Here is a 459,446-nt window from a genome sequence, read left to right as displayed (position 1 = left end):
AGGTGATCGGCGCCGGCTCCGGACGGTCGTTCGACATCGACGCGGCCCGCTACGGCAAGGTCATCCTCATGAGCGACGCCGACGTCGACGGCGCCCACATCCGCACGCTGCTGCTGACCCTGTTCTTCCGGTACATGCGCCCGCTGATCGAAGAGGGACGCGTGTTCGCGGCCGTGCCGCCGCTGCATCGCGTCGTGGTGATCAACCCCGGCTCCAAGCCGAACGAGACGATCTACACGTACAGCGAGAAGGAGCTGCACGCCCTGCTGGCCAAGCTCACGAAGGCCGGCAAGCGCTGGCAGGAGCCCATCCAGCGCTACAAGGGCCTCGGCGAGATGGACGCCGAGCAGCTCGCGGGCACGACCATGGACCGCGCCGGCCGTCTGCTGCGCCGCGTGCGCGTGTCGGATGCCGAGGCCGCGTCCGGCGTCTTCGAACTCCTCATGGGCAACGAGGTGGCGCCCCGACGCGAATTCATCATCGACGCGTCCGATCGCCTCGCTCGCGAGCGCATCGACGCCTGACGCGGGCGCCGAGCGGATCGACGCCGCGCGCGGGGCGCTCCGACGTCAGCGGACGACGGTGCCGACCGATCCGATGACCGCGTCGACCGGCTGACCGGACGCATCCCGCTTGGCGCCGCCTTCGGGCAGCTTGCGGGTCGCGCCGTCGGCTCCCACAGCACGGGGGTCGGTGCCCACCCACGCTAGCGTGAGGGCGTCCTCACCCTTCAGGAAGCGCTGTGCCCGCACGCCGCCGGTCGCGCGTCCCTTGACGGGGTACTCCGCGAAGTCCGAGACCTTCGCCGAGCCGGCATCGGCGCCCGAGAGCGCTTCGGACGCGCCGGCGACGGTGATGACGACGGCATCCTCGGCACCCCCCGCGACGACGCCGAAGAAGATCGCGCTCTGGCCCGTCGTCACCCGGATGCCGGCCATGCCGCCGGCGGCGCGGCCCTGCGGCCGGACGGCGTCCGCGCCGAAGCGGAGCAGCTGCGCGTCGGTCGTGACGAACACCAGCTCGCTGTCGTCGGGAGCCGGTGCCGCACCGACGACGCGGTCGCCGGGCTTGAGCGCGATGATCTCGACGTCGTGCTTGGCCGCGAGCTCGGTGGCCGAGACGCGCTTGACGACGCCCTGCGCCGTGCCGAGCGCGATCGGAGGAGACTGCTCGAGGGGCACGAGCGCGACGACGTGCTCGCCCTTGTCGAGGGCGAGGTACTGGTCGACGCGGGTTCCCGCAGCCGGCTGCACCGAGTTGCCGGGCACGGAGGGCAGGTCGACGGGAGAGAACCGCACCAGGCGGCCGGCGCTCGTGACCGCCGCGAGCTCGCCGCGCGTGGTCGTGTCGACCGAGGACCGGATGGCGTCGTGCTTCGCGCGGCGCGTCGGCGTGACGATCCCGCCGGTCGGGTCGTCCGCCGACAGCTCGGCGCGCACCATGCGTCCCGTCGACGACAGGAACACGCGACACGGCGCATCCGCGATCTGCAGGTCGGGCGCCTGCTTCGAGCGCGACGAGCGCGCCTGCACCGGGCCGCCGTTGAGCAGCAGGGTGCGACGAGGGGTCCCGAACGCCTCGGCGGCCGCGTCGAGCTCGGTGGCGACCTGCGCGCGCAGCAGCGCGTCGCTGGCGAGGAGCTCGCGCAGCGCCGCGATCTCGGCCTGCAGGGTATCGCGCTCCTTCTCCAGCTCGATGCGGGAGAACTTCGTCAGGCGTCGCAGGCGCAGTTCGAGGATGTACTCCGACTGGGCCTGGGAGAGGTCGAAGACGTCCATGAGCCGCGTGCGGGCCTGGTCGCTGTCGTCCGAGGTGCGGATGACCTGTATCACCTCGTCGATGTCGAGGATCGCGATGAGCAGCCCCTCCACGAGGTGGAGCCGCTCGGTGCGGCGGGCCAGCCGGAACTCGCTGCGGCGCGTGACGACGCGCAGGCGGTGGCCGAGGTAGACCTGCAGCATCTCCTTGAGCCCGAGGGTCTGCGGCTGACCGTCGACGAGGGCGACGTTGTTGATGCCGAACGAGTCCTCGAGCGGGGTCACCCGGTACAGCTGCTGGAGCACGGCCTGCGGGTCGAACCCGGTCTTGATGCCGATCACCAGGCGCAGACCCTGGCGGCGGTCGGTCAGATCGGTGACATCGGCGATGCCCTGCAGCTTCTTCGCGCCGACGGCGTCCTTGATCTTCTCGATGATGCGCTCGGGCCCCACCAGATAGGGGAGCTCGGTGACGATCAGGCCGGTGCGGCGGGGCCCGATGGGCTCGATCGAGACCTTGGCGCGCGTCCGGAAGACGCCGCGGCCGCGGGCATAGGCGTCCTTGATGCCGTCGAGGCCCACGATGATGCCGCCCGAGGGCAGATCGGGCCCCGGCACGAACTCCATGAGCTCCTCGAGCGTCGCCTCGGGGTTCTCGAGGAGGTGCGTCGCGGCCGCGACCACCTCGTTGAGGTTGTGCGGCGCCATGTTCGTGGCCATGCCGACCGCGATGCCCGAGGCGCCGTTGACCAGGAGGTTGGGGAAGGCCGCCGGCAGCACTTCGGGCTGCTGGAACTGGCCGTCGTAGTTCGGGATGAAGTCGACGACGTCCTCGTCGAGGTTCTCGGTCAGCGCGAGCGCGGGCGGAGCCAGGCGCGCCTCGGTGTACCGCGCGGCGGCGGGACCGTCGTCGAGCGAGCCGAAGTTGCCGTGGCCGTCCACGAGCGGCACCCGCAGTGAGAACGGCTGCGCCAGGCGCACGAGGGCGTCGTAGATCGCCGCGTCGCCGTGCGGATGGAGCTTTCCCATCACCTCGCCGACGACGCGCGCGCTCTTGACGTGTCCGCGATCGGGGCGCAGCCCCATCTCGGCCATCTGGAACAGGATGCGGCGCTGCACGGGCTTGAGCCCGTCGCGCGCGTCGGGCAGAGCGCGCGAGTAGATGACCGAGTAGGCGTACTCGAGGAACGACCCCTGCATCTCTGTCGAGACGTCGACGTCTTCGATGCGGCCGTGGTCTGCGGCGGAGGAGTCTGTGCGGGATGCGGGCATGACGATGTGGTGGCCTCGTGATACGGCGGGCGGGAGGGGGCCGGAGTGCGATGTGCGAGACTGGCCCGGATGTCCCTCAGCCTACCTGCGGACCCGGCGCGAGCCCGGAGCCTCACCGACGTGGCGTCGCAGATGATCGCCGCGCTCGACGGACGCTCGGAGTGGTTCTCGCCGGCGCGGAGCGTCATCGCCTTCGTGATCGACGGCCTCGGAGCGCGCAACCTGAGCGCGCGTGCGGGGCACGCGCGCTTCCTCGCGCGCGCCGGCTCCAAGCGGGACGTCGCGTGCACCGTCTTCCCGTCGACCACGGCGAGCGCGCTGACGAGCCTGCTGACGACCTCGCCGGTGGGACGGCACGGCATCGTCGGCTACCGGGCGCTCGTCCCCGGCTCCGGCGACGTCGTCAACCAGCTCCGCGGGTGGGACGCCGGCGAGCTCGCGGACGAGTGGCAGCGCGCCGCGCCGATCACGGCGGGCGAGCGCCGGTGCTTCGCCGTGAGCAAGGAGGAGTACGCGGGGACGGGGTTCACGCGGGTGACGCTCGTCGGCGCCGAGTTCCACGGAGCCGACGACCTCGGTGAACGCGTGCGCCTGGCGGCGGATCTCGCATCGCGGCATCCGGGCTCGTTCACGTATCTGTACGCACCGGAGCTCGACGCGATCGGGCACCGGCGCGGCTGGGAGTCGGACGACTGGGTGGGCATGCTCGAGCGTGTGGACGCGGCCGTGCAGGACCTGGCCGGGTCCGCCGCCGCGGGCACCGGAATCGTCGTCACCGCCGACCACGGCATGGTCGACGTCCCGCGGCGCCGGCACGTGCTGCTGGCGGAGGGCGATGCGCTCACCGAAGGCGTGCGACACATCGGGGGAGAGCCGCGCATGCTCCACCTGTATGCGGAAGCGGATGCGGCGGGCCACGTGCTGGCGTCGTGGCGTGCCGCCGAGGGCCACCGCTCGTGGGTCCTCTCGCGCGACGAGGCGATCGGAGCCGGGCTGTTCGGCCCGCTCGTCGACGACGAGGTGTCGCACCGGATCGGCGACGTCCTCGTCGCGGCCCGCGCCGGGATCGCCTACTACGACGATCGCGTGGCGGACAAGGGACCTCAGCGCATGATCGGCCAGCACGGGTCGCTCACCGACGAGGAGCGCGTCGTCCCGCTGCTGCGCCTGGGCGCGTTCGCGACGGAGTGAGTCACTCCTCGGTGCGGGCGCCGAAGACGATCTCGTCCCACGAGGGCATCGATGTGCGCCCCTTGCGCCGTCCCGCCTCGGCCACCGCCGGCGCGGGAGGAGCCTCCTCCTCTTCGACCGGGATCTCATCGGCGGGCTCGTAGTCGGGCTCGAGGGCGTCGAACAGGGCGACCGGCGCGGGATGCCGTTCGGTCTGCTCATCCATGCCCGGGAGTGGTTCGCGCTGCCCGCGGCGCCGGCGAAGCGCTTCGAGCAGGTCGGCGGTCTCCGCAGAGGTGGACACCGGCTCCTCGCGCCGCTTGATTGCGGCCTCCTGGGCCGGTGACGGGGCCGGAACGAGCTCCGGCGCCTCGACGGCGGCCTCGGGCTCGGCGTCCCGCCGCGGGCCGAACGATCCGGTGTCGAAGCGCGAGTCGTCCTTCTGGGCGCCGTTGTCCAGCGCGCGCAGCCGCGGGATGAGCCCCTCGGGGAGCGACCCCTGACGTGAGAGCTGCACGGCGTCGGCGTTCTGAGGGGTGAGCGTGCTGCGCCGCGGCTCGAAGCCCCACCGGGCGTCGTGGTCGACGTCCGCCGAGGTGAACTCCACCTTCACGACCCAGCCGGACTGCTCCTTCCAGCTCGTCCATCGCTCGCCGATCGCGCCCGCCTCGCTCAGCTTGGTGCGGACGGCGGCGCCGAACGTCGGCTGCGAATCGGACTCGAAGTCGCCGGCTACGAGCACGGGCACCGCCAGCGCCTGTCCGACGATGTGCTCCCGCTCGGCGAGCACCGGCCCTTCGAAGCGGCGGATGTCCTCGACGCGGGCGCCCAGGAGATCGGCCACCTCCTCCGTCGACAGTCCCGCTCGGATGTGGGACTGGATGTCGCGGGGGCTCGGCCGGGGCCGGTCGGGCTCCGCGGTCTGGTCGCGGCGTGCGCGGCGAAGTTCGGCGCGGAGCACCTCGTCCAGCGACAGCGCGAACCTGTCGCCTGCCTCGTTCGCCATGACGAGACGGTCGTTCTCCGTTCCAATGAGCCTGAGCTGTTCCATGCGAACGCCTCTTTCGATCCAGCCGTCTGCGCAACATGCTGACACAGCGACACGTCCGGACCGGGAATATCCCGCGCGTGGCGCGGGTTTGGGCGGGGTGCACGCATCGACGGCGGAAATCGCATTTGCGAAAACAGGCCCGTTCGTGCAAACTATGGCCGCCCGATTCGCCGGGCACCCTGTGAGACTCCCGGAAGTAGAGACATCCACCTATGGCAACCGACTACGACGCCCCCCGCAAGTCCGAAGACGACAGCGAGTCGATCGAGGCTCTCAAGGAGCGCGTTCCCGACAAGCGCTCGGGCTCGGTGGACGTCGAGGACTCGGACAACCCCTCGGGCTTCGAGCTGCCCGGCGCGGACCTGTCCGACCTGGAACTGGATGTGGTCGTCCTGCCACCGCAGGAGGACGAGTTCACCTGCATGAACTGCTTCCTCGTGAAGCACCGCTCGCAGCTCGACCACGAGGGCTCCGACGGGCCTATCTGCTCGGAGTGCTCCGCCTGACCTGAGCGCGGCGCACCGCCGCGGCCAGCCGGTCCGGCGTGCGGGACGACAGAACCCACGCCGGAGCCGGATCCACCGGGTCGAGCACCGGGATCGAGACGATCCCGTCGATGCCGCCCCGGATCACGTGCCAGCACCGCGGGTCCAGATCCTGGCCGCGAGCGAGCCTCGCCGGCTCGCCGGCGAGCACCTGCGGGGCACCCAGCAGCGAGACCTCGATGTGCGCCCGCCCGGCCCTCAGCTCTCCCTCGGCGACCTCGAGCACCGGCGATGCCAGGACGAGCAGCGCGATGACCGCGACGCCCACGAGCGCTCCGGCGACCAGGGCCAGCGTCGTGTCGACCGGCGCGAACACCAGCGCCACCATCGGCGCGGCGCCGCCGGCGGCGGCGAGCACCCACAGCGATGGGCTCAGGCGTTCGCGGTACGTCTCTGCGTGGTCGACATGGCTCACGGTGATCTGCATTACCCTCGTGGAGTGACTGAATCGATGGACGTCCCCATTATCGCGTCCGAGGTTCCCGTGTACGCCCATCCGGGTGACGCCGGCGCGGATCTCGTCTCGGCAGAGGACGTGAGGCTCGAGCCCGGCCAGCGTGCACTGGTCGGAACCGGTGTCCGCATCGCCCTGCCCGACGGCTACGCGGCCTTCGTGGTGCCGCGCAGCGGCCTCGCCGCCAAGCACGGCATCACCATCGTCAACTCGCCGGGCACGGTCGACGCCGGATATCGCGGCGAGATCAAGGTCGCGCTGCTGAACACCGACGCCGCGCACGCCTTCGACATCGCGGTGGGCGACCGCATCGCGCAGCTGATCCTCATGCCCGTCCCGCGGGCCCGCTTCATCCCGGTCGACGAACTGCCCGACAGCACCCGAGGCGAGGGCGGCTTCGGATCGACCGGCTACCAGAAGGAAGAAGTCCAGGCATGACCGACACCACACCCGCCGGCGCGGCCGACAAGTCGGCTCCCGACGACCGCCCGACCGGGGGACCGTTCGACGAGTCCGAGGCGAACCCGGTGCGTCCCTACATCGACCTGGGCGGGATCAAGGTGCTTCCGCGCGACGGGCTGAACCTGCGGCTCGAGGTCGAGGAGCAGACCAAGCGCATCGTCGCGGTGGGTCTGGACTACGCCGGGTCCACGCTGCAGGTGCAGCCCTTCGCCGCTCCGCGCTCGAGCGGTCTGTGGCACGAGACGCGCGAGCAGATCCGCGGTCAGATCCGGCAGCAGGGCGGGCGCGTCGAGGAGCGCGAGGGGCCTCTCGGCCCCGAACTGCTCGCCGAGGTCCCGGTGGCCGCGGCCGGCGGCGGCGCCGGCACCCGCCTGGCCCGCTTCGTGGGCGTCGACGGGCCGCGCTGGTTCCTGCGCGGCGTGATCGGCGGCGCCGCGACCTCCGACGTGGAGTCGGCGGCGAAGGTCGAGGAGCTGTTCCGCTCGCTCGTGGTCGTCCGGGGCGGCTCTCCGATGCCCCCGCGCGATCTCATCCCGCTGCGGATGCCGGCGACGCCGGGATCGGCATGACCGACCCCCGGGAACCCGATCCGGAGCCCAGCGCCTCCGAGATGCTGGGTCAGGCTCTCGGCGGCGCGGCGCGGCGCGCCGGTCTGGACCCGTCGGAGGGCGCTTCGACCGGGCACGTCGTCTGGAAGGCGATGGGCGGCTGGCGCGGGGTGCTCGAGTCCGTCCTGCCCGGCCTGGTCTTCATCGTGGTGTACACGGTCACCATCGACCCGGCGACCGGCGACGGCGCGCTGTGGCTCGCGCTCGGGCTGTCGGTCGGGATCGCCGCCGTCTTCACGATCCTGCGGCTCATCGCCCGACAGCCGGCCTCGGCGGCGATCGGCGGGCTGATCGCGGTCGCGGTCGCGGCGCTGTTCGCCCTCCTCACCGGCGAGGCCAGCAACAACTTCGTCCCCGGCTTCATCACCAACGCGGTGTACGGCACGGCGTTCCTGGTGTCTGCGCTGGTCGGATGGTCGCTGATCGGCCTGGCCGGCGGGTTCCTGATGGGAGAGGGGACGGCGTGGCGGCAGGACCGGCGAAAGCGCCGTGTCTACTTCTGGCTCGCCATCGCATGGGCCGGACTGTTCGCCGCCCGTCTCGCGGTCCAGCTGCCGTTCTACTTCGCCGATGACGTGACCGCGCTGGGGACGCTGAAGCTCGTCATGGGCCTGCCGCTGTTCGCCCCGATGGTCGCGGTGACGTGGCTCGCCGCGCGCGCTCTCTACCCGCGCCGCGACACCTGATACATTTATCTCGACATCGAGATAAATTCCCGCCCCGCGGTTAGGTCCGCCTCACTAGCAGTCCGATGCGCGCGCGGGGGATGATGGGCGGAGACGGGGCCATGTCCTGTCCCGCCGCCGACGAAGGAGACACACGTGTCCAGTGTTGACAGCTTCGGTGCCAAGAGCACCCTGACGGTCGGCAGCACCGACTATGAGATCTTCCGCATCGACACGGTGCCCGGCTACGACAAGCTGCCGTTCAGCCTGAAGGTCCTGCTCGAGAACCTGCTCCGCACCGAGGACGGCGCGAACGTCACGAAGGAGCAGATCGAGGCGCTGGGATCGTGGGATCCGACGGCCGAGCCCGACACCGAGATCCAGTTCACGCCCGCACGCGTGGTCATGCAGGACTTCACGGGCGTCCCCTGCATCGTCGACCTCGCGACGATGCGCGAGGCCGTCACGGCCCTCGGCGGCGACCCGAACAAGATCAACCCGCTGTCGCCGGCCGAGATGGTCATCGACCACTCCGTCATCGCCGACCTCTTCGGCAGCGAGAACGCCCTCGAGCGCAACGTCGAGATCGAGTACCAGCGCAACGGCGAGCGGTACCAGTTCCTGCGCTGGGGTCAGACCGCGTTCGACGACTTCAAGGTCGTGCCCCCGGGGACGGGCATCGTCCACCAGGTGAACATCGAGCACCTCGCGAAGGTCATCTACGACCGCGAGGTCGGCGGAGCGCTGCGCGCGTACCCCGACACGTGCGTCGGCACCGACTCGCACACGACGATGGTCAACGGCCTGGGCGTCCTCGGCTGGGGCGTCGGCGGCATCGAGGCCGAGGCCGCGATGCTCGGCCAGCCGGTGTCGATGCTCATCCCGCGCGTGGTCGGCTTCAAGCTGACCGGCGAGATCCCGGCGGGCGTCACCGCGACCGACGTCGTCCTCACGATCACCGACATGCTGCGCAAGCACGGCGTGGTCGGCAAGTTCGTGGAGTTCTACGGCGCCGGCGTCGGGTCGGTCCCGCTCGCGAACCGCGCGACGATCGGCAACATGAGCCCCGAGTTCGGCTCGACCGCTGCGATGTTCCCCATCGACGACGTCACGCTGGAGTACCTGCGCCTCACCGGCCGCGACGAGCAGGCCGTGGCCCTCGTCGAGGAGTACGCCAAGCTGCAGTCGCTCTGGCACGACCCGTCCACCGAGCCCGTCTACAGCGAGTACATGGAGCTCGACCTCTCGACCGTCGTCCCGTCGATCGCCGGACCCAAGCGTCCCCAGGACCGCATCCTCCTCGCAGACGCGAAGACCCAGTTCAACGCGGACCTCACCAACTACGCCGACGAGGACCACGACCTGGTCGACCTGACGATCTCGGAGTCGTTCCCGGCCTCCGACCCGCCCGGACTCACGCCCGAGGACGAGCACAGCCACCACGAGCACCACCACCACTCGCACGCACCGACGACCGTGTCCAAGCCCACGCCGGTGAAGACCGCCGACGGGGCGTCGTACACGCTGAACCACGGTTCGGTGGCCCTCGCCGCGATCACCTCGTGCACCAACACCTCCAACCCCTCCGTCATGATCGCCGCCGGCCTGCTGGCCAAGAAGGCGCTCGACAAGGGCCTGAAGACGAAGCCCTGGGTCAAGACCACGCTCGGCCCCGGCTCCAAGGTCGTCACCGACTACTACGAGAAGTCGGGCCTGGACAAGGCGCTCGAGGGCCTCGGCTTCTTCACCGTCGGCTACGGCTGCACGATCTGCATCGGCAACTCCGGTCCGCTCATCGAAGAGGTCTCCACGGCGGTCAACGCCAACGACCTCGCCGTCACGGCGGTGCTCTCGGGCAACCGGAACTTCGAGGGCCGCATCAGCCCCGACGTGAAGATGAACTACCTCGCGTCGCCGCCGCTCGTGGTGGCCTACGCGCTGGCCGGCTCGATGAACTTCGACTTCGAGACCGACCCGCTCGGCACGGACGCGGACGGCAACGACGTGTTCCTCAAGGACGTGTGGCCGGGCCCCGACGAGGTGCAGGAGATCATCGACTCGTCGATCTCCCGCGAGCAGTTCATCAAGCAGTACGCGACCGTGTTCGAGGGCGACGAGCGCTGGAAGACCCTGCCCACGCCCACCGGGCCGGTCTTCGAGTGGGATGTCGACTCGACGTACGTGCGCAAGGCGCCCTACTTCGACGGCATGTCGATGGAGCTGACGCCCGTGAGCGACATCTCGGGGGCGCGCGTGATGGCGACGCTCGGCGATTCGGTCACCACCGACCACATCAGCCCGGCGGGCAACATCAAGCCCGGAACCCCCGCCGCGCAGTACCTCACCGAGCACGGCGTCGAGCGCAAGGACTTCAACTCGTACGGCTCGCGTCGCGGCAACCACGAGGTGATGATCCGCGGCACGTTCGCGAACATCCGCCTGAAGAACCTGATGGTCAGCGCGGTCAACGACGGTCAGGTCGTCGAGGGCGGCTACACGCGCGACTTCACGCAGCCGGGCGGTCCGCAGTCGTACATCTACGACGCCTGCATGAACTACGCCGCCGAGGGCACCTCTCTCGTGGTGTTCGGCGGCAAGGAGTACGGTTCGGGCTCGTCGCGCGACTGGGCCGCCAAGGGTACGAGCCTGCTGGGCGTCAAGGCCGTCATCACCGAGAGCTTCGAGCGCATCCACCGCTCGAACCTCATCGGCATGGGCGTCGTCCCGCTGCAGTTCCCCGCCGGCGAGAGCTGGGAGTCGCTGGGCCTGGACGGCACCGAGATCGTCTCGATCGCGGGTCTCGAGCAGCTGAACGAGGGCGTGACCCCGAAGACGGTCCGCGTGACCGCCGCGCCGAGCGAGTTCTCGCGCGAGGGCAAGCCGACGGTCGAGTTCGACGCGGTCGTCCGCATCGACACCCCCGGTGAGGCCGACTACTACCGCAACGGCGGCATTCTGCAGTACGTGCTGCGTTCGCTCGTCTGAATCGTCGCGAGGGCCCGGGACAGCCGTGTCCCGGGCCCTCGCGCGTTCGGCGTCGATCAGGCTCGTCGCGAAGGCCGCAGGTAGAATCGACGGACCGAGACCGCGCTCCCACTCCGACGGGGGCAGAAGGAGACTGATGGCGCTGCTGGACTCGATCGCCGGCCCTCGCGATCTGGACTCGCTGACCCTCGAGCAGCTCGACGAGCTCGCCGCCGAGATCCGCGGGTTCCTCATCGAGAACGTCGCGCGCACCGGCGGCCACCTCGGGCCGAACCTGGGCGTCGTCGAGCTCACGATCGCGCTCCACCGCGTCTTCGACTCTCCGGCCGACCCGATCATCTTCGACACGGGTCACCAGTCGTACGTGCACAAGCTGCTCACCGGACGCCAGGACTTCTCGCGCCTGCGCGCCCGCGGCGGGCTGGCCGGCTACCCGCAGCGGTCCGAGAGCGAGCACGACGTCGTCGAGTCCTCGCACGCGTCCAGCTCGCTCAGCTGGGCCGATGGCGTCTCGCGTGCCCTGACCCAGACCGGCCGCAACGACCGCCACGTCGTCGCCGTCGTCGGCGACGGCTCGCTGACGGGCGGCATGACCTGGGAGGCGCTCAACAACATCTCCGACGACAACGATCGCAACCTCGTGATCGTCGTCAACGACAACGGCCGGTCCTATGCGCCCACGATCGGGGGCATGGCGCGCTACCTCAACCGCGTCCGCACGGCCGACACGTACCGCAACCTGCGTCGCGGGTCCGCGAGCCTGTTCGCCAAGCTCGGGCCGGTCGGCCGTGCGATCTACCGGGGCGTGCGCGGCGGCACGCGCGGGTTCCTGTCGCGCTTCACCAACAACGCCGATCTGTACTCGAACCTCGACATCAAATACCTCGGCCCGATCGACGGTCACGACCTCGGCACGCTCCTGGAGACCCTCGAGCTCGCGAAGGAGTTCGGCTCGCCGGTCATCGTCCACGCCATCACCGAGAAGGGCCGCGGCTTCCAGCCGGCTCGAGACGACGAGGCCGACCAGTTCCACGCCGTCGGCAAGATCGACCCCGTCACGGGCGCGTCGCTCGGCGGCGGTGGCGGCGCGCAGGCGTGGACGGATGTGTTCGCCGACGAGCTCGTGCACGTCGGCGAGGACCGCGACGACGTCATCGCGATGACGGCGGCCATGCTTCGCCCCGTCGGTCTGCAGCCGTTCTCGGAGCGGTTCCCCGGCCGCGTCTACGACGTCGGCATCGCCGAGCAGCACGCCGCGGCTTCGGCCGCGGGCCTGGCGTTCGGCGGACTGCATCCGGTCGTGGCGATCTACGCGACGTTCATGAACCGCGCCTTCGACCAGGTGCTCATGGACGTGGCGCTGCATCGCGCGGGAGTGACGTTCGTGCTCGACCGCGCCGGCGTCACCGGGCCCGACGGCCCGAGCCACCACGGGATCTGGGATCTGGCCCTCCTGCAGCTGGTGCCGCACATCCGCATCGCAGCTCCGCGCGACGCCGCACGGCTCCGCGAGGAGCTCCGCGAAGCCGTGGCCGTCGAGGACGGACCCACGGTGGTGCGGTTCCCGAAGGGGTCCGTCGCCGCCGAGCTCCCGGCGATCGAGCGCCTCGACGACGGCACCGACGTGCTGTACCGGGCCGGAGCCGAAGACGTCCTGATCGTGGGCATCGGCTCGATGGCGCACCTTGCCGTCGACGTCGCCGAGCGCCTTCGCGCGCAGGGGATCGGCGCGACGGTCGTGGACCCGCGCTGGGCGATCCCCGTGCAGCCGGCCATCGTCTCGCTCGCAGCCGCGCATCGCCTCGTCATCACGATCGAGGACGGCATCCGCGTGGGCGGCATCGGCACGCGCGTGCGCCAGGTGCTGCGCGAGGCCGGGATCGACACCGCGGTGGACGAGCTGGGCGTGCCGGATGAGTTCATCGACCACGCCTCCCGCGACGAGATCCTCGTGGACGCCGGACTGACCGCGGCCAAGATCGCACAGGACGTCGTCGCGCAGGTGCTGGGCACGCGCATCCCGATCGCGCGTCCGACGACCGACACCGGCACGATCAGCCTCCCCGCCGCTGCAGAGGCCCGCGACACTCGACGCTGACCGCCCGCGCCCGGAGGCGGGCACGTCGCGGAAACGACAGCGGCCCCGAGCCGAAGCCCGGAGCCGCTGTCACTCGGTTGTGGGGCTCAGCCCGCCGCGATGCCGCGGATGGGCGGCTGGTGGAACGTGGCTCCGAAGACCCGCTCCGACGCGCCCTCGCGGTCGAGGTACGCCGAGGCCCCGCCGTCGATCATGGGCCATCTGCCGCCGAAGATGAGGCACAGGTCGATGTCCTCGACCTCGGGCACCACGCCCTCGTCGAGCATGATCTTCATCTCGTTCGCGAGGCCGTCCTGCACGCGGCGAAGGATCTCCTCCTCCGAGACCGGGGTCTGGCCGACGGCGCCCTTGAGCACCTTCTCGGCCGCCTTGGTCCAGCCCGTGACGCGACCCGCCTTGTCCTTCTCGACGACCTGCTCGAGCTCGGCGAGCTCGTGGAAGTTGTCCGACGAGAAGAAGCGGTCGGGGTACGCCTGAACCATGGTGTCCTGCACGTGGGCCGCGACCTTCCAGCCGACCAGGTCGATCAGCTGGAATGGCGCCATCGGCAGGCCGAGGGGCGCGTATGCCTTCTCGATCGTCAGCAGCGGCGTGCCCTCGTATAGCGCGCGAGCGGCCTCGCCGAACACCTTGGCGATGAGGCGGTTGAAGACGAAGCCCGGTGCGTCCGCGGTCAGCACTGCGCTCTTGCCGAGCGCCTTGGCGGTCACGAACGCCGTGGACAGCGCCTCGTCGGTGGTGTTCGGCGTCTTCACGATCTCGACGAGCGGCATCACCGACACCGGGTTGAAGAAGTGGAAGCCCAGGAGTCGCTCGGGGTGTGCCAGCTTCGCGCCGATCTCCTCGACGGAAAGCGACGAGGTGTTCGTGGCCAGGATCGCATCGTCGGCGATGTACTGTTCGACCTCGCCGAAGACCTGCTGCTTGACCGAGACCTCCTCGAACACCGCCTCGATGACGAAATCGCAGTCGGCGTACTCGCTCTTGTCGGTCGTGCCGCGGACGAGGGCGCGGAGCCTGTTCGCCGCGTCGCCGTCGAGGCGCCCCTTGGCCTCGAGCTTGCCGATCTCGTCGTGGATGTACGCGATGCCCTTGTCGACGCGCGTCTGATCGAGGTCGGTGATGAGGACGGGCACCTGGAGCTTGCGGACGAACAGCAGCGCGAACTGGCTCGCCATCAGGCCGGCGCCGATGATGCCGACCTTCTGCACCTTCTTGGCGAGCGCCTTGTCGGGCGCGCCGACGGGGCGCTTCGCACGCTTCTGCACCAGGTCGAAGGCGTACATCGACGCCGCGAACTGGTCCCCGGTGACGAGGTCTGCCAGCGCCTCGTCCTCGCGCGCGAAGCCCTCGGCCTTGGTGCCGCTCTTGGCCTTGTCGAGCAGGTCGAGCGCGACGTACGGCGAGAGAGGCACCGTGCCGATCTGCGACTCGAGCATGCCGCGGGCCATCTTGATCGCGATCGGCCACTTCGTCAGACGCTCGACCTTGCCCGGCGCGTTCTTGCGCTCGACCTTGACCGTGCCGCTCAGCACGCCGTCGGCCCACCGCAGCGAATCCTCGAGGTAGTTGCCCGCCGGGAAGATCGCGTCCATGATCCCGTAGTCGAACGCCTGTTGAGGCTTGAGCATCCGGTTGAACTTGAGCGGGTTGGAGATGACGACCTCGAGGGCCTTCTCGATCCCGATGAGGTTCGGCAGCAGGTAGGCGCCGCCCCAGCCGGGGATGATGCCGAGGAAGACCTCGGGGAGCCCGATCGCGGCGGCGGAGGCGTCCACCGTGCGGTAGCTGGAGTTCAGCGCGATCTCGAGGCCGCCGCCGAGCGCGAGGCCGTTGACGAACGCGAACGAGGGCACGCCGAGTTCGCCGAGGGTCCCGAGCACCTTGTGGCCGAGCTGAGCGACCAGGCGCGCGTTGTCCTTCGAGCCGACCTTCGTGATGTCGCTCAGGTCGGCGCCGGCGGCCAGGATGTACTGCTTGCCCGTGATGCCGACGGCGTCGATCTCACCGGCGGCGGCGCGGGCCTTGAGCGCGTCGAGCGTCTCGCCGAGCTCGGCCATGGTGGCGGGGCCCAGGGTGTTCGGGCGCGTGTGGTCGCGTCCGTTGTCGAGCGTGATGAGCGCGAGGGTCTTGCCCGACGGCAGACGGACGTCCCGCACGGGGGAGTGCGTGACCACTTCGTCGTCGGTGAGGGCGAGGATGGGCGAGAAGTCGATCTCGTCGTAGTTGGTCATCGTGCCGTGGCTCACTTCTTCTTCTTGCCGTTGTAGTGCGGGTTCTCCCAGATGACAGAGCCGCCCTGTCCGAGGCCGACGCACATCGCCGTCAGGCCGTAGCGGACGTCGGGGCGCTCGGCGAACTGGGCTGCGAGCTGGATCATGAGGCGCACACCGGATGCCGCGAGCGGGTGGCCGACGGCGATCGCGCCGCCCCACTGGTTGACGCGCGGATCGTCGTCGGCGATGCCGAAGTGGTCCAGGAGCGAGATGACCTGGACGGCGAAGGCCTCGTTGAGCTCGAACAGGCCGATGTCGTCGATCGTCAGGCCGGCCTTCTTCAGCGCCTTCTCGGTCGAGGGGATCGGGCCGATGCCCATGATCTCGGGCTGGACACCCGCGAACGCGTACGAGACGAGCTTCATCTTGGGCTTGAGGCCCAGTTCCTTCACGGCTCCGCCTCCGGCCAGCAGCGACATCGTCGCACCGTCGGTGAGGGGCGACGAGGTGCCGGCGGTGACGCGGCCGTGCGGACGGAACGGCGTCTTCAGACCCGCCAGATCCTCCATCGTCGTCTGCGGGCGACGACCCTCGTCCTCGGTGGCCAGGCCCCAGGCGCCGTCGGCGCCCTTGACGGCCACCGACACGAGATCGGGCTGGATCCTGCCGGCGTCGTAGGCGGCCTGCGCCTTGTGCTGGCTCAGCATGCCGAACCGGTCGGAGCGCTCCTTGGTCAGGTGCGGGAAGCGGTCGAAGAGACGCTCGGCGGTGACGCCCATGTTCAGGGCGCCGGGGTCGACCATCTTCTCGGCGACGAAGCGCGGGTTGGGGTCGGCGTTGGAGCCGATGGGGTGGCGGCCCATGTGCTCGACGCCGCCGGCGATGGCGAGGTCGTACATGCCCATGGCGATGGAGCCCGCCATCGTCGTGACGCTCGTCATGGCACCGGCGCACATGCGGTCGATCGCGAAGCCCGGCACGGTCAGCGGCAGCCCTGCGAGGATGCCGACGGTGCGGCCCAGGGTGAGGCCCTGGTCACCCGTCTGGCTGGTCGCGGCGATCGCGACGTCGTCGATGCGCTCCTTGGGAACCTCGGGATTGCGCTCCATCAGACCGATCGTCGCCTTCACGGCGAGATCATCCGATCGGGTGTTCCAGTACATGCCCTTTTCGCCGGCGCGCCCGAACGGGGTGCGCATTCCGTCGACGAAGTAGACGTCCGAAAGCTCGGCCACTCTGCCTCCAATTGTTGGGATGCCGTCAGATTAGGAAGCCGCCGACGGACGGCCGGAATCGGTTGGTCCGAACCTACGAACCTGCCTCCGACGCTTCGGAGCCGGATTGCACGGACTCCACAAAGGCGTCGGCGATCAACTGTGCAGTCTCTGAAATCTGCCACGGTCGCGCCCCGAGTTCGCCCAGCGCGGATCCGACCGATTCGGCGGTGACCGACGCCGGCGGCGCCCACGCCACACGCCTCAGCATGTCCGGCGTCAGCAGGTTCTCGGTCGGCATGGACAGCTCCGTCGCCCGCTGCTCGACGGCGGGCCGCGCGGCCTTCAGTCGGGCGTCGGCCTCGGGATTGCGGTCGGACCAGGCACGCGGCGGGGGGAGGGAGTCGCCCCCGCGCAGTCGCTCCGGTGGCAGATCGCCGCTCTCGCGTCCTTCGACGATGGCGCTCCACCAGCGCTCCAGCTCGGTGCGGCTCGCGCGGCCCGTGAATTCCTTGACGCCGGCGAGCGCCTGCTTCGACGCCGGCTCGGCCAGTACGGCGGCGACGAGCGAACGGTCCGGGACCAGGCGTCCCGGCGCGACGTCCACCTGCTGGGCCAGTTCCTCGCGCGCGGTCCACAGCGAGCGGGCGACGGCGAGGGCGCGACGGCCGCGAACGGTGTGCAGGCCGCTCAGTCGGCGCCACGGGTCCTCGCGCGGCGGCTTCGGCGGCCTCATCAGCACGTCCTGGAACTCCTGGTGCGCGAAGGAGGTCTTGCCCTGCGTCTCGAGCTCGGAGACCAGGGCGTCGCGGACGTCGACCAGATGGAGCACATCGAGTGCGGCGTACTCCAGCCAGTCCTGCGGGAGAGGCCGTGTCGACCAATCGGATGCCGAATGGGCCTTCGCCAGCGAGATGCCGAGGGTGTCCTCGACGACGGCGCCGAGACCGACGCGCTCGTGCCCCAGCAGGCGCGCGGCCAGCTCGGTGTCGAACATCTCCGTCGGCTCGAGCCCGAGCTCGCGCAGGCTCGGCAGATCCTGGCTCGCGGCGTGCAGCACCCACTCGTGCGCGCCGATGGCCTCCTGCAGCGCGCCGAACTCGCCGATCGGCGGCGGGTCGAACAGGTAGACGCCGGCATCGCGGCGGAAGACCTGGATCAGATACGCGCGCTGCGAATAGCGGAAGCCCGACGCGCGTTCGACGTCGACCGCGACGGGGCCGGTGCCCGCGGCCAGCTCCGTCGCGGCGGCCGCCAGACCGGCGGCATCCGCGATCACGGTGTACTCAGCCACGTCGCGTCCTGCGCGTACCGAGCATCTCGATTCCTTCCGAGCCGGGTGGCAGCCCGGCGAGCATGCACACGAGCTCTGCCCATGCTTTCACATGCGGGCCGATCGCACCCTCGGGCGACCAGGACGCGCGCAGCTCGAGCTGAGCCCCCTCGCCCTCCTCGGCAAGAGACCCGAACCCCTTCGACAGCGTCTTGGTCGCCGTGCCGGACGCGGAGTGGAACCCCGCCGACCGCGAGTCGAGTGCGTCCGTGAGCCACGACCAGGCGACGTCCGCGACGAGCGGGTCCACCCCGAGATCGGGCTCGAGGGGCGCCTGCGCGAAGCACACGATCCGCCATGGGCCGTTCCACGCGGTCGGCTCGTCGGGGTCGTGCAGCAGCACGAACCGTCCGGTGCCGTAGACCGACTCCTCGCCGTCCTCGGGGCGCACGTCGCCGGCGAGTGCGAGCGCGTCGGGCGCGAGGCCCGTCGGCGAGGCGATCTCGTGGACCGTGAGGTCGTCGCGGAAGACGGTGCCGCGCACCTGCTCGGCCGCAGCCGCGAACGACATCGGAGCCTGCGCGAGAGGGTGGTCGGCCACGGCGACAGACTAGAGTGGTCCGTCGATGGTCGACTCCAGGCGCGCCGGGCGGACCGGTGCCTCTCCTTCTCTCATTGCCGGGATCCGGGCTGCTCTGACGATGATCGCCGCAGCCCTCGCCGGAGCGCTCGCGGCGCTCGGCTTCGCGTCGCTGCACATGGCCCGCAAGGTGGTGACCCCCGCGACCCGTCCGGCGGACACCGAGATCCTCCGCCTCGACACCGACGCGCAGACGATCACGCTGGCGCGCACCCCCGACACGCAGCTGCCGGGACGCTACGGGCTGTTCACGACCGGGACGGCCGACTACGTCAAGCTCGGCTCGGTGGTCTCGGAGGACGCCGACTCCGTCACCCGCAAGCTCCTCACCCACGTGCCCGACACCGCGAAGCTCTCCTCGGCCGCGGCCTTCAGCGGCTGGTACTTCGACCGGCCCGAGCAGCTCCACCTCCCGTTCACTCCCGAGCTCATCGGCTCGGCGCTCGGTCCGTGCCCCGCGTGGCTGTTCCCGGCCGGGGACGGCGACGTCTGGGTCATCCAGGTCCACGGCCGCGGCGCGACGCGCGCCGAGTGCCTTCGGGCGGTGCCGGTCTTCCACGCCATGGGCATCACCTCGCTCGTGGTGTCGTACCGCAACGACGGCGAGGCGCCGCGCAGCCGCGCGGGCACGTACACGCTCGGGGCCACCGAGTGGCGCGACGTCGACGCGGCGGTGGGCTTCGCCCGTCGTCACGGGGCGAAGCGGGTCATCCTCATGGGCTGGTCCATGGGCGGTGCCGTGGCGCTGCAGCTCTCGCTCCACTCGGCGCACCGCGACACGATCGCCGGCCTCATCCTCGAGTCGCCGGTGGTCGACTGGCGCGTGGTGCTCGGCTATCAGGCGAGCATGCTGCGCGTCCCGCCGACGGTCACGTCCCTCGCGATCCGCGCGCTGAGGTCGGAGTGGGCGAGCCCCCTCGCCGGCGCCGGCGCTCCGATCCCGTTCGAGCGGCTCGACATCGTGGCGCGTGCCGGCGAGCTGCGGCATCCGATCCTCATCCTCCACAGCGACGACGACGGCTTCGTCCCCTCGGACGCCTCGCACGACCTGGTCGTCGCCCGCCCCGATCTGGTGCAGATGAAGGTGTTCGACGTCGCGCGGCACACCAAGCTGTGGAACTACGACCAGGATCGGTGGAGCGACAGCATCCGCTCGTGGGTCCAGGAGCGGGGACTGGCCGGCACGGTGGACGCGCAGCAGGCGTGAGCGTTCGCCCTCACGCGGCGCCCTTCTCGCGCGCCTGACGCTTCACACGCCGGAGCATGCCCGCCATGCCGGCCAGCCGCAGCGGCGACACGACGCGCTCGAGCCCGAGCTCCCGGGCGAACTCGTCCGGCACGGCGTCGAGCTCGGCGGGGGTCAGTCCCGCGACGCCCTCGACGAGCACGCCGGCGAACCCGCGGGTGGTCGGCGCCTGCTCGGGCGCGGTCGCGTGCAGTGCAACGCGGCCGTCGAGCCCGACGTCCACGACGATGAACACCGGCGACTGGCACTCGGCCACACGTTCGAGCAGCTCGGGGCTCTCCGCGTAGACGGCGGGCAGCGGCGGGAGACCGGCCGCGAACTCCGCGAGCAGCTGAAGGCGCTCCGGCAGCTCGAGCTCGCCGAACGCCTCGCTGATCCCGGCGAGGGATTCGGGCAGAGCGGATGCGGTCATGACGAGATCCTCGCAGAGGCGGCGGGGTCGAGCGGACGCCGGGGGCTCGCGGAGCGAATAGGCTGGACGCGGCCCCAGCCCCCGCGACATCGGGCGAGGTGCGCCCCCTCAGCGCCGGCACAGACACAGGACCACGATGACCGCGACCTCAGCACTGACCGGAATCGTCCACCTCACGGAGCGCTCGCCCGACCTCTCCGGTGCCGAGATGGTCGCAGCCCTCACGCCGCCGCCGCAGTTCGCGACCGCGTCCTTCGAGTCTTATCGGGCGGATGCCGACTTCCCCTCCCAGCAGGAGGCTAAGGATCTGCTGGTGCGGTTCGCCGGGGGAGGAGCCCCCGCGCCGCGCGGCGGACTGTTCCGCCGGCCCAAGCGAGAGCCGGCGCTCAAGCCCGGTGTCTACCTCGACGGCGGGTTCGGCGTCGGCAAGACCCACCTGCTCGCCGCCGTCTACCACGCGATGCCGGCCAGGAGGAAGTACTTCGGCTCGTTCATCGAGTACACGGCTCTCGTCGGCGCCCTCGGCTACAAGAACACCGTCGACCTCTTCCGCGGCTCCGACCTGCTGTGCATCGACGAGTTCGAGCTGGACGACCCCGGCGACACGATGGTGATGACGCGCCTGCTCGGAGAGCTCGTCGCGACGGGGACGCGCCTGGCCGCGACCAGCAACACGCCGCCGAACGCCCTCGGCGAAGGACGGTTCGCCGCACAGGACTTCCTGCGCGAGATCCACGCGATGGCCGAGAGCTTCCAGACGATCCGCATCGACGGCACGGACTACCGCCACCGCGCCGTCGACGGCCACGCCGTCGTGCTGTCGGGGGAGGCGTACGCCGAGGCGGTGGACGAGGCCAAGTCGGCGACGCTCGTGTCGGACGACGACTTCGGCATGCTGGTGTCGCACCTCGCCCGCGTGCATCCCTCGCGCTACATCCGGCTCCTGGACGGCGTGGGCGTCATCGGCCTGCGCGATGTCGCGCCCTTCGAGGACCAGTCGGCGGCGCTGCGATTCGTGGCGTTCATCGACCGCGTCTACGACGCGCAGATCCCGATCCGCGCCACCGGCGACGCGCTGGACCTCGTCTTCCCCGACGAGATGCTCTCGGGCGGCTACCGCAAGAAGTACCTGCGGGCGATCTCACGCCTCGTCGCCTCTACTCTCGCCTGAACGGCCGCGCGCAACCGGGTGCCTGGTTCACGGTTCGTTCGCGTCTGCGTGAAACCTGATGTTTACACGACGGGCGCTGACGTAACACTCCCGAAACACGACACGCACGCCGCTCGAAACTCCCGCTAGCGAAACTGGCTTGGCCCGGACAGCCGCGACCCGACTCTGCGGCGGCTTCGGCACCTCGAGTAACACGACACATGGATGAGGAATCTCATGGATAGCGGAAATCTTGCGTGGCTTATCACCGCGTCTGCGCTCGTGCTGTTGATGACGCCCGGAGTGGCGTTCTTCTACGGCGGCCTGGTGAAGGCCAAGAGCGTCGTCAGCATGATGATGATGAGCTTCGGCGCCCTGGGGCTGATCAGCGTTCTCTGGATCCTCTACGGATTCAACATGAGCGCCGTCGAGAGCACCTGGGCCTTCAGCGGCAACCCCTTCTCGGACTTCGGCATCGGCGGACTGTCCAGCGATGACTACGTGGGTGCGCTCTTCGGCGCCACCTTCGCGATCATCACCGTCGCCCTGATCTCGGGCGCGATCGCCGATCGCGCCAAGTTCGGCGCCTGGATGCTCTTCTCCGGCATCTGGGCCTCGCTGGTCTACTTCCCCGTCGCCGCCTGGGTCTGGGGCGGTGGCTGGATCTACAACCTCGGCACCGAGATGGGCTTCTCGACCGAGGTCATCGACTACGCCGGTGGTACCGCGGTGCACATCAACGCCGGTGCTGCGGCCCTCGCCCTCGCGCTCGTCCTCGGCAAGCGCATCGGCTTCCAGAAGGGCATCCAGAAGCCCCACAACGTGCCGCTCGTCCTCCTGGGCGCGTCGCTGCTGTGGTTCGGCTGGTTCGGCTTCAACGGCGGCGCCGAGGGCCTGGGCGCCCTGGGCACCGAGGACTCGGTCGTCGGCCTGATCGTCATCAACACGCTCGGCGCGACGGCTGCGGCCATCATCGGCTGGCTGGTCGTCGAGAAGCTCAAGGACGGCAAGGCCACGTCGGTCGGCGCCGCCTCGGGCGCCGTCGCCGGTCTCGTCGCCATCACCCCGGCATGTGCCAACCTGACCCCCGGCTGGGCCCTGCTGCTCGGTGTCGTGGTCGGCGCGGTCTGCGCCCTGGCGATCGAGCTCAAGTGGAAGCTCGGCTACGACGACTCGCTCGACGTCGTCGGCATCCACCTCGTCGGCGGTCTCATCGGTACCCTCTACCTCGGCTTCTTCGCCACCGAGACCGGCCTGTTCGTGGGCGGCAACTACGAACAGCTCGTGCTTCAGCTGATCGCCGCCGTCGGCGTCCTGGTCTACTCGTTCGTCGTCGCGTTCATCGTCGGCTTCGCGATCGAGAAGACCATCGGCTTCCGCATCAAGAACGAGGACGAGCTCGCCGGTGTCGACACCGTCGTGCACGGCGAGGAGGGCTACTCCCTCGCCGAGCAGAGCTGATCCTCTCTCGCAGCACGGAAGGGCGTCGTGGCTTCGGCCGCGGCGCCCTTCCGCGTGCGTGCGCGGCGATGGAGGGCGCGGCTAGTCTGTGACCGTGAAGGGACCCTGGCTGCTGCTCGGCGGACTCGTCATCGTGGCCGTGGTCTCGTGGGGCTTCACCGGTGCGGACGCCCAGCCGTTCATCCTCTACGGGGCATACATCCTCACCGCCGCCGGCCTCATCGTCACGACGCAGGAGCTCATCGCGCGCTACCGGGAGCGGCGCGACCGCGGCGGCCGCTGAGTCCCGTCGCGATCGGACGACGAAACGACGAGACCCCCGGCGAACCGGGGGTCTTGCGGTGGGCGATACCAGACTCGAACTGATGACCTCTTCCGTGTGAAGGAAGCGCGCTACCAACTGCGCCAATCGCCCGTGGCCCGCGAGGGGGCCGAGTAACGATGTTAGCGGATGCCGGGCCCTGCGACGAATCGAGATGCAGGACACGCGCGGGGCGCTGTCGGTTTTGCGGTTGCGCCGAGATCGGCTAAAGTCGATGAAGTCGCTGGGGAGACCCGGAGGCGAAAATGCGGATGTAGCGCAGTTGGTAGCGCATCACCTTGCCAAGGTGAGGGTCGCGAGTTCGAGTCTCGTCATCCGCTCGAGTGCGGGGATCGCCACACGGAGGAATCCGAAAGCCGATCACGACACGTGGTTCGAACCACACACGGTGGCGTGGCCGAGCGGCTAGGCACCGGCCTGCAAAGCCGTTTACACGGGTTCGAATCCCGTCGCCACCTCACTGACACAACTGAACAGCCCATTTTGGGCGCGATTGGCGCAGCGGTAGCGCGCTTCCCTGACACGGAAGAGGTCACTGGTTCGATCCCAGTATCGCGCACGGAACAGCCCCCGGAACCGGGGGCTTTCTCGTCGCTCGGAGCGATCCGGGCGGCACGCGGATGTAGCGCAGTTGGTAGCGCATCACCTTGCCAAGGTGAGGGTCGCGAGTTCGAGTCTCGTCATCCGCTCCATATTCCCGGGGGCTCGGACGGTCGCCTCCGCGCGCCCCTCACAGCCCCGAAGCGGCATGTCTCCGCCCCCGCGCGCGCTCACCCGCGGGATAATGGACGCGCAGTATCGGCACACGCCGACGGTCGAGGAGGACTGACATGTACACTGCACCGAATCCGTGGGAGACCACCACGCACCGCCCCGTGTCCAGTGTCGGGAACGGCTGGGGAGCCGCGATCGTGGCGACCGGCCCCGTCCACCGACCGACCCAGCCGACCTCGCGCCGCAGCATCGGCCTCCTGGGACTGCTCCGGCGCTGGGTGGACCGCTCCGCCGCGCGCCAGCTCGCCTGAGAGCCTGATCGGCCAGCGGGATCGCAGTAGCGGACCGCGCTCGCGCCGGGCACGATGGAAGCCACCGTCCGCACCGTCGCGGGGAGGGGCATGCCTGCGAAAGACAAGACCATCCGGACGATCGCGCTGCTCGGCGCGGCCGGCTCGGGGAAGACGACGCTCGTCGAAGCGATCCTCCATCGTGCAGGCAGCATCTCACGGCCGGGGAGCGTCGAGCAGGGTTCCACCGTCTCGGACCACGAGCCCGAGGAGGTCGCGCGCGGTCACTCGCTGAACCTCGCGCTCGCACCCCTCGACTGGACGGCGGAGGACGGAACCACCCACGCGCTCACCCTCGTGGACACTCCCGGTCATCCGGATTTCGTGGGCGCGGTCGACGCCGCGCTCGCGGTCGCCGACGTCGGGCTGCTCGTCCTCAGCTCGTTCGACGGCGTCGTGGCGGGGACGCACGCCGCCGCCGACGCCGCGCGCAGCGCGGGGGTGCCCCTCATCGCCGTGGTGTCCCAGGAGGATCGGGCGCGCGCCGACTTCCGGAAGGTGGTCGCCGATCTCCGCGAGCTCCTCGGAGACGTCGTGTGGCCGATCGAGTTCCCGCTCGGCGAGGAGCATGCCTTCCACGGCGTCGCGGACGTCCTCACCGAGCAGGCCCTCGAGGACGACGGTGCGGGCGGGCGCACCGTGGGGGCTCTGCCGGCGGACATGCAGCCGGAGGAGCACGACGCGCATGTCGCCGTCGTGGAGGAGATCGTGTCGCACGACGACGCGCAGCTCGAGGAGTACCTCGAGGGCCGGGAGCCCTCCGTCGGCGCCCTCCAGCGCACGTTCGCCGACGAGATCGCCGCGGGCGACGCGGTGCCCGTCGTCGTCTGCTCGGGCACCGCGGGCACGGGTGTCGATCGGCTGCTCGACCTCGTGTGCGCGCTCGCGCCGTCCGCGGCGGCACGCGATGCGCGCATCCTCGTGGGCGCGGACGGGCGCGGGGCCGAGGTGGACGTCGCCTGCGATCCCGGCGGCGACACCCTGGTTCAGGTGTTCCGGACGATCGCCGACCCGTTCGTGGGGCAGGTGTCGATGCTGAAGGTGCTGTCGGGCGTGGTGCGACCCAACGACCGGCTGCGCAACGCGACGACGGGCGTCGAGGAGCGGCTCGCCGGCCTCTTCCGGCTGCGCGGCTCGGAGCACGTGCCGGCAGCCTCCTTGCGCGCCGGCGAGGTCGGCGCGGTCGCGAAGCTCACCGGCACGCCCTCCGGATCGCTGCTGTGGTCACGATCGACGGGCGCGGCGCGTCCGCTCCCGCCGCCCGAGCGGCAGCCCCTGTTCGCCGTCAGCATCGAGCCCGAGTCGCAGTCCGACGACGCGAAGCTGTCGACGGCTCTCGCGCGCCTCGTGACGGAGGATCCGACCCTCGTCGTGGACAGGACCGGCACCGCCACGGTTCTGAGGGGCATGGGGGAGACCCACGTGGAGGTCGCGGTGGAGCGCATGGCGCGCGTGCTCGGCGTGCACGTCACGACGGGGCCGGCGCCGATCGCGTACCGTGAGCGCATCACGCGCGCGGCGACCGCCGAGGGCAAGGTGAAGAAGCAGTCCGGCGGCCACGGCCAGTTCGCGCTCGTGCAGCTGCAGGTCTCGCCGCTTCCGGCGAACGCCGGATACGAGTTCGCGAGCTCGGTGGTCGGCGGCGCGGTGCCGAAGGCCTATGTGTCCGCCGTGGAGAAGGGCGCGCTCGAAGCGCTCGAAGCCGGGGGCCCGCACGGCCACCCGGTCGTCGACGCGAGGATCGAGCTGCTCGACGGCAAGGCGCACTCCGTCGACTCGTCCGACATGGCCTTTCGCATCGCGGCCTCCCTCGCCGTCAAGTCGGCAGTGGCGGACGCGGGCACGGTCGTGCTGGAGCCGGTCTCGAGCGTCGTCGTGACGGTGCCCACCGAGCTGCAGGGCGCGGTCCTCACCGACCTCTCCGGCCGCCGCGGGCGGGTCAGCGCCACCGAGACCGTCGACGACCGCCGGGTGCGCGTGACCGCGACCGTCCCCGAGTCCGAGCTCGCACGGTACGTGCTCGATCTGCGCTCGCTCACCGCCGGGCTGGGTGAGGTCTCGATCACGCCCGACCGCTACGAGCCGATGCCGCACGCCGGCCACGATCGCGACTGAGGCCGCGCGAGCCCGCGGCGCGTGCGCGGCTCAGCGTCCCAGCGCGTAGCGGATGTACGGGAACGCGTCGACGTGCGCCCGGCGGCCGACGAAGACGTCCGCGTGGCCGTATCCCGGGATCTGGGTGAGGGAGTGCCTGCCGGGCTGCGCGTCGTCGAGGTACGCGAACGTGCGGTGCTGACTCGACGGCAGGAATGCCCGGTTCTCATCGCCGGTCAGCAGCGTGAACCGGGCATCCGTCTGCGGCGGCGCGTCGGCGATGCGGTGGGGGAGCGCCTCGTACCCGCGCACCATCACGTACCGTCCGGCACGGTGCGAGAGGGACATCTGCGCGTACCAGCTGAGCGGGATCTTCCCGAACTCGTGCTCGAGCCAGTCGTGCGTGGCGCTGTCGAGGTTCTCGTGGCGCCAGAGCGCCGGGTGGCCGGAGCCCAGAGCGAAGCTGGCCATGCTGCACCCGGGGTTCTTGCACTCCGGATGCGCCAGCCTCACCGTGTTCCTGGTGATGCGCGCGACGCCCTTCTCGGGCCCGTCGCCCCACGCGATGTCGACGTAGGGCTCGCCGGTGCGGAACATGGGCAGGAGCACATCGAGCTTCACCCGGGCGAAGAACGGCAGCACCGGATGCAGCGACACCGAATTCGCCACGACGACGTCGACCTCGGGCACGAGGCCCGCCGCGGCGGCGACGCTGAGGGCCGCCGCACCCTGGCAGTGGCCGATGACCTTCACGGTGTCGGAGCCGGTGACACCCGTGACGTGCCGAACCGCCGCGGGCACGTCGTACAGCGCGACGTCGTCGATCGTCCACGGGACCGGGGGAAGGTCGATGGAGCCGCGCCAGTTGAGCATCCAGACGTCCCAGCCGTCATCGATGAGGACGTCCACGACGGACCGGATGGCCGGCGGGCGGAACGACTCCGCCCGCATCCCCGCCCCGTGCGCGAGCAGCACCGGACCGCGAGTCGGGGCGGATGCGCCGCGCACCCGGATCAGCGTGATGATGGTGCCGTCGTCGGTCAGGACGAAGTCCACCTCGTCCCGGTGCTCGCCTCGCGACGTCGGCGACGCGGGAGCGCTCATCGGCCCGCTCCGTCCGTGTCCGTGCCGGCCCCCGCTCGCTGCGGTGCGGGCTTGAGGTACGCGTCCTTGACGGACTTGGTGAAGAAGGCGCCGAACCGGGCGATGGAGCCGAGCCCGCCCTGGCCGGCCCCCTTGAACGTCGTGAGCTGACGCGCGAAGTCCAGCGGCAGGATGCGGAGCATCCCGGCTCCCACGACCTCCCCGGACCCGTCGTCCGCGCCGGCGACCCCCGGGGCCACATGGCCCTTCATGAGGGTGATGTACAGCGTGGAGGTGTCCGTCCACACATCGAAGCCCGGATCGTCGCGCACGACCTTGAAGCCGTACATCGTCAGGGGCGTGCCCGAGGCGTCGTGGAACCACAGGCGGTAGCGCATCTCGCGCGTGTCCTCGCCGGCGTCCACGAACAGGTTCGCCCACCCGCGCACGACGGGCAGCTCACCGCCGAGCAGATCGCAGTCGACGTAGCCCTCGGCGGTCGCGGTGTGGTCTTCGCCGGAGACGAAGCGCTCGACGTCGGGGGCCGTGATGGTCAGCTTGAACATGAAGCGCTGCGCGAGCTGCCGTCCGTGCTCCCATCCCGACATCGGATCGCTGTGACCGAGCGCCAGGAAGCCCCGCATCTTCTCGGTGAACTCCATGCCGCGCCCCGAGACGGGGTCGGCGACCTCCGGTGCGGGCGGCGGCGGCGCCACCGGCGTGCCGGCGCGCCGACGCCGGGGCTTGGGCTTCTCGAGCGCGTGCTCGACGGCGCGATCGGCCATGGCCGCGATCGTCAGCGACGGGTTCGGCCCGACGGGGCCCGGCATGCCCGCGCCGTCGACGACGTACAGCCCCGGGTGCCCGAACGACTCGTTCCACGAGTCGACGACGCCCTCTCCGACATGGCGCCCCATCGGCGCCCCGCCGAGCGGGTGCACCGTGACGACGCGCTTGGTCCACCACAGCGGATTGTCGCGGAACCGGCCGCCGAGGTTCTCGGTGAGCTGGAGCATCGTCGCGCGCATGGCGTCGAAGTAGGCCGCGCTCGTCGCGGTGGTCCACTCGACGTCGAGCTCGCCGTCGGCGAGCGTGATGCGGCCGTCGGGGGTGTCGCGGCCCATGCCCAGCAGCGGCAGCGAGCTCGAGGTCAGCTGTCCCTGGCCGATGAGCCCCGCCACCTCGGCGGAGATGGTCGATTCGTTGCGCTCCGACATGCGGTACGCCATGATCTGGCGCACCACCGCCGCGGCGCGCTTGATCGACGATGTCACCTGCGCGGTCTCGATGAGCCAGTTGGTGAACTCCGGGAAGCCTGCTTCCTGAACGTAGTAGCCCCGGCCGGCTCCGGCCTCGTCCATGCCGTCGGGCTTGCGGATCGCGGTCGTGATCACGGGGCCGTGGGCGGCGTCGATCACGCGCACATGCCCGCGCTCGGTGACGGTCTTCGCATCGAAGCAGAACGTCAGCAGGTCGCCGTTGCCGCTGAACCGGCTTCCGAGAGCGCGGCCGAGCGCCGGGAGCCCGACCCGGTTGCGCAGCAGAAGGGAGGTCGTCCCGAACGTCCCGGCTCCCAGATACAGCTCTTTGCACCTGATGGTCACGGGCTCGCGCGTGCGCTTGCCGTCCGCCTCGGCCTCGGTGCCGTACTGCTGGTACCGGACCTCGTAGCCGCCGCCGTCGAGCGGCGTGATGCCGTACACATCGGCGAGCGTGCGGATGTCGGCTCCCTTGGCCGCCGCAGCAGACAGGTAGTTGTGGTCGAGGGTGTTCTTGGAGCCTTCGTTGCAGCCGATGTCGCACTCGCCGCACAGCCGGCAGGTGAGTCGCGGGACGCCGTGGATGTTGCCGTACGGGGGCTCGTCGATGATCTGCTTCTGCTCCGCGGGTGCTCCCGGGCGCGGTGAGAACGACACCGCCAGCGGTGGTGAGAACGCCTCGAGGCCGGCCGCGGCCGCGGCGTCGCGCAGGGCGCGCGACTTCGGCAGGTCGGGGTACGGGTTCGGGATGGGGTTCATCATCGCCTCGACCGCGTCGTAGTGCGGGTCGAGGTCGCCGCGCCCGATCGGCCAGTTCTCGTATCCGCCGCCGGGCAGCGGCGAATCGTGGACGAACCAGCGCTCGTCCTTGCGCAGCAGGACGTTGGCGTAGATGAGGGACCCGCCGCCCAGACCCGACGACACGATCGCCTCGATCTTGCGGAAGGAGCGGATGTCGAAGAGCCCGAACAGTTCGTCCTTGGGCTCCCAGAAGGCCCGGCTCATCTCGTACGGGTTGCGGGCGAAGCTGCCGGGCGGATAGGCCCGGCCGCGTTCGAGCACGATGACCGATCGGCCGGCGTCGGCGAGACGGTATGCGGACACGGAAGCTCCGAATCCAGAACCCACGACGACGGCGTCGACGTGCTCGGGTGTGGCTGCGTTCACGGGTGCGGCCCTCCTTCGGCGTACGGTGGTACCCGGCGAAGCACGTGGCACGAATCCCCAGCGGACGGCCCCCTGGCCCCGCGTCCGTCGATCAGTGCCTGACCTCACGCTATCCACGCACGGGGCCCCGCCGCAATGGACGTATTCGCGCGGAACCGGACACGGATGCCCGTGGCGGAATGCCGTCGCGCATCCGACGCGGGTGATGGCCCCGGCACGTGCGGCTTCACTATGATGCGGGCAGGACACTGGGGCATTCCTCAACCGAACGGAGCGGGAAGTGAGCAATCCATCGGGTTTCGGGCGGGCGCTGATCCGCTATTACAGCCGCGTCAACCGGAAGACGCCCTGGTTCCGACTGCCCTTCGTGATGAGCGTCGTCAACCTCATCGCGCTGCGGGATCAGCTGCGCGATGAGAATCTCGTCGACACGCGGACGCCGGGCGACGCGGGACGGACCCCGGGGACGACGCTGGAGGGCGCGCGGGAATCCGATCGCCGATTCCGCAACGCGGACGGCGCCTACAACGACCTGGGCGATCCCGACATGGGCCGCGCCGGAACGCGGTTCGCGCGCAACGTGTCGCTCGAGCGCGCCTGGCCCGACACCGAGCACATGCTGACGCCCAACCCGCGCGAGATCAGCCAGAAGCTCATGCGGCGCGACAGCTTCACCCCGGCGACGTCGCTGAACCTGCTCGCGGCGGCGTGGATCCAGTTCCAGACGCACGACTGGTTCGCGCACGGGCGCGAGGACGACGAGCCGCTCGAGGTGCCCCTGCCGCCCCACGACGGCTGGTTCGAGGATCCCATGCGCATCCCGCGCACCAAGCAGGACACGACCCGCACGGCCGCCGACGCCCACCTTCCGCCCACGTACATCAACAGCCAGTCGCACTGGTGGGATGCCTCGTCGATCTACGGCAGCTCCGAGACGCGTCGGAGTCAGGTGCGCAGCCACATCGGCGGCAAGCTCAAGCTTCAGGACGGCCATCTGCCGCTGGATCCGGCGTCCGGCGTGGCGATGACGGGGTTCAACGAGAACTGGTGGGTGGGGCTGGGCATGCTCCACACGCTGTTCACCCTCGAGCACAACGCGATCTGCGACGCCCTGCACCGGGAGCACCCCGACATGACCGAGGACGAGCTGTTCGGCACCGCTCAGCTCATCGTCTCGGCGCTGCTCGCGAAGATCCACACGGTGGAGTGGACGCCGGGGATCATCGCAACACCGGTGATGAACACCGCCATGCGCGCGAACTGGTGGGGTCTGGCCGGCGAGCGCGTCAGCCGCCGCTTCGGACGCCTCAGCAAGAGCGATGTGATCAGCGGCATCCCGGGGTCCGAGCACGACCACCACGGCGCGCCCTACCAGCTCACCGAGGAGTTCGCCGCGGTCTACCGTCTGCACCCGCTGCTTCCCGAGCGCCTCGACGTGCGCTCGCGCACGGACGACCGGCTCCTCGACGCCATGGACTTCGAGGAGATCGTCCTCCTCAACGCCCAGCGCGTGCTCGAGGGCGAACAGGACGTCGCCGATCTCTGGTACTCCTTCGGCACGCAGCACCCGGGGGCGGTCCAGCTGCACAACTTCCCGCGCTGGATGCAGGACATCACGCTGCCCGACGGGACGCGGCTGGATCTCGCGGCGCTCGACATCCTGCGCGACCGAGAGCGCGGCGTGCCGCGGTACAACGAGTTCCGCCGCCAGCTCCACCTGAGACCCGCCGCGACCTTCGAGGAGCTCACCGACGACCCGGTCTGGGCGCTGCAGCTGAAGGAGATGTACGGCGACGTCGAGCTGGTGGACCTCCAGGTCGGGATGCACGCCGAGACGCCGCCGCCCGGGTTCGGCTTCAGCGACACCGCCTTCCGCGTGTTCATCCTGATGGCCAGCCGGCGCCTCAAGAGCGACCGGTTCCTCACCGAGTGCTTCACCGCCGAGTACTACACGCAGACCGGTCTGGACTGGATCGCCGACAACACCATGATCACGGTGATCCTGAGGCACTTCCCGCAGCTGGCCCCCGCGTTCGACGGCGTCACGAACGCGTTCGCGCCGTGGAAGCGCGCGGCCGCGGGTCGCACGGACTAGCGCGGCGCGCGCACGATCGGGGCGCGGTCCGGACGCGGCTCGCGCCGATCGCGGCTCAGGCCAGGTCGCCGAGCCACCGCAGCGCCGACATCGACGGCTGGAAGAGGTACGCCCCGCCTCGGGTCGTGACGAAGCGGGGGAGCGGCTTGAGGAAGAACGGCGGGTGCCCCGGGATGGTCATCTTGCCCCCGTCGTCGTCGCCGCTGGCGAGGAAGTCCTTGTCGGCGCCGACACCGAGCGGGTCGCCGTCGTTCATCCACAGCGCCTGCACCGTCTCGAACTGCCGCCAGATGTCGGTCTGGAACGACACGAACATCAGTCCGCGCTCGGTGCCGTCGTCATCCAGCCGGTCCTCATCCAGCGGCGTGCCGTACGAGCGACCGCGGCGCACCATCCGGTGCCGGTTGGTGAGCCGTCCGTGGAAGAACCCCTTCGAGTCGCGCGGGTTGCTGCGACGCACGTGCGCGCCGACGGGACAGCGCAGGCCCTCGGGATCGTCGTCGTAGGCGAAGTCGTTGATGCGCTCGGGATCGGCCGAGATCGCGGCGTCGGGGGCCTCGGGTGAGATCGCCAGGGGCGTCCCGTCGGGCCAGCGGCCCACCATCTTGGCCGCGAGCTTGTCGGGACCTCCGGGATAGCCCGCGTCGCGGACGAAGCGACGGAAGCCTGCCACGTCCATGGCGAGCTTGCGCACGACGACGAACGTTCCGTTGCGCTCGAACGGCGCCGCCGGCGCCTCCGGGAGCCTGCCGTCCTCGTCCGGGTACCCCAGCAGCACCTCGCCGGTCGCGACCTCCCGCCACCCGCCATTGCCGTCGGGCTGACCGTCGCCACGCCGCGAGCGCACGCCGGCGCCCGCGATCGCCGGCTGGCTCACGCCGTCGAAGAAGCCGAAATGGTCGTGCCCGGTCGTGCGATCGAGCGTGTGCATGATGTGGACGAACTCCACGGCGCCCTCGGCCTCGAATGCGCGCAGCTCCGCGAGAACGGACTCCAGCGACTCGGTGTCGACCGCGCACACGGTCAGGAGAGCATGCGGGTCCGAGAACTCCCACTCGGACGGTGCGCTGGTGCCGGTGTCGCCCAGGCGCTCCGCGCGAGGGGCGATCCCCTCGGAGAACACCTCGGGGAACGACGCGAGCACGTCCTCGGTCACTCCCATCGCTCGCAGCCCCTCGTGCGAGAAGGCGACGTTCACGGCGTGCTCGGGCGTGGCGTCCCACAGCTCCGCGGTCTGCACCAGCGGCAGGACGCGTCGCAGCAGCGCCCGCGCGCGGGGCGCGTCGACGATCGTGAGGAAGACATAGGCCGCCGCGGGCATCGTGTACCCGCGCAGCACGTTCCCCTGGATGTCACCGAGGTCGATCGTCGCGGGCTCGACGGAGCGAGCGGGGAGGTTCTCGGGTCGCCCCAGCATCAGAAGTCCTCTCGGAAGCGGCGCAGCAGAGCATCGTCGTCCAGCCCCTGGGTCGACACGGCGAAGTCGAGCACGCGCTCTCGCATCGCCACCGACTCCCGTATCCGCCCGACCGTCGCCGTCGGGAACGGGGACTGGAACAGCGTCGTGGTCCGCTGGAGGCTGCGCACCCACGCGGCGAAGGCGGCCGCGTCGGACCGGCCGGGGTACCCGACGCAGTCGCCCCACCAGCGGTCGCATTCGGGAACCTTCACGCGAAGCTGATCGAGGTAGGCGTCACGGTCCCCGTCGAACACGCTGGTGAAGACCAGGTGCGGATGCCGAAGGCGGTCGTCGTGGGTCTGCTTGGGCCCCTGGTGGACGAGCGTGCGGAACAGCTGCACGCGCGTGAGATGCACGCCCGTCAGGCGGTGGAACGGACTGTCCGCCCCCCGGGGCAGCTCCTGCAGATACCGCTCGAGCTCATCGGCGTCCGCCGAATCCTCGAGCCGGGCGAAGGTCGTCAGGGCGTAGGCGGTTCCGGTGCGATTCGGCATCTGCGCTCCTAGAGGTGGCTCTGCTGATCGGTCAGGAAGGACCGCCACGCCTGGCCGAACTCCGCCGGGCTCATCCCGCGCGCGTCTCGCTGCAGCTTCTCGAAGGCGTCCGTGACGCTGAGGGCGTGCTGGATCTGGCGCGTCGACAGGTCCTCGTGCGCGCAGTAGTACGTGCCGCCCTCCATGCTGTTGTGTGCGATCCACGCCTTGAGCGGCTCTGCGGGAGGCGGCCCGGGGAAGCCCGGGCCCCGCCCCCAGACGAATCGGATGTCGGCCGGGATGACGTAGGCGAACGCGTCGATGTAGTGCTGCCAGGGGCCGTCGAAGTTGCTCTCGAAGAACAGGTACGGGTAGTGCAGCTTCTCGCCGTCCAGGTCGTCGACGATGACCCAGCGCACGAACTTGATGAAGTTGAACTGGATGATGTGCCGACGCACCGGAAGGTAGGGGACGATCGCGAACCCGAGCCTCAGCGCCCAGGTCCACTGCCGGCGGATCGGGGTGAAGAGGGTCAGCGCGGTCATGCGCCCGGCGACGTTGCCGCCGCGGGCCTCGGGCGCGGGCTTGGGCGCTGCGGGGGTGGTCGTCATGGACGTCCCTTCTCGAGTCCTCCCGGGTCGCTGATCGCGGCGGTGAAGAGCTCGGCGGCGCCGGGATCGTGCGCGGCCGCGACGACGAGCCCGGGCAGCCGGGCGCGGAGGGCGCGCACGCGCTTCGTGGAGGCCCGCAGCTGTCGACGGCTGCCGATCCCGGGGATGTGCTCTTCGTCGAAGTGATGCGCGTCGAACGTGAGGTCGCCCGCGAGCAGGATCGGCGCCCACCCCGGTCGACGGACCAGGAGAGAGATCGATCCCGACGTGTGCCCGGCGGTGGGAAGCACCACGAGGCTCCCGTCGCCGAACAGGTCGAGGGCTCCGCCGAAGTCCGCCAGCAGGGGATCGGCCGTCGGCTCGAAGTCGACGATGCGCCAGCTCACGCCCGGGAGGTCGATGTGGTCGCGCATGTACCCCTGCACCTCGGCACCGGCCTTGCGGTGCGCGTCCCACTCGTCGCGCGAGACGATGACCTCGGCCTCGGGGAAGTCGGCGATGCCGCCGATGTGATCCTGGTGCAGATGCGAGATGACGACGTGCGTCACCGCGGCCGGATCGAAGCCCTCGGCCTGCATCAGGACCGGCAGCGTCTCGTCCTCGGCGATCTCGAATCGCGCGAGGCGGTCGAACACGACCCCGGCCAGTCCCGTGGGGAAGTAGTCCGGATCGGTCACGGACGCGCGATCCTGCCCGGTGTCGAAGACGACCACGCCGCGTTCATGCTCGATGACGTACACGTTGATCGGCTTCGGGCCGGTCCACCGCTGCGAGGTGAGCAGCCAGAGGAATGTCGGCTTCCAGGTGGCCCGCGCGTGGTCGGGGCGGATGCGGACGGCGCCCGTGCTCACGACGGTCGCTCTGTGGATGGAACTCGCGGATGGGTCGTCCATTAGGCGCTATTATGTGGGACGCGATCCGCCCCTGACAAGAAGGTCATCCGCCGGACCAGGGGCGCGTGGAGGACGACCGTGGCGAACGAATCCGCTGTGCCCCCCGGGCGTCTCGGCCTGCCCTGGCTCGGCGAGTCCGCGGCGATCCTCAAGGACAACCATCAGTTCTTCCGCGATCGGTTCGACCGGTACGGGCCCGTCTTCAAGACCCGGCTGTTCGGCATCGACTTCGCCGTGTTCTCGGGTCCCGAGGCGTTCCACCGGTTCGCCACGGATCCCCGCATCGAGCGCATCGGGGCGCACCCCCTGCCGGTCGCGCAGATGTTCGACAGCTCCGTCGCGGTCACCGACGGCCCGCACTTCCGCGAGCGCAAGCTGTCGATCCTGGACGGGGTGTGGCGGCGCGAGGCGATCGCGCACTACCTGCCCGGGATGCAGGCGGGGCTCGAGCGCATGCTCGACCGATGGAGGGCCCAGCCCGATGTGTCGGTGCGCGAGAGTCTGAGCCGCTTCACCGCCGAGAACACCGCTGCGATGTACCTGGTCGACCCGCAGCCCGCGGACGTCGAGCGACTGCTCCGCTTCCTGCCGGCGTTCTCGGGGGCGTTCACGACCCTGCCGATCCCGCTGCCCTGGACGCAGTACGGACGAGCGGTGCGAGCACGGCGCGACCTCATGGCGCTCATCGACGACACCCTCGACCGCCACCTCGCCGAACCCCGGGACGACGCGCTCTCGCGCATGATCGACTCCGCCCGCTCACGCGGCGTCGACCCGCGTGAGCTGCGCCACGACATGGTGTTCCTGCTGTTCGCCGGCCAGTCGGGGCTGACCGTGCCGCTGACGTTCGCGACGATGGCCCTCGGCCGGAATCCCGAGATCATGGAGCGGGCGCGCGCCGAGGCGCTCGCGGTCGCACCCGACGGCGACCTCACCCTCGACGACCTCGACAGGCTCGAGTACCTGGGCGCGATCTCGAAGGAGGTGCGCCGGTACTACCCGATGAACGCCTCGACGAACTTCGGGCGCGTCACCGCCCCGATGGAGGTAGGCGGATACCGCATCCCCGCGGGCTGGGGCGCGATCGGCGCGATCCACATCACGATGCGCAACCCCGACGTCTTCGCCGAGCCGGACGTCTTCGACCCCGAACGGTTCACCCCCGAACGAGAGGCGAAGCTCGCCCCCGGAAGCTACGTGCCCCAGGGCGACGGCGACCGGGCGGGACACCGCTGCCCGGGTGAGGACATGGTGACCGTCGCCACGAAGCTGTACCTCGCCCTCGCACTGCGGCGGGGTGTGTGGTCGGTTCCCGAGCAGGACCTCACGCTGTCGCGCGAGATCTTCCCCATGCCCCGCAGCGGTCTGCGGATCCGGTTCGAACCGCAGCCGCCCGGGTAGCCGGCCACCGCGTCAGGGGTGCCACAGCGCGTCGTGCGCCGCCTGACGCGCGTACTGCTTGGGGTCGAAGAACCGGTCGTAGTACTCGATCTCGAGGTGCGCGAACTGCAGGAACATCCCGGGACTGTAGAACGCGTCGACGTGCGCCGGGAAGCGCCCGTACGTGTCCCAGATGTAGTTGCAGGCCTCCTTGACGTACTGGATCTGCTTCGGACCGAACTTCGTGCCCTCGTCCGTGTACGCCTTCGCGTCCGAGCGGTTCCGGTAGGAGCGCGCCCAGATCTCCTCGTTGCCGTACCCGGGGCCGTCCTTTCCGTACTTCATCTCCACGACCCGGTCCACGGCCTCGTCCATCGAGCCCACGTAGGGCGGGGTCAGGCTCTCGAGGATCCCGTCGATGCCGACCGGATTCGGCTGCGAGGCGGGGACGGGCGGCCACGAGCGATGCTTCTTGGGCTCCTCCATGCGGAAGCCGAGGCCGTGCCACCCCTTCGACGGATCCCGCTGCCAGATGTACGGCGGGAACACCGATCCGTGGATCCATCCGCCGAGCCCCATGGCCTGCCCCGTGAGCATGAGGTTCTGGAAGTAGAAGAACGCCTCGTAGTCCGTGCGCAGAGCACCGCCGAATCCCAGCGGCGCACTGTTCTCGCGGCTGACGAAGCCGCTGCGGGCCCACTTCAACCCGCCGATCGGCTGGTACGGGATCTTCTCGGTCAGACCGAGCTCTCCGCCGATCTTCGCCAGCCACTCCACCACGCCCTTCGGCTTGAACGGGCGCCAGTCGTCGAGGAAGATCGGGCGCTTCCCCTCCGGCTCGCACGCGAGGATGATGAGCGCGTTGATGTACTGCCACGTGCAGTCGACCACCGGGAAGAACACCGTCGTGCCGGGCGCATTCGACGCCTGCGCGTTCCAGCCCAGGTAGTAGGGCCACTCCCGCGGGAAGTCCAGACGCTTGTCCGAGACCCGCACGAGCGCTTCATCGGCGGCGGCGAGCCAGTCCGCTTCGGTCCAGTCGCCCCACGACGGCGGCAGCTCGGCGGCGAGCTCGAGGGCGCGCTGCGGCGTCGGCGTCTTGATCAGGAAGATCCCGTCGTCGTTGATCATGAAGAACGACGTCGCCTGCGCGTTGTCGGCGCTGCTGGCGGTGCGCGCGAGGATGTTGAGGAACGGCGTGCCGAGTTCGGGCGTGCCGTCGGGCTTGGTCAGCGGCCCGTCGTGCGTGGTCGAGCCGGTGATGCCGGCGATGACCGTCACGAGGATGGCCTCCTCCAGCTTCGACAGCGGGGCCGGCTCGTTCGGGCTGACGTGGCTGAGCGGACCGGCGTCCACCGAGAAGCCGCGCGGGATGCGGCGCGTGCGGCGCTCGGTGAGGGAGGACATCAGCGGGTAGCTGAACAGGTCCGCGAGGGCCCCGTCCTGTGCCGTCGCCGCGGGCGTCGGGTCGTCGACGGTGGTCATGTGCACACTCCTGATCAGTTGAAGCGGTCCAGTTCGGCGGTGATGAGCGGGTAGACGTCGCGCGCGGCGTCCTTGCCGATGAAGCAGTCCATATGCGCGTAGCCGGGGATCACGTGACGCGTGTAGAGGTCCGGGCCGTTCCGCTCGCGCAGGAACTCGTACGTCAGTCGGCTGCCCTCGGGCACGAAGAGCCGGTTGTGCTCGCCGTGGATGAACGCGATCGGCAGTCGCAGCCCCTCGACGTCCTCGAGGTAGTCGTGCTCGCCGTCGAGGCTGACGGCGTGGTCCTCGCGCAGGATCTTCGTGATCTGCAGGAACGTCGTCATGTTCGCCACGCCGAACGCCTCCTCGAGGTGCTCGTGCGTCGCCTCGTTGAGGTGGTCGTGGTCGTACACCTCGCCGTACATGAACATCACCCGTCGGCAGAACGGTCTCTCGCACTCCTCCTCTCCGGCCGGATAGAGCGCGAGCGCCTTCTCGTACAGCTTGTCGAGCCACGAGGGGTCGTCGTCCTCCTCGGTGGTGAGGGTGTCGATCCCGAGCGCCTTCATGACGCTTGCGGCATAGATCCCGGAGCGGAACTCGTTCAGGGCCCCGCCGCGCGGATGCAGCGTCACCTGCGACGCGACGGCGGAGCGGACGCCCGTCAGTCCGAGACCCATCGACATCAGCATCGTGAGCGAGCCGATGCAGTGCGCGACGATCTGCACGGACTCGGCCCCGGTGATCTCACGCACCTTCGCCACCGCGGCCGGATAGTCGTACTGGGCGATGGCGTCGAGCGAGAACTGCGTGCTCGCCGACGCGAGGTGCGGGCTCGCGCGGTACTCGAAGATCCACACGTCGTAGCCGTGCTCGTACAGATACTCGGGGAAGTTGGTGTCCGTCGTGTCGAGGGTGTACGCGACCGCCGACGTCCCGAAGCCGGGAGTGAGGATGACGGGCCCCTTCGACCCGCCCTCGAAGCGCGTCAGGCGGACGGTGACGCCGTCCTCCGTGACGAGGTCGTACACGGTCGGCTCGCCGCATCGCAGCGGCCGTCGCACCCGCTCGGTCGTCGCCTGCGGGACGTCGGTCCCGGCTGCTCCATCGCCCATGTCGACCCCCAGAGGATGTCGTGCTCGCGTGTCGTCGCACCCGGGGAGCTCTCCCCGCCCCCGGATGGGGCTCAGCATATTGCAGGCACCGCCGCCGCGTCACGGGTGAGAGCACGCCTGCGGGGCGACCCGACTAGACTGGGCGCATGGAACCGGGCCGGATGACCCTCGCGACCGTCGTCGTCGCGGTCGTCGGCACGCGAACGCTCTGCGCCTGAGCGGGCAGGGCGCGCGAGCGTCCGAAGCTGAGCACAACCCCGCCCTCGCGCGCCGAGTGCCGTGCGGGCGGGCGGGTAGCCTTGATCCGAGCCATCCCCAGGAGAGTTCCCTTGACTGACGTCGCCATCCCGTCGGACGTGTCGTACCCCGCCGACGGCTTCGCCCTCTTCCCCGACCGCTCCGTCGTCGCGATGCGCGTGAACGGGGAGCTGAAAGACCTCGCCGCCGTGGTCGACGAGACGGATGCCGTCGAGCCGGTCACCGTCGACAGCGCGGACGGCCTCGACATCCTGCGCCACTCGACCGCGCACGTCCTCGCGCAGGCGGTCCAGCGCATCAAGCCCCAGGCGAACCTGGGCATCGGCCCACCCATCCAGGACGGCTTCTACTACGACTTCGGCGTCGACGAGCCGTTCACGCCCGAGGACCTCAAGGCGGTCAAGAAGGAGATGGAGCGCATCGTCCGCGAGGGCCAGCGCTTCGTCCGACGCGTCGTGAGCGACGACGAGGCCCGCGCCGAGCTGGTCGACGAGCCGTTCAAGCTCGAGCTGATCGGGCTGAAGGGCGGCTCCGCCGACGCGGCGGAGGGTGCGTCGGTCGAGGTCGGCGCCGGCGAGCTCACCATCTACGACAACGTCAGCCGCGACGGTGAGACCGTCTGGAAGGACCTGTGCCGCGGACCCCACGTCCCCGGCACCCGCATGATCGGCAACGGCTGGGACATCACGCGCGTGGCGGGTGCCTACTGGCGGGGCAGCGAGAAGAACCCGCAGCTGCAGCGCATCTACGGCACCGCGTGGCCCACGAAGGACGAGCTGCGCGCGTACAAGACCCGCCTCGAGGAGGCCGCCAAGCGCGACCACCGCAAGCTCGGACTGGAGCTGGACCTCTTCTCGTTCCCGGACGAGATCGGCCCGGGCCTGAGCGTGTTCCACCCCAAGGGCGGGATCATCCGCTACGAGATCGAGCGGTACATGCGCGAGCGCCTGCTCGCCAACGGCTACGAGGTCGTGAACACCCCGCACATCACCAAGGGCGACCTGTTCATGACGAGCGGGCACCTGCAGTGGTACGCCGACGGCATGTACCCGCCGATGCACCTCGACGCGCTGCACGACGAGGACGGCAACGTCACGCGGCAGGGCCAGGACTACTACCTCAAGCCCATGAACTGCCCGTTCCACAACCTGATCTTCCGCGCCCGCGGACGTAGCTACCGCGAGCTGCCGCTGCGGCTGAGCGAGTTCGGCTCGGTGTACCGCTACGAGAAGAGCGGCACCCTGTCGGGGCTCACGCGCGTGCGCGGCATGACCCAGGACGACACCCACATCTACGTCACGCCCGACCAGGTCAAGGACGAGCTCACCCACAGCCTGGACTTCGTGCTGCAGACGCTGCGCGACTACGGCCTGAACGACTTCTATCTCGAGCTGTCGAGCAAGGAGGAGGGCAACCCGAAGTTCATCGGCGACGACGCCCTGTGGGCCGAGGCGACGGAGACGCTGCGCGAGGTCGCCGAGGGCTCCGGCCTGGAGCTCGTCCCGGATCCCGGCGGCGCCGCGTTCTACGGTCCCAAGATCTCCGTGCAGGCGCGGGACGCCATCGGCCGCACGTGGCAGATGTCGACCATCCAGCTCGATTTCAACCAGCCGGAGCGCTTCGAGCTCGAGTACACCGGCCCCGACGGCGCCAAGCACCGCCCGGTGATGATCCACCGCGCGCTCTTCGGCTCGATCGAGCGCTTCTTCGCGATCCTCGTCGAGCACTACGCCGGCGCGTTCCCGGTGTGGCTGGCGCCCGTCCAGGTCGTCGGCATCCCGGTCGCCGAGGAGTACGCCGGCTATCTCGAGGACATCGTCCGGCGTCTGCGCACGAGCGGCGTGCGGGCCGAGGTGGACCACTCCGACGACCGCATGCAGAAGAAGATCCGCACCCACACGACGCAGAAGGTGCCGATCCAGCTGATCGCGGGGGAGCAGGACCGCTCCGGCGGCACCGTGTCGTTCCGCTTCCGCGACGGCACGCAGACCAACGGCGTGCCCGTGGACGACGCCGTCTCGCTCATCCTGGGTGCGATCGAGGGCAAGACCCTCGTCGACACCGCCGAGGACCTCGCGTGACCAGCCCGCAGGACGCATCCGGCGCCGCAGCCGACGCGACGCCGGAAGCATCCGCCCTGGCCGACGCCGCGTCGTTCGCGGGGGTCCCCGACGAGTTCCAGCGTCTGTGGACGCCGCACCGGATGGCCTACATCCGCGCCGGCGCCGACGCGATGCGGGCCGACTGCCCGTTCTGCGCGGCGCCGGGCAAGGACGACGCCGACGGGCTGATCGTCCATCGCGGCCGCACCGCGTACGTGCTGCTGAACCTGTTCCCGTACAACTCCGGTCATCTGCTGGTGTGCCCGTACCGCCACATCGCGACCTACGACCAGGCGACCGACGAAGAGGTCGCCGAGATCGGGGAGCTCACGCAGACGGCGATGCGGGTGCTGCGCCACGTCTCGCGCTGCGAGGGCTTCAACATCGGCATGAACCAGGGGAGCGTGGCCGGAGCGGGCGTCGACGAGCACCTGCACCAGCACGTGGTGCCGCGGTGGGGGTCGGATGCGAACTTCTTCCCGATCATCGCCAAGACCAAGGCGCTGCCGCAGCTGCTCGGCGAGGTGCGCGAGGCCGTCGCGCACGCCTGGCCGGCGGACTGACTCAGCGCACCTGTGTGACGGCGAACTGCATGCGCGGGTGCGCGTAGGCCTCCTGCGACTCCACGAGCTGCAGCTCGCGCTGCCCCGATTCGTGCGTGCGGGCGAGCAGATCGAAGACGCTCGAGGTGGTGCGCGCGAGCGCGTCGGCCGCATCGCCGGTTCGGCCGAGGTGCGCCGTGAACAGCGCCGCGGTGACGTCGCCCGAGCCGTTGGCCTTCATCGGGATGTGCGGGGTCTGCACGAGCCACGCGCCGTCGTCCGTGACGGCGAGCATCTCGATCGTGCCCTCGGGGCGGTCGGGGCGCTCCACGCTCGTGACGAGGACCGTCCGCGGGCCCATCTCGCGGGCGCGATCGGCCGACGCGAGCGTGGACGCCAGGTCGTGAGGCTCGGTGCCGGTGAGGAACCCCAGCTCGAACTGGTTCGGCGTGATGATGTCGGCGGCGGGCACCACGCGCTCGCGCAGCAGCACGGGGATGGCGGGGGCCACGAAGCATCCGCTCTTGGCATTGCCCATGACGGGATCGCACGCGTAGACGGCGCCGGGGTTGGCCTCCTTGACGCGCGCGACCGCGTCGAGGATCACATCGGCGATGCCCTCGCCGCCCTGGTAGCCGCTGAGGACAACGTCGATCTGCGGCAGCACGCCGCGGTCCTCGATGCCCTGGATGACATCCCGCACGTCGTCGGGTGCGATCAGCGGGCCGCGCCACGCCCCGTACCCGGTGTGGTTGGAGAAGTTCACCGTGTACACCGGCATCACCTCCACCCCGATGCGCTGCAGCGGGAAGACGGCGGCGGAGTTCCCGACGTGTCCGTAGGCGACGGCGGACTGGATGGAGAGGATCTTCACCGGTCGATCATCGCATCCCGGCGGCGTCGGCCCGTGCCGGGACCGAGCGGGCGGCCTCGCCGGCCGCCGCGAGGTCGTCGGCGAGGCGCGCGAGGTCATCGTCGTCGAGGTCGTGCACGGTGAGCCGCAGACGGCGGGCGGCGTCGCCGGCGTCCAGCTGGAACTCGCCGCCGCCGCGCGCGAGCCATCCGCGCCGCATCAGCTGGGCGGACACGGCGTCCGCGCCCGCCGGCAGCCCGACCCACACGTTCAGTCCGTCGCCGGCGGCGGCCTCGATGCCGCGCTCGCCGAGCATGCGCGCGAACACGGCGTTGCGCTCGGCGTAGTGGGCGCCGGCCGCCTCGATGCGGGCGAGGACCTCGGGGTCCGTCATGAGCGCGTGAGTGAGCCTCTGGAGCAGGTGACTGACCCACGTGGTGCCGGGCGTCAGGCGCATCGCGAGCCGGTCGGCCGTCTCGGCGTCGGATGCGGTCACCGCCAGGCACATGTCGGGCCCGAGGAACTTCGAGACCGACCGCACGAGCGCCCACCGCCGGTGCTCGGGTCCGATGATCGAATGGAACGGGCGCTGCGAGAGCGCGGAGAAGTGGTCGTCCTCGATCACCAGGACGTAGGGATGCTCGCGCAGCACGTCGCGCAGCTCGCCCGCCCGCCGCGCGGACAGGCTCGCGCCGGTGGGGTTCTGCGCACGGGGAGTGCACACGACGGCGCGCACCCCCTGCTCGAGCGCGGCGCGGAGCCCGGCGGCGGTCATGCCCTCGTCGTCGACGGGAACCGCGACAGGGCGGTACCCGGCCAGGCGCACCGTGTGGATGCTCGCCAGGAAGCACGGGTCCTCGAGGGCGACGGCGTCGTCGCGCGTGAGCGACTGCGCGAGGAGGCGCTCCACGGCGTCGGCCGCGCCGCTGGTGATGGTCAGGCGCACCGCGTCGCCGGCCGGTCCCAGCCCTGCGGCCATCCAGTCGCGCGCCCAGGTCTCCAGTCCCGGATCGATGACGGGCTCGCCGTACAGCACCGGCCGTCCGGCGAGTCCGGCGAGCGCCTTCGAGGGGTCGGGGATCAGCGCCGGATCGGGGTTGCCGGTGCCGATGTCGCGCAGCACGCTGTCGGGGGCGTAGCCCTCCTGCGCGACGGGGGAGCGGTCCGCGACGCGGGTCCCGCCGCGTCCGCGGGTGATGAGCACCCCCGCCTGCGTCAGATGCCGGTACGCGGCGACGGCCGTGTTGCGGTTGACGCCCAGGCTCTCCGCGAGCGACCGCACGGGCGGGAGCGGGTCGCCCGGGCGCAGGTCGCCGCGCTCGACCAGCTCACGCAGGCTCTCGGCGATCTCGGAGGCCGATCGCCCGCGGATGTGAAGCTCCATGACTCGCGTCCCTCTCCGCATGCGGAGGGCATGCCCGACCATGCTATCTTTTGGCCTAGGTCAAAACAGCGATTGTTCGCGCCAGATCGGCGCGACTCCCCACCACCCCCGGAGGGACCCACCGTGAGCACAGCCGAGACGGGATCGAGCCGCGTCAAGCGCGGCCTCGCCGAGATGCTGAAGGGCGGCGTCATCATGGACGTCGTCACCGCCGAGCAGGCGAAGATCGCCGAGGACGCCGGCGCCGTCGCGGTCATGGCGCTCGAGCGCGTGCCCGCCGACATCCGGGCGCAGGGCGGCGTGGCGCGCATGAGCGACCCCGACCTGATCGACGACATCATCGCGTCGGTGTCGATCCCCGTCATGGCCAAGGCCCGCATCGGCCACTTCGTCGAGGCCCAGGTGCTGCAGGAGCTCGGCGTGGACTACATCGACGAGTCCGAGGTGCTCTCCCCGGCGGACTACGTCAACCACATCGACAAGTGGAACTACACCGTGCCGTTCGTGTGCGGCGCCACCAACCTCGGCGAGGCGCTGCGCCGCATCAACGAGGGCGCCGCCATGATCCGCTCCAAGGGCGAGGCCGGCACCGGCGACGTGTCCGAGGCCACCAAGCACATCCGCAAGATCACGAGCGAGATCAACGTGCTGCGGTCGATGACCAAGGACGAGCTGTACGTCGCGGCCAAGGAGCTGCAGGCCCCGTACGAGCTCGTCGCCGAGATCGCCGAGACGGGCACGCTGCCGGTCGTGCTGTTCGTCGCCGGCGGCGTGGCCACCCCCGCCGACGCTGCGATGATGATGCAGCTGGGCGCCGACGGCGTGTTCGTCGGCTCGGGCATCTTCAAGTCCGGCAACCCCGCCGAGCGCGCCGCGGCCATCGTCAAGGCGACCACGTTCTACGACGACGCCAAGGTCGTCGCGGACGTCTCGCGCGGGCTGGGCGACGCGATGGTCGGCATCAACGTCGCCGACCTGCCCGCTCCGCACCGGCTCGCCGAGCGCGGCTGGTAGCGGCGCCGATGGCGGCCCGCCCCCGCGTCGGCGTCCTCGCCCTGCAAGGCGACGTCCGTGAGCACGCGCGCGTGCTCACGGACCTGGGCGCCGACGTCACCCCGGTGCGCCGGCCGGCCGAGCTCTCCGACGTGGACGGGCTCGTGCTGCCCGGCGGCGAGTCCAGCGTGATCGACAAGCTGTCGCGATCCTTCGGGATGCAGCAGCCCATCCGCGACGCGATCGCCGCGGGGCTGCCGGTGTACGGAACGTGCGCCGGACTGATCCTGCTCGCCGACCGCATCGTGGACGGCATCGCCGGACAGCAGACCTTCGGCGGCATCGACGCGACGGTGCGGCGCAACGCCTTCGGCAGCCAGGTGGACTCCTTCGAGACCGACCTCGACGTGCCGGTGCTGGGCGAGCCTCCCGTGCACGCGGTGTTCATCCGCGCCCCCCTCGTCGAATCGGCGGGGGAGCGCGCCGAGATCCTCGCCGCGCTCGACGACGGCCGGATCGTCGCGGTCCGCCAGGGGAACCTGATCGGCACCTCGTTCCATCCCGAGGTGACCGGGGAGCACCGATTCCATGCGCTGTTCCTCGACACGGTGCGCTCGGCCTGAGGGCTGCGCCCGCTCCGGGTAGATTCGGTGCATGACGATCAACGACTGGTGGCGCGATCGGCCCGAAGAGCGCTATTGGATGATCGCCCCCTCTCGCGGCATCGTCGGCGACGCGCTGATGGCGCCGGTCGCATCCGATGACCGCCGCTTCGAGTGGTCGCACGAGCTGGTCGGCTTCACCGAGCCCGGCGACACGCTCTTCGTCTGGGACCGCACGCTTCCCGTCCCCGGGATCGGCGCGTGGGGGCGCATCCTCGGCCCGCTTTCGCAGACGGAGGCTCCCCGGCGCGGCGAGCACATGCTGCAGTGGCGGATGCCGATCAGCGACACGCTCCGGCTGGCATCGCCGATCACGCTTCCCGCCCTGCGCCGCATCGGCGACGAGATCGTCGCGATCCGCGACGACGTCGAAGCCCTCACCGACGGGCCGGTGTACTTCCCCTTCATCGGATCGGCCGACACCCTGGCGCCCGCGCCGGCCTACATCGCGAAGATCCCGCGCGACCTCGTGGCGCTGCTCTCGTCGCGGTTCGGCTTCGAGTTCGCCCTCTGACGGCGAATAGACTGGAACGCATGTCCGGACACTCCAAGTGGGCCACGACGAAGCACAAGAAGGCCGTCATCGACGCGCGCCGTGCCAAGTCGTGGGCCAAGCTCATCAAGAACATCGAAGTGGCTGCGAAGCTCGGCGGCCCCGATCTCGCGGGCAACCCGACCCTGTACGACGCGGTCCTCAAGGCGAAGAAGACGTCGGTCCCGAAGGACAACATCGACCGCGCGATCAAGCGCGGCGCGGGCATCGGCGGCGAGGCCGTCGAGTACTCGTCGATCATGTACGAGGGCTACGGCCCCAACGGCGTGGCGCTCATGATCGAGTGTCTGACCGACAACAAGAACCGCGCCGCCGCCGAGGTGCGCACCGCCCTCACGCGAAACGGCGGCACGCTCGCCGACCCGGGAAGCGTCGCCTACAACTTCACACGCAAGGGCGTCATCGTCGTCTCGGGTGAGGACACCACCGAGGACGACGTCATGATGGCGGTCCTGGACGCCGGCGCCGAAGAGGTCGAGCCGCACGCGCAGGGGTTCGAGGTCCTCACCGAGGCGACCGATCTGGTCACGGTCCGCAGCGCCCTGCAGGACGCCGGCATCGAATACGAGTCGGCCGACGTCGAGTTCGTCCCCAATCTGAAGGTCGAGATCGACGCCGACACCGCGCGCAAGATCTTCCGTCTCATCGACGCCCTCGAGGACAGCGACGACGTGCAGAACGTCTTCAGCAACTTCGACCTGTCCGCCGAGGTGCAGTCCGAGCTCGAGGACGACGACGACGAGTGACGCGGGGCGGGCGCGCCTTCCGGGGCGCGCCCGCGCGTCCGCCTAGCGTGGAGAGGTGACCAGCTCCTCCCGCAGCGGAATCCAGCGCGTCCTCGGCATCGACCCGGGACTGACGCGCTGCGGCGTCGGCGTCGTCGACGTGCGGCCCGATCGCTCCGCGACGCTCGTCCACGTCGGCGTCGTGCGCTCGGCGCCGGATGCCGCGATCGAGGACCGCCTCGCGGCGATCGCCGGCGGCATCCGCTCCGTCGTCGACCTCCACGCCCCCGATGTCGTCGCCGTCGAGCGCGTCTTCGCCCAGCACAACCGCCGCAGCGTCATGGGGACCGCGCAGGCGAGCGGAGTGGCGCTGCTGGTGGCCGGCGAGCGGGGCATCCCGGCTGCGACGCACACGCCCAGCGAGGTGAAGGCGGCCATCACCGGCTACGGCTCCGCCGACAAGCGGCAGGTGCAGGCGATGGTCGCGCGCATCCTGCGCCTGGACGCGCCGCCGTCGCCCGCCGATGCGGCGGATGCGCTGGCGCTCGCACTGTGCCACGCGTGGCGCGGACGCAGCGCCGCAGCGCCCGCGGGCGGGGCCCTCACGCCCGCCCAGCTCGCGTGGGCCCGCGCCGAACGCGGCGTGGCGCGCTGAGCGTGTCGCTCGAACAAACGTCCGAAGCGGGCCGTAGGCTCGCAGCATGATCTCGTCAGTGAGCGGAGCCGTCCTCCACCGAGAAGCCGACGCGGTCGTCGTCGACGTCGGGGGAGTGGGCCTGTCCGTCGCCGTTCCGCCCCAGATCGCCGGGAGCTGTCACGTGGGCGACCGGATCATGCTGCACACGAGCCTGATCGTGCGCGAGGATGCGCTGTCGCTCTACGGCTTCGCCGAGCGCGAAGAGCTCTCGGTCTTCGCGCTGCTGCTGGGGGTCACCGGCGTCGGTCCGAAGTCGGCTCTCGGCGTGCTCTCGTCGCTGACGGTGGACCAGATCGCGGATGCCGTCGCGGCGGACGACGACGCGCCCTTCCGGCGCGTGTCGGGGATCGGCCCGAAGACCGCCAAGCTGATCGTCGTGCAGCTGGCCGGCAAGCTGCCGTCGCACCGTCCGGCCGCGGCCGCGGCCGGCGGCGGCGGGGGCGACGTCTCGGCGCAGGTCGTCGTCGCGCTCACGGGACTCGGCTGGACCGAGCGCGTCGCTGCGGAGGCCGTTGCGGGCGTCGCCGAGAGCGCGGCCCCGGGCGACCGCGCCTCGGTGCAGGCCCTGCTGCGCCTGACGCTCGCGGTGCTGGGACCGGCGCGCAAGGAGCCGGTCGGTGGCTGAGGTGCGCGATGCCGGCGAACCCGCCGACGACACCGAGCTCGCGATCGAGGGGGCCCTGCGTCCGACCTCGCTGACGGACTTCGTCGGCCAGCAGAAGGTGCGCGGCCAGCTTCAGCTGCTGCTCGACGCCGCACGGATCCAGCAGCGCCCCGCCGATCACATCCTGCTGTCGGGGCCGCCGGGGCTGGGCAAGACGACGCTGGCGATGATCGTGGCGCACGAGAGCGGTCGGCCGCTGCGGCTGTCGAGCGGACCGGCGATCCAGCATGCCGGCGACCTCGCCGCGCTGCTGTCGAGCCTCACGCCGGGTGAGGTGCTCTTCATCGACGAGGTGCACCGCATGGCGCGCTCGGCCGAGGAGATGCTCTACCTCGCGATGGAGGACTTCCGCATCGACATCATGGTCGGCAAGGGCGCCGGGGCGACGAGCATCCCCCTGGACCTCGCTCCGTTCACCCTCGTCGGCGCGACGACGCGATCGGGGCTGCTCCCGAACCCGCTGCGCGACCGGTTCGGCTTCACGGCGCATCTGGAGTACTACGACCCCGCCGAGCTCGAGCAGGTGATCGAGCGCTCCGCGGTGATGCTGGGGGTGAAGGTCCCCGCGGCCGCCCGCGCCGAGATCGCGCGGCGGTCCCGAGGGACGCCGCGCATCGCGAACCGGCTGCTGCGTCGCGTGCGCGACTATCTGATCGTCCACGGCGACGGGCACGCGGCCGACACCGCGTCGGTGGACGCCGCCCTCGACCTCTACGACGTCGACGCGATCGGGCTCGACCGGCTCGACCGCGCGGTGCTCGATGCGCTCGTGCGGCGCTTCCGCGGCGGTCCGGTGGGGCTCGGCACCCTCGCGGTGACGGTGGGCGAGGAGGCCGAGACGATCGAGTCGGTGGTGGAGCCGTACCTGGTCCGGATCGGGTTCATGGGCCGCACGCCCCGTGGCCGCATCGCCACGCGCGAGGCCTATCGGCACCTGGGCGCGCCCGTGGCCGACTCGGTGCTCGAACTCGATGACCTATAATCGCTGGAGGCTTTCGCCCGAACACCCCTTGCACCGGCAGCGTCGCTCTGGCGCGTGCCGAACCCGAAAGGCGCCTTCTTCTCCATGAGCTTCGAGGAATTCATCGGCCAGTACGGCCTCATCGTCCTTCTGGTCGTTCTCCTGGTCTTCATGTTCTGGAGCTCCCGCCGGCGCATGCAGAAGCAGAAGGCCGAGCAGGAGCAGCGCGCCCGGCAGACCGTCCCCGGCGCCGAGGTGCTGCTGCAGGGCGGCCTCTACGGCACCATCGTCGAGTACGACGCCGACAACCTCGACCAGCCCGCCCTGGTCGAGATCGCCCCCGGCGTCGAGATCAAGGTGCACAGCCAGGCGATCCTGCGCGTGGTGGGCCCGAACCCCGCCGACGACGAGATCGCCGAGGCCGCCGACGACGCGACCGACGCCGACGCGGACGACAAGCCCAACAACGTCTGAACCGCCCCCGCGGGCATCGAAAGAGCTGATCTGTGGCCACCCCCACCCCCGTCCGGCGCGCCTGGCGCGCACTGACCGGACTCCTCGTCATCACCGCCGTCCTGTTCGGCATCAACGCCCTGGGCGTGTACGTGTTCAACGAGAGCTCGTGGACGCCCTCGCTGGCGCTCGACCTCCAGGGCGGCACGCAGATCATCCTCGAGGCGCAGACCGCCGATGGCGCGGACCCGTCGACCGAGCAGATGAACCAAGCGGTGACGATCATCCGTCAGCGCGTGGACGCGTCGGGTGTCGGCGAGGCGGATGTGACCACCGAGGGCGGCAAGAACATCGTCGTCCAGATCCCGGGCGAAGCCGACGAGCAGACCCGCCAGCGGATCGAGGCCTCGGCGCAGCTCCAGCTGCGCGCGGTGCTTTACGCCGGCGAGCCGGCGAACACCTTCGTGGGCGAGGACGGGGAGCCCACTCCCTATCCGACGCCCGATCCGACGCTGAACGCGACCCCGACGGTCGAGCCGACCAACGGCAGCGACCAGGCGTGGATCACCGACGCGCTGTTCGCGGAGTACCTGGCTTACGACTGCACGGATGCCGCCAACGATCCGGCGAGTGCTCCGACGGACCAGCCGCTGATCACGTGCGACGCCGACAACACGATCAAGTACATCCTCGGACCGGTCGAGCTCGACGGCTCCTCGATCACGGACGCCACCTTCGGACTGCAGCAGACCAACGGCGTGTGGGCGGTCAACCTCACCTTCGACGCCGAGGGCACCCAGATCTTCGGCGAGATCAGCCAGCGGCTCTACGGCGCCACCGCGCCGCTGAACCAGTTCGCGTTCGTGCTGGACGGCTCGGTGCTCTCCGCCCCGGCGATGAACGGCGTCATCCTCGACGGCAAGCCGAGCATCACCGGCTCGTTCACGCAGGAGACCGCCCAGACCCTCGCCGACCAGCTCAAGTACGGCGCGCTCCCGCTGAGCTTCGAGGTCGTCAGCTCCGACACCATCTCGGCGACACTGGGCTCGCAGCAGCTGCAGATCGGCCTGATCGCGGGCCTGATCGGTCTCGCCCTGGTCGCGGTCTACTCGCTCATCGTCTATCGCGCGCTCGGCATGGTGATCATCGCGTCGCTCGGCGTCATGGCGGTGCTCACGTACATCGTGATCTGCATCCTGGCGTGGCGCATGGGCTTCCGCCTGTCGCTGGCCGGTGTGGCCGGTCTGATCGTCGCGATCGGATTCACGGCCGACTCGTTCATCGTCTACTTCGAGCGCATCCGCGACGAGCTGCGCGACGGCAAGTCGATCACGAGCGCCGTCGAGGACGGCTGGTCGCGTGCGAAGCGCACGATCTACATCTCGAAGTCGATCAACATCCTCGCCGCCGTCGTGCTGTATATCCTCGCCGACGCGACCGTGAAGGGCTTCGCGTTCACGCTGGGGCTGACCACCGCGATCGACGTCCTGATCTTCATCATCTTCACGCATCCGGTCATGCAGCTGCTGGCGCGCACGCGGTTCTTCGGCTCCGGCCACCCGCTCTCGGGCCTGGACCCCGACGCTCTCGGCGCCGTGTACCGCGGCCGCGCGCAGTTCCGCGCCCCGGTCGCGAGCACCGCGAAGGGACGCTCTGCCCGCTCGCGCGGCGAGGCCCAGCGACGTCAGACGATCGCCGAGCGCAAGCAGGCGGAGCTCGCCGCGTCGAATCAGAGCGCCTCGAAACCGTCCAGCACGACCCAGGAGGGGGAGCGCTGATGGGCGCCATGAGCCGCTTCGGCAATGACCTGTACTCCGGCAAGATCTCGTTCCCGTTCGTCGGGCGCCGGCGCCTGTGGTTCATCATCGCCGCCGTCCTCGTGATCGGCTCGGTGCTGGTCCCGCTGGTGCGTCCGATCCAGTTCTCGATCGAGTTCACCGGCGGCTCGCAGTTCACGGTCACGGGTCTGAGCAGCCCCGACCAGTCGCTGGCGACGTCCGCGGTGCAGTCGGTCGTGCCGGACGCCACCACGAAGGTGACCACCGTCGGCGACTCCGCGGTGCGCGTGCAGACCGACCAGATGACCGATGCCGACACGCGCGCGGTCAGCGCAGCTCTGGCGGACGTGTACGGCGTGCCCTCCAGCGAGGTGACGTCGTCCTTCATCGGCCCGAGCTGGGGAGCGGACGTCACCCGTCAGTCGCTGTGGGGCCTGGCGATCTTCCTCGCCTTGACCTTCATCATCCTGGCGCTGTACTTCCGCACGTGGAAGATGTCGGCCGCGGCGATCCTCGGCCTCGTCGACGTGCTGATCATCACGGTCGGCGTCTACGCCCTCGCCGGATTCCCGATCTCGCCCGCCGCGGTCATCGGATTCCTCACGATCCTCGCCTACTCGCTGTACGACACGACCGTCGTCTTCGACAAGATCCGAGAGAACACGAGCGAGGACGGCGAGATATCCGGCCGCACGTTCGGCGAGTCGGTCAACCTCGCGGTCAACCAGACGCTCGTGCGGTCGATCAACACGACGGTCGTCGCGATCCTGCCGGTCGGCGCGATCCTGTTCATCGGCGCCTTCTGGCTGGGGGCGCAGACCCTGAGCGACATCTCGCTGGCGATCTTCGTCGGCATCATCGTCGCGGCTTACTCGACCCTCTTCGTGGCGGCACCCCTGTACTCGCTGTTCCGCGAGGGCGAGCCCGACATCAAGAGCCGGAACGCGCGCGTGCTCGAATCGCGGGAGCGGGCCGGACAGCCGGTCTGACGCCCGCCCGCCGGGGCGTACGATGGTCTGATCCAGGGAGGGGGATCGCACATGTCCGAGACGGTGCCCCCCGGGCCCACGTCCCTGCGGCGGCTCGTGCCGCGCATCTTCTCGCGCTCGGCGCGCCGCGATGACGTCGAGCAGCTGCTGCGGACGGTGCGCACGCATCATCCGCGTGGCGACCTGGCGATCGTCGAACGGGCCTACAAGGTCGCCGACGAGGCGCACACCGGGCAGACCCGTCGCAGCGGCGAGCCGTACATCACGCACCCGCTCGCGGTGTCGCAGATCCTCGCCGACCTGGGGCTGGGACCGCGGGCGATCGCCGCTGCGCTCCTCCACGACACCGTCGAGGACACCTCCTACAGCCTCGAGCAGCTGACCGCGGACTTCGGCGACGAGGTCGCCATGCTCGTCGACGGCGTGACCAAGCTCGACAAGGTCAAGTACGGCGAGAGCGCGCAGGCCGAGACCGTGCGCAAGATGATCGTGGCGATGTCCAAGGACATCCGCGTGCTGCTGATCAAGCTCGCCGACCGCCTGCACAACGCGCGCACGTGGGGATTCGTCCCGCCCGAGAGCGCCAAGCGCAAGGCGACCGAGACCCTCGAGATCTACGCACCGCTGGCGCACCGCCTCGGCATCCAGACGATCAAGTCCGAGCTCGAGGACCTGTCGTTCGCGGTCCTTCATCCCAAGCTCTTCGCCGAGATCGAGAGCCTCGTCAAGCAGCGCACGCCCCAGCGCGAGCAGTACGTGCAGAACGTCATCGACGCGGTCGACGCCGACCTGCGCGAGCTCCGCATCCGGGGGCGGGTCATGGGCCGCCCCAAGCAGCTGTACTCCGTCTACCAGAAGATGGTCGTGCGCGGACGCGAGTTCGACGACATCTACGACCTCATCGGCATCCGGATCATCGTCGGCAGCGTCCGCGACTGCTACGCCGTGCTGGGCTCGATCCACGCGCGCTGGACGCCTCTGCCGGGGCGGTTCAAGGACTACATCGCCACGCCCAAGTTCAACCTGTACCAGTCGCTGCACACCACCGTGATCGGGCCGGGCGGGCGCACGGTCGAGATCCAGATCCGCACGCACGAGATGCACCAGCAGGCCGAGTACGGCGTCGCGGCGCACTGGAAGTACAAGGAGCAGATGTCCGGCGGCGGGAAGTCCGACGCCAAGGCGCTCGACACCGACATGGCCTGGCTCGCGCACATCTCGGACTGGCAGGCCGAGACGGCCGACCCCGGCGAGTTCCTCGACTCGCTGCGCTTCGAGATCGGCGCGAAGGAGGTCTACGTCTTCACGCCCAAGGGCAAGGTCATCGGCCTGCCCGCGGGGGCGACGCCCGTGGACTTCGCCTACGCGGTCCACACCGAGGTCGGTCACCGGACGATGGGGGCGAAGGTCAACGGGCGCCTCGTGCCGCTGGAGTCCGAGCTCAAGAGCGGCGACGTCGTCGAGGTGTTCACGTCGAAGAACCCGGATGCCGGTCCCAGCCAGGACTGGCTGAGCTTCGTCACGTCGACCCGCGCGCGCAACAAGATCCGCGGCTGGTTCACCAAGGAGCGCCGCGAAGAGGCCATCGAGCAGGGCAAGGACGCGATCGCCCGCGCGATGCGCCGTCAGAACCTGCCCCTGCAGCGGCTGATGAGCCAGGACTCGTTCACCGAGGTCGCGCACCAGCTGCGGTACGAGGACGTCTCGGCCCTCTATGCGGCGATCGGCGAGGGGCACGTGTCCACGCAGTCCGTGATCGAGAAGGTCACGGCGCTCGTTCGTGCCAGCGAAACCGCGACCGGACCCATCGATCTGCCCGAGGTGGGGCGCTCCCGCGCGCCGCGCGGAGGGGACTCCGGGATCCTGGTGCGCGGCGCGCCGGACATCCTCGTCAAGCTCGCCAAGTGCTGCACGCCGGTGCCCGGCGATCAGATCGTCGGCTTCGTCACACGCGGCAGCGGCGTGTCGGTCCACCGCGCCGACTGCACGAACGTGAAGTCGCTCATGCAGGACCCCGCGCGCCTCATCGAGGTGGAGTGGGCGCCGACGAGCAAGAGCGTCTTCCTCGTGCAGATCCAGGTCGAGGCCCTCGACCGCTCCGGGCTGCTCAGCGACGTCACCCGCGTGCTCAGCGAGCACCACGTCAACATCCTGTCGGCGACCGTCCAGACCTCGAACGACCGGCTCGCGATCAGCCGGTTCGTGTTCGAGATGGGCGACATCGTGCACCTCGATCGCGTGCTGAACGCGGTGCGCCGCATCGACGCGGTCTACGACGTCTACCGCGTCACGTCGTCCTGAGCTCCGGCCCCCGCCAGCCGCCGCAGCAGGGCCATCGCATCGCGCTTGCGCGGGAACGGCCCCGCGGACCCCAGTCGGTCCAGCGCCTCACCGACCAGACCGGGCGCCAGCCGGGCCATCCGAGCCGCGCCGTCGGCGTGGGCCGCGTCGGGCGTGCGCGCGAGGTCCACGAGGGTGCGCACCGGCGTCGTCACGCGCACGCCACCGACGACCGCGAGGTCCTCGGCCGGGATCGCGGGGTCGCGGTAGACGAAGCGCCGGCCGAACGACACATGGATGCGATGCGCGACGGCGCGCTGGACGCTGTGGCGGGCGGGCGGCTCGTCGAGCGCGCCGTGGATCCAGGCGGCGCTGAGATGCGATGCGGCCAGCAGATCGCCGACGAGGCGCGCGAGCGATCCCGCGCGCAGCGCCGCCGTCTCGACGGCGTCAGCGGGGATGTACGCCTCGCCGAGCTCCACCACCAGACCGTCCAGACGCGCCGAGGCCAGCTCCGACCCCGACAGCCGGTCGTCGGCGAAGTACAGGAACGGCGATGACATGACGGCAGTGTGCCGCATCCCGAGCCTCGCCGCCGATGCGATCGGCGGCCTGTGGACAAGCCCTCGGCGTCAGCCGCCGAGCGCGCGCAGCCAGGACTTGCGCGCCTCGAGGGCCTCCTTCGCCGCGGCGGCGGCCTTCTTGTCGCCGCGCCCCTCGGCTTCGGCGATCTCCTGCTCCAGCTTGTCGATCGCGTCCGTCAGCTGACGCGTCATGTCGTTCGCGCGAGCCTTCGTCTCGGGGTCGTTGCGCTTCCAGTCGGCGTCTTCGCGGGAACGCAGGGCGTTCTCGATCTTGCGCAGATCGTCGTCGAGCGAGCGCTCGACGTCCCGGGGGAAGATGCGACCGACGTCGTCCCACTGCCGCTGGATGCCCGTCAGCTGCGACCGGGCGGCCGTCAGGTCCTTCACGTCCGCGATGCCGCGCGCCTCCTCGAGGAGCGCCCGACGGGCGTCGATCTTCTCGCGGGACGCTTCGGCGTCGGCGGCCTCGCGGGCGCTGCGCGCCGAGTAGAGCGCATCGCCGGCGGCCTTGAACCGAGCCCACAGCGCGTCGTCCGCCTTCTTGCCGGCGCGACCGGCCGCCTTCCACTGGTCGAGCAGGTCGCGGTACGCGCCGATCCCGTCCTCGCCCTGCGGGGCGAGGGCCTCGGCCTTCTCGACGAGGCGCGTCTTGCGGTCGCGCACGACCTTGTGCTGCTCGTCGAGCTGGGCGTAGAACTCGCGGCGGTGCTTGTCGAGCACCGACCGCGCGTCGCGGAATCGCTTCCACAGGGCCTGGCCGGTCGACCGGGGCAGGCGCGGGCCGTTCTGCTGGTGGGCCTGCCACTGGTCGAACAGCGCCGACATCTCGGCGGAGGCCTGCTTCCACTGCACGGTCTCGGGGTCGCGGGCGGCCAGCGCCTCGGCCTTCTCGACGAGGGCGGTGCGCTCGCGGACCGCCTCGTCGACGGCCTCGCGCGCCGCGGCCGCTTCGGTCTCGGTCTCGGTCTCGAGCGTCGAGGTCAGCGCCGTGATGCGCGCCTGCAGGGATGCGAGGTCGCCGACGGCGGCCGCATCCGTCACCTTCTCGGCGACCGCACGCGCGGCCTTGCGGAGGTCCGCGGCCGATGCGCCGCCGCGACGGTGGCGCACTTCGAGCAGCCCGACCTCGCCCGCCAGGTCGGCGTACTTGCGCTCGAAGTAGGCGAGCGCCTCTTCGGGGGTGCCGTCGGGGAATTGCCCCACCACGCGCCAGCCGGATGACTCGCGCACCGAGACGGTGCCGTCATCGTCGACACGGCCCCAGGGCTCGTCGGCGGTGGACTCGGGAGTGGATTCTGCGTCGGCAGTCACGGATTGCACCTCATCGCGGCTCGCGCCGCCTGTGGGGGGTTGGACGGCCACAAGCCTAGTACGCCGCGCGCCGTGACGACGGGGCGCGGGTCGGCATCAGGGCTCCGGCGTCGGCGACGCCGTCGGCGACGCGGAGGACGTCGGCGAGGGCGAGGGTGTCGCGGCGACCGAGGCCGTCGGCGTGGCGGTGGGCTCGCCGTCGGCGCCCACCGTGAAGTAGGCGATCTGGGCGCCGGTGATCGCCACGACGATCAGGCCGCCGACGACGCCGGCGATGACGTTGTCGCGTGTGCGCCGGCGCCCGAGTCCGGCGTGGAAGTCGCGCCGCGCCTGATAGAGCCGGGCGCGCTCGCGCGCCGCGCGCGTCGACGGATCCTTGCCTGCCTTCGCCACGGAACCCCCTTCGGCCCGGGCCGGTCCCGGGCGGGGTCGATCCTAGATCCCGCGCACGAGCGGCGACAAACCCCGTCCGGCGTCGCCGGCCGCGGCTAGCCTTGACGCGTGACGACACCCAGCGCGCTGTTCACGGGGCAGACCCCGCTGGCCGTGCGCATGCGGCCGACGTCCCTCGACGACGTCGCCGGGCAGGGCCACCTGCTGCGCCCGGGATCCCCGCTGGTGGCGCTGGCCGACGCGGACGCCCGCACGACGGCGACCTCGGTGATCCTGTGGGGACCGCCCGGCACGGGCAAGACGACGCTCGCGCAGGCGATCGCGCGGTCGTCCGGACGTCGGTTCGTCGAGCTCTCGGCCGTCACCGCCGGTGTGCGCGACGTCCGCGAGGTCATGCAGGAGGCTCTCACCCAGCGCGATCTGTACGGGCAGTCCACGATCCTCTTCCTCGACGAGATCCACCGGTTCACGAAGGCCCAGCAGGACGCGCTGCTGCCGGGCGTCGAGAACGGCTGGGTGGTGCTCATCGCGGCCACCACCGAGAACCCGTCGTTCTCCGTCATCGCGCCGCTGCTGTCGCGGTCGCTGCTGCTGACGCTGCGCCCCCTCACGGACGACGACCTGAGGATGCTCGTCGACCGCGCTGTCGCGGACCCCCGCGGACTGGCCGGAGCGGTGTCGCTCGGCGACGACGCGCGCGACGCCCTCGTCCGGCTGGCGTCGGGGGACGCGCGGCGCGCCCTCACGGCACTCGAGGCGGCTGCGTCGCTCGCCCCCGCGTCCGACGAGCCTGGCGCCCTTCCCGAGATCGGCGCGGACCATGTCGCCCAGGCCGTCGACCGCGCGCTGCTGCGCTACGACCGGCAGGGCGACGAGCACTACGACGTCATCAGCGCGTTCATCAAGTCGATCCGCGGATCGGACCCCGACGCGGCCATCCACTACCTGGCGCGCATGATCGAGGCGGGGGAGGACCCGCGCTTCATCGCCCGGCGGCTCATCATCTCCGCCGCCGAGGACATCGGCCTGGCCGATCCCCAGGCGCTTCCGCTGGCGGTCGCCGCGGCCGAGGCCGTCCAGCTGATCGGGATGCCCGAGGGCCGGATCCCCCTGGCCGAGGCGACGGCCTACCTCGCCACCACCGCGAAGTCGAACGCCGCGTACACCGCCATCAACGCGGCGATCGAGGACGTGCGCGCGGGCGGCTTCGGGCGCGTGCCCGCGCACCTGCGCGATGCGCACTACCCGGGCGCGAAGCGGCTCGGACACGGCAAGGGATACGTGTACCCCCACGATGCCGAGATCGGCGTCGTGGCCCAGCAGTACCTTCCCGACGAGCTGCGCGGGCGCCGCTACTACGAGCCGACGGCCCGCGGGCAGGAGCGCGACATCCAGGCCCGGCTCGCGAAGATCCGGCGCATCCTGGGCTCGGACGAGTAGGCCGCCCGCGCTCCAGCGGGCGATCAGCGCCGGTCTGGTAGCATGGATCGGCTCGAAACCGGGTTTTCGGGCATCCCCCTTCTTCTTCATCCACCTTTCGGTATCGCCCCGGCGTGCGAACCGAGGGGGCGGAGTCGGGGAGATACGTCCGTGAGCCGCGAAAGTCGCGGCCACGTCATCGGAAGGAACACTTCGTGGCTACGAAGTCCCAGGACCGCCGCAAGGTCCGCATGTCCCGTGCCCTCGGTGTCGCACTGACCCCGAAGGCCGCCCGCTACCTCGAGAAGCGCCCGTACGCCCCCGGCGAGCACGGCCGCACCAAGCGCAAGGCCGACAGCGACTACGCCGTCCGCCTCCGCGAGAAGCAGCGTCTGCGCGAGCAGTACGGCATCCGCGAGAAGCAGCTGCGCATCCAGTTCGAGGAGGCCCGCCGCAAGGACGGTCTGACGGGTGAGAACCTCGTCGAGCAGCTCGAGATGCGTCTGGACGCCCTCGTCGTGCGCGCCGGCTTCGCCCGCACCACCGCGCAGGCCCGCCAGCTCGTCGTGCACCGCCACATCCTCGTGGACGGCCAGCTCGTCGACCGCCCGTCGTTCCGCGTGAAGCCGGGTCAGCTCATCCACGTCAAGGCCAAGAGCGAGGCCCTCGAGCCCTTCCAGGTGGCAGCCGCCGGCGGTCACGCCGAGGTCCTGCCCCCCGTTCCGGGCTACCTCGAGGTCGAGCTCGACAAGCTGCAGGCCCGTCTCGTGCGCCGCCCCAAGCGCGCCGAGGTTCCGGTCGTCTGCGACGTCCAGCTCGTCGTCGAGTACTACGCGGCTCGCTGAGTCGGTTCGTCTCGCCCCGCTCGCGCAGCGAGCGGCGCAGAAGGGCGCCGGGTCTCCCGGCGCCCTTCGTCGTTTGCACCTACGATGGACAGATGCCGCGCCCGCGGCCGAGGAAGTGGTGACATGAAGAATCTGCTGTGGTTCCTGTTGGGCATTGCCGGCGGGTTCGTGCTCGCGCACCTGGTCAACAAGGATCCCCGCGGACACGAAGTGCTCGCCGAGGTCGACGCGCGCATCGGGCAGTTCACCGATCGCATCGCCGACGCGTACCGCGAGCAGGAGTCGCGCATCGCGGGCCTGGCCGACGAGGTCAAGGACGCGGCCGCCGGCGCCGCCCAGACCGCCCGTGACGCCGTGGCGGAAGCCGTCGCAGACGCCGGCAAGCCCACGGACTGACCCCCACCCCCGCACATCCTCCCCTCCCGGGGGAGAAGACCGCCCACTGCAAGGACCGCAATGAAGACCGCTGAGATCGCGCAGCGCTACCTCGACTACTTCGAGAAGAACGACCACACCATCGTGCCGTCGGCGTCCCTCGTGAGCCCCGACCCGTCGATCCTCTTCACGATCGCGGGCATGGTGCCGTTCATCCCGTATCTCAACGGAACGGTCCCGGCGCCGTACGCGCGCGCCGCCGACGTGCAGAAGTGCATCCGCACCAACGACATCGAAGAGGTCGGCAAGACCGCCCGTCACGGCACGTTCTTCCAGATGCTCGGCAACTGGTCCTTCGGCGACTACTTCAAGCAGGGCGCGATCGAGTACGCGTGGGAGCTCCTCACCAGCCCCGAGGCCTCCGGCGGACTCGGCTTCGACGAGCGGGACCTGTGGGTCACCGTGTACGAGGACGACGACGAGGCGTTCGGCCTGTGGCGCGGGATCGGCCTGCCAGAGGAGCGCATCCAGCGGTTCGGCGCTGCGGACAACTACTGGTCCACCGGTCAGCCCGGTCCCGCCGGCCCCTGCTCCGAGATCTACTTCGACCGCGGGCCGAAGTACGGCCGCGACGGCGGGCCGGCGGTCGACGACGACCGGTTCACCGAGATCTGGAACCTCGTGTTCATGCAGTACGAGATCACGAACGTGCGCTCCAAGACGGAGTTCGACGTCGTCGGCGAGCTGCCGAAGAAGAACATCGACACCGGCATGGGCCTCGAGCGCGTGGCCTTCATCAAGCAGGGCGTCGAGAACATGTACGAGACCGACCAGGTGCGCCCCGTGCTCGACCGTGCCGTCGATCTCTCCGGCCGCCGCTACGGAGCGAACCACGAGGACGACGTGCGCTTCCGCGTCATCGCCGATCACGTGCGCTCGTCGCTGATGCTGCTCTCCGACGGCGTGACGCCCTCGAACGAGGGCCGCGGCTACATCCTGCGCCGCCTCATGCGCCGCACCATCCGCTCGATGCGGCTCCTCGGCGTCGACGTGGCGACGTTCCCCGAGCTGTTCAGCGCGTCTCGCGACGCGATGAGCACCGCCTACCCCGTCGTGACGGAGGACTGGGACCGCATCTCGCGCTCGGCCTTCGCCGAGGAGGAGACGTTCCTGCGCACGCTGGCGTCGGGGTCGACGATCCTCGACCTCGCCGTGGAGAAGACCAAGGATGCCGGCGGCACCTCGATCGCCGGCGACGAGGCCTTCCTGCTGCACGACACCTACGGGTTCCCCATCGATCTGACGCTCGAGATCGCCGAAGAGGCCGGGCTCAGCGTCGACCGCGCCGCGTTCGACACGCTCATGCAGGAGCAGCGGGCGCGTGCCAAGGCCGACGCCAAGTCGCGCAAGCGGGCCCTCGCCGATCCCGGGGTCTACCGCGAGTTCCGCGCGCTGGGCGAAACGGTCTTCACCGGCTACACCGACCTCGAGACGGAGTCGAGCGTGCTCGGGCTGCTCGCCGACGGCCGCGCCGTCGACCGCGCCGCCCAGGGCGAGATCGTCGAGGTGATCCTGGCCGAGACCGCGCTGTACGCCGAGTCGGGCGGCCAGGTCGCCGACAAGGGCGTCATCGTCGGGCCGGGCTTCGAACTCGAGGTGCTCGACGTCCAGAAGCCGCTGCCGGGCCTGGTCAGCCACACGGTCGAGGTCACCGTCGGCGAGGTCGGACTCGGGCAGCCCGCCCGCTCGGTCGTGGACGCCGCGAACCGCCGCGCCGCGCGCCAGGCACACTCCGCCACGCACCTCGTGCACGCTGCCCTGCGCGACACCCTGGGCAGGACCGCGACGCAGGCGGGATCGCTCAACCGCGCCGGTTACCTGCGCTTCGACTTCGCCTGGTCGCAGGCGCTGTCGGAGTCCACGCGCAGCGAGATCGAGGAGATCGCCAACAACGCCGTTCGCGAGAACCTCGAGGTCTCCACCCGCGTGCTCTCGCTCGACGACGCCAAGGCGGCCGGGGCGATGGCCCTGTTCGGCGAGAAGTACGGCGAGACCGTGCGCATGGTCGACATCGGCGGCCCGTGGTCGCGCGAGCTGTGCGCCGGCACGCATGTGGCCACCAGCGCCGAGGTGGGCCTCATCAACCTCGTGGGCGAGTCGAGCGTCGGCGCGACCAACCGTCGCGTCGAGGCGCTCGTGGGCCTCGAGGCCTTCCGCTCCCTCGCCGCCGAGCGTGCGCTCGTGTCGCAGCTGACGACGTCGCTCAAGACGCCGCGCGAGCAGCTGCCTGCGCGCATCGCCGAGCTCACGGCGAGCCTGAAGGCGGCCGAGAAGAAGATCGCGGCCTTCGAAGCGCGCGCGCTCGCCGACCGGGTGCCCGCCCTCGCGGACGCGGCGAAGGCCGCCGGCCCGCACCGACTGGTCGCGGAGTCGCTCGGCTCCGCCGCGTCGGCGGACGACGTGCGGACGGTCGCCCTGCAGGTGCGCGATCGGCTCGGCTCGGACCCGGCGGTGGTCGCCCTCGGCGCCGACGTCGGCGGTCGTGCCATCGTCGTGGTCGCCACGAACGAGGCGGCGCGCTCCGCGGGCGCGAAGGCGGGTGCTCTCGTGAAGATCGCCGCGGGCGTCCTCGGCGGCGGCGGCGGCGGACGCGATGACGTCGCTCAGGGCGGCGGCACCGACGTGTCGGCCATGCCCGCGGCGCTGACGGCGATCTCGGAGGCTCTGGCCGCGTGAGCGGGTTCCGCCGGGGGGTGCGTCTGGGTGTCGACGTCGGGAAGGCCCGCGTGGGCGTCGCCCGCTGCGACCCCGACGGGCTCCTGGCGACCCCCGTCGAGACGGTGGCGCGCACCGACGAATCCGTCGCCCGGGTGGCCGCTCTGGCCGCCGAGCACGACGCGATGGAGATCCTCGTCGGGCTCCCGGTGAACATGCGCGGCGAAGACACGCCGTCCACGACCGATGCGCGCGAGTTCGCGGACGCGGTCGCACGTGTCTCGGGGCGCCCCGTGCGGCTGGTCGACGAGCGGCTGAGCACGGTGTCGGCCCACGCCGCACTGCGGGATGCCGGGCGAAGCCAGCGTCGTTCACGTAGCATTGTCGATCAGGTCGCGGCCGTCGTCCTCCTGCAGCAGGCAATCGACATCGAGAAGCGCTCGGGAAAGCCGGCCGGACCCTCCATCCCCCAGGAGCCCGCCTGATGACACCCGAGACGTTCGACGACCCGTTCGCGGATCTGTTCGGCAAGACGCCCGCCGCCGCGGCGCGCCGTTCCGAGCGGTCCGAGCCGACGACGCCGCCGACCCGGCGCTCGGCGGCCGCCGACGAGGCGAGCACCCCGCCGGCCGCGCCGATGACGCGCCGCGAGGCGCGCGAGGCCGCAGCGCGCGCCGCCGCGGCGGCCCAGCAGCCCGCACCGTCATCGCCGTCGCCCGCGCCGGCTGCCGGCCAGGAGCCCGCGCACCGCGCCCCCGAACAGCCCGCCGCACCGGTCGCCCCCGCACCCGTCGCATCCGAGTCCGCGCCCGCCTGGCCATCCGTCCGTGAGGCGGCGCCGTCCGAGCCCGTGCGGCACAGCACCGCGCAGGCGCCGCACCCGCGGACGGCCTGGCACACCGAGCCCGCGGCCGAATCCGCCGACGACACCGCGCTGCTGGCGACGCCTCGCCGCACGACCGTCGTCCAGGACGCGTCCGACGACGACACCGACCAGGTGCCCGACGAAGACGACGCATGGGCCGGATTCATCGGCACCGCGCATGCGGCCACGACTCCGGCGCTGCCGTACAGCCGCACCGGCACGACGGGCCCGACGCCCACCGCCGAGGCGTCCGAGCGCCCCGCCGCGACCGCTCAGGCGTTGGCGGAGCCGAGTCTGGAGGACCTGTTCGCGGGCACCAGCTCCACCGACGATCTGGGCGCCGTCCCGGCGAAGCCCAGCAAGCGCAAGCGCCGCATCGGAGGGTGGATCGCCCTCGGCGTCGTCCTGATCATCCTCGGCGGCATCGGCGCCGGCGGCCTGTGGGTGTGGAACACCTACGAGGATCAGATCCGCTCCGTCATGGGCTGGGAGGAGCCGAAGGACTACGAACCGGGCCTGGCCACCGGCGAGGCGCTGATCACGATCAGCTCCGGGGACGTGCCCTCGAACATCTCGCAGTCGCTGTACGACGCCGGAGTCACCAAGACCCCCGAGGCCTTCTACGACATGCTCATCGACACGGGGCAGAATCCGACGTTCTACCCGGGCGTGTACCAGCTGCAGCAGAAGATGACGGCGGCTGCGGCGCTCGACATGCTCCAGGACCCCGCCAACAAGCTCGAGAACTCCGCGCTGCTGCGCGAGGGCCTCACCGTCGAGCAGACCCTTCCGATCCTGGCCGAGGGGCTGGGGCTCCCGCTCGAGGACTTCACCGCCGCCGCCGAGGATCCGTCGCAGTTCGGCGTCTCGGCCGACAGCCTGGAGGGGTGGCTCTTCCCGGCGATGTACACGTTCGACCCGGGCATCGACGCGACCGGCGTCATCCAGACGCTCGTCGACCGCACCGTCGAGTCGCTCGACGCCGCGGGCGTTCCCGAGGCCGACCGACAGCGCATCCTCACGATCGCCTCGATCATCCAGCGCGAGGCGCGCTACGAGGAGGACTTCTACAAGGTCTCCCGCGTCATCGAGAACCGTCTCGACACGGACAACCAGGAGACCTTCGGTCTGCTGCAGATGGACTCCACCGCCCAGTACGGATACGGCGAGATGCACGACGGCACGGTGAGCTCCTCGGCCGAAGCGCTCGCGGACGACAACCCGTGGAACACGTACGTCGTCGTGGGGCTGCCCAAGGGACCCATCGCGAACCCCGGCGATGTCGCGATCGACGCCGCGATGCACCCGGCCGACGGCGACTGGCTGTACTTCGTCACGGTGAACCTCAACACCGGCGAGACCGTCTTCACCTCGAACCTCGCCGATCACAACCGAGCGGTGGCGCAGTGGCAGGACTGGTGCGCGGCGAACCCGGACTCGGGGTGCTGAGCCCGGCAGCGACCCGCCTGGCGGTATGGGGAGACCCGATCGAGCACAGTCGGTCGCCCCAGCTGCATCTCGCGGCGTACCGGCTCCTCGGCCTCGACTGGACGTACGACAGGCGGCGCGTGGCCGAGCACGAGTTCGGCGGCGCCCTCGCGGGACTCGACATGACGTGGCGGGGACTGTCCCTCACGATGCCGCTGAAGGGCGCGGCGTGGCGGGCCGCCGCCCGGCGCGACCGCCGAGCCGAGCTCACGGGCGCCGTCAACACGCTCCTCCTGACCGGCGACGGCCCGGCCGGCTTCAACACCGACGTGGGAGGCATCGTCCGCGCCCTCGCCGACGTCGGCGTCCACGAGATCGCATCGGCGCGCATCGTCGGCGCGGGCGCGACCGCGACATCGGCGCTGGTCGCGCTGTCGGAGCTGGGCGCCCGCGAGGTCGACGTGGTGGCCCGTCGACCCGAGCCCGTCGCCGACCTGGCCCGCCTCGGCGACCGGATCGGCATCCGCGTCACCCACACCCGGTTCGACGATGCGCCCGCGCGGGACGTCGCGCTGACCGTCGCGACCCTCCCGGGCGACGCGCCGCTGCCCGACGCCGCCGCCGACCGGCTCGCGGCCCGCGGCGGCCGACTCCTGGACGTCGTCTACGGGCACTGGCCGACGGCCCTGTCGCGCGCGTGGGATCGCGCGGCGGCGCCGGCCGGATCGGGGCTCGGCATGCTGCTGCACCAGGCCGTGCTGCAGATCCGGATCTTCGCCGGCGGAGACGTCGACGCGGCCCTGCCCGACGAAGGGGCGGTCGTCGCCGTCATGCGCGCGGCGCTCGTGGGAGACTAGACGAATGCTCCGCGTGCTGACGGCCGGCGAATCGCACGGCCCCGAACTCGTCGCCATCATGGAGGGCCTGCCCTCGGGCGTGCCCGTCTCCCGCGCCGCCATCCAGGCCGACCTCGCCCGGCGCAAGCTGGGCTACGGCCGCGGCTCGCGCATGAAGTTCGAAGAGGACGAGCTGACGATCTCGGGCGGTGTCCGCCACGGCCTCACGCTCGGCAGCCCGATCGCCCTGCGCATCGGCAACACGGAGTGGCCCAAGTGGGTCGAGGTCATGAGCCCCGAGCCGACGGAGCTCACGGACCGCTCGCGCGGCCGCGGCGCGGCGCTCACGCGGCCGCGCCCCGGACACGCCGACCTCGTCGGCATGCAGAAGTACGACTTCGACGAGTCGCGGCCGATCCTCGAGCGTGCGAGCGCCCGCGAGACGGCCGCCCGCGTCGCCCTCGGCGCCATCGCCCGCGCGTTCCTGGGCGAACTCGGCATCCGGCTGGTCAGCCACACGCTCTCGATCGGCCCGGTCCGCGCCCCGGAGGACGCTCCGCTGCCGGCGCCCGAGGACGTCGACGCGCTGGATGCCGATCCGCTGCGGTGCTTCCACGCCGAGACGTCCGAGCGCATGGTCGCCGAGGTCGATGACGCCCGCAAGGACGGCGACACGCTCGGCGGCATCGTCGAGGTCCTCGCCTACGGCCTGCCGCCGGGGCTCGGCTCGCACGTCCACTGGGACCGGCGCCTGGACGGCAGGCTCGCGCAGGCGCTCATGAGCATCCAGGCCATCAAGGGCGTCGAGGTCGGCGACGGCTTCGAGACGACCCGACGCCGCGGATCCGCCGCGCACGACGAGCTGTTCGCGACAGAAGGCGGCATCTCGCGATCCAGCGACAAGGCGGGCGGCACCGAGGGCGGCATGTCCACGGGCACGGTCCTGCGCGTGCGCGCCGGCATGAAGCCGATCGCCACCGTGCCGCGAGCCCTGCGCACGGTCGACATCGCCACCGGCGACACCGCCTCGGCGCACCACCAGCGCTCCGACGTGTGCGCGGTGCCCGCCGCGGGTGTCGTGGCCGAGGCGATGGTCGCGATCGTGCTGGCCGAGGCCGTGCTCGAGAAGTTCGGCGGCGACAGCGTCGGCGAGACCGCCCGCAACATCCGCGGGTACCTCGACGCGATCCCCGAGAGCTTGCGCACCGCCGCTGCCAGCGACGCGACCCTCGGGGCATGAGCGACGAGAACGCGCTCGTCCTGATCGGCCCGATGGGCGCCGGGAAGACCAGTGTCGGACGGCGGGTCGCGAAGGCGCTCGGCGTCGGCTTCACCGACTCCGACTCCGTCGTGGTGCGCGAGCACGGCCCCATCGAGGACATCTTCCGCGCGCAGGGCGAGGCGGAGTTCCGCCGCATCGAACGCGAGGCCGTGCAGCGCGCCCTCGCTTCGGGCGGCGTCGTCTCGCTCGGCGGGGGAGCAGTGCTCGACCCCGACACGCGCTCGGATCTGTCGCGGCACCGCGTGGTGCTGCTGACGATCCAGCCGCGCATCGTCGCATCGCGCGTGCGCGGGTCGGCCCGGCCGCTCCTCGCGGACGGCGAGGATCCGATGGAGCGCTGGAACCAGATCTACGCTCAGCGCCGGCCGATCTACGAAGAGCTGGCCGACGTCGTCTTCGACACGTCGAGCGGTCCGCTGCAGCACGTGGTGGAGGACATCGTCGCGTGGGCGCGGCGGACCGAGGAGGCAGGATGACCGATCAGACGACGATCAGCGTCACCGGCGACGCCGGGTACGACATCACCGTGGGACGCGGCCTCATCGCGCGCCTGGACGAGCAGCTCCCGCCGGCGGCGCGCAAGGTCCTCGTGATCCATCCGCCGACGCTCGCGGCGCAGGCCGACGCGCTGCGCACGAACCTGCTCGGCGACCGCGAGGTGCTCCTCGCCGAGATCCCGGACGCCGAGGCCGGGAAGCGCATCGAGGTCGCCGCCTTCTGCTGGCAGGTCATGGGCAAGGCGGACTTCACCCGCACCGATGCCGTCGTCGGCTTCGGCGGGGGAGCGGTCACGGACCTCGCCGGCTTCGTCGCGGCGACCTGGCTGCGCGGCGTCGACGTGGTGCAGGTGCCGACGACGGTCCTCGGCATGGTCGATGCGGCCGTCGGCGGCAAGACCGGCATCAACACCGCCGAGGGCAAGAACCTCGTCGGGGCGTTCTGGGCGCCGCGCGCCGTGCTGTGCGACCTCGACCTGCTCGACACGCTGTCGCGGAACGAGCGCGTCGCCGGGTACGCCGAGGTGGTCAAGGCCGGCTTCATCGCCGAGCCCGAGATCCTCGACCTCGTCGAGGCAGATCCCGACACCGCGACCGATCCGCGCAGCGACGCGTTCCGGCGCACGATCGAGCTCGCGATCGGCATGAAGGCACGCGTGGTCGGGCAGGACCTGCGCGAGGCCGGCCTGCGCGAGATCCTCAACTACGGTCACACGCTCGGACACGCGATCGAGCACGCCGAGCGCTACCGCTGGCGCCACGGCGCGGCGATCTCGGTGGGCATGGTGTTCGCCGCCGAGCTGTCGCGTCTCGCCGGGCGGCTCACCGACGACGCCGCCGGGCGTCACCGCGACATCCTCGACCGCCTGGGGCTGCCGACGACCTACCGCGCCGGCGCGTGGCCGCAGCTGCTGGCGACGATGCAGCGCGACAAGAAGAGCCGCGGGGGGATGCTCCGCTTCATCGTGCTCGACGACATCGCCAGGCCCACCGTCCTGCAGGCGCCCGACGAATCGCTGCTGTTCGCGGCGTACCAGGAGGTGGCGGCATGAGCGCGCCGCGCAGGCTCCTGCTGGTCAACGGCCCGAACCTCAACCTGCTCGGCACCCGCGAGCCGGCGATCTACGGCTCGGCGACCCTCGCCGACGTCGAGCGCCTCGTGTCCGAGGCGGCCGCCGCGCGCGGCTTCGACGTGCGGGCGGTGCAGAGCAACCACGAGGGCGTGCTGATCGACGCCATCCACGCCGCCCGCGAGGACTGCGCGGGCATCGTCATCAACCCCGGCGGGCTCACGCACACCTCGATCGTGCTGCGCGACGCCCTCTCGGGCGTCGGCCTCCCCGTCGCGGAGGTGCACATCTCCAACGTCTACGACCGCGAGGAGTTCCGCCATCACTCGTACGTGAAGGATGTCGCCGTCGTGCACGTCATCGGCGAGGGAGTGCCCGGGTACGCGACCGCGACGACTCGCCTGATCGAGGTCATCGCCGGCTCCGCCGAGGGCTGACCCGGGGCCGGCGGCCGAATCGCGTAGAATCGAACGTCGGGCGTGCCTCGTGCCGCCCGCGCGCAGACTTCTCCCACACGGAACGGATCTTCATCCCACATGGCTTCCACCGCAGACATCAAGAACGGCGTCGTCCTCAGCATCGACGGACAGCTCTGGAACGTCGTGGAGTTCCAGCACGTCAAGCCCGGCAAGGGCGGCGCCTTCGTGCGCACGAAGCTGAAGAACGTCATCAGCGGCAAGGTCGTCGACAAGACCTACAACGCCGGCGCCAAGGTCGACATCCAGAACGTCGACCGCCGCGACTACCAGTACCTGTACAACGACGGCGAGAGCTTCGTGTTCATGGACCTGGACGACTACGACCAGATCAACGTGCCCGCCACCGTCGTCGGCGACGCGGCGAACTTCATGCTCGAGAACCAGAACGTCACGATCGCGCTGCACGACGGGAACCCCCTGTACCTCGACCTGCCGGCCTCGGTCGTGCTCGAGATCACGTACACCGAGCCGGGTCTCCAGGGCGACCGCTCGTCGGCGGGCACCAAGGCCGCGACCGTCGAGACCGGCTACGAGATCCAGGTCCCGCTGTTCCTCGAGACCGGCACGAAGGTCAAGGTCGACACCCGCACGGGCGACTACCTCGGCCGTGTGAACTGATCGCGACGGCGCCCATTCCATGAGTGCCCGTACGAAGGCGCGCAAGCGCGCGCTCGACATCCTCTTCCAGGCAGACGTCCGCGGCGAGGAGCTTCCCGCGATCCTCGCCGCCGAGGCCAAGCGCGCCGCCGGCGAGCCCGCCCGCGAGGCCTCGTGGCTGTACGCCCGCGAGATCATCGACGGCATCATCGACAACCGCGACGCCATCGACGAGCAGATCACGACCTTCGCCAAGGACTGGTCGCTCGCCCGCATGCCCGCCGTCGACCGCGCGCTGCTGCGCATCGGCGTGTGGGAGGTCCTCCACAACGACGACGTGCCCACCGCGGTCGCGATCGACGAGGCCGTGGAGCTGGCCAAGGAGTTCTCGACCGAGGAGTCCGGGGCGTTCGTCCACGGGGTCCTCGCCCGCGTCGCTCGCGCGTCCTGACGTCCGAGCCGACTGTCAGGATGGAGCGCATGCGCTCCGATGACTCCGCGACCGCCGCGTGGCGGAGTGTCGTCACCCCGCGCGACGTCCCGGACGAGGGGACTCCCCTCGCGCTCGGGGTCGATCTGCTCGTGCGTTCGCGCGACGGCTCGCCGTGGGCGCCCAAGCGCCTCACCCCGGCGACGGCGCGCACCGCCCGGACCCTCCCCGACGACATCGTCCTCGGAGTCCGCCCGCTCATGCCGGGCTCCGCGGCCGGCTCGTGGGTCAAGGGCGACGTGTCATGGGATGCCGTCCGGCGTCCCGGCGACCGCTTCGCCGAGCGACCGGCCCGATGGTTCGCACAGCTGCACAGCATCGCGCGCGAGCTGCGGACCCTGTCCACCTACTCGGACCTCGCGGACTGGCTCGTACTCGACACGGTCGACTCCGACCTGCTCTGGCCGCATCTCGCCCGGGCCCGGGAGAACGGCGTCGCGATCGTGGGAGCCCGACCGCGCACCCGTGTGCGTCTCGCCCGCGACGCGGACGTGAGCGTCCTCATCGACCGCGGCGCCGACGGCGGCTACACCCTCACCCCGCGCGTGCGCATCGACGGCGACGACGCGGATGCCGCGCGCGCACGCGCCATCGGCGCGACCGGCATCCACGTCCACCGCTTCTCGGGCGCGGAGCTCGACCTCGTGCTGGCGCACGCCGAGCTCGGGCAGACAGCGCGGCGACTGCTCGCGTCCCCCGGGCCGGTCGCGGTGCCGCGCGCAGACGCGGCGGAGTTCCTCGCCGGGCACGCCGCGCGTCTCGCGCGACGCGAGCGGGTCGCCGCGGGCGACGGCGTGACGGTGCCCGACCCCGCGCCCCCGGCGCTCGCGATCTCGGTGACCCACCGCGCGCCGGGCGACGTGCTCGTGGAGCTGTCGTGGGAGTACGCGGGGCTCGGGCGACGGGGCTTGCGCGCGGAACCGGGGGAGCCCGATCGCGAGCACGCGGCCGAGCGGGCCCTGCTCGACGAGCTCGCGCCCCTCTGGCAGCACGTGTGGGACGACGGCCCGACCGACGCCCTGACCCTGCGGGACGCCGACGCCGCCGAGTTCTGCGAGCGCGTGCTCCCGGCGCTGCGCGGGGTCGACCGCGTGGACGTCGTCACCCGCGGAACCGCGCCCCGCTACCACGAGCTCGACGGCGTTCCCGAGATCTCGGTGACCGCTGTCGAGAGCTCGGACCCCGACTGGTTCGACCTCGGGATCGTCGTGACCATCGACGGCCGCCGCATCCCGTTCGGAGACCTGTTCACCGCGCTCGCGATGCGGCGCAAGCGCATGATGCTGTCCGACGGGGCGCACTTCTCGCTGGCCCACCCCGCCCTGGACCGCCTGCGCGACCTCATCGACGACGCCGCGGACGTCGTCGAGTGGGAGCCCGGCGCGCGCGTCAGCCGGTATCAGCTGGCGGTGTGGGCGGACTTCGAGGATCTGGCCGACCAGGCCCAGCCCGCGGTGTCGTGGCGGCGCACCGTCGAGGGCCTGCGGGATCTCGAGGCGGTCCCCGCGACGCCGGTGCCGGCGGGGGTCCGAGCCGAGCTGCGCCCGTACCAGAAGCACGGCTACGACTGGCTGACGTTCCTGTGGCGCAGCCGGCTCGGCGGGATCCTCGCCGACGACATGGGTCTGGGCAAGACCCTTCAGGCGCTCGGACTGATCGCCCACATGCGCGAGTCCGGCGAGGAGCGACCGGTCCTCGTCGTCGCGCCCACGAGCGTCCTCGGCACGTGGCGCGACGAGGCCGCCCGCTTCGCGCCGGGCCTGCGGGTGCACGTCGCCGACGCGACACGGGCACGCGCCGACGTCGCGCTCGCCGACGCCGCGCGCGCGTCCGACATCGTCGTGACCTCGTACGCGATCCTGCGCCTCGACGAGTCCGCGTTCGCCGACGTCGACTGGGCCGCCGCGATCCTCGACGAGGCGCAGGCGGTGAAGAACCCGGCCACGCGCGTGCACCGGGCGGCCCTCGCCCTGCGCGCCGACGCGATCTTCGCCCTCACCGGCACGCCCGTCGAGAACGGCCTCGCCGACCTGTGGGCGCTGCTGGCGCTCACCTCGCCCGGGCTGTTCCCGTCCGCTCCGAGATTCCGCCGCGATTACATCGGGCCCATCGAGGACGGCAAGGTCCCCGAGAACGCCGAGGGCGGGCCGTACCGTGCGGCGCGGCTGGACCGCCTGCGGCGTCGCATCCGCCCGTTCGTCCTGCGGCGGACCAAGGAGCGGGTGGCCGCCGAGCTGCCGCCCAAGCAGGAGCAGGTGCTGCACGTGGAGCTCAGCGCCGCGCACCGCGCCGTCTACGACACGATCCTGCAGCGCGAGCGACAGAAGGTGCTGGGGCTGCTGCCCGATCTCGACCGCAACCGGTTCATCGTGTTCCGGTCGATCACGCTGCTGCGCATGCTCAGCCTCGCTCCCGAACTGGTCGACGCGGGGGACGGCCGCATCCGATCCGCCAAGCTCGACGCGCTCGTCGCCCAGCTGGACGAACTCGCCGCCGAAGGACATCGAGCGCTCGTGTTCAGTCAGTTCACGTCGTTCCTCGACATCGTCCAGCGACGCCTCGACGCCGACGGGATCGCGTCCGCCCGGCTCGACGGCTCGACGAGGCGCCGCGACGATGTCGTGGACGGATTCCGCCGCGGCGACGCGCCGGTGTTCCTGGTCAGCCTCAAGGCCGGAGGCGTGGGCCTGACCCTCACCGAGGCGGACTACGTGTTCCTGCTCGACCCGTGGTGGAATCCCGCCGCGGAGGCGCAGGCGATCGACCGCACCCACCGCATCGGCCAGGACGCGCCCGTGATGGTCTATCGCCTCGTGGCGGCGGGCACGATCGAGGAGAAGGTCCTGGCCCTGCAGCAGCGCAAGGCACGCCTGATCCATGCCGTCATGGACGACGACGACCTGTTCGCGCGGTCGCTCACGGCCGACGACGTCCGCGATCTGCTCTCGCCCTGACGCCTGCGGCGCGCCAGCGCGCACCGCGGGTCCCACGCGGCGCCAAGTAGACTCGATCGCGGTTCGACACAGGAGGATTTCATGCGGATCACGGGCCTCGGGCACGCCGGGATGTTCATCGAGACGGCAGGGGGCAGCATCCTGTGCGACCCGGTCGTGAAGCCCTCGTTCTTCGGTTCGTGGTTCGTCTTCCCCGACAACCGCGCCCTCGACTGGGAGCGCTTCGGCAAGGCCGACTTCCTGTACATCTCGCACCGCCACCGCGACCACTTCGACCCGTGGTTCCTCGAGACCTACGTCTCCAAGGACGTCAAGGTCCTGCTGCCGGAGTACCCGACCGACGACCTCGAGCAGGACATCCGCGCGCTCGGGTACGAGAACATCGTCTACACGCAGGCCGGCGTCCCGCTCGAATACGGCGACCTGAAGATCATGGTCACGCCCCTGAGGGCGCCCTCGGACGGCCCCATCGGCGATTCCTCGCTGTCGGTCGACGACGGCACGGCGTCGATCCTGAACCAGAACGACTCCCACCCCCTCGACCTCGAGAAGCTGCTGGCGTTCTCGAAGCCCGAGGCCTACTTCACGCAGACGTCGGGCGCGATCTGGTGGCCGATGGTCTACGACCTGCCCCACGACGCCAAGCAGAACTTCGCGAAGCTCAAGCGCGACGCGCAGAACAAGCGCGCGATGTACTACATCGAGAAGGTCGATGCCGCGCACGTGTTCCCGATGGCGGGTCCGCCGATGTTCCTGCGCGAGGAGCTGTTCCGCTACAACGGCTACGGGCTCGAGGACGACTCGATCTTCACCGACTCGGTTCAGTTCCTCGAGCACATGAATCAGCAGCGCCCCGAGCAGGCGGGTCACCTGTTCATCCCCGGCACCGTCGTGGACATGAACGCCGGCGAGCTCACCGTCATGCAGACGCTCTACTCGGATGCCGACATCGAGCGCGTCTACCGCGACAAGTGGAGCTACCTGGCCGAGCAGCGCGACAGCCGTCAGGACGAGATCACCGCCGAGGAGGCCACGCGCGCGGAGGTGCTGCCGCCTGCCGAGATCCTCGCGGCGATCAAGGCGTGGTGGGAGCCGCTGCTGCGCCGCGCGCGCACGATCCGGAACGGCGTGGGCGGCAACGTCCGGTTCCGCATCGGGGACCTGGACATGGTGGTCGACTTCCCCAAGGCGAAGGTGCGCGAGTACGCCGGCGAGGAGTGCGTGTACTGGTACACGATCCCCGCGGACCTCGTCTCGACCAACATCCGCGATCACGAGATCGACTGGTCGAACTCGATCTTCCTGTCGATGCAGTTCGAGGTCGGGCGCAGCGGCAAGTTCAACGAGTTCCTGACGACGTTCCTGAAGTGCCTGTCGCGGGACCGCATCGAGTACGTCGAGAACTGGTACGCGGAGCAGACCGACCAGACCGAGGACGTGCAGCTCGAGGAGTGGGTCGTCCAGCGACGCTGCCCGCACCTGCGCGCCGATCTCAGCAAGACCGGCAAGATCGAGGACGGCGTGCTCACGTGCAGCCTCCACGACTGGAAGTGGGACCTCGAAAGCGGCAAGTGCCTGACGTCGCAGGGACACGAGATCCGCTCGCACCAGGCGGCCCACGCGCGGCACGAGGACGCGGCATCGCCGGCCGCCTGAGAATCGCCGCGGTCTGACGTAGACTGGAGCGACACCACAGCAACCTTTAACCCCGTCCCGTGAGGCGGAGAAGGGAGCGGCGGATGAGCACGCGCACCGTGCTGCATGAGGCCGACATCGCCCGTGCCCTGACTCGGATCGCACACGAGATCCTCGAGTCCAACAAGGGCCCCGACGACCTGGTGATCCTCGGGATCCCGACGCGCGGGGTCGAACTCGCGACCCGCATCGCCGAGCTGGTGACCCGATTCGGCGGCCGGCCGGTCGCGGTCGGCGCGCTCGACGTGACGATGTACCGCGACGATCTGCACCGAAATCCCACGCGCACGCCCCGACCGACGCAGATCCCGGGGGAGGGCATCGACGACAAGGTCGTGGTGCTCGTCGACGACGTGCTGTTCTCGGGCCGCACCATCCGCGCGGCGCTCGATGCGATCAAGGACATCGGCCGGCCCCGCGCCGTGCGCCTGGCGTCGCTCATCGACCGCGGCCACCGCGATCTGCCGATCCGCCCCGACTTCGTCGGCAAGAACCTGCCGAGCGCCCGCGACGAACGCGTCAACGTGCGCCTCGCCGAGGTCGACGGCATCGAGGAGGTGACGATCGAGTCATGAGGAACCTGCTCGACACCCGCACGCTCTCGCGCGAGGACGCGATCGGGATCCTCGACGTCGCCGAGGACATGGCCGACACGCAGCGGCGCGAGGTCAAGAAGCTGCCGACGCTGCGCGGCAAGACCGTCGTGAACCTGTTCTTCGAGGACTCCACGCGCACGCGCATCTCGTTCGAGGCCGCCGCCAAGCGCCTGTCGGCCGACGTCATCAACTTCTCCGCGAAGGGCTCGAGCGTCTCGAAGGGCGAGTCCCTGCAGGACACGGCGCAGACCCTCCAGGCGATGGGCGCGGATGCCGTCGTCATCCGCCACGGCGCGTCGGGCGCCCCGCGCACCCTCGCCACGAGCGGCTGGATCACCGCCGGCGTGGTCAACGCCGGGGACGGCACCCACGAGCACCCCACCCAGGCGCTTCTGGACGCCTTCACGATGCGCAAGCGCCGGTTCGGGTCCGACAGCCGCGGACGCGATCTCGCGGGCGTCCGCGTGACGATCGTGGGCGACATCCTGCACTCGCGCGTCGCGCGCTCGAACGTGTGGCTGCTGACGACCCTCGGCGCCGAGGTGACGCTCGTCGCCCCGGCGACGCTCGTTCCGCAGGACGTCTCGGCGTGGCCGGTCACCGTCGTGTACGACCTCGACGAGGCGATCGCGGCCGGCCCCGACGTGCTCATGATGCTGCGCATCCAGCTGGAGCGCATGAACGCCGCGTATTTCCCGACTGAACGGGAGTATTCCCGGCGCTGGGGACTCGACGCCGGGCGACTTCACACCCTCGGCCCGGATAGCATTGTCATGCACCCCGGCCCGATGAACCGCGGCCTGGAGATCTCCGCCGACGCTGCCGATTCGCCTCGCTCGACGGTCCTCGAGCAGGTGGCGAACGGCGTCTCGGTGCGGATGGCGGTGCTGTATCTGCTGCTGGCGGGCTCCGACCCGCGCGATGAGAAGGGGGACGCACGATGACCGAGGTCCTCTTGTTCCGAGGCGCCCAGATCGAAGGGTCCGGCGCCGCCGACATCCTGGTCGAGGACGGGCGGATCGCCGCCGTCGGCCCGGACGCGAGCCGCGCCGGCGCCACCGTCGTCGATGTCGACGGGCTGCTGGTCCTGCCCGGGCTGGTCGATCTGCACACGCACCTGCGCGAGCCCGGATACGAGGCGTCCGAGACCGTCCTCACCGGCACCCGCGCGGCGGCGGCCGGCGGCTACACCGCCGTGTTCGCCATGCCCAACACCTCCCCGGTCGCCGACACGGCGGGCGTCGTCGAGCAGGAGCTCGCCCTCGGCGAGGCGGCCGGCTTCGCCACCGTCCAGCCCATCGGCGCCGTCACCGTGGGCCAGAAGGGCGAGCGCCTCGCGGAGCTCGGCGCCATGGCCGAGTCGCGGGCGAACGTGCGCGTCTTCAGCGACGACGGCTTCTGCGTGTGGGATCCGCTCATCATGCGCCGCGCGCTGGAGTACGTGAAGGCCTTCGACGGCGTCATCGCCCAGCACGCGCAGGACCCGCGCCTGACCGAGGGCGCCCAGATGAACGAGGGATCCGTCTCGGCCGAGCTCGGGCTGGCCGGGTGGCCCGCCGTCGCCGAGGAGTCCATCATCGCCCGCGACGTGCTGCTGGCCGAGCACGTCGGCTCGCGTCTGCACGTGTGCCACCTGTCGACCGCCGGGTCGGTGGACATCATCCGCTGGGCCAAGAAGCGCGGCATCGACGTCACCGCCGAGGTCACGCCCCACCACCTCCTGCTGACCGACGAGCTCGTGCGCGGCTACGACCCCCGCTTCAAGGTGAACCCTCCGCTGCGCAGCGAAGAGGACGTCATGGCGGTCCGCGAGGGCCTCGCCGACGGCACGATCGACATCGTCGCCACCGACCACGCACCGCACCCCGCCGAGGCCAAGGCCTGCGAGTGGCAGGCGGCCGCCAACGGCATGGTGGGCCTCGAGAGCGCGCTGCGCGTCGTCCACGCGACGATGGTCGACACGGGCCTCATCACGTGGGGCGACGTGGCGCGCGTCATGTCGCGCGAGCCCGCGCGCATCGGCCGGCTCGCCGACCACGGCACGCCCATCACCGCGGGCCAGCCGGCGTCGCTGACGTTCTACGACCCCCGCCCCGTCCGCGCCTTCGGACAGGACGATCTGCGCGGCCGCAGCGCGAACTCGCCCTATCTCGGGCGGGAGCTGCCGGGCGAGGTGCGCTGGACGCTGCACGCCGGCGTGCCGACCGTCGCCGACGGCGCGCTGCTGGACGCCCCCGGGGTGCGCGCATGACCCGCGAAGGCGCGCTCCTGGTCGTCGTCGCCGTCACCGTCCTCCTTCTCGCCGTCCTCGCCTGGGCGTGGTGGCGCCGCACCCGCCGCGACGCTGTGTGGTCGGCTCCCGTGGGGGAGATCCCCGCGGACGCCCGCGAGACGGCGCTGTTCGAGACGCTGTACGTGGCCACGACGCGCCACGGCGAGCCGCTCGAGCGCCTGGCGATCGGCGGCCTGGCCTTCCGTTCGCGCGCCGCGCTGACGGTCACCGACGCGGGCTTCGCCCTCGACCTCACCGGCGAGCCGCGGCTGTTCTTCGCCGCGGCGCGCCTCGACGACATCGCGCAGGCCACGGTCGCCATCGACCGCGTGGTCGAGCGCGACGGCCTCGTCCGCGTCACGTGGCGCATCGACGACGAGACCCTCGTCGACTCCTACTTCCGACCGCAGGATGCCTCGGCGCGCGCTCTCGCGGACGCCCTGCGCGGCATCCTCCCCATCCCGACGGGAAGCGACGCATGACATCCCAGTTCCAGTCCGACCCCGCCGTGCTCGTCCTCGAAGACGGCACGCGCTACCACGGGCGCGCGTACGGCGCCCGCGGCACGACGCTCGGCGAGGTGGTCTTCGCCACCGGCATGACCGGCTACCAGGAGACCCTCACCGATCCGTCGTACGCGGGCCAGATCGTGCTGCAGACCGCACCGCACATCGGCAACACCGGCGTCAACGACGAGGACCCCGAGTCGCGCCGCATCTGGGTCGCCGGCTACATCGTGCGCGACCCCTCGCGCGTCGTCTCCAACTGGCGCGCGGACGAGTCCCTCGACGCGGCGCTCGAGCGCGACGGCATCGTGGGGATCTCAGGCATCGACACGCGCGCCGTGACCCGCCGCATCCGCTCCGAGGGCAGCATGCGCGGCGCGGTCTTCTCGGGCGAGGCCGCGGCCCTGTCCGAGGACGAGCAGCTGCGCCTCGTGCGCGAGGCTCCCGAGATGGCCGGCCAGAACCTGTCCGGCGCCGTCTCGGTCGAAGCCGCCGAGGTGACGCCCGCGACGGCCGAGCGGATCGGCAGCCTCGCCGTGCTCGACCTCGGCGTCAAGCAGGCCACGGTCGACAACCTCGCCGCCCGCGGCTTCGACGTGCACGTCATGCCGCAGACGTCGACGATCGACGAGATCCTCGCGATCGACCCGGTCGCCGTCTTCTACTCGAACGGTCCCGGCGACCCGGCGGCCTCGGACGCCCACGTGGAGCTGCTGCGCTCGGTGCTCGATCACCGGCTGCCGTTCTTCGGCATCTGCTTCGGCAACCAGCTGCTGGGCCGGGCCCTCGGGTTCGGCACCTACAAGCTGCCCTTCGGCCACCGCGGCATCAACCAGCCGGTGCGCGACAAGGCGACGGGACGCGTGGAGATCACGGCCCACAACCACGGCTTCGCCGTGGACGCCCCCACCGACGGCGTCATCGACAGCCCGCACGGCTACGGTCGCGTCGAGGTGAGCCACGTCGGCCTCAACGACGACTGCGTCGAGGGGCTGCGCGCCCTCGACATCCCCGCGTTCTCGGTGCAGTACCACCCCGAGGCGGCCGCCGGCCCCCACGACGCCAACTACCTGTTCGACCGCTTCCGCGACCTGGTCGTCGCGACCCAGGAGACCCAGAAGAATGCCTAAGCGCGACGACATCAAGAGCGTCCTCGTCATCGGCTCGGGGCCGATCGTCATCGGTCAGGCGTGCGAGTTCGACTACTCGGGCACGCAGGCCTGCCGTGTGCTGCGCGAGGAGGGCGTGCGCGTCATCCTCGTCAACTCGAACCCGGCCACGATCATGACCGACCCCGACTTCGCCGACGCGACGTACATCGAGCCGATCACCCCGGCGGTCATCGAGACGATCATCGCCAAGGAGAAGCCCGACGCGATCCTGCCGACGCTGGGCGGCCAGACGGCGCTGAACGCCGCCATGGCGCTCCACGACCAGGGCATCCTCGACAAGTACGACGTGGAGCTGATCGGCGCGAAGGTCGACGCCATCCGCAAGGGCGAGGACCGCCAGATCTTCAAGGAGCTGGTCATCGAGGCCGGCGCCGATGTGGCCTCGTCCGTCATCTGCCACTCGATGGACGAGCTGCTGGCGGGGGCCGAGAAGCTCGGCTACCCGCTCGTGGTGCGCCCCTCGTTCACGATGGGCGGACTCGGATCCGGCTTCGCCTTCGACGAGGCGGACCTGCGCCGCATCGGCGGTGCGGGCCTGCACGACTCGCCCACCCACGAGGTGCTCCTGGAGGAGTCGATCCTCGGGTGGAAGGAGTACGAGCTCGAGCTCATGCGCGACACGGCCGACAACACCGTCGTCGTCTGCTCCATCGAGAACGTCGACCCGGTCGGCGTCCACACCGGCGACTCGATCACGGTCGCGCCGTCGCTGACGCTCACCGACCGCGAGTACCAGAAGCTGCGCGACATCGGCATCGACATCATCCGCGCCGTCGGCGTGGACACCGGCGGCTGCAACATCCAGTTCGCCGTGAATCCCGATGACGGGCGCATCATCGTCATCGAGATGAACCCGCGCGTGTCTCGCTCGTCCGCCCTCGCATCGAAGGCCACCGGCTTCCCGATCGCGAAGCTCGCCGCGAAGCTCGCGATCGGCTACCGCCTCGACGAGGTCCCCAACGACATCACGCAGGCGACGCCGGCGAGCTTCGAGCCGACGCTCGACTACGTCGTCGTGAAGGTGCCGCGGTTCAACTTCGAGAAGTTCCCCGCGGCCGACACCACGCTCACCACGACCATGAAGTCCGTCGGCGAGGCCATGGCGATCGGCCGCAACTACGCCACGGCGCTGCAGAAGGCGCTGCGCTCGCTCGAGAAGCGGGGCTCCAGCTTCCACTGGGGCGACGAGGAGCGGTCGGTGGAGGAGCTGCTCGAGATCGCGAAGACGCCGACGGACGGCCGCATCGTCGTCCTGCAGCAGGCCATGCGCAAGGGCGCCACGATCGAGCAGGCGTTCGAAGCCACCAAGATCGACCCGTGGTTCCTCGACCAGATCGCCCTCATCAACGAGGTCGCCGAGTACATCCGCACGGCCGGCGAGCTCTCGACCGACGTGCTGCGCGTCGCCAAGGAGCACGGCTTCAGCGACGCCCAGATCGCCGAGCTCCGCGACGACACCGAGGCCGAGGTGCGCGGCGTCCGTCACGGACTGGGCGTGCGCCCCGTCTACAAGACGGTCGACACGTGCGCGGGCGAGTTCCCCGCGCTCACGCCGTACCACTACTCCAGCTACGACAGCGAGACCGAGGTGACGCCGTCCGAGCGCAGCAAGGTCGTCATCATCGGCTCGGGCCCGAACCGCATCGGCCAGGGCGTCGAGTTCGACTACTCCTGCGTGCACGCCTCGTTCGCCCTGTCGGACGCCGGCTTCGAGACCGTCATGGTCAACTGCAACCCCGAGACGGTCTCGACCGACTACGACACCTCCGATCGCCTCTACTTCGAGCCGCTGACCCTCGAGGACGTCCTCGAGGTGCTGCACGCCGAGAGCGCTTCCGGCACGATCCTCGGCGTCATCTGCCAGCTCGGCGGCCAGACGCCGCTCGGCCTGGCCAAGGGCATCGAGGCGGCCGGCTACAACATCCTCGGCACCAAGCCCGCCGCGATCGACCTCGCCGAGGAGCGCGAGCTGTTCGCGCGCCTGCTCGATGACGCCGGTCTCGTCGCCCCGCGCAACGGCACGGCGATCGACGTCGAGGGGGCCGTCGCGGTGGCCGAGGAGATCGGCTACCCGGTCCTCGTGCGGCCGAGCTTCGTCCTCGGCGGCCGCGGCATGGAGATTGTCTACTCGACCGAGGCGCTGCGCGACTACTTCGTGCGGGTCGCCGGCGAGGCGATCATCGGGCCGGGCCTGCCGCTGCTGGTCGACCGCTTCCTCGACGATGCGATCGAGCTCGACGTGGACGCCCTCTACGACGGCGAGGAGCTGTACATCGGCGGCGTCATGGAGCACCTCGAGGAGGCCGGCATCCACTCCGGCGACTCGTCGTGCACGCTGCCCCCGGTGAGTCTCGGGCGCACCGACGTGGACCGCGTCCGCGAGGCCACGCGCGCCATCGCCGAGGGCGTGGGCGTGCGCGGTCTGCTGAACGTGCAGTTCGCGATCTCGGCCGGCGTCCTCTACGTCATCGAGGCGAACCCCCGCGCCAGCCGCACCGTGCCCTTCGTGTCGAAGGCCCTCGGCATCCCGCTCGCCAAGGCCGCCAGCCGCATCATGGCGGGCGCCACGATCGCCGAGCTCAAGGCCGAAGGGCTGCTGCCCGAGGCCGACGGCTCGCGCGTGCCGCTGGACGCCCCCGTGGCCGTCAAGGAGGCCGTGCTGCCGTTCAAGCGCTTCCGGACCGCCGACGGCCAGACCGTCGACTCCGTGCTCGGCCCCGAGATGCGCTCGACCGGCGAGGTCATGGGCATCGACCGGGACTTCCCGACCGCGTTCGCGAAGTCGCAGGACGCCGCGTACGGCGGCATGCCGCAGTCGGGCACCGTGTTCATCTCGGTGGCGGATGCCGACAAGCGCGCCGTCATCCTGCCCGCGCATCGTCTGCGCGAACTCGGGTTCGACCTGGTCGCCACCGAGGGAACGGCCGAGATCCTGGCCCGCAACGGCATCGACGTCACCGTCGTCAACAAGTACTCGGCGACCCAGGAGACGGGGGAGACCAACATCGTCGACCTCATCAACGCCGGCGAGATCGACATCATCGTCAACACTCCTTCGGGGGGCAGCGCACGCGCCGACGGGTACGAGATCCGCGCGGCCGCCGTCGCGGGCGACAAGGCCCTGTTCACGACGATGGCGGTGCTCGGCGCCGCCGTGAGCGCGCTGCCCGTGCTGCGCGAGGGGTTCGAGGTCAGGAGCCTGCAGGAGTACGCCGCCGACCGGGCCGGGCACGCGTGACCGGGTTCGGCGAGAGGCTGAGGACGGCGCTCGACGCGCACGGACCGCTGTGCGTGGGGATCGACCCCCACGAGCACCTGCTCGAGGCGTGGGGCCTTCCCGCCTCGGCGGCGGGCGTGCGCGCGTTCGGCCTGCGCACGGTCGAGGCGGCCGCCGATCGGGTCGGCGTGGTCAAGCCGCAGGTGTCGTTCTTCGAGCGCTGGGGCGCGGCCGGATTCGCGGCCCTGGAGGAGGTCATGGCCGCCGCGCGTGCGGCGGGTCTGCTCGTGATCGCCGACGCCAAGCGCGGCGACATCGGCACCACGATGGACGGCTACGCCGCGGCCTGGCTCGCGCCCGGCGCGCCGCTGGAGGCCGACGCCCTGACCGTGAGCCCCTACCTCGGGCCCGAGTCGCTGCGCGGCACCTTCACCACGGCCATCCGCCACGACAAGGGCGTGTTCGTCCTCGCCGCGACGAGCAACCCCGAGGCCGCGGCGGTGCAGACGGCCCAGACGGTCGATGTCGCCGCGACCGACGGGCAGACCGTGGCCGAGCGCGTCGCGCGCGACATCCAGTGGGTCAACTCCTCGGCGGCGTTCGGCGGGGGCCTCGGCCCCGTCGGCCTCGTCGTCGGCGCCACGATCGATCGCGACGCCTTCGGCCTCACCGACGAGCTCCTCCGCGGCGCGCCCGTCCTCGCGCCCGGGTTCGGCGCGCAGGGGGCGCTGCCGGAGGACCTGCCAGCGCTCTTCGGCGGCGCGGCATCGCAGGTGATCGCGAGCGAGAGCCGCAGCATCCTCTCCGCCGGCCCAGACCTCATCGCGGTGCGCATCGACGAGCGTGCGGCGATGTACCGTGAAGGTTCCCATGAGTGACTCCCGAACCCCTCCCGAGGTCGACCGCGCCTCGGCATCCCGCCGCGCCGTCGCCGCCCGCCGCGAGCGTGCCGCCCTGAAGAAGGACGTCGCGATGCGCGTCATCACCCCGCAGGAGCTGCTGCGCCGCGCCACCGCGGACCCGGCGGCTCCCGCCGGGGCGATGCGCATCAGCGAATTCCTCACCAGCATCCCCGCCATCGGCGAGGGCAAGCGCGATCGCATCCTCGAGGAGCTGCGCATCTCGCCGGTCAAGCGGCTCGGCGGGCTGGGCTCGCGCCAGCGCGTCGCGCTCGAGCGCTTCCTGGACGAGCGGTGGCCCGAGACCGGGCCCCGCAGCGGACGCAGCCGGCTGGTCGTGCTCGCCGGCCCGACCGCGGTCGGGAAGGGCACCGTCGCCGCGTACATCAAGGAGCACCACCCCGAGATCCGGCTGTCGGTGTCGGCGACCACGCGCGCACCCCGCCCGGGCGAAGTCGACGGCGAGCACTACTTCTTCGTCGACGACGCCGAGTTCGACCGGCTCGTCGCAGACGGCGAGCTGCTCGAGTGGGCGACGGTGCACAACGCCCATCGCTACGGCACCCCGCGAGGCCCCATCGAGCAGGCGCTGGCCGAGGGGCGCACGGTGCTGCTCGAGATCGACCTGCAGGGGGCCCGCCAGGTCCGTGCGGCGGAGCCGTCCGCGACGCTGGTGTTCCTGCTGCCGCCGAGCTGGGACGAGCTGGTGCAGCGCCTCGTCGGGCGCGGCACCGAGGAGGCCGACGAGCGGGCCCGGCGCCTGCGCACGGCGAAGGTCGAATTGGCCGCCCAGAGCGAGTTCGACTACCGCGTCGTGAACGAGAACGTCGCGTCGGCGGCCGAAGAGGTCGTAGAATTGGTGCAGGCGCCCGCGCGTCCGCTTTCGCGCGTCTGAATCACGCCGCCGCCGTCCCACAGGCTCCCGCTTCCCGCGGGAGCCGACAACCAGGAGGTTTCGCCATGGCCGGAACGAACCAGGGCATCATCGAGCCCCCCATCGACAGCCTGCTCGAGAAGGTCGACTCGAAGTACCAGCTCGTGATCTACGCGGCCAAGCGCGCGCGGCAGATCAACGACTACTACTCCGACCTGCACGAGGGCAACCTGTTCGACAACGTCGGTCCGCTCGTGGACTCGACCGTCGAGGACAAGCCGCTGACGATCGCGATGCACGAGATCCACGAGGACAAGCTGCGCCTGCGCAGCGCCGCAGCCGAGTGATCCCAGACACCGCCGGAACCGTGACGCCGTGAGGCGCGCGGCCCCGGCGGTGTCGCATGTCATGGGCATACTGGTGCCCACCCGCTACCGCTTCGCCTCGCCTCAGGAGACTCGATGACCGAGCTGCGTCTGTTCACTTCGGAGTCCGTCACCGAAGGACACCCCGACAAGATCTGCGACCAGATCTCCGACAGCATCCTCGACGCGCTGCTGACCGTCGACCCGAACAGCCGTGTCGCCGTCGAGACCCTCGTCACGACGGGTCTCGTGCACGTCGCGGGCGAGGTGCGCACCGAAGGCTACGTCGACATCCCCGGCACCGTGCGGCGCGTCGTCAACGAGATCGGCTACACCTCGAGCGAGCACGGCTTCGACGGCGACTCGTGCGGTGTGAGCGTCTCGATCGGCGAGCAGTCCAGCGACATCTCCGGCGGCGTCGAGACCTCGCGCGAGGTGCGCGAGGGCGGGTCGACCGATCCCATGGACCAGCTCGGCGCCGGCGACCAGGGCATCATGTTCGGCTACGCCACGAACGAGACGCCGCAGCTCATGCCGATCGCGATCTGGACGGCGCACCGCATCGCCGAGCGTCTGTCCCACGCCCGCCGCACGAACGCGCTGCCGTTCCTGCGCCCCGACGGCAAGACGCAGGTCACGGTCGGCTACGAGGGCACCACGCCCCGCACGATCGAGACCGTGGTGCTGTCCACGCAGCACAACCCGGGGATCACGCACGCCGCGCTCAGCGCCGCCGTGCGCGCCGAGGTCATCGATCCGGTCATCGCCGAGACGGGGCTCGACCTCTCCGATGTCGACGCGATCATCAACCCCGCGGGCGACTTCATCATCGGGGGTCCCAAGGGCGATGCCGGACTGACGGGCCGCAAGATCATCATCGACACGTACGGCGGCGCCGCACGCCACGGCGGCGGCGCGTTCAGCGGCAAGGACCCGTCCAAGGTCGATCGCTCGGGCGCCTACGCCATGCGATGGGTGGCCAAGAACGCCGTCGCGGCCGGCCTCGCCGACCGCCTCGAGCTGCAGGTCGCCTATGCGATCGGCCAGGCCCACCCCGTGGGCCTGTATGTCGAGACGTTCGGCTCCGGTCACGTCTCGGACGAGGCGATCACCCGCGCGATCCGCGACGTCTTCGATCTGCGCCCGAAGGCGATCATCCAGGAGCTCGATCTGCTCCGCCCGATCTACCGTCAGACGGCCGCGTACGGCCACTTCGGGCGCGAGCTGCCCGACTTCACGTGGGAGCGCACCGACCGCGTCGACGATCTCCGCGCCGCAGCCGGGCTCTGACGTGCCCGCGCGGCGCGTCGCGCGGGTTCTGATCGATTCCCCGCTCCCGCAGCTGGATCGCCTGTTCGACTACGCCATCCCCGACGAGCTCCGCGAGGTCGCCGTGCCCGGCGTGCGCGTGAAGGTCCCGCTGCGGACCGCCGGCCGCGTCGTCGAGGGGTGGATCGCCGAGACCGGGGACGAGGAGCCCGTCCCGCGGCCGCTGTCGGACCTCGACAGCGTCGTCTCGCCGGTCGAAGTGCTGCCCGAGCGTCTCCACGCGCTCGCCCGCCGCGTCGCCGATCGCGCCGCCGGATCGGCGAGCGACATCCTGCGACTGGCGATCCCCAAGCGCATGGTGCGCGCCGAGAAGACGTGGCTCGCCGCCGACGCGCCGGCCGCGCCCGAGGTGGATCCCGCCGCGGCGGAGTGGGCGGGCCGCACGCTCGCGGAGTTCCCCGGACTCGCCGATGCGCTCGGCGCCGGACGCCGCATCGCGATCGACGCGCCGCCGCGGCCGGCACGCGCGTGGGACGGCCGGGACATCGGGGCCTGGGCCGAGGTCCTGGCGGCGGCGGCCGTCGACACGCTCGCTCGCGGGCGCAGCGCCGTCATCGCGGTGCCCGACCACCGCGATCTCGCTCAGCTCGAGGCTGCGCTGGCCGCGCGCGCACCCGAGGACGCGGTGATCCGCGACGATGCGGCCCAGAGCGGGCCCGCGCGCTACGCCGCGTACCTGCGCATCCTCGCCGAGCAGCCGTGCATCGTGATCGGCAACCGATCGACCGTCTACGCGCCCGCCCACCGCTGCGGCCTCGTCGCGATCTGGGATGACGGCGATCCGCTGCTGGCCGAACCGCTGAGCCCCGGCGTGCACGCGCGCGACGCCGCGCTGGTGCGGCAGGGCCTCGAGGGGTCCGCCCTGCTCCTGGCCGGGCACACGCGCACCACCGACGTGCAGCGCCTGGTCTCCATCGACTGGGTCGCCGAGATCCCCGCCGCGCGGCGCCACACGCCCCGCGTGGTCCTCAGCGCCATGCGCGAAGGCGAGACGCGCGCGGTGCGCATCCCCTCGAGCGCCTTCGCCGCCGCGCGCGATGCCCTGGCCGCCGGGCCCGTGCTGGTGCAGGTCGCGCGGCCCGGCTACGCGCCCGTGCTCGTGTGCGCCGAGTGCCGCCGGCCGACGCGGTGCTCGCACTGCGGCGGCCCTCTGCATGCGGCGCGTCAGGGAGCCGTGCCGACGTGTGCGTGGTGCGGGCGCGGCGCCGGCGGCTGGACGTGTCCGCACTGCTCGTCGACGCGCGTTCGGATGGCCTCGTCCGGCAGCGAGCGCACGGCCGATGAGCTCGGCCGCGCGTTCCCCGGCATCCGCGTCATCGTGGCCGACGGCGACCACCCGGTCGCGCACGTGGGCGACGGTCCGGCGCTCGTGGTCGCCACCCGCGGTGCCGAGCCGATCGCCGCCGGCGGCTACCGCGCCGTCATCCTGCTGGACGGGGAGCGGATGCTGCTGGCCGAGGACCTGCGCATCGGCGAGTCGTGCCTGCGCTGGTGGTCCAACGCCGCAGCCCTCGCCGCTCCCGGCGCCCCCGTGCATCTGGTGGGCGTGACGGGCTCGATCGCACGCGCGCTGGCGACGTGGACGCAGCCGGCGTACGCCGCCGCCGAGCTGGCGGACCGCGCCGAGCTGCGCATGCCGCCGGCGGTGCGGGTGGCGGCTCTGCAGGGGCCGCGCGCCGTCGTCGACGAGGCGCTGCGCGGGCTCCGCGCCGACATCCCCGAGCTCGACGCCGCCTCCGTGCTGGGACCCGTCCCCGCCGCGGACGACGCGGTGCGGGCGCTGCTGCGCTTCGACTACGCCGCGGGAGCGCGCGTGACCGGAGCGCTCCGCGCCGCGATGGTCCAGGCCGCGCTGTCCTCACGCCGGGGCTCAGGTCGCCCCGGTGCCCGCAATTCACCCCGGAATACACTCAGAGTGCGGGTCGACCTGCCCGACCTCGACGTGTGAGGAGCCTGATGCGACTCGTCTTCGCGGGGACGCCCGAACCGGCCGTCCCCTCCCTGCGACTGCTCGCGGCCTCGACCCACGAGGTCGCGGCCGTCATAACGCGCACCGACGCCCCGCTCGGCCGCAAGCGCGTGCTCACGCCGTCCCCGGTCGCGGCGGCGGCCGCGGAACTGGGGCTGCCGATCATCAAGACCGACCGGCTCGATGCCGACGCGACCGCCCGCATCGTCGCGCACGAGCCCGATCTCGGGGTGATCGTGGCGTACGGCGGCCTCGTCCGCGAACCGGTGCTGTCGGCGCCGGCCCACGGCTGGATCAACCTGCACTTCTCGCTGCTGCCCCGCTGGCGCGGAGCGGCGCCCGTCCAGCGCGCCGTCATCGCCGGCGATGCCGAGACGGGCTCGAGCGTCTTCCAGCTCGTCCCGGGACTGGATGCGGGGGATGTGTTCGCCGAAGACGCGCGGCCGATGCCGCCGCACGCGACGGCCGGCGAGCTGCTCTCGCAGCTCGCGGAGTCCGGCGCCCGGCAGCTCGTCGGCGTCGTCGATGCGATCGCCGACGGCTCGGCGGTCGCCGCGCCTCAGGAAGGCGAGCCGACGTACGCACCGAAGCTGACGCTCGAGGACGGCCGCATCGATTGGGAGGCGCCTCGCGACGCCGTGCTGAACCGGGTGCGCGGCGTGACGCCCGAGCCGGGAGCGCACACTTCCGTGACGGGCCTGCGCCTGAAGATCGCCGCCGCGGGCGCGGCGTCCGACGACGCGCCGCGACTGGCGCCGGGGCGCATGGCTCTGCACGGGCGCGACGTGATCGTGGGCACGTCGACCGACCCGGTGCGGCTCGACACCGTCCAGCCCGCGGGCAAGGGTCCCATGCGCGCCGCCGACTGGTGGCGAGGGCTTCGCGAGACGGATCCGGTGGCCGGATCATGAGCCGCGTCACACCCGCCAGACAGGTCGCCTTCGAGGTCCTGCGCGCCGTCCACGAGTCCGACGCGTACGCCAACCTCCTGATGCCGAAGGCGATCGAGCGCGCCGGGCTCAGCGCGGCCGACGCGGCGCTGGCCACGGAACTCGCCTACGGCACGCTCCGCCGGCAGGGCACGTACGACGCCGTCATCGCGATCGCCGCCGACCGCGGCATCCACAAGATCGACCCCGCCGTGCTCGATGCCCTGCGTCTCGGCGTGCACCAGCTGCTCTCCACCCGCGTGGCGAGCCACGCCGCGGTGAACGAGTCCGTCGAACTCGCGCGGTCCGCCGGCGGTCGGGGTCCCGCCGGCTTCGCCAACGCCGTGCTGCGCCGCGTGTCGCGCGATGTGCCGGGGGAGTGGATGACCCGCGTGGCCGAATCGGCCCGCTCCGACGACGAGCGTCTCGGGCTCACCTACTCGCACCCGGTGTGGGTCGTCCGCGCCCTCCGTCGCGCCCTCGCCGCAGAGGGGCGCGCCGACGAGCTCGAGGACCTGCTGACGGCCGACAACGCCTCGCCGCAGGTGACGCTCGCGGCGCTTCCGGGCCTCGCCGAGGTTCCCGAGGACGCCTCGCACACGTCGTACTCGCCGCTCGGCTTCCGCCTGGGCGGCGGCGACCCCGAGAGCATCGTGACCGGCTCGGACGGACGCGTGCGGGTGCAGGACGAGGGCTCGCAGCTGGCGGCGCTCGCACTCACGCGGTACGCGCCCGTGCGCGACGGCGAGCGCTGGCTGGACCTGTGCGCGGGTCCCGGAGGCAAGACGGCGGTGCTCGCCGCCGAGGCGCTCGCACACGGCGCGCACCTCGAGGCGAACGAGATTTCGCACGCACGCGCCGGACTCGTCCGCCGCGCCGTCGAGGGCGTCCCCGCCGACGTCCCGGTCAGCGAGGAGGACGGGCGCGTGCGCGCGGCCGAGAGCCCCGGCCTCTACGACCGCATCCTCGTCGACGCCCCGTGCACGGGGCTCGGCGCCCTGCGACGCCGGCCCGAGGCGCGCTGGCGCAAGTCGCCCGCCGACATCCCCGAGCTCAGCGCCCTGCAGACCGAGCTCCTCAGCTCGGCGCTCGGCGCGCTCAAGCCCGGCGGGGTCGTCGCCTATGTCACGTGCTCGCCGCACCTGGCCGAGACGGCGGGCGTCGTCGCCGAGGTCAAGCGCGAGTGGGGCGAGGCGGTCGAGGAGCTCTCGGCGCGGGATGCCGTGACGTCCGTCAGCGCGGTCGACCCCCAGCTGGCCCCGCAGTCCGACGGGTCCGGGCGCGCGCAGCTGTGGCCGCACCGCCACGGCACCGACGCGATGTCGATCTCGCTCCTGCGCCGGGTGTGACCCGGTCCGGCACCGCCTGCCCGCCATAATGGGTCTCGTGCAGCACCGCGACGCCCCGGACCCCGGCATCCGCATCAATCCCAGCATTCTGGCGGCCGACTTCGTCAACATGCAGGCGGAGCTCGCGCGCATCGCCGCGGCGGACTTCGTGCACGTCGACGTCATGGACAACCACTTCGTGCCGAATCTGACGTTCGGGCCGCAGATGGTCGAGCGCATCCAGGCGACGAGTCCCGTCCCGCTGGACGTGCACCTCATGATCGACGACCCCGACCGGTGGGCGCCCGGCTACGCCGAGCTCGGCGCCGCGTCGGTGACGTTCCACCTCGAGGCGGCGACCGAGCCGGTGGCCCTCGCGCGGCGGCTGCGCGACATCGGCAGCCGAGCGGGCGTCGCCGTCAAGCCCGCCACGGCCGTCGAGGGGCTGTTCGACCTGCTCGACGACTTCGACCAGATCCTCGTGATGACCGTCGAGCCCGGCTTCGGCGGTCAGTCGTTCATGCCCGAGACGATGCCGAAGCTGCGCCGACTGGCCGACGAGGCCCGCCGGCGCGGTTCGTCGGTCTGGCTCCAGGTCGACGGCGGCATCTCCGCCGCGACGATCGACCAGGCGGCCGAGGCGGGCGCCGACACGTTCGTCGCGGGGTCGGCGGTGTTCGGCGCCGGCGACCCGGCCGCAGCGATCGCCGGGCTCCGCGCCGCGGCCGCCGCGCACACGCACGTGCACTGACCGGCCCGATCGTCACGCGGACGTCCGGCCGCCGCCCGGACGCTAACCTTGCAGGGTGAAGACGTTCGACGGTCTGTACGCGGAACTCGCCGCCAAGGCGGCCTCGCGCCCCGAGGGCTCGGGGACGGTCGCCCAGCTCGACGCCGGCGTGCACGCCATCGGCAAGAAGATCGTCGAAGAGGCCGCCGAGGTGTGGATGGCGGCCGAGTACGAGTCCGACGCCGCGGCCGCCGAGGAGATCTCGCAGCTGCTGTACCACCTGCAGGTGCTCATGCTCGCGAAGGGGCTGACGCTCGAGGACGTCTACCGACATCTCTGAGCCGCCCCAGCCCCTCCCGCGACCCTCAGAAAGACATCCCATGCTGCGCATCGCCGTGCCGAACAAGGGCTCGCTCAGCGAGACCGCCTCTGACATGCTGCGCGAGGCCGGATACACCGGCCGCCGCGACTCCAAGGACCTCCACATCGTCGACGCCGCCAACGACGTCGAATTCTTCTACCTGCGCCCGAAGGACATCGCCACATACGTCGGCTCGGGCGCCCTCGACGTCGGGATCACCGGCCGCGACCTGCTCAAGGACGCGCGGATGCCGGGAGCCCGCGAGATCGAGGCGCTCGGCTTCGGGCGCTCCACGTTCCGCTTCGCCGCCCCTCCCGGGACCTTCGCCGAGCTGGCCGACCTCGACGGTGTGCGGATCGCCACGTCGTATCCCGGACTCGTCGACTCGTTCCTCGACGAGCACGGCGTCGCGGTCGACCTCGTGCCGCTGGACGGCGCGGTCGAATCGGCCGTGCGGCTCGGGGTGGCCGACGCCGTGGCCGATGTCGTCGAGACGGGCACGACCCTCCGCCAGGCGGGGCTCGAGGTGTTCGGCCCGCCGCTGCTCCAGTCCGAAGCCGTCCTGATCGCCGGCCCCGAGGACGCCGCCGGCACCCAGACGCTGCTGCGGCGCCTGCGCGGCGTCATGGTCGCGCGCCGCTACGTCATGGTCGACTACGACCTGCCCGCCGACCTCGTCGATCAGGCCGTGGCCATCGCCGGCGGCGTCGAGTCGCCGACGATCTCGCCGCTGCGCGACCCCTCGTGGGTCGCCGTGCGGGTCATGGTGGCGCGCACGACGGTCAACAAGGTCATGGACGAGCTGTACGCCCTCGGCGCACGCGCGATCCTGGTCACCGCGATCCACAACGCGAGGCTGTGATGAGCCTCGTCTGCCGCGTCATCCCGTGCCTGGACGTCGCCGCCGGGCGCGTGGTGAAGGGCGTGAACTTCGAGAACCTGCGCGACATGGGCGACCCGGTCGAGCTCGCCCGCGAGTACTTCCGCCAGGGCGCCGACGAGCTGACGTTCCTGGACGTCACCGCCACGGTCGACGACCGGGCGACGACGTACGAGGTCGTCCAGCGCACCGCCGAAGAGGTCTTCATCCCGCTCACCGTCGGGGGAGGGGTGCGCTCGGTCGAGGACGTCGCGCGCCTGCTGTCGGTCGGCGCCGACAAGATCGGCGTCAACTCGGCCGCGATCAAGCGCCCCGACCTGCTCGACGAGATCGCCGACCGCTTCGGCGCCCAGGTGCTCGTGCTCTCTCTCGACGTCAAGCGCTCGCCCGCCACCGAGTCGGGATTCGTCGTGACCACGCACGGCGGCCGCACCGAGACGACGCTGGACGCCCTCGCCTGGGCGCGCGAGGCGATCGAACGCGGCGCCGGCGAGCTGCTGGTCAACTCCATCGACGCCGACGGCACCAAGCAGGGCTTCGACCTGGAGCTCACGGCCCTCATGCGCGAGATCTCGAGCGTGCCCGTCATCGCCTCCGGCGGCGCCGGCAAGGCCGAGGACTTCGGCCCCGCCATCGAGGCCGGAGCGGATGCCGTGCTCGCCGCATCCGTCTTCCACTCCGGTCAGCTCACCGTCGGCGACGTCAAGGCCGCGATGATCGCCGACGGCATCGACGTTCGCGAGGTGCACGTATGACCGACACCGTTTCCGAGCGCATCGCGCGGGTGGCCTTCAACGCCGACGGCCTCGTCGCGGCGATCATCCAGCAGTGGGACTCCCAGGAGGTCCTGATGCTCGGGTGGATGGACGCTGAGGCGCTGCGCCGCACGCTGACCGAGGGGCGCGTGACGTTCTGGTCCCGCTCGCGTCAGGAGTACTGGCGCAAGGGCGACACCTCCGGCAACATCCAGCTGGTGCGCGGCGCGCGCCTGGACTGCGACGGCGACGCGGTGCTCATCACCGTCGATCAGGTGGGGCCCGCCTGCCACACCGGCACGCGCACGTGCTTCGACGCGGACGACCTGGCCCCCGCGGTCGGCTCGTGATCCGCCGCGCACGCCTGCTGAGCGTCCTGGCGATCCTCGCGGCGGGAGCGGTCGGGGTGATGTCGTCCACGCAGGTGTGGCTCGACGTCGTCCTCGCCGACGGCGCCTCCGAGCCGCTCACGGTCTCGGGCGCGGACGCCGTCGCCGTGCTGACCCCGCTGAGTCTGGCAGCCCTCGCGCTCGGGGCGGCGCTGAGCGTCGTCGGGCTCGTGCTGCGATACGCGTTCGGGGTGATCACGCTCGCGATCGCCGCGACGCTGCTGGTGCTCACGTGGCGCGTGGCCGCAGACCAGCCCGTCGACGCCGTCACGTCGGCGGTCACGGCGGCGACCGGCATCACCGGGGCGGCCGCGATCGCCGACCTCGTGGTGTCGATCACCGCGACGCCGTGGCCCGCCGTCGCCCTCGCGGCATGGGTCGTGCTGGCCGCGGCCGGCGTGTTCGTCCTCGCGACCGCGCGACGGTGGGGAATCGGCGACCGCCGCTACCGCACCGACGCGGCGCCCGCCGCTCCCGCGGGCGGCGCCGCATCCCGGCCGCACGACGCCATCGATTCGTGGGACGAGCTGTCACGGGGCGAGGACCCGACCGAGTGAACCGCTAGACTGACCAGGCCCACGCACTTCCGGAGGAGATCCATGAGCAACCCCATCGGCGATCCCGGCCACGGACACTCGCCCGCCGCCTGGACCGCTGTCGTGATCATGCTGCTGGCCATCACGGTCGGCACGGTCGCCTTCTTCCTCGAGATGGCCTGGCTCGTGTGGGTCTCGGCGGCGTTCGTGCTCGTCGGAGCCGTCGTCGGCTGGGCGATGGCCAAGGCCGGGTACGGCGTGAACGGCCCGAAGTACGCGCCGAAAGCGCACTGATCATGCTCGCCGACCTCACGGCCGGCGCGGTACAGGATGCCGAGGCTCGCGCTCTCGAGCGGCCTCTCTCGGTCGTCGAGGCCGCGGCGGCCGCTCAGACTCCCGCGCGGGACGCGCTGAGTGCCCTGGCGCCGGCTGACCGGGTGAAGATCATCGCCGAGGTCAAGCGCGCGAGCCCCTCGCGCGGCGACCTCGCGGCGATCCCGGATCCGGCGCTTCAGGCCTCGCTGTACGAGCAGGGCGGCGCTTCGGCGATCTCGGTGCTGACCGAGGGGCGCCGCTTCAAGGGCAGCCTCGCCGACCTCGAGGCCGTGAAGGCCCGCGTGTCGTTGCCGGTGCTGCGCAAGGACTTCATCGCCACCGAGTACCAGCTGCTCGAGGCGCGCGCCTCGGGTGCCGACCTCGCGCTGCTGATCGTCGCGGCCCTCGACCAGCCCGTGCTGGCCCGGCTGCACGCGCTCACGCTCGAGCTCGGCATGACGCCGCTGGTCGAGACGCACTCGGCGGACGAGGTCGACCGCGCCGCCGACGTCGGGGCGAAGCTGGTGGGCGTGAACGCGCGCAACCTGTCGACCTTCGAGCTCGACCGCGACCTGTTCGGCCGTCTCGCGGAGCGCATCCCGGCGGATGCCGTCAAGATCGCCGAGTCGGCGGTGCTCGCCCCCGCGGATGTGGCCCACTACCGTTCGGCGGGAGCCGACGTCGTCCTCATCGGCGAGGCGCTTGTCACCGGCGATCCCGTCGCCACCCTGAACGCGTTCTTGGAGGCAGGCGCATGAGTCTTCGCGAAGTGACCGGACCGTTCTTCGGCGAGTTCGGCGGCCGGTACATGCCCGAATCGCTGATCGCGGCGATCGACGAGCTGACCGAGGTGTACGAATCGGCCAAGGCCGACCCGGAGTTCCAGGCGGAGTTCGTGCGCCTGCTCGGCTCGTACGCCGGCCGTCCGTCGGCGCTGACCGAGGTGCCGCGCTTCGCCGAGCACGCGGGCGGCGCACGCGTCTTCCTCAAGCGGGAGGACCTGAACCACACCGGCTCGCACAAGATCAACAACGTCATCGGCCAGGCGCTGCTGACCCAGCGTCTGGGCAAGACGCGCGTGATCGCCGAGACCGGCGCCGGTCAGCACGGCGTCGCCACGGCGACCGCGGCGGCGCTGTTCGGCTTCGAGTGCACCATCTACATGGGCGAGGTCGACACCGAGCGCCAGGCGCTCAACGTCGCCCGCATGCGCCTGCTCGGCGCCGAGGTCGTGCCCGTGACCACCGGCTCCCGCACGCTCAAGGACGCCATCAACGAGGCGTACCGCGACTGGGTGGCCAGCGTCGAGACGACGAACTACATCTTCGGAACCGCGGCCGGGCCGCATCCGTTCCCCGCGATGGTGCGCGACTTCCAGAAGATCATCGGCGAAGAGGCGCGCGAGCAGCTGCTCGCCGAGATCGGGCGCCTGCCCGACGCCGTGCTGGCGTGCGTGGGAGGCGGCTCGAACGCGATCGGCATGTTCGACGCCTTCCTCGACGACGACGGCGTGGCGCTGTACGGCGTCGAAGCCGCCGGCGACGGCGTGGACACGCCGCGGCATGCCGCGTCCATCGAGCGCGGCCGCCCCGGCGTCCTCCACGGCGCCAAGACCTTCGTGCTGCAGGACGAGGACGGTCAGACGGTCGAGTCCCACTCGATCTCGGCGGGGCTGGACTACCCGGGCGTCGGCCCCGAGCACGCGTGGCTCGCCTCGATCGGGCGCGCGACCTACATCCCCGCCACCGACGACGAGGCCATGCAGGCCCTGCGCCTGCTCTCGCGGACCGAGGGGATCATCCCGGCGATCGAGTCGGCCCACGCCCTCGCCGGCGCCCTGCGCATCGGACGCGAGCTCGGACCGGAGGCGGTTCTCGCCGTGTCGCTGTCGGGCCGCGGCGACAAGGACATGGACACCGCCGCCCGCTACTTCGGGCTGTACGACGAAGGAGCCCAGGCATGACCTCGCGCGTGTCCGCCGCCATCGACGCCGCGCGCGCGGAGGGCCGCGGCGCGTTCGTCGGCTATCTGCCGATCGGCTACCCCGACCTGCAGACCAGCATCGAGGCGGCCGTCACGCTCGCCGAGAACGGCGCCGACATCCTCGAGCTCGGCCCGCCCTACTCCGACCCGGTGATGGACGGGCCCGTGATCCAGGAGGCGACGACGGCGGCCCTCGCCGCCGGCTTCAAGCTTCGCGACACCTTCACCGCCGTCCGCGAGATCACCAGCCGCGTCGACGTCCCGGTCCTCGTGATGACGTACTGGAACCCCGTGCTCCAGTACGGCGTCGACCGCTTCGCCGACGACCTCGCCGCCGCCGGCGGCGCCGGCCTGATCACGCCGGACATCACGCCGGATGCTGCGGGGGAGTGGGTCGCGGCGAGCACGCGCACCGGGCTCGACCGCGTCTTCCTGGCCGCTCCGACCTCGACCGACGACCGGCTCGAGATGATCGTGCGCGAGTCGACGGGCTTCGTCTACACCGTCTCGACGATGGGGATCACGGGCGAGCGGGCTCAGCTCGACGCCGCGGCTCGCACGCTCGTCGCGAGATTGCGCGAGCACGGCGCCGCCCACGCGTGCGTCGGGATCGGCATCTCCAACGCCGAGCAGGTCGCGGGCGTCCTCGAATACGCCGACGGCGCCATCGTCGGCACGGCCCTCGTGCGCGCGCTGCGCGACGGCGGCCTCGACGGCCTCGCCGCCACCGCGCAGGCCATCGCCGGTGGCACGAAGCCCCGATCGCTTTAGACTTCACACGTCGGCACTTCCGGCACACCCACCAGCAAGGACCCGATCGCACATGATCCATGCCGCGCACAGCTTCGCGAACACCCTCGTCGCCAGCATCCCCAGCCCGCCCGTCAGCAACTTCCAGATCTTCGGGCTGACCATCCACTTCTATGCGCTGTGCATCATCACGGGGATCATCATCGCGGTCCTGATGACCAACCACCGCCTCACGAAGCGCGGAGCCGAGCCCTGGGTCGTCATCGACATCGCCCTCATCGCGGTGCCGCTCGCGATCGTGGTCGCCCGCATCTACCACGTCGTCACGCACTGGAGCTTCTACTTCGGCGAGGGGGCGAACCCGCTGTCGGCCCTGTACATCTGGGAAGGCGGCATCGCGATCTACGGCGCCCTGATCGGCGGCGGGATCGGCGCGTGGCTGGGATGCCGCTGGACCGGCATCCGCTTCTGGTCCTTCGCCGATGCGCTCGCGCCCGGACTCCTGCTCGCGCAGGCCATCGGCCGCTTCGGCAACTGGTTCAACCAGGAGCTGTTCGGGCTGCCCACCGATCTGCCGTGGGGGCTCGAGATCGACAGCAGCAACCCTGCGTTCCCCCCGGGACTCGCGGAGGGGACCCTGTTCCACCCGACGTTCCTCTACGAGGTCGTCTGGAACACGCTCGGCGTCCTCGTCCTGCTGTGGGCCGGTCGCGCCCTCAAGCTCCAGTGGGGGAAGCTCTTCGCCCTCTACCTCATCTGGTACAGCGCCGGCCGCATCGTGTGGGAGTCCATCCGCATCGATCCGAGCGAGATCATCCTGGGCCTGCGCACCAACGTCTGGGCCGCGATCTTCGGCGTCCTCATCGGATTCGCGATCCTCATCGTGCAGCGCCGCCGGCACCCCGGTCTCGAGGCCTCGCCGTATGTGCCGGGCCGCGAATGGCATCCTGACGGACCTGTACAATCTCAGGACACCGACGACTTCGTCGACGTCAGCGAACCGCCGGCGATCGAGGAAGTGCCGGCGAACGCCACAAGCACTGTCGCCACGAAGTAGTTACGCACGCTCCACAAGCATCACCCCCCTGGGCCGACGGCGTCCCATCTTGAGCATCAACGTGAGGACGGTAGGTATGGCTTCGAGCCCCCGTCGCAGTGCCTCTGCCGAGGCGACCACCCCGCAGCACCGGCTGGACTCGTTCCCCGAGAAGCAGGGGATGTACAACCCCGACTTCGAGAAGGACGCGTGCGGCCTCGCCATGGTGGCGACGCTGCGCGGACGCGCCGGTCACGACATCATCGACCTGGCGCTGACCGCGCTGCGCAACCTCGAGCACCGGGGCGCGATCGGGTCGGATGCGGGCACGGGCGACGGAGCGGGCATCCTCACGCAGATGCCCGACGACTTCTTCCGCGCGGTCGTGGACTTCGACCTGCCGCCGATGGGGGAGTACGCGGCCGGTCTGATCTTCCTGCCGCGCGACGACGAGGCGCGCGCCGCGCAGAAGGCGGGCATCGAGCGGATCGCCGAGAGCGAGAACCTCGTCGTGCTCGGCTGGCGCGAGGTCCCCACCGAGGGCGAGAACCTCGGCAAGCTGGCGTTCGACGCGCGCCCCGCGTTCGAGCAGCTCTTCGTGTCCCGGCCCGCCGTCGGCGACGCCCCGGCGCTGTCGGGCATCGCGCTGGACCGCCGCACCTATCGCCTCCGCAAGCGCTCGCGCACCGAGCTCGGCGCCTACTTCGTCACGCTCTCGTCGCGCACCATCGGCTACAAGGGCATGGTCACGACGCTGCAGCTCGAGCCGTTCTACCCCGACCTCCAGGACGAGCGCTTCGCCTCGGAGCTCGCCGTCGTCCACTCGCGCTACTCGACGAACACCTTCCCGTCGTGGCCGCTGGCCCAGCCGCTGCGCATGCTCGCGCACAACGGCGAGATCAACACCGTCAACGGCAACCGCAACTGGATGCGCGCGCGCCAGTCTCAGCTCGAGTCCGAGCTGATCGGCGACATCGCCCCGATGCTGCCGATCTGCACCGAGGGCGCGAGCGACTCAGCCTCGTTCGACGAGGTGCTGGAGCTGCTCACGCTGACGGGACGGAGCCTCCCGCACGCCATCATGATGATGGTCCCCGAGGCCTACGAGAAGCAGGCGACGATCGACCCGGACCTGCGAGCGTTCTACGAGTACCACTCCGGCCAGATGGAGCCGTGGGACGGCCCGGCCGCGCTCATCTTCACCGACGGCACGCTCGTGGGCTCGACCCTCGACCGCAACGGCCTGCGTCCCGGTCGCTGGACCGAGACCACGGACGGTCTCATCGTCATCGGCAGCGAGACCGGCGTGCTCGACATCGAGCCCGAGCGCATCAAGCGCCGCGGGCGCCTGCGTCCCGGCCGCATGTTCCTCGTCGACACCGCCCAGGGCCGCGTCATCGAGGACGACGAGATCAAGCGCGACCTCGCGACGATGCACCCGTGGCAGGAATGGCTGGATGCGGGACGCGTCAAGCTCGCGGACCTCCCCGAGCGCGAGCACATCGTGCATCCGATCGCCTCGATCACGCGCCGCCAGCGCACGTTCGGCTACACCGAGGAAGAGGTCAAGATCCTCCTCACGCCGATGGGCCAGAACGGCGCCGAGCCGCTCGGCGCGATGGGCAGCGACACACCCGTCGCCGTGCTCAGCGACCGTCCGCGCCTGCTGTTCGACTACTTCACGCAGCAGTTCGCGCAGGTGACGAACCCGCCGCTGGACTCCATCCGCGAAGAGGTCGTGACCTCGCTGTCGCTCGGGCTCGGACCCGAGCGCAACCTCCTCGCGTGGGGCCCCGGCCACACCCGGACCGTCACGCTCGACTTCCCCGTGATCGACAACGACGAACTGGCGAAGATCCAGCACATCGACACGGCCCTGCCCGGGCGCAGCTCGGTCACGATCCGCGGTCTGTACCGCGTCGAGGCCGGCCACAAGGGCATGCAGAAGCGTCTCGCGCAGATGTGCGCCGAGGCGGACCAGGCGATCGAGGACGGCGCCGAGTTCCTCGTGCTCAGCGACCGCGACTCCAACAAGGACCTCGCGCCGATCCCGTCGCTGCTCATGCTCGCCGCCGTGCACCACCACCTCATCCGCAACCAGACCCGCATGAAGGTCGGTCTCGTCGTCGAAGCGGGCGACGTGCGCGAAGTGCACCACGTCGCGACCCTCATCGGCTTCGGCGCGTCGGCCGTCAACCCGTACCTGGCCATGGAGACGGTGGAGTACCTCGTGCGCGCCGGCTTCATCACGGGGGTCACTCCCGAGAAGGCGGTCGCGAACCTCATCAAGGCGCTCGGCAAGGGCGTTCTGAAGATCATGTCCAAGATGGGCATCTCGACGGTGTCGTCCTACGCCGGCGCCCAGGTCTTCGAGGCCGTCGGCCTGTCGCAGGAGTTCATCGACGCCTACTTCACGGGCACCGAGTCCAAGCTCGGCGGCGTGGGACTCAGCGTCATCGCGGCGGAGAACGCCGAACGTCACCGCTACGCGTACCCCGAGGACGCCGCCGTGCGCGCGCACGAGCGCCTGTGGACGGGCGGCGAGTACCAGTGGCGCCGCGACGGCTCTCCGCACCTGTTCAATCCCGAGACGGTCTTCCGCCTGCAGCACTCCACGCGCACCCGCCGGTACGACATCTTCCGCGAGTACACGAAGATGATCGACGACCAGGCGAGCGAGCTGAAGACCCTGCGCGGGCTGTTCCGCCTGAAGACCGAGGGCCGCACACCGGTGCCGATCGACGAGGTGGAGCCCGTCTCGGCGATCGTCAAGCGGTTCTCGACGGGTGCCATGAGCTACGGCTCGATCTCGCGCGAGGCGCACGAGACCCTCGCCATCGCGATGAACCGCATCGGCGGCAAGTCCAACACCGGCGAGGGCGGCGAGGACGTCGACCGGCTGCTCGACCCCGAGCGCCGCAGCGCCATCAAGCAGGTCGCATCGGGTCGCTTCGGCGTCACGAGCATGTACCTGACGCAGGCCGACGACATCCAGATCAAGCTCGCCCAGGGCGCCAAGCCCGGCGAGGGCGGTCAGCTGCCCCCGACGAAGGTGTACCCGTGGGTCGCTCGCACGCGTCATGCGACCGCGGGCGTCGGCCTCATCTCGCCGCCGCCGCACCACGACATCTACTCGATCGAGGACCTCAAGCAGCTCATCTTCGACCTGAAGCGGGCGAACCCGACGGCGCGCGTGCACGTCAAGCTCGTGAGCCAGTCGGGCATCGGCGCGGTCGCCGCGGGGACCGCGAAGGCGCTCGCCGACGTCATCCTCGTGTCGGGCCACGACGGCGGCACCGGCGCGAGCCCGCTGAACTCGCTCAAGCACGCCGGCACCCCGTGGGAGCTGGGTCTGGCCGAGACGCAGCAGACGCTCATGCTCAACGGTCTCCGCGACCGCGTCGTGGTGCAGGTCGACGGGCAGATGAAGTCCGGCCGCGACGTCATCATCGGCGCGCTGCTCGGCGCCGAGGAGTTCGGCTTCGCGACCGCTCCGCTCGTGGTGTCCGGATGCATCATGATGCGCGTGTGCCACCTCGACACGTGTCCGGTCGGCGTGGCGACGCAGAACCCCGTGCTGCGCTCGCGCTTCACCGGCAAGCCCGAGTTCGTCGTGAACTTCATGGAGTTCATCGCGCAGGAGGTGCGCGAGTACCTCGCCGAACTCGGCTTCCGCTCGCTCGACGAGGTGATCGGCCACGCCGAGCTCCTCGACGTCGACGGCGCGATCCACCACTGGAAGGCGAACGGCCTCGACCTCGCGCCTGTGCTGAACGGACCCGTGTTCGCGGACGACGAGGCGCGACGCAACACGCGCGAGCAGGACCACGAGCTCGAGCAGCACTTCGACGTGTCGCTCCTGGAGCACGCGCAGGACGTCGTCGCGCACGGCGGTCACCTCGAGCTGGATCTGCCCATCCGCAACACCGCGCGCGCGGTGGGGACGATGCTCGGCCACCACGTCACGCGCGCGCATGGCGAGAACGGCCTGCCGTCCGGTTCGATCGAGATCACCCTGACAGGCTCGGCCGGACAGTCCTTCGGCGCCTTCCTGCCGGCCGGCATCACGCTGCGCCTGGAGGGCGACTCGAACGACTACGTCGGCAAGGGGCTCTCGGGCGGACAGATCGTGGTGCGCCCGCCGCGCGGTGCGACCTTCGACGCGTCCAAGAACGTGATCGCCGGAAACGTCATCGGCTACGGCGCGACGCAGGGGACGATGTTCCTGCGCGGTGTCGTGGGGGAGCGGTTCTTCGTGCGCAACTCCGGCGCCACGGCGGTCGTCGAGGGCGTGGGCGACCACGCGCTGGAGTACATGACCGGCGGTCTCGCCGTGATCCTCGGCGCGACCGGCCGCAACCTCGGCGCCGGCATGTCCGGCGGCACGGCCTACGTGCACGACCTGGACCCCGAGCTGGTCAACCGCGAGGCGCTGGCCGGGCGCGAGCTCGAACTCTCGCCCCTCGGCTCGGGCGACGCCGAGATCCTGCACGATCTGCTCGAGCGTCACGTGGCCGAGACCGGCTCCGAGCTCGCGCAGTCCATGCTGGACGACTTCGACAACGTGATCGGCCGGTTCGTGCGGGTGCTCCCGCGCGACTACGCGGCCGTGCTGCAGACGCGCCAGGCCGCGGTCGCCGAGGGGCTGGACCCCGACGGCGAGGTCGTCTGGGGCCGGATCCTGGAGGTGACGGGTGGCTGACCCGAAGGGCTTTCTGAAGGTCACCGAGCGGGAGCTCCCCGCGCGGCGACCGGTTCCCGTCCGCATCATGGACTGGAAAGAGGTGTACGAGCACGGCGACGCGGGGGTCCTGCGGCGCCAGGCCGGGCGCTGCATGGACTGCGGCATCCCGTTCTGCCACCAGGGCTGCCCGCTGGGCAACCTGATCCCGGAGTGGAACGACCTGACGTGGCGCGGCGAGGGCCGCGCGGCGATCGAGCGCCTGCACGCCACGAACAACTTCCCCGAGTTCACCGGGCGGCTCTGCCCCGCGCCGTGCGAGAGCGCGTGCGTGCTCGGCATCAACCAGCCCGCCGTGACGATCAAGCAGATCGAGGTCTCGACGATCGACGAGGCGTTCGCCAACGGCTGGGTCGAGCCCGAGCCTCCGGGGCGCCTGACGGGCAAGACCGTCGCCGTGGTGGGCTCCGGCCCCGCCGGCCTCGCCGCCGCCCAGCAGCTCACCCGCGCGGGCCACACCGTCGCGGTCTTCGAGCGCGACGACCGCATCGGCGGGCTGCTGCGCTACGGCATCCCCGACTTCAAGATGGAGAAGCGTCATCTCGAGACGCGGCTGCGGCAGATGCGCGACGAGGGCACACGGTTCCGCGCCGGCGTCGAGATCGGTCGCGACATCACGTGGGACGACCTGCGCACCCGCTACGACGCGGTCCTGATCGCGACCGGCGCCACGGTTCCCCGCGAGCTGCCGCTGCCGGGCCGGGACCTCGCCGGCGTCCACTTCGCCATGGAGTACCTCGTGGAGTCCAACCGCGCCACGGGCGGCGACGCGGTGCCCAACCAGATCACCGCCGAGGGCAAGCACGTCATCGTCATCGGCGGCGGCGACACCGGTGCGGACTGCATCGGCACGGCGCACCGTCACGGGGCGCTCAGCGTCACCAACCTCGCGATCGGCAAGCGGCCGCCCGAGGATCGTCCCGAGCACGAGCCGTGGCCCATGTCGCCGCGCGTCTTCGAGGTCCAGTCGGCACACGAAGAGGGCGGCGAGCGGGCGTACCTCGCCTCGACGGTCGAGTTCCTCGGCAACGACGCGGGCGAGGTGCGGGCGCTGCGCGTGGCCGAGACCGAGTTCGTCGACGGCCGCCGCGTCCCCAAGAGCGGAACCGAGCGCGAGATCCCCGCGGACCTCGTGCTCATCGCGATGGGCTTCACCGGTCCGGAGCAGGCCCACCTGAGCGAGCAGCTCGGCACGCAGTTCACGGGCCGTGGCAACGTCCAGCGCGAGGACGACTACCAGACCGTCACGCCGGGCGTCTTCGCCGCCGGCGACGCCGGACGCGGGCAGTCGCTCATCGTCTGGGCGATCGCCGAGGGCCGCGCGGCCGCCGCGCGCATCGACGAGTACCTCATGGGCGAGACCGAGCTGCCCGCTCCCGTTCACCCCACGGATGTCGCGATCGGTCTGGCGCACGCGTAGGCTGGCGACGGCCTCCAGGCCACCTGGGACTCACACAGAAAGCACGGAATGAGACGCGCCAAGATCGTCGCCACGCTGGGACCTGCGACTTCGTCGTACGAGATGGTGCGAGCCATCATCGACGCCGGAGTCGACGTCGCTCGATTCAACCTGAGCCACGGGGACTACTCGGTCCACGAGAACAACTTCGCCAATGTGCGCAAGGCGGCCGACGACGCCGGGCGCTCGGTCGCGGCGCTCGTCGACCTGCAGGGGCCCAAGATCCGCCTCGGCAAGTTCGCCGCCGGCCCCCACGACCTCGCCGAGGGCGACATCTTCAAGATCACGATCGAGGACATCGCCGGCACCAAGGAGATCTGCGGAACGACGTTCAAGGGGCTGCCCCAGGACGTCGAGGCCGGCGACATGCTCCTGATCGACGACGGCAAGGTCCGCGTCGAGGTCGTCGAGACCGACGGCACCGTCGTCACCACGAAGGTCGTCGTCGGCGGCCCGGTCTCGGACAACAAGGGCATCAACCTGCCCGGCGTCGCCGTCAACGTCCCCGCGCTCAGCGAGAAGGACGAAGCCGACCTGCGATGGGCTCTCAAAGCCCGCGCGGACTTCATCGCGCTGTCGTTCGTGCGCAACGCCAAGGACGTCCAGCGCGTGCACACGATCATGGCCGAGGAGGGGTACCGCATCCCCGTCATCGCCAAGATCGAGAAGCCGCAGGCGGTGGACAACCTCGAGGAGATCATCGACGCGTTCGACGGCATCATGGTCGCCCGCGGCGACCTGGGCGTCGAGCTGCCGCTCGAGGCCGTGCCGATCGTGCAGAAGCGCGCCGTCGAGCTGTGCCGCCGCATGGCGAAGCCCGTCATCGTGGCGACCCAGATGCTCGAGTCGATGATCCACAGCCCGGTTCCCACGCGCGCCGAGACGAGCGACGTCGCCAACGCCGTGCTCGACGGTGCGGATGCCGTCATGCTCTCGGGCGAGACGAGCGTCGGCGAGTATCCGACGATCGTCGTCGAGACCATGGCCCGCATCATCGAGGCCACCGAGGAGCACGGGCTCGAGCGCATCGCGAAGCTCCAGAACAAGCCCCGCACGCAGGGCGGCGCCATCACGCTCGCCGCGATGGAGGTGGCCGAGTTCGTCGACGCCAAGTACCTGTGCATCTTCACGGAGTCCGGCGACACCGCGCGGCGCATGTCGCGCCTGCGCCCCGGCATCCCGACGATCGGCTTCGCGACCGACCCCGCGATCCGCCGCCGCATGGCGATCACGTGGGGCGTGCGCTCGACCCTCGTGCAGCCGGTGTCCCACACCGACCGCATGTTCATCCAGGTGGACGACTACCTGCTGTCGAACGATCTCGCCACGGTCGGCGACAAGGTCGTGGTGATCTCCGGCTCGCCTCCCGGCATCATCGGCTCGACCAACGACATCCGCATCCACCGTGTCGGCGACGCCGTGCACGGAAAGGCTCCGGTGTACCGCGAGTAGCCCACGGCGATACTCCGACGACGACGGTCGCTCCACTATCGTGAGAGCGACCGTCGTCGCTTGTATCGAGGAGGATGCCGATGGGTCTGCTGGGGGATTTCTTCTGGATCCTGCTGTGGAGCTTCTACTTCATGGCGTACATCTACATCGTGGTGCTCGTCATCATGGACCTGTTCCGCGACGAGGAGCTCAACGGCTGGTTGAAGGCGGTGTGGATCGTCTTCCTCGTGTTCGTGCCGTTCCTGACCGGACTGGTGTACATCATCGCGCGGGGCAGGGGCATGGCCGCCCGCACACAGGGCCGTCGCGCCGCCGTGCCCGAGGAGGACGACTACCGGCCCGCGGCCTCGGCGAGTCCGTCCGAGGACATCGCGCGCGCCAAGGCGCTGCTCGACTCCGGCGCCATCAGCCAGGGGGAGTTCGACGCGCTCAAGAGCAAGGCGCTGGGCAACCAGTACTTCGGAGCGTGAGCAGTGGATGCGGGCGGTCGTGCTGTCACGACCGCCCGCTCACGTGCCGGTGGTGGGGGTCGAACCCACACGCCCTTTCGGGCAACCGATTTTGAGTCGGTCGCGTCTGCCATTCCGCCACACCGGCGGGCACGTCCGCGAATGACCATACCGTAGGATTCAAAGGTGACCGAGCAAGAGCAGAACGCCCCCGCAGCCAGTTCGACCCCCCGTCGCGTCGTCGTGGCGGAGGACGAGTCGCTGATCCGCCTCGACATCGTCGAGATCCTGCGTGACAACGGCTTCGACGTGGTCGGCGAGGCCGGCGATGGAGAGACCGCGGTCGCGCTCGCGACCGAGCTGCGTCCCGACCTCGTGATCATGGACGTCAAGATGCCGCAGCTGGACGGCATCTCGGCGGCCGAGAAGCTCAGCAAGAGCCACATCGCCCCCGTCGTGCTCCTCACCGCCTTCAGCCAGAAGGAGCTCGTCGAGCGCGCGAGCGAGGCCGGCGCCCTCGCGTACGTCGTGAAGCCGTTCACCCCGAACGACCTGCTGCCGGCGATCGAGATCGCGCTGGCCCGCTACGAGCAGATCATCACGCTCGAGGCCGAGGTCGCCGACATGGTCGAGCGCTTCGAGACCCGCAAGCTCGTGGACCGCGCGAAGGGTCTGCTCAACGAGAAGATGGGCCTGAGCGAGCCCGAGGCGTTCCGCTGGATCCAGAAGGCGTCGATGGACCGTCGCCTCACCATGCAGGACGTCGCGAAGGCGATCATCGAGCAGCTGGCGCCCAAGAAGGCCTGACGCGGCGCCCGCTCAGCGGCGCACGCGTCGGTGGGATGCGACGTTGAGCGCGGTCGCGACCACGAACAGGCCGCCGGCCGTGAACCACAGCGCGCGGCTGATGGACGCGAGCGGCCACCAGTAGAACATCGCCGTCGCCAGATACAGCACGACGTAGGGGACGAACACACCCCACCTGATCGGCGACCGCCAGGAGATGCGCAGGACGTACTCCACGACGAATCCGAATGTCGCCCAGACCAGGAAGAGGAGCCCGGCGAGTGCGAACGACCAGTCGGCTCCCGCGACGAGCAGCGCGATACCGACGCCGGCGGCCGGGATCGACAGGGCGTACACGATCCACCCGAGGCGGACGGCGATGTCGAGGCTGATCAGGCGCACGGCGAAGTGGACGACGAGAACGGTCTGGAACGCCAGAGCGCTCACCGCGTAGACGACCTCGCTCGACCCCATGCCTGGATTCGACCTCGCCGCCGGCGGTCGCGCAAGGCCGAAGGTCCTCCGCGGAGCGCGGTCGGACCGCGCCCGTCGGCGACGCCGTCTACGCCGTGGGTGCCGGGGACGTCGCGCTCTCGACGTCCTTGATCATGTTCGTGATGCGGATGGTGGAGCAGCGGCGTCCCTGATCGTCGGTGACGACGATCTCGTGCACCGTCAGCGACCGTCCGAGGTGGACCGGCGTGCACACCGCCGTCACGAGGCCGGACGTCGCCGACCGCGTGTGCGTGGCGTTGATGTCGACGCCGACCGCGAGGCGCCCGGGACCCGCGTACAGGTTCGCCGACATCGAACCGAGCGACTCGCCCAGCACGACGTATGCGCCGCCGTGCATGAGCCCGACCGGCTGCGTGTTGCCCTCGACCGGCATCGTGGCGACCGCACGGTCGACGGTGAACTCCGTGAACCGCATGCCCATCTTGTCCGCGAGCGCGCCGAGCCCGCGCCGGGCGGCCCACTCGAGTCCGTTGACGTTCGCGGGGGCGTGCTCGGTCATGGTCACCTTCGGGGAGGGGCGGACGGGGCGTCCGGGGCCCGGACTAGGCTGTCGGGGTGACGGACTCCGCAAAGCCTACCCTCCTGGTCGTCGACGGCCACTCGCTGGCGTATCGGGCGTTCTACGCCCTTCCGATCGACAACTTCTCGACCAAGGACGGCCAGCACACCAACGGCATCTACGGGTTCCTGGCGATGCTGGTCAACCTCATCAAGGCCGAGCGCCCGACGCACATGGCGGTCGCCTTCGACACGTCCCGTCAGTCGTTCCGCACGCGCGAGTACGCCGAGTACAAGGCGAACCGCTCCGAGACGCCCGCGGAGTTCAAGGGGCAGATCCCGCTCCTGCAGGACTGTCTGGACGCGATGGGCATCACGGTCCTGCAGAAGGAGGACATCGAGGCCGACGACATCCTCGCCACGCTCGCCACGCAGGGCGCCGAGCGCGGGTACGAGGTCCTGGTGTGCTCGGGCGACCGCGACACGATCCAGCTCGTGAACGACGACATCACGCTCCTCTACCCGAACGTGCAGGGCGTGTCGCAGCTCAAGCGCTACGACCCGGCTGCCGTGGTCGAGAAGTACGGTCTGCCGCCCGCCCAGTACCCCGACATCGCGGCCCTCGTCGGCGAGACCAGCGACAACCTCCCGGGCGTGCCCAAGGTGGGGGAGAAGACCGCCGTGAAGTGGCTGACCCAGTTCGGCACGCTCGACGAACTGCTCGAGCGCTCCGGCGAGATCAAGGGCGTCGTGGGCGGCAACCTGCGCGAGCACCTCGACGACGTCCGCCGCAACCGGGCGCTCAACAGCCTGCTGCGCGACGTCGAGCTCCCGGTGACGGTGGACGAGCTGGCGGTCCGCCCCCTCGACGCCCAGGCCGTGCGCGACATCTTCGCCCGGCTGGAGTTCCGCACGCTGCTGCCGCGCGTGTTCGAGGCGGCCGGCGTCGACGAGGCGATGGCGCCGGTCCAGCAGGCTCCCGCGGCGTCGATGCCCGCGCCGGCCGAACCCGACGCCGCCGGTCTGCTGGCCTTCGTCGAGGGGGCGACCGGCGAGGTCGGCGTCACCGTCGTGACCGAGGGCGGTCTGCCCGTGCGCATCGGCGTCGCGACGGCGGACGCCGCGGCCGAGGCGACCTGGAGCGACGAGCTCGCCGCCGCCATCGGGCCCTGGCTGGCCTCGGCCGCGGCGAAGGTCATGAGCGATGCGAAGCCTCAGGTGAAGGCGCTGCGCCGTGCCGGCATCCGCTTCGACGCTCTGGCGTTCGATCCGATCATCGCGGGATGGCTCGTGCGGCCGAGCTTCCCCGACAAGACCCTCGCCGACCTGGTGGAGCGGTACCTGGACGAGAAGCTCCCCGAGGCGGACCCCACCCAGCTCGTGCCCGAGACCGAAGGCGCCACGCCGGGCCAGCTGGCGTGGTTCGCGCTGCGCGTCGCCGACGCACTGCGCGCCGAGATGCCGGCCGCGGTGGCATCCGTCCTCACCGACATCGAGCTGCCCACGCTCCAGGCCCTCGCCGACATGGAGCTGGCGGGCGTCGCGGTCTCGCACGACAAGCTCTCGGAGTTCTCGGGCGAGCTCGGCCGGCGGGCCGACGGCATCGCCCAGGAGGCTTTCGCCACGATCGGCCGCGAGGTCAACCTCGGCTCGCCGAAGCAGCTGCAGGAGGTGCTCTTCGAGGATCTCGGGCTGCCGAAGACCCGCAAGACCAAGACCGGCTACTCCACGGACGCCGCCGTGCTCGCCGATCTGCAGGAGAAGAGCCCGCACCCGTTCCTGGACCTGCTGCTCCAGCACCGCGAAGCGACCAAGCTGCGCCAGATCATCGAGTCGCTCGACGGCTCGATCGCCGCCGACGCACGCATCCACACCACCTACGTGCAGACCGGCAGCCAGACCGGCCGCCTGAGCAGCACCGACCCGAATCTTCAGAACATCCCCGTGCGCACGGTCGAGAGCCGCCGCATCCGCGCCGCGTTCGAGGTGGGCGAGGGATACGAGACCCTGCTGACGGCGGACTACTCGCAGATCGAGATGCGGATCATGGCGCATCTGTCCGAGGATCCGGGCCTCATCGAGGCGTTCAACTCCGGCGAGGATCTGCACCGTTTCGTCGGCGCACGCGTGTTCGGCGTGGAGCCCGAGGACGTCACACCGGCGATGCGCACCAAGGTCAAGGCGATGTCGTACGGCCTGGTCTACGGCCTGTCGGCGTTCGGACTGTCCAAGCAGCTGCGCATCGAGCAGTCCGAGGCCAAGCAGCTCATGCTGGAGTACTTCGCGCGCTTCGGCGCCGTGCGCGACTATCTGCGCTCGTCGGTCGAGCAGGCGCGCATCGACGGCTACACCGAGACGATCTTCGGCCGACGCCGGCCGTTCCCCGACCTCGGCAGCCCCAACCGCGTGCTGCGCGAGAACGCCGAGCGCGCGGCGCTCAACGCCCCCATCCAGGGCAGCGCCGCCGACATCATGAAGATCGCGCTGTTCCGGATCCACCGCGAGTTCCTCGACGCCGACATGCGCTCCCGCGTCCTGCTGCAGATCCACGACGAGCTCGTGGTCGAGGTCGCGCCGGGGGAGTGGGACGCGGCCGAGCGGATCGTGCGCGATCGCATGGGCGATGCCGCCGAACTGACGGTGCCACTGGATGTGCAGATCGGCCGCGGCGAGGACTGGGACGAGGCCGCGCACTGAGTCCGGCCGGTGACGGGACCGCGTCCCGCGGCGGCTAGGCTCGAAGGATGACCAACCCTTCCCGTACTCCGTCGCAGATCGACGCGATCGCCGAGGCCTGGGTCGACACCGTCGCCGATCTGTCGCCCTCGACCGCCACCTACATCGGTCGCTCCGAGCACAACGAGCGCCTCGAGGACCTCTCGCCGGCCGGACACGAGCGCGTCGCGGAGGAGATCCGCCGCACGCTCGGCGCCGTGCGCGAGGCGACGCCCGTCGACGCGATCGACGAGGTGACCAAGACCGACCTCGTGCGCGACCTCGAGCTCTCGCTCGAGCTGCACCACGCGCAGTGGGATCTTCGCGATGTGAACGTCATCGCGAGCCCCGCACAGAACCTGCGCGGCGTGTTCGACCTGATGCCGACCGACACCGCCGACGACTGGGAGGTCGTCTCGAAGCGCCTGCGCGCGCTTCCGGCCGCCCTCGACGGCTACGTCGAGACGCTGCGCGCGGGGATCGCCGGGGATGTCGTCCCCGCACGCCGCCAGGTCCTCGAGGTCGTCGCCCAGATCGAGCGCTACACGGCGCCGTCCGGCTTCTTCGCCGAATTCGCCGGCAACGCCGCGCCGAAGGAGGGCCAGCTGCCGGCCGCCCTCGCCCGCGACCTCGCCGACAACGCCAACGCGGTGCGCGTCGCATACGACCGGCTCGCCGACATCCTGCGCACCGAGCTCGCTCCGGCCGCGAGCGAGGAGGACGCCGTCGGCCGCGACCTCTACGCGCTTCACTCGCGCCGCTTCCTCGGCGCCGCCGTCGACCTCGACGAGACGTACGAGTGGGGTGTCGAGGAACTCGCGCGCATGGTCGCCGAGCAGGAGTCGATCGCGAACGAGATCAAGCCCGGCGCCACCGTCGAAGAGGCCGTCGCGTTCCTCGAGGCCGACGCCTCGCACAAGCTGCACGGCACCGACGCCCTCCAGAAGTGGATGCAGGAGACCTCGGATCGTGCGATCGAGGAGCTCGGCCGCACCCACTTCGACATCCCCGAGCCCATCCGCGCGCTCGAGTGCATGATCGCGCCGACGCAGGAGGGCGGGATCTACTACACCGGTCCCACCGACGACTTCTCGCGCCCCGGGCGCATGTGGTGGTCGGTGCCCGAGGGGGTCACCGAGTTCGACACGTGGCGCGAGCTGACCACCGTCTACCACGAGGGCGTCCCCGGGCATCACCTGCAGATCGCCCAGCAGGTCTACAACCGTGCCGAGCTGAACTCGTGGCGTCGACTGCTGGCCGGCACCAGCGGGCACGCCGAGGGGTGGGCCCTGTACGCCGAGCGCCTCATGGAGCAGCTCGGCTACCTCGACGACCCGGCCGATCGCCTGGGGATGCTCGACGGTCAGCGCATGCGCGCCGCGCGCGTGGTCCTCGACATCGGTGTGCACCTGGGCAAGCCGCGCCCCGACGGACAGGGGACGTGGGATGCCGACTACGCGCTGGAGTTCATGCGCGCCAACGTCAACATGCCCGACGCCTTCGTCCGGTTCGAGGTGAACCGCTACCTCGGCTGGCCGGGCCAGGCCCCCAGCTACAAGGTGGGGCAGCGCATCTGGGAGCAGCTGCGCGACGAGGTCGCCGAGCGCGAGGGCGACGACTTCTCGATCAAGGCGTTCCACAAGCGGGCGCTGAACATCGGCAGCGTCGGCCTCGACACGCTGCGCACCGCGCTGGTCGGCTGAGCAGCCGCGGCGCGAGACGTGATCACGCGGGGAGGTCGTCGGACAGCAGTCCGATGACCTCCTCGTCGCTCGTCTGGGTGAAGTCGTCGTAGTACTGCCCGACGGCCCAGAAGTCCGCTGCCGGGTGCAGGCACACGTACTCGTCCACGGCGTCGGCGGACGGATGCCAGGAGGCCGGGGCGACCGGAGACGCCAGCACGATCCGCGCCGCGCCCTCGGCGCGCAGGGCGAGGCAGGCCGCCGTCGCGGTGGCGCCGGTGGCGACGCCGTCGTCGACGACGAGCGCCGCGCGGCCCGAGAGATCGGTCACGCGGCGAGGGAATACCCTCGTTCGGCGGGCGAGTTCCCGCCGTTCGGTCTCTTCCACGGCCTCAAGGTCTTCGTCGCTGACGCCGCCGGCCGCGCTCTCGTCCAGGACCCGCACGCCTTCGGCGATCGCGCCGACCGCGTACTCCTCGTGCGCCGGCGTGCCGATCTTGCGCACGACGGCGACGTCGAGCGGCAGCTCGAGTGCCCGGGCGACGCGAGCCGCCACCACCACCCCGCCGCGGGGGATGCCGAAGACGACGGCATCCGAACCGCGCCAGGCCTCCAGAGCCGAGGCGAGGTCGTCCCCGGCCGCCCCTCGATCGGCGAACAGCGCCATATCGCCACGCTACGCCGCGGGCGCCACGCCCACGAGGGGTGTGCCGCAAGCGGGCGGTGCGCCTGTCAGCGGTCCTCGGAGAATCGCACTGCAGCCCGGAACTGCGCGGCGACGTTGGACCCCACGCCGAGGGGCCACCGGTGGATGATGTACGCGGCAGCTTCGTCGACGGCGAGCTTGCGCGTGGAGTTGCCCGCGCGCACCCACAGCTCCGGGTCGGCCGACTTGCCCGCTCGCAGGTAGACCGGCCGCGGTGACGCGGACATCTCCACGCGGCACACGGTGCGGTGTCCCTCGTCCGCCGGCACGTCGGCGAAGTCCACGCGCACGAGAGATGCCGCCGCGGTGCCGAGCGAGGTCGTCATGAGATCTCGCAGCCACAGTTCGTAGCGATCGAGGTCGGGCGTGCGCAGGGTCGCGAGATCGGCGTCCAGGCCGAGGGCGGCACCGGAGTCGTCGACGCCGATGAGCAGTGCGCCGCCGTCCGCGTTCAGGAACGCCGCGACCGTCTTGGCGATGACCTGCTCCATGCGGTCGTCCTTCTTGCCCGTGTGCAGGTTGATGCGCGCGGTCGACTTGAACTCGACCTGGTCGGACTCGCCGGCGCGCATCAGCTGGACGATGCTCGCCCGGGTGGGGCGCTGCAGGTGGGCGGCGACCGCGCCGTAGACGCCGATGGACAGGACCGCCATCCCGAGCGTGGTCACCAGTACCAGCGGGCTTCCCAGGCGGGGTTCGGGATCGATCAGCTGCGCGACGAGGAGCCCCACGACGATCCCGAGGAGGGAGAGCAGGATGGCCGTAGACGTGCGCAGACGCGCGCGCCCGCGCAGAAGCAGACGTGCGATCCCCGAGAAGACGAGGGCGACGAGCACCGCGCCGAGGATGACCACGGCGACGGCCCACGGCGGCGCGGTGGCGAGGACGTTGTCGGACACCACCCGACCCTAACCCGTTCCGGCGGCCTTGCCGGATGTCGGCGTCGATCGGGATCACCGACGGACGGGTGTCGCGCGAGAGGCGCTGGACGGAGCGCTCGACGAGCACTCAGTGGTCGGCCCGTCAGTCACCGCTCGTGCGCTGACGGTCGATCCAGTCGTCGCGGAGCATCGACATGACGATCGCGTCGATGCGGATGCCGTCGAACGTGAACGCCTGCCGGCGCCGCCCCTCCTCGACGAACCCCGCCCGCCGGTACACGTGCCGCGCGCGGGGGTTGAAGTCGTACACCTCGAGCTCGATGCGGTTGAGATCGGTCGACCGGAACGCATGGTCCAGCAGCATCCGCGTCGCCTCGAGACCCAGGCCCTTACCGCGCCCGGCCGCGCCGATGAGGATGCGGAAGTTGCACGAGGCGTCGGGCTCGCTCCATTCGTTGAGCACGGCCTCGCCGACGCAGACCCCCGTGGCGCGGTCGACGATGGCGAGGTCGAGCCGGTCGGGCTGCGCCTCTCGCGTCTCGTACCACTGCTGCGTGCGGGCATCGAGCTCGTCGGACTGCGCGAGCGTCTCCGCCGTCGTGTGGACGCTCCCGGTGAGCTTCAGCACCTCGGCGTCAGCCAGGACGGGCCCCATCGCCGCGATGTCGCGCGGAGTGAACGGGCGGAGGAGCGCACGCTCGCCCTCGAGAGTCGGCTTGTCGAGGAACGGTGCTGGGCTCACACACCCAACCTAAGGCTCCCGCATCCGACCCGCGTGCGCGTGTGCGAGCTCCGTTCCCGGCACGACCCATCCTCGTGGGGACGGGTCGACCGGGGCGGAGCAGCCGGATATCGGCCTACTCGGGCGCGTACTTGAACGAGAGCTGGATCCGGGACCGGAACAGCAGGGTCCCGTCGTCGGCGATGGCGATGTCCTGCTTCGCCACCTCGGCGACGCGCAGGTCGTGCAGCGATCCACCGGCGGTGGTGATCGCCTCCCGCGCCGCCTCCTCCCAGGACGTTGCACTCGTGCCGACGACATCGATCACTCGGTAGACGCTCATCTCAACCCCTTTGTCGCTGGATGATGACGACTCCATCCTCCTCGCCGACGCGCACGCGGGAAAGGGGTGCACCTGCGGCGCTGGGCATAGCGCGCCGCCGTCTTGGGAGGAGGGGCACTGGCCGGGTTGACGTTCACCGGAGATTCACGTTCCTCGCGCTTCGCTCATGCCACACTCGCGTCATGCGCAGGCGCGAGTTCGCCTGGGGCATCCCGGTCTGGGGTGCGGCTCCTCTGGTCGGGACCCTGGCGGTCAGCGGTCCGATCAGTCAGTGGGACATGTCCGTCGGGTCTGCGGTCGGCGTGCTGGTCGGGTTGGCGGGCGCGTTCGCCCTGGCCGGCGCTGTTGTGTGGATGCCCGCCTCCGTCTGGCTCGAACGGGTGTCGCAATCGGTGCCGCGGTCGTCCTCGTCCTCGTTCTCGCCCCGGGGCACGCCACCTGGCCGCATGCGCTCAGCCCGATCTTTCGGATCGCCGGGACGGCAGCGGGAGCTTCCCTGGGCGGATGGTCAGTGGCGATCAGTGCGGCGGCGACGCGCGGGACACGTCGCCGCGCGGTGCAGACCTGATCCGTGAGCGGGCAGGAGGAAGCACCGCGCCCCGTCAATCCTCGATGCGGGAGTGCTCGCCCAGACGGTGCCACGTGCGGTTGTGGTAGACCAGGGCGTCGCCGGGTCCGCCGGGGTGGACGTCGCGCTCGATGTGGGATTGCAGTGCGTGGGCGGCGATGACCGTGGAGGTCCCGGCATCCATGCGATTGATGACGGCGCAGCGCACCCAGGCGCGGACATCGCGGTAGACCGGCTCACCGGTGGCCAACCGCGACCAGCGGTGCGTCTGGGTGAAGCGGTCGATGCCGCGGGTCGCGCCGAGCTTCGCGACGTCGAGGTCGTGCGCGTCGAGCAGGTGCACGACCACGGTATCGGCGCGCGAGAGCACGTCGGATGCCGACGACAGCGCCGAGATCGAGAAAATCAGCAGCGGCGGCTCGGCGCTCACCGATGAGACCGACGTCGCCGTCAGCGCGACGGGCCCATCACCGGCATCCGCCGTGATGACAGCGACACCCCCGGGGTGCCCGCGGAACAGGGCCTTGAACTCGTCGGGCGACAGCGAGGACGAGAAGACGTGCTCCGGTGCCTCGAGCGGGGTGGCGGCGGATGCCTGCGAGTCAGGTCTGCTCAACGGCCAGCTCCTCACGAATGATGTCGGTTCCCGCGCTGAGTGCGCTCAGCTTCTTCAGTGCAACGTCGCGAGGGAACGGAGCCATTCCGCAATTCGTGCTGGGGATGAGATTTTCCGCATCGACGAAGGTGAGCGCCTTCCGCAGGGTGTCGGCGACCTCTTCGGGGGTCTCGATCGCCTGGTTCGCCACGTCGATGGCCCCGAGCATCACCTTCTTGCCGCGGACGAGCTCGATGAGGTCCATCGGGACATGGGAGTGGTGGCACTCCAGCGAGACGATGTCGATGGTGGACTGCTGGAGCAGGGGGAACGACTCCTCGTACTGCCGCCACTGCGACCCGAGGGTCGCCTTCCAGTCGGTGTTCGCCTTGATCCCGTAGCCGTAGCAGATGTGCACGGCGGTCTCCGCCTTCAATCCTTCTGCCGCTCGTTCCAGCGCGGCGACCCCCCAGTCTTGGACCTCGTCGAAGAAGACGTTGAACGAGGGCTCGTCGAACTGGATGATGTCCACGCCCGCCGCCTCGAGTTCCTTCGCCTCCTGGTTGAGGATCGTCGCGAACTCCCACGCCAGCTTCTCGCGGCTCTTGTAGTGGGCGTCGTAGAGCGTGTCGACCATCGTCATCGGACCGGGGAGCGCCCACTTGATCGGGCGATCGGTGGACGCGCGCAGGAACGTCGCGTCGTCGACGAACACGGGCCGCTCGCGACTGACCGATCCGACGACGGTCGGCACGCTCGCGTCGTAGCGATCTCGGATCCGCACGGTCTCGCGCTGCTCGAAATCGACCCCGCTGAGGTGCTCGATGAACGTCGTGACGAAGTGCTGGCGGGTCTGCTCCCCGTCGCTCACGATGTCGATGCCGCGTCGGGTCTGCTCCTGCACGGCGACACGCAGCGCATCCTGCTTGCCCTCGACCAGCGCAGCGTCCTCGAGCTTCCAGGGGGACCAGAGGACTTCCGGCTGCGCGAGCCACGAAGGCTTCGGCAGGCTGCCGACGATCGAGGTCGGCAGGAGCGCGGGCGCGGTGGACGATTCCGCGGCGGTCATGCGACGCGGGCGGGGTAGCCGGCGGCCCACTGCTCGAGCACGTCCTTGTGCGGCTCGATGAAGTGCTCCTGGGTGTACTTGCCCTGCTGGACCGCGAGCTGACTGCGCTCGACGCGGTCGTAGTCGACCTGGGTGCGCGAGTAGTCCTGCGCCTCCAGGCTCGGCCGGTACACGTCTGCGGCGGCGGAGTTCGCGTTGTAGATCTCGGGGCGGTAGATCTTCTGGAACGTCTCCATGGTGCTGACCGTGCTGATGAGCTGCAGGTTCGAGTAGTCGTTGAGCAGGTCGCCGCGGAAGTAGAACGCGAGCGGCGCCACGGCGCCGCTGGGCATGAAGTAGCGGACCTGCAGGCCCATCTTCGCGAAGTACTCGTCGGTCAGCGAGAACTCCTCCTGCTGGTACTCGACGCCGAGGACGGGGTGGTGGTTCCCGGTCCGGTGGTACGTCTTGCTCGTCGACACGCTGATGCAGATCACGGGCTGCTTCGGGAAGTGCTCCCGGTATGCCGCGGAGTCGAGGAAGTGCTGGAACAGCTTGCCGTGCAGAACGCCGAAGTCCTGGGGGACGACGGGCTTGCCGGCGCCGCCGCCTGCCGCAGGCAGCAGCACGCTGAAGTCGAAGTCGCGTACATAGGACGAGAAGTTGTTCCCCACGATCCCGCGGTGGCGGATGCCGGTCCGCCGGTCGACGATCTGCGTGTCGAGGACTTCGAGCAGCGGGAACTGCTGATCCGTGCCCTCGGCCGTGAACTCCAGCTGCACGGAGACGATGTCGAGTTCGACGGCGTAGCGGTCCCGGGTCGGGTTGTCCCAATGCGCGAGATCGTTGAAGCGACGGTTGATCATCGTCAGGGCGTTGCGCAGGTTCTGCCGACGGTGCTCGCCCCTTGCGAGGTTGGCGAAGTTCGTCGTGATGCGGGAGCTCTCCGACGGCGAGTAGTCCTCGTCGAAGAGGGTGGTGGTGATGCTGAACGTGAACGCGTCCATAGTGGCCAATCCGGTGGGTCTAGGCCGGGATCGGCCGTTGAAAGGGGCTGCATCCATGGTGCAAGCGGTCGGCTGATATCGGGTAACTCGGCTCTTCTATGCGTTCATATAGGATTTGGCTATGTCTCAGGGGTCGAGCGGGCTGACGCTGCAGCAGCTGCGCTACTTCATCGAAGTCGCCGCGGAGGGGTCGATCTCCGCGGCCGCCGACGTGCTCTACGTCGCACAGCCGACCATGTCCGCGGCGATGAAGGACCTCGAGGCGCGGGTGGGCCGCGCGCTGCTGGTCCGCTCGGCCCGTGGAGTCACCCTCACCGCCGACGGCGCGGAGTTCCTCGGCTACGCGAGACAGGTGGTCGAGCAGGTGGAGCTCCTCGAGCAGCGCTACCTCGGCACGCCGCCGTCCCGGCGCCTGCTCGGAGTCTCGGCGCAGCACTACTCGTTCGCGGTGGATGCGTTCGTTCGGATGGTCAAGGCTGCGGATGCGGCCGAGTACGAGTTCGCGCTGCGGGAGACCCGCACGTGGGACATCATCGAGGATGTCCGGACGCTCCGCAGCGAGATCGGCATCCTCTACCGGAACGACTTCAACCGGAAGGTCATCGACAAGCTGCTCCGAGACTCGGGGCTGGCATTCCACCCGCTGTTCCTCGCCGAGCCGCACATCTTCATCGCCCGGAGCAACCCGCTCGCCTCTCGGGATCGCGCGACTCTCGCCGATCTCGCCGATGTGCCGCGGCTCACCTTCGACCAGGGTGCGAACAACTCGTTCTACTTCGCCGAGGAGATCCTCTCGACCCAGTCGAGCAAGCAGGAGATCCGAGTGTCCGACCGCGCGACGATCTTCAACCTCATGATCGGGCTCGGCGGCTACACGATCTCGACGGGCATCATCAGCGAAGAGCTCGACCCCGAGATCGTCGCCATCCCGCTCGAGGTCGACGAGCGCATCGAGATCGGCTGGATCGGTCACGCCTCGATCCCCCTCACCGAGCAGGCGGAGCGCTACCTCGCGGAAGTCCGAACTGTCGTCGCCGGGTTCGGCGTGGCGCTGCTCGGCTAGTGCAAGGCGCCCTGGCGCGGAATCGGCACCCCACGCCTCGATCCGGTCGAACCATCGGGTCATTCCGTGGCGAAGCCGCAGGTCTCCCGCCGTTCGCCGATGCCGGCGAGGTAGGTGTGCCATTCCTCGGCGCTGAGGTTCCGTCCGGCGACACGGCACACCTGTGCCAGCAGGTCTTCGCCGGCGAGGCTCCAGCGCACGATGCCGCGCTCTGTAGAGACGAACAGCGCCGTCCCATCAGCCGCCAGTGCGGCGGCGAGACCGGCGGTCGCAGGTGCGCTCACCGGGATGCCGAGCAGAGTTGAGGACTCGAGGTCGTATAGCGCGATGTCGTTCGACCATGTGGTGACGAGGAGCGTTCGCCCGTCGTGGCTGCTCTGGAGAGTCGAGATCCTCCCCGAGGGCGGAGTCGGCAACGCACCGACCTGGTCGAGATCCATGTCGAGTCTGACGATCCGGTCGTAGCCGCCGGCGATGATCTCCTGGTCGGAGGTGATTGTCGCGATGACGCTGTTGGGCCCGGTGCGCTGGGCGAGCACCTCGCCGGTAGAGGCGTCGAAGACCGTGAGCTGTGGGCCTTCGTCTCGGAAGTTGCCGGTCACCACCTGGGCGCCATCGGCTGTGGATGCCACCGAGACCGCTTGGGAGGCGGGACCGCCTGTGTCGAGGTCGGGTCCGATGGGTTCACCCGTGGTCGGATCCAGTTGACGTACGATCGGCAGGCCCGCGCGCATCTCGAACAGCACCTCGCCGGTGGCGTTCGTCGCGAATTGTGCCCACCATTCTGTTCCGGCGTAGAGGTCGCGGTCGTGTTCAGGGGCCGGCGTGACCGTCTGACTCTCCAGGTCGACGTAGTGCACCTCGCGCTCAGGCGAGACCGTCCGCAGGACACCGGCACCTGCCCAGTTCGCATCGAGGCCGAAGACCTCGTACGTGGCTCTCCCGGCCTCCATGTCCCAGACGGTGAAGGTCTGGGAGTCCACGGTCGACGGCCCGTCCCCGGTGAGGTCGACGGGTCTCTCGCCGGCGAGCAGGTAGCGGCCAGTGGGGCTGGGCGCCCGCGCAAGCCCGAGGCCGGACACGATGAGCGGTGACGACCCGACGGCGCCGGCCAGGTGCCATGTGCCGATGCTGTATCCGCCTGCGGTCATCATCACCACTCGAGATCCATCCGTGTCGACCCACATCTCTCCTGATGCGCCCGCCTGGTATGTCAGTGCCCGACCGGTGAGTTCTCCGGTATCGATGCGTCGCTCGACGACGTGGCCGTCGGGGTCGCCGCAGAACATCGTGCCCGTCGACGGGGAGAGGGCCAGGTATCCGCACTCGCGCGGGGTCGCCGCCTCCTTGTACCACTGCGTCTCTCCCGTCGAGGAGATCGAGACTGTGCCCGCGTCGCCGCTCGCGATGACCGATCCGTCTGCGAGCGGCAATACGCGCGAGTTCGCGGTCTGCTGCGGGATGGAGACCCGCCGGCTCGCTTCGCCGGACTCCACATCGACATGGACCAGTGCGCCGGTCCCGGTGCCGACGACCATGGTGCGTGAGTCGGCCGTGAAGCCCACGGCGCCGCGGTCCCAGGACACGGGTTCCGTGCCCGCGAGAGCGGTGAGCTCGCGGACCGATCCACCGAGGGTGTCGACGAGGACAAGAGTGCCGCTCTGGTGCACGTAGGCGGCGTGGAGCCCGTCGGGACTGAGTGCGAAGGATTCGATCTCCCGGTCCAGCAGCCTGGGCTGGCCGAGGAGTTCGCCGCTGCGCAGGTCGATGATGGAAAGCCAGCTGCCGATGTCCTCCGGGGCGGGTGGGTCGTCCGCCTGTGGTCTGACGACTGAGACGCTCACGGTCGCGATGCGCCCGTCGGCGCTCACGTGCACGAGCGGCTGACGTGCCCGCGACGACTGGCGCAGTTCGACGTCGAGCCGGCGCACGAGGTCACCGGTCGCGACGTTCCGGATCTCGGCGTGGATGTCGTCTCGTATGACCAGGGCGGTCTCGGTCCCGGGGATCATCGCCGCACCCATGAGCCGCTGGGTTCGCGGGATGTAGGCGTTGCTGACCTCGCCGGCGGGCGACATGAGGACTGCGAGCATCGCGCCGAGCGTACGGGCATCGTCCGGCCAGCGGCGGTACGACTCGGCGGCCAGCAGTGCGGCGACGACCGAGTCCGTATCGCGCAGTGCCGACGAGGTGCGGATCACTTCGCCGATCCTGGCGCTCTCGGCCGCTTCGGCTTCGGCCATGGCGCTGCGAATGGCGACGGCCCCGGTGACGAGCGCGATCACCGCGATGACGGCGACGGCGACGACGAGCAGCCGGAGTCGCCGGTTCCGATGCCGTTCCGCGGCGGCAGCAGCGGCGAGCATCCGGCTCTCGTCCGCCTCGTGAGCGGCGGATGCGTCGATGAACGCGGCCTCGGTCTCGGCGAGCGCGGGATCGGAGCGCTCGCGGAGATCGAGCATGGCGTGGAGACGCACGCCGCGAGCGAGGTCGTCGTCGGCGCGTCCCCCCGCGTCCCATGCCGCGGCGCCGGCCTCGATGTGGGCGAGGATTCCGAGGTCTTCGGCGCTGTCTTCGAGCCACGTGCGGAATCGGTCCCACGCGCTCGTGACCGCTTCGTGGACGAGTACTGCGGAGTCGCCCTCGATGGTCACGAGACGTGCGCGGATGAGCTGGTCGAAGAGCTGTCCGAGAGCGGGATCGTCGCGCAGCGGGTGTGCGCTGAGACGTCGACGGATGGCGAGTCCGTCCGGGGAGACGGTGACCAGGCGCAGGAGAGTCGATCGGCAGAGTTCGCGGTCGGTGGGGTCCAGGGTGGCGTAGAACCGTTCGGCGGTCTGTGCGATCGCACCGTCGATGCCGCCGGTCGCCTTGTAGCCGGCGACGGTGAGGACGGGTCCCTCGCGGTGCACCCACGTCTCTGCGAGCGCGTGCGAAAGATGCGGGAGGACGCCCGGCGCTCCGGCGGCGTCTCGCATCATGAGTTCGACGAGCCCCGGCTCGAGCCGGAGGCCGGCACGGAGCGCCGGTTCCTCGATCACGCGCCTGAGGTCGGGATCCGTCATCGGGGACACCACCATGACGCTCTCCGTCATGAGCGGACCCAGTGCGCGGTCGGCAGCGCAGCGATCCAGGAAGTCAGACCGAACGGTGAGGACGACCTGTCCGCCGGACCCTGCGAAGCGGGCGAGCAGCGCCGAGACTTGGGCGCCCGAACCGTCCCCGGCCTCGAGGACCTCTTCGAACTGATCCACGACGACGGTGTCCACTTGCCTGCCGCTGTCGTTCACGTCCCGCAACGCTTCCGCGAGCGCGGATCCCGGTGCGACGACCAGGACCCGGCGACCGCGGCGCCGCAATGACGGCACGACGCCCGCACGCGCAAGGGATGACTTGCCCGACCCGGAGGCGCCGGTCACCACCAGGAATCCGGCTGCGTCGAGTCGGCGGACCGCTGCGGCGATCTCGGCCTCCCGTCCGAAGAAGTCATCGGCGTCAGCCGGCTGGTATGCCGCGAGTCCACGGTACGGGCAATCGGCGCGTGCGGGGAGTGCCCCGGGTTCCGTCTCGAGTCTCTTGTCATGCCGGAGGATCGCGGACTCTAGGTCGCCGATCGCCGGGCCCGGGTCGATGCCGAGCTCCTCCGCGAGCCGCTCGCGTGCCGATCGGAGGACGGACAGCGCGTCGGCCTGCCTTCCCGCCCGGTAGGAGGCGAGCGCGAGAAGAGCCCAGCGTGACTCACGCAGCGGTTCATCCCGCAGAAGGCTCTCCGCCTCTGAGATGACGCCGACGGAATCGCCGGCGTCGAGTCGCGCGTGGAGGATCTCCTCGCTTGCCTCGATCTGGAGATTCTCGAGATCGATCGCTGCCGCCATCGCCTCTGGCCACGCCACCAGCTCCTCGTAGGGACGGCCGCGCCAGAGATCGAGAGCCCGCCGGTACGTCGCGACCGCCCGGTCGGGCTCGCCCATCGTGTGCTGCTTGCGGGCGCGCGACACGAGCGACTCGAAGAGGCGCGCGTCGACCTCGTCCGGATCGATATCGAGATGGTAGCCCGAAGCAGTCGTCACAATGCGTCGCGGCCCGACCGCTCTGCGCACCCTCGCGATCGACGCATGGATCTGCTTGTTCCATGTTGCGGGCCGCTCCGACTCGGGCCAGACGATCTCCGCGAGATCCTGCGTCGAGAGGGGCCGCCCGCTTCGTACGACGAGCGCCGCAATCACCGCCAACTCCCTGGGATGCAGCGCCGCACCCTCGACGCGCGTCGCCCCCAGGACGTCGATAGCCATGGCGCCATGTTCGACCTCGGCACATGGCCGGTCAACCCCCTCCGAACCGGGCACATGCAATCCGCATACCCAGCCGCGCTAGACACATGCCCGTAGGGACGAACCTGGAAACAGGGCGTTGAATCCGGTTCCCAACCGAGAGAGCGCAGAGGGGGTCGCCATGACCTACGTCGGCTCACTGAAGCGCGAAGCTCCCGCCGACCGCCGCGGAGGATCCGGGCACGCGCGCGAACTCGCCGATCTCCGCCGACGTGCGTACGGTCCTGGAGTCGACGTTGATGGGCCCCTGGATCAAGTCGGGCGAGCGCGCCTCGCCGCCCTTGAGGCGATCGTGCGAGAACAGCGGGGCCACGCCCCCGGTGGCGGCGACGGCGAAGACAATGCGGCAGACTTCCCTGCGCCCCAGACCATCGATCCACCGGCCGCAACGGCGACGGCACTCGCCCGCACCGGCGCGCCGCACCCGCACGAGCGGTCGGGGCGACGGCAACGCTCTGACATGGCGCCCAAGCACCGAGCCAGAGTCGTCTCGACTTTGCTGCTCGGGCTGGCGGTCGGACTCATCGCCGGGCTCGGGCTTCCCGCAGCGGCTGCGCCCCGCCCCGCCATCATCCTCGCCGAGACCGATGTCATGCCGGACCCGACATGGGAGATGTACTTGAGCAACCGCGACGTGGCCGTCGAGTCGATGCAGGCGCACGAGATGCTCTACGACGTGCTCATGGTCTGGACCGCGACCGCAGAGCATGGCCGGACATGCCTCTTGACCGGGCACGCACGCCTGACGGGGCTCTCCCTGGACGTATGCACCGCCGGCGACCGGGCGCCCACCTTCGACCTGGTCGTCACAGACCACCTCCGAGACCTATTCGACGAGCAGCACGCGACAGGAACGGTCCTCCGCCTGGTCGGACGGGACAACGCGGTGGAGGTCTTTGTCCTCGAACCACACGATCACAGGTCTGGAGGCCCATCATGATCCCAGCACGGCGACTTCTGGCCACGAGTCTGCTCGGGGCGACGATCGCAGCAGGCGTGTCAGGCTGCGCGGCCGGGCCATCGATCACGCAGGAGCAGTTCATCGAGGATGCCGACGCGATCTGCGCCGATGCCAACGCTGCGATCGAGGCGCTGGAATGGCAGACGAGCGACGCGGACACAGATGAGAACAAGCAGCTCTACCTCGACGAAGTCCTGCCGCGGATCCGACAGATGGTCGCGGACATCAGAGACCTCGGCTATCCGGCGGGTGACGAGGAGGCACTGGCAGCGATCTTCGATGACACCACCGCGATACTCGACGATCTCGCCGGTGCCGACCCCAGCGAGATCGGCAGCGGCGCGGACCCGTTTGCGGATGTCACTCAGCGAATGTCCGCGTACGGGCTCATCGAATGCGCGGGCTGACCCTCGCGAGCACGACGGGGGCAACACCGGCAGTCCATGCACATGGTTCCCTTCCGGCTCGATCGGTTGGCGGGCGACCTGCAAGACCCGCGCGGGCGTCGGACGGGGGCGTCCCGTCCGCCTACGACGAGAGCAGCTCCCGCCGCACCGCAGCGGCGCTCCACCGTCCGAGGATGGCGCCCGCGACGGTGTCCGAGATGTGGTGCTGGCCCCGGTAGACCCGCGAGAACGCGATCGCTCCGGGAATCCCGTACCGGAGGAGGGGCCCGAGAACCCGCGCGCCACGGACGCCGTGGTGCTCGAGCAGGTCGGCGAGGGCACCGTGGAGCGCGAAGGCCGCCGCCGTGTGCCCGGAGGGGAACGACGACGTCGCGTGCGGCTGCTCCGGGCGCCACACTCGCTCGGGTCGCGGCCGTCCCACGAGCGCTGCGGATGCCACGAAGCACGCTGTCTCGAGGGCGAGCGCCGATGCGGGGGCGACCGCTGAGCGCCGGTCGCGCGTCAGCATCCAGGTGACGCCGCACCAGATCGCCCCGTTCACGATGGTCTGCGGCACACCGGAGTACCACGAAAGCGGCTCGGTGACGCGGTCGATCGGGTCGCGTGGCCCCGTCGAATCAGCGGCGCGGGTCGCGACGGCGGTATCGCCGTCGACCGGCCGGTGGCCGAACGCGCCCTGGAGCGCGCGCACGGCCCGGTCCTCGCGTGGGTCGTCGCCGCCGAGGAGCCGTATCGCCCGCCCCGCAGCGGCGAGGACGGCGATGGCGCCGAGCCCCGGCAGGACGACACCTCGGAGCAACGGCATGCCCGCACTCTAGTGGTGCTGCATGGATGGGAGCGGGTCGGCGCGCGCAAGCCGGGCTGTCACAGGCACCGGTGGGGGCTCAGAGATCGAGGAAGTCGCCGAGCCAGGTCCGGACCGCTGTGAGGCACTCGGTCGACACCTCACCCGCGATCCCGGTGACCCTGTCACGAGCGAGCGTGCGAGGCTGTTCGGTCATGATCCACGACGGCCGATCCAGCCCGCTCCGGCCATCCACCGGGACGTGGTTCGGCCAGCCGCGGTCGGTCGTGGTGATCGGCAACGCGATGACGAGAGTCGTCACCGCGTCCAGGTAGCCCGCTGACGAGACGACCAGCACCGGGCGATGGCCGCCCTGCTCACGACCGCGGACCGGCTCGAGTGCCGCCCAGGCGACAACACCCGGAGCGAGGTCCGGCGCGGTCACGACGCGTCAGTCAGTTCGGTGCGCTCCCAGTCGGCAGTCTCCTCTGCATGCGACTCGGCGTCCGAACCGGCTGAAGCGCTGATCGCGGACTTCAGCAGGTGGAGGCGCCACCGTCGGTCCTCGGCATCCGCGAGCTGCGCAAGGTGCGCGCCGAGCGTGAGGCCGTCACGCGCGGCTTGCGCCTTGAGCCGGTCGCGGAGTTCGTCGCTGACCTTGATGGTCGTAGTCATACCCGGAGTATACCGCCGTCGATCGGGGCGTGCTCGTCGCGCTGAGATCCGGCATCGACCATGGAGGCGGTGGTGCTTGATGCGGGGGCGGTCCCGGGGCGCCAAGGTCCCGTGAGCGGGCCGGGAGCTCCACGTAGGGTGGGGGAGTGAGCAGCATCCGCTATGTGGCCATCGGAGACTCCTTCACGGAAGGCGTGGGCGACAATCTTCCCGACGGCCGTGTGCGCGGGTGGGCGGATCTGGTGGCCCAGGGATGGGCCGACGCCACGGGCGAGCCGGTCGACTACGCGAATCTCGCGATCCGCGGCAAGCTCGTGTGGCCGATCGTCGATCAGCAGCTCGAGCCCGCGCTGGCGCTGAAGCCGACACATCTGTCGTTCAACGGCGGCGGCAACGACATGCTTCGCCCGCGGACGAGCATCGCGAAGGTCACCACCGCCTTCGAACGCGTCCTCAAGCGCTGCGACGACGAGGGCGTTCAGCTGATCGTGCTGTCGGGCGCCAACCCGTCGCCGCAGCTTCCGCTCAGCCGCGTGATCCAGCGACGCGGCGACCAGCTCTCGGCAGCCGTCGAAGAGGTGCTCCGTGACCGCCCGGACGTCATCCGGGCCTTCAACTGGCCCGACCGCGAGCTGTCGACGCCCCCGTACTGGTCGGAGGACCGCCTGCACATGAACCTGCGTGGGCACCACCGCGTCGCCGCGAGGGTGCTGACGGCAGTGGGCTTCGAGCCGCCGACCGAGTGGTGGACGCTGCCGGAGCTCGATGCCCGGGCGGTGCGCACCGCGTCGTACTATCGCGACCACGTCGGGCCGTGGGTGCGGCGACGCCTGACGGGCACATCATCCGGGGACGGGCGCGAGCCGAAGTACGGCCAGTGGCATCAGGTCGCGCCGGGCGTGCGCACCTCGTAGACCAGCTCGGCGAACTGGCCTGCCTGATGCACCTCGGCCAGCCGCAGCCGATCGGACTCGAGCCGGCGGGGGAGGAGCGGCCTGCCTGCGACCAGGGTCACGGGCGCGACGCTCACGCGGATCTCGTCGAGCAGTCCGGCGTCGGCGAACTGACCCACGAGGTCTCCGCCGCCGACCAGCCACACCGCCCTGTCGCCCGCCGCCGCGGCGATCTCGGGCCACGTGTCCTCGACGGCGCCCGAGCGGACCCGGATGTCGGTGCCCGCGGGGACATCCTGCTCGCGGGTCGACAGCACGAACGACGGCCGGTCGCCGTACATCTCGTGCCACAGCTGCGGACGCTCCAGCAGGCGCTCGTGGGCGACCACCCACTCGTACGTCGTCGAGCCCATCACGAAGGTGCCGACGCCTGCGAGGAAGTCCGCGAAGCCGCTCTCGGCAGCATCCGCTCCCGGAACGGCGAACAGCCACTCCAGCGAATCCGTGTCATCGGCGAGGAAGCCGTTGAGGGTCGTCGCGGTGTTGAAGATCACGCGCGGGCGGGATGCGTCCATGGCCCCACCGTACGCGCGGGCGCCGACGGTGTCAGAGGGCGCCGGCGCGGACAAGCGCTGAGCGGGCGCGTTCCGCCCCGGCTCGCGCCGCCTCCGGTGGACCGGCGCTGTCCGCTGCGGCCGCGATGTACCCCGCCGCGAAGGCGTCTCCCGCCCCCGTCGTGTCGACGATGCCCGCTACGGGCGGAACGGGCACAGCTTCGACGCGCCCCTTCGAATGGACCAGTACCGGGTCGGCGCCGCGCTTGACCACGAACGTCCCGTCGACCCGGAGACCCTCCACCTCGACCCACGATGCTTCGTCCGCGTTGGCGAAGACGGCGGCCGGCCGCAGGGCCTTCAGCGCCTCGGCGACTCTCGACGGTCCGAGCGCGCGCAGCGTCGTGACGCTGGAAAGGTCGACGCTCACCGGCACGCCGTCGGGAAGAGCGGCCACCGCGGCGGCGATCGCCCGCCACGACACCGGCGTCGACATGCCGTACAGAGGCACGTGCAGCCAGCGCGCACCGTCGAGCCACACAGGGTCGACGTCCTCGAGCTCGGCCGCCGCACCGCGGTCGGTGATCATGGTTCGCTCGCCCTGCTCATCCACCACGATGACGATGGCGCCGGTGCGTCCGGCCCGCTGCACCCGCACGTCGACGCCCGTGCGCGCGAGCTCCTCGGTCAGGGTGCGTCCGAGCACGTCGTCGCCCACACGGCCGATGAAGCGCGCGGGAACGCCGTCTGCGGCGACGGCGGCCGCGACGTTGGCGGCGCTTCCACCGCGCGTCAGCGCGACCTGCGCCGTGTTGTCGGTTCCGCTCTCGAGCTCTCCGACGCCGAGCGCCACGACATCCGCGATGAGGTCCCCGAGGACGACGATCACCCGCGCGACTCCGCGACGGCGCGGGCGATCTGCGCCCCGAGATCGACGTTGCCGCGGTAGACGGCAACGTTCACGTCGAGGCTGCGGCCGCCGGTCTCACGCTGCATGAAGTCGAGCAGGAAGGGTGTCATGTCGTGCCCGGTCACGCCCGCCTCGGCGGCGGCGGCGAGGGCCTGCGCGAGCACCCGATCGTGCAGGGCGGGCGACAGCTGCTCGGCCTCGTCCACGGGATTCGCAACCAGGATCGACGACCCGATCGCCAGTTCGTCGCGGGCCGCGACCATGCGGGCGATCTCGGCGGGGGAGTCGACCGCGTACTCGATGTCGTAGCCGGAATCGGCGATGTAGAAGCCGGGATAGTCGGTCGTCCGGTACCCGACGACGACGAGGCCGAGGGTCTCGAGACGCTCGAGCGTCAGCGGGATGTCGAGGATCGACTTCACGCCGGCGCTCACCACGACAAGCGGCAGGGCGGCGAGCGACGGGAGGTCGGCGGACTCGTCGAACGTGTCGGGAGCGTCCCGGTGGACACCGCCGAGACCTCCGGTGGAGAACACGCGGATGCCGGCGAGGTGCGCGAGGTGCGCCGTGGCGGCGACCGTCGTGCCCGCGCTCAATCCCTTCGCGACCGTGACCGGCAGGTCGCGCACGCTCGCCTTCACGACCGCGTCGTCGGTCGACATCCGCTCGATCTCGTCGACGCTCAGGCCCACCGTCGGGCGTCCGTCGACGACGCCGATCGTCGCCGGCACGACTCCCGCCTCCCGCACGCGGCGGTCCGCGTCGAGGGCCACCTCCAGGTTCCGCGGACGGGGGAGCCCGTGCGTGAAGATCGTGGATTCGAGGGCGAGGACGGGGATGCCGTCGGCGACCGCCGCCCGCACCTCGTCGGCGACATGGACGCTGCTCATGAGTGCATCCTGCCGCAACCGCATCCGTCGGCACGAACCCTGCCGGATCACAGGCGCGCCCGCGTTGTCAACCCCCGGCGGTGATCTCCCGACCGGCTGGCATCCTGCTGTGCGGCGCACACGAGCGCCCCAGCCCAGGGGAGCACACCCGCAGCCCCGGAAAGGAACCTCGCATGAGCATCGGAACCGGAATCGTCCTGTTCGTCATCGGAGCCATCCTCGCGTTCGCCGTGAACGTCGACCTCGAGTGGATCAACCTCGACCTGATCGGGTACATCCTGATGGGCGCCGGTGTCATCGTCTTCCTCATCGGGATCGTCCTGATGGTCCGCCGCCGCCAGAGCGAGACCGTCACGCGCACCCAGGTCGACCCGGCGAGCAACGAGCGCGTCACGCGCCAGTCCACCAGCACCACGGACGACACCGCCGGCCTCTGAGCCACACGAGACCCTCCACGGGGCGGGACCGGTCGATGAACCGGTCCCGCCCCTCTCGTCCGCCCGGACGCGACTAGAGTTCCCGCGTGGTCGACTTCGAGATGACGCGCATCGCCGGGGGAGAGGTGACGCTGCACGACGCCCGCCGCCGCACGCGACGCGTCGTGCGGCTCGAGCCGTTCGAGATCGGCGTCTACCCGGTCACCGAAGAGCAGGTCGCCGAGGTCCTGGGCGTCGCCGCGCGGCATCCGGACCGACCGGCGACCGACGTCAGCTGGCTGCGCGCCGTCCACTTCTGCAACGCGGCGTCGGAGTGGGAGGGGCTCGACCCCGCGTACGGGTTCGAGGGCGAGGAGGTCACGTGGCACGTCGACGCCGACGGCTTCCGCCTGCCGACCGAGGCCGAGTGGGAGTTCGCGTGCCGCGCCGGCTCCACCGGGCCGCACTACGGGCCGCTTACCGAGGTCGCCTGGACCGCGGCCGACGGCGTCACGTCGCCGCAGCCGGTCGGCGGCAGGATGCCGAACCTCAACGGCGCCTTCGACATGCTCGGCAACGTGTGGGAGTGGTGCTGGGATCTCCTCGACCCGGCCCGCTACGACGAGTACCGCGTCTTCCGCGGGGGCGGGTTCGCCGACGACGCGTGGAGCGTCCGGGCGTCGACGCGCCGCGGCGGCGCTCCGCGCATGCACCACGAGGACGTCGGCCTGCGGCTCGCGCGCGGCGGGTTCGACACCACGGATGCCGCACAGGGCTGGTCTGCGGCAGCCGACCGCGAGCGGGCCGCGATCGACGCACCGCTGCCGCCCGGGTGGACGCCCCGGTCGCGCTGAGCCATCGGACGGACGTCGGCCGACCGCGCGGGCCACCGGGCGACGACGTCCGTCGATATGATGACTTCATCATGCCATTCAGCAACGCACAGCGGCCGCTCTACGAAGTCAAGGCGAACCTCTTCAAGGGGCTCGCGCATCCCTTCCGCATCCGCATCCTGGAGCTCCTCTCCGCCGCGGCCGAGGTGAGTGTCGCAGACCTGCAGCTCGAGACCGGTCTCGAGGCCTCGCACCTGTCGCAGCACCTGGCGGTTCTGCGGCGTCACCGACTGGTCATGTCGGAGCGGCGGGGGAGCCACGTCTACTACCGGCTCGCGAACCGGGACGTCGCCGCGCTCCTGGCGGTCGCCCGCAGGCTTCTGATCGACCTGCTGCAGAGCGACACGGGGCTGCTCGCGGACGCGGCTTCACTCCCGGAGATCCCCGTCGGCGCGGGTTCGGCACGGTGACGGACACCACCGCACCGTCGGCCGTCCGCAGGATGGCGACGCATCTGCGCAGCCTGCTGCCTTCCGCGGATGACTACCGCTCCGCGAAGCGGACATGGCGCCGCGATCTGATCGCGGGGCTCACGGTCGGGATCGTGGCCCTTCCGCTCGCTCTCGGGTTCGGGATCTCGTCGGGCGCCGGAGCCGAGGCGGGCCTCATCACGGCGATCGTCGCGGGGGTCGTCGCCGCCGTCTTCGGGGGCTCGAACGTACAGGTCTCGGGACCGACCGGCGCCATGGTGGTCGTGCTCGCGCCCATCGTCGCTACCCACGGCCTGGGCGCGGTCGCGCTCGTGAGCGTCATGGCCGGCATCCTCGTCCTCGCGGCGGGCGCGACGCGGCTGGGCCGCGCGGTGTCGTTCATCCCGTGGCCGGTGATCGAAGGGTTCACCCTCGGCATCGCCGTCATCATCTTCCTGCAGCAGGTCCCCGCCCTCACGAGCCCCGGGGTGCACGGCGCGTCGCACACGAACGTCGCGGTCGAGGCGGGGGAGTCCCTGATCGGCGCCGACCCGACGTATCTGCTGTGGTCGCTCGGCGCCGTCGCGATCGTGGCGGCGTGCATGCTCCTGCTGCCGAAGCTGCACCCGGCGATCCCGGGGTCGCTGGTGGGCATCGTCGTCGTGACGCTGGTGTCACTGATCCTTCCGTCGCCGCTGCGCGTGATCGGCGATCTGCCGCACAGCCTGCCCGCACCCGCGGTTCCCGCGTGGGACCTCTCGACCCTCTCCGCCCTGGCGCTGCCGGCCGTCACGGTCGCGGCGCTGGCGGCGATCGAATCCCTGCTCTCGGCGCGGGTCGCGGCGTCCCTCGCCGACACCGGCCCCTACAACCCCGATCGGGAGCTCGTGGGGCAGGGCCTCGCCTCGGTCGCGGCGGGGCTGTTCGGCGGCATGCCCGCGACCGGCGCGATAGCCCGCACCGCGGTGAACGTCCGGGCAGGCGGCCGGACGCGCATCGCCGCCGTCACGCATGCGGTCGTGCTGCTCGTCGTGGTGCTCGCGGTCGCGCAGCCGGTGGGAATGATCCCGCTCGCGGCGCTGTCGGCGGTCCTCATGGTGACCGCCGTTCGCATGGTTCATGTGGCGACGGTGTCGTCGATCCTGCGGTCGACGAAGGCGGATGCCGCGGCCTTCGTGATCACCGCGATCGTCACCGTCTCGGTCGACCTGATCGTCGCCGTCGTGATCGGCATCGCGGTCGCCGGTGTCTTCGCGATCCGGAATCTCGCGGGGGCGACCGGCGTGCACCGCGAGCCGATCGCCGGGGAGCCGCATCCCGGCGACGAGCGGATCGCCATCGTGCGCCTGGACGGACCACTGTTCTTCGCGGCGGCCGACCGTGTCGCCGACGAGGTCACCTCGCTCGGGGGAGTGTCGGTCGTGATCCTGCGGATGTCTCAGCTCGAACTCGTCGACGCCACCGGCGCCCGCATCCTCACCGAGATCGTGCAGCGTCTCGAGCGCGACGGCGTCACCGTGCTGATCAAGGGCGTCCGCGAAGGCCATGAGGAGCTCTTCCGCACCGTCGGAGTCCTCGACGCGCTACGCCACCACAAGCACCTGTTCGCGACGCTCCCCGACGCGATCGCGCACGCGCGCAGCCACATCGAGCGCGAGTCCGCCTGACCGGGCCGTCGGATAAGGAGCCCGGCGCGCGTGCATCGCCAGCGGGATATGGTGGCGCCAGGCGGCGCACGTTCGCCGTCACCCTCCTCGAAGGCGGAACGATGACCGATCTCCCCGTCGCCTCGCCGTGGTTCCGCGTCACGCCGATCGACGGCACGATCACGCGCATCGAGGAGCCGTGCGCCGACCCGTGGGTCTCGGCGAACAGCTGGCATGTGCGCGGAAGCGAATTCGATGTCGTGTTCGACACCGGCCTGGGAGTGCAGTCGCTGCGCGACGAGCTGGTGTCGCGGTTCGGGCGGGAACCCGTGGCGATCCTGTCTCACGCCCACCTCGACCACATGGGGTCCGCCCACGAGTTCGCCGAATGCTGGGCGCACGAGCGGGAACCGACCGAGGAAACCGGTCGGGGAACGCTTTCCGGCAGTCGGCTGCTGCAGATCCTCGGCACCGAAGCGATCGGCGAGGACGGGCCTGCCGAGGTCATGCTGACGGCGCTTCCGCATGAGGGCTACGACATCGACGGATACGAACTGCGCCCTGTGCGCCCGACACGGCGCCTGCGGGATGGCGACCGGATCGATCTGGGGGAGCGGACCCTGACGGTGCTGCACCTTCCGGGTCATACTCCCGGGAGTATCGGCCTCCACGACGAGGGGAGCCGGATCCTCTTCACCGGCGACGTCGTCTACGAGCCGATCGAGGACCTGCTCGACGACCTCGGCGGCAGCGACGTCGGGCAGTATCGCGCGAGCATGCGCCGGCTCGCGGGACTCGACGTCGACATCGTGCACCCGGGCCACGGCGAGAGCTTCAGCGGCGAGCGTCTGAGAGAACTCGTCGCCGAGTACCTCCGGTAGACGTCCTCCGCCACGCATCCGATCACCGTGCAGGAGGGGAGCGCACGGCGCCCCTCTGCGAGGGCGCATCGCGCGTGCGCTCAACGTGAGTTGACATAATGTGCATTATCGGCAATTCATATCCCACCCGGCGACCAGGCCCCGACCGGCGGCATCCGCTTCATGAGCACCCGCGCTCACATCGCCGATGCGACGTCCGTACGACGCACGGCGCAGATGCCCGACCGCGGGCTTCTAGGCTCGACTCATGCTCGCTTCGCTCACCGGCTTCGTCGTGGTGGGCCTGGCGATCCTCGTGGGCTATGTCCTCGGCCGCATCGATCTGCTCGGCGAGCACGCACGTCCCGTCCTGGCGCGGCTGACGTTCTTCGTCCTGTCGCCCTTCCTGCTGTTCGTGGTCCTCGCAGAGGCCGACGTGCGCACTCTCTTCTCGGCGCTGCTGCCGGTCTCGTTCATCGCAGCCGTCGCGGTGTTCGTCGTGTACGTCCTGTTCGCGCGCTTCGTGTGGCGTCGCCCCCTCGGCGACGTGGTCATCGGCACGCTCAGCGCCGGTCAGGTGAACTCGAACAACATCGGCATCCCGCTCTCGCTCTACCTGCTCGGCAGCGCGGCCTACCCGGCGCCGGTGATCCTGATGCAGCTGCTCGTGTTCACCCCCATCACGATGGCCGTGCTCGACGCGGTCGCGTTCGGCCGCTCGTCGTTCGGGCGCACCGTCCGGCGGACCCTCACGAACCCGATCGTCATCGGCTCGGCGCTCGGCACGGTCGTCTCGATCAGCGGCATCGAACTCGCGCCGATCGTGATCGAGCCGCTGCGCCTGGTCGCCGACGCCTGTGTGCCCGTGCTGCTCATCAGCTACGGCATGTCGCTCTACGGCCAGCGCGTGCTCGGGCCGAGCGGCCGTCGCCGCGACATCATGCTGGCCACGGCGCTGAAGCTCATCGGGATGCCTCTGGTGGCGTGGGCGGTCGCCGAGTTCGTCTTCGGCATGTCACCGCACGAGGTCCTGGTCGTCACAGTGCTGGCGGCGCTGCCGACCGCGCAGAACGTCTTCAACTACTCGCAGCGCTACGACGTCGGCGAGACGATCGCACGCGACACCGTCTTCCTCACGACGATCGGCTGCGTGCCGGTGATCCTCGCGCTGACGCTGCTCCTGGGCTGAGACCGCTCCACACCGAGCCCTGTCCCGACGCAGACGCACCCCGCGCAACACGGGACTTTGTTCCCCCGCTCCCCTGCCGCCCACCACTAGAATCCAGGTGTCCCCATTCCCAGGGAACTCACAGAAAGGACCTCCATGTCCACCGAAGCTTCGGCTGAGAAGTCCGCAGTCAACGCAGTCCGGACCGCTCTCGGCATCGGCGGTGTGCTCGCCGCCATCATCGGCATCCTGATTCTCGTGTGGCCCGGCAAGACCGCCATGGTCGTCACGGCGATCATCGCGATCTATGCCATCGCGGCCGGCCTGGTCTACGCCGGGCTCGGCATCTTCTCGAAGACGAAGGGGGGATGGTCGCGCGTCGGCCACATCGCCCTCGGCGTGCTGTTCATCATCGCCGGCGTCGTCGCGTTCCTGAACCTCAGCCAGACCACCGCGTGGCTCGCGATCTTCCTCGGCATCCTCGTCGGCATCATGTGGATCATCGAGGGCGTGGTCGCACTGTCGACCCTCGGCGACGCGTCGTCGAAGGGCTGGACGATCTTCTTCGCGATCCTCAGCATCGTCGCCGGCATCGTGCTGCTGTTCTCGCCGATCTGGGGCGCGGTCGTGCTGTGGTGGCTGCTGGGCATCTCGCTGATCATCCTCGGCATCATCCAGATCGTCCGCGCGTTCACGTTCGGCAAGAACGCCTGACGAACGACGAAGCCCCGGGGGTCGAGGCGGATTCTAGGAGTCCTCGCAACACCTGATGGCCTATGTGGTTGTCAGTAGATCACGCAGACGCTCGGCTGGGGTATCCCAGCCGAGCGTTTTGCGTGGCCGGCCGTTGAGTTCCTGGGCGACGTGTTCGAGGTCTTCGGGTCCGTAGACGGTCAGGTCGGTGCCCTTGGGGAAGTACTGCCGCAGCAGGCCGTTGGTGTTCTCGTTCGATCCGCGCTGCCAGGGCGAGTGCGGGTCGCAGAAGTAGACCGGGACATCGGTCGCGACGGTGAACTGCTTGTGCGCGGCCATCTCGCTGCCCTGATCCCAGGTCAGCGACCCCCGCAGATGAGGGGGCAGGGTGCCGATCAGCGGGACGAGCACGTCTCGGACTTGTTCGGCGGTGTGACCGGCGGGCAGGTGGCCGAGCAGGACGTATCTCGTGGTGCGTTCGACGAGGGTCACGATCGCGGATTGCGATCCGGTGCCGACGATCAGGTCTCCTTCCCAGTGTCCGGGAACGGCGCGGTCTTCGACCTCGGCGGGACGGTCGGAGATCATCACCATCGGGTCCGTGAACCGCGGCGTGCGCTGCTCCGGGTGACGGTGTGGTTTGCGGCGGGTGCGGCCGGTGCGCAGCGCGTCGGCGATCTCGCGGCGCAGACCGCCTCGGGCTTGGACGTAGATCGCCTGGTAGATCGTCTCGGTGCTCACGCGCATGCTCTCGTCGTCGGGGAACTCCTTGACCAGAGCGTGGCAGATTTGCTCCGGCGACCAGTGCACTCCGAGCTTGCCGGAGACGTACTCGCGCAGCGGACCGGGTGCGGCGAGCTTGGAGCGCTTGGGGCGACCGCGACGCTTGACCCAGGTCCGGTGCGCGGCGTGCGGTCGGTAGACGCCGCCCACCGAGTAGGCGTCGAGCTCCCGTTTGATCGTCGACGCCGGCCGGCCCAGCTGCCTGCCGATCGCTCGCAACGACAGGTGCTGCCGGTGTAGATCCGCGATCGTCTCCCGCTCCACGATCGTCAGGAACCGCGGGTGCAACTCCGCCTCCACCGCAGCCAGCGAGGGCATCGAACCGGATGTGTTGAAACTGGTCACACCCGTCTTGTAGTCGATGCGCCGCCCATCAGGGTAGAGGCGCGTGTGGTTGATGCTCCGGATCCCTTTGTCCCAGTCCTCCGCGGTCCGCTCATGCACCCCGACCCGGGCGGCGGCATCGCGCCGTCGCACCCCGTTGGCGCGGAGCTGCTCGTACACCGCCCGCCCTGGATGCCCCAACCTGCCGGGCTTGCCACGCCCGCGAATCCCCGCCGTCCGCGCCCAGCCATACGCGGTGTTCCGGTTCACCCCGACCGCTCGCGCGGCCTCCGTGATATTGCCCAGCTCACGATCCAACGCCTCGAAGAAGCGCTCCTTCAACTCCCCGAAATCCACGATCCCCGCAACTCCCTGAAATCCAGGGTGTTGCGGGGATCGCTAGAACTCGCCCCCCCGACCCCCGGGGCTTCGTCGTGTCACTGCTGCGACGTGACCGGCAGATGCCTGCTCCACCAGTCGAGCACGGCCTCGAAGCGCTGAACGCGGTGACGCGGACGCCCGGCGCGCGTGAGCTCATGGTCTTCGCCGGGGAACACCAGCATCTCGGTCTCCACTCCCCCGCGCTTGAGCGCCGAGTAGTAGCGCGTCGCCTGCTCGAGGGGACAGCGGAAGTCGAGTTCGGAATGCATCACGAGCGTCGGCGTCCGCACGTCGCCGACCACCGCCATCGGGCTCTGGGACGCGATGATCGCCGGATCGACGCCGACGTATTCGTCACCGAAGAAGGAGCCGATGTCGGCGGTGCCCTGGAAGCTCACCGGATCCAGGAAACCGCGTTCGACGATGGCGCCCGCGAACCGGTGGTCGTGCGCGATCGTCCACGCGGTCAGGTAGCCGCCGTAGGAGCCGCCCATGATCCCGACCCGATCGCCGACCAGCGCATCGTCGCCCGACACCGCGCCCTCGAGGAAGTCGATGACGTCGGCGAAGTCGACGGTGCCCATCGCCTGGCGGATGCAGCGTCCGTGCTCGAGCCCGTAGCCGGCCGAGCCGCGCGGGTTGCAGTACACGACCGCGTAGCCGGCGTCCACGAGCACCTGCGTCTCGTCGAACAGGTGGACGCCGTACGCGGCGTACGGACCGCCGTGGATCTGCAGGATGACCGGGAACGGGCCGCCTCCTGCGGGCTTGGCGACCCAGCCGTGCACGGGGTAGCCGTCGCGGCCGGTCACGGTGATCTCTTCGGGCACGACGACGCCCGTGACGCGGGCGGCTGCGCCGAAGTCGGTGAGGACGGACGCCTCGCCGGCGTCGATCAGCACGAGCTCGCCGAACGAGGTCGGCGACGACGCGGATGCCACGACCCGCGCGCCGGCGGCGTCCTGGCCCGAGACCTCGACGTCGCCTCCGAGCAGCGCGGTGACGACCCCCTCGCGCGACACGCGGAGCAGGCGCAGGCGCCCGCGGGTCCGCTCGCGGACCAGGAAATCCTCGTCCACGGCCACGACGTCGCTCTCGCCGAGGTCGATCGATGCGCCGTCGACGACGAGTCGCGGTGCGCCCGCGTCGAGCACGTACAGCGACACGGCGACGGCGACGAAGTCGACACCCCGCTCCCCCACGTCCCCGGCGATGAGCGCCACGGTGCCGTCGGGGGCGACCGCCATGGCGTCGACGGACAGGTTCGCGTCGCGATCGAGCACGACGCGGCTGCCGGAGCCGTCGGTCCTGAGGGCGAGCACGCGGGAGCGCAGGTCGCGCTGGCGGCCCTCCGTCTCGTCGGGGACCGTCAGGACCTCGGAGCCGTCGGCCGAGAAAACCGCGCCGGAGTGCGACGCGTCGCCGTCGGTGAGCCGGCGCGCCTCCGCGGGCACCACGCGCAGCGTGGGGGCATCCTCCCCCTCGGGGACGACGACCGGCGCGGGCTCGTAGGCGGGCTCGGCGCCGGGATCGGGCGCGTCGACGACGAAGACGTGCGCGGGACGATCGGCGGTGTAGCCGAGTCCGTTCGCGTGCCAGCGGATGCCGGTGATGCGCCGGGGCGCCTCGGCGACCGCCTCGAGGCCCTCGACGCTGCCGTACCGCCCCGTCTCGGGGACGCGGGCGGTGAAGGCCAGGAGCGAGCCGTCCGGCGACCACTCGGGCGCACCGGCGCCGAGCGGGGCATCGGTGGCCTGGACCGGCTCCCCTCCCCCGGCGTCCACGACGAAGATCTGGGCGCGGCCCTTGGCGTCGGCCCGCAGGAAGGCGATGCGCGTGCCGTCGGGCGACAACCGCGGCGCGGAGTCCTTCTTGCCGCGCGTGAGGCGGCGCGCCGCGCCGTCCGGCAGGTCGATGCGCCACAGCTGACCGACGGCGCTGTCCGCGACGATGTCGGGCCGCGAGGTCGCGAAGACCGCGAACGATCCGTCGGGGGCGATGACGGGGCGGCCGACGCCGACGAGGGTCTCGATGTCGTGCGCCCGCACCGTCACTCCCCGGCGAACGAGCCGGTGTCGCCGACGAGGCGCGTGTTGTCGGCGGGGACCGGGTCCACCGCGGCCATCGCGACCTCGGCGGCGAACTCCGAGACGTTGTAGAGCTTGCCGGCCGACTCGCGGCGCGACGCGATGGCGCCCGGGTTCGCACGCTCGAGCAGCGTCGCGGTGATGGTGCCCTCGATCATGTCGCCCGAGACGACGACGAACTCGACGCCCTTGTCGGCGAGGGCGGGGATCCGCTCGCGGAGGGCGTCCTCGCCGGCGCGCTTGGACAGCGCGACGGGCTCGTACTCGGGCATCGTCGGCGTGCTGCGGATGAAGTGCGCCTGGTGGCTCGTGACGAACACGACGCGCGAGCCTTCGGCCATGAGCGGCAGCGCGGTCTCGAGCACGTTCACCTGCGCGTCGCGGTTCAGCTTCAGGGCGTAGTCCTCGGCCATGCCGGCCTCCATGCCGCCCGAGGCATTGAGGACCAGGATGTCCAGCGTGCCGAACGCCTCTCCGACGGCGTCGAACATCGCCTGCACCGACGCGGGGTCGGTGAGGTCGGCGCCTACGACGAGAGCCTCGACGCCCAGTCCGCGCAGCTCGGTGGCGAGCTTCTCGGCGCGCGGAGCCTTGTTGCGGTAGTTGATGACGACGTCGGCCCCCGCCTGAGCGAGGTAGCGGACCGTGTCGGCGCCGATCCCGCGCGACGAGCCGGTCACGAGGGCGGTGCGTCCGGCGAGCGTGGCCGGGGCGAGAGGCTGGGTCATGGGGTGCTCCTGGGTCGGTGCGGCGCCCGCACGGCGACGGCGGGCCGAAACGACACTATCAACCGGCCCCGCCGCCCCTGCGGTTGGTAGTGTCATCGCAAGGGCCTCGAAAGGACCGCGATGCTTCCGGATCTGACGCAGTGGATGTGGATCCTCTGGCTCGCCCTGGCGTTCCTCTTCGTCATCATCGAGCTCGTCACCCTCGAGTTCACCTTCCTGATGCTCGCGGCGGGCAGCCTCATCGGCGGGCTGGGCGTGAATCTCCTGGGGGGCCCGTGGTGGCTCCAGATCGGCGTCGCCGCCGTGCTGTCGGCGCTGCTGCTGTTCACGATCCGGCCCCTGCTGCTGCACGCGCTGCGGCGCAACTCGACGCACGAGGTCACCAACGTCGACGCGATCTACGGCATGGGCGCGAAGGTGCTCGCACCGTTCTCGGACGGAGCCGGCTCGGTCAAGCTCGACAACGGCGAGACGTGGACCGCACGTCTGGCCCAGGGGACTCCCGATGCCGCGCTCGGCGTCGGCGACCGCGCCGTGGTGACGGCCGTTCACGGCGCGACCGTGGAGGTCTCGCCGGCGGGCGCCCGCCCCGCCGCCTACGAAAGGACGGACGACGATGGTTGACATCGGAGGCTTCATCGGCCAGATCTTCATCATCATCCTGCTGGTCGTCATCGCGATCTTCGTCGTGGTGGTGATCTTCCGCTCGATCCGCATCATCCCGCAGGCCTACGCCGGCGTCGTCGAGCGGCTGGGGCGCTATCAGCGCACCCTCAAGCCCGGGCTGAACCTGCTGGTGCCCTTCATCGACCGCCTGCGGCCGCTGGTCGACATGCGCGAGCAGGTCGTGTCGTTCCCGCCGCAGCCGGTGATCACCGAGGACAACCTCGTCGTCTCGATCGACACCGTCGTCTACTTCCAGGTCACCGACGCGCGGGCCGCGACGTACGAGATCGCCAACTACCTCAGCGCCGTCGAGCAGCTGACCACGACGACGCTGCGCAACGTGGTCGGCGGCCTGAACCTCGAAGAGGCCCTCACGAGCCGCGACAACATCAACGGCCAGCTGCGCCTCGTCCTCGACGAGGCCACGGGCAAGTGGGGCCTGCGCGTCTCTCGCGTCGAGCTCAAGGCGATCGACCCGCCGCTGTCGATCCAGGACTCCATGGAGAAGCAGATGCGCGCCGAACGCGACCGGCGCGCCGCGATCCTCACCGCCGAGGGCTCGAAGCAGTCGCAGATCCTCGAGGCCGAGGGCCGTCGCCAGGCCGAGATCCTGCGCGCCGAGGGCGACAAGCAGGCCGCGGTGCTGCGGGCGGCGGGTGAGTCCGAGGCGATCCAGATGGTCTTCAACGCCATCCACGCCGGCGACCCCGACGACAAGCTGCTCGCGTACCAGTACCTGCAGACGCTGCCGAAGATCGCCGAGAGCGCGTCGAGCAAGATGTGGATCATCCCCAGCGAGTTCACCGAGGCGCTCAAGGGCATCGGCGACGCATTCGCCGGGCAGGCGAAGCCGACGGCCCCGCGTCCCGAGCGCGGCACCGCCCCGGTCACCTCCGCGGGTGCCGAAGAGGCCGTGGCGGCGGCGATGCAGGCGGCCTCCGCCGCCGACGACATCGCGACCGAGGCCCGCAACGCGACCCCCGGGGCCGCGGCGCCGCCCGATGCCCGCAGCTGACGGTCGCGGGGCGCAGCGGCATCCGTACTTCGGCGGCGACCACCCCCGTGTGCTCGCGCACCGCGGCTTCGTGTCGGACGAGGACGCCGCGAACGGCGTGGCCGAGAACTCTTTCCTCGCCGTCGCCGCCGCGCACGCGGCCGGTGTCGAATACATCGAGTCGGACTGCCACCTGACCGTCGACGGGGAGGTCGTGCTGTTCCACGACGACGACCTCGCGCGCGTCGCCGGCGATCCCCGCAGGGTCGCCGAGGTCACGGCACGCGAACTGGACGAGCTCATGGCCGACCGCGGCGGTCTCATCACGCTCACCCAGGCGCTGGAGTCGTTCCCCGCGTCCCGGTTCAACCTCGATGTGAAGGCGCCGGATGCCGCCGACAGCGTCGGCCGCCTCGTGGCCGCGCACGCCGACCGCGTGCTCCTCACGAGCTTCTCGGACGCTCGCCGGCACGCGGCGCTCGCGGCCGCGGCGCGCGTGGGCGGCGCCCGGCCGGCGACCTCCGCCGGATCCGCCACGATCACGCGCCTCCTGGCCGCGGTGACGCTGCGGTCGCGGTCGCTGGCGTCCCGCGTGCTGGCGGGTGTGGACGCGCTGCAGATCCCCGAGCGTCAGGGCCGCATCCGCGTCCTCAGCCCGCGTCTGATCGACCTCGCGCACTCCTGCGGGGTCGAGGTCCACGTGTGGACCGTGAACGCCGCGGAGGACATGCGGCGCCTGCTCGACAGCGGGGTCGACGGCATCGTCACCGACCGCGCCGACGTGGCGCTCGGCGTCGTCGGCCGGCCGGATTCCGGCGGCCGCTAGCTGTACTGACCCGGATCGTTGTTGACGTAGGAGAGGCCTCCGGGGTCGAGTTGGAGCTGTCTAGTTCCCCTGCTCGTTCACACGGAGGCCTCTCGTGTCCCACGGTAATGCCCGGCTGGCGCCTGCCGGCAGGTTGATCCTTGTTCAGCGCATCCAGTCGGGGCGCGCGGTCGCGCACGTAGCGGCGGAGATGGGTGTCTCCCGCACGACCGCGTGGCGGTGGTGGCGCCGATACCGGGAGTACGGACCTACGGGTCTGGTCGACCGTTCCAGCATCGCTCACACCCATCCGCTCCGGACTGCTCCGTGTGCGGAGACGCGGGTGCGGATCATGCGGCACCTCACACGTCGCGGGCCGGTGTTCATCGCCGGCAGGCTCGGCATGCATGCTTCCACGGTCGGACGGGTGCTGCGCCGTCACCGAACCCCGTTGCTGCGGGAGCTGGACCCGGTGACCGGGACGATCATCCGCGCGACCCGCCGGTCCGCTGAGAGGTATGAGCACGACCATCCCGGGTCGCTGATCCACGTCGACGTGAAGAAGCTCGGCCGCATCCCTGAGGGCGGCGGATGGCGGCTCCACGGCCGCGGGGAACGCCCGAACCGCCACCGAGGTCTGGGCTACGACTACGTCCACACCGCGATCGATGACCACTCCCGCGTCGCCTACGCCGAAGTTCATGACGACGAGAAGGGCGCAACCGCGGCGGGATTCCTGGAACGTGCGATCGCGTTCTACGCGACCCTCGGCGTGAGCGTCGAACGGGTCATCAGCGACAACGCGTTCGCCTACCGGCACTCGAACGTGTTCCGAGCCGTGATCGACACCCACGGCATCACACAGAAGTTCATCAAGCCGCACTGCCCCTGGACGAACGGGAAGGTGGAGCGCCTGAACCGCACCCTCGCGACCGAATGGGCGTACTCGCAGCCCTGGACCTCGAACGCCGACCGCACCGCAGCCTTGCCCGCCTGGCTCGACTACTACAACCTAGACAGAACCCACCTCGGCATCAGAGGCATCCCCATCGACCGAGTCAACAACGGTCGAGGTCAGTACAGCTAGCGCCCGAGCGTGAACCGCTGGGGATCGGCTGTGAAACCGCCCCTGAACGGTGTCGTTCGGATGATCCGCTCAGGTCGATTCGTTATACCTGATCAGCGACGAGAGGACCACACAATGGCAGACCGCAGTCTGCGCGGCATCCGACTCGGCGCCCAGAGCCTACAGAGCGAAGAGGGCGTCGTTTTCCATGAGCGCGCACAGCACATCTACGCGTGCTCGTCCTGCGGACGAGACACCACCCTGACCTTCGCGGCAGACGCAGAGGTCCCCGAGGCATGGGAGTGCCGCACGTGCGGCGCCGAGGCGCTGCTGCGCATCGGCGATGAGACCGCCACGGTCGACCACTCGGGCGACAAGACGCCCCGCAGCCACTGGGACATGCTGCTCGAGCGCCGCACCATCCCGGAGCTCGAGGAGCTCCTGGAGGAGCGCCTCGCTCTCCTGCGCGAGCGCCGCGGCGCCGGCAAGGCGACCGAGGCCGACAAGATCAGCGCCTGACGCTCAGCCGTCCAGCTCGACGCCGGTCCCCTCGGGGGCCGGCGTCTTCGCATTCCACCGGCGGAATCGCAGCAGGACGCCCAGCGCGACGAGCCACAGCACGCTCCCCCACCCGAGGACGGCCTTCACACCGGGGCCGATGAGCACGGCCGGAGTCATCCCGGTGCGCAGCGGCACATCCGTGAGCATGTGACCGGACTCGCCGGCATCCAGCGCATCGATCGTCGACCCGTCGGGCGCGATCACCTGGCTCGTGCCGACCGTGGAGATGTTCACGACGGAGCGCCCGGTCTCGATGGCCCGCATGCGGGCGAAGGCGAGCTGCTGGAGGTTCTCGTCGGTGTCGCGGAAGTCGGCGTTGTTGGTCTGGAACATGTAGACCTCGGCGCCGTCGGCCGCGCCCTCCCAGATGACCGCGTCGTAGATGACGTCGAAGCAGATCGCGAGTCCGACGCCGACCCCGTCGACGTCGAAGAACGGCGGATTCGTCCCCGGTGTGTACTCGCGCTGGATGAGCCCGATGAGGTCGGGCACGAGCATCTCGTAGAACCAGCGGTCGGGAACGTACTCCCCCATCGGGACCGGGTTGCGCTTGTCGTGGATCGCCACGGCGCCCTCCCCCGCGACCCACAGGATCGAGGTGTTGAAGGTGTCGTCGCCGCGCGTCGTGGCCGCGTTGACGACGAGCGGCGCGTCGAGCCGCTCCGACACGGCGTCGAGCACGGATCCGGTCGTGTCGTTCGCGAGCGGATCCGAGTCGATGCCGCCCTCGGGCCACAGCAGCACGTCGACGTCCTCGCCGATGAGCGGCACCGTCGCCTCGAGCTGCGCGTCGAGCACCGCGTTGCGGGAGCGCTCGTCGAAGTAGCCGCTGGGGCCGTTCCCCTGCACCGCACCGACCCGCAGGGTCCCCGCGGGCGTCGTGGGGAACGCCGGCACGGCCAGGAGCACGACGGCCAGGCCCGCCGCGGGCAGCGCGGTCCGGATGTCGCGGAGGCGGCCGACGCGGATCCACTCGATGACGGCCGCCGTGAAGAACACCATCAGGAACGTCAGCCCCGATACGCCCACCCACGAGGCCAGGTGCGCGAGGGGGCTCTCGGACTGGCTCATGCCGATCCGGCCCCACGGGAAGCCGGTGTACGGCCACGAGCCCATGAATTGCTCGCGCGCCGTCCACAGCCCCGCCACGAGCGCCGGCAGCAGGATGAGCCGCGCCCACAGCGACGTGAGCACGCGCGGCATCCACCGGTACGCGAGCGTGATGAGGATCGACCCCGCCGCCAGGAACACCGTCTCGATGCCCGCGAGCGCGAACCACGGGATCATCCCCAGGTAGCGGGTGATCCACACGATGTGGGTGAAGTAGAAGGTCGCGCCGAAGACGAAGCCCACGAGGACCGAGGACCACAGACCGCGCCCGATGAGCCCGACCAGCGACAGGCCGACGCCGACGAGCGCGAACGGCCACCATCCGACATCAGGGAACGACAGGTCCAGCGCGATGCCGCCGACCACCGACGCGATGAGCGCGGCCCACAGCGGCAGCACCGGTCGCGGGTGGGACGGAGCAGGCATGCGTTCGAGCCTACGTGCCCGCGCGCCGGTCGAGGACGCCACTACACCGACGTGTACGCGACGATGCCGCGGCGCACCTGGTCGAGCGCCTGTCGCGCCGTCGTGGCGACCTCGGGCGCCGCGACGAGCGAGAGCTGGTCGAGCAGGTCGATGGTCTGCTTCGCCCAGCGCACGAAGTCGCCGGCGGCCATGTCGGCCTCGATGAGGACGCGGTCCAGCGCCGCGCCGCGCGCCCACGAGTGCATCGCCTGGGCGAGGCCGGCCGCGACCGGCTCGGAGCCGGGCAGATGGTGGTCGCGCTCGAGGTCGTCGAGGCGCTGCCACTGGTCCTGCGTCGCCGTCAGCGCGATGCGGAACGCCCCGCGCGGGAGCGCCCGCTCCCCCGCCTCGTCGCGGCGCGGCTCGTAGACGAGGCAGCACGCCAAAGCCGCGAGCGACGGGGCGTCCAGCGTCCGCCACAGCCCCTGCCGCAGGCACTCCGCGACGAGCAGATCGCGCTCGCCGTAGATGCGGCGCATGGTGCGGCCGGCGTCGGTGAGGATCGTCCGGCCATCCTCGTCCACGCGCACGTAGTCCACTTCGGTGAGCACGTCGACCACGCGGTCGAAGACCCGGGCGACGGTGCCGGTGCGGTTCTGGATCTGCCGACGCGTGCGCTCGACGTCTCGGCGCAGGCGCCAGTAGCGCTCGGCCCACCGGGCGTGATTCTCGCGATCGGGACACTGGTGGGACGGATGCCGCTGCATGCGCTTGCGCAGGCTCGCGATCTGCTGCTGCCGCTTCTCGCGCGTGGCGCGCGACGCGCTCGCATCCTTGCGGTTGATCTTCTCCAGATCACTCAGTTCCCGGCGGATCGAGGCGTACGCGACGAAGTCGCCGCGGTCGCACGACATCGCCTCCTGGTACCCGGCGAGCGACTCCTCCTTCTCCTTCACCTCGCGCGCGAGACCGACGACCGATCGGTCGGCCTGGAACTGCGCGAAGGACGACTCCAGCACCTCGCGGGCTCGCTCCCGCCCGAACCGGTCGATGAGGTTGACCGCCATGTTGTACGTCGGGCGGAAGCTGGAGTTCAGCGGATAGGTTCTCCGCGATGCGAGCGCCGCCACCGCCTGCGGGTCGAGGCCCTCGGTCCACTGGATGACGGCATGGCCCTCGACATCGATGCCGCGGCGCCCGGCCCGGCCGGTCAGCTGCGTGTACTCTCCCGACGTGATCGCGACGCGCGCCTCGCCGTTGAACTTCTCGAGCTTCTCGAGCACGACCGTGCGCGCGGGCATGTTGATGCCGAGGGCGAGCGTCTCGGTGGCGAAGACCGCCTTGAGGAGCTTGCGCTGGAACAGCTCCTCGACCACCTCCTTGAACGCCGGCAGAAGCCCCGCGTGGTGGGCGGCGACGCCGCGCTCGAGGTTGTCGAGCCACTCCCAGTACCCCAGGACGGCGAGATCCTCGTCCGGCAGCGTCCGCATCCGCACCTCGGCGGTCTCGCGGATCTCGCGGCGCTCCTCGGGCGACGTCAGCCGCACGCCGCTGCGCCGCACCTGCTGCACGGCTGCGTCGCACCCGGCACGGCTGAAGATGAAGAAGATCGCCGGAAGCAGGTTCGACCGCCCGAGCAGCTGGATGACGTCGGGGCGGTCCATCCGCTCGATTCGGCTGACGTTCGCGGCGCGCACGGGGCGACGACCGCCGCGGCCGGGGCGGCGCGAGCCGTACCCGTCGCGGTGACCGCTGCTGCGGGCGGCCTGCGTGCTGCGGTTCCGCTCGAAGTTCGCCCCCTTGAAGGAGCGGATGCGCATGAGCTCCTGGTTGACCTGCGCGGTCGCCACCCCCGCACGGTCGTCGAAGAGCGGCAGCAGATCGTCGCGCACCAGCACGTGCTGTTCGAGCGGGACGGGACGGACCTCGGAGACGATCACCTCGGTGTCGCCGCGGACGGTGTCGAGCCAGTCGCCGAACTCCTCCGCGTTGGAGACGGTCGCCGACAGCGCGATCAGCCGAACCGAGCGGGGCAGGTGGATGATGACCTCTTCCCACACCGCGCCGCGGAAGCGGTCGGCGAGATAGTGGACCTCGTCCATCACGACGTACCGCAGCCCCCGCAGCGCCGGCGAGTCGGCGTACAGCATGTTCCGCAGCACCTCGGTGGTCATCACGACGATGCGGGCCGACCCGTTGATGTTGGTGTCGCCGGTGAGCAGGCCCACCTGGTCGGCGCCGTAGACGGCCTGGAGCTCGCGGAACTTCTGATTCGACAGCGCCTTCATCGGCGTCGTGTAGAACGCCTTGTCGCCCGGCTCGAGCATGGCCAGGTGGATCGCGAACTCGCCCACGATCGTCTTGCCGGCTCCCGTGGGCGCGGCGACGAGCACGCTGTGTCCGGACTCGAGCGCGCGGCATCCGGCGATCTGGAACTCGTCCAGCTCGAACCGCTGGGACCGTGCGAAGTCCGCCGTCACCGGGTGCTCCCGGTCGCCGGCGGCGCGCGCCCGGGCCCGCGCGTAGCGCTCGCCCGGGCCGGGCTCGCTCATGCGCTCGGCTCGGGCGGCAGGAGCTTGGCGTCGCGCTTGCGGCGCCGGCGGTCGAACAGCATCGAGATGCCCGCCGCGCTGAAGAACAGCACCATCATGATGGCCGCGAGCAGGAACGTGGTCGCGACGTCGGCCGGAGGCGTCGCGATGGCGGCGAACACCACCGACACGATGATCGCGACGCGCCAGCCCTTGAGGATGGCCTTGCCGGACATGATCCCCGCGAGATTGAGCGCCACCAGGAAGACCGGCAGCACGTAGGCGACGCCGACGAACAGCAGCAGCTTGAAGACGAAGTCGTAGTAGTACGACGCGTCGTAGAAGGCGGCCGCGCCCTCGGGGACGAAGCCCGCCATGAGCTTGACGATGTTCGGCATGACGAACAGGCCGGTCGCGGCTCCCAGGAAGAACAGCGGCACCGCGGCCGCGACGAAGCCGATCGTGTACCTGATCTCCTTGCGGGTCAGACCGGGGACGATGAACGCCCAGGCCTGCCAGATCCAGATCGGGGCGGACAGCAGAAGCCCGATCGCGATCGACATGCGCAGCCTCAGGTCGAACCCGGAGGAGACCGTGCTGAACATCAGCTCGACCTGCGACTGGTCGCCGCGCTCTTCGGCGACGAGCCGGATCGGCTCGGTGATCAGGGTGATCACCGGGTCGGTGATCACGAAGGCGACGATCATGCCCACCACGAGCGCGATCGCCGAGATGATGGCGCGCTTCTTGAGCTCGACGAGGTGGGCGCCGAGCGACATGCGCTTGTCACGCCGCGGTGAGTCGGGATCCTCCACGCGCGGCGGTCCCGCCGTCACCACGCCGCTCAGCTGCTCGCGCTGCTGGAGCCGCCCGCTTCAGGTCGAGCGGGCTTGGCCGCCTCCGAGGTTGCGACGGTGGTCTCTTCGGTCGCGGCGTCGTCCTTGGCGGTCGCGTCCTCGTCCTTCATGGCCTTCATCTCGCCCTTGAACACGCGGGCGGACTGACCCATGCTCTTCGCGAGCGCAGGCAGCTTCGCCGCGCCGAACAGGAGCAGGATCACGGCCAGGATGAGCAGCCACTGCCAGCCTTGAATACCCATGGAGTTCCTTTCGAAGGGTGTCCCCAGTGTAACCCCCGCCGTCGATGCGTCGTCACCGCGACAGGTCAACGTCCGCTGAACGTCAGAGGTACTGGGCGAGTCCGTCGGCCGCCCACGCGGCGGCGGCGCGCCGGGCGCCCTCCGGCTCGAGGATCTCCACCTCGCCGCCCCGCTGCGCCGCGAGCCGGCGGAGGCTCGCCTCGTCGGCCACGCGCATGGTCGCGATCGAGTGCTCGCCGTCGGACTCGATGACGGCGCGGCTGAGGTATTCGCCCAGCAGCGGGGCGAGGTCGGTGCGATAGCGGATGCGGGCGACGACATCGTCCCGGCCGGACTCGAACCAGCCGGGAACCGGCTCCTCGGCGTGCGTGGTCGGGATGTCGGTCAGGGCGAGATCGCTGACGCGGTCGAGGTGGAAGGTCCGCATCGCCCGCCGCAGGTGGCACCACCCCTGCAGGTACCACTGGCCGTCCGCGATCTGCACCTTGATGGGATCGACCGTGCGCGTGGTGGCCGCCGCGTTCGGAGCCTTGTACGAGAACGAGACCGCCACGCCGCGGCGCAGCGCGTCGGACACGGCGGCGCGCACCGCGTCGACCGGCTCGGGGGCGACGATGACGTCGGCGGGAACGCTCGAGGCCCCGCGGGCCAGTTTGGCCAGGAGGCCGGCGAACAGCTGCGTGTCTCCCACGCCGGGGATCGAGCTCGCCAGCTGGAGCCCTGCCAGGAGCGCGGCGGCCTCGCGCGCCGTCAGCTTGGGCGAGCGCTCGAGTCCGACGGAGTTCGTGATCACGATCAGGTCGTCGCGGTCGAGCAGCTCCCAGTCGATGTCGAACAGGTCGTTCGCCATCTGCCAGTACCCGGCCTCGCCGGGGAGCCCGATGACGGTCAGCTTCTCGACCATCTCGCGCATCTGATCGACGCCGACGTCGAACTCGTCGGCCGCTTCGACGAGCGACACCTCGCCCTTGCCGATCAGGTAGGGCACGAGCTGCAGCAGCAGCGCGGCGCGGTCCGCCGCGACCAGCGGCCGGCGCGCGCTCACGAGGCGCCTCCGTTGACGGCGGCCGTCGCCGTCAGGCGCTCGATCACGGCTTCGCGCAGCTCGGCCGGCTCGACGACGCGCACTTCGGGCCCGTACGACGCCAGCTCGTCGGCGAAGATCTGCAGGTCGACGTACGGCACGCGGATTCCCTGCGGCGCGGCCTCCGCGCGCCGCGCCAGGCGCAGGGCGGCCTCGGTGCCGGGGTTGACCTCGAGGAGGGCGCCGCTGCGGGCGGCGACCTCGGCCAGACCCGCCAGAGCGTGCTCGCCCGCGCCGTCGCGCAGGGCGGGGTCGAAGCGTGCCCGCGTGATCTCGACGGGGCCGACGATGCGCTGGAGCAGGAACGTGCGCTCCGCGCCGATGCCGAGATCGTTGCCGAAGACGTGCCATCGGGCTTCGTATTCCACGAGGGCGAGCGGCTGGATGCGGCGCACGCGCGGGTGGCTGCCGCCGGGGCGGAAGTACGGGAACGTCACGACGCGCGACTGCTCGATCGCCTGCTGAAGCGGGGCGAACGACGGCTCCCGGACGCTGATGCGCGGTGAGAAGCCGATGATGGGATCCTCGACCGGGATCCCGAGGGCCCGGATCTTGCGCAGTCCCGTGCGCGCCTCGGCCGACAGCGAGCCCTCGCTCCACACGCCGCCGGCGAGGTTCAGCAGCGCGAGCTCGGCCGGGGTGAACTCGATGTCCTCCGGCAGCTCGTATTCCGCGGAGGGCACCCGGTATCGCGCTTCGCGCAGGTCGTCGGGGTCGGCGCGGTCGCCGATGGTCTCGATCGGCACGCCGAGACTGCGGAGGTTCTCCTTGTCGCGCTCGAACATCTTCTCGAGCGCGTCCTTCGACGAGCCGGACGACGACTGCTCGCGATAGCCCGAGACGGACGCGAGGATGGTGTCCTTCGTCAGCCCCTGCTCGGTGGCCATGAGGGCCACGACCAGGTTGACCAGGCGCTCCTCGGGCGGGATCTTCGCGGACACGTGGGCGGGCACCCCCTCATCCTATGGTCGGAGCCGGCGCCGGCCCGCGAGCGACGGTCAGGACGCCGGCTCGTCCAGACCCAGGATGTCGATGACGAACACGAGCGTCGAGCCGGCCGGGATCGAGCCCTGCGTCTGGTCGCCGTAGCCGAGCTCCGGCGGGATCACGACCATCACCTGCGAGCCGACCGTCTGCCCTTCGAGCGCCTGGGCGAATCCGGGAACCACCGAGTCCAGCGACATCGAGCTCGGCTCGCCGTCCCACGAGGAGTCGAAGACCTCCTTGTCGGCCCACGTCACGCCGGTGTAGTGCACGCGCACGGCCTGCTCACCGGTGACCTCCTCGCCGTCGCCCTTGATGAGCGTCTGCACGACGAGCTCCTCGGGAGCCTCACCGTCGGGGACGATGATGCCGGGGCGTCCGTCCTCGGCGCGCACCACGGACGGCAGGCCGTAGCCGGAGTTGAACTGCAGCGTGCCCTCTGCGTGGGGCAGGTAGACCTTCCGCAGGTCGACGACCGCGACCGCGGACTCGTCGGCGGCCAGCCCGAGACGCTCGGCGTTCGTCGGCTCGACCCCGTCGGGAGCGAGGGCGATCGCCACGCGCGACCCCTCGGTGGCGCACGTGAGCCCCTCTTCGAGACCCGGGTACAGCGCGTAGACCTGCGACATCGCCACGGTCGCGCTCAGGTCGCCGTCGTACGGGGTGGACCCGATGAACTCGCCGCTGTCGCCCGCCACGAGCGTGACGTCGATGACGGCCAGCTGCGTGTCGGTGGTCAGCGCCGGGCCGGAGCCGGTGCGGACGTCCTCGTACTGCGTGGCCGACGTGCTGAACGGCGCGTAGACGTCGACGGTCGCGACCGAACTGGTCGATCCCGAGACGGAGATGAGATCCATCACGTCCGCATCCGAGACGGCGGGGCGCGGGCAGGCCTCCGTGCCCGCCGGCAGCGAGCAGCCGGTGAGGCCGACAGCGGTCAGAGCGGTCAGGGCGAGGGCAGCGGGGATCTTGCGCACCGCAACAGTCTATGGGCGCGCGTCAGTCGGATTCGTCCTCGGGCGAACCGGCCGCGCGAACCGCCTCCGCCGCGCGCTGCGCCTCGCGCACGCGCTTGCGCAGGTTCTTGTCGGTGATCTGGCGGTCGCCGACGGCTCCGGGGGTCCACAGCTCCACGTCCTCGTCGCCGTAGGACGACTTCGACGCGCGCCGCTTCACCTCCGGGGGGACGGCGCCCGGCGCGAGGCGTCGCGCCCACAGCAGGAATCCGGTGTGCGCCACCATCCGGTGGTCCGGGCGCACGGCGAGGCCCTCGACGTGCCAGCCGCGGACCATCGTCTCGTTGGCGTCGGGCTCGGTGAACCGGCCGGTCCCGCGGATGTACTCGGCGACGCGGCTGAGCTGCGTCGCGGTGGCGACGTAGCAGACCACGACGCCGCCCGGCGTGAGGGCGTCCGCGACGACGTCGATGCACTCCCACGGCGCGAGCATGTCGAGCACGACGCGGTCGACGCTTCCCGGCTCGACGGCCGTCGGCAGCGCCTCGCCCAGATCGCCCAGCACGACGTCCCAGTTCTCGGGGACGGAGCCGGTGAACGTCTCGACGTTGGCGCGCGCGACCTCGGCGAACTCCTCGCGCCGCTCGAACGACACCAGTCGTCCTCCGGCGCCGACCGCGCGCAGCAGCCACAGCGACAGCGCCCCCGAGCCGACACCGGCCTCGACGACCGTGGCGCCGGGGAAGACATCCGCCTCGGCGAGGATCTGCGCGGCGTCCTTCGGGTAGACGATCGCAGCGCCGCGCGGCATCGACATCACGAAGTCGCGCAGCAGCGGGCGCAGCGCCAGATACTCGTGGCCGCCCGAATTGGCGACGACGGACCCGTCGGGCTGACCGATCAGCTCGGTGTGGCGCAGCACGCCGTGGTGGGTGTGGAGCTCGCCGTCCTCGCGCAGCGTGATGGTGTGCAGGCGCCCCTTGGGGCCGGTCAGCTGGACGCGGTCGCCGACCCGGAACGGTCCGCTCGGTCGCTCGGTCATCGTGCGTGCCCCCTCGTGGTGCGGTGTGCGGTGTGGAACGCGGCGACGTCGTCGACGGTGCGCCCCTCGAGCGTCGGCCATGTGGCGTGGGCGCCGGCGCCCGCGACCGAGACCATCAGCGGGATGCCCACGACGGCGGCGCCCGAGGCGACGGCCGATCGGATGCCGTTGGGCGAGTCCTCGAACGCCACCGCGGACTCCGGCGCGACGCCCAGCGCCTCGCACGCCTGCAGGTAGGGATCGGGATAGGGCTTGGGCCGGGTGGCGTCGTCGCCGGCGATGATGACGTCGAACGCCTCGAAGTCGATCAGCTCGACGACCGACTCGGCCATCCGCCGCAGCGACATCGTCACGAGCGCGGTGCGGATGCCGGCCTGCCGGAGGGCCAGCAGCATCTCGCGCGCCCCCGGACGGAACGGCACGCCCTCGTCCCGCAGCTGCCGCATGACCTCGGCGGTGAGGTGGTCGACGATGGCGTGCTCGGCCATGCGCACGCCCGCCGACTGCAGGATCCGCGCCGCGTCCTCGAGTCCGAGCCCGACCAGCGCCAGCGCCTGCTCATGGGTCCACGTGCCGCCGAAGCTCTCGACGAGAGGGGTCTCCGAGGCCATCCAGTACGGCTCGGTGTCCACCAGGGTGCCGTCCATGTCCCACAGGACGGCCGCGGGCGCTGCAGGCGAATTCACCGCACCATGCTACCGACCGAGCGTCCGCGACCCCTGCGACCCGGGCGCGCGCCCATGCCGGACTCGCCGTCGGCCCGGCCCACGCCCGGCGCGCGACGCCTATCCTGGGTGGATACCGCCGCAGGGCAGAGGAGGTCGCGTGAACGCACTGGGTCGACGCGTGCTGGTCGCCGCTTTCGACGGATGGAACGACGCCGGCGAGGCTGCGTCGTCCGCCATCTCGCAGCTGCGCGAATCGGGGGCGTACGAACCGGTCTTCTCCGTGGACCCCGAGCTGTACTTCGACTACCAGTACACGCGGCCTCACATCTCGACCGACGGCACGACGGGTCAGCGCATGCTGAAGTGGCCCGAGGCGACGATCCTCAAGCCCACGCGCCCCGGGCGCGGCACCCAGCTGTGGCTGCTGACGGGCGTCGAGCCGGCGCGTGCGTGGCAGGCCTTCGCGGCCGAGTTCATCGACGTCGCGCTGCGCGAGGACGTCTCCGGCTTCGTGTCGATGGGGTCGATGATGTCGGACGTTCCGCACACGCGACCCATCTCGGTGTTCGCGGGCAGCGACAACGAGCACGTCCGCGCGACGCTCGATCTGGAGCGAAGCACGTACGAGGGGCCGGTCGGCATCCTGAGCGTGCTCGGCCACGCCGCCGACGCGGCGGGCATCGCCACCGCGAGCCTGTGGGCGAGCGTGCCGCACTACGTCGCGGGCCACACGCCGTCGCCCAAGGCGACCCTGGCGCTGCTGGACCGCCTCGAGGACATCACCGGCGCGCCGATCAAGCGCGGGAGCCTCGCCACCGACGCGGCCGCCTGGGAGGCGTCCATCGACGCCGCGGCCGCCGACGACGAGGAGATGACGGAGTACATCCGCCAGCTCGAGCACACCCGCGACACGTGGGACTCCCCCGAGGCGTCGGGCGACGCCATCGCCCAGGAGTTCGAGCGCTACCTCCGCCGCGGCGGCGGCGAGGGCCCGCACAAGCCGGGCCGCGACGACCCGCAGCGCTGACGCGGCGCGGCCCGCGCCGGATCAGTACGCCTCGATGACGCCCATGCTCAGCAGCACCAGCAGCGTCGAACCGAGCGCGACGCGATAGATCACGAACGGCAGGAAGCTCCGCTTGGAGATCCAGCTCATGAAGAACGCGATCACGCCGAGGGCCACCACGAACGCCACCAGCGTCGCCACAGCGGTCTCGCCGAGCGTGAACACGCCCGGCTCGTCCCAGCTCTTGATCAGCTGGTAGAAGCCCGAGCCGAACACGGCGGGGATCGCCAGCAGGAACGCGTAGCGCGCGGCGGCGGCGCGCTCGTAGCCCATGAACAGCCCGGCGGTGATCGTGCCGCCCGACCGCGAGACGCCGGGGATGAGCGCGAGGGACTGCGCGAATCCGTAGATGACGCCGTGCCCGACGGTGAGGTCGTTCAGCTTGCGTCGCTTGGCGCCCACGAGGTCGGCGATGCCCAGCAGCACGCCGAAGAAGATCAGCATGCCCGCCACGAGCCACAGCGACCGAAGCGTCGTCTCGATCTGGTCCTGGAACAGCAGTCCCAGCACGACGATCGGGATCGAGCCGATGATGATCAGCCAGCCCATGCGAGCGTCGGGGTCGTTGCGGGGGATGCGGCCGAGGAGCGCCTGGAACCAGTGCGAGACGATGCGCACGATGTCGCGCCAGAAGAAGACCACGACGGCGGCCTCGGTGCCGATCTGGGTGATCGCGGTGAATGCGGCGCCCGGGTCCTGCGCGGTGGGCAGGAACTCCCCCAGGATCCGCAGGTGGGCGCTGGAGGACACGGGCAGGAATTCGGTGAGTCCCTGGACCAGGCCGAGGATGATCGCCTCGAGCAGCATGGGCGGAGCGCCTTTCGATGCAGGATGCCGCGTCGGGGCATCCGGGGCCGTCAGTAGGTGCGGAGCAGGTCGGTGAGCACAGCCTGGCCGAACACGAGCGCGTCGATCGGGACGCGCTCGTCCACGCCGTGGAACATGCCGGTGAAGTCGAGGTCGGCGGGCAGCCGCAGCGGCGCGAAGCCGTAGCCTCGGATGCCCAGGGCCGCCAGCGCCTTGTTGTCGGTGCCGCCGCCCATCAGGTACGGAATGACGGGGACGCCGGGGTCGTGGCGACCCAGCGAGGCGACCATGGCGTCGACGAGATCGCCCGCGAAGGGCACCTCGAGCCCGATGTCGGCGTGCACCGTCTCGACCTCGACGCCCGGATCCACGATGCGACGGATGTCCGCCAGCGCCTGCTCCTCGGTGCCGGGCAGCACGCGCACGTCCACGAGGGCCTCGGCCCGGTCGGGGATGACGTTGTGCTTGTAGCCGGCGGTCAGGCCTGTGGGATTCGTCGTCGTCCGCAGCGTCGCGCCGACGAAGCCGGCGGCCGCGCCGACCGACGCCGCGACCGCGTCGGGATCCGCCGGGTCGGTGCCGGTCAGGCGCGCGAGCGCGTCGACCATGGCCGCGGTCGTGTCGGTGAGCCGGACGGGCCACGCGGTGCGCCCGAGGCGGGCGACCGCCTCGGCGAGCGTGGTGATCGCGTTGTCGGCGTTCAGGCTCGAACCGTGCGCCGCCCGGCCCCGCGCGACGAGACGGATCCACAGCAGTGCCTTCTCGCCCACCTGGAGCAGATATGCGCGGTCGGACCCGGCGGCGATCGAGTACCCGCCGACCTCGCTGATCGCCTCCGTCGCCCCGGCGAACCACTCCGGCCGGTTCTCGACGACGAGCGCGGACCCCTCGACACCGCCGTTCTCCTCGTCGGCGAAGAACGCCAGGACGAGATCGCGCTCCGGTCGCTCCCCCGCGCGCAGGATGTCGGCGACCGAGGTCAGGATCATGGCGTCCATGTCCTTCATGTCGACCGCGCCGCGCCCCCAGAGCATCCCGTCCCGGATCTCGCCGGCGAACGGGTCGACGCTCCAGTCGTCTGCGACGGCGGGGACGACGTCGAGGTGGCCGTGGAGGATCAGAGCGGGCTTGTCGCGATCACGGCCCGGGATGCGCGCGCAGACGTTCGTGCGGCGGGGGATCGGCTCGTAGAACTCCGGTTCGAGGCCGAGGCTCCGCAGGTACTCCCCCACGTACTCCGCGGCCTCGCGCTCGCCGTTGGCCCGGCCTCCGCCGTGATTGGTGGTGTCGAAGCGGATGAGGTCTCGGGCGATCCGGGCGACCTCGGGCAGGGACGCGTCGGGGGTGGGCATGCCGACAAACCTACCCCGCCGCACCAGGCGCCTCGCGCCGCCGACGACCCGACGCGCTCGACACGGCTCGATTCGGCAGATGGCTCGGAGCGTGGTAATGTCGTTCCTCGGTTGCGAAACCAGAAACCACCTGCGCGGGTGGCGGAATAGGTAGACGCGCTAGCTTGAGGTGCTAGTGCCCGTATTAGGGCGTGGGGGTTCAAGTCCCCCCTCGCGCACAGAAGAGAAACGGCCCCTGACCTGGGAAATCCAGGCGGGGGCCGTTTCTCGTCCCCGGTCTGGTGCGACCAGGCCCGGGCTCAGCCCAGGGTCACGCCGAAGAGCAGACCGAGGCCGTAGGTGACGGCGGCGGCTCCGAACCCGATCGCGAGCTGGCGCAGCCCCCGGCGAAGCGGCGGCCCGCCCGACAGCAGCCCCACCATCGCGCCGGTGGACAGCAGGGCCAGGCCCACGAGCGCGAGCGCGGTGATCACGGCCGCCAGTCCCGACAGGCCGAAGATCCACGGCAGCACCGGGATGATCGCTCCCGACGCGAAGAACAGAAAGCTCGACAGGGCGGCCCCCCACGCACCGCCGACGACCTCGTGATCGTCGGCGGCGTCGATCGGCCGCGCGTACGGGTGCGAGCGATCCGACGTGTGCGCGGTCTCGACGACGAGGCGGGCGCGCGCCATGGCCTCCGCGGCGGCCATCCCCCGCGTCCGGTACACCAGCGCGAGCTCGTTGGCGTCGAGGTCGAGGTCGGGCAGCACGTCGTCGGCGAAGTTGTTCGGCTCGGTCGCGTCGAGCAGCTCGCGCTGCGACCGCACCGACACGAACTCGCCCGCGCCCATCGACAGCGCCCCGGCGAGCAGACCCGCGAGGCCGCTGAACAGCACGAACGACGACGAGACGCCCGTCGCCCCGATCCCCATCACCAGCGCCAGATTCGACACGAGCCCGTCGTTGGCGCCGAACACGGCGGCGCGGAAGGTTCCCGACAGGCGCCGCCGCCCCCGCGCGGCGAGACCGCGCACGACCTCGTGGTGGATCTTCTCGTCGGCGCGCATCGCCGGCGTCGCGTGCGGATCGACGTCGTAGGGCGACCGGGCCTCGGCGTTCTGCGCGAGCGCGAGCACGAAGATCGAGCCGAACCGGCGCGCCATCCAGCCGAGCGTGCGGGTCTGGGCCGACGCGCGCGGGAGGTGGTCGGGCTCGCCGCCGAGCAGCGCCAGCCAATGCGCCTCGTGGCGGCCCTCCGCATCGGCGAGGGCCGTGAGGATCTCGCGCTCCTCACCGTCCCGCCGGGCCGCGAGCTCGCGGTATACGCGCGCTTCCGCGCGCTCGTTCACGAGGTACTGGGCCCAGCGGCGACGTTCGCGGTCGGTCGGCGCGACGGGGGCGTTCATGCAGGCTCCTGAGGTCGTCGGGACTGCACGAGATTAGCCGCGCGAGGGGGCCTCACCCCCACCGAACGGCGGGATTGTCAGCATTTCGGGGCTCCGAACGTCCGCCGGCGGCGTCAGGAGCGAACGCGTCGGCGCAGGACGTCGATGCGCGCCTGCAGCTGCGCGACGGTGGCGTGAGACACCGCCGGGCCGCCGCACACCCGTCGCAGCTCGGCGTGGACGGCTCCGTGCTGCTCTCCCGATTGGCGCGCGTACAGCCCGACGAGGCTGTTGAGGAGCTGCCGCTGCTCCTTCAGCGTGCGGTGCAGCGCCGGCGGCATCGCGGCGGAGGCGGCATCCGGGCCCGCGTCCTTCTCGCGCGCCTCGCGCGCGTGGCGGTGGCGTCCCTGCCGCGCCTGGCGCTGCATGAGCAGGTCGTGCACGTGCTCGGGCTCCAGCAGGCCCGGGATGCCCAGGAACTCCTCCTCCTCGGGCGTTCCGGGCACCGCCAGCTGGCCGAACTCGCGCCCGTCGAAGAGCACCCTGTCGAAGTGCGCGAGGGATCCGAGCGCCTGATACGAGAACTCCTCGGTGAGCGCGCCGGACGCCTTGTCCTCGCGCTCGGCGGCGTCCATGAGGTCCTCTTCGGCGTTCCAGTCGTCGCCGTCGCTCTCGCGATCGAGCGCGTGATCGCGCTGACGCTCGAGCTCGCCCGCGAGGGCGAGCAGCTGCGGGACGTTCGGCAGGAACACGCTCGCGGTCTCGCCGCGGCGGCGCGCGCGCACGAACCGGCCGATCGCCTGCGCGAAGAACAGCGGCGTCGACGCGCTCGTGGCGTACACGCCGACCGCGAGGCGCGGGACGTCGACGCCTTCGGAGACCATCCGCACCGCGACCATCCACCGGCTCGTGCCCTGCGAGAACTCCTCGATGCGGGCGGACGCCTCGGCCTCGTCCGACAGGACGACGGTCGCCTTCTCGCCCGACACCTGCTCGAGGATCGCCGCATACGCGCGCGCCGCGGTCTGGTCGGTCGCGATCACCAGGCCGCCGGCATCCGGCACCGACTCCCGCACCTCGCTCAGGCGCTTGTCGGCCGAGCGCAGCACCGCCGGGATCCAGTCGCCCTCGGGGTCGAGCGCGGTGCGCCACGCCTGCGCGGTGATGTCCTTGGTGTTGTCCTGCCCGAGATGTGCCTCCATCTCGTCGCCCGTCTTCGTGCGCCACCGCATGTGGCCGGCGTACACCAGGAAGATCACGGGGCGGACCACGCCGTCCTCGAGCGCGCGGCGGTAGCCGTAGGCGTAGTCGGTGCGCGAGAGGCGGATGCCGTGGGCGTCGGGGTGGTACTCCACGAACGGGATCGGAGCGGTGTCGCTGCGGAAAGGCGTTCCCGACAGCAGGAGACGGCGCGTCGCCCGGCTGTACGCCTCGCGCAGCGCGTCGCCCCAGCTGAGCGCGTCGCCGCCGTGGTGGACCTCGTCGAGGATCACGAGCGTGCGCGCGTCCATCGCGAGCCGCTGGTGGACGGATGCCTTCACCGCCACCTGCGCGTAGGTCACCGCGACCCCGTGGTAGTGCCGCGCGGGCGCCGCGTGGCGGTTCGAGAACGCCGGATCGAGCCGGATCGAGACGCGGGCGGCGGCATCGGCCCACTGCGTCTTGAGGTGCTCGGTGGGCGCTACCACCACGATGCGGTCGACGACCCGCCGGCGCAGCAGCTCGCTGGCCAGGCGCAGCGCGAAGGTGGTCTTGCCGGCGCCCGGGGTGGCGGCGGCGAGGAAGTCGCGGGGGCCCGAGCCGGGCCCGTCCGGCCCGTCCAGCCCGAAGTAGAGGTCCAGCGCCTCGGCCTGCCACGCCCGCAGGCGCTGCGCCGTCCCCCACGGTGCGCGCTGGGGCCACGTCGGCGACAGGTGCTCTGCGGCGAAGGAGCCGATGTGGCTGGTCGCGGGGGTGCCGGCGTCGTGTTCGATCGTCGACTCCTCGTGCACCGGCGTCCTCCCCCTCGCTCGCGACAGCGAGACTCCACCATAGGCGACTCCGGCGACATCGGCGCCACGGCGGGCCGACGTGGCCTGCCGCCCCGCCGACCTCGCGCCGGATAGTCTGAGGTCCGGTCACGAACCAGGTCAGGAGGCACCATGGCGCGCAACGATCCCGCACCGGAGCCGAATCGCACACCCTACGTCCCGAACACGTCGCCCCACCCGTGGCGGCGCTACGTGGCCGTCGGCGACTCGTTCACCGAAGGCGTGGGCGACCCCGAGCCGTCCCTGCCGAACGGGTACCGAGGCTGGGCCGACCGCGTCGCCGAGGTGCTCGGCTCCCAGGTGGAGGACTTCGCGTACGGAAACCTCGCGATCCGCGGCCGGCTGATCCAGCAGATCGTCGACGAGCAGGTCGAGCCCGCGCTCGCGCTGGCGCCCGATCTCGTGACCTTCTCGGCGGGCGGCAACGACGTCATCCGTCCGGGCAGCGACCCGGACAAGGTCGCCGAGGTCTTCGAGGACGCCGTCGTGCGCCTTTCCAGCGGCGGCGCCGCCGTGGTCGTGTTCACCGGCATCGACACCAACTTCACCCCGGTGTTCCGCGGCATCCGCGGCAAGGTCGCGATCTACAACGAGAACATCCGCGCCATCGCCGACCGCTACGACGCGATCGTCGCCGACCAGTGGGCGCTCAAGGAGATCCAGGACATGCGGTTCTTCGACGACGACCGCCTGCACCTGAACGCGCTCGGGCACCACGAGGTCGCCCGCATGGTGCTGCGCGTGCTGAACGTGCCGAACGACCTGCAGCCGATGCAGCCCGACCCGATCCCCGCGCGCACGTGGCGCGCCGCGCGCGGCGGCGACCTGGTGTGGGCGCGCACGCACCTCGTGCCGTGGGTGCTGCGACGGCTGCGCCATCAGTCCTCGGGCGACGAGGTCACCGCCAAGCGGCCCGAGCCCCTGCCGGTCACGATCCCCGCTCCGGCGCCCGCGGACGAGACGCCCGACGAACCGCAGGCCTGACTCACCGCGCGGGTCGCAGCTCCCACAGTGCGACGGCGCCGGCCGCGGCGACGTTGAGCGAGTCGACGCCGCCGGCCATCGGGATCGTCACCACGGTGTCGGCGGCGCCGAGCGCCGCGCGCGACAGGCCGTGCCCCTCGGCCCCGAGCACGAGGGCGACGCGCTCGGGACGCCGCGCCGCGTAGGCGTCCAGCGTGACCGCGTCGTCGGCGAGGGCGAGGGCTGCGATGTCGAAGCCCGCCGCGTGCAGCACGTCCCGTGCATCCGCCCATTCCGGCAGGCGCGTCCACGGCACCTGGAAGACCGTCCCCATGCTGACCCGGACGCTCCGGCGGTAGAGCGGGTCCGCGCAGCGCGGGGTGATCAGGACCGCGTCCGCGCCGAGCGCCGCGGCGCCCCGGAAGGCCGCGCCGACGTTCGTGTGGTCGACGATGTCCTCGAGCACGAGCACCATCCGCGCGTCGCGGAGCACGTCCGCGGGCTCGGGAAGCCGCGGCCGGTGCATCGCCGCCAGCAGTCCCCGGTGCACGGCGTAGCCGGTCACGCCCTCGGCGATCTCGGGCGGAACGACGTACACGGGCACGTCCTCGTGACCGGCGAGGAGCGCCACGGTGTCGTCGAGCCACTTCTCCTGCACGAGCACCGACCGCGGCCGGTGCCCCGCGGAGAGCGCGCGCGAGAGGACCTTCGCCGACTCGGCGATGTAGAGCCCGCCGGCCGGCTCCTGGACACGCCGCAGGGCCACGTCCGTCAGGTCGCGGTAGTCCGCCAGCCGCGGGTCCGCCGCGTCGCCGATGCGCGAGATCGTCATCGCCACCTCCGCCCCAAGTCTCACAGGTCCCCCACCTCGCCGTAACATCCCGGAAAACGCGGCGTTCTAGACTCGGTCCGTCGGGAGGGGGCCTTCGGGTGACCATGGTGACGGATCGAGACGACACGCTGACCGAGTCGGTCGCGCGCGCTGTCGAGGCCCTGGCGGGCCGAAGCATCGCGGTGCTCACCGGCGCGGGCGTGTCGACAGACTCCGGCATCCCGGACTACCGCGGCCAGGGCGCGCCGGTGCGGCGGCCCATGACCGTCGACCAGTTCCTCGGCAGCGACGCGGCCCGCCGCCGCTACTGGGTCGGCAGCCACCTGGGCTGGAACGCGTTCGCCGCGGCCAGCCCCAACGCCGGACACGTCGCGCTCGCGACGCTCGAGGAACGCGGCATCGCCTCGGGCCTCATCACGCAGAACGTCGACGGGCTCCACGTCAAGGCCGGAAGCCGCCGCGTCGTCGAGCTCCACGGCACGATGCGGCGCGTGTTCTGCACGCGTTGCGGACAGGTGTTCGACCGCCGCGACCTCGCCGAGCGCGTCGAGGCCGACAACCCGTGGATGACCGCCCCCGAGAACATCAAGCTCGGCCCCGACGGCGACGTGCTCCCCGAGAGCACCGACGGCTTCCGCGTGCCGGCGTGCAGCGTGTGCGAAGGCATGCTCAAGCCCGACGTCGTCTTCTTCGGCGAGTACATCCCGGTCGAGAAGTTCCGCGAGGCCGAGCAGCTCGTCCACTCCAGCGAGGCGCTCATCGTGGCCGGCTCGTCGCTGGTCGTCAACTCCGGCATCCGCCTTCTCGAGCGCGCGCGCCGTCGACGGCTGCCCGTGGTGATCATCAACCGCGGTGAGACACGCGCCGACGCGCGGGCCACCGTGAAGATCGACGCGGGCACGAGCGAGGTGCTCGGAATGCTCGCCGACGCCCTCCCCGCTCGGTGATCGCCCAGGATCGCGCGTTCGGCGCGGGCTAGTCTCGACCCGTGACGACCCTCTTCCTCATCCGCCACGGCGAGACCGACTGGAACCGCGATCGCCGCATTCAGGGCGCGACGGACATCCCCCTCAACGACACCGGCCGCGAGCAGGCGCGGGCCGCCGCCGCCGAGCTGACCGGGCGCCTCGACACACGACGGCCGGTCGGCGTCGTCTCGAGCGACCTGTCGCGCGCCCGTGAGACGGCCGCGATCATCGCCGGCGAGCTGGGCCTGGCCGCCCCGACCGTCTACCCGCAGCTCCGCGAGCGCGCGTACGGCGAGGCCGAGGGCATGCAGATCGCGGAGTTCCACAGCCGGTTCGGCGCCAGCCACCGCGGCGGCGTCCCGGGTGCCGAGGAGCCCGCCGACCTGCGGGTGCGGGCGATCGGCGCGCTCGACGACGTCGTGGGCGACCTGCGACGGCTCACGGCGCCCGCTCCGGCCTCGCTCGTGATCGTGTCGCACGGAGCGCTCCTGCGCGAGGTCATCGGTCACGCGTCCGGCGGGGAGCTCCCGCTCGAGGGCGAGCGCCTGGCGAACGGATCGATCCACGAGGTGCTGTACGAGCGCGACCGGCTGCGCCTGGTCTCGTACGCGCCCATCGCCGCCTGAGCGGCGCCGGCCTCAGGCCTCGCCCGCGCGGCGCAGCACGGTCCGCGCGAGGCGCAGCACCGGCTCGTCGACCATCCGCCCGTCGACAGAGAACACCCCACGTTCGCCCTCGGCCGCGTCGAGCACGCGCTTCGCCCAGACGACCGTCGCCGGGTCGGGGCGATAGGCGTCGCGGATCACGCCCGCCTGCTGCGGGTGGATGCAGGCGGTCGCGGCGAAGCCGGACGCGGCGGCGTCGCGCGCCTCGCGGGCCAGCCCCTTCGCATCGTCGATGTCGAGATGGACGGCATCGATCGCGGCTTTGCCGCGTGCGCCCGCCGACAGCAGCACATGCGAACGGGCGTGGCGCGCGATGTCGCGGTACCGGCCGTTGGGCTTGCGGCTGGACGTTCCGCCGAGCGACGCGACGAGGTCCTCCGCCCCCCACATGAGGGCGACGACGTTGTCGAGCTCGGCGATGCGGTCCGCGCGTGCGACCCCCTTCGCCGTCTCGCACAGCGCGACGACCTGGAACCGCCGGTCGATGCGGCCGATGCGCTTGGCGGACTCGGCCTTGGCCACCATGATCAGGCGATAGTCGGTCTGCGACAGCGTCGACATGTCGGACTCGAACTGGTCGGAGTCGACCGGATTGACCCGGACGATCGTGCGCTGCGGGTCCAGCTCCGACTCGATGAGCGCCCCGCGCGCGGCCACCTTCGCGTCGGGCGACACGGCGTCCTCGAGGTCGAGGATGACGGCATCGGCGGCGCGAGCCGCCTTCGCGTAGCGTTCCGGCCGGTCGCCCGGGCAGAACAGCAGTGCGGGTCCGAGGTCGAAGCTCATCGCGCCTCCTCCGCCGCATCCCGGCACCACATCAGGGCGACCCGCGTCGCGAGGGCGACGACCGTGCCGTCCTGATTGCGGCCGGTGTGGCGCATCGTGACGATGCCCTGCCCGTCGCGCGACGCCGACAGGCGCTTGGCGAGGATCTCGGTCTCGGTGTACAGCGTGTCGCCGTGGAACAGCGGAGCGGGGAACGAGATGTCGCTCAGGCCCAGCTGCGCGACGAGCGTGCCCTGGGTGAGCTGCGAGACGGAGGCGCCGACCATCGTCGCGAGGGTCCACATGCTGTTCATGAGGCGCTGCCCGAACGGCTGCGACGCCGAGAAGGCCGCGTCCAGGTGCAGCGCCTGCGTGTTCATCGTCAGCGACGAGAACATCACGTTGTCCGCCTCGGTCGCCGTGCGACCGGGGCGATGGACGTAGCGATCCCCGATCTCGAGCTCGTCGTAGTAGAGCCCCCGCTGGACGATGTCGGTCACCGCTCCTCCTCCGCGTGTCCTGGTCACGCTACCCCGAGCGCGCGTGCGATCACGAGCAGCTGCACCTCGGAGGTGCCCTCGCCGACCTCGAGGATCTTCGAGTCGCGGTAGTGGCGGGCGACGGGGAACTCGTTCATGAACCCGTTCCCGCCGAAGATCTGCGTGGCGTCGCGGGCGTTGTCCATGGCGGCGTCGCTCGCGGTCAGCTTCGCGATCGCGGCCTCGCTCTTGAACGGCCTGCCGGCATCGCGCAGCCGAGCCGCATGGTGCCACGCGAGGCGGGCGGTGTGGACGCGCGCCCGCATGCGGGCGAGCATGAACTGGATGCCCTGTCGCGCCGACAGTCGGTCGCCGAACACGGTGCGCGCGCCGGCGTACTCGACGGCGGCCTCGAGGCACCCCTCGGCGGCGCCGGTGGCCAGCGCCGCGATGGCGATGCGCCCCTCGTCGAGGATGTGCAGGAAGTTCGCGAACCCGCGGCCGCGCTCGCCGAGCAGATTCGCCTGCGGCACGCGCGCGCCCTGGAACGTGAGCGGATGCGTGTCGGAGGCGTTCCAGCCGACCTTGTCGTACGCGGGCTCGACCGTGAAGCCGGGGGTTCCGTTGGGGACGATGATCGTCGAGATCTCCTTGCGCCCGTCGGTCTCGCCGGTGACCGCGGTGACGGTGACGAAGCGCGTGATGTCGGTTCCCGAGTTGGTGATGAACTGCTTGGAGCCGTCGATGACCCATTCGTCGCCGTCGAGGCGCGCGGTCGTGCGCGTGGCGCCGGCATCCGACCCCGCCTCGGGTTCGGTGAGTCCGAAGCCGGCCAGAGCGGTGCCGGCCAGGAGATCGGGAAGGTGCTCCTGCTTCTGCGCGTCGGTGCCGAAGCGGAACACGGGCATCGCGCCCAGGCTCACGCCCGCCTCGAGCGTGATCGCGATCGACTGATCGACGCGGGCGAGCCCCTCGATCGCGAGGCACAGCGCGAAGTAGTCGCCGCCCTGCCCGCCGTGCTCCTCGGGGAACGGCAGCCCGAACAGGCCCAGCTCCCCCATCTGCGCCACGACGTCCAGGGGCAGGGTGTGCGTGCGGTCGGCCTCGTACGACCGGGGCGCGACGACCTCCTCCGCGAACGCGCGCACGAGTCCGGCGAGTTCGCGTTCGTCGTCGCTGATGTCGTACGGGTACATGTGTGCTCCTCGGGTGTCAGGGTGCGACGACGGATGCCGCGACGCTGCGCTCGCCGCTGTCCGTGCCGTCGCCGTCGTCTTCGCTGGCGTCCTCCGCGGCGACGCGCGCGACGACCTGGTCGCGGCGGACCTGATCGCCGACGGCGACGTCGACGGACACGATGCCGTCGTGCGCGGCGACGACGGGGTGCTCCATCTTCATCGCCTCGATGGTCGCGATGCGCTCGCCGGCGGCCACGCGCGCGCCGGGGGCGACGTGCACGGCGACGACGGCGCCCGGCATCGGCGCGCGCACGTCGGGGTCGGCGGCCAGCTGCGCACGCTCCCGGGCGCGGTGCCGGTGGGCCATGGCCTCGCGACGCGACACGGGCCGCAGCCGCCACGTCCCGCCGTCCACATGGACCCACAGCGCGCCGTCGGCGCCGCGCGCCACCGCCGCGCCGGCTGCGCCGGGAACCGCGTCATCGGTCGCGATCGTGTGCACGACGTCGGCGTCGTCGACCAGGCGTGCCGTCTTCGGCGCGGGCGGTCCGCCGAGACGCCACCCGGGCAGCTCCCGCCACACGGCGCCGGCGCGCATCGGCTGTGCGGCGGTCCCGTCCGCGGCGACCGCCGCGGCGGCGCCCAGAGCGGCCGCGACCGGCTCCGCCGGACGCGCGGGCGGCAGGCGGTCGATCAGGCCGGTGTCCATGTCGCCCGCGGCGACGGCGGGGTCGGCCACGAGGTCGCGGAGGAACGCGATGTTGGTGTCGACGCCGAGCACGACCGTGTCGGCGAGCGCGCGGTCGAGAGCCTCGAGGGCGGCGCGGCGGTCGGCTCCGGCGGCGATCACCTTCGCGATCATGGGGTCGTAGTCGGCCGTGACCGTGCTGCCGCCGGCGATCGCGGCGTCGGTTCGCACGCCGGCCGCCGCGCGGAACAGCGCGATCTCCCCCGTCGCCGGCAGGAAGCCGCGCTCGGGGCTCTCGGCGTAGACGCGCGCCTCCACGGCGTGCCCGGTCAGGACGACGTCGTCCTGCGCGAACCCGAGACGCTCCCCCGCCGCCACGCGCAGCTGCTGCTCGACGAGGTCGACGCCGGTGACCTCCTCGGTGACAGGATGCTCGACCTGGAGGCGCGTGTTCATCTCGATGAAGAAGAAGTCGTCCGGGCGATCGGCCGAGACGAGGAACTCCACCGTCCCCGCGCCGCGGTAGTCGACGCTGGCCGCGGCCGCGCATGCCGCGACTCCCAGCCGCTCGCGCGTCGCGGCGTCGACGGCGGGCGACGGCGCCTCCTCGATGACCTTCTGGTGTCGGCGCTGCAGTGTGCACTCGCGCTCGCCGAGGTGGACGACCGCACCGTGGTCATCGGCCAGCACCTGCACCTCGATGTGCCGCGGCCGTTCGATCAGCCGCTCCAGCAGCAGTGTGTCGTCGCCGAACGACGCCGCCGCGATCCGGCGCGCGGCGCCGAGCGCGTCGGCGAGCCCGCCCGGCTCGCGCACGATCTGCATGCCCTTGCCACCGCCGCCCGCCGAGGGCTTCACGAGCAGCGGGTAGCCGGCCTCGTCGGCCGCGCGCGCGATGTCGGCATCCGTCATGCCCGCGGCGCTGAACCCGGGGACCGTGGGCACGCCGTGGGCGGCCACGTGGGTCTTCGCGCGGATCTTGTCGCCCATGACCTCGAGCGCCTCGACGCCGGGACCGACGAAGACGATTCCTGCGTCGGCGCACGCGCGGGCGAACGCGGCGTTCTCGGACAGGAAGCCGTAGCCAGGGTGGACCGCCTGCGCCCCCGCCGAGACCGCCGCCCGGACGACGGCGTCGATCGAGAGGTACGACTGCGCGGCGGGCGCCGGACCGATGCGCACGGCGGCATCCGCTTCGCGCACGTGGGGCGCGCCGGCGTCGGCGTCGCTGTACACCGCGATCGAACGGATGCCCAGGCGGCGGAGCGTGCGGATCACGCGCCGCGCGATCTCGCCGCGGTTGGCGACGAGCACCGTGTCGAAGCGGTCGAGTCGGGAGGAGGTCATGGGATCACATCCGGAAGACGCCGAAGCGCGGCTCGGGCAGCGGCACGCGCGAGACGACGTCGAGCGCGAGCCCGACCACGTCGCGCGTGTCGCGCGGGTCGATCACGCCGTCGTCCCACAGCCGGGCGGTGGCGTAGTACGGACTGCCCTGCTCGTCGTACCTCTCGCGGATCGGCTCCTCGAACGCGGCCTGCGCCGCGGCATCCCACGACTCGCCCCGGGCTTCGAGCTGATCGCGCTTGACCGTCGACAGGACGGATGCGGCCTGCGGCCCGCCCATCACCGAGATGCGGCTCGCGGGCCAGCTCCACAGGAACCGGGGCGAGTAGGCGCGTCCGCACATCGAGTAGTTGCCGGCGCCGAACGACCCGCCGATCACGACCGTGAGCTTCGGGACGCGCGTGGTCGCCACGGCGGTCACCATCTTCGCGCCGTCCTTGGCGATGCCCCCCGCCTCGGCGTCCCGGCCGACCATGAACCCCGAGATGTTCTGCAGGAACAGCAGCGGGATGCCCCGCTGGTCGCACAGCTCGATGAAGTGGGCGCCCTTGAGGGCCGACTCCGAGAACAGCACCCCGTTGTTGGCGACGATGCCGACCGGGTGTCCGTGGATGCGGGCGAAGCCGGTCACGAGCGTGTCGCCGTACTCCTTCTTGAACTCGTGCAGCTCGCTGCCGTCCACCAGGCGCGCGATCACCTCGCGCACGTCGTAGGGCTGGTTGACGTCCACGGGCACCACGCCGTAGAGGGCGTCGGGGTCGACCGCGGGCGGGACCGGATCGGTAATGTCCCACGCGGGAGCCGGGGGCGCCGGCAGCGTGGCGACGATGTCGCGGACGATCTCGAGCGCGTGCTCGTCGTCGTCGGCCAGGTGGTCCACGACGCCCGAGCGGCGCGCGTGCAGCTCCCCGCCGCCGAGCTCCTCGGCCGTGACGACCTCGCCGATCGCGGCCTTCACCAGCGGCGGCCCGCCGAGGAAGATGGTGCCCTGGCCGCGCACGATCACCGTCTCGTCGCTCATCGCCGGCACGTACGCGCCGCCGGCGGTGCACGAGCCGAGGACCGCCGCGATCTGCGGAACGCCCGCCGCCGACATGCGCGCCTGGTTGTAGAAGATCCGCCCGAAGTGGTCGCGATCCGGGAAGACCTCGTCCTGCATCGGCAGGTACGCCCCGCCCGAATCGACGAGGCTGATGCACGGCAGGCGGTTCTCGAGGGCGACCTCCTGTGCGCGCAGGTGCTTTTTCACGGTCAGCGGGAAGTACGTGCCGCCCTTGACGGTCGCGTCGTTGCAGATGACCATGACGTGGCGGCCGTGCACGAGGCCGATGCCGGCGATGACGCCCGCTGCCGGCGCCTCGCCGTCGTAGAGCCCGTCGGCGGCGAGGGGCGCCAGCTCGAGGAAGGGACTGCCCTCGTCCAGCAGCCGGTCGACGCGGTCGCGCGGGAGCATCTTGCCGCGGGCGACATGGCGCTCGCGGGAGGCCGCCGGTCCGCCCTGCGCTGCGCGCGCGAGGCGGTCGCGCAGGTCGTCCGCGAGAGCGGCCTGCGCGTCGCGGTTGCGCGCGAAGCGGTCGTCGGCCTCGACGGCGGTGCGCAGCGCGCTCATGTCATCTCCATCGACGTCGCGGAGCCGGCGGGGCTTGTCGCCCCGCGGCGAAATTGGTTAGTGTTCACTAACTGGGAACTTCAGGTTAGCGAGGATTAACTGAGATGGCAAGGGCGACGACCCACCGTGACCGCGCGAAGGCCGATCGGCATGCCGCGATCCTGCGCGAGTCGGCGCGCCTGTTCGCGGAGCGCGGCTTCAGCGGCGTGAGCCTGGAGGAGCTCGGCGCTGCAGTCGGGATCAGCGGGCCGGCGCTCTACCGGCACTTCAGCGGGAAGCAGGCGCTGCTGGGCGCGCTCCTGGTGGGCGTCAGCGAACGGCTGCGCGATGGCGGACGGACGGTGACCGACCTCGAATCCGACCCGCTCACCCGCCTGCAGGGTCTCATCGCGTTCCATGTGGACTTCGCGCTCGCGGACGCCGACGTCATCCGCGTTCAGGACCGCGACCTCGCCAGCCTCAGCGACGACGATCTGCGCGCCGTGCGGCGTCTGCAGCGGGAGTACGTCGAGATCTGGATCCGCGTGCTCGGCGAGCTCCACCCCGACCGCACCGCCGACGACCTGCGCGTGCGCGCCCACGCCTGCTTCGGCCTGATGAACTCCACGCCCCACTCGGGCCGCGGCGGCAGCCCCGATCACACGCGCGCCATCCTGGAGTCGATGGCCCTCGCGGCGCTGCGCAGCTGAGCGGGAGCCCCCCGGCTCCCGCTCGGCATCGCTCACCGGTAGAGCAGGCCACGCCCCGGTTCGCGGAGGATCGCGCCGACCTCCGCCAGGAAGCGGGCGCCCTGCTCGCCGTCGACCAGACGGTGATCGAACGACAGCGCCAGCGTCATGACGTCCCGCAGCGCGATCTCGCCCCGGTGCTCCCACGGCTGCCGGCGCACGGCGCCCAGCGCGAGGATGCCCGCCTCCCCCGGGTTCAGGATGGGTGTGCCGGTGTCGACGCCGAACACGCCGACGTTGGTGATCGAGAACGTGCCGCCGGTCATGTCGCCCGGTGCCGTGCGGCCGGCGCGGGCGGTGTCGGCGAGCTCTCGCACGGCATCCGCGAGTTCGACGAGCCCCATGTCCTGCGCATCCCTGATGTTGGGGACGACGAGTCCGCGCGCGGTCGCCGCGGCGATCCCGAGGTTCACGTAGCGGTGCTCGACGATCTCGCCCGCCGCGTCGTCCCAGCGCGAGTTCAGCGACGGGATGCGCCCGAGGGCGATGCACACGGCGCGCGCGGCGACGGCGAGGATCCCGATCCGGTGGTCTGCCAGCCCCCGGTCCGCCCGCAGCGATGCGATCAGCTCGGTCGTCTCGGTGACGTCCACGGTGAGGAACGTCGTCGCGTGCGGTGCCGTGAACGCACTGCGCACCATCGCCTCGGCGGTGTGGCGCCGAACGCCCCGGATCGGCGTACGCACGACGCGGTCGTCGGGCTGCGCCGCCGCGCCGGCCCCGGTGCTCGCCGGCGCCGACGCCGGCGCCGCGCGCTCGATCGCCTCCGGCGCGTCGACGTGCACGGCATACGCCTCGACGTCGTCGCGCGTGATGAGGCCGGTGGGGCCGGTTCCCGGCACGAGGGCGATGTCGACGCCGAGCTTCTTCGCGAGGGCCCGCACCGGCGGGGTGGAGCGCGGTCGCTCCAGTGTCACGTCGTCGGGCTCGGTCAGGGTGACGGCGTCGTGGGGGGCCGCCTCGAGCACGGCGGTGTCGGTCGGGGCGGAGACCCCGGAGACCGATCGCGCGCGCCGTCGCGGACGAGCCGAGCTGCGCGGAGCGGCGCCGTACCCCACGAGATTCGGCGTCGCGGCCGTCTCCTCGACGGGCGCCTCGGTGCTCGCGCGAGGCGCCTCCGCGTCGGCGGCGGGGCGCGTCCGCGCCGTCTGAGCCGCCGCGGCTGCCACGTCGGCGCCGGGATCCGGCGTCGCGGCATCCGCTCCCCCGACGTCGAACGAGATCAGCACCGATCCGACCTCGATGACGTCGCCCGCGGCCGCATGGAGGGCGGTCACGGTGCCGGCGAACGGCGACGGCAGCTCGACGACCGCCTTGGCGGTCTCGACCTCGGCGATGGTCTGGTTGAGGTCGACGCGGTCGCCCTCGGCGACGAGCCACTGCACGAGCTCGGCCTCGGGGAGGCCTTCGCCCAGGTCGGGCAGACGGAAGTCCTCGGTCACAGGTCCACCCCCGTCAGGCTGTTCGGTCGGTCCAGGACGCGGTCGACCGCATCGAGGATCCGGTCGAGATCGGGCAGATGGTGCTTCTCGAACTTCGACGGGGGGTACGGGATGTCGTGCCCGGTGACGCGCACCGGCGCGGACTCGAGGTGGTTGAAGCAGCGCTCGGTCACGCTCGCGATCACTTCGGCGGCGACGCCCGCCTCACGCGAGGCCTCGTGCGTCACGACCACACGGCCGGTCTTGCGCACGGACGCCGTCACGGTGCGGTAGTCCACCGGCGACAGCGAGCGCAGGTCGATCACCTCGATCGAGATGCCCTCGTCCTCGGCGGCCAGGGCCGCATCGAGCGCCGTGGTCACCTGAGCGCCGTACGTCAGCAGCGTCACGTCGGTCCCGGGACGCGCCACGCGGGCGAGTCCCATCGGCGGGGCGTCCGCCAGGTCGAGATCGACGTCGACCTCGCCCTTGGTGTGATAGAGCCGCTTCGGCTCGAAGAACAGCACCGGGTCGTCGGACGCGATCGCCTGTCGCAGGCACACGTACGCGTCCTGCGGGTTGGACACCGCGACGACGCGGAGCCCTGCGGTGTGGACGAAGTATGCCTCGGGCGACTCCGAGTGGTGCTCGACCGCGCCCACTCCCCCGGCCCACGGGATGCGGATGGTGATCGGCATCCGCACGTTCCCGTTGGTGCGGTAGTGGAGCTTCGCGACCTGGCTGACGATCTGATCGAACGCGGGGTAGACGAAGCCGTCGAACTGGATCTCCACCACCGGGCGGTACCCGCGGAACGCGAGTCCGACGGCGGTGCCCATGATGCCGGACTCCGCCAGCGGCGTGTCGATCACCCGGGATGCGCCGAACTCGTCGAGCAGTCCGTCGGTGACGCGGAAGACGCCGCCGAGCCTGCCGACGTCCTCACCCATCACGAGCACCTTCGGATCGTCCGCCATGGCCCGGCGGAGCCCGGCGTTGATCGACTTCGCCATCGTGAGCTGCGTCATCGCGACACCCCCTCGGCGGGCTCGTCGGCGAAGCCGTCGAGGTAGGCGGCGTACCAGCGGCGCTCCTCGTCGAGACCGGCGTGCGGCTCGGCGAAGACGTGGTCGAACACGGCGAGCGGCGGACGGGACACCGCGCCGATCGCCGCCTGGCGCATGGCCGCGGCGACACGGTCGGCCTCGGCGGCGACCTCGCCGGCGAATCCGGCGTCGAAGGCGCCCTCGGCGCGCAGCAGAGCCTCCATGCGCGCGATCGGGTCGCGCTCGCGCCAGCGCTCGAGCTCCTCCTGCTCGCGGTAGCGCGTGGGGTCGTCGGAGGTCGTGTGCGGACCCATGCGATACGTGACGGCCTCGATGTAGGCCGGGCCCTCGCCGCGGCGTGCGTTGTCGAGCGCCCAGCGCATGGCGGCGAGGCACGCGAGGGCGTCGTTGCCGTCGACGCGCATGCTGGGGATGCCGAAGCCCGGGGCGCGTCCGGCGATCGGGAACTTCGCCTGCACGGTGACCGGCTCCGAGATCGCCCACTGGTTGTTGGTGCACACGAACACGACCGGCGCACGATACGACGACGCGAAAACCATCGCCTCGTTCACATCGCCCTGGCTCGACGCACCATCGCCGAAGTACGCCGCCGACACCTGATCGGTGCCGTCGCGCTGGATGCCCATCGCGTAGCCGACGGCGTGCAGAGCCTGCGCGCCGATGATGATCTGCGGGTTCGCCACGCCGATGTCGTACGGGTCGTAGGTGGCGTGCTCCTCGCCGCGCCACGCGCGCACGAGATCGGCGGGCTCGGCGCCGCGCGCGTGGACCAGACCCAGCTCGCGGTAGCTGGGGAACACGAAGTCGTCCCCGCGCAGGGCGTGGACGGTGCCGATCTGAACGGCCTCCTGGCCCAGGTAGGGCGCCCACAGCGCGATCTGCCCCTGGCGCTGCAGCGCGACGCCTTCGGAGTCGATGCGCCGCGCGATCGTCATGTCGCGGTACAGCGCCCGCAGCTGCGCGGCGTCCACATCCTCGACCCAGCGGTCGAGTTCGGGGTCGGCCACGCGTTCGCCGTCGGGGGTCACCAGGCGGGCGACGTCGTCGATATCGGTCGCGGGTTCGGCGGTCGGTGTCAGGGTGTGCGTCATCGCCATCACTCCTCGTCTCGGGTGCTCCCCTCGTGAGGGAGACCGTCGCGGTGCGCCGGCATCGTCGCCGACAAGGCCGACGATACGTCCGAGACGCAACTGGCTCAAGCATCGCGGGATGCCTTGAGCATGTTGCCAAGAGAAGCGGTCGACGACCGTGCTATCGTTTCGCACTATGAGCGCACTCGATCACGTCGACCTGGAGCTCCTGGCCGCCCTGGCCGACGACCCGCGGGCCACGGTCGTGGCCCTCGCCGATCGCCTCGGCCTCTCGCGCAACACCGTCCAGGCCCGCATGACGCGCCTGGACAAGGCGGGCGTCTTCCTCTCGTACGAGCGTGCCATCTCGTCGAGCGCCCTGGGCTTCCCGCTCGAGGCCGTGCTGAGCGTCACCGTGCGCCAGGCCGACCTGCCCCGCATCGCCGAGGCGCTCGAGCGTGTGCCCGAGATCGTGCAGGCGTACGGGCTGAGCGGTCAGATCGACCTGCTCGTGCACGTGGCGTGCCGCGACACGCAGCACCTGTTCGACACCGATGCGCGCATCCTCGCGATCGAGGGCGTCGAGCGCACCGAGACGTCGCTGGTGATGGGCGAGGTCATCCCGTACCGCGTGCGTCCCCTGCTCGAGCTCGCCGACGACGACCAGTAGCGGTCCGGAGAGCCCCCGCCGTGGCCGGGGCCCTCCGGCGACCTCTACCGCACCTTGAAGTGGAGTCCGGCGGCGATCACGCCGCCCGATCCCGGGTCGGAGACGACGGTCGCCGGCTGCGCCGGCACGACCGGCCCGTCCGACGGCAGCGCCGCGAACCCGAGCAGGCCGCCCATCAGGGCGATCCCGACGACGGGCAGCACGAAGCGCGGCGACCGCAGCGGCACACGTGACCGCCGGCGGGCACCGCTGCTCGTGTGCCCCTGTGTGGCGCTCTCGGCTCGCCGGGCCATGCTCCGCCGCCGCTCCGCGTCGCGTGCGAGGTCGGCCGCCCGGTGCTGCGACAGTCCGTATCCGACCGATGTCGTGTAGTCCATGATCCGCTCCCTTCACCTGGCGCCGGCTGCGGGTCAGCGCGGCGTCGTGGCTCCCACGCTCGTACCGGGGGGTATTCGTCCGGTCGCGAGCGGTATTCGTCGGGTATTCATCGAATGCCGGGGGCGTTGACGCGGGGCGAGAGCGCGACGAACATGAGCGCCATGGCCATCGACGTGCTGGGGCCGGTGAACGTCGGAGCCGCTTCGCTGCACCCGCGGGAGCGGTCGGTATTGGTCGCGCTGGTCGTGCGCGACGGCAATCCGATCGCCGCCGAGGACCTCGCCGAGGCGATCTGGACGGACGCGGATCGGCCCGCAACCTGGAACAAGCAGATCCAGCAGGCGGTCGCCCGTCTCCGCAAGGCGCTCGGCGCGGAGCGCATCGTCACGACGACGTCCGGATATCACCTCGACGTCGATCCGGAGGAGATCGACGCCAAGCGATTCCAGGCGCTCGTGGTGCGCGCTCGTGAACACCACCTCGACCGCGAGCCGGCGCGGGCCGTGGACGGATACCGTCGCGCACTCGCGCTGTGGCGCGGCACACCCTACGACGAGCTCGGATCGTGGCCCGAGGCGGCAGCCGCGGCATCCGATCTCCAGCATCTGCGCGTGGAAGCGGCGGAGGGCCTCCTGCGAGCACGACTCGACGCCGGGGACGCGATCGGCGTGGTCCCCGAAGCCGAGCGACTCGTGCGGGACGAGCCGCTGCGGGAGTCCCGGTGGTCGCTGCTCGCGTTGGCCCTGTACCGCGCCGGCCGGCAGGCAGACGCTCTCGCGGTGCTCCGATCCGCCCGCGAGCGCCTTGCCGATGAACTCGGTGTCGATGCGAGCAGGGAGATCACCGACCTCGAGACGGCGATCCTCCAGCACGACGGTGCTCTCGACGACACACTCTCGGTGACGCAGACGCGCACGGACTGCCCGTATCGCGGCCTCGGCACCTATCAGGAGAACGACGCCGCCGATTTCTTCGGTCGAGAGGACGAGGTCGCCGCCGCCGCGCGACGGCTCGACGACACCGGCTTCCTCGTCGTCACCGGCGCATCCGGATCGGGGAAGTCCTCCCTGGTGCGGGCGGGTCTTGTGCCCTCGCTGCGGCGCCGGGGTCGGCGGATCCTGGTCCTCGGACCCGGGCCCGCGCTCGTCGATGCATTGCGGGACGCGACCGGCCCGGGTCAACCGTCCGATGTGATCGTCGTCGACCAGTTCGAAGAGGTCCTCGAGTCGGGCGATGGCGTCGGAGCGGATGTCGCCGCACTGCTCGCCGCCTTCGTCCGCGACGGCGGCAAGTCGATCCTCACGGTGCGCTCGGACTTCCTCGACCAGACCGCGGCCGACGCGTCGCTGGGACCGCTGATGTCCGAGAGCGTGGTCGTGGTCTCCCCCATGAGCACGGACGATCTGCGTCGCGTCATCGAGGAGCCTGCCGCGCGCGCAGGGCTCAAGCTTGAGCCGGGCCTGGTCGAGCTCATGCTCCGTGATGCCGCCGACTCGCCCGGCGTGCTGCCCCACCTCTCGCATGCGCTGGCCGAGACGTGGGTGCGCCGGGAAGGTCCGGTGCTCACCGTTGCCGGCTACGAGGCGACGGGCGGCATCGGCGGCGCCATCGCGCAGTCGGCCGATCGCCTGTTCTCGGAACTGGACGCCGTCGATCAGGAGCTGTGCCGAACGACGCTGCTGCGCCTGGTCGCCCTCGCCCCCGACGGACTTCCCGTCCGGCGCCGCATCACCGCAGCCCCACTGCGCGAAGACCCTTCGCGGGCGCGGCTCTTCGAGCAGCTCACCCACGCACGCCTGCTGAGCGTCGAGGGCGACTCGGTCGCCCTCGCACACGAGTCGCTCACACGAGCGTGGCCGCGGTTCCGCGGCTGGGTGCGCGAAGGCGCCGAGGACCTCGCCGTGCTGGGCAGCATCCAGTCCGGCGCCGAAGAATGGGATGCCGACGGGCGCGCGGACGAGGACCTCGCGCGGGGAGCACGACTCCAGGCGATGCTCGAGCTGCGCGAACGGGTCGATCCCAGCCTCACGTCGGTCGAGGCCGCGTTCGTCGACGCATCCGCCGCGCACGAACAGGACGAGAAGCGAGCGCTCGCCGAGGCGGCAGCGGCCGAGCGCCGACAGAACCGTCGACTGCGGTTCGCCATAGGCGGAGTCGTGGGCATGCTCGTGATCGCGCTGGTCGCGGGCGGCCTCGCGCTGCGCAGCGCCTCGAGCGAGGCCGCAACGGCCGAGGACGCCCGCATCGATGCGATGACGAACGAGTCCTCGGCGCTTCAGGGCTCGAACAGGATCGCTTCTGCCCTGATCGCCGCCGAGGCCTACCAGCGATGGCCTGAGGATCCGCGCACACGCGGCCAGCTGCTTGCCGTGCTCGCGTCGGCGGACGGCGTCGAGAACATGTTCGTGCCGGGGACCACCGAACGGATAGGCTCCGCGATGATCCCCGGTACCGACACGGCGCTGGTGCTTCGCGATCGGCGGTACCCGGAGATCCGGAACGTCGACACCGGGGAACTGGTTCGCACGTTCGACATCCAGCTTCCAAAGCCCTTCAGCGTCCGCCGTCCGTTCGTCAAGGTCAGCGCCGACGGATCCATCGCCACCGTCATGACCGACCACCTGAAGCCGGATGCCGAGGACCTGTCGACGCTGGAAGCGTTCGGGTCCTGGTTCACGGTGATCGATCTGACGTCCGGGCGGATGATCGGAGACGAGCCCACACTCCTCGAGCGATGGGTGAACGCCTACTCCCTCAGCCCCTCCGGTCGCTACGCGGCCTACGTCCCCGCGGACGGCGGACTCGTGATCGTGGATGTTCCGAATGCCGCCGTGCGCTTCGAACCGGAGATCGCCGTCGAAGACGAACCCGCCATCGAGTTCGCCGGAGCCGTCGGCTTCGCCGCAGACGACACCATGCTGGTCGGAACGGCGTCGGGCGAGCTCCTGTCGGTGGACCCCGACACATTCGAGGTCACACGCGCCGTCGCCATTCCCGAGGGGACCGCGGACCTCGAGGTCACCGGCTTGGCGGACGGCAGCGTGATCGCATGCGGTGCGGTCGGCGCGGTCCGCGTGGATGCGCGAGGCACGCTGCTGTGGAAGCAGGAGTTTCCGGAGGGATGCAGGCAGATCGCCGCCTCGCCGGACACGGACACCGTCTACATCAACGACTTCGCGGTCGGGATCACCGAGCGTCGGCTGGACACGGGCGCACCGACCGGTCGAACCCTCGACTATCAGATCGGGGATCCAGGCGAGATCTGGGTGCGCAGCGATGGGAACGAGCTTCTCTTCTTCAGTGCGGTGTCACCGAGCATCGGCCGCTGGCGGCTCGACGGGGCGCTGGGATCTGGAGAGCTCGTCGCACCGGATCTCGCCGTGAACGCGGGCTTCGATCCGAGCGGCGAATGGGCGCTCTTGGAGGAAGCCGGCGTCCCTTGGGGAGAGAGCCGGGAGTTCGTCGTGTGGCGGCCCGCGGACGGCACGATCGCCCTGCGGCTCTCGGGCACCCGAGCGTACTGGGCGGGAAGCGGGATCGTACGCACGGTGACCGAGGAGCGCGAGAACTACTACTACGACGTCGCCACCGGCGACTCGTGGCCCGCACCGGTTCACGATTATGAGCGAACCGCCGAGGAGTTCACCTCCGCCGAGGTCGGAACGAGCCGCGCAGGTGACGTGACGTACGACTTGGACTGCTGTGTGGGAGTCGTCACTGCGCTCGACCCGCGCACCGGCGAATCCTTGGGGATCGAGTTCACCCGACGCGGCCCGGCGCTGTTCGCGAGCACCACCGTCGACGGCGACACCGTCGTCTTCTCGGGCTACGACGACGAGAACGGCGACTGGCAGCTGTCCGTGCACGACGCCGCGACAGGCGAGGTCCTCGCAGATGCACACGATGCTGACTACGCCGCGAGCGTCATGACCGCGGACGAGCGGATCATCGCCGGATTCAACACGCGCCTGGTCGTGCTCGACCTCGAGCTCGAACCGGTGTCGGAGCTCCCCGCACTGCCGTCCGGGACGCTCCGCGACCTGGAGGTGTCCACAGACGACCGCACACTCGTCGCGATGACTGGGGACCGGGTCGCCGTCTACGACCTCGCCGCGGGCGTGATGCTCGGCGAACCTCTGCCGACGGCGCAGAACCGGGAGTTCGCCGCCACGCTCGATCCGTCCGGGGGCTGGCTGCTCGCGAACACCAGCGCAGGCGTCGTCCGCTGGTCTCTGGATCCCGCGACGTGGCTCGACCAGGTGTGCAAGGTGGCCGGAAGGAACTTCACCGCCCTCGAGTGGGACACGCACATGTCGGATCTCGGCGACTATCGCGATACCTGCCGATTCCCCGAGGAGTAGCGCACTACGGAGCCGCCCAGGCTCATCACATCGTGAATCGAGCCCCGAGTGAGCCGCTCGCGGCATGCGGCGGTCGGCGGTCGGCGGTCGAGGTACTCGGCTTCCCACGCTCATACGGGTGTGCATCCGTGGGGATCCGAGCAGTATGCGTCCGGTATGCGGCCTCGACGGGTGTTGTTGACCCCGACCTATACCGGGACGAACATGGCCGCCATGTCCATCGACGTTCTGGGGCCGATGCGCGTCGAGACGGCGCGGCTGTATCCGCGAGAGCTGGCCGTGCTCGCCGCGCTCGTCGTGCGCGACGGGCAGCCCATCACCGCGCAGGAGCTCGCCGAGGTCGTGTGGCCCGACACCGAACCTCCCGCCACCTGGAACAAGCAGGTCCAGGCCGCGATCGCACGGCTCCGCAAGACGCTCGGCGCGGGACGCATCGTCACGACCGCCGTGGGATACCACCTCGACATCGACCCGGAGGAGATCGACGCCCGCCGCTTCGAATCGCTCGTGTCGCGGGCGCGCGACCTGCACCGCGCGGACGAGCCCGATCGCGCGGCGGCCGCGTTCGGCAAGGCGCTGGAGCTGTGGCGAGGACGGCCCTATGAAGAGATCTCGGCGTGGCCGGAGGCGGCGGCCGCGGCATCCGACCTCGAACACGTGCGCGTCGAGGCGACCGAGGCGATGCTCCGCGCCCGCCTCGACGCCGGCGACGCGGCCGGCGTCATCCCGGATGCCGAACGCCTCGTCCGCGACGAGCCGCTGCGCGAGTCGCGCTGGACCCTCCTCGCACTCTCCTGCTACCGCGCCGGACGCCAGGCCGACGCCCTCGCCGTCCTCCGATCCGCGCGCGAACGACTCGCCGACGAACTCGGCGTCGACGCGGGCCACGAGCTCCGGCAGCTCGAAGCCGCCATCCTGCAGCAGGACGACTCCCTCGACACGGGACCGTCGGCGACCCCGACGCGTGCCGACTGCCCGTACCGCGGGCTCGGGACCTACCAGGAAGGCGACGCCGGCGACTATTTCGGCCGCGAGGACGAGATCGCGACCGCTGCCCGCAGGCTCGACGCCACGGGGCTGCTGATCGTCACGGGAGCATCCGGCTCGGGCAAGTCCTCCCTCGTGCGCGCGGGTGTCGTGCCCTCGCTGCGGCGACGCGGGCGGCGCGTCCTCGTCCTCGGTCCCGATCCCGCGATCGCCGAGACCCTGCGCAGCGCGATCGAAGCCCGGACCTCGACGGACGCCGTCGTCGTCGATCAGTTCGAAGAGGTGCTCGAGGGCGGCGCCGCCGTCGGCGCCCAGGTCGCCGCCATGCTCGCGGCGTTCGTCCGCGACGGGGGCAAGGCGATCGTCACGGTGCGCTCGGACTTCCTCGACCGCTGCGCCGCCGACCCGTCACTCGGCCCGCTCATGTCGGAGAGCGTGCTCGTCGTCTCGCCCTTGGGCGACGACGACCTGAGGCGAGTCGTCGAGGAGCCCGCCGCGCGAGCCGGGCTGCGCCTCGAGCCCGGACTGGTCGAATTGATGTTGCGGGATGCCGCCGGCGCAACGGGTGTCCTTCCCCATCTCTCGCACGCGCTCGCCGAGACCTGGGTTCGCCGTGAAGGGCGCGTTCTCACGGTCGCCGGATACGAGGCCACCGGCGGCATCGACGGCGCCATCGCGCAGTCGGCCGACCGCCTGTACGCAGGACTGGACACCGCGGACCAGGAGCTGTGCCGCTCCACGCTCCTCCGGCTCGTCGCCCTCGCTCCGGACGGTCTTCCGGTTCGACGACGACTGCTCACGGCGCCGCTGCGAGACGACCCCGCCCATGCTCGGCTGTTCGGGCAGCTCGCCCACGCGCGGCTGCTGAGCGTCGAGGGCGACTCGGTCGTCCTCGCCCACGAGTCCCTCACCCGCGCGTGGCCGCGCTTCCGCACCTGGGTGCAGGACGGCGCGGAGGATCTCACCGTCCTCGGCCACCTCGAAACCGGAGCACAGGCGTGGGACGAAGGCGGCCGCCACGACGACGACCTCGCGCGCGGCGTTCGACTGCAGGCGATGCTCGACCTTCGCGAGCGGATCGACCCGAGCCTGACACCGACCGAGGTCGCGTTCGTCGAGGCGTCGGCCGCGCATGAGAAGGACGAGAAGCGAGCGCTCGCCGAGGCGGCCGCTGCCGAGCGCCGCCAGAATCGGCGCCTGCGGCTCGCGATCGCGGGGGTCGCGGTCGTCGCGGTCGTCGCCATCGTCACGGGCGGGCTCGCCGTCCGCAGCGCCGTCGGAGAGGCCGCCGCTGCCGAGAGCGCCCGCATCGACGCCCTCGCGAACGAGACGCGTGCGCTCCGCGACACCGACCGAACGGTCGCGGCGCTGCTCGCGGCCGAGGCGTACCGGCGTTGGCCGGATGACGCTCGGGCCCGGGGGATGCTGCTCGGCCTTCTCGGCTCCGATGCCGGCGCCGTGGAGAGCGTCTTCATACCGGACACCGAGCAGCGCGTCGGCGGCGCGATCCTTCCCGGCAACGAGACGGCCCTCATCGTCCGGGACGAGCAGTATGTCGACGTCAGGGATGTGCGCACCGGTGGACTCATCCGCTCGCTGGATATCGCACTGCCCCCCAGCGGGAGCCCGCGACGACCTTTCGTGACCGTCACGCCCGACGGGAAGACGGCCGTCATCACGGACGACGCCGAGATCTCCGCGGAGGGCGAGTACGGGAGCGTTCTCTCGGTCATCGACCTCGAATCGGGATCGATGCCCTTCGCACCGCTCACCCTCGAACGGTCCCTGGGCAACTACGCGCTGAGCCCCGCGGGCAACTATGCGGCGTACATCGACGACTTCGAAGGCGATCTCGTCGTCATCGATCTCCGCAATGGAGAAGTGCGAACGCGCGAGTCGGTGGCCCCGGGGTGGAACGGCACCGGTGATTGGCAGGGGTCGATCGCCTTCGTGGACGGCATGATGGTCGCGGGCATGATCGACGACCGGCTGATCACGCTGGACCCGAACACTCTCGACATCGTCGACAGCAGGCCGGCACCCGGCATGTACATCAGCACGAGGCTCCTGCCGCTCGACGACGGTGGGTTCGTCGCCGTCGGCCACCTGGGGATCGTCAGGCTCGACGCCGAGGGCGGGATCGTGTGGCAGCAGGACGAGGTCTACGGGATCCCCTGCATCTATCCGGCGGTCGCGGAGGACACGGGACGCTTGTACTGCGGTGATGTGGACGGACTCATCGAGGAGCGCGATCTCGAGACCGGAGAGCGCACGGGCCTGCGGCTCGACTATCAGCTCGGCGCAACCGGCGAGCTCACGGTCACCGACGACGACGAGCTGCTCATCATGAGCGCGGTGTCGCCGAGCATCGGACGCTGGCAGCTGTCGGGGACGCCGCGCTCGGTGACAGAAGTCGAGGTGCCCGGCTACTCCGTGACCGGCTTCGACCCGAGCGGGCAGTATCTGCTCATCGAGCCGGAAGGGGCGCCTCTCCCCGACATCCGATACGAGGTGCGTGACGCCCTCACGAACGAGACGGTGCACGAGTTCACCGCGAGCGTCGCCTACTGGGTGGGCTCGGGCATCATCCGGACCGTGACAGGCGACCGGGAGAACTACTACATCGACGTCGCTGCCGGGACCGAGGTCCCCGCCGACCTCCATGACCATCAGCGCTCCGAGCCGTACACGTGGGCGGAGCCGAGGACCAGCCGCGACGGCACGGTCTTCTACGACATGGCGTGCTGCTCGGGCGAGGTCGAAGCGATGGATCCGTCCTCTCACGAGCCGATCGACGTGAGCTTCCAGATCGCCGGGCCCGGATACGACGCCGCCACGAACGAGGACGGATCGCGCGTCGCGTTCCTGTCGTCGAACGACGATCCCGATGCCGTCTCCGGCAGCTGGGTCGGGGTCTTCGATGCATCCACGGGCGAGCAGCTGGCCGAGTCCTCCCCGCCCGACGCGGCGGCGATCGCCATGACCTCGGACGCGCGTGTCATCGTCGGCGGGTACGGGTCCCTCGTCGTCATGGATGAGCGCTTGGAGCCCCTGGAGGTCCTCCCCGCCCCCGCGGGCGAGCTCTACCAGCTCGCACTGTCGGCGGACGACTCGATCATGGTCGCGGGGACGCGAGACCCGGCCGTCGCCGTCTACGACCTCGAGGCGGGCCGGCTGCTCGGCGACCCGATCCCCGCCATCCATTCCCTCACGGGCGTCGTGGTCGACCTCGATCCGTCCGGTGATTCCATGCTCGTGAGCATGCCTGCGGGCGTCGTGCGGTGGAGCCTGGACCCCGACGTCTGGTTCGAGCAGGTATGCCGCATCGCCGGCCGCAACCTGACCCAGGCCGAGTGGGACACCCATCTCTCCCCGGTCGGCGAATACCGCGAGACCTGCACGTTTCCCACCGAATAGGCGCCTAGGGCGCCGGCACCACCGCCGCCGGGCCCTGCGGCGTGCCCGCGCTGTCGGCATCCATGCGCACAGCGACGACGCCGAGCAGGACCAGCGCGCCGCCGAGGAACTGGATCGGCGCGGGGGTCTCCCCCAGCAGCAGCCACGCGAAGCCGAGGGCGAACAGCACCTCGCCGAGCCCGACGAACGAGGCCAGACGCGAGCCGATGCGCGGCACCGCCATGACGCCGAACGCGTAGCCGACAGCGGTCGACGCGGTCGCCACCCACAGCAGCGGCACGAACCACGGCACCTCCATGCCGGCGACGACAACGCTCACGGCCGGCGCGGCGAACGGGATGATGCCGGTGACGCCGAGGAGGATCGTCACCGCCGCCCCGATCAGCAGGCCGCCGGCCGCGAGGGCGAGCGGCGGCAGATCGTCGCCCGTGCGCTCCGAGATCACGAAGTACGCCGCCGCGCACACCGCCGCACCGAGGGCGAACAGCGTGCCGAGGGCGTCGAAGCGGGCGCCGGCGAGGTCGATGACCAGCACGAGGCCGGCCATCGCGACCGCCGACCCGCCGATCACGAGGTTCGAGGGCCGCCGCCGCGTTCGCAGCCAGACCCACACCACCACGAGCACCGGCGCGATGTACTGGATCAGCAGCGCCACGGCCACCGGCATCCGCTGCATGGCCGAGAAGTAGAACAGCTGGCAGCCCATGACGCCGGTCAGCGCGAAGCCGACCAGCAACACGCCGTGCCGGCGGACGAACCCGCGCTGCCGGATGAGGACGCGCACGAGGGCGGGCGCGAGGACGAGCCCCGCCACGCCCATGCGCACGGCGAGCACCGACGTGAGCGACCATCCCGCCTCGAACAGCGGCTTGACCAGGGGTCCGCTGGACGAGAACGCCAGCGCCGAGCCGAGGGCCATGACCAGACCCGATGTGAGGCCGCGGGATACGGGAAGGGCGGGGACGATCGCGATCGGCGCGGTCGACGTGCTCATGGGGCCGTCCGGGGTGTCAGGAGTGAAACGTGCTTACACTGGTGACAGTACTGCCGATGATTGTCAGGAGTCAACATGGTTTTCGGTCGTGACACGCGGGATGCCCTGGCGGCCGCTGTCGACCTCGTGAACACCCTGCCGGCGACCGACACCGAGCGCCTGGACACGCTCGGCGACGTCGCGGCGCTCGACCGCTATCTCGCCGTCCACCCGTACTCGGGGCACATCGACCGCGACCTCGACGAACTCGCCTCCGTGCGCGCCATCCGCCCGCGCCTGCGCGAACTGTGGCTGGTCGATCGCGAGGGCGCGGTGCCGCTGGTCACCGCCATGCTGCGCGACGGCGAGGCCATGCCGCAGCTCGCGATCCACGACGAGTACGACTGGCACATCCACGCCACTCCCCCGCACGCGCCGCTGGCCACCCGCATCCTCGTCGAGGCGGCGATGGCGTTCGTCGACATCATCCGCGCCGACGAGTACGAGCGGGTCCGCGTGTGCGCGGCCGACGACTGCCTGAGCGTCTACATCGACTATTCGAAGAACCGGTCGAAGCGCTACTGCGACACCGGCAACTGCGGCAACCGCATGAACGTCAACGCGTATCGCCGCCGCAAGGCCCGCGAGGCGGTCAGCGGGGACTGACCTCGCCCAGGAAGTCCTCGATGGCGGATGCCGCTTCGGCCGGCGTCTCGTAGTGGATGAGGTGGCCCACGTCGGGGATCTCGACGAGACGCGAGTCGGCGAAGAGGGCGTGCAGCTCGCGCTCCTTCTCGATCGGCGTGATGTCGTCGCGCTCGGCGGCGACCAGCAGCGTCGGCACATCGATGCGGCCCGCGAATTCGCGCACGTCGTGCGACACGCTCGTGACGAACGCCTCGCGCAGCACGTCGCGGTCGGTGAAGCGCGAGAAGTAGGTGTCGTGCTGGTCGTGCACGAACGCGCGGATGCCCTTGTCGCGCGTCTTCGCCATCGTCTCGCTCATCACCCGCACGATCAGGCCGTTGCGCAGCAGAGCGGTGCCGAGGCTCTCGGGCAGGCGGGCGCCGAGCGCGTAGTACAGGATCGCGAGACGCGTCATGATGCCGCGAGGCCCCTCGAGAGCGGGCGCGCCGATGGGATTCACCAGGATGAGCGCACGCGTGTCGAGTCCGCCCGCGACGGCCGCGGCCGACACGATCGAGCCGAAGGAGTGCCCGAGCACGACGGCGTCCGGCGCCGCCGCGGCGTGGAACGCGGTCAGCCACTCGGCGTATGCCGCGACGTCGTGCGCGCGCCCCGGAAGCGGCGCCGTCTCGCCGAACCCGGGAAGGTCGGGCATGACGACGCGGATGCCGGGAAGGTGCGCGACGACCGGCTCGAGGCCGTGATGCTCGCCGCGGAACCCGTGCACGGCGAGGACCGTGACCGGGGCGTCGTGGGGACCGTAGGTCCAGTACGCCGTCGTCCCGCCCAGCACGTCGACCTCGTCTCGACGGACCGGGACGTCCGCGAGACGCGCGGCGTAGGGGTTCGCGGTCGGCACCCGTCGAGTCTACGAGCCGTCGTGCTGAAGGCTCGCCGTGCGCTTCGCACGCGATGTCGGATGCCGGGCATACCGTGGGCGGCATGGAACCGTGGCAGCCCGAGCCGCTCCCCCTCTTCGACGTTCCCGAGTGGACGAGCGCCGTCGGCGTCTTCGACCTCGAGACGACGGGCATCGACGTCGGGCGCGACCGCATCGTGACGGCGCACGTCGGGATGCTCGATGCGTCCGGCAGCGTGACCCGTGCGCAGGACTGGCTGGCCGATCCCGGCGTCGAGATCCCGGTCGGTGCCACGGCGGTGCACGGGATCACGACCGAGCGGGCCCGGCGAGAGGGCCGACCCGCCGGCGAGGTGGTGACCGAGGTCGTCGCCGCCCTGCGAGCGCTGCTCGATGCCGGGGTTCCGGTCGTCGCGTACAACGCGCCGTACGACTTCTCGCTCCTCAAGCACGAGGCGGTCCGCCACGGCATCGCCCCGATCATCGATCCGTCGCCGGTCATCGATCCGCTCGTCGTCGACAAGGCGTACGACCGGTACCGGCGCGGCAAGCGCACGCTCGAGGTCGTCGCGGCGCACTACGCCGTCCGCCTCGACGGCGCCCACGACGCGTCGGCCGACGCCGTCGCCGCGGGCCGCGTCGCCCAGGCGATCGCGGAGCGGTTCGCGGATTCGCTGCCGCCGACCGCGGCCGAGCTGCACACGCGACAGGTGTCGTGGGCGCGGGCGCAGGCCGACAGCCTCACCGAGTACTTCGTCCGCATCGGGAGGATCGACCCCGACGACACCGTCGACGGCCGCTGGCCGATCCGCTGACGCGCAGGCTCCCGCCGCAGCGCAACGACCCCGGAGACGACGAAAGGCCCCGCCGAAGCGGGGCCTTTCGGAAGCGGCTTACTTGCCGAAGTTCTTGAAGCGCTTGTTGAACTTCTCGACGCGACCGGCCGAGTCCATGATGCGCTGCTTGCCCGTGTAGAACGGGTGCGAAGCCGACGAGATCTCGACGTCGATGACGGGGTACTCGACGCCGTCGACCTCGACCGTCTTGTCGCTCGTGACGGTGGAGCGGGTGAGGAACAGCTCGCCGGAACCGAGGTCGCGGAACACGACGGCCTGGTACTCGGGGTGGATGTCAGTCTTCATGGGAGTCCTTTGGAAGTGGTGCCCTGGATTTTGCCAGGACGGACAAAGTCTGTCGGTGCGAGTGCACCAAAGAGCAAGTCTACCAGCCGGATGCCGGGAACGCGGAATCGCCCGCGCGTGGGATCAGCGCGTCGCGGAGCTCATCGCGTCTCGGGGGCTCAGAGCGTCGCGCGGGCGGCGTACCGGCCGCCCTCCTGGTTCAGCGTGATCGGCAGCCCGAACGTCTCGGTGAGCGCTTCGGCCGTCAGCGTCTCGGCGATCGGGCCCGCGGCGACCACGGTCCCCTCGTTGATCAGGAGGACGTGCGTGAAGCCGACCGGGATCTCCTCGACGTGGTGCGTGACCATGATCATCGCCGGCGTCGTCGGAGCCTGCGCGTAGCCGCTGAGCAGCGCCACGAGCTCCTCGCGGGCGCCGAGGTCGAGGCTCGCGGCCGGCTCGTCCAGCAGCAGCAGCTCGGGGTCGGTCATGACGGCGCGGGCGATCTGAACGCGCTTCTGCTCGCCGTCGCTCAGCGTCCCGAACGTCCGGTCGGCGAGCTCGTCGAGGTGCCACTCGGCGAGCACGCGCAGCGCACGACGCTCGTCGATGTCCTCGTAGTCCTCGTGCCAGCGGCCGAGCACCGAGTAGGCGGCGGTCAGCACGACGTTCAGGACGGTCTCGTCGGCGGGGATGCGCCGCGCCATCGCGGTCGACGCGAATCCGATGCGCGGGCGAAGCTCGAACACGTCCGAGCGGCCCAGCCGCTCACCGAGGACGTCGACCTTTCCGGACGTCGGGTGGATGGTCGTGGCGGCCAGCTGGAGCAGCGTGGTCTTGCCCGCTCCGTTGGGTCCGAGGATGACCCAGCGCTCGTCGTCGGCGACCTGCCAGTCGAGGTGATCGACGATGTCTTTGGCGTTTCGGCGGACGACGACGTCGGAGAACTCGATCACCTGGGGCATGGCATAGAGCCTACCGGCCGGGCGCGGCGACCTCGGCGTACAGCGCCTCGGTCTGCTCGGCGATGCGCTGCCAGCTGAACTCCTCCGATGCGCGGCGGCGCCCCGCCTCGCCGTAGGCTGCGGCGCGCTCGGGATCCGACACGACCTCGGTCAGCACCGCGGCCAGGTCGGCGACGAACCGCTCGGGGTCGATGGGCGTCCCCGTGCCGTCCTGCATCTGATCGATCGGCACGATGCGGCCGGTCTCGCCGTCGACGACGACCTCGGGGATGCCGCCCGTGCCGGTGCCGACCACGGCCGCGCCGCACGCCATGGCCTCGAGGTTGACGATGCCCAGGGGCTCGTACACCGACGGGCAGACGAACGTCGTCGCGGCGGTGAGGATCGCGCACAGCTCGTGACGGGGCAGCAGCCGGTCGATCCAGACCACGCCCTCCCGCGTCGCCTGCAGTCCCTTCACGAGGTCCTCGACCTCGGCGAGGATCTGCGGAGTGTCGGGCGCTCCCGCGCACAGGACCAGCTGGACGTCCTCAGGCAGGCGCTCGGCCGCGCGGAGCAGATACGGCAGGCCCTTCTGGCGCGTGATGCGGCCGACGAAGACCACCGACGGGCGCGTCGGGTCTATGCCCATCTCGGCCAGCAGCGCGTCGTCCTGGACCGGATGCCAGGCCTGCGTGTCGATGCCGTTGTAGATGACGCGCACCTTGGCCGGGTCGAGGGCCGGGTAGCTGCGCAGGATGTCGTCGCGCATGCCGTTGCTGACCGCGACGATCGCCGCCGCACCCTCGTAGGCCGTCTTCTCGATGTAGCTCGAGACGGCGTAGCCGCCGCCGAGCTGCTCGGCCTTCCAGGGCCGCAGCGGCTCGAGGCTGTGCGCCGTGATGACGTGCGGGATGCCGTGCAGCAGCGACGACAGATGGCCGGCGAAGTTCGCGTACCAGGTGTGGCTGTGCACGACGTCGGCGCCGGCGACATCGCTCACGATCGCGAGGTCGGTGCCCAGCGTCTGGATCGCGCCGTTCGCGGCCGCGAGTTCGGCGGGCACGCCGTAGTTGGCCGTGTCCTCCTCGTCGCGCGGACCGCCGAAGGCGCGCACCTGCACCTCGATCGCGGCTCGCAGGGCCTTCACGAGCTCGGTGACGTGGACTCCCGCACCGCCGTAGATCTCCGGCGGGTACTCCTTGGTGACGATGTCGACGCGCATGTCTCGAACGCTAGTACAGACGCGGGTTCTTCACACGCGGGCACAACCCCGTGCGTAGAGCGTCGGTTGGGTTCTAGGGTGGAGCCATGCCTGCAGTGCCGAAGGTCTTTGGAATCATCCTCGCCGGGGGCGAGGGCAAGCGTCTCATGCCGCTCACGGCGGATCGCGCGAAGCCGGCGGTGCCCTTCGGGGGCCAGTACCGCCTCATCGACTTCGCGATCTCGAACCTGATCAACTCCGAACTGCGGCAGATCGTCGTGCTGACGCAGTACAAGTCGCACAGCCTCGACCGTCACGTGTCGCAGAACTGGCGCATGTCGCCGCTGCTCGGTGCGTACGTCGCGTCGGTGCCGGCGCAGCAGCGGCTCGGCAAGCGGTGGTTCACCGGGTCGGCCGACGCGATCCTGCAGTCGATGAACCTCATCAACGACGAGAAGCCCGACATCGTCGTCGTGATCGGCGCCGACCACGTGTACCGCATGGACTTCCGCCAGATGCTCGAGGCCCACATCGAGTCGGGAGCGCGGGCGACCGTGGCCGGCATCCGTCAGCCGATCTCGATGGCCAACCAGTTCGGCGTCATCGACGTCGACAAGGACGACCCCGCCAAGATCAACGAGTTCCTCGAGAAGCCGCAGGATGCCGTGGGCCTCGCCGACGCCCCCCACGAGATCCTCGCATCGATGGGCAACTACATCTTCGACACCGATGCCCTCATCGAGGCGGTCGAGGCCGACGGCGAGCTCCCGACCTCGAACCACGACATGGGCGGCGACATCATCCCGTATTTCGTCGACCGCGGCGAAGCGGGCGTCTACGACATGAAGCGCAACGAGGTGCCCGGGTCGACCGACCGCGACCGGGCCTACTGGCGCGACGTCGGGACGATCGACTCGTTCTTCGACGCGCACCGCGATCTCATCTCGACGCTCCCGGTGTTCAACCTCTACAACATGGAGTGGCCCATCCACTCGCAGGCGGTCAACTCGCCGCCGGCGAAGTTCGTGCGCGACTCGGTCGGGCGCATCGGCAACGCCATCGACTCCATCGTGTCGCTCGGCTCGGTCCTGTCGGGCACGCACCTCGAGCGCAGCGTCGTGGGCCCGTGGACCCTCGCCGGCGGCGGATCGACGATCACCGACTCGGTCCTGTTCGACCGCATCACGATCGGCGCGGGCGCCCGCATCCACCGGGCCATCCTCGACAAGAACGTCGTGCTCGAGGACGGCGCGACCGTCGGCGTCGACCGCGAGCGGGACATCGCCCGCGGGTTCACCGTCACCGACTCGGGGATCACGATCGTCGGCAAGGGCGTGCGCATCGAGCGCTGACCCGGCGCCGTCCTGCCCGCCGCGCGCGCGGCGCTAGCGTGGAGTCCATGCCTTCGACGCCCGCGCGCTTCCTCGTCGTCCTCGACGCCGACTCCACCCTCATCCGCAACGAGGTCATCGAGCTCATCGCCGACGAGGCGGGGCGCGGGGCCGAAGTGGCGGCCGCGACCGAGGCGGCGATGCGCGGCGAGGTCGACTTCGCCACCAGTCTGCGCTCGCGCGTGCAGGCCCTCGCCGGCGTGCCGGTCGAGCGGTTCTCGCGGATCCTCGAGCGCATCGAGCCCACGCCCGGCGTCGTGGACCTGATCTCGGGCGTGCACGAGCGCGGCGGACTGGTCGGCGTGGTCTCGGGGGGCTTCCACGAGATCCTCGACGTCGTCGCCCCGTCGCTCGGCGTCGACATGTGGCGCGCCAACCGCCTCACCGTCGAGGGCGGTGTGCTCGCCGGGACCGTCGAGGGGACGATCGTGGATGCGGCCGTCAAGGCCGCGTCGCTGCGCGAGTGGGCGGCCGAGCACGGCGTGCCGTCGTCGCGCACCGTGGCGATCGGCGACGGCGCGAACGACCTGCAGATGATGTCGGCCGCCGGCCTCGGGGTGGCGTTCAACGCAAAGCCGACGGTGCGGGCTCAGGCCGATCTGGTGATCGGCCCCGTCGACCTGCGCGAGGTCCTCCCCCTGCTCCCCTGACGCCTCCGGCGCCGCGATCGGCCCGACCGCCCGTGTCAGAACCCCGGCGTACCGTCTGGGGCATGGACGTGATTCTGATTCCGGGCCTGTGGCTCGACGCCGCGTCATGGGACGCGGTGCTTCCTTCGCTCCGCGCCGCCGGCCACACGCCGCACCCGCTCACGATGCCGGGTGTCGGCGCTCCCGGCCCCGACGTCGTCGACATCGCGATCGACGACTGGGTGGCGGCCGTCGTCGCCGAGATCGATCGATGCGGGTCGGACGTCGCCCTCGTCGGCCACAGCGGCGGCGGGAACGTCGCCTACGGCGCGCTCGACGCCCGCCCCGGTCGCGTCGCGCGCATCGTCTTCCTCGACACCTTCCCTCCCCCGGACGGCTCCGACATCTGGGAGTTCCCCGTCGTGGACGGCGTGATCCCGTTCCCGGGCTGGGACTTCTTCGACGAGGGCGAGGTCGCCGATCTCGACGAGGACACCCGGGTCCGCGCGGGCGCAGGAGCCGCATCCGTCCCGCCGCTCGTGCCCGCGACGCCGCTGCGGCTGCGTGACGAGCGACGTCGCAAGACGCCGGCGACCCTCATCACCACGACGGTTCCCGGCGAGCAGATCCGCGCCTTCATGCGCGACGAGCCGTGGGCGGGCGAGCTGGCGGCGATCGAGGATCTGACGATCGTGCAGCTCCACCCCGCGGGTGAGCCCACGGGCCACTGGCCGCAGTTCTCGATCCCCGACCGGGTGGGTCAGGCGATCGTCGACGCCCTCGGCTGACGCCGGCCGGGCGCGCTGCGGATCAGTGCCCCATTCCGAGGCCGCCGTCGACCGGGATCACGGCGCCGGAGATGTAGGCCGCGTCGTCCGACGCCAGCCACGCGACGACACCGGCGACCTCGTCGGGGCTCGCGAACCGGCCTGCGGGGATGTTCTTCTTGTACTCGGCCTGCGTCGCCTCGGGCAGCGCCGCCGTCATGTCGGTCTCGATGAAGCCGGGGGCCACGACGTTCGCGGTGATCCCGCGTCCGCCCAGCTCGCGCGTGAGCGAACGGGCGAAGCCCACGAGCCCGGACTTGGACGCCGAGTAGTTGACCTGGCCGGCCGAGCCGTACAGCCCCACGACGCTCGAGATGAGGATGACCCGTCCCCAGCGCCCGCGGAGCATGCCCTTGCTGGCCCGCTTGACGACGCGGAAGGTGCCGCCCAGGTTCGTCGCCACGACGCTGTCGAAGTCGTCCTCGGTCATGCGCATGAGCAGCGTGTCCTTGGTGACGCCGGCGTTCGCGACGACGATCTCGATCGGGCCGAGCGACTGCTCGACCTCGGTGAACGCGGCGTCCACCGCGGCGGCGTCGGTGACATCGGCGCGCACCGTGAGCGTGCCCTCGGGCCCCTCCCCCGAGCGTGCCGTGACGGCGACCTTCAAGCCTTCGGCGACGAAGCGCTCTGCGATGGCGCGGCCGATGCCGCGGTTTCCGCCGGTGACGAGGACGACGCGGTCACTGGACATGGTGATGCTCCCGAGGGTGTGTGACGAGGACCGCCCCAGCCTACCCGGGCAGGGGTTTGACACCCGGGCCGGATCGCTGGGACGCTGATGACACAGCGAGAAAGGCTCCCCATGAGCGACAACACGTCCGGCGCACCGACACCCGAACCCGCCGACCAGGACGGCTCGACGTCGCCTTCGGCCTATCCCCCGCCCGCCGCGTACCCGCCGCCCGCCGCATCGGCGCCGCCGGCGCCCGACGCGGGCGCATACCCGCCGCCGGCGCAGCCCGGCGCGACGGACCCGTCGTACGGCGCGGCGCCCGCCTACGGGGCACCTCCCGCCTACGGGACGCCGCCCGCGTACGGCACCGCACCCGCCTACGGCTCCGCCCCGGCCTATGGCAGCGCGGGCTACGGCACGGCGAACAAGACCAACACGCTCGCGATCGTGTCGCTCATCGCCTCCATCGCGTCGTTCGTGATCGTGCCGTTCATCGGCTCGATCGTCGGCGTGATCACCGGGCACATGGCGCTCGGTCAGATCAAGCGGACGGGCGAGGAAGGCCGCGGCCTGGCACTGGCGGGCACCATCATCGGTTGGGTGGGTCTGGGCCTCAGCATCCTCGGCCTCATCCTGTTCTTCGCCGTGCTCATCCCGCTGTTCGCCACGGTCGGGTACACCTACAGCTGAGTCGAACCCCCGGCGCGTCCCATCCCCCGGGTGCGGCGTAGGCTTGAGGGATCGTGAAGAGTTCGCACCGGCCGCAGTCGGCCACGTCACTGCCGCGCGCACCGCGCGACGAGGCGAGTGCGCGCTCGCGGAAGTACCTCGTGATGATGGCCATCCGCATCGTCTGCTTCATCCTGATGGTCGTCATCACCCCGTACGGCTGGTACACGTGGGTGTTCGGCCTCGCGGCGGTGTTCCTGCCCTACGTCGCCGTCGTCACCGCGAACGTCGCCCAGGACGTGCGCTCCACGGGCGCCGAAGCGCCCGAGGCCCGCGCGCTCGGGACGGCGCCGGCTCCGACGCCCACACCCGTCGCCGACGACCGGGTGATCCGCATCGAGGAGTCGCCCGGCGGGGACCCCGGTCGCGCAGCCGGCGCCCCCGGCGACCCGCGCGCCGACGACCGCGGCGACGACACGGACGCCACCGCATGATCGGCGACCTCGACAGCCCGGTGTGCTCACGGGCCGGCTGCCGCGCGGCGCCGACGTGGCGGATCGACTGGCGCAATCCGCGCATCCACGCCGCGGACCGCGTCAAGACGTGGGTCGCGTGCGCCGAGCACCGCGACTACCTCCGGGAGTTCCTCGCGGCCCGCCAGTTCCCGGTGTCGGTCGCACCGCTGGCGGCGGAGAGCCCGGCGGCGCGATGAGCGGCGGCATGAGCATGCAGAACCTCCCCAAGGCGGGGCGGTGGGCGATCTACATCGCCCTCGCGGTCGTGTTCGCGATCGCGTGCGCGTTCCTGTCGAACTGGCAGTTCGCACGCAACGAGGAGCGTTCGGGGCAGATCGCCCTCGTCGAGAGCAACTACGACGCCACGCCGGTACCCCTGACGGAGGCGATCCCCTCCGGCGGCGAGTTCGACCCCGCCGACGAATGGCAGCCCGTGGTCCTCACCGGCCGGTACCTCGCCGACGAGGAGCTGCTCGTCCGCAATCGTGCGCACGGCGGCACGTCCGCGTTCGAGGTGCTCGTGCCGTTCGCCCTCGACGACGGACGCGTCTTCCTCGTGGACCGCGGATGGCTCCTGCCGGGCTCGCAGAGCCCGCTCCCCGACGAGATCCCCGCGCCGCCCGAGGGCGAGGTGACCGTCGTCGCACGTCTTCAGCCGGGCGAGCCGCTCCCCCGCTCGGGCCGTTCGGCCCCCGAGGGCCAGGTGCCGACGATCAACCTGCCGCTGGTGGCGGACGAGCTCTCGGCGGAATCCGGGGACGCGCTCATCGTCAGCGCGTACGGGATCCTGGTGAGCGAGGACCCGGCGCCGGCGACCACGCCGAACGCGATCGAGGACCCGTCGGAGGATCCCGGCCCGCATCTGTCGTACGCGATCCAGTGGATCCTGTTCGCCATCATGGGATTCGTCTTCATCGGCTACGTCATCCGCACCGAGATCCGCCACCGGCGGGAGGACGCCGAGGACGAGGACGCCTGCGACGACGCGGGCGAGCACGCGGAGCCCCGCACGCGAGCGCCCCTGCCCCGACGTCGGCGCGACCGGGACGCCGAGGACGAGGACGCACTGCTCGATGCCGCCGGCCGGCGCTGACGGCGCCCGCGGCCGCCGCCCCGCCGCTCAGGCGAGCGTGATGAGGTCGATGTAGTCGCGGCCCCAGATGTCCTCGACGCCGTCGGGCAGGATCAGCACGCGCTCCGGATTGAGGGCCTCGACGGCGCCTTCGTCGTGCGAGACGAGGATCACGGCGCCCTCGTAGTGCGCGAGCGCGCCGAGGATCTCCTCGCGCGACGCCGGGTCGAGGTTGTTGGTCGGCTCGTCCAGCAGCAGCACGTTGGCGCTGGAGACCACGAGGGTCGCCAGCGACAGGCGCGTCTTCTCGCCGCCCGACAGGACTCCCGCCGGCTTGAGGACGTCGTCGCCGGTGAACAGGAACGACCCGAGCACCTTGCGGGCCTCGGTGGCGTTCAGGTCGGGCGCGGCCGACATCATGTTGTCGAGGACCGACCGGCCGATGTCGAGGTTCTCGTGCTCCTGCGCGTAGTAGCCAATCTTCAGTCCGTGCCCCGCGTCGACGGTGCCGGTGTCGGCGCGGTCGACGCCGGCGAGGATCCGCAGCAGGGTCGTCTTGCCGGCGCCGTTGAGGCCCAGCACGACGACCTTCGAGCCGCGGTCGATCGCGAGGTCGACGTCGGTGAAGATCTCGAGCGACCCGTATGACTTCGACAGGGCGGATGCCGTGATCGGCGTCTTGCCGCACGGCGCGGGCTTGGGGAACCGCAGCTTCGCGACGCGGTCCTCCTGCCGCACGTCCTCGAGGCCCGACAGCATCTTCTCGGCGCGCGCCACCATCTGGTGGGCCGCGGCGGCCTTCGACGCCTTCGCGCCGAAGCGCGCGGCCTGCTGCTGCAGCGCGGTGGCCTTCTTCTCGATGTTGGCGCGCTCCTTCTTGCGGCGCTCCTCGTCGGCCACCCGCTGACGCAGGTAGTTCTTCCAGTTCATGTTGTAGACGTCGATGACCTGGCGGTTGGCGTCCAGGTAGAAGACGCGGTTGACCGTCTCGCCGACGAGCTCGACGTCGTGGCTGATGACGATGAGGCCGCCCTTGTAGCCCTTCAGGAACTCGCGCAGCCACACGACGCTGTCGGCGTCGAGGTGGTTCGTCGGCTCGTCGAGGATCATCGTCTGCGCGTCCGAGAAGAGGATGCGGGCGAGTTCGATCCGGCGGCGCTGACCGCCCGACAGCGTCTTCAGCGGCTGGTCGAGGATGCGATCGGGCAGCGACAGGTTGTGCGCGATCGAGGCAGCCTCGGCCTCGGCGGCGTAGCCGCCCAGCGCCTCGAACCGCTCGGTGAGGTTGGCGTACTTGCGCATCGCCTTGGCCGCGGCATCCGGATCGTCCGACCCCATGGCCTGCGATGCGTCGTGCATGCCGATCGCGAGCGTGCCGAGGCCACGTGCGTCGAGGATGCGGGTGCGCGCAAGCATCTCGGGGTCGCCCGAGCGGGGATCCTGCGGCAGGTAGCCCAGCTCGCCCGAGCGGTCGACCCGTCCGTCCGCGGGCAGCACATCGCCCGCGAGCACCTTGGTCAGCGTGGTCTTGCCGGCGCCGTTGCGCCCGACGAGGCCGATCTTGTCCCCGTCCGAGACTCGGAAGGACACGTCGGACATGAGCACGCGGGCTCCCACGCGGATCTCGAGGTCGTGCACGGCGAGCACAGCGAATGTCCGTTTCGTTCGGTGATGGGGTACAAGGGTGGGCCGATGGCCAGCCCCCTAGTATAAGTGGCAATGCCCGAGGCGCCGCCGTGCGCCCGCCGCCGAAGGAGCCACGAATGACTCTCGCCGCCCCCGCCCCGTCCCGTCGCCGCGTCCTGGCCGACGTCATCGCGCGGCCGTCCTCCCGCGCCCGCGCGTTCGCCGTCGACGCGACGCTCGTCGTCGCCGGCGCCGCCCTCGTCGCGGTGCTCGCGCAGGTGAGCATCCCCCTGTGGCCGGTCCCGATCACCGGTCAGACCCTCGGCGTCGTCATCGTCGGCGCCGCGCTCGGCGCCCGCCGCGGTGCGACCTCGCTCGCCGTCTACATGCTCGCCGGTCTCGCGGGCCTCCCGGTGTTCGCCGGCTTCGCCGGTTCGGTCGCCATCGTCGCGGCCCCCAGCTTCGGCTTCATCATCGGCTTCATCGCCGCGGCGTTCGTCGCCGGCTGGTTCGCCGAGCGCGCGTGGGACCGCAAGCCGTGGCTCGCCTTCATCGGGTTCGCTGCCGCCAGCGTCGTGCCGTTCCTCTTCGGCATCCCGTACATGGCGCTGATCCTCAACGGTGTGATGGGCCTGGAGCTGTCGTTCTGGCAGCTGCTCGAGGCGGGCCTGTTCCCGTTCATCATCGGCGGGCTCATCAAGGCCGCCATCGCCGCCGCCGTCATCCCCGGCGCGTGGGCGCTCGTGCGCCGCGCGGACGCCGCCAAGAAGTGAGCGGATGCCGGGTCCTCCGGCATCCTCGTGCGAAAGCCCCGGCCGGTCGGCCGGGGCTTTCGTCTGCTGTCCGCGGACGTCGTCACCGCGGCAGGTGAGCCCCGTCGGCGACCATGCCCAGCCGCAGCCCCGGCACCAGCGCCGCGACGGCCACCGCGGTCGCCAGAGCGAAGACGGTCGCGAACGCCGCCGCGCCCCCGCCAACCGCGGCGAAGGCGACACCGAGCAGCGCGGTGACCGAGGCCGCCCCCACGGCCTCCGAGATCGACAGCGCCGACGAGTTGAAGCCCTGGTTCTGCGGCGACGAGAACGACAGCGTCAGGACCGACAGGCGCGGGTACATCAGCCCCATGCCCGCCCCCGCCAGCGCCCATCCGGCCACGAGCACCGCGGGCAGGCCGTGCCACGCGGCCGTCGCCGTCGCGATGGCCGTGGCGCTCGCCAGCAGAGCGATGCCCACGATCGCGATCCGCGTACTGCCCAGAGCGTCGCCCCATCTGCCCTGCACGGCCGAGCCCGTCGCCCACAGCAGCGCCGCGGCGGTCAGGCCCGCACCCGCCCACACGGGCGAGAGGCCGTACTCGGCGATCAGCAGATAGGGCAGGTACACCTCGGCGCCGAACAGCGCGCCCGCGACCATGCCGCGCATGAGCACGACGCTCGGCAGGCCGCGCGCGGCACCGAGCGTTCCGCGGGGCACCAGCGGGCGGATCGCCACCGCGATCGCGACAGCGGCGACGGCGACGACCACCGGCGTCCAGGGGCCCGCCTCGTGCGCCAGGCTCAGAGCGAGGGCCGCCACGGCGACCACGACCGCCCACACCAGGCGTGCGCCGACCCGCGCGGGCTCCGGGTGCTCGGTGGCCAGCTGCATCGTGCGCAGGCGCACCCACACCAGCGCGAAGGCCGCGAGGGTGAGCACGGCGACACCGAGGAAGACCCACCGCCAGTGGAGGAACTCCGCCACGGCGCCGGCGAGGACCGGTCCGATGAGCGACGGGATCACCCACGCGGCCGCGAACGCTGCGAACACCCGACCGTGCTGCGCGGCCGGATACACGCGCGCCACCACCACGTAGAGGGCCACCGTCTGGCCGCCTGCGCCCAGTCCCTGCAGCAGGCGCCCGATCACCAGCACCGGCATCGACGTCGCGATCCCCGCCACGATCAGACCCAGCACGAACAGGCCGACCGCGGTCGCGAGCGGACCCAGCGGGCTCGCGCGGTCGCACCACGCGCCCGACGCGACCATGCCGATGACGCTCGCCGCGAAGGTTCCCGAGAACGCGACCGCGTACAGCGCCGCGCCGTCGAGCTCCGCGGCGACGACGGGCATCACCGTCGTCACGGCGAGCGACTCGAGCGCCGCGAGGAAGATCAGCGCGATCGCGCCGACGGTGACCCCGACGGTCCGCGACGACCAGATGCCCGAGCCGGAGGACGTGTTCACCGGTGCAGCAGCGCGCCGATGCGCTCGACGGCCTCCCGCAGCACGTCGGGCGAGCAGCCGAAGTTGATGCGCACGTGGCCGCGTCCCTCGACGCCGAAGTGCGGACCGAAGTGCAGCGCGACCTTCGCGTCGCGCAGGATCTTCACCGCGGGGTTGTCGCCCCACCCGAGGTCGGTCAGATCCACCCAGGCGAGGAACCCCGCGTCGGGGATGCGGAACCGGGCGCCGGGCACATGCTCGGCGAGGAGGTCGGCCAGCAGCCGGCGGTTCTCGTCGAGCCTCGCCAGCAGCGCATCGAGCCATGCGTCGCTCTCCTCGGAGAACGCGGCGACTCCGGCCAGCGCGCCGAACAGACCCGTCCGCCACTCGACCTCGACCGGCAGCCCGTTCACGACCCGCGTCGTCGCGTCATCGGCGGTGACCATGAGCGCGCACTTGAGGCCGGCGAGATTGAACGCCTTCGAGGCGCTCGTCACGGCATACCCGACGCGGGCTGCCGCCGGCGACGCGGCGAGGAACGGCGTGAAGGCCACGCCGGGCTGGACGAGCGGCGCGTGGATCTCGTCGCTGACCACGACGGCACCGTGGCGCTCCGCGATGTCGGAGAGAGCGGCGAGGCTCTCGCGGGCGTGCGCCGTGCCGGTGGGGTTGTGCGGGTTGCACAGCAACACGGCTCGCGCGCCGTCCGCCAGCGCCGCCTCGATGCCGGCCAGATCCAGCTCCCAGGCGGCATCCGTCTCGATCAGCGGCACGCGCTCCACGACACCGCCCGCCTCGGGCACGCAGTCGTAGAACGGCGGGTACACCGGCGGTGTCACCACGACCCGGTCCCCCGGGTCGGTCACGGCCCGCAGGATCTCGACGACGCCCATGATGACGTCGCCGGTCGACCGCACCCGCGCGGGGTCGACGTCCCACCCGAAGCGGCGCTGCGCGAAGCGGGCGAAGGCGTCCCGGATGCCGGGATCCGGGGGCGTGTAGCCGGTGTCGCCGAGCCCGACGGCTCGCGCGAGCGCCGCGGTGATCCCCGGCGCGAGCGCGAAGTCCGTCTCGGCGACGAACAGCGGCAGCACGTCGTCGGGGTACTTCCGCCACTTCGTGCTGGACCGGAGCCGCAGCTGGTCGATCGGCAGGGCTTCGAGGGGTGTCACGCTCACCACATGAGCCTAGCCATCGGGTCGCCCTCCGGCTCTGCGCGCATCAGATGGCGAAACCGAGCGCGCGCATCATGTCGCGCCCGTCGTCCGTGATCCGCTCGGGGCCCCACGGCGGCATCCACACCCAGTTGATGCGGAACCGCTCCACGACGTCGTCCAGTGCCTGGGCCGTCTGCTCCTCGAGGACGTCGGTCAGCGGGCATCCGGCCGACGTGAGCGTCATGTGGATGACCAGCGCGTCGTTGTCGTCGTCCCACGCGAGATCGTAGATCAGGCCCAGGTCGACGACATTGATCCCCAGTTCGGGGTCCATGACGTCCTTGAGGGCCTCGATGACCTCGTCGTACTTCTCGGGCGCGAGTGTTGCGGTCATGTAACGATTCTAGGCGTCCGCGTCGGCCGAAGCGCCCTCGAGCGGCGCCAGGAATCGGTCGTAGCCCTCGTCCTCGAGTCGCGTCGCGAGCTCGGGGCCGCCCTCCTCCACGATCCTGCCGCCCACCATGACGTGGACGTAGTCCGGGTGGATGTAGCGGAGGATGCGCGTGTAGTGCGTGATCAGCAGCACACCGAGGTCGGTCGCCTCCTTGGCGCGGTTCACGCCCTCGGAGACGATCTTGAGCGCGTCGACGTCGAGGCCGGAGTCGGTCTCGTCCAGCACGGCCATCTTCGGCTTCAGAACCTCGAGCTGCAGGATCTCGTGCCGCTTCTTCTCGCCGCCGGAGAAGCCCTCGTTCACGTTGCGCTGGGCGAACTTCGCGTCCATGCGCAGGTTCTTCATGGACTCCTTGACGTCCTTCGTCCACGTGCGGATCGAGGGGGCCTCGCCGTCCAGGGCCGTCTTGGCGGTGCGGAGGAAGTTCGTCACCGTGACGCCGGGGATCTCGACCGGGTACTGCATGGCCAGGAACAGGCCCGCGCGGGCGCGCTCGTCGACCGACATCTCGAGGACGTCCTCGCCGTCGAACGTGATCGAGCCGCTCGTCACGGTGTACTTCGGGTGACCGGCGATCGTGTACGCCAGGGTCGACTTGCCCGAGCCGTTCGGGCCCATGATCGCGTGGGTCTCACCGGTGCGGATGGTGAGGGTGACGCCGTTGAGGATCGGGGTCGTGCCGGCTTCGGTCTCGACCGTCACATGCAGGTCTCGGATCTCGAGGACAGACATAGGTTTCAGACTTCCTTCTTCACGTTCGTATCGATGAGCACATCGTCGCCGTCGATGGTGACCTCGAACACGGGCACGGGCTCATAGGCGGGGAGGTTCAGGGGCTTGCCGGTGCGCAGCGAGAAGGCCGAGCCGTGGGCCCAGCACTCCAGGGTGTCGTCCTCGACGAAGCCCTCGGCGAGCGAGATGTCGCCGTGGGTGCAGGTGTCGCCGATGGCGTGCACCTCGCCGTTGCCGTCGAGCACCACCGCGATGGCGACGCCGTCCAGCTCGACGCGCAGGGCGGTGTCCTGCTCGAGCTCGCTCAGCGCGCAGGCGCGCTGAGCGGTCATCGGGACACCTCCTGCGCGAGCTCGGCCTCGATGAGGTCGAACAGCTCGGCCTCGAGGTCGTCGATGCCGATCTTCTGCACGATCTCGGCGAGGAATCCGAGCACGACGAGACGGCGTGCCTCGTCCTCGGGGATGCCGCGGGCCTGCAGGTAGAAGAGCTGCTCGTCGTCGAAGCGGCCGGTCGCGCTGGCGTGGCCCGCGCCGCGGATGTCGCCGGTCTCGATCTCGAGGTTCGGGATCGAATCCGCGCGGGCGCCGTCGGTGAGCACCAGGTTGCGGTTGGCCTCGTAGGAGTCGGTGCCCACGGCATCCGGCCCGATGAGGACGTCGCCGATCCACACGCTGCGCGCGCTCTCGCCCTGCAGCGCGCCCTTGTAGAGGACGTCGCCGCTGGTCTCGGCGCCCTTGTGGAACAGGTACACCTGGCTCTCGAGGTGCTGCCCGGCGTCGGCGTAGCTCAGGCCGTACAGCTCTCCGCGCGAGCCGGTGCCGGCCAGCTCGACGCTCGGGTTGACCCGCACGACGCCACCGCCGAAGCTGACGACGATGTGGCGCAGGGTGGCGTCCCGGTCGACGCGCGCCTGGTGGGATGCCGCGTGCACCGCGTCGTCCTCCCACTGCTGCACGCTGACGACCTCGAGGTGCGAGCCGTCGCGCGCGATGACCTCGACGTTCTCGTCGAACTGCGCCGATCCGGCGTGCCGCAGCAGCACGGTGCCGCGCGCGTGGGTCTCGGCCTCGATCACGATGTGCGCGTTCGCGCGGCGGTCCGCCCCGCGGCCGCTCATCTCGACGACGACCGGCGCCTCGAGCTCGACGTCCCGGGGGATCCTCACGTGCAGCGCCTCGTCGGTGCGGCGCCACGCGATGGCGGCGACGCGGTCCTCGGGTTCGAAGACATCGCCGCGCGGCGCCTCGCCGGCCCGCAGCGATCCCACGACGACCGCCTCGGGGGCGGTCACCGCGTACTCGACGGCGGGGTCGCCCGGCCGGTCATCGGCGGCGACGTCCTCGAAGAGGGGCGCCAGCCGCGCCACGGGGGCGTGCTTCCAGTTGACCTCGCGGCCGGTCGGGATCTCGAAGTCCGCGGGGTCGTACGAGTGCGGACGCTCCGAGCGCGTCTGCACCGGAACGAATGCTCCCGCCCCGTCCGAATGCGGCCGAGATCCCGGCACCGTCGCGGGTGCCTGCGTCGTGGTCGTCATCTAGCCGACCGATCCTTCCATGCCCATCTCGATGAGCTTGTTCAGTTCCATGGCGTATTCCATCGGCAGCTCGCGCGCGATCGGCTCGATGAAGCCGCGCACGATCATCGCCATCGCCTCGTCCTCGGGAAGGCCGCGGGACTGCAGGTAGAACAGCTGCTCCTCGCTGACCTTCGACACCGTCGCCTCATGGCCCAGGTGCACGTCGTCGACGCGGATGTCGATCGCCGGATACGTGTCCGAGCGCGAGATCGTGTCGACGAGCAGGGCGTCGCATCGCACGGTGTTGGCGGAGTGGTGCGCGTTCTGGTCGACGCGCACCTCGCCGCGGTAGCCCGCGCGGCCGCCGCCGCGAGCAATCGACTTCGACACGATCGACGACTGCGTGTACGGCGCCATGTGGATCATCTTCGCGCCGGCGTCCTGGTGCTGGCCGGGACCGGCGAAGGCGACCGAGAGCGTCTCGCCCTTGGCGTGCTCGCCCATCAGGAAGATCGACGGGTACTTCATCGTCACCTTCGAGCCGATGTTGCCGTCGACCCACTCCATCGTCGCGCCCTCGTGGGCGACGGCGCGCTTGGTGACGAGGTTGTAGACGTTGTTCGACCAGTTCTGGATCGTCGTGTAGCGAACGCGGGCGTTCTTCTTCACGATGATCTCGACGACGGCCGAGTGCAGCGAGTCGCTCTTGTAGATCGGAGCCGTGCAGCCCTCGATGTAGTGGACGTAGCTGTCCTCGTCGGCGATGATCAGCGTCCGCTCGAACTGGCCCATGTTCTCGGTGTTGATGCGGAAGTACGCCTGCAGCGGGATCTCGACGTGCACGCCCTTGGGCACGTACACGAACGATCCGCCCGACCACACCGCGGTGTTCAGCGCGGCGAACTTGTTGTCACCGGCGGGGATCACGGTGCCGAAGTACTCCTCGAAGAATTCGGGGTGCTCGCGCAGCGCCGTGTCGGTGTCCATGAAGATGACGCCCTGCGCCTCGAGGTCCTCGCGGATCTGGTGGTAGACGACCTCGGACTCGTACTGGGCCGCGACGCCGGCGACCAGGCGCGCGCGCTCGGCCTCGGGGATGCCGAGGCGCTCGTAGGTGTTGCGGATGTCCTCGGGGAGGTCCTCCCAGGTCTGCGCCTGCTTCTCGGTGGACCGGACGAAGTACTTGATGTTGTCGAAGTCGATGGCGCTGAGATCGGCGCCCCACGTCGGCATCGGCTTGCGGCCGAACAGCTGCAGAGCCTTCAGCCGGGTCTTCAGCATCCATTCGGGCTCGGCCTTGAGGGCCGAGATGTCGCGGACGACCGCCTCGCTCAGACCGCGCTTCGCGCTCGCGCCGGCGGCGTCGGGGTCGTGCCATCCGAATTCGTAGACGCCGAGGCCCTCGAGCTCCGGCCGGTCGATCAGCACATCAGACATGGTCGATTTTCTCCTCCGGGTCCAAACGGTGTCATCCGCCCCGGCATTCCTGCTCCCCCGGTGGAGTTACCGGGAGGGGATGCCGCTGGTGGGCCCTCACTTTTCGGCGCTGACCTCGCGCCTAGACTGTCAGTGGTGCGCGGCGCGATTCCACGCCCGCAGCCGACCAATCGATTCTACAGGTTCCGTCCCGACCCCGGACGATCCGCGAACCGCATGTGCCCCGACACGGGCACGTGCACCCGACGGCCCAGGAGAACCCGCCGCATGTCCGCAGACACCGCTTCCCGCACCACGTCCCCGTCGGGGAACGCGTTCTGGAGGTGGCTGCCCGACCGCGTCGACGCCCGCATCCGCGTCTTCGCCTGGCTGTCGTTCCTCGCCGAGGTCACGATCATCGGCACCGGCGGCGCCGTGCGTCTGACCGGCTCGGGCCTGGGCTGTCCCACGTGGCCGACGTGCACGGCCGAGTCCCTGGTCCCGACGCCCGAGATGGGGATCCACGGCGTCATCGAATTCGGCAACCGCACCCTCACCGGGCTGGTCGGCATCCTCGCCGTCGTCGTGCTCGTGCTGGTGCTGCGCATCCGGCGCGAGCGTCGCGACCTGTTCACCCTCGCCGCCATCGTGCTCGGCGGGGTCGTGGCGCAGGCGATCGTGGGCGGCATCACGGTCCTCACGGGCCTGAACCCCTTCATCGTCGGCTTCCACTACGTCGCCTCGCTCGTCCTCGTGGGCGTCACCGCCGCCTTCCTCGCGCGCATGGGCGAGCCCGGCGGACCGCGCGAGCCGGTCGTGCCCCGCTGGCACCGCATCCTCGCCCACACGACGTCGGTCGTGCTCCTGGTGACCGTCGTCGTGGGCGTGCTCACGACCGGCGCGGGCCCCCACTCGGGAGACGCGGATGCCGGCCGCAACGGATTCGACGTCGAGATCCTCGAGCACGTGCACGCCTGGCCCGCCTATGCGCTGTTCGCCCTCACGCTGGCCCTGCTTGCCGGCGCGTGGCGCGTCCGCCGCACCGCCCCGCGCGTGCTCGGCTGGACGATCGCGCTGCTGGTCGTCGAGCTCGTCCAGATCGGGGTCGGCCTCTACCAGGCCCGCAACGGCCTCCCCGAACTCGCCGTGGGCATCCACATGGTCCTCGCCGCACTGCTGGTGGCGACCATGACGGTGCTGCTGCTCCGCCTCACCCCCGCGCAGACGCGCACAGCGGACGCACGCACAGCGGACGCATAGGCGGCTCCGGGGATCCGCACGAACTGCCCTGGCACCGTGAGGACGGCGTCGCCGACCCGGGCGGCGCTCCCCCACGCGCCGCACACTCCAGGAGTCCCCATGACCGCCCGCCCCCGTCTCGCCACCCGCATCCCCTTCTGGGGTCTCGTCGTCGCCTCGCTCGGCAGCGCCGCAGCGGGAGCCCTCATCCTCGTCGACAAGCTCGGCGTGATGACCACGACCCTCACGGACGGCACCGCCACGGGCATCGAGGTGTACGTGGGCCAGTCCATGGCCGTCCTCGGCGCCGTGCTCATCGGCGCGGGCGTCATCGGCATCCTCCTCGCCTTCGCGATCGCCTCGCTCGCGTCGCTGCGCCCGGCGGCGCCCGCCGTGGTGGTCGAGCCCATCGACTGGTCGGCCGAGAGCGCCGACGCCGATGAGGCCGAGGGCGACGCCCCCGACCACGGCTACGAGCGCGGCCTCGGCTACACGTCGCAGTTCGAGGCGGTCGGCGCCGACGACGCTCCGGCCGAGACCGCGAAGGACGCCGCGGACGAGACCGCGGACGACGCCTCGAAGGAGCCCGCCGAGACGCGCTGACCCGACGATCCGGCCGCGCCGGTCTGCCGTCCGAAGGACGCAGGCCGGCGCGACTGGTTTCGCACGGCGAGAACGGGCCCCGAGCAGCCTTCTCCGCCACTCACAGCCGTCGCATAGCAAAGGCACAGGCGTCCTCACACCAACCCTGACAGGCTGTGGTCATACCACACAGACGAAAGGGATCGACATGAAGGACTTCGCTTACACCGCCACCCCCACCGGTCAGTTCACCGTGCTGGGCGGCGGCCTCGAGGACCTCGGGTACGACCCCGCTCTCGGCTACACGCCGGACGCCGGCCTCAGCATCCACTGACCCCCGGCAGGACCGGGCCCGACGGCACGGCGATGCCGTCGGGTCAGAACGGCAGCAGCGGGTCGACCGCGATCGCCACGAACAGCAGCGTCAGGTACGTGATCGACGCGTGGAACACGCGCATCGGACGCGGCTCGGTCCCGCGGATCGCCCGGTTGTACAGGCGGTGCGACTCGTAGATGAACCAGCCGCCGAACACCAGAGCGGATGCCGTGTACACCAGGCCCATGCCGGCCACCGGGATCAGCAGCAGCGAGCTGACGACCGTCGCCCACGTGTAGAGGATGACGTGCAGACCGACCTGCGAGCCGTGACGCGTCGCGCCGAGCATCGGCACGTCGACGTTGTCGTACTGCTCCTTGTACTTCATCGACAGCGGCCAGTAGTGCGGCGGCGTCCACAGGAACACCAGCACGAACAGGATCACCGGCGGCCAGGAGAGCGAGCCCGTCACGGCGCTCCAGCCGATCACCACCGGGAAGCAGCCCGCGATGCCGCCCCACACGATGTTCTGCTCGGTGCGGCGCTTCAGGATCAGCGTGTAGATCACGACGTAGAAGAAGATGGCGCCGGCCGACAGGGCCGCGGCCAGCAAGTTGGTCGTGACCCACAGCCACACCGTCGAGACGATCGCGAGCGTCCAGGCGAACACGAGCGCGCCGCGCGGCGAGACCTCGCCCGTCACGAGCGGCCGGTTCTCGGTGCGCTGCATGTGCGCATCGATGTCGCGGTCGAGGTACATGTTGAAGGCCGCGGCCGACCCCGCGCTCATCGAGCCGCCGATGACGGTGGCCAGCACCAGCCACAGCGAGGGGAATCCGCCCTGCGCGAGGATCATGACCGGGACGGTCGTGACCAGCAGCAGCTCGAGCACGCGAGGCTTCGTCAGCGCGATGTACGCGCGCACGGTTCGTCCGAGGGGATGGCGGGCGGTTCGCGGTGCCGGAACGGGCGTTCGCGCGCCCGCCGTCGTCGTGATGTCCATCGCCCCCGCAATCGCCGCCTAGGAAACCACCCCATTCTAGGGCATGGCCCATGGCCGGCCGGCCCCGCCGCCGGGCCTCTCAGCCCCGAGCGCTGCGCGTGAGAAGACGGTCACCGCGGCGACACGTACATGACACCCCCGAGGCACAACGGCGCGCCAGACTGTACAGCGCACCGACGGGCACGGCTGGACCGCCCGGACGGGGTCGGAGATCCGAGGGTTCCCTTCGCGACGTGTTACCGGTAACATCCATGTCACACAACGAGACGCATCGCCCCTGCGGCATGCCGCTTCGCTAAGCTGAACAACACGTTCGCGCTCGCGCAGCTCCTCCTGACCCGACCCCTCGAAACGGGCGTCCGCGGAGAGATCTTTCCGCGGGCGCATCCTCAGGAAAGGTCACCGAGTGACGGATTTGCTCTGGAACGAGATCGACGCGCGCGCCGTGGACACGGCCCGCCTGCTGGCCGCGGACGCGGTCGAGAAGGTGGGGAACGGACACCCCGGCACCGCGATGAGCCTGGCACCGGCGGCCTACCTGCTGTACCAGCACGTCATGAACCACGATCCGGCCGACACCCACTGGGTGGGCCGGGACCGCTTCATCCTGTCGGCGGGGCACTCCTCGCTGACGCAGTACGTGCAGCTGTATCTCGGCGGCTTCGGCCTGGAGCTCGACGACCTGAAGTCGCTGCGCACGTGGGGATCCCTCACGCCGGGCCACCCCGAGTACGGGCACACCGACGGCGTCGAGATCACGACCGGACCGCTCGGCCAGGGCCTGGCCTCGTCGGTCGGCTTCGCCTACGCCGCACGCTACGAGCGTGGCCTGTTCGACCCCGAGGCGGCCCCCGGCGAGAGCCCCTTCGACCACTACGTCTACGTGATCGCCTCCGACGGCGACCTGCAGGAGGGCGTCACCAGCGAGGCCTCGAGCCTCGCCGGCCACCAGGAGCTCGGCAACCTCATCGCCATCTACGACTCCAACCAGATCTCGATCGAGGACGACACCGACATCGCCTTCACCGAGGACGTCGCGAAGCGCTACGAGTCCTACGGCTGGCAGGTCCAGACCGTGGACTGGAAGAAGACCGGCGAGTACGTCGAGGACGTCGCCGAGCTGTACGCGGCCATCGAGGCGGCCAAGGCCGAGACCACCAAGCCCTCGCTGATCGTGCTCAAGACGATCATCGGCTGGCCTGCACCGGGCAAGCAGAACACCGGCAAGATCCACGGCTCGGCCCTCGGCGCCGAGGAGCTCGCCGCCACCAAGAAGGTCATGGGCTACGACCCGGAGCAGAGCTTCGTGGTCGCCGACGACGTGATCGCCCACACGCGCTCGCTGGCCGAGCGCGCGGCGACGGCGCGCACCGCGTGGCAGGCGGGATTCGACGCTTGGGCGGCGGCCAACCCCGAGCGCAAGGCGCTGTTCGACCGTCTCGAAGCGGGCGAGCTGCCCGCCGACGTCGAGTCGGCTCTGCCGACGTTCGAGTCGGGCAAGGACCTCTCGACGCGCGCGGCATCCGGGCAGGTCATCAACGGCCTCGCCGCGGTGATGCCCGAACTGTGGGGCGGCTCGGCCGACCTCGCGGAGTCCAACCTGACGACCATCAAGTCGGCGAAGTCGTTCGTGCCGACCGAGTGGTCCACGCACGAGTGGTCGGGCGACCCCTACGGGCGCGTCCTGCACTTCGGCATCCGCGAGCACGCGATGGGGTCGATCGTGAACGGCATCGTGCTGCACGGCAAGACCCGCGCCTTCGGCGGCACGTTCCTGATCTTCAGCGACTACATGCGCCCGGCCGTGCGTCTGGCCGCCCTCATGAACGTGCCCTCGATCTTCGTGTGGACGCACGACTCGGTGGCGCTCGGCGAGGACGGCCCCACCCACCAGCCGATCGAGCAGCTCGCGTCGCTGCGCGCCATCCCGAACTTCACGGTGGTGCGCCCGGCGGACGCCAACGAGACCGCCGTGGCCTGGCTCGAGATGCTGCGACGCAGCGAAGGTCCCGCCGGCATCGCGCTGACGCGGCAGAACATCCCGGTGTTCCCGCGCGGCGAGGCCGGCTTCGCCGCCGCCGCCGGCGCCGCGAAGGGCGCGTACGTCCTCGTCGACGCCGAGAACGGCGCACCGGACGTCATCCTCATCGCCACGGGCTCGGAGGTCCAGCTGGCCGTGTCGGCACGCGAGGCCCTCGCCGCCGACGGCATCGGCGCCCGCGTCGTGTCGGCCCCGTCGCTGGAGTGGTTCGCCGAGCAGGACGAAGCGTACCGCGAGAGCGTGCTGCCGGCATCCGTGAAGGCCCGTGTGTCGGTCGAGGCCGGCTCCGCGCTGTCGTGGCGCGGCATCGTCGGCGACGCCGGCCGCTCCGTCGCCATCGACCACTTCGGCGCGTCGGCCGACTACAAGACCCTGTTCCAGAAGTTCGGCTTCACCGCCGAAGCGGTCGCCGAGGCGGCACGCGAATCCCTCGCCGCTGTCGCGGCGGCTCAGTGATCACCGAGGAGACACATCCATGAGCACTCCCACCGAACAGCTCGCCGCCGAGGGCGTCAGCATCTGGCTGGACGACCTGTCGCGCGACCGGATCGTGACCGGCAACCTCGCCGGGCTGATCACCTCCCGCAACATCTCCGGCGTCACCACGAACCCGACGATCTTCCAGGGCGCGATCGGCTCGGGAGCCGCCGCCTACGCCGGGCAGATCACCGAGCTCGCCAAGGCCGGCGCCTCGGTCGACGAGGCGATCTTCGCCGCGACCACCGACGACGTCCGTGACGCGTGCGACATCCTCCGCCCCGTCTTCGACGCCACCGGCGGCGTCGACGGGCGCGTGTCGATCGAGGTCTCCCCCGACCTCGCCCACGACACCGAGGAGACCATCTCGCAGGCGAAGGCGCTGTGGGAGCGGGTGGACCGCCCCAACGCGCTGATCAAGATCCCCGCGACCAAGGCGGGGCTGCCCGCGATCACCGAGGTCATCGGCGCCGGCATCAGCGTCAACGTGACGCTGATCTTCAGCCTGGACCGGTACGCCGAGGTCATCGACGCGTACCTCGCCGGGCTCGAGAAGGCGCAGGCCGCGGGCATCGACCTGTCCACGATCGAGTCGGTCGCGTCCTTCTTCGTCTCGCGCGTGGACACCGAGGTCGACAAGCGCCTCGCCGCGATCGGGACCGACGCCGCCGAGGCGCTCAAGAGCAAGGCCGGTGTCGCCAACGCACGTCTGGCGTACGAGCTGTTCGAGCAGAAGTTCGCCGACGACGCCGCCAAGGCGCTCCTCGTCGCCGGCGCCAACACGCAGCGGCCGCTGTGGGCGTCGACCGGTGTGAAGGACCCGTCTCTGCCCGACACGCTCTACGTCACCGAGCTCGTCGCCGCGGGCACCGTCAACACCATGCCCGAGAAGACCCTCGAGGCGACCTTCGACCACGGCGTGGTCGAAGGTGACACCGTCACGGCGAACTACGGCGACGCGCACGCGCACTTCGACGCCCTCGCCGCCGTCGGCGTCGACTTCGCCGACGTCACCCAGGTCCTCGAGGACGAAGGCGTCGACAAGTTCATCGCCTCGTGGCACGACCTCCAGAACACCGTCAAGACCGCGCTCGCGGACGCTCTGGAGTCCGCGAGATGAGCTTCGAGATCCACGTCACCGGCCACGTGAAGTCGGTGGTGGACGAGACCCTTCCGGGCCTCGTCGCGGATCTGGTCGCCTCCGGCATCACGGCCGGCGACGCCTCGCTGTGGGGAGCCGACGCCGAGCCCGAGGCGTCGCAGCGGCTCGGCTGGGTTCAGGCGGTCAGCGTTTCGCGCCCGCTCGTGGCGGAGATCGAAGCGCTGCGCGCCGACCTCGTCGCCCGCGGCGTGACGCGGGTCGTGCTCGCCGGCATGGGCGGCTCGTCGCTCGCTCCGGAGGTCATCACGCGAACCTCGGGCGTGCCGCTCGTGATCCTCGACTCGACCTCGCCCGGCCAGGTGCTCGCCGCCATCGACGGCGACCCCGAGGCGGGCGGGCTGACGCAGACGGTCCTCGTCGTGGCGTCCAAGTCCGGCTCGACCGTCGAGACCGACTCGGCCAAGCGCGCCTTCGAGGCCGCGTTCCGCGACCTCGGCATCGACCCCGCCGAGCGCATCGTGGTCGTGACCGATCCCGGATCGCCCCTGGACGAATCGGCCCGCGCCGACGGCTACCGCGTCTTCAACGCGGATCCGACGGTGGGCGGCCGCTACTCGGCCCTGACGGCCTTCGGACTGGTTCCGGCAGGTCTCGCCGGCGCCGACATCTCGGAGATCCTCGACGAGGCCGATGCGACGCTGCTCGAGGTCGCGATCGACAGCCCCGACAATCCGGCGCTCGTCCTCGCGGCCGCCATCGCCGGCGGCTCGCCGCGGCGCGACAAGATGGGCCTCATCACCGACGGCACGCACATCGCGGGCCTGCCCGACTGGATCGAGCAGCTGGTGGCGGAGTCGACCGGCAAGGAGGGCACCGGGATCCTCCCCGTCGTGCTCCTGCCGGTCTCGCCCGAGGTCGACGAGCCCGGGGACGACCTGCAGATCGTGCGCATCGTCGACGAGGCGGACGAGTTCCACCTGTTCGAGCGGCACGTCGGCGAGGTCCTCATCAGCGGCTCGCTGGGTGCGCAGTTCGTGGTGTGGGAGTACGCCACCGCCATCGCGGGACGGATGCTGGGGATCAACCCGTTCGACCAGCCCGACGTCGAGTCGGCGAAGACCGCCGCGCGCGGCCTGCTCGAGGCACGGCCCGAGGCCTCCGCGCCCGCGTTCGTCGCCGAGGGCGTCGAGGTCCGGGTCTCGGATCCGGCTCTCGCGGCATCCGGCACGGTCGCCGGCGTCCTCGACGCGCTGTGGGCTTCGGTGCCCGACGGCGGCTACGTGGCGATCCAGGCGTACGTCAACCGCCTCGAGCTGCCGCAGCTGCAGGGCCTGCGCGAGATGGTCGCGGCGGACTCCGGCACGCCCACGACGTTCGGATGGGGGCCGCGGTTCCTGCACTCGACCGGGCAGTACCACAAGGGCGGGCCCGCGAACGGCGTGTTCCTGCAGATCCTCGAGCGCACCGACGTGGACCTCGAGATCCCCGGCCGGCCGTTCACGTTCAGCCAGCTCATCGAGGCCCAGGCCGCCGGCGACGCTGACGTCCTCGCGAACGGGCATGGGCGCCCGGTCGTCTCACTGACCCTGACCGACCCCCAGATCGAAGTGCTCTCGCTCTTCGAAGCCGCCCAATAGGAGCCCCTCCCCCGATGACCGTCGAGATCTCGCGCGGGCGGAATCCGCTGCGTGACCCCGAGGATCGGCGCCTGAACCGCATTGCGGGACCCAGCGCGCTCGTGATCTTCGGCGTCACCGGCGATCTGTCCCGCAAGAAGCTGATGCCCGCCGTCTACGACCTCGCCAACCGCGGCCTGCTGCCCCCGGGCTTCGCGCTCGTGGGCTTCGCCCGTCGCGACTGGGACGACCAGGACTTCGCCAAGGTCGTGCACGACGCGGTCAAGCAGAACGCGCGCACCGAGTTCCGCGAGGAGACCTGGAAGCAGCTCCTCCAGGGCATCCGCTTCGTCTCGGGCGAGTTCGACGACCCGGCCGCCTTCACGCGCCTGCGCGAGACGGTCGAGAAGCTCGACACCGAGCGCGGCACCATGGGCAATCACGCGTTCTACCTCTCGATCCCGCCGCGCGACTTCCCGCTGGTCGCCGAGCAGCTGAAGAACTCCGGTCTGGTCGACGACACCGCCGATCAGCCGGAGCGGTGGCGGCGCGTGGTCATCGAGAAGCCGTTCGGCAGCGACCTCGAGACGGCGCGCTCGCTCAACGATGCGCTGCGCTCGGCGTTCCCGGCGGACTCGATCTTCCGCATCGACCACTACCTCGGCAAGGAGACGGTCCAGAACATCCTGGCCCTGCGGTTCGCCAACGAGCTGTACGAGCCCATCTGGAACCGCAACTACGTCGACCACGTGCAGATCACGATGGCCGAGGACATCGGCGTCGGCGGCCGCGCGGGCTACTACGACGGCATCGGCGCGGCGCGCGACGTCATCCAGAACCACCTGCTGCAGCTCATGGCCCTGACGGCGATGGAGGAGCCGATCTCGTTCGACGCCGCGCACCTGCGCAGCGAGAAGGAGAAGGTGCTCGCGGCCGTGACGCTGCCGGGCGACCTGGCGCAGTCCACGTCGCGCGGTCAGTACGCCGGCGGGTGGCAGGGCGGCGAGAAGGTCCGCGGCTTCCTCGACGAGGACGGCATGGACCCGCAGTCCACGACCGAGACCTACGCGGCGATCACGCTCGAGGTCAACACGCGCCGCTGGGCCGGCGTCCCCTTCTACCTGCGCACCGGCAAGCGCCTCGGACGCCGCGTCACCGAGGTCGCCGTCGTCTTCAAGAGCGCGCCCGAGATGCTGTTCTCGCGCAGCGACCGCTCGGGACAGGGCCAGAACGCCCTCGTGATCCGCGTGCAGCCGGACGAGGGCGTCACGATCCGCTTCGGCTCGAAGGTGCCGGGGGCCAGCGCCCAGGTGCGCGATGTGACCATGGACTTCGGCTACGGCCACGCGTTCACCGAGGCGAGCCCCGAGGCCTACGAGCGCCTCATCCTCGACGTGCTGCTCGGCGATCCGCCGCTGTTCCCGCGCCATGAAGAGGTCGAGCTCTCGTGGAAGATCCTCGACCCGATCGAGCGCTTCTGGGAGTCCCAGGGCGGCCCGCTCGAACAGTACTCACCCGGATCGTGGGGCCCCGCATCCTCGCACGAGATGCTCGCCCGCGACGGACGCGCTTGGAGGCGCCCGTGATCGTCGACCTGCCCGACACCAACGTCAGCAAGATCTCGCGGGCTCTCGTGAGCGTGCGCGAGGAGGGCGGCGCCGTCGCGCTCGGGCGCGTGCTGACGCTCATCATCATCACGCGCCAGGGGGCGATGGAAGAGGCCATCGAGGCCGCCAACGACGCCTCGCGCGAGCACCCCATGCGGGTCATCGTGCTCATGATCAGCGAGCCCGATGCCCCGGATGCCCGTCTGGACGCGCAGATCCGCGTCGGCGGCGACGCCGGCGCCAGCGAGGTCGTGACGCTGCAGGTGCGCGGCGAGGCCGCCCGGTCGAACCTCGAGTCCCTCGTGACCGGACTGCTGCTGCCGGATGCGCCCGTCGTGGTGTGGTGGCCGAACGAGACGCCGCCCGAGCCGTCCGCGACCACGATCGGCCGCATCGCACAGCGCCGCATCACGGATGCCGCCACCAAGACCGATCCCTCGGCATGGGTGAGCCATCTCGGCGAGACGTACGCGCCCGGCGACACCGACCTGGCGTGGACGCGCCTGACGCGCTGGCGGGAGCAGCTCGCGGCGATCCTCGATCAGCCGCCGTACGAGACGGTCACGTCGGTGCGCGTGCGCGGCGCGGCGGATTCGCCCTCGACGGCGCTGCTCGCGGCGTGGCTGCGCGTCGCCCTCGACGTGCCGGTGGAGTGGGAGTACCTCGACGCCGACGACTGGCCGCACGGCATCAAGTCGGTGGCCCTGACGCGCGCGAGCGGCGAGGTGCTGCTCGAGCGGCCGAGCCCCGGTCTGGCGATCCTCACGCAGCCCGGCCAGCCCAGCCACGAGCTCGCCTTCCCGCGCCGCACGCTGCGCGAGTGCCTGGCGGAGGAGCTGCGTCGCCTGGATCCCGACCTCCTGTATGGTCGAGTCATCACCGAGGGGTGGGATCTGCTGGACCCGCCGACGACGCGGGAGGCGTAGGACGAGCAGTATGACGGAAGTGTGGGCTGAGAAGCGGGTCGTCATCGCACCCGACCCCGGAACGCTGGCCGAATCCGTCGCTTCCCGGTTCCTCACCAGGGTCCGCAAGCGCGTCGCGAACGGGCGCCAGGCCCACATCTCGCTCACCGGCGGCAGCATGGGCGGCGCGGTGCTCGCGGCGGCGGCCCGTCACCCCCGTGTCCACGAGATCGACTGGTCGCTCGTCCACTTCTGGTGGAGCGACGAGCGCTTCGTGCCGCGTGGACACGCCGATCGCAACGATGTCCTCGCCCGCGGTGCGCTGCTGAACCACATCGACATCCCCGCGGAGAACATCCACTCCGCCGCGGGCAGCGACGACGGCGTCGATCTCGACACGGCGGCCGAGCAGTACGCGCGGGAGCTGGCCGCCTTCGGGACGCCGGACCACCCGTGGCCGACGTTCGTGGTGTGCTTCCTCGGGGTCGGGCCCGACGCCCACATCGCGTCGCTGTTCCCCGACCGCCCCGAGATCCAGATCGTCGACCGCTCCGTCGTCCCGGTGCGCGAATCCCCCAAGCCTCCGCCCGAGCGGGTGACGATGACGCGACCGGTCATCAACTCCTCGCTGCGCGTGTGGATGGTGCTCGCCGGCGAGGACAAGGCCGCGGCGCTCGGACTCGCGCTGGCCGGCGCCAGCTACCTCAGCGTGCCCGCGGGCGGCGCGAAAGGCCGTCGCCGCACGGTCTTCTTCGTCGACCGGGCCGCCGCCGCCAAGGTTCCGCCCGAGCTCATCGACCAGGAGTACTGAGCCGAGAGCCGGATACAGGAAGAGCGGATGCCTCCGGGCATCCGCTCTTCCTGTTCGTGTTGCTGAGGTCTCGACCTACTCCTGACCGCGACGCTCGCGCAGCTGCTTGAGCGCGTCGTCGAGAAGCTCCTCGGCCTCTTCGTCGCTGCGACGCTCCTTCACGTACGCCAGGTGCGTCTTGTACGGCTCGGTCTTCGCCACCGCCGGCGGGTTCTCCTTGTCGCGCCCGGCGGGAAGGCCGGTGTGCGGCGAGTCGATCACCTCGGGGATCTCCTCCTCGGGGATGCCCGCGGCGAAGTACCGGACCGTCTCGTTGCCCATCGCGTCCCAGTACGAGACGGCGATGCGGTCGGCGTGGAAGCCGTGGTCCTGCTCGCCCATGGGTCCGGCACCCACGCGGGTGCCTCGGATCGCGTTGCCTCCGGTTGCCATCAGAGCCCCTGGAACTTCGTGATCAGGCCGAGCGCGACGATCGCGACGAACCACACCAGCGCGAGCACGATGGTGAAGCGGTTCAGGTTGCGCTCGGCGAGTCCCGACGAACCGAGAGACGAGGTCATGCCGCCGCCGAACATGTCGGACAGGCCGCCGCCACGCCCCTTGTGAAGGAGGATGAGGAGAGTCAGCAGGAGGCTCGTGATGCCCAGGAGCACCTGCAGGACGAACTCGAGGATCTGCACAGTCGTTGAAGCCTTTCGTCGGCGCCCGGTTCCGGGCACCGATGGTCGAGTCTACCCGACGTCGTCAGACGCCGACGTGCTTCTGGTACCGGACGATGGCCGCGAACTCGTCGACGACGAGGCTGGCACCGCCCACCAGAGCACCGTCGACGTCGGGCTCGCGCATGAAGCTGGCGATGTTCGCCGCCTTCACCGACCCGCCGTACAGCACCCGCGTGCGGGCGGCCGCCTCGTCACCGAGCTTGGACGCGATCACCTCGCGCAGCGCCGCACACACCTCCTGCGCCTGCTCGGGCGAGGCCACCTGGCCGGTGCCGATCGCCCAGACCGGCTCGTACGCGACGACGATCTCCGCATCGGCGGGCACCGAAGCCAGCGCCACCTCGAGCTGCGCGACCGACACCGCGGTCGGGCCGGACTCCTCGCGCTGCTCGAGCGTCTCGCCGACGCAGATGACGGGAGTCAGGCCGTGCTTGAGAGCCGCCTGGACCTTGGCCGCCACGATCTCGTCGGTCTCGCCGTGGTACTGGCGTCGCTCGGAGTGCCCGATGATGACGTAGCCGCAGTCGAGCTTCGACAGGAACGCACCCGAGATCTCGCCCGTGTAGGCGCCGGAGTCCTGCGTGGACAGGTCCTGGGCACCGAGCGAGAACGGGATCTTGTCGGCGTCGAGGAGCGTCTGCACCGTGCGGATGTCGGTGAAGGGCGGGAACACCGCCACCTCGACCGAGCCGTCCTCGTGCTTGGCGTCCTTGAGCGTCCAGTGCAGCTTCTGCACGAACGCCACCGCCTGCAGGTGGTCGAGGTTCATCTTCCAGTTCCCCGCGATCAGCGGGGTGCGCTCTACTGCCATCCGAGGACCTCCAGTCCGGGGAGCTTCTTTCCTTCGAGGAACTCGAGGCTCGCGCCTCCACCGGTCGAGATGTGCCCGAACTGGTCGTCCGCGAAGCCGAGCTGGCGCACGGCGGCGGCCGAGTCGCCACCGCCGACGACGCTCAGTCCGTCGACATCCGTGAGCGCCTCTGCGACCGCCTTCGTGCCGGCCGCGAAGGCATCCATCTCGAACACGCCCATGGGGCCGTTCCAGAAGACCGTCTTCGACCCGCGGATCGCGTCGGCGAACAGCTCCGCCGTCTTCGGACCGATGTCCAGGCCCAGGCCGTCGGCGCCGAACGGGGTGTCCTCGAGCTTGTCGGCATCCGCCGTGACGTGGTCGGCGTCCGCGGCGAAGGATGCCGCGACCACCGCGTCGACGGGGAGCACCAGCTCGACGCCCTTCTCGGCGGCCGTGGCCATGTACCCCTTGACGGTGTCGAGCTGGTCCTCTTCGAGGAGGCTCTTGCCGACCTCGTAGCCCTGGGCCTTGAGGAAGGTGAACATCATGCCGCCGCCGACGCACAGCTTCTCCACCCGCGGGAGCAGGTGGGCGATGACGCCGAGCTTGTCCGAGACCTTCGAACCGCCGAGGACGACCGTGTATGGACGCTCGGGGTTCTCCGTCAGGCGGTCGAGAACGTCGACCTCCTTCTCGATCAGGTAGCCGGCGGCCGACGGCAGGATCTCGGCCAGGTCGTAGACCGACGCCTGCTTGCGGTGGACGACGCCGAACCCGTCCGAGACGAGCGCGTCGCCGAGTCCGGCGAGCTGCTCGGCGAAGGCGCGGCGCTCTGCCTCGTCCTTCGCGGTCTCGCCCGGGTTGAACCGCAGGTTCTCGATCACCGCGACGTCCCCGTCCTCGAGGGCCGCAACGGCCTCCTGGGCGGACTCGCCGACGGTGTCGCGCGCGAACGCGACCGGCTTGCCGAGAAGCTCGGACAGTCGCTGCGCGACCGGCTCGAGGCTGTACTTCGGGTCGGGGGCGCCGGCGGGGCGCCCGAGGTGCGAGCACGCGATGACGCGTGCGCCCTGATTGATCAGGTGGTTCAGCGTGGGAAGGGCCGCACGCACGCGGCCATCGTCCGTGATGACGCCGTCCTTCAGGGGGACGTTGAAGTCGACACGGACGATGACGCGCCTGCCTGCGAGCGAACCCAGCGAATCGAGGGTGCGCAGAGCCATGATCGTCAGAGCTTGCTGGCGACGATCTCGGTCAGGTCGACGAGGCGGTTCGAGTAGCCCCACTCGTTGTCGTACCACGACACGACCTTGACCTGGTTGCCGATGACGCGGATGAGGCCGGCGTCGAAGATCGACGAGTGCGGGTCGGTGACGATGTCGCTGGAGACGATCGGGTCCTCGGTGTACTTGAGGATGCCGGCGAGCGGGCCTTCGGCGGCGGCCTTGTAGGCGGCCTTGATCTCGTCGACGGTCGCCTCCTTGGCCACCTCGACCGTGAGGTCGGTGGCCGAGCCGGTGGGAACCGGCACGCGCAGCGCGAAGCCGTCCAGCTTGCCCTTCAGCTCGGGCAGCACGAGGCCGATGGCCTTGGCCGCACCGGTCGAGGTGGGGACGATGTTGAGCGCGGCGGCGCGGGCGCGGCGCAGGTCGCTGTGCGGGCCGTCCTGCAGGTTCTGGTCGGCGGTGTACGCGTGGACCGTCGTCATGAGGCCCTTCACGATGCCGAACTCGTCGTTCAGGACCTTGGCCAGCGGCGCGAGGCAGTTGGTCGTGCACGACGCGTTCGAGATGATGTGGTGCTTCTCGGGGTCGTACAGCTCCTCGTTCGCGCCGATGACGAACGTGGCGTCCTCGCCCGAGGCGGGGGCCGAGATCAGGACCTTCTTCGCGCCGCCCGCGATGTGCTTGCCGGCGTCGGCGGCCTTGGTGAAGCGGCCGGTCGACTCGATGACGATGTCGACGCCGAGCTCGCCCCAGGGGAGGTTGGCGGGGTCGCGCTCCTCGAAGACCTTGATGGTCTTGTCGCCGACGGTGATCGAGTCCTCGGTGTACGAGACCTCCGCGTCGAGGCGACCGAGGATCGAGTCGTACTTCAGCAGGTGGGCAAGGGTCTTGTTGTCGGTGAGGTCGTTCACCGCCACGATGTCGAGGTCCGCGCCCTGAGCGAGCGCTGCGCGCAGGTAGTTGCGTCCGATGCGGCCGAAGCCGTTGATGCCGATCTTGACAGACACGATGTCTCCCGGTCTCCCGTTATTTTCGCCGCGCCGGCGACGCCCGATCGGCGTTCCTTGTCACGCGATCTCTGTACACAGAGAGGATGCCTGGAATCCACCCGAATCCGGGAGGATTCGAGGCATCCTCACCTGTGTCCGACACTACCGCAGAACTAGACCAGCCCGATGGCCTTCTCGCGGGCGGTGGAGAAGCGCTGGGCCACGTTCTCCCAGTTGGCGATGTTCCACACGGCCTTGACGTAGTCCGCCTTGACGTTGAGGTAGTCGAGGTAGAAGGCGTGCTCCCACATGTCGAGCTGGAAGACCGGGATGGTCCCCATCGCCGTGTTGGCCTGCTGGTCGAACAGCTGCTGGATGATGAGCTGCTCGCCGACGGGGTCCCAGCTGAGGACGGCCCAGCCCGATCCCTGGATGCCGGTGGCGGCGGCGGTGAAGTGCGCCTGGAACTTCTCGAACGAGCCGAAGAACTCGGTGATCGCGGCAGCGAGCTCGCCCTCGGGCTGCCCGCCCCCGTCCGGCGAGAGGTTCGTCCAGAAGATCGAGTGGTTCACGTGGCCGCCGAGGTTGAACGCGAGGTCCTTCTCGAGCTTGTTCACGTTCGCCAGGTTCCCCGTCTCACGGGCCTCGGCGAGCTGGTCGAGCGCGGTGTTCGCGGCCGTCACATACGCCTGGTGGTGCTTGTCGTGGTGCAGCTGCATGATCTTGCCGCTGATGTGCGGCTCGAGCGCGGCGTAGTCGTAGGGGAGGTCGGGCAGCGTGTACTTCGCCATGTTCTCTTCTTCCTGTCGGCGCCGCACCGAATGCCTCGGCGCAGCGAGGGGACGACTGTCATCCTACTGACGCCCAACGCGGCGTGGCCGGGGTTGCTTCCCGGAGTTGCGATGGGTACGGAATGGATTCGAGATGGATGCGAAGAGTCTCAGCCCTCGACGTCCTCGCCGTCCTCGCCGACCGGTACGGCCGACTCGGTGCCGGCGACGCCGTCGGCATCCGCCTTCTTGTCGGCCATCGCCAGGAGACGGCGGATGCGGCCCGCCACGGCGTCCTTCGTCAGCGGCGGGTCGGCGTGCTGGCCCAGTTCGTCCAGGCTCGCGTCGCGGTGCGCCAGACGCAGCTCGCCGGCTTCGCGCAGGTGGTCCGGAACGGTGTCTCCGAGGATCTCGAGGGCCCGCTCGACGCGCGCGCACGCGGCGACCGCGGCCTGCGCGGAGCGGCGCAGGTTCGCGTCGTCGAAGTTGACGAGGCGGTTCACGCCGGCGCGCACCTCGCGGCGCTGGCGCATCTGCTCCCAGTCCGCCGCGGCGCGCAGGGCGCCCATCGTCGCCAGTGCGGTGCGGATCGCGTCGCCCTCGCGCACGACGACGCGCGGGATGCCGCGCACCTCGCGCGCCTTCGCGGCGATGCCGGCGCGATGGGCGGCGCCGACGAGGGCCATGGCGGCCTCGCCCGACGGGCAGCTGATCTCGAGCGCAGCGGAGCGGCCCGGCTCGCTGAGGGTGCCGGCGGCGAGGAAGGCGCCGCGCCAGACGGCCGCCAGGTCCGGGCGGGCGCCGGTGGTGAGCTTGTTGGGCAGACCCCGCACGGGTCGACGGCGCTGGTCGAGGAGCCCGGTCTGCCGTGCGAGCGTCTCGCCGCCGTCGATGACGCGCACCGCGTAGTGGCCGGTCGTGCGCGCGCTGGAGGCCTGCACGTGGACCAGTTCGGGGCGGACGCCGTAGATCTCCATGAGCTCGCGCGCGACGCGGCGGGCGAGCACCTCGGAGTCGAGCTCGGCCTCGACCGCGACGCGGTTGGCGATCGAGTGCAGGCCGCCGGAGAAGCGCAGCAGGGCGGTGAGCTCGGCGACTCGAGCAGACGGGCGCGGGTCTCGCACCGCGATGAGCTCGGTCTTGACGTCGGCGGTCAGCGACAACGGGTCTCCTCAGAGTTCAGGAACGATCGTCCAGCCTACCTGCGCGCGCTCATTCTCGCCCGAGGTCGCGATGCTTCACGCGCACCGCCACGCCCGGCACGGCGGCCAGTCGCTCGGCCAGCTGGATCGTCATCGCCACGGAGCGGTGCTTCCCGCCCGTGCAGCCCACGGCCACGACCGAGTGCCGCTTGTTCTCGCGCTGGTAGCCCTCCAGCACCGGGACCAGCGCCCGCGTGTAGGCCTCGAGGAAGTCGGCGGCGCCCTCCTGGGACAGCACGAAGTCGCGCACGCGCGGGTCCTCGCCCGTCAGGGAGCGCAGGTCGTCGTTCCAGAAGGGGTTCGGGAGGAACCGCATGTCGGCCACGAGGTCCGCGTCGGGTGGGAGGCCGTACTTGAAGCCGAAGCTGACCACGGTGAGCGTGTGGCGCGCCGAACTCTCGTCGGAGAACAGCTCGACGATGCGGTTCGCGAGCTGGTGGACGTTGAACTGGGACGTGTCGACGATGAGGTCGGCGTCTTCGCGCACGACGGCGAGACGAGCGCGCTCACGATGGATGCCGTCGAGGATCGTGCCCTCGTCCTGGAGCGGGTGCGGGCGCCGCACCGCCTCGAACCGGCGCACGAGCACGTGATCGGCGGCGTCGAGGAACAGCACACGCAGGCGCGAGCGCCCCCGCAGCGCCTGCACGGCCTCGGGCAGCTCGCTGAACAGGTCGCGGCCGCGCACATCGACCACGACGGCGATGCGCGGCAGGGTGTCCCCGGCCATCTCGCTGAGGTCCAGCAGCGGCCGCAGCATCTGCGGCGGCAGGTTGTCCACGACGTACCAGTCGAGGTCCTCCAGCGCGTTCGCGGCGGTCGACCGCCCCGCACCGGACATCCCCGTCACGATCAGGATCTCTCCCGGATCCTGCCGCTGCGCGCCCGCCATGACCACCCCTGTCGTCCGCCCCAGCCTAGCCGCTCGCCAGGTGCGCGTGGACGGCGGCTGCGAGCTTGGGTCCGACGCCGGGGAGCTCCTCGATCTCGGCCGGACTGGCTTTCTTCAGGGCGGTCACCGAGCCGAAGTGGCGCAGCAGCGCTTTGATGCGCGCCTCCCCCAGTCCGGGCACCTCGGCGAGCACGGTCTGGATGTCGCGCTTGCGGCGTTTGCGCTGGTGGGTGATGGCGAATCGGTGGGCCTCGTCGCGCAGACGCTGGAGCAGGTACAGCGCCTCGGAGGTGCGCGGCAGGATGACCGGGTAGTCCTCCCCCGGCAGCCACACCTCCTCGAGCCGCTTGGCGATCCCGCACAGCGCGACCTCCTCGTGGCCGCTGTCGCGCAGCGCGCGGGCTGCGGCTTCGACCTGGGGGCGCCCGCCGTCGACCACCAGCAGCTGCGGCCGGTACGCGAACCGCGGACGACGGCGCTCGGTGACCACGTCCGCCTCGGCATCCAGCACGGCCTCGTCGCCCGTGCCGCGTTCGTCGGCATCCGGCTGGTCGAGGTAGGCGAGACGCCGCATGAGCACCTGGTGCAGCGAGTCGGTGTCGTCGGTCGTCTCGGCGACGCCGAAGGAGCGGTACTGATCCTTGCGGGCCAGGCCGTCCTCGAACACGACCATCGACGCGACGACGTTCGTGCCGCCCAGGTGCGACACGTCGTAGCACTCGATGCGCAGCGGCGCCTCGGCCAGGCCCAGGGCCTCCTGCAGATCGGTGAGCGCCTGCGTCCGCGCGACGTAGTCGCTCGTGCGCCGCGTCTTGTGCAGCATGAGGGCCTGCTGCGCGTTGAGCGTGGCCGTCTTCATCAGCTCGGCCTTGGGGCCGCGCTGAGCCACCTGGACGGTGACTCGCCGGCCGCGACGGTCGGCGAGCCACTGCTCGAGCTCGTCGGCGTCGTCGGGTCGCTCGGGGACGAGCACCTGCCGCGGGATGTCGGCGGGCGCGGCATCCCCGTAGGTGCGCTCGAGCACCTGCGCGACGAGTTCGGCGCCCGAGATGTCGAGCTCCTTCTCGATGGTGGTCGCCCGGACTCCCCGCACGCGTCCGCCGCGCACGACGAAGTGCTGCACGGCGGCGGCGAGCTCGTCCTCGGCGATGCCGAACAGGTCGGCGTCGGTGTCGGACGCGAGCACGAGTGCGCTCTTGTTCAGCACGGCGTCGATCGCCTCGAGCTTGTCGCGGTAGCCGGCCGCGGCCTCGTAGTCCATGGCGGCGGATGCCTCGCGCATGCGCGCGGTGAGCTGCTTGGTGAAGCGCTGATCGCCACCGGACATGAAGGCCACGAAGTCCTCGACGATCGCGCGGTGCTCCTCGATCGACACCGTCATCGAGCATGGCCCCCCGCAGCGCCCGATCTGGCCGGGGAAGCAGGGCCGGCCGCTGGCCATCGCCTTCTTGTAGGACGAGTCGCTGCAGGTGCGGATGGGGAACACCTTGATCATCAGGTCGATGGTGTCGTGCACGGCCCACACCTTCGGGTACGGCCCGAAGTACTTCGCACCGCGGATGCGGTGGTTGCGCGTCACCATCACGCGGGGGGCCTCGTCGGCGAGGGTGATCGCCATGAACGGGTACGACTTGTCGTCGCGGTAGCGGACGTTGAACGGCGGATCGAACTCCTTGATCCACTGGTACTCCAGCTGCAGGGAGTCCACGTCGGTCGCGACGACCGTCCACTCGACGCCGGTGGCGGTGAGCACCATGCGCCGTGTGCGCTCGTGGAGGGTGCGCAGCGGCGCGAAGTAGTTCGACAGCCGCGCGCGCAGGTTCTTCGCCTTGCCGACGTAGAGCACGCGGCCGTGCGCGTCGTGGAAGCGGTAGACCCCCGGGTCGGTGGGGATCTCGCCCGGTCTCGGCTTGTACGGAAGCTCGTCCGCCATCGCCGATCAGCCGGCCTTGCGGCGCGGGGCGTGGGAGCCGAAGATCTCGGCGAGGAACGCGCCGGTGTGGCTGTCCTGCACGCGCGCGACCTGCTCGGGGGTGCCGGTGGCGACGATCGTGCCGCCCCCGGCGCCGCCCTCGGGGCCGAGGTCGATGATCCAGTCCGCCGACTTGACCACATCGAGGTTGTGCTCGATGACGATCACGGTGTTCCCCTTGTCGACGAGCCCGCCCAGCACCTGCAGCAGCCTTTGGACGTCTTCGAAGTGCAGACCGGTGGTCGGCTCGTCGAGGACGTAGATGCTGCGTCCGTTGGACCGCTTCTGCAGCTCGGTGGCGAGCTTGACGCGCTGCGCCTCGCCGCCCGAGAGCGTGGTGGCCGACTGCCCGAGCCGCACGTACCCCAGGCCGACGTCGACGAGCGTCTTCAGGTAGCGGTGGATAGCCTGGATGGGCTCGAAGAACTCGGCCGCCTCGGCGATGGGCATCTCGAGCACCTCGGCGATGTTCTTGCCCTTGTAGTGCACCGACAGGGTGTCGCGGTTGTACCGCTTGCCGTGACAGACCTCGCAGTCCACGTACACGTCGGGCAGGAAGTTCATCTCGATCTTGATCGTGCCGTCGCCCGAGCACGCCTCGCAGCGCCCGCCCTTGACGTTGAAGCTGAAGCGGCCCGGCTGGTAGCCGCGCGCCTTCGCCTCGGGGGTTTCGCTGAAGAGCGTCCGGATCCGGTCGAACACCCCGGTGTAGGTCGCGGGGTTCGAGCGCGGGGTGCGGCCGATCGGCGCCTGGTCGACGTGGACGACCTTGTCGAGGTTGTCGAGTCCGGTCACGCGCGTGTGCTTGCCCGGCACCGTGCGGGCGCCGTTGAGGCGCGAGGCGAGGACTTCGTAGAGGATGTCGTTGACCAGCGTCGACTTGCCCGAGCCGCTCACGCCCGTGACGGCGGTGAAGACGCCGAGCGGGAAGTCGACCGTGACGTTCTTGAGGTTGTTCTCGCGCGCGCCGACGACCGAGATGGAGCGCGAGCGGTCGATCTTGCGGCGGGCGTCCGGGATCGCGATCTCGCGACGGCCCGACAGGAAGTCGCCGGTGACCGACGTGCGGTCGGCGAGCAGCTGGTCGAGCGGGCCGGAGTGGACCACCTCTCCCCCGTCGACGCCGGCGCGGGGGCCGATGTCGACGATCCAGTCGGCGGCGTGGATGGTCTCTTCGTCGTGCTCGACGACGATGAGGGTGTTGCCGAGGTCGCGCAGGGTCAGCAGCGTCTCGATGAGCCGGCGGTTGTCGCGCTGGTGCAGGCCGATCGACGGCTCGTCCAGCACGTACAGGACGCCGGTCAGCCCCGAGCCGATCTGCGTGGCGAGACGGATGCGCTGCGCCTCGCCACCCGACAGGGATCCCGCGGAGCGGCTGAGGTTGAGGTACGTGAGCCCGACCTGGATGAGGAAGTCGAGGCGCACGCGGATCTCGCGCAGCACCTGCGCCGCGATCTTGGCCTCGCGCTCGGTCAGTTCGAGCTGCGCGAAGTACTGCTGGGCGTCGGCGAGGCTCAGGCGTGACGCGTCGGCGATCGAGTGTCCGTGCACCTTCACCGCGAGCACCTCGGGCTTGAGGCGCGCACCGTCGCACACCGGGCACGGGACCTCGCGCAGGTACTCGGCCCAGCGCTGCCGCTGCGTGTCGGACTCGGCCTGCATGTACTGCCGCTCGATGTAGGGCACGACGCCCTCGAACCCGGAGGAGTACCGCATCTCGCGGCCGTACCGGTTCTTCCACTTGACGGTGACCTTGTAGTTGTCGCCGCGCAGCACCGCCTCGCGGACGTCGGAGTGCAGCTGGTTCCACGGCGTCTCGAGCGAGAAGTCCAGGTCGGCGGCGAGACCCTCGAGGAGGCGCTCGTAGTACTGGAAGAGCCCCTTGCCCTGGGTCGTCCACGGCAGCAGCACGCCCTCGCGGATCGACAGCTCGTCGTCGCCGAGCATGAGGTCGACGTCGACCGACATCCGCGTGCCCAGGCCCGAGCAGGCCGGGCACGCGCCGAAGGGCGCGTTGAACGAGAAGGTACGCGGCTCGATCTCGGTGAGCTGCAGCGGGTGGCCGTTGGGGCAGGCGAGCTTCTCGGAGAACGACTGCCACGCGGCGTCGCCCTCCTCGTCGACGAAGTTCACCTGCATCACCCCGCCGGCGAGCCCCAGGGCGGTCTCGACGGAGTCGGTGACGCGCCCCAGGATGCCGGACGCGGCGACGAGCCGGTCGACGACGACGGCGATGTCGTGCTTGTAGCTCTTCTTGAGGGCCGGCGGCTCGGCGAGCTGGATGAGCTCTCCGTCGACGACCGCGCGCGCATAGCCCTTCGCGCTCAGCTCCTTGAAGAGGTCGACGAATTCGCCCTTCTTCTGCGTGACGACCGGCGCGACGATCTGATAGCGGGTCCGCTCGGGCAGCTCCATGAGCTGGTCGGCGATCTGCTGCACCGTCTGGCGCTGGATCACGGCATCGCACTCGGGGCAGTGCGGAACGCCGATGCGCGCCCACAGCAGACGCATGTAGTCGTGGATCTCGGTGATCGTGCCGACCGTCGACCGCGGGTTGCGGTTCGTCGACTTCTGATCGATCGACACCGCCGGGCTCAGACCCTCGATGAAGTCGACGTCGGGCCGGTCGACCTGCCCGAGGAACTGGCGCGCGTACGCGCTGAGGGACTCGACGTACCGGCGCTGCCCCTCGGCGAAGATCGTGTCGAACGCGAGGCTCGACTTGCCCGACCCCGACAGCCCCGTGAAGACGACGAGCGAATCGCGCGGGATCTCGAGGTCGACGTTCTTCAGGTTGTGGACGCGCGCGCCCTGAACGCTCAGCTTTCCGCTGGTGTGGGCATGCGACGAGACGGGGACGATGGGCACCCGACAAGTCTAGGCGCGGCCTCCGACACGGGCTCGGGGAGGTCAGAACGGCGCGTCCGACGCGTCGGCGGATCGGAAGACGGGAACCCGTCGCTCGGGTTCGACCCGATACCGCCGCCCCGACGGCGACGTCCACTGGAGGGCTCCCCCTCCGCCGACCTGCTCGACATGCCACCCGCCGTGGTGCTTGACCGTGTGGTGACCCTTGCAGATCGGCGCGAGGTTCTCGAGCGACGTCTGACCCCCGTGCTCCCAGGCCAGCGTGTGGTCGACCTCGCACCGTGCCGCCGGCATGCCGCAGCCGGGCGCCATGCAGCGGTCGGCCCGCCATCTCGTGAGCTTCCGAAGCGTCGACGGTGGGTCGTAGCGGTCACGGCCGACCGAGAGCACCGCCCCGGTCTCGGGGTGCGTCAGCACGCGCATCCACGCACCATCGCCGCCGCACAGCTCCCGTGCGCGCTCGACCGGAATCGGGCCGACTCCTTCGACGACGGGCATGCCGGATCGTCCGCGCCCGTCCCCGGAGCGCGCTCCCCCTCCGAAACCGGGTCCCGCGCCCCATCCCGCACCCGGTCTCGGTCCCGGTCCCTGTCCATGTCCCGCTCCGTCGCCGAAGCCGGCGTCCCCTCCCTCTCCCGCTCCGAGAAGGGTGAGTGCCGGCACCGTGATGACGACACTGGCGCGGATGCCGCGAGCACCTTCGGGGAGCGCACCGGTGTCTCCGGCGACGAGCAGGTCGCCCAGGGCATCGGCCCGAATCTGATCGAGAGAGCGGCTCTCGCCGTCGATGCGCCTGATGGCCTTGGCCATGCGCGTGAGCCGGTCGTGGGCGGCGTGCGCCTCGACGGCCGGTATCAGCGCCATCAGCCACGCCATGCCGTCGTCGGCGGGTTCGACCACCACTCGTCGGCGCTGAAGCGCGGCATCGTGGCGCTCGGCCAGCGTCGTGGCTCTCACGTCGTCGATGAGCGCTCGCAGCGCCCGCCGGAACACGCCCACGGGCTCGACCTTCGCGATCTCGAGCGCTCGCGGAGCGATCGTGGCGCGATGCTCGGGCTCGACGGCATCGAGCGCGTCGACGAAGACCTCGGCATGGCGCTCGGTGATCTCGGCGCGCCCGAGGGCGGTCAGCACCGGCCGATATCGGTGGACGAGCGCCTCGGCGTGCGCGATGAGCTGGCCGGCCGCGTACTCGGTGATCCGCAGCGCCGCCGCGAGCTCCAATCGCACCGAGCGGAGGACGATCTCGGAACTGAAGCGCCCGCCGCGCTGCGCAGCGAGCGAGAAGGCCTCCTGGCGCACGCGGTCGATCCCCATCAGCCGGTCGACGGCGAAGCTCGCCATCACCGTGGCGGCTTCGACGACCCTGCCGACCGCGTCGGGAGGCTCGGGCGACCAGTCCGGGTAGTCGGCATCCTCGGACCACTCGGGGTGGCCGTCGTCGTCCAATGAACCGCCCTCACACGGCCAGCCGGGGCCGGCGCCGGCGCCCTCGATGCGCGACGGCTCGCCCTCTGCTCCCTCGTCGCCGGGAGGCACGCGCCGCCGGCCGTCATCGATGTCCATACCCTGACGCTAGAACATACCTCCGACACTCCACCTGCGGGAGTCGGTGCGGTCGGCCCGCCGAGCAGAGGACCGCGAGGTACTCACCGCCGGCGCCGACGCGCGCCGGTCCCCCGTGAACCGGCCTCCGGCCCAAGACCATCCATGGTCGCTCGTCGGGAACCGACAGCTCCCGTGAGCGCCGACGCGGGCGGAACCCCTGAAGGGGAGAATCCACCTGCGGGACACGTCGTGTCAGGCGTGCCCGGCCTTCTCCATCGCACGCAGCTCGCGCTTGAGATCCTGCACCTCGTCGCGCAGGCGAGCGGCGAGCTCGAACTTGAGCTCCTCGGCCGCGGCGAGCATCTGCTGCGACAGATCGGCGATCGTGGACTCCAGCTGGGTCGCACCCTCGGCCGCGATGCCCTCGCGCTTGAGCTGGGGCGTCGGCGATTTGCCCTTGCCGCTCTTGGTCTTCGCGGCGCTCTTCTTCGACATCATCGCGTCGGTATCGGAGGCCTCTCGCGCCAGCACCTCGGTGATGTCGGCGATGCGCTTGCGCAAAGGCTGCGGGTCGATGCCGTTCTCGGTGTTGTACGCGATCTGCTTCTCGCGGCGCCGCTCGGTCTCGTCGATGGCGTTTCGCATCGAGTCGGTGATCGTGTCGGCGTACATGTGCACCTGACCCGACACGTTGCGCGCCGCGCGTCCGATCGTCTGGATGAGCGACGTGCCCGACCGCAGGAAGCCCTCCTTGTCGGCGTCGAGAATGGACACGAGCGAGACCTCGGGAAGATCCAGCCCCTCGCGCAGCAGGTTGATGCCGACGAGGACGTCGTAGACGCCCGCGCGCAGCTCGGTGAGCAGCTCGACGCGTCGCAGCGTGTCGACGTCCGAGTGCAGATACCGCACGCGCACGCCGTGCTCGCCGAGGAAGTCGGTGAGCTCCTCGGCCATCTTCTTCGTCAGCGTCGTCACGAGCACCCGCTCGTCGCGCTCGACGCGCACGCGGATCTCTTCGAGCAGGTCGTCGATCTGGCCCTTCGAGGGCTTCACCACGATCTCGGGGTCGACGAGCCCCGTCGGACGGATGATCTGCTCGACAACGCCGTCGGCGACGCTCATCTCGTACCGCCCCGGCGTCGCCGACAGGTACACCGTCTGCCCGACGCGGTCCTTGAACTCGTCCCACCGCAGCGGGCGGTTGTCGAGCGCGCTCGGCAGGCGGAAGCCGTGGTCGACCAGCGTGCGCTTGCGCGACGCGTCGCCTTCGTACATCGCGCCGATCTGCGGCACCGTGACGTGCGACTCGTCGATGACCATCAGGAAGTCGTCGGGGAAGAAGTCCAGCAGCGTGTGAGGAGGCTCGCCGGGCGAACGTCCGTCGAGGTGGCGCGAGTAGTTCTCGATGCCGGAGCAGAACCCCAGCTGCTGCAGCATCTCGAGGTCGAACGTCGTGCGCATGCGCAGCCGCTGCGCCTCGAGCAGCTTGTTCTGCGACTCGAGTTCGCGCAGCCGCTCCCCCAGCTCGTCCTCGATGGTGCCGATCGCGCGCTGCACCGTCTCGGTGCCGGCGACGTAGTGCGACGCCGGGAAGATCGGCACGGAGTCGAGCCGCTGCACGACATCGCCCGTCAGCGGATGCAGCATGTACAGCGCCTCGATCTCGTCGCCGAACAGCTCGATGCGAATCGCATACTCCTCGTACACCGGGATGATCTCGATCGTGTCGCCGCGAACGCGGAAGTTGCCGCGCGAGAAGTCGACGTCGTTGCGGTTGTACTGCATCGCGATGAACTTGCGGATCAGCGCATCTCGGTCGTAGATCTCGCCCACCTGCAGCGCGACCATGGCGCGCAGGTACTCCTCGGGGGCGCCCAGTCCGTAGATGCAGGACACCGTCGAGACGACCACGACGTCGCGCCGCGACAGCAGCGAGTTCGTGGTGGAGTGGCGCAGCCGCTCGACCTCGGCGTTGATCGAGGAGTCCTTCTCGATGAAGGTGTCCGTCTGCGGGACGTAGGCCTCGGGCTGGTAGTAGTCGTAGTACGAGACGAAGTACTCGACGGCGTTGTGGGGCATGAGCTCGCGGAACTCGTTCGCCAGCTGGGCGGCCAGGGTCTTGTTGTGGGCGAGGACGAGCGTCGGGCGCTGGACCGCCTCGATGAGCCAGGCCGTGGTGGCCGACTTGCCCGTGCCCGTCGCGCCGAGCAGCACGACATCGGTCTCGCCGGCGTTGATGCGCCCGGCGAGCTCGGCGATCGCCTGCGGCTGGTCGCCGCTGGGCTGGTACTCGCTGACGACCTCGAACGGCCGGACGGAGCGTGTGGTCTGCACCCCTCCAGCGTAGGCGGGGCGTCCGACACCGGCGCCGTTACGCTTGACGGGTGGTGGAGTTCTTCGTCGGCACGGGCCTTGCGACAGCGGCCGGGCTCAACGCCTGGATGCCCCTGCTCGTGCTGGGGCTGGCCGACCGCTTCCTCCCCGCCGTCGAGCTTCCCGCGGGCTGGGCCTGGCTCTCGAGCGACGTCGCCCTGTGGATCATGGGGGCGCTCCTGGTGGTCGAGGTCATCGCCGACAAGATCCCCGCCGTCGACTCGGTCAACGACGCGATCCAGACGTTCGTGCGGCCCGCCGCCGGCGGCGTCGTGTTCGGCGCCGGTTCGAGCGCCCAGACGGTGAACGTCGAGGACCCGACGGCGTTCTTCACCGACACCGCGTGGGTGCCGATCCTGATCGGCGTCGTCATCGCGCTCGCCGTGCACGGCGTCAAGGCCGCCGTCCGCCCCGCAGCCAATGTCGCGACCGCCGGAGTGGCCGCGCCGGTCCTCAGCACCGTCGAGGACGTGTCCTCGTTCGTGCTCGCCGTGCTCGCGATCGTGCTGCCGGTGCTCGCCGTCCTGCTCATCATCGCGGCCGCCGTCACCGTCGCCGTCGTGCTGCGCCGCCGCCGCCGGGCGCGCGAACAGGCATCCGCGTCGGCCTGACTCAGGAACGGGCCGTGCCGGCCTCCGCCACCAGCTGCGGCAGCCGCTCCCACAGGTCGTCGACCTGCCGTCGCGTGTCCTCGAGCGTCGTCGACGTGTCGATGACGACATCCGCCACCGCCAGCCGGGCGTCGTCCGACACCTGCGATGCCAGACGCGCGTCCGCCTCGTCGGCCGAGAGCCCGCGCAGCTCCACCAGACGCCGGGCGCGGTCCTCGGCAGGGGCGTGGGCGACCACGACGAGGTCCCACGGATCGTCGACCCGCGCCTCGACGAGCAGCGGCACGTCGTACACGACGACGGCGGCGGCATCGGCGGCGAAGGCCTCGGCGAAGCGCCGCGCGGACTCCGCGCGCACCGCCGGGTGGACGATGGCGTTCAGCCGAGCGACGGCGTCGGCGTCGCCGAACACCGCCGACCCGAGAGCGGCGCGGTCCAGCGACCCGTCGTCGCGCAGCATCCGCTCGCCGAACGCGTCCGCGATCGCCTGCAGGACCGGAGAACCCGGCTGCTGCACATCCCGCACGATCCCGTCGGCGTCCACGACGACGGCGCCGTGCTCGGCCAGGCGCCGCGCGATCGTGGACTTGCCGGACGCGATGCCTCCGGTGAGCGCGATGAGGGGCATGCCCCCAGTCTCGCATCGACGCGACCAGCACCCGCACGGGTGAACCTTCAGCGCGTCCTGGGGTGGACCTGAGCCGCGCTTGAGGCGACGTCGGTAGCGTCATGGTCACGTCCTCGGTGATCCGAGGGCCGGCAAGGGGAGAACACACCACGCAGGCATTCCGGGGGGAGGGGCGATGGAAGACCGCTCAGGCGAGTCGCACGATCCACGCCCCATTGCCTGCGACGGCGGGGCGAGCGGTGGCGGACGTGGGGGCGTCCGCACCGCCGCCCCGTCGCTTTTCCCCCGAGCAGCGGGCCGGTGACCGGTGCACGGACCGTTCCGTGAGCGCTTCTCGGATATCCTGACCGAGGTCCGGCCGCCGGAAGGTCCTGCCGCCGGGACCACCGGGAGTGAGAACGTGCCGGACGAGCGGATCGCCGTCGTCATCGAAGACGAAGCCGACATCAGAGCCCTGCTGGCCGCCGTCCTGGAGCAGGCCGGCTTCACCGTCCACGCGGCCGCAGACGGCGCCGAGGGTGTCGCGCTGGTCAGCGAGCATGGGCCGCTGGTGACGACGCTGGACATCAACATGCCGGGCATGGACGGCTTCGAGACCGCCAAGCGAATCCGCGCGGTCAGCTCGACCTACATCGTGATGCTCAGCGCGCGCACCGAGGAGATCGATGCGCTGCAGGGCCTCGAGGCGGGCGCCGACGACTACGTGGCCAAGCCGTTCCGCCCGCGCGAGCTGCGGGCTCGCATCGACGCGATGCTGCGTCGCCCACGGCATTTCGCCGACGGACCCGGCGCAGCACCCACCGCCCCCGTCGAGCTCCCGACCGCCGGCGCGGAATGGATCGAGCACAACGGCGTCCGCCTCAGCCGCGACATGCGCATCGCGGTGCTCGAGGGCAACGACCTCGAGCTGACGCGCAGCGAGTTCGACATCCTCGCCGATCTGATGGCCGCCGGGCGCAGGGTGCGCACCAAGGCGGACCTCGCGCTGATGCTGCGCGGCGAGCAGTACACCGGTGCGGAGTTCGTCAGCGACAGCGACGCCCGCGCCATCGAGGTCCACATCGCCAACCTGCGGCGCAAGCTCGGCGAGTCGCCGACCCAGCCGCGGTGGATCGAGACCGTGCGCGGCGTGGGCTACCGGCTCACGGCTCCGTGACCGGCGTCGCTCCCTCGTCGCCGATCAGCACCGAGGTCTCGATGCTGAGCGATGCGCGCGTCGCGGCATCCCGCGCCACGTGGATGAGTTCCTCGGCGTCGTAGCCCGCCGACTCGCTCAGCCCGACCCCGACGCCCAGCACCGGGATCACCCCGTGACCGACGGCGCCCATGTCGTCGAACACGCCGCGGTAGATGACGGCCGCCTGGCGACGCGCCGCCGCGGGCGACGCGGCGAGGACGCCCACCGCGAGGCCCCCGGCCCCGTCTTCGCCGACGAACGCCGCCGACGGCGCGTGGCGGCGAACCCCGCGGCGCCAGGCCGCGCCCACGGCGCGAGCCGATTCGCTGCCGAACGCCGTCGAGATCTGCTCGAGGTCGTCGATGCGCACCGAGATCACGCCGACGAGCTCACCGCGCCGCGACGCGCGCTCGCACAGCCCCGCCAGGACCTGCTCGAACTCGTCGTCGACCAGGATCCCGTCCAGATCACCGCCGCCCTCGGACGACCGCACCGCCCCGCGCATCGAAGCGCGCGTCGTCCGCACGACCGACAGCACCACGACGGCCACCAGGACGTAGGCGATCGTGACCAGGCTCGTCGGGACGGCGCCGAACCCGCTCTCGAACAGTGCGCTGTCGGGCCCCGAGGTGACGAACGCGGTCGTCCGCGACACGTAGTAGAGGGCGAAGCTGGCGCTCGCCAGCGCCAGAACCCACGCCGACCGGGACTCGAGCAGGTCGCCGCGCAGACACTCCACGGCCCCCGCTCCGGCCAGACCCACGATCGCGACGAACATCCACTCGGCGGCCGCCCAGTTGCCGCCCCCGGGACCGACCATCATGACGGCGGAGCCCGCGGCCAGGGTCGCGACCGCGGTGATGATCGTGGGCAGCATCATCGGGTTCCCGTTGAACATCCGCATCCCGAGCCACAGGCAGCCGACGAACGCCACGAGTGCGGAGTTGCCGACCGAGATCGCCCACCACGAGTCGTGCGTCTGCGTCCACAGCACGTACGCGAGCGACATGAGCATCGCCGCGAGGAAGCCCACCGACCACACGCGGCCGGCGCCCTCGTCGCGTCGCAGGAGCGTCTCGAGGATGAACAGGGCTCCCGACAGGTTCACCACGAGGGCGCTGACGGTGAGCACGCTCGCGACATCGAGGTTCATCCGGTGATCCTTTCGTCGGGCGTCGTCCCGGGGGCGCGGGAGGGGAGTTTGACGATGAACGTCGAGCCGACCCCGACGGTGCTGCGCAGCGCGATCTCGCCCCCGTGGGCGCGCACGATGTCGCGCGTGATCGCGAGCCCGAGGCCGGTGCCGCCGGGCCGCTCCTCGCCGCCGCGGAAGTAGCGCTGGAAGAGGCGCGTGCGGTCGGCCTCGGTGATCCCGCGCCCCGTGTCGCGGACGAGGATCCACGTGTGGTCGCCGTCGGTCGTCGTGCCCAGATACACAGTCCCGCCGTCGCGGTTGTACGCGATGCCGTTGGAGAGCAGGTTGTCGACGACCTGCCGGAGCCGCAGCGGGTCGGCCCACACCGTCGCCTCCTCGATGCCGTCGACATCGAGGGTGATGGCCCGCTCGGCGGCCCGCGGTTCGAGCGCCTCGGCGGCGGCGTGCACGATGTCGGACACGTCGAGCGCGCGCGGCGCGAGCGAGGCCTCGACGGCCGCCGACGACGAGCTCGACGCGGCGAGGATGTCGCCGACGATGCCGAGCAGCCGTTCGGCGTTGCGCCCGGCGACCTCGAGGTTGCGACGCACGCGTTCGGGGACCTCGTCGTCTTCGATCGCGAGGTCGAGGAACCCGAGGATCGACGTCAGCGGCGTGCGGAGCTCGTGCGACACGCTCGCGACGAGCTCGTCGCGGGCCCTCAGCGCCGTCAGCTCGGACGTGACGTCCCGCGACACGACCACGGCACCCGCATCCGTTCCCTCGGAGTCGACCAGCCGGCGCGCCGTCACGCTCAGCGCCTGGCGCGGACCGTCCGCCGCGCCGAACCAGACGACCTGGCCGGCGAAGGCCTCGCCCCGCCGTGCCCGCTCGAAGGGGAGCTCGGTGCGCGGCAGGGGCGTGACGCCGTCGTCGCGGTAGGCGGGCGTCTCATCGTCTCCGTCGGAGGACACGGCCCGCTGCAGCCGCGCGTGGGCGTCGTTCGAGACCGATACGGCCCCGTCGGCGGCGATGCGGATCACTCCGAAGTCGACGGCGTCGAGGACCTCGGTGACCTCCTGCTCCTGCCGCCGGGTGCGCTCCAGCACGGTGCGCAGCAGCTCGCCCTGCTTGCCCAGCAGCACCTGCTGCGCGTCGTACCGGCGCGACGTGAGGTGGCTGGTGATCGCCAGTGCCACCAGCACGATCGGCACAAGGATCGTCACGTAGCCGGCAGTCAGACCTCTGCTGAGCGAGGTCAGCGGCGCGAGCACCGCGATCGCCGTGATCACGCCGTACACGCCCAGCAGCCCGAATCCGGTCGAGAGCCAGATCGTGGGGAAGATCCACAGCAGCCCGAGGCCGACCTCGCTCTGCGATGTGACCAGCAGGTAGATCGCGAGACCGTCGAGCGCCGGGATCAGGGCCACCCAGCCGAACGGGATGCGGCTCCAGGGGATGACGAACGTCAGGCCGGTGAGCGCGAAGACCGCCACGACGCCCGAGAAGAAGAGCACCCGGTCCCCCTCGAAGGGGCCCAGGACGATGAAGGCTCCCAGGACGAAGACGACCGTCAGCAGCAGGAGCTGGTTCAGGATCGCGGATCTGCCGCGCGTTCGATCCTCGACGTCCTCGCGCAGCCATGCCGCGCGGGCCGCCCGGATCCGCGCGGTCCGCGTTCCCCCCGGGACGCTCGGGTCCTCGCGCGCCAGCAGTGCCATAGAGCGACGCTAACCGATGCCGCGCACCGACGCGCATCGGGTCGACTCAGCCACGCAGCGCCAAAGCCTCGCTGACCCATCGGGCGTGGCGCTGCCAGGGGTCGCCGTCGCCGGTCGCGACGGCGACGATGTGGGCGCGCAGGCCGTCGGTCAGGGCGAACCACTCCGTCGTGCCCAGTCGGGCGTCGGCGAACTGCTCGTGCCGCTGTCGCTCGCGCATGCGCCCGCCGCGTTCGAAGGCGAGGAGCTCGTCGTGCCGGATCGCGGCGAGTCGGGCCCGCGGACGGGCGGTCGTGCCGATCTTCACGCGATCGGCGTAGCGCAGGTAGTAGACGACCTCGACGCGCGGCGGCGGGAGCTCGTCGTCGACGACGTCGCCCTGCCGCCACTCGCACACGCCGCACAGCCACGCCGACGGGTAGCGCACGCCCCATCGGCATCCGCACACCCGGCAGGGCGCCGGCAGCACGTCACTCGTGCCCCACTCCCCCTCCGTCCACTCGGCCACGGCCGCCAGGTGTCCGGCGCACAGCGTCACGGGAGCATCCGGCGGCACGTCGCCGCGGCATCCGTCGCCTGCCGCCAGGCAGCGCCGATCCTCGATCACGGGCACACTCTATGCGCGGCCCCCGACACGTCCCGCGGACGGCGAGAGGGCCGCCACCCGAAGGTGACGGCCCTCTCGAATGAGGATGCTGCGATCAGCGACCCGAGAGCTTCTCGCGCAGAGCCGCGAGAGCCTCGTCGTCGGCGAGCGTTCCGCCGGAGCCGCTGTCGGAGACGAAGGACGACGACGGCGAAGCGGTCTCGCCCGCCTCGGCCTCGGCCTCCATGGCCTTGAGCACGGCGGCCTTGTGGGCCTCCCAGCGAGCCTGGGCAGCGGCGTACTCCTGCTCCCACTTCTCGCGCTGCTCGTCGAAGCCTTCCTTCCACTGGTTGGTCTCCGGGTCGAAGCCCTCGGGGTACTTGTACTCCCCGTGCTCGTCGTACTCGGTGACCATGCCGTAGAGGGCCGGGTCGAACTCGGCGCCGTAGGGGTCGACCGACTCGTTCGCCTGCTTGAGCGAGAGCGAGATGCGGCGACGCTCGAGGTCGATGTCGATGATCTTGACGAAGACCTCTTCGCCGACCGACACGACCTGCTCGGCGAGCTCGACGTGCTTGCCCGACAGCTCCGAGATGTGCACGAGGCCCTCGATGCCGTCGGCGACGCGGACGAACGCACCGAACGGAACCAGCTTGGTGACCTTGCCCGGGGCGATCTGGCCGATCGCGTGGGTGCGGGCGAAGACCTGCCACGGGTCCTCCTGGGTGGCCTTCAGCGACAGCGAGACGCGCTCGCGGTCCAGGTCCACCTCGAGGATCTCGACGGTGACCTCCTGGCCGACCTCGACGACCTCGGACGCGTGCTCGATGTGCTTCCACGACAGCTCCGAGACGTGGACCAGACCGTCCACGCCGCCGAGGTCGACGAACGCACCGAAGTTGACCAGCGACGAGACCGTGCCCTTGCGGACCTGGCCCTTGTGCAGGTTGTTGAGGAAGTTGGAGCGCGACTCGGACTGCGTCTGCTCGAGCAGGGCGCGGCGCGAGAGCACGACGTTGTTGCGGTTCTTGTCGAGCTCGAGGATCTTCGCCTCGATCTCCTGGCCGAGGTACGGCGTGAGGTCGCGGACGCGACGCAGCTCGATGAGCGAAGCGGGGAGGAAGCCACGGAGGCCGATGTCGACGATCAGGCCGCCCTTGACGACCTCGATCACCTGACCGGTGACCACACCGTCGTTCTCCTTGATCTTCTCGACGTCGCCCCAGGCGCGCTCGTACTGGGCGCGCTTCTTGGAGAGGATCAGACGGCCTTCCTTGTCCTCCTTCTGGAGAACCAGGGCCTCGACGTCGTCGCCGACCTTGACGATCTCGTTGGGGTCGACGTCGTGCTTGATGGAGAGTTCGCGGGAGGGGATGACGCCCTCGGTCTTGAAGCCGACGTCGAGGAGGACCTCGTCGCGGTCGACCTTCACCACGGTGCCCTCGATGAGGTCGCCGTCGTTGAAGGACTTGATGGTCAGTTCGACCGCGGCCAGGAAGTCCTCAGCAGATCCGATGTCGTTGATCGCGACCTGCTTGGTGGCCGGGGCGGTCGTTGCGGTAGTCATGTAGTGGGTTGTCCTTGTTGGGTTGATGTGTCGGGCCCTGGTCCCGAGACGCGCGAATGCGTCCCGACCCGGGGCGAAGCGGATTTTTCTTGCGATGTCACCAGAGAGCCGGATGCAGATCCGAGCGCAGGCGTGACTGATCGGTCACACGAGTGACATTCAAGGCTACCACGATGGCTCGGCCGCTTTCCAGGCGGGGAGCCGGACGGCGCCGTCGCGTCTCTGTCATCATGGGGCCATGCCCGCGGCGGCTTCTGCGCCCGTCATGGTGGGGAGGCGGGCAGAACTCGAGACGCTGCTGGGGGCGTTCTCCACCGGCCAGGACGGCCACCCCGGCGCTGTCGTGGTGCGCGGCGAGGCCGGCATCGGCAAGTCCCGGCTGGTCGAGGAGTTCCTCGCCCGCATCGGCGACAGGCCGGCGGGTGCCGTGCCCGTCGTCACCGCGTTCGGGCAGTGCGTCGATCTCGGCCCCATCGGTGCGCCCTTCCTGCCGTTGCGCCGGCTGATGGGCGACCTCGTGGCCGGGGTCGGCATCGAGGCGGTCGCGCAGGCGGCCCGCTTCCCCGCCGCGACGGCCGCTCTGGCGACGCTCGTTCCCGAGCTCGATCCGGAGTCCCCCGCCGCCGGCTCGCGTGCCGACGCCGACCGCATCGCGGAAGCGGTCGAGCGGGTCATCGAGTCACTGTCCGCGGAGCGACATGTGGTGCTCGTGATCGAGGATCTGCATTGGGCGGACGCCTCCACCCTCGGGCTGCTGCGCATCCTCGCCGCGACGCTGCGCGGCCGTCATCTGACGCTGATCCTCACATACCGCTCGGACGACGTCGACGCGGACCACCCGCTGAGCCCGGTCCTCGCGGAGCTCGAGCGCAACCACGTGCCGGGACTCGAGCTCCAGCGGCTCACGCCCGAACTGGTCTCCTCCCAGATCGCCGCGATCCTCGGAAGGCCGGCGCGGGCGGACGAGTCCGCCGACGTATCGCGCCGCACGGACGGGGTCCCGTTTCTGGTGGAGGAGGTCCTCTCCCTCGGCGACGGCGAGATGCCCGAAACCCTCAGCGATCTGCTGCTGGCCCGGTTCGATCGCCTCAGCGACGACGCCCGGCAGCTCATCCGCCTTCTCGCCGTGGGCGGCGTGCGGGTCGCAGACGACCTCCTGACCGACGCCGAAGCAGGGCCGGCGCAGCGACGGAGCGCACTGCTGCGCGAGGCCGTCGACACGGGAGTCCTCCGGGGTGACGGCGACGGCTATGCCTTCCGCCATGCGCTGATCCGCGAGGCGCTGTACGCGCGGCTGCTCGCCGGCGAGCGGATCGAGGGACACCGCCGCTTCGCGGCCGCCCTGCAGCTGCGCGTCGATCGCGGCGACGCCGCGTGGGCGGCAGGCGCCGCCGAGCACTGGCTGGCCGCCGGCGATGCCGATCGGGCGTTCCGGGCGACCCTCGTCGCCTATCGGGCCGCCACAGCCCACGACGGGCTCGAGACCGCGGCGGGCTTCGCCCGGCGCCTGTTCGATCTGTGGCCGCGCGTCCCGGACGCCGACGCCGTGTCCGCGACGACGCGCACCGCCGTCAGCGTCGAGCTGGGCACGATGCTGGGCGAGGTCGGCCGCTGCGCCGAGAGCCGCGACGCGCTGGAGCAGTCGCTGACAGACCCCCGCGCGACGACGCGGCAGCGCGCGACGCTGCACTACATCCTGGCGACCATGGGATACGAGACGAGCGACTACCCGGACCAGCTGCGGCACGCGGTCGCGGTCGAGGAGCTGCTCGCGCAGACGGACGACCGCGCAGAACTCGGAATCCTCGCGGGAGCCGTGTCCGTTCACGCCAACTCGCCGATCATCGATCCCGCCCTGCGCCCGGAACTGACGGCACGCGCGCTCGAGATCGCCGAGCGATCCGGAGACGCCCTCATGCAGGCATCCGTCCTGTGGAACCAGGGCTTTCTCGCGACGGTGACCGGACGCCTGGACGAGGCGATCCTTCTGTTCGAGCGCGCTCGCGCGCTCTCTCCCCCGGGGTCCTCACGCATTTCGGCGGTGCGGGCTCTGGCGACCGTCCTGCGGAGGCAGGGTCGCTATCGCGAAGCCGCCGAGCTCGCCGAAGCCGGCGTCGAGGAGGCCGTGCGGCTCGGCATCGAGCGGGCCGAGGGCTCGATGCTGCGCATCAGCCTCGGCGATGCCCGGTACGCCCTCGGCGCTCCGGATGCGGCATTCGCCCAGTGGGATCGCGCCTTCGCCATCGTGCCGCGCATGACGCCGGCTCACTCGCGCGTCGTGCGCACCCTCGCGCTGGCATACACGTGGGCCGGGCGCCAGGACGACGCCGATCGGCTCGTCCGGGGCGAGCCCGGCGCCGAGCGGGCCAACACCGAGGAGCGCGAGGAGCTCCTCGGCTGGGCGGCCTATCACGCCACCACCGCCCTGATCGCCGCGGAATCCGCCGGAGACGTCGACCGGCGGATGCTCATCGCACGCGCGGTCGATCTCATGCAGGTGGTCACCGAGCGCCGTGCCCGCGAGGTGCCGGGTCTTCGCGTCCAGCACACGCCGCTGTGCGCATGGATCGTGCGGGCGGCGGCGGGCGATGGGCTCGCATCGGACCTCGTCGACGCGCTGAGGTCGACCGTCGAATACGACATGCGCCGGTACGCGGACGTCATGCCGCCCGCCTTCACCGCCGTCGCGCGCGCCGAGCTCGCGTCGGCCGACACCGGCGACGCCGCCGCCGTCGCCGCGTGGACCGATGCCTCGGTCGCCTGCGGGGGTGAGAACTGCCCCGGCGTGCTCCGGGTGTATGCGGACCACCGCCTCGCGATCGCACAGCTCGCGCACGGCGATCGTGCGGCGGCCGCAGCGTCTCTGGAGGTGGTCATCGGCTCCGCGGCGGCGGTCGGCGCCTCGGTCGTCGCCGCCTGGGCATCCGCTCTCGGCGATCGCGCGGGCGCGGGCCCGGTGTCGTCGAACGGACGCGGCGACGCGGCGCGACTCACCCGCCGCGAACAGCAGGTGCTCGACCTGGTGGCACAGGGTCTCAGCAACGGCCAGATCGGCGAGCGACTGTTCATCTCGCCAAAGACGGCATCCGTCCACGTCTCGGCGATCCTGGCCAAGCTCGGGGTCTCCAACCGCACGGAGGCGGCCGCGGTGCACGTCGCATCGGCGCGCGACGTCGCCGAGTGATCGCCACGCCGGGTTCGGGCCGTACCGCGCGGTTTCGTAGGGTCGGAGGATGACCCGACAGGAACGCTGGCAGAACTTCGCCGACTGGCCGCTCTTCATCGCTTCGCTCCTCTTCCTCGCGGCGTACGCGTGGGACGTGCTCGACCAGCCCTCGGGCGCGGCCGAGTCGCTCGCCGACATCGTGCTGTGGGCGACGTGGGGCCTGTTCGTCATCGACTACGTCGCCAACCTGGTGCTCGTCGAATCCGACAAGCGGTGGCGCTGGTTCTACACGCACCTCATCGACCTGGCCGTGGTCGCGCTGCCGATGCTCCGCGCGCTGCGCCTGCTGCGCCTGCTCACCCTGCTGCGTGTCCTGGACCGGGTCGCCGGCCGCGCGGTCCGCGGCAGCCTCGCGATCTACATGGGCGGCGCCTCGGTGCTGCTCATCGTGGTCGGCGCGCTCGCGGTCCTCGACGCCGAGCGGACCGATCCCGCCGCCAGCATCCGCACCTTCGGCGAGGCGCTGTGGTGGGCGTTCGTCACGATGACCACCGTCGGGTACGGCGACTACTCCCCCGTCACCGCGACCGGGCAGATCATCGCCGTCGTGCTGATGCTCGGCGGGATCGCACTCCTCGGTGTGGTCACCGGGTCGATCGCGTCGTGGATCGTCGAGAAGGTGTCGGATGCGGATGCCGAGCAGGCGGCGGCGACGGCGGGGCACATCCACCAGCTCGAGGACAAGGTCGACCAGCTCCAGGCGATGCTGCGGGAGGTGCTCGAGCGGGATGCCGAGCAGGTGCGCGCCGCGCGATGACGGCCCGGCGTCACCGGTCGCGGTCGGGGCGCGGCAGCTCGATGGGCGCGGTGTCGGTGCGATCGGCATCCGACGACGTGAACAGGCCGGTGGTCTGCTCCCGTCGCAGCTCGGCCAGCCGCTCCTCTTCGCGCTGCTGCGCGTGGGCGAGCCAGTCCCAGCCGCGCGACGACGACCGGTCGTAGGACGACGCGGCCTCCGCGGCCGCCGTCCGGGGAACCGGAGGCGTCGCGACCCGCTCGCGCTCGTCGCGCGGTTCCGGCGGCATCATCCCCTGCTCCATCGCCTGGCGACCGGCATAGCCGCGCAGACCCGCCTGGGCGATGACGCGCTGGATGGTCAGGCCGCGCTCGTCGGGCCGACCGACGAACCGGATCTCGCGGAGCCCCTGCTCCTGCGCGGCGGACTCGAAGACGAAGTGCCCGTACCCGAAGATGCGCCCCACGATCGGCTTGTGCACCGAGATGTCGAGGATTCGCGCGAGGGGCATGGTGGCGATGTTCCGAGAGAGGATGCCGTGCACGCGGAAGACCCGCATGTTGGTGATGACGAAGCGGTCGACCCGCTGCTCGACGATCCGCACCGACGCGTGGACCATGATCCCGATCCCGATCAGCGCCGGCAGCCACCAGACCTGCACCGGGACGATGAAGGTGATCATCAGCACGATGAAGCCGCCGAAGGCCTCGACGACCGCCCAGCCGATCGCGGCCCAGTGCTTGCGCACCTCGTCGATCACCACTTCGCCCTGGTCCGAGATCAGGTGCTTGTCGATCGCCGGATCGAGCAGGCCCATGGGCTCAGTTGGCGAGTGCGACGAAGAAGTCGGCGATGGCCACCCCGGCGCCCCAGACGGCGTCGAGGGCACCCTGAACGGCGTTGGCGGCATCCTCGGGACGGGTCACGAGATAGAAGACCGCGAAGGCGATCACAAGTCCGATGATGATGCGTTTGAGGAGCTTCATGGCGCGCGGGGGTCCCTTCAAGTCGTTTTCGGACGGCATTCCCCCCGGAAAAGCCACTTCCCTTGTACCGCACGCGGCTGTGACTTGGCGCCATTGCCACGCGGCTCGGCGCGGATTCACCCCGCCGGGTGTCGCGCCGAGAGGAGCGGCGGCGGGCCCGTCACCAGCCCATCGATCCCGGCATGCCCTTGAACGGGCCGGCGACGGCCGACGTGACCCAGCCGCCGTAGAAGCCGCCGGGCTGGGGCTGCACGATCTCGCCGTCCACGGTGCAGCGGTCCATGGGCCTCGGATAGACCGCCACGCGGCCGTCGAGCACCTCGAATCCCGGGGTGGGATCCGGATACGTCCACGCCGCGCGCGGCGCGACGGCATCGCCCGCCACGACGTCGAAGTAGCGGGCGGCTCCCTTGAACTCGCAGAAGGACGTGCCGGCCGCGGGGCGCAGCGCACCCGGCGCGAACGCGTCCATCGGCAGGTAGTAGGTCGGCGGATGACTCGTCTCGAGCACCCGCACGACGTCGGCCGTGTCGACGATGCGCTCGCCGCCGAAGTCGATCGTCACGCGCGCGTCGACCTGCTCTGCTCGCGGCGGCCTCGGGAAGTCCCACACGGACTCCTGCCCGGGGCCGACCGGATCGGGGGACGGATGCCGCATGACTTCACGATACGGCCGTCTCACGCACCCGGGGCCGCACGGGCGCCGCCCGGTGTCGCATCCCGGACCTCCCTGCTTGACTGGGGGCATGACGGCGATCGCGATGTTCCCGCTCGGGACGGTGCTGCTGCCGCACATGCCCCTGCCGTTGCGCATCTTCGAATCGCGGTATCTCGTGATGCTCGGCCGACTGCTCGACGACGAGCATCCCGAGTTCGGCGTCGTGCTGATCGAGCGCGGGGACGAGGCCGGCGGACACGACCAGCGTTTCGGCATCGGCACGCTCGCGCGGATCACCCGTGTGATCCCGCGCTCCGACGACGTGCACCTGATCGCCGTGGGCGGGCGCCGCTTCGAGGTCACCCGCTGGCTCGAGGACGACCCGCATCCGAAGGGAGAGGTGCGGTTCCTGCCCGAGCTGGACTGGACCGACGATCTCGACGACCTCCGCGCGGATGCGGAACGCGTGGTGCGGCGCGTGCTGTCGCGCTCGGCGGAGTTCGCCGACACGTCGTGGGATCCCGACATCGCTCTGTCGGACGACCCGGTCGAGGCCAGCTGGCAGCTCGCCGGCATCGCGCCGCTCGGCCCCATCGACCAGTTGCGGCTCCTGCGCTCGCAGACGGTCCGCGAGCTGCTGACCACACTGATCGAGCTGACCGAGGCGGCGGAGCCGACGCTCACCGCCGCGGACGGCGAGACCGCCCTCGACGTCGAGTTCGAGCGCCTGCTCGACGGAGACGAGGGCGACGACTCCCCCGGCTCGCCGGGAGACCCGGACGAGCCCTCGTCGTCCTAGTCGCGCGCGGCTCCGATCGTCCGCGTGAACATCCTGGTCCCGAGGCCGCGCCGCTGGTAGCGTGCCCACCACCGGAGGCACTCTGAGGAGGCTCGCGATGACCGACAACCGCTCGGCCGCACCCGCCGCCAAGCCGCGCGAGGAGTGGTCTGGACAGATCGGCTTCATCCTCTCCGCGGTCGGATCCGCGGTGGGTCTGGGGAACATCTGGAGGTTCCCCGGCGTCGCCTACGAGAACGGCGGCGGCGCGTTCCTGATCCCGTACCTCATCGCGCTCGTCACCGCCGGCATCCCGATCCTCTTCCTCGACTACGCCATCGGCCACCGCTTCCGCGGCGCCGCGCCGACGGCCTTCCGCCGCCTGGGCGGCCGCACCGGCCGTTGGCTGGAGTCGCTGGGCTGGTTCCAGGTCGCGATCGCATTCGTCATCGGCCTGTACTACACGGCGGTCATCGCGTGGGCGCTCAGCTACTTCGTCTTCTCGTTCGATCTGCGGTGGGGCGACGACCCCGCGGGCTTCTTCTTCGGCGACTACCTGCAGACCGGGGATCCGGTCATCAGCCTCGACTTCGTGCCCGGGGTCCTCATCCCCCTCGCGGTCGTGTGGCTGGCGGCGATCATCGTGCTCGGCTTCGGCGTCGCGCGCGGCCTGCAGCGGGTCAACGTCGTCTTCCTCCCGCTGCTGGTCGTGGCGTTCGCGATCCTGGTCGTGCGGTCGCTGTTCCTCGACGGAGCCGCCGACGGCCTCAACGCGCTGTTCACGCCCGACTGGGCGGCGCTGGCCGATCCGAATGTGTGGATCGCCGCGTACAGTCAGATCTTCTTCTCGCTGTCGATCGCGTTCGGCATCATGATCACCTACGCGTCGTACCGGCGCCGGCGGTCGAACCTCACCGGCCCGGGGCTGGTCGTGGCGTTCTCGAACTCCTCCTTCGAGATCCTCGCGGGCATCGGCGTGTTCGCCACGCTGGGCTTCCTCGCCGGCGCGCAGGGCATCGCCGTCGCCGACCTCGAGGGGATCGCGGGCGTCGGCCTGTCGTTCGTGACCTTCCCGGCGATCGTCGCGCAGATGCCCGGCGGTCCGATCTTCGGGGTGCTGTTCTTCGGCTCGCTGACGATGGCCGGGTTCACGTCGCTGATCTCGGTGCTGCAGGTGGTGTCGGCGGCCATCCAGGAGAAGTTCTCCTTGTCGCCGCGCGCCGCAGCCGTGGGGCTCGGCGTCGTCGCGGCGGTGCTGTCGATCTTCTTCTTCTCGACCACGAGCGGGATACTGGCGCTCGACGTCACCGACAACTGGGCCAACAACGTCGGCATCGTCCTGTCGGCGGTGCTGACGACCGTGCTCGTGATCTGGGTCTTCCGCAAGGGCGGAGAACTCCGTCTGCACCTCAACGCGGTCTCGACCTTCCAGGTGGGGCGCGTGTGGGTGCTGCTGGTCGGGGTTCTCGCGCCGATCGTCCTGGGCTACATGCTGATCGCCCGCGTCGTCACGCTGCTGGTCGAGGGCTACGGCGGCATGCCGCCGTGGTACCTGCTCGTGTTCGGATGGGGGACGATCGCGTTCCTCGTGGTGGCGGCGATCGCGATGTCGCTCATCGCCTGGCGCAGACCGCCGGACGACTTCGTCGCCTGGCCTGACTTCCGGGCCGGTGCCGGACGCAGAACCGGCACGGTCACGGGGAAGGAGGGATCGCCATGAGCCCCGTCGCCATCGTGTTCCTGATCTTCGCGATGCTCGTGGTGTGGGGCGGGCTCGTCGGGAGCGCCCTCTACCTGCGGCGCCACCCCGAGCCGAAGGAGTACCCGCCGGGAGGCACCGACGACCACCGCGAGGACGTCGCTCCCATCGAGCACGACACCTGAGGATGCCGGGTCAGGACACGCGCCCGTCGAGGTACCACCACCGGCCGCTCTGCCACACGAAGCGGCTGCGCTCGTGCAGCTCGCCCGTGCCGCCGCGCTCCCGCCAGTGGGCGCGGAACTCGACGATGCCCCGCTTGTCGCCGGGCCGGCCGTCGACGGTGTCGACGATCTCGAGACCCGTCCAGCGCGTGCCCGGGTCGAGGCGGACGTCGTCCGGCACGGTGCCGGGATGCCACGTCTCGCGCAGGTGGGAGGCGTCGCCCACGACGAAGGCCGTGTAGCGGGAGCGCATGAGCTCGAGCGCCGTCTCGGCGAGCACGCCGCCGAGGATCGGCCCGCAGCACGCGCCGAACACCGCGCCGCTGCCGCACGGGCAGGGCTGGTCCTCGCCGACCTGCGGGAACCCTGCTCTCATGCTCGCCTCCGTGGTTCGAGGGTAGGTGTGAGGCTGAGAGGCGGATGCCGCCCCATCGGCGTTTCGCGAGTCTCCCAGCCTCGGGAAGACGCGCATCCGAGGGTGTGGATAACTCCGGATCGCGCTCGTTCCGCGTGGCTACGGTGGCCGTGTGACCGCACGCCTCGCCTCCGCGCTCCTGCCCCTGGCGCTCGCCGCGGGCCTGCTCGCGGGCTGCGCCACCGACCCGGAGCCCGTCGAGCCGACCCCCGCCTTCGCGACGGAAGAAGAGGCGTTCGCCGCGGCCGAGGCCACCTACCGGGCGTATGTGGATGCCCTCAATCGCGTCGACCTGAGCGATCCGGCGACATTCGAGGACGTGTATGCCTGGACGACGGGGGAAGCGAACGCCAACGAACGCGAGTCGCTCTCGGGGATGCACGCGAATGGATGGACAGTGTCGGGCGAGACCGTCGTTGTTTGGGTCGAGGGAACGGCCTCGGATGACTCCACCACCGTGACTGTCGCGTGCACAAGTGTCGGCTCCGTCGCTGTGGTCGACGCAACCGGGGACAGCGTCGTAGACAGCGAACGCGCGGACCACTACGCCCTTCAACTGGAGATGACCTACAGCCGCGAGTCGCCAACCGGTCTCTTCATCGCATCGAGCAATGCGATCCAAGAGGACAGATGCGGGTAGTCGGGCTAGCACTGATCACCGTGCTCGGGTTTGTGCAACCCGTAGCTAGTCCCTCAACCTGCGAGGGCTCATCGCTCTGGACTAGCTGCGAGGTTCAAAGCGACGGCACGCAGATCGACATCAGCGCGACGCAGACCGATTCAAGCTCACCCAGCACGCAAGACACCCCGCCATACTCAACACCCACTACCGAACCCGAGATCACCATCAGCCCGGGTGAGCTATGCGGACCGCTGGGCTGCCGTCCGCTGTACGAGGTCGGCACACTGCCGGACGTGACGATCGAGGATCTCGCGTCGTTCCGCCCGGCGGAGCCCGCACTGACCGGCGAGCCCGCGGGCTTCGGCATCGTCGGGATGCCGACGAATCTCGTCGCGACCGCCTCGATCCAGGACATCGCCGGCACGCTGTTCGACTGGGACGTCACGGTGCGCTTCACGCCCGCCTGGTACCTCTTCGACCACGGCGACGGCACGTCGGCCCGCACCCCGACCGGCGGCGCGACGTGGGAATCGCTCGGCGTCGCACAGTTCACCCCCACGCCGACGACGCATGTCTACCGTGACCGTGGCGAGTTCACGGTCGGCGTCGAGGTGCAGTACACCGCCGCCGTGGACTTCGGCTCCGGCGCCTGGCGCGTCGTCCCCGGCTACGTCACGGCGCCCGGCGGATCGTACGATCTGCGCGTGGTCGACGTGCGCACCGCGCTGGTGGACCGCACCTGCGTCGAGGACCCGGCGGGCCCCGGCTGCTGACCTCGGCTGACCTCGACTCAGCTCGGGATCAGCTCGGATGCTCCATCCGCGGGGGCACCTGAGCCCTCGGCCTGCCGGACGGCGCGTTCGCGCGCCACACCGCGCAAGGGGCGCGACCAGATCACGGCCTGGCGCACCGGATACCCGACGGCCAGAGCGGCGTAGCCCGCGAAGCTGCGGTCCTCGCTCCCGAGCACGCTCTTGCGATCCCACGCCTCGCGAAGCCGGCCGCCGGCACTGCGGCGCGGCGACTTGGGGGTCAGCGTGCCGCGGCGCCGCTCGTCCACGAGCTCGGCGAGCACCTGGATCCAGTCGTCGAAGACCTCTTCGTGGAAGTAGTTCTCCCGCAGCCATGCGGGATCCGGATGCCGGAACCAGCGCGCGATCACGTCCTCGGGCCCGGCGAGCATCCCGCTCCCCTCGAACACGCGATTCAGCAGCGCGTCCGACACGCCGAACATGTCGAGTGCGATGACCGGCACGCCGCGCGCGATCGCTTCGATGGCGGACGTCGAGCTGATGGTGACGAGCCCCTCGGCCGTGTCGAGGGCGCGCGCCATCGGCTCGTACGAGACGACGAGGTTGGCGGGTGCGCCGCCGAGCTGCTCGATGAGCTCGGGGTACGTGTGCCGCTCGTAGTGCGTCTCGCGCTCCCCTCCGGCCGAGCGCAGCTTCAGCACGACCCGTCGCCTCGGGCCGGACTCGGCGGCGTCGATGAGCAGCTTCGCCACGGCGAGCCGCTCCGACTTCTCGCGCGGGACGATCGCCTGCGCCGCGAACACCAGATCCGTCCCCGCCGTCGAGGCCACGCCGATGCCGTGCTCGGCGAAGGGCAGCCGCGTCAGCGCGAACCGCTGGTGCACGCCGAGTCGGCCCGCGAGTTCGCTGAACGCCTCGATCTCGCGCTGCGAGTGGACGATGAACAGATCGCACTGCGCCCGGTACATCACGGCGGCGCGGCGCGCGGGAATCGAGATCCCCGGCAGCCCCGTCACGATCACGGGGCGGGGCGACACCTCGGCCGCGACCTTCGCCAGCACGCGCACCAGCGGTCCGCGCGCGCCGATGACCACGGCATCCGGTGCGAAATCCGTGAGCCACGCCGGCAGGTCGTCGTACGACACGCGGTGCACGTGCGACGCGTCCAGCCCGCTCCCGGCCAGCGCCGTGCGCTCCTGGGTGGCGCTGACCGTCAGCGGCGTCGTCACGAGCACGAGGGCGATGTCGGCGTCCTTCGCCGTCCCCAGCAGGGCCGCGGTCCATTTGACGTACGAGTCGCTGTCGGCCAGCGCGACGATGCGCAGCCGCGTCGCGCCGATCCGGACGGTGTCGTGCTGGCTCTGCGGCGCCCTCACGCCGTGACCCTGCGGAGCTTCGCCATCGGCGCGAGCTCGCCCGGGAACACGCGCTTGACGCCGTCGCCGAGCGCCGTCTCGATGATGCGGATGTCGCGGACGAGGTGGTTCAGGCCGCCCGGCTCGAGAGACGCGGCGTGGTCCGATCCCCACATGGTGCGGTCGAGCGTGATGTGACGCTCCACGGCGACGGCGCCGAGCGCGACGGCGGCGAGCGAGATCTGCAGCCCGCGCTCGTGACCCGAGTACCCCACGGGAACACCCGGGTACCGGTCGCGCAGCACCGAGATCACCCGCAGGTTCGACTCCTCCGGCTCCATCGGGTAGGTCGACGTCGCGTGCATGAGCACGACGCGGTCGGTGCCGAGCACCTGCAGTGCACGGTCGATCTGCTCGACCGTCGACATGCCGGTGGACAGGATGATCGGCTTGCCGGTGTCGCGCAGCGCCTCGAGCAGCTCGATGTCGGTGACCGACGCCGATGCCACCTTGTGGGCGACGACGTTGAGCCGCTCGAGGAACTCGACGCTCGGGACATCCCACGGCGATGCGAACCAGTCCAGCCCGCGCAGCGCGGCGTGGTCGCCGACCTCGACGTACTGGGCGTGGTCGAACTCGACCCGGTGGCGGTACTCGAGGTAGGTCATGGTGCCCCACGGGGTGTCCCGCGGCGTGTCGCGCATGTGCTCGGGCGTGCAGATCTCGGGCGTGCGCTTCTGGAACTTGACCGCCTGCACGCCGGCGTCGGCCGCGACGTCGATGAGCTGCTTCGCGAGCTCGACGTCGCCGTTGTGGTTCAGCCCGATCTCGGCGATCACGTAGGCCGGGCGGCCGCCTCCGATCACGTGGGTTCCGATGGTGACGGTCATGATCGCTCCTGGGGGGTGGGGGAAGAGGATGCCGATTGCCGGGTCGCGAGGACGCGGTCGGCCAGCTCGCGCACGGCGCCGTGGCCGCCGCGGCGGTCGAGGACGACGCGCGCGGACGCGATGACGCTCGGGTGGGCGTCGGCGACCGCGATGGGCCAGCCGACCTGCTCGAGGCACGCGAGGTCGTTGACGTCGTTGCCGAGGTACGCGATGCGCGACAGCGGGATGCCGCAGTCGGCCGCCCACTCGCGCAGAGCGCTCAGCTTGTCGCCGAGACCCTGGCGCGCGTCCACCCCGAGCTTCGCCGCGCGGGCGGAGACCACGGGGTTGGTCTCGGTCGACAGGATCGCCACGGGGATGCCGGCGCGGCGGAGCGCCCCCACGCCCCACCCGTCCGACCGGCTGACGACGACGGACTCGCGGCCGTTCTGGTCCACGACGGCGGTGTCGTCGGTGTGGACGCCGTCGAAGTCGGTCACGACGGCGTCGACGTCGATCGGGTCTGTCCGGTCGACGAGGGGCGCCAGGGCCCGCGCGAGCTCGAGCTCTCCCTCTGTGTCGATCTCCACCGCGGTGCGCTCGGGGACCTCGATGATGCCGACGCTTCCGAAGAACCGATGCTCGTGCGCGCGGAATCCCGCCGCACGCATGACGTAGAACGCGCCGGTCTCCAGATAGTGCGGTTCGCGGTCCTGGCGGCGTGGACGGTGCGACGCGTCGTGGTTGACCGCCGCCGCGGCGTCTCCGGCGCCCTTGGCCCACAGGAATCCGTAGGTCTCCACGGCCGAGAACACGCTGTCCCGGCGTCGCGAGCGCACGACGCGCACGGCCTCGTCGAGGGCATCCGGGTCGATGAACGGCGAGGTCGCCTGCAGGAACGCCACGACCTTGACATCCACGCCGCGGTCGGCGAGCACGTCGAGCGCATGCAGCAGAGCGCTCTCGCTCGAGGCCGTGTCGCCGGAGATCTCGGCGGGCCGCTCGACGATCTCGGCGCCCCACTCCGCGGCGACGGCGGCGATGTCGGCGTCGTCGGTGGTCACGACGACGCGATCGACGCTCTCGGCGCGCGCCGCCGCGACGACCGCGCGTGCGACGAGCGGGATGCCGCCCACGCGGCGCAGATTCTTGCGCGGGACCCCCTTCGAGCCGCCCCGCGCCGGAATGATCGCGACGTTCTCGCTCATGCCCCACCTGCCGGAGTGCGCCGGGCGGTCCACGCGGTGCGCTCGCCTTCGTGGATGAGCGAGCCGGTGCCCTCGAGCACGTGCCGCAGCGTCGTGGTGGTGCTCGACGGCTGCGTGAACAGCTCGAGCGGCCGCTGGGTGCCCGCCAGCATCAGTTCGGCGGGCAGACCTGTGTCGACGACGTCGATCCCGCGGATGCCGGCGACCGCGTCGAGCTGCGCATCGGGCTCGCGGCGGTGCGGAAGGTAGGTCGCGCTCCCCCGCGCGACGACGCGCGACACCCAGTCGAGGTAATCGCCCAGGGGCATGCGCCCGTCCACGGGCCGTGCCGAGCCGAGGATGACGCGCGGGGTCGCGACGGCGGCTCCCGGGGCCGTCGCGCGGGTCCATTCGAAGCGGTGCTCCGCCACGCTCACCCCGCGGTCCCGCAGGCGCGTGCACCGGGCGTCGCCGAAGTCGAAGGCGGTGAAGAAGTCGACGGCTCCCCGAGATGCCAGCCTCGACACGCGCTCGTGCGCGAAGGGCGCCGTCAGGGCCGAGGCCCTCCCCTCGGCGATGCCGGGGCGGGCGTACTCCCGATCGCCCAGGATCGTGTCGGCGAAGGGAACGACGTTCGCACCGTCGTCGAGGAACGTGATCCTCCGGGGCCGCAGCACGGCTGCGGCGAGGCGGAACTGGCCCGAGAATCCGTCTCCGACGAGCCAGTGCCGGTGGGTGGAGAGCAGCCCCCACGGGATCCCGACGAACGGCACGCAGTCGGCGAACAGCGCACCGCGCGCGATCAGCTCGTCGGCGGTGGGGCCCATCTGCGCGGTCAGTCGGCCCGCGATCGGCACGGAACGTCGCGCCCGGTGCGCCCACTCCGCGGCGCCGACCAGCTGGAGGGGCGACTCCACCCAGGCGATCACCTCGTCGCGATGCATGGAGCCTCCGTATCGTTCGCGCCGGTCGTGCACGAATGCGCGCCGGTGTGCGTGTGCGCCTACGATCACCGACCTGTGTGAACGCGACGCCAACGCGCAGTTGTCCGGTCGGCGACGCGTCGGTGAACGGATGCCTTCGCGGCTCGCGCCCTCTCGCGCCATGTACCTCGTGGCCGAGCCTCGCTGTGGAGAACCATCGCCCCTCGGAACGACGGGTGCGTAGAGTCGGCGGGTTGCCGACATGAAAGGCGCAGCATGGCAGACCTGCTCGTGGAGATCCACGTCCCGCTCATCCCCGCCGAGGGGGTCGGCGAAGACGACTACCCGTTCCCGTGGATCGAGACGATCGAGACCTTCCTCTTCGATCTCGAGGATGGCGATCGCGGGGAGATGTACGACGATGGCGAGGAGCTGGGCGGTGAGTATCTGTTCTTCGTCTGGGGAGCCCCCGAAGACGTGCTGATCGACGTCGCGCGTGACATCGCGAACCTCCGCGGCGTCCCCGAAGGCACCTACGCCCGGGTCAGCGACACGGGTGCCGACATGGGCGAGGGCCGCCGCGTCGCGCTGTGATGCTCGAGTCGTGCGGCACTGACAGACTGATCTCGTGACCGACCGCCTCATGCTTCTCGACAGCGCCTCGCTGTACTTCCGCGCCTTCTTCGGCGTCCCCGACACGGTGCGGGCGCCCGACGGCACGTCGGTCAACGCCGTCCGCGGGTTCCTCGACATCATCGCGAAGCTCGTCCAGACGTATGAGCCCACGCGGCTCGTCGCGTGCTGGGACGACGACTGGCGTCCGCAGTGGCGCGTGGATCTCATCCCCACCTACAAGACGCATCGCGTGGTCGAGGTCGTCGAGTCCGGTCCGGACATCGAAGAGGTGCCCGATCCGCTCGAGGCGCAGGTCCCCGTCATCCGGGCGGTGCTCGACGCGCTCGGTATCCCGATCGTCGGCGCCCCCGAGCACGAGGCCGACGACGTCATCGGCACGCTCGCCACGATCTCGGACGTCCCTGTCGACGTGGTCACCGGCGACCGGGATCTGTTCCAGCTCGTCGACGACGCCCGAGGCGTCCGCGTCATCTACACGGGCCGCGGCATGAGCAATCTCGAGGTCCTCACCGACGACGCCGTCCTCGCCAAGTACGGCGTGCACCCGTCGCAGTACGCCGACTTCGCGACGCTCCGCGGCGACGCCTCGGACGGCCTGCCGGGCGTCGCCGGCGTCGGGGAGAAGACCGCCGCGAAGCTGCTCGCCGAGCACGGGGACCTGGCCGGCGTCATCGCCGCCGCCGAGGCCGGCACGGGCATGACGGCCGGTGTGCGCAACAAGATCCTGGCGGCACTCCCCTACCTCGAGGTCGCGCCCACCGTGGTGCGCGTCGTGCGCGACCTCGCGCTCGATCCGCTTGTCCGTCCCCTGCCGTCGCTCGACGACGCCGCGCTCGCTCGCGCGAAGGATCTCGGCGACGCCTGGAACCTCGGCGGCTCCCTCGACCGAGCCGTCGCCGCGCTCTCCGGGCGCTGACGACCGGCCGCCACTCCCACCCGCCGGGACTGCGCCCGCGCGGTCAGACGTCTCACAGCGAGCGCGGACCTAACATCTATCCATGTCGGGTTCTCCTTGGGACGAGCCCGGACCGCGCACCACCCCGCGGCCCGCCGTCGCCGTCCTTCTGCCCGTCGTCATCTCGCTGGTGGTGCAGCTTGCTGCCGCGACCGCCTTCGCGCTGTGGACGACCGGGCCGCGGTACGTGCTGGCCTCGATCGCGCTCGCCGCGGCATCCGCTCTCGCGCTCCTCGCAACCCGGCGATGGCCGGGGCCCACCGTCGCGGTCGTCACGGCGCTCACCGCGCTCGGACTGCTCGTCCCGGCGATCGGCCCGGCGCCGTTCGTGGCGCTCGGCTTCGCGATCGTGGCCGCACTGGTCGGCGGGGCCCGGCTCTGGGCATGGATCTCGGTCGGCGTCGGATGGATGCTCGCGCTCATCGGCGGATCGCTCGCGGGAATCGAGTGGCATCCCGTCGTCGTCGCGGTCGCGACCCTGGCGATCGGGACGTGCTTCGCGATCGGCGAGGGTCTGCGATCCCGACGACGGCTCGACGAGGAGCGACGTGTGCACGCGTCGCAGCGCCGCCGCGCGGCCGAGCTCGACGAGCAGGACCGCATGGCGCGCGACATGCACGACGCGCTCGCCGACTCGCTCAGCCGGATCTCGGCCGAGTCGCGCGTCGGACTCGCGCGGTTCGACGACGACCCGGAACGCTCCCGCGAGGCGCTGACGTCGATCCGGTCCCTCAGCGCCGCCGGCCTGGACGAGGTGCGCGGCGTGCTCTCGTTCCTGCGCGGCGAAGAGGCCGGCGCCCCGGCCACGGCACCGCTCGTGCCGCTGCCGCAGCTGGCCCAGCTGCCCTCGCTCATCTCCGGGCGGAGCACCCTCGGACTCTCGGTCACGCTCGACGACGCGCTGCGCGGGGATCTCCCCGCCAGCGCCGTCCAGACCTCCGCCTACCGCATCGTGCAGGAGGCGCTCGCGAACATCGTGCGCCACTCGGCCGCGGCGACGGCGACGGTCTCGCTCGCGCGCGACGCGGGCGAGCACGGAGACCTCGTGGTCACCATCTCGGACGACGGCGTCGGCATCCCGCGCGAGATCCTCGAGCGCGCGGGCGTGCGGGGCATGCGCCTGCGCACGGAGGTCCTGGGCGGAACCCTCGAGATCGCCCCGGCGCTGCAGACCGGCACGGTCGTCCGCGCACGCCTTCCCTGGAACGCGCCGGCCTGACCGCTCAGCTGCCCGGGGAGGCCCGCACGGCGGCGACGAACGCCAGCGCCAGCAGGATGCAGTAGGCGATCGACACCACCAGCACGGTCGTCAGGGGCGCCGTCCACCCGCCGGTCAGCTCGAACATGGCCCCGAAGCCCGGCCCGGCCAGCGCCGCCATCGCGTAGCCGCCACCCTGGACGAGCGCCGACATGCCCGCCGCCTCGCCGTCGCTGCGCGCGACGCCGACGAGCGCGCCGAAGATGACGACGAAGCCTCCGGAGTGGCCGATCGCGCCGACCGCCAGCCACACCCACAGCAGCTGGGGCGCGACGAGCAGCCCCACAGCCAGCACGAGCCAGGACGCGCAGATCGCCGCCGGCGCGACGCCGCGCGGCGCGAATCGTGTCAGCAGCGGCACGACGAACGCGCCCACGATCCCGACGCCCTGGTACACCGACGACACGGCGCCGGCGGCCGCGGGGGCGAGTCCGAGCTCCTCCGCCGCGAACGTGGGCAGCCACGTCGACAGGCCGTAGTAGATCGTGGTCTGCCCGGCGAACGCGCCCACCAGCAGCCAGGTGACGGGGCGCCGGAGCCACGACGGACGCCGCCCGATGACGGTCGGGACCGGGCCGGTGATGGTCTGCGGGTCGAGGTCCATCCCGGGCGCCCCAGCCTCGGAGCGCCGCACCGGCATCCCCGAGTACCGGTCCTCGCGGCCCGAGCGCCGCATGTGCGCGGACCACAGCAGGATCCCCGCCACCGTGATCACCGACCACGCGAGCAGCGCCCAGGACCAGCCGATCACCTCGGCGAGCGGCGCCGTCAGCAGCGCCGTCAGGAGCGACCCGACGTTGAGCGTGGCGGCATAGCCGGCCGTGACCATGCCGACGTGCGCAGGCGGCACGTCGCGGCGGATGATCACCGGGATCACGACGTTCCCGATCGTGACCGCCGCGCCGATCACGAGCATGCCCGCCACCATCCAGGCGAAGCCCGGGAGCCCGCGGATCATCGTCCCGAGCAGCACGCCGATCAGCGACGCCAGGAGCGCGGACTCGGCGCCGGCGCGGCGGATCACCAGCGCCGCGAGGGGCGTCAGCAACGCGAACATGAGCACCGGCGCGGTCGTCATGAGCCCGGCCGCGGCCGACCCGATCCCGAGATCGGACTCGATGTCGCGCAGGACGGGGGTGACCGCCAGGATCGGCCCGCGCAGACTCAGCGCGGCCAGCAGCACGCCGGCGACGACGAGCCACGGCAGCGCCGCGCGGCGCGACGCATCCGTCACCGGCGCGGCTCGCACCCGTCGGCCGCCGGCCGGCACACCGCGAGACGGAGTGTCACGAGACCGGTGCAGGTGGAGTCCACCTCTCGAAACTACCGCCTCAGCGCGGTCGCCCCGTCCACGCGCGCAGCGCCGTCAGCTCCCACGTCGTCACGATCCGCTCGGCCGGGACGCCCGCCGCCTCGGCGCGCGCCGCCCCGTGGTCCAGTAGCGACAGCTGCCCGGGAGCGTGCGCGTCCGAGTCGATCGAGAACAGGCATCCGGCATCGAGCGCGATCGCGATGAGCTCGTCGGGCGGATCCTGACGCTCGGGCCGCGAGTTGATCTCGACCGCGACGCCGTGCGCCGCGCACGCGTCGAACACGGCGCGCGGATCGAACTGCGACGGCGGACGCGTGCCGCGCTCGCCCTGCACGAGGCGGCCGGTGACGTGACCGAGGACGTCCACCCTCGGATTCGACGCGGCGGCCACGAGCCGGCGGGTCATCGGCCCGCGGTCCATCCGCAGCTTCGAATGGACGGATGCCACGACGACGTCGAGCTCGTCGAGCAGGGCGTCCTCCTGGTCGAGACCGCCGTCGTCGAGGATGTCGACCTCGATGCCCGACAGCAGCGTGAAGCCGTCGCCGCTGAACCCGGGCAGGATCTCGAGCTGCCTCCGCAGTCGCTCGGGCGACAGCCCGTTCGCCACGCGGAGCCTCGGAGAGTGGTCGGTGAGGGCGAGATACTCATGCCCGAGCGCTCGCGCCGCATCCGCCATGAGGTCGATGGAGGTGAGTCCATCCGACCAGTCGCTGTGGCTGTGGAGGTCGCCGCGCAGGCGAGCGCGCAGTCCGGAGCTGATCTGGACGCCGGCGCGTTCCCGCAGGTCCGCGAGATACGTCGGAACAGAGCCCGCGAGCGCCTCCTGGATGACGGCGAAGGACGAATCGCCGATTCCCTTACGGCGGCGCAGTGATGCGGCATCCCGCAGCTCAGCCTCGCCGAGTCCCGCGATCGCGTCGGCCGCTGCCCGGAACGCCTTCGACTTGTACCGCGACGACCGCTCGCGTTCGAGGAGGGTCGCGATCTCGACGAGCGCGGCGTGCGGGTCCATCACCGCACGCCGCGCTCGTCGAGTGCGGTCACGCCGCGCTCGCCCGCTTGACGACGACGGGAGCGCTCGCCAGGCGATGGAGCGCCCAGCCGAACATGATCGAGAGGATGCCGATGCCCATCGCGAACGCCGCCACGCCGAACGAGACGACCGACGTGAACAGCGAGGCGCGCAGGAACGACGCGTTCATCAGCGTCGCGCGCACGGGATCGTCTTGGTCCAGTTGAGCGTAGGTCTGGCCGTCGGAGATCGCGAGCGAGTGGGTCTGGATGATGTCGGCCTGAACGTACGCGGTGAACGGTCCCGCCACCGTCGCACCCTGGAACGCGATCGCGTCCTCGGGAATCACGATCTTCTCGGCCTGCAGCTGGGTGGACACCACGATCCAGACCGCGATGCCGGCCACGATGAGGGCGATTCCGGCGATGATCCCCAGGATGCCGACCACCTTCACGCCGCCGAGGCTGCGCGCCGGGGCCTCGACGGCCGCCGGGCCGCCGGGTTCTTCTGTTCCGTCGGGGGTGGTGCTGTCTGACATGAGAGTTCTCCTCGCGTCGGTGAGCGTCTGATCGAGATCACGCTAGTGGCACCGAGCACACCCCCGGAAACCCCAGGGGGTTTCACCCCGCCAGTTCGCGCGTGGCCTCCGCCCAGGCCGCGAGCCTGGTCGCCGCGGCGCCGCTGTCGATCGCCTCGGCGGCGGCCTCCTTCGCCTCCGCCAGACGCTCCACGATCGGTCGCTGGACCTGCGAGACGTCCTGCGAGAGGCGGTACGCCACGATGCCCGCGGCGGCGTTCAGCAGCACGATGTCGCGCACCGCTCCGGACTCGCCCGCGAAGACGCGGTGGACAACCGCGGCGTTGTGCTGCGGGTCGCCGCCGAGCAGGTCGTCGATCCGCGCCAGCGGGATGCCGAGGTCGCGCGGATCGAGGTCGTGCTCGTGGACGTCTCCGCGGGTCACCTCCCACAGGCGGCTGTGGCCGGTCGTGGTGAGTTCGTCGAGTCCGTCGTCGCCGCGGAACACCAGAGCGGTCGCACCGCGGGTGCGGAAGACGCCCGTGATCAGGGGGACGCGCGCGAGCTGCGCCACGCCGACGGCGTTGGCCTCGGCGCGCGCCGGGTTGCAGAGCGGCCCGAGGAAGTTGAACACGGTCGGCACGCCGAGTTCGGCGCGCACGGGCCCCGCGTGACGGAAGCCCGGGTGGAAGGCCGCCGCGAACGCGAACGTCATGCCCACCCGCGACAGGGTCTCGGCGACCGCCTCCGGCGACAGCGACAGGTCGATCCCGAGCGCCGCCAGGACGTCGGACGATCCGGACTTCGAACTGGCCGCCTTGTTGCCGTGCTTGACGACGGGAACGCCGGATGCCGCGGCCACGACGGCCGACATGGTCGACACGTTGACGGTCCCGAACCGGTCGCCGCCGGTGCCGACGATGTCGAGCACGGCTGCATCCACCGGCAGCGGAAGCGCCGCTTCGAGGATCGCGTCGCGGAAGCCCACGACCTCGTCGATCGTCTCGCCCTTGGCGCGAAGAGCGATCAGGAAGCCGGCGAGCTGGGCCGGGGTCGCCCGCCCCGACATGACTTCGCGCATCGCCCACGTGGACTCGGCGACGCTCAGATCGCGCCCGTCGAGAAGGGCTGTGAGGAGATTGGGCCAGGTGTGCTGCTCCGCCATGGGTCAGAAGCCTAGCCGCGCCCGGCGCCGCGGATGCCGCCTGTGACACCTGCGCTTTCAGCGTGGTTTCGGGGCGTTCTTGGCGGACTCGCAGACTACTCGGAGCCTGTGCTCAGACCGCACCGAGGCAGAACAGTGGTCTCCGATGCGAGAATCACCCGCCGAGTTCGGCCATAATGGGGGACGTGACGACCTCCACTGCGACCTATTCCCAGGCGATGCGGTCCGTCAAGCGACCGGATCCGGTCGCCGTCGGGACCATCGTGTGGCTTGGCAGCGAGGTGATGTTCTTCGCGGGTCTCTTCGCGATCTACTTCACTCTTCGCAGCACCTCCCCTGAACTGTGGGAGAGCCGCACCGCGCTGCTGAACATCCCCTACGCCACGGTCAACACGATCATCCTGGTGCTGTCCTCGGTGACGTGCCAGATGGGCGTGTTCGCCGCCGAGCGATTCCAGCCGTACTCGACGAAGAAGCGCGGCTGGCTCGGATGGGGCATGGTCGAGTGGTTCTGGCTGACGTTCGCGCTGGGCGCGATCTTCGTCTCGGGCCAGGTGTGGGAGTACGCCCAGCTCGTCGCCGAGGGCATGCCCATCAGCGCGGACTCGTACGCGTCGGCGTTCTACCTCACGACCGGCTTCCACGCGCTGCACGTCACCGGCGGCCTCATCGCCTTCCTGCTGGTGATCGGGCGCGCCTACGCCGTCAAGAACTTCGGGCGCAAGGAGATGACGTCCTCGATCGTGGTGTCCTACTACTGGCACTTCGTCGACGTCGTCTGGATCGCCCTGTTCCTCGTCATCTACTTCCTCAAATGAGAGCGGAGCTGAAACCCCACATGGCACGAGCAACGAAGCGCCGCTCCCACGGACGCCGCAGCCCCTGGGCCGCCGCGGCTCTGATCGGCGTCGGACTGCTGATCACCGGAGGCGCCTACGCTGGCGCGTCCGCCGCCGTGGCCGCCACGAGCGAGCCCGCGACGGTGACCACCGCGCTGACCGCCGAGGACGGCGAGAAGCTGTTCCAGGCCAACTGCGCCACCTGCCACGGGCTCGATCTCGAGGGCACGGCCGACGGCCCCTCGCTGTACGGCGTGGGCGAGCTGGCGGTGCACTTCCAGGTGAGCACCGGGCGCATGCCGCTGCAGGCGCAGGCGCCGCAGGCTCCGCAGAAGCCGGTCCAGTTCACCGAGGAGCAGATCGAGGCGATGGGCGCCTACGTGCAGGAGGTCGCACCGGGCCCGAGCTACCCCGACGAGGAAGTCCTCGACGGCGGCGGCGACGTCGCCGAGGGAGGCGAGCTCTTCCGCATCAACTGCGCGATGTGCCACAACGTGGCCGGCGCCGGCGGTGCGCTCACCGAGGGCAAGTACGCCCCCGCCCTTCACACCACCACGCCGCTGAACATGTACGCGGCGATGGTGACCGGCCCGCAGAACATGCCCGTTTTCAACGACATGACGCTGACGACCGAAGAGAAGCGCGACATCGTCTCGTACCTCCTGTTCCTGCAGGAGAACGAGTCGGCCGGCGGCTTCAGTCTCGGCTCGCTCGGCCCGGTGTCCGAGGGCCTGTTCATCTGGATCTTCGGCATCGGCTCGCTGATCGCCATCACCGTGTGGATCACGGCGAAATCCAACTGAGCGACGAACCACACACGCAGCAGAAGTAACGAGGAGCACAATGGCACACGAGGAAGATCCGCTCGAGCACGAGAGGGCTTCTTGGCAGCCCTCCACCGGGCTCGCGGTAGCGGTCACCGACCCCGTGCACAACCCGGGGCTTCCACCTCACCGCGAGCGGATGACCGACCAGGACCCCGCCGCGATGAAGCGAGCCGTCCGCACGGTCTACACGCTGTTCTACATCTCGGTGGCGGCGAGCATCTGGGCCATCGCGGCCTACATGCTCTTCCCCATCGAGAGCGGCGCGATCGTCGACATCCGCTACAACAACCTGTTCATCGGCCTCGGCATCGCTCTCGCGCTGCTGGCGATCGGCATCGGCGCGATCCACTGGTCGAAGGCGATCATGTCCGACAAGGAGTTCGTCGAGCCCCGTCACGCCACGCGTGGCCGCGACACGACCCGCGAGGCTGCGATCCAGGCGTTCGCCGAGGCGAACGAGGAGTCCGGCTTCGGCCGCCGCGCCATGGTGCGCAACTCGCTCATCGCGGCCCTCGTCGCCTCGGTCGCGCCGGGAATCGTGCTGTTCCGCGGTCTCGCGCCGTTCAACACCCCGGCGAACCCCATCGCGGGCGACCCGGTCGCGCTCCTGAGCCACACGATGTGGGAGCCGGGCATGCGACTGGCGCACGACCCGTCGGGTGAGCCGATCCGCGCCGCGGACCTGACGCTGGGCTCTGCCGTGCACGTCATCCCCGAGCCGCTCGCCGAGGTCTCGCACAGCGAGGGATACCTCGAGGAGAAGGCCAAGGCCCTCGTGCTCCTGGTGCGTCTCCTGCCCGAGCAGCTGATCGAGTCCGACGAGCGCAAGGACTGGTCGTACAACGGCATCGTCGCCTACTCGAAGGTCTGCACCCACGTCGGATGCCCCGTGGCCCTGTACGAGCAGCAGACCCACCACCTGCTGTGCCCCTGCCACCAGTCGCAGTTCGACGTCACCGACGAGGCGAAGGTCATCTTCGGACCGGCCGCTCGTCCGCTGCCGCAGCTGCCCATCGCGGTGGATGACGAGGGCTACCTCGTCGCGCAGAGCGACTTCACCGAACCCGTCGGCCCGAGCTTCTGGGAGCGTCATTGAGTACCGCCACTGTCCCCGAGGGGCCGACGACACCGTCGGCTGACCGCGACAAGCCCCTGGGCGGCCGGTTCGTCGGCTGGGCGTCGAACTACATCGACGAGCGCACCAGCCTCTCCGGCATGATCAAGGAGCTGGGTCGCAAGATCTTCCCCGACCACTGGTCGTTCATGCTGGGCGAGATCGCCCTGTGGAGCTTCGTGGTCGTGCTGCTGTCGGGCACGTTCCTGACGTTCTTCTTCGACGCATCGATGACCGAGACGCACTACGAGGGCGCCTTCCTGCCGATGCGAGGCATCGAGATGTCGGCCGCGATGGCGTCGACCCTCGAGATCTCGTTCGACATCCGCGGCGGCCTGCTGGTCCGCCAGATGCACCACTGGGCCGCGCTGGTGTTCGTCGCCGGCATCGGCGTCCACATGCTCCGCGTGTTCTTCACGGGTGCGTTCCGCAAGCCCCGCGAGCTCAACTGGGTCATCGGCTTCGTGCTGTTCATCCTGGCGATGGGCGAGGGCTTCACCGGCTACTCGCTGCCGGACGACGTCCTCTCGGGCAACGGCCTGCGCATCATCGACGGCATGATCAAGGGCATCCCCCTGATCGGCACGTGGACCTCGTTCCTGCTGTTCGGCGGCGAGTTCCCCGGCACCGAGATCGTGGGCCGCCTGTACGCGCTGCACATCCTGCTGCTCCCGGCGATCCTCGTCGGGCTCCTGCTGCTGCACCTCATGCTGATGGTGATCAACAAGCACACGCAGTTCGCCGGCCCCGCGCGCACCAACAGCAACGTCGTCGGCTACCCGATGATGCCGGTCTACATGTCGAAGATGGGTGGGTTCTTCTTCATCACCTTCGGCGTGATCGTGCTGATCGCGTCGCTGTTCACGATCAACCCGATCTGGAACTACGGCCCGTACGACCCGTCGCCGGTGTCGGCCGGTACCCAGCCGGACTGGTACATCGGCTTCGCCGACGGCGCGCTGCGTCTGGTCCCGCCGCACTGGGAGTTCGTGTTCCTCGACCGCACGTGGTCGTTCAACATCCTCGTCCCGCTCGTCGGGCTCGGACTGTTCATCGTCCTGGTGCTCCTCTACCCCTTCATCGAGGCGTGGATCACCGGCGACAAGCGCGAGCACCACATCGCCCAGCGCCCGCGCAACGCGGCGACCCGCACCGCCATCGGCGCGGCCGGCGTCACGTTCTACGCGGTCCTGTGGGCGGCGGCGTCCTCCGACATCATCGCGACCCATTTCTGGCTGACGATGGAGGGCGTGATCCACACGCTGCAGGCGCTGCTGTTCCTCGGCCCGATCATCGCCTACTTCGTCACCAAGCGGATCGCTCTCGCCCTCCAGAAGAAGGACCGCGAGATCGCCCTGCACGGCTACGAATCGGGACGCATCGTCCGCCTCCCCGGCGGCGAGTACATCGAGGTGCACCAGCCGGTCGACGAGTACGAGCTCTACAAGCTCGTCGACATCGAGACGTACGCTCCGCTGGTGGTGCGCCCGAACGCGCGTGGCCGCATCGCGTGGCACGAGAACCTTCGCGCGTCCATCTCGCGCTGGTTCTTCGAGGACCGTCTCTCGCCGGTCACGCAGGCCGAGATCGAGGAAGCCCGCGCACACCAGGCGCACGCGCTCGAGCACCTCGCCGAGGAAGAGGAAGCCGAGATCCAGGCCGCGCACGAGCGCGCCGGCGTCCCCGACGCTCCGCACGTGCCGATCGACGACGGTCACAACTCCGAGACGGCGAACCGCCCCTCGAACGTGATCGTGCCCGAGCCCGAGCCCGGCACCAAGGCCCCGAAGAACCGCGAGAAGGACAAGGGCCAGTAGTCCGCTCCCCCCGCGAATCGGCAGGAATCGCACGGCGCCTGGCGCTCCTCGACACGAGGACGCCAGGCGCTTTGCCGTACCGTGGCGGCATGACAGACGCCCTCTCGCACTTCTCCGCCAAGCTCGAGCACGAGACCGACGCCTCGGACGTGTACGCCGCGCAGAAGGCCGGTGAGACGTTCGTCCTGGTCGACACTCGCGGCGAGGACGCATGGGCGCAGGGACGCATCGTCGGAGCCCTGCACATGCCCTATCGCGAGATCGCAGAGCGTGCGCCGCGCGAGCTCGATCCGGCCGTGCCGATCGTCGTGTACTGCTGGAGCCCCGGCTGCAACGCCGGCGACAAGGGAGCCGTCGAGTTCGCGAAGCTGGGCTACGCGGTCAAGCTCATGATCGGCGGCTACGAGTACTGGGTGCGCGAGGGCCAGCCGACCGAGAACGACTCCGGTCCCCTCCCCCGCGTCTTCGACCCGCAGGTGATGGTCGTGCGGGCCGCGCAGCCCGCCGGCTGAGCAGCCCGAGCTGGGCTGATGGCGTTCGGGCCCGGTTGGTGCTGGATGCCGCTGAGCGCGCTCTGAGCGGCAGAAGGCGCCGGCGACGTCCCTGAAGCTCTCCGGGGACTCCCGAGCGGTCCTGGGCGCATACAGCGCACGCGACCCGCACCCGTGGATTCCGCGCACACGAAGAAGCGCCGGCGCAGGCCCCGAGGGGCTGCGCCGGCGCTGTGCGCGGGATCCGGTGGATCAGCGCGCGAAGTATCCGCGGTAGTACTCGTACACCCAGCCGACGATCGCGACGATGAAGACCGCGAGACCGATCGGGAACATCCACACGCCGACCGCGAGGCCGATGATGCCGAGCGCTGCCGAGAAGGCGAGCACGAGGGGCCACCACGACCACGGGCTGAACTCGCCGAGCTCGGGGTCACCGTCGTCGATGTCGGCGGTGAGCACGTCCTCCGGCAGTTCGCCGCCCTGCGCCTGGTGCACACGGCCGACGTAGAACGCGATGAGGGCGCCCATCAGAGCCGTGAACAGGAGGGCGATCGAACCGACCCACTCGACGGAGAGGGTGAAGACCTCCCACCAGCTCATGCCCGGTTCGGCGACCGCGTCCCAGTGCGTGACGAGGTTCCAGACGGTGTAGATGACGAAGACGAGGAAGAAGAAGCCCGCGAGGAGCCACCAGAGACCCGTGTTGGTGCGCACTTACTTGTCCTTTCCGTCCGCGACAGCCATCGCGGGCACGGCCTCGGGGGCCGCCTCCGGGTGGTTGAGGTCGAACGCGGGCCGCTCGCTGCGGATGCGCGGGATCGACGTGAAGTTGTGGCGCGGCGGCGGGCACGAGGTCGCCCACTCGAGCGATGCGCCGTAGCCCCACGGGTCGTTGACGGTGACCTTCGCGGCGCTGCGCGACGTGATCCAGACGTTGAACAGGAACGGGATCATCGAGGCGCCCAGGATGATCGCGCCGATCGTCGACAGCTGGTTCTGCCACGTCCAGCCGTCCGCGGCCGAGTAGTCCGCGTAGCGGCGGACCATGCCGTCGACGCCCAGCCAGTGCTGGATGAGGAACGTCATGTGGAAGCCGATGAACAGCATCCAGAAGTGCACCATGCCGATGCGCTCGTTGAGCATGCGGCCGGTCCACTTGGGCCACCAGAAGTAGAAGCCCGCGAACATCGCGAAGACCACGGTTCCGAAGATCACGTAATGGAAGTGGGCGACGACGAAGTAGGAGTCCGACGTGTGGAAGGTCAGCGGCGGCGACGCCAGGATCACGCCGGTGAGGCCACCGAAGACGAACGACACCAGGAAGCCGAGCGAGAACACCATCGGGGTCTCGAAGGTCACCGACCCTCGCCACATCGTTCCGATCCAGTTGAAGATCTTCACGCCCGTCGGGACCGCGATCAGCATCGTCATGAGCGCGAAGTACGGCAGCAGCACCGCACCGGTCACGTACATGTGGTGCGCCCACACCGCGACCGACAGCGCGGCGATCGCGATCGTCGCGTACACCAGGGTCTTGTAGCCGAAGATCGGCTTGCGGCTGAAGACCGGCATGACCTCCGAGATGATGCCGAAGAACGGCAGCGCGATGATGTACACCTCGGGATGGCCGAAGAACCAGAACAGGTGCTGCCACAGCAGCACGCCGCCGTTGGCCGGGTCGTAGATGTGGGCGCCGAGCACGCGGTCGGCGGCGGCGGCCAGGATCGCGGCGGCGAGCACCGGGAAGGCCATGAGGATCAGGATGCTCGTGACCAGCGTGTTCCACGAGAAGATCGGCATCCGCCACATCGTCATGCCCGGTGCGCGCATCGTGATGATCGTCGTGATGAAGTTCACCGCGCCGAGGATCGTTCCGAAACCGCTCATGCCGAGCCCGAGCATCCACAGGTTTCCGCCCACGCCCGGTGAGAACGACGCATTCGCCAATGGCTGATACGCGAACCAGCCGAAGGCCGCGGCGCCCTGCGGGGTGAGGAAGCCGGCGACGGCGATGGTCGAGCCGAACAGGAACAGCCAGAAGGCGAAGGCGTTCAGACGCGGGAACGCGACGTCCGGCGCGCCGATCTGCAGCGGCAGGATCGCGTTGGCGAAGCCCGCGAACAGCGGCGTCGCGAACATCAGCAGCATGATCGTGCCGTGCATGGTGAACAGCTGGTTGTACTGCTCCTTGGTCGGGATGACCTGCATGCCCGGCTCGAACAGCTCGGCGCGGATGATGAGCGCCATCACGCCGCCGATCATGAAGAACAGCACCGAGGCGATCAGGTACATGTACCCGATCGTCTTGTGGTCGGTGGAGGTCATCCACTTGACGACGATGTTGCCCTTCTGCTCGACACGCGAGGAGCTGAGCAGCGCAGCCTGACGCGGCGGGAGCGTCGTCGGGCGGCCGGAGGATCCCTCCTGCAGCGGAAGCGTCGTCGCCATGATCAGTTCTCTCCCTCGGAGTCGGCGGAACCCGTGCCGGGCAGGTTCTGAAGACGATCGTATTCGGCGTCCACCGTGCCGGTCTGGCCGGCGGCGGCGAGGTCGGCGAGGTGGGCCTCGTACTCGGCCTCGCTCACGACCTTGACGTCGAAGAGCATCATCGAGTGGTACTGGCCGCAGAGCTCGGCGCACTTGCCGGCGTACTCGCCCTCGCGGGTGGGCGTGAAGGACCAGTAGTTGTCCTTGCCGATGTACATGTCCTTCTTGTACAGGAAGTCGACGATCCAGAACGAGTGGATCACGTCACGCGACTGAAGCTTGATCTGCACCGTCTTGTCGACCGGCAGGTAGAGCGTCGGCAGGTCCGAGATGATGTTGCCCTCGGCGTCGGTCTGGGCCTGGACGCCCATCTCGTAGACCGTGTCGGCGTCGCTGTCGCCGTTGTACTGGAAGTCCCACGACCACTGCTTGCCGATCGCGGTGATCGACACGTCCGGGTCGTCGTACTGCGTCTCGAGGATGACCTGGTCGCGCGCCGTGAAGGCGAAGAAGCCGACGACGAGGATCAGCGGCACGATCGTGTAGAAGATCTCGATCGGCATGTTGTAGCGCAGCTGCACCGGCAGGCCGCTCTGGCCCTTGCGGCGGCGGTAGGCGATCGCGGCCCAGCCCATGAGGCCCCACGTGACGACGCCGACGACGAGGAGCACGATCCAGGAGTTCGTCCACAGACCCGACACCATCTCGGTGCGGTTGGTCGTGGGGGCGGCGCCTTCCTCGAAGCCGGGCAGGTACCCGTTCAACTCGGTCGACGTGCAGCCGGCGAGGACGAGAGCCGCGGAGATCCCGACGGGGACCAGACCCCAGCGGAGAAGGCGTTTCGAGGGCACGGGCGCACCTTTCCAGTTTCGAAATGTGACTTCCGTCAGTCTAGGGCAACCTCCCACGCTATTCAGGCCAACCCCCCAGGTTCGGGCGCGGCGACATGCACGAGAAAGCGGCCCGGACCGCGCAGTTTGCGCAGTCCGGGCCGCTGAAGACGATTCGGCTCAGTGGAAGCTGTCGCCGCAGGCGCAGCTGCCGGCCGCGTTCGGGTTGTCGATCGTGAAGCCCTGCTCCGAGATCGTGTCCTTGAAGTCGATGCTCGCGCCGTCGAGGTACGGCACGCTCATGTCGTCGACGATCACCTCGACGCCGTCGAAGTCGGCGGTCTTGTCACCGTCGAGATAGCGCTCGTCGAAGTAGAGCTGGTAGATCAGGCCGCTGCAGCCGCCGGGCTGCACGGCCACGCGCAGTCGCAGATCGTCGCGTCCCTCCTGCTCCAGCAGGCTCTTGACCTTGAGCGCTGCGGCGTCGGTCAGGACGACGCCGTGCTCGCGGACGGACGTGTCGGTCGTCGTGGCGGTGTCTGTCATGGCACTCCTCCGGATGGGCCGCGGGCGCGGCGCTTCGCACGATTGTACGCCCGCGGCATCCGTGACGGCTCCGAGACGGGCTGATCAGTCCCCGAGAACGCGTCCGTCGAGCTTCTCCAGCAGCAGCGCCTCGGCCACCAGCGCGTTGCGGAACGTGTCCAGGTGCAGCGACTCGTTGGGGCTGTGCGCGCGCGAGTGGGGGTCCTCGACGCCGGTCACCAGGATCTGCGCACCGGGGAACTCCCGGACGAGGTCCGCGATGAACGGGATCGATCCGCCGACGCCCATGTCCACCGGCTCGACGCCGTACGCCGACGCGAGCGCGCCGCGGGCGTCGGCGACGGCCCAGCCGCTCGTGTCGACGAGGAACGGGTTGCCGAAGTCCTGGTCGAAGAACTCCAGCTCGGCCCCGAACGGCGCGTTCGCGCGCAGATGGGCTTCGATTGCCGCGTAGGCGTCCCGCGCGTCCTGACCGGGCGCGACGCGGGCGCTGATGACGACGGTCACCTCGGGCGACAGCGTGTTCGACGCGTTCGCGACGCTGGGCGCGTCGATCCCCGTGACGGTCACGGTCGGCTTGTTCCACACGCGGCTGAGAATCGTGCCCGTGCCGATGGGGCTGACGCCGGCGGGCAGGCCGGCCTCGTCGCGGAGGGTCGCCTCGTCGTAGTCGGGCGTTTCGGCATCCCTCTCGGTCATGCCGGCCACGGCCACGGCTCCCTCGGCGTCCCACAGCGTGGAGAGCATCTTCACCGTCGCCATCATGGCGTCGGGCACCGCGCCGCCGAACATCCCCGAGTGCGACGCGTGCTCGAGCGTGCGCACGCGCAGCGTGAAGCGCGTGTTGCCGCGCAGCGAGACGGTGAGCGCGGGCGTGCGGGAATCCCAGTTGCCCGAGTCGGCGACGACGATGACGTCGGCTGCCAGCACCTCGGCGTTCTCGGTCAGGAACTGCGCGAACGAGCGCGATCCCGCCTCCTCCTCGCCCTCGATGAACAGCGCGACGCCGAGGTCGAAGTCCGCGCCGAGAGCCTCCTTCAGCGCGCGCAGGGCGCCGAGGTGCACCATCACGCCGGCCTTGTCGTCGGCCGCGCCGCGCCCGTAGAGACGGCCGTCGCGGACCGTCGGCTCCCACGGCGGCGTCTCCCACAGGCCCTCGTCGCCCACCGGCTGAACGTCGTGGTGGGCGTAGAGCAGGATCGTCGGGCGGCCGTTCCGCGGCGCGCGGCGCGCGATGACGGCGGGCATGCCGGTCTCGTCGGTGCCCGGGATTCCGGCCCGGCGGATCTCGACGGTGTCGAACAGCTCGGTGCCCCGCACGAGCTCCGCCACCGCCTCGGCGCTGCGCTCGACATGGGCGGGATCGAAGCCGGGGAAGGCCACCGAGGGGATGCGCACCAGCGATCCCAGATCGGCGAGGGCTGCGGGGATGCCGGCAGCCGCCGATTCGCGCACAGCGGACTGTCGGGAGTGCTCAGAAGTCATGCGGGTAATCTTAAGTCCTCCGAAATTGCCGCACTCTGCGAGGTTCTCCCGTGTCCAAGACCCCTTCCACCCCCGCGCCGAACGACGCCGACGCCGTTCAGAACCCGTCGGGCAAGGGACGGCCGACCCCTTCCCGCGCCGAGCGGGAGGCAGCGAACAAGCGTCCCCTCGTCGCCGACACCAAGGAGGCGAAGGCGCGCGCCCGCGCCGACCTCGCCGCTCAGCGCGAGAAGGCGCGCGTCGGCATGGCCGCCGGCGACCAGCGCTACCTTCCCGCCCGCGACCAGGGCCCGCAGCGCAAGTTCGTGCGCGACTGGGTCGACTCGGGCTGGCACCTCGGCGAGGCCGTCATGCCCGCGATGATCCTGGTGATCCTCGCGACGTTCGTCCCGGTCCCCGAGGTGCAGTTCTACTCGTTCGTCGCGCTGTGGGCGTTCATCTTCTTCGTCATCGGCGACATGATCATCACCTCGATCAGCGTCAAGCGCGCCGCGAAGGCGAAGTTCGGCGCCGAGCGCGTGGAGAAGGGTCTGGGCTGGTACGCGGCGATGCGCACCATCCAGATGCGCTTCCTGCGCCTGCCGAAGCCTCAGGTCAAGCGCGGCCAGCGCCCCGCCTGAGCCCGCGGCTGATCTGCCGCGCCCACAGCGGGCCGCGGTAGAGGAAGCCCGTGTAGCCCTGGGTGAGGTCCGCGCCGGCATCCAGGCGCTCGCGCACGTCGTCGGCGGTCTCGATCCCGCCCGCGGCGATGATGCAGAAGTCGTCGGGGACCACCGCGCGCACGCGACGCAGGACCTCGATCGCCCGCTCCTTCAGGGGTGCCCCCGACAGTCCGCCCGCTCCGGCGGCCTCGACGACCTCGGGGTCCGTCGTCAGGCCCTCGCGGGAGATGGTCGTGTTGGTGGCGACGAGTCCCGCGAGGCCGAGGTCGACCGCCAGGCGCGCGATCGCGTCGATCTCGTCGTCGGCGAGGTCCGGCGCGATCTTGACCAGCAGCGGCGTCGTGCCGGCGGCATCGCGAACGGCCTCGAGCAGCGGACGCAGCGTCTCGACGGCCTGGAGCCCCCGCAGACCCGGCGTGTTGGGTGATGACACGTTGACGACGAGGAAGTCCGCCAGCGGCGCCAGCAGCGTGGCGCTGCGAACGTAGTCGGCGGTGGCCTCCGAGACGTCGACCACACGGCTCTTGCCGATGTTGACGCCGATGACCGTGCGCTTGCTCCGGCGCCGCAGTTTCGTCAGGCGCGTCACGGCTGCCTCGGCGCCGCGGTTGTTGAACCCCATGCGGTTGACGACCGCACGGTCGGGGATCAGCCGGAACAGGCGCGGCTTCGGATTGCCCTCCTGCGGGATCGCGGTGAGCGTGCCCACCTCGACGTGGCCGAAGCCGAGGGCGTACAGCCCCGCGACGCCCACGGCATCCTTGTCGAAGCCCGCGGCGACGCCGAAGGGCGAGTCGAACTCGAGGCCCATGGCGTGCGTTCGCAGCGACGGATCGGGGCGGGTGAACGCTCGGGCCGCGATCGAGAACGGCGGGATGCCGAGGATGCGGATGACCAGCATGGCCGCGTGATGCGCGACCTCGGGATCCATGTGCGAGAGCACATGACGGAAGAGGAAGGGATACATCCCCTCCAGGCTAGTCCTCGCCGCGCGGGCTCCGAGACCGGCGGTCCGGGTGATCGACGCGCAGCTGCGCGATCGACGCCTCGAAGTCCTCGACCGAGTCGAAGGCCTGGTAGACGCTGGCGAAGCGCAGGTAGGCGACCTCGTCGAGCTCGCGCAGCGGGCCCAGGATCGCCAGCCCGATCTCGTTCGTCTCGATCTGCGACGCCCCGGTCTGCCGGACGGTCTCCTCGACCGTCTGGGCGAGCAGCGCGAGGTCGGCCTCGGTGACCGGGCGGCCCTGGCACGCCTTGCGGACTCCCGCCATGACCTTCTCGCGGCTGAACGGCTCGACGACGCCCGAGTTCTTGATGACGTTGAGGCTCGCCGTCTCGATGGTCGAGAACCGGCCGCCGCACTCCGGGCACTGACGACGGCGGCGGATGCTGAGACCGTCGTCGCTGGTGCGCGAATCGATGACGCGCGAATCGGGATGACGGCAGAACGGGCAGTGCATGGGACCGACAGACTACACGTCGAAGCGCGCCTCGACGGCCTCGCCGTGCGCGGGGAGCGCCTCGGCCTGGGCCAGCGTGACGATGGCGGAACGGACCTCGGCCAGGGCGGCGTGGTCGTACTCGATGACCTGCTGGGGGCGCAGGAACGTGGATGCCGACAAGCCCGCCGCGTACCGCGCTTGGCCGCCCGTGGGCAGCACGTGGTTGCTGCCGGCGAGGTAGTCGCCGAGGCTCACGGGCGAGTCGGGGCCGACGAAGACCGCCCCGGCGTGGACGAAGTCCTCGGGCCGCGGGTCGGTCAGGTGCAGTTCGAGGTGCTCGGGCGCGTACGCGTTGCTGAACGCCGTCGCCGCGGCGAGATCGTCCACGAGCACCGTCGCGGACTGCGGGCCCGACAGCGCCGTCGTCACGCGCTCCGCGTGGCGCGTGAGCGGAACCCGCGCCACGAGCTCGCGCTCGACCTCCTCGGCGAGCGAGGGCGACGTGGTGACGAGCACCGAAGACGCCTGCTCGTCGTGCTCGGCCTGGCTGATGAGGTCGGCGGCGACCAGCTTCGCCTCGGCGCTGTCGTCGGCGACGATGAGGATCTCGGTGGCGCCGGCTTCGGCATCCGTTCCCACCAGACCCGCCACGGCGCGCTTGGCCGCCGCGACGAAGTTGTTCCCGGGGCCGGTGACGACGTCGACCGGATCGAGTCCGAGGTCGGGGACGCCGTGTGCGAACGCTCCGATCGCGCCCGCGCCGCCCATCGCGTAGACCTCGTCGACGCCCAGCAGGCGCGCGGCGGCGAGGATCACCGGGTGCACCCGACCGTCGTGCTCGCGCTGCGGCGGCGAGGCCAGCGCGACCTCGTCGACGCCCGCCACCTGAGCGGGCACGACGTTCATCACGACGCTGGACGGGTACACCGCCTTGCCGCCGGGAACGTAGAGTCCGACGCGGCGGACGGGCTGCCAGCGCTGGATGACGCGCGCTCCGGGCCCGAGGTCGGTCACCGCCGGCGGCGGGACCTGCGCGGCGGAGGCCGCGCGCACGCGCACGATCGCCTCTTCGAGCGCGGACCGGACCTCCGGCTCGAGCGCCGCGAGCGCCTCGTCGAGGTGCTCCGCGGGAACGCGCAGGGCGTGGTCGCGCACGCCGTCGAAGCGGTCGGCCTGCTCGCGCAGGGCGAGCTCGCCGTGTGCGGCGACGTCGGCGACGATCTCGGCCGCCTTCGCGAGTGCGTCGGCGCGCGCCGCGGTCGCGCGCGGCACCGTGGCCAGCAGCTCGGCCGGTGTCAGCGCACGGCCGCGCAGATCGATGGTGCGAAGCATCCGACTACCGTAGCGCGGCGCGATCGGACTCAGCCGCGAGTGACATCCGAGACATCGTGCAGGTACCCGATGCGGCCGTCCTCGTGGCGCACGACGAACGACTCGCCGCGATCCTCGATCACCAGCGCCCACGCGGTCGGGCCGATGCGGAAGAGCGTGAGGCCGACCTCGTCGACGATCTCGCGCTCTTCGGGCACGAGAGCCCAGAAGGCCTGGTGACGGACGGGCTGGGCCTCGACCGTCTCGTCGGCTTCGGTGGCGGCCTCGGCCGCGGGGGCCTCGTCTGCCGCGCCGACTTCGTCGACCTCGGTCGCGGCGGCTTCCGTCGCCGGGACGGCGTAGACCGGCGCCGCAGCCTCCTCGTCGGCGGCCGCAGGGGCCTCTGCTGCCGGCTCGGCCGGGACCGGGGCGGCGACCGGAGCCGGGCGCGGCGAGATCGCACGCACCGGACGCGCGTTGCGGTGCGCGGGCGTCTCGGGACGGCCGACGAAGTCCTGGTCGAACGGGGCGATGAAGGGCCCGAACACGGTCAGCAGCGTTCCGGCGAGCATGAGGAAGAGCTCCACCCAGACGACCCAGGTCGCCAGGAACACGCGGCTCGAGGCGAGCGTGATGAAGGAGCTCCAGATGGTCGTCAGCCACACGATGGTGGAGACCGAGAAGGCGACCGACGCGAACTGGTCGATCCCGAGCGAGCCGACGCGGCGGATGCCGTCGGGCGACAGGCGCCGCAGCCCGATGAGGAACACCGCGGCCGTGGGCACGCCGATCGTGAGCACCCAGTCGATGCCGTTGCCCCACACCGACGGGCCGGCGCCGACGACGCCGACGACGGGGAAGAACGACACCACGAAGGCGACCAGCCAGATGCCGCCGAGCACGACCTCGCGGATCGAGAAGGGACCCACACCGTACTGTCGCGCCTCTTCGGGCTCGCCGGCGGGAGCCTGCGTCTCGGGCTCGGCGACCGGCGCCTCGACGGTCTCGGGGGTCTGGTCAAGCTGGTCGTCGCTCACAGTTTTCCTTCCCGGCCGCACGCTCGCGGCCCGCTGGACGATGATACCCACGCGTCATGAGATGAAGATGAGATCAGCCGAGGCACTGCGGCCCCAGCAGCCCCTTCAGTTCGCCGTACAGGTCCGCCGTCACGGTGACCGGAAGCGGCACCTCGAACAGCTTGACGGTGGAGCCGCGGTGGAGCCGCAGCGTGACTTCGGTCTCGCCCCGGTGCCGCGTGAGAACCTCGGCGAGCTCGGTGACCACGCGCTCGGTCGCGCGGCTCTCGGGAACGGTGAGCGAGAGCGGGCCCGACGCCTCGAGCGTGCCGAGGTCGGGTGAGAACGCCGACTGCGCGTGCAGGTTCATGCCGTCGTCGCGCCGCGACACACGGCCGCGCACCACGAGGATGGAGTCCGCCTGCAGCATCGACGAGAACTCGGTGTACGTCTTGCCCATGAACATGACGGTGATCTCGCCGTCGAAGTCCTCGACGGTGATCATGCCGTACGGGTTTCCGCTGGACTTGGCGACGCGATGCTGCACGCTCGTGACCAGCCCGGCGATCGTCACCTGGGAGCCGTCCTCGACGTCCTCGGACGCGAGCAGGTCGTGGATGCTCGTCGACGCGTGCTTCGCGAGCGGGATCTCGAGGCCGGCGAGCGGGTGGTCCGATACGTAGAGCCCCAGCATCTCGCGCTCGAAGGCGAGCTTGTCCTTCTTGGTCCACTCGGGGCGCTCGGGAACCTGGGGCGGCAGGACCTCGTCGGCTTCGTAGAGGCTGTCGAAGTCGAAGCCGATCGCGCCCGAGGCCTCGTTCCTCTTGACGTCGACGGCGGCCTCGACAGCGCCCTCGTGGATCTCGAGCAGTGCGCGCCGCGTGTTGCCCATCGAATCGAAGGCGCCGGCCTTGATGAGCGATTCGACGGTCCGCTTGTTCGCCACGTGCAGCGGGACCTTGGCGAGGAAGTCGTGGAACGCCGTGAAGGGCTCCTTCTTGCGGGAGGCGACGATGCCGTCCACGACGTTCGACCCGACGTTGCGCACCGCGCCCAGACCGAAGCGGATGTCGTCGCCGACGGCCGCGAAGTACCGGATCGACTCCCCCACGTCGGGCGGCAGGACCTTGATGCCCATGCGGCGGCACTCGTTGAGATAGACCGCCATCTTGTCCTTCGAGTCGCCCACGCTCGTCAGCAGCGCCGCCATGTACTCGGCCGGGTAGTGCGCCTTCAGGTAGGCCGTCCAGTACGACACGAGGCCGTACGCGGCCGAGTGCGCCTTGTTGAACGCGTAGTCCGAGAACGGCAGCAGGATGTCCCACAGCGCCTTGACGGCGCCGTCGCCGAAGCCGCGCTCCTTCATGCCGCCGGCGAAGCCCTCGTACTGCTTGTCGAGCTCGGACTTCTTCTTCTTGCCCATGGCGCGGCGCAGGATGTCGGCTTGACCGAGGGAGAAGCCGGCCACCTTCTGCGCGATCGCCATCACCTGCTCCTGATAGATGATCAGGCCGTAGCTGATGTCGAGGATCTCCTTGAGCGGCTCCTCGAGCTCCGGGTGGATCGGCGTGACATCCTGCTGGCCGTTCTTGCGCAGCGCGTAGTTGATGTGCGAGTTCGCGCCCATGGGCCCCGGGCGGTAGAGCGCGATGACGGCCGAGACGTCTTCGAAGTTGTCGGGCTTCATCAGGCGCAGGAGCGAGCGCATGGGGCCGCCGTCGAGCTGGAACACGCCGAGCGTGTCGCCGCGGGTCAGCAGGTCGTAGGCGGCGCGGTCGTCGAGCTCGAGGTGCTCGAGATCGAGCTCCTCGCCCCGGTTCATGCGGATGTTGTCGAGGGCGTCCGAGATGATCGTGAGGTTGCGCAGCCCCAGGAAGTCCATCTTGATGAGGCCCAGCGTCTCGCACGACGGGTAGTCGAACTGCGTGACGATCTGGCCGTCCTGCTCGCGGCGCATGATCGGGATGACGTCCAGCAGCGGCTCGCTGGACATGATGACGCCCGCCGCGTGCACGCCCCACTGGCGCTTGAGGCCCTCGAGCCCGAGTGCGCGGTCGAAGACCGTCTTGGCCTCGGGGTCGGTGTCGATGAGGGCGCGGAACTCGCTGGCCTCCTTGAACCGCGGGTGCTCCTTGTCGTACATGCCGCTGAGCGGCATGTCCTTGCCCATGACAGCCGGCGGCATCGCCTTCGTGAGGCGCTCCCCCATGCTGAACGGGAAGCCGAGCACGCGCCCGGCGTCCTTCAGCGCCTGCTTCGACTTGATCGTGCCGTACGTGACGATCTGGGCGACGCGCTCGGAGCCGTACTTGTCGGTCACGTAGTCGATGACCTCGCCGCGGCGGCGGTCGTCGAAGTCGACGTCGAAGTCGGGCATCGAGACGCGGTCCGGGTTGAGGAAGCGCTCGAAGATGAGGCCGTGCTCGAGCGGATCGAGGTCCGTGATCCGCATGGCGTACGCCACCATCGACCCGGCGCCCGACCCGCGGCCGGGACCGACGCGGATGCCGTTGTCCTTCGCCCAGTTGATGAAGTCGGCGACGACGAGGAAGTATCCGGGGAAGCCCATCTGGAGGATGATCCCGGTCTCGTACTCGGCCTGCTTGCGGACCCGGTCGGGGATGCCGGCCGGGTACCGGTAGTGCAGGCCCTGCTCGACCTCCTTGATGAGCCAGCTGTCCTCGGTCTCGCCGTCGGGCACCGGGAACCGCGGCATGTAGTTCGCGGCGGTGTTGAACTCGACCTCGCACCGCTCGGCGATCAGCAGCGTGTTGTCGCACGCCTCGGGGTGGTCGCGGAAGATCTGCCGCATCTCCTGCGCGGTCTTGATGTAGTAGCCGTCGCCGTCGAACTTGAAGCGGTTGGGGTCGTCGAGCGTCGACCCGGACTGCACGCACAGGAGCGCGGCGTGGGCGTCCGCCTCGTGCTGGTGCGTGTAGTGGGAGTCGTTGGTCGCCACCAGCGGGATGTCGAGGTCCTTCGCCAGGCGCAGCAGGTCGGTCATGACCCGTCGCTCGATCGACAGGCCGTGGTCCATGATCTCGGCGAAGTAGTTCTCCTTGCCGAAGATGTCCTGGAACTCCGCGGCCGCCGCACGCGCGGCGTCGTACTGACCGAGGCGAAGGCGCGTCTGCACCTCGCCGGACGGGCAGCCGGTCGTCGCGATCAGTCCCTTGCCGTAGGTCTCGAGCAGCTCTCGGTCCATGCGGGGCTTGAAGTAGTAGCCCTCGATGCTCGACAGCGAGCTGAGCCGGAAGAGGTTGTGCATGCCCTCGGTGCTCTGGCTCCACATCGTCATGTGGGTGTAGGCGCCGGCGCCCGACACATCGTCGCTCTTCTGCTCGGGCGTGCCCCACGCGACGCGCGACTTGTCGCTGCGGTGCGTGCCGGGTGTGACGTACGCCTCGAGTCCGACGATGGGCTTGACGCCGGAGGCCTTGGCGGCGTTGTAGAACTCGAACGCCGCGAACGTGTTGCCGTGGTCGGTCACCGCGATCGCCGGCATGCCGTAGTCGGCCGCCGCCTGGGTCATCGCGCCGATCTTGGCGGCGCCGTCGAGCATCGAGTACTCGCTGTGCACGTGCAGATGAACGAAGGAGTCGGATGCCACGGATCGAGTCTACGAAGCACCTCCCCCACGACGCCCGCAGTCGGCGCGGTTCGCGCGGACCCGACCGCGAGGTCGTCTCACCCTCGAGCTGAAGGTGAAGGATCGCGTCCCGGCGGCGCTCAGAAGTCCTCGTCGAGCGCGTACTGCCGCTGCCACGACGCCGGCCGGTCGATGCCGAGGCCGTACAGGTAGCGGATCAGCTGGCCGTGGTGCTGCGTCTCGTGCTCGAGCAGCGCGAGCGCGTAGGTCGCCGACTCCTCGTCGTCGGGCGCGAGCTCGGCGAGCCACGCGTCGACGCCCGCGGCGGTGGTCTCGAACGCGGCCCGCAGGGCGGCGGCGTCCGTCGTCTCGGACGCGGTGACCGGACTGGTGAACCCGCGCCACTCCCCCGCGCGGGCCGCCCGCACATAGCTCTCCCGCGCGCCCAGCGCGCACCACAGCTGGTGCCCGGCGGTGTCCGACGGCAGTCCCGGGAGGCGCGAGCCGAGCTGCTCGGCGGTGAGCGCGTCGACGAGGTCGAGGTACAGGGTGTTCGCGCGGGCGAAGCGGCGGCGCAGGATCTCGTTCACGGCACCACCGTATTGCGGCGCCGGCGGCGATGGAGCGTCATCGCTACCGCAGGTCGAGCCGCATCAGGATGCGCGGGAAGCCGTCGAGCACCGAGGTCGTGTCGGAGACCTTCACGAACCCCGCCCGCTCGAACAGGGCTCTGGTGCCGACGTACGCCATCGTCGACTCGACCCGCGCGCCGTCGTTGTCGACCGGGTACGCCTCGACGACCGGGGCGCCGCGCTCGCGCGCATAGGCGACCGCGCCGTCGACGAGTGCGTGCATGATTCCCCGCCCCCGATGGCCGGGCCGCACGCGGAGGCACCACAGCGACCAGGCGTCCTCGTCGTCGACGTGCGGGATCGTCCGGCTGCGCGCGAACGCGGTGCCTGCCCGCGGATGCAGCGCGGCCCAGCCGACGGGCACGCCGTCGTCGTAGGCGAGCACGCCCGGCGGCGGGTCCTGGGCGCACAGCTCTCGCACGCGCTCGGCGCGCGCGGGACCTCGCAGCGCGCGGCTCTCGCGCGACCCGATGCGGTAGCTCAGGCAGAAGCACACCGTCGCGGTCGGGCTGCGCGGGCCCACCACCGCGGCGACGTCGTCGAACACGGTCGCCGCCCGCACCTCGATGCTCATGCCACCACTGTGCCCCCGCCATCCGACATCCGCCCTCCCCTCGCCTCCCTTCCCCTCGCCTCGCGGGCGCCGTCGTCGGAGAATCCGCGCTCCGCAGGACGATCCGGCGGTGATGCCTCCGACGATCGCGAGAATCTCCGACGGCGGGAACCGCGACCCTAGAGTGGACCCGTGCCGACCCCCGACTTCGTCCTCGAACTGCGCCGCCACATCGGAACGATGCCGCTGCCGCTGGCCGGTGTGACCGCCGTCGTCGTCCGCGGCGACGAGGTCCTCCTCGGCCGGCGCTCCGACAACGGCGCGCTCACGCCGATCACCGGCATCGTCGACCCCGGCGAAGAGCCGGCGGATGCCGCGGTGCGCGAGGCGCTCGAAGAGGCCGGCGTCCGCATCCGCGCCGACCGCCTGTGCTGGGTGCACCAGATCCCGCGCGTCACCTACGCCAACGGCGACCAGAGCGACTATCTCGACCTGACCTTCCGCTGCACGTGGATCGACGGCGACCCGTATCCCGCCGACGGCGAGATGACGGAGGTCGGCTGGTACCCGCTCGCCGACCTGGGCGAGGTGGGCGACGAGATGCGCGCGCGCATCGGCGCAGCACTGGTGCCCGGCGATGCCGCCCGCTTCGAGGGCGGCGCGGCGCCGGCGTGAGCGGTCAGCCGGTCACGTCGGGGACATCGTCGACGACGTCGACCGACACGCGCCACGTGGTCTCGGGCGCGTCCTCGTCGCCGCCGAGCAGGATCTCGTGGTCGTTGACCGCGCCCGCCACCGGCAGCAGCGACGCGCTGTCGACGTCGACCTCGAACGAGAGCGGGTCGGAGTCGCCCACGACGCGGATCACCGCGGGGTCCGCGTCCGAGGGAACCGCCGACACCCCGTCGAGCGACTGCACGGCCTCGAGCAGCGTCGCCCGCTGTGCCGGTGCGGCGATGAACCACGCCGGGTCCTGCAGGATGCCGAGGGCGAGCTGCACCTCGAAGGCGCTCTCCTCCAGGTACGGCAGGGCCCACTCGTTCGGCAGCAGCCGATCCGCGAACGCCTCCGCGATGGCGTCCGGGTCATCCCCGAGGGCATCGATCCACGCCGCGTCCACGGCGGGCGGCTCCGTCGTGACGACCGTGCGCGGCGTGCGCCCGCCCCATCGCTCACGCAGGTCCGGCGCGTGCGGGCCCACCTCGCCGACGATCTCGGGGTCGTCCTGCGGGTCCGCCACCGTCCACGGGCCCGATGCCTCCGGAACGTAGGAGGCGGCGACCTCGCGCACCCACAGGTAGCTCTCGGCGAGCTCGGGCCCCGGCGAGAAGTACGGGTCGATGATGCCGGTGTAGGCCTCCGTCGTCACGTACTCGATGAGCAGGTACTGTCCCTCGCCCACCTGCTCCAGCAGCGGCTGCTCCGTGTCCAGTGCGGGCGACGGCGTCGCGCCGACGACCTCGGGGCCGCGCGAGAGCTGCGCGAGCTCGACCGCCCCGACGACCAGGCCCGCCACGGCCGCCACCGCGACGGCCCCCGCGATCAGCGGTGCGCGTCGCCGACGAGGGGCGCGCGGCGGAGTCCCTGCGCCGCGCTGTGCCCTGTGCGCGCCCCCGGACGTCACCGCGCCCGGCACGGCTCCGTCGATCTCGCGCTCCAGCGCCGCGCGTGCGACGCGCAACTGCCCGTCGGTGACCCGCGCGTCCGCACCCAGTTCGCGCACGCCGCCCCACTCATCCATCGAGGGCCTCCTCTCCTCGGCGCACGGGTGATCCCGCACGCGCGACCGCCGTGGCGCCCAAGCGCCGGCGGACCCGGTTCAGTCGCGAGCGGACGGTTCCCACCGGAACCCCCAGGGCGACGGCGACCTCTTCGTAGGTCAGATCGCCCCACGCGTACAGCAGCAGCGTGTCGCGATCCCGCGCCGAGACCGCGGCGATCCCGGGAACGAGCTCGCGGACGCGCGCCGTCGCGTCGAGACGCTCCGACGCGGCCTCGAGGCCGCCCTCATCGCTACCCGGCTCGCCGGCGGCGGCTCCGAGCGCACGCCAGTGACCTGCCTCGTGGGCGCGATGGCTGCGCACCAGCCGCGTCGCGATGCCCAGCAGCCAGGGCCGCGCCGACTCCCACCGGTGGTCGAAGTCCCCGCGGCGGCGGAAGGCGACGAGGAACGTCTCGCTCAGCACGTCCTCGGCGGCATCCGAACCCACCCGCCGCGCGGCGAAGGCGCCGACGACGCGGGCGTGCCGGTCGAAGATCTCCGCGAAGGCGCGCGGGTCGTCGACGGACCGCCGGATGATCGCGCTGTCGGTGCTCACATCAGGTATTGCGCGTCGGCGCCGATGCGGTTCACGTCTGGTCGCCTCAGGCCTCGCCGCGCAGCACGGCGAGGGCGTGGGCGAGGTCGGCGGGGTACTCCGACGTGAACGTGACCCACTCGCGGTTCGCGGGGTGCGCGAACGAGAGCTCGTGCGCGTGCAGCCACTGCCGCGTCAGCCCCAGCTTCGCCGACATCGTGGGGTCGGCGCCGTACAGCGGGTCTCCCACGCACGGGTGGCGGTGGGCGGCCATGTGCACGCGGATCTGGTGGGTGCGGCCGGTCTCGAGGTGGATCTCGAGCAGCGACGCTCCCGGGAACGCCTCGAGCGTCTCGTAGTGGGTCACCGAGTCCTTGCCCGCGGGCGTGACGGCGAACTTCCACGGGTGGGACGGATGCCGGCCGATCGGCGCGTCGATCGTGCCCGCCAGCGGATCGGGATGACCCTGGACGACCGCGTGGTAGACCTTGTCGACCTCGCGCTCCTTGAAGGCGTGCTTGAGCGCCGTGTACGCTCGCTCGGACTTGGCCACGACCATCAGTCCGCTCGTGCCGACGTCGAGACGGTGCACGATGCCCTGCCGCTCGGCGGCGCCGGTGGTGGCGATGCGGTAGCCGGCCGCGGCGAGGGCGCCCAGCACGGTCGGGCCCTCCCAGCCGAGCGACGGGTGCGCGGCGACCCCGGCGGGCTTGTCGATGACGACGATGTCGTCGTCGTCATGGACGATCCCGAGATCGGGCACCGCGACCGGGACGATCGTCGGCTCCTCCTTGGGCTGCCACTCCACCTCGAGCCACGCACCGCTGCGCAGGCGGTCGGACTTGGCGAGCCCGCGACCGTCCATGCGGATGCCGCCGGCGTCGGCGACTTCGGCCGCGAACGTTCGCGAGAAGCCGAGCATCTTGGCCAGCGCGGCATCCACGCGCGCGCCGTCGAGCCCGTCCGGGACGGGGAGGCTGCGTGACTCCATGGGCGTCAGTCCCGCTCCGCGGGGTCGTCCCCGGCGCCGTCGCCGGCGGCATCCGCCACGTGGGCGTCGGCGTCGCCGGATGCGGCGGACTCCGACTCGAGGGCGGGCTCGGCGGCATCCGCCTCCGAGGCCTCGGGCTCGGCGGCCTCCGCGTCGGCGGTCTCGTCGGCGACGCGCGTCTCACGCGACCCGTCGAATCCGATGCCGATCAGCACCAGCAGGGCGACGCCGATCATCATCGACACGATGAAGATGTCGGCGACGTTGTAGATCGCCGGCATCATCCACGGCGTGTGGATGAAGTCCACGACATGCCCGATGGGGAAGCCGGGGTCGCGGAACACGCGATCGGTCAGGTTGCCCAGCGCGCCGCCCAGCAGCAGGCCGAGCGCCACGGCCCACAGCCGCGACCGGATGCGCGTGACGGCGAGGACGACGATGATCACGGCGACCGCGGCCAGCGCGAGCGTGAACAGCCAGGTCACGCCCTCACCGAGCGAGAAAGCCGCGCCGGGGTTGCGGACGAGGTAGAAGACGAGGAAATCGCCGAGGACATGCACCGCCTCTTCGGGCGGGAGGTTCTCGATCGCGAGGTACTTCGTGAACTGGTCGGCGGCCAGCACCGTCACCGCGAGGACCGCGATGATGATGCTGGCCGCCGCCCGACTCAAGGGGACTCGGCCTGCCAAGAATCCTGTCCTAGAGGCCGATGGCCGAGACCGGCGTGGCACCCGACGACGTGCCCGTGGTCTCGAGGTCGCGGAGCTTGCCCTCGATGTAGCTGCGCAGCTGCGAGCGGTAGTCGCGCTCGAAGTTGCGCAGCTCCGTGATGCGGGACTCCAGGCCGGCGCGCTCGCGCTCGAGCTTGCTCACCTCTTCGCGGTGACGCGTCTCGGCCTCGGAGATGATCGCCGACGCCTGCGTCTGCGCCTCGGCGATGAGCTGGTCGTGCTTGGCACGGCCCTCGGCCACGTGCTCGTCGTGGAGGCGCTGGGCGAGCTCGATGATGCCGGCGCTCGCGACGGGCGCGTCACCGGTCATGGCGCCCATGGAGGGCGCGGCGGCCGCGGGGGCGGGCGCCGGAGCCGGAGCGGCCGCGGGCGCGCCGCCGGCCTCGTACTCGGCCAGCTTCGCCTTGAGCTCGTCGTTCTCGGCGATGGTCTTGCGCCACTCGACGACGATCTCATCCAGGAAGTCGTCGACCTCGTCGGGATCGAATCCCTCCTTGAAGCGGACGTGCTGGAACTGCTTCGTTACGACGTCATCGGGGGTCAATGCCATGGTCATACCTCTTTCGAGCGCTCAGGTCGCTGGCCGATGTCGGGTCCCGGGCGCTCGATGCGCCGGGTCGTTCCTAGAAATCATAGTCGCGGCGCGCCGGGACTGTCGAAGGGTCGGCACACGGGCACCGCACGGCTGTTCGCGCACAGCGTCATGACGCGAGAGCGCGCGTGATGCTGAGCAGGATGAACACCGCCAGCATCGTCAGCGCGAAGCCGAAGTCGATCGCGATCGGGCCGACCCGCAGCGGCGGGATGAAGCGCCGGAACAGCTTGATCGGAGGATCGGTCACCGTGTACACGATCTCTGCGGCGACCAGACCCGCGCCGCGCGGGCGCCATTCGCGATTGAAGAACGGCACCCATTCGAGCACCAGCCGAGCGAACAGCACGAACACATAGATGAGGAGGGCGAAATTCAGGATCGCCGCGATAAGCCGGAGGACGTCCACGTATCAAGTCTGAGGGAAGGGAACCGCTTCCGGGTCCGCCTGCGCCACAGCGCCGTCTCCGGAGACCGCGACATTCTCGGGCGAGAGCAGGAAGACCTTGCTCGTGACGCGCTCGATGCGGCCGTACAGTCCGAGCGAGAGTCCGCTCGCGAAGTCGATCAGGCGACGCGCGTCGGCATCGCTCATCTGCGACAGGTTGATGATGACGGGGATGCCGTCACGGAAGTTCTCCGCGATGACCTGCGCGTCGCGGTACTGCTTGGGGTGCACCGTGAGGATCTCGCTGATCGCGGTCGGGGCGGGCTGACGCACGACGGCGGGGCGGTGCAGCGGCGTCACGGGCGCGGGCTTGTCCACGGACTTCTCCTTCCGCGCGGCCGACTGCGGCGCCGGCTCGTCGTAGATCTCCTCTTCGTCGGCGAGACCCAGGTAGACCATCGTCTTCTTCAAGGGGTTGGACATGGCATCCTCCGTCGTGCTCATCTGTTCCGAGGCTAACGGCGCTCGGGCCGAGGGCCGGTGATTGCCGACCCGATCCGCAGGTGTGTCGCGCCGGCGGCGATCGCCGCGGCGAAGTCGGCGGACATCCCGGCGGACATCCAGTCCGCGTCCGGGACGACCGTGCGCAGCCGCTCGGCGTAGCCGGCGAGGCGCTCGAACGCGGGGGCGGCCGGCTCGCCCAGCGGCGCGACCGACATGATCCCCCGCAGGCGCAGCGTGGAACACCCGGCGACGTGCTCGGCGAGCCCCTCGATCCCCGACGGCTCCACGCCCCCGCGACCGGGATCGTCGGTCAGGTTGACCTGGATGAGGACGTCGAGCGGGGGCTCCCCCTCCGTGCCGGCGCGGTCGAGCGCGTCGGCGAGGCGTTCGCGATCGAGCGAGTGGACGGCGGATGCGGCCTGCCTCACCGCACGCGCCTTCTTCGTCTGCAGCTGCCCGACGAAGTGCCAGCGGAGCCCGTCCAGGTCGGTCAGCTGCGCCGCCTTCTCGGTGAACTCCTGCTGCCGGTTCTCTCCGACGTCGCGCACGCCCAGCCCGTAGAGCTCGCGGACGAGGCTCGTCGGGTGGAACTTCGTGATCACGATGCGCGTGAGCGCCGCGGGGTCACGCCCCGCGGCGCGCGCCGCATCCGCGATGGACGCGTCGACCTCGAGGAGACGGGCGGCGAGATCGGCGTCCACGCGGGCGGTGCTCTTCCGTGATTACTTGAGGAAGTCGGGGATGTCGAGGTCGTCGTCGCTGAAGGACGAGTCGTAGGCGGACTCGGCTGCGGCGGCGACGCTGACGGCGACCGGCTCGGCGTCGGCGGTGATCTCCTTCGCGGCGGCGGCCTCCTCGGCGGGCGCGGCCGGCACGGCCGGCGGCGTGACGACGCGGGCGGCGGCCATGGGCTCGATGCGCGCCTGCGGCTCACCGCCGTCGAAGCCCGCGGCGATGACCGTCACACGGACCTCGTCGCCCAGCGTGTCGTCGATGACCGTTCCGAAGATGATGTTCGCCTCGGGGTGCGCGGCCTCCTTGACCAGCTGCGCGGCGTCGTTGATCTCGAAGATGCCGAGGTTCGACCCGCCCTGGATCGACAGCAGCACACCGTGCGCACCCTCGATCGAGGCTTCCAGCAGCGGGGACTCCACCGCGAGTTCGGCCGCCTTGATGGCCCGATCGGCGCCGCGGGCCGAGCCGATGCCCATGAGGGCCGACCCCGCTCCCTGCATCACCGACTTCACGTCGGCGAAGTCGAGGTTGATCAGTCCGGGCGTGGTGATCAGGTCGGTGATGCCCTGCACACCGGCCAGGAGCACCTGGTCGGCGGTGGCGAACGCCTCGATCATCGAGATGCCGCGATCGCTGATCTCGAGCAGCCGGTCGTTGGGCACGACGATGAGGGTGTCGACCTCTTCCTTCAGCGTCGCGACGCCCGCCTCGGCCTGGCTCTGCCGGCGGCGTCCCTCGAACGAGAACGGCTTGGTGACGACTCCTATGGTCAGTGCGCCGATCGACTTGGCGATCTTGGCCACGACGGGTGCGCCGCCCGTGCCGGTGCCACCTCCCTCGCCGGCGGTGACGAAGACCATGTCGGCGCCGCGCAGGGCCTCTTCGATCTCCTCGGCGTGGTCCTCGGCTGCGCGCCTGCCGACCTCGGGGTCGGCGCCCGCGCCGAGTCCGCGCGTGAGCTCGCGGCCGACGTCGAGCTTGACGTCGGCGTCGCTCATGAGCAGAGCCTGCGCGTCGGTGTTGATGGCGATGAACTCGACGCCGCGAAGGCCGAGCTCGATCATGCGGTTGACGGCGTTGACTCCGCCGCCACCGACGCCGACCACCTTGATCACGGCGAGGTAGTTCTGGTTCTGGCTCATGCCGGCCTCCGTCTCCTGAACCCGAAACCTTCAACCTCTAGTAGAGGTATAAAGAATTGCCCGGTATGCAATTCCTGAGTCGAAGGTACGTGGATGCGCCCCCGCTCCCCGGAGCGTCGTGGGCGTGTCGCGACAAACCGGTGCGGAGGTCACTGGATGACGATGGCGTCCGGCGACGACACGTCGTAGACGCTCACCGACTTCGGCGGGCGCGCCTCCATCGCCGTGGCGAGCACGAGCGCCTTCATCGCCGAGTCCTCGGCGCTGCCCCACACGACGTCGGTGTTCGTGCCGCCGAGGGTCAGCGTGACGTCGTCCGGCGTCGACGCCGACACGGCCGTCACGCGGTCGAGGATGTCGTCGGGCAGCGACCGCATCACCTGGCCGATCGCCTCGAACGCCGTCGACCCGGTGCCGCCGGTCACGGTGATCACCGGCACCCCCGACACCGCCCGCTCGGTCGTCGACAGCGCGACACCGGCGGCGTCGACCAGCGTGTACCCGGCGGCCGAGCGGATGAGGCCGATCGGCGTGCGCTCGACGATGCGCACCACCAGATCGTGCGGCGGCCGGGCCTCGAGAGCGTACGACTCCACCAGCGGGAACGTGATCAGCGCCGCCTTCACGGCGCTCTCGTCGACCAGTGGCAGCGGCGTGCCCAGCTGGCTCGACAGGGCGTCCGCGACCACGTCCGCGTCCAGCTCGTCGGCGCCGACCACGGTGATCGTCTCGACGGCGAACAGCGGGCTGTAGGCGGCGCCGGTCGTGCCGGCGGCGACGAGCACGACGGATGCCGCCGCGCCGAGCCACAGCATGCGCCGCCGGCGCTGCCGCACGGTGAAGCGCTTGACCTCGCCGCGCAGCGCCTTGCGCCGTGCTCGCGCCGCGCGCCAGACGTCGCGCCAGCGCACATCCTCCCGAGAGCGCTCCGCCGAGCCGCCCTCGTCGACGCGGTCCCCGTCGGCGCCTGGCAGGGGCGTCGGCGCAGCCATCGGGATGACGGGCGCGAGGTCGTCCTCGTCGCGAGCGGCGTCCGCCTCGCCGGACCGGTCGGGCGAGCCCGCCGACCTCTCCGAGCCGCCCCGCGCGGGCGCGGCGGGCTCGCCGCCGGGCGGTGGCAGCGGCGAGGGCCGGCGCATGCGGTCCTACTCCCCCGCGCCCTGGTCCGTGCCGGCCAGGGCCTCGAGGACCTGCGGGATGATCAGGTACACGTTGCCGCACCCGAGCGTGATGACGTAGTCGCCGGCGCGCGCGACCGATGCCGTGTAGTCCGCGGCCTGCTGCCAGTCGGCCACGAAGTGGACGTTCGCCGGATCCGCGAACGCACCGCTGACCAGCTCGCCCGTCACGCCCGGAACCGGGTCCTCGCGGGCCCCGTAGACGTCGAGCATGACGGTGTGGTCGGCGTTGTGCTCGAGCACCTCGGCGAACTCGCGGTACATCTCCTGGGTGCGCGAGTACGTGTGGGGCTGCTGGATGGCGATGATGCGACCGTCGCCGATGACGGTGCGGGCAGCGGCCAGCGCGGCCGCGACCTCGGTCGGGTGGTGCGCGTAGTCGTCGTAGACGCTCACACCGCGCTCGACGCCGTGCAGCTCGAACCGGCGCACCGTGCCCGTGAACCCCTCGACGGCGCGCACGGAGTCCTCGAGGCCGTGCCCGAGCGTGAGCAGCACGGCCACGGCGCCGGCCGCGTTGACGGCGTTGTGATGCCCGGGGACCGACAGTCGCGCATCGACCGACTCGCCCGCGTGCGACACGGTGAACGACACCGGGCCGTCCGTGACGATGTCGGTCACGCGCACGTCGGCATCCGCCGCCTCGCCGAAGCTCACCACGAGCCCGTGCGTCAGCCGCGCCGCCACGCGCCGCGCGCCCGCGTCGTCGGACGAGATGACGACGGCCTCGCGCGCCTCGTTGCCGAAGGTCGCGAACGCATCGTAGAAGGCGTCGCGGGTGCCCCAGTGATCGAGGTGGTCGGGGTCGACGTTCGTGATGAGCGCGATCGACGTGTCGTACAGCAGGAACGTGCCGTCCGACTCGTCCGCCTCGATGACGAACAGCTCGTCCGAGCCGGTGCCGCTGGAGGCGCCCAGGTCGGCGATCACGCCGCCGTTGACGAACGTCGGGTCGTCGCCCAGGGCGCGGAGCGCGGTCACGATCATGCCCGTCGACGTGGTCTTGCCGTGCGCGCCGGCGACCGACACCAGCCGGCGTCCGCCGATGAGCCAGTGCAGCGCCTGCGAGCGGTGGATGACGTGCAGCCCGCGCTGCTTCGCCAGCACGAACTCGGGGTTCTCGGGCCAGATGGCGCCGGTGTGCACGACGGTGTCGGCGTCTTCGGGGAGGTTCGCGGCGTCGTGTCCGACGTGCACGGTCGCGCCGCGGGCGGCGAGGTCGCGCAGCGCCGTGCTGTCGGCGCGATCGGAGCCCGAGACGCGGATGCCGCGGTCGAGGAACATGCGGGCGAGTCCCGACATGCCCGAGCCGCCGATGCCGATGAAGTGGGCGGCGCGGATGTCCTCGGGGATGGGGAGGGAGAGGTCGGGTCTGATCATTGCCCGTCAATCCTAGATCGGCCCGCCCGGCCGAAGATTCCGGCGCGCTGGGAAGCGCCGGCGGTCACGCGCGCTCGGCGACGACGTGGTCGATCATGGCGATGAGGTTCTCGGAGCCCGACCGCGTCCCCACATGCGCGGCGGCCGCGTGCATGGCGTCACGGCGCTCGGAGTCGGCCAGCAGCGGCACGACCTCGGTGCGCACGCGGTCGCCGGTGAACTCGCCGTCCGCGATCAGGATCGCCGCGCCGGCCTCCACCGACGAGGCGGCGTTGAGCGCCTGCTCGCCGTTTCCCACGGCGTAGGGGACGTACACGGCGGGGATGCCCAGCGCGCTGATCTCGGACACCGTCGCCGCCCCCGACCGCGACACGATGAAGTCGGCGAGCGAGAAGGCGAGGTCCATGCGGTCGACGTAGCGGCGCACGGCGTAGCCGTCCGCTCCCGGGTCTTCGAGCGTCGAGCGCTCGCCGGTGACGTGAAGCAGCTGCCAGCCGGCGTCCACCACGTCGCGCCACGCCGCGTCGTGTCCCTCGCCGAACGCCTCGTTGAGCCGCTGCGCCCCCAGCGAGCCGCCGAACACCAGCAGCGTCGGGCGATCGGGGTCGAGTCCGAAGTGCTCGGCGGCCTCGGAGCGCAGCGCGTCACGATCGAGCTCCACGATCTCCCGTCGCAGCGGCATCCCCACCACGTGCGAGCGCCGGAGGGGCGTCCCGGGGAACGCGACCCCGACGCCGGCCGCCACGCGCGCACCGAGGACGTTGGCCAGGCCCGGACGCGCATTGGCCTCGTGCACGATGATCGGAACACGCGCTCGACGGGCCGCGACGTACGCGGGCGCCGACGCGTAGCCGCCGAAGCCGACGACGACGTCCACGCCGTGCCGCTCGATGTGACCGCGCACCTGCGCTACCGCGCGGCGGAACCGGCCGGGGAACGCCGCGGCGGCGCGGTCGGGGCGACGCGGGAACGGGACCTTGTCGACGATCAGCAGCTCGTAGCCGCGCGCGGGAACGAGCCGGGCCTCCAGCCCCTCGGCCGTCCCGAGCACGAGCACCTCGGCTTCGGGCTCACGAGCCCGCAGAGCGTCGGCCACGGCGAGAAGCGGGTTCACATGTCCGGCGGTGCCGCCTCCGGCGAGCAGGTACGTCGTCACTCAGGCGAGATTACCGGCTCGCGCGCGCCGGCCGTGCACGCCGCTCCTGCGCCGGAGCCGCCGCCCGCCGCTCCGGAAGCGTGCGCGCGAAGGCGAGCAGCACGCCGCTGGCCAGCAGCACCGACAGCAGCGACGTGCCGCCCTGCGACATGAACGGCAGCGGCACGCCCAGGACGGGGAAGACCCGCAGCACGACGCCGATGTTGATGAGCGCCTGACCGACGATCCAGACCGTGATGGCGCCCGAGACGATGCGCACGAAGGGATCGTCGGTGCGCCGGATGACGTGGAAGGCGCCGACGGCGAACAGCGCGAACAGGGCGAGCACGACGACGCATCCGATCAGGCCCAGCTCCTCGCCCACGATCGCGAAGATGTAGTCGTTCGCGGCGGCCGGCAGCCAGTCGTACTTCTCCTTGGAGTTGCCCAGCCCCAGGCCGAAGACGCCGCCGTTGGCGAGCCCCCAGATCCCGTGCAGCGGCTGATAGCACGTGTTGTAGTAGTCGGCCAGGCAGTCCTCGTTGAGGAAGCTCAGGATGCGGTTCACGCGGTTGGGGCTCGTCGCGGCCAGGATCGCGACGGCCCCCGCGGCCAGGATCGCGGGGAGCACGAACAGCCGGAGGCGCACGCCCGAGAAGAACAGCGCGCCCAGCACCAGCAGGAACAGGATCATCGCCGTGCCGAGGTCGTGTCCGGCCAGCACCGTCGCGATGACGAGGCCTGCGACCGGGACCACGGGGATGAACACGTGCTGCCACTTGGTCAGCAGCGACTGCTTGCGGTAGAGCACGTAGCCGAGCCACAGCGCCAGGGCGAGCTTGAGGAACTCCGAAGGCTGGGCGGTGAGCCCGCCGATCTCGATCCAGTTGCGGTTTCCGGCGATCTCGTACCCGAGCGGCGTGAACACCAGCATCTGGAACGCCGTGGCGAGGATCAGAGCGGCCCACGCGATCCGCTTGAAGAACAGCACCGGCAGGCGGCTCGTGATGAGCATGAGCGGGATGCCGATGGCCGCGAAGATCCCCTGCTTGAGCATGGCGTCCCACGCGGGCTCCCCCGCGGCCGTCGCCACGGCGCTCGTGGCCGAGAGGACCATCACGAGGCCGAAGGCGGTCAGCAGCAGCGCGGTCGACAGGATCAGCAGGAACTCGCTCGGCACCGGTGCGAAGACGCGCCCCAGCGAGATGCGCGCCGCCAGCCCGCGGCCGGAGCCGCCGGGATCAGCGGCCGTCGTCGTCGGCCGGGTCGGCGTCTGCGTCGTGCGTGCCACCGGTCTCCCGTCCGATCAGCTCCTCCACGGCGGCGGCGAAGCGCCTCCCCCGGTCGGCGTAGGACGAGAACTGGTCGAACGACGCCGCGGCGGGTGCCAGGAGCACCACATCCCCGTCGGCGGCGATTCCGGCCGCGATCTCCGCGACCCGCGCCATGACGTCCTCAGTCTCGACGTCGTCGACCTCGATCAGCGGGACCGCCGGCGCGTGTCGTGCGAACGCGGCGACCACCGCGGTGCGGTCGGAGCCGATCACGACGGCGGCCTTCGCCCCCGAGCCGCGGCCGCGCACGAGGTCCGAGATGTCCACGCCCTTCAGCTGGCCGCCGACCACCCACACGGCGCCGGGGTAGGCGGCGAGCGAGGACTCCGCGGCGTGCGGATTGGTGGCCTTCGAGTCGTCGACCCAGGTGACGCCGCGGTGACGGGCGACCACCTCGATGCGATGCGGGTCGAGACGGAAGCCCCGGAGCGCGTCGCGGATGGCGGCGGGCGGAACGTCGAGGCTCCGCGCGAGCGCTGCCGCCGCGAGGATGTTCGCCACGACGTGCGGGGCGGCCAGGCCCGCATCCGCGAGCGCATCGAGCGTCGTCAGCTCGAGAGCACTGGTGCGGCGGTCCTCGAGGAACGCGCGGTCGACGAGGATGCCGTCGACGATGCCGAGATCGCTCGGCCCCGGCACGCCGAGGTCGAACCCGATCGCCCGCGCGCCCTCGACGACGTCGGCCTCCTCCACCATCGCGCGCGTGGCGGCATCCGCCTTGTTGTACACGCACGCGACGCGGGTGTTGTCGTACACGTGCGCCTTGGCGTCGCGGTACCCATCGAACGAGCCGTGCCACTCCAGGTGGTCGCCGGCCAGGTTCAGGCACACCGCCGCGTGCGGCGACAGCGGCTCGGGGCCCGACTGCAGACCCAGGTACCACAGCTGGTGGCTGGAGAGCTCGACGACGAGCGCGTCGAAGCCCTCGGGGTCGCGGACCGCGTCGAGGACCGGGGTGCCGATGTTGCCCACGGGAGCCGCGCGCAGGCCCCCCGCGACGAGCATCGTCGCGGTCAGGCGCGTCGTGGTGGTCTTGCCGTTGGTGCCGGTGATGAGGACCCACGGAGCGGGCTCGCCGTCCGGGCGCAGCACCTTGTCGCGCACGCGCCAGGCCAGCTCGACGTCGCCCCACAGGGCGGCATCCGATTCCTGCGCCCATCGGACGACCGGGTGCGCCGGAGCGAAGCCAGGCGAGGCGATCACGACCTCGGGGTCGAACGCGACGAGCTCCTCGGGCACCGTCGACAGCGGTCCGGTCCACAGCCGCGCGCCGATGACGGGGATCAGCCGCGCGTACTCCTCGTCCGCCTTCTCGGTCACCACCAGCACGTCGGCGCCGAGCTCGGTGAGCGTGTCGGCGACCGAGAAGCCCGTCACGCTCAGCCCGAGCACCGCGACGCGCAGGCCCTTCCAGTCCGCGTGCCAGCTCGTCAGGGAGTCCAGTCGTGTCCCGCTCATGTGGCGATGAGCCACTCGACGTAGAAGAAGCCGACGCCCGAGACGGCGAGCAGGCCCGCGATGATCCACATGCGCACCACGATGGTGATCTCGGGCCAGCCGCGCATCTCGAGGTGGTGATGCAGCGGGCTCATGAGGAACAGGCGCTTGCCGCGCGTGAGCTTGAAGTACAGACGCTGCAGGATGACCGAGCCCGAGGCGATGACGTACACGCCCGCCACGAGGATCATCAGCAGCTCGGTGCGGGTGAGGATCGCCATGGACGCCAGCACGCCGCCGATCGCCATCGAGCCGACGTCGCCCATGAACACCTTGGCCTTGGGCGCGTTCCACCACAGGAAGCCGACGAGCGCGCCGACGAACGAGGCCGAGACGATGGTCAGATCCATGGGATCGCGCACGCTGTAGCAGGCCGACTGCGTGGCCGCCGCGAGCGGCACGTCGCCGCCGCACGCCTGGTTGAACTGCCAGAACGAGATGAGGCTGTACGCGCCGATCACGAAGATGCCCGAACCGGCGGCGAGTCCGTCGAGTCCGTCGCTGACGTTGACCGAGTTCGACGAGGCGACGCCGACGAACGAGATCCACGTCATGTAGAGGATCCATCCGATGATCGGCCCGAGCGCCATGAACGACAGCATCGGCACGTCGCGGAAGATCGAGATGTACGGCGACGCCGGCGTCTGGTCGAACGCGTTCGGGAAGTTCAGCGCCACGATCGCGAACGGGATCGCGACGATGATCTGGCCGGCGACCTTGCGCCAGCCCGACAGCCCGAGGCTGCGCTGGGAGCGCACCTTCATCATGTCGTCGATGAAGCCGACCGCTCCGAAGCCGACCATCATCCACAGCACGAGCATTCCCGAGATCGTGGGCGGGTTGTTGCCGGTGAACGTGCCGATCAGATAGCCGATGATCGTGCCGGCGATGAAGATCGTGCCGCCCATGGTCGGCGTGCCGCGCTTGGCGCCGTGCGCCGGGTTGTTGCCGTGCTCCGGCGTGCGGATCACCTGGCCCCAGCCCCAGTGCCGGAACAGGCGCAGGAAGACCGGCGTCAGGAACAGCGTGAACGCCATCGAGATCGCCGCTGCCGTCAGTAGTGATCTCACGAGAAGGATTCTCCCAGACGATCGCCGAGGAACCGGAGCCCGGCGGAGTTGGACGATTTCACCAGCACCCGATCGCCCGCGCGCAGCTCGCCGACTAGGTACTCGTACGCCTCATCCGGCGTCGCGAACCACACCGCCTCGCCGTCCCACGAGCCCTGCGCGACGGCTTCGAGGAACATGCGGCGCGCGTCCGCGCCGACCACGACGATGCGCTGGATGCCCAGGCGCACCGCCAGCAGGCCCACCCGGTCGTGCTCCTCTTCGGCGTACTCGCCGAGCTCGCTCATCGCGCCGAGCACCGCCACCGTGCGCTGAGACGGCTCGGTGATCTGCGCGAGCGTGCGCAGCGCCGCCGACATGGAGTCGGGGCTGGCGTTGTACGCGTCGTTGATGATGCGGATGCTGTCCGAGCCCAGCGGCTGCATGCGCCACCGCTCGGCGATCTCGACGGTCTCGAGGCGCGCGATGCAGTCGGCCGCGGACACGCCCAGAGCGGTGGCGGCGGCGATGGCGGCCAGCGCGTTCATGACGTGGTGCTCGCCGAGCACGCGCAGGCGGAGCGGATGGGCCTCGCCGTCGACCACGACGGTGCATGTCGTCCCGTCCGCGGTCACGGCGACGTCGTCGGCACGGACCTCGGCATCCGCGCCGCGGCCGAACCAGCGCACGCCGACCCCCCGCTCGTCGGCGATCGGGGCCATCGCCGCCACACGGGCGTCGTCGGCGTTGAGCACCGCGAGGCCGCCCGGGCGAACGGCGCGGACGAGCTCGGACTTGGCCGCGAAGGTCGCCTCGATGCCGCCGAAGCCGCCGGCGTGGGCCATGCCGACCATCAGGACGATCCCGACGTCCGGGTCCACCAGGCCCGCGAGGCGTGCGATCTCTCCCGGAGCGCTGGCGCCGAACTCGCTCACGAGGAAGCGCGTGCCCTCGGTCACGCGCAGCATGGTCAGCGGCGCGCCGACCTCGTTGTTGAACGATGCCCGGGGCGACACCGTCTCGCCTTCGCCCTCGAGGATGCGGGCGAGAAGGTTCTTCGTCGTCGTCTTGCCGTTGGAGCCGGTGATCCCGACGACACGCAGGTCGCCGTCGGCCCGCACGCGGCGGACCACCTCGCGGGCGAGGTCGGCGAGGGCGGCCACGGCATCCGCCACGACGATCTGCGACACCTCGACGTCGACGACGTGCTCGACGATCGCGAGCGCGGCGCCGGCCTCGACGGCCGCGCCGACGAAGACGTGGCCGTCGGTGGTCTCGCCGGGCTTGGCGACGAAGACATCGCCGCGGCCGATGAGACGCGAATCGGTGTCGACCGCGCCCGAGACGACCGTGTCGGGCGTGTCGGGGGCGGCCAGATGCACGTCGCCGGAGACGGCGGCGGCGAGGTCAGCGATGGTGAGGGCGATCATGTTCTCTCCGGCCTGATCGGAGTCCTCACCCGAATTTGGGGAGCTCCTCCGGCGCCGTCGTGGCGGGCATGACGCGGTAGGTCTTCAGCACCTGGGTCATGGCCCGCTGGAACGCGGTCGCATTGGCCGCAGACGACTTTACCTTCGTGGGCTCGTCGAGCGTGACGATGACGAGGTACTCGGGGTCGTCGGCGGGCGCGAATCCGAGCATGGTCGTGTAGTAGGCGCCGACCTTGTAGCCGCCGTTGCCGTTGGACTTCTCGCCCGTTCCCGTCTTGCCGGCGACCCGGTATCCGGGGATCTCGACGGCATCGGCGTAGTTGGCCTGCAGGAACACGTTCTCGAGCATCGCGCGCACCTGCTTCGAGGTCTTCTCGCTGATCACCCGCGTGGGCTCGGGCAGCTCCGGCGTGGTGACGGTGCCGTCGGCGCTCGTGCACGACTCCACGAGCGACAGCGGCACGCGCACGCCGTCGTTCGCGATCGCGGTGTAGGCGCCCGCGAGCTCCGGCATGGTCGTCGTCAGACCCTGTCCGAACGCGGTGTTGTAGGTCGTCTGGGCGTCCCACTGGTCGGCCGGGTAGATCAGGCCGGACTGCTCGCCGAGGAAGCCCACGGCGCTGCCGTCGCCGATGCCGAACTCCTTGAGGTATTCGTAGCGCGTCTGCGCGCTGGCGCGTTCGCTGAACTTCGCGATGCCCGCGTTGGACGAGTCGATGAGGACGCCGGTGAGCGTGTACTCGTAAGCCGGGTGCGAGAACGCATCGCGCACGCGCGCGCCGTTGGCGAACGTCTCGGTGCTCGAGACCGTCACGGTCGAGGTGGGCTTCTGCCCGGCGGCGTCGATGAGCGTCGCCGCCGTGAGCGGCTTGAAGGTCGAGCCCGGCTCGAACCAGTTCGTGAATATCCGGCTCGCACGATCCTCGGGCTCCGACGCGGTGACGTCGTTCGGATCGACGGTGGGATACTCGGCAGCCGCGCGGATCTTGCCCGTCGCCACCTCGACGACCATGATGGCGCCGCTGTCGGCGCGCATCGCCTGGGTCTGCTCGGCGATGAGCTGCTGCATGTACCACTGCAGGTCGCGGTTGATCGTCAGCTGGAGCGTTCCGCCGTCCTCGGCCGGCTGCGTGACCTCGGTTCCGGGGATCACGACGCCGTCCTTGCCGCGCTGATAGCTCACCGTGCCGTCGGTCGCCGACAGGCACGCGTCCTCGGTGAGCTCGAGCCCCGCCAGCGCGCCCTCGGAGCCCATGAACCCGACGAGGTTGCCGCCGACCGCGCCGTCCGGATACGTGCGCGACGGATGCTGGTCGAACGTCAGGTACGGGGCGCCGATCGCGACGAGGTCCCGGTACTGCTCCGTCGTGAGGCGTCGCTCGAGGTACGCGAACTGCGATTCCGGGTCGTCCGCCAGGGCGTCTGCGACCGCCTGCCGGATGTCGGCGGGGTCCTGCCCGGTGATCTCGGCCATCTCGGCGGAGGCCTGCTCCCACGACACCCGCACGGGCTCGTCGCCGCCGTCGTCGCGCAGGAACCCGCCGTCCTCCTCGTATCCCGAGATGTTGAGCGGGTCGAGGACGCCGTCGTACAGCAGGATGCTGCCGGCGAGCGTCTCGCCCTCCTCGTCCACGATCGACCCGCGCGTGCCGTACAGCGTGCGCGAGGAGCCGAGGGCGTTCGCGACCGAGTCCGCGATGTGGTCATCGGCGTTGACGACCTGGATGTCCACCAGCCGCACGATGAACCCGGCGAGGACGGCGAGCACGACGGCCAGCGCCACGACGGTCCGGCGACGCGGACTGCGGGCGCTGCGGACGCTGCGGGCTGTCATACGTTCAGTGTGTGCTGGGCGTCGGCAGTCCGTCGGTCAGCGGCGGCGGTGTGTCGACGACCCCGTCCTCTCCGACGACGGTCTGGGCCGGCAGGCCGGCGATGGTCGCGTCCGGCTCGGTGACCAGCGGGGTGTCGGTGATGAGCGAGTTGGCGACGGTGCCGCGGCCGAGGGCGTTGATGGCCGACGACCCCAGCGCGATGCCGCTCGTTCCCAGGATCTCGCCGTCGCTCAGGCGCATGTAGGTCGGCGACTCCTCGATCACCATGCCGAGGGCGGTGGCGTTCGCGGCGAGGTACTGAGGGGAGCTCAGCCCGGCGATGTCGTCGTAGAGGATCTGCGCCTGCCAGTCCAGCTCGCTCTGCTGCTGGTTGAGCTTCGACATCTCGTACGAGGTCTGCGTCGTCATGATCGACAGCGACATCTGCGCCGCGGCGATCGCGGCCGCGCCGAGGAGCGCGACGATGCCGTAGAGCAGCTTCGGGCGACGACGGCGGCGAGGCGCGTCGACGGCGCGCAGCCGACGCTCGGAGCGCTCGGGCCGCACACCCCGCAGCGGGGCGATCGCACGGGCCAGGGGCGTGCTCATGCGTTCTCCTCCCGCAGTCGTTCGGCGGCCCGCAGCCGCACGGGCGTGGCGCGCGGATTGCGTTCGCGCTCTTCGTCGGTCGCGAGCTCCGCGCCCTTGACGAGCAGGCGGAAGCGGGGTGCATGCTCGGGCAGCTCAACCGGCAGCCCCTTCGGCGCGGTCGACGCGGATGCCTGCGCGAACTCGCGCTTGACCAGACGGTCCTCGAGCGACTGATAGGCCAGCACGACGATGCGGCCGCCGACCCGGAGCGTGCCCAGGGCCGCGGGGATCGCGTGCTCGAGCACCGACAGCTCGCGGTTGACCTCGATGCGCAGAGCCTGGAACACGCGCTTGGCGGGGTGACCGCTGCGCTGCGCACTGTACGGCGTCGCGGCGATGAGGATCTCGACCAGGCGCCCCGAGCGATCGACCGGCTCCTCGGCGCGCGCGGCGATGATGGCGCGGGCGTAGCGGCCCGCGAGCTTCTCCTCGCCGTAGCGTTCGAAGATCCGCCGCAGATCGCCCTCGCCGTACGTGGCCAGCACGTCGGCGGCCGTCGGGCCGGTGGTCTGGTCCATGCGCATGTCCAGCGGAGCGTCCTGCGAATAGGCGAACCCGCGGTCGGCGACGTCCAGCTGGAGCGAGGAGACGCCCAGATCGAACAGGATGCCGTCGACGCGGTCGACGCCGGCGCCGCGCACCGCCTCGGCGATGCCGTCGTACACGGTGTGCACGAGCGTCACGCGGTCGCCGAAGGGCGCCAGCCGCTCTCCGGCGATCCGCAGCGCGTCCTGGTCGCGGTCGAGCCCGATCAGGCGCAGCCCGGGGAAGCGCGTGAGGAACGCCTCGGAGTGGCCGCCCATGCCGAGGGTGGCGTCGACGAACACCGCTCCCTCGCTCTCGAGCGCGGGGGCGAGGAGCTCGATGCAGCGCTCGAGCATGACCGGAGTGTGGATGTCGCGGATGTCCATCGTCATCGGGTGCTGTGTCCCTCGGTCCTGATCCCCATCCGCTCTGACCTGGCGCCGGGGAAGTGCGTCAGGGCGGGAGCGGCTGGGAGTCAGGACCGAGGGGCTCAGAAGAGCCCCGGGATCACCTCCTGCTCCAACTCGGCGTAGCTCTCTTCGTTCGCTTCGGCGTAGGCGTTCCAGGACTCGGCGTTCCAGATCTCGGCGTGGGCGCCGACACCGGTGACGATGAGCTCCTTCTCGAGTCCCGCGTAGGCGCGCAGCGGCGGCGGGATGGTGATGCGGTTCTGACTGTCGGGCTTCTCGGCGCTGGCTCCCGACAGGAACATGCGCAGGAAGTCGCGGGCCTGCTTGTTGGCCAGCGGCGCCTCGCGGATCCGGTCGTGCACGCGCTCGAACTCCTCGGTGCTGAAGACGTAAAGGCAGCGGTCTTGACCGCGGGTGATGACGACCCCGGCACCGAGGTCGTCGCGGAATTTCGCGGGGAGGATGACCCGGCCCTTGTCGTCGAGCTTGGGAGTGTGCGTGCCGAGAAGCATCGGTGCGATCACCCCCTCCAGCCCACCCCCCGATGGACATTCGCCACTTTACTCCACTTTCCTCCACTTCGTCACCCCAGAATGCAAACCCGCTCCCCTGGGCCTCCCTTTCGACGTCGGAGCACGGCGGGGCGGGTGCCCGGCGGGCACAAAAAAAGCACCGACCCGAAGGTCGGTGCTCAGGACTGCGTCAGTCGGTCAGGCGCTCAGCGCTCCTCCTGCCGGCGGTCCCATCTGTCGTTCATGCGATCCATGAACGAGGAGCGGGCAGCGGGCTTCGCCGCGCCGGGACGATCGGCGGGTACGGCTCGCACACTGTTTCGCGAGGGGGTGACGGCGAGGATCACGCCGCCGAGCATGACGACGAACCCGATCACCCCGACGATGATCAGCGGAATCGAGACGCCGACGAGGAGCCCGCCGAGACCGAGCAGCACCAGCAGGGTGCCGTACACGATGTTGCGGTAGCTCAGACTGCGTCCGTCTCGGGGCGCGCTGACGACGTCTGCGTCGTTGCGCATGAGATGGCGTTCCATCTCGTCGAGCAAGCGCTGCTCCTGTTCGGAGAGTGGCATGCGTCCCCCTCAAAGGCTCGGATATCGCACGATTCTACGCGTGCGCTTCCTCACTAGGCTAGGCCTGTGCCCTTCTCCCCTGACCCGATCGAGGCGATTTCCCAGCGAGTAGACACCTTCGGTCGCGATCAGCGGCGGCTGACGGCCGAAATGGGCCCCGAGGCCGGTCTGATCCTGGACGCCGCCACGGTCGCCGTCAGCGGCGGCAAGCGTCTGCGCGGTCGGTTCTGCATGACCGGATGGCGCGCCGTCACCGGCTCGCGGGACATCCCGGACGAGGTGCTCTCGGCGGCTGCGGCGCTCGAGATCTTCCACGCCGCGGCGCTCGTCCACGACGACCTCATCGACAACTCCGACACGCGGCGCGGACGCCCGGCCGCGCACCGCGCCCTCGAGTCCGCGCACCGCGACGCGGGGTGGACGGGCGATGCCGCCGCCTTCGGCCGGTCGGCCGCGATCCTCCTGGGCGACCTCCTCGTGGCGTGGAGCGACGACCTGTTCGAGGAGGGTCTGACCGCCGCCGGCGGGACGACCTCCGCCGCACGGACCGAATACGCCACGATGCGGCGCGAGGTCACCGTCGGACAGTTCCTCGACATCGCCGAGGAATCCGCCTACGCGACCGAGCCCGACGAGCGGCACGCCGACCGTGCCCTGCGCGTCGCCTCGTTCAAGTCCGCCCGCTACAGCGTGCAGCAGCCGCTTGCGATCGGGGCCGCGCTCGCGGGCGCCGACGCGGCGCAGCGGGACGCGCTGGCGCGCTTCGGGCATCCGCTCGGCATGGCCTTCCAGCTGCGCGACGACGTCCTCGGCGTCTTCGGCGACGAGGCGCGCACCGGCAAGCCAGCCGGCGACGACCTGCGCGAAGGCAAGCGCACGGTCCTCATCGCCTACACGCGCGAGGCTTTGAGCGTCCCTGCCCGGCGCATCCTCGACGAGCTGCTGGGCGACGCGACCCTCGGCTCCGAGCAGGTCGCGTCCCTGCAGCGCACGATCATCGACAGCGGCGCCCTCGACCGCGTCGAGGGGCTGATCTCGGACTACGCCCGCGAGGCGAACCGGGCCCTCGCGGGCGCACGACTGGACAACGCCTCCGTCGGCGAGCTGCGCGATCTCCTGCGCGCGGCCACCGAGCGGGTCACCTGACGCGGCCGGCGCGTCAGGCGAGCGTCCGGGCGACGCGGCGGACCTCGCTCTTGCGTCCCGCCCGCAGGGCCTCGATCGGCGCCAGTCCGATGGTGTCCTCGGCGGTCAGCAGCCAGTCGATCGCCTCGTCGTCGCTGAAGCCGGCGTCGTGCAGCACGATCACGGTGCCCCTGAGCGAGGACAGCGGCCGGTCCTCCTTGAGGAAGAGCGCGGGGATCTTCCAGGCCCCGTCCCGGCGGGAGGCGACGAGCTGGTTCTCGTCGATCAGGCGATGAACACGCCCCAGAGATTCGCCGAGGATCTCGGCGACCTGCGGAATCGTCAGCCATTCGGTCTCGGTGCGCGGCGCGGAGTCAGCGGTCACCCTGCCACTATCGCACTTCTCGCCGCGCGTCGTGGATGCCGGCGCCGTGCGCGATCTCATTCGTCACACCAGTAACATCCGGCGCATCTTTATCACAGGTTGACAGGAGTCAACATCCGTGACACGGTACTCGCAGTCCAAAGAGGGGGGATCTCTTGCGACGCGACAACCGCACTCATCGAAGCCGCACCGCCTCGGCGCTCACGACCGTGCCCGCCGCCATCGCGGGAACCATCGCCCTGACGCTGGCCTCGGCCCCCGCAGCCCAGGCCGCGGACCCGGGCGCGGCCGAGCGCGCCCTGCGTGCGCTTCCGAGCGGACTCGGGACGCCGGCTGCCACGGCCGCCGTCCGGGCGGTCTCGTCCGTCCCCGCCTCGTACACGGTCCGTGCCGGCGACACCGTGAGTGCGATCGCCGCACGGTTCGGACTCCGCACCGCAGACGTGCTCGCCCTCAACGGGCTGTCGTGGCGGTCCACCATCTACCCCGGGCAGGTGCTGAAGCTCGCCGGGTCCTCCGGATCGACGGGTTCCGCGACGACGAAGGCCTCGACGAGCAGCACGTCCTACACGGTGCGCAGCGGCGACACCATCAGCGCCATCGCCGCGAAGCACAAGGTCTCGATCGCCGGCGTCCTGAAGGCCAACAAGCTGTCGTGGTCGTCGATCATCTACCCCGGCCAGAAGCTCGCGATCCCCGGCGCGTCGTCGACGGGATCGACCGGATCGACGACCTCGACGTCCACCGCATCCGGCGCCTCGGCCTCGACCGGCGGCGGGTCGTACACCGTGCGCAGCGGCGACACCATCAGCGGCATCGCCGCGAAGCACGGCGTGTCGGCGGCGAGCGTCCTGACGGCCAACGGACTCGGATGGTCCTCGATCATCTACCCGGGACAGACGATCGCCATCCCGAGCGCCGCACTGGCTGGCCTGGACGCGGAGCAGATCGACAACGCTCGGCTGATCGTCCGCATCGGCCGCGACCTGGGCGTGCCCGACAAGGGCATCGCGATCGCGCTGGGCACCGCGATGCAGGAGTCGTGGATCCGCAACCTCGACTGGGGCGACCGCGACTCCCTGGGACTGTTCCAGCAGCGCCCCAGCACGGGGTGGGGCACCGCGGAGCAGATCCGCAATCGCGAGCGCTCCATCCGCGCCTTCTACGGCGGACCGACCGACCCCAACGGGTCCGACACGCGGGGCCTGCTCGACGTCCCCGGCTGGCAGGACATGTCCTTCACGCAGGCCGCCCAGGCCGTGCAGATCTCGGCGCATCCCGACCGGTACGCGCGCTGGGAGAAGCAGGCGTACGCGTGGCTCGCGGCTCTCGGCTGATCCGGCCGGCCCGGTGAGGCGTTGGGCGGGCTCGGGCCCCGACATCCGTAAACTCGGAGCGTGAGCACGAGCCAGCAGACCGACCCGCTGATCGGCCGCCTGGTCGACGGGCGGTACCGGGTGCGCGCTCGCATCGCCCGCGGCGGCATGGCGACCGTCTACGTCGCCACCGATCTGCGACTCGAGCGGCGTGTCGCGCTCAAGGTCATGCACGGCCATCTCAGCGACGACACCGTGTTCCAGAGCCGCTTCATCCAGGAGGCCCGCGCCGCCGCGCGACTGGCCGACCCGAACGTCGTCAACGTCTTCGACCAGGGTCAGGACGGCGAGGTCGCCTACCTCGTGATGGAGTACCTGCCCGGCATCACGCTGCGCGAACTCCTGCGCGAGCAGAAGCGCCTGACCGTGCCGCAGGCGATCTCGATCATGGATGCGGTCGTCTCGGGTCTCGCGGCGGCGCACCGCTCCGGGATCGTCCACCGCGACGTCAAGCCCGAGAACGTGCTGCTCGCCGAGGACGGCCGCGTCAAGATCGGCGACTTCGGACTCGCGCGCGCCACGAGCGCGAACACCGCCACCGGCGCGCAGCTGCTCGGCACGATCGCCTACCTCGCCCCCGAGCTCGTCACGCGCGGCACCGCCGACGCGCGCAGCGACATCTACGCGCTCGGCATCATGCTGTACGAGATGCTCGTCGGCGAGCAGCCCTACAAGGGCGAGCAGCCGATGCAGATCGCCTATCAGCACGCCACCGATTCGGTGCCTCGTCCGAGCGTGAAGAACCCGTCGGTTCCCGAGCCGGTCGACGAGCTCGTCCTGTGGGCGACCGAGAAGCAGCCCGAGGACCGTCCGGCAGACGCGCGCGAGATGCTGCGGCGCCTGCGGGACATCGAGAGCGAGCTCGGCATCACCCCGCAGATCGCACGCACGGGGCCGATCGGCGTCGTGACCGAGGGCATCGCCACCGACGATCTGACCGCGGTCATCCCGCCGACGCCCACCGGTCCGATCGTCATGGAGCAGGAGAACGACAACGCCGGGCTCCTCCGCCGAGCAACGCGCCGCCGCTCCGGACGCGGCGGCTGGATCGTCGCGTTCGTGCTCATGCTGGCGGCGGTCGCCGCCGGTGTCGGCTGGTGGTTCGGCTCCGGGCCCGGGTCCCTCATCGCGGTGCCCGATGTCGCGGGCGAGTCCTATGAGGAGGCGGCGGCCGCCCTCGAGGAGGACGGCCTCGTGGCCGTGCAGGCGGGACGCAACAGCCTCGAGGTCGACGAGGGCCTCGCCATCGAGACGCAGCCCGCGGCGGGCGACCGCGTCGAGAAGGATGCCACCGTCACGGTGTTCGTGTCGCTCGGGCCGGCGGACGTCCAGTTCGCGGCACTCAACGGCCAGAGCGAGGACGACGTCACGGCGCTCCTCGCCGAGAAGAGCATCGATGTCGACGAGACGCTGACGTACTACACCGACGGCGAGTCGGGCGAGGTCGTCTACGTCGTCATCCACCCGGCTTCGGGCGCGGACGACGTCGAGTGCGGCGACGGCTGCACGGTCCGCGAGGGCGATTCGGCGACGCTCGGCGTCTCTCTCGGCCCGCTGACCGATGTCGTGGGGATGACCGCCGACGAGGCCGTCAAGACGCTGGACGACCTCGGCATCGAGGTCACCTCGCAGTCCGAGGAGTACTCGAGCGACATCGAGGCGGGCTCGGTGATCAGCATGGCCCCGCGTTCGAGCGCCGGATGGTGGCGGCCCGGCGACACCGCGAGCCTCGTGGTGTCGAAGGGCCCGGCGCCCATCGAGGTCCCCGACGTCCGGGGCGACAGCATCACCGACGCCATCGACGAGCTGCGCGGAGCCGGCTTCAGCGTCAACACCGACGCTCTCCCCCTCCAGCTGTTCTGGGGTCTCTACGACGTGACGGCCATCGATCCCGCTCCGGGCACGTACCTCGCCCCCGGCTCGCAGGTCTCGATCACCGGCTTCGAGCTGTCCTGACCCCGCCTTCCCACTCTCCTTTCCTTCTCCCCCGCGCCCTGACGACGGGGCTGAGGAGGAGGGGATGCGGGGGCGCGGGGAGGGCGTGACCGCGGGAGGTCAGCGCTTCTCGAGCTCCTCGGCCACCAGGAACGCCAGCTCCAGGGACTGCATGTGGTTCAGGCGCGGGTCGCACAGGGACTCGTAGCGGGTCGCGAGGCCCTCTTCGTCGATCATCTCGGAGCCGCCCAGGCACTCGGTGACGTCGTCGCCCGTCAGCTCCACGTGGATGCCGCCGGGGAACGTCCCGACCGCGCGATGGGCCTCGAAGAAGCCGCGGACCTCGTCGATCACGTCGTCGAAGCGACGCGTCTTGTAGCCGGTCTGCGACGTGATGCCGTTGCCGTGCATCGGGTCGGTGACCCACAGCGGCGTCGCACCCGAGTCCTTGACCGCCTGCAGCAGCGGGGGCAGGGCGTCGCGGATCTTCGACGAGCCCATGCGCGTGATGAAGGTGAGTCGGCCGGGCTCGCGCTCCGGGTCGAGCTTGTCGATGAGCTCCAGCGCCGTCTCGGGCGTCGTGGTGGGCCCGAGCTTGACCCCGATGGGGTTGCGGATCTTCGAGAAGTAGTCGACGTGGGCGCCGTCCAGGTCGCGCGTGCGCTCGCCGATCCACAGGAAGTGGCCGGACGTGTTGTACGGCGTGCCGGTGCGCGAGTCGATGCGCGTCATGGGCCGCTCGTAGTCCATGAGAAGGCCCTCGTGGCCGGTGTAGAACTCGACGCCGCGCAGCTCGTCGAAATCGGCTCCGGCCGCCTCCATGAACTTGATGGCGCGGTCGATCTCGGTCGCGAGGCGCTCGTAGCGCTGGTTGGCGGGGTTCTGGGCGAAGCCTTTGTTCCACGAGTGCACCTCGCGCAGGTCGGCGAAGCCGCCCTGCGTGAACGCGCGGATGAGGTTCAGCGTCGACGCGGACGTGTGGTACGCCTTGAGCAGCCGCGTCGGGTCGGCCGTGCGCGAGCCCTCGGTGAAGTCGTAGCCGTTGACGATGTCGCCGCGGTACGCCGGAAGGGTCACGTCACCGCGCGTCTCGGTGTTGCTCGAGCGCGGCTTGGCGAACTGCCCGGCCATGCGCCCCATCTTCACCACGGGCATCGATGCGCCGTAGGTGAGGACGACGGCCATCTGCAGGACCGTCTTGATGCGGTTCCGGATCTTCTCGGCGGTCGCGCCGGCGAACGTCTCGGCGCAGTCGCCGCCCTGAAGCAGGAACGCCCGGCCCGAGGCCGCCCGCGCGAGGCGGTCGCGGAGGTTGTCGACTTCACCGGCGAAGACGAGAGGGGGAAGAGTGGAGATCTCGGCGGATGCCGCGGCCACGGCCTCCGGGTCGGGCCACTCGGGCTGCTGCTTGATGGGCAGGGTCCGCCAGTGGTCGAGCGCGTCGAGCGGCTGTTGCATCCGATCAGTCTAGCCGCGCCGAACACGGACCCGACGCCGCATGACAGCGTCCGCTACGCCGCGGTCCTGGTCTTCAGCCGGTCCTTGACGGTCGAGGCGTAGACGTCCTCGTACTCCTGCTCGCCGAGCCGCTGCAGGGCGACCATGATCTCGTCGGTGATCGATCGCAGGATGTAGCGGTCGGACTCCATGCCGGCGAAGCGCGAGAAGTCCAGCGGCTCCCCGATCACGACGCCCACGCGCACGATGCTCGGGATGCGCCGGCCGATGGGCATCATCGTGTCGGTGTCGACCATGACGACGGGCACGACCGGCACGTGCGCCTCGAGCGCCATGCGCGCGATCCCGGTGCGGCCGCGGTACAGCTTGCCGTCGGGGCTGCGGGTCCCCTCGGGGTAGATGCCCAGCAGGTCGCCGCGGCCGAGCACCTGCAGGCCCGTGTTGAGGGATGCCTCGGATGCCTTGCCGCCGGAGCGGTCGATGGGGATCTGGCCGGTGCCCTTGAAGAACATGCGCGTGGCCCAGCCGCGGAGGCCGCGCCCCGTGAAGTAGTCGCTCTTGGCGAGGAAGGACATGGGCCGGTCGATGAGCAGGGGCAGGATGATGGAGTCGACGAACGACAGGTGGTTGCTCGCGAGGATGGCTCCCCCGGCCATCGGGACGTTGCGGCGGCCGACGATCCACGGACGGAAGATCCCCTTCACGAGGGGTCCGATGACCACGTACTTCATCAGCCAGTAGAACATCGTCAGTCCTCCGAGCCCGCCAGATCCGCCGCGCCGATGAGTCCTGCGTCGTTGCCGAGGCGGGCGATGGCGAAGTCCGCCACGGGACGGTCGCCGTAGCCGGGAAGCGAGGTCTCGTACGCGATGCGCATCGGCGCGAGCAGGTCCTCGCCGAGCTGGGCCACTCCCCCGCCGATGACGAACAGCTCGGGGTCGAACGCCGCCTGGAATCCGCCGCACGCCTCGCCGAGGGCCGTCGCGACGCGGCGCAGCGCCTCGACGGCGCCCGGGTCTCCGGCCAGGACCAGGCGGGACACCGCGGGGCCCGAGATCGAGCCCTTCTCGGCACGCAGCTGCGCGAGTCCCTCGCCGATGCCGCCGGCGTCGGCGAGGTCGTTCGCCTCGCGCTGCAGGGCGCGACCGGATGCATACTGCTCGAGGCATCCGTTCTGTCCGCACCCGCACAGCAGCCCGCCGCGGATGAAGCGGACGTGGCCGAGCTCGCCGGCGATGCCGTGGCCGCCGCGGTAGAGCTTGCCGTCGAGGACGACGGCTCCGCCGACGCCCGTGCCCATCGTGAGCATGATCATGTGGTCGACGTGCTGGCCGGCGCCGAAGCGGAACTCGGCCCAGCCCGCGGCGTTGGCGTCGTTCTCGATCGCGACCGGCATCTCGAGGCGGTCTTCGAAGATCTGCTTCAGGGGCTCGTTGCGCCACGCGATGTTGGGTGCGTGGATGACGACCGACCGGTCCCGGTCGATGAAGCCGGCCGCCGCGACGCCCGCCGCCACGATGTGGTGCCGTTCGCGCAGATGGCGGATCATGTCGACGACGGCATCCGCCAGCGAGCCGGTGTCGACGGGCGTGTCGACCCGGAGCTTCTCGATGATGCGACCGGTGTCGTCGACGACCCCGCCCGCGATCTTCGTTCCGCCGATGTCGATTCCGACCTTCAGCACGGCACTCCTTCCGGCCGCCGCGTTCGCGAAGGCCGCCATGAAGTCTAGTGGCGGACCGGCCGCGTCCGAGGGGCCGTGCTGTCCCGGGCCCGGCCCGCTCGCCCCCTGGTGAGACTCGATATCGCCGTCCATGACACTGCATGTCTCCGAACCCGACGGCTGATCGGCGCGCGCCTGGACTAGGATGGGATGAGTTGCACCCCGCCATGATCGGTACCGAAGGAGCTGCCGTGGTCCAATTCGAAGTCCCCGCCATCGTCCCCGCAGATGCGGAGGCGAACGTCGCCGACCTGCTCGTGGAGCGGGTCCGCAAAACCCCGGACCTGGCCCTGTTCGCCGTTCCCGAGGGCGAAGGCTGGCGCGACATCACCGCCGCCGAGTTCCAGAAGCAGGTCATCGCCCTCGCCAAGGGCTTCGTCGCCGGTGGCGTGAACCCCGGCGACAAGATCGGCTTCATCGCGCGCACGACCTACGACTGGACGCTGGTCGACTTCGCGCTGTTCTATGCCGGCGCCGTCATGGTCCCGATCTACGAGACGAGCTCCCCCGCGCAGATCCAGTGGATCCTGTCGGACTCGGGCGCCGTCGCGTGCATCACCGAGACGCACGACCACTCCGAGCGCCTCGCCGAGGTGCGCGATGAGCTGCCCCTCATCGGCAGCGTGTGGGAGATGCACGCCGGCGACCTCGACAAGCTCACCGAGCAGGGCGCGGCCGTCGAAGACGACGAGATCGAGCGCCGTCGCGGGCTGGCGAATTCGGACGACATCGCGACCCTGATCTACACCTCCGGGTCCACCGGCCGTCCCAAGGGGTGCGTGCTGACCCACGGCAACTTCGTCGAGCTGTCGCGCAACTCGGCGAAGGCTCTGGCCGAGGTCGTCGAGATGCCGGGCGCGTCGACGCTGCTGTTCATCACGACCGCGCACATCTTCGCGCGCTTCATCTCGATCCTGTCGATCCACTCCGGCGTCAAGACCGGCCACCAGCCCGACACGAAGCAGTTGCTGCCCGCGCTCGGATCCTTCAAGCCGACGTTCCTGCTCGCCGTCCCGCGCGTGTTCGAGAAGGTCTACAACTCGGCCGAGCAGAAGGCCGAGTCCGGGGGCAAGGGCAAGATCTTCCGCGCCGCCGCGCACACCGCGATCGAGGTCTCGGCGCTGCAGGAGGCCGGCAAGAAGGTGCCGTTCGTCACGAAGGTGAAGTTCGCGCTGTTCGACAGGCTCGTCTTCAGCAAGCTCCGCGAGGCCATGGGCGGCCGCGTGAAGTACGCGGTGTCGGGCTCGGCGCCGCTCGGGGAGCGCCTCGGCCACTTCTTCCACAGCCTCGGCGTGACGATCCTCGAGGGCTACGGCCTCACCGAGACGACGGCGCCGGCGACGGTCAACCTGGCCCACAAGTCGAAGATCGGCACGGTCGGCCCGGCGCTCCCCGGCGTCAGCATCCGCCTCGACGACGACGGCGAGATCCAGGTGCGCGGCATCAACGTGTTCCGCGAGTACTGGCGCAACCCCGAGGCCACGGCCGCGGCGTTCGACGACGGCTGGTTCAAGACCGGCGACATCGGCGCCTTCGACGATGACGGGTTCCTGAAGATCACCGGCCGAAAGAAGGAGATCATCGTGACCGCCGGCGGCAAGAACGTCGCGCCGGCCGCCCTCGAGGACCCGATCCGCGCCGATCCGATCATCAGCCAGGTCGTCGTCGTGGGCGACCAGAAGCCGTTCATCTCGGCTCTGGTCACGCTCGACTCCGAGATGCTGCCGACGTGGCTGGCGAATCAGCACCTGTCGGCGGACATGCCGCTGGACGAGGCCGCCAAGCACCCGGCGGTCCTCGCCGAGGTCCAGCACGCCATCGATCGGGCCAACAAGCACGTCTCGCGCGCCGAGTCGATCCGCAAGTTCACGATCCTCCCCACGGAGTGGACCGAGGCGAGCGGGCACCTGACCCCGAAGATGAGCATCAAGCGGAACGTGATCCTCGCGGACTTCTCCGCCGAGATCGACGAGATCTACGACGCTCCGGTGAGCACGACGAACGTCTCGATCCCGTAAGGGAGCGGATGCACGAAGCCCCCGGGCCCGTCAGGGCTCGGGGGCTTCGTCCGTCGGTGCCGCGTCAGAACCAGTCGCTCTCGCGGACTTCCTTCATCGCGGCCCGGCGGTCATCGGGGCTCAGGCGACTGAGGTAGAGCATGCCGTCGAGGTGGTCGGTCTCGTGCTGGAGCGCCTGGGCCATCAGCCCTTCGCCTTCGAGCACCACCTCGTTGCCGTCGAGGTCGATGCCGACGACCTTCGCCCACGGGTGACGCAGCGCGTCGTGCCACAGGCCCGGCACCGACAGGCAGCCTTCGCCGGTCGGCTCGGGCTCACCGCGCACCTCGACCACGACGGGGTTCAGGACGTAGCCGATGTCCCCGTCGATGTTGTAGCTGAAGGCGCGCAGGTTGACGCCGATCTGGGGTGCTGCGACACCGGCGCGGCCGGGGAGCTCGACCGTGTCGAGCAGGTCCTGGACGAGGGCGCGGATGCCGTCGTCGATCTCGTCGATCGGCGCGCTCGGGGCGCGCAGAACCGGGTCGCCGAAGAGGCGGATGGAGCGTACAGCCATGACCGTCCTATGCGGCCGCAGCCGTGAGGCGCAGACCCTCGACCACGGCGGCGGCGAGTTCCCGCGCGGCCTCGCGCGTCGCCGGCGACAGGTCGCGGAACGTGATGGCACTGCCCGCCGCGATGTGCGCGTCGTACGGCATCCGCACCACTCCGCGCACGCGGCTGCGGAAGTGCCCCTCGAGCTCCTCCAGCCGCACCATCGTCTGCCCGGGCCGGGAGTTGTTCAGCACGACGACCGAGCTGCGGGCGAGCTCGGAGTAGCCGTTCGTCTCGAGCCAGGTGAGGGTCTCGGACGCCAGGCGCGCCTCGTCGACGCTGAGGCCGGCGACGATGACCAGCTGGTCGGCGCGGGCGAGCGTCGCCTCCATGACGGAGTGCACGATGCCGGTGCCCGTGTCGGTGAGCACGAGCGAGTAGTAGTGGGCGGCGAGCGAGGCGACGCCGTCGTAGTCGTCGTCGCTGAATGCCTCGGCCACACGGGGGTCGGCGTCCGACGCGATGACGTCCAGACGGGTCTCGTCGCGCGCGACGATCGACGACAGGTCGTTGTACCCCACGACTTCGCCGCGGACCTTCGCGAGGTCGCGCACGGTCTTGCCGCTGGCACGGGTGATGCGCTCGGCGAGCGTGCCGCGGTCGGGGTTCGCGTCGATCGCGATCACGCGGTCGTCGCGGGCGTCGGCCAGCGCCATGCCCAGCAGCGTCGTGACCGTGGTCTTGCCGACGCCGCCCTTGCGCGAGAGCACGGGGACGAAGCGGGCGCCGCCGGTGAGCGGACCGGCGATCCGGCGATCCATCTCCTTGCGGGCGCGGGCGCGCTTGCTGTCGCCGAGGTTGATGCGGTGCCCGGACAGCCGGTACACGAAGTGCTGCCAGGTGCCCTCGGGCTCCGGCCGCGCGGAGTGCGCGGGGTCGAGGAGTCGGTCGGCGGTCAGCAGGTCGGCGGTCTCGCGATCGGCATCGAACTCGCCCAGCCGCTTCGAGGTCAGCGACACCTCGGGCCGCGGAGCCACGACGCGCTCGACCGAGCGGGGCTGCGTGGTGGCCATCGCACCGGTGTGCGCCTCGCGGCGCGAGGTCGCACGAGGTGCCGCGGGCTCGGGCGCCGTCGGCGTGGGCTCTTCGGTCACTTCGGTCTCCTCGGCGTCGCGCGGCTCAGCATCCGCGTCCGTGTCGGCGGAGTCGGTCGTCGTCTCGACCGCGGGCATCGCGTCGTGCGCCCCCGTGTCGACGACTTCCACCGCATCCGTGATGTCTTCGTCAGCGTACGGTGCCGGGGCATCCTCTGCCACCGGGATCTCCCCCGTCGGCTCGACGATCTCGGCCTCGGCCTCGGCCTCGGCCGCCCAGGTCGATCCGCCCTGCAGCCAGCGCTGCGCGAGCACGTGGACGTCGAGCACCTCGTCCGCCGCCGGCTCGGGCTCGACGACCGGTTCGGCTTCGTGCACCGGCTCGGCTTCCTCGAACGACTCGGCCTCGTGCACGGGCTCGGGCTCGGGGGTCGGCTCGGCCTCGTGGACCGGGTCGGGCTCGGCGGTCGGCTCGGGCTCGGGCTCAGGCTCCTCCGCCGGCTCCGGCTCGAACTCGTCCTCCGGCTCCGCAGCCGGCTCGGCCTGGTCAACCGGCTCCGGCTCGACGGCCACCGACTCCTCGACGTGCCCCTCGAAGGGGCCGCCGGCGTCGCCCGTCGCAGGCTCGTGGTCGGATGCCTCGGCGAACTCGGCATCCGCCTCCGCCGCCTCGTCCTCCGGCGCCGCGACGACCTCCTCCTCGACGTACGGGACCTCGTCGCCGATCACGTCCTCATCGTCCTCGAGGTCGTGGTCGGCCTCGCCGGGGATGGACACGCTGAGCCCCCCGGCACCGCCGGCGAGGAACCCGATCGACGTCGTGTCGACGCCCGCGGTGTCGCCGAGCACGCCGTGCTCGAGGTCGTCGTCGGGCTGGTTGTCGGGATGATCAGGCGTCAAAGCGGAAGTCTCCAAAGGGTGTGCGGGCGCGGTCCACGAGGTGGAGGCCGCCGTCCAGGCTACTGCGCAGGGCGGATGACGACCAAAAGGTCGCCGGCCTCGACCTGCTGCGTGCCTCCGATCGCGACGCGTTCGATGACTCCGTCGACGGGCGCGGTGATGGCCGCCTCCATCTTCATCGCCTCGATCGACGCGACCGGCTGGCCCGCCGTCACGGTGTCCCCCACGTCCGTCTTGAGCGTCACGACACCCGAGAACGGCGCGGGAACCTGACCCGGCACCGTGGTGTCGGCCTTCTCGGCCTGGTGGACCTCGACCTTGATGCTGCGGTCTCGCACGAACACCGGGCGGAGCTGCCCGTTGAGCGTCGTCATGACCGTGCGCATGCCCTTCTCGTCGGCCTCGCCGATCGCCTCGAGCCCCACGAACAGCTGAACGCCGCGCTCGATCTCGACGACGTGCTCGGACCCCACTCCCAGGCCGTACAGGTAGTCGACGGTGTCGAGGACACTGAGATCGCCGTACGCTTCGCGCGCCTGCTGGAACGCCTTCGTCGGGGCCGGGAACAGCAGGCGGTTGAGCATGTCGCGGCGCGACGCCGAGTCGCCCTCGAGCGCGGCGCTCTCGGCATCCGTGATCGGTGTGATCTCGATGTCGGGGGTGCGGCCCTGGAGCACCTTCGAGCGGAACGGCTCCGGCCACCCGCCGGGCAGGTCGCCGAGCTCCCCGGCCATGAAGCCCACGACCGAGTCCGGCACGTCGTACTTGTGCGGGTTCTCCTCGAAGTCGGCCGGGTCGGCCTTGACCGCCGCCAGGTGCAGCGCGAGGTCGCCGACCACCTTCGACGACGGCGTCACCTTCGGCACGCGGCCGAGGATGCGGTTGGCCGCGGCGTACATGTCCTCGATGAGCTCGAAGTCCTCCGCGAGCCCGAGCGCGATCGCCTGCTGGCGCAGGTTCGACAGCTGGCCGCCCGGGATCTCGTGGTGGTACACGCGCCCGGTGGGGCCGGGAAGACCCGACTCGAACGGCCGGTACATGTGCCGCACGGCCTCCCAGTACGGCTCGAGGTCCGACACGGCGTCGAGGTCGAGCCCGGTGTCGCGCTCGGTGTTCGACAGCGCCGCGACCAGCGCCGACAGCGAGGGCTGGCTCGTCGTCCCCGACATGGGGGCGGATGCCGCGTCCACGGCGTCGGCGCCGGCCGCGGACGCCGCGAGCAGCGTGGCGAGCTGGCCGCCGGCGGTGTCGTGCGTGTGCACGTGCACCGGAAGGTCGAACCGCTCGCGCAGCGCCGAGACGAGCTTGGCCGCGGCAGCGGGCCGCAGCAGCCCCGCCATGTCCTTGATCGCGAGCACGTGCGCGCCGGCCTCGACGATCTGATCGGCCAGGCGCAGGTAGTAGTCCAGCGTGTAGAGGTCCTCGCCGGGGCTCAGCAGGTCGCCGGTGTAGCAGACGGCGACCTCGGCCACCGCTGTGCCCGTCTCGAGCACCGCGTCGACCGCGGGACGCATCTGCGACACGTCGTTGAGGGCGTCGAAGATGCGGAAGATGTCGACCCCGGCCGCGGCGGCCTCGTGCACGAAGGCATCCGTCACCTCGGTCGGGTACGGCGTGTAGCCGACCGTGTTGCGGCCGCGCAGCAGCATCTGGATCGCGACATTCGGGAGGGCCTCGCGCAGCTTGTCGAGCCGCTCCCACGGGTCCTCGCCGAGGAACCGCAGCGCGACGTCGTAGGTCGCTCCGCCCCACGCCTCGATCGACAGCAGCTGGGGTGTCATGCGCGCCACGTACGGCGCGACGGCGACGAGATCCCTCGTGCGCACGCGCGTGGCCAGCAGCGACTGGTGCGCGTCGCGGAACGTCGTCTCGGTGACGGCGAGCGCGGTCTGCTCGCGCAGGCTCTTGGCGAAGCCGGCGGGGCCGAGCTCGAGCAGCTTCTGCCGCGAGCCGGCCGGCGGCTCGGTCAGCAGGTCGATCTTCGGCAGCTTCTCGCGCGGATCGATCGTGACCGGGTTCTCGCCGTGCGGCTTGTTGACGGTCGCATCGACCAGCCAGTTCAGGATCTTCGTGCCGCGGTCCTTCGACTCGCGCCCGGCGAGCAGCTCGGGGCGCTCGTCGATGAAGGACGTGCTGATGTCACCGGCGACGAACGCGTCGTCGTCGAGCACCGCCTGCAGGAACGGGATGTTCGTGGAGACGCCGCGGATGCGGAACTCCGCCAGCGCGCGGCGCGCGCGGAGCACCGCGGCGTGGAAGTCCCGGCCGCGGCACGTGAGCTTGGCGAGCATCGAGTCGAAGTGCGGGCTGATCGCCGAGCCGGCCGCGGTCGTGCCGCCGTCGAGGCGGATTCCGGCGCCTCCGGGCGAACGATAGGTCGTGATCTTACCGGTGTCGGGGCGGAAGCCCTGGGTCGGGTCCTCGGTCGTGATGCGGCACTGCAGGGCGGCGCCACGCAGCCGGATCCGGTCCTGCGCGAGACCGAGCTCCTCGAGCGTCTGGCCTGCCGCGATGCGCATCTGCGACTGCACGAGGTCGACGTCGGTGACCTCCTCGGTCACGGTGTGCTCGACCTGGATGCGCGGGTTCATCTCGATGAAGACGACCTCGCCGGTGCGGGGCCCGGCCGTCTCGAGCAGGAACTCGACGGTTCCGGCGTTCTCGTAGCCGATCGACTTCGCGAACGCGATGGCATAGCGGTGCAGGTCCTCGCGGACGTCGTCGGCGAGGTTCTGCGCCGGCGCGATCTCGATGACCTTCTGGTGCCGCCGCTGCACCGAGCAGTCGCGCTCGAAGAGGTGCACCGTGGCGCCGGTCTTGTCGGCGAGCACCTGCACCTCGACGTGACGAGGCCGCTGCACGGCCTGCTCGAGGAAGACGCGCGAGTCGCCGAAGGCGCTTCCGGCCTCGCGCATGGCCTCTGCCAGCGCCGGCGGGAGCTCGGCTTCGAGCTCGACGCGCCGCATGCCGCGGCCGCCGCCGCCGGCGACCGCCTTGACGAAGATCGGGAAGCCGATCTCGCCCGCCTGCGCCACGAGGGCGTCGACGTCGTCGGAGGCCTCCGTCGACCGCAGCACCGGGACCCCGGCGGCGATCGCGTGCTGCTTCGCGGTGACCTTGTTGCCCGCCATCTCGAGGACGCTCGAGGCCGGGCCGATGAAGGCGATGCCGTGCGCGGCGGCCTTGGCGGCGAGGTCGGGATTCTCGGAGAGGAATCCGTACCCCGGGTAGATGGCATCCGCCCCGCTCTCGATCGCGACGCGGATGATCTCGTCCACGTCGAGGTAGGCGCGGACCGGATGGCCCACTTCGCCGATCTGGTAGGCCTCGTCCGCCTTCAGGCGGTGCAGGGAGTACCGGTCTTCGTAGGGATAGACCGCGACCGTGCGCGCGCCGAGCTCGTAGGCGGCTCGGAAGGCGCGGATCGCGATCTCTCCACGGTTCGCGACAAGGATCTTTCGGAACATGCTCACCTCGCGGACTGCGTTGGGGGCGGGCTGAGTGCGCTCTCAGCCTAGGGGAAGGTAACGTTGAGGCTTGTGCACGTGCTCTCGGTCAGCTCCCTCAAAGGCGGCGTCGGCAAGACGACCGTGACGCTGGGTCTCGCCTCCGCGGCGTTCGCCCGCGGCGTCCGGACTCTCGTGGTCGATCTCGACCCGCAGTCAGATGTCTCGACCGGAATGGACATCGGCGTCGCCGGACGCCTCAATGTCTCCGACGTGCTCGAGAATCCGAAGGAGAAAACGGTCCGCCAGGCGATCACCACGTCCGGCTGGACGAAGGTGCACCCGGGCACGATCGACGTCATGATCGGCAGCCCCTCGGCGATCAACTTCGACGGTCCGCACCCGAGCGTGCGCGACGTGTGGAAGCTCGAAGAGGCCCTCGCGACGATCGAGTCCGAGTACGACCTCGTCCTCATCGACTGCGCGCCGTCGCTGAACGCGCTCACGCGCACCGCGTGGGCGGCATCCGATCGTGTCATCGTCGTCACCGAGCCGGGCCTGTTCTCGGTCGCCGCGGCCGACCGCGCGCTGCGCGCCATCGAGGAGATCCGCCGCGGCCTCTCCCCCCGCCTTCAGCCGCTCGGCATCGTGGTCAACCGCGTGCGCCCGCAGTCGATCGAGCACCAGTTCCGCATCAAGGAGCTGCGCGACATGTTCGGGCCGCTCGTGCTGTCGCCTCAGCTGCCGGAGCGCACGTCGCTGCAGCAGGCGCAGGGCGCCGCCAAGCCCCTTCACATCTGGCCCGGCGACTCCGCGCAGGAGCTCGCCGCGGACTTCGACTCGCTGCTGGACCGCATCGTGCGCACCGGCCGCATCCCGCAGCCGGGCGCGGCCCAGGCCTAGCCAGTCCTGGCGTGGACCGCCCCGACGCTCGAGCGTCGGAGATGCGCCGCTCCGCCGGAGCATCCGCGACGGAATCGTCCGACGAAGCGCGGATTCTCCGACGCTCCGGAGCCCGTTGGGACTACGCCGTGCGACGCGCGCGACGGGCGGCGAGCTCGTCGACGGCGTCGGGCGTCAGCGCGTCGAACTCGACGAGCGTGGACTCGACCTCGTGCAGCACCTTGCCGACCGCGATGCCGAACACGCCCTGACCGCGCGAGACCAGGTCGATGACCTCGTCGTTCGACGTGCACAGGTACACCGAGGCGCCGTCGCTCATCAGCGTCGTGCCCGCGAGGTCGCGGATGCCGGATGCCCGCAGCTGCTCGACCGCGATGCGGATCTGCTGCAGCGAGATTCCGGTGTCGAGCAGGCGCTTGACGAGCTTGAGCACGAGGATGTCGCGGAACCCGTAGAGGCGCTGCGATCCCGAGCCGTTCGCGCTGCGCACCGTGGGCTCGACGAGTTCGGTGCGCGCCCAGTAGTCCAGCTGGCGATAGGTGATGCCGGCGGCACGCGCCGCCTGGGCACCGCGGTAGCCGACCTCGTCATCCATCTGCGGAAGACCGTCGGTGAAGAGGAGGTCGTCGGCGAACGGCTGACCCTCCGCGTGAGCTGTCATACGCTCCCCCCTCCGAGTGCGGACATTACAACGCTAGATGAGCACGGGGCCTCGGGCAACGACATCCGCTCGTCGGCCTTCGGCGTGTCGCGGATGCGACTCAGGACAGCAGGCGGTCCAGCGCCGTCCGCACGAAGATCGCCCGCACTTCGTCGAGCCGCTTGGCGAGTTCACCGCCGACCTCACCCGCCCGGCCGCGCGAATTGGAGTCGGTGCGGCGCAGCATCGGCGCGATCGCCGACTCGATCAGCGCGACGTCCCGCTCGGCGTTCTGCCGCATGGTGCGGATGTGCCGCGGCTCGATGCCGTGGCGGTCGAGGGCGACGAGCGCACGCAGCAGCGTCACGTGCTGCTCGGTGTACGACTCGGCGCCGACAAGGATGCCGGTGCTGATGGCGTCGTTGAGCAGCTGCGGTGCGGCCCCGGCCGCGCTCAGCAGCTCGGCGCGCTGGTAGCGGCGCGCGGCGGGCACGATCGAGGGCGGCGGAACGGATGCCGGCGGGGCCGGGTCGCGCCCCGCGTCGACGTCCTCGAGGTACTCGCGGATGACGTTCAGCGGCAGGTAGTGGTCGCGCTGCAGCGTGAGCGCGAGGCGCAGGCGATCCAGATCCGCCTGCGAGAACTTGCGGTACCCGGAGTCCGTCCGCACCGGCGCGACGATGCCCTGCACTTCGAGGAAGCGCAGCTTGCTGCTGGTCAGCGTGGGGAACTCCGGCGTCAGCCGAGCGAGGACCTGGCCGATGCTCAGCAGGCCCGCGGACGCTGAGCGTTCGCGGGCGTGTGCGGACGACATCACTCGACCGGGCTCTGCAGGAGGTCGGCGGGCGAGACGAAGAAGTTCAGCCGGAACTTGCCGATCCGCACTTCGGAGCCGTTGGTGAGTGCGGCTCGATCGACGCGCTCCCCGTTGACGTAGGTTCCGTTCAGCGAGCGCTGGTCGACCAGCTCGAACGCGGTTCCGGTGCGGGTGATCTCGGCGTGGCGGCGCGAGACGGTGACGTCGTCGAAGAAGATGTCGGCCTCGGGGTGCCGCCCGACCGTGGTCACATCGGCGTCGAGCAGGTACCGTGCGCCGGCCGTCGGACCCGAGCGCACCAGCAGCAGCGCCGCACCGGACGGGAGCGCCTCGATCGCGTCGAGCTCGGCTTCGGCCAGCTCGCTGCCGAAGGGCACGAACGACAGATCCGAGTCGTGCCCGAAGGTCTGCGTGGTGTCGGAGTCTCGGGCTCCGCCCCCGGTGCCATTACCCCGGCGGATGTCATCCGCTCCGGGTCGGCGATTGTCCTCCACGGTGGACCTCCTCTTGCTGTGCAAGCCTATCCGATCAGATTCGCCGGACGTTCCCCACGACGTCCGCGACGCGCGGTTTCTTTGTTTCCCCGCGTTGCGGTTCGGGTGGCCCCCGGGGAATCGCGCGTCCTAACCTGACTGAGCATCGAACCTACTCACCAGGAGCCCATCGTGTCGAGTCCACGCCACCACATTCCGCCCGTTCCGGCGCGGGAGCGTTCGGCGTGCATGTGCGTGGACGGCGGCCGCTGCTCCTCCTACGCACCCGGCCACGCGCTGCACCTGATCCAGGCGCGACTGTCGTCTGCGACGCCGGCCGAGTGGATCGACGGGATCGTCGTGTCGGCGGATGCCGCCACCGGCGAGATCGTGGTGGCCGCTCTCGTCGAGGACCGCACCCGGACGGTGTGGAGCGGAGCGGGTGCGGCATCCGCCCTCGCCGCCGGCACGCCGGTCGCGCTGCACGGCCGCTACGACGTGCTGGCCGTCGGCACGGCGCGCTACAACGTCGCGCCGCTGAACTGACGCTCGAATCGGTGGGGTGCGGCTCAGGCCGCCGCCATCATCATGTCCTTGACGGCCATGCAGCTGTCCATGCAGGCCTTGCACGCCTGAGCGCACATGCTGCACACGGCGTCGTCGGCGCCGCACGAGTTGCACTCGTCCATGCAGGTCTGGCACATGGCCATGCACGCGTCGAGCATCGCCATCATGGATGCCGGGGTCATGCCCTGCATCCGCATCATCGATCGCATCATGGTGTTGCACATGTCGGCGCAGTTCATGCACGCCTCCGCGCAGTCGTCCATGTGCGCCGAGCACACCACGCACGCCTGCTCGCACGCCGAGCAGGCGTCCATACAGGCCTGCATCACGGTCATGTCCATCGTGTCCATGCCGGGCATCGACATCATGTCCTTCGACATGGCGCCCATCATCATGGCGTCCATCGCCCCGCCTCACTTCCTCGTGATCAGCGGGCAGGTCAGCCCGCCTGGGGACAGGGTAGGCCTGCTGTCCGTCGCGCGGTAGACCCCGGTAGCCTCGGTCACGTGCTGACCGACCGAATGTCCTCCCGACTGCAGACCCTGATCCTCGCCGGCATCGCGGCGGCCCTCGCGCTCGTCGGCGCCATCGCCACCGCACCGCCGGCCCTCGCGCACGACGACCTCGTCGCGTCGGATCCGGTCGCGGACAGCACGGTCGCGGAACTGCCCGCCGAGCTCACCCTCACCTTCAGCGCCGAAATCGCCGACGACGAGGGCGCCAACGTCGTGGAGGTGACCGACGCCGACGGCGCCGATCTCACCGACGGCACGCTGACGGTGCGCGACAACATCCTCACCCAGCCGCTGACCGGCACCCCGTCGGGACAGGTGACGGTGCTGTGGAAGGTCGTCTCGAGCGACGGGCACCCGATCTCGGGCGAGTTCGCGTTCACGGTCGAGGAGGCGCAGCCGACGCCGGTGCCGACGGTGACCGTCACGATCACGCCGACCCCCGAGCCGACGGCATCCGCCTCCCCCACCGCGTCCGAGACGCCGGTGCCCGTGGAGGCGTCCGGCTCGAGCCCGTGGCCGTGGATCATCGGCATCGTGATCGCGGCGGGCCTCGCCGCCGGCGTGGTGTACCTGATCGCGTCGCGCCCGCGTCGCGCGGCCGCCGCCGAAGAGGGCTCGGACGGCGCATCGGAGGGTCCGGCCGGGCGATAGGCTGGGGACCATGCCTCACTACGACGTCGCCATCCTCGGCGCCGGGCCCGGCGGGTACGTCGCGGCCGTGCGCGCCGCACAGCTCGGCCTCTCGGTCGCGATCATCGAAGAGAAGTACTGGGGCGGTGTCTGCCTCAACGTCGGCTGCATCCCCTCGAAGGCTCTGCTGAAGAACGCCGACCTCGCGCACACGTTCAACCACAAGGCCGATCTGTTCGGCATCACGGGCGACGTGTCGTTCGACTTCGGTGCCGCGTGGGACCGCAGCCGCAAGGTGTCGAACACCCACGTGGGCGGCATCCACTACCTGATGAAGAAGAACAAGGTCACCGAGTACGAGGGCCGCGGCGCCTTCGTGGACGCGAATACGATCGACGTCGCGAAGGCCGACGGCTCGAGCGAGCGCGTGACCTTCGACAACTGCATCATCGCGACCGGCTCGAAGGTGCGCCTGCTGCCGGGCGTGACGCTCAGCGAGAACGTCGTGACGTACGAAGAGCAGATCATGGAGCGCGAGCTGCCGAAATCGATCGTCATCGTCGGCGCCGGCGCCATCGGCATGGAGTTCGCCTTCGTGATGACGAACTACGGCGTCAAGGTCACGATCATCGAGTTCCTCGACCGCGCCCTCCCCAACGAGGACGAGGACGTGTCGAAGGAGATCGCGCGCCACTACAAGAAGTACGGCGTCGACATCCTCACCGGCACCAAGGTCGAGACCGTCGTCGACGCCGGCGACAAGGTCACCGTCACCTACAGCGACAACAAGTCCGGCGCGCAGGGCTCGATCGAGGCCGACAAGGTGCTGATGTCGATCGGCTTCGCCCCGAACGTCGAGGCCTTCGGCCTCGAGAACACCGGCGTCAAGCTCACCGAGCGCGGCGCGATCGAGATCGACGACTTCATGCACACGTCGGTCCCGCACATCTACGCGATCGGCGACGTCACCGCCAAGCTGCAGCTCGCCCACGTGGCCGAGGCTCAGGGCGTCGTCGCCTCCGAGACCATCGCCGGTGCCGAGACCATGGCGCTGGGCGACTACCGCATGATGCCGCGCGCCACGTTCTGCTCGCCGCAGGTCGCGTCGTTCGGCCTCACCGAGGCGCAGGCGCGCGAGGCGGGCTACGACGTCAAGGTCGCGAAGTTCCCCTTCTCGGCCAACGGCAAGGCGAACGGCCTCGGCGAGGCCGTGGGCTTCGTCAAGCTCGTCGCCGACGGCGAGCACCTGGAGCTCCTCGGCGGCCACATGGTCGGCCCGGACGTGTCGGAGCTGCTGCCCGAGCTCACGCTCGCGCAGAAGTGGGACCTCACCGCCCTCGAGGCGGCGCGCAACGTCCACACGCACCCGACGCTGTCGGAGGCCGTTCAGGAGGCCTTCCACGGCCTCGTCGGCCACATGATCAACCTCTGACGCGACGCGTTCGAGAGCAGAGCCCCCCGGGACGTCGGTTCCGGGGGGCTCGGTCGTTCGTGTGAGGGATCAGGCGCCCAGCGCCCGCCCGAGCTTCGAGGCGGATGCCGCATTTCGCGCACCCGCTGCGTGCGCCGCCTGCGCGATCGCCAGGAGCAGGTCGCGCCGCTCGGCCTCGCCGGTCGGCGCCGCGGGGCCCAGTTCGATCTCCCACTCGCGCCACGCGCGTTCGATGCCCGAACGCTCGTCGCGCGTGCGCACACGATCGTCGTCGTACTCGGCGACCAGCTCGCCTGCGGCGTTGCGCAGCGCGTAGGCCGTCCGGGTGTTGCGGATGCGGGCGAGCGGATGCAGCTCCTGGTCGGTCACCCGCGCAATCGCGTCGCGCAGGGCCCCGGGAACCGTGTCGTCGTCGGTGAGCGGCCAGTGCGTCTCGGATCGGCCGAGGCCTTGGCGCGGACCTTTGATGTGCCAGCCGGCGTCGGGCCCGCCGCTGCGTCGGCGCAGCGCGAAGCCCGCGTGGGCGAGCGCGTACTCGGTCGTGTCGAAGTACTGCGCGTCGAGTTCGCGCACCTCGGCCTCCCCGACCGAGGCCACACCCGGGAGGGCGCTCCAGTCGGGCATCGCAGTGTCCTCGTCGACGTCGAACTTGAGCTCGATCTCGACCGAGTGCGACGGGCCGTCGTGCGCCCCGGGCGCCTGCTCAGTCGTCACTCGGGCCGATGTCCTCGGTGGCTTCGACGAACCAGAACTCCGCCTCGGTGGGGCCGTCGTCGGTACCGGTGTGCTCGAGCTTTCCGCGTCGCTCGTAGACGATCTGTCCCTCACCGTAGGGGACGATCATCTCGTCGAGCTTCGGGGACTCCAGGGGCAGCACCTGCCCGTCGAGCGGGCCTCCGTGCAGTCGAGCGATTGCCATGTGCCGAGCATAGTCCCGCGACGATTCGCCCGGTTCCGAAACACTCGTGTCGCCGGCTTGCCCGCGGGACGAAGGTCCCCTGGAGGCGGTATGAACGCGCTGGCGAGCGCCGCACGTGAGACCCGCGTTTCGCGACGAGACCCCTCGCAGATGAGCGCGGTCTCAGCGCAATCGCCAGGTCTCGGCGCAATCGCCGGGCCTCAGCGCACGTGCGGCGCCCCGTCGGCCCCGAGCCGCATCGGCCGCGGTCCAGCCCCAACCCGTTCAGGCCGTACGCTGGTGTGGCCATGAAACCGTTCGTCCTGCTCGCGACGCGCGCCGAAGATGTCCCCGCCGACGAGGAGTACGAGCTCTTCCTGCGCTACGGCGGTCTGACCGAGCGCGACCTCATCCGCGTGCGGCTCGAGTCCGAGCCGATGCCTCACTTCGACCTCGACGAACTCTCGGGGTTCATCGTCGGCGGCGGCCCGTTCAACGCCTCGGACCCGTGGGACAGGAAGTCGCCCGTCCAGCGCCGGGTCGAGGCGGAGTTCCAGGCTCTGCTCGAGCGGGTCGTGGCCCGCGACTTCCCGTTCCTCGGCGCCTGCTACGGCGTCGGCACGGTCGGCTCGTATCTGGGAGCCACGATCGACGGCACCTACGCCGAGGCGGTCAGCGTCGTCGAGGTGTCGATGACGGATGCCGGCGCCGCCGATCCGCTGCTGGCCGGCATGCCGCCGACCTTCGGCGCGTTCGTCGGTCACAAAGAGGCCATCTCGCTGCTGCCGCCGCAGGCGACGCTGCTGGCGTCGTCGCCGACGTGCCCCGTGCAGATGTTCCGCGTCGGCAGCAACGTGTACGCGACGCAGTTCCACCCCGAGCTCGACGTCGAGGGCATCACCACCCGCATCCACGCCTACGCCGACTACGGATACTTCGCCTCGCACGAGCTCGAGCTGACGCTGTCGGCCGTGCGGCGCATCGCGGTCTCGCATCCGTCGCAGATCCTGCGCGCGTTCGTCGAGCGGTACGCGCGGTACTGACCCCTCGGCCGGCGCTCCCCTCCTGCCACGCCGGCGTCCGGCTGCTCAGCCCGCCGCGTCCACGATCCGCGACACCTGCGCGGTTCCGGCGGGCTCGACAGCGTCCAGCTGTTCTCGCAGTCCGATGTCGACCAGCACGATGTCGCCGGTCATCTCGGGGCCGCGTCCGCGGACGAGGCCCGTCTTCACTCCCCCGAACGTGACGGTGACGGATGCCGGCAGCACGGCGTCGTCGCACTCCCCCGTGTTCGGATGCAGGCCGCTGGGCAGGTCGACGGCGACGACGTGGGTTCGCCCGGCGCGGACGGCGGGGAGCAGCGCTTCGACGGCCTCGCGGGCCGTGCCCCGCAGCGCCGGGTCCTTCGTCGAGCCGATCCCGAGGATGCCGTCGAGGACCAGGTCGTAGCCCGCGGCGGCGTCCCGCACGTCGGGGAGCTCAACGCGGCGGGCACCGGCCGCGACCGCGGCCGCGAGTCCCTCTTCGTGCACGCGGGTGCCGACGATGAGCAGGTCGACCGAACGCGTCTCGGCCAGGTGCGCCGCGGCGAACAGGGCGTCGCCGCCGTTGTTGCCGGAGCCGGCGAGGATCAGGATGCGGGCCCGGGCGGCATCCGTCATCCCGCTCGCGACGCCGGCCAGGGCGGCCGCGGCGCGCGCCATGAGCGGCTCGCCCGCGTCGAGAAGCGGCTCCTCGGCGGCGCGGACCTGCTCGGCGGCGTACGCGGGCACCTCGATCACGAGCCCGCACGCTCCTTCTCTTCGGCCTCGCGCGCGATGCGCAGCGCGTCGACCGCTGCCTCGACGTTCAGCTCGGCCTGCTTGACCTTGCGCTGCGCGAAGGTCGCCGCACCGTACTTGTGGCGTACGCGGTCCTCGGCCTCGCGGGCGCCCACGACGATGTACGCCGACGCGATGAGGATGACCTGCGCCGACAGGTTCACCCACAGCAACAGGGCGATGAGCGACGCGAACGATGCCAGCAACGGGTTCGAGGTGGCCCCGCCGACGAACAGGCTCGAAAGCTGCTGCAGCACCGTCAGACCCAACCCGCCCAGCAGGGCACCGGCCCACAGCGCACGTGCCGGCGGCTTGACTCCCGACAGCACGAGGAAGAGCGCGATGATGGCGCCCACGTCGAGTGCGTAGACGACGCCGACCGTGACGCCGGTGGTGAGGACTCGGTCCAGCACTCCCCCGTCGGGGCGTCCGAGCCAGTCGAGCACGAACTCGACGCTGTACGTTCCCATGTACGTGACGACGGCGGATGCGACGAGCGCCAGCGCCGTGCCGATCGCAAGCAGCAGGTTTCGCAGCAGCTTCCAGACGTAGGCGATGTCGTCGTACGCCGTCGAGGCGATCATGCGCATGGCCATGCGCAGCGAGGTGATCGCTCCGATCGCGGCCAGGATGAGTCCAACCCCGGAGATGATGCCGGTGAGGGTGAGACCGCTCGGCGCACCGATGTTCTCGGGGTCGATGATGCCGCCCGGACCGACGAGTCCGGGGATCACCGCGTCCAGCGCCTCGATGATCGCCTCGATCACGTCGGGATTGCCCGAGAGCCACAGCGCCGCGAACGAGAAGCCGAGCAGGACGCCGGCGAAGATGCTGAACAGCGCGCGGTACGTGACGCTGTCGGACAGCATCGGCCCGCGCTTCTCGGTGTAGAGCAGGAACGCGCGCACGATCTTGAGGGTCAGCACCCACGCGATGATCTTCTTGACCAGCCCCATGACGGCGTCGTAGACGCCCTTTCCCCACTCGATCAACCCCCGCATGGGGGCCACGATACCGATCCGCGGAATCCGGCATCCGGGGCTGGACAATCGCGTCCGAGGCGTTCACAAGACGGCCATAGGATGTGACGAGGGGCTGGGATTGGGGAATGCCGTGAGGGGACTCGCACAGACGCTCGTACTCACCGGGGCGGTTCGCGCTGCGGACATGTCGGCCGCGCTGGCGCAGTACGGCGACACCGACGAGATGGTCGAGTACCTCGCCGGCCAGCAGCTGATCACGCACGGGCAGATCGCGGAAGCCATCGCGCTGAACTCGGGGCACCGGTACGTCGACCTCACGAGCCTGGCACTCGACCCGAACATCATCGCGCTGGTGCCCAGCGCCGTGTGCCGCAAGTATGCGCTCATCCCGATCGATCGTCGCGGCGATCGCCTGATCGTCGGCATCCTCGACCCGACCGACATCGTCGCGCTCGACGACGTGGCGAGCGTCACCGATCTCTTCGTCGAGCCTGTGGTCGTGGCCAAGGACGCTCTGGGGCAGATGTTCGAGCGGTTCCTGCGTTCCGATGAGGAACTGAGCGAACTGCAGGCGTCGATCGAGGAGACGTCGTCCGGGCCGAGCACCGCCTTCACCGAGGAGATTCAGGACGGCGACAGCGACGCGCCTGTCGTCCGATTCGTCAACCTGCTGATCGCGCAGGCGATCAACGACCGTGCCAGCGATATCCACGTCGAGCCGGGCGAGCGTCAGCTCACCGTGCGGTTCCGCATCGACGGCGTGCTGCACGAGATGCAGAAGGCAGACCGCGCGATCCAGGACGGCATCATCTCGCGCCTGAAGATCATGTCGTCGATCGACATCGCCGAGAAGCGGCGGCCGCAGGACGGCCGGCTCTCGGTGTCGCACGACGGACGCACGGTCGACCTCCGTGTCGCGACGCTCCCCACCGTGTGGGGCGAGAAGATCGTCATGCGAATCCTCGACAACACCGGTCAGACGATGTCGATGCGCGATCTGCTCTTCTCGAGCATCAATGAGCAGCGGTTCCGGGACGCGATCTCACGACCGCACGGGATGGTGCTCGCGACCGGTCCCACAGGCTCCGGAAAGTCGACCACGCTCTACACGGCGTTGCGCGCCGTTGCGAATCCGAAGATCAATGTGATCACGGTGGAGGACCCGGTCGAGTACCGGATCGGCGGCATCAACCAGGTGCAGGTCAACAACCGCGCGGGCCTCACCTTCGCGTCGGCGCTGCGATCGATTCTCCGTTCCGACCCTGATGTCGTGCTGGTCGGCGAGATCCGCGACAAGGAGACGGCGGTCATCTCCGTGGAGGCCGCGCTGACCGGCCACCTCGTGCTGTCGACCCTGCACACGAACGACGCGCCGTCCGCGCTGACACGACTCACCGAAATCGGGACAGAGCCTTTCCTCGTCGCGACGGCGTTGTCTGCCGTGGTCGCTCAGCGCCTCGCGCGGAAGCTCTGTGGCAAGTGTCGCATCCCGTTCACCGAGAGCACCGAGGTGCTGTCGTCCTTCGGGTTCCCGCATGACCCGAACGACGTGCCGGAGCTGTACAAGGCGAATGGATGCGAGTCGTGCTCCGGCACCGGCTATCGCGGCCGCATCGCCCTCCATGAGGTCATGACGATGAGCGACGAGATGGAGCACCTGATCGTGACGCGCGCAACCGGCACCGAGATGCGCCAACTCGCGATTCAGCAGGGCATGGTGTCGCTGCGCGACGACGGATGGGCGAAAGTTGCGCAGGGTTTGACCACGATCGAGGAAGTGCTGCGCGTCTCGCTGTAGCGAGACATGGCGTCGCCCCGAGCGCATCGACCTAGCACCCGGGGCGGCTGTTCTGCGGCGCGCGATGGGATGCGCTGCCCCAGAGTTTCGCTACTGCTTACTCAATTCGCTGTACAGCGAGAAGATCGGCAGGTAGAGCGAGATCACCATGCCGCCGATGACCACGCCGAGGCCGACGATGAGGACCGGCTCGATGGTCGCAGAGAGCTGAGACGTGGCAGTCTCGACCTCATCTTCGTAGAAGTCAGCGATGCTCGAAAGCATCTCGACCAGCGTTCCCGACTCCTCTCCGACCGACACCATCTGTGGCACCATCGCCGGAAAGACTTCCGCCTTCGCCAGCGGTACCGCGAAAGACTTGCCGGCGCGGATCGACTCCTGCACATCGTGGACGGCTTGCTCGACCTTCCAGTTGTTCGACGCCTGGCCGACGATCGACAGCGCCTGAATGATCGGCACGCCCGCATCGAGCATCATCGAGAGGTTGCGGCTGAAGCGGGCGACCGCCATCTTCGTGGCGACGGGACCGAAGATCGGCATCTTGAGCCGGATCGGGTCGACGACCTTGCGCACGCGTTCCGTGTGGCGGTTCCTCATCCACCAGATCCACACGGCCGACACCACGATGAGCAACAGCGGGAGGATCCAGACCATGTTTTTCGACAGGACGACGAGGATCTGCGTCGGGAGCGGAAGCTGCGAGCCGAGACTCGAGAACATGCTCTCGAAGACCGGCACGATGAACGTGATCATCGCGAGCACCCCGAGCATGGCGATGATCAGCACGATCGTCGGGTATGTCACAGCCGCGCGGATCTTGTTCTGGAGCTCTGCCTCCTTGCGGTAGTTCTCGGCGATCGATGCAAGAGCGGAACCGAGGAAACCGCCGGTCTCTCCGACCCGCACGATGCTCAGCATGAGCGGCGGGAACACCTCGGGATGTCGCGCCATCGCTGCTGACAGCGACGACCCTGCTTCAACGTCAGCATGCACTCCGACGAGTGCCGGCTGAAGACGCTTGTCTTCGGTCTGTTCGATGAGAATCGAGAGCGTGCGCATGAGGGGCAATCCGGCGTTGATGAGACCGGACATCTGCTTCGCGAAGATCGCCAAGTTCTTTGACGATACGTGCTTGGTGAAGCCGGGGATTCTGATCTCCATGTTGAGACCGGACTTCGACACGGCGACGACGTCAAGAGGTGTCAGGCCCTGGGCCCTCAGCTTCGCGCCCACGGCAGATTCGCTCGCCGCCTCGATCGTGCCCTTGACTACCGCACCCCCGTGCGGGTCGACCGCGCGATAGCGAAATTCCTGCACCACGGCCATGTCAGACTCCCGCGTCCTCGTGGTGCCACTCGCCCGCCCGGTGGCTCCATTCCTCTGCGTCGAGATCGCGCGCCTGAACGTAGACATCGTCGAGCGACGAGGGATCGACGGCGTACGATTTGGCGACGTTCCGGGAGATGACGCCCTCACTGACCAGTCGTTTGAGGTCCTGGTCGAGGGTGTGCATGCCGACACCCTGCCCGGCCTGCATGGCCGAGTAGAGTTGCGCAACCTGTCCCTCACGAATGAGATTCGCCACCGCGGGCGTGTTGAGAAGGACTTCGGTCGCGATCGTGCGTCCCTCGGTCTGAGACAGGGGCATGAGGGTCTGACTGATGACCCCTTGCAGCGTATCTCCGAGCTGAGCACGGATCTGGTGCTGCTGATCGGCCGGGAATACGTCGATGATTCGGTTGATGCTCTTCGCTGCCCCCTGCGTGTGGAGCGTCGACAGCACCAGGTGGCCCGTTTCGGCAGCCGAGAGGGCCGCGCGGATCGACTCAGGATCTCGGAGCTCGCCGATCAGAATGACGTCGGGGTCCTGGCGCAGGACCCGGCGCAGGGCCTCGGCGAACGAGCCGGTATCGGCACCGATCTCGCGCTGATGTATGAGCGCCTTCTTGCTCTCGTGATGGAACTCAATCGGGTCCTCGATCGTGATCACATGTGCAGGCAGGGTGTGGTTGACGATGTCGACCATCGCGGTGAGAGTCGTCGACTTGCCCGACCCGGTGGGGCCCGTGAGCAGGACGAGACCGCGCGGTTTGAGTGCGAGGTCGCGGCAGATCTCCGGTGCACCGAGCTCTTCCAGGCTGAACACTCGGCTGGGGATGAATCGCAGAGCGACAGCGATAGCGCCGAGTTGGCGGTACACGTTGACGCGGAAGCGGCCGAGTCCTTCGGTCGCGTGTGCGAGGTCGACCTCATGGTGCTTCGTGAACTCCTCATGCTGGCCGGGAGCCATCAGCTCGAAGGCTGCCGCCTCGAGCCACGACGACGGCACAGGGTCGTCGTATCCCGGTATCGGTGTGAGGTCGCCGTCGACGCGCATGAGTGGGCGCGCATCAGCAGTGAGATGCACATCCGACGCACGAAGGCGTGCGGCTGTCTCCAGCATGCTGTCGAGGAGCATCGCGGTCATGTCAGGCCTCCGGAAGGACGAAGGTGATGGCGGAGATGTTCACGTCATAGCCGGTGCCCGTAGGCGTCACGACCGACTCGATGCTGCTCAACAGTCTCGGGCCTCGGCGCAGATTGTCGAGGAACCGAACGGCGTTGCCGAGGTCGTTCGTTGTGACAGCGATCGTGAAGTCGACCTGCTGGCGGCCATCGGCGAGAGCGGTTCCCGCAGTCGCCGGTGCTGACGCGGACGCCTCCGCTGCGGCATCGCCCGTCGCGTCGTCTGAAGGCGCCTGCGTCGTGTCGGCGGGCGCCTCGGGTTCCTCGCCCGCCGCGAGCGGTTCGGTTCGAACGATGAACGCAGCGTTGTCGCCGGCGGCGATGCTCTGCACATCGACGTCGGCCGACGACGCCGCACGAGCGATCACCTCGAACACGTCGTCGAGCTCGTTGGTCGCAGGGATCTGACTGCGCAAGTCGGCCACCGAGGCGTCGATCTCGTCCATTCGCTCGGATTCAGCCCGCAGGCCATCGACTTGTGCCTGGTACAACGAGTTCGTCTGTCCCACTTGCGCGGTCTGAGCACTCGTCGTCAGCGACTGGAGGTAGATGGGGAGGGCGAATAGGGCGATGGCCAGCCCAATGATGGCGATCGTGATGATGACACCGACGAGGTTGATGAGGGTTCTGGGCATCACTCGCCGCCTTCGGTCTCGAGGTAGCGGCCAGAGTAGATCGACTGGTCGAAGGTGATTGAGAGTTCGTACGTGTACTGACCGACGGTAGACGAGCTCGTCGCGACGAGGCTCCCATCGGCGTCGATCACCCCGTCGATGCTCCGCATGGACCTCACCGTCTGCGCGATGTCGATCACATTCGGGCTGCTGAGGGTCAGCGTGCCGATGAGACCGGGCTCAAGTGCGGGGTCCTCCCCCTGTGGAACGCCGCCTGCGATCAGGTTGAAGCCGATCAGGCTCACCTCACCAGGCATGGTGCTTTCGAGGGAGTCGATCACAGGTGACCACGCGAAGTCCGACCCCATCGACTCGGCACGGAAAGACGTCAGGTCCCGCTCCGTGCTCAGCGCTGTACTCACGTCGGAGAGGGTCGCCAATTCGACCAACAGATCATTGGTGCGAGCCTGTTCTGCGGCAAGCCGCTGATCTGCGAACCAGTTGAGCGCCAGGGCCCCTGCGATGACCAGAACGGCTGCGAGGACGGCACCTCCGATGCCCCAGACCCAACCTCGAAGAGTAGCGTCACGCTGACGGCGCTCAATCTCGGACCGGGGAATGAGGTTCACACGGGGCACTCCCCCGAACGGCACAGCGGGAATCGCGGCGGTCACTTGGCTCCCTCCCCGAACAGCACGCCAGCCGTCGCGACCGCGTTGAACGCGAGGTCGTCGGTCAGCGATCGATTACGTGCGTTCACGAACTGCTCGAGACGAATCGGCACCACGGGGACGTCGAATGAGCGCTCGATCGCGTCCGCGACGCCCGGTGCGACGTAGCCCGCTCCGCTGACGAACACCTGAACAACGCGCGGCGCGCCCTCGCGCCCCTGGAAAAACGAGAGCGTGCTGCGCAAGCGGGCTACGACATCGGTCACACCGGACGTTGCCGGCGCACTGCCCCGCAGAGAAGCGCGGGTACCCGACCGACGCGGGAGAATGCCGCTGGCTCCGACCGGCTCCAGGACCTCTTCGATCTCGGCTTCGGCCATGGGCATCATCGTCGGCTCCCGCTGCGACGCGGTGGTCGCGATCTCGACCGGGATGATGCGCACGAAGTTCGGGATCCCATCCGTGGCGACCGTCACGTACGACGTGTGATCGCCGAGGTGGATCATCGCAACGGTGTCGCCGGGCTGAGCGACTCGCTTCGCGACGCGGGCGAGCCCGAAGGGCACGAGGTCCACAGCCTCGACGCTCAGCTTCGCCTTCTTGAGGGTGGCGATCATCTGCTCGATGTTGTCGGAGACTGCCGCGACGAGCAGCCCTGTCACCTGGTCGCCCACCTGCCCCAGGGGGTAGAAGTCGAGCACAGCCTGAGACACCGGCACGGGAAGAAGATCCTGGACCTGGTATGGCAATGCCTGTCGCAGGAGTTGCGGGGCCATAGCCTGGGTGGTGTACTCGCGCACCAGAATGCGACGACTGCCCACGCCCAGTGTGACTCGGCGTCCCTTGAAGCCGGCGCCCATCCACAGAGTACGCAGCGCGACGGCGACGGCGTCCTGATCGAGGACTTCGGAGTCGCGCGCCGTCTCACGCGGGAGCGGAACTTCCCCGGCAGCGATCAATGCTGGAGAGCGCCCGGTCGTCACTTCGACGCCGCGCACACTCTCCTCGGTGATTTCGAGGCCCACGAGCGTCTTCGCCATGGTCTCTTCCTTCCTTCCCCTTGTTGCGTCCCGCGGCGGCCGAAGCCGCTCCCATCACGCGGTGACGAACATCCCTACATACCAGCGCGCGATCTGCTCGCCGGTCAAGACTCCGAACCATGCACCGAGGATCATCCACGGCCCGAACGGAATCGCGGTCTTTCGCCCCGCGCGCCGCGTCAGCATGAGCACGACGCCGTACACACCACCCAGCACGAAAGCGGCGAATGCTCCCACGGCGAGTGCCCCCCACCCGATGTAGCCGAGATAGAGACCGACGACACCGGCGAGCTTGACGTCTCCTCCACCCATTCCGTCCGGGCGGGCAAGCCGTAGAAGAAAGTAGAACACGTACAGCACCGCCATGCCGATCCCGGCACGAATGAGCGCTATCCAGTCGGCGGTCAATGCGCTTCCGACGGTCAGCAACGCGGCTGCAACTATGTAGCTCGGGATGACGATCACGTTCGGCAACCGGTGCGTGTCCAGGTCGATGAGCGTCAGCACGACGCTGATGCTCACGAAGTAGAGGTACGCGGCTACGAGGACGGCGAGCCCCCACCTGGCCCCCGACTCCGTCGTGCTCAGCAGCCACCATGTCGTTCCTGCGAAGGCGAGCCCGGTGATCGCCTCGACGATCGGATATCGCATCGAGATCGCCTCGCCACACGACGCGCACCGCCCCCGCAAGAAGAGCCAGGACAGCACGGGCACATTCTGCCACGGCTTGACCGGGGCGTCGCAATGGGGGCATCGGCTCTCGCGCAGCAGCGAGATCCCGGCAGGGACGCGATACGCGACAACGTTGAGGAACGATCCGATGAGCAACCCGAATAGTCCTGCGACGACGATGCTGTAGGTGGCTAGGGGCGTCACGGGCTAGCGCTCCGTCTGAAAGAGACGGTCGCCCAGGCTCTGCACCACCGTCGTCGGGACGGAGTCTTCGTCTGTCTCGATGCGGCAGCTGATCTCCTCGAAGACGGGCGTCCAGCTCATCGGCTTGCAGTTGATGCTGGCGCCGTTGTTGAAGTTCACCGAATTGCCGGCGGTATAGAACTGCCCGGCATAGTCGACGCGGACGGTACCGCCGATCGTGCAGGGCGAGTAGATCATGACCCGAGCACCCATGGACGTCACGCCGTTCGCCGTTGTCAGGTCGTCCGGACCTGTGCTCTCGCAGGTGGGGGCAGGCTCGCCATCGACATACGACAGGTTCCGGTCCTCGTGGACGAAGACAAGCTGCGGAGCAGCTTCGAGGGCCACGCCGCTGGCACGTGTGACGTTGCCGTCGAACTTGACCTTCATCGTCTTCTGCGCGGGTACGACGAACACCACGTCGCGATTCACCTCGAGGGTCGGAATCGTGATCGTCACGGAGTTCCCCGAGCACTGGGTGTAGTCGATCAGCAGTCGTCCTGTTCCGCGGAGCTGCGACGCTGTCGGGTTCTTCAGGCAGCCTGACGTGATCTCGTCGTCGGCTCCCCAGCTGTCCTTCCCGAAGTCGATCCACGCGGTCATGCTGTAGACATCCTCGAGCGTGGGGTTGAAGTCCGGAGCGCCGGCGCCCTCGAATGTCCGTTCAGGCGGGACCTCGTCCCAACCATCGCTGATGTCGATCGTCCCCGCGGCACGGACGTCGCCGAGCGCCTGGCCATTCGTGCCACCACTGCCGTGCAGATCGACGTTGGCACCGGCGTGAATGTCGCCGGTGATGACGACACCGTTGTTCGACAGATCGACATCACCGACCTCGGTAACGATGTCACCGTCTACGCGGACGAGTTGGCTGTTGGAAGCCACTTCGCCGTAGGAGTAGATCGACCCGGTCACATGGCAAGAAGTACTGAGCGAGACGGTGCCGTTCACAACATAGAGATCGCCGTTGATCACAGCCTCGTTCGGACATGTGTAGTCGCCCTTGCGGACCACGAGGTCGCCGTCGTAGATCGACTTCTGGCCGCCCACGTTGCCGGCGAAGTAGGCGAGCGTGCCTCCGGGGGTTTCTTCAAGTGTCTTGACCCAGCGGTAGACGGAATCGATCTCCGCTGTTGATCCGTCCGGGCCGGTTCCGACGGAATTGATCAGGATGAACTCGGTCGCCTCGGTCGGGCACGTATCTGCGTCGAGCGTGGCGTCGTCGTGCGATGTCGGCACCGTCGTCGACGCGGTCGTATATACGGTCGCGCTGTACTCGGGCGACGTGCCGGTGACTGCTCCGGTGATCGAGCAGCTCGTCGCCACCGCCGCAAGCGCAGCGTCACGACCCGACTCCGCCGCGACGAATGCGTCGAGGTTGTCGCGGTTGTCGTCGTTCGCCCGAATCGTGAACATCACCGCGGCCGCGATGATGCTCGCGATGATGAAACCGACGAACATGACGACGACCACGGTCACCAGCACGGCCCCGCGCTCATCGCGGTCCGCGCGGCGGCGAATCCAATCCGCTACCAGCATGAGTCACTGTCTCCCTCTTGAACGGAGCGGGGTGACACCTTCCCGGCGAAGCGCACGGGCGTCGAGTCGGTGTCGATCTCGAAGGCATATGCGATGACCCCCGGGACCGAGTCGTCGAAGTAAGGCGTCGAGCCCTGCGACCGGATGCCATCCTGCCAGTCCGCCCATGATGTGGCGTTCGCCGGGAGTGACGACGATCCTGTGGCGAACTGCGCCGTGCCGTCCGCAGTCAATCGGAAGCCTTGGCACTTCAGATCACCACCGAGCGACGTGCTCACGCGCAGGATCGTGCCTGAACCCGACACCTCGTAGTACACCCCGTTCCTCACCGCGCGCTCGATCGCAGAACCGACGACTTGACCGCGGTTGGTCGCCTGGGTGACGCTCGTCACTTCTTCCTGCGCCTTCCACGAGTTGAAGAAGATCGACGCGATCGCGACCAGAAGGACTCCAGATACCACGACCGCGACTATGAGTTCGATCAGACCGAGCCCACCATCGTCGTGAGTGCGCACTGTTGTCATGGGATATAGATGAGCGCCGTTGTTGACGCCAACACTTCTCCACCCGTACTCACCTGCAGAGTGAGCGTGGCCGCGCTGCCCGATGCACAGCCGGCAAGCGATCCGGAGCTCACCAGTTCGTTGCCCGAACCGTCGGATTCGGTCCGCCCGATCACGTCAGGGATCGTCGTGCAGTTCTCGAGGCCACGCGCCTCCTCCACGAGCGAGTTGAGGAATCGGGTGGCGGTTGCCGTCGATGACTGCTCCGACGACAGGATGATTCCCTGCCAGAGAGCGGGAAGGATTGCCACCGCAATGGCTCCCAGCAAGAGCATCGCAACGATGACCTCGACAAGCCCCAGTCCTCGATCACTCTGCATTGGTTGCATTTCACTCGGGTCGATGGTTTGCGGACACCAAAGTCGCTTCCTGGAGGGGAATCCCGCCTCCAGGAAGCGACTTCGGACTAGCAGCCGGGGCCAGACTTGGCCACGTAGTCGGTCGCGCGGTCGTACGTCGCCTCCGCACACACGGAGTTGATCGCGGCGCCGGTCGCCGGCTGGCCCTGGAGCGTGATCTTCGCGTCACCCGTCTTGTACGCGGTGACGGTCTCGTTGTTCGCGAGCTGCGCAGTCCACTGCGTCGCAGCGGAGGCTGCCACCGCCTTGGTGGCGTTCTCCTCAGCAGTGGCCTGGATGCTGCCGAAGACCGGGATCGCAATCGCGACCAGAACGCCCAGGATGACGACGACGACGATGAGCTCGATGAGCGAGAAGCCCTTCTCGCCGTTCTCCTCGCGGCGGGCCTTTTCCGCCTCGAGGTAGTTCTGGATGAATGCACGCATGTGCGGAGTACTCCCCTACTTGATGGATGTGTCGGCTCCGACGTCCACAGGGCGTGCGTGGGTCCTCAGTGACCCCGAGTTCCCAGCATTCCCAGCTTCCCAGAGCAGGATCCGACACGAATCGGGTACGTGCCATCACCCCAAGACGATCCTTGATGTCGCTCGTCGCCGAGTCAATGCTGCTTGCTTGCGCTCGGGTAAAGACTTCCTCAAGAAACCCCTGTCCGCGATACTAGGCCATCGAACGCCGCTGTGAAGGACCGTTCACACAATCGAAATCTTGGGGCCCACCAACTCGACGATCACCGGGGGATCACGCCCTCGACCCACTCGGCGACGTCCGAGAAGACGGCCGGCAGCTCGAATCCGATGACGAGACTCGCCGCGACGGTCACCGCGCAGGCGAGGGCGCCGAGCGCGGCGATGAGCGCGAGGACGGGCGTGATCCACGTGATCGAGCGACGGACCGCGGTCGCGATGCCGCCGATCGCCAACGCTGTCGACAGCAGCAGCAGGGCGACCACGAGCGCGCTGACCATGCCCGCCAGCGCGCGATCTTCGACCCGCAGCCACCAGATCGCCGCAGCACCGCCGATGACCGCGATCAGCGTGACGAGCAGCGACGCGCGCACGAGTCCGTTCCGCCGCGACGGAACCACTGAGATGGGCAGCCGATCACCGGTCGACGGGCCACTCGCCTGTCGGGGCTGGTACACCACGACCGGCGGGGGGATGCGGTCGACCTTGCGCCCGCCCGGGGGCACGACGTTGTCGGGAATCGGACCGACCTGGCCGGCTGCTCCGAACCCGGCGGTGAGGGCGCCATCGTCCGCCTCGCGCGAGGGGGCGGCCGGCATGCCGATCGTCGGCGAGATGTCCACCGCGCTCACCGGCTGTGTCGCCGCCGGTTCGTCGGCGGGCGGATCCACGACGGCACGCCACGTCACGGGGTTCGGGGCCGCGGGTGCGGCGGCTGAGCCGAGCCCGTCTGCCTCGATCGAAGCTTCGCGCTCCGCGGCGCGGCGGGCCGCTCGCGACACGGGCTCTGACGCCTCGTCCGACCGGTGCGGTCCTCCGTTCGACGACGGAGCCTCGTCGACGAGGCGGTAGTGGTCGGTCCAGGCGCTTCCGTTCCACCAGCGCAGGCGCGGGCCGGCCTGCGATTCGGCATACCAGCCGGGTGCCGGAGACGCGGACGACGGTGTATCGGGCATCATCCCCCCAGGCGATACATGGACCGATGGCCAGGGTAGCGCGCCGCGCGAGTCGGATGCCTCAGGGTTTCTCATGGTTTTCGCCAGTCCGGGCGGTCATCGCCCCGCTACTCAGCCTCTGCTCTCCGGGGGCTGACCCGCCCGACCATCCCTGAAAGCTCGACCTTCAGGAACAGCCGCACGAGTCAGTCGTTACTGACGACGGGCTTGAAAAGGTTGGCGATGTTGCCCTCGCCGCTCTGCGAGAGGACGTGGTACTCCCAGGTGCCCCAGATCGCGTTCTCGGGGTCGCCCTCGTAACGCGGGTCGTCCTCGTGGACGATCAGGTACTTGTAATGGGTGCCGTCCGAGCAGTTGATGTTGTTGATGATCCACCCGGTGTCCATGAACGGGTCGTCACCGAAGTCGGCGCGGTAATTGTTCACGTAGTCGCACTCGAGCAGGCTCTGCTGATCCAGGTCCCCCGGGCTGGCGACATTGCCCTGAATGCGGCCGTCACCGAGGTCCCAGTACCAGCCCCCGTTGCCGTCCTCGGCGTAGTACGAGGTGTAGTGGCCGGTGACGTAGCCGGTCTCCTTCTTGGACTGGCCCGGGTTGACCGTGACCGACTGCGCGGCCATGGCCGGAGCCGCCGTCCCGAACGCGAGCGCGCCCGCAGCGGCGAGACCGAGGATGCTCTTCGTGATGTTCTGCATTGCTCTCCTTGTATTGCACGGGCGAAGTTGCCCGGTCGGCCGAGAAGGTCATGCCTTCTCGACCGGCCGCACGACTCCGACCTGCGGCCGACCCCACGACGGCGCATGCAGACAACCATCGCGACGGATGGTGCGGCATTCTGCCCCCCGTGAGCAGCCCCAGCTTGCTCATCTGCTCAATCATCGGCCGCCAGGCTACCCCGCGCACCCGCGGCGTTCGCTCAAGGTTTCTCGATGATTTGCGCGTTTCTGCCCAATGACTCGAGCGAGCCGCGGTCAGACCCGTCGTGGCCGCCGCGATTCAGTCGAGGACGTCGAGCCGGACCGTCGCCCGCTCCCCCTCGGCCAGCGCCTCGGCATCGCGAACCGCCTTCTTCAACGGCAGCACGTACGCCCCCATGCTCTTGTCCGGGAAGATCGACGTCGCCCACGCGGACCCGCCGATCATGGCTCTCACCTTGACCGAGCCGAATCCGCGCTGCGGCCGTGGGATCTCACGGATGTCCTCGCTGAGCTCGGGCGGCACCGCGACGAAGAACCAGGACGCATCGTCGCGCGCATCCCACCGGAACACCTCGGCGGTGAACTCGACGATCACGATTCCACCCCTCTGCGCCGCGCCACCAGCCGGTCGAGGCAATCCGCCCACCCCTGCTCGTGGCTCGCGACCTCGTCCTCCGTGAGCAGCCCCGAATGCACGACCCGCACGCGCGTGCCGCCGCCGTCGACGGTGTCGAGGCTCACCTGCACCTCGGTGACATGGTCCTCCTCGCCCTCCCAGCTCCACTGCAGGCGCATCACGTGGGGTGCGTCGAGCGACACGACGGTGGCCACGACCGCCATCGACGCGGGCACGGAGCGCACCAGCCACGAGCCCGCGGGCTCGGGAACGACGTGGGCGGCGGGCTCGAGTGACGCCGGCCAGAACCACTCCTCGAGCGACGCCGGATCGGTCCAGTCATGCCAGACGGCGTCGAGCGGTGCGGCCACCTCGACTTCCTGCGTGAGCTCGAACATGGGCGCAACGGTACTCGCGCCCGGCGACACGGGGTAGGCGGCCGGGCGCGCCGTGGCGACGACTCGCTCATCGACCGGGAACGGATGCGGCGGCGCGCACGGATCGCCACGCCGACCACCGCGCCGGTAGCGGCATCCGCCCCACCGGCGTAGCGTCGAAGACATGGACGCGGTCGAGGTCGACGGCCTCCGGATCGCTTACCGCCGAGCGGGGGCGGGCGACCCGCTCCTGCTCCTGCACGGCGGCTTCGAGGACTCCCGGCTGTGGATGGACGACATCGAGCGGCTCCAGGAGCATGTCGACGTCATCGCGTGGGACGCCCCCGGCTGCGGGGCATCCGACGACGTTCCGGACGGATGGCGCGCCGCGGACTGGTCGCGGACCGCGGCATCCTTCATCGACGCCCTCGGGCTCGAGCACCCCGCCGTCGCCGGATTCTCGTTCGGCTCGACGCTCGCACTGCTGCTGGCCCGTGACCACCCGGAATCCGTCGGCGGACTCGTGCTGGTCGGGGCGTACGCGGGATGGCGCGGATCGCTGGATGCCGACGAGTTCGCGCGCCGTGTCGAAGCCACGCAGTTCACGCTGACGCATCCGGTCGAGGAGTGGGTCGACGACTTCCTCGCCTCGGTGTACACCCCCGAGACGCCGCCGCGACGCCGGAACCTCAGTCGCGAGCTCGTCGACCACTGGCGCAGGGACACCACGCGCGCACTGCTCGATGTCATGATGCTCGATCTGAGCGGAGCCCTGGGCTCCATCGCGACGCCCACGCTGGTCGCGCGCGGCGTCGACGACACACGCAGTCCACGTGAGGCCGCGCTCGAGATCGTGGAGCGGATGCCGGACGCCCGGTTCGTCGAGATCGCGGATGCCGGGCACGACGCGTCCGGACCGGCGCTCGACGCTCTGCTCATCGAGGCCGCGCACGCGGCGGCGGCGGTGCACTGACGCGAGGTGCTCACGCGCACACGCCGGGCTTCACGCGTTCGTCTCGGCGACCCGGGACGCCCCGATCGGGACCAAAGGTTCTCCTACACAGCCGGGATATTCTCGCGCCATCCACAGCGCCGGCCCTGGCGCCCTCGATGTCGGAACCCATCCCTACTATCGAACATATGAACGATCCCCTCGCCACCCTCGACGAGGCATACGCACGCCTGCGTCAGGCATGGGCGGGGGCGGATGCCGACGACTGCGCGCCCGTCGCCGGGCTGGGCGATCGGCTAATCGAGGTCAACCGCGCCCTCGGCGCCGTGCGTCGCGCGGCGGACGGGCTCCACTCGGCCGTGGCGGCCGAGATCGCGCGCGAGTCCCGTCCCGAACTCGGGCCCGAGGGCCTCGCGCGCAAGCAGGGATTCCGCAACCCGACGACGCTCATCGCCACGACCCTCGGCACGACGCCGGGCGAGGCCGTGCAGCTCGTGAAGGTCGGCGAGGCGACGGCACCGCGGACGACCCTGACGGGCGAGGCCGCACCGCCGAAGCATCCGCACGTCGCCACCGGCACGACGTCCGGCGCGATCAGCACACGCGCCGCCGGGATGATCATCACGATGCTCGACCGGGCCGCGCTGCGCGCCGACCGCACCGCGCTCGAAGACGCCGAACGGATCCTCGTCGAGCAGGCCGAGAACCTCTCGCTCGATCACCTGTCCAAGCTCATCGCTCGCGCCGAGGCGCACCTCGACCCCGACGGGCTCGAGCCGCGCGAGCGCGACGCCCGCGGCGAGCGCAGCCTGCGTGTCTACCAACGCGGGGGCATGATCCACGTCACCGGCCAGTTCGACGCCGCGGACGGCGCGATCGTCAAGACCGCGATCGAGGCCGTCGTGACCGCGGACTTCCGTCGCGCCAACGCCGGCGGAGGCGCACCCGCGGGCGAGCACCCCGGCTCGGGTCGCGACGAAGACCTGCGCTCGCTCCCCCAGCGTCAGGCGGATGCGATGACCCAGCTCGCACGACACCTGCTCGGATGCGAGCACAACGACCAGCCGATCGCCGGAGCCACGGTCGTCGTGCGCATGACCCTCGAGGACCTCGAGAACGGCACGGGCCACGCCCTCATCGACGGCATCGATCAGCCGGTCAGCATCTCGGCCGCGCGCCGGCTCGCGGCAGGCGGCCGCGTCATCCCCTGCGTCTTCGACGCCCACGGCGAGATCCTCGACTGGGGACGCGAGAAGCGCCTGTTCACCAAGGCACAGCGCCTCGCGCTCGTCGAACGCGACGGCGGATGCGCCAAGTGCGGCGCTCCGCCAGGCCTCACGCGCGCCCACCACATCCGCTGGTGGACGAAGCATGCCGGACCCACCGACTTGTCGAACGGCGTGCTGCTCTGCGAGTCGTGCCACCACCACATCCACGACAACGGGTGGGAGATCCGCATCGACGGCGGCACGATCGCGGGGACGGTGTGGTTCATCCCACCACGCCACGTCGATCCCGGTCGAAGACCACGACTCGGAGGGAGACGCAGGTTCGACTACCTCGCGGCGTAAGGGCGGCACGGTGCGCCTGAACGTCCCCGGCGCGGCGGCGCGAGCAGGTGCTGGGACCTTGGTCCCAGTTTGTGGTCAGACCACATTGGTACCCTGGCGCGGTGAAGACGATCGAGCACACCCTGCAGTTCCAGGCGGATGCAGCCGAGCACAAGGTCGACAGCGCTCGCCATCCGCTCCGCTACACCGTCCAGGCGATGCTCGCCGGCGCCTACATCGGCGTCGGCGTGGTGCTGATGGTGAGCGCCGCCGGCCCCCTCGTCGCCGCCGGCGATGGGATGGCCAAGCTCGTCTCGGGGCTCGTGTTCGGCGTCGCCCTGACGTTCGTCGTCTTCGGCGGGGGCGAACTCGTGACCTCGAACATGATGACCCTCACGCAGGGCGTCGCGATGCGCAGCATCCGGTGGTGGCAGGGAGCGGGCACCATGCTGTTCTCGTTCACCGCGAACATGATCGGCGCCTTCGTCTTCGGCGGCCTGGTCGCCCTGTCGGGCGTGCTGCACGCGAACGCGGCCGGCGGCGAGATGCTCGACGGGATGCTGCTCGCGAAGGCGGCCGAGAGCCCCGCAGAGCTGTTCGTCCGCGGCATCCTGTGCAACTTCCTGGTGTGCCTCGCGATCTGGATGTCGGCGCGCGTCACCTCGGACGGCGTGAAGATCGCGCTCATCTTCGCCGCGATCCTCGCGTTCATCACCTCGGGGTTCGAGCACGTCGTCGCCAACATGACCACGTTCGCGATCGGCTTCTTCACCGGCGCCGAGGGGGCGACGGCGGCGGCCTTCGGCTCGAACATGCTGTGGGTGGGACTGGGCAACCTCGTCGGTGGCGGACTGCTCATCGGGCTCGCGTACTGGTTCGCCGGGGGCCGTCCCACCGTGCACACCGGCACGCTCGAGCCGGCGCCGCAGACCCCCGAGGTCGCGGCCGCGTCGCACCGCTGACGACACCCTAGGATCGGGCCCATGCCCGCATCCTCCGCACGACCCCGCACCGGCGCGACGAAGGAACGCGACCTCTCGCGGCCGCTTCCGGCCGCCCTGAGCTGGTCGGTCCTCGCGCTCTTCACCGCCGCACTCGCGGTCGCCTGGGCGCTCGTCCCGCTCGCATGGTGGGTGCCTGCCATGTACGGCGCGATGAGCGTCGTCGCGTTCGGCGTGTACGGATTCGACAAGCTGGCGGCGACGAAGGGCTGGAACCGCGTCTCCGAGAGCACGCTGCTCACGCTCGGTCTGCTGTGCGGCTGGCCGGGGGCGCTCGCGGCGCAGCAGCTGTTCCGCCACAAGACGCGCAAGCGGTCATTCCGCCGCCCGTTCTGGGGCACCGTCGTCGTCAACGTCGTCGCGCTGGGCGCCGCCGTCGCGGCGGTCGCCTTCGGCATCCTGCGCTGACGCCGGCGGAGCCTTCACCCGCCAAGGCTCCGGTGCTTGACTGGGCGCGTCGAGAGGAGCGCCCATGCGCGCCGTCATCTGCGGAGCAGGCATCGCCGGGCTCGCCGCAGCCATCGCGCTGCATCGCTCCGGCTGGCAGGTCACCGTGCTCGAGCACGCACCGCGACTGCGCGACGGCGGCTACATGATCGATTTCTTCGGCCCCGGATTCGACGCGGCCGAGCGCATCGGCATCCTCGACACGCTCCGCGCCCGTTCGCACAGCGTCGACGTCATCGACTGGGCCGACCCCGATGGGCACGTCCGCGCGCGACTGCACTACGACCGCATGCGGGATGCCGCCGGCGGCAAGCTGATCTCGCTGCTGCGCGGTGACGTCGAGCGGACGCTGTTCGAGGCGCTCCCCTCCGGCGTCGACCTGCGGTTCTCGACCACGGTGACCGGGGCGCACCCGCGGGCGGACGGCGTCACCGTCGACCTCGGCGGCGAGCGCGTCGAGGCCGACCTGCTCGTCGGCGCCGACGGCATCCACTCCGGCATCCGCGCCCAGGTCTTCGGGCCCGAGGAGCGCTTCCTGCGTCCGCTGGGGCTGCACACGGCGGCCTGGTTCGCCGACAGCCCGCCCGCGGCGACCGCCCTCAGCGAGAGGTTCGTGATCGAGAGCGCGCCGGGCAAGATGGCGGGCGTCTACGGCGTCGGCGGCGATCGCGTCGCGACGTTCCTGGCGTTCACCGAGACGACGACGCATGCGCCCGCGGATCCGCTCGGGGCGATCCGCCGACGCTACGGCGACATGAGCGGCATCGTGCGCCCGGTGCTGGCGGCTGAGCCCGTCGACGAGGTCTACTACGACCTCGTCGCTCAGGTCGTGATGCCCACGTGGCGATCCGGGCGCGTGATCCTCATCGGGGACGCCGCGTACGCGGTCTCACTCGTCGCGGGCCAGGGCGCCTCGCTGGCGCTCGCCGGCGGAGTCGCGCTCGGCGAGGCGCTCGTCGCCGACGCCGCACTGGCGGACGGCGACGGGATCGACGCCGCACTGGCGGCGTTCGAGGAGCGCGTGCGGCCCGTCGTCGAAGAGAAGCAGGCCGGCGGCCGCCGCACCGTCAAGTGGTTCGTGCCCCGCACGAAAGCACGCGTTGCACTGCGGAACCTCTCGATGCGTGCGGCCGATCTCCCGATCCTCGCGCGCCTGCTCAGCCCCGCGCTCGCGCTGGACACGAAGGGGTTCGCGCCGGTCTCACGGCCCGAACGCGGTTGAACGGGAACCGCCGCGTCGCCGGCACCTGCCCGGAGATGGTTGACTGACCGGACACGCGACTCCGAGCCGACCCGCCCCGAAGGAACGACGCCGATGCTGCCCGCCGCGATCATCATCATCACGCTCGCCCTCGTCTTCTACTCGATCGGCGTCTGGAGCGAGCGGGTGCAGCGGACCCTGCACTGGTGGCATGTGGCCTTCTTCGCGCTCGGTCTCGCCGCCGACGCGACCGGCACCTACCTGATGACCCAGATCGCCGCGGAACGCCGCGCCGACGGCGCGACGGTGAGCTGGCTGAACTCGTTCATGGGCGTCAGCGGCGTGATCGCCATCCTGCTCATGGCGATCCACCTCGCATGGGCGGTCGTGGTGCTCCTCCGCGGCCGGGAGAACGAGAAGCACTGCTTCCACCGCTTCAGCATCCTTGTGTGGGCGATCTGGCTCGTGCCGTACATCGCCGGCGCCGCCGGCGCCATGCTCGGCTAGGAGTTCGGGCAGCCCACGACCGGACCGATGGTCCACCGGGGCGCAGACGGCCTCGGTACCGTGGAACCATGGCCGCTTCCCCGCCGCGCGAGCGCACCGGCGCACGGGGCGTGGCCGTGGTCACGGGGCTCGTGCTGGCGACCCTCGGGGCGACCCTCCCCCAGTCGATGACGGCTCCCGTGATCAGCCTGACGGCGGACGCCTACGACACCACGGCGGCTGACGCGAGCTGGGCGCTCACCGTCGTGCTCGTGATCGCCGTCGCGACCACGCCCGTCATCGGGCGCCTCGGCGACCGCTTCGGCGCGCGACGCGTGCTGCTGATGCTGCTGCCGATCGTGGGCGCGGGGCTCGCGGTTGCCGCGTTCTCGCCGACGATCGGCTGGCTGATCGCCGGCCGCGTGCTGCAAGGGCTGGGCGGCGGAGTGTTCCCGCTCGCCGTCGCGATCGCCCCGCACGTCGTCAGCGAGCGCCGCCGCGCCGCCGTCGTGGGTCTGCTCACGACCATGCTCGCGTTCGCGATCGGCTTCGGTGTGCTCGTGTCGGGCCTGCTCGTCGACTCCATCGGCATCCGCGCCCTGTCGTGGGTGCCGTTCGCGATCATCGCCACGGGCGGACTCATCGTCGCGGTGACCCTCCCCCACATCCCGCGCCGGAAGGGCGTGCACATCGACGTGCCGGCCGCCCTCGCCCTGTCGATCGGCGTCGTCGCCGTCCTGCTCGCGCTGACCGAGGCGCCCCGCTGGCCGATCGCCCCGCTGTGGATCACCCTGTGCGGCGCGGCGGCCGTAGCGAGCGTGGTGTTCTGGCTCCGCCGCGAGCGGCTGAGTCCCGATCCGCTCGTCGGAGCGCACGCGCTGCGGCGTCGCTCGGTGTGGGCCTCGCACCTGACCGCGGCGCTGCTCGGCGCGGCGCTGCTCGGCTCGTTCGTACTCGTGCCGGTCTTCGCCGAGGCGCCCTGGTGGCATGAGGGGCTCTCGGTGACCGTCACCGCCGCGGGGCTCCTGCTGCTGCCGGCGACCGTCGCCATGCTCGCGGTCGGACCCCTCGCCGGCGTCGTGCGGCGCTGGCTCGGCACACGCGCGCCCGTCGTGATCGGGGCGGTGATCGCGACCGCCGGCTCCCTCCTGCTGGTGCTCGCCACGCGCAGTCTCATCACGGTGCTCCTCGGCACCGTGCTGCTCGGCGCCGGCATCGCGATCGGCACCGCGGGGCTCTCGAACGTGCTGGTCGACGTCGCCGACGACGAGCACGTCGCCAGCGCCATCGCCTTCAACGTCGTCGCGCGCCAGATCGGCGGCGCCGTGGGCGCCGCCGGCATCGCCACCGTGCTCAGCGTCGACGAGCGCGCGCCCGATGCCGAGGCGTTCGGCGCCGCGTTCCTGCTCGTCGCTGTCATCACGGGCCTGGCCGTGGTGTGCTCGCTGCTCATCCCGTCGGCGCGCGTCGCGCGCGCCCGACCGCAGCCGCGCGCAGGCTGATCCGACGCGTCGCCGCGGTCGTCAGGGCTTGATGACCGGCAGCGCGGAGCCCGACATCTCGGCCCCCGGGGACTGGTAGACCTTCTCGGGCGGCACGTACGCCTGCAGGCGATCGATCAGCACGTCGATGTCGTCCGAGACGATGAGCATGTCGGTGTAGCGGCGGTGCGTGAACCCGCGGTCGCGCATGTTGGCCACGAACTCCATGAAGGGGTCGTAGTAGCCGTCGATGTTGAGGATGCCGCACGGCTTCTCGTGGATGCCGAGCTGCGCCCACGTCCACTGCTCGGTGAGCTCCTCGAGCGTTCCCGGTCCGCCGGGCAGCGCGATGAAGGCATCCGCCCGCTCCGCCATGATCGTCTTGCGCTCGTGCATGGTGTCGACGACGATCAGCTCGCTCAGGTGATGGTGCATCGCCTCGCGCTGCTGCAGCGCATGCGGGATGACGCCGGTCACGGTGCCTCCCGCGGTCAGGGCCGCGTTCGCCGTGGTCCCCATCAGTCCCACGTGGCCGCCGCCGTAGACCAGATGGATGCCGCGCTCGCCGATCGCGGTGCCGACGGCCGCGGCCTGTTCGACGTAGACCGAGTCGAATCCCGGCGCCGAGCCGCAGAACACGGTGACGGTGTACTTCTCCGATGCGGACATTCTCGCCTCCCGCCGGCGCCCTCGGGTTCGGGCGCACAGCGGGACGCTAACACCCGGCTGTTTCCGCCCGGTTACCGGTCGGGACCGCGTTGTCGACCGCTCCTACACTGATGGCGTGACTCTGATGACCCGACTTCGTCAGCACCGGTACGTTCGGCGGCTGCGGCCGATGACGGTCGGGCGCTGGACCGAGTGCCTGGGCACGCCGCTGATCACCGCGACCGATGCCGTCGCGGGAGACGCGTTCCGCGTGCACAGCCTGGGGGCGACGACCGTGATCAAGGGAGGCGGGCGGCTCCGCTTCGGCGATGACGTGTACCTCAACAGCGGCGTGCGGATCGTGTGCAGGCAGGAGGTCACCATCGGATCCCACGTTCTGATCGGCTTCGGAGCGGTGATCCTCGACAGCGATCAGCATCCGGTCGGCGACGCCCCGGTGCGTACGCTGCCGGTGCGGATCGGCGATGGGTCGTGGATCGCCGCGAACGCGATCATCCTCCCGGGGGTGACGGTGGGCCGACGATCCATCGTGGGAGCCGGAAGCGTCGTCACCGGCGATGTGCCCGACGAGGTCGTGGTCGCCGGCAATCCGGCTCGCGTCGTGCGGCAGCTCTCCCTTCCCCCGGATCACAAGACCGCGTTCGGGCACTGAGCGATCGCGACGACCGCGGTCATCACGGTCGACGCGCGCTCACACCTCCACGGTCTCGCCCAGCCGCGGCACGCGGGCATCCCATCCGAGACCCCACGCGATCTGCTGACGGAGGGCGTCGGCCGCGGCCGGCTCGCCGTGCGTGAGGAAGACGCGGCCCGGCGGCTCCGGCGCGGTCTGCATCCACTCCAGGATCTGACGACGGTCGGCGTGCGCCGAGAGCGACCCGATGTCGTGGACCTCCGCGCGGATCGGAACGTTCTCGCCGAACATCCGCAGCACGCGCTCACCGCGCTGCAGCGTCGCGCCGCGCGTTCCGCCGGCCTGGAAGCCGGTGAGGATGATGGCGTTGTGCCGGTCGCCGCCGTACGCCATGAGGTGATGCAGCACTCGGCCGCCCTCGAGCATGCCGCTCGCCGAGATGATGATCATCGGGCCGCCCCGCAGGTTCAGCAGCTTCGACTCGTCGACGGTGCGCACGAACGTCGGCAGGTCGTACATGCGCCGGAACTCGTCGTCGGCGATGCGGTGCTCCTCGCGGTGGCGCTCGTAGATCTCGGCGGCGTTGACCGCCATCGGACTGTTCAGGAACACCGGCACATCGGGGATGCGGCCGGCCGCCCGCAGTCGCGACAGCTGCAGCAGCAGCGACTCGGCGCGACCCACCGCGAACGCCGGGATGAGGACCACGCCGCCGTGCGTGCAGATGCGGTGGATCACCGCGGCCAGCTCGTCGCCCGGATCGTCCGTCGAATGGTCGCGGTCGCCGTAGGTCGACTCGCACACCAGCAGGTCGGTGGCCTCGAGCGGCCGCGGCGGACGCATCAGGGCGTCGTCCGCGCGACCCAGGTCGCCGGTGAAGTGCAGGCGGCGACCGTCGGCCTGGATCTGCAGCTGCGCGGCGCCCAGGATGTGCCCGGCGGGCACGAAGGTCACGCGGACGCCGTCGAGGTCCACGGGGTCGTCGAACCCGTGCGTGACGAACCGGCCGACCGCCGCCTCGGCGTCGTCCCGCGTGTACAGCGGCTGCGGATCGGCGTGCTTCGAGCTGCCGCGCCTGCGATGGTAGGCCGCCTCCTCCTCCATGAGGTATCCGCTGTCGGGAAGGATCAGGCCCGACAGCTCGGCGGTGCCCACCGTCGAGTGGATCTCGCCGGCGAAACCCTGCTTCACCAGCGCCGGCAGGTATCCGGTGTGGTCGAGGTGCGCGTGGGTGATCACGACCGCGTCGATGGTGCGCGGGTCGACGGGGAACGGCTCCCGGTTGCGCAGGCGCAGGGCCTTGAACCCCTGGAACAGCCCGCAGTCGACGAGGACGCGGCGCCCGGCTGCCTCGATCAGGTATCGGGAGCCGGTGACGGTGTCCACGGCGCCGTGGAACGTGAGTCTCGCAGTCATCGACAGGGCCTCCGGGCCTCACGATAGCCCCGCACGGCTGCCGCGGCCAGATGGTGGGCGCGCGCCCGCGCACCCGCTCATAGCGAACCCATATCCCCGGGAACGGTCCCGCATGGGCGCCGCTGGTGGCATGGGTCTCATCGACTCGGAGGTGGACCCCATGACCATGGACAGCGATCGGACCCACGACACGCAGAACGCGGATGCCGCGCCCGTCACGACAGCGACCGGCGCGGCGCCCCGACGCTCGTGGTACCGCCGGCCGCTCCCCCTCGTCGGCGTCGCGGCGTGCCTCGTCGCCGTGGGCACCCTGGCGTTCGGCATCCCGATGGCGACCGCCGCCGGCGCCGCCGAGTCCTCGTCGTCGGCGGTGGCCGTCGCACCCGTGACCCCCGATGCGGACGCGGCCGCCCCCAGCGGGCCGTCGGACTCCGGGCGGGGGCCGTCCGGGCCGTACACCGGCTCCGACACGGCGAACGGCGCCGCGGCGTCGGCGCAGGAGGCGGCGGCGACCGCGAGCGACGACGAATCCGCCGGCGTCGTGCTCATCGACACCGTCATGGCCTACGACGACGGCTCCGCCGCCGGCACCGGCATGGTGCTCACCGCCGACGGCCTCGTGCTGACCAACAACCACGTCGTCGAGGACGCGACCGAGATCACCGTGACGATCGCCACCACCGGCGAGAGCTACACCGCCACGCTCGTGGGCACCGACGCGGAAGAGGACGTCGCGCTGCTTCAGCTCGAGGGCGCGAGCGGGCTGACGACGATCGAGCTCGACCAGGACGACACCGAGGCGATCGGCGACGAGATCACCGCCGTCGGCAACGCCGAGGGCGGCGGCGTGCTGATGGCCGCCGACGGCACGATCACCGACCTCGAGTCGACCGTCACCACCGCCTCCCAGGGGTCGGACTCGGGCGAGAGCCTCGACGGCATGATCGAGATCTCGGCCGACGTCGTCTCGGGCGACTCGGGCGGCGCGGTCCTGGATGCCGACGGCGAGGTGATCGGCATGACCACCGCGGCCTCCTCGGGTTCGATCACCATCACCGCGTACGCGATCCCGATCGAGGACGCCCTCGCCCTGGTCGACCAGATGCTCGCCGGCGACGAGTCCGGCAGCGTGACGCTCGGCTACCCGGCCTTCCTCGGCGTCGCCGTCTCGCAGGGGACGACGAACCGCCCCGGCCCGGGCGGGAGCACCGTGCAGACGGTGACCGGTGCCCTCATCGGCGGCGTGTTCGAGGGCACCCCCGCAGCCGAAGCCGGGCTCCAGGCCGGAGATGTGGTCACCGCCGTCGACGGGACCGCGATCGCCGACGGGAGCGCCCTCTCCGAAGCCCTCGACGCGTATGAGCCGGGCGACACCGTCACCCTCACCTGGACCGGCTCGGACGGGACGAGCCGGTCGGCATCCGTCACCCTCATCGAAGGCCCGGTGGGCTGATCGGGACACGGCGGGACCAACGGCCCGTCCCGGCGTTGTGCACCCCCTCGCATGCCAGTAGCGTGCACGCGAGGGGGTGGTGCCGTGGACGCTGCCATCGGGTTCCGTGAGGTCCTGACCGACTCGTTCGACCTGCCGCTGGGGTGCGCTCTCGCGTTCCGGCTGTTCACCGCGCGCGGTGAGCGGCTGTGGGTGAGCGGATGGCAGCCGGCCTTCTTCGCCGACGGCGCGGACGACACCTCCGTCGGCACGGTCTTCCAGACACGGGATGCGGCCGGCCGCGCGACCACGTGGGTCGTCGTCGACGCCCACCCGCCGCTGGAGATCCGCTACGCGCGCGTCGCGGATTCGCTCACGAGCGGCACGGTCCACGTGACGCTCGCCGAGCGCGTGACCGGCTGCACGGTCACCGTCACCTACGACCTGACGGCGACGAGCCGTGAGGGCGCACGCACGCTCGAGCGGTTCGCCGACGAGTACCCGGAGTTCCTCGCCGCGTGGCGGGACGACATCGTGGAGTTCCTCGAACGCGAGCCGAACGCCCTCGCCGTCGCCGCCCGCTGAGAGTCGTCAGCCCGCCGCGGGGATCTCCACGCTGAGGGTGCCGTCGACCGTCCGCGGCTCGCCGAAGACCGTGATCGGGAGCGGTTCGCCGCCGGCGAGGGTGAACTCGACGCGATCGGCAGCGACCCGCACGGCCAGCACGCGGTCGCGGTAGCCCACCGTGAACGAATAGGCGGTCCAGTCGGCGGGGCAGAACGGAGCGAACGCGAGCCCGGCATCCGTCGCGCGCATCCCCGCGAAGCCCTGCACGATCGACAGCCACGCTCCGCTCATCGAGGTGATGTGCAGACCGTCCTCGGTGTCGTTGTTGTAGTTGTCGAGGTCGAGGCGCGCCGTGCGGCGGTAGAGCTCGATCGCCTTGTCCTGCTTGCCGATGGCGGCCGCGACGATCGCGTGGATCGACGCCGACAGCGACGACTCGTGCACCGTCATGGGCTCGTAGAACTCGAAGTTGCGGCGCAGCTCGTCGGTGCTGAAGTCCTCCTCGAACAGGTACATGCCCTGCAGCACGTCCGCCTGCTTGATGAAGCACGAGCGCAGGATGCGGTCCCACGACCAGTTCTGGTTGAGCGGGCGCTGGTCTGCGGGGATGGTGTCGACGCTGCGCAGGTCCTTGTCGAGGAACGTGTCGTGCTGCACGTTGACGCGCATCGCCTCGTCGACGGGCAGGTACATGTTCTCGGTGATCGCGCGCCACTGCGTGCGCTCGTCGTCGCTGACGCCGAGTTCGGCCGCGCGCTCGGCCGGCAGGTCGTCGAGCGTGTCGGAGGTGTAGGCGAGCACCCACGCGGCGAGGTAGTTCGTGTACCAGTTGTTGTTGACGTTGTTCTCGTACTCGTTCGGCCCCGTCACGCCGTGGATCATGTACGCGCCGGCGCGCCGCGAGAAGTGGACCCGGTCGGCCCAGAACCGGCTGATCTCGACGAGCACCTCCAGTCCGTCCCCCTCGAGGTACGACCGGTCGCCGGTGTAGCGCGTGTAGAGGTAGATCGCGTGGGCCATCGCGCCGTTGCGGTGGATCTCCTCGAAGGTGATCTCCCACTCGTTGTGGCATTCGATGCCGTTGAAGGTCACCATCGGGTAGAGGGCGCCGGCCAGTCCCTGCTGACGAGCGTTGTGCCCGGCCTGCGGCAGCTGGCGGTGGCGATACCTCAGCAGCGCGTGCGTCACGTCGGGCGAGGCCAGCGCGAGGTACAGCGGAACCAGGTACGCCTCGGTGTCCCAGTAGGTCGCGCCGCCGTACTTCTCGCCGGTGAAGCCCTTCGGCCCGATGTTGAGCCGCTCGTCCTCGCCGTAGTAGGTCGAGAACAGCTGGAACAGGTTGAACTGGATCCCCTGCTGCGCCTCGTCGTCGCCCTCGATGACGACCTGGGCACGGGCCCACCGCTGCTCCCACAGGGCGGTGTGGGCGGCGAGGTGCTCCTCGAACGAGCGGGAGGCGGATGCCGTGAGCAGCCGCGCGACGGCTTCGACGTGCTGCGCCTGATGGATGTCGCGCGTGGTGACGACGGCGGTCGTCTTGACGAGCTCGGCCGCGCCGCCCGCCGCGAGCGCCCCCGCGAACACCTCGCCGACCTGCAGCGGCGCATCGATCGCCCGGCCGGGCTCGAGCCCCGCGGCTGCGGCGGTCATGCCGGCGGTGACGGTGAACTGGGGCGTCCCGAACGGGTTCGGAATGGTCCTCAGCGACAGGTGCGGCACGGGAGCCATGCCCCGCGAGGCCTCGCTCCAGAACTGCTCGCCGTAGTTGGCGTCGAGGTTGTGCACGTCGCCGTCCAGGCGCGGCGTGAGCCGCACGTGCGGCGCGCCGTCGAGCACCGTGACCCGCACGCGCTGCAGGAGCAGCTCGGGCGTCTCGATCGACAGGAACCGCGCGAACTCCAGGTGGACGCGGGCGGATGCCGTCGCGTACACGAACGAGCGCTCGAGCAGGCCGTTTCGCAGATCCAGCCGCAGCCGGAAATCATCGTGGGTTCCGGTGAACAGGTCGACCTTCTCACCGTCGATCTCGATGTCGACGGCGATGATGTTGGTCGCGTTGATGACCTTGCCGAAGTACTCCGGGTAGCCGTTCTTCCACCATCCGACCCGCGTCTTGTCGGGGAACCAGACGCCGGCGATGTAGGTGCCGCGGTGGGTGTCGCCCGAGTAGCCCTCTTCGAAGTTGCCGCGCATGCCCATGTGGGCGTTGCCGGTCGAGGTCATCGACTCGATCAGCCGCATCCGGTCGTCCGCGAGCCGTGTCGTCGTGATGGCGTACGGGTCGACGTCGAACACCCGGTCGCTCATGGCGTGTGCCTCCTCTGCGGCGCGCATCCCCACGCGTCGCTCCGCTGCTTCGGGGACCACCTGGGCGGCGATCTCCGGAAACGTATCCGGTGGAACCATACCTCAGCGGGGCGATCCGGCGCACCGGGGGCACCGGCGATAGGCTGGCCGGGGAGGTGGCCGTGTTCGCACGATTGATGGACCCGTCCGGACCGTTCTGGCGGACCATGGGCACGATCGCCGACATGATCGTCCTCAATCTGCTGACGATCCTCACGGTCATCCCGGTCGTCACCGCGGGCGCGGGGCTCACCGCCCTCTACGACAGCGCGCGACGCATCCTCGACGGCACCGACACCGGCGCGGCTCGCACGTTCCTGCGCTCGTTCCGGTCGAACTTCGCGAAGGCCGGCGCTCTGTGGGCGATCGTCGGGCCGGTCGGACTCGGCATCGCAGCCCTGTGGCTGTTCGTCGTCGCGCCCGAGCTCGCAGTGCTGAAAACCTTGATCAGCCTGGTATATCTGCTGGTCTTCCCCTTCGTGTGGGCGATGCAGGCGCGTTTCGAGAACACCGTCTGGCGAACCCTGCTCAACGCCGTCGTGATGGCGGTCGCGCGACTGCCCTACTCCGGCGGCGCGCTGATCATCCACATCGTGATGATCGCGCTGGTCGCCCTCACCTGGATGCAGCTGCCGTGGGCGCTGTTCTTCCTGCTCCTGCTCGGGTACCCGCTGGCCGTCTTCGGCTCCACACCGCTCATCGAGCGAGCGCTCGCGCCCCTCATCCCCGCCGAGGACGACGAGGCGGCCGAGGCGGCCGACGCCGGCGGCGCCGACACCGGCGCCTGACCTGTTCCGGATCACCGTCCGGTAACGACGGTTGCATCCGGGGGGTCGTGGGCGTACTGTTGCGGACGGAACATCGGAATCGTTTCCGATCCCCCGCTCCGATGCGGGCCGCAACGGAGCGTGAGTGTCCTCAATCCAAAGAAGGAAGGCCCAGGACCATGATCAAGCGCAGGATGGCGACGGTCGTCGCCGCCGGCATTGCCGTTACCGCCCTCACGGCGGGTCTCGCCGGATGCAGCTCCGGCGGCAGCGACGACGGCGGGGATGGCGCGGAGGGGAAGGTCTACTTCCTCAACTTCAAGCCCGAGGTGGCTGAGCAGTGGGTGGAGCTCGCTGCGGAGTACACCGCAGAGACGGGCGTCCAGGTCGACGTGCAGACCGCAGCATCGGGCACGTACGAGACCACGCTCAAGTCCGAGATGGCCAAGAGCGACGCACCGACGCTCTTCCAGGTCAACGGCCCCGTCGGCCTGGCGAACTGGGAGGCATACGCCGCCGACATCAGCGACTCGTCGATCTACTCGCACCTGAAGGACCAGTCGGTCGCGCTCACGGGCGACGACGGCGCGGTCCTCGCGGTCCCCTACGTGCAGGAGACCTACGGGATCATCTACAACAAGGCGCTGCTGGAGGACTACTTCGCCCTTCCGGACGCCGAGATCACCTCGATCGACGAGCTGAACAACTTCGACGCGCTGAAGTCCGTCGCCGAAGGCATCCAGGCCAACAAGGACGAGCTCGGCGTCGACGGCGCCTTCTCGTCGGCCGGCTTCGACGCCTCGAGCGACTGGCGCTTCAAGACGCACCTGGCCAACATCCCGCTGTACTGGCAGTTCAAGGCCGACGGCGTGACCGGTCAGCCCGCGACGGTGACCAACGAGTACCTCGACGGGTACCAGGACATCTTCGACCTCTACATCAACAACTCGACGACCGAGCGCACGCTCCTGTCGGGCAAGACGATGGAGGACTCGACGTCGGAGTTCGCCCTCGGCCAGGCCGTGTTCTACCAGAACGGCACGTGGGCCTACGGCGACGTCAGCGGCAACGCCGTCGCCGACGAGGACCTGGGCATGATGCCGATCTACATCGGCGCGGAAGGCGAAGAGGACTCGGGCCTGGCGACCGGCTCGGAGAACTACTGGGTCATCAACGGTGACGCCTCCGAGGCAGACCAGCAGGCCACCGATGACTTCCTCGACTGGGTCATCACGAGCGACACCGGCCGCGACACCCTCGCGAACACGATGGGCTTCGTGACGCCGTTCGACACGATGGACGACTACCTGCCGGACAACCCCTTCGTCCTCGCGGACGCGGAGTACACCGCCGCCGGCAAGACCGCCGTCACGTGGAACTTCACCGTCATGCCGTCGGAGGAGTGGAAGAACAACCTTGGACAGGCACTGCTGCAGTACGCGCAGGAGACCGGCAGCTGGGACGACGTGGAGACCGCGTTCGTCGACGGCTGGGCCACCGAGTACGAGCTGGCCAACGGCTGATCATCCCATCGCGGGAGCTGACGCTTCCGCATCCGGAGGGCGCGGGCGGTACCCCGCCCGCGCCCTCCCCTTCTGAGGAGCGATGAAGCAATGAAGAAGTCTCTGCGCCGCTGGGGCTGGCTGTTCACCGGCCCCGTGCTCGCCGCGTTCATGATCGGGTTCATCGTCCCGTTCGTGCTCGGCGTGTATCTCTCGTTCACCGAGTTCCGCACCGTCACCAAGGCGGAATGGGTCGGGTTCGACAACTACATCAAGATGTGGGGGGACGACGTCTTCCTGCACTCCCTCTGGTACACGGCCGCCTTCGCGATCGTGACGACCATCCTCATCAACGTCCTGGCCTTCATCGTCGCGTACCTGCTGGTGAAGACCTTCCGCGGCAAGAACATCTTCCGTTCGGTGTTCTTCATGCCGAATCTCATCGGCGGCATCGTCCTCGGCTACATCTGGCTGCTGCTGCTGAACGGCATCCTCGGCTTCTGGGCCCGGTCGATCACGTACGACGAGTCCTACGGCTTCTGGGGCATGGTCATCCTCATGTGCTGGCAGCAGATCGGCTACATGATGGTGATCTACATCGCCGGACTCCAGTCGGTTCCCACCGAGCTGCTCGAGGCCGCCGAGGTCGACGGCGCCAACAAGCGACGGACGCTCTTCAGCGTCACGATCCCGCTCGTGATGCCGGCGATCACCGTGTGCACGTTCCTGACCATCACCAACGGGTTCAAGATGTTCGACCAGAACCTGGCCCTGACCAACGGTGCACCGTCGAGGCTCTCCGAACTGCTCGCGCTGAACATCTTCAACACGTTCTATGGCCGGCCCGGTTTCGAGGGCGTCGGCCAGGCCAAGGCGGTCGTCTTCCTGATCATCGTCGCCGGCATCGCGCTCTTCCAGAACTGGTACGCCCGTTCTAAGGAGACGGCAGCATGAACGACACGCCTCGCCGTCCGTGGCTGTGGACCACGGTCTTCGCGATCATCGCGGTCGCGTATCTGTACCCGATCTACCTGGTCGTCATCAACTCCTTCAAGGGCAAGGTCTTCATCTCGTCCGAGCCGTTCTCGTTGCCCAACGCCGAGACGTTCGTCGGCTGGGAGAACTACATCCGAGGCATCGAGCTCACGGACTTCCTGTGGTCGTTCGTGTGGTCGCTGGTCATCACGCTCGGGTCGGCCTTCGTCATCCTGCTGTTCACGTCGATGGCGGCGTGGTGGATCGTCCGCATGGACAACCGGTACGCCAAGAGCCTGTACGTGACGTTCATCTTCAACCTGGTCGTGCCGTTCCAGATGGTGATGTTCACGCTGTCGTGGCTCGCGGACTACCTGGGGCTCACCACCCCGTGGGGGCTGTGGGTCATCTATCTCGGGTTCGGCGCCGGACTCGCGGTCTTCATCTTCACCGGCTTCGTGAAGGGAATCCCGTATGAGATCGAGGAGGCGGCCACGATCGACGGCTGCGGCCCGGTCCGCACGTTCTTCCTGGTCGTCATGCCGATCATGAAGCCCGCTGTCGTGACGGTCGCGATCCTCGAGGTCATGTGGCTGTGGAACGACTATCTGCTGCCGTACCTCACGCTGGATCTGAAGAGCTACAAGACCATCCCGATCGCGGTGCAGTATCTCCGCGGCGGCTACGGATCGATCGACATCGGCGCCATGATGGGCGTTCTGGTGCTCGCGATGATCCCGGTCATCGTCTTCTACCTGTTCAGCCAGAAGCAGATCATCCGCGGCGTCGTCGCCGGCGCCGTCAAGGGCTGACAGACACCACCCCCGGCGGCCCGCGACTGCGGGCCGATGAGAAGAGCACCTTGTGGCAGAGATGACCATCCGCGAACTGGCGGACATCTGCGGCGTCGCCGTCTCGACGGTGTCGCGCGCGATGAACGACCGGTCCGATGTGAGTCCCGAGACGCGGGAACGTGTCCGGGCGGCGGCGCGCCGCTACGGATACATTCCCAACGCCAGTGCGCGCCGGCTGAAGATCAGCACGACGCAGACGATCTCGGTGATCGTGCAGGGCGAACTCGGGCAGCTCGTCATCGAGGTGCTGTCGCACCTGGAGGAGGCGTTCGCCGAGTCGGGGTACGACACCACGCTCCAGCACGTGTCCGAGGAGCACGCGCACGCCGGCACCGTCGAGCGGCTCGTGCGCGAGGGCAAGTACGGCGGGGTCGTGTTCCTGGGCCGCTACGGCAGCTCCGACCGCGACCTGTCGGCCCAGCTCATCCGGCGCCTCGCTGAGATCGACGTGCCGATGGTGTTCTGCACGACGCCCGACTACTCCGGCGCGGACTCGCTGCACTCGTCGATCTCGGTCGATGACCAGTCCGGGGCGTTCGAGCTCGTATCCCACCTCATCGAGGCGGGGCACCGCCGGATCGCCTTCGTCGGGGCCGGCAGCGAGCGCGATCGCGAGCACGCGTGGGCGCTCCGCCTGGCCGGCTACCGGTCGGCGCTCGCGGCGGCCAGCATCCCGTTCGACGAGCGCCTCGTGGTGCCGTCGGCCGAGGAGCACCATATCTACTCGATCGTCAACGGCTACGAGTCGACGAAGCGCTGGCTGCCGGATGCGCCGACCGACGTCACGGCGCTGATGGCGGTGTGCGACGCCGCGGCCCTCGGCACGGCCCGGGCGCTGTCCGAGGCGGGCAAGCGGGTGCCGGAGGACTGCTCGCTCGTGGGCTTCGACGGCATGGACCTGGCGAAGTACTACGTTCCGCGCATCACGACGCTGGCCCAGCCGCTGAGCGAGATCGCGCAGTCCGCGGCCCGAGTCCTGCTGGCGACCATGCGCAACCCGTCGCGTGCGATCGAGCAGGTGTGGATCCGCGGCCGCCTGCTCGAGGGCGAGTCCGTGCGCCGCATCGACTGAACCGCCACCGGTGTCCTTGTGCCCGGTTCCGGGCGCGCGATACCGTGCCACCCATGCGGGGGTCGGACCGAGCGCGGGATCGGGAACGATGACGGCCGATCCCGCCCTGTTCGTCGCGATCGCCGAGATCGCGGGCGTCTTCGTCGGCTTCGCCGCCCTCATCAGCGCGACCGGGCGCGACGAGATCACGTCGGCGCAGCTGGCGCAGGTGCGCGCGGTCGTCACGATCGGGCTCGTCGTCATCGTGGCCGCGCTCGTCCCCGTCGGGCTGTCGGCCTACGGGCTCGCGGACGCGGTCGTCTGGCGGGTCAGCGCGGCGGTGTTCCTCGTGCTCGTGTGGGCCGTTATCGCCCTCGCGCTGCGGCTGCGCGAGAACCGCGCCGCCGCGCGAGCCCAGGCGCGCTCGCGCCCGGCACTGGCCGCCGTGTTCTGGGGCGTGCTCGAAGTCGCGATCCAGCTGCCGCTCGTGCTGACGATCATCGGCGTGTTCCCCGACCAGGCCGAGGCCCTGTACACGACCGCGCTCCTCGTGCACCTGTTCGAGGCCGCGTTCGTCCTGGGCGAGTTCGTGTACGCGCGGATGCTGCGCCGCCCCGCGACCGCGCTCACTCCCGACGAGCAGGAGTGACCGGCGCGCCTTGATCGGGCCGCGTCAGGCGGCGGCGAAGCGCCCCGCCCACTGCCGCAGCTGCCCGGCGGGCACGGCGCCCACGACACGGTCGGCCTCGGCGCCGTTCCGGTACATCAGGAGGGTCGGGATGCCGGTGATGCCGTGGCGGCGTGAGATGCCGGGCGACTCGTCGGAGTTGACCTTGACGACCTTCAGCCGGCCCGCGAACTCGCGCGAGAGCTGCTCGACGACCGGCGAGATCTGACGGCACGGGCCGCACCACGGTGCCCACACGTCGATGAGCACCGGGAGCGTCGCCTTTCCGACGACCTCGTCGAACGAGGCGTCGTCCGCGGTGACGAGCCAGGGCAGATCGGCGTGGCACTTCGCGCACCGCACCTTGCCCGGCCGCGCCGACGGCACACGGTTCTTCGCACCGCAGCTCGGGCACGCCACGACGGTTCCCGCTGAGCTCACCTCGACCTCCTCGACGCGAGCCATCCTAGGCGCTCGAGGGTCCACGCGACCGGGTCGAAGGACCCGCCGGGGCCGGTCGGCGCAGACCGTTGCCCCGACGGCATCCGCCTGATTCAATCGGCCGCGTGGACACTCACACCGTCGTGAACCAGCCTCCGCCGCGCGTCGACGTCGACGAGTACGGCACCAACGCAGCTCTGGTCGAGGGCGTCGAGCGCTACGACGCCGCGTGGGCGCATCACCACCTGCACCTCACCGGGCAGCGCGTCGGGACGGCATCCTTCATCGCGGATGCCGCGACGGCGAACCGGCGCGAACCGACCCTGCGCACGCACGATCGCTACGGCCACCGCATCGACGAGGTGGAGTACGACGACAGCTACCACCGCATCATCTCCGCGGCCATCGGCGACGGCGCCCACACCTCGGCATGGGCGGACCCGCGACCCGGTGCGAACGTCGCGCGCGCCGCGGCCTTCATGCTCTACGCGCAGGTCGAGCCGGGGCACGCGTGCCCGGTCTCGATGACGCACTCGGTCGTGCCGGTGCTGCAGGCCCACCCGGGCGTCGGCGCGCCATGGCTGGATCGCGTGTTCAGCCGCACCTACGACGGCCACCTGCGCCCCGGCAAGCCCGGAGCCGTCTTCGGCATGGCGATGACCGAGAAGCAGGGCGGGTCGGACGTGCGCGCGAACATGACCTCGGCCCGCCCGATCGGCGACGGCCGGTATGTGCTCGACGGGCACAAGTGGTTCTGCAGCGCCCCGATGTCGGATGCGTTCCTCGTGCTCGCCCAGGCGCCGGGCGGTCTCAGCTGCTTCCTCGTCCCCCGTCTGCTCGAGGACGGCGAGCGCAACGGCATCCGCATCATGCGTCTGAAGGACAAGCTCGGCAACCGCGCGAACGCCTCGAGCGAGGTGGAGTACGACGGGGCCGTCGGGACCCTCGTCGGCGAGGAGGGACGCGGTGTGCGCACCATCATCGAGATGGTCGCCCGCACGCGCCTGGACTGCACCTACGGCTCCACCGCCGGGATGCGTCAGGCCACCGCCGAGGCCGCCTGGCACGCGCGGCACCGCTCCGCGTTCGGCCGTCTGCTGGTGGACCAGCCGGCCATGCAGGGCGTGCTCGCCGATCTGCAGCTCGAGACCGAGGCCGCCACCGCGGTCTCGCTGCGGCTCGCGCGCGCCCACGACGCCGACGCGGATGCCGGCGAGATCGCATTCCGCCGCCTGGCGACGGCGGTGACGAAGTACTGGGTGTGCAAGCGGGGGCCGGGCCACGCGTACGAGGCGCTGGAGTGCCTGGGCGGAAACGGCTACACCGAGGACTTCCCGCTCGCGATGCGCTACCGCGAGCAGCCGGTGCTGGCCGTGTGGGAGGGCTCGGGCAACGTCATCGCGCTCGACGTGCTGCGTGCGCTGTCGCGCGAGCCCGAGACGTGGGAGGCATTCGACGCCGAGCTGGCTCTGGCGAGCGGCGTCGACGCACGATTCGACGCGCACCTCGGCGATGTGCGCCGGCTGGTGGCCGAGGTGAGGGCGGATGCCGCACCCGGTCACCAGGCCCGCGGCCTCGTCTCGGCGCTCGCGGTCGCGCTGCAGGCGTCGCTGCTGCTGCGGACCGCTCCCCCGCCCGTCGCCGACGCCTTCGTCGCGTCGCGCCTGGGCGACCGGCGGTTCGGCGGGGCGCTGTACGGGGCGCTCCCGGACGGCGTGGACGTGCGAGCCATCGTCGAGCGCATCTGACCGCGGCGCCCGCGGCCGACGCGTGGGACGTACGACCCGCCCGACGTGCGACGTCGGTGGCGAGACTGGTCCCGTGCATGGTGTTCCCGTCTACTACTACTCGTCCACCTCGGGGCTGACGCGGCGGTTCGCCCACCATCTGGCCGAGCGCGACGGGCGGGCCGTGTTCAACCTGGCGGATGCCGATGTACGCCGTACCGAGGTCGACGGGCCGTGGGTCCTCCTCACGCCGTCCTACAAGGCCGGGAACGACGACCAGGCGACCCTCCCGACGGCCGTGACGGTGTTCCTGCGCTCGCCGGTCAACCGCCGCCACATGGTCGGGATCATCGGCTCGGGGAACCGCAACTTCGGCGTCTTCTACCAGGCGGCCGCGCGCGAGTTGGCCGCCGCATCCGGTCGTCCGGTCCTGTTCGAGTTCGAGCTGTCGGGCACGCCCGAGGACGTCGAGATGTGCGCCCGCATCCTCGCCGATCTCGACGCGGCGCTGGCGAGGAAGGCCTCCTGAGCGCCCTCGGCCGCCTCAGCCGGTCGCGTCGGCCGTCGCCTCGGTGTAGACGTCGCTCAGGAACGCCAGGAGGGCGTCGACGTCGTCGAGCGCACCCGTGTACGCCGTGCCCGCCGCCACCAGCACAGGACCCGCGCTCACGTCCACGGGGTCCGAGGTGTACGGAACGGATGCCGCGGCACGCGAGCTGGCGCTGGTCGCCCAGTCGGTGAACCCGCCGTCGGCGATGCACGACGTCGTGTCCCCGTCGGTGACACCGACGCCGCTCGCGAGCGTCGCGAGCTTCTGCGTGGTGTACACGGTGCCCTCGTCGGCGCTCTCGGCCGCGAGCACGGCGTCCCAGAACGCCGGCGCCGAATCCGGGTTCTGGTCGCCGATGCATGCGAAGGCGGCGACTGCGGCGACGTCCCGCGCATCGGCCGTGTCGAGTGCGACGGGATGGAGCTCGAGCGTGAGGCCGCCGGCGGCGGCTGCGCTCTCGAGCGCGGCGCCGTTCGCCGTCCAGAAGGCCGCGGCATCCGCATCCGTCATATCGAGGTAGACCTGCACATCCAGCACGCCGGTCGTCGCGACGGTCGAGAGGTTGGTCGACGGCGTCTCGTCCGCGGCGAGGGCGGCGGTCGTGACGACCGAGGTCGTCGACCCGTCGCCGGAACTCTCCACGAGCAGCCCGTCGGTGATCATGTTCGCCGGGCCGGCGGCCGCCGCCGCCGCCGCAGCCTGTGCGCTGCCGACCGCCGAGACCGCGACGACGGCTCCGATCGCAACGACGGCGGCCGCCCCCGAGCTCCAGCCGGCGATGCGTCGCCGTCGCTTCAGCCGCGCCAGGCGCTCCCGCTCGGCCCGGCGCGCCTCGCGCACGAACGCCTGCCGCTCGCGCTTGGTCATGCCCTTCACAAGCGCCCGGTCCACTCGGTGCTTCGCCACATGATTCCTCTCGCAGACGACGTGCCGAGAGTAGGGAGCGGCGCTGGGCGCCGACCCAGCGGCCGGTATGAGAGGGCTATGCACCCGTCAGGCGGGAAGACGGTGTCGGCGTGCGCGGACGCGATGGTACGCAGAGACAGGAGCGGGCAGAGCATCAGCCCCGCGCACCCCGGCCCGAAAGGACATCGCCGCACATGAAGGTCACAGCCGCCGTACTCGAGGAGACGGGCCAGCCGCTGGGGTTCCACGAGCTGGAACTCGACGAGCTGCGCGTGGATGAGGTCCTGGTGCGCGTCGTCGCCACCGGCGTGTGCCACACGGATGCCGTCGTCCGGGACGGGCTCCTGCCGGCGCAGACGCCGGTCGTCCTCGGGCACGAGGGCGCGGGCATCGTCGAGCGCGTCGGGTCGGCCGTGACCCACCTCGCCCCGGGCGACCATGTCGTGCTCAGCGTCAACAGCTGCGGCACGTGCCGGTCGTGCCTCGCCGGCCACCCGACCGCATGCCTCGACTCGTACGTGCGTAACTTCGCGGGCACCCGCCCCGACGGCACGACCTCTTTCTCCGACGCGGGCGGAACCCCGGTCGGGTCGCACTTCTTCGGCCAGTCGAGCTTCGCCGAGCGCGTGAACGCGGCGGTTCGCAGCGTCGTGAAGATCCCGGAGGACTTCCCGCTCGAACTCGCCGGGCCCCTCGGATGCGGCATCCAGACCGGCGCCGGTTCGGTGCTCAATGTGCTGCGGCCCGATCCCGGGGGCAGCTTCGTCGTGTTCGGTGCGGGAGCCGTGGGGCTCTCGGCGCTGCTCGCCGCGGTGGCGCGCCGCGTGGGGACCGTCATCGCCGTGGACCTCAACGCCGACCGGCTGGCGCTGGCGACCGAACTGGGCGCCACACACGTCGTCAACGCCGCGGAGGAGGATCCCGTGGCCCGGATCATCGAGGTCACCGGCGGCGGAGTCCAGACGGCGCTCGACACCACCGGAAACGCGCGTGTGTTCCGGCAGATGATCGACTCCCTCGGCGTCGCCGGGCACGCCGGAGCGCTCGGAGCCTCCGCGGCGGGCAGCGAAGGGATCGTCGATCTGCCGTCGGCGCTCGGGCGCGGCATCCGCATCACCTGGATCGTGGAGGGCGACGCGATCCCGCAGCTGTTCATCCCCGAGCTCATCGCCATGCACCGAGCGGGCGACTTCCCGTTCGACAGGCTCGTGAAGACGTACCCCTTCACTGAGCTCAACGCGGCCTTCGACGCCTCGGAGTCGGGCGAGGTGATCAAGCCGGTCGTCGTGTTCTGACGCCCGCGGACCTTTCCCCCGGGGAGGCTCCTACTCCGCGTCGGGTTCGCCGTCGTAGTAGTCGACGCGATCGGTGTCGCGGAAGATCGTGGTGGTGCGCGTCGACGTGTACGCCATGGTCTTGCCGCTGTCGGGGTAGCCGAGGACGTCGGGGTCCGCCGTCGTGTCGAGGTCGACGTACCGCAGGGGCTCGGCGCCCGTGTTCGTCATGCGATGAGCGCCGGCCGGCCCGGGCGGGAAGACCACCACCTGACCGGGAACGACATCGAACTCGCCGCCGGGAGTGCGCACGCGCCCGGTGCCGGCGAGGATCACGTACGCCTCGGTGATGCCCGCATGCCAGTGATACGGGAACGCCGACTTGCCGGGCGCGATCTCCATGAACGACACGTGCAGCTGCGACCCCTCCTTCGGCGTCACCACGTGCTTGGCGAACACGAATCCGCCTCGCTCGACGCGCGTCGCATCGAAGTCCTCCTGCCCACCGTGCGCGACCTGATCGAACGTCATCGTTACCTCCTCGGGCCCGTGCCGCGATCCTACGACGATGACGGCCGCACGTCTCGGCCTCCTGGGCGCCGCGGGCCTGCGGCTATCGCTGGGCATGAGATCGGGATGCGGTCCAATCCATCAGCGGCCTCCAACGGGCAACCCTGCAACCCGGAAGCGAGCGTAGGCGCTCAGATGTATCGCATGAAGACCGCCGACGGCGGCGAGCGGAATCACGTAGTGGGCGAGGTCGCCATCAATGACGAAGAACTCATCGATCTCATCAGGCGAGTACGGGCGTCGCGCACTTCGCGACGTAGATAGATACGCCTTCCACGTCCCTGCCGCACGAGTAGTCGTTGTCTTCACCTGCACGCGTCGCATCTCTCCACCAGACGAAATGACGAGGTCGTACCGACTCGGCTCGAGCGGCCAACTCACATCGCACCCGCACATCGTGTACCAAGCCGCCGCGAGGAGCGAACCCGCGCGGTCAAGTCGCGAGGTGTCCGGTCGAAGTTCCGCATCCGCCGAAGCTGCCTCGCGCGGTGCCAAGTGGCCCGAGTCCACACCGAGACGCGCCGCGTGGCCCTGGAGCGCGGCGATCGCTGCCTCTCCGGCACCGTCCAGGGACCGGGCGGCCTCGTGCCAATCGGACGCCTCGGCGATGGACTGACGCAGTTCTTCGTCCACCCATCGACGTCGTCCGGTGAAGTGCTCGTAGCTGATTCCAAGCCGGTCGGCATGGGCGCGAACCGACCGCATCGCACCGGCAGAGGTCGACAAGAGACCGAGTTGGCGCAGCACGCCTCGCCACGATCGCGCCGAGGCAACTGCGCTCACGAGTTGACTGTCGCTGTACTTCCGTTGAGCGGACATGCATCGACGCTAGGAGGGGGCTCCGACGAGGGGCTCCACGCACCCGCCCCACCGGACGTCCGGCGGCACCAGATCCGCTGCCGAACGTCGCGAGAATCAAGCAGAGGGCCGGCCCTCTTCTCATTGCGTCGGGATGCGCCATGCCGCCCCTCCACACGCGGCTGCGCCGCGCGCGGAGCCTCCGGCGACACGGATCCCCCTTCCTCCTCGCGAGAAATGAGAAGAGGGCCGGCCTTTCGGCCGACCCTCTTCTCATTGCGTCGGGATGACAGGATTTGAACCTGCGACCCCCTGACCCCCAGTCAGGTGCGCTACCAAGCTGCGCCACATCCCGATGTCCTCGCCGGAGTGAAGACAACTCCCCTATCCTACCCGGTCCGGACCGTGCTCGCGAACCGCGGCCCGCTCCCGCGCGCGTCGTGGCGTGACGAGTGGCGGGGATCTTCGCCGACACGCCGCCGGCAGCCCCCGGCGCACGGCGAGTCTCCCCGCATCCCCGCCATTCATCACGTGGAGCCCGCCATCCGCGACCGCTGCGGCCCGGGCTCCTTGTCGATGTCGGCTGCCGCCGATACCGTCACCGCATGACGACGGTCACGATCGAACCGGCCACCGCCGACCGGTGGGACGACGCCCAGCACGCGCTCACGGGCGGCGGCGACGGCCGCAGCTGTCAGTGCCAGTGGTGGACGCTCACGAACGCGCAGTTCAACGCGGCGAGCGCCGACGAGCGACGCGCGCTCATGCGCGACGAGATCGAGACCGGTCCTCCTCCCGCGCTCATCGCCTACGTCGACGGCGAGGCCGCCGGATGGGTGCGCGTCGGCCCGCGCGCGGCACAGCCGCGCCTGGCCCGCACGAAGGCGTTCACCGCGATCTCGGTCGAGCCGTGGGACGACGCCGACGTGTGGGCGGTGACGTGCTTCGTCGTACGGCGGGAGCACCGCGACACCGGCCTCATGGCATGTCTCCTCGACGCCGCGATCGCGTTCGCCCGCGACGGCGGCGCACGCGTGCTCGAGGGCTACCCGATCGACCCGCACGCCGGGCGACGGGTCGGCTCGAACCAGCTGTTCACCGGCGTGGTGTCGGCGTTCCTCGACGCCGGATTCACCGAGGTCGGCCGCGACAAGCCGCATCGCGCCGTCATGTCGCTCGAGCTGAGCTGAGGCCGCGCACGCCCGCCCGCTTCGCGGCCGTACGATGTACGTGCGGGTCACCCTGCCCGCCGCAGCTCCACCCGGCTCGACACGAAGGAGTGCCGTGCACGCGCTACCCGCTTCGCCCCCGCATCCGCTGCCCGCCGTCAAGCCCCTCGCGGCCGGCTGGTGGTGGGGCTTCGTCCTGTACGTGTTCATCGCCGTCGTCCACATCGGCGCGCTCGCGATCGGCGACGACTCCGTCGCCGCGCCGTCGAAGCTCCTCCTCATGCCCGCCCTCGCCGCGGCGATCGTGTGGGCCGAGCGCGACCGCCGCTGGGGTGTCCCCCAGCTGCTCCTGCTCAGCGCGATCGCGCTGTCGTGGCTCGGCGACGGCGCAGCCTCGTTCTTCCCGTTCGCTCCGACCCTGCCCGTCATGCTGCTGTGCTTCGGCCTCGCGCACGTCGGGTACATCTGGCTGTTCACGCGCTACGGAGCCGTCCGGCGCACCCCCTGGTGGACCCTCGTCTACGCGGTGTGGTGGATCGTCCTCGTCGCCGTGCTGTGGCCGCGGCTCGGCGCCCTCGCGGTGGCCGTGGCCGCATACGGACTGGTGCTCGCGGGCACCGCGGTCACCTCGGCGCGCGGTCACGTCCTCACCGCCGTGGGTGGAGCGCTGTTCCTGGCGTCCGACACGATCCTGGCTTTCCTGCTGTTCACCCCCGAGCTCATGCCCGAGATCGCCGACGCGCTCGTCATGCTCACCTACTGCAGCGGGCAGGGCCTCATCGCCGTCGGCCTCCTGCTCAGCGGTCTCGCGGCGCGACGCCCGCGGAGCGAACCCTCGCAGGTCTGAGATCATGGCCCGATGACGGATGCCTCCGCCCGCGTCGACGCGTGGCTCTGGGCCGTGCGCGTCTACAAGACGCGTTCGCTCGCCACGACGGCGTGCCGCGCCGGCCACGTGCGCGTCAACGGCGAGCGCGCGAAGGCCGCGCAGAAGGTGAAGCCCGGCGACGAGCTGCGCGTGCGCATCAGCGGCTTCGACCGCATCCTCGTCGTCAAGTCCCCGATCTCCAAGCGCGTCGGCGCGGCGATGGCCGCGGACGCCGTCGACGACCGCACGCCTCCCCCGCCGCCGCGGGAGGAGATGCCTTTCGTCCCCATCCGCGACCGCGGCGCGGGACGTCCGACCAAGCGCGAGCGGCGCGAGATCGACCGGCTCCGCGGCCGCGACTGAGCCGGCCGCGCACGCCGACGCCCCGCCCGGAGCATCCGGGGCGGGGCGTCGCTCGTTCGCGTCAGGCGCGCTGCTCGGCCGAATCCGAGGCGCGGACCTCCCCTGTCGCGTCGAGTGCCGCGGCCACCTCACCGCGGTGCGAACGGACCTCATCGAACGACGTGCCGTAGTAGGCCGCCTCCATGAGGGTCTTCATGTCGGCCAGCATCGGCATCCGCGGGTTCGCGGGCGCGCACTGGTCCTCGTAGGCGGCCATGGCCAGCTCGTCGAGACGGCCGATGAAGGCCTCCTCGGCGACGCCCTGCGCCTGGAACGACCGCTCGATGCCGACGGCATCCCGCAGTTTCTCCACCGCCGCCGCGTACGACTCCACGCCCTCTTCGGGAGTGGCCGCCGGCAGACCCAGGTGCTGCGCGATCTCCTGGAAGCGCTCCGGGGCGATGTAGCGCTCGTACTTCGGCCAGCTCGTGAGCTTCGACGGCACACGGCCGTTGTAGCGGATCACGTGCGGCAGGTACACCGCGTTGGTGCGGCCGTGCACGAGGTGGAACTTCGAGCCGGTCACGTGCGCCATCGCGTGGACGATCCCGAGGAACGCGTTGCCGAACGCCATACCCGATAGGGATGCCGCGTTGTGCATCTTCTCGCGAGCACGGATGTCGGCCGGGTCGGTCGAGCCGGGCACCGCCTTTGCGCTGCGCTCGATGTTCTCGAAGATCAGCTTGATGGCGTGCAGCGCCAGGCCGTCGGTGTAGTCGTTCGCGTAGACCGACACGTACGCCTCGGTGGAGTGCGTCAGCGCGTCGAATCCGGCATCCGCCACGAGGAACGCCGGCAGGGCCGAGGTCAGCAGCGGGTCGACGATCGCGACCGACGGGGTCAGCGCGTAGTCGGCGAGCGGGTACTTCATGCCCGTCTCGTCGTCGGTGATGACCGCGAACGGCGTCATCTCGCTGCCGGTGCCCGAGGTCGTCGGGATGCAGACGAGCTTGGCCTCCTTGCCCAGGTCCGGGAACTTGAAGGCGCGCTTGCGGACGTCGAAGAACTTCTCGCGCATGTCCGAGAACTGCACGTCTGGGTTCTCGTACAGCAGCCACATGACCTTCGCGGCGTCCATCGGCGAGCCGCCGCCGAGGGCGATGATCGTGTCGGGCTTGAATTGGCGCATCTGCGCAGCGCCCGCCTGGACCGAAGACAGCTTCGGTTCGGGCTGCACGGTGTCGATGATCTGCAGGTGCACGCGGTTGCGGCGCCGGTTCAGGACGTCGATGACCTTGTCGACGAAGCCGAGCTTGGTCATTCCGCCGTCGGTGACGATCGTGACGCGCTCGACGCCCTTCATGTCGATCAGGTAGCGGATGGCGTTCGGCTCGAAGTAGGTCTTGGCCGGAACCTTGAACCACTGCAGGTTATTGTTGCGCCGGCCGACGCGCTTGATGTTCAACAGGTTCACCGCCGAGACGTTGTTCGAGACCGAGTTGTGTCCGTACGAGCCGCAGCCCAGGGTCAGCGACGGCATGAACGCGTTGTAGATGTCGCCGATGCCGCCGAGGGCCGAGGGCGCGTTCTCGATGATGCGGACCGCCTTGACGCGCAGCGCGAAGTCCTTGATGACGGCGGGGTCGTTGCTGTGCACGGCGCCGGAGTGGCCGAGACCGTCGAAGTTGACCATCTGCTCCGACAGGTGGATGCCCTCCTCCGCGTTCGCGGCGCGCAGCACCGCGAGGACCGGGGCGAGCTTCTCGCGTGTGAGGGGCTCGTGCGGGCCGACGCCCGACACCTCCGCCAGCAGCACCGACGTGTCCTCGGGAACCGTGAAGCCGGCCTGCTCGGCGATCCACACCGGCGACTGGCCCACGACCTTGGCGTTGAGCTTGGCCTCGCCGCAGTTCTCGGCGCACGCCTCGACACCGAAGATGAACTCCTCGAGCATCGCCTTCTCGGCCGGCGTCACCGTGTAGGCGTGCAGGCGCTCGAACTCGGCGAGGGCCTCGGCCGCGATCGGCTCGTCGAGGATGACGGCCTGCTCGGACGCGCACACCATGCCGTTGTCGAACGACTTCGACAGCACGATGTCGTTGACGGCTCGGCCGACCTTCGCGGTGCGCTCGATGAACGCCGGCACGTTGCCGGCCCCGACGCCGAGGGCGGGCTTGCCGCACGAGTACGCCGCGCGCACCATGGCGTTGCCGCCGGTGGCGAGGATGAGCGCGACATCCGGGTGGTTCATGAGGGCCCCGGATGCCTCGAGCGACGGGTGCTCGACCCACTGGATGCAGTTGGCGGGGGCGCCGGCGGCGATCGCGGCGTCGCGCACGATGGTGGCGGCGTCGACGGAGCAGTTCTGGGCCGAAGGGTGGAACCCGAAGATGATCGGGTTGCGGGTCTTCAGCGCGATGAGCGACTTGAAGATGGTGGTCGAGGTAGGGTTCGTCACCGGCGTGATGCCGGCGACGACGCCCACGGGGTCGGCGATCTCGGTGATGCCCGAGATCTCGTCGGTGGAGATGACCCCGACCGTGCGCTGCTTGATGATCGAGTGCGTGACGTGCTCGCACGCGAACATGTTCTTCACGGCCTTGTCCTCGAACAGTCCGCGGCCGGTCTCCTCGACGGCCTGGACGGCGAGCTCGCCGTGGTTGTGGAGCGCGGCGACGGACGCCTTGCGGACGATGTGGTCGACCTGCTCCTGGGTGAAGAATGCGTACTCGGCGAGCGCCTCCTGCGCCCTGGCGACGAGTGCGTCGATCTCGGTGGACATCTCTCCTCCAACCGGCGGCCCGGGCACCTCACCCGCGCCCTTGCCTGACACTCAGGGTACTCCTGTGGTCAGACCACATAGGGACTTTAGTCCCATGGAGTGAGGTCAGGCGTTTCGACCCGAGTGGACGAGCATGGGAGCGCGCCGAATGCCGCTCAGTCCGCGAGCAGGTCGGTCAGCCATCGCGCACCGCGGACGCGTGCCCCGGCTTCGGTCACGCGCGCGGCGAGCTCTCGATCGCCGGTCACGACGTCGACGGCGTGCCCCGACGCGACCAGGCGGTGAGCCTCCGCGGCGATCGCGTCGTCGCCGCCCGCCGATGCGCGCACGACCCCGATGCCGTCCGGGGCGGCATCCGCTCCCCTGGCCTCACCCTCGAGGACGACGGACCACTCGGGGAACCAGCGGTCCTCGGCCATGTCGAGGGCGGATGCCGCGATGCCCGCCGACGCGAGCCTGTCGATCCGGCGGACGAGACGCGACGCCGCGCCCGCCCGGTCACGCCACCACCCGTCGGGGACCGACCCGACGACGTTCGCGGCGTCGACGACGACCGCGGGGCGCACATCCACCAGCGACCGCAGCCGCCCCCACGCCTTCTCGAAGCCGGGATGGAGCGGGTACGCCGCGACATCGTCGACCGGCACCCACTTCAACTCGACGCTCTCGGGGTCGCTGATGACGGGCTCGAAGGAACGTGTGACGTCTGCGACGACCGTCGCGTAGCTCCAGTAGCCGAGGTCGAGGACGCTCATGAATCGGGTGCGGATGTCCCGATGCGGCACGCCGGCCTCCTCCTTCGCCTCGCGGACCGCCGCGTCGTGCGCCGACTCCCCCTCGTGACGCGCACCTCCCGGAAGCGCCCACGTGCCGCCGAAGTGGCTCCACGACACGCGGTGCTGCAGCAGCACGCCGCGGGTCGGGTCGACCGCGAGCAGGCCGGCAGCGCCGAACCGGCCCCAGTACCGCTCGCCCGTGGGGGCGACGACCCAGGCGTCGCCCGGGTTGCGGGCACCCAACGGGCGCCGGGGCGGTCCCGGTGTCGGCTGCTGGGCGGTCACCCAGCCAGCCTGTCACACCGTCGAGGCACCCCGGCGCGCCCGCATCCGAGTTCTGATGATGTTCAGATGAAGAGGGTCGTGCCCGACTTCTGCGCCTCGCCGAGGAACGTCGCCACGCCGCCCAGCTCGATGCCCTCGAGCAGGTCGGACTCGGCGATCCCGAGGAGGTCCATCGTCATGGTGCAGCCGATGAGCCGCGCCCCGTCCTCGCGCGCCGACTGCATGAGCTCGGGCAGCGTCTGCACCGAGTGGTCCTCCATGACCTTCTTGATCATCGCCGGGCCCATGCCGGCCATGTTCATGGTCGACAGCGGCAGCTTCTCGGGCCCGGAGGGCATCATCATGCCGAACATCTTGTCGAGCACCTTGCGATCGCGCTTGGGCGGATCCTGCCGGCGCAGCGCGTTCAGGCCCCAGAAGGTGAAGAACATCGACACCTTCTGGCCCATCGCCAGCGCGCCGTTGGCGATGATGAAGGCCGCGAGGACCTTGTCCATGTCGCCGGAGAACACCACGAACGAGACCTGGTCGAGGCTCTGCCGGGCCACCCCGCCCGCCGGGGCCCCGCCGCCCTTGCGGAACGTCGCGACATAGCCGGGTCCTTCAGGAGTCATGGCGAGCAGCTCGTGGCCCTTCGTCGACGCCCACGCCGGGCCGTCGGCGGCGAAGCCCGGGTCCGACACGTGCACGACGACGTCGTCGCCGGGCTGGACCTCGTCCATCTTCTTCGCGAGCTTCATGATCGGACCGGGGCACGCCAGGCCCGTGCAGTCCAGCTCGACGATGGCACCGGTGCCCTGTGCCGACTTGATCAGGTCGACCGCCTCGGCGTACGCGATCTCGGGCGCCTTGACGGCCTCGCCGACCGGCTCGAGGTCGTGCCAGAAGCGGAACGTGTGGGATCCGCCCGACAGCGTCTTCACGTCCTCGAATCCGCGCTGCACGAGCAGACGGTAGGCGAGGTAGCTGCGGAAGCCGACGGCGCAGTACAGCCGGATCGGCACGCTCTTGTCCCACGACTCGACGACGGCGCGCATCGTCCCCAGCGGCACGCTCTCGGCGCCCGGGATGTGCCAGATGTCGTACTCCTCGGGTGTGCGCACGTCGATGATGCGCGCCCCCTCGACGGTCTCGGGGAAGTCCTTCGCGTACCAGAGGTTCAGGTCGCCCCTGAAGACGTTCGTCGCCACGAAGCCGGCCATGTTGACCGGGTCCTTGGCCGAGCCGAACGGCGGCGCGTACGCCAGCTCGAGGGTCTCGAGGTCGTGGACCTTCGCGCCCAGGCGGATCGCGGTGGCGAAGACGTCCAGGCGCTTGTCGACACCGTCGAAGCCGGCGATCTGAGCGCCGAGGACCTTGCCGTCCTCGGGCGAGAACAGCAGCTTGATGTGCATCATCGCTGTGCCCGGGTAGTACCCGGCGTGACCCGACGGATGCACGTGCACCGTGCGGTACGGCACGCCGGCGCGCTCGAGCTGACGCTCGGTGGCCCCGGTGCCGCCCGCGGTCATCTCGAACACCTTCACGATCGAGGTGCCCTGCGTCGAGAGGTACTCGGTGTCGCGGCCGCAGATGTTCTCGGCGGCGACGCGCGCCTCGCGGTTCGCGGGCCCCGCCAGCGGAGTGATCCACTTGCCCGGCAGCACCGTGTGATCGGTCTCGACCGCGTCGCCCGCGGCCCAGATGTTCGGGTCGGAGGTCTTCATGTGGGTGTCGACGACGATGCCGCCCCGCTCGCCCATCGCCAGGCCCGCCTCGACGGCGAGGCCCGTGTTGGGGCGGACGCCGGCGGACATGATCACCAGATCGGCGTCGAGCGTCTTGCCGTTGTTCAGCTCGACGCGCAGGCTCCCGTCCGGCCGCTTCTGGAAGGCGGCGGCGGCCGTGCTGAGGATCAGTTCGACACCGCGTCCGCGGATGTGCTGCTCGACGGGGATCGAGACCTCCTTGTCCAGCGGCGGCATGATCTGGTCGCTGAGCTCGACGACCGTGACCTCGGCGCCGCGGTGGCGGAGGTTCTCGGCCATCTCGAGGCCGATGTACCCGGCGCCGATGACGACCGTGCGCACGGGCTTGTTCGTCCCCTGCGCGGACGCGAGCGCGGCATCCAGATGCTGCTTGATCTCGTCCATGTCGGTGATGTTGCGGAGGACATGGATGCCGGGCAGATCGATGCCCGGCAGCGGCAGGTGCAGCGGGTCCGCTCCCTGGCACAGCGCCAGCTTGTCGTAGGACTCGGTGTACTCCTTGCCGGTGCCGACCTCGCGGACGGTGACGGTCTTCTTCTTCGGGTCGATCGCCGTGACCTCGGTCGAGACGCGCACGTCGATGCCGAGCGACTCGTTGAGGCTCTCGGGGGTCTGCAGCAGCAGGCGGCTGCGATCGGTGATCACACCGCCGATGTGGTACGGCAGACCGCAGTTGGCGAACGAGACGTAGCCGCCCCGCTCGAACACGATGATCTCAGCGGCCTCATCCAGGCGTCGCGCACGAGCGGCGACCGATGCGCCTCCCGCGACTCCTCCGACGACGACGAGCTTCATGGCTGACTCCTTCTCCGGTGCCGGCCGCGGTGGCCGGACCACAACGTCACGTGTCGAACATACGGTCTGGGGTATCGCCGCGGAAGGCCCTTGGTCCCGATGACAGTGTGGTATGACCACACTCGGAGAGTGAGCGTCCAGCGTCGATACACCCGAGCCGGCACCTCCGGTGCGCGCCACGCGGACGCCTGTCGGCACCCACAACGCGCACCCTCATCACACGGCCCGAACATGTGGCCTGACCACATAGTCCGTGCGGGTCGCTCCATCGCGGGAGTACGGTGTGCTGGCGCTCCGCGACGGCGCGGAGTCCCGATTTCCGTCGAAGAGGAGCGCCCATGGACACCACCGTCCCCACCGCGACCGCACCGCGCAGCATCCCGGTGGCCGCGACGATCGACGAGTACCTCGCCCAGAGCGATTGGCGCGTCAACGCCAACGCCAACCAGGGCTACTCGCTGGGCGGGATGATCCTGAACACCGCCGGCAAGCTCGTCGCCAACTACTGGCTCGACGAGATCTACCCGCCGGCGGCGAGCCCCGCCCACCGCGAGGGCGACATCCACATCCATGATCTCGACGTCTTCGCCGGCTACTGCGCCGGGTGGTCGCTGCGGGCCCTGCTCGAGCAGGGATTCAACGGCATCCCCGGCCGCATCTCGTCCGGACCTCCCCGGCACCTGTCGACCGCCACCGGGCAGATGGTCAACTTCCTGGGCACGCTCCAGAACGAATGGGCCGGCGCCCAGGCGTTCAGCTCCGTCGACACCTACCTCGCCCCGTACGTGCGGGTGGACGGGCTGGAATACGAGCAGGTTCGCCAGATCATGCAGCAGTTCGTCTTCGATCTGAACGTGCCCTCGCGCTGGGGTACGCAGACCCCGTTCACGAACCTCACGTTCGACTGGACGTGCCCCGATGACCTCGCCGAGGAGCACCCGCTCGTCGGCGGCCGCGTGTGCGTCTTCGCGTACGGCGACCTCGCCGAGGAGATGCGGATGATCAACCGTGCGTTCATCGACGTGATGAGCGCGGGCGACGTGGACGGGCGCGCGTTCACCTTCCCGATCCCGACCTACAACATCACGCCCGACTTCGACTGGGACTCTCCCGAGGCCGATGCGCTGTTCGACATGACGGCCCGGTACGGACTCCCCTACTTCCAGAACTTCCTCAACTCCGAGCTGGATCCGCACATGATCCGCTCCATGTGCTGCCGGCTGCAGCTCGACCTGACCGAGCTGCTCAAGCGCGGCAACGGCCTGTTCGGCTCGGCCGAGCAGACCGGATCGGTCGGGGTCGTCACGATCAACTGCGCACGGCTCGGATACCTCCACGCGGGCGATCTGGACGGCGCGCTGGCGCGGCTCGAGGAACTCGCCGACCTCGCGCGCGACACGCTCGAGGCCAAGCGCGCCATCATCTCGCACCACATCGAGGGCGGGCTGTTCCCGTACACGCGCCGGTACCTCGGAACCCTCGAGAACCACTTCTCCACGATCGGCGTCAACGGCGTCAACGAGTTCGTCCGGAACTTCACCGCCGATCGCGCCGACGTCTCGACCCCCGAGGGAATCGCGCTCGCGACCCGGCTGCTCGATCGCCTGCGCGAGCTGCTCGTGGAGTACCAGGAGCACTCCGGGCACATGTACAACCTCGAGGCGACGCCCGCCGAGAGCGCGACCTACCGGTTCGCCAAGACCGACATCGCCCGGTTCGGCGACGCGATCATCCACGCCGGGACCCCCGAGAACCCGTACTACACGAACTCGTCGCAGCTGCCGGTCGGCTTCACCGACGACCCGTTCGAGGCGCTGACGCTGCAGGAGTCGCTCCAGCAGAAGTACACCGGCGGCACCGTCATGCACTTGTACCTGGGCGAGGCCGCACCGTCGGGCGCGGCGTGCAAGGCGCTCGTGCGGCGGTCGCTCGAGCGCTTCCGCATCCCGTACCTGACGATCACGCCGACGTTCTCGATCTGCCCCGTGCACGGCTACGTCTCGGGCGACCACGCCGCCTGCCCGGCGTGCGGACGGGAGTGCGAGGTGTGGACGCGCGTCATGGGCTACTTCCGCCCCGTCTCGTCGTTCAACATCGGCAAGCGCGGCGAGGCCGCCGAGCGCGTGTACTTCTCGGCCGACAAGCTGCTGGACCGTGAGCCGGAGCCGGCGCATGTCTGAGCGGTCGGATGCCGCGGGCCGCCGCCCGGCGCGCCCCGAGGACCTGCGCATCGCGGGGATCACCCTCTTCTCCACGGTGGACTGGCCCGACCGGCTCGCGGCAACCCTGTTCCTGCAGGGGTGTCCGTGGGACTGCTTCTACTGCCACAACCCCGCCCTGATCGATCCCCGCGCCCGCGGAAGCGTGTCGTGGGACGACGCCGTCGCCGACCTGGAGTCGCGTCGCGGCCTGATCGACGGCGTCGTGCTCTCGGGCGGCGAGCCGACGATGCAGCGCGCGACGCTGCCGGCCATCCAGGAGCTGCGGCGCCGCGGCTTCGCCGTGGGTCTGCACACCGCCGGCGCCTTCCCCCTGCTGCTGGCTCGCATCCTGCCGTTCGTGGACTGGGTGGGTCTCGACATCAAGGCGACGGCAGACGAGTACGCGACCGTGACCGGGCGCGCGCGCAGCGGTGAGCTCGCGTGGCGTTCGCTCGAGCTCGTGCTCGCGAGCGCCGACCTGCGGCGCGGGACGCGGCATCCGCTCGACTACGAGGTCCGCACGACCGCCCACCCCGCGGCGACCGATGACGAGGAGCTGTGCCGCCTGGGCGACGACCTCGCCGGCCGCGGCGTGTCATCGTGGGCCGTCCAGCGCGCCCGCAGCACCGGCGCGCGCGCCCCGCTGCCCCGCGTCGAGGCGCCCGACGCCGGTGCACGCCTCGCCCTGGACGGTCTCCCGTCCGACCGCTTCGCGCACCTCACCGTGCGCTGAACCGCTCGCCGCGAGACTCTGGATTGTCGGCGAGCCCCGGGGTTCTCGGCGAGACGCTTCCGCGGGGAGCGCGGTCTCGGCGAAAGACGTGGGTCTCGGCGAAAGACGTGGGTCTCGGCGAAAGACGTGGGTCTCGCGAAGCGGTCGACGGGCGCGGGCAGGGCGTCGGCCGTGTCGCGGGGGCCACACGGTGTGGAGCGGACCGGACCGCGGGGCGTGCGCCGCGCGCCAGTCCGGGCAGAATCGGCGCATGGAGTACGAGCTCGACGACTCGCCCGATCGCGTGCAGCGCGACGCGGTGTGGGCGTTCCTGTCCACCGAGGCGTACTGGGCGCGCTGGCGCAGCCGGGCCGATCTCGAGGCCCAGCTCGACAGCGCATGGCGCGTGGTGGGCGCCTATCGCGGCGACACCGGCGAGCTCGTCGGCTTCGCCCGGGCGATCTCGGACGGCGTCGCGTTCGCGTACCTCGCCGACGTGTTCGTGGCCGCCGGCCACCGCGGGCGGGGCCTGGGCCGTCGCATCGTCGCGCGCATGATCGACGAGGGTCCCGGCCGCGACTTCCGCTGGACCCTGTTCACCGGCGACGCCCACGACCTGTACGCCGAGTTCGGATTCACCGCGCCGGACGCCACCGCGATGGTGCGCCGCGCCGCTCCTCACCTGCGCTGACGACGTCACCGCATACAGCATCCGCCTCGGCCCACTCCGGGCACTCCCCAGCGGTCACCGCGCGATAGCACCCGATCCGGGCCCGAACGGGTGCTATCGCGCCGTCACGTCAGATCTGCGAAGAGGGAGGGAACTGGGGGGTGGGAGGGGTCAGCGCTTGCGGCGCTCGCGCACGCGCATGTTCGTCACGATCGGCGTGCCCTCGAAGCCGTACAGCTCGCGCAGGCGGCGTTGCACGAAGCGGCGGTAGCCGGGGTCGAGGAACCCGGTCGTGAACAGCACGAAGGTCGGCGGGCGCGTGCTCGCCTGCGTGCCGAACAGGATGCGCGGCTGCTTGCCGCCGCGGAGCGGATGCGGGTGCTCGGCGACGAGCTCCGACAGGAACGCGTTGAACTTGCCGGTCGGGATGCGCTGATCCCACGAGGCCAGCGCCGTCTCGAGCGCCGGCACGAGCTTGTCGAGGTGGCGCCCGGTGCGCGCCGAGATGTTCACGCGGGGCGCCCAGGCGACGTGCGCGAGGTCCTGCTCGATCTCGCGCTCGAGGTAGCGGCGACGGTCCATGTTCTCCATGTCGTCGTCGTTCAGGCGGTCCCACTTGTTGAACGCGAGCACGAGCGCGCGGCCAGACTCGAGCACGAGGTCGATGATGTTGAGGTCCTGGACGCTGATCGGCTGCGACACGTCGAGCACGACGACGGCAACCTCGGCCTTCTCGAGCGCGGCGGACGTGCGCAGCGACGCGTAGAAGTCGGCGCCCTGCTGCAGGTGCACGCGACGACGGATGCCGGCGGTGTCGACGAACCGCCACATCTTGCCGCCGAGCTCCACGATCTCGTCCACCGGGTCCCGGGTGGTGCCGGCGAGGTCGTTGACGACGACCCGCTCTTCGCCGGCCGCCTTGTTCAGCAGCGACGACTTGCCGACGTTCGGCCGGCCGAGGATCGCGACGCGGCGCGGCCCGCCGACCTCGGCCTTGGCCACCGCCGAGACGTCGGGCAGCACCTTCATGACCTCGTCGAGGAGGTCGGCGACGCCGCGGCCGTGGATGGCCGAGACCGGCTGCGGCTCCCCCAGGCCCAGGTTCCACAGCGCCGCGGCCTCGGGCTCCTGGCGGGAGTCGTCGATCTTGTTGGCGACGAGGAACACCGGCTTGCCGCTGCGGCGCAGCAGCTTCACGACGTGCTCGTCGGTGCTGGTCGCGCCCACCATGGCATCCACGACGAACAGGACGACGTCCGACAGGTCGATCGCGATCTCGGCCTGCGCGGCCACCGACCGGTCGATCCCCTTCGCGTCGGGCTCCCACCCGCCGGTGTCGACCAGCGTGAACCGCCGGTCCAGCCACTCGGCCTTGTACGACACGCGGTCGCGGGTCACGCCCGGCGTGTCCTCGACGACCGCCTCGCGGCGGCCGAGGATGCGGTTCACGAGCGCGGACTTGCCGACGTTGGGTCGCCCGACGATCGCGACGACGGGCAGGGCCGGATGCAGCTCCACGCCCTCGTCACCCGCGGTGATGCCCGCGAGGATCGCGGCATCCTCGTCGTCGAGCTCGTAGTCGTCGAGGCCCGCACGCAGCGACGCCGCGCGTTGCTCGATGAGCGCGTCATCGAGGCCGGCGAGGGTCTCGGCGAGGTGATCCTCGCCCTCGTAGTCGTCGAATTCGGTGTCGTCAGCGGCCATCGGCGGCTCCCGTCGTCGGCGCGAGTGCGGAGGCCACGACGTCGAGCACCGCGGTCACGGTCTGCTCGAAGTCGAGCTCGGTCGAATCCACCACCGTGACGCCGGGGGCGGCGGTGAGGAAGTCCACGACCTTGGAGTCCGCCGCGTCGCGCTGCGCCATGGCGTTCGCGACCTGGACGGCGTCGTGGTTGGTCAGCTCGGCGCTGCGGCGCGCGGCGCGGACCTCGGGCGACGCGGTGAGCAGGATGCGCACGGGCGCGTCCGGGGCGACGACCGTGGTGATGTCGCGTCCCTCGACGACGACTCCCTCGCGGCCGGATGCCGCCACGAGCGAGCGGAACAGACCGTTGGCGGACTCGCGCACGGCGGGCACGCGCGCCACGCCGCTGACGGCGTCGCTCACGCGCGGCTCGCGGATCGCCTCGGTCACGTCGGTGTCGCCCACCTCGACGCGGTACGCGTCGGGGTCGAGCGCGATGCCGAACTCGAAGTCGCCCGTCACCTCGAGGACGCTCATCGCGTCGGACGTGTCCACGCCGTGCTCGAGGGCGTGCCACGCGAAGGCGCGGTAGGCGGCGCCGGTGTCGAGGTAGCCGAAGCCCAGGCGGCGGGCCACCTCCCTCGACACGCTCGACTTGCCGCTGCCGGCGGGCCCGTCGATCGCGACGATCATCGGAACGCTGTCAGTCATTGGTACTCGCAATCTTCCATCCGCGGGCGGTGAGCCCGTCGATCGCACGCTGCACCGCACCCGGGACCACGCTGATCTCGGCGAGGCCGAACAGCGCTCCGGGCGAGTGCTCCATGCGGAAATCCTCGACGTTGACGTCGAGTGCGCCGAGGTCGCCGAACAGGCGCCCCAGCTGACCGGGACGGTCGTCGACCATGACGACGACCGGCTCGAAACGTCTGTTCTGCCCGTGCTTGCCGGGAAGCCGCTCCACGCCCTGGTTGCCGCGGCGGATCGTGTCGGCGACCGCGCGCCGCGCACCGGGCGCGTCGGGCTCGCGCAGCGCGTCGGCGACGTCCGACAGATCGCCGGCGAGTGCATCGAGCACGTCGACGACCGGGGCGGCGTTGGCGCCGAGGATCTGCACCCACAGTTCGGGGGCGGATGCCGCGATGCGCGTCGTGTCGCGCACGCCCTGCCCGGCGAGCCGCAGGGATCCGTCGGGGGCGTCCACGAACCGGCCGGCCAGCAGGCTCGCCACCAGCTGCGGGACATGGGAGATCAGGGCGACCGAGCGGTCGTGGTCCTCGGGCGTCATCTCCAGCGGCATGGCGCCGAGGTCGAGGGCGAGACCCTCGACCAGGGCGAGGTCCGCCGCCGACGTCTCGCCGTCGCGGCACACGACCCAGGGACGGCCGACGAAGATGTCTGCCCGTGCGGCGATCGCCCCGCCCCGCTCGCGACCCGCGAGGGGATGGGAGCCGATGTAGCGGGCGATGTCGACACCGCGCTCGCGCAGCGTGCGCAGGGGCTCGAGCTTGACGCTCGCGACGTCGGTGACGACGGCGTCCGGGTGGGCGGCGAGCTCGCGCTCGATCACGTCGGCGGTGACATCGGGCGGAACCGCCACGACCACGAGCGACGGGCTGTCGTCCTCGCGCGCGACGCGCCCCGCACCGTAGTCGACGGCGAGCCGAAGCTGCGCGGGCGACGAATCGGCCAGCGCGACGTCGACGCCGAGACCCGACAGCGCGTGGCCGATGCTCGATCCGAGCAGGCCCGCGCCGACGATGCGCACGGTGCCGTGCACGCGCGCGGCGGCGCGCGCGTGTGCTGCCGAAGTGTCGGTCACGTGGTCTCCTGATCAGGTCGCGACCGTGGGTCGTCCTCCGCCGCGTTCGGCGGGACGTCGCTCGTCGCCTGGCGCGCCAATGTCAGCAGCGCACCCCGCTCCACTTTAGTCAACTCGCGAGTGCGCCCGGCTGGAAGAGTTCCCAGGTGGAGGGGACCGAACTGCCGGCGCACGAGCTCGACGACCGGGTGGCCGACGGCCGCCATCATGCGCCGCACGATGCGGTTGCGGCCGGAATGCAGGGTCAGCTCGACGAGCGAGCCGCCGCCTTCGGCGGAAGCGGTCAGCAGGCGCGCCTTGTCGGCGGCGATCGGGCCGTCCTCGAGCTCCACGCCCTTCGTCAGGCGTGCGATCGTCTGCGGGGTCACGCGGCCCTCGACCTTGGCGATGTACACCTTCGTCACGCCGAACGAGGGGTGGGCGAGGATGTGCGCCAGCTCACCGTCGTTGGTGAGGACGAGCAGCCCGCTGGTCTCGGCATCGAGGCGGCCGACGTTGTAGAGCCGCTCCGTCCACTCCTTCGTGAACCGCCGCAGATCGGGACGACCGCGGTCGTCCTTCATGGAGCTGACGACGCCGGTGGGCTTGTTGAGCATGATGTAGCGCTTCGTCTGGTCGAGCTGGACGGCGGTGCCGTCCACGTCGATCACGGCCGTCTCGGGATCGACGCGGGTTCCGAGCTCGGTGACGACCTGTCCGTCCACGCGCACGCGACCTTCGACGATCAGCTGCTCCGCGACGCGGCGCGAGGCCACGCCGGCGTTCGCGAGCACCTTCTGCAGGCGCACGCCGGTCTCGCTCATCGCGCGACCTCCTCGTCGAATCCGCGGGCGCCGTCGTCGAGCAGCGGCGAGATGTGGGGCAGCTCGTCGAGGGAGTTGATGCCCAGGTGCACCAGCAGGGCGTCGGAGGTGCCGTAGTGGATCGCACCGGTCTCGGGGTCGGCGAACCTCTCCTCGATGAGCCCGCGCGACATCAGGGTGCGTACGACCGAATCGACGTTGACGGCGCGGATCGCGGCGACCTGGCCGCGCGTGACGGGCTGCTTGTACGCGATGACCGCGAGGGTCTCCAGCGCCGCCTGCGACAGGCGGGACGGCGCCTGCGCCCCGACGAAGTCCTTCACGACGCCGTCGAGCTCCTCGCGGACGTAGAGCCGCCAGCCTCCGCCGACCTCGCGCAGCTCGAAGCCCCGGCGGGGGCCGCCGGCCAGTCCGTCGTAGTCGGCGACGAGCCCCTCGATCGCCTGACGCACGGCCGGGACCGGCGCGCCCACGGCCGTCGCGAGGCTCACCAGGCTCTGCGGCTCGTCGACGACCAGCAGGATCGCCTCGAGCCGCCGGGCGACGTCGCTGAGGATGTCATCGGTCATAGTCGGCTCCCAAGCTCGCGAGGTTCTCATCGGACCACCGTTCGGCGGTCCAGCGCAGCGTCAGCTCCCCCAGCGGCTCCAGCTGCTCGAAGCCGATGGCCGAGTGGCGGTACAGCTCGAGCACCGAGAGGAACCGTGCCACGACCACGCCGGACTGCGCCACCCCCGACACCAGTTCGCGGAACGACATCGTCCCCGCATCCCGCAGCAGCGTGACGACGATGGCGGCCTGCTCGCGGATGCTGATCAGCGGCGCGTGCAGGTGATCCAGGCCGACATGCGGGATCTCCTTGGGCGAGAACGCCAGGACCGCCAGGGCCGCGAAGTCCTCCGCGCTGAGCGTCCACTTCAGCTCGGGGACGGCGTCCCGGTATTTCTGCTCGAGCCGGACCTGCCGCACGTGACGGTTCTCCTCGCGGATCAGGCAGCGCGAGAACCACGCCGAGACCTCCTTGAACGCCCGGTACTGCAGCAGGCGCGCGAAGAGCAGGTCGCGCGCCTCGAGAAGCGCGACGGACTCGGCATCCACCAGCTCTCCCTGCGGAAGGAGGCCGGCGACCTTCATGTCCAGCAGCGTCGCGGCCACGACGAGGAACTCCGACGCCTCGTCCAGCTCCTCGGGGCTCAGGCTCCGCAGGTAGGCGATGAACTCGTCGGTCACCTTCGACAGCGAGACCTCGGTGATGTCCATCTCGTGCTTGGAGATGAGGTTCAGCAGCAGGTCGAACGGCCCGTCGAAGTTCGCCAGAGAGACGCGGAATCCTTCGTCCCCGCCGTCGCCGAGGACCGGCCCACCGGACTCGCTCGGAATGGAGCCCACATCGGGCGCACCGAGGTCCGGGGCGTCCGGCTCAGGCGACGGCGCCACGGGCGACCAGCTCCCGCGCGAGGCGCAGGTAGGCCTGGGCGGCCGCGTGCTCCGGCGCGAACTCGGTGATGGGCATGCCCGACACCGACGCATCGGGGAACTTCACGGTCCGCCCGATGACGGTCTCGAGGACGTCGTCGCCGAACGCCTCCACGACGCGCTCGAGCACTTCGCGCGAGTGCAGCGTGCGCGGGTCGTACATCGTCGCCAGCACGCCGTCCAGCGTGATCGACGGGTTCAGGCGGTCGCGGACCTTCTCGATCGTCTCGATGAGCAGGGCGACCCCGCGCAGGGCGAAGTACTCGCACTCGAGCGGGATGACCACGCCGTGGCTCGCCGTCAGGGCGTTGACGGTGAGGAGGCCGAGCGAGGGCTGGCAGTCGATCAGGATGACGTCGTATTCGCCGGCGAGCCGGCGCAGCGCGCGCGCGAGCGTCTGCTCGCGCGCCACCTCATTGACCAGATGGACCTCGGCGGCGGAGAGGTCGATGTTCGCCGGGATGAGATCGAGGTTCTCCACGGCGGTGGAGACGACGATCTCGTGGGGGTCGCGCTTGCCGTCCAGCAGCAGGTCGTACACCGTGGGGATCTCGTGGGTCGGGATGCCCAGACCCGCCGACAGCGCACCCTGCGGGTCGAAGTCGACCGCGAGCACCCTGCGGCCGTAGTCGGCCAGCGCGGCGGCCAGGTTGATCGTGGTCGTCGTCTTGCCGACGCCGCCCTTCTGGTTGCACAGCGCGATGATGCGGGCGGGGCCGTGGCTGTCGAGCTTCGGCGGCGTGGGGAAGCCGTGGTACGGACGACCGGTCGGACCGATCAGGGTCTCTTCTTCGCTCACCGCCGTCGCGCCCCGCTTGCTGCCCGCCACCGACTCTCCTGACTTCGCCTGCGTTCGCTCGATTCTAGTGTCCGGCCGGCCGATCGCCAGGGAGGCACAGCGAAACGGCGCGGACCGGGCGGGAATCAGAACAGCGAGCCGAGGACGTCCAGTCGCACCTGGGCGGCGATGGCGATCGCCGCGTAGTCCACGACGGTGATCAGGGGCGCCCACGTGAAGAGCACCGCGCCGAACGTCGTGGGCGGCCCGAACACGCCGTCGCGCAGCATCCAGCCGGCGGTGAACCAGAACAGCGGGATCGTCATGAGCCACACCACCATGCACCACGGGCACAGCGACCCGAACTCGAAGACGCTCCGCCACGCGAACACGTGTACGAGCGCGAATCCTCCGAGCAGGAACACCCCGTACACCCGCCAGTACCACCGCCGCAGACCGCCGGGCGCCGCCAGCGCGCTCACGCCTGCGAACACCGGTCCGAGGAAGAGCGTCACGCCGATGATCGAGTTGGTGAACCCGAGCAGGTTCCCCGCCGGCGAGAGCAGGTTCGGCCCGCACGTGAGCACGACGCTGAACGCGCAGGTGATCAGCGGATCCTGCTCGGTGAGCTGCCCGATGTACTCGAGGTACAGCAGGAACGACACCACCCAGGCCGCGGCTGCGGCGACGATCCAGAAGACCGCGAGGGCGACAGGGGGCCGAAGTGCGCTCGCTCGCGAGCGCTCAGCTGTGGTCATACCACACAGGCTACTCTATCGGGCGGCCCCTGCCAGCGAGCCGGTCACATCCCCGGAGGGGTCGTAGATGAGGCACAGCGCCTCGCGGTCGCCCCCGGCCCACGACTCGACGGTGGGGTAGATCGGGTAGACGTCGAGCGTGGACTCCGCGTACGCGAGCCCCACGAACGCATCGAACTCGTCGACGCAGACACCCGCCGCCTCCTCGAAGGCCGCGTCCTCGCCCGGGTAGTCGCCGTCCTCGTAGTAGTACGCGAAGTAGACCTCGTCGGCGTGCGGGTCGCTGCAGGGCACGACGGGAACCGAGGTGAGCTCGCCGTCGCCCTCGATCAGCTCCAGGCAGTCGCCGACCTGGAGCGCGAACACGTCGGCGCTCGCGTTGCCCTCGACGATCTCGCCGGTCTCATCGTCGCGGACCGGGTCCGTCGTCACGGCGAAGGAGCAGCCGGCCAGCGACAGCGTTCCCAGGACGGCCATCAGGGCGGCGGCGCGGCGCGCGCTGGAGTTCATGCGATTCCCCTCGGGGTTCGGGGCCGAGCACCATCGGGTCGGCGTCTCGACGGCGATGTGCCGACGTCGGCGGAGCCAGTATGGCCTCCGATCGCGGCGGGTGTCGAATCAAACGCGACCGGCCGGTCAGCGGGCCCGCGGGTGCGACGTCGCGTACACGTCGCGCAGAGCGTCCACGCTCACGTGGGTGTAGATCTGCGTGGTCGCCACCGACGCGTGCCCGAGGAGCTCCTGCACGACGCGGACGTCGGCGCCGCCCTGCAGCAGGTGGGTCGCGAACGAGTGCCGCAGCGTGTGCGGCGAGACGTGCGCGGTCAGCTGCGCCCGCTCGGCCGCCCGCTGGATCACCGTCCAGGCGCTCTGCCGTGACAGCGGCGCTCCGCGCGCGCCCAGGAACAGCCGCGGCGTCGCCCGGCCCCGCCGCGACAGCTCGGGCCGCGAGCGCGTCAGGTAGGCCTCGAGGGCCGCGCGCGCGTACGACCCCACCGGCACGATGCGCTCCTTGCCGCCCTTGCCGCGGACGCGGACCACGTCACCATGGGTGACGTCGTCGACGTCGAGCTGCACCGCCTCGGACACGCGCGCGCCGGTGGCGTACAGCAGCTCGAGCAGGGCGCGGTCGCGCAGCGGCACGATGCTGTCGGCGCCGGCGGCGGCCGCCGCCTCGCGGTCATCCGGCGCGGGCGCGGGGCCCGCGGCATCCAGCAGTCGCTCCACCTGGTCGACCGTGAGGGCCTTCGGCAGCCGCCGCGGCTGCTTCGGCGGCCGCAGGCGCCCGGCGGGGTCGGCCTCGTCGATGCCCTCGCGCACGAGGAACCGGTGCCATCCGCGCACCGACGACTGCAGCCGGGCGAGGCTGGACGCAGCCGGGGCGGGGTCGGCCGCCGCGCGCTCGGCGACGAAGCCCTCGACCAGCGCGGGGGTCACGTCACCGGTGTCGCCGACGCCCTGCTCTCGCAGCCAGTCCAGATAGCCCGCCAGATCCCGCCGGTAGGCCGAGACCGTGTGCTCGGACAGCCCGCGCTCGACCGACACGTGCCGCAGGTAGCGGTCCAGCGCCCGGTCGAGCCGCATTCACTCCCCCGCGGGCCGTCCTCGGCGCAGCCGCTCGGCGGTGGCGAGCACCCCTGCCGCGAGGATGCCGTTGCGCAGGCGTCCCGCGAGCACTGCCTCGACGGCGTCGGCGAGGGGGATCCACTCGATGCGGATGTCGGCCTCCTCGTCCTCGCGCTCGTGCACGCGCTCGGCCGGGGTCAGTCCCCGGGCGAGGAAGATGTGCACGACCTCGTCGTTGCCGCCGGGGGTGGTGAAAATGCTCAGCAGCGGCTCGCACTCCTCGGCGACGAGGTCGACCTCCTCGGTGAGCTCGCGCAGCGCCGTCTCGCGCGGCGACTCGCCGTCGACGTCGAGCAGCCCGGCGGGGATCTCCCAGTCGCGATGGCGGATCGGATGCCGGTACTGCTGGATGAGCAGCACGCGCTCCTGCGCGTCGAGGGCGACCACGGCGGACGCGCCCGGATGATCGACGTACTGGCGGACGATGTCGTGCTCGCCGTAGCGGACGGTGTCGCTGCGGACGTCCCACACGCGGCCGGCGTACACCAGTTCGCTGTCGAGCACCTCTGCGTGGACGGGCTCGTCCCGAAGAGACCGCGGGTCAGCCATTGTCGACGTCGAACAGCTCGCTGGAGCGGTGGCGGTCGAGCGCGGCTCCCACCAGGCCCCGGAACAGCGGGTGGGGCTCGGTCGGGCGCGAGCGCAGCTCGGGGTGGGCCTGGGTGGCGATGTAGTACGGGTGGACGTCGCGCGGCAGCTCGACGAACTCGACCAGGTCGAGCTCGGGGTTCAGGCCCGAGAACACCATCCCGGCGTCCGCGATCTGCGCGCGGTAGTGGTTGTTCACCTCGTAGCGGTGGCGGTGGCGCTCGTGGATGTGGACCTCGCCGTACACCTCGGCGGCGATCGAGCCCTCGGCCAGCTTCGCCGGGTACATGCCCAGGCGCATCGTCCCGCCGAGGTCGCCGTGGTCGAGGATGTCGACCTGCTCGGCCATCGTCGCGATCACGGGGGCGGGCGTGTCGGGGTCGAACTCGCTCGACGATGCCCCCTCGATGCCGGCGACGTGCCGCGCGTACTCGATGACCATGCACTGCAGACCCAGGCACAGTCCCAGCGTCGGGATGCCCTGCTCGCGGGCGAACCGCAGCGCACCGAGCTTGCCCTCGATGCCGCGGATGCCGAAGCCTCCGGGAACGACGATGCCGTCCAGCTCGCCGAGCACCCGGGCGGCGCCCTCGGGCGTCTCGCACTCGTCCGAGGGGATCCAGCGGATGTTCACGTGCGTCTCGTGCGCGAAGCCGCCCGCCTTGAGCGCCTCGGTGACCGACAGGTAGGCGTCGGGCAGGTCGATGTACTTGCCGACGAGGCCGATGGTGACGTCGTGCTTCGGGTTGTGGACGGCGCCCAGCACCTTCTGCCAGCGCGACCAGTCGACGTCTCTCGCCTTGGACAGCCCCAGCGAGTGCACGATGTAGTTGTCCAGACCCTGGTCGTGGATCATCGACGGGATGTCGTAGATGCTCGGCACGTCGACCGCGTTCACGACGGCGTCCTCGTCGACGTCGCACATGAGCGCGATCTTGCGCTTGTTCGCGTCGGTGACGGGGCGGTCGCTGCGCAGCACGAGCGCGTCGGGCTGGATGCCGATCGAGCGGAGCGCCGCGACGGAGTGCTGCGTCGGCTTGGTCTTCTGCTCGCCGGACGCGCCCATGAACGGCACGAGCGAGACGTGGACGAAGAAGACGTTGCCGCGGCCGAGCTCGTGGCGGATCTGGCGGGCCGACTCGATGAACGGCTGCGACTCGATGTCGCCGACCGTTCCGCCGATCTCGGTGATGATGACGTCGGGCTTGGGCGTCTCGCCGGCCTGCAGCCGCATGCGGCGCTTGATCTCGTCGGTGATGTGCGGGATGACCTGCACGGTGTCGCCGAGGTACTCGCCGCGGCGCTCCTTGGCGATGACCTGCGAGTAGATCTGCCCCGTGGTGACGTTCGCGGCCTGGCTCAGCTCGATGTCGAGGAAGCGCTCGTAGTGCCCGATGTCGAGGTCGGTCTCGGCGCCGTCGTCGGTGACGAAGACCTCGCCGTGCTGGAACGGATTCATGGTGCCGGGGTCGACGTTCAGGTACGGGTCGAGCTTCTGCATGACCACGCGCAGACCACGGGCGGTGAGGAGGTTGCCGAGGCTCGCGGCCGTCAGTCCCTTGCCCAACGAGGAAACGACACCTCCGGTCACGAAGATGTGCCGAGTGGTGTCGTTCGTCGGTCCCGCGTCAGTTCCAGAAGTCTGCATCACGGGCTTTTATCCTATCAGTAGACCCGCTCCCAGCCTGGGGAGCGGATGTGCGCGTGTTCCTGCCATCATGCCGCCCGACGCGATCATCGCGCGAGGGCCAGGAGCTCCCGAGCGTGGCTGAGCGCGACGTCCGAGTCGGGCATGCCCGACAGCAGCCGGGCCATCTCGGCCTCGCGCTCCTCGCCCTCGAGACGGCGCACGTCGGACGCCGTCACGGACCCGTCGCTGGCCTTGACGACGGTGAGGTGGTTGCCGGCGAAGGCGGCGACCTGCGCGAGGTGCGTCACCGCGATCACCTGGGACGTCTCGGCCAGGCGAGCCAGACGCCGGCCGACCTCGATCGCCACGGCTCCGCCGATGCCGGCATCCACTTCGTCGAACACGAAGGTGGGGACCGGGTCGACGCCCGCGATCACGACCTCGATCGCGAGCATGACGCGGCTCAGCTCGCCGCCGGAGGCACTCCTGGCCACGGGACGCGGCTGGGCGCCGGGGTGCGGCGCGAGCAGGAATGCGACGTCGTCGCGGCCCGACGCCGTCGGCGTCCCCGGGGTCACCGCGACCTCGAGGTGCGCGTCGGGCATCGCCAGCTGCGTCAGCTCGGCGGTCACGAGGCGGCCGAGATCGGCGGCCGCGGCCTCGCGGGCGGCCGTGAGGCGGGCCGCGGCGTCGTCGAGGGCGGATGCCGCGGCGTCGCGCGCCGAGGTCAGGCGCTCGAATCGCTCGCCGTCGTCGTCGAGCTCGACCAGGCGGGCCGAGCCGGTGGCGAGCATGTCGATGGCCTGCTCGAGCGAACCGTGGGCACGGACCAGCGCCGACAGCACGGCGCGGCGCTCCTCGACGGCCGCGAGCTCCTGCGGACCGGTTTCGTCGAGGTCGGCGAGGTAGCCGGCGAGGCTCGCGGCCAGGTCGGTGGCGCGGTAGCCGAGGTCTGCGGCCTGAACGGCGTATTCCTCGAGCACCGGGTCATGTGCCGCCCGCTCGAGCTCGCGGCGCGCATCGGCCACCAGCGACACGGCGTCGGGCGCCTCGGACTCCCCCGACAGGGCGTCGTGCGCCGCTGCGGCGGCGGCGCGCAGGCCCTCGATGTCGGCGAGGCGGTCGGCGCGGACCGCGAGATCGGCGTCTTCCCCCGGCTGCGGATCGGCGGCCTCGATCTCGGCGATCTGCGAGCGCAGATCGGCAGCCTCGGCCGCACGGGTGTCGCGATCGCGCGTCAGCTCGGCGAGCTCCCGGTCGACGGTGCGGAAGTGCTCGTACGCGTCGCGGTACGCCGCGAGCTCCGCGGCGAGCGCGGTGCCGCCGAAGCGGTCGAGGGCGTCGCGCTGCGCGGCGCCCGAGCGCAGCCGCAGCTGGTCGGACTGGCCGTGGACCACCACGAGCGCGTCGGCGAGATCCGACAGCACCGCCGCGGGGGCGGGTCGTCCGCCCACGGAGGCGCGCCCGCGTCCCTCGCGTGCGACGGAGCGGCCGACCAGGAGCTCGGCGCGTCCCTCACCGAGACTCTCGAGCTCTCCCCCGGCGTCGCGCACCCGATCGGCGACGACGCCGGACTCGGGAACGTTCCACACGCCGTCGACCGACGCCGCGCGAGCCCCGGCCCGCACCGCGCCCGAGTCTGCCCGCTGCCCAAGCAGCAGTCCGAGTCCGGTGACGACCATCGTCTTGCCCGCGCCGGTCTCGCCCGTGATCGCGGTGAAGCCTGGGCCGATCGGGAGCGTCGCCTCGGCGATGACGCCGAGGTCGCGCAGGCGCATCTCCTCGATCACGACGTCTCCTCGCTCCAGCCGGCCCCGTTGTCGGCGGTGGGCCCGCGCCATCCTTCGACGGGCAGGCGGAACTTGCGCACGAGCCGGTCGGTGAACTGGGCCGGATGCAGCCGCGCGAGCCGCACCGGCCGCTCCGAGCGCCGCACGACCACGCGCGCGCCCGGCGGCAGATCGTGCGAGCGCCGTCCGTCGCACCACAGCACGCCGTAGCCGGGGTTGCGGTCGAGCAGCTCGATCGCGACGGTGTGCTCGGGGCCGACGACGAGGGGCTTGGCGAACAGCGCGTGCGCCGACAGCGGCACGACGACGATGGCCTCCACGGTGGGCCAGATCACGGGGCCGCCGGCGGAGAAGTTGTAGGCGGTCGAACCGGTCGGCGACGACACCACGACCCCGTCCGCCCCGAAGGACGACAGCGGACGACCGTCGACCTCGATGACGACCTCGAGCATGCGCTCCCGGCTGGCCTTCTCGACGGCGGCCTCGTTCAGCGCCCAAGTCTCGTAGACGACCGCATCCGCCGAATCCTTCACGCGTACGTTCAGCGCGAGGCGCTCCTCGACGGTGTAGTCGCGCTCGATGGCGCGTCTGACCGCGTCGTCCATGTCGTCGCGCTCGATCTCGGCGAGGAAGCCGACGTGACCCATGTTGATCCCCAGGACGGGCGCCGTGCCCTCTCGCACCAACTCGGCCGCGCGCAGGATCGTGCCGTCGCCGCCGAGCACGATCGCGAGCTCGACGTCCTCGACGGCGACGTGGATGCCGAGCACGGCGATCCCGTCGACGCCCGGGACCTGGGCGGCGAGTTCTCGGTGGTCGTCGGGCGCCAGGACCGGGCGCGCCCCGGCCGCCCGCAGGGCGGCGATCACGCGTTCGGCCGCGCGCACGGTCTCGTCGCGCCCGGCATGGGCGACGACGAGGATGCTGCGGTCGTGGTGGGTCATGTGCTCCCCGTCAGTTCGTTCACGGTGCCCGACCATTCTGTCGGATTGCTCCCCCGCCCCGGCGCGAGGTGGGCGATGTACTCGGCGTTGCCGTGCGTTCCCAGGATCGGGGAGGAGATCACGCCGCAGGTGCCGAGCCCGCCGTCCCATGCCGCCCACAGCACGCCCATGACGGCATCCGACCGCGTCGCCGGGTCGGTGACGAGGCCTCCCTTGACGGCGGTGCGGCCCACTTCGAACTGCGGCTTGACGAGGAGGACGAGGTCGGCGTCGGATGCCGCGACCGCGCGCGCCGCCGGCAGCACGTGCGTGAGGGAGATGAACGACAGGTCGCCGGTGATCACCGATGGCGGCGTCTCGACGCCGCTCGCGGCGGCGAGGGACTCCGGCGTCATGTAGCGGACATTGAACCCCTCGATCGCGATGACCCCCGGGTCGGCGGCGATCGCGGGAGCCAGCTGCCCGTGCCCGACGTCGACCGCGATGACCGGGTCGGCGCCGCGCTCGCGCAGCACCTGGGTGAATCCTCCCGTGGACGCCCCCATGTCGAGTGCGACGCGGCGCTCCACGGCGACGCCGAACGCGTCGAGCCCGGCGATGAGCTTGTGCGCGGCGCGGCTGACGTAGTGATCTGCGCCCGCGACGTCGAGCACGGCATCCGGCCCGACCTTCGCGGAGGCCTTGACGACGCCCCGCCCGTCGACGGTCACCAGCCCCCCCGCGATCAGCGCCGCGGCGTGCGTGCGCGAGCGGGCCAGTCCGCGCGCGGCCAGAGCGGCGTCGAGCCGCTCGCTCATGCCCCGGCGGGCCCCGACTCGAGGCGCCTGGCCAGTGCGTCGTGCAGCGCTTCGTAGCCCTCGGCGCGCCGCGCGATCGGCTGGGACTCGATGACCTCGAGCTCGCTCACGAGGTCCGTCCGGTCGGGGTCGCTGCGCGACGTGTCGTCCATGTGCCCCATGGTACGTGGACGCTCCGGCGAAACACGGGTGTCAGGGCCGGTGGAACGGGTCCGCGTACAGCTTCTCGGGAACGCGGAAGCCGAAGATCGCGCGGCCGGTCTGCCAGATCGCGGCGGCCGCGGCGCGCAGCAGATCGATCTGCCGCTCCCCCTCCGACACGATCGTGATGTCGGGGCCGTCGATGCGCACCGCCGCGCCCCGCACGGAGGTGACTCCGTCCGAGACCACGGTGGCCGGGTACGGCTCGTGCAGCTCGCGCAGGTCGCTCAGGATGAACGTCGGCTGCGACCCGGCGGGTGCCGCGAGCGCGTGCTTCGGCCGGTCGACCCCGGTGAGGATCAGCGCCGACGGGATGCCCGCGCGATTCGCCCCGAGGATGTCGGTGTCCAGGCGATCGCCGAGGAACAGGGGCTTGGCGGCACCGAAGCGCGCCACGGCCTCGTCGAAGATCGGGACCTCCGGCTTGCCGGCCACCGTCGCGAAACGCCCGACCGCCGTGTGCACGGCCGAGACCAGCGTGCCGTTGCCCGGCGCGATGCCCCGGGCCTGCGGAATCGTCCAGTCGGTGTTCGTGGCGATCCAGGGAATGCCGCCCTCGTCCTCGGGCGTCGCCAGAGCGAACGCGGCTTCGGCGAGCTGCGACCACCCGACATCGGGCGCGAATCCCTGCACGACGGCAGCCGGAGAGTCCTCGGCGCTGCGCGTGACGCGGAAGCCGGCCTTCTCGACTTCGACGACGAGGCCTTCGCCGCCGACGACGAGGATCGTCGACCCGACGGGAACGCTCGCGGTCAGCAGACGCATCGCCGCCTGGGGGCTGGTGACGACCTCGTCCGGGGCCGTCGGCAGGCCCAGACCCGACAGGTGCTCCGCGACCGAGGCGTCCGTGCGGGAGGCGTTGTTGGTGATGTACCCCAGGCGTCGACCGCCGTCTCGCGCCGTCGTGAGGTTCTCGACGGCGTGAGGGACGGCCCCTGCGCCGGCGTAGACGACGCCGTCGAGGTCGGCGAGGACGACGTCGACACCGTCGAGCGGGCTCTTCTCGGGAGTGCGGCGCGAGAACAAGCCCATCAGGCGTCGTCCCGGCGCGCGGGCTCGGCTTCGGCGTCCGGATCGCCGATCTCGGCGAACTCCTCGGCTTCGTCGACATCGTCGATCTCGTCGATCTCGTCGATCTCGTCGACGGCGATCGTCTCGTGGTCGCCGAGACCAGTGGCCTCGTCGATCGCGTCAGCCGCGACTTCGGCTCGCTTCTGCCACAGCGCGCTCTCGTCGGAGCGGCCGAGCTCGTCGAGGACGGTCGCACGCGCAGCGAAGAGAGCCGGGCTCCACTCGAAGGCGCGATCCGGATCGAGCTCCGGAATATCCAGCTCGTTCAGGGCGCGCTCGGGCTCGCCCATGTCCAGCCGTGCGCCCGACATCGCGATCGCGAGCTCGACGCGCACCGGGGTGGACAGCGTCGAGCGGTCGACGGAACGACCGAGCTCGAGAGCGCGCTCGGGCCGGCCGACGCCGCGCTCGCTGTCGACCATCAGAGCGATCTGATCGTCGTTGCCCGAGATCCGGCGGTAGGTGCGCAGCTCGCGCAGCGCGAGTGCGAAGTCACCGGTGGCGTAGGCCGTGATGGCGAGCGTCTCGCGCACGACGGCGATGCGGCCGGCGCGACGGGACGCCGCCAGCGCGTGCTCGTGTGCGAGCGCCGGGTTCTCGTCGATCAGTCGCGAGGCCATCGCGAGGTGACGCGCGACGTGGTCGGCGTTCTCCTTGCTCAGGGTCTTCAGTTCGTTGCGTGCGCTCGGGTGCAGATCCTTCGCGGTGATCTCGTCCGGCAGCTGCGGGTCATTGTGGCGTTCGCGCTCGGGGCGCGCCTGTCCGGGCAGAGCAGCCCGATCGGGGCGCCCGGCGCCGCCGCGCGTCGGGCGGCCGGCGCGCGAGCCGCCGGCGGCGTCGCGCGCGTACGGCTTGCGGTCGCCGTCGCGCTTCTCATACGGACGGTCGCCGTCGCGTTTCTGATACGGCTTGCGGTCCGCGTCGCGCTTCTCGTACGGCTTGCCGTCACGCTTCTCGTACGGCTTGCCGTCACGCTTCTCGTACGGCTTGCCGTCGCGCTTCTGGTACGGCTTGCGGTCACCGTCGCGCTTCTCATACGGCTTCCGATCACCATCACGCTTCGCGTAAGGACGGTCTCCGTCACGCTTCTGGTACGGCTTCCGATCTCCATCGCGCTTCTCGTACGGCTTGCCGTCACGCTTCTCGTACGGCTTGCCGTCACGCTTCTCGTACGGCTTGCCGTCACGCTTCTCGTACGGCTTGCCGTCACGCTTCTCGTACGGCTTGCCGTCACGCTTCTCGTACGGCTTGCCGTCACGCTTCTCGTACGGCTTGCCGTCACGCTTCTCGTACGGCTTGCCGTCGCGCTTCTGATGCGGCTTGCGGTCACCGTCACGCTTCGCGTAGGGACGGTCACCGTCGCGCTTCTCGTACGGCTTGCCGTCGCGCTTCTCGTACGGCTTGCGCGTACCGCCGCTCTTGTGAGGGGGCTTGCGATCGCCGTCGCGCTTCGACGTCGTGCTGCGACGGTCGGTGTTCGAGTCCCGGCGAGGAGAGCGCGCGGAGGCATCCTCTTCTCGAGGCTGCTGTTCTGACATGACTTCGATCCTCCCCCGGAGTTCTCTCGGCGACAACCATCGCGTTAACGCCGAATGGCCACCCTGCGTTGGGTGGCCATTCGGTTTAATGGAAGTCCGGCGGTGTCCTACTCTCCCACAGGGTCCCCCCTGCAGTACCATCGGCGCTGAGAGGCTTAGCTTCCGGGTTCGGAATGTGACCGGGCGTTTCCCTCTCGCTATGGCCGCCGAAACACTATTGATGTTTTCGTATCGGTCGCATAACGAACATGGTTCGTTTGCTGATTCCCGACCGTACATCGGGAACCACTCAGTGGACGCAAGCACCATAGAACGGTGTGTTATCAAGTCATCGGCTTATTAGTACCAGTCAGCTGCACGCATTGCTGCGCTTCCACATCTGGCCTATCAACCCAGTAGTCTGGCTGGGAGCCTCTCACCCCGAAGGGTATGGAAGTCTCATCTTGAGGCCGGCTTCCCGCTTAGATGCTTTCAGCGGTTATCCATCCCGAACGTAGCTAATCAGCGGTGCTCCTGGCGGAACAACTGACACACCAGAGGTTCGTCCAACCCGGTCCTCTCGTACTAGGGTCAGATCCTCTCAAACTTCCTACGCGCGCAGCGGATAGGGACCGAACTGTCTCACGACGTTCTAAACCCAGCTCGCGTACCGCTTTAATGGGCGAACAGCCCAACCCTTGGGACCTACTCCAGCCCCAGGATGCGACGAGCCGACATCGAGGTGCCAAACCATGCCGTCGATATGGACTCTTGGGCAAGATCAGCCTGTTATCCCCGAGGTACCTTTTATCCGTTGAGCGACAGCGCTTCCACAAGCCACTGCCGGATCACTAGTCCCGACTTTCGTCCCTGCTCGACCTGTCAGTCTCACAGTCAAGCTCCCTTGTGCACTTACACTCGCCACCTGATTGCCAACCAGGTTGAGGGAACCTTTGGGCGCCTCCGTTACTTTTTGGGAGGCAACCGCCCCAGTTAAACTACCCACCAGGCACTGTCCCTGAACCGGATCACGGTTCGAAGTTAGACATCCAGAGTGACCAGAGTGGTATTTCAACAACGACTCCACGAACACTGGCGTGTCCGCTTCAAAGTCTCCCACCTATCCTACACAAGCCACACCGAACACCAATACCAAGCTGTAGTAAAGGTCACGGGGTCTTTCCGTCCTGCTGCGCGTAACGAGCATCTTTACTCGTAATGCAATTTCGCCGAGTTCGCGGTTGAGACAGTTGGGAAGTCGTTACGCCATTCGTGCAGGTCGGAACTTACCCGACAAGGAATTTCGCTACCTTAGGATGGTTATAGTTACCACCGCCGTTTACTGGGGCTTAAATTCTGAGCTTCGCCTTGCGGCTGACCCGTCCTCTTAACCTTCCAGCACCGGGCAGGCGTCAGTCCGTATACATCGTCTTGCGACTTGGCACGGACCTGTGTTTTTAGTAAACAGTCGCTACCCACTAGTCTCTGCGGCCTCCAAACGCTTTCGGAGCAAGTCCTAATACGTCGAAGGCCCCCCTTCTCCCGAAGTTACGGGGGCATTTTGCCGAGTTCCTTAACCACGATTCTCTCGATCTCCTCGGTATTCTCTACCTGACCACCTGAGTCGGTTTGGGGTACGGGCGGCTAGAACCTCGCGTCGATGCTTTTCTCGGCAGCATAGGATCACCCACTTTTCATCCGCATCGTGTCTCAGCCTGTATGAGTCACGGATTTGCCTATGACTCGGCCTACGCACTTGCCCCGGGACAACCATCGCCCGGGATGGGCTACCTTCCTGCGTCACACCTGTTAATACGCTAGCCGCACCAGCATGGGGTCGAGCGTTCGCTCAAGCGTCTTCACCCCGAAGGGATCCGTACATCCTGAGTTAGGACTCTTAGCACCACTGGATTAGCTTGGGCGGTTCTTCGCCGGTACGGGAATATCAACCCGTTGTCCATCGACTACGCCTGTCGGCCTCGCCTTAGGTCCCGACTTACCCAGGGAAGATTAGCTTGACCCTGGAACCCTTGGTCTTTCGGAGGACGTGTTTCTCACACGTCTTTCGCTACTCATGCCTGCATTCTCACTCGTGTGGCCTCCACGGCTGGTTCACACCGCCGCTTCGCTGGCCACACGACGCTCTCCTACCCATCAACACGGCTGGACCACGAAGGCCTACCAATAATGTCAATGCCACAACTTCGGTGGCGTGCTTGAGCCCCGTTACATTGTCGGCGCGGAATCACTTGACCAGTGAGCTATTACGCACTCTTTCAAGGGTGGCTGCTTCTAAGCCAACCTCCTGGTTGTCTAAGCAACTCCACATCCTTTCCCACTTAGCACGCGCTTAGGGACCTTAGATGGTGGTCTGGGTTGTTTCCCTCTCGACTATGAAGCTTATCCCCCACAGTCTCACTGCTGCGCTCTCACTTACCGGCATTCGGAGTTTGGCTGACGTCAGTAACCTGGTGGGGCCCATCGGCCATCCAGTAGCTCTACCTCCGGCAAGAAACACGCAACGCTGCACCTAAATGCATTTCGGAGAGAACCAGCTATCACGAAGTTTGATTGGCCTTTCACCCCTATCCACAGCTCATCCCCTCAGTTTTCAACCTAAGTGGGTTCGGCCCTCCACGACGTCTTACCGTCGCTTCAGCCTGGCCATGGATAGATCACTTCGCTTCGGGTCTAGGACACGCGACTGAATCGCCCTATTCAGACTCGCTTTCGCTACGGCTACCCCACACGGGTTAACCTCGCCACGTATCGCTAACTCGCAGGCTCATTCTTCAAAAGGCACGCTGTCACACCTACCAGGGGTGCTCCAACGGTTTGTAAGCAAACGGTTTCAGGTACTATTTCACTCCCCTCCCGGGGTACTTTTCACCTTTCCCTCACGGTACTTGTCCGCTATCGGTCATCTGGGAGTATTTAGGCTTATCAGGTGGTCCTGACAGATTCACACGGGATTTCTCGGGCCCCGTGCTACTTGGGATACGCTCCACGCCAGAACACGCATTTCGACTACGGGGCTGGCACCCACTATGGCCCGCCTTTCAAGACGGTTCGTCTACACGCTTCTGTCACGCCGGCTGCTCGGCAGAACAACCAGGAACGTCCCACAACCCCCCACACGCAACCCCTGCCGGGTATCACACGCATGAGGTTTAGCCTGATCCGCGTTCGCTCGCCACTACTGACGGAATCACTGTTGTTTTCTCTTCCTGCGGGTACTGAGATGTTTCACTTCCCCGCGTTCCCTCTACCCGCCCTATATATTCAGGCGGGAGTCACCAGGTCGGCACGCCGCCTGGCGGGGTTTCCCCATTCGGACACCCTCGGATCAAAACTTGCTTATCAGTTCCCCGAGGCTTATCGCAGATTGCTACGTCCTTCTTCGGCTCCAGATGCCAAGGCATCCACCGTTTGCTCTTAAAGACTTGAAATCACATGAGTTTCATCAAGAATCGAACCCAGACCCCGAAAGGCCTGGATCAGAAATTGACTAATGATCTTTAAGATCATCTATAACGAACCAGACCGAAGTCCGGTTCGAAGATGCTCGCGTCCACTGTGTAGTTCTCAAAGTACGGGCGGTACCCATCCCGCTGCCGACAACCGCCGGCACCAAAGACGGGCCCTGAGGATTCAGTCGCGCCCTGATCCGAAGACCACGACGCATCCGGTCCCTCAGGACCCAACAGCGTGCAGCGCCCACCCTCTGTCCGACAACCCGTTCCAACCGCAAGCGGCGTACTGAGGCCATCGAGAGACGATGAGCGCCTTGTCAAATGTTCCACCCATGAGCTCCGGTCGAGAACATTCGTCTCGAATCCGGCTCTGTCACTCCGAAGAGTGCAGTGCTCCTTAGAAAGGAGGTGATCCAGCCGCACCTTCCGGTACGGCTACCTTGTTACGACTTAGTCCTAATTACCGATCCCACCTTCGACAGCTCCCTCCACAAGGGTTAGGCCACCGGCTTCAGGTGTTACCGACTTTCATGACTTGACGGGCGGTGTGTACAAGACCCGGGAACGTATTCACCGCAGCGTTGCTGATCTGCGATTACTAGCGACTCCGACTTCATGAGGTCGAGTTGCAGACCTCAATCCGAACTGGGACCGGCTTTTTGGGATTCGCTCCACCTCACGGTATTGCAGCCCTTTGTACCGGCCATTGTAGCATGCGTGAAGCCCAAGACATAAGGGGCATGATGATTTGACGTCATCCCCACCTTCCTCCGAGTTGACCCCGGCAGTATCCCATGAGTTCCCACCATTACGTGCTGGCAACATAGAACGAGGGTTGCGCTCGTTGCGGGACTTAACCCAACATCTCACGACACGAGCTGACGACAACCATGCACCACCTGTTCACGAGTGTCCAAAGAGTTCTACATTTCTGCAGCGTTCTCGTGTATGTCAAGCCTTGGTAAGGTTCTTCGCGTTGCATCGAATTAATCCGCATGCTCCGCCGCTTGTGCGGGTCCCCGTCAATTCCTTTGAGTTTTAGCCTTGCGGCCGTACTCCCCAGGCGGGGAACTTAATGCGTTAGCTGCGTCACGGAATCCGTGGAAAGGACCCCACAACTAGTTCCCAACGTTTACGGGGTGGACTACCAGGGTATCTAAGCCTGTTTGCTCCCCACCCTTTCGCTCCTCAGCGTCAGTTACGGCCCAGAGATCTGCCTTCGCCATCGGTGTTCCTCCTGATATCTGCGCATTCCACCGCTACACCAGGAATTCCAATCTCCCCTACCGCACTCTAGTCTGCCCGTACCCACTGCAGGCCCGAGGTTGAGCCTCGGGTTTTCACAGCAGACGCGACAGACCGCCTACGAGCTCTTTACGCCCAATAATTCCGGATAACGCTTGCGCCCTACGTATTACCGCGGCTGCTGGCACGTAGTTAGCCGGCGCTTTTTCTGCAGGTACCGTCACTTTCGCTTCTTCCCTGCTAAAAGAGGTTTACAACCCGAAGGCCGTCGTCCCTCACGCGGCGTTGCTGCATCAGGCTTCCGCCCATTGTGCAATATTCCCCACTGCTGCCTCCCGTAGGAGTCTGGGCCGTGTCTCAGTCCCAGTGTGGCCGGTCACCCTCTCAGGCCGGCTACCCGTCGACGCCTTGGTGAGCCATTACCTCACCAACAAGCTGATAGGCCGCGAGCCCATCCCAGACCGAAAAATCTTTCCAAACGTTGACCATGCGATCACGTCTCGTATCCAGTATTAGACGCCGTTTCCAGCGCTTATCCCAGAGTCCGGGGCAGGTTGCTCACGTGTTACTCACCCGTTCGCCACTGATCCACAGAGCAAGCTCTGCTTCACCGTTCGACTTGCATGTGTTAAGCACGCCGCCAGCGTTCATCCTGAGCCAGGATCAAACTCTCCGTAAAGAAAATTTGCATACACAACCGGGAAAAACGGTCGCGCAGCGAGTTTGATCTGACCAAAGGGATGTCATTGCTGACTATCCATTGCCAACCCCACAAGGGGGCTGGTCTTTGATCCAAAAGGAATTCTCAACCAGCCGAAGCTGGACGAGGATTATTTGGCATTTGACAAGTGCACGCTGTTGAGTTCTCAAGGATCGGATGCTCCCACCACTGACCCCCTCACCAGGAGGAGATCAGCCCCGCGGGGCAACTTCACTATCTTATCCCATCCGTTCCGTCTGTCAAACCGGCGAGCTCGGATCTTCAGATCCCTGCTCAGGCCGATGACCGCGGTCTTCGGAGAGGACATCCCATCTTAGATCCGGAGGACGCGTGTCCGCCAGTCTTTGGGTGGGATTCGTTCGCTGCTTGAGGGGGCGGGGCCTTCCGGCCGCTCCGCTCTCCCTTTGGGGCGAACAAGTAATACTTTACGTGGCCCCCACCACTCTGGCGAATCGGCCCCGCATCCCGGGCGTGTCGCACCGGGCGCCTGCCATCCTGGGCCCATCCGGCAGGAGGTTTCGCATGGTCTCTATCCCTTCCCCGTCGCCGTCCCCGGCGACGTCCACCATCCCGGTCCGCGTCCGCCGCAACGCCACTGCCGACCCCGGTCTCATCGGGCTGCTCGGGTTCGTCCTGGCGACCGTCACGGCGCAGCTGGCCCACCTCGGCGTGCAGGAGGAGAGCCCCGTCTTCTGGGTCGGCGCCGTGTTCGGCGGCATCGTGCAGGTGACCGCCGGCATGCTGTCGTACTTCGACCGCGACGACTTCCACTTCGTGGTCTACAACGCCTTCGGGTGGTACTGGATCGTTGTGCCCGGGTTCCTGCTGAGCGAGCAGCTCGGCGTCGACGTCAGCGACGTCGCGACCGGGTTCTTCGTCGCCGCCTTCGCGGTGGTCGCGCTCATGTTCGTTCCCGCGGCCGCCGTGCACAACTCGGTGCTCCCCGTGACGCTCATCAGTGTGTCGGTGGGACTGGGCCTGCAGTCGGTCTCGTATCTCGCGGTCATCCCGGTCCTCGAGACCGTCGGCGCCGCCGTCCTGCTGCTCGCCGCGTCGCTGGCCGCCTACATGCTCATCGAGAAGTTCTACTGGCGCACCATGGGCCGGCGCATCCTGCCGCTCGGCCCCCCGTGGATCCCGATGGGGGCAGACCCCGAGTCCTGACGCGGCACCCGTCGCGCGGCGCGGGGCGCCTGCCTACCCTGGGCCCATGGACATCAGCGGCGCCGCCGGCCTGCCGGCCCGCGTCCGCTCAGAGCTCTCCCTCCCCCACGAGGTCCGCGTCGAGCTCGCCGGGCCGCCGCCGCTCGCGTCGCGTCTCGACGTGGCGGGCCTCGCCGCCGCGAGCGTCGGCGCCGCCGCCTCGGCCGCCGCGCAGCTGACCGGCGCGCCTGCCGTCGCGCTCTACCCCGACCGCATCGCCGTCGCCTACTCGAGCGAGCGCTGGGTGCGCGTCGACGGAGCGAAGCCGACGGCCTTCGCACCGCTCTCGGGCTTCTTCCGGACCGCCGACGGGTGGGTGCGCACGCACGGCAACTATCCGCATCACGCCGACGCGATGCGGCGCGTTCTCGACCTGCCGGCCGACGCCGACCGCGACTCCGTCGCCGCCGCGCTCCTGCATCGCGACGCCCGAGCGGTTTCGAGCGAGGTGTCGGCAGCGGGCGGGCTCTGCGTCAGCGTCGATCGGGAGGACCCTCGGGTCGACGCCCGCTTGCGCACCGAGCCCCTCCTGCACGTGTCCGCGCTCGGTGCGGCGCCCGCTGCGCCGCTGCCCGATCCGGATCCCACAGCACCACCGCTGCGCGGCATCCGCGTCCTCGATCTCACGCGCGTCATCGCCGGCCCGGTCGGCACGCGCACGCTCGCGCTGCTCGGAGCGGAGGTGCTGCGCCTGGATCCGCCCCGCATCCCCGAGATCGCATGGCAGCATCTCGACACGGGCCACGGCAAGCGATCGGCGCTTCTGGACCTCGCCACGGCGGCGGGACGCTCACGGTTCGATGGACTGCTCGAGACGGCGGATGTCGTCGCGCTCGGCTACCGTCCGGCAGCTCTGGATCGGCTCGGCCTCTCCCCCGCCGACCTGGCCGCGCGGCGCCCCGGTCTCATCGTGGCGCGGCACTCCGCGTGGGGCGATCCCGAGCGTCGCGGATTCGACAGCCTCGTGCAGGCCGCATCCGGCATCGCGTGGGTGGAGTCGCCCGACGGCGAGCGCCCCGGCACCCTTCCCGCGCAGGCGCTGGACCACAGCGCGGGCTACCTCCTCGCCGCCGGCGTGCTCGCGCTGCTGGAGCGCCGGGCCCGCGAGGGCGGTTCGTGGCTGGTCGAGACGTCGCTGCGGCGCGTCGCGGCGGAACTGCTCGGGATGCCGCGCACCGCCGACCCCGAGCCGGCGAGGTCCATCGCGGATGCCTCCGCCCACCTGCAGACCTTCGACGTCGGCGGCATCGCGCTCCAGACGGCGGCGCCGGCGCTCACGCTCACGCGAGACGGCGAACCGCCGGCCTTCCGAGCGCCTCGCCCGTGGGGTCAGGACGAAGCGAGGTGGTCGGGCGACTGAACCCGGCGCGCGTGCCGCGCGCGGCGCATCTGGACCCCGACGCACAGTGCGAGGGTCGCGACGCCCCACAGCCCGCACGCGAGGGGAAGCACGCGATACGCCAGGTGTGCGACGGTGAACTCGGCATCCAGGGGACCGTGCACGGCGAGTCCCGCGAGCCATGCGACGACGAGAGCGGCGGGCAGAGACAGCCACCACGCCCAGCGCACCCACGTCGGCACGAGACGAGGGACGGATGCCGCCGCGTCGCGCTTCGACAGCCACACGAGCATCCAGATCGCGATGATCGCGAGGCCCACGAGGCTCGATCCGTGCTGGAGCCACTTGTAGCCGTCGAGCGGACCCCACCGCTCATCGAGAGCGGGGATCGCGTCGACCCCGGCGCGCCCCTCGTGCGTGAAGAGGTCCCACAGCACGTGACTGAGGATGCCGAGCGCCAGCGACAGGAGGACCATCAGCAGGGCCGGCCACGACACCCGCCACCGCGATCGGTCCGACCGCACGACCGCGAGGGTCTCACGAGCGGATTGCGCGGCCGACGCGTCCCACGCCTCGGGCAGCCGTGCCGCGAGCCATCGCGGTGAGAGTTCGCGGACGGCCGGGCGCACCACCGACCGCCATACGAGCAGCAGCGCGAGCGCGAGGATCACGGTGACCGGGAGCCACGCGAGATCGTGGGTGCGGACGTAGTGCACCGGCAGATTGCGCGTGAACAGCGGCAGGTCGGGGGCCATCGCGCCGACTGCGATCGCCGCCGGGATCAGCGGCGTGCGCACGAACGGCAGTGCGACGACCGCGTGACTCGGTGTGAACGGCACCCGCGGCTCAGCGGGTCACGAACACGCCGGCGAGGGTCTTCTTGCCGCGTCGGAGCACCGAGACCCCGCCCGGCAGCTCTCCGTCGATCGTCGCGGTATCGTCCGCGACCTTGACACCGTCCAGCGACACCCCGCCCTGCCCGATGGCGCGGCGGGCTTCGGAGAGGCTGGCGACCAGCCCGGTCTCGACGAGCGCGTGCACGACCGGCGTCCCCGCCGCGAGCTCGGCGTTCGGCAGCTCCTCGAGAGCGTGCCGCAGGGTTGCCGCATCCAGGCCCGTGAGGTCTCCCTTGCCGAACAGCGCCTCGGAGGCCGCCATCACGGCGGCCGTGGCCTCGGCACCGTGAACGAACGTCGTCACCTCGAGGGCGAGACGCTTCTGCGCGGCGCGCCGGAACGGCTCGGTCTCGACGAGCTGCTCGTACTCCTCGATCTCGGCGCGCGTGAGGAACGTGAAGATCTTCAGGCGCGCGATCACGTCGGCGTCGTCGGTGTTCAGCCAGAACTGGTACATGCGGTACGGGCTGCACATGTGGGCGTCGAGCCAGATGGCGTTGCCCTCGCTCTTGCCGAACTTCGTGCCGTCGCTGTTGGTGATCAGCGGCGTGCCGATCGCGTGGACCGAGCGTCCCTCGACGCGGTGGATGAGGTCCGTCCCGCTGGTGAGGTTGCCCCACTGGTCGCTGCCGCCCGTCTGCAGCACGCAGCCGTGCTGGCGGTACAGCTCCAGGTAGTCCATGCCCTGCAGGATCTGGTAGCTGAACTCGGTGTAGCTGATGCCGGCCTCGGAGCTCAGGCGCGCCGCGACGGCGTCCTTCTTCAGCATCGTCCCGACGCGGTAGTGCTTGCCGATCTCGCGCAGGAAGTCGATCGCGCTCATCGGCGCGGTCCAGTCGAGGTTGTTGACGATGCGCGCGGCGTTGTCCCCCTCGAAGCTCAGGAAGCGCTCGACCTGGGCGCGCAGGTACCCGACCCACTCGGCCACGGTGTCCTTCGTGTTCAGGACGCGCTCCGCCGAGGGCCGGGGGTCGCCGATGAGGCCCGTCGAGCCGCCGACGAGTCCGAGCGGCTTGTGGCCGGCGAGCTGGAGCCGGCGCATCGTCAGCAGCTGCACGAGGTTGCCCAGGTGCAGGCTCGGCGCGGTGGGGTCGAAGCCGCAGTAATACGTGATCGGGTCCCCGCCGAGAAGGGCGCGCAGCGCCTCCTGATCGGTGGACACATGCACGAGTCCACGCCACACGATCTCGTCCCAGACGTTCTCGAACGCCGGGTCGTTGGCGGGCGCGGTCGCGCTCACGACGGTTTCAGACACGCGCTTCAGGCTATCAGCGGGCGCGCCTCCGCTTCGTCGCCGTCACGCGATCGACAGCGACCACCACACCAGGGCCGCCGCCGACAGCGCCGTGACCCAGCTGACCATGCTGCCGATGAGGAAGTACTCGGCGCTGTTGCCCCGATCGCTGTCGCGCGAGATCTCGGGGAATCGCACGATCCCCTTCGCCGCGATGAACGCCGCGACGAGCGTGTAGGCGCCCAGCAGCGTGAGCGAGAACACCAGGACTCGCTCGAGCGGCCCGATCAGACGACCGCCCTTGAGACTCGGCTCGTGCGCGAGCGGCTGCGGCGCGGCGGGCGCCGTCCCCTCGACGGCGACCTCCTCGGCGAGGGCATCGTCGTCGACGGTCTCGGCGTCGGGGGCGGATGCCGCCTCACTCGGACTCGTGGCCCCCGAGCCGACCGAGTTGAGCGCGAGCCGCACCACGACGTTCGCCGACTCGAACAGGAAGACCACGGCGCCCACGGCGAGGACCGCCGCGTCGAATGAGAGCTCGCCGCCGGGCGTCGGGAACGCCCAGACCTCGGCGATCACTCCCGCCGACGCGCGAGGCGGGATGCTCATGACCGCGAGGGCGCACAGCACGCCCAGCGCCAAGGCGGGCCAGAACGCCGCGCGCACGGGACGATGGGTGGGCACCGCCCACACCCACCCGGCCGCGACGACGACGGCCACGATCGCCTCGAGCAGGGCGGCGGCCGAGACGCCGATCGCGAGGATCACCAGACCCACGACGAGGTAGCCCAGCCAGCGGCGCGGCACGAACGCGCGCACGAGGTCGGCGCCGCCGACGCCGAGAAGGATGAGTCCCGCGAGGATCACACCGTCACCCCCGTCTCGAGCGCGGCGAACCCCTCGACGAGGGCCGAGGAGCCCGCACCGGCGAGAACCTGCGAGACGGCCGGCTGCGTGATCCCCTCTTCGCGAGCGAGGTCCGCCTGGGTCCGGCCGATGCATCGCCCGTACGTGAGCCGGCGAGCCCGCTCGCTCATGGCGCCGACGAGCTCGTCGCGGGCGAGCGCGTACGCGTTCGCCATGTCGATGGTGGCCTGCATACCGGCATCCTCCTCGGGGGCGCCGACGATCCACGTGCGGGCGCTCGGCGCGGCGCGACGCTGCTTGGCCTCGACCGACTCGACGGCGTCGCGGGCGACCCACCACCCGGGGCCCTCGGGGATCTCCCCCGCCGCCGACATGATCGTCTCGACGGGGCCGACGCCGAGCCCGAAGCGGAGCTCGATGCCATCGGGGAGCGCGAGCTGCAGGAGCAGCACCGCGCGCAGCGCCGACGGCAGATCGGGGTACACGCCCTGGAACTCGTCGCCGGCGGTCGCGCGCAGTCGCTCTACGGCCGCGGGGCGATCGTCCTCGACGCGCGCGATCGCGGCGTCGATCGCGGCTTGCGCGCCCGCCCGGTCGGCGAGGCGTCGCGAGCCGATGATGTCGGCGATCACGGCGACGGTCATGCCGTCATGATACGGCTTATGAACGTGAAAGATAAGCCCTTTGCTTATCTTTACCCGATCTCAGAGCCCGAGGGCGTGCGCCGCATGCTGCACACGCGCGATCAACTCGGCCCGCTGCTCCTCGACGCGTACCCCGGCGGTCCCGCCGACGCCCGTTCGCGAGGCGACGGAGCCTTCGATCGTGAGCACCTCGCGGACCTCGGGCGACAGGTGCGGCGAGATCTCGGCGAGCGACGCGTCGTCGACCTCGTGCAGCTCGATCCCGCGCTCTTCGCACACGCGGACCATGTGGCCCGAGATCTCGTGCGCGTCGCGGAACGGAACACCGCGCTTGACCAGCCACTCCGCCACATCCGTCGCGAGCGAGAAGCCCTGCGGCGCGAGCTCGGCCATGCGGTCGGTGTGGAAGCGCAGCGTCGCGATCATCCCGGCGAACGCGGGCAGGACGACCTCGAGCGTGCGCACCGAGTCGAAGACCGGCTCCTTGTCCTCCTGCAGATCGCGGTTGTACGCCAGCGGGAGGGCCTTGAGCGTGGCCAGGAGGCCCGTGAGGTTGCCGATGAGTCGCCCCGACTTGCCGCGCGCGAGCTCGGCGATGTCGGGGTTCTTCTTCTGGGGCATGATGCTCGACCCCGTCGAATAGCCGTCGTCGAGCGTGACGAAGCCGAACTCGCGCGTGTTCCAGAGGATGATCTCCTCGGCCAGGCGCGAAACGTCGACGCCGATCATGGCGGCGATGAACGCGAACTCCGCCACGACGTCGCGCGCCGCCGTGCCGTCGAGCGAGTTCTCGGCCGGGCGGGCGAGCCCCAGGCTCTCGGCGACCAGCTGCGGGTCGAGGCCCAGCGTGGAGCCGGCGAGCGCTCCCCCGCCGTACGGCGAGACGGATGCGCGCGCCGACCAGTCGCGCAGGCGCTCGAGGTCGCGCACGAGCGGCCACGCATGGGCCTGCAGGTGGTGGGCCAGCAGCACCGGCTGGGCGTGCTGCAGATGCGTGCGTCCCGGCATGATCGCCTCGGGGTGCGCCTCGGCCTGCGCGACGAGCGCGTCGACGAGGCGCAGGATCTCGCGCGCGATCGTGCGCGCGTGGTCGAGCATGTACATGCGCACGAGGGTCGCGATCTGGTCGTTGCGGCTGCGGCCGGCGCGCAGCTTGCCGCCGAGCTCGGGCCCGACCTCGGCGATGAGCGCCTGCTCGAGGGCGCCGTGCACGTCCTCGTCGCCGGGCGACGGGCGGAGGGAGCCGTCGCGGATGCCGTCGGCGAGCGCGTCGAGGCCGGCGTGCATCGCCGCCTCCTCGTCGGCGGTGAGATAGCCCGCCGCGGCGAGCGCCTTCGCGTGGGCGTGGGATCCGGCCAGATCGTAGAGCGCCAGGTCCCAGTCGAAGTGGGTGGAACGGCTCAGCTCCGCCAGCTCCGGCGACGGTCCCGTCGCGAACCGGGCGCCCCACAGTGCGCCCTCGTTGGTGCCGTCGTGCTTGTCTTCGCTCACCGCACCAGCCTACCGAGGCGGCACGAGCCAGCGTCCCGCGGTGTCGAGCACGCGCTCCAGCGGACCGCGCCCCAGAAGGAGCGCCCATGCGGTGCAGCAGACGATGATGCCGATGGTCAGCGGCCAGAACGGATCGACCGCGCGGATGTCCCCGATCCCCGTGACACCGCCGAGCGCGAAGGCCTGGATGAGGGCGATGACGAGCAGCTGCACGACGTACGCGGTCAGCGGCATCGCGCCGACGGCCCGCAGCGGCAGCAGGGCGTAGCCGATCGGGCCCGTCCCGGCATCCGCCCTACCCCACGGACGGCACAGCAGCACGCACGCGGCGATCACGGCGATGGCCAGACCGCCCGAGCCGATGATCTCGGGCAGCCCGCTCGAGTGCGGCTCGGCGCTCCACACCCGGGCGAGATACGTCGAGGCGGATGCCGCGTCCGCCGGCGCCATCGCGTCGCCGATCGCGTCGCCGACGACGACGAGCGCGGCACCCGACACCACCGCGATCAGGAGCGTTCGCAGGCGCGTGAGACCGGCGCGGGCGAGCCCCAGGCCCGCCAGCACGAACGCGAACCACACCTCGAACGGATAGTGCCACCCGAGCACGGCCGATGCCTCGCGGCCGAGGGCGGTGCTCCAGAAGCCGAACCCCGCGAGCCACGCGTGCACGAACGGCATGACCACGGCCACCGCCCCCGCGGCGAGGAACAGGGTCCGCGCCGACGCACCCACGAGCGGTATGGCGAGGGCGAACATCACACCGTACGCGGGCAGGATCACGTAGACGGGAGTCGCGAGCAGCGTCAGGAACAGGCCGATCGCCCACAGCGCCGCGGCGCGCACCAGGAGCCTCCCCTGCAGCGTGCGGCGCGCAGGGCCCTCGACCGGCAGCCGGCCACCGGTGTACAGCCCGATCGACACACCCGCGAGGGTGGCGAAGAGGATCGACGAGTTGCCGTTCACGACGGCGTCCCACGTGCTCGGGTCGGCCCAGTCGAAGGTGCCGTCGATCACGAGGAGGTGCGCGGCGAACATGCCGATCACCGCGAGCCCGCGCGCGAAGTCGACACCCGCCACCCGCGGCGGCGCGTTCAGGTGGTCCCAGTGCGCGCGCAGGCTGCGCGGACGCCCCGTCTCGCTCTGCTGGCCCGCCGTCCGGGACATGTCACCCCCGGGCGGTCAGCCCTGGCGCAGCAGCCACACCAGCAGCGCCTTCTGGGCGTGCAGGCGGTTCTCCGCTTCGTCCCACACGACGCTCTGCGGACCGTCGATGACCTCGGAGTCCACCTCGTAGCCGCGGTCGGCGGGCAGGCAGTGGATGAAGATGGCGTCGTCCTGGGCGAGGGTCATCAGCTCCTGGGTGACCTTGTATCCGCCGAGGTCGCGCAGGCGCGCGAGCTTCTCCTCCTCCTTGCCCATCGACACCCACGTGTCCGTGACGATGACGTCGGCTCCGGCGGCGGCCTCGTTGGGATCGGTGTACAGGGTCACCGATCCGCCCGTCTCGGCCGCGCGGGCATCCGCGTCGGCGATGACGTCCTCGCGCGGCGCGTAGTCCTCGGGAGAGGCGACGCGCACGTGCATGCCGGCGGTGACGCCGGCCAGGACATAGGAGTGGGCCATGTTCGACATGCCGTCGCCGAAGAAGGCGAGGGTGAGGCCGGCGAGCTCGCCCTTGTGCTCCTTGATGGTGAGCAGGTCGGCGAGCAGCTGGCACGGGTGGAAGTCGTCGCTGAGGGCGTTGACGACCGGCACACGGGTGCCCCGCGCCATCTCCTCGAGCCCGGCCTGCGCGTAGGTGCGCCACACGATCGCGGCGACCTGTCGCTCGAGCACGCGCGCGGTGTCGGACGGGGTCTCCTTGCCGCCGAGCTGGCTGTTGGCGGTCGAGATGATCAGCGGCGATCCGCCGAGGTCGGCGATGCCGACCGCGAACGACACGCGCGTGCGCGTCGAGGACTTGTCGAAGATGACCGCGACGGTCTGGGGCCCCTCGAGGGCCTTGAGCTTGAATCGGTCCTGCTTGAGGTCGACGGCGAGATCCAGGATCTCGGCCTGCTCGGCGGCGCTCAGGTCGTCGTCGCGCAGCAGATGGCGGGTCATGCGGAGACCTCCGTGGATCCGTCGAGCACGAGCGCGTCCTGGACGGTGCGAAGGGCGGCGGTGAACAGCTCGATGAACTCGTCGATCTCCACGTCGCCGATCGTCAGCGCCGGTGCGAGGCGGATGGTCTCGTCGTTCGCGGCGTTGATGACCAGTCCGTGCTCCTGCGCGGCGGCGACGACGGCCTTGGCGACCGGGTGCGTCAGGGCGATGCCCACGAGGAGTCCCCGTCCGCGGCATCCGGCCACCAGCGGCGAGCCGATCCCGAGGATCGCCTCGCGCAGCCGGTCGCCCTGCTCGGCGGCGTTCGCCACCAGCCCCGCGGTCTCGATCTCGTCCAGGACGGCGTCGGCGACCGCGGTGCCCAGGGCGTTGCCGCCGAAGGTCGACCCGTGGGTCCCGGGGTAGAACAGGTCGCTGGCGGAGCCGTAGGTGATGAGGGCGCCGATGGGGAAGCCGCCGCCGATGCCCTTCGCGACCGTGATCGCGTCGGGGGTGATGCCGGAGTGCTGGAACGCGAACCACTCGCCCGTGCGCCCCGCGCCGGTCTGGATCTCGTCGATGATCAGCAGCGCCCCGTGCTTCTCGGTGAGCTCGCGCGCGGCCCGCAGGTATCCGTCGGGCAGATCGATGACGCCCGCCTCGCCCTTGATGGGCTCGACGAACAGGGCGGCGACGCGGTCGTCGAGCGCCTCCTCGAGCGCCTCGACGGTGGAATCGATGAACTCCACACCGCCGATCATCGGCAGGAACGGCTCCTGCATCCACGGCTTGCCGGTGAGGGCCAGCGTGCCCATGGTGCGCCCGTGGAAGGCGTCCTTGAGCGAGAGGATGCGGGGCCGGTCGGCGCCGCCGTGCAGGCGGGCGAGCTTGAACGCGGCTTCGTTGGCCTCGGCGCCGGAGTTGCCGAAGTACACGCGTCCCTCGTCGCCGGTGCCGGCGATGCGCTTGAGCCGGGCCGCGAGCGCGAGCTGCGGCGGCGTGGCGAAGTAGTTGGACACGTGCGCGAGGGTCGCCGCCTGACGCGAGATCGCGTCGACGAAGACCGGGTGGGCGTGCCCCAGCGAATTCACCGCGATGCCCGCGAGGAAGTCGAGGTAGCGCTTGCCGTCGGCATCCCACAGGTGCGCGCCCTCGCCGCGGACGAACATCGCCATCCGGTCGCCGAAGCTGCGCACGAGGTCGCGCCGCGCGTCATCCAGCCAAGTCGTCATCCCTGCACCACCTCTGTTCCGATTCCCTTGCTCGTGAAGATCTCGACGAGCACCGAGTGCGGCACCCGTCCGTCGATGATGGCCGCCGTGTCGACGCCGCCCTCGACCGCGTCCAGGCACGCGGTCATCTTCGGGATCATCCCCGACTCGAGCGACGGCAGCATCGCGCGCAGCTCGGTCGAGGTCAGGTGCGACACCAGAGAGTCCCGGTTGGGCCAGTCCGCGTAGAGCCCGGGCACGTCGGTGAGGACGACGAGCTTCGACGCCTTCAGCGCCACGGCGAGCGCCGCCGCCGCGGCATCCGCATTGACGTTCAGCGAGTGGCCGGGGTGGTCGAGATCGGGCGCGATCGACGAGACGACGGGGATGCGGCCGGCCGCCAGCTGGTCGAGCACCGGCTGCGGATCGACCTCCACCACATGGCCGACGCGGCCCAGGTCGTGCTCGATGCCGTCGACCGTCACGCCCCGGCGGCGTCCGCCGAACAGCCCCGCGTCCTCGCCGCTCAGCCCCGTCGCGAGAGGTCCGTGGGTGTTGATCTTGCCGACCAGCTGCGGATTGATCTGGCCGGTGAGCACCATGCGCACGACCGAGATCGCCTCGGTCGAGGTGACGCGGTAGCCGCCTTTGAACTCGCTCGGGATGGCGAGCCGGTCGAGCATCGACGAGATCTGCGGGCCCCCGCCGTGCACGACGACGGGCTTGACGCCCACGTAGCGGAGGTAGGCCATGTCGGCGGCGAAGGCGTCCTGCAGCTCCTCGCTGACCATGGCGTTGCCGCCGTACTTGACGACGATCACCTGGTCGCGGAAGCGGCGCAGCCAGGGCAGCGACTCGATGAGGGTGGCCGCCTTCGCGCTGGCGAGAGCCGGGTCGGTGTCTTGGAGGTCTGTCATGAGGAATACGCGCTGTTCTCGTGGACGTAGTCGTGGGTGAGGTCGTTGGTGAGGATGACCGCGGATGCCGTGCCGACCTTGAGGTCGATCACGAGCGAGACCGCGCGCGGGGCGAGGTCGACCTCTTCGCGGGGCCGGTCCGGACCGCCGGCCGAGCACACGCGCACGCCGTTGATCTCGACGTCGACCGCGTACGGGTCGAACTCCGCCTGGGTGGTGCCGATCGCGGCGAGCACGCGGCCCCAGTTCGGGTCGTTGCCGAAGATCGCCGCCTTGAACAGGTTGTTGCGGGCGACGGAGCGGCCGACCTCGACCGCGTCGTCCTCGGTCGCGGCGCCCACGACCTGGATCGTGATGTCGTGGCTGGCGCCCTCGGCATCCCGCTGGAGCTGGGCGGCGAGGTCGGTGCACACCTCGATGAGCCCGAAGCGGAACTCGTCCGGATCGGGTGCGGCGCCGGAGGCGCCGCTGGCCATGAGGGTCACCTGGTCGTTGGTCGACATGCAGCCGTCGGAGTCGAGACGGTCGAAGCTCACCCGGGTCGCGGCGCGCAGGTGCGCGTCGGTCTCGGCGGACGTGAGCTCGGCATCCGTCGTGATCACCACGAGCATCGTCGCCAGACCCGGCGCGAGCATGCCGGCGCCCTTGGCCATTCCGCCGATCGTCCAGCCGTCACCGCGGTAGACGCTGGTCTTCGACACCGAGTCGGTCGTCATGATCGCCTCGGCGGCATCCTGACCGCCGTCGGCCGACAGGTTCGCGATGGCGTCCGCCGTGCCGGTGAGCACCTTCTGACGGAACACCTCGTCGCCGGTGCCGATGAGGCCCGTCGAGCACACCACGACGTCGCCCGGGCTGATCCCGAGCAGCTCCGCGGCCTTCTCGGCGGTGGCGTGCGTCGTCTGGAAGCCGAAGGCGCCGGTGAAGCAGTTCGCCCCGCCGGAGTTGAGCACGATCGCCTCGACGACGCCGTCCTGCACCACCTGCTCCGACCACAGGATCGGGTTCGCCTTGGCGCGATTGCTCGTGAACACGGCCGCCCCCGCGTGGAGCGGGCCGCGGTTGACGACGACGGCGACGTCCGGCTTGCCGGTGGACTTCAGCTGCGCGACGACGCCGGCCGCCTCGAATCCCTGCGGTGCGGTGACGCTCACGGCGCGACTCCGTTCACGGTCAGGCCGGTGCCTTCGGGAAGGCCCAGCGCGATGTTCATGGACTGCACGGCCGCGCCCGCGGTGCCCTTGACGAGGTTGTCGACGGCGGTGACGACCGTGACGCGGTTCGCGGCCCGGTCGATCGCGAGCCCCATCAGCGCCGTGTTCGCGCCGACCACGTCGGCGGTGCGCGGGAAGTGTCCCTCGGGCAGCAGCTGCACGAACGTCTCGTCGCCGTAGGCGGCCTCCCACGCGCCGCGGATGTCGGCATCCGTCCCTCCCGGTGCGATCGGCGCCGTGGAGGTCGCGAGGATGCCGCGGGCCATCGGCACGAGCACGGGCGTGAACGAGATGCGGATGCCGTCGTCGCCGGCCGCGTCGGAGAATCCGCGCTTCGTCGGAGCATCTGAGCCAGATCCTCCGGCGGTGGCCGAGTTCTCCGACGATGCGCCGGCCGCCCGCGCGTGCGCGAGCGCCTGGCGGATCTCGGGGATGTGGCGGTGCGTGCCGCCGACGGCGTACGGATTCGCGGTGCCGAGGATCTCGCTGGCGAGCAGGTTCGTCTTCAGGCTCTTGCCGGCGCCCGACGGACCGACCGCGAGCACCGTGACGATGTCGGACGGGTCGATGACGCCCGCCGCCACGCCGGGCGCGAGGCTCAGGCTCACCGTCGAGGCGTTGCAGCCCGGTGCCGCGATGCGGGTCGCACCGGCGAGGCGCTCGCGCTGCTTCCCGTCGCCGACCGGGAGCTCGGGCACGCCGTAGGTCCACGGCTCGTGGAAGGCGCCGCCGTAGAACGCGTCCCACGCGTCCTGCGACTCGAGGCGGTGGTCGGCGCCGGCGTCGATGACGAGCGGCGCGGCGCCGAGCGCATCGGTGTACTGCCCCGACTGCCCGTGCGGCAGGGCGAGGAAGACGATGTCGTGCCCGGCGAGGATCTCGGGGGTCGTCTCCTGCAGGGTCAGGTGCGACAGCGACCGCAGATGCGGCTGGTGCTGGATCAGCGGCTGGCCCGCGTTCGAATGCGCCGTGACGGTGCGGATATCGACGTCGGGATGAGAGGCGAGGATCCGGAGGATCTCGCCTCCCGCATAGCCGGAGGCGCCGGAGACGGCGACCGAATAGGTCATGGATTCCACCTTAGAGTCTGGGCAGGCCCCTTCCGCGTCGCGCGACAGGGGCGGAAACATCGGCGGCGGCGACTCCGTGCGCCTCGACCCGCCGGAGCGGGGAGCGCGCGGGGTCGCCTAGAGTCGGCGTCCGCCCAGACGTCGGCGCGCGGGAACGGCGCTCGGAAGGAGCGCTGCGAGACCCGTGACCGCCGAAGGCATGCGCCGACGATAGCGGCCTGCGCGCGGCATCCGCAACTCAGGCGCCGAGCGCGTCGATGATCGACAGTTCGTCGGGCCGCGTCAGGCCCGCCCGGCGCTCACGCTCGAGTCCGAGCGCCCGCTCGTGCGCCAGGGCCCGCTCGAGCGTCTCGGTGAGGGGTGCGTGCTGCCCGCCCTCGCGCAGGTACGTCTCGATGGAGCGCGTCGCGAAGCCCGGCATGTCCGCCGGGAGCCACAGCGGCAGCGAGCGCGGACCCATCCAGTACGCGACATCGTGCGCGAGCAGGTCGGCGTCGGATGCCGCGACGACCGTCCCGGTGTGCCCGGCGACCGCGCGCGCCGCGCGCAGCACATCGGAAAGCGGGGCCGACGGGCCCGTGGCGTTCGCGACGCCGTGCCACCGCTTCTCTCCCCGGTCGACGAGGAAGCGCGCGAGGTCGTCGACGTCGATCACCTGCGAGCGCCGCTCGTCCCCCGGGACGAGGACGGGCCCGTCCGCGGCGAGCGCGAAGCGCCCCACCCAGTAGCCGAACCGGTCGGTCGGGTCGCCGTCGCCGACGATGAGGCCTGGCCGGACGACGGCGGCGCGATCGCCGCACGCGGCGCGCACGGATGCCTCGGCGGCGGACTTCGCACGCGCGTAGTCGTACGCGTCTCCCGGCAGCGCGGGCTCGGCGAGAGCCGCCGACTCGTCGGCGCCCGCGACGTCGTCGGCGGCGTACACCGACAGCGACGACACGTACGTCCAGTGCCGCGCGCGTTCGCCGAGCGCTCCGGCCGCCTGCGCGACGTGTGACGGCATCGACGACACGTCGACGACCTCGTCCCACTCGTGCGCGGCGACCGCGGCGTAGGCATCCCGCGTCTCGCGGTCGCCGACGACGAGCGCGGCGCCGTCGGGAGCCGGGCGGCCGCCCCGCGCGAGGCACGTGACACGCGCGCCGCGCGCCAGCCACTCGCGGGCGACCCGGCCGCTCAGCCATCCCGTGCCGCCGAGGACGAGGACGTCGGTCACGCCAGACGCTCCGCGAAGAAGCCGGTGACCCGCCGCCACGCGTCGGCGGCGGCAGCCGCGTCGTAGCGCCGCCCGGTGTCGTTGAAGAACGCGTGCGCCGCGTCCGGGTAGACCACCGCCTCGAACTCGACGCCGGCGGCGGCCATGTCGGCGCGCACCTGCGGCAGGGCGTCGATGAGAGCCGGGTCGTGGGCGCCGTAGAGGGCGAGGACCGGCGCCGAGATCGTCGCCATCCGCTCCGGCGCGGGCGCGGTGCCGTAGAACGGCGCCGCCGCGCGGATGCGGTCGTCGGAGGCTGCGAGCAGGAACGTGTAGGTGCCGCCGAAGCAGAAGCCCGTCACGCCGATGCGGCCGTCGACGCCGGGCTCGGCCTCGAGCAGGTCCACGGTGGCGCGCAGAGCCGATACCGCCCATCCCGCGTAGTCCGGCGCGCGCATCCCCGACATCGCCTCGCGCATCATCGGCTGGGCGGCGATCCGTCGCTCCTCGTCGCCGCCGGTCATGATCTCGAACAGCTCCTCGCCGAGCGCCGGCGCGACGCCGGCGTGCGACAGGATGTCGGGTGCCGCCACGACGTACCCCTCCGCCGCGAGACGATCGGCGACCGCGACGATGTGGGGCACCAGTCCCCAGATCTCGTGGATGACCACGAGGGCGCCGCGCGGCGATCCGGTCGGGCGCGCGAGGTGCACGCCGAAGGTGTCACCGTCGGCGGTGAGGGTGATCGTGCCGGTCATGTCGTTCCTCTCGCCGGGGCGGCCACGGTCAGTCTTGCATCTCGTCGACGAGGCGCCGCCGCCGCAGCAGAAGCCACCGCGCGAACTTCTCGGCTTCGACGAGGACGAGGACGGATGCCGCGACCGCGGCGCATCCCGCCCACTCGAGCAGGCTCAGCGGCGTGACCTCGAGCAGCGCCGCCGCCGGCTCCCACACGGTCACCGCCCACATCACGCCGACCGCGAGGGCTGCGGTGACGACGAGCGCCTTGTTGCGCAGCGGGCTCAGCCGCACGAGCGACGTCCGCTCGGCGCGGGCATTGCCCACCTGATAGAAGTTCAGCAGCACGAACGTGGCCATCGCGAGGGTGCGCGCGTGATCGACGTCGGCGCCGGTGTTCAGCGACCAGGCGAACACCGCGAGCACGACCAGGCCCATCCACACGCCCGTCACCGCCGTGCGGGCCCACAGCACGCGTGAGAGCACTCCCTCGCGGCGGCCGCGGGGCGGACGGGCCAGCTCATCGCCCTCGCCCGGTTCGAGGGCGAGAGCTATGTCCTGGATGCCGGTGGTGACGAGGTTGATCCAGATCATCTGGACCGGCAGGAACAGCAGCGGCTGATCGATCAGCACGTTCGCCGACAGCGCGAACACGGCCGCGAGCGCCGTGGAGAGCAGGAAGAACGTCGCCTTGCGGATGGCGCCGAACGTCACGCGCCCCTGCTCGACCGCCTCGACGATGGTCGTGAAGTCGTCGTCGGTGAGCACGAGGTCGGCCGCGTCGCGTGCGACATCCGTTCCGCCGCGACCCATCGCGACGCCGACCGATGCCGCGCGCAGGGCCGGGGCGTCGTTCACGCCGTCGCCGGTGGCCGCGACCGTCTCGCCGCCGCGCTGGAGCACCTCGACGATGCGCAGCTTGTCCCCCGGCGCGACGCGCGCGGCGACGCCCGCCTCCTCGAGCCGCGCGGTCAGGACCCGGTCGTCGAGCTCGGCCATCTCGGCTCCGGTGACCGGCGGGCGGTCCGTGGCGATCCCCAGCCGCCGAGCGATCGCCTGCGCGGTCTCGGGGTGGTCGCCGGTGATCATCTTCACCGCGATGCCGGCGCTGCGGCACTCCGCGACGGCGTCGGCGACGCCCGCGCGCGGCGGGTCGTCCATGCCCTCGAGTCCGAGCAGCGTCATGCCGCTCGGCGGCGCGTCCACCGCGGCGTCCGGCGGCAGCACGCGCTCGGCGACCGCGATGACGCGCAGTCCGTCGCGCGACAGCCGGGCGTTCTCGATCATCACCAGCTCGACGTCGTACGGGACGGTGCCGCCGGGCACCGCCAGGCTCTCGCACAGGGCGCCGACGACCTCGGGCGCACCCTTGACGTACTGCATCCGCGCCCCGTCGGGTTCGCGGACGACGGTCAGCGAATACCGCCGGGCCGGCTCGTACGGCACGTGGTGCTCGGGCGGCCGGGCGCGCTCCACGGCCGAGACGGCGCCGGCGGTCAGCGCGACCGAGGCCATGGCGACATCGACGGCGTCGCCCGCGAGGTCTCCGCGCGCGGACTCGCCCGCCTCGTTCGTCAGCGCGCCGGCGCGCAGTAGGCGCATGGTCAGCTGATCGGTCGCCTCACCGGGCACGATGTCGCCGTCCATCGTCCACAGCCGCTCGACGGTCAGACGGTTCTCGGTGAGGGTCCCCGTCTTGTCCGACGCGATCACCGTGGTGGAGCCGAGCGTCTCGACCGCCGGGAGCGTGCGCACGATCGCCCCGCGCCGCGCCATGCGCGAGACGCCGACGCTCATGGCGACCGTGAAGATGATCGGCAGCGACTCCGGGATCGCGGCGACGGCGAGCGCCACCGCCACGCGGAACATGTCCGAGACGGAATACCCGCTGACCAGTCCCGCGGCGAACACGAACACGACCGAGATCAGCACCACCACGCCGATGCGGCGCTCGAGGCTGTGCGTGAGCTTCTGCAGCGGCGTGCGGGGCGGCTTGCGGCGCACGAGGGCGCTGATCTCGCCGAGCTGCGTGCGCGCACCGGTGGCCACGACGATGCCCGCGCCGCGGCCGCTCGAGACGAGGGTCCCGGTGAACAGCATGTCGGTCTGGTCCGCGACCGCGGTGTCGGCTGCGACCGGGGCGGTGCCCTTCAGGACGGCGAGCGACTCCCCGGTGAGCAGCGATTCGTCGGCCAGCAGCGCGTTGACCTCAACCAGCCGGGCGTCGGCGGGAACGCGGTCGCCGCTCTCGACGAGCACGAGGTCGCCGGGGACGACGTCCTCCGCCGGGATCACCTCGACGACGCCGCCGCGCCGCACGCGCGCGGACGTCGTGGCCAGCTCCTGGAGCGCGCGCACGTCGCGCGCCGCCTTGCGCTCCTGCCAGAAGCCGAGGGCGGCGTTCAGCGCCAGCACGAGGAAGATCGCGCCGGCGTCGACCCAGTGGCGCTGGATCGAGGTCACGATGCCGGCGACGATCAGGATCGCGATCAGCGGGCTGATGAACTGGCGCGCCAGCACCACCCACCAGGGCGTCGGCGGCGGCGCCGGGAGCGCGTTCGGGCCCCATCGCGCCAGCCGATCGGCGGCGTCCTCGGGACTGAGTCCCCCGACGCTCGCGCCCAGTTCGGCGCACACCGTCGGCACGTCGCGCGCGCACCACCCCGACGCGGGCGCCGCCGCGCGTTCGGGCACCATCTCTCGCCTCCCTGGCCGGTGGATCCCACCCTACTCAGCGGGGGCGAACCGGCCAGGGACCAAGGTCAGTCGCGGATCGCGGCGCCGAATCGCTCGGTGGCCACGGCGACGCCGGCGAGCTTCGCCTCGGTCGCCTCGGCCGCCGTCAGCGTGCGGTCCGGGGCGCGGAACCGCAGCGCGAACGTGAGGCTCTTGCTGCCGTCGGGCAGCCCCTGGCCGCGGTAGTCGTCGACGAGGCGCAGGGACTCCAGCAGCTCCCCCGCGCCCTCGGTCAGGGCCGCGCGGACCTGGCCCGCCGGGACGTCGGCCGGCACGACCAGCGACACGTCCTGCGTCGCCGCCGGGAACCCCGACAGCGACGCCGCGACGACGCGTTCGCCGGCGATGTCGAGCAGTCGGTCGAGGAACAGCTCGGCCACGACGACGCGACCGGTGAGGTCTGCGTCCGCCACGACGTCCGGGTGCAGCTCGCCGACGTAGCCGACCTCGGTCTCGCCGACGAACAGCACGGCCGTGCGGCCGGGATGCAGGGGCTTCCCCTGCGCCTGGAAGACGTCGAGCGTCACGCCGGCGGCGGACGCGATGACGCGCACGGCGTCGAGTCCGTCGGCGATGTCGACGGGGACCGGCGGCTGGCCCGGCTGCTTCGCGATGCGGTTGCCGGTCAGCAGCAGCGAGACGAAGCGCTGCTGCGGCGGAATCGACTCGTCGAGCTCGGCGAGGGCTGCGGCCGACGGACGCACCGCGAGCGGCGGCACGTACGACGTGCCGTACTGCACACCGGGCTTGGGGAGGAACACCGTGCCGGTCTCGAACAGCGCCAGGTCGGTGAAGCCGCGCGACACGTTGCGGTGCGCGACCTGCAGCAGCCCCGGGAGCAGCGAGCGGCGCAGGAACGCCGCCTGGCCGTCGAGCGGATTGGCGATCTTGACGCTCGGCAGGTGCTCTCCCGTGGGCGAGCCGTGCAGATCGTTCTGCTCCTCGGTCGTGAAGGGGAACGAGGGGGTCTCGACGAAGCCCGCGGCGGCCAGCGCGTTGGCGACGCGACGGCGACCGCGCTGGGCCGGGGTGAGCCCGCGACCCGACGGCGGCAGGGGCAGCACCGACGGGATGCGGTCGTAGCCCTCGATGCGCGCGACCTCCTCGGCCAGCGTCCACTTGTCGGTGAGATCCGAGCGCCACGACGGCGGCGTGACGGTCCAGCCGTCTTCGGCCGGCGCCACGGCGCAGCCGATGAGCTCGAGCGCCGTGACGATCTCGTCAGCGGTGTAGTCGACGCCGATGAGACCGGCGACGAAGCCGGCGGGAAGCCGGATCTCGATCGCCGAGATCTCGGCGAACAGCGCCGTGCCGTAGTCGGCGTCGATCGTGCCCCCGGCGAACTCGACCATGAGGTCGGCCACGCGTCGCGCGGCCACCAGCGGGATCGCCGGGTCGACGCCGCGCTCGAAGCGGCGGGAGGCCTCGCTCGGCAGCTTGTGCCGGCGCGCCGTGCGCGCGATCGAGACGGTGTCGAAGGTCGCCGCCTCGATGAGGACGTTGCGCGTCGTGCCGCTCATCTCGGTCGTGCCGCCGCCCATGACGCCGGCGAGGCCGATCGGGCCCGACTCGTCGGTGATCAGCAGGTCCTCGGCGTCGAGGGTGCGCACCTGACCGTCGAGGGTCTCGAGCTTCTCCCCCGCCTGCGCGCGACGCACCGTGATGCCGCCGGTGAGCTTGTCGAGGTCGTAGCCGTGGATCGGCTGGCCGAGCTCGACCATGACGTAGTTGGTGATGTCGATGAGGATGCCCAGCGACCGGATGCCGGCGAGCGTCAGCCGCGCGACCATCCACGCCGGCGTGGGCTTGGTGGGGTCGACGTCGCGCACGACCCGCGCGACGAACTCCGTCGCGCCCACGCGTCCGCGGATGGGGGCGGCGTCCTCGACGGCGACCGAGAAGCCGACGCCCGGCGCGACCTCGTCCGCATGGCGGACGCCCGGGTCGCGGAAGTCCGCGCCGGTGGCGTGCGAGTACTCGCGCGCGACGCCCCGGATCGACAGCGCGTAGCCGCGGTCGGGCGTGACGTTGATGTCGACGGCGACGTCGTCGAGGCCGAGGAGCGCGATCGCGTCGGTGCCGGCGGGTGCGTCGATCCCGAGCTCGACCAGACGCAGGATGCCGCTGTGCTCGTCGCCGAGCCCCAGTTCCTTCGCCGAGGCGATCATGCCGTCCGAGACATGCCCGTACGTCTTGCGCGCCGCGATCGGGAACGGACCCGGCAGCACCGCGCCCGGGAGCGTCACCACGACCTTGTCGCCCTCGAAGAAGTTGCGCGCGCCGCACACGATGCCGCGGACTCCGCCCTGCTCCTCGCCGACGTCGACCTGGCACCAGCGGATGGTCTTGCCGTTGGACTGCGGCTCCTCGACGAACTCGACGACCTGGCCGACGACGATGGGGCCGGTCAGCTCGAAGCCGTGCACGTCCTCCTCTTCGAAGCCGACCGAGACGAGCGCCGCGAGGACGTCCTCGGGCGAGGCATCCTGCGGGACGTCGACGTACTCACGAAGCCATGACAGCGGGACGCGCATCAGACCACCATTCCGAACTGCTCGCTGAAGCGGACATCGCCCTCGGCCATGTCGCGCATGTCCTGCACATCCGAGCGGAACATGAGGGTCCGCTCGATCCCCATCCCGAACGCGAAGCCCGAGTACTCCTCGGGGTCGATGCCGGCCGCGCGCAGCACGTTGGGGTTGACCATGCCGCATCCGCCCCACTCGATCCAGCGCGCGCCGCCCTTGAAGGTCGGGTGCCACAGGTCGAGCTCGGCGCTCGGCTCGGTGAAGGGGAAGTAGTTCGCGCGGAAGCGCGTCTTGGCCTCGGGCCCGAACAGCACCTTGGCGGCGTGGTCCAGCGTGCCTTTGAGGTGCGCCATCGTGATGCCCTTGTCGATCACGAGTCCTTCGAACTGCGTGAAGACCGGCAGGTGCGTCGCGTCGAACTCGTCGGTGCGGTAGACGCGGCCGGGGCACAGCACGTAGATCGGCAGATCGCGCTCGAGCATCGAGCGCACCTGGACGGGGCTCGTGTGCGTGCGCATGACGAGGTGGCGCTCGACGGGGTCCACGAAGAACGTGTCCTGCATCTGACGCGCCGGGTGATCGGCGTCGAAGTTCAGCGCGTCGAAGTTGTACCACTCGTGCTCGAGCTCGGGGCCTTCGGCGATCTCCCACCCCATGCCGACGAAGATGTCGCTGATCTCCTCCTGCAGGAGCGAGATCGGATGCCGCGCGCCCACGCGGGCCCGCTGCGCGAGCGCGGTCATGTCCACGCGCTCGGCCTCGAGTTTGGCGGCGAGCTCGGCTTCGGCCAGCTCGACCTCACGGGCGGCGAGGGCCTGGTTCACGCTCGCGCGAGCCTGCCCGACGAGCTTGCCGAATTCGGCCTTCTTGTCCTTGGGCACCTCACGCATGCGCGCGTTGAGCTTCGCCAGCGGCGAGCCCTCGGCGGTGTGGGCGGAGCGGGCGGCCTTCAGCTCGGCGGTGTCGCCCGCGGCGGCGATCGCCGCGAGGGCGTCCGCAACCGCGGTCTCGACCGCTTCGGGCGTGATGCCGGCGTCGGTGGGGGCTGTGTTCTCGTGCGCGTCAGACACGAGAGACGAGTCTACCGGCGGGCGCGGAGGCGCAACGGCGCAGTGACCTCTGCTATGTCGCACCTTTGCGTTGCCTTTGCATTCGCGCGCGCGGCAGGTTAGGTTCGCCTCACCTCAGTTCACTCTCGGCTGAGTTCCCACATCTCACGGAGACACCGTCGTGCGCGCACTTCGCATCCTGGTTCCCGCCGCCGTCGCGAGCGGCCTCCTGCTGACCGGCTGCGCCGGAGACCCGGCCTCGGAAGATTCGGCCGACGCCCCGGCATCCGACGGCGAAGTCACCCTCTATGCCGGAAGAGACGAGGCGCTGATCGCGCCCCTCATCGAGCAGTTCACCGACGAGACGGGCATCGAGGTGGAGGTCCGCTATGCGGGCACGAGCGAGCTGACGGCACTCCTGCTCGAAGAGGGCGACCGTTCCCCCGCCGACGTGTTCCTGTCGCAGGACGCCGGTGCGCTCGGCGCCATCGCGGATGCCGGACTGACATCGCCGATCCCTGCGGAGCTGGCGGAGACCATCCCCGCGGGCTTGACCTCGCAGGACGACAGCTGGATCGGCGTGACCGGTCGCGCGCGCGTCATCGCGTACGACGGCGACGTGCTCGAGGCCGACCAGGTGCCGACCTCGGTTCTCGATCTGGTCGACCCCGAGTGGGCCGGACGCGTCGGCTTCCCCCCGGGCAACGCCAGCTTCCAGTCGTTCGTGACGGCGCTTCGCGTCCTCGAGGGCGAGCAGGCCGCCGAGGACTGGGCTGCCGACATGGCGGCCAACGATCCCGTGCTCACCGAGAGCAACGGGGCGACACTCGACCTGGTCAATGCGGGCGAACTCGATCTCGCACTCATCAACCACTACTACTGGTACCAGCGCGCCGCCGAGCTCGGCGAGGATGCGATGCGGGCCCAGCTGGCGTTCCTGCCGGGCGACCCCGGCGGCATCGTCAACGTCACGGGCGCGGCGATCCTGACCGGAGGAGCGGGCGACCCCGACGCGCTCGCGCTCGTCGAGTACCTCGTCTCGCCGGCCGGCCAGCAGTACTTCGTCGAGCAGACCTTCGAGTACCCGCTGCTCCCCGGTGTCGAGGCACCCTCGGGTCTGCCCGCGCTCGAGACGCTCGTCAACCCCGGTCTCGATCTCAGCGACCTCGATTCGGTGGCCGAGACCCAGGAGATGCTCGTGCGCGTCGGCCTCCTCTGAGAGGGCGCGCCCCACGCCCGACGTTTCATCCGCCGATGCCCTCGTCACGACGCCCACCACGTACCCTCTGGGTCGCGGCGCTTGTGGCGTGCGCCCTCGCGAGCGTCCCGCTCGTCTATCTCATCGCGCGGGTCGCGGGAGCGGGGCCCGAGCAGATCGCCGAGGCCCTGTCGCGTCCGCGGGTTCCGGAGCTGATCGGCACGTCGCTGCTGTTGTCGGCTTCGGTGACCGTGGCCACGATCGCGATCGGCGTGCCGTCGGCCTTCCTGCTTGCGCGCGCTGCGCTGCCCGCGCGCGGACTGTGGGCGGCGCTGGCCGCCCTGCCGCTGGCGGTGCCCTCGTACCTCGCAGCGTACGGCTGGCTCGCCGCCGTGCCCGGGATGCAGGGGTTCTGGGCGGCGTGGTTCGTCCTCACGAGCGTCTGTCTGCCGTATGTGACCCTGCCGACGGCGGCCGCGCTGCGACTGTCGACCACGGGTTTCGACGATCTGGCGCGCACGCTCGGACGCGGGCCGGTCGCGGCGTTCTTCAGCGGCACGTGGCCGCAGATCGCGCCGGCGGTCTCGGCGGGCGCGCTGCTCGCATTCCTCTACACGCTGAGCGACTTCGGCGGCGTGGCCCTGTTCCGGCTCCCGGTCCTCACCACCGCGGTGCACCAGGCCTTCGGCGCGAGCTTCGACCGCGACTACGCGCTCATCCTCGCAGGGGTGCTCGTTGTCATCGCCCTCGCCGTGGTCCTCGCCGAGCAGGTGCTGCGCCGCCGCGCTCCCGCTCGCGCACCGCATGGGCCGCGCGCGGCGCGCTTCCGACTCGGCGCGGCACTTCCTGCGGCCCTGATCCTGCTCGCGACGCCGTCGCTGCTCGCCGCCGGCGTTCCCACGGCCATCCTCGTCGCGCGTGCTCTCGACGCCGCAGCACTGCGCGCCTTCGACCTCGCCGAGTTCGCCGAGGCGCTCGCCGGCACGCTCGCGTTCGCCGTGGGCGGCGCCGTCATCGCGATCGTCCTGGCGCTCCCGATCGGGGCCCTGGCGGCGCGCTACCGCGGGCGCCGCGTGCGGATCGTCGAGACCGCCGCCGTGATACCCCTGGGCCTGCCCGGCATCGTGGTCGGTCTCTCGCTCGTCGCGTTCTCGCTGACGGTCGTGCCGTGGTGGTACCAGACCGCGCTCATCCTCGCCTTCGCCTACGGCGTGATGTTCCTGCCGAAGGCGGTCGGCGGCGTGCGCAGCTCGATCGGGCTCGTGCCGCCGGCGCTCGAAGACGTCTCGCGCACCCTCGGGCGTACGGGCCTCCAGACGTGGTGGCAGGTCACGGCACGCCTGGCCCGGCCCGGCATCCTCGCCGCGGCGCTGCTGGTCGCGGTCACCGCGATGAAGGAGCTGCCCGCGACGCTGCTGCTGCGCCCGACGGGCACCGACACGCTCGCCACCGAGTTGTGGTCGCGGACCGACGTCGCCGCGTACGGCGCCGCCGCGCCGTACGCCCTCGCGCTGCTCGTCGTCGCGACGATCCCCGCGTTCCTGCTCTCGCGCCACCGAGACCCGGAGGATGTGTGACATGACATCGCTTCAGGTGAACGACCTCACCGTGCGCCTCGGCGGACGGGAGGTCCTCCACGCCGTCGACGTCGCCGCCGACCACGGCGAGCTGCTCGCGGTGGTCGGACCGAGCGGATGCGGCAAGACCACGCTGCTGCGCACGATCGCCGGCCTCGTGCGCGCGCAGTCGGGCGAGATCCGGCTGGGGACGCGCATGGTCGCCACGCATGGGCTGCATCTGCGCCCGGAGCGCCGCGGCATCGGCTGGGTGCCGCAGGACGCGACGCTGTTCCCGCACCTGACGGTCGCCCAGAACATCGCGTTCGGGGCGCCGCGAGGGGCGCGTGGCCGGTTGCGCCGGGGACGCGCGGACGACCCCGAGATCGCCCGGCTCCTGTCGCTCGTCGGACTCGACGGGCTCGCGGATCGAATGCCGAGCCAGCTCTCGGGCGGTCAGGCGCAGCGCGTGTCGCTCGCGCGCGCACTGGCAGCCCGGCCGACGCTGGTGCTCCTCGACGAGCCCTTCGCGGCGCTCGACCCGCTGCTGCGGCACGAGCTGCGCGAGGCGGTGCCCCGGTGGCTGCGGACCGAGGGGGCGACCGCCGTGCTGGTGACCCACGACCAGGAGGAGGCCCTGTCGCTCGCCGACCGGGTCGCCGTCCTGCGCGGCGGTCGTGTGCTGCAGCAGGACGCTCCCGAGGTCGTCTTCGGCAGGCCAGCCTCGGCGTGGGTGGCGGGATTCGTGGGCGACGCGGTCTTCCTCGAAGCCACATGGCACGACTCGGTCGTCGAGACCGCGGTCGGCCGCATCCCGGCCCACTGGGCCGAGCGATCGCCGCTCGAAGACTCCGCCGCGCCCGCGGTCGGCGCCGCGGTGCGCGCGATGGTGCGGCCCGAGCAGGTGACGCTGACGCCCGACGCTCAGGGCGGCGCCACGGTTCGGCGCGTGCGATTCACGGGCCACAGCGCGCTGGTCGAGGTGGCGCTCGACAACGGCACTCTGCTCCGGGCCCGCGTCGCGTCGCCCGCACTCACTCCGGTCGGCTCGCGCGTGCGCCCCGAGATCGAGGGCGACGCGCTCGCCTATGCCGCGGGCGGCGAGACCCTCGCGGCCGAGGGCCCCGGTCCGGCCTAGCGCCCCGCTGCGGCGCGTCCGGCGGCTGCGCTCAGCGACCCTCGGACTGTCTCGCCGACGCGTTGGCCTGCGCGAGCCGGATCGCCGACGTGGGATCCGCGACGCCCGGCGTCGCCTTGCCGTTCTTCGCCTTGCCGCCCTTGCCGCCGGAGCTCGCCGTCCGCTTCGCGAGCCACCGCGCGAACCACGACAGCGTCAGGTTGATCGCCAGGTAGATCACGAGCGTTACGACGAACAGCGAGAACAGGTACCGGTTGCCGAAGAAGGCGCCCAGGTTGTTCATGTTCGTGCGGATGATCTCGCTGTAGCCGACGATGTAGCCGAGCGACGTGTCCTTCAGCAGCACGACGAGCTGCGCCACGATGATCGGCAGCATCTGCCGGAACGCCTGCGGGAACTCCACGAGCATCTTGGACTGGAACTCGCGCATTCCGACGCTCAGCGCCGCCTCGCGCTGGCCGCGGGGCAGCGCCGCGAGGCCGGCGCGGAGCGCCTCGCCGATGAGCGTGCCGTTGTAGATGATGAGCGCGATCACGACCGCCCAGAACGCCCCGGTCGAGGCCACGAGCAGGATGAACAGCATCATCAGCAGCACGGGCATGCCGCGGAAGAACTCGAGCAGCCACGCGGTGGGGATGCGCACCCACGGGATCAGCGAGCTGCGTAGGAGGGAGAACACGACGCCGAGCGCGATGGCGCCCACCGCCGCGACCGCGGCCGCCTGGAGCGTCGCGACGACGCCCTGGCCGATGAAGCCCCACACCTCTGGGTCGGCGAAGACGTCCCAGCGCGACACGTCGAACATGCCGGGAAGGGTGATGCCGCCCGATTCGCGCGGCGCCGCGAGCAGCAGGTAGATCCACACGGCGCCGGCGATGATCAGGACGATCGAGACGATCGACGCGATCATCGACGTCCGCCGGGCCCGCGGCCCGGGCGCGTCGAAGAGGACGCTCGTGCTCATCGTGCCACCACCCATCGCTTCTCGAGCTGGCTCGCGGCGAAGCCGAGCGGCACCGTGATCACCAGGTACAGCGCGGCGGCGACGAGCAGGATCGGGATGACGATGTTCCCGTTGTCGTTGGCGAGCTGTCGCGTCTCGGCGAAGAGCTCGACGACGAAGAACCCTCCCGCAACCGAGGTGTTCTTCGTCAGGGCGATGAAGACGTTGATCAGCGGCGGCACGGTCATGCGGAACGCCTGCGGCAGCACGACCAGCGACACCGTCTGCCCGAATCCGAGCCCGACGCTGCGTGCCGCCTCGGCCTGGCCGACCGGGACGCCGTTGATACCCGAGCGCAGGGCCTCGGCGACGAAGGGCGACGTGTAGTACGTGAGTGCGACGAACGCCAGCAGGATGAACGGCAGCCGGATGCCGAGCATGGGCATCACGAACATCGTGAAGAAGAACACCAGCGTCAGCGGTGTGTTGCGAGCGACCTCGGTCCACACCGCCGCGAACGTGCGCAGCACGGGGACCGGCGAGATGCGCATCGCGGCGATGAGTGTGCCGAGGACCAGTGCCAGGACACCCGAGACGACCAGCAGCAGCAGCGTGACGCGGAAGCCCTCCCAGAACTGCGGCATGAGCGACCAGAGCTGCGCCATGCCTCCTCCTTTCGACGCGGATGCGGTGCGGGTTCAGGATTCCCCGGCCCGGGCGCGGCCCGGGCCGGGGAATCCGTGGATCAGTAGCGGTCGGGTGTCGGCGGCTCGACGTACGGCAGGATCGTGCCTGCCGTCGCGTTCCACGCCTCTTCGTAGCTGCCGTCCGCGTAGCTCTCCTCCAGCACGTCGTTGATCCACATGCGGAAGTCGGTGTCGTCCAGCGCCAGGCCGATGCCGTAGGGCTCGTCCGTGAAGGGCTCGCCGACGACCTTGAACTCACCCTCGTTCTGGGCCGCGAGACCCGCGAGGATGACGTTGTCGGTCGAGACGGCGACGACGGCTCCGCTGCGGAGCGGCTCGAGGCAGTTCGAGTACGTGTCGGTGAGCACGGGGTCGGCCCCGATCTCCTCGAGCATCGCGGCGGGGGTCGACCCGGTGACCGAGCAGACCGGCTGCCCGACGAGGTCCTCCTCGCTCATGATGTCCTCGTTGTCGGCGAGGACGAGGATCGACTGTCCAGCCATGTAGTACGGGCCGGCGAACGACACGACTTCCTTGCGGTCGTCGTTGATCGTGTAGGTGGCCACGACGATGTCGACCTGGCCGTTCTCGATGAACGGCTCGCGGTTGGCCGAGACGGTCTCGACCCACTCGATGCTGCCCTCGTCGATGCCGAGCTTGCCGGCGATGATCTTGCCGATCTCGACGTCGAAGCCCTCGGGGTCGCCGGACGGCCCGACGAGGCCGAACAGCGGCTGGTCGAACTTCGTGCCGATCGTGATCGTGCCCGCCTCGCTGAGGGCGGCCATCGTGGTGCCCTCCTCGAACATCATCTCCTCGGTGTCTCCGGTGTCGCCGGTGTCTCCGGAATCGGTCGAGCCGGAACACGCCGACAGGGCGAGGGCGCCGGCCGCAGCCAGCGCGATCAGGGGAATTCTCGCTCGCTTCATCTCTTCGTCCTTTGCTGTGCGAGGACCGCCGAGGCGGTCCTCCTCTCGGTTCCCGCCACGCGGGCGGTGGGTCTCAGTGCTCCAGGATCTTCGACAGGAAGTCCTTCGCCCGGTCGCTCTTCGGGTTCGTGAAGAACTCCTCGGGGGTGTCCTCCTCGACGATCGCCCCGTCGGCCATGAACAGCACGCGGTCGGCCGCCTTGCGCGCGAATCCCATCTCGTGCGTGACGACGATCATCGTCATGCCCTCGCCTGCCAGTCCGATCATGACGTCGAGGACCTCGTTGATCATCTCGGGGTCGAGGGCGCTCGTGGGCTCGTCCATGAGGATGAGCTTGGGGTTCATCGCGAGCGACCGGGCGATGGCGACGCGCTGCTGCTGGCCGCCCGAGAGCTGGCTCGGCATCTTCGAGGCCTGATTGGCGACCCCGACGCGGTCGAGCAGCTTCATCGCCTGCTCTTCGGCGTCCTTCTTCTTCAGGCCGCGCACGCGGATGGGCCCGAGGGTGACGTTCTCGAGCACGGTCTTGTGGGCGAACAGGTTGAACGACTGGAACACCATTCCCACGTCCGCACGCAGCTTGGCGAGGCCGCGCCCTTCTTCGGGCAGCGGCACGCCGTCGATCGTGATCGTGCCGGAGTCGATCGTCTCCAGGCGGTTGATGGCGCGACACAGCGTCGACTTGCCCGAGCCCGAGGGCCCGATGACGACGACGACCTCGCCGCGGTTGACCACGGTGTTGATGTCGCGGAGGACGTGGAGGTCGCCGAAATGCTTGTCGACATGCTCGACGACGACGAGGGGCTCCCCGCGCTTCACGTTGATGTTCGACGTGCGCGGTGCGGGCGTCGCTTGATCTGGTGTCGCCATGGGCTCACCCTATGAGCCAGGCGCGAGCCGCGGCAGGGGGTGACGCGCCTCTTTACCGATCTGTAACAGGAAGGGAATGCATCACGCGTTCGCGGCGGCCCGCTGCGCGAACGCGGTCTCATAGAGGCACACACTGGCGGCGGTGGCGAGATTCAGCGATTCGGCGTCCCCGTAGATCGGCAGGCGCAGCGACATGTCGGCAAGCGTGAGGGCGGTCTCCTCCAGTCCGCGCGCCTCGTTCCCGAACAGCCACGCCGTGGGCTCGGCCAGCAGATGGCGTCCCGCGAGGAAATCGCCGCCGCCCACATCCGCGGCGATGACGCGCACACCCGCGGCGTGCGCGCGTTCAACGGCGGTCGCGAGGTCGATGCCGAGCGCGACGGGGATGTGGAAGAGCGATCCGGTCGTGGCGCGCACGACCTTGGGGTTGTACGGGTCGACGGTGCGGCCCGTGAGCACCACGGCGTCGGCGCCGGCGGCGTCGGCTGCGCGGATGATCGTGCCGAGGTTCCCGGGGTCGCGCACCTCTTCGCAGATGGCGACGAGGCGCGGGTTCGCCGCGAAGACGTCGCGCACCGAGGTCGGCGTCTGGCGCGCCACCGCGATGATCCCCTGGGGCGTGACGGTGTCGGCCATCGCGTCGATGACCGCCTCCGAGGCGAACTGCACCTCGATGCCGGCATCGGCGGCCGCCGCGCGGACGTCCTGATGCTTGTCGACCGCGGTGGGCGTCGCGAACATCTCGACGACGGTGTCGGGGCGGTAGGTCAGCGCCTCGCGCGCCGCCTGCGGGCCCTCGAGGAGGAACAGACCGGTCTCCTGGCGGGCACTGCGCTTGGTGAGCTTCGCGACGGCGCGCACGCGCGGCGAGCGGGGGTTCTCGAGCACGCGACCAGTCTAGGGAACGACGAAGGGCGCCCTCCGCATCGGAGGGCGCCCTTCAGAGCGTGTGTGCCGGTGTCAGGCGCTCTTGGGAGCGTTGACGTTCTCGGGCAGCGCCTTCTTGGCCGTCTCGACGAGCGAGGCGAAGGCCTTCGGCTCGTTCACGGCGAGCTCGGCCAGCATGCGGCGGTCGACCTGCACGCCCGCGAGGCCGAGGCCCTGCATGAAGCGGTTGTAGGTGAGGCCGTTCTGGCGGCTGGCGGCGTTGATGCGCTGGATCCACAGACGACGGAAGTCGCCCTTGCGCTTGCGACGGTCGCGGTACGCGTAGACGAGCGAGTGGGTGACCTGCTCCTTCGCCTTGCGGTACAGGCGCGAACGCTGACCCCGGTAACCCGAGGCGCGCTCGAGGATGACGCGACGCTTCTTGTGGGCGTTGACGGCCCGCTTGACTCTAGCCATTTCGTTTCGTTCCTATTCGTGCTTCGGCGCGCGTCAGCGGCCGAGGAGCTTCTTGGCGACCTTGGTGTCGGCCTTCGACAGCACCTGGTCCTGGTTCAGGCGACGGGTGCGGCGGCTCGACTTGCCCTCGAGGTTGTGGCGCATACCGGCCTGCTGCTTCTTGAGCTTGCCGCTACCGGTGACCTTGAAGCGCTTCTTGGAGCCCGAGTGGGTCTTCTGCTTCGGCATGTTTCTTCCTTCGTGTTGTTTCCCGCTCGGGCGGGAAGGGGGTCCCGCCTGGGCGGGAGTCTGTGGGGAGGGCTACTCGGCGTCCGCCGGCTCGCCCTCGGAGTCCGATCCGCTGCGCGCGTGGCGCGCCGCCTCCTTGTTCGCGGCGCGCTGAGCGTTCTGCTCGGCCTTCGCCTCGGACTTGTTCTTGATCGGAGCGATCACCATCGTCATGTTGCGGCCGTCGATCGTGGGGTTCGACTCCACGACGCCGAGCTCTGCGACATCCTCGGCGAACTTGCGCAGGAGCCGCACGCCCTGCTCGGGACGCGACTGCTCGCGACCGCGGAAGAGGATCATCGCCTTCACCTTGTCGCCGGACTTCAGGAAGCCCTCGGCGCGCTTGAGCTTGGTGATGTAGTCGTGCGCCTCGATCTTCAGCCGGAAGCGGACCTCCTTGAGGACCGTGTTCGCCTGGTTGCGGCGTGCTTCCTTGGCCTTCTGAGCGGCCTCGTACTTGAACTTCCCGTAGTCCATGATCTTGACGACGGGAGGCTTCGAGTTGGGCGCGACCTCGACCAGGTCGAGATCCGCCTCCTGTGCCAGACGCTGCGCAACCTCGATGCGGACGACGCCGACCTGCTCGCCGTTCGGTCCGACAAGGCGGACCTCTGGCACGCGGATGCGCTCGTTGGTGCGGGGATCGCTGATGCGGAACTCCTCTTCGTGCGGGGTGTCGGCCACCGCGACACGGGGTGCGTCGCGGGCAGAAGAGGAGTCATTCCACCCGGCATGACGCGTCAGCGCCGGTGCACCCTGACTGCCCCGGACGCCGTGCGTCGGGGCGGAGTGCGTGGACCCGGTAGCCTGGAGCGGCAAGCGCGGGTGGGATAAATCCTCTTTCAGTCCGGAGCAGAACGCACCGGAGCCCGCACAAGTCTAGCAGAGAGCGACACGTGACGACGATTCGGGATGCCGGCGACCTCGCCGGCGATGCAGCAGGCCATCGCGACCCTCAGCGCGAGGCGCGCTGGGAGGAGCAGGAGCAGGCGGCCGCCTCGGCGACGCGCGACATCGCCGACGTCCCCGCGGTCGAGGTGATCACCACCACCGCCGTCCACCTCATGAGCGCCGCCGCGGTCAAGACCGGTCTCGCGGACGACCCCGAGAACCAGCTGGACCTCGACGAGGCGCGCAAGCTCATCAACGCGCTGGCCGGTCTCATCACCGCCGGCGCGCCCGAGATCAGCGACATGCACGCCCGTTCCCTGCGCGACGGACTGCGCTCGCTCCAGCTGGCGTTCCGCGAGGCATCCGTCATCCCCGACCCGATCGGCAAGGGCCCGGGCGAGAAGTGGACCGGCCCGGTCACCTGAGAGCGGTCGCCTAGGAGCGGATGCCGATCGCCGCGGCGCCGCGGTGGACCGCGTCGATCGTCCGCTCGACGTCGTTCGCCGAGGTCGCGTGGTTGGACACCGAGAAGCGGACCACCGCGCGCCCCTGCCAGCGCGACGACGACGCCCATACGGTGCCCTCGTCGCGCAGCCACTCCCCCAGCGCCTCGGTCGCGGCGTCGTCAGCCGTCGCGAGGCACACCTGCGTGAACACGACGTCGTTGAGGATCTCGACGCCGTCGATCGCGGCGAAGCCCTCGGCAAGCTCGGCCGCCGACCGCGCCAGCCGATCGACGAGGTCGACGACGCCCGAGCGGCCGAGCTCTCGCAGCACCGCCCACACCGGCACGCCGCGCCCGCGACGGGACATCTCCACCACACGGTCCCAAGGATCGGCGACGCCTCCCGCATCGGGCAGGTACGCCGCCTGCGGGCCGAGGGCCGCGGTCATCGCGGCAGCGTCGCGCACGATCGCGAGTCCGCAGTCGTAGGGGACGTTGAGGGTCTTGTGGGCGTCGGTCGCCCACGAGTCGGCGCGTTCGATTCCCGCGACCAGCCCCTGGAGCCGCGGCACCGCGCACGCCCACAGCCCGAACGCGCCGTCCACGTGCACCCACGCCCCGGCCTCGTGGGCGACGTCGATCGCGGCGGTGAAGTCGTCGAAGGCGCCCGAGTGCACGTCGCCGGCCTGCAGCGACACCACGGCCGGTCCCTCGCCCGCAGCGAGCGCACAACGGAGGCCCGCGACGTCGATCCTCCCCTGGTCGTCGCTGCCGACGGTCTCGGGTGCTCCCAGGCCCGCCATGCGTCCGGCGAGCACGGCCGAGATGTGCACGGCGCCGCCGGCGAGGAACCGCACCGGTCGCGACGCCGAGAGGCCGGATGCCGGATCCCCGCCGTCGCGGCGGATGACGGCATCCCGCGCCGCGACCAGGCACGCGAGATTCGCACTCGTCGCGCCGGTGGCGAACCCGAGACCGGAATCGGCCGGAAGGTGGAGCAGGTCGAGCAGCCAGCGCCCCGCCGTCTCCTCGAACGCGGCGGTCGCGGGTGTCGGCTGCCGCGATCCCGTGTTCTGATCCCACGCCGACACCAGCCAGTCGGCCGCCATGGCCGACGGGTACGCGCCGCCGATGACGAAGCCGTAGAACCGCGGCGAACCCATCGCGATGAGCCCCGGCTCGGCGGCATCCGCCAGCTCGTCGATCACGTCAGCGGGGTCGCGTCCCGACTCGGGCAGGTCGGGATCGAGCCGGGCCAGCACGCCGTCGACGTCGAGAGCAGGGCGGATCGGCCGCTCGGGCAGCGTCTCGAGCCACCGCATCGCGTGGCCGTGGGCGGCATCGAGCGCGCGGCGGTAGGGGTCGTCGGTCATCGGGCACCTCCGCCAGCCGATCCTTCCGCCGCGGCGCCCGCGCCCGCAAGGGCCACCCCGCGACGTGCGGCCCGGTCAGCCGGCGCGCAGCAGCTTGACGCTCAGCGAATCGACGAGCACCGCAACGCGGTCGTCGGCCGCCCAGCGCCGCGCGAGGCGGGCGAGGACGGCGTCGAGCTCGTCCTTGTCGAGGCCCTCCATGAGGCGCAGGCGCACGACGAGCTCCGGCCCGCGCAGACGGGCGGTGGGGTCGCCGGACTCGACCGAGAGGTCCAGCACCGCCAGCTCACCGCCCACGCTCTCCTGGAGCCCGGTGAACACCTCCGGCGACACGAAGCTCGGCTCCCACCGCTCGCCGCGGGCGATAGCCCACACCGCGGGGCGCCGGATGACGAACTCCGTCTCGCTCCCGGGGTCGAGCACGATCAGATCCGTGTCGTCGGACGCTGCGGCGACCGCCGTGCGCACGCCGTCCGCGGGGATCGGCCGCGCCGCAGCATCCCACACCGCCATCGCCGCCACCGAACTGAACACCGGCAGGACCTTGCGGCCGTCGGGAGCGGCGACCGTGACGATCGAGAGCTCCTGGGTCTTGTCGACGGGCAGGCCCGTGGGACCCACGCCCTCGTCGCCCTTCTCGGCGACCAGGGGGATCAGCAGCCGCGCACGGCGGTAGGCCTCCACGACGGCCTCCTGCGAGCCCTCCCCCGCGCGGAACACGGCGAGCGCCGCCACCAGCGCGGGGTCGGCAGAGCCGTCGTCGGCCGCATGCGGATTGGGGCGGAAGCCACGCCCCTCCCACGGCACGCCGGCCGAGTCGGCCGAGTGGTCGCAGCCGTCAGTATCCGGCGACATCCAGGGCCTCGGCGAGCGTGAACTTGCCCGCGTACAGTGCCTTGCCCATGATCGCGCCCTCGACGCCCAGCGGCACGAGCTCGCGCAGCGCCGCGATGTCGTCGAGGCTCGAGATGCCGCCCGAGGCCACGACGGGCTTGGGGGTGCGCGCCGTGATCTGGCGCAGCAGGTCGAGGTTCGGGCCGCGCAGCGTGCCGTCCTTGGTGACGTCGGTGACGACGTAGCGGCTGCAGCCGGCGGCCTCGAGGCGCTCCAGCACCGTCCACAGATCGCCGCCCTCGCGGGTCCAGCCGCGCGCGGCGAGCGTCGTGCCGCGAACGTCCAGCCCCACCGCGATCACATCGCCGTAGCGCCCGATGACGTCGGCGGCCCACTCGGGGTTCTCGAGCGCGGCGGTGCCGAGGTTGATGCGCGCGGCCCCCGACTCGAGCGCGGCCTCGAGCGTCGCGTCGTCGCGGATGCCGCCCGACAGCTCGACCTGCACGCCCTTGACCTGCTTGATGACCTTGCGCAGCAGCGGCGCGTTCGATCCGCGGCCGAAGGCGGCGTCCAGGTCGACCAGGTGGATCCAGTCGGCACCCTGTCGCGCCCACCCGAGCGCCGCGTCGACCGGATCGCCGTAGCTGGTCTCGGTGCCGGCGGCACCCTGCGTGAGCCGGACGGCCTTCCCGTCGGCGACGTCGACCGCCGGCAGCAGGGTCAGCATGGGCGTTGACGCGAAATCGTTCATGGCTCCTCGTGCAGGAAGTTCGCGGGCTCGGGCCGCTCCGCGGTGGGCACGAATTCAGAGAGTAGCCCCGTCGAGGCCCTCGATCCAATTGGCGAGCAGGCGGATGCCCGCCTCCCCCGATTTCTCCGGGTGGAACTGCGTCGCGCTGAGGGGTCCGTTCTCGACGGCGGCCAGGAACGGCGCGCCGTACGTGCACCACGTCAGCACGGGCGGCGTGAACGGGTGGATGACATCGAGCGACCAGTGCTGCGCGCCGTACGAGTGGACGAAGTAGAACCGCTCGTCCTCGATCCCGGCGAACAGCCGCGACCCCTCGCCGGCATCGACCGTATTCCACCCCATGTGCGGCAGGACCGGCGCATCGAGCTCCGTCACGGCGCCGGGCCACTCGCCCATCCCCTCGGTGTCGACGCCGCGCTCGACGCCGTGCTCGAAGAGGATCTGCATGCCGACGCAGATCCCGAGCACCGGGCGTCCGCCGGCGAGGCGGCGATCGATGAGCTCGTGCCCGCGGCTGGCGCGGAGCGCGTCCATGACGGCGCGGAAGGCGCCGACGCCCGGGACGACGAGTCCGTCGGCCTTCAGGACGAGATCGCGGTCGCTCGTGAGGCGCGCGTCGGCTCCGGCGGCGTCGAGCGCCTTCACGGCCGAGTGGACGTTGCCCGAGCCGTAGTCGAGCACGGCGACGACGGGCCGAGAGCTCACAGAGCGCCCTTCGTGCTCGGGATGCCCTCGACGAGCGGATCCAGCGCCTTGGCCTGCCGGAACGCCCGCGCGAACGCCTTGTACTCGGCTTCGGCGATGTGGTGCGGGTCGCGCCCCGAGATCACGCGCACGTGCACGGTGAGCGCGGCGTTGAAGGCGATCGCCTCGAAGGTGTGGCGCACGAGGCTGCCCGTGAAGTGACCGCCGATGAGGTGGTGCTCGAAGCCCGCCGGCTCGCCCTCGTGGACGAGATACGGGCGTCCGCTGATGTCGACGACGGCCTGCGCGAGCGCCTCGTCGAGCGGGACGAGAGCGTCGCCGTAGCGCGAGATGCCCGCCTTGTCGCCGAGCGCCTGCCGGATCGCCTGACCGAGCACGATGGAGATGTCCTCCACGGTGTGGTGGGCGTCGATGTCGGTGTCGCCCGAGGCGCGCACGGTCAGATCGGTGAGCGAGTGCTTCGCAAACGCGGTCAGCATGTGGTCGAAGAACGGCACGGTGGTGTCGATGCGGCTGCGGCCGGTGCCGTCGAGGTCGAGCTCGAGCTCGACGGTCGACTCGCTCGTCGCGCGCCGGAGCGACGCGGTGCGGGACCCTTCGTTCATGAGGCCGAGTCTATCGACGCGAGCGCGTCCAGGAACGCGGTCGTCTCCTCCTCGGTGCCGGCCGACACGCGCAGGTGGTGCGGGATGCCGATGTCGCGGATGAGGACGCCGCGCTCGTACAGGCGCTCCCACACCCGCGCGGGCTCGTCCACCCCGCCGAACAGCACGAAGTTGGACCACGACTCGTACGGCTCGTAGCCCAGCGCCTCGAGGGTCGCGGAGATGCGGTCGCGCTGGACGACGATGTCGTCGACCATCGCGAGCATCGTGTCGGCGTGCCCGAGGGCCGCGGTCGCCGCCGCCTGCGTCAGGGCGCTCAGGTGGTACGGCAGCCGGACCAGTCGCAGCGCGTCGATGAACGCGGGGTCGGCGGCGAGGTAGCCCACCCGGGCGCCGGCGAAGGCGAACGCCTTGCTCATCGTGCGCGAGACCACCAGCCGCTCGCGGCCCGGCAGCAGCGTCAGCGCCGACGGGACGTCGTGCGGCGCGAACTCGTGATACGCCTCGTCGACGATCACGATGCCGTCGGTCGCGTCGTACACGGCCTCGATGACGTCGAGCGTCATCGGGGTGCCGGTGGGGTTGTTCGGGGAGCACAGGAAGACGACGTCCGGCCGTGCTTCGCCCACCTGCTCGGCGGCGCTGACGGCGCTGACCGAGAAATCGGCTTCGCGCTCGCCTTCTCGCCACTCGGCCCCGGTCCCCCGCGTGAGCAGCGGGTACATCGAGTACGTCGGCGAGAAGCCGAACGCGGTGCGCCCAGGCCCTGCGAAGGCCTGCAGGATGTGCTGGAGCACTTCGTTGGACCCGTTCGCCGCCCAGATCTGATCCCGCGTCAGCCCGTGGCCGAGGTAGCCCGCGAAGGCCTCGCGCAGGCCCGTGAACTCGCGATCCGGGTACCGGTTCACCTCGCGCAGCGCGAGCGCGATCGCGTCGAGGATGTCGTCGGCGACCTCTTCGGGAACAGGATGGGTGTTCTCGTTGACGTTGAGCGCGACCGGCAGCGGCGCCTGCGGCGCTCCGTAGGGCTTGCGGCCGCGAAGATCGTCGCGGAGGGGCAGATCGTCGAGTCGAACGGTCATCCCGTCATCGTACGACCGCGCGATGCGCACGGACCGTCAGGTGACGATGCGTCGCGCTCACTGATCCGCCGAGTACTCCAGCGGGATCGCCAGCGTCTGACCCGCGCGCAGCACGCCGCCGTCGAGCGCGTTGAGGCGCGAGATCGCATCGACGACGTCGCGCGGGTCGGCCATCGGCGCGACCTCTTGCGCGATCGACCACAGGGACTCGCCCGGATCGACGGTGACCGTCTCGAAGGTTCCCGCGACGGCGCCGTCATCGCGACTCGCGAGCGCCGCGCCGCCGCCGATCACGGCGATCGAGAGCGCGACGGCGGCCGGAAGCGCCGCGATGGCCGCCAGCACACGACGGCCGCGCGGCGTCAGTCGCAGACGGGTGCGCGGCGACTCCGCGAACTGCGGCGCGAACCGGGCGCGACGACGTGCGACGGGAGTGGGGAAGCTGATCGCGGTCATTTCTCCTCCTGTGCAGGTGGGGAAGAGTTCGCATCCGCCGATCGGCCGGGAACGGCGGATGCGAACCTCTCTTCCGAAGTTATCTTCGATGTTCATGGGTGTCAAGCGGTCGATCCCGTTCCGTTCTCTCGAAGCGACACGCGGGCCGCACTCCGGGCGGATGCCCGAGGAACCGGATACGGTTTCGATAGCGACAGCCCACCACGGGCCTCCGACATTCGAAGACCGCTGCCGAAGACGGAGCGAGACAGGAGCCGACATGAGCGAGGCGAGCGGACGCGAGAAGGCGCCGGCAGACAAGCCGCAGACGCGGCGCCGCAAGAGCCTGAGCGACAAGCAGCTGGCGATCCTCGAGGTCATCCAGCGCTCGATCTCCCGGCACGGCTACCCGCCGAGCATGCGCGAGATCGGCGACGCGGTCGGACTCAAGTCGCTCTCGAGCGTCACGCACCAGCTGAACCAGCTCGAGCTGAGCGGCTACCTGCGCCGCGACCCCGGCAAGACGCGCGCGATGGAGGTCCTGATCGACCTGCCGGGGGCCGCAGCCGAGAACCCCGCCGACACCGCCCCCGCGCTCGGCGATGCCGCCCTCGTGCCGCTGGTCGGCCGCATCGCCGCGGGCGTCCCCATCACGGCGGACCAGCAGGTCGAGGAGATCTTCCCGCTCCCCCGCCAGCTCGTGGGCAAGGGCGAGCTGTTCATGCTCAAGGTCTCGGGCGAGTCCATGATCGACGCCGCGATCTGCGACGGGGACTGGGTCGTCGTGCGATCGCAGCCGACGGCCGAGAACGGCGACATCGTCGCCGCGATGCTCGACGGCGAGGCCACGGTCAAGACCTTCCGCCAGCGCGACGGTCACACGTGGCTGCTGCCGCGCAATTCCGCGTTCGAGCCCATCCTCGGCGACGAGGCCGTCGTGCTCGGGAAGGTCGTGGCGCTGCTGCGCGCGGTCTGACGGCCGCTCGGACAATCGGGACGTTGGGCCCGCGCGCCGCACCGCCCCGCCGCTAGTCTGACGTCAACGATCGGAAGGGGAGACCGATGGCGTCCGAGGTCGATGAGCTGCGCGCCGAACTGCAGGCGCTGCGCGAAGAGAACGCCCGACTCCGCGAGACCACCCCGCCACCGCCCGAGCACGCTGCGGCCGAACAGGCGCCACGGCGCAGCGGCTGGTGGCGCGCCCTCATCTCGGCGGTGTGCATCGTCCTGGTGGGGATCCTCGTCCCGGTCTCGATCGTGGGCACGTGGGCGCGAGCGCAGCTGGTCAGCGAGGACGCGTTCGTCGCGACGTTCGCTCCGCTGGCCGACGATCCGGATGTGCAGGCGCTCGTGATCGACCAGGCCACGACCGCCATCAACGACTCGCTCGACATCGAGGGCGTCACGGACGACCTGTTCGACGGCCTCCAGAGCCTCGATCTGCCTCCTGCCGCCATCACGGCGCTGGGGCTGCTGCGCGCACCGGCCGCCGCAGGGGTGGAGAGTCTCATCGACGCCGGGGTCACCCGGATCGTCGAATCCGAGGTCTTCCCCACGGTCTGGCGGACTGCTCTGGTCGCGAGCCACCGCGCGCTCGTCGCCACCGCGACGGCAGACGACACCGGCGCCGTGACCATCGACGACACCGGAACCCTCGGCATCCAGCTGGGGCCGATCATCGACGAGCTCAAGACGCGGCTGGTGGATCAGGGGATCGGGATCGCGAGCATGATCCCGACGATCGACACGACCATCGTCATCGTGCAGTCCGACGCGCTCCTGCTGGTCGGCGCCGTGTACAGCATCGCCGACACCGTCGGGTGGTGGCTGCCGTTCATCGCGCTCGGCCTCATCGCGGTCGGCATCCTCGTCGCGCGCCGGCGGGCGACCGCGACGCTCGGCGTCGGGATCGCGCTCACCATCGGCGCGGCGACGCTGGCGATCGCCCTCACCGCCGCCGGCGCCGTCCTCGGGCTCAATGCACCCGCGCTCGGCGTCCCCACGCGGACGCTCGACGCCATCTACTACACGGTCGTCGGGGCCATGCGCGACACGGCCGTGGTCTTCACGTTCCTCGGCATCGTCATCATCGTCGCCGCGTGGCTGGGTGGGCGATCGGCATCCGCCCGGCGCGCTCGGGGATTCTCCGACTCGCTCACGACCAGCGCGCGCCGGTCGCTGCGCACCCGCGGCATGAACACCGGTTCCTTCGGCGACTGGCTCTACACGCAGCGCGTACTCGTGCGGGTCGTGATCCTCGTCCTCGCGATCGTGCTGCTGTTCGCCCTTCGTCCGCTGTCGATCGGCGACATCGTCCTGACCGTCATCCTGGCGCTGGTCGTGTGGCTCGCCGCCGTCCTGCTGCAGAAGCATCCCGACGACGGGATCGAGGCCGCCGAGACACCGACCCCCGCTGAGGAGGAGCCGGCGACCGTCGACGCACCATAGGCCGCCACGCGCTCGGCCGGCACCAGGCCGATGCCGCGCGACACGTCGAGCACCGTGCGAGGCGTAGCGTGGAGGCATGTCGCAGGTGCTGCCGTTCGGATCCTGGCCGTCCCCTCTCTCCGCCGCCGACGTCGCCGTCGCGTCGGGCCGTGTCGAGGGAGCGCGCTTCGTCGGTGACGAGGTGTGGTGGGGCGAGACCGTCCCCGACGAGGGCGGGCGGACGGCGGTGCGCCGCCTGACCGCATCCGGCGGCATCGAGGACGTCCTCCCCGCTCCCTGGAACGCGCGCTCGGGCGTCCACGAGTACGGCGGCGGGGCGTGGACCACGACCGCGGACGGCACGCTGGTGTTCGTCGAGAAGGCCGATCAGCGCGTGTGGGCGCTCGAGCCCGGCGGCGCACCCTGGCCCCTCACGCCCGAAGCCGGCGACACGCGCTACGGCGGGCTGACATACCAGCACGGCACGCTGCTCGCGGTGCGCGAGCAGCACGGCGACGCCCGCGTCCCGGCGCGAGACATCGTGACGATCGCCTTCGACGGCACGGGAGCCGAGCACCTGGTCTCGGACAGCGACTTCCTCGCCCAGCCGGCGCTCTCCCCCGGCGGCACGCACCTCGCGTGGATCGCGTGGGACCACCCCGCGATGCCGTGGGACCGCACCGAGCTGCGCATCGGACGCATCGTGGACGGGACCGTCGCCGAGTGGACCGCCATCGCCGGCGGCGAGACGGCGCCGCTGCAGCCGACATGGCTCGGCCCCGACGAGCTCGTCTACCTGGACGACCCGACCGGACGGTGGAACGTGTGGAGCGTCCGCCTGTCGGCGGGACTCGACCGTCATGCGGTCGCCGCCGCCGACGCCGACACCGGCGGCCCCCTGTGGGTGCTGGGGCTGCGGTGGTACGCGCGCCTGGCCGACGGCAGGATCCTCGCCGTCCGCACGAACGGAGCCGACCGGCTCGTCGTCCTCGACCCGTCGACCGACGGCGAGCGCACGATCGACACGCCGCTGTCGGCGGGGCTGAACGTCGAGGACGTCCAGGGCACCAGGGCGCTCGTCACCGGCGCCGGCCTCGACCGCCCCGGCGGGCTGTGGCTCGTCGACGTCGACGCCGATCCGGCCACGACGCCCGTGCGCGGGGGCGAGAGCCCGTGGGGCGCCGAGTGGATGGCACGGCCCGAGGCCGTCACCTACTCGGGCCCGCGCGGACCGGTGCACGCGTTCCGCTATCCGCCCACGAATCCCGAGGCACAGGCCCCCGAGGGTGAGCTGCCCCCGTACGTGGTGTTCGTCCACGGCGGCCCGACCACGCACGTCGGCGGCGCGGCCAGCGCCAAGATCGCGTACCTCACCAGCCGCGGCATCGGCGTGCTCGACGTCAACTACGGCGGGTCGACCGGGTACGGACGCGACTACCGCGAGCGGCTGCTCGGCGAGTGGGGCGTCGTGGACGTCGAGGACGTCATCGCCGCCGCCCGGGGACTCGCCGCGGCCGGTCACGCCGACCCGGCCCGCATCGCGATCGCGGGCGGCTCGGCGGGCGGTTGGACGGTGCTGTGCTCGCTCGTCGCGTCGGACGTCTTCGCCGCGGGCGTGAGCCGCTACGGCGTCGCGGATCTGCGCTCGCTGCTGGAGGACACCCATGACTTCGAGTCGCGGTACCTCGACAGCATGGTCGGGCCGATGCCCGCATCCGCCCATGTCTACATCGAGCGGTCGCCGCTGAACCGCCTCAAGCGGCTGTCCACCCCGCTGCTGATCGAGCAGGGACTCGAGGACGCGGTGGTGCCGCCGTCGCAGTCCGAGCGCGTGCGCGACGCCCTCGCCGCCGCCGGCATCCCGCACGCCTACCTGGCGTTCGAGGGCGAGGGGCACGGCTTCCGGCGCGCCGAGACGGTCGTGGCGACACTCGAGGCCGAGCTGTCGTTCTTCGGCCAGATCCTCGGGTTCGAGCCCGCGGAGGTGCCGGCTCTGACGCTGGAGTGAGCCGGGCTCAGACCAGGTAGTCGGCGAGCTTGGCGGCCAGGTACGCCGACACGTGGGCGTGCACCGCGGTGCCGCCCTCCTCATGCGCCTGGGTGACGATGATGCCCTGCTCGTGGATCGCCGACACCAGGTCGCCGCGGTGGTACGGGATGAGCGCGCGCACCTCGACCGCCGGCAGCGGCAGGCGGTCCTCGACCACGGCGCGCAGGTCGACCACGCCCTCACCGGTCCGGGAGGAGACGAACACCGCGTCGGGCTCGAGCCCGCGCAGCACGAGCCGCGTGTCGGGGTCGATCAGATCGGCCTTGTTGAAGACCACGATCTCGGGGATGTCGCGCGCGCCCACATCGCCGATCACGTCGCGCACGGTCGACAGCTGCGCGGCGGGGTCGGGGTGCGAGCCGTCCACCACGTGGACGATCACGTCGGCATCCGCCACCTCCTCCAGCGTCGAGCGGAACGCCTCGACGAGCTGGTGCGGGAGATTGCGGACGAACCCGACGGTGTCGGTGAGCGTGTAGACCCGTCCGTCCTCGGTCTGGCTGCGGCGCACGGTCGCGTCGAGCGTCGCGAACAGCGCGTTCTCGACGAGGACGCCGGCGCTGGTGAGGCGGTTGAGCAGACTCGACTTGCCGGCGTTGGTGTAGCCGGCGATCGCGACCGACGGGATCGTGTTGCGCTTGCGCTCGGCGCGCTTGGCCTCGCGCGCCGGCCCGAAGTCCTTGATCTGCCGACGCAGCTGCGCCATGCGGGTGCGGATGCGACGCCGGTCCAGCTCGATCTTCGTCTCACCGGGTCCGCGCGAGCCCATGCCGGCGCCGCCGGCGCCCACCTGGCCGCCGGCCTGACGCGACATCGAGTCGCCCCAGCCGCGCAGGCGCGGGAGGAGATACTCCAGCTGCGCGAGCTCGACCTGCGCCTTGCCCTCGCGGCTCTTGGCGTGCTGGCTGAAGATGTCGAGGATCACCGTCGTGCGGTCGATGACCTTGACCTTGACGACGTCCTCGAGCGCGCGTCGCTGGCTCGGGGCGAGTTCGGTGTCGGCGATGACGGTGTCGGCGCCGACGGCGGCGACCACGTCGCGCAGCTCCTCGGCCTTGCCGCGGCCGACGTACGTCGCGGGGTCCGGGTGCGGACGTCGCTGCAGCACACCGTCGAGCACGACCGCGCCCGCGGTCTCGGCGAGGGCGGCGAGCTCGCGCAGCGAGTTCTCGGCATCCTCCTGTTCGCCCTGCGGATGCACGCCCACCAGGACGACGTTCTCCAGGCGCAGCTGGCGGTACTCGACCTCGGTGACGTCCTCGAGCTCGGTCGACAGCCCCGGCACGCGCCGCAGCGCCGCGCGCTCCTCGCGATCCCACTGATCGCCGTCGGTGTCGCCGCCGCGTGCCGTGGTCACATCCTGCAGCGCCTGCGCCGACCCGAACACGCGCACCCCCGACCGCGCCTCCGCGTGCGACAGCACGCGATCCACCGGATCCACCGGGTCGACCGGCGTCTCGTCGGTGCTCGGGGTGGAGGTGGTGTCGGTCATGAAGTCCTTTCGACGACGTGCGTGCGGCGCGGATGCCGCACACGCGGGCATCCGTCGATTCTACGCTCCCGCACGTGGGGTGACCTCCGCTACGCTCGTCAGCCATGGGGAGCGACCACTATTTCAGCGCGTCGCCCGCCAGCGCCGAGAACCTCCGCCGCATCCGGGTGTCACTGGCCGGTCGTGACGTCGAGGTGACGACCGCCGCGGGCGTGTTCAGTCCCGACCACCTCGACACCGGAACCGCCGTGCTCCTGGCGCACACGCCTCCCCCGCCGGCCGGCGGCCACTTCCTCGACCTCGGCTGCGGCTGGGGTCCCATTTCGCTGAGCCTCGCGATGGACTCCCCGCACGCGACGATCTGGGCCGTCGACGTCAACGAGCGGGCGCTCGACCTGGTGCGCCGCAACGCCGCCGACCTCGGCCTCGACAACATCAACGCCGTCACGCCCGACGAGGTCCCCGAGCATGTGTCGTTCCGCACGATCCGCTCGAACCCGCCGATCCGCGTCGGCAAGGACATGCTGCACGAGCTGCTCGAGACCTGGATCCCGCGACTGGACGAGCGCTCCGACGCGTGGCTCGTCGTGGCCCGCAACCTCGGCTCGGACTCGCTGCAGCGGTGGCTGACGGCGACGTTCGACGACGGCTACAGCGTCTATCGCGCGGCCACCGGGCGCGGCTTCCGCGTGCTGAAGATCCGCCGCCACGGGTCTCCCCCGACGAGGCCGATCGTCCTGCCCTGAGTTCGCTCAGGCGAGCGTGACCTGCCCCGAGTAGACGAGGGTCGCCGGCCCCGACAGCAGCACGTGCTGCTCGCCGTCGACCTCCACCATGCGCACGCCCAGCGTTCCGCCGGGGACGTCGACGCGCCAGTGCGTGGGCGCAGCCGGCCCCGCCCACTCGCGAACGGCGAGGGCGGCTGCCGCGACCCCGGTGCCGCACGAGAGCGTCTCGCCCACGCCGCGCTCGAAGACCCGCATGCGGATCGAGCCGACGCCGTCGCGCACGAGCGGATCGGCCGGCACCACGAATTCCACGTTCGCGCCGTGTTCGGGCTCGGGGTGCAGCTGCGGCAGGGCCGTGAGGTCGAGCGTCTCGAGCTCCCGCTCGTCGGGCAGCGCCACGACGACGTGCGGGTTGCCGAGGTCGATCGACATGCCCGGGCGCGGAGCGCCGATCCCGCGGGCGCGCACGAGCACATCGCCCGGGTCGATGCGCCAAGCGCCGAGGTCGACCTCGAACCCGAGGTCGCTGGGGGTCACCGTCTTGACGCCCGCGCGCGTGCCGATCTTCAGCGGCTCGTCGCCGAACTGCGCGAGTCCCGCGTCGACGAGGTAGCGCGCGAAGACGCGCACGCCGTTGCCGCACATCTCGGCGATCGAGCCGTCGGCGTTGCGGTAGTCCATGAACCACTCGGCGCCGGCCGCGGCCGCCGCAGCTCCGGCGTCGATGTCGCGCGAGCGGACGACCCGCAGGATGCCGTCACCGCCGATGCCGAAGCGCCGGTCGCACAGGATCGCGACGTGGTCGGCGGTGAGGTCCAGCTCCCCGTCCGTGTCGGGGACGATCACGAAGTCGTTCCCGGTGCCGTGGCCTTTGGTGAAGGGGACGGTGCGCGCCATGCCGTCCAGCCTACGGTGCGCCGGCGGGCGTGAACGCCGCCCTCCGGGCCGGCTTCAGTCGGCGATGAGGCGCTTGCCGGTCGCCCACGTCTCGAAGTGCTCGTAGCCGAGCGACTCGTAGAACCCCTGTGCGACGCCGTTCTCGGGACGCACCATCAGGTTCACCTTGGGGCAGCCCATGTCGAGCAGCCGCTCCTCGGCCTCTTCGACGAGAGCACGGGCGATCCCCTGCCCCCGGCGAGCGGGGTCGCTGGCGAGGTAGTAGATCCAGCCGCGGTGCCCGTCGTAGCCGGCCATCACCGAGCCGACGACTTCGCCGGCGTCGACGGCGACGAGGAACAGCTCGGGGTGCACGGCGAGCTTGCGCCGGATGTCCTGGTGCGGGTTGTTCCACGGACGGGTCAGCCCGGTGGCCTGCCACAGCGCGATGACGGCCTCGGTGTCGGCGATCTGGAAGGTGCGGATGTCGACGGTCATGCCGCTGAGTCTGCCAGGGCGGAGGCATCCGTCCCAGGGTCAATCCACGTGATCTCGGGATACCGCTTGAACCACGACACCTGGCGGCGGGCGTAGCGACGCGTCAGCGCCTGGGTCTCGGCGATCGCCTCGGCCTCGGTCTGCTCGCCCGCGAGCTCGGCCAGCGCCTGCGCGTAGCCGATCGCACGACGCGCGGTCACGCCGTCCTCGAGACCGGACTCGCGGAGCCGCTCCACCTCGTTCAGGAGCCCGTCGCGCCACATCCCCTCGACCCGCGCATCCAGGCGCGCCACGAGCTCCTCACGCGGAACCGCGACGCCGATGATCGTCGTCGGCTCGCGCCACAGCACGGGCTCATCGGGAAGCGCGGCGCCGTGCGTGCGCTCGCCGAGCTCGAGCACCTCCAGCGCGCGCACGATGCGCCGCCCGTTGCGAGGGTCCACGCGCTCGGCGGTCACCGGGTCGGCCTCGCGCAGCCGCGCGAACATCACGCCGGGCCCCTCCGCCTCGAGCTCGGCCTCCAGGCGCGCGCGGACGCCTTCGTCCCGCGGCGGGAAGCGGAAGTCGAACAGCACGCTCGACACGTACAGCCCCGAGCCGCCGACGAGGATCGCATCCGCGCCGCGCGCGTGGATCTCGTCGATCGCGCGGCGGGCAGTGGCCTGGTACCAGGCGACCGCGGCGTCGTCGGTCACGTCCAGCACGTCGAACAGATGGTGCGGGATGCCGCGGCGCTCGTCGACCGGCAGCTTCGCCGTCCCGATGTCCATGCCGCGGTACAGCTGCATGGCGTCGGCGTTGACGATCTCGGCCGGCCGGCCGCGCGCGGCGAGTGCCTCGGCGAGGTCGAGCGACAGCGCGGTCTTGCCCGTGCCCGTGGCGCCGACGACCGCCCACAGGCGCGGAGTCGTGGTCACGACGTGCCCCGCTCACACGACGGCGGCAGGATCCGGCATCCGCGGCACCGATCGATGGCGCGGATGCCGCGGACACCTGCCATCACGGTGTGCGGAAGCGAGGTCACGAACCGATGCGCAGCGTCGGGATGCCCAGGCCCACCATGCGGCGGCCGTCCTCGCCGACGGGCATCGGCGCGGGAACGCCGCAGGACTCCGCCTGCGAGCGGTCCCATGCATCGCCCGACCGCGTGCGGCGGATGCGCAGCGGCGCTCCGCTCGGCGCGTCCGCGAGCAGGTGGAACGGCGCGGCGTGGGTCACGACGACCGAGACGATGTCTCCGGGGCGCGGCACGTCGGAGCCTTCCGGCGCCTCGAAGTGCACGAGGCGGTTGTCCTCGGCGCGCCCGGTGAGGCGGTGCGTCTCGGCGTCCTTCTTGCCCTCGCCCGTCGACACGAGCACCTGCAGCTCGCGGCCGAGCTGCTTCTGGTTCTCCTCCAGCGAGATTCGCTCCTGCAGCGCCACGAGACGCTCGTAGCGCTCCTGCACGACGGCCTTCGGCACCTGGTCCTCCATCGTCGCGGCGGGCGTGCCCTCGCGGATGGAGTACTGGAACGTGAACGCGCTCGCGAAGCGGGCCTGCTCGACGACGCGCATCGTGTCCTCGAAGTCCTCGTCGGTCTCACCGGGGAAGCCGACGATGATGTCGGTCGAGATGGCCGCGTGCGGGATCTTGGCGCGCACGCGGTCGAGGATGCCGAGGAACCGCTCGCTGCGGTAGGAGCGGCGCATCGCCTTGAGGATGCGGTCGCTGCCGGACTGCAGCGGCATGTGCAGCTGCGGCATGACCGCGGGGGTCTCGGCCATCGCATCGATGACGTCGTCGGTGAACGCGGCCGGGTGAGGGCTCGTGAAACGGATGCGCTCGAGGCCCTCGATCTCGCCGGCGGCGCGCAGGAGCTTGCCGAACGCCTGGCGGTCGCCGAACTCGACCCCGTAGGAGTTGACGTTCTGGCCGAGGAGCGTGACCTCCATGGCGCCGTCGTCGACGAGCAGACGGATCTCGTTCAGGATGTCGCCGGGTCGGCGGTCCTTCTCCTTGCCCCGCAGGCTCGGGACGATGCAGAACGTGCACGTGTTGTTGCAGCCGACCGAGATCGACACCCAGCCGCTGTAGACGCTGTCGCGCTTGGTGGGCAGCGTCGAGGGGAACACCTCGAGCGACTCGAGGATCTCGAGCTCGGCCTCGTCGTTGTGACGGGCACGCTCGAGCAGGCTCGGGAGGGACCCCATGTTGTGCGTGCCGAAGACGACGTCAACCCACGGCGCCTTCTGCTGGACGACCTCTTTGTCCATCTGCGCGAGGCAGCCGCCGACGGCGATCTGCATGCCGTCGTGCTTGTCCTTGCGGGACTTCAGGTGTCCGAGCGTGCCGTAGAGCTTGCCGGCGGCGTTGTCGCGCACGGCGCAGGTGTTGATGACGACGACGTCGGCCTCTTCGCCCGCGTCGACGCGGACGTAGCCGGCGCTCTCGAGCGAACCGGACAGCCGCTCGGAGTCGTGGACGTTCATCTGGCAGCCGAACGTGCGCACCTCGTACGTGCGCGCGCGGCCGTCGACGTCGGTCGCGGCCTCGGAGGGCGCGATGAGCGTCGGTGAGCTGGAGGGGGTCGACATGATGGATGCCATTCTACGAGCGGATGCCGGAAGGACGGCTGAGTACGGCGGAGCGGGCCCTCAGCGCATGCGCGCGCGGATCCGCAGCGCCGACAGGACGGCGCACACGACCGCGACGACCAGGAGGACGACCACGACGAACCAGTCCGGCACCGCCCAGTCGCCGATCGTGAGGTCGAGACCGAAGAACGTGCGGAGGGTCTCCTCGGCGCCCGGCGCGTCGGCGACGATCACCGACAGGTTGTCGGCGGCGAATTCCCGGCGCAGCAGCATGCCCGCCTGCGCGAACGGCAGGGCGGAGAGGCCGGACGCCACGCCGCCCGGCAGAAGACCCATGGGAAGGTAGGCGGCAGCGATGAATCCGAGCACGGTTCCGACGATGGTCGCGAGGCCCGAGAAGGCGCCGCTGGTGCGCACGAAGCTGGCCAGCAGCGCGGCGAGCGAGGTGAACGACACGCACGAGAGCACCACGATGCCGAGGCTGCGCAGGATCGCGTCCACCGGCATCCACGCGTCGCGGAGGATGCCGAGGTAGAGCAGCGCGACGGCGAAGACGATCAGGGACATCACCAGGGAGATGATGATCGCCGCGATGAGGTAGCCGAGGACGAGCTGGCCGCGGCGCAGCGGGGCGACCAGGAAGTCGCGGAACCGGCCGGTCTGACCGTCGTCCACGAGCGTCGAGAACCCGCCGAGCCCGGTCGTGACCGTCGTGATCAGGACGATCCCGGCGAACATCCAGCTGTCGACGAAGACCTGCACCTCGTCGGCGGTCGCGCCCGGGAGGTTCGCGGCGAGATCGGCCGTCTGCAGGTTGCTGAGAAACATCGTGTACAGCCCGAACAGGATGATCGCGCCCAGCAGCGAGAAGAACACGTTCAGCCGGTCGCGGAAGAACAGCCGCAGATTGCGCACGGCCAGCGCCCAGACGACGCTCACGAGTCCTCCCCCGTGGCCGCGCGGCCGGTCAGGGCGAGGAACACATCGTCCATTCGGCCGTGGCGGAACTCGAAGTCGAGCACGTGGGCGCCGTGGCGGGCGAGCAGGTCGCGGGCGAGGCCGGCGTGCGGAACCGCGATCTGGACGCGCCCGCCGTCGACGGCGGGATCGGCTCCCGCCGCGCGGGCGAGGGCGTGAAGGCCCTCGACGTCGTCGCTGGTCACCGTGAGCAGGCTGCGACTGTGCGCGGCGCGGAGCCGTGTCGGCGTGTCCTCGGCGATGATCCGGCCCTCGTCGATGATGCACACGCGGTCGGCCTCCTCGGTCTCCTCCATGTAGTGCGTCGTGAGGAAGATCGTGAAGCGGCCGTCTCCGCGCAGCTCGTGCAGGGTGTTCCAGACCACGGCGCGGCTGCCCGGGTCGAGCCCCGCCGTCGGTTCGTCCAGGAAGAGCAGCGAAGGTTCGTGAACGAGGGCGCGCGCGATGTCCGCGCGGCGCCGCTGACCGCCGGACAGCTTGCCGTACCGGCGGTCGAGGAAGTCGCCCAGACCGATGAGCTCGGCCAGTTCGCCGATGCGCGTGTCCACTCGCCCGGGCGCCACGCCCGACAGGCGCGCCCGCAGCCGAAGGTTCTCCCGCGTCGTGAGGATCGGATCCTGAAGCGATTCCTGGAACACGACGCCGATCGTGCCGCGGACGCGATCGGCGTCCCCGCGCACATCGTGCCCCTCGACCCGGACCTCGCCGGCGTCGAACGGGAGGATCGTGGTGAGGCAGCCGATCGTCGTGGATTTGCCGGCGCCGTTGGTGCCGACGAACGCGAAGACGCTGCCCTCGGGAACGGTGAACGAGATGTCGTCCACCGCGACGGTGTCGCGGTACGACTTGGTGAGATGGTCCACCTGGACGGACAGTGCCGCCATCGCCCCTCCCCTGCGGTCAGCGGCAACGCTACCGGCGGTGCCGTCCGCCCGCACGGACCAAAGTCCCGCGTCCGGCGCGGCTTCGACGCCGGCCGCACGGCACGCGAGGCGCAGCGCGTCGGTCGCTCGGCGGCCTCAGTCGAAGCGCACGCCCGATGACGACCCGCGACGCTCGGCGAGTGCCTGGCGCGCGGCCTCGGTCGCAGCCGACCCGCCGTACCCGCGTCGCGCGAGCTGGCCGAGCAGCCGCCGGAGCGCCGCCGTCTCGTCGACGCCATCGAGGCGCCGCGCGCGATCGCGGGCGAACGCGAGCGCGCGTTCGGCCTCGTCGTCGGGCATGGCATCGAGGGCGGCATCGGCGACGTCGCGCGGGACGCCGCGCGACGAGAGTGTCATCGCGATGACCTGCCGGCCCTGTCCCTTGCGCTCGGTGCCGATGCGGACGATCTGCTCGGCCAGCCGGGCGTCATCCAGATAGCGGCGGTCGACGAAGTCGCCCAGGATCCGCTCGACCTCGTCCTCCGCGACCTCTCGCTCGACGAGGAACGTCCGCGCTTCGACGACCGACAGCTCACGCGCGGCGAGCTTGCGCACGAGCGCCTTCTCGGCCCCGGCTGCGATCGTGGCCGGGTCGGCAGGTTCGGGCGACGTGTCGCTCGAACCTGGGCGCTCCGGCTCGGGCATCTCCTCGAACATGACCCGCCGGCCGCCGGGCCGGGCAGGCGCGCGCTCGCCACTGCCCGGGAAGAGGGGGATGACGGGGGCGAGCCGGTCGGACTCGCCCCCGTCTTCGACGAAGTGGACCATCAGGCCGGGCGACGTGCCGCCAGCTCGTCCTTCGCGGGAGCAGCGTCGGACTGCTTCGGCTGCCCGACGCCGAGCTTTGCGAGGATCTTCGATTCGATTTCCGCAGCCACATCGGGGTTCTTCAGCAGGAAGTTGCGGGCGTTCTCCTTGCCCTGGCCCAGCTGCTCTCCGTCGTAGGTGTACCAGGCACCCGACTTCTTCACGATCGCGTGCTCGACGCCGAAGTCGATGAGGCTGCCTTCGCGCGAGATGCCCACGCCGTAGAGGATGTCGAACTCCGCCTGCTTGAACGGCGGCGCCATCTTGTTCTTGACGACCTTGACGCGCGTACGGTTTCCGACGGCGTCCGAACCGTCCTTCAGCGTCTCGATGCGACGGATGTCGAGGCGGACCGACGCGTAGAACTTCAGCGCCTTTCCACCCGCGGTCGTCTCGGGCGAACCGAAGAAGACGCCGATCTTCTCACGCAGCTGGTTGATGAAGATCGCGGTCGTCTTGGTCTGGTTCAGGCCACCGGTCAGCTTGCGCAGCGCCTGCGACATCAGTCGCGCCTGCAGACCCACGTGCGAGTCGCCCATCTCGCCGTCGATCTCGGCCTTCGGCACGAGCGCGGCGACCGAGTCGATCACGACCAGGTCGATCGCGCCGGACCGGATCAGCATGTCGGCGATCTCGAGCGCCTGCTCACCGGTGTCGGGCTGCGACACGAGCAGCGCGTCGATGTCGACGCCGAGCTTCTGCGCGTAGTCGGGGTCGAGCGCGTGCTCGGCGTCGATGAAGGCGGCGATGCCGCCGGCCTTCTGCACGTTGGCGATCGCGTGCAGCGTCAGCGTCGTCTTACCCGAGGACTCGGGTCCGTAGATCTCGATGATGCGGCCTCGCGGGAGTCCGCCGACGCCGAGCGCGACGTCGAGGGCGATCGAGCCGGTGGGGATGATCTCGACCGGGGCGCGCTCGTCGCTGCCCAGTCGCATGACCGTTCCCTTGCCGAACTGACGATCGATCTGAGCGAGAGCCGAATCGAGGGCTTTGTCGCGGTCAGCGGGTGATGGCATGGCGTGCTCCTCCTGCACTTCATCGATTCCGTCGCCTGTAGGCTGTCGCGCTCTGCCCCGGAATGGAGCGGATGCTGCGACAAGGCGTGGGATGTCTTCCGACACCGCTCACAGTACGAAGGGCCTCCGACATCGGTCGGCGGAACCGTCGAACTGTGGACGGAGAGTCCGGGGACATCCGCTGTGCAGGAGCCTAGGCGAAGATCGAACGGATCTTCGACGACACGCCGCGTCGAAGACGCGGTTCAGCGACGCGGTTCGAGACGGCCCACGCCGTAGCGGCGGGCCGGGGGGACATCGGTCTCGGCGCACAGCGCCAGCCAGACCTCGCGCGGCGGAATGCCCGCCGCAAGACCCTCGGCCGCGGTCAGGCTGCCGATGCCCGGAAGCGCCAGATCGACGACCAGAGAGGATGCGCTCGCACCGAACTCGTCGGCGACGGCGCGCTCGAACTCACTGCGTCGCATGGACCGCCAGACGCTCGCAGCCGGTCAGCGCAGCGACAGCTCGGCGTCGACCGAGGCCACCAGGTCGTCGGGAACCACGTCGGGGAAGGTCTGCAGACCCTCGAGCACCGAGAGGCGGTCGCCGACCTCGCGCATGATGGTCGAGATGGGGACGTCCAGGGCATCGGCCACCGACGCGAGGATCTCGCTCGAGGCTTCCTTCTGGCCACGCTCGACCTCGCTCAGGTAACCGAGGGCGACGCTCGCCTTGCTCGCAACCTGACGGAGGGTGCGACCCTTCTGCTGGCGGAAGTCACGAAGCACCTCGCCGATCTCTTGCCGTACCAGGATCATGGGTCCCCTCCTCACTGCCGATTCCCTGTCCTCTGGGTGGATAACGGTACAACACCACCTGATGTCAATCTAATCCCGTGCGCTGGACAATGGGTGGGAATCGCGGAACTTAACCACACGGAAACACGATGTGTTCCCTGTGGGTCACGCGTCGACCGAGATCGCCGCAGCGCACAGCGACAGCGCGGCGTCCACCGTCGCGTCGCGGATGTGCGCACGTGTGCCCGACAGCGCGAGGGCTTCGACGGCACCGCCGACGGGCGTGGAGACGGCGATGTACACGGTGCCCACGGGCTTGCCGTCCTGAGGATCGGGGCCGGCGACACCCGTGGTCGACACGCCCACGTCCGCACCCGCGACGCGGCGGATGCCGTCTGCCATGGCCTGCGCGACGTCGGGATCGACGGCGCCGCGCTCGGCCAGCAGCGCGGCGGGAACGTCCAGGACGTCGCGCTTGAGGTCGGTTGCGTAGGCGACCACTCCCCCGCGCATGTGCTCGCTGGCGCCGGGGACGCTCGTGATGCGCGCTGCGACGAGGCCTCCCGTCAAGGACTCGGCGACGCCGATCGACCACCCCCGGGCCGCCAGCCGCGCCAGGAGCGTCGCCGCGGCATCCGTCACGCCGCGCCCTTCTTGCTGCGGGCCGCGCGGACCTCGGCGACGATGTAGTCGATCCCGCTCGCGATGGTGAGGACGACCGCGATCGCCATCGCCACGCCGTTGACCCACCAGATCCACTCGCCGACCAGCGTCCACAGCGGCAGCAGGGCGAGCGAGAGAGCGATGGCCTGCGCGAACGTCTTGAGCTTGCCCATCCAGGCGGCCGCCAGCACGTGATCGCTCACGACCACGAGTCGATAGATCGTGATGCCGATCTCGCGCACCAGCACGATGATCGTGACCCACCAGGGCAGCTCGCCGAGGATCGAGAGTCCGACGAAGGCGATGCCGGTGAGCGCCTTGTCGGCGATCGGGTCGAGGAGCTTTCCGAGATCCGTGACGATCTCGTACTTGCGGGCGAGGTAGCCGTCGACCCAGTCGGTCGCGATCGCCACGATGAACAGGACCGCCGCCCACCACCGCAGCGCCCCGTCGGCGCCGGCGTCCGCCAGCAGCATCCACAGGAAGACCGGCGCGAACAGGATCCGGACGATCGTGATCGCGTTGGGCAGCTGCCTCGGGATCGCCATGGTCCGAGCCTATCCGGGCGACCGGGGAGGCGACGACAGCCCGCGCGGGCTCAGTCGCGCCCGGTGAGCCCCCACGCGTCTTCGTCGCCGTCGGCGTCGACCACTTCGCGGCCCTCGAACTGCTGCTCGACGGGGTCCGCCGCGTACGGGTCGGCCGGATCGGACGAGGCCGCGGGCGCGGCGTCGGGGACGTCGTCGCCGCGCAGACGCGCCAGCACGCCCGGCAGCTGCTCGGGGCTGACGAGCACGTCGCGAGCCTTCGAGCCCTCGGACGGTCCGACGATCTCGCGCGACTCGAGCAGGTCCATGAGCCGGCCGGCTTTGGCGAACCCGACGCGGAGCTTGCGCTGCAGCATCGAGGTCGACCCGAACTGCGTCGACACCACGAGCTCGGCCGCCGCGAGGAGCAGCTCGAGGTCGTCGCCGATGTCTGCGTCGATCTCCTTCTTCTCGGCGGCTGCGGCCACGTCGGCGCGGTACTCGGGACGCGCCTGCGCGGTCACGTGCGCGACGACCTTCTCGATCTCGGGCTCGCTCACCCACGCGCCCTGCACGCGCAGCGGCTTGGACGCGCCCATCGGCAGGAATAGTCCGTCGCCCTGCCCGATGAGCCGGTCGGCGCCGGGCTGGTCCAGGATGACGCGCGAATCGGTCACGCTCGTCACGGCGAAGGCGAGGCGCGACGGCACGTTCGCCTTGATGAGCCCCGTGACGACGTCGACGCTGGGCCGCTGGGTGGCCAGGACGAGGTGGATGCCCGACGCGCGCGCGAGCTGTGTGATGCGCACGATCGAGTCCTCGACGTCGCGCGGGGCGACCATCATGAGGTCGGCGAGCTCGTCGACGACGACCAGCAGGTACGGGTACGGCTTGAGCACGCGCTCGCTACCCTCGGGCAGCTTGACGTCGCCGGCGACGACGGCCTTGTTGAAGTCGTCGATGTGACGGAAGCCGAACGACGCGAGGTCGTCGTACCGCATGTCCATCTCCTTCACGACCCACTGCAGCGCCTCGGCGGCCTTCTTGGGGTTCGTGATGATGGGCGTGATCAGGTGCGGGACACCGGCGTAGCTGGTCAGCTCGACCCGCTTGGGGTCGATCAGCACCATGCGCACGTCGGCGGGCTTGGCCCGCATCAGCAGGCTCGTGATCATCGAGTTCACGAAGCTCGACTTGCCCGAGCCGGTGGAGCCGGCGACGAGCAGGTGCGGCATCTTGGCGAGGTTGGCGACCACGAAGCCGCCCCCGACGTCCTTGCCGACGCCGATCGTCATAGGGTGCGTCGAGTGCTGGGCCGTATCGGATCGCAGCACGTCGCCGAGCGTCACGATCTCGCGGTCGGAGTTGGGGATCTCGACGCCGATGGCGCTCTTGCCGGGGATCGGCGCGAGGATGCGCACCTCGTTCGAGGCGACCGCGTAGGCGATGTTGTTCGTCAGCGCGGTGATCCGCTCGACCTTGACGCCGGGCCCGAGGGCGATCTCGTACTGCGTGACGGTCGGCCCGCGCGAGAACCCGGTGACGCGCGCGTCCACCGAGAACTGCTCGAGCACGCCGGTGATCGCACGGACCGTGTCGTCATTGGCCTGCGAACGCGCGAGGTGCGGCGGACCGGAGGCCAGCGACGTCACCGACGGCAGCCGGTAGGGCGCCGCGGGGTGGTCGTGCGGCCCCGCGGAGCCCAGCCCAGACAGGCCGGGGAGCATGCCGTCGTCGGCCGCGTCCTGCGCGGAGTCGTCGCGCAGACCGGTGCCGCTCTTGCCGGCGCCCTTCGCCCCGGCGGCGAGCATCGCGGGATCGAGCACCTCGGTGACCGCGTCGGTCTCCGGCGGCGCCGCAGCGGGCACGGGGGCCGCAGGCGGCACGACGGCCTTCTCGAAGCCGCCCTGAGACGTTCCCGGCGGAAGCAGCTCGGTCAGGTCGGAGGATCCGAGACCGTCGCCGGAGTCGGTCTCGCGGCGCGACTTGTTGCGGCGCCACCAGGGCAGCGCGTCGTCGTCGGACGCGGGCGCGGGCTCGGCCTCGGCCTTCTCGGGGCGCGGCTCGGTGCCGAACATCCAGTCGTACAGTTCGCCGAGGCGGCGGCCGATGCGGTTCGGCGGCGTCTTGGTGAGGATCAGGACGCTCAGCGCCGTGAACAGGCCGAGGACGATGTAGGCGCCGATGTCGGTCAGGAGCAGGGCGAGGGGCTCGCCGATCATCCACCCGAACAGCCCGCCGGCCTCGCTCAGCGCCGGCAGGCCCTCGGCGGGCTGGGGGCGGCCGCCGGCGACATGGCAGAACCCGGCGATCATCAGCATGAACATGCCGAACCCGATCCCGATGCGTCCGTTGTCGTGGACCGAGGACGGATGCCGGAACATCCACCCGGCCAGGACGGTCAGCAGCACCGGGAGGACGAACGCCTCGCGCCCGAGCAGGCCGCCCACGCTGTACGCGCTGATGAGGGCCGCGGTCTCGGTGCCGATGAAGAACCACTCGACGACGGCGCCGGCGACCGCGAGCAGCACGAGCAGGAACGGGAAGCCGTCGCGGCGCTGATCCTTCTCGAGATTCTCGGGCCCGAAGGCGCGGAACAGCGCCCCGGTCGCGTGCGCGAGGCCGAGCCACGCACGCACGATCACCGGCGGCCGATCGGGCTCGCCGACGTACGACTTCGGTGCGGGCTCGGGCTTGCGGGCGCGCGACGGTGCTCCCTTGGCGGGCGTCTTCCCCTTCGCGGGCGCGCTGGAGCTGCGTGGCATGTCCTCCACGGTAGGCGGATCCGGCGACATTCGGCGGTCCCCACGCGGGGTTCGCGGACTCTCGCGGCGTGTCGCTCAGCCGAGCC

At 70.5% G+C, this 459,446-nt stretch carries 426 protein-coding genes, 8 tRNA genes and 3 rRNA genes (2 of these 437 running past the window's edge); 188 read left to right on the top strand and 249 right to left on the bottom strand.

Features of this window, described 5'->3' with window-relative positions:
- A protein-coding gene (locus HD594_RS11315; protein ID WP_373877191.1) for a DNA gyrase/topoisomerase IV subunit B crosses the window boundary here: on the top strand, positions 1-524 show its end. Its footprint begins 1,546 nt before the window's first position; only the last 524 of its 2,070 coding nucleotides appear in the window; its start codon lies off the left edge, out of view; the stop codon is at positions 522-524.
- A gap of 45 nt (positions 525-569) precedes the next feature.
- On the opposite strand, the gene HD594_RS11310 is transcribed toward HD594_RS11315, so the two are convergent.
- Positions 570-3,029 (bottom strand): DNA gyrase/topoisomerase IV subunit A, encoded by a 2,460-nt coding sequence (locus HD594_RS11310; RefSeq protein ID WP_184751057.1) that lies wholly within the window; start codon positions 3,027-3,029, stop codon positions 570-572.
- Between the two features lie 120 nt (positions 3,030-3,149).
- Here HD594_RS11310 and HD594_RS11305 point away from each other — a divergent pair, with 120 nt between their 5' ends.
- Entirely contained in the window at positions 3,150-4,220 is a 1,071-nt protein-coding gene (locus HD594_RS11305) for an alkaline phosphatase family protein (RefSeq protein WP_309297724.1), read from the top strand.
- 1 nt (position 4,221) lies between these two features.
- Here HD594_RS11305 and sepH read toward each other — a convergent pair whose 3' ends face one another.
- On the bottom strand, positions 4,222-5,250 hold the full coding sequence (gene sepH / locus HD594_RS11300) for a septation protein SepH (RefSeq protein ID WP_184751055.1): 1,029 nt from the start codon (positions 5,248-5,250) through the stop codon (positions 4,222-4,224).
- A gap of 212 nt (positions 5,251-5,462) precedes the next feature.
- Here sepH and HD594_RS11295 point away from each other — a divergent pair, with 212 nt between their 5' ends.
- Positions 5,463-5,756 (top strand): DUF4193 domain-containing protein, encoded by a 294-nt coding sequence (locus HD594_RS11295; RefSeq protein WP_184751054.1) that lies wholly within the window; start codon positions 5,463-5,465, stop codon positions 5,754-5,756.
- Here the strand turns inward: HD594_RS11295 and HD594_RS11290 are convergent.
- Entirely contained in the window at positions 5,731-6,222 is a 492-nt protein-coding gene (locus tag HD594_RS11290) for a DUF3093 domain-containing protein (RefSeq protein WP_184751053.1), read from the bottom strand. The genes HD594_RS11295 and HD594_RS11290 overlap by 26 nt on opposite strands.
- Positions 6,223-6,246: 24 nt before the next feature.
- On the opposite strand from HD594_RS11290, the gene dut reads away from it, so the two are divergent.
- The 5 genes from dut (at position 6,247) to dxs (ending at position 13,067) form a co-directional block, all read left to right on the top strand.
- A complete protein-coding gene (dut, locus tag HD594_RS11285; protein WP_221446920.1) occupies positions 6,247-6,687 on the top strand; it encodes a dUTP diphosphatase in 441 nt (146 codons plus the stop codon).
- Entirely contained in the window at positions 6,684-7,280 is a 597-nt protein-coding gene (locus HD594_RS11280; RefSeq protein WP_184751051.1) for a DUF3710 domain-containing protein, read from the top strand. Before dut ends, HD594_RS11280 begins: the two co-directional genes overlap by 4 nt.
- Positions 7,277-8,005, top strand: a complete 729-nt coding sequence (locus HD594_RS11275; RefSeq protein ID WP_184751050.1) for a DUF3159 domain-containing protein — start codon at positions 7,277-7,279, stop codon at positions 8,003-8,005. The genes HD594_RS11280 and HD594_RS11275 overlap by 4 nt, the downstream gene beginning before the upstream one ends.
- Positions 8,006-8,140: 135 nt before the next feature.
- Positions 8,141-10,969 (top strand): aconitate hydratase, encoded by a 2,829-nt coding sequence (locus HD594_RS11270; RefSeq protein WP_184751049.1) that lies wholly within the window; start codon positions 8,141-8,143, stop codon positions 10,967-10,969.
- A 136-nt stretch (positions 10,970-11,105) separates the two neighbouring features.
- Positions 11,106-13,067, top strand: a complete 1,962-nt coding sequence (dxs, locus tag HD594_RS11265) for a 1-deoxy-D-xylulose-5-phosphate synthase (RefSeq protein WP_184751048.1) — start codon at positions 11,106-11,108, stop codon at positions 13,065-13,067.
- Positions 13,068-13,153: 86 nt separating this feature from the next.
- Here the strand turns inward: dxs and HD594_RS11260 are convergent, their stop codons facing one another.
- The 4 genes from HD594_RS11260 to HD594_RS11245 form a co-directional block, all read right to left on the bottom strand.
- Complete coding sequence (locus tag HD594_RS11260) at positions 13,154-15,301, bottom strand: 3-hydroxyacyl-CoA dehydrogenase NAD-binding domain-containing protein (RefSeq protein ID WP_184752800.1); 2,148 nt, start codon at positions 15,299-15,301, stop codon at positions 13,154-13,156.
- A gap of 11 nt (positions 15,302-15,312) precedes the next feature.
- Positions 15,313-16,518, bottom strand: coding sequence for a thiolase family protein (locus HD594_RS11255; protein ID WP_184751047.1), 1,206 nt, complete (start codon positions 16,516-16,518; stop codon positions 15,313-15,315).
- A gap of 73 nt (positions 16,519-16,591) precedes the next feature.
- Entirely contained in the window at positions 16,592-17,791 is a 1,200-nt protein-coding gene (locus HD594_RS11250) for an HRDC domain-containing protein (RefSeq protein ID WP_184751046.1), read from the bottom strand.
- Entirely contained in the window at positions 17,784-18,341 is a 558-nt protein-coding gene (locus HD594_RS11245) for a DUF3000 domain-containing protein (protein WP_184752798.1), read from the bottom strand. Before HD594_RS11245 ends, HD594_RS11250 begins: the two co-directional genes overlap by 8 nt.
- 55 nt (positions 18,342-18,396) lie before the next feature.
- On the opposite strand from HD594_RS11245, the gene HD594_RS11240 reads away from it, so the two are divergent.
- Positions 18,397-19,617 carry an alpha/beta hydrolase family protein gene (locus tag HD594_RS11240; RefSeq protein WP_184751045.1) on the top strand — a complete coding sequence of 407 codons (1,221 nt, stop codon included), beginning with the start codon at positions 18,397-18,399 and terminating at the stop codon, positions 19,615-19,617.
- A gap of 10 nt (positions 19,618-19,627) precedes the next feature.
- On the opposite strand, the gene HD594_RS11235 is transcribed toward HD594_RS11240, so the two are convergent.
- Complete coding sequence (locus tag HD594_RS11235; RefSeq protein WP_184751044.1) at positions 19,628-20,068, bottom strand: SufE family protein; 441 nt, start codon at positions 20,066-20,068, stop codon at positions 19,628-19,630.
- 136 nt (positions 20,069-20,204) lie between these two features.
- Here HD594_RS11235 and zapE point away from each other — a divergent pair, with 136 nt between their 5' ends.
- The 3 genes from zapE (at position 20,205) to HD594_RS11220 (ending at position 22,962) form a co-directional block, all read left to right on the top strand.
- A complete protein-coding gene (gene zapE / locus HD594_RS11230; RefSeq protein ID WP_184751043.1) occupies positions 20,205-21,239 on the top strand; it encodes a cell division protein ZapE in 1,035 nt (344 codons plus the stop codon).
- Positions 21,240-21,455: 216 nt separating this feature from the next.
- On the top strand, positions 21,456-22,679 hold the full coding sequence (locus HD594_RS11225) for an ammonium transporter (RefSeq protein ID WP_184751042.1): 1,224 nt from the start codon (positions 21,456-21,458) through the stop codon (positions 22,677-22,679).
- A 94-nt stretch (positions 22,680-22,773) separates the two neighbouring features.
- Positions 22,774-22,962 (top strand): hypothetical protein, encoded by a 189-nt coding sequence (locus HD594_RS11220; RefSeq protein ID WP_184751041.1) that lies wholly within the window; start codon positions 22,774-22,776, stop codon positions 22,960-22,962.
- Positions 22,963-23,021: 59 nt separating this feature from the next.
- Here the strand turns inward: HD594_RS11220 and HD594_RS11215 are convergent.
- Positions 23,022-23,094, bottom strand: a tRNA-Val gene (locus HD594_RS11215).
- Between the two features lie 154 nt (positions 23,095-23,248).
- Here HD594_RS11215 and HD594_RS11210 point away from each other — a divergent pair.
- From HD594_RS11210 to HD594_RS11185, 6 genes are all read left to right on the top strand, one after another.
- A tRNA-Gly gene (locus HD594_RS11210) sits at positions 23,249-23,321 on the top strand.
- 67 nt (positions 23,322-23,388) lie between these two features.
- Positions 23,389-23,459, top strand: a tRNA-Cys gene (locus HD594_RS11205).
- Between the two features lie 29 nt (positions 23,460-23,488).
- Positions 23,489-23,560, top strand: a tRNA-Val gene (locus HD594_RS11200).
- 57 nt (positions 23,561-23,617) lie between these two features.
- A tRNA-Gly gene (locus tag HD594_RS11195) sits at positions 23,618-23,693 on the top strand.
- Positions 23,694-23,831: 138 nt separating this feature from the next.
- Positions 23,832-24,026, top strand: coding sequence for a hypothetical protein (locus HD594_RS11190; protein WP_184751040.1), 195 nt, complete (start codon positions 23,832-23,834; stop codon positions 24,024-24,026).
- A 90-nt stretch (positions 24,027-24,116) separates the two neighbouring features.
- On the top strand, positions 24,117-26,180 hold the full coding sequence (locus HD594_RS11185; RefSeq protein WP_184751039.1) for an elongation factor G: 2,064 nt from the start codon (positions 24,117-24,119) through the stop codon (positions 26,178-26,180).
- Positions 26,181-26,210: 30 nt separating this feature from the next.
- Here the strand turns inward: HD594_RS11185 and HD594_RS11180 are convergent, their stop codons facing one another.
- On the bottom strand, positions 26,211-27,263 hold the full coding sequence (locus tag HD594_RS11180; protein ID WP_184751038.1) for an esterase/lipase family protein: 1,053 nt from the start codon (positions 27,261-27,263) through the stop codon (positions 26,211-26,213).
- Positions 27,260-29,668, bottom strand: a complete 2,409-nt coding sequence (locus HD594_RS17860; RefSeq protein ID WP_184751037.1) for a GMC oxidoreductase — start codon at positions 29,666-29,668, stop codon at positions 27,260-27,262. Before HD594_RS17860 ends, HD594_RS11180 begins: the two co-directional genes overlap by 4 nt.
- Before the next feature lie 280 nt (positions 29,669-29,948).
- Here HD594_RS17860 and HD594_RS11170 point away from each other — a divergent pair, with 280 nt between their 5' ends.
- A complete protein-coding gene (locus tag HD594_RS11170) occupies positions 29,949-31,763 on the top strand; it encodes a peroxidase family protein (protein ID WP_221446607.1) in 1,815 nt (604 codons plus the stop codon).
- A gap of 55 nt (positions 31,764-31,818) precedes the next feature.
- Here HD594_RS11170 and HD594_RS11165 read toward each other — a convergent pair whose 3' ends face one another.
- From HD594_RS11165 to HD594_RS11150, 4 genes are read right to left on the bottom strand one after another with little or no spacing between them, the layout of a single operon-like run.
- On the bottom strand, positions 31,819-33,180 hold the full coding sequence (locus HD594_RS11165; protein WP_184751036.1) for a Dyp-type peroxidase: 1,362 nt from the start codon (positions 33,178-33,180) through the stop codon (positions 31,819-31,821).
- Positions 33,180-33,716, bottom strand: coding sequence for a hypothetical protein (locus HD594_RS11160; protein ID WP_184751035.1), 537 nt, complete (start codon positions 33,714-33,716; stop codon positions 33,180-33,182). The genes HD594_RS11165 and HD594_RS11160 overlap by 1 nt, the downstream gene beginning before the upstream one ends.
- A gap of 8 nt (positions 33,717-33,724) precedes the next feature.
- Complete coding sequence (locus HD594_RS11155) at positions 33,725-34,306, bottom strand: hypothetical protein (protein WP_184751034.1); 582 nt, start codon at positions 34,304-34,306, stop codon at positions 33,725-33,727.
- Positions 34,303-35,157, bottom strand: a complete 855-nt coding sequence (locus tag HD594_RS11150; RefSeq protein ID WP_221446606.1) for an N-acyl homoserine lactonase family protein — start codon at positions 35,155-35,157, stop codon at positions 34,303-34,305. The genes HD594_RS11155 and HD594_RS11150 overlap by 4 nt, the downstream gene beginning before the upstream one ends.
- Positions 35,158-35,277: 120 nt before the next feature.
- Between HD594_RS11150 and HD594_RS11145 the strand changes: the two genes are divergently transcribed.
- Positions 35,278-36,600, top strand: a complete 1,323-nt coding sequence (locus HD594_RS11145) for a cytochrome P450 (RefSeq protein WP_184751032.1) — start codon at positions 35,278-35,280, stop codon at positions 36,598-36,600.
- 12 nt (positions 36,601-36,612) lie between these two features.
- On the opposite strand, the gene HD594_RS11140 is transcribed toward HD594_RS11145, so the two are convergent.
- Complete coding sequence (locus HD594_RS11140) at positions 36,613-38,064, bottom strand: hypothetical protein (protein ID WP_184751031.1); 1,452 nt, start codon at positions 38,062-38,064, stop codon at positions 36,613-36,615.
- A gap of 14 nt (positions 38,065-38,078) precedes the next feature.
- Entirely contained in the window at positions 38,079-39,161 is a 1,083-nt protein-coding gene (locus HD594_RS11135) for an alpha/beta fold hydrolase (RefSeq protein ID WP_184751030.1), read from the bottom strand.
- Between the two features lie 410 nt (positions 39,162-39,571).
- Between HD594_RS11135 and thrS the strand changes: the two genes are divergently transcribed.
- Positions 39,572-41,500: a threonine--tRNA ligase gene (gene thrS, locus HD594_RS11130; RefSeq protein WP_373877192.1), complete on the top strand. Its 1,929-nt coding sequence runs from the start codon at positions 39,572-39,574 to the stop codon at positions 41,498-41,500.
- On the top strand, positions 41,497-42,084 hold the full coding sequence (locus HD594_RS11125) for an HIT family protein (RefSeq protein WP_373877190.1): 588 nt from the start codon (positions 41,497-41,499) through the stop codon (positions 42,082-42,084). The genes thrS and HD594_RS11125 overlap by 4 nt, the downstream gene beginning before the upstream one ends.
- Position 42,085: 1 nt before the next feature.
- Here the strand turns inward: HD594_RS11125 and pdxY are convergent, their stop codons facing one another.
- The gene (gene pdxY, locus HD594_RS11120; protein WP_184751028.1) at positions 42,086-42,937 is read right to left on the bottom strand and encodes a pyridoxal kinase PdxY; all 852 of its coding nucleotides are present in this window, start codon (positions 42,935-42,937) and stop codon (positions 42,086-42,088) included.
- Positions 42,938-42,944: 7 nt separating this feature from the next.
- Complete coding sequence (locus tag HD594_RS11115) at positions 42,945-44,300, bottom strand: aminotransferase class I/II-fold pyridoxal phosphate-dependent enzyme (protein WP_184751027.1); 1,356 nt, start codon at positions 44,298-44,300, stop codon at positions 42,945-42,947.
- A gap of 123 nt (positions 44,301-44,423) precedes the next feature.
- On the opposite strand from HD594_RS11115, the gene pdxS reads away from it, so the two are divergent.
- The 11 genes from pdxS to HD594_RS11060 all read left to right on the top strand — a co-directional run bounded on the left by pdxS (position 44,424) and on the right by HD594_RS11060 (position 55,076).
- Positions 44,424-45,314 carry a pyridoxal 5'-phosphate synthase lyase subunit PdxS gene (gene pdxS / locus HD594_RS11110; protein WP_184751026.1) on the top strand — a complete coding sequence of 297 codons (891 nt, stop codon included), beginning with the start codon at positions 44,424-44,426 and terminating at the stop codon, positions 45,312-45,314.
- Between the two features lie 8 nt (positions 45,315-45,322).
- Positions 45,323-45,916: a pyridoxal 5'-phosphate synthase glutaminase subunit PdxT gene (gene pdxT / locus HD594_RS11105; RefSeq protein ID WP_184751025.1), complete on the top strand. Its 594-nt coding sequence runs from the start codon at positions 45,323-45,325 to the stop codon at positions 45,914-45,916.
- 31 nt (positions 45,917-45,947) lie between these two features.
- A complete protein-coding gene (locus HD594_RS11100) occupies positions 45,948-46,469 on the top strand; it encodes a hypothetical protein (RefSeq protein ID WP_184751024.1) in 522 nt (173 codons plus the stop codon).
- 20 nt (positions 46,470-46,489) lie between these two features.
- Positions 46,490-47,254, top strand: a complete 765-nt coding sequence (locus HD594_RS11095) for a YebC/PmpR family DNA-binding transcriptional regulator (RefSeq protein WP_184751023.1) — start codon at positions 46,490-46,492, stop codon at positions 47,252-47,254.
- 55 nt (positions 47,255-47,309) lie between these two features.
- Positions 47,310-47,888 carry a crossover junction endodeoxyribonuclease RuvC gene (ruvC, locus tag HD594_RS11090; RefSeq protein WP_271171200.1) on the top strand — a complete coding sequence of 193 codons (579 nt, stop codon included), beginning with the start codon at positions 47,310-47,312 and terminating at the stop codon, positions 47,886-47,888.
- A gap of 46 nt (positions 47,889-47,934) precedes the next feature.
- Positions 47,935-48,555 carry a Holliday junction branch migration protein RuvA gene (gene ruvA / locus HD594_RS11085; protein WP_184751022.1) on the top strand — a complete coding sequence of 207 codons (621 nt, stop codon included), beginning with the start codon at positions 47,935-47,937 and terminating at the stop codon, positions 48,553-48,555.
- Entirely contained in the window at positions 48,548-49,576 is a 1,029-nt protein-coding gene (gene ruvB, locus HD594_RS11080; RefSeq protein ID WP_184751021.1) for a Holliday junction branch migration DNA helicase RuvB, read from the top strand. The genes ruvA and ruvB overlap by 8 nt, the downstream gene beginning before the upstream one ends.
- Before the next feature lie 84 nt (positions 49,577-49,660).
- Positions 49,661-50,029: a preprotein translocase subunit YajC gene (locus tag HD594_RS11075; protein ID WP_184751020.1), complete on the top strand. Its 369-nt coding sequence runs from the start codon at positions 49,661-49,663 to the stop codon at positions 50,027-50,029.
- A gap of 32 nt (positions 50,030-50,061) precedes the next feature.
- Complete coding sequence (secD, locus tag HD594_RS11070; RefSeq protein ID WP_184751019.1) at positions 50,062-51,786, top strand: protein translocase subunit SecD; 1,725 nt, start codon at positions 50,062-50,064, stop codon at positions 51,784-51,786.
- Positions 51,786-52,775, top strand: a complete 990-nt coding sequence (secF, locus tag HD594_RS11065; RefSeq protein WP_184751018.1) for a protein translocase subunit SecF — start codon at positions 51,786-51,788, stop codon at positions 52,773-52,775. Before secD ends, secF begins: the two co-directional genes overlap by 1 nt.
- A 51-nt stretch (positions 52,776-52,826) precedes the next feature.
- Entirely contained in the window at positions 52,827-55,076 is a 2,250-nt protein-coding gene (locus tag HD594_RS11060; RefSeq protein WP_184751017.1) for a RelA/SpoT family protein, read from the top strand.
- Here the strand turns inward: HD594_RS11060 and HD594_RS11055 are convergent.
- The 3 genes from HD594_RS11055 to HD594_RS17465 form a co-directional block, all read right to left on the bottom strand.
- Positions 55,055-55,618 carry a type IV toxin-antitoxin system AbiEi family antitoxin gene (locus HD594_RS11055; RefSeq protein ID WP_184751016.1) on the bottom strand — a complete coding sequence of 188 codons (564 nt, stop codon included), beginning with the start codon at positions 55,616-55,618 and terminating at the stop codon, positions 55,055-55,057. The genes HD594_RS11060 and HD594_RS11055 overlap by 22 nt on opposite strands.
- A gap of 69 nt (positions 55,619-55,687) precedes the next feature.
- Positions 55,688-56,950, bottom strand: coding sequence for a DUF349 domain-containing protein (locus HD594_RS11050; protein WP_184751015.1), 1,263 nt, complete (start codon positions 56,948-56,950; stop codon positions 55,688-55,690).
- 96 nt (positions 56,951-57,046) lie between these two features.
- Positions 57,047-57,343, bottom strand: a complete 297-nt coding sequence (locus HD594_RS17465; RefSeq protein ID WP_184751014.1) for a dioxygenase — start codon at positions 57,341-57,343, stop codon at positions 57,047-57,049.
- Between the two features lie 108 nt (positions 57,344-57,451).
- On the opposite strand from HD594_RS17465, the gene HD594_RS11040 reads away from it, so the two are divergent.
- From HD594_RS11040 to HD594_RS10830, 43 genes are all read left to right on the top strand, one after another.
- Positions 57,452-58,783: a replication-associated recombination protein A gene (locus tag HD594_RS11040; protein WP_271171199.1), complete on the top strand. Its 1,332-nt coding sequence runs from the start codon at positions 57,452-57,454 to the stop codon at positions 58,781-58,783.
- 194 nt (positions 58,784-58,977) lie between these two features.
- Positions 58,978-59,607 carry a 30S ribosomal protein S4 gene (rpsD, locus tag HD594_RS11035; protein ID WP_184751013.1) on the top strand — a complete coding sequence of 210 codons (630 nt, stop codon included), beginning with the start codon at positions 58,978-58,980 and terminating at the stop codon, positions 59,605-59,607.
- A gap of 123 nt (positions 59,608-59,730) precedes the next feature.
- On the top strand, positions 59,731-60,003 hold the full coding sequence (locus tag HD594_RS11030) for an ATPase (RefSeq protein ID WP_184751012.1): 273 nt from the start codon (positions 59,731-59,733) through the stop codon (positions 60,001-60,003).
- 60 nt (positions 60,004-60,063) lie between these two features.
- The gene (alaS, locus tag HD594_RS11025; RefSeq protein WP_184751011.1) at positions 60,064-62,718 is read left to right on the top strand and encodes an alanine--tRNA ligase; all 2,655 of its coding nucleotides are present in this window, start codon (positions 60,064-60,066) and stop codon (positions 62,716-62,718) included.
- Positions 62,715-63,182 carry a Holliday junction resolvase RuvX gene (ruvX, locus tag HD594_RS11020; protein ID WP_184751010.1) on the top strand — a complete coding sequence of 156 codons (468 nt, stop codon included), beginning with the start codon at positions 62,715-62,717 and terminating at the stop codon, positions 63,180-63,182. The genes alaS and ruvX overlap by 4 nt, the downstream gene beginning before the upstream one ends.
- Positions 63,182-65,011, top strand: a complete 1,830-nt coding sequence (gene mltG / locus HD594_RS11015; protein WP_246414012.1) for an endolytic transglycosylase MltG — start codon at positions 63,182-63,184, stop codon at positions 65,009-65,011. Before ruvX ends, mltG begins: the two co-directional genes overlap by 1 nt.
- Complete coding sequence (locus HD594_RS11010; RefSeq protein WP_309297723.1) at positions 64,969-65,847, top strand: shikimate dehydrogenase; 879 nt, start codon at positions 64,969-64,971, stop codon at positions 65,845-65,847. Before mltG ends, HD594_RS11010 begins: the two co-directional genes overlap by 43 nt.
- Before the next feature lie 4 nt (positions 65,848-65,851).
- Entirely contained in the window at positions 65,852-67,066 is a 1,215-nt protein-coding gene (gene aroC / locus HD594_RS11005; RefSeq protein WP_184751009.1) for a chorismate synthase, read from the top strand.
- Positions 67,063-67,584, top strand: a complete 522-nt coding sequence (locus tag HD594_RS11000; RefSeq protein WP_184751008.1) for a shikimate kinase — start codon at positions 67,063-67,065, stop codon at positions 67,582-67,584. The genes aroC and HD594_RS11000 overlap by 4 nt, the downstream gene beginning before the upstream one ends.
- On the top strand, positions 67,581-68,657 hold the full coding sequence (gene aroB, locus HD594_RS10995; RefSeq protein WP_184751007.1) for a 3-dehydroquinate synthase: 1,077 nt from the start codon (positions 67,581-67,583) through the stop codon (positions 68,655-68,657). The genes HD594_RS11000 and aroB overlap by 4 nt, the downstream gene beginning before the upstream one ends.
- Entirely contained in the window at positions 68,654-69,112 is a 459-nt protein-coding gene (aroQ, locus tag HD594_RS10990; protein WP_184751006.1) for a type II 3-dehydroquinate dehydratase, read from the top strand. Before aroB ends, aroQ begins: the two co-directional genes overlap by 4 nt.
- Before the next feature lie 99 nt (positions 69,113-69,211).
- Positions 69,212-69,772, top strand: coding sequence for an elongation factor P (gene efp, locus HD594_RS10985; RefSeq protein WP_184751005.1), 561 nt, complete (start codon positions 69,212-69,214; stop codon positions 69,770-69,772).
- A gap of 19 nt (positions 69,773-69,791) precedes the next feature.
- Complete coding sequence (nusB, locus tag HD594_RS10980) at positions 69,792-70,202, top strand: transcription antitermination factor NusB (RefSeq protein ID WP_184751004.1); 411 nt, start codon at positions 69,792-69,794, stop codon at positions 70,200-70,202.
- 29 nt (positions 70,203-70,231) lie between these two features.
- Entirely contained in the window at positions 70,232-73,195 is a 2,964-nt protein-coding gene (locus tag HD594_RS10975) for a DEAD/DEAH box helicase (protein WP_246413996.1), read from the top strand.
- An 81-nt stretch (positions 73,196-73,276) separates the two neighbouring features.
- Positions 73,277-74,851, top strand: coding sequence for a Rieske 2Fe-2S domain-containing protein (locus tag HD594_RS10970; protein ID WP_184751002.1), 1,575 nt, complete (start codon positions 73,277-73,279; stop codon positions 74,849-74,851).
- A gap of 83 nt (positions 74,852-74,934) precedes the next feature.
- Complete coding sequence (gene pyrR / locus HD594_RS10965) at positions 74,935-75,465, top strand: bifunctional pyr operon transcriptional regulator/uracil phosphoribosyltransferase PyrR (RefSeq protein WP_184751001.1); 531 nt, start codon at positions 74,935-74,937, stop codon at positions 75,463-75,465.
- Positions 75,462-76,430: an aspartate carbamoyltransferase catalytic subunit gene (locus HD594_RS10960; RefSeq protein ID WP_184751000.1), complete on the top strand. Its 969-nt coding sequence runs from the start codon at positions 75,462-75,464 to the stop codon at positions 76,428-76,430. The genes pyrR and HD594_RS10960 overlap by 4 nt, the downstream gene beginning before the upstream one ends.
- Positions 76,427-77,737: a dihydroorotase gene (locus HD594_RS10955; RefSeq protein ID WP_184750999.1), complete on the top strand. Its 1,311-nt coding sequence runs from the start codon at positions 76,427-76,429 to the stop codon at positions 77,735-77,737. Before HD594_RS10960 ends, HD594_RS10955 begins: the two co-directional genes overlap by 4 nt.
- Positions 77,734-78,240, top strand: coding sequence for a PH-like domain-containing protein (locus tag HD594_RS10950; protein ID WP_184750998.1), 507 nt, complete (start codon positions 77,734-77,736; stop codon positions 78,238-78,240). Before HD594_RS10955 ends, HD594_RS10950 begins: the two co-directional genes overlap by 4 nt.
- Entirely contained in the window at positions 78,237-79,394 is a 1,158-nt protein-coding gene (carA, locus tag HD594_RS10945) for a glutamine-hydrolyzing carbamoyl-phosphate synthase small subunit (protein WP_184750997.1), read from the top strand. Before HD594_RS10950 ends, carA begins: the two co-directional genes overlap by 4 nt.
- Complete coding sequence (gene carB, locus HD594_RS10940) at positions 79,387-82,674, top strand: carbamoyl-phosphate synthase large subunit (RefSeq protein WP_184750996.1); 3,288 nt, start codon at positions 79,387-79,389, stop codon at positions 82,672-82,674. The genes carA and carB overlap by 8 nt, the downstream gene beginning before the upstream one ends.
- Positions 82,671-83,531, top strand: a complete 861-nt coding sequence (pyrF, locus tag HD594_RS10935) for an orotidine-5'-phosphate decarboxylase (protein ID WP_184750995.1) — start codon at positions 82,671-82,673, stop codon at positions 83,529-83,531. Before carB ends, pyrF begins: the two co-directional genes overlap by 4 nt.
- On the top strand, positions 83,524-84,447 hold the full coding sequence (gene gmk / locus HD594_RS10930) for a guanylate kinase (RefSeq protein ID WP_184750994.1): 924 nt from the start codon (positions 83,524-83,526) through the stop codon (positions 84,445-84,447). Before pyrF ends, gmk begins: the two co-directional genes overlap by 8 nt.
- Before the next feature lie 65 nt (positions 84,448-84,512).
- Complete coding sequence (gene rpoZ, locus HD594_RS10925) at positions 84,513-84,773, top strand: DNA-directed RNA polymerase subunit omega (RefSeq protein ID WP_184750993.1); 261 nt, start codon at positions 84,513-84,515, stop codon at positions 84,771-84,773.
- 114 nt (positions 84,774-84,887) lie between these two features.
- On the top strand, positions 84,888-86,081 hold the full coding sequence (gene metK / locus HD594_RS10920; RefSeq protein ID WP_184750992.1) for a methionine adenosyltransferase: 1,194 nt from the start codon (positions 84,888-84,890) through the stop codon (positions 86,079-86,081).
- Between the two features lies 1 nt (position 86,082).
- Positions 86,083-88,068: a primosomal protein N' family DNA-binding protein gene (locus HD594_RS10915; RefSeq protein WP_184750991.1), complete on the top strand. Its 1,986-nt coding sequence runs from the start codon at positions 86,083-86,085 to the stop codon at positions 88,066-88,068.
- 8 nt (positions 88,069-88,076) lie between these two features.
- Complete coding sequence (gene fmt / locus HD594_RS10910) at positions 88,077-89,000, top strand: methionyl-tRNA formyltransferase (RefSeq protein ID WP_184750990.1); 924 nt, start codon at positions 88,077-88,079, stop codon at positions 88,998-89,000.
- On the top strand, positions 88,997-90,367 hold the full coding sequence (locus tag HD594_RS10905) for an RsmB/NOP family class I SAM-dependent RNA methyltransferase (protein ID WP_184750989.1): 1,371 nt from the start codon (positions 88,997-88,999) through the stop codon (positions 90,365-90,367). The genes fmt and HD594_RS10905 overlap by 4 nt, the downstream gene beginning before the upstream one ends.
- Positions 90,368-90,404: 37 nt before the next feature.
- On the top strand, positions 90,405-91,097 hold the full coding sequence (gene rpe / locus HD594_RS10900; RefSeq protein WP_271171197.1) for a ribulose-phosphate 3-epimerase: 693 nt from the start codon (positions 90,405-90,407) through the stop codon (positions 91,095-91,097).
- Between the two features lie 55 nt (positions 91,098-91,152).
- A complete protein-coding gene (locus HD594_RS10895) occupies positions 91,153-91,416 on the top strand; it encodes a phosphoribosyl-ATP diphosphatase (RefSeq protein ID WP_184750987.1) in 264 nt (87 codons plus the stop codon).
- Between the two features lie 40 nt (positions 91,417-91,456).
- Positions 91,457-92,299: an ATP phosphoribosyltransferase gene (gene hisG / locus HD594_RS10890; protein ID WP_184750986.1), complete on the top strand. Its 843-nt coding sequence runs from the start codon at positions 91,457-91,459 to the stop codon at positions 92,297-92,299.
- Positions 92,299-93,072 (top strand): imidazole glycerol phosphate synthase subunit HisF, encoded by a 774-nt coding sequence (gene hisF, locus HD594_RS10885; RefSeq protein WP_184750985.1) that lies wholly within the window; start codon positions 92,299-92,301, stop codon positions 93,070-93,072. The genes hisG and hisF overlap by 1 nt, the downstream gene beginning before the upstream one ends.
- Complete coding sequence (gene hisI, locus HD594_RS10880; RefSeq protein ID WP_184750984.1) at positions 93,069-93,422, top strand: phosphoribosyl-AMP cyclohydrolase; 354 nt, start codon at positions 93,069-93,071, stop codon at positions 93,420-93,422. Before hisF ends, hisI begins: the two co-directional genes overlap by 4 nt.
- Positions 93,419-94,018, top strand: a complete 600-nt coding sequence (locus tag HD594_RS10875; RefSeq protein ID WP_184750983.1) for a Trp biosynthesis-associated membrane protein — start codon at positions 93,419-93,421, stop codon at positions 94,016-94,018. The genes hisI and HD594_RS10875 overlap by 4 nt, the downstream gene beginning before the upstream one ends.
- 42 nt (positions 94,019-94,060) lie before the next feature.
- A complete protein-coding gene (locus HD594_RS10870; RefSeq protein ID WP_184750982.1) occupies positions 94,061-94,291 on the top strand; it encodes a DUF6704 family protein in 231 nt (76 codons plus the stop codon).
- Positions 94,292-94,293: 2 nt separating this feature from the next.
- Positions 94,294-95,070 carry an indole-3-glycerol phosphate synthase TrpC gene (trpC, locus tag HD594_RS10865; protein WP_184750981.1) on the top strand — a complete coding sequence of 259 codons (777 nt, stop codon included), beginning with the start codon at positions 94,294-94,296 and terminating at the stop codon, positions 95,068-95,070.
- On the top strand, positions 95,067-96,275 hold the full coding sequence (gene trpB, locus HD594_RS10860; protein WP_184750980.1) for a tryptophan synthase subunit beta: 1,209 nt from the start codon (positions 95,067-95,069) through the stop codon (positions 96,273-96,275). Before trpC ends, trpB begins: the two co-directional genes overlap by 4 nt.
- Positions 96,272-97,066 (top strand): tryptophan synthase subunit alpha, encoded by a 795-nt coding sequence (gene trpA / locus HD594_RS10855; protein WP_184750979.1) that lies wholly within the window; start codon positions 96,272-96,274, stop codon positions 97,064-97,066. The genes trpB and trpA overlap by 4 nt, the downstream gene beginning before the upstream one ends.
- Before the next feature lie 52 nt (positions 97,067-97,118).
- Positions 97,119-98,102, top strand: a complete 984-nt coding sequence (gene lgt / locus HD594_RS10850; RefSeq protein ID WP_184750978.1) for a prolipoprotein diacylglyceryl transferase — start codon at positions 97,119-97,121, stop codon at positions 98,100-98,102.
- Between the two features lie 76 nt (positions 98,103-98,178).
- A complete protein-coding gene (gltB, locus tag HD594_RS10845; RefSeq protein WP_184750977.1) occupies positions 98,179-102,783 on the top strand; it encodes a glutamate synthase large subunit in 4,605 nt (1,534 codons plus the stop codon).
- Positions 102,776-104,242, top strand: a complete 1,467-nt coding sequence (locus HD594_RS10840; protein ID WP_184750976.1) for a glutamate synthase subunit beta — start codon at positions 102,776-102,778, stop codon at positions 104,240-104,242. Before gltB ends, HD594_RS10840 begins: the two co-directional genes overlap by 8 nt.
- Positions 104,243-104,290: 48 nt before the next feature.
- Complete coding sequence (gene pyk, locus HD594_RS10835; RefSeq protein ID WP_184750975.1) at positions 104,291-105,733, top strand: pyruvate kinase; 1,443 nt, start codon at positions 104,291-104,293, stop codon at positions 105,731-105,733.
- A gap of 80 nt (positions 105,734-105,813) precedes the next feature.
- Positions 105,814-106,203, top strand: coding sequence for an SHOCT domain-containing protein (locus HD594_RS10830; protein WP_184750974.1), 390 nt, complete (start codon positions 105,814-105,816; stop codon positions 106,201-106,203).
- A gap of 44 nt (positions 106,204-106,247) precedes the next feature.
- Here HD594_RS10830 and HD594_RS10825 read toward each other — a convergent pair.
- Positions 106,248-106,330, bottom strand: a tRNA-Leu gene (locus HD594_RS10825).
- 38 nt (positions 106,331-106,368) lie between these two features.
- Between HD594_RS10825 and HD594_RS10820 the strand changes: the two genes are divergently transcribed.
- Positions 106,369-106,989, top strand: coding sequence for an ANTAR domain-containing response regulator (locus HD594_RS10820; RefSeq protein WP_184750973.1), 621 nt, complete (start codon positions 106,369-106,371; stop codon positions 106,987-106,989).
- A 12-nt stretch (positions 106,990-107,001) separates the two neighbouring features.
- Here the strand turns inward: HD594_RS10820 and HD594_RS10815 are convergent, their stop codons facing one another.
- Both HD594_RS10815 and HD594_RS10810 read right to left on the bottom strand, forming a co-directional pair.
- On the bottom strand, positions 107,002-107,442 hold the full coding sequence (locus HD594_RS10815; RefSeq protein ID WP_184750972.1) for a hypothetical protein: 441 nt from the start codon (positions 107,440-107,442) through the stop codon (positions 107,002-107,004).
- 88 nt (positions 107,443-107,530) lie between these two features.
- Positions 107,531-107,983 carry a hotdog fold thioesterase gene (locus tag HD594_RS10810; RefSeq protein WP_184750971.1) on the bottom strand — a complete coding sequence of 151 codons (453 nt, stop codon included), beginning with the start codon at positions 107,981-107,983 and terminating at the stop codon, positions 107,531-107,533.
- A gap of 56 nt (positions 107,984-108,039) precedes the next feature.
- On the opposite strand from HD594_RS10810, the gene polA reads away from it, so the two are divergent.
- The gene (gene polA, locus HD594_RS10805) at positions 108,040-110,679 is read left to right on the top strand and encodes a DNA polymerase I (protein ID WP_184750970.1); all 2,640 of its coding nucleotides are present in this window, start codon (positions 108,040-108,042) and stop codon (positions 110,677-110,679) included.
- 47 nt (positions 110,680-110,726) lie between these two features.
- Positions 110,727-112,400 (top strand): DUF885 domain-containing protein, encoded by a 1,674-nt coding sequence (locus HD594_RS10800; RefSeq protein WP_184750969.1) that lies wholly within the window; start codon positions 110,727-110,729, stop codon positions 112,398-112,400.
- 22 nt (positions 112,401-112,422) lie between these two features.
- On the opposite strand, the gene HD594_RS10795 is transcribed toward HD594_RS10800, so the two are convergent.
- The 7 genes from HD594_RS10795 to HD594_RS10765 form a co-directional block, all read right to left on the bottom strand.
- A complete protein-coding gene (locus HD594_RS10795; RefSeq protein ID WP_184750968.1) occupies positions 112,423-113,046 on the bottom strand; it encodes a phosphoribosyltransferase in 624 nt (207 codons plus the stop codon).
- Positions 113,047-113,111: 65 nt separating this feature from the next.
- Complete coding sequence (locus tag HD594_RS17855; protein WP_221446603.1) at positions 113,112-113,984, bottom strand: AlbA family DNA-binding domain-containing protein; 873 nt, start codon at positions 113,982-113,984, stop codon at positions 113,112-113,114.
- A 124-nt stretch (positions 113,985-114,108) separates the two neighbouring features.
- Positions 114,109-114,708 (bottom strand): GNAT family N-acetyltransferase, encoded by a 600-nt coding sequence (locus HD594_RS10785; protein ID WP_271171196.1) that lies wholly within the window; start codon positions 114,706-114,708, stop codon positions 114,109-114,111.
- A gap of 115 nt (positions 114,709-114,823) precedes the next feature.
- On the bottom strand, positions 114,824-115,030 hold the full coding sequence (locus tag HD594_RS10780) for a dodecin family protein (protein WP_184750966.1): 207 nt from the start codon (positions 115,028-115,030) through the stop codon (positions 114,824-114,826).
- Positions 115,031-115,632: 602 nt separating this feature from the next.
- Entirely contained in the window at positions 115,633-116,214 is a 582-nt protein-coding gene (locus HD594_RS10775; protein WP_184750965.1) for a flavin reductase family protein, read from the bottom strand.
- Positions 116,201-117,262 (bottom strand): methionine synthase, encoded by a 1,062-nt coding sequence (locus tag HD594_RS10770; RefSeq protein ID WP_184750964.1) that lies wholly within the window; start codon positions 117,260-117,262, stop codon positions 116,201-116,203. Before HD594_RS10770 ends, HD594_RS10775 begins: the two co-directional genes overlap by 14 nt.
- Positions 117,259-118,248, bottom strand: coding sequence for a DUF1852 domain-containing protein (locus HD594_RS10765; protein ID WP_184750963.1), 990 nt, complete (start codon positions 118,246-118,248; stop codon positions 117,259-117,261). Before HD594_RS10765 ends, HD594_RS10770 begins: the two co-directional genes overlap by 4 nt.
- A 121-nt stretch (positions 118,249-118,369) precedes the next feature.
- Here HD594_RS10765 and HD594_RS10760 point away from each other — a divergent pair, with 121 nt between their 5' ends.
- Positions 118,370-119,311: a LysR family transcriptional regulator gene (locus HD594_RS10760; protein WP_184750962.1), complete on the top strand. Its 942-nt coding sequence runs from the start codon at positions 118,370-118,372 to the stop codon at positions 119,309-119,311.
- Between the two features lie 59 nt (positions 119,312-119,370).
- On the opposite strand, the gene HD594_RS10755 is transcribed toward HD594_RS10760, so the two are convergent.
- On the bottom strand, positions 119,371-123,603 hold the full coding sequence (locus tag HD594_RS10755) for an nSTAND1 domain-containing NTPase (protein WP_184750961.1): 4,233 nt from the start codon (positions 123,601-123,603) through the stop codon (positions 119,371-119,373).
- Positions 123,604-123,763: 160 nt separating this feature from the next.
- Here HD594_RS10755 and HD594_RS10750 point away from each other — a divergent pair, with 160 nt between their 5' ends.
- Together HD594_RS10750 and HD594_RS10745 are read left to right on the top strand one after the other, a co-directional pair.
- Positions 123,764-124,582 carry a hypothetical protein gene (locus HD594_RS10750; protein ID WP_184750960.1) on the top strand — a complete coding sequence of 273 codons (819 nt, stop codon included), beginning with the start codon at positions 123,764-123,766 and terminating at the stop codon, positions 124,580-124,582.
- Entirely contained in the window at positions 124,579-125,010 is a 432-nt protein-coding gene (locus HD594_RS10745; RefSeq protein ID WP_184750959.1) for a hypothetical protein, read from the top strand. The genes HD594_RS10750 and HD594_RS10745 overlap by 4 nt, the downstream gene beginning before the upstream one ends.
- Before the next feature lie 121 nt (positions 125,011-125,131).
- Here the strand turns inward: HD594_RS10745 and HD594_RS10740 are convergent, their stop codons facing one another.
- From HD594_RS10740 to HD594_RS10730, 3 genes are all read right to left on the bottom strand, one after another.
- Positions 125,132-125,815: a phosphatase PAP2 family protein gene (locus HD594_RS10740; RefSeq protein ID WP_184750958.1), complete on the bottom strand. Its 684-nt coding sequence runs from the start codon at positions 125,813-125,815 to the stop codon at positions 125,132-125,134.
- A 79-nt stretch (positions 125,816-125,894) separates the two neighbouring features.
- Complete coding sequence (locus HD594_RS10735) at positions 125,895-126,239, bottom strand: type II toxin-antitoxin system PemK/MazF family toxin (RefSeq protein WP_184750957.1); 345 nt, start codon at positions 126,237-126,239, stop codon at positions 125,895-125,897.
- Entirely contained in the window at positions 126,236-126,574 is a 339-nt protein-coding gene (locus tag HD594_RS10730) for a ribbon-helix-helix protein (RefSeq protein WP_420827206.1), read from the bottom strand. The genes HD594_RS10735 and HD594_RS10730 overlap by 4 nt, the downstream gene beginning before the upstream one ends.
- A 41-nt stretch (positions 126,575-126,615) precedes the next feature.
- Here HD594_RS10730 and HD594_RS10725 point away from each other — a divergent pair, with 41 nt between their 5' ends.
- Complete coding sequence (locus HD594_RS10725; RefSeq protein WP_184750955.1) at positions 126,616-127,383, top strand: SGNH/GDSL hydrolase family protein; 768 nt, start codon at positions 126,616-126,618, stop codon at positions 127,381-127,383.
- Here HD594_RS10725 and HD594_RS10720 read toward each other — a convergent pair.
- From HD594_RS10720 to HD594_RS10710, 3 genes are read right to left on the bottom strand one after another with little or no spacing between them, the layout of a single operon-like run.
- Positions 127,353-127,937, bottom strand: a complete 585-nt coding sequence (locus HD594_RS10720; RefSeq protein WP_184750954.1) for a dihydrofolate reductase family protein — start codon at positions 127,935-127,937, stop codon at positions 127,353-127,355. The two genes, HD594_RS10725 and HD594_RS10720, sit on opposite strands and share 31 nt — an antisense overlap.
- Positions 127,938-127,968: 31 nt before the next feature.
- Positions 127,969-128,805 carry a carbohydrate kinase family protein gene (locus HD594_RS10715; RefSeq protein WP_184750953.1) on the bottom strand — a complete coding sequence of 279 codons (837 nt, stop codon included), beginning with the start codon at positions 128,803-128,805 and terminating at the stop codon, positions 127,969-127,971.
- The gene (locus HD594_RS10710) at positions 128,802-129,716 is read right to left on the bottom strand and encodes a pseudouridine-5'-phosphate glycosidase (RefSeq protein WP_184750952.1); all 915 of its coding nucleotides are present in this window, start codon (positions 129,714-129,716) and stop codon (positions 128,802-128,804) included. Before HD594_RS10710 ends, HD594_RS10715 begins: the two co-directional genes overlap by 4 nt.
- Before the next feature lie 173 nt (positions 129,717-129,889).
- Between HD594_RS10710 and HD594_RS10705 the strand changes: the two genes are divergently transcribed.
- The 7 genes from HD594_RS10705 (at position 129,890) to HD594_RS10675 (ending at position 135,823) form a co-directional block, all read left to right on the top strand.
- Entirely contained in the window at positions 129,890-130,153 is a 264-nt protein-coding gene (locus HD594_RS10705) for a DUF6458 family protein (RefSeq protein ID WP_184750951.1), read from the top strand.
- A gap of 101 nt (positions 130,154-130,254) precedes the next feature.
- Positions 130,255-130,986, top strand: coding sequence for a formylglycine-generating enzyme family protein (locus tag HD594_RS10700; protein ID WP_184752781.1), 732 nt, complete (start codon positions 130,255-130,257; stop codon positions 130,984-130,986).
- Between the two features lie 71 nt (positions 130,987-131,057).
- On the top strand, positions 131,058-131,435 hold the full coding sequence (locus HD594_RS10695; protein WP_184750950.1) for an ArsR/SmtB family transcription factor: 378 nt from the start codon (positions 131,058-131,060) through the stop codon (positions 131,433-131,435).
- Positions 131,436-131,467: 32 nt separating this feature from the next.
- Positions 131,468-133,102, top strand: coding sequence for a SulP family inorganic anion transporter (locus HD594_RS10690; protein ID WP_184752779.1), 1,635 nt, complete (start codon positions 131,468-131,470; stop codon positions 133,100-133,102).
- Between the two features lie 101 nt (positions 133,103-133,203).
- The gene (locus HD594_RS10685) at positions 133,204-133,962 is read left to right on the top strand and encodes an MBL fold metallo-hydrolase (protein WP_184750949.1); all 759 of its coding nucleotides are present in this window, start codon (positions 133,204-133,206) and stop codon (positions 133,960-133,962) included.
- Between the two features lie 247 nt (positions 133,963-134,209).
- The gene (locus HD594_RS10680) at positions 134,210-135,130 is read left to right on the top strand and encodes an AEC family transporter (protein ID WP_184750948.1); all 921 of its coding nucleotides are present in this window, start codon (positions 134,210-134,212) and stop codon (positions 135,128-135,130) included.
- A gap of 135 nt (positions 135,131-135,265) precedes the next feature.
- Positions 135,266-135,823: an HdeD family acid-resistance protein gene (locus HD594_RS10675; protein WP_184750947.1), complete on the top strand. Its 558-nt coding sequence runs from the start codon at positions 135,266-135,268 to the stop codon at positions 135,821-135,823.
- 60 nt (positions 135,824-135,883) lie between these two features.
- On the opposite strand, the gene HD594_RS10670 is transcribed toward HD594_RS10675, so the two are convergent.
- The 3 genes from HD594_RS10670 to HD594_RS10660 form a co-directional block, all read right to left on the bottom strand.
- Positions 135,884-137,062 (bottom strand): IS30 family transposase, encoded by a 1,179-nt coding sequence (locus HD594_RS10670; RefSeq protein ID WP_184752777.1) that lies wholly within the window; start codon positions 137,060-137,062, stop codon positions 135,884-135,886.
- A gap of 284 nt (positions 137,063-137,346) precedes the next feature.
- Positions 137,347-139,338 carry a S9 family peptidase gene (locus HD594_RS10665; RefSeq protein ID WP_184750946.1) on the bottom strand — a complete coding sequence of 664 codons (1,992 nt, stop codon included), beginning with the start codon at positions 139,336-139,338 and terminating at the stop codon, positions 137,347-137,349.
- Between the two features lie 2 nt (positions 139,339-139,340).
- Positions 139,341-140,105, bottom strand: a complete 765-nt coding sequence (locus HD594_RS10660; RefSeq protein ID WP_184750945.1) for an SDR family oxidoreductase — start codon at positions 140,103-140,105, stop codon at positions 139,341-139,343.
- Positions 140,106-140,225: 120 nt separating this feature from the next.
- On the opposite strand from HD594_RS10660, the gene HD594_RS10655 reads away from it, so the two are divergent.
- From HD594_RS10655 to HD594_RS10635, 5 genes are all read left to right on the top strand, one after another.
- Positions 140,226-140,729, top strand: a complete 504-nt coding sequence (locus HD594_RS10655; RefSeq protein WP_184750944.1) for an NfeD family protein — start codon at positions 140,226-140,228, stop codon at positions 140,727-140,729.
- Positions 140,722-141,786: an SPFH domain-containing protein gene (locus HD594_RS10650; protein ID WP_184750943.1), complete on the top strand. Its 1,065-nt coding sequence runs from the start codon at positions 140,722-140,724 to the stop codon at positions 141,784-141,786. Before HD594_RS10655 ends, HD594_RS10650 begins: the two co-directional genes overlap by 8 nt.
- Positions 141,773-142,591, top strand: coding sequence for a glycerophosphodiester phosphodiesterase family protein (locus HD594_RS10645; protein ID WP_184750942.1), 819 nt, complete (start codon positions 141,773-141,775; stop codon positions 142,589-142,591). The genes HD594_RS10650 and HD594_RS10645 overlap by 14 nt, the downstream gene beginning before the upstream one ends.
- Positions 142,592-142,685: 94 nt before the next feature.
- A complete protein-coding gene (locus tag HD594_RS10640; RefSeq protein ID WP_184750458.1) occupies positions 142,686-143,657 on the top strand; it encodes an IS481 family transposase in 972 nt (323 codons plus the stop codon).
- Positions 143,658-143,771: 114 nt separating this feature from the next.
- Entirely contained in the window at positions 143,772-144,155 is a 384-nt protein-coding gene (locus tag HD594_RS10635) for an RNA polymerase-binding protein RbpA (protein WP_184750941.1), read from the top strand.
- Positions 144,156-144,158: 3 nt separating this feature from the next.
- Here the strand turns inward: HD594_RS10635 and lnt are convergent, their stop codons facing one another.
- The 9 genes from lnt to HD594_RS10590 all read right to left on the bottom strand — a co-directional run bounded on the left by lnt (position 144,159) and on the right by HD594_RS10590 (position 154,094).
- Positions 144,159-145,733 carry an apolipoprotein N-acyltransferase gene (gene lnt, locus HD594_RS10630; protein WP_184750940.1) on the bottom strand — a complete coding sequence of 525 codons (1,575 nt, stop codon included), beginning with the start codon at positions 145,731-145,733 and terminating at the stop codon, positions 144,159-144,161.
- Between the two features lie 41 nt (positions 145,734-145,774).
- The gene (locus HD594_RS10625) at positions 145,775-148,264 is read right to left on the bottom strand and encodes a DEAD/DEAH box helicase (RefSeq protein WP_184750939.1); all 2,490 of its coding nucleotides are present in this window, start codon (positions 148,262-148,264) and stop codon (positions 145,775-145,777) included.
- A complete protein-coding gene (gene tatC, locus HD594_RS10620; protein WP_184752775.1) occupies positions 148,261-149,022 on the bottom strand; it encodes a twin-arginine translocase subunit TatC in 762 nt (253 codons plus the stop codon). Before tatC ends, HD594_RS10625 begins: the two co-directional genes overlap by 4 nt.
- Before the next feature lie 65 nt (positions 149,023-149,087).
- Positions 149,088-149,342: a Sec-independent protein translocase subunit TatA gene (tatA, locus tag HD594_RS10615; protein WP_184750938.1), complete on the bottom strand. Its 255-nt coding sequence runs from the start codon at positions 149,340-149,342 to the stop codon at positions 149,088-149,090.
- 82 nt (positions 149,343-149,424) lie between these two features.
- On the bottom strand, positions 149,425-150,387 hold the full coding sequence (locus tag HD594_RS10610) for a helix-turn-helix transcriptional regulator (protein WP_184750937.1): 963 nt from the start codon (positions 150,385-150,387) through the stop codon (positions 149,425-149,427).
- Positions 150,384-151,379, bottom strand: a complete 996-nt coding sequence (locus HD594_RS10605; RefSeq protein WP_271171228.1) for a helix-turn-helix transcriptional regulator — start codon at positions 151,377-151,379, stop codon at positions 150,384-150,386. The genes HD594_RS10610 and HD594_RS10605 overlap by 4 nt, the downstream gene beginning before the upstream one ends.
- Positions 151,380-151,424: 45 nt before the next feature.
- The gene (locus HD594_RS10600) at positions 151,425-152,387 is read right to left on the bottom strand and encodes an FKBP-type peptidyl-prolyl cis-trans isomerase (protein WP_184750936.1); all 963 of its coding nucleotides are present in this window, start codon (positions 152,385-152,387) and stop codon (positions 151,425-151,427) included.
- Positions 152,388-152,409: 22 nt separating this feature from the next.
- Positions 152,410-153,408, bottom strand: a complete 999-nt coding sequence (locus HD594_RS10595; protein WP_184750935.1) for a tRNA (adenine-N1)-methyltransferase — start codon at positions 153,406-153,408, stop codon at positions 152,410-152,412.
- Complete coding sequence (locus tag HD594_RS10590) at positions 153,405-154,094, bottom strand: HAD family hydrolase (protein ID WP_271171227.1); 690 nt, start codon at positions 154,092-154,094, stop codon at positions 153,405-153,407. The genes HD594_RS10595 and HD594_RS10590 overlap by 4 nt, the downstream gene beginning before the upstream one ends.
- A 139-nt stretch (positions 154,095-154,233) precedes the next feature.
- On the opposite strand from HD594_RS10590, the gene HD594_RS10585 reads away from it, so the two are divergent.
- On the top strand, positions 154,234-155,103 hold the full coding sequence (locus HD594_RS10585; protein ID WP_184750934.1) for a PAC2 family protein: 870 nt from the start codon (positions 154,234-154,236) through the stop codon (positions 155,101-155,103).
- A 21-nt stretch (positions 155,104-155,124) separates the two neighbouring features.
- Here the strand turns inward: HD594_RS10585 and HD594_RS10580 are convergent, their stop codons facing one another.
- Positions 155,125-155,949 (bottom strand): undecaprenyl-diphosphate phosphatase, encoded by an 825-nt coding sequence (locus HD594_RS10580; protein ID WP_184750933.1) that lies wholly within the window; start codon positions 155,947-155,949, stop codon positions 155,125-155,127.
- A gap of 50 nt (positions 155,950-155,999) precedes the next feature.
- The gene (locus HD594_RS10575; RefSeq protein ID WP_184750932.1) at positions 156,000-157,301 is read right to left on the bottom strand and encodes a M20/M25/M40 family metallo-hydrolase; all 1,302 of its coding nucleotides are present in this window, start codon (positions 157,299-157,301) and stop codon (positions 156,000-156,002) included.
- Between the two features lie 132 nt (positions 157,302-157,433).
- Between HD594_RS10575 and HD594_RS10570 the strand changes: the two genes are divergently transcribed.
- A tRNA-Leu gene (locus HD594_RS10570) sits at positions 157,434-157,519 on the top strand.
- Between the two features lie 81 nt (positions 157,520-157,600).
- Here HD594_RS10570 and HD594_RS10565 read toward each other — a convergent pair.
- Positions 157,601-158,689, bottom strand: coding sequence for a VIT1/CCC1 transporter family protein (locus HD594_RS10565; RefSeq protein ID WP_184750931.1), 1,089 nt, complete (start codon positions 158,687-158,689; stop codon positions 157,601-157,603).
- Between the two features lie 113 nt (positions 158,690-158,802).
- On the bottom strand, positions 158,803-160,659 hold the full coding sequence (locus HD594_RS10560) for a DEAD/DEAH box helicase (RefSeq protein WP_271171226.1): 1,857 nt from the start codon (positions 160,657-160,659) through the stop codon (positions 158,803-158,805).
- A 150-nt stretch (positions 160,660-160,809) separates the two neighbouring features.
- Here HD594_RS10560 and HD594_RS10555 point away from each other — a divergent pair, with 150 nt between their 5' ends.
- Positions 160,810-161,682, top strand: coding sequence for an SGNH/GDSL hydrolase family protein (locus HD594_RS10555; RefSeq protein ID WP_184750930.1), 873 nt, complete (start codon positions 160,810-160,812; stop codon positions 161,680-161,682).
- Position 161,683: 1 nt separating this feature from the next.
- Here HD594_RS10555 and HD594_RS10550 read toward each other — a convergent pair whose 3' ends face one another.
- A complete protein-coding gene (locus HD594_RS10550; RefSeq protein WP_184750929.1) occupies positions 161,684-162,493 on the bottom strand; it encodes a TrmH family RNA methyltransferase in 810 nt (269 codons plus the stop codon).
- 104 nt (positions 162,494-162,597) lie between these two features.
- Here HD594_RS10550 and HD594_RS10545 point away from each other — a divergent pair, with 104 nt between their 5' ends.
- Both HD594_RS10545 and HD594_RS10540 read left to right on the top strand, forming a co-directional pair.
- Positions 162,598-163,440 (top strand): Sir2 family NAD-dependent protein deacetylase, encoded by an 843-nt coding sequence (locus HD594_RS10545; RefSeq protein WP_184752767.1) that lies wholly within the window; start codon positions 162,598-162,600, stop codon positions 163,438-163,440.
- Positions 163,441-163,481: 41 nt separating this feature from the next.
- A complete protein-coding gene (locus HD594_RS10540; protein WP_184750928.1) occupies positions 163,482-164,087 on the top strand; it encodes a histidine phosphatase family protein in 606 nt (201 codons plus the stop codon).
- 12 nt (positions 164,088-164,099) lie between these two features.
- On the opposite strand, the gene HD594_RS10535 is transcribed toward HD594_RS10540, so the two are convergent.
- From HD594_RS10535 to HD594_RS10515, 5 genes are read right to left on the bottom strand one after another with little or no spacing between them, the layout of a single operon-like run.
- Positions 164,100-164,912, bottom strand: coding sequence for an HpcH/HpaI aldolase/citrate lyase family protein (locus HD594_RS10535; protein ID WP_184750927.1), 813 nt, complete (start codon positions 164,910-164,912; stop codon positions 164,100-164,102).
- A complete protein-coding gene (locus tag HD594_RS10530; protein ID WP_184750926.1) occupies positions 164,909-165,391 on the bottom strand; it encodes a MaoC family dehydratase in 483 nt (160 codons plus the stop codon). Before HD594_RS10530 ends, HD594_RS10535 begins: the two co-directional genes overlap by 4 nt.
- 23 nt (positions 165,392-165,414) lie before the next feature.
- Complete coding sequence (locus HD594_RS10525) at positions 165,415-166,566, bottom strand: acyl-CoA dehydrogenase family protein (RefSeq protein ID WP_184750925.1); 1,152 nt, start codon at positions 166,564-166,566, stop codon at positions 165,415-165,417.
- Between the two features lie 16 nt (positions 166,567-166,582).
- The gene (locus HD594_RS10520; RefSeq protein ID WP_184750924.1) at positions 166,583-168,583 is read right to left on the bottom strand and encodes an acetyl/propionyl/methylcrotonyl-CoA carboxylase subunit alpha; all 2,001 of its coding nucleotides are present in this window, start codon (positions 168,581-168,583) and stop codon (positions 166,583-166,585) included.
- A gap of 4 nt (positions 168,584-168,587) precedes the next feature.
- Complete coding sequence (locus HD594_RS10515; protein ID WP_184750923.1) at positions 168,588-170,192, bottom strand: carboxyl transferase domain-containing protein; 1,605 nt, start codon at positions 170,190-170,192, stop codon at positions 168,588-168,590.
- 104 nt (positions 170,193-170,296) lie between these two features.
- On the opposite strand from HD594_RS10515, the gene HD594_RS10510 reads away from it, so the two are divergent.
- A complete protein-coding gene (locus HD594_RS10510) occupies positions 170,297-170,881 on the top strand; it encodes a TetR/AcrR family transcriptional regulator (RefSeq protein ID WP_184750922.1) in 585 nt (194 codons plus the stop codon).
- A gap of 32 nt (positions 170,882-170,913) precedes the next feature.
- On the opposite strand, the gene HD594_RS10505 is transcribed toward HD594_RS10510, so the two are convergent.
- From HD594_RS10505 to pdhA, 3 genes are read right to left on the bottom strand one after another with little or no spacing between them, the layout of a single operon-like run.
- On the bottom strand, positions 170,914-172,362 hold the full coding sequence (locus HD594_RS10505) for a dihydrolipoamide acetyltransferase family protein (RefSeq protein ID WP_184750921.1): 1,449 nt from the start codon (positions 172,360-172,362) through the stop codon (positions 170,914-170,916).
- Complete coding sequence (locus tag HD594_RS10500) at positions 172,359-173,369, bottom strand: alpha-ketoacid dehydrogenase subunit beta (protein ID WP_184750920.1); 1,011 nt, start codon at positions 173,367-173,369, stop codon at positions 172,359-172,361. The genes HD594_RS10505 and HD594_RS10500 overlap by 4 nt, the downstream gene beginning before the upstream one ends.
- Positions 173,366-174,505 (bottom strand): pyruvate dehydrogenase (acetyl-transferring) E1 component subunit alpha, encoded by a 1,140-nt coding sequence (gene pdhA / locus HD594_RS10495; RefSeq protein WP_184750919.1) that lies wholly within the window; start codon positions 174,503-174,505, stop codon positions 173,366-173,368. Before pdhA ends, HD594_RS10500 begins: the two co-directional genes overlap by 4 nt.
- Positions 174,506-174,674: 169 nt before the next feature.
- Between pdhA and HD594_RS10490 the strand changes: the two genes are divergently transcribed.
- Complete coding sequence (locus tag HD594_RS10490; protein WP_184750918.1) at positions 174,675-175,148, top strand: Lrp/AsnC family transcriptional regulator; 474 nt, start codon at positions 174,675-174,677, stop codon at positions 175,146-175,148.
- A 44-nt stretch (positions 175,149-175,192) separates the two neighbouring features.
- Here HD594_RS10490 and HD594_RS10485 read toward each other — a convergent pair whose 3' ends face one another.
- On the bottom strand, positions 175,193-175,525 hold the full coding sequence (locus HD594_RS10485) for a hypothetical protein (RefSeq protein ID WP_184750917.1): 333 nt from the start codon (positions 175,523-175,525) through the stop codon (positions 175,193-175,195).
- 162 nt (positions 175,526-175,687) lie between these two features.
- Between HD594_RS10485 and HD594_RS10480 the strand changes: the two genes are divergently transcribed.
- Both HD594_RS10480 and HD594_RS10475 read left to right on the top strand, forming a co-directional pair.
- Entirely contained in the window at positions 175,688-179,887 is a 4,200-nt protein-coding gene (locus HD594_RS10480; RefSeq protein ID WP_184750916.1) for an nSTAND1 domain-containing NTPase, read from the top strand.
- 213 nt (positions 179,888-180,100) lie between these two features.
- Positions 180,101-184,291, top strand: a complete 4,191-nt coding sequence (locus tag HD594_RS10475) for an nSTAND1 domain-containing NTPase (protein WP_184750915.1) — start codon at positions 180,101-180,103, stop codon at positions 184,289-184,291.
- Positions 184,292-184,295: 4 nt separating this feature from the next.
- Here the strand turns inward: HD594_RS10475 and HD594_RS10470 are convergent, their stop codons facing one another.
- Complete coding sequence (locus HD594_RS10470; RefSeq protein WP_184750914.1) at positions 184,296-185,285, bottom strand: EamA family transporter; 990 nt, start codon at positions 185,283-185,285, stop codon at positions 184,296-184,298.
- 75 nt (positions 185,286-185,360) lie between these two features.
- Here HD594_RS10470 and HD594_RS10465 point away from each other — a divergent pair, with 75 nt between their 5' ends.
- Positions 185,361-185,930 carry a CGNR zinc finger domain-containing protein gene (locus HD594_RS10465; protein WP_184750913.1) on the top strand — a complete coding sequence of 190 codons (570 nt, stop codon included), beginning with the start codon at positions 185,361-185,363 and terminating at the stop codon, positions 185,928-185,930.
- Here the strand turns inward: HD594_RS10465 and HD594_RS10460 are convergent.
- A complete protein-coding gene (locus HD594_RS10460; RefSeq protein WP_184750912.1) occupies positions 185,917-186,810 on the bottom strand; it encodes an alpha/beta fold hydrolase in 894 nt (297 codons plus the stop codon). The genes HD594_RS10465 and HD594_RS10460 overlap by 14 nt on opposite strands.
- Positions 186,811-186,893: 83 nt before the next feature.
- Between HD594_RS10460 and HD594_RS10455 the strand changes: the two genes are divergently transcribed.
- Positions 186,894-187,625 (top strand): 3'-5' exonuclease, encoded by a 732-nt coding sequence (locus tag HD594_RS10455; protein ID WP_246413979.1) that lies wholly within the window; start codon positions 186,894-186,896, stop codon positions 187,623-187,625.
- Between the two features lie 78 nt (positions 187,626-187,703).
- Here the strand turns inward: HD594_RS10455 and HD594_RS10450 are convergent, their stop codons facing one another.
- From HD594_RS10450 to glgA, 3 genes are all read right to left on the bottom strand, one after another.
- The gene (locus HD594_RS10450) at positions 187,704-187,952 is read right to left on the bottom strand and encodes a type B 50S ribosomal protein L31 (protein WP_184750910.1); all 249 of its coding nucleotides are present in this window, start codon (positions 187,950-187,952) and stop codon (positions 187,704-187,706) included.
- 158 nt (positions 187,953-188,110) lie between these two features.
- Complete coding sequence (locus HD594_RS10445) at positions 188,111-188,896, bottom strand: ABC transporter ATP-binding protein (RefSeq protein ID WP_184750909.1); 786 nt, start codon at positions 188,894-188,896, stop codon at positions 188,111-188,113.
- Between the two features lie 10 nt (positions 188,897-188,906).
- The gene (gene glgA, locus HD594_RS10440; RefSeq protein WP_184750908.1) at positions 188,907-190,100 is read right to left on the bottom strand and encodes a glycogen synthase; all 1,194 of its coding nucleotides are present in this window, start codon (positions 190,098-190,100) and stop codon (positions 188,907-188,909) included.
- A gap of 86 nt (positions 190,101-190,186) precedes the next feature.
- Between glgA and HD594_RS10435 the strand changes: the two genes are divergently transcribed.
- From HD594_RS10435 to HD594_RS10425, 3 genes are all read left to right on the top strand, one after another.
- The gene (locus HD594_RS10435) at positions 190,187-191,431 is read left to right on the top strand and encodes a glucose-1-phosphate adenylyltransferase (protein ID WP_184750907.1); all 1,245 of its coding nucleotides are present in this window, start codon (positions 190,187-190,189) and stop codon (positions 191,429-191,431) included.
- A 47-nt stretch (positions 191,432-191,478) separates the two neighbouring features.
- On the top strand, positions 191,479-192,120 hold the full coding sequence (serB, locus tag HD594_RS10430) for a phosphoserine phosphatase SerB (protein ID WP_184750906.1): 642 nt from the start codon (positions 191,479-191,481) through the stop codon (positions 192,118-192,120).
- A gap of 62 nt (positions 192,121-192,182) precedes the next feature.
- A complete protein-coding gene (locus HD594_RS10425; RefSeq protein ID WP_184750905.1) occupies positions 192,183-192,887 on the top strand; it encodes an alpha/beta fold hydrolase in 705 nt (234 codons plus the stop codon).
- Between the two features lie 22 nt (positions 192,888-192,909).
- Here the strand turns inward: HD594_RS10425 and fabG are convergent, their stop codons facing one another.
- Positions 192,910-193,620 (bottom strand): 3-oxoacyl-ACP reductase FabG, encoded by a 711-nt coding sequence (gene fabG / locus HD594_RS10420; protein WP_184750904.1) that lies wholly within the window; start codon positions 193,618-193,620, stop codon positions 192,910-192,912.
- Positions 193,621-193,731: 111 nt separating this feature from the next.
- On the opposite strand from fabG, the gene HD594_RS10415 reads away from it, so the two are divergent.
- Genes HD594_RS10415 through HD594_RS10400 form a run of 4 tightly spaced genes read left to right on the top strand, consistent with a single transcriptional unit; the run spans position 193,732 to position 195,879 of the window.
- Positions 193,732-194,292 (top strand): DUF4190 domain-containing protein, encoded by a 561-nt coding sequence (locus HD594_RS10415; RefSeq protein WP_184750903.1) that lies wholly within the window; start codon positions 193,732-193,734, stop codon positions 194,290-194,292.
- Positions 194,293-194,345: 53 nt separating this feature from the next.
- Entirely contained in the window at positions 194,346-194,765 is a 420-nt protein-coding gene (locus tag HD594_RS10410) for a DUF3099 domain-containing protein (RefSeq protein ID WP_184750902.1), read from the top strand.
- Positions 194,762-194,983, top strand: coding sequence for a hypothetical protein (locus tag HD594_RS10405; protein ID WP_184750901.1), 222 nt, complete (start codon positions 194,762-194,764; stop codon positions 194,981-194,983). The genes HD594_RS10410 and HD594_RS10405 overlap by 4 nt, the downstream gene beginning before the upstream one ends.
- Positions 194,984-194,997: 14 nt before the next feature.
- Positions 194,998-195,879, top strand: a complete 882-nt coding sequence (locus HD594_RS10400; protein WP_246414402.1) for an SURF1 family cytochrome oxidase biogenesis protein — start codon at positions 194,998-195,000, stop codon at positions 195,877-195,879.
- A 27-nt stretch (positions 195,880-195,906) separates the two neighbouring features.
- Here the strand turns inward: HD594_RS10400 and HD594_RS10395 are convergent, their stop codons facing one another.
- Entirely contained in the window at positions 195,907-197,505 is a 1,599-nt protein-coding gene (locus HD594_RS10395) for an ABC-F family ATP-binding cassette domain-containing protein (RefSeq protein ID WP_184750899.1), read from the bottom strand.
- Between the two features lie 116 nt (positions 197,506-197,621).
- On the opposite strand from HD594_RS10395, the gene HD594_RS10390 reads away from it, so the two are divergent.
- Complete coding sequence (locus HD594_RS10390) at positions 197,622-198,257, top strand: biotin transporter BioY (RefSeq protein ID WP_184750898.1); 636 nt, start codon at positions 197,622-197,624, stop codon at positions 198,255-198,257.
- 82 nt (positions 198,258-198,339) lie between these two features.
- Here HD594_RS10390 and HD594_RS10385 read toward each other — a convergent pair whose 3' ends face one another.
- Genes HD594_RS10385 through sufB form a run of 7 tightly spaced genes read right to left on the bottom strand, consistent with a single transcriptional unit; the run spans position 198,340 to position 204,985 of the window.
- On the bottom strand, positions 198,340-199,707 hold the full coding sequence (locus HD594_RS10385; protein ID WP_184750897.1) for an MFS transporter: 1,368 nt from the start codon (positions 199,705-199,707) through the stop codon (positions 198,340-198,342).
- Positions 199,704-200,864 carry a MalY/PatB family protein gene (locus tag HD594_RS10380; RefSeq protein ID WP_184750896.1) on the bottom strand — a complete coding sequence of 387 codons (1,161 nt, stop codon included), beginning with the start codon at positions 200,862-200,864 and terminating at the stop codon, positions 199,704-199,706. The genes HD594_RS10385 and HD594_RS10380 overlap by 4 nt, the downstream gene beginning before the upstream one ends.
- Before the next feature lie 43 nt (positions 200,865-200,907).
- A complete protein-coding gene (locus tag HD594_RS10375; protein ID WP_184750895.1) occupies positions 200,908-201,237 on the bottom strand; it encodes a metal-sulfur cluster assembly factor in 330 nt (109 codons plus the stop codon).
- A 9-nt stretch (positions 201,238-201,246) separates the two neighbouring features.
- The gene (sufC, locus tag HD594_RS10370; protein WP_184750894.1) at positions 201,247-202,029 is read right to left on the bottom strand and encodes a Fe-S cluster assembly ATPase SufC; all 783 of its coding nucleotides are present in this window, start codon (positions 202,027-202,029) and stop codon (positions 201,247-201,249) included.
- A gap of 5 nt (positions 202,030-202,034) precedes the next feature.
- Positions 202,035-202,361 carry a non-heme iron oxygenase ferredoxin subunit gene (locus HD594_RS10365; RefSeq protein WP_184750893.1) on the bottom strand — a complete coding sequence of 109 codons (327 nt, stop codon included), beginning with the start codon at positions 202,359-202,361 and terminating at the stop codon, positions 202,035-202,037.
- Positions 202,358-203,566: a Fe-S cluster assembly protein SufD gene (gene sufD / locus HD594_RS10360; protein WP_184750892.1), complete on the bottom strand. Its 1,209-nt coding sequence runs from the start codon at positions 203,564-203,566 to the stop codon at positions 202,358-202,360. Before sufD ends, HD594_RS10365 begins: the two co-directional genes overlap by 4 nt.
- Positions 203,567-204,985: a Fe-S cluster assembly protein SufB gene (gene sufB / locus HD594_RS10355; protein WP_184750891.1), complete on the bottom strand. Its 1,419-nt coding sequence runs from the start codon at positions 204,983-204,985 to the stop codon at positions 203,567-203,569. It lies immediately after the preceding gene.
- A gap of 267 nt (positions 204,986-205,252) precedes the next feature.
- On the opposite strand from sufB, the gene HD594_RS10350 reads away from it, so the two are divergent.
- The 3 genes from HD594_RS10350 (at position 205,253) to HD594_RS17715 (ending at position 207,119) form a co-directional block, all read left to right on the top strand.
- The gene (locus tag HD594_RS10350; RefSeq protein WP_184750890.1) at positions 205,253-206,224 is read left to right on the top strand and encodes a COX15/CtaA family protein; all 972 of its coding nucleotides are present in this window, start codon (positions 205,253-205,255) and stop codon (positions 206,222-206,224) included.
- Positions 206,225-206,323: 99 nt separating this feature from the next.
- Complete coding sequence (locus HD594_RS10345) at positions 206,324-206,806, top strand: dinucleotide-utilizing enzyme (RefSeq protein WP_184750889.1); 483 nt, start codon at positions 206,324-206,326, stop codon at positions 206,804-206,806.
- A gap of 187 nt (positions 206,807-206,993) precedes the next feature.
- Positions 206,994-207,119, top strand: a complete 126-nt coding sequence (locus HD594_RS17715) for a hypothetical protein (RefSeq protein ID WP_271171225.1) — start codon at positions 206,994-206,996, stop codon at positions 207,117-207,119.
- 43 nt (positions 207,120-207,162) lie between these two features.
- Here HD594_RS17715 and HD594_RS10340 read toward each other — a convergent pair whose 3' ends face one another.
- The gene (locus HD594_RS10340) at positions 207,163-208,104 is read right to left on the bottom strand and encodes a heme o synthase (protein WP_184750888.1); all 942 of its coding nucleotides are present in this window, start codon (positions 208,102-208,104) and stop codon (positions 207,163-207,165) included.
- A 406-nt stretch (positions 208,105-208,510) separates the two neighbouring features.
- Here HD594_RS10340 and tkt point away from each other — a divergent pair, with 406 nt between their 5' ends.
- From tkt to pgl, 6 genes are read left to right on the top strand one after another with little or no spacing between them, the layout of a single operon-like run.
- Entirely contained in the window at positions 208,511-210,601 is a 2,091-nt protein-coding gene (gene tkt / locus HD594_RS10335; protein WP_184750887.1) for a transketolase, read from the top strand.
- A 19-nt stretch (positions 210,602-210,620) separates the two neighbouring features.
- Positions 210,621-211,742, top strand: a complete 1,122-nt coding sequence (gene tal / locus HD594_RS10330; protein WP_184750886.1) for a transaldolase — start codon at positions 210,621-210,623, stop codon at positions 211,740-211,742.
- Entirely contained in the window at positions 211,739-213,361 is a 1,623-nt protein-coding gene (locus tag HD594_RS10325; protein ID WP_184750885.1) for a glucose-6-phosphate isomerase, read from the top strand. The genes tal and HD594_RS10325 overlap by 4 nt, the downstream gene beginning before the upstream one ends.
- Before the next feature lie 14 nt (positions 213,362-213,375).
- Entirely contained in the window at positions 213,376-214,926 is a 1,551-nt protein-coding gene (gene zwf / locus HD594_RS10320) for a glucose-6-phosphate dehydrogenase (protein ID WP_184750884.1), read from the top strand.
- Entirely contained in the window at positions 214,923-215,873 is a 951-nt protein-coding gene (locus tag HD594_RS10315; RefSeq protein ID WP_184750883.1) for a glucose-6-phosphate dehydrogenase assembly protein OpcA, read from the top strand. Before zwf ends, HD594_RS10315 begins: the two co-directional genes overlap by 4 nt.
- Positions 215,874-215,883: 10 nt before the next feature.
- Entirely contained in the window at positions 215,884-216,663 is a 780-nt protein-coding gene (pgl, locus tag HD594_RS10310; RefSeq protein WP_184750882.1) for a 6-phosphogluconolactonase, read from the top strand.
- Between the two features lie 75 nt (positions 216,664-216,738).
- Here the strand turns inward: pgl and HD594_RS10305 are convergent, their stop codons facing one another.
- The 12 genes from HD594_RS10305 to uvrB form a co-directional block, all read right to left on the bottom strand.
- Complete coding sequence (locus tag HD594_RS10305) at positions 216,739-217,095, bottom strand: RNA polymerase-binding protein RbpA (protein WP_184750881.1); 357 nt, start codon at positions 217,093-217,095, stop codon at positions 216,739-216,741.
- The gene (gene secG, locus HD594_RS10300; protein ID WP_184750880.1) at positions 217,095-217,343 is read right to left on the bottom strand and encodes a preprotein translocase subunit SecG; all 249 of its coding nucleotides are present in this window, start codon (positions 217,341-217,343) and stop codon (positions 217,095-217,097) included. The genes HD594_RS10305 and secG overlap by 1 nt, the downstream gene beginning before the upstream one ends.
- A gap of 64 nt (positions 217,344-217,407) precedes the next feature.
- Positions 217,408-218,196, bottom strand: coding sequence for a triose-phosphate isomerase (gene tpiA, locus HD594_RS10295; protein ID WP_184750879.1), 789 nt, complete (start codon positions 218,194-218,196; stop codon positions 217,408-217,410).
- Positions 218,187-219,401: a phosphoglycerate kinase gene (locus HD594_RS10290; RefSeq protein ID WP_184750878.1), complete on the bottom strand. Its 1,215-nt coding sequence runs from the start codon at positions 219,399-219,401 to the stop codon at positions 218,187-218,189. The genes tpiA and HD594_RS10290 overlap by 10 nt, the downstream gene beginning before the upstream one ends.
- A gap of 5 nt (positions 219,402-219,406) precedes the next feature.
- On the bottom strand, positions 219,407-220,411 hold the full coding sequence (gene gap, locus HD594_RS10285) for a type I glyceraldehyde-3-phosphate dehydrogenase (RefSeq protein WP_184750877.1): 1,005 nt from the start codon (positions 220,409-220,411) through the stop codon (positions 219,407-219,409).
- A gap of 155 nt (positions 220,412-220,566) precedes the next feature.
- A complete protein-coding gene (locus HD594_RS10280) occupies positions 220,567-221,184 on the bottom strand; it encodes a superoxide dismutase (RefSeq protein ID WP_184750876.1) in 618 nt (205 codons plus the stop codon).
- Between the two features lie 149 nt (positions 221,185-221,333).
- On the bottom strand, positions 221,334-222,326 hold the full coding sequence (gene whiA / locus HD594_RS10275) for a DNA-binding protein WhiA (RefSeq protein WP_184750875.1): 993 nt from the start codon (positions 222,324-222,326) through the stop codon (positions 221,334-221,336).
- 49 nt (positions 222,327-222,375) lie between these two features.
- Positions 222,376-223,257: an RNase adapter RapZ gene (rapZ, locus tag HD594_RS10270; RefSeq protein ID WP_184750874.1), complete on the bottom strand. Its 882-nt coding sequence runs from the start codon at positions 223,255-223,257 to the stop codon at positions 222,376-222,378.
- 25 nt (positions 223,258-223,282) lie between these two features.
- Complete coding sequence (gene uvrC, locus HD594_RS10265; RefSeq protein WP_184750873.1) at positions 223,283-225,190, bottom strand: excinuclease ABC subunit UvrC; 1,908 nt, start codon at positions 225,188-225,190, stop codon at positions 223,283-223,285.
- Between the two features lie 6 nt (positions 225,191-225,196).
- The gene (uvrA, locus tag HD594_RS10260) at positions 225,197-228,097 is read right to left on the bottom strand and encodes an excinuclease ABC subunit UvrA (protein ID WP_184750872.1); all 2,901 of its coding nucleotides are present in this window, start codon (positions 228,095-228,097) and stop codon (positions 225,197-225,199) included.
- Between the two features lie 42 nt (positions 228,098-228,139).
- Positions 228,140-229,663: an HNH endonuclease signature motif containing protein gene (locus tag HD594_RS10255; protein WP_246413976.1), complete on the bottom strand. Its 1,524-nt coding sequence runs from the start codon at positions 229,661-229,663 to the stop codon at positions 228,140-228,142.
- A 234-nt stretch (positions 229,664-229,897) separates the two neighbouring features.
- Positions 229,898-231,979 carry an excinuclease ABC subunit UvrB gene (uvrB, locus tag HD594_RS10250; protein WP_184750871.1) on the bottom strand — a complete coding sequence of 694 codons (2,082 nt, stop codon included), beginning with the start codon at positions 231,977-231,979 and terminating at the stop codon, positions 229,898-229,900.
- A gap of 50 nt (positions 231,980-232,029) precedes the next feature.
- On the opposite strand from uvrB, the gene HD594_RS10245 reads away from it, so the two are divergent.
- Positions 232,030-232,629, top strand: a complete 600-nt coding sequence (locus HD594_RS10245) for a DUF4126 domain-containing protein (protein WP_271171224.1) — start codon at positions 232,030-232,032, stop codon at positions 232,627-232,629.
- Between the two features lies 1 nt (position 232,630).
- Here the strand turns inward: HD594_RS10245 and coaE are convergent, their stop codons facing one another.
- Positions 232,631-233,257: a dephospho-CoA kinase gene (gene coaE, locus HD594_RS10240; protein WP_184750870.1), complete on the bottom strand. Its 627-nt coding sequence runs from the start codon at positions 233,255-233,257 to the stop codon at positions 232,631-232,633.
- Between the two features lie 400 nt (positions 233,258-233,657).
- Between coaE and HD594_RS10235 the strand changes: the two genes are divergently transcribed.
- A complete protein-coding gene (locus HD594_RS10235) occupies positions 233,658-234,413 on the top strand; it encodes a response regulator transcription factor (RefSeq protein WP_184750869.1) in 756 nt (251 codons plus the stop codon).
- Here the strand turns inward: HD594_RS10235 and HD594_RS10230 are convergent.
- From HD594_RS10230 to rpsA, 4 genes are all read right to left on the bottom strand, one after another.
- Positions 234,400-235,587: a nucleotidyl cyclase domain-containing protein gene (locus tag HD594_RS10230; RefSeq protein ID WP_184750868.1), complete on the bottom strand. Its 1,188-nt coding sequence runs from the start codon at positions 235,585-235,587 to the stop codon at positions 234,400-234,402. The two genes, HD594_RS10235 and HD594_RS10230, sit on opposite strands and share 14 nt — an antisense overlap.
- Positions 235,584-237,290: a sensor histidine kinase gene (locus HD594_RS10225; protein ID WP_184750867.1), complete on the bottom strand. Its 1,707-nt coding sequence runs from the start codon at positions 237,288-237,290 to the stop codon at positions 235,584-235,586. Before HD594_RS10225 ends, HD594_RS10230 begins: the two co-directional genes overlap by 4 nt.
- Before the next feature lie 46 nt (positions 237,291-237,336).
- Complete coding sequence (locus tag HD594_RS10220) at positions 237,337-237,897, bottom strand: GIY-YIG nuclease family protein (RefSeq protein ID WP_309297726.1); 561 nt, start codon at positions 237,895-237,897, stop codon at positions 237,337-237,339.
- A gap of 94 nt (positions 237,898-237,991) precedes the next feature.
- Positions 237,992-239,443 (bottom strand): 30S ribosomal protein S1, encoded by a 1,452-nt coding sequence (gene rpsA / locus HD594_RS10215; RefSeq protein WP_184750866.1) that lies wholly within the window; start codon positions 239,441-239,443, stop codon positions 237,992-237,994.
- Between the two features lie 238 nt (positions 239,444-239,681).
- On the opposite strand from rpsA, the gene HD594_RS17710 reads away from it, so the two are divergent.
- Both HD594_RS17710 and HD594_RS10205 read left to right on the top strand, forming a co-directional pair.
- Entirely contained in the window at positions 239,682-242,627 is a 2,946-nt protein-coding gene (locus HD594_RS17710; RefSeq protein ID WP_184750865.1) for a helix-turn-helix transcriptional regulator, read from the top strand.
- A 49-nt stretch (positions 242,628-242,676) separates the two neighbouring features.
- Complete coding sequence (locus HD594_RS10205) at positions 242,677-243,426, top strand: potassium channel family protein (protein WP_184750864.1); 750 nt, start codon at positions 242,677-242,679, stop codon at positions 243,424-243,426.
- Between the two features lie 10 nt (positions 243,427-243,436).
- On the opposite strand, the gene HD594_RS10200 is transcribed toward HD594_RS10205, so the two are convergent.
- From HD594_RS10200 to HD594_RS10190, 3 genes are all read right to left on the bottom strand, one after another.
- Positions 243,437-244,222: a PH domain-containing protein gene (locus tag HD594_RS10200; RefSeq protein WP_184750863.1), complete on the bottom strand. Its 786-nt coding sequence runs from the start codon at positions 244,220-244,222 to the stop codon at positions 243,437-243,439.
- Positions 244,223-244,226: 4 nt separating this feature from the next.
- Complete coding sequence (locus HD594_RS10195) at positions 244,227-244,391, bottom strand: hypothetical protein (RefSeq protein WP_184750862.1); 165 nt, start codon at positions 244,389-244,391, stop codon at positions 244,227-244,229.
- Positions 244,392-244,551: 160 nt separating this feature from the next.
- Positions 244,552-245,049 carry a DUF427 domain-containing protein gene (locus HD594_RS10190; protein ID WP_184750861.1) on the bottom strand — a complete coding sequence of 166 codons (498 nt, stop codon included), beginning with the start codon at positions 245,047-245,049 and terminating at the stop codon, positions 244,552-244,554.
- Positions 245,050-245,137: 88 nt separating this feature from the next.
- Between HD594_RS10190 and HD594_RS10185 the strand changes: the two genes are divergently transcribed.
- The 3 genes from HD594_RS10185 (at position 245,138) to HD594_RS10175 (ending at position 247,711) form a co-directional block, all read left to right on the top strand.
- On the top strand, positions 245,138-245,848 hold the full coding sequence (locus HD594_RS10185) for an LON peptidase substrate-binding domain-containing protein (protein WP_184750860.1): 711 nt from the start codon (positions 245,138-245,140) through the stop codon (positions 245,846-245,848).
- A 97-nt stretch (positions 245,849-245,945) separates the two neighbouring features.
- Entirely contained in the window at positions 245,946-247,547 is a 1,602-nt protein-coding gene (locus HD594_RS10180; protein ID WP_184750859.1) for a sodium-dependent transporter, read from the top strand.
- A complete protein-coding gene (locus tag HD594_RS10175; protein WP_184750858.1) occupies positions 247,544-247,711 on the top strand; it encodes a methionine/alanine import family NSS transporter small subunit in 168 nt (55 codons plus the stop codon). The genes HD594_RS10180 and HD594_RS10175 overlap by 4 nt, the downstream gene beginning before the upstream one ends.
- A 10-nt stretch (positions 247,712-247,721) precedes the next feature.
- Here HD594_RS10175 and HD594_RS10170 read toward each other — a convergent pair whose 3' ends face one another.
- Positions 247,722-248,126, bottom strand: coding sequence for a YchJ family protein (locus HD594_RS10170; protein WP_184750857.1), 405 nt, complete (start codon positions 248,124-248,126; stop codon positions 247,722-247,724).
- A 151-nt stretch (positions 248,127-248,277) separates the two neighbouring features.
- Here HD594_RS10170 and HD594_RS10165 point away from each other — a divergent pair, with 151 nt between their 5' ends.
- Together HD594_RS10165 and HD594_RS10160 are read left to right on the top strand one after the other, a co-directional pair.
- Complete coding sequence (locus HD594_RS10165) at positions 248,278-248,805, top strand: hypothetical protein (RefSeq protein ID WP_184750856.1); 528 nt, start codon at positions 248,278-248,280, stop codon at positions 248,803-248,805.
- Positions 248,806-249,080: 275 nt separating this feature from the next.
- Complete coding sequence (locus tag HD594_RS10160) at positions 249,081-249,560, top strand: PKD domain-containing protein (protein ID WP_184750855.1); 480 nt, start codon at positions 249,081-249,083, stop codon at positions 249,558-249,560.
- Between the two features lie 17 nt (positions 249,561-249,577).
- Here HD594_RS10160 and HD594_RS10155 read toward each other — a convergent pair whose 3' ends face one another.
- The 4 genes from HD594_RS10155 to HD594_RS10140 are packed head-to-tail and all read right to left on the bottom strand — an operon-like array spanning position 249,578 to position 253,894.
- A complete protein-coding gene (locus HD594_RS10155; protein WP_184750854.1) occupies positions 249,578-250,915 on the bottom strand; it encodes a DUF6716 putative glycosyltransferase in 1,338 nt (445 codons plus the stop codon).
- Positions 250,912-251,784, bottom strand: a complete 873-nt coding sequence (locus HD594_RS10150; RefSeq protein ID WP_184750853.1) for an N-acetylneuraminate synthase family protein — start codon at positions 251,782-251,784, stop codon at positions 250,912-250,914. Before HD594_RS10150 ends, HD594_RS10155 begins: the two co-directional genes overlap by 4 nt.
- Positions 251,781-252,971 (bottom strand): acylneuraminate cytidylyltransferase, encoded by a 1,191-nt coding sequence (locus HD594_RS10145; RefSeq protein ID WP_184750852.1) that lies wholly within the window; start codon positions 252,969-252,971, stop codon positions 251,781-251,783. Before HD594_RS10145 ends, HD594_RS10150 begins: the two co-directional genes overlap by 4 nt.
- The gene (locus HD594_RS10140; RefSeq protein ID WP_184750851.1) at positions 252,968-253,894 is read right to left on the bottom strand and encodes a hypothetical protein; all 927 of its coding nucleotides are present in this window, start codon (positions 253,892-253,894) and stop codon (positions 252,968-252,970) included. The genes HD594_RS10145 and HD594_RS10140 overlap by 4 nt, the downstream gene beginning before the upstream one ends.
- Positions 253,895-254,149: 255 nt before the next feature.
- Between HD594_RS10140 and HD594_RS10135 the strand changes: the two genes are divergently transcribed.
- The 3 genes from HD594_RS10135 (at position 254,150) to HD594_RS10125 (ending at position 256,683) form a co-directional block, all read left to right on the top strand.
- Entirely contained in the window at positions 254,150-254,467 is a 318-nt protein-coding gene (locus tag HD594_RS10135) for a hypothetical protein (RefSeq protein WP_184750850.1), read from the top strand.
- Positions 254,468-254,501: 34 nt separating this feature from the next.
- Positions 254,502-255,425 (top strand): 5'-3' exonuclease, encoded by a 924-nt coding sequence (locus tag HD594_RS10130; protein ID WP_184750849.1) that lies wholly within the window; start codon positions 254,502-254,504, stop codon positions 255,423-255,425.
- An 82-nt stretch (positions 255,426-255,507) separates the two neighbouring features.
- Entirely contained in the window at positions 255,508-256,683 is a 1,176-nt protein-coding gene (locus HD594_RS10125; RefSeq protein ID WP_184750848.1) for a sensor histidine kinase, read from the top strand.
- A 4-nt stretch (positions 256,684-256,687) separates the two neighbouring features.
- On the opposite strand, the gene HD594_RS10120 is transcribed toward HD594_RS10125, so the two are convergent.
- The 4 genes from HD594_RS10120 to trpD form a co-directional block, all read right to left on the bottom strand.
- Entirely contained in the window at positions 256,688-257,956 is a 1,269-nt protein-coding gene (locus HD594_RS10120; protein WP_184750847.1) for an MFS transporter, read from the bottom strand.
- 97 nt (positions 257,957-258,053) lie between these two features.
- Positions 258,054-259,049 carry a PHP domain-containing protein gene (locus HD594_RS10115; RefSeq protein WP_184750846.1) on the bottom strand — a complete coding sequence of 332 codons (996 nt, stop codon included), beginning with the start codon at positions 259,047-259,049 and terminating at the stop codon, positions 258,054-258,056.
- A 28-nt stretch (positions 259,050-259,077) separates the two neighbouring features.
- Positions 259,078-259,587, bottom strand: coding sequence for an aromatic ring-opening dioxygenase LigA (locus tag HD594_RS10110; protein ID WP_221446599.1), 510 nt, complete (start codon positions 259,585-259,587; stop codon positions 259,078-259,080).
- Between the two features lie 82 nt (positions 259,588-259,669).
- Positions 259,670-260,731 carry an anthranilate phosphoribosyltransferase gene (gene trpD / locus HD594_RS10105; protein ID WP_184750845.1) on the bottom strand — a complete coding sequence of 354 codons (1,062 nt, stop codon included), beginning with the start codon at positions 260,729-260,731 and terminating at the stop codon, positions 259,670-259,672.
- A gap of 176 nt (positions 260,732-260,907) precedes the next feature.
- Between trpD and ctaE the strand changes: the two genes are divergently transcribed.
- The 5 genes from ctaE to HD594_RS10080 all read left to right on the top strand — a co-directional run bounded on the left by ctaE (position 260,908) and on the right by HD594_RS10080 (position 265,840).
- On the top strand, positions 260,908-261,549 hold the full coding sequence (gene ctaE / locus HD594_RS10100) for an aa3-type cytochrome oxidase subunit III (RefSeq protein ID WP_184750844.1): 642 nt from the start codon (positions 260,908-260,910) through the stop codon (positions 261,547-261,549).
- Between the two features lie 20 nt (positions 261,550-261,569).
- Positions 261,570-262,373 carry a cytochrome bc1 complex diheme cytochrome c subunit gene (gene qcrC / locus HD594_RS10095; protein ID WP_184750843.1) on the top strand — a complete coding sequence of 268 codons (804 nt, stop codon included), beginning with the start codon at positions 261,570-261,572 and terminating at the stop codon, positions 262,371-262,373.
- 40 nt (positions 262,374-262,413) lie between these two features.
- The gene (gene qcrA, locus HD594_RS10090; protein ID WP_184750842.1) at positions 262,414-263,493 is read left to right on the top strand and encodes a cytochrome bc1 complex Rieske iron-sulfur subunit; all 1,080 of its coding nucleotides are present in this window, start codon (positions 262,414-262,416) and stop codon (positions 263,491-263,493) included.
- Complete coding sequence (gene qcrB / locus HD594_RS10085) at positions 263,490-265,328, top strand: cytochrome bc1 complex cytochrome b subunit (protein WP_184750841.1); 1,839 nt, start codon at positions 263,490-263,492, stop codon at positions 265,326-265,328. The genes qcrA and qcrB overlap by 4 nt, the downstream gene beginning before the upstream one ends.
- An 89-nt stretch (positions 265,329-265,417) precedes the next feature.
- Positions 265,418-265,840 carry a rhodanese-like domain-containing protein gene (locus tag HD594_RS10080; RefSeq protein WP_184750840.1) on the top strand — a complete coding sequence of 141 codons (423 nt, stop codon included), beginning with the start codon at positions 265,418-265,420 and terminating at the stop codon, positions 265,838-265,840.
- Positions 265,841-266,071: 231 nt separating this feature from the next.
- Here the strand turns inward: HD594_RS10080 and HD594_RS10075 are convergent, their stop codons facing one another.
- The 5 genes from HD594_RS10075 to HD594_RS10055 form a co-directional block, all read right to left on the bottom strand.
- A complete protein-coding gene (locus tag HD594_RS10075; RefSeq protein WP_184750839.1) occupies positions 266,072-266,536 on the bottom strand; it encodes a cytochrome c oxidase subunit 4 in 465 nt (154 codons plus the stop codon).
- A complete protein-coding gene (gene ctaD / locus HD594_RS10070) occupies positions 266,537-268,270 on the bottom strand; it encodes an aa3-type cytochrome oxidase subunit I (RefSeq protein ID WP_184750838.1) in 1,734 nt (577 codons plus the stop codon).
- Between the two features lie 2 nt (positions 268,271-268,272).
- A complete protein-coding gene (ctaC, locus tag HD594_RS10065; protein ID WP_184750837.1) occupies positions 268,273-269,160 on the bottom strand; it encodes an aa3-type cytochrome oxidase subunit II in 888 nt (295 codons plus the stop codon).
- Positions 269,161-269,319: 159 nt separating this feature from the next.
- Complete coding sequence (locus HD594_RS10060) at positions 269,320-269,685, bottom strand: HesB/IscA family protein (protein ID WP_184750836.1); 366 nt, start codon at positions 269,683-269,685, stop codon at positions 269,320-269,322.
- A gap of 84 nt (positions 269,686-269,769) precedes the next feature.
- Positions 269,770-271,170, bottom strand: a complete 1,401-nt coding sequence (locus tag HD594_RS10055; protein ID WP_184750835.1) for a dipeptidase — start codon at positions 271,168-271,170, stop codon at positions 269,770-269,772.
- 50 nt (positions 271,171-271,220) lie between these two features.
- Between HD594_RS10055 and HD594_RS10050 the strand changes: the two genes are divergently transcribed.
- Positions 271,221-271,790, top strand: coding sequence for a DUF3043 domain-containing protein (locus HD594_RS10050; RefSeq protein WP_184750834.1), 570 nt, complete (start codon positions 271,221-271,223; stop codon positions 271,788-271,790).
- On the opposite strand, the gene HD594_RS10045 is transcribed toward HD594_RS10050, so the two are convergent.
- The 7 genes from HD594_RS10045 to HD594_RS10015 form a co-directional block, all read right to left on the bottom strand.
- Positions 271,765-272,799, bottom strand: coding sequence for a quinone-dependent dihydroorotate dehydrogenase (locus HD594_RS10045; RefSeq protein WP_184750833.1), 1,035 nt, complete (start codon positions 272,797-272,799; stop codon positions 271,765-271,767). The genes HD594_RS10050 and HD594_RS10045 overlap by 26 nt on opposite strands.
- Positions 272,800-272,809: 10 nt before the next feature.
- Positions 272,810-273,292 (bottom strand): transcriptional regulator NrdR, encoded by a 483-nt coding sequence (gene nrdR / locus HD594_RS10040; RefSeq protein WP_184750832.1) that lies wholly within the window; start codon positions 273,290-273,292, stop codon positions 272,810-272,812.
- Between the two features lie 12 nt (positions 273,293-273,304).
- The gene (gene hisD / locus HD594_RS10035; protein ID WP_184750831.1) at positions 273,305-274,606 is read right to left on the bottom strand and encodes a histidinol dehydrogenase; all 1,302 of its coding nucleotides are present in this window, start codon (positions 274,604-274,606) and stop codon (positions 273,305-273,307) included.
- 29 nt (positions 274,607-274,635) lie between these two features.
- The gene (locus HD594_RS10030) at positions 274,636-275,622 is read right to left on the bottom strand and encodes a hypothetical protein (protein ID WP_184750830.1); all 987 of its coding nucleotides are present in this window, start codon (positions 275,620-275,622) and stop codon (positions 274,636-274,638) included.
- 73 nt (positions 275,623-275,695) lie between these two features.
- On the bottom strand, positions 275,696-279,211 hold the full coding sequence (gene dnaE / locus HD594_RS10025) for a DNA polymerase III subunit alpha (RefSeq protein WP_184750829.1): 3,516 nt from the start codon (positions 279,209-279,211) through the stop codon (positions 275,696-275,698).
- A 119-nt stretch (positions 279,212-279,330) separates the two neighbouring features.
- Positions 279,331-279,780: a DinB family protein gene (locus HD594_RS10020; RefSeq protein ID WP_184750828.1), complete on the bottom strand. Its 450-nt coding sequence runs from the start codon at positions 279,778-279,780 to the stop codon at positions 279,331-279,333.
- Positions 279,781-279,823: 43 nt separating this feature from the next.
- Positions 279,824-280,396: a GNAT family N-acetyltransferase gene (locus HD594_RS10015; protein WP_184750827.1), complete on the bottom strand. Its 573-nt coding sequence runs from the start codon at positions 280,394-280,396 to the stop codon at positions 279,824-279,826.
- Positions 280,397-280,567: 171 nt separating this feature from the next.
- On the opposite strand from HD594_RS10015, the gene HD594_RS10010 reads away from it, so the two are divergent.
- On the top strand, positions 280,568-281,050 hold the full coding sequence (locus tag HD594_RS10010) for an NUDIX hydrolase (RefSeq protein WP_184750826.1): 483 nt from the start codon (positions 280,568-280,570) through the stop codon (positions 281,048-281,050).
- 4 nt (positions 281,051-281,054) lie between these two features.
- Here HD594_RS10010 and HD594_RS10005 read toward each other — a convergent pair whose 3' ends face one another.
- From HD594_RS10005 to HD594_RS09905, 21 genes are all read right to left on the bottom strand, one after another.
- A complete protein-coding gene (locus tag HD594_RS10005; protein ID WP_184750825.1) occupies positions 281,055-282,116 on the bottom strand; it encodes a hypothetical protein in 1,062 nt (353 codons plus the stop codon).
- Positions 282,109-282,693 (bottom strand): RNA polymerase sigma factor, encoded by a 585-nt coding sequence (locus HD594_RS10000; RefSeq protein WP_184750824.1) that lies wholly within the window; start codon positions 282,691-282,693, stop codon positions 282,109-282,111. Before HD594_RS10000 ends, HD594_RS10005 begins: the two co-directional genes overlap by 8 nt.
- A gap of 46 nt (positions 282,694-282,739) precedes the next feature.
- Positions 282,740-283,663, bottom strand: a complete 924-nt coding sequence (locus tag HD594_RS09995) for an RluA family pseudouridine synthase (protein WP_184750823.1) — start codon at positions 283,661-283,663, stop codon at positions 282,740-282,742.
- A 5-nt stretch (positions 283,664-283,668) separates the two neighbouring features.
- On the bottom strand, positions 283,669-284,352 hold the full coding sequence (lspA, locus tag HD594_RS09990) for a signal peptidase II (RefSeq protein WP_184750822.1): 684 nt from the start codon (positions 284,350-284,352) through the stop codon (positions 283,669-283,671).
- Positions 284,353-284,362: 10 nt separating this feature from the next.
- Positions 284,363-284,944 (bottom strand): DivIVA domain-containing protein, encoded by a 582-nt coding sequence (locus HD594_RS09985; protein WP_184750821.1) that lies wholly within the window; start codon positions 284,942-284,944, stop codon positions 284,363-284,365.
- A gap of 151 nt (positions 284,945-285,095) precedes the next feature.
- The gene (locus tag HD594_RS09980) at positions 285,096-285,395 is read right to left on the bottom strand and encodes a YggT family protein (protein ID WP_184750820.1); all 300 of its coding nucleotides are present in this window, start codon (positions 285,393-285,395) and stop codon (positions 285,096-285,098) included.
- A gap of 3 nt (positions 285,396-285,398) precedes the next feature.
- Entirely contained in the window at positions 285,399-285,857 is a 459-nt protein-coding gene (locus HD594_RS09975; protein WP_184752757.1) for a cell division protein SepF, read from the bottom strand.
- Positions 285,858-285,889: 32 nt separating this feature from the next.
- Positions 285,890-286,579, bottom strand: coding sequence for a YggS family pyridoxal phosphate-dependent enzyme (locus tag HD594_RS09970; protein WP_184750819.1), 690 nt, complete (start codon positions 286,577-286,579; stop codon positions 285,890-285,892).
- A gap of 21 nt (positions 286,580-286,600) precedes the next feature.
- Complete coding sequence (gene ftsZ / locus HD594_RS09965) at positions 286,601-287,755, bottom strand: cell division protein FtsZ (protein ID WP_184750818.1); 1,155 nt, start codon at positions 287,753-287,755, stop codon at positions 286,601-286,603.
- A 149-nt stretch (positions 287,756-287,904) separates the two neighbouring features.
- Positions 287,905-288,894, bottom strand: a complete 990-nt coding sequence (locus HD594_RS09960; RefSeq protein WP_184750817.1) for an FtsQ-type POTRA domain-containing protein — start codon at positions 288,892-288,894, stop codon at positions 287,905-287,907.
- Between the two features lie 6 nt (positions 288,895-288,900).
- Complete coding sequence (murC, locus tag HD594_RS09955; protein WP_184750816.1) at positions 288,901-290,313, bottom strand: UDP-N-acetylmuramate--L-alanine ligase; 1,413 nt, start codon at positions 290,311-290,313, stop codon at positions 288,901-288,903.
- A 64-nt stretch (positions 290,314-290,377) separates the two neighbouring features.
- Positions 290,378-291,469: a UDP-N-acetylglucosamine--N-acetylmuramyl-(pentapeptide) pyrophosphoryl-undecaprenol N-acetylglucosamine transferase gene (locus HD594_RS09950; protein WP_184750815.1), complete on the bottom strand. Its 1,092-nt coding sequence runs from the start codon at positions 291,467-291,469 to the stop codon at positions 290,378-290,380.
- Between the two features lie 10 nt (positions 291,470-291,479).
- Entirely contained in the window at positions 291,480-292,739 is a 1,260-nt protein-coding gene (gene ftsW, locus HD594_RS09945; RefSeq protein WP_373877195.1) for a putative lipid II flippase FtsW, read from the bottom strand.
- Complete coding sequence (gene murD / locus HD594_RS09940; RefSeq protein ID WP_184750814.1) at positions 292,690-294,240, bottom strand: UDP-N-acetylmuramoyl-L-alanine--D-glutamate ligase; 1,551 nt, start codon at positions 294,238-294,240, stop codon at positions 292,690-292,692. The genes ftsW and murD overlap by 50 nt, the downstream gene beginning before the upstream one ends.
- Positions 294,237-295,349 carry a phospho-N-acetylmuramoyl-pentapeptide-transferase gene (mraY, locus tag HD594_RS09935; protein WP_184750813.1) on the bottom strand — a complete coding sequence of 371 codons (1,113 nt, stop codon included), beginning with the start codon at positions 295,347-295,349 and terminating at the stop codon, positions 294,237-294,239. Before mraY ends, murD begins: the two co-directional genes overlap by 4 nt.
- A complete protein-coding gene (locus HD594_RS09930) occupies positions 295,346-296,758 on the bottom strand; it encodes a UDP-N-acetylmuramoyl-tripeptide--D-alanyl-D-alanine ligase (RefSeq protein ID WP_184750812.1) in 1,413 nt (470 codons plus the stop codon). The genes mraY and HD594_RS09930 overlap by 4 nt, the downstream gene beginning before the upstream one ends.
- Before the next feature lie 25 nt (positions 296,759-296,783).
- The gene (locus HD594_RS09925) at positions 296,784-298,592 is read right to left on the bottom strand and encodes a peptidoglycan D,D-transpeptidase FtsI family protein (RefSeq protein WP_184750811.1); all 1,809 of its coding nucleotides are present in this window, start codon (positions 298,590-298,592) and stop codon (positions 296,784-296,786) included.
- 4 nt (positions 298,593-298,596) lie between these two features.
- Positions 298,597-299,181 carry a cell division protein FtsL gene (gene ftsL / locus HD594_RS09920; RefSeq protein WP_184750810.1) on the bottom strand — a complete coding sequence of 195 codons (585 nt, stop codon included), beginning with the start codon at positions 299,179-299,181 and terminating at the stop codon, positions 298,597-298,599.
- On the bottom strand, positions 299,178-300,134 hold the full coding sequence (gene rsmH / locus HD594_RS09915) for a 16S rRNA (cytosine(1402)-N(4))-methyltransferase RsmH (RefSeq protein ID WP_184752753.1): 957 nt from the start codon (positions 300,132-300,134) through the stop codon (positions 299,178-299,180). Before rsmH ends, ftsL begins: the two co-directional genes overlap by 4 nt.
- 104 nt (positions 300,135-300,238) lie before the next feature.
- On the bottom strand, positions 300,239-300,670 hold the full coding sequence (gene mraZ, locus HD594_RS09910) for a division/cell wall cluster transcriptional repressor MraZ (protein WP_184752751.1): 432 nt from the start codon (positions 300,668-300,670) through the stop codon (positions 300,239-300,241).
- 206 nt (positions 300,671-300,876) lie between these two features.
- On the bottom strand, positions 300,877-301,245 hold the full coding sequence (locus HD594_RS09905) for a DUF3040 domain-containing protein (protein WP_184750809.1): 369 nt from the start codon (positions 301,243-301,245) through the stop codon (positions 300,877-300,879).
- Positions 301,246-301,311: 66 nt separating this feature from the next.
- On the opposite strand from HD594_RS09905, the gene HD594_RS09900 reads away from it, so the two are divergent.
- Entirely contained in the window at positions 301,312-302,391 is a 1,080-nt protein-coding gene (locus HD594_RS09900) for a polyprenyl synthetase family protein (protein ID WP_184750808.1), read from the top strand.
- Between the two features lie 13 nt (positions 302,392-302,404).
- Here the strand turns inward: HD594_RS09900 and HD594_RS09895 are convergent, their stop codons facing one another.
- On the bottom strand, positions 302,405-302,755 hold the full coding sequence (locus tag HD594_RS09895; protein WP_271171222.1) for an Rv2175c family DNA-binding protein: 351 nt from the start codon (positions 302,753-302,755) through the stop codon (positions 302,405-302,407).
- Between the two features lie 155 nt (positions 302,756-302,910).
- Here HD594_RS09895 and HD594_RS09890 point away from each other — a divergent pair, with 155 nt between their 5' ends.
- Together HD594_RS09890 and pknB are read left to right on the top strand one after the other, a co-directional pair.
- Positions 302,911-304,092 (top strand): lytic transglycosylase, encoded by a 1,182-nt coding sequence (locus HD594_RS09890; RefSeq protein WP_221446598.1) that lies wholly within the window; start codon positions 302,911-302,913, stop codon positions 304,090-304,092.
- A gap of 60 nt (positions 304,093-304,152) precedes the next feature.
- Complete coding sequence (gene pknB / locus HD594_RS09885; RefSeq protein WP_184750806.1) at positions 304,153-306,087, top strand: Stk1 family PASTA domain-containing Ser/Thr kinase; 1,935 nt, start codon at positions 304,153-304,155, stop codon at positions 306,085-306,087.
- A 99-nt stretch (positions 306,088-306,186) separates the two neighbouring features.
- Here pknB and HD594_RS09880 read toward each other — a convergent pair whose 3' ends face one another.
- Genes HD594_RS09880 through HD594_RS09870 form a run of 3 tightly spaced genes read right to left on the bottom strand, consistent with a single transcriptional unit; the run spans position 306,187 to position 309,208 of the window.
- Positions 306,187-307,524 (bottom strand): class II 3-deoxy-7-phosphoheptulonate synthase, encoded by a 1,338-nt coding sequence (locus tag HD594_RS09880; RefSeq protein WP_184750805.1) that lies wholly within the window; start codon positions 307,522-307,524, stop codon positions 306,187-306,189.
- A gap of 53 nt (positions 307,525-307,577) precedes the next feature.
- The gene (locus tag HD594_RS09875; protein ID WP_184750804.1) at positions 307,578-308,270 is read right to left on the bottom strand and encodes a lysophospholipid acyltransferase family protein; all 693 of its coding nucleotides are present in this window, start codon (positions 308,268-308,270) and stop codon (positions 307,578-307,580) included.
- A 2-nt stretch (positions 308,271-308,272) separates the two neighbouring features.
- Complete coding sequence (locus HD594_RS09870; protein ID WP_184750803.1) at positions 308,273-309,208, bottom strand: ROK family glucokinase; 936 nt, start codon at positions 309,206-309,208, stop codon at positions 308,273-308,275.
- 206 nt (positions 309,209-309,414) lie between these two features.
- On the opposite strand from HD594_RS09870, the gene HD594_RS09865 reads away from it, so the two are divergent.
- Entirely contained in the window at positions 309,415-311,265 is a 1,851-nt protein-coding gene (locus tag HD594_RS09865) for an AMP-dependent synthetase/ligase (protein WP_184750802.1), read from the top strand.
- A 64-nt stretch (positions 311,266-311,329) separates the two neighbouring features.
- Here HD594_RS09865 and HD594_RS09860 read toward each other — a convergent pair whose 3' ends face one another.
- The 3 genes from HD594_RS09860 to HD594_RS09850 are packed head-to-tail and all read right to left on the bottom strand — an operon-like array spanning position 311,330 to position 317,260.
- The gene (locus HD594_RS09860; protein ID WP_184750801.1) at positions 311,330-311,821 is read right to left on the bottom strand and encodes a peptide deformylase; all 492 of its coding nucleotides are present in this window, start codon (positions 311,819-311,821) and stop codon (positions 311,330-311,332) included.
- A 7-nt stretch (positions 311,822-311,828) separates the two neighbouring features.
- Positions 311,829-313,793: a MinD/ParA family ATP-binding protein gene (locus tag HD594_RS09855; RefSeq protein ID WP_309297725.1), complete on the bottom strand. Its 1,965-nt coding sequence runs from the start codon at positions 313,791-313,793 to the stop codon at positions 311,829-311,831.
- 59 nt (positions 313,794-313,852) lie between these two features.
- A complete protein-coding gene (locus HD594_RS09850) occupies positions 313,853-317,260 on the bottom strand; it encodes a pyruvate carboxylase (protein WP_184752745.1) in 3,408 nt (1,135 codons plus the stop codon).
- Between the two features lie 72 nt (positions 317,261-317,332).
- Here HD594_RS09850 and HD594_RS09845 point away from each other — a divergent pair, with 72 nt between their 5' ends.
- Positions 317,333-318,142 carry a ParA family protein gene (locus HD594_RS09845; protein WP_184752744.1) on the top strand — a complete coding sequence of 270 codons (810 nt, stop codon included), beginning with the start codon at positions 317,333-317,335 and terminating at the stop codon, positions 318,140-318,142.
- 121 nt (positions 318,143-318,263) lie between these two features.
- Here the strand turns inward: HD594_RS09845 and HD594_RS09840 are convergent, their stop codons facing one another.
- The 3 genes from HD594_RS09840 to HD594_RS09830 all read right to left on the bottom strand — a co-directional run bounded on the left by HD594_RS09840 (position 318,264) and on the right by HD594_RS09830 (position 320,093).
- Positions 318,264-318,803 carry a MerR family transcriptional regulator gene (locus HD594_RS09840; RefSeq protein WP_184750800.1) on the bottom strand — a complete coding sequence of 180 codons (540 nt, stop codon included), beginning with the start codon at positions 318,801-318,803 and terminating at the stop codon, positions 318,264-318,266.
- Between the two features lie 100 nt (positions 318,804-318,903).
- Positions 318,904-319,596 (bottom strand): transcriptional regulator FtsR, encoded by a 693-nt coding sequence (gene ftsR, locus HD594_RS09835; RefSeq protein ID WP_184750799.1) that lies wholly within the window; start codon positions 319,594-319,596, stop codon positions 318,904-318,906.
- Positions 319,596-320,093 carry an FHA domain-containing protein gene (locus tag HD594_RS09830; RefSeq protein WP_184750798.1) on the bottom strand — a complete coding sequence of 166 codons (498 nt, stop codon included), beginning with the start codon at positions 320,091-320,093 and terminating at the stop codon, positions 319,596-319,598. Before HD594_RS09830 ends, ftsR begins: the two co-directional genes overlap by 1 nt.
- A gap of 171 nt (positions 320,094-320,264) precedes the next feature.
- Here HD594_RS09830 and HD594_RS09825 point away from each other — a divergent pair, with 171 nt between their 5' ends.
- Positions 320,265-320,618 carry a hypothetical protein gene (locus tag HD594_RS09825; protein WP_184750797.1) on the top strand — a complete coding sequence of 118 codons (354 nt, stop codon included), beginning with the start codon at positions 320,265-320,267 and terminating at the stop codon, positions 320,616-320,618.
- A gap of 23 nt (positions 320,619-320,641) precedes the next feature.
- On the opposite strand, the gene HD594_RS17445 is transcribed toward HD594_RS09825, so the two are convergent.
- Positions 320,642-320,917: a four-helix bundle copper-binding protein gene (locus HD594_RS17445; protein ID WP_476703402.1), complete on the bottom strand. Its 276-nt coding sequence runs from the start codon at positions 320,915-320,917 to the stop codon at positions 320,642-320,644.
- On the opposite strand from HD594_RS17445, the gene HD594_RS17440 reads away from it, so the two are divergent.
- The 3 genes from HD594_RS17440 to lpdA are packed head-to-tail and all read left to right on the top strand — an operon-like array spanning position 320,805 to position 323,216.
- Positions 320,805-321,125 (top strand): hypothetical protein, encoded by a 321-nt coding sequence (locus tag HD594_RS17440; protein WP_246413973.1) that lies wholly within the window; start codon positions 320,805-320,807, stop codon positions 321,123-321,125. The two genes, HD594_RS17445 and HD594_RS17440, sit on opposite strands and share 113 nt — an antisense overlap.
- 20 nt (positions 321,126-321,145) lie before the next feature.
- Positions 321,146-321,805, top strand: a complete 660-nt coding sequence (locus HD594_RS09815; protein ID WP_271171220.1) for a copper resistance CopC family protein — start codon at positions 321,146-321,148, stop codon at positions 321,803-321,805.
- A 10-nt stretch (positions 321,806-321,815) separates the two neighbouring features.
- Positions 321,816-323,216 carry a dihydrolipoyl dehydrogenase gene (gene lpdA, locus HD594_RS09810; protein WP_184750795.1) on the top strand — a complete coding sequence of 467 codons (1,401 nt, stop codon included), beginning with the start codon at positions 321,816-321,818 and terminating at the stop codon, positions 323,214-323,216.
- 69 nt (positions 323,217-323,285) lie between these two features.
- Here the strand turns inward: lpdA and HD594_RS09805 are convergent, their stop codons facing one another.
- Together HD594_RS09805 and HD594_RS09800 are read right to left on the bottom strand one after the other, a co-directional pair.
- Positions 323,286-323,930, bottom strand: a complete 645-nt coding sequence (locus HD594_RS09805) for a CYTH domain-containing protein (RefSeq protein WP_184750794.1) — start codon at positions 323,928-323,930, stop codon at positions 323,286-323,288.
- Entirely contained in the window at positions 323,920-324,135 is a 216-nt protein-coding gene (locus tag HD594_RS09800) for a response regulator (RefSeq protein ID WP_184750793.1), read from the bottom strand. The genes HD594_RS09805 and HD594_RS09800 overlap by 11 nt, the downstream gene beginning before the upstream one ends.
- 287 nt (positions 324,136-324,422) lie before the next feature.
- Here HD594_RS09800 and HD594_RS09795 point away from each other — a divergent pair, with 287 nt between their 5' ends.
- Complete coding sequence (locus HD594_RS09795) at positions 324,423-325,157, top strand: glutamine amidotransferase (protein ID WP_184750792.1); 735 nt, start codon at positions 324,423-324,425, stop codon at positions 325,155-325,157.
- 45 nt (positions 325,158-325,202) lie between these two features.
- Here HD594_RS09795 and HD594_RS09790 read toward each other — a convergent pair whose 3' ends face one another.
- Positions 325,203-325,895 (bottom strand): NAD(P)H-hydrate epimerase, encoded by a 693-nt coding sequence (locus tag HD594_RS09790; RefSeq protein WP_271171219.1) that lies wholly within the window; start codon positions 325,893-325,895, stop codon positions 325,203-325,205.
- On the bottom strand, positions 325,892-326,935 hold the full coding sequence (locus HD594_RS09785) for a YihY/virulence factor BrkB family protein (RefSeq protein WP_246413970.1): 1,044 nt from the start codon (positions 326,933-326,935) through the stop codon (positions 325,892-325,894). Before HD594_RS09785 ends, HD594_RS09790 begins: the two co-directional genes overlap by 4 nt.
- Positions 326,936-327,047: 112 nt before the next feature.
- Here HD594_RS09785 and HD594_RS09780 point away from each other — a divergent pair, with 112 nt between their 5' ends.
- Entirely contained in the window at positions 327,048-328,715 is a 1,668-nt protein-coding gene (locus HD594_RS09780) for a GspE/PulE family protein (protein WP_184750791.1), read from the top strand.
- A 90-nt stretch (positions 328,716-328,805) separates the two neighbouring features.
- On the opposite strand, the gene HD594_RS09775 is transcribed toward HD594_RS09780, so the two are convergent.
- The 14 genes from HD594_RS09775 to HD594_RS09710 form a co-directional block, all read right to left on the bottom strand.
- Positions 328,806-330,041, bottom strand: a complete 1,236-nt coding sequence (locus HD594_RS09775; protein ID WP_184750790.1) for a type II secretion system F family protein — start codon at positions 330,039-330,041, stop codon at positions 328,806-328,808.
- A gap of 1 nt (position 330,042) precedes the next feature.
- Positions 330,043-331,182, bottom strand: coding sequence for a type IV pilus twitching motility protein PilT (locus HD594_RS09770; RefSeq protein WP_271171218.1), 1,140 nt, complete (start codon positions 331,180-331,182; stop codon positions 330,043-330,045).
- A gap of 1 nt (position 331,183) precedes the next feature.
- Positions 331,184-331,855, bottom strand: coding sequence for a hypothetical protein (locus HD594_RS09765; protein WP_184750789.1), 672 nt, complete (start codon positions 331,853-331,855; stop codon positions 331,184-331,186).
- Positions 331,855-332,508, bottom strand: coding sequence for a hypothetical protein (locus HD594_RS09760; RefSeq protein ID WP_184750788.1), 654 nt, complete (start codon positions 332,506-332,508; stop codon positions 331,855-331,857). The genes HD594_RS09765 and HD594_RS09760 overlap by 1 nt, the downstream gene beginning before the upstream one ends.
- On the bottom strand, positions 332,505-333,545 hold the full coding sequence (pilM, locus tag HD594_RS09755; RefSeq protein ID WP_184750787.1) for a pilus assembly protein PilM: 1,041 nt from the start codon (positions 333,543-333,545) through the stop codon (positions 332,505-332,507). The genes HD594_RS09760 and pilM overlap by 4 nt, the downstream gene beginning before the upstream one ends.
- Before the next feature lie 54 nt (positions 333,546-333,599).
- Positions 333,600-334,421: a prepilin peptidase gene (locus tag HD594_RS09750; RefSeq protein WP_184750786.1), complete on the bottom strand. Its 822-nt coding sequence runs from the start codon at positions 334,419-334,421 to the stop codon at positions 333,600-333,602.
- A 3-nt stretch (positions 334,422-334,424) separates the two neighbouring features.
- Positions 334,425-335,999: a hypothetical protein gene (locus tag HD594_RS09745; protein WP_184750785.1), complete on the bottom strand. Its 1,575-nt coding sequence runs from the start codon at positions 335,997-335,999 to the stop codon at positions 334,425-334,427.
- Positions 335,990-336,514, bottom strand: coding sequence for a type II secretion system protein (locus HD594_RS09740; protein WP_184750784.1), 525 nt, complete (start codon positions 336,512-336,514; stop codon positions 335,990-335,992). Before HD594_RS09740 ends, HD594_RS09745 begins: the two co-directional genes overlap by 10 nt.
- 5 nt (positions 336,515-336,519) lie before the next feature.
- Positions 336,520-336,882: a type IV pilus modification PilV family protein gene (locus HD594_RS09735; protein ID WP_184750783.1), complete on the bottom strand. Its 363-nt coding sequence runs from the start codon at positions 336,880-336,882 to the stop codon at positions 336,520-336,522.
- Between the two features lie 86 nt (positions 336,883-336,968).
- Positions 336,969-337,346: a prepilin-type N-terminal cleavage/methylation domain-containing protein gene (locus HD594_RS09730; RefSeq protein ID WP_221446593.1), complete on the bottom strand. Its 378-nt coding sequence runs from the start codon at positions 337,344-337,346 to the stop codon at positions 336,969-336,971.
- Positions 337,347-337,648: 302 nt separating this feature from the next.
- Positions 337,649-338,563 (bottom strand): DUF2510 domain-containing protein, encoded by a 915-nt coding sequence (locus HD594_RS09725; protein WP_184750782.1) that lies wholly within the window; start codon positions 338,561-338,563, stop codon positions 337,649-337,651.
- A gap of 182 nt (positions 338,564-338,745) precedes the next feature.
- Entirely contained in the window at positions 338,746-339,255 is a 510-nt protein-coding gene (locus HD594_RS09720) for a hypothetical protein (protein WP_184750781.1), read from the bottom strand.
- 301 nt (positions 339,256-339,556) lie between these two features.
- Positions 339,557-339,853 (bottom strand): DUF1905 domain-containing protein, encoded by a 297-nt coding sequence (locus tag HD594_RS09715; protein ID WP_184750780.1) that lies wholly within the window; start codon positions 339,851-339,853, stop codon positions 339,557-339,559.
- Positions 339,850-340,272: an SRPBCC family protein gene (locus HD594_RS09710; protein ID WP_184750779.1), complete on the bottom strand. Its 423-nt coding sequence runs from the start codon at positions 340,270-340,272 to the stop codon at positions 339,850-339,852. Before HD594_RS09710 ends, HD594_RS09715 begins: the two co-directional genes overlap by 4 nt.
- A gap of 163 nt (positions 340,273-340,435) precedes the next feature.
- Here HD594_RS09710 and HD594_RS09705 point away from each other — a divergent pair, with 163 nt between their 5' ends.
- From HD594_RS09705 to HD594_RS09675, 7 genes are all read left to right on the top strand, one after another.
- Positions 340,436-341,224: an alpha/beta fold hydrolase gene (locus tag HD594_RS09705; protein ID WP_184750778.1), complete on the top strand. Its 789-nt coding sequence runs from the start codon at positions 340,436-340,438 to the stop codon at positions 341,222-341,224.
- A gap of 167 nt (positions 341,225-341,391) precedes the next feature.
- Positions 341,392-342,774 carry an HNH endonuclease gene (locus HD594_RS09700; RefSeq protein WP_184750777.1) on the top strand — a complete coding sequence of 461 codons (1,383 nt, stop codon included), beginning with the start codon at positions 341,392-341,394 and terminating at the stop codon, positions 342,772-342,774.
- 101 nt (positions 342,775-342,875) lie between these two features.
- Positions 342,876-343,715 (top strand): formate/nitrite transporter family protein, encoded by an 840-nt coding sequence (locus tag HD594_RS09695; protein ID WP_184750776.1) that lies wholly within the window; start codon positions 342,876-342,878, stop codon positions 343,713-343,715.
- A 21-nt stretch (positions 343,716-343,736) separates the two neighbouring features.
- A complete protein-coding gene (locus tag HD594_RS09690) occupies positions 343,737-344,162 on the top strand; it encodes a DUF1294 domain-containing protein (protein WP_184750775.1) in 426 nt (141 codons plus the stop codon).
- A gap of 64 nt (positions 344,163-344,226) precedes the next feature.
- Entirely contained in the window at positions 344,227-345,423 is a 1,197-nt protein-coding gene (locus HD594_RS09685) for an FAD-dependent monooxygenase (RefSeq protein WP_184750774.1), read from the top strand.
- 93 nt (positions 345,424-345,516) lie between these two features.
- Positions 345,517-345,909 carry an HsmA family protein gene (locus tag HD594_RS09680; protein ID WP_184750773.1) on the top strand — a complete coding sequence of 131 codons (393 nt, stop codon included), beginning with the start codon at positions 345,517-345,519 and terminating at the stop codon, positions 345,907-345,909.
- A 68-nt stretch (positions 345,910-345,977) separates the two neighbouring features.
- Positions 345,978-347,390 carry an MFS transporter gene (locus tag HD594_RS09675; protein WP_184750772.1) on the top strand — a complete coding sequence of 471 codons (1,413 nt, stop codon included), beginning with the start codon at positions 345,978-345,980 and terminating at the stop codon, positions 347,388-347,390.
- Between the two features lie 21 nt (positions 347,391-347,411).
- Here HD594_RS09675 and HD594_RS09670 read toward each other — a convergent pair whose 3' ends face one another.
- Positions 347,412-348,038 (bottom strand): LOG family protein, encoded by a 627-nt coding sequence (locus HD594_RS09670; RefSeq protein WP_184750771.1) that lies wholly within the window; start codon positions 348,036-348,038, stop codon positions 347,412-347,414.
- 124 nt (positions 348,039-348,162) lie between these two features.
- Between HD594_RS09670 and HD594_RS17705 the strand changes: the two genes are divergently transcribed.
- Positions 348,163-348,690: an acyltransferase gene (locus HD594_RS17705; RefSeq protein ID WP_184752732.1), complete on the top strand. Its 528-nt coding sequence runs from the start codon at positions 348,163-348,165 to the stop codon at positions 348,688-348,690.
- Between the two features lie 39 nt (positions 348,691-348,729).
- Here HD594_RS17705 and HD594_RS09660 read toward each other — a convergent pair whose 3' ends face one another.
- Positions 348,730-350,088, bottom strand: coding sequence for an MBL fold metallo-hydrolase RNA specificity domain-containing protein (locus HD594_RS09660; RefSeq protein WP_184750770.1), 1,359 nt, complete (start codon positions 350,086-350,088; stop codon positions 348,730-348,732).
- Positions 350,089-350,248: 160 nt separating this feature from the next.
- Between HD594_RS09660 and HD594_RS09655 the strand changes: the two genes are divergently transcribed.
- Both HD594_RS09655 and HD594_RS09650 read left to right on the top strand, forming a co-directional pair.
- Positions 350,249-351,541 carry a S1C family serine protease gene (locus tag HD594_RS09655; RefSeq protein WP_184750769.1) on the top strand — a complete coding sequence of 431 codons (1,293 nt, stop codon included), beginning with the start codon at positions 350,249-350,251 and terminating at the stop codon, positions 351,539-351,541.
- A gap of 84 nt (positions 351,542-351,625) precedes the next feature.
- Positions 351,626-352,105, top strand: coding sequence for a hypothetical protein (locus HD594_RS09650; protein ID WP_221446591.1), 480 nt, complete (start codon positions 351,626-351,628; stop codon positions 352,103-352,105).
- 6 nt (positions 352,106-352,111) lie between these two features.
- On the opposite strand, the gene HD594_RS09645 is transcribed toward HD594_RS09650, so the two are convergent.
- Entirely contained in the window at positions 352,112-354,394 is a 2,283-nt protein-coding gene (locus tag HD594_RS09645; RefSeq protein WP_184750768.1) for a family 65 glycosyl hydrolase domain-containing protein, read from the bottom strand.
- 155 nt (positions 354,395-354,549) lie between these two features.
- Here HD594_RS09645 and HD594_RS09640 point away from each other — a divergent pair, with 155 nt between their 5' ends.
- From HD594_RS09640 to HD594_RS09615, 6 genes are all read left to right on the top strand, one after another.
- On the top strand, positions 354,550-355,221 hold the full coding sequence (locus tag HD594_RS09640) for a DUF624 domain-containing protein (RefSeq protein ID WP_184750767.1): 672 nt from the start codon (positions 354,550-354,552) through the stop codon (positions 355,219-355,221).
- A 158-nt stretch (positions 355,222-355,379) separates the two neighbouring features.
- The gene (locus tag HD594_RS09635) at positions 355,380-356,723 is read left to right on the top strand and encodes an ABC transporter substrate-binding protein (RefSeq protein WP_184750766.1); all 1,344 of its coding nucleotides are present in this window, start codon (positions 355,380-355,382) and stop codon (positions 356,721-356,723) included.
- Between the two features lie 90 nt (positions 356,724-356,813).
- Positions 356,814-357,656 carry a carbohydrate ABC transporter permease gene (locus tag HD594_RS09630; RefSeq protein ID WP_184750765.1) on the top strand — a complete coding sequence of 281 codons (843 nt, stop codon included), beginning with the start codon at positions 356,814-356,816 and terminating at the stop codon, positions 357,654-357,656.
- Entirely contained in the window at positions 357,653-358,489 is an 837-nt protein-coding gene (locus HD594_RS09625; RefSeq protein WP_184750764.1) for a carbohydrate ABC transporter permease, read from the top strand. Before HD594_RS09630 ends, HD594_RS09625 begins: the two co-directional genes overlap by 4 nt.
- Before the next feature lie 61 nt (positions 358,490-358,550).
- Positions 358,551-359,603, top strand: a complete 1,053-nt coding sequence (locus tag HD594_RS09620) for a LacI family DNA-binding transcriptional regulator (RefSeq protein WP_246414380.1) — start codon at positions 358,551-358,553, stop codon at positions 359,601-359,603.
- 88 nt (positions 359,604-359,691) lie between these two features.
- Positions 359,692-360,231, top strand: coding sequence for a hypothetical protein (locus tag HD594_RS09615; protein ID WP_184750762.1), 540 nt, complete (start codon positions 359,692-359,694; stop codon positions 360,229-360,231).
- A 24-nt stretch (positions 360,232-360,255) separates the two neighbouring features.
- Here HD594_RS09615 and trxA read toward each other — a convergent pair whose 3' ends face one another.
- Complete coding sequence (gene trxA / locus HD594_RS09610; RefSeq protein ID WP_271171217.1) at positions 360,256-360,690, bottom strand: thioredoxin; 435 nt, start codon at positions 360,688-360,690, stop codon at positions 360,256-360,258.
- Between the two features lie 125 nt (positions 360,691-360,815).
- On the opposite strand from trxA, the gene HD594_RS09605 reads away from it, so the two are divergent.
- Complete coding sequence (locus HD594_RS09605) at positions 360,816-362,438, top strand: acyl-CoA dehydrogenase family protein (protein ID WP_184750760.1); 1,623 nt, start codon at positions 360,816-360,818, stop codon at positions 362,436-362,438.
- A gap of 73 nt (positions 362,439-362,511) precedes the next feature.
- Complete coding sequence (nrdI, locus tag HD594_RS09600; protein ID WP_184750759.1) at positions 362,512-362,946, top strand: class Ib ribonucleoside-diphosphate reductase assembly flavoprotein NrdI; 435 nt, start codon at positions 362,512-362,514, stop codon at positions 362,944-362,946.
- A 15-nt stretch (positions 362,947-362,961) separates the two neighbouring features.
- On the opposite strand, the gene HD594_RS09595 is transcribed toward nrdI, so the two are convergent.
- A complete protein-coding gene (locus HD594_RS09595; protein ID WP_184750758.1) occupies positions 362,962-363,873 on the bottom strand; it encodes a hypothetical protein in 912 nt (303 codons plus the stop codon).
- Positions 363,874-364,067: 194 nt separating this feature from the next.
- Here HD594_RS09595 and HD594_RS09590 point away from each other — a divergent pair, with 194 nt between their 5' ends.
- Positions 364,068-365,168 (top strand): NAD(P)-dependent alcohol dehydrogenase, encoded by a 1,101-nt coding sequence (locus tag HD594_RS09590; protein ID WP_184750757.1) that lies wholly within the window; start codon positions 364,068-364,070, stop codon positions 365,166-365,168.
- A gap of 30 nt (positions 365,169-365,198) precedes the next feature.
- On the opposite strand, the gene HD594_RS09585 is transcribed toward HD594_RS09590, so the two are convergent.
- The 3 genes from HD594_RS09585 to HD594_RS09575 form a co-directional block, all read right to left on the bottom strand.
- The gene (locus tag HD594_RS09585; RefSeq protein ID WP_184750756.1) at positions 365,199-365,678 is read right to left on the bottom strand and encodes a cupin domain-containing protein; all 480 of its coding nucleotides are present in this window, start codon (positions 365,676-365,678) and stop codon (positions 365,199-365,201) included.
- Positions 365,679-365,798: 120 nt separating this feature from the next.
- On the bottom strand, positions 365,799-366,536 hold the full coding sequence (locus HD594_RS09580) for a group I intron-associated PD-(D/E)XK endonuclease (RefSeq protein ID WP_184750755.1): 738 nt from the start codon (positions 366,534-366,536) through the stop codon (positions 365,799-365,801).
- Between the two features lie 260 nt (positions 366,537-366,796).
- A tRNA-Pro gene (locus HD594_RS09575) sits at positions 366,797-366,870 on the bottom strand.
- A gap of 250 nt (positions 366,871-367,120) precedes the next feature.
- Here HD594_RS09575 and HD594_RS09570 point away from each other — a divergent pair.
- The 3 genes from HD594_RS09570 to HD594_RS09560 all read left to right on the top strand — a co-directional run bounded on the left by HD594_RS09570 (position 367,121) and on the right by HD594_RS09560 (position 368,915).
- Positions 367,121-367,705, top strand: coding sequence for a GNAT family N-acetyltransferase (locus HD594_RS09570; protein WP_184750754.1), 585 nt, complete (start codon positions 367,121-367,123; stop codon positions 367,703-367,705).
- Between the two features lie 94 nt (positions 367,706-367,799).
- Entirely contained in the window at positions 367,800-368,531 is a 732-nt protein-coding gene (locus HD594_RS09565) for a lysoplasmalogenase family protein (protein ID WP_271171216.1), read from the top strand.
- A gap of 12 nt (positions 368,532-368,543) precedes the next feature.
- Positions 368,544-368,915 carry an RNA-binding S4 domain-containing protein gene (locus tag HD594_RS09560; RefSeq protein WP_184750752.1) on the top strand — a complete coding sequence of 124 codons (372 nt, stop codon included), beginning with the start codon at positions 368,544-368,546 and terminating at the stop codon, positions 368,913-368,915.
- Between the two features lie 61 nt (positions 368,916-368,976).
- On the opposite strand, the gene adhE is transcribed toward HD594_RS09560, so the two are convergent.
- The 3 genes from adhE to HD594_RS09545 all read right to left on the bottom strand — a co-directional run bounded on the left by adhE (position 368,977) and on the right by HD594_RS09545 (position 375,280).
- Complete coding sequence (adhE, locus tag HD594_RS09555) at positions 368,977-371,676, bottom strand: bifunctional acetaldehyde-CoA/alcohol dehydrogenase (protein ID WP_184750751.1); 2,700 nt, start codon at positions 371,674-371,676, stop codon at positions 368,977-368,979.
- A gap of 155 nt (positions 371,677-371,831) precedes the next feature.
- Positions 371,832-372,737 carry an NUDIX domain-containing protein gene (locus tag HD594_RS09550; RefSeq protein WP_184750750.1) on the bottom strand — a complete coding sequence of 302 codons (906 nt, stop codon included), beginning with the start codon at positions 372,735-372,737 and terminating at the stop codon, positions 371,832-371,834.
- Between the two features lie 62 nt (positions 372,738-372,799).
- Complete coding sequence (locus HD594_RS09545; protein WP_184750749.1) at positions 372,800-375,280, bottom strand: FAD-dependent oxidoreductase; 2,481 nt, start codon at positions 375,278-375,280, stop codon at positions 372,800-372,802.
- A 338-nt stretch (positions 375,281-375,618) separates the two neighbouring features.
- Between HD594_RS09545 and HD594_RS09540 the strand changes: the two genes are divergently transcribed.
- The 3 genes from HD594_RS09540 (at position 375,619) to HD594_RS09530 (ending at position 378,884) form a co-directional block, all read left to right on the top strand.
- Positions 375,619-377,460: a ribonucleoside triphosphate reductase gene (locus tag HD594_RS09540; protein WP_184750748.1), complete on the top strand. Its 1,842-nt coding sequence runs from the start codon at positions 375,619-375,621 to the stop codon at positions 377,458-377,460.
- Complete coding sequence (locus tag HD594_RS09535; RefSeq protein WP_184750747.1) at positions 377,453-378,214, top strand: anaerobic ribonucleoside-triphosphate reductase activating protein; 762 nt, start codon at positions 377,453-377,455, stop codon at positions 378,212-378,214. The genes HD594_RS09540 and HD594_RS09535 overlap by 8 nt, the downstream gene beginning before the upstream one ends.
- A gap of 250 nt (positions 378,215-378,464) precedes the next feature.
- Positions 378,465-378,884, top strand: a complete 420-nt coding sequence (locus HD594_RS09530; protein ID WP_184750746.1) for a GNAT family N-acetyltransferase — start codon at positions 378,465-378,467, stop codon at positions 378,882-378,884.
- Between the two features lie 150 nt (positions 378,885-379,034).
- On the opposite strand, the gene der is transcribed toward HD594_RS09530, so the two are convergent.
- The 21 genes from der to HD594_RS09425 all read right to left on the bottom strand — a co-directional run bounded on the left by der (position 379,035) and on the right by HD594_RS09425 (position 401,745).
- Positions 379,035-380,567 (bottom strand): ribosome biogenesis GTPase Der, encoded by a 1,533-nt coding sequence (gene der, locus HD594_RS09525; protein WP_184750745.1) that lies wholly within the window; start codon positions 380,565-380,567, stop codon positions 379,035-379,037.
- A complete protein-coding gene (gene cmk / locus HD594_RS09520; RefSeq protein WP_184750744.1) occupies positions 380,557-381,258 on the bottom strand; it encodes a (d)CMP kinase in 702 nt (233 codons plus the stop codon). Before cmk ends, der begins: the two co-directional genes overlap by 11 nt.
- On the bottom strand, positions 381,251-382,369 hold the full coding sequence (locus HD594_RS09515) for a prephenate dehydrogenase (protein WP_184750743.1): 1,119 nt from the start codon (positions 382,367-382,369) through the stop codon (positions 381,251-381,253). The genes cmk and HD594_RS09515 overlap by 8 nt, the downstream gene beginning before the upstream one ends.
- Entirely contained in the window at positions 382,366-383,172 is an 807-nt protein-coding gene (locus HD594_RS09510) for a pseudouridine synthase (RefSeq protein WP_184750742.1), read from the bottom strand. The genes HD594_RS09515 and HD594_RS09510 overlap by 4 nt, the downstream gene beginning before the upstream one ends.
- A complete protein-coding gene (gene scpB, locus HD594_RS09505; RefSeq protein ID WP_184750741.1) occupies positions 383,169-383,741 on the bottom strand; it encodes an SMC-Scp complex subunit ScpB in 573 nt (190 codons plus the stop codon). The genes HD594_RS09510 and scpB overlap by 4 nt, the downstream gene beginning before the upstream one ends.
- Complete coding sequence (locus HD594_RS09500) at positions 383,731-384,561, bottom strand: segregation and condensation protein A (RefSeq protein ID WP_184752728.1); 831 nt, start codon at positions 384,559-384,561, stop codon at positions 383,731-383,733. Before HD594_RS09500 ends, scpB begins: the two co-directional genes overlap by 11 nt.
- 31 nt (positions 384,562-384,592) lie before the next feature.
- The gene (locus HD594_RS09495; protein WP_184750740.1) at positions 384,593-385,477 is read right to left on the bottom strand and encodes a ParA family protein; all 885 of its coding nucleotides are present in this window, start codon (positions 385,475-385,477) and stop codon (positions 384,593-384,595) included.
- Between the two features lie 95 nt (positions 385,478-385,572).
- Positions 385,573-386,184 (bottom strand): vitamin K epoxide reductase family protein, encoded by a 612-nt coding sequence (locus HD594_RS09490; protein WP_184750739.1) that lies wholly within the window; start codon positions 386,182-386,184, stop codon positions 385,573-385,575.
- A 15-nt stretch (positions 386,185-386,199) separates the two neighbouring features.
- The gene (locus HD594_RS09485; protein ID WP_184750738.1) at positions 386,200-386,694 is read right to left on the bottom strand and encodes a septum formation family protein; all 495 of its coding nucleotides are present in this window, start codon (positions 386,692-386,694) and stop codon (positions 386,200-386,202) included.
- Positions 386,695-386,820: 126 nt separating this feature from the next.
- Positions 386,821-387,768 carry a site-specific tyrosine recombinase XerD gene (xerD, locus tag HD594_RS09480; protein WP_184750737.1) on the bottom strand — a complete coding sequence of 316 codons (948 nt, stop codon included), beginning with the start codon at positions 387,766-387,768 and terminating at the stop codon, positions 386,821-386,823.
- On the bottom strand, positions 387,769-388,359 hold the full coding sequence (locus HD594_RS09475) for an NUDIX domain-containing protein (RefSeq protein ID WP_184750736.1): 591 nt from the start codon (positions 388,357-388,359) through the stop codon (positions 387,769-387,771).
- Entirely contained in the window at positions 388,352-390,046 is a 1,695-nt protein-coding gene (locus HD594_RS09470; protein WP_184752726.1) for a CTP synthase, read from the bottom strand. Before HD594_RS09470 ends, HD594_RS09475 begins: the two co-directional genes overlap by 8 nt.
- 86 nt (positions 390,047-390,132) lie before the next feature.
- Positions 390,133-391,818 carry a DNA repair protein RecN gene (gene recN / locus HD594_RS09465; protein ID WP_184750735.1) on the bottom strand — a complete coding sequence of 562 codons (1,686 nt, stop codon included), beginning with the start codon at positions 391,816-391,818 and terminating at the stop codon, positions 390,133-390,135.
- A complete protein-coding gene (locus tag HD594_RS09460) occupies positions 391,815-392,762 on the bottom strand; it encodes an NAD kinase (RefSeq protein ID WP_184750734.1) in 948 nt (315 codons plus the stop codon). Before HD594_RS09460 ends, recN begins: the two co-directional genes overlap by 4 nt.
- Positions 392,759-393,559 (bottom strand): TlyA family RNA methyltransferase, encoded by an 801-nt coding sequence (locus tag HD594_RS09455; protein WP_184750733.1) that lies wholly within the window; start codon positions 393,557-393,559, stop codon positions 392,759-392,761. Before HD594_RS09455 ends, HD594_RS09460 begins: the two co-directional genes overlap by 4 nt.
- Positions 393,556-393,711, bottom strand: a complete 156-nt coding sequence (locus HD594_RS09450; protein WP_184750732.1) for a hypothetical protein — start codon at positions 393,709-393,711, stop codon at positions 393,556-393,558. The genes HD594_RS09455 and HD594_RS09450 overlap by 4 nt, the downstream gene beginning before the upstream one ends.
- A gap of 40 nt (positions 393,712-393,751) precedes the next feature.
- Positions 393,752-394,792: an HAD-IIA family hydrolase gene (locus HD594_RS09445; RefSeq protein WP_184750731.1), complete on the bottom strand. Its 1,041-nt coding sequence runs from the start codon at positions 394,790-394,792 to the stop codon at positions 393,752-393,754.
- Positions 394,792-396,369 carry a primosomal protein gene (locus HD594_RS17430; protein ID WP_246413954.1) on the bottom strand — a complete coding sequence of 526 codons (1,578 nt, stop codon included), beginning with the start codon at positions 396,367-396,369 and terminating at the stop codon, positions 394,792-394,794. Before HD594_RS17430 ends, HD594_RS09445 begins: the two co-directional genes overlap by 1 nt.
- 94 nt (positions 396,370-396,463) lie before the next feature.
- Positions 396,464-396,580, bottom strand: a 5S ribosomal RNA gene (gene rrf / locus HD594_RS09435).
- 108 nt (positions 396,581-396,688) lie between these two features.
- A 23S ribosomal RNA gene (locus HD594_RS09430) occupies positions 396,689-399,797 on the bottom strand.
- Positions 399,798-400,222: 425 nt separating this feature from the next.
- Positions 400,223-401,745, bottom strand: a 16S ribosomal RNA gene (locus HD594_RS09425).
- Together the 16S, 23S and 5S rRNA genes form the textbook arrangement of a ribosomal RNA operon.
- Before the next feature lie 564 nt (positions 401,746-402,309).
- Here HD594_RS09425 and HD594_RS09420 point away from each other — a divergent pair.
- Both HD594_RS09420 and HD594_RS09415 read left to right on the top strand, forming a co-directional pair.
- Positions 402,310-402,951: an acetate uptake transporter family protein gene (locus HD594_RS09420; RefSeq protein WP_184750730.1), complete on the top strand. Its 642-nt coding sequence runs from the start codon at positions 402,310-402,312 to the stop codon at positions 402,949-402,951.
- Between the two features lie 46 nt (positions 402,952-402,997).
- Positions 402,998-404,350, top strand: coding sequence for a CoA transferase (locus HD594_RS09415; RefSeq protein WP_184750729.1), 1,353 nt, complete (start codon positions 402,998-403,000; stop codon positions 404,348-404,350).
- Here HD594_RS09415 and HD594_RS09410 read toward each other — a convergent pair.
- The 16 genes from HD594_RS09410 to pheS all read right to left on the bottom strand — a co-directional run bounded on the left by HD594_RS09410 (position 404,320) and on the right by pheS (position 424,225).
- Positions 404,320-405,168, bottom strand: coding sequence for a DUF4184 family protein (locus HD594_RS09410; protein ID WP_184750728.1), 849 nt, complete (start codon positions 405,166-405,168; stop codon positions 404,320-404,322). The two genes, HD594_RS09415 and HD594_RS09410, sit on opposite strands and share 31 nt — an antisense overlap.
- 7 nt (positions 405,169-405,175) lie before the next feature.
- A complete protein-coding gene (tyrS, locus tag HD594_RS09405; protein ID WP_184750727.1) occupies positions 405,176-406,480 on the bottom strand; it encodes a tyrosine--tRNA ligase in 1,305 nt (434 codons plus the stop codon).
- 42 nt (positions 406,481-406,522) lie between these two features.
- Entirely contained in the window at positions 406,523-407,326 is an 804-nt protein-coding gene (locus tag HD594_RS09400) for a hypothetical protein (protein WP_184750726.1), read from the bottom strand.
- Complete coding sequence (locus tag HD594_RS09395) at positions 407,323-407,970, bottom strand: SatD family protein (RefSeq protein ID WP_184750725.1); 648 nt, start codon at positions 407,968-407,970, stop codon at positions 407,323-407,325. Before HD594_RS09395 ends, HD594_RS09400 begins: the two co-directional genes overlap by 4 nt.
- Positions 407,971-408,030: 60 nt before the next feature.
- A complete protein-coding gene (argH, locus tag HD594_RS09390) occupies positions 408,031-409,461 on the bottom strand; it encodes an argininosuccinate lyase (protein WP_184750724.1) in 1,431 nt (476 codons plus the stop codon).
- Between the two features lie 9 nt (positions 409,462-409,470).
- Positions 409,471-410,625, bottom strand: coding sequence for a heparan-alpha-glucosaminide N-acetyltransferase domain-containing protein (locus tag HD594_RS09385; protein ID WP_184750723.1), 1,155 nt, complete (start codon positions 410,623-410,625; stop codon positions 409,471-409,473).
- 15 nt (positions 410,626-410,640) lie between these two features.
- The gene (gene argF, locus HD594_RS09380; RefSeq protein ID WP_184750722.1) at positions 410,641-411,564 is read right to left on the bottom strand and encodes an ornithine carbamoyltransferase; all 924 of its coding nucleotides are present in this window, start codon (positions 411,562-411,564) and stop codon (positions 410,641-410,643) included.
- Positions 411,561-412,778 carry an acetylornithine transaminase gene (locus HD594_RS09375; protein ID WP_184750721.1) on the bottom strand — a complete coding sequence of 406 codons (1,218 nt, stop codon included), beginning with the start codon at positions 412,776-412,778 and terminating at the stop codon, positions 411,561-411,563. The genes argF and HD594_RS09375 overlap by 4 nt, the downstream gene beginning before the upstream one ends.
- Positions 412,775-413,674, bottom strand: coding sequence for an acetylglutamate kinase (gene argB, locus HD594_RS09370; RefSeq protein WP_184750720.1), 900 nt, complete (start codon positions 413,672-413,674; stop codon positions 412,775-412,777). The genes HD594_RS09375 and argB overlap by 4 nt, the downstream gene beginning before the upstream one ends.
- Complete coding sequence (gene argJ / locus HD594_RS09365; protein ID WP_184750719.1) at positions 413,671-414,828, bottom strand: bifunctional glutamate N-acetyltransferase/amino-acid acetyltransferase ArgJ; 1,158 nt, start codon at positions 414,826-414,828, stop codon at positions 413,671-413,673. Before argJ ends, argB begins: the two co-directional genes overlap by 4 nt.
- On the bottom strand, positions 414,825-415,958 hold the full coding sequence (locus HD594_RS09360; RefSeq protein ID WP_184750718.1) for an N-acetyl-gamma-glutamyl-phosphate reductase: 1,134 nt from the start codon (positions 415,956-415,958) through the stop codon (positions 414,825-414,827). The genes argJ and HD594_RS09360 overlap by 4 nt, the downstream gene beginning before the upstream one ends.
- Positions 415,959-416,196: 238 nt before the next feature.
- Positions 416,197-417,174, bottom strand: coding sequence for an NAD-dependent epimerase/dehydratase family protein (locus HD594_RS09355; RefSeq protein WP_184750717.1), 978 nt, complete (start codon positions 417,172-417,174; stop codon positions 416,197-416,199).
- Positions 417,171-417,911: a dienelactone hydrolase family protein gene (locus HD594_RS09350; protein ID WP_184750716.1), complete on the bottom strand. Its 741-nt coding sequence runs from the start codon at positions 417,909-417,911 to the stop codon at positions 417,171-417,173. The genes HD594_RS09355 and HD594_RS09350 overlap by 4 nt, the downstream gene beginning before the upstream one ends.
- Positions 417,912-417,939: 28 nt before the next feature.
- Positions 417,940-420,588 carry a cation-translocating P-type ATPase gene (locus tag HD594_RS09345; RefSeq protein WP_184750715.1) on the bottom strand — a complete coding sequence of 883 codons (2,649 nt, stop codon included), beginning with the start codon at positions 420,586-420,588 and terminating at the stop codon, positions 417,940-417,942.
- A gap of 65 nt (positions 420,589-420,653) precedes the next feature.
- Positions 420,654-423,161, bottom strand: coding sequence for a phenylalanine--tRNA ligase subunit beta (gene pheT / locus HD594_RS09340; RefSeq protein WP_184750714.1), 2,508 nt, complete (start codon positions 423,159-423,161; stop codon positions 420,654-420,656).
- Positions 423,161-424,225 carry a phenylalanine--tRNA ligase subunit alpha gene (pheS, locus tag HD594_RS09335; RefSeq protein WP_271171206.1) on the bottom strand — a complete coding sequence of 355 codons (1,065 nt, stop codon included), beginning with the start codon at positions 424,223-424,225 and terminating at the stop codon, positions 423,161-423,163. The genes pheT and pheS overlap by 1 nt, the downstream gene beginning before the upstream one ends.
- 160 nt (positions 424,226-424,385) lie before the next feature.
- On the opposite strand from pheS, the gene HD594_RS09330 reads away from it, so the two are divergent.
- The 3 genes from HD594_RS09330 to HD594_RS09320 are packed head-to-tail and all read left to right on the top strand — an operon-like array spanning position 424,386 to position 428,096.
- Positions 424,386-425,423 (top strand): extracellular solute-binding protein, encoded by a 1,038-nt coding sequence (locus tag HD594_RS09330; protein ID WP_271171207.1) that lies wholly within the window; start codon positions 424,386-424,388, stop codon positions 425,421-425,423.
- A 35-nt stretch (positions 425,424-425,458) separates the two neighbouring features.
- A complete protein-coding gene (locus tag HD594_RS09325; protein WP_184750713.1) occupies positions 425,459-426,979 on the top strand; it encodes an ABC transporter permease in 1,521 nt (506 codons plus the stop codon).
- 1 nt (position 426,980) lies between these two features.
- Entirely contained in the window at positions 426,981-428,096 is a 1,116-nt protein-coding gene (locus tag HD594_RS09320; RefSeq protein WP_184750712.1) for an ABC transporter ATP-binding protein, read from the top strand.
- A gap of 31 nt (positions 428,097-428,127) precedes the next feature.
- On the opposite strand, the gene HD594_RS09315 is transcribed toward HD594_RS09320, so the two are convergent.
- From HD594_RS09315 to infC, 8 genes are all read right to left on the bottom strand, one after another.
- Complete coding sequence (locus tag HD594_RS09315; RefSeq protein ID WP_184750711.1) at positions 428,128-429,060, bottom strand: amino acid ABC transporter permease; 933 nt, start codon at positions 429,058-429,060, stop codon at positions 428,128-428,130.
- Entirely contained in the window at positions 429,057-429,704 is a 648-nt protein-coding gene (locus HD594_RS09310) for an amino acid ABC transporter permease (protein WP_184750710.1), read from the bottom strand. The genes HD594_RS09315 and HD594_RS09310 overlap by 4 nt, the downstream gene beginning before the upstream one ends.
- A gap of 80 nt (positions 429,705-429,784) precedes the next feature.
- Positions 429,785-430,654: a glutamate ABC transporter substrate-binding protein gene (locus tag HD594_RS09305; RefSeq protein WP_184750709.1), complete on the bottom strand. Its 870-nt coding sequence runs from the start codon at positions 430,652-430,654 to the stop codon at positions 429,785-429,787.
- A 73-nt stretch (positions 430,655-430,727) separates the two neighbouring features.
- Positions 430,728-431,525: an amino acid ABC transporter ATP-binding protein gene (locus tag HD594_RS09300; RefSeq protein ID WP_184750708.1), complete on the bottom strand. Its 798-nt coding sequence runs from the start codon at positions 431,523-431,525 to the stop codon at positions 430,728-430,730.
- Positions 431,526-431,606: 81 nt separating this feature from the next.
- Positions 431,607-432,413 (bottom strand): TrmH family RNA methyltransferase, encoded by an 807-nt coding sequence (locus tag HD594_RS09295; protein WP_184750707.1) that lies wholly within the window; start codon positions 432,411-432,413, stop codon positions 431,607-431,609.
- Between the two features lie 72 nt (positions 432,414-432,485).
- Entirely contained in the window at positions 432,486-432,869 is a 384-nt protein-coding gene (gene rplT / locus HD594_RS09290) for a 50S ribosomal protein L20 (protein WP_184750706.1), read from the bottom strand.
- A gap of 33 nt (positions 432,870-432,902) precedes the next feature.
- Entirely contained in the window at positions 432,903-433,097 is a 195-nt protein-coding gene (gene rpmI / locus HD594_RS09285) for a 50S ribosomal protein L35 (protein WP_184750705.1), read from the bottom strand.
- A gap of 72 nt (positions 433,098-433,169) precedes the next feature.
- Positions 433,170-433,820, bottom strand: coding sequence for a translation initiation factor IF-3 (gene infC, locus HD594_RS09280; RefSeq protein ID WP_184750704.1), 651 nt, complete (start codon positions 433,818-433,820; stop codon positions 433,170-433,172).
- Positions 433,821-434,041: 221 nt separating this feature from the next.
- On the opposite strand from infC, the gene HD594_RS09275 reads away from it, so the two are divergent.
- Positions 434,042-434,452, top strand: a complete 411-nt coding sequence (locus HD594_RS09275) for a DUF1844 domain-containing protein (protein WP_184752720.1) — start codon at positions 434,042-434,044, stop codon at positions 434,450-434,452.
- 10 nt (positions 434,453-434,462) lie between these two features.
- Here HD594_RS09275 and HD594_RS09270 read toward each other — a convergent pair whose 3' ends face one another.
- The 7 genes from HD594_RS09270 to HD594_RS09240 all read right to left on the bottom strand — a co-directional run bounded on the left by HD594_RS09270 (position 434,463) and on the right by HD594_RS09240 (position 440,278).
- The gene (locus HD594_RS09270; protein ID WP_184750703.1) at positions 434,463-435,845 is read right to left on the bottom strand and encodes a pyridoxal phosphate-dependent decarboxylase family protein; all 1,383 of its coding nucleotides are present in this window, start codon (positions 435,843-435,845) and stop codon (positions 434,463-434,465) included.
- Positions 435,846-435,920: 75 nt separating this feature from the next.
- A complete protein-coding gene (locus HD594_RS09265; protein ID WP_184750702.1) occupies positions 435,921-436,700 on the bottom strand; it encodes an SseB family protein in 780 nt (259 codons plus the stop codon).
- Positions 436,684-437,430, bottom strand: a complete 747-nt coding sequence (priA, locus tag HD594_RS09260; protein ID WP_184750701.1) for a bifunctional 1-(5-phosphoribosyl)-5-((5-phosphoribosylamino)methylideneamino)imidazole-4-carboxamide isomerase/phosphoribosylanthranilate isomerase PriA — start codon at positions 437,428-437,430, stop codon at positions 436,684-436,686. The genes HD594_RS09265 and priA overlap by 17 nt, the downstream gene beginning before the upstream one ends.
- Before the next feature lie 54 nt (positions 437,431-437,484).
- Positions 437,485-438,135 (bottom strand): imidazole glycerol phosphate synthase subunit HisH, encoded by a 651-nt coding sequence (hisH, locus tag HD594_RS09255; protein ID WP_184750700.1) that lies wholly within the window; start codon positions 438,133-438,135, stop codon positions 437,485-437,487.
- Complete coding sequence (gene hisB / locus HD594_RS09250; RefSeq protein ID WP_184750699.1) at positions 438,132-438,740, bottom strand: imidazoleglycerol-phosphate dehydratase HisB; 609 nt, start codon at positions 438,738-438,740, stop codon at positions 438,132-438,134. The genes hisH and hisB overlap by 4 nt, the downstream gene beginning before the upstream one ends.
- Positions 438,737-439,822 (bottom strand): histidinol-phosphate transaminase, encoded by a 1,086-nt coding sequence (locus HD594_RS09245; protein ID WP_184750698.1) that lies wholly within the window; start codon positions 439,820-439,822, stop codon positions 438,737-438,739. Before HD594_RS09245 ends, hisB begins: the two co-directional genes overlap by 4 nt.
- 57 nt (positions 439,823-439,879) lie before the next feature.
- Positions 439,880-440,278, bottom strand: coding sequence for a LysM peptidoglycan-binding domain-containing protein (locus tag HD594_RS09240; RefSeq protein ID WP_184750697.1), 399 nt, complete (start codon positions 440,276-440,278; stop codon positions 439,880-439,882).
- Positions 440,279-440,537: 259 nt separating this feature from the next.
- Between HD594_RS09240 and lexA the strand changes: the two genes are divergently transcribed.
- The 3 genes from lexA (at position 440,538) to HD594_RS09225 (ending at position 444,692) form a co-directional block, all read left to right on the top strand.
- Positions 440,538-441,233: a transcriptional repressor LexA gene (lexA, locus tag HD594_RS09235; protein WP_184750696.1), complete on the top strand. Its 696-nt coding sequence runs from the start codon at positions 440,538-440,540 to the stop codon at positions 441,231-441,233.
- An 86-nt stretch (positions 441,234-441,319) separates the two neighbouring features.
- On the top strand, positions 441,320-442,705 hold the full coding sequence (locus HD594_RS09230) for a hypothetical protein (protein ID WP_184750695.1): 1,386 nt from the start codon (positions 441,320-441,322) through the stop codon (positions 442,703-442,705).
- Between the two features lie 76 nt (positions 442,706-442,781).
- Positions 442,782-444,692 (top strand): S9 family peptidase, encoded by a 1,911-nt coding sequence (locus HD594_RS09225; RefSeq protein ID WP_184750694.1) that lies wholly within the window; start codon positions 442,782-442,784, stop codon positions 444,690-444,692.
- 7 nt (positions 444,693-444,699) lie between these two features.
- Here HD594_RS09225 and hflX read toward each other — a convergent pair whose 3' ends face one another.
- Entirely contained in the window at positions 444,700-446,226 is a 1,527-nt protein-coding gene (gene hflX, locus HD594_RS09220) for a GTPase HflX (RefSeq protein WP_184750693.1), read from the bottom strand.
- Positions 446,227-446,330: 104 nt separating this feature from the next.
- On the opposite strand from hflX, the gene HD594_RS09215 reads away from it, so the two are divergent.
- Positions 446,331-446,972 carry a class I SAM-dependent methyltransferase gene (locus HD594_RS09215; protein ID WP_184750692.1) on the top strand — a complete coding sequence of 214 codons (642 nt, stop codon included), beginning with the start codon at positions 446,331-446,333 and terminating at the stop codon, positions 446,970-446,972.
- A gap of 6 nt (positions 446,973-446,978) precedes the next feature.
- Here the strand turns inward: HD594_RS09215 and dapF are convergent, their stop codons facing one another.
- The 14 genes from dapF to HD594_RS09145 all read right to left on the bottom strand — a co-directional run.
- The gene (dapF, locus tag HD594_RS09210) at positions 446,979-447,851 is read right to left on the bottom strand and encodes a diaminopimelate epimerase (protein ID WP_184750691.1); all 873 of its coding nucleotides are present in this window, start codon (positions 447,849-447,851) and stop codon (positions 446,979-446,981) included.
- A gap of 54 nt (positions 447,852-447,905) precedes the next feature.
- Positions 447,906-448,328 carry a GNAT family acetyltransferase gene (locus HD594_RS09205; protein ID WP_184750690.1) on the bottom strand — a complete coding sequence of 141 codons (423 nt, stop codon included), beginning with the start codon at positions 448,326-448,328 and terminating at the stop codon, positions 447,906-447,908.
- Positions 448,325-449,245, bottom strand: coding sequence for a tRNA (adenosine(37)-N6)-dimethylallyltransferase MiaA (gene miaA / locus HD594_RS09200; RefSeq protein WP_184750689.1), 921 nt, complete (start codon positions 449,243-449,245; stop codon positions 448,325-448,327). The genes HD594_RS09205 and miaA overlap by 4 nt, the downstream gene beginning before the upstream one ends.
- Positions 449,246-449,348: 103 nt before the next feature.
- Complete coding sequence (miaB, locus tag HD594_RS09195) at positions 449,349-450,902, bottom strand: tRNA (N6-isopentenyl adenosine(37)-C2)-methylthiotransferase MiaB (protein WP_184750688.1); 1,554 nt, start codon at positions 450,900-450,902, stop codon at positions 449,349-449,351.
- A gap of 60 nt (positions 450,903-450,962) precedes the next feature.
- Positions 450,963-451,841 (bottom strand): ABC transporter permease, encoded by an 879-nt coding sequence (locus tag HD594_RS09190; RefSeq protein ID WP_184750687.1) that lies wholly within the window; start codon positions 451,839-451,841, stop codon positions 450,963-450,965.
- Positions 451,838-452,764, bottom strand: coding sequence for an ABC transporter ATP-binding protein (locus tag HD594_RS09185; protein WP_184750686.1), 927 nt, complete (start codon positions 452,762-452,764; stop codon positions 451,838-451,840). Before HD594_RS09185 ends, HD594_RS09190 begins: the two co-directional genes overlap by 4 nt.
- Positions 452,765-452,899: 135 nt before the next feature.
- Positions 452,900-453,571 (bottom strand): regulatory protein RecX, encoded by a 672-nt coding sequence (locus tag HD594_RS09180; RefSeq protein WP_184750685.1) that lies wholly within the window; start codon positions 453,569-453,571, stop codon positions 452,900-452,902.
- Positions 453,571-454,626 carry a recombinase RecA gene (recA, locus tag HD594_RS09175; RefSeq protein ID WP_184750684.1) on the bottom strand — a complete coding sequence of 352 codons (1,056 nt, stop codon included), beginning with the start codon at positions 454,624-454,626 and terminating at the stop codon, positions 453,571-453,573. The genes HD594_RS09180 and recA overlap by 1 nt, the downstream gene beginning before the upstream one ends.
- Positions 454,627-454,871: 245 nt before the next feature.
- Positions 454,872-455,093: a DUF3046 domain-containing protein gene (locus tag HD594_RS09170; RefSeq protein WP_184750683.1), complete on the bottom strand. Its 222-nt coding sequence runs from the start codon at positions 455,091-455,093 to the stop codon at positions 454,872-454,874.
- A 24-nt stretch (positions 455,094-455,117) separates the two neighbouring features.
- Entirely contained in the window at positions 455,118-455,426 is a 309-nt protein-coding gene (locus HD594_RS09165) for a helix-turn-helix domain-containing protein (RefSeq protein WP_184750682.1), read from the bottom strand.
- Positions 455,427-455,570: 144 nt separating this feature from the next.
- A complete protein-coding gene (locus HD594_RS09160; protein WP_184750681.1) occupies positions 455,571-456,047 on the bottom strand; it encodes a CinA family protein in 477 nt (158 codons plus the stop codon).
- Positions 456,044-456,616 (bottom strand): CDP-diacylglycerol--glycerol-3-phosphate 3-phosphatidyltransferase, encoded by a 573-nt coding sequence (pgsA, locus tag HD594_RS09155; RefSeq protein ID WP_184750680.1) that lies wholly within the window; start codon positions 456,614-456,616, stop codon positions 456,044-456,046. The genes HD594_RS09160 and pgsA overlap by 4 nt, the downstream gene beginning before the upstream one ends.
- Positions 456,617-456,666: 50 nt before the next feature.
- The gene (locus tag HD594_RS09150; protein ID WP_184750679.1) at positions 456,667-459,360 is read right to left on the bottom strand and encodes an FtsK/SpoIIIE family DNA translocase; all 2,694 of its coding nucleotides are present in this window, start codon (positions 459,358-459,360) and stop codon (positions 456,667-456,669) included.
- Between the two features lie 75 nt (positions 459,361-459,435).
- Positions 459,436-459,446: the final stretch of a GNAT family N-acetyltransferase gene (locus tag HD594_RS09145; protein WP_184750678.1), read on the bottom strand. Its footprint extends 484 nt past the window's final position; the window shows 11 of its 495 coding nt (coding positions 485-495); its start codon lies beyond the right edge, outside the window — the gene reads right to left on this strand; it ends in the stop codon at positions 459,436-459,438.

The sequence above is a fragment of the Microbacterium thalassium genome (genome assembly GCF_014208045.1).
Lineage (GTDB): Bacteria > Actinomycetota > Actinomycetes > Actinomycetales > Microbacteriaceae > Microbacterium > Microbacterium thalassium.
Note: the sequence above shows the minus strand (reverse complement) of the source record. Positions and strands in the feature narration are given on the sequence as shown.

Excerpts from the sequence above, each read along its gene's own strand:
- HD594_RS10660 (WP_184750945.1), bottom strand. The coding sequence starts at position 140,105 with ATGACCCAGCCTCTCGCCCCGGCCACGCTCGCCGGACGCACCGCCCTC.
- rsmH (WP_184752753.1), bottom strand. The coding sequence starts at position 300,134 with ATGGACATCCGCGACATCCACACTCCGGTCATGCTCGAGCGCTGCATC.
- HD594_RS09590 (WP_184750757.1), top strand. The coding sequence starts at position 364,068 with ATGAAGGTCACAGCCGCCGTACTCGAGGAGACGGGCCAGCCGCTGGGG.
- HD594_RS10195 (WP_184750862.1), bottom strand. The coding sequence starts at position 244,391 with ATGAAGCTCCTCAAACGCATCATCATCGGACTTGTGATCGCCTTCGCG.
- HD594_RS10740 (WP_184750958.1), bottom strand. The coding sequence starts at position 125,815 with ATGCCGTTGCTCCGAGGTGTCGTCCTGCCGGGGCTCGGCGCCATCGCC.
- HD594_RS09385 (WP_184750723.1), bottom strand. The coding sequence starts at position 410,625 with ATGTCCCGGACGGCGGGCCAGCAGAGCGAGACGGGGCGTCCGCGCAGC.
- HD594_RS10795 (WP_184750968.1), bottom strand. The coding sequence starts at position 113,046 with ATGGCGCTGTTCGCCGATCGAGGGGCGGCCGGGGACGACCTCGCCTCG.
- HD594_RS10115 (WP_184750846.1), bottom strand. The coding sequence starts at position 259,049 with ATGGACCCGCACGCCGCGCTCGTCGAGATCGCGACCCTCCTCGAACGC.
- hisI (WP_184750984.1), top strand. The coding sequence starts at position 93,069 with ATGACCGACACCGTTTCCGAGCGCATCGCGCGGGTGGCCTTCAACGCC.
- HD594_RS10645 (WP_184750942.1), top strand. The coding sequence starts at position 141,773 with ATGCCCGCAGCTGACGGTCGCGGGGCGCAGCGGCATCCGTACTTCGGC.
- HD594_RS09975 (WP_184752757.1), bottom strand. The coding sequence starts at position 285,857 with ATGTCCAACCCCTTGAAGAAGACGATGGTCTACCTGGGTCTCGCCGAC.
- HD594_RS11240 (WP_184751045.1), top strand. The coding sequence starts at position 18,397 with ATGGTCGACTCCAGGCGCGCCGGGCGGACCGGTGCCTCTCCTTCTCTC.
- argF (WP_184750722.1), bottom strand. The coding sequence starts at position 411,564 with ATGACCCGCCATCTGCTGCGCGACGACGACCTGAGCGCCGCCGAGCAG.
- HD594_RS11310 (WP_184751057.1), bottom strand. The coding sequence starts at position 3,029 with ATGCCCGCATCCCGCACAGACTCCTCCGCCGCAGACCACGGCCGCATC.
- carA (WP_184750997.1), top strand. The coding sequence starts at position 78,237 with ATGACATCCCAGTTCCAGTCCGACCCCGCCGTGCTCGTCCTCGAAGAC.
- HD594_RS09450 (WP_184750732.1), bottom strand. The coding sequence starts at position 393,711 with ATGGACGACACGTCGCGCAGCGACCCCGACCGGACGGACCTCGTGAGC.
- carB (WP_184750996.1), top strand. The coding sequence starts at position 79,387 with ATGCCTAAGCGCGACGACATCAAGAGCGTCCTCGTCATCGGCTCGGGG.
- HD594_RS10435 (WP_184750907.1), top strand. The coding sequence starts at position 190,187 with ATGCCTGCAGTGCCGAAGGTCTTTGGAATCATCCTCGCCGGGGGCGAG.
- HD594_RS10690 (WP_184752779.1), top strand. The coding sequence starts at position 131,468 with ATGGCGACGCATCTGCGCAGCCTGCTGCCTTCCGCGGATGACTACCGC.
- HD594_RS10045 (WP_184750833.1), bottom strand. The coding sequence starts at position 272,799 with ATGTATCCCTTCCTCTTCCGTCATGTGCTCTCGCACATGGATCCCGAG.
- HD594_RS09800 (WP_184750793.1), bottom strand. The coding sequence starts at position 324,135 with ATGGCAATCGCTCGACTGCACGGAGGCCCGCTCGACGGGCAGGTGCTG.
- rplT (WP_184750706.1), bottom strand. The coding sequence starts at position 432,869 with ATGGCTAGAGTCAAGCGGGCCGTCAACGCCCACAAGAAGCGTCGCGTC.
- HD594_RS11100 (WP_184751024.1), top strand. The coding sequence starts at position 45,948 with ATGACGATCAACGACTGGTGGCGCGATCGGCCCGAAGAGCGCTATTGG.
- HD594_RS10190 (WP_184750861.1), bottom strand. The coding sequence starts at position 245,049 with ATGCGGCATCCGTCCCCCGATCCGGTCGGCCCCGGGCAGGAGTCCGTG.
- sufD (WP_184750892.1), bottom strand. The coding sequence starts at position 203,566 with ATGACGACCACGACGCAGGCACCCGCGACGGTGCCGGGATCTCGGCCG.
- HD594_RS09300 (WP_184750708.1), bottom strand. The coding sequence starts at position 431,525 with ATGGCGACACCAGATCAAGCGACGCCCGCACCGCGCACGTCGAACATC.
- HD594_RS09315 (WP_184750711.1), bottom strand. The coding sequence starts at position 429,060 with ATGAGCACGAGCGTCCTCTTCGACGCGCCCGGGCCGCGGGCCCGGCGG.
- fabG (WP_184750904.1), bottom strand. The coding sequence starts at position 193,620 with ATGTCCAGTGACCGCGTCGTCCTCGTCACCGGCGGAAACCGCGGCATC.
- HD594_RS11140 (WP_184751031.1), bottom strand. The coding sequence starts at position 38,064 with ATGACCACCGTCGACGACCCGACGCCCGCGGCGACGGCACAGGACGGG.
- HD594_RS11260 (WP_184752800.1), bottom strand. The coding sequence starts at position 15,301 with ATGACCAACTACGACGAGATCGACTTCTCGCCCATCCTCGCCCTCACC.
- HD594_RS10290 (WP_184750878.1), bottom strand. The coding sequence starts at position 219,401 with ATGGCTCTGCGCACCCTCGATTCGCTGGGTTCGCTCGCAGGCAGGCGC.
- HD594_RS09960 (WP_184750817.1), bottom strand. The coding sequence starts at position 288,894 with ATGCGCCGGCCCTCGCCGCTGCCACCGCCCGGCGGCGAGCCCGCCGCG.
- nrdR (WP_184750832.1), bottom strand. The coding sequence starts at position 273,292 with ATGCACTGCCCGTTCTGCCGTCATCCCGATTCGCGCGTCATCGATTCG.
- HD594_RS11165 (WP_184751036.1), bottom strand. The coding sequence starts at position 33,180 with ATGCTGGGGCGACCCGAGAACCTCCCCGCTCGCTCCGTCGAGCCCGCG.
- HD594_RS10780 (WP_184750966.1), bottom strand. The coding sequence starts at position 115,030 with ATGAGCGTCTACCGAGTGATCGATGTCGTCGGCACGAGTGCAACGTCC.
- rpsA (WP_184750866.1), bottom strand. The coding sequence starts at position 239,443 with ATGACTACCGCAACGACCGCCCCGGCCACCAAGCAGGTCGCGATCAAC.
- HD594_RS10535 (WP_184750927.1), bottom strand. The coding sequence starts at position 164,912 with ATGAGCTTCGACCTCGGACCCGCACTGCTGTTCTGCCCGGGCGACCGG.
- HD594_RS10970 (WP_184751002.1), top strand. The coding sequence starts at position 73,277 with ATGCGGATCACGGGCCTCGGGCACGCCGGGATGTTCATCGAGACGGCA.
- HD594_RS17715 (WP_271171225.1), top strand. The coding sequence starts at position 206,994 with ATGAAGGACTTCGCTTACACCGCCACCCCCACCGGTCAGTTCACCGTG.
- pyrR (WP_184751001.1), top strand. The coding sequence starts at position 74,935 with ATGAGCACGCGCACCGTGCTGCATGAGGCCGACATCGCCCGTGCCCTG.
- HD594_RS10400 (WP_246414402.1), top strand. The coding sequence starts at position 194,998 with ATGCAGAACCTCCCCAAGGCGGGGCGGTGGGCGATCTACATCGCCCTC.
- hisD (WP_184750831.1), bottom strand. The coding sequence starts at position 274,606 with ATGCTTCGCACCATCGATCTGCGCGGCCGTGCGCTGACACCGGCCGAG.
- HD594_RS09655 (WP_184750769.1), top strand. The coding sequence starts at position 350,249 with ATGACCATGGACAGCGATCGGACCCACGACACGCAGAACGCGGATGCC.
- HD594_RS09710 (WP_184750779.1), bottom strand. The coding sequence starts at position 340,272 with ATGTTCGAGCTCACGCAGGAAGTCGAGGTGGCCGCACCGCTCGACGCC.
- HD594_RS10175 (WP_184750858.1), top strand. The coding sequence starts at position 247,544 with ATGAGCCCCGTCGCCATCGTGTTCCTGATCTTCGCGATGCTCGTGGTG.
- hisF (WP_184750985.1), top strand. The coding sequence starts at position 92,299 with ATGAGCCTCGTCTGCCGCGTCATCCCGTGCCTGGACGTCGCCGCCGGG.
- HD594_RS11180 (WP_184751038.1), bottom strand. The coding sequence starts at position 27,263 with ATGAGCGCTCCCGCGTCGCCGACGTCGCGAGGCGAGCACCGGGACGAG.
- glgA (WP_184750908.1), bottom strand. The coding sequence starts at position 190,100 with ATGCGCGTCGACATCGTCACCAAGGAGTACCCGCCGGAGATCTACGGC.
- HD594_RS10425 (WP_184750905.1), top strand. The coding sequence starts at position 192,183 with ATGGACGTGATTCTGATTCCGGGCCTGTGGCTCGACGCCGCGTCATGG.
- HD594_RS10675 (WP_184750947.1), top strand. The coding sequence starts at position 135,266 with ATGTCCACCGAAGCTTCGGCTGAGAAGTCCGCAGTCAACGCAGTCCGG.
- HD594_RS10145 (WP_184750852.1), bottom strand. The coding sequence starts at position 252,971 with ATGAGCGAGAACGTCGCGATCATTCCGGCGCGGGGCGGCTCGAAGGGG.
- HD594_RS11115 (WP_184751027.1), bottom strand. The coding sequence starts at position 44,300 with ATGGAGCTTCACATCCGCGGGCGATCGGCCTCCGAGATCGCCGAGAGC.
- trpA (WP_184750979.1), top strand. The coding sequence starts at position 96,272 with ATGACCTCGCGCGTGTCCGCCGCCATCGACGCCGCGCGCGCGGAGGGC.
- ctaD (WP_184750838.1), bottom strand. The coding sequence starts at position 268,270 with ATGGCGACGACGCTTCCGCTGCAGGAGGGATCCTCCGGCCGCCCGACG.
- HD594_RS09545 (WP_184750749.1), bottom strand. The coding sequence starts at position 375,280 with ATGAAGCTCGTCGTCGTCGGAGGAGTCGCGGGAGGCGCATCGGTCGCC.
- HD594_RS09585 (WP_184750756.1), bottom strand. The coding sequence starts at position 365,678 with ATGACGTTCGATCAGGTCGCGCACGGTGGGCAGGAGGACTTCGATGCG.
- HD594_RS10405 (WP_184750901.1), top strand. The coding sequence starts at position 194,762 with ATGATCGGCGACCTCGACAGCCCGGTGTGCTCACGGGCCGGCTGCCGC.
- HD594_RS09265 (WP_184750702.1), bottom strand. The coding sequence starts at position 436,700 with ATGTCGCCGGATACTGACGGCTGCGACCACTCGGCCGACTCGGCCGGC.
- thrS (WP_373877192.1), top strand. The coding sequence starts at position 39,572 with ATGCGCGTGAACGGGGAGCTGAAAGACCTCGCCGCCGTGGTCGACGAG.
- HD594_RS10135 (WP_184750850.1), top strand. The coding sequence starts at position 254,150 with ATGGCAGACCTGCTCGTGGAGATCCACGTCCCGCTCATCCCCGCCGAG.
- HD594_RS09770 (WP_271171218.1), bottom strand. The coding sequence starts at position 331,182 with ATGACCGCGATGCTCCTCGACAGCATGCTGGAGACAGCCGCACGCCTT.
- HD594_RS09580 (WP_184750755.1), bottom strand. The coding sequence starts at position 366,536 with ATGTCCGCTCAACGGAAGTACAGCGACAGTCAACTCGTGAGCGCAGTT.
- HD594_RS10365 (WP_184750893.1), bottom strand. The coding sequence starts at position 202,361 with ATGACCGCTCAGCGCGCCTGCGCGCTGAGCGAGCTCGAGCAGGACACC.
- recA (WP_184750684.1), bottom strand. The coding sequence starts at position 454,626 with ATGCCATCACCCGCTGACCGCGACAAAGCCCTCGATTCGGCTCTCGCT.
- mraZ (WP_184752751.1), bottom strand. The coding sequence starts at position 300,670 with ATGCTTCTCGGCACGCACACTCCCAAGCTCGACGACAAGGGCCGGGTC.
- scpB (WP_184750741.1), bottom strand. The coding sequence starts at position 383,741 with ATGACCGATGACATCCTCAGCGACGTCGCCCGGCGGCTCGAGGCGATC.
- HD594_RS09490 (WP_184750739.1), bottom strand. The coding sequence starts at position 386,184 with ATGACCACAGCTGAGCGCTCGCGAGCGAGCGCACTTCGGCCCCCTGTC.
- HD594_RS10225 (WP_184750867.1), bottom strand. The coding sequence starts at position 237,290 with ATGGCACTGCTGGCGCGCGAGGACCCGAGCGTCCCGGGGGGAACGCGG.
- HD594_RS10635 (WP_184750941.1), top strand. The coding sequence starts at position 143,772 with ATGGCAGACCGCAGTCTGCGCGGCATCCGACTCGGCGCCCAGAGCCTA.
- HD594_RS09720 (WP_184750781.1), bottom strand. The coding sequence starts at position 339,255 with ATGCAGAACATCACGAAGAGCATCCTCGGTCTCGCCGCTGCGGGCGCG.
- HD594_RS09635 (WP_184750766.1), top strand. The coding sequence starts at position 355,380 with ATGATCAAGCGCAGGATGGCGACGGTCGTCGCCGCCGGCATTGCCGTT.
- HD594_RS10950 (WP_184750998.1), top strand. The coding sequence starts at position 77,734 with ATGACCCGCGAAGGCGCGCTCCTGGTCGTCGTCGCCGTCACCGTCCTC.
- HD594_RS09230 (WP_184750695.1), top strand. The coding sequence starts at position 441,320 with ATGGCGTCCGAGGTCGATGAGCTGCGCGCCGAACTGCAGGCGCTGCGC.
- HD594_RS09700 (WP_184750777.1), top strand. The coding sequence starts at position 341,392 with ATGAACGATCCCCTCGCCACCCTCGACGAGGCATACGCACGCCTGCGT.
- HD594_RS09560 (WP_184750752.1), top strand. The coding sequence starts at position 368,544 with ATGACGGATGCCTCCGCCCGCGTCGACGCGTGGCTCTGGGCCGTGCGC.
- adhE (WP_184750751.1), bottom strand. The coding sequence starts at position 371,676 with ATGTCCACCGAGATCGACGCACTCGTCGCCAGGGCGCAGGAGGCGCTC.
- qcrA (WP_184750842.1), top strand. The coding sequence starts at position 262,414 with ATGGCACACGAGGAAGATCCGCTCGAGCACGAGAGGGCTTCTTGGCAG.
- HD594_RS10650 (WP_184750943.1), top strand. The coding sequence starts at position 140,722 with ATGGTTGACATCGGAGGCTTCATCGGCCAGATCTTCATCATCATCCTG.
- HD594_RS09420 (WP_184750730.1), top strand. The coding sequence starts at position 402,310 with ATGGTCTCTATCCCTTCCCCGTCGCCGTCCCCGGCGACGTCCACCATC.
- xerD (WP_184750737.1), bottom strand. The coding sequence starts at position 387,768 with ATGCGGCTCGACCGGGCGCTGGACCGCTACCTGCGGCACGTGTCGGTC.
- HD594_RS10350 (WP_184750890.1), top strand. The coding sequence starts at position 205,253 with ATGTCCGCAGACACCGCTTCCCGCACCACGTCCCCGTCGGGGAACGCG.
- HD594_RS10700 (WP_184752781.1), top strand. The coding sequence starts at position 130,255 with ATGACGCGCATCGCCGGGGGAGAGGTGACGCTGCACGACGCCCGCCGC.
- HD594_RS17440 (WP_246413973.1), top strand. The coding sequence starts at position 320,805 with ATGGATGCCGGGGTCATGCCCTGCATCCGCATCATCGATCGCATCATG.
- HD594_RS10185 (WP_184750860.1), top strand. The coding sequence starts at position 245,138 with ATGACGGCGATCGCGATGTTCCCGCTCGGGACGGTGCTGCTGCCGCAC.
- pdxT (WP_184751025.1), top strand. The coding sequence starts at position 45,323 with ATGGCGGCCCGCCCCCGCGTCGGCGTCCTCGCCCTGCAAGGCGACGTC.
- HD594_RS09455 (WP_184750733.1), bottom strand. The coding sequence starts at position 393,559 with ATGAGCGAGCGGCTCGACGCCGCTCTGGCCGCGCGCGGACTGGCCCGC.
- sufB (WP_184750891.1), bottom strand. The coding sequence starts at position 204,985 with ATGTCTGATGTGCTGATCGACCGGCCGGAGCTCGAGGGCCTCGGCGTC.
- HD594_RS09485 (WP_184750738.1), bottom strand. The coding sequence starts at position 386,694 with ATGAACTCCAGCGCGCGCCGCGCCGCCGCCCTGATGGCCGTCCTGGGA.
- HD594_RS09310 (WP_184750710.1), bottom strand. The coding sequence starts at position 429,704 with ATGGCGCAGCTCTGGTCGCTCATGCCGCAGTTCTGGGAGGGCTTCCGC.
- HD594_RS10685 (WP_184750949.1), top strand. The coding sequence starts at position 133,204 with ATGACCGATCTCCCCGTCGCCTCGCCGTGGTTCCGCGTCACGCCGATC.
- HD594_RS09625 (WP_184750764.1), top strand. The coding sequence starts at position 357,653 with ATGAACGACACGCCTCGCCGTCCGTGGCTGTGGACCACGGTCTTCGCG.
- HD594_RS10375 (WP_184750895.1), bottom strand. The coding sequence starts at position 201,237 with ATGACCGCAACACTCGCGCCCGAGAAGTACGACGAGGTCATCGAGGCC.
- HD594_RS10975 (WP_246413996.1), top strand. The coding sequence starts at position 70,232 with ATGCGCTCCGATGACTCCGCGACCGCCGCGTGGCGGAGTGTCGTCACC.
- HD594_RS11275 (WP_184751050.1), top strand. The coding sequence starts at position 7,277 with ATGACCGACCCCCGGGAACCCGATCCGGAGCCCAGCGCCTCCGAGATG.
- lgt (WP_184750978.1), top strand. The coding sequence starts at position 97,119 with ATGATCCATGCCGCGCACAGCTTCGCGAACACCCTCGTCGCCAGCATC.
- HD594_RS09685 (WP_184750774.1), top strand. The coding sequence starts at position 344,227 with ATGCGCGCCGTCATCTGCGGAGCAGGCATCGCCGGGCTCGCCGCAGCC.
- HD594_RS10755 (WP_184750961.1), bottom strand. The coding sequence starts at position 123,603 with ATGGCTATCGACGTCCTGGGGGCGACGCGCGTCGAGGGTGCGGCGCTG.
- HD594_RS10905 (WP_184750989.1), top strand. The coding sequence starts at position 88,997 with ATGAGCCGCGTCACACCCGCCAGACAGGTCGCCTTCGAGGTCCTGCGC.
- HD594_RS09865 (WP_184750802.1), top strand. The coding sequence starts at position 309,415 with ATGATCGGTACCGAAGGAGCTGCCGTGGTCCAATTCGAAGTCCCCGCC.
- HD594_RS10150 (WP_184750853.1), bottom strand. The coding sequence starts at position 251,784 with ATGACCGTCACCATCGGAACCCACGTGATCGGAGGCGGCCGCCCGGCC.
- HD594_RS11225 (WP_184751042.1), top strand. The coding sequence starts at position 21,456 with ATGGATAGCGGAAATCTTGCGTGGCTTATCACCGCGTCTGCGCTCGTG.
- HD594_RS10625 (WP_184750939.1), bottom strand. The coding sequence starts at position 148,264 with ATGAGCGAGCCCGGCCCGGGCGAGCGCTACGCGCGGGCCCGGGCGCGC.
- trpC (WP_184750981.1), top strand. The coding sequence starts at position 94,294 with ATGCTCGCCGACCTCACGGCCGGCGCGGTACAGGATGCCGAGGCTCGC.
- HD594_RS10765 (WP_184750963.1), bottom strand. The coding sequence starts at position 118,248 with ATGGACGCGTTCACGTTCAGCATCACCACCACCCTCTTCGACGAGGAC.
- HD594_RS09350 (WP_184750716.1), bottom strand. The coding sequence starts at position 417,911 with ATGACCGGCACGATCACCCTCACCGCCGACGGTGACACCTTCGGCGTG.
- tatC (WP_184752775.1), bottom strand. The coding sequence starts at position 149,022 with ATGTCGCTCGGCGCCCACCTCGTCGAGCTCAAGAAGCGCGCCATCATC.
- HD594_RS10575 (WP_184750932.1), bottom strand. The coding sequence starts at position 157,301 with ATGCCCACCCCCGACGCGTCCCTGCCCGAGGTCGCCCGGATCGCCCGA.
- HD594_RS10055 (WP_184750835.1), bottom strand. The coding sequence starts at position 271,170 with ATGACTTCTGAGCACTCCCGACAGTCCGCTGTGCGCGAATCGGCGGCT.
- HD594_RS09765 (WP_184750789.1), bottom strand. The coding sequence starts at position 331,855 with ATGCCCAGAACCCTCATCAACCTCGTCGGTGTCATCATCACGATCGCC.
- HD594_RS09415 (WP_184750729.1), top strand. The coding sequence starts at position 402,998 with ATGGACATCAGCGGCGCCGCCGGCCTGCCGGCCCGCGTCCGCTCAGAG.
- HD594_RS10170 (WP_184750857.1), bottom strand. The coding sequence starts at position 248,126 with ATGAGAGCAGGGTTCCCGCAGGTCGGCGAGGACCAGCCCTGCCCGTGC.
- HD594_RS09725 (WP_184750782.1), bottom strand. The coding sequence starts at position 338,563 with ATGATGCCCGATACACCGTCGTCCGCGTCTCCGGCACCCGGCTGGTAT.
- HD594_RS10080 (WP_184750840.1), top strand. The coding sequence starts at position 265,418 with ATGACAGACGCCCTCTCGCACTTCTCCGCCAAGCTCGAGCACGAGACC.
- HD594_RS10340 (WP_184750888.1), bottom strand. The coding sequence starts at position 208,104 with ATGGACATCACGACGACGGCGGGCGCGCGAACGCCCGTTCCGGCACCG.
- HD594_RS09395 (WP_184750725.1), bottom strand. The coding sequence starts at position 407,970 with ATGACCGTCGCCGTGATCGCCGACATCATCGGCTCGCGACGCCTCGCC.
- HD594_RS10255 (WP_246413976.1), bottom strand. The coding sequence starts at position 229,663 with ATGGACATCGATGACGGCCGGCGGCGCGTGCCTCCCGGCGACGAGGGA.
- HD594_RS10280 (WP_184750876.1), bottom strand. The coding sequence starts at position 221,184 with ATGGCGAAGTACACGCTGCCCGACCTCCCCTACGACTACGCCGCGCTC.
- HD594_RS09360 (WP_184750718.1), bottom strand. The coding sequence starts at position 415,958 with ATGACCTATTCGGTCGCCGTCTCCGGCGCCTCCGGCTATGCGGGAGGC.
- HD594_RS10480 (WP_184750916.1), top strand. The coding sequence starts at position 175,688 with ATGGCCATCGACGTGCTGGGGCCGGTGAACGTCGGAGCCGCTTCGCTG.
- HD594_RS10770 (WP_184750964.1), bottom strand. The coding sequence starts at position 117,262 with ATGACCGCCGCGGAATCGTCCACCGCGCCCGCGCTCCTGCCGACCTCG.
- HD594_RS10960 (WP_184751000.1), top strand. The coding sequence starts at position 75,462 with ATGAGGAACCTGCTCGACACCCGCACGCTCTCGCGCGAGGACGCGATC.
- ruvA (WP_184751022.1), top strand. The coding sequence starts at position 47,935 with ATGATCTCGTCAGTGAGCGGAGCCGTCCTCCACCGAGAAGCCGACGCG.
- HD594_RS10450 (WP_184750910.1), bottom strand. The coding sequence starts at position 187,952 with ATGAAGACTGACATCCACCCCGAGTACCAGGCCGTCGTGTTCCGCGAC.
- HD594_RS09850 (WP_184752745.1), bottom strand. The coding sequence starts at position 317,260 with ATGTTCCGAAAGATCCTTGTCGCGAACCGTGGAGAGATCGCGATCCGC.
- HD594_RS10140 (WP_184750851.1), bottom strand. The coding sequence starts at position 253,894 with ATGCATCGCGACGAGGTGATCGCCTGGGTGGAGTCGCCCCTCCAGCTG.
- zapE (WP_184751043.1), top strand. The coding sequence starts at position 20,205 with ATGACCGCGACCTCAGCACTGACCGGAATCGTCCACCTCACGGAGCGC.
- HD594_RS10510 (WP_184750922.1), top strand. The coding sequence starts at position 170,297 with ATGGCAAGGGCGACGACCCACCGTGACCGCGCGAAGGCCGATCGGCAT.
- HD594_RS10760 (WP_184750962.1), top strand. The coding sequence starts at position 118,370 with ATGTCTCAGGGGTCGAGCGGGCTGACGCTGCAGCAGCTGCGCTACTTC.
- HD594_RS09270 (WP_184750703.1), bottom strand. The coding sequence starts at position 435,845 with ATGACCGACGACCCCTACCGCCGCGCGCTCGATGCCGCCCACGGCCAC.
- HD594_RS10810 (WP_184750971.1), bottom strand. The coding sequence starts at position 107,983 with ATGACCGAGCACGCCCCCGCGAACGTCAACGGACTCGAGTGGGCCGCC.
- HD594_RS10830 (WP_184750974.1), top strand. The coding sequence starts at position 105,814 with ATGGGTCTGCTGGGGGATTTCTTCTGGATCCTGCTGTGGAGCTTCTAC.
- rapZ (WP_184750874.1), bottom strand. The coding sequence starts at position 223,257 with ATGGCGGGCGCGCAGCGGCAGGATCCGGGAGAGATCCTGATCGTGACG.
- HD594_RS09930 (WP_184750812.1), bottom strand. The coding sequence starts at position 296,758 with ATGATCGCCCTCACCATCGCTGACCTCGCCGCCGCCGTCTCCGGCGAC.
- HD594_RS09660 (WP_184750770.1), bottom strand. The coding sequence starts at position 350,088 with ATGACTGCGAGACTCACGTTCCACGGCGCCGTGGACACCGTCACCGGC.
- HD594_RS09705 (WP_184750778.1), top strand. The coding sequence starts at position 340,436 with ATGGACGCGGTCGAGGTCGACGGCCTCCGGATCGCTTACCGCCGAGCG.
- efp (WP_184751005.1), top strand. The coding sequence starts at position 69,212 with ATGGCTTCCACCGCAGACATCAAGAACGGCGTCGTCCTCAGCATCGAC.
- HD594_RS10555 (WP_184750930.1), top strand. The coding sequence starts at position 160,810 with ATGGCGCGCAACGATCCCGCACCGGAGCCGAATCGCACACCCTACGTC.
- HD594_RS09215 (WP_184750692.1), top strand. The coding sequence starts at position 446,331 with ATGGGGAGCGACCACTATTTCAGCGCGTCGCCCGCCAGCGCCGAGAAC.
- rpmI (WP_184750705.1), bottom strand. The coding sequence starts at position 433,097 with ATGCCGAAGCAGAAGACCCACTCGGGCTCCAAGAAGCGCTTCAAGGTC.
- HD594_RS10745 (WP_184750959.1), top strand. The coding sequence starts at position 124,579 with ATGATCCCAGCACGGCGACTTCTGGCCACGAGTCTGCTCGGGGCGACG.
- HD594_RS10525 (WP_184750925.1), bottom strand. The coding sequence starts at position 166,566 with ATGTACCCGTACGACATCAGCGACGACGAACGCGAACTCGCCGGACTC.
- qcrC (WP_184750843.1), top strand. The coding sequence starts at position 261,570 with ATGGCACGAGCAACGAAGCGCCGCTCCCACGGACGCCGCAGCCCCTGG.
- HD594_RS09535 (WP_184750747.1), top strand. The coding sequence starts at position 377,453 with ATGTCTGAGCGGTCGGATGCCGCGGGCCGCCGCCCGGCGCGCCCCGAG.
- alaS (WP_184751011.1), top strand. The coding sequence starts at position 60,064 with ATGAAGACCGCTGAGATCGCGCAGCGCTACCTCGACTACTTCGAGAAG.
- zwf (WP_184750884.1), top strand. The coding sequence starts at position 213,376 with ATGACCGTCGAGATCTCGCGCGGGCGGAATCCGCTGCGTGACCCCGAG.
- uvrC (WP_184750873.1), bottom strand. The coding sequence starts at position 225,190 with ATGGCGGACGAGCTTCCGTACAAGCCGAGACCGGGCGAGATCCCCACC.
- HD594_RS17705 (WP_184752732.1), top strand. The coding sequence starts at position 348,163 with ATGACCCGACTTCGTCAGCACCGGTACGTTCGGCGGCTGCGGCCGATG.
- HD594_RS09675 (WP_184750772.1), top strand. The coding sequence starts at position 345,978 with ATGGCCGCTTCCCCGCCGCGCGAGCGCACCGGCGCACGGGGCGTGGCC.
- HD594_RS10565 (WP_184750931.1), bottom strand. The coding sequence starts at position 158,689 with ATGAACGCCCCCGTCGCGCCGACCGACCGCGAACGTCGCCGCTGGGCC.
- HD594_RS09670 (WP_184750771.1), bottom strand. The coding sequence starts at position 348,038 with ATGTCCGCATCGGAGAAGTACACCGTCACCGTGTTCTGCGGCTCGGCG.
- HD594_RS09995 (WP_184750823.1), bottom strand. The coding sequence starts at position 283,663 with ATGGAGTCACGCAGCCTCCCCGTCCCGGACGGGCTCGACGGCGCGCGC.
- pgl (WP_184750882.1), top strand. The coding sequence starts at position 215,884 with ATGACGGAAGTGTGGGCTGAGAAGCGGGTCGTCATCGCACCCGACCCC.
- HD594_RS11190 (WP_184751040.1), top strand. The coding sequence starts at position 23,832 with ATGTACACTGCACCGAATCCGTGGGAGACCACCACGCACCGCCCCGTG.
- pdhA (WP_184750919.1), bottom strand. The coding sequence starts at position 174,505 with ATGGCGATGACGCACACCCTGACACCGACCGCCGAACCCGCGACCGAT.
- HD594_RS09245 (WP_184750698.1), bottom strand. The coding sequence starts at position 439,822 with ATGACCGTTCGACTCGACGATCTGCCCCTCCGCGACGATCTTCGCGGC.
- HD594_RS10515 (WP_184750923.1), bottom strand. The coding sequence starts at position 170,192 with ATGAGCGCGCTGCGCACCGCCGTCGAGGCCGACGACCGCTTCGCGCGC.
- HD594_RS09180 (WP_184750685.1), bottom strand. The coding sequence starts at position 453,571 with ATGGTCCACTTCGTCGAAGACGGGGGCGAGTCCGACCGGCTCGCCCCC.
- HD594_RS10485 (WP_184750917.1), bottom strand. The coding sequence starts at position 175,525 with ATGGACTACACGACATCGGTCGGATACGGACTGTCGCAGCACCGGGCG.
- HD594_RS10595 (WP_184750935.1), bottom strand. The coding sequence starts at position 153,408 with ATGACCGAGCGACCGAGCGGACCGTTCCGGGTCGGCGACCGCGTCCAG.
- HD594_RS10200 (WP_184750863.1), bottom strand. The coding sequence starts at position 244,222 with ATGGGCCTGCTCGATCCGGCGATCGACAAGCACCTGATCTCGGACCAG.
- lpdA (WP_184750795.1), top strand. The coding sequence starts at position 321,816 with ATGCCTCACTACGACGTCGCCATCCTCGGCGCCGGGCCCGGCGGGTAC.
- ctaE (WP_184750844.1), top strand. The coding sequence starts at position 260,908 with ATGGGGGACGTGACGACCTCCACTGCGACCTATTCCCAGGCGATGCGG.
- HD594_RS10390 (WP_184750898.1), top strand. The coding sequence starts at position 197,622 with ATGACTCTCGCCGCCCCCGCCCCGTCCCGTCGCCGCGTCCTGGCCGAC.
- HD594_RS09460 (WP_184750734.1), bottom strand. The coding sequence starts at position 392,762 with ATGACCCACCACGACCGCAGCATCCTCGTCGTCGCCCATGCCGGGCGC.
- aroB (WP_184751007.1), top strand. The coding sequence starts at position 67,581 with ATGACCGATCAGACGACGATCAGCGTCACCGGCGACGCCGGGTACGAC.
- HD594_RS10475 (WP_184750915.1), top strand. The coding sequence starts at position 180,101 with ATGTCCATCGACGTTCTGGGGCCGATGCGCGTCGAGACGGCGCGGCTG.
- ftsZ (WP_184750818.1), bottom strand. The coding sequence starts at position 287,755 with ATGAGCCAGAACCAGAACTACCTCGCCGTGATCAAGGTGGTCGGCGTC.
- HD594_RS10870 (WP_184750982.1), top strand. The coding sequence starts at position 94,061 with ATGAGCAACCCCATCGGCGATCCCGGCCACGGACACTCGCCCGCCGCC.
- ftsR (WP_184750799.1), bottom strand. The coding sequence starts at position 319,596 with ATGTCGTCCGCACACGCCCGCGAACGCTCAGCGTCCGCGGGCCTGCTG.
- trpB (WP_184750980.1), top strand. The coding sequence starts at position 95,067 with ATGAGTCTTCGCGAAGTGACCGGACCGTTCTTCGGCGAGTTCGGCGGC.
- lexA (WP_184750696.1), top strand. The coding sequence starts at position 440,538 with ATGAGCGAGGCGAGCGGACGCGAGAAGGCGCCGGCAGACAAGCCGCAG.
- HD594_RS09630 (WP_184750765.1), top strand. The coding sequence starts at position 356,814 with ATGAAGAAGTCTCTGCGCCGCTGGGGCTGGCTGTTCACCGGCCCCGTG.
- HD594_RS09615 (WP_184750762.1), top strand. The coding sequence starts at position 359,692 with ATGACGGCCGATCCCGCCCTGTTCGTCGCGATCGCCGAGATCGCGGGC.
- HD594_RS10490 (WP_184750918.1), top strand. The coding sequence starts at position 174,675 with ATGAGCGCACTCGATCACGTCGACCTGGAGCTCCTGGCCGCCCTGGCC.
- HD594_RS09150 (WP_184750679.1), bottom strand. The coding sequence starts at position 459,360 with ATGCCACGCAGCTCCAGCGCGCCCGCGAAGGGGAAGACGCCCGCCAAG.
- pgsA (WP_184750680.1), bottom strand. The coding sequence starts at position 456,616 with ATGGCGATCCCGAGGCAGCTGCCCAACGCGATCACGATCGTCCGGATC.
- HD594_RS11245 (WP_184752798.1), bottom strand. The coding sequence starts at position 18,341 with ATGTCGTTCGCGGCTGCGGCCGAGCAGGTGCGCGGCACCGTCTTCCGC.
- ftsL (WP_184750810.1), bottom strand. The coding sequence starts at position 299,181 with ATGAGCACGCCCCTGGCCCGTGCGATCGCCCCGCTGCGGGGTGTGCGG.
- HD594_RS10710 (WP_184750952.1), bottom strand. The coding sequence starts at position 129,716 with ATGAGCAGCGTCCATGTCGCCGACGAGGTGCGGGCGGCGGTCGCCGAC.
- HD594_RS11055 (WP_184751016.1), bottom strand. The coding sequence starts at position 55,618 with ATGTCATCGCCGTTCCTGTACTTCGCCGACGACCGGCTGTCGGGGTCG.
- HD594_RS10680 (WP_184750948.1), top strand. The coding sequence starts at position 134,210 with ATGCTCGCTTCGCTCACCGGCTTCGTCGTGGTGGGCCTGGCGATCCTC.
- HD594_RS11290 (WP_184751053.1), bottom strand. The coding sequence starts at position 6,222 with ATGCAGATCACCGTGAGCCATGTCGACCACGCAGAGACGTACCGCGAA.
- HD594_RS10415 (WP_184750903.1), top strand. The coding sequence starts at position 193,732 with ATGAGCGACAACACGTCCGGCGCACCGACACCCGAACCCGCCGACCAG.
- HD594_RS09795 (WP_184750792.1), top strand. The coding sequence starts at position 324,423 with ATGAAACCGTTCGTCCTGCTCGCGACGCGCGCCGAAGATGTCCCCGCC.
- pyk (WP_184750975.1), top strand. The coding sequence starts at position 104,291 with ATGAGACGCGCCAAGATCGTCGCCACGCTGGGACCTGCGACTTCGTCG.
- HD594_RS09905 (WP_184750809.1), bottom strand. The coding sequence starts at position 301,245 with ATGCCACTCTCCGAACAGGAGCAGCGCTTGCTCGACGAGATGGAACGC.
- fmt (WP_184750990.1), top strand. The coding sequence starts at position 88,077 with ATGCGACTCGTCTTCGCGGGGACGCCCGAACCGGCCGTCCCCTCCCTG.
- HD594_RS10015 (WP_184750827.1), bottom strand. The coding sequence starts at position 280,396 with ATGAGCATCGAGGTGCGGGCGGCGACCGTGTTCGACGACGTCGCCGCG.
- coaE (WP_184750870.1), bottom strand. The coding sequence starts at position 233,257 with ATGCCCCTCATCGCGCTCACCGGAGGCATCGCGTCCGGCAAGTCCACG.
- HD594_RS10750 (WP_184750960.1), top strand. The coding sequence starts at position 123,764 with ATGACCTACGTCGGCTCACTGAAGCGCGAAGCTCCCGCCGACCGCCGC.
- secF (WP_184751018.1), top strand. The coding sequence starts at position 51,786 with ATGGGCGCCATGAGCCGCTTCGGCAATGACCTGTACTCCGGCAAGATC.
- aroQ (WP_184751006.1), top strand. The coding sequence starts at position 68,654 with ATGAGCGCGCCGCGCAGGCTCCTGCTGGTCAACGGCCCGAACCTCAAC.
- HD594_RS09860 (WP_184750801.1), bottom strand. The coding sequence starts at position 311,821 with ATGGCTGTACGCTCCATCCGCCTCTTCGGCGACCCGGTTCTGCGCGCC.
- pheT (WP_184750714.1), bottom strand. The coding sequence starts at position 423,161 with ATGCGCGTCCCGCTGTCATGGCTTCGTGAGTACGTCGACGTCCCGCAG.
- HD594_RS11185 (WP_184751039.1), top strand. The coding sequence starts at position 24,117 with ATGCCTGCGAAAGACAAGACCATCCGGACGATCGCGCTGCTCGGCGCG.
- HD594_RS10060 (WP_184750836.1), bottom strand. The coding sequence starts at position 269,685 with ATGACAGACACCGCCACGACGACCGACACGTCCGTCCGCGAGCACGGC.
- HD594_RS10520 (WP_184750924.1), bottom strand. The coding sequence starts at position 168,583 with ATGACCTCCTCCCGACTCGACCGCTTCGACACGGTGCTCGTCGCCAAC.
- HD594_RS09345 (WP_184750715.1), bottom strand. The coding sequence starts at position 420,588 with ATGGTGCCCGAACGCGCGGCGGCGCCCGCGTCGGGGTGGTGCGCGCGC.
- HD594_RS10470 (WP_184750914.1), bottom strand. The coding sequence starts at position 185,285 with ATGAGCACGTCGACCGCGCCGATCGCGATCGTCCCCGCCCTTCCCGTA.
- HD594_RS10705 (WP_184750951.1), top strand. The coding sequence starts at position 129,890 with ATGAGCATCGGAACCGGAATCGTCCTGTTCGTCATCGGAGCCATCCTC.
- HD594_RS10580 (WP_184750933.1), bottom strand. The coding sequence starts at position 155,949 with ATGCTGCTCGAGGCGATCATCCTCGGCCTGGTCCAGGGACTCACCGAA.
- HD594_RS10445 (WP_184750909.1), bottom strand. The coding sequence starts at position 188,896 with ATGCCCCAGGTGATCGAGTTCTCCGACGTCGTCGTCCGCCGAAACGCC.
- HD594_RS09185 (WP_184750686.1), bottom strand. The coding sequence starts at position 452,764 with ATGGCGGCACTGTCCGTCCAGGTGGACCATCTCACCAAGTCGTACCGC.
- HD594_RS10655 (WP_184750944.1), top strand. The coding sequence starts at position 140,226 with ATGCTTCCGGATCTGACGCAGTGGATGTGGATCCTCTGGCTCGCCCTG.
- HD594_RS09985 (WP_184750821.1), bottom strand. The coding sequence starts at position 284,944 with ATGGCATTGACCCCCGATGACGTCGTAACGAAGCAGTTCCAGCACGTC.
- HD594_RS09320 (WP_184750712.1), top strand. The coding sequence starts at position 426,981 with ATGACATCGCTTCAGGTGAACGACCTCACCGTGCGCCTCGGCGGACGG.
- HD594_RS09570 (WP_184750754.1), top strand. The coding sequence starts at position 367,121 with ATGACGACGGTCACGATCGAACCGGCCACCGCCGACCGGTGGGACGAC.
- HD594_RS09775 (WP_184750790.1), bottom strand. The coding sequence starts at position 330,041 with ATGGCCGTGGTGCAGGAATTTCGCTATCGCGCGGTCGACCCGCACGGG.
- HD594_RS09325 (WP_184750713.1), top strand. The coding sequence starts at position 425,459 with ATGCCCTCGTCACGACGCCCACCACGTACCCTCTGGGTCGCGGCGCTT.
- HD594_RS10815 (WP_184750972.1), bottom strand. The coding sequence starts at position 107,442 with ATGGGGTCGAGCGAGGTCGTCTACGCGGTGAGCGCTCTGGCGTTCCAG.
- HD594_RS09735 (WP_184750783.1), bottom strand. The coding sequence starts at position 336,882 with ATGCAGAGTGATCGAGGACTGGGGCTTGTCGAGGTCATCGTTGCGATG.
- HD594_RS09730 (WP_221446593.1), bottom strand. The coding sequence starts at position 337,346 with ATGCGTGCATTCATCCAGAACTACCTCGAGGCGGAAAAGGCCCGCCGC.
- HD594_RS11160 (WP_184751035.1), bottom strand. The coding sequence starts at position 33,716 with ATGCCGAATCGCACCGGAACCGCCTACGCCCTGACGACCTTCGCCCGG.
- HD594_RS10230 (WP_184750868.1), bottom strand. The coding sequence starts at position 235,587 with ATGAACCTCGATGTCGCGAGCGTGCTCACCGTCAGCGCCCTCGTGGTG.
- priA (WP_184750701.1), bottom strand. The coding sequence starts at position 437,430 with ATGAACGATTTCGCGTCAACGCCCATGCTGACCCTGCTGCCGGCGGTC.
- tpiA (WP_184750879.1), bottom strand. The coding sequence starts at position 218,196 with ATGGCAGTAGAGCGCACCCCGCTGATCGCGGGGAACTGGAAGATGAAC.
- HD594_RS09445 (WP_184750731.1), bottom strand. The coding sequence starts at position 394,792 with ATGGGCTTGTTCTCGCGCCGCACTCCCGAGAAGAGCCCGCTCGACGGT.
- HD594_RS09470 (WP_184752726.1), bottom strand. The coding sequence starts at position 390,046 with ATGCAGACTTCTGGAACTGACGCGGGACCGACGAACGACACCACTCGG.
- HD594_RS09875 (WP_184750804.1), bottom strand. The coding sequence starts at position 308,270 with ATGTTCTACTGGCTGATGAAGTACGTGGTCATCGGACCCCTCGTGAAG.
- HD594_RS09510 (WP_184750742.1), bottom strand. The coding sequence starts at position 383,172 with ATGAGCGAGACCGGCGTGCGCCTGCAGAAGGTGCTCGCGAACGCCGGC.
- HD594_RS09305 (WP_184750709.1), bottom strand. The coding sequence starts at position 430,654 with ATGAAGCGAGCGAGAATTCCCCTGATCGCGCTGGCTGCGGCCGGCGCC.
- HD594_RS11280 (WP_184751051.1), top strand. The coding sequence starts at position 6,684 with ATGACCGACACCACACCCGCCGGCGCGGCCGACAAGTCGGCTCCCGAC.
- gltB (WP_184750977.1), top strand. The coding sequence starts at position 98,179 with ATGGCTTCGAGCCCCCGTCGCAGTGCCTCTGCCGAGGCGACCACCCCG.
- HD594_RS10550 (WP_184750929.1), bottom strand. The coding sequence starts at position 162,493 with ATGACGATCTCGCGCATCGGCGACGCGGCGGACCCGCGGCTGGCGGAC.
- HD594_RS09680 (WP_184750773.1), top strand. The coding sequence starts at position 345,517 with ATGCTGCCCGCCGCGATCATCATCATCACGCTCGCCCTCGTCTTCTAC.
- HD594_RS09540 (WP_184750748.1), top strand. The coding sequence starts at position 375,619 with ATGGACACCACCGTCCCCACCGCGACCGCACCGCGCAGCATCCCGGTG.
- tal (WP_184750886.1), top strand. The coding sequence starts at position 210,621 with ATGAGCACTCCCACCGAACAGCTCGCCGCCGAGGGCGTCAGCATCTGG.
- HD594_RS09530 (WP_184750746.1), top strand. The coding sequence starts at position 378,465 with ATGGAGTACGAGCTCGACGACTCGCCCGATCGCGTGCAGCGCGACGCG.
- dapF (WP_184750691.1), bottom strand. The coding sequence starts at position 447,851 with ATGGCGCGCACCGTCCCCTTCACCAAAGGCCACGGCACCGGGAACGAC.
- hisG (WP_184750986.1), top strand. The coding sequence starts at position 91,457 with ATGCTGCGCATCGCCGTGCCGAACAAGGGCTCGCTCAGCGAGACCGCC.
- HD594_RS09475 (WP_184750736.1), bottom strand. The coding sequence starts at position 388,359 with ATGGCTGACCCGCGGTCTCTTCGGGACGAGCCCGTCCACGCAGAGGTG.
- HD594_RS11235 (WP_184751044.1), bottom strand. The coding sequence starts at position 20,068 with ATGACCGCATCCGCTCTGCCCGAATCCCTCGCCGGGATCAGCGAGGCG.
- HD594_RS10180 (WP_184750859.1), top strand. The coding sequence starts at position 245,946 with ATGACCGACAACCGCTCGGCCGCACCCGCCGCCAAGCCGCGCGAGGAG.
- miaB (WP_184750688.1), bottom strand. The coding sequence starts at position 450,902 with ATGTCGACCCCCTCCAGCTCACCGACGCTCATCGCGCCCTCCGAGGCC.
- metK (WP_184750992.1), top strand. The coding sequence starts at position 84,888 with ATGACCGAGCTGCGTCTGTTCACTTCGGAGTCCGTCACCGAAGGACAC.
- mltG (WP_246414012.1), top strand. The coding sequence starts at position 63,182 with ATGACACCCGAGACGTTCGACGACCCGTTCGCGGATCTGTTCGGCAAG.
- HD594_RS11030 (WP_184751012.1), top strand. The coding sequence starts at position 59,731 with ATGAAGAATCTGCTGTGGTTCCTGTTGGGCATTGCCGGCGGGTTCGTG.
- HD594_RS09745 (WP_184750785.1), bottom strand. The coding sequence starts at position 335,999 with ATGCTGGTAGCGGATTGGATTCGCCGCCGCGCGGACCGCGATGAGCGC.
- murD (WP_184750814.1), bottom strand. The coding sequence starts at position 294,240 with ATGAGCGGGACACGACTGGACTCCCTGACGAGCTGGCACGCGGACTGG.
- HD594_RS11295 (WP_184751054.1), top strand. The coding sequence starts at position 5,463 with ATGGCAACCGACTACGACGCCCCCCGCAAGTCCGAAGACGACAGCGAG.
- HD594_RS10955 (WP_184750999.1), top strand. The coding sequence starts at position 76,427 with ATGACCGAGGTCCTCTTGTTCCGAGGCGCCCAGATCGAAGGGTCCGGC.
- HD594_RS10465 (WP_184750913.1), top strand. The coding sequence starts at position 185,361 with ATGGTTTTCGGTCGTGACACGCGGGATGCCCTGGCGGCCGCTGTCGAC.
- HD594_RS10345 (WP_184750889.1), top strand. The coding sequence starts at position 206,324 with ATGACCGCCCGCCCCCGTCTCGCCACCCGCATCCCCTTCTGGGGTCTC.
- HD594_RS11000 (WP_184751008.1), top strand. The coding sequence starts at position 67,063 with ATGAGCGACGAGAACGCGCTCGTCCTGATCGGCCCGATGGGCGCCGGG.
- HD594_RS09645 (WP_184750768.1), bottom strand. The coding sequence starts at position 354,394 with ATGAGCGACCGGGTGTTCGACGTCGACCCGTACGCCATCACGACGACA.
- HD594_RS09165 (WP_184750682.1), bottom strand. The coding sequence starts at position 455,426 with ATGATCCTGGTACGGCAAGAGATCGGCGAGGTGCTTCGTGACTTCCGC.
- HD594_RS17430 (WP_246413954.1), bottom strand. The coding sequence starts at position 396,369 with ATGTCAGAACAGCAGCCTCGAGAAGAGGATGCCTCCGCGCGCTCTCCT.
- HD594_RS09925 (WP_184750811.1), bottom strand. The coding sequence starts at position 298,592 with ATGACAGCCCGCAGCGTCCGCAGCGCCCGCAGTCCGCGTCGCCGGACC.
- aroC (WP_184751009.1), top strand. The coding sequence starts at position 65,852 with ATGCTCCGCGTGCTGACGGCCGGCGAATCGCACGGCCCCGAACTCGTC.
- rpoZ (WP_184750993.1), top strand. The coding sequence starts at position 84,513 with ATGGCCGGAACGAACCAGGGCATCATCGAGCCCCCCATCGACAGCCTG.
- gmk (WP_184750994.1), top strand. The coding sequence starts at position 83,524 with ATGAGTGACTCCCGAACCCCTCCCGAGGTCGACCGCGCCTCGGCATCC.
- HD594_RS11075 (WP_184751020.1), top strand. The coding sequence starts at position 49,661 with ATGAGCTTCGAGGAATTCATCGGCCAGTACGGCCTCATCGTCCTTCTG.
- murC (WP_184750816.1), bottom strand. The coding sequence starts at position 290,313 with ATGATCAGACCCGACCTCTCCCTCCCCATCCCCGAGGACATCCGCGCC.
- tatA (WP_184750938.1), bottom strand. The coding sequence starts at position 149,342 with ATGGGTATTCAAGGCTGGCAGTGGCTGCTCATCCTGGCCGTGATCCTG.
- HD594_RS09785 (WP_246413970.1), bottom strand. The coding sequence starts at position 326,935 with ATGCGGGGGTTGATCGAGTGGGGAAAGGGCGTCTACGACGCCGTCATG.
- serB (WP_184750906.1), top strand. The coding sequence starts at position 191,479 with ATGCCTTCGACGCCCGCGCGCTTCCTCGTCGTCCTCGACGCCGACTCC.
- HD594_RS11135 (WP_184751030.1), bottom strand. The coding sequence starts at position 39,161 with ATGGGCGATGGAGCAGCCGGGACCGACGTCCCGCAGGCGACGACCGAG.
- hflX (WP_184750693.1), bottom strand. The coding sequence starts at position 446,226 with ATGACCGACACCACCTCCACCCCGAGCACCGACGAGACGCCGGTCGAC.
- HD594_RS09225 (WP_184750694.1), top strand. The coding sequence starts at position 442,782 with ATGTCGCAGGTGCTGCCGTTCGGATCCTGGCCGTCCCCTCTCTCCGCC.
- dut (WP_221446920.1), top strand. The coding sequence starts at position 6,247 with ATGGACGTCCCCATTATCGCGTCCGAGGTTCCCGTGTACGCCCATCCG.
- HD594_RS09375 (WP_184750721.1), bottom strand. The coding sequence starts at position 412,778 with ATGACGACTTGGCTGGATGACGCGCGGCGCGACCTCGTGCGCAGCTTC.
- HD594_RS09205 (WP_184750690.1), bottom strand. The coding sequence starts at position 448,328 with ATGACCGTCGACATCCGCACCTTCCAGATCGCCGACACCGAGGCCGTC.
- sepH (WP_184751055.1), bottom strand. The coding sequence starts at position 5,250 with ATGGAACAGCTCAGGCTCATTGGAACGGAGAACGACCGTCTCGTCATG.
- cmk (WP_184750744.1), bottom strand. The coding sequence starts at position 381,258 with ATGACTGACAGCGTTCCGATGATCGTCGCGATCGACGGGCCCGCCGGC.
- der (WP_184750745.1), bottom strand. The coding sequence starts at position 380,567 with ATGGCCGCTGACGACACCGAATTCGACGACTACGAGGGCGAGGATCAC.
- sufC (WP_184750894.1), bottom strand. The coding sequence starts at position 202,029 with ATGTCTGTCCTCGAGATCCGAGACCTGCATGTGACGGTCGAGACCGAA.
- HD594_RS17710 (WP_184750865.1), top strand. The coding sequence starts at position 239,682 with ATGCCCGCGGCGGCTTCTGCGCCCGTCATGGTGGGGAGGCGGGCAGAA.
- HD594_RS10455 (WP_246413979.1), top strand. The coding sequence starts at position 186,894 with ATGGAACCGTGGCAGCCCGAGCCGCTCCCCCTCTTCGACGTTCCCGAG.
- HD594_RS09690 (WP_184750775.1), top strand. The coding sequence starts at position 343,737 with ATGCCCGCATCCTCCGCACGACCCCGCACCGGCGCGACGAAGGAACGC.
- HD594_RS10110 (WP_221446599.1), bottom strand. The coding sequence starts at position 259,587 with ATGTCAGACAGCACCACCCCCGACGGAACAGAAGAACCCGGCGGCCCG.
- HD594_RS09620 (WP_246414380.1), top strand. The coding sequence starts at position 358,551 with ATGACCATCCGCGAACTGGCGGACATCTGCGGCGTCGCCGTCTCGACG.
- HD594_RS09840 (WP_184750800.1), bottom strand. The coding sequence starts at position 318,803 with ATGACAGCTCACGCGGAGGGTCAGCCGTTCGCCGACGACCTCCTCTTC.
- HD594_RS09170 (WP_184750683.1), bottom strand. The coding sequence starts at position 455,093 with ATGCGACGCAGTGAGTTCGAGCGCGCCGTCGCCGACGAGTTCGGTGCG.
- dxs (WP_184751048.1), top strand. The coding sequence starts at position 11,106 with ATGGCGCTGCTGGACTCGATCGCCGGCCCTCGCGATCTGGACTCGCTG.
- HD594_RS10720 (WP_184750954.1), bottom strand. The coding sequence starts at position 127,937 with ATGGACGCATCCCGCCCGCGCGTGATCTTCAACACCGCGACGACCCTC.
- HD594_RS11095 (WP_184751023.1), top strand. The coding sequence starts at position 46,490 with ATGTCCGGACACTCCAAGTGGGCCACGACGAAGCACAAGAAGGCCGTC.
- HD594_RS10205 (WP_184750864.1), top strand. The coding sequence starts at position 242,677 with ATGACCCGACAGGAACGCTGGCAGAACTTCGCCGACTGGCCGCTCTTC.
- HD594_RS10545 (WP_184752767.1), top strand. The coding sequence starts at position 162,598 with ATGGTGACGGATCGAGACGACACGCTGACCGAGTCGGTCGCGCGCGCT.
- HD594_RS10500 (WP_184750920.1), bottom strand. The coding sequence starts at position 173,369 with ATGACGCAGCTCACGATGGCGAAGTCGATCAACGCCGGGCTCCGCCGG.
- HD594_RS10695 (WP_184750950.1), top strand. The coding sequence starts at position 131,058 with ATGCCATTCAGCAACGCACAGCGGCCGCTCTACGAAGTCAAGGCGAAC.
- HD594_RS11060 (WP_184751017.1), top strand. The coding sequence starts at position 52,827 with ATGTCCGAGACGGTGCCCCCCGGGCCCACGTCCCTGCGGCGGCTCGTG.
- lnt (WP_184750940.1), bottom strand. The coding sequence starts at position 145,733 with ATGCCTGCTCCGTCCCACCCGCGACCGGTGCTGCCGCTGTGGGCCGCG.
- HD594_RS10125 (WP_184750848.1), top strand. The coding sequence starts at position 255,508 with ATGTCGGGTTCTCCTTGGGACGAGCCCGGACCGCGCACCACCCCGCGG.
- HD594_RS10325 (WP_184750885.1), top strand. The coding sequence starts at position 211,739 with ATGAGCTTCGAGATCCACGTCACCGGCCACGTGAAGTCGGTGGTGGAC.
- HD594_RS09240 (WP_184750697.1), bottom strand. The coding sequence starts at position 440,278 with ATGACCGCGATCAGCTTCCCCACTCCCGTCGCACGTCGTCGCGCCCGG.
- pilM (WP_184750787.1), bottom strand. The coding sequence starts at position 333,545 with ATGGCGAAGACGCTCGTGGGCCTCGAAATCACCGAGGAGAGTGTGCGC.
- HD594_RS09880 (WP_184750805.1), bottom strand. The coding sequence starts at position 307,524 with ATGCAACAGCCGCTCGACGCGCTCGACCACTGGCGGACCCTGCCCATC.
- trpD (WP_184750845.1), bottom strand. The coding sequence starts at position 260,731 with ATGGCGGAGCAGCACACCTGGCCCAATCTCCTCACAGCCCTTCTCGAC.
- hisB (WP_184750699.1), bottom strand. The coding sequence starts at position 438,740 with ATGAACGAAGGGTCCCGCACCGCGTCGCTCCGGCGCGCGACGAGCGAG.
- HD594_RS11155 (WP_184751034.1), bottom strand. The coding sequence starts at position 34,306 with ATGACGACCACCCCCGCAGCGCCCAAGCCCGCGCCCGAGGCCCGCGGC.
- HD594_RS10305 (WP_184750881.1), bottom strand. The coding sequence starts at position 217,095 with ATGGCAACCGGAGGCAACGCGATCCGAGGCACCCGCGTGGGTGCCGGA.
- HD594_RS10005 (WP_184750825.1), bottom strand. The coding sequence starts at position 282,116 with ATGGATGAGTGGGGCGGCGTGCGCGAACTGGGTGCGGACGCGCGGGTC.
- argB (WP_184750720.1), bottom strand. The coding sequence starts at position 413,674 with ATGACAGACCTCCAAGACACCGACCCGGCTCTCGCCAGCGCGAAGGCG.
- nusB (WP_184751004.1), top strand. The coding sequence starts at position 69,792 with ATGAGTGCCCGTACGAAGGCGCGCAAGCGCGCGCTCGACATCCTCTTC.
- HD594_RS10800 (WP_184750969.1), top strand. The coding sequence starts at position 110,727 with ATGACCAACCCTTCCCGTACTCCGTCGCAGATCGACGCGATCGCCGAG.